At 63.2% G+C, this 459,603-nt stretch carries 420 protein-coding genes, 1 tRNA gene and 6 pseudogenes (1 of these 427 running past the window's edge); 183 read left to right on the top strand and 244 right to left on the bottom strand.

The annotated features are described in order from the left end of the window. Positions 1-405: 405 nt before the first annotated feature. Entirely contained in the window at positions 406-729 is a 324-nt protein-coding gene (locus tag L0U84_RS23055; protein ID WP_233852947.1) for a hypothetical protein, read from the top strand. Positions 730-856: 127 nt separating this feature from the next. Beyond that, on the top strand, positions 857-1,153 hold the full coding sequence (locus L0U84_RS23050) for an antibiotic biosynthesis monooxygenase family protein (protein ID WP_233852946.1): 297 nt from the start codon (positions 857-859) through the stop codon (positions 1,151-1,153). A 136-nt stretch (positions 1,154-1,289) separates the two neighbouring features. Here the strand turns inward: L0U84_RS23050 and L0U84_RS23045 are convergent, their stop codons facing one another. After that, on the bottom strand, positions 1,290-1,529 hold the full coding sequence (locus L0U84_RS23045; RefSeq protein ID WP_233852945.1) for a hypothetical protein: 240 nt from the start codon (positions 1,527-1,529) through the stop codon (positions 1,290-1,292). 1,000 nt (positions 1,530-2,529) lie between these two features. Here L0U84_RS23045 and L0U84_RS23040 point away from each other — a divergent pair. Continuing rightward, positions 2,530-2,733 carry a hypothetical protein gene (locus L0U84_RS23040; RefSeq protein ID WP_233852943.1) on the top strand — a complete coding sequence of 68 codons (204 nt, stop codon included), beginning with the start codon at positions 2,530-2,532 and terminating at the stop codon, positions 2,731-2,733. Positions 2,734-3,356: 623 nt separating this feature from the next. Next, complete coding sequence (locus L0U84_RS23035) at positions 3,357-4,595, top strand: hypothetical protein (RefSeq protein ID WP_233852941.1); 1,239 nt, start codon at positions 3,357-3,359, stop codon at positions 4,593-4,595. 377 nt (positions 4,596-4,972) lie between these two features. Here L0U84_RS23035 and L0U84_RS23030 read toward each other — a convergent pair whose 3' ends face one another. After that, positions 4,973-5,746 (bottom strand): SDR family NAD(P)-dependent oxidoreductase, encoded by a 774-nt coding sequence (locus tag L0U84_RS23030; RefSeq protein ID WP_233852940.1) that lies wholly within the window; start codon positions 5,744-5,746, stop codon positions 4,973-4,975. A gap of 802 nt (positions 5,747-6,548) precedes the next feature. On the opposite strand from L0U84_RS23030, the gene L0U84_RS23025 reads away from it, so the two are divergent. Then, the gene (locus L0U84_RS23025; protein ID WP_233856706.1) at positions 6,549-6,704 is read left to right on the top strand and encodes an IS110 family transposase; all 156 of its coding nucleotides are present in this window, start codon (positions 6,549-6,551) and stop codon (positions 6,702-6,704) included. 91 nt (positions 6,705-6,795) lie between these two features. Here L0U84_RS23025 and L0U84_RS23020 read toward each other — a convergent pair whose 3' ends face one another. The 16 genes from L0U84_RS23020 to L0U84_RS22945 all read right to left on the bottom strand — a co-directional run bounded on the left by L0U84_RS23020 (position 6,796) and on the right by L0U84_RS22945 (position 26,580). After that, positions 6,796-8,238: an NAD(P)(+) transhydrogenase (Re/Si-specific) subunit beta gene (locus L0U84_RS23020; RefSeq protein ID WP_233852939.1), complete on the bottom strand. Its 1,443-nt coding sequence runs from the start codon at positions 8,236-8,238 to the stop codon at positions 6,796-6,798. Continuing rightward, on the bottom strand, positions 8,239-8,559 hold the full coding sequence (locus L0U84_RS23015) for an NAD(P) transhydrogenase subunit alpha (RefSeq protein WP_233852938.1): 321 nt from the start codon (positions 8,557-8,559) through the stop codon (positions 8,239-8,241). Between the two features lie 19 nt (positions 8,560-8,578). Next, a complete protein-coding gene (locus tag L0U84_RS23010; RefSeq protein ID WP_233852937.1) occupies positions 8,579-9,724 on the bottom strand; it encodes a Re/Si-specific NAD(P)(+) transhydrogenase subunit alpha in 1,146 nt (381 codons plus the stop codon). Positions 9,725-10,291: 567 nt separating this feature from the next. Beyond that, positions 10,292-10,495 (bottom strand): porin, encoded by a 204-nt coding sequence (locus tag L0U84_RS23005; RefSeq protein ID WP_233852936.1) that lies wholly within the window; start codon positions 10,493-10,495, stop codon positions 10,292-10,294. A gap of 1,756 nt (positions 10,496-12,251) precedes the next feature. Then, positions 12,252-13,592: an MFS transporter gene (locus L0U84_RS23000; RefSeq protein WP_233852935.1), complete on the bottom strand. Its 1,341-nt coding sequence runs from the start codon at positions 13,590-13,592 to the stop codon at positions 12,252-12,254. A gap of 140 nt (positions 13,593-13,732) precedes the next feature. Next, positions 13,733-14,530: a carboxymuconolactone decarboxylase family protein gene (locus L0U84_RS44025; protein WP_233852934.1), complete on the bottom strand. Its 798-nt coding sequence runs from the start codon at positions 14,528-14,530 to the stop codon at positions 13,733-13,735. 194 nt (positions 14,531-14,724) lie between these two features. Then, positions 14,725-15,147: a cupin domain-containing protein gene (locus L0U84_RS22990; RefSeq protein ID WP_233856704.1), complete on the bottom strand. Its 423-nt coding sequence runs from the start codon at positions 15,145-15,147 to the stop codon at positions 14,725-14,727. Between the two features lie 91 nt (positions 15,148-15,238). Further along, positions 15,239-15,787 (bottom strand): carboxymuconolactone decarboxylase family protein, encoded by a 549-nt coding sequence (locus L0U84_RS22985; RefSeq protein WP_233852932.1) that lies wholly within the window; start codon positions 15,785-15,787, stop codon positions 15,239-15,241. A gap of 11 nt (positions 15,788-15,798) precedes the next feature. After that, positions 15,799-16,692 carry an isocitrate lyase/PEP mutase family protein gene (locus tag L0U84_RS22980; protein WP_233852930.1) on the bottom strand — a complete coding sequence of 298 codons (894 nt, stop codon included), beginning with the start codon at positions 16,690-16,692 and terminating at the stop codon, positions 15,799-15,801. A gap of 16 nt (positions 16,693-16,708) precedes the next feature. Continuing rightward, on the bottom strand, positions 16,709-18,484 hold the full coding sequence (locus L0U84_RS22975; RefSeq protein ID WP_233852928.1) for a flavin-containing monooxygenase: 1,776 nt from the start codon (positions 18,482-18,484) through the stop codon (positions 16,709-16,711). A 643-nt stretch (positions 18,485-19,127) separates the two neighbouring features. After that, positions 19,128-19,883 (bottom strand): GMC family oxidoreductase, encoded by a 756-nt coding sequence (locus L0U84_RS22970; RefSeq protein ID WP_233852926.1) that lies wholly within the window; start codon positions 19,881-19,883, stop codon positions 19,128-19,130. Positions 19,884-20,598: 715 nt separating this feature from the next. After that, entirely contained in the window at positions 20,599-21,060 is a 462-nt protein-coding gene (locus L0U84_RS22965) for a hypothetical protein (protein ID WP_233852924.1), read from the bottom strand. 131 nt (positions 21,061-21,191) lie between these two features. Further along, entirely contained in the window at positions 21,192-23,369 is a 2,178-nt protein-coding gene (locus L0U84_RS22960) for a malate synthase G (protein ID WP_233852922.1), read from the bottom strand. A gap of 889 nt (positions 23,370-24,258) precedes the next feature. Further along, on the bottom strand, positions 24,259-25,455 hold the full coding sequence (locus L0U84_RS22955; protein WP_233852920.1) for a conjugal transfer protein TraB: 1,197 nt from the start codon (positions 25,453-25,455) through the stop codon (positions 24,259-24,261). A gap of 328 nt (positions 25,456-25,783) precedes the next feature. Next, positions 25,784-26,044, bottom strand: a complete 261-nt coding sequence (locus L0U84_RS22950) for a hypothetical protein (RefSeq protein WP_233852918.1) — start codon at positions 26,042-26,044, stop codon at positions 25,784-25,786. Positions 26,045-26,121: 77 nt separating this feature from the next. After that, positions 26,122-26,580, bottom strand: a complete 459-nt coding sequence (locus tag L0U84_RS22945; protein WP_233852916.1) for a single-stranded DNA-binding protein — start codon at positions 26,578-26,580, stop codon at positions 26,122-26,124. A 70-nt stretch (positions 26,581-26,650) separates the two neighbouring features. Between L0U84_RS22945 and L0U84_RS22940 the strand changes: the two genes are divergently transcribed. After that, positions 26,651-27,013, top strand: a complete 363-nt coding sequence (locus L0U84_RS22940; RefSeq protein ID WP_267940018.1) for an IS6 family transposase — start codon at positions 26,651-26,653, stop codon at positions 27,011-27,013. A gap of 5 nt (positions 27,014-27,018) precedes the next feature. On the opposite strand, the pseudogene L0U84_RS22935 reads toward L0U84_RS22940, so the two are convergent. After that, positions 27,019-27,513, bottom strand: a pseudogene (locus L0U84_RS22935) (ATP-binding protein); the annotation flags it as partial. Between the two features lie 294 nt (positions 27,514-27,807). On the opposite strand from L0U84_RS22935, the gene L0U84_RS22930 reads away from it, so the two are divergent. Next, positions 27,808-27,975 carry a hypothetical protein gene (locus L0U84_RS22930; protein WP_011493047.1) on the top strand — a complete coding sequence of 56 codons (168 nt, stop codon included), beginning with the start codon at positions 27,808-27,810 and terminating at the stop codon, positions 27,973-27,975. Next, positions 27,956-30,013, top strand: coding sequence for a recombinase family protein (locus L0U84_RS22925; protein ID WP_233845960.1), 2,058 nt, complete (start codon positions 27,956-27,958; stop codon positions 30,011-30,013). The genes L0U84_RS22930 and L0U84_RS22925 overlap by 20 nt, the downstream gene beginning before the upstream one ends. A 28-nt stretch (positions 30,014-30,041) precedes the next feature. Here the strand turns inward: L0U84_RS22925 and L0U84_RS22920 are convergent. The 5 genes and pseudogenes from L0U84_RS22920 to L0U84_RS22900 all read right to left on the bottom strand — a co-directional run. Next, positions 30,042-30,362: pseudogene (locus L0U84_RS22920) on the bottom strand (ATP-binding protein); the annotation flags it as partial. Then, positions 30,355-31,833, bottom strand: coding sequence for an IS21 family transposase (gene istA / locus L0U84_RS22915; protein WP_267939715.1), 1,479 nt, complete (start codon positions 31,831-31,833; stop codon positions 30,355-30,357). The gene istA and the pseudogene L0U84_RS22920, both read right to left, overlap by 8 nt. 172 nt (positions 31,834-32,005) lie before the next feature. Beyond that, complete coding sequence (locus tag L0U84_RS22910) at positions 32,006-32,809, bottom strand: FRG domain-containing protein (protein WP_233852914.1); 804 nt, start codon at positions 32,807-32,809, stop codon at positions 32,006-32,008. A 93-nt stretch (positions 32,810-32,902) separates the two neighbouring features. Beyond that, on the bottom strand, positions 32,903-33,262 hold the full coding sequence (locus L0U84_RS22905; RefSeq protein ID WP_233852912.1) for a hypothetical protein: 360 nt from the start codon (positions 33,260-33,262) through the stop codon (positions 32,903-32,905). Between the two features lie 355 nt (positions 33,263-33,617). After that, positions 33,618-34,451: an IclR family transcriptional regulator gene (locus tag L0U84_RS22900; protein ID WP_233852907.1), complete on the bottom strand. Its 834-nt coding sequence runs from the start codon at positions 34,449-34,451 to the stop codon at positions 33,618-33,620. Between the two features lie 139 nt (positions 34,452-34,590). On the opposite strand from L0U84_RS22900, the gene L0U84_RS22895 reads away from it, so the two are divergent. The 4 genes from L0U84_RS22895 to L0U84_RS22880 all read left to right on the top strand — a co-directional run bounded on the left by L0U84_RS22895 (position 34,591) and on the right by L0U84_RS22880 (position 39,376). Next, on the top strand, positions 34,591-35,574 hold the full coding sequence (locus tag L0U84_RS22895; RefSeq protein ID WP_233852905.1) for a hydroxymethylglutaryl-CoA lyase: 984 nt from the start codon (positions 34,591-34,593) through the stop codon (positions 35,572-35,574). Beyond that, positions 35,571-36,845 (top strand): CaiB/BaiF CoA transferase family protein, encoded by a 1,275-nt coding sequence (locus tag L0U84_RS22890; RefSeq protein ID WP_233852904.1) that lies wholly within the window; start codon positions 35,571-35,573, stop codon positions 36,843-36,845. The genes L0U84_RS22895 and L0U84_RS22890 overlap by 4 nt, the downstream gene beginning before the upstream one ends. Before the next feature lie 90 nt (positions 36,846-36,935). Further along, on the top strand, positions 36,936-38,249 hold the full coding sequence (locus tag L0U84_RS22885; protein WP_233852903.1) for an MFS transporter: 1,314 nt from the start codon (positions 36,936-36,938) through the stop codon (positions 38,247-38,249). After that, a complete protein-coding gene (locus tag L0U84_RS22880; protein ID WP_233852900.1) occupies positions 38,246-39,376 on the top strand; it encodes an amidohydrolase family protein in 1,131 nt (376 codons plus the stop codon). The genes L0U84_RS22885 and L0U84_RS22880 overlap by 4 nt, the downstream gene beginning before the upstream one ends. A gap of 649 nt (positions 39,377-40,025) precedes the next feature. Here L0U84_RS22880 and L0U84_RS22875 read toward each other — a convergent pair. Continuing rightward, on the bottom strand, positions 40,026-40,433 hold the full coding sequence (locus tag L0U84_RS22875) for a hypothetical protein (RefSeq protein ID WP_233852898.1): 408 nt from the start codon (positions 40,431-40,433) through the stop codon (positions 40,026-40,028). A 139-nt stretch (positions 40,434-40,572) separates the two neighbouring features. Continuing rightward, positions 40,573-40,830 (bottom strand): HU family DNA-binding protein, encoded by a 258-nt coding sequence (locus L0U84_RS22870; protein ID WP_442794083.1) that lies wholly within the window; start codon positions 40,828-40,830, stop codon positions 40,573-40,575. Positions 40,831-41,145: 315 nt separating this feature from the next. Between L0U84_RS22870 and L0U84_RS22865 the strand changes: the two genes are divergently transcribed. From L0U84_RS22865 to flhC, 16 genes are all read left to right on the top strand, one after another. After that, complete coding sequence (locus L0U84_RS22865) at positions 41,146-41,769, top strand: hypothetical protein (protein WP_233852897.1); 624 nt, start codon at positions 41,146-41,148, stop codon at positions 41,767-41,769. Between the two features lie 531 nt (positions 41,770-42,300). Continuing rightward, positions 42,301-42,519, top strand: coding sequence for a hypothetical protein (locus L0U84_RS22860; RefSeq protein WP_233852896.1), 219 nt, complete (start codon positions 42,301-42,303; stop codon positions 42,517-42,519). A 696-nt stretch (positions 42,520-43,215) separates the two neighbouring features. After that, a complete protein-coding gene (locus tag L0U84_RS22855) occupies positions 43,216-43,950 on the top strand; it encodes a DUF3577 domain-containing protein (RefSeq protein ID WP_233852895.1) in 735 nt (244 codons plus the stop codon). An 836-nt stretch (positions 43,951-44,786) separates the two neighbouring features. Then, positions 44,787-45,254 carry a hypothetical protein gene (locus tag L0U84_RS22850; protein ID WP_233849702.1) on the top strand — a complete coding sequence of 156 codons (468 nt, stop codon included), beginning with the start codon at positions 44,787-44,789 and terminating at the stop codon, positions 45,252-45,254. 142 nt (positions 45,255-45,396) lie between these two features. After that, a complete protein-coding gene (locus L0U84_RS22845) occupies positions 45,397-45,837 on the top strand; it encodes a DUF6573 family protein (protein WP_233849703.1) in 441 nt (146 codons plus the stop codon). A gap of 105 nt (positions 45,838-45,942) precedes the next feature. Beyond that, positions 45,943-46,374: an antirestriction protein gene (locus tag L0U84_RS22840; RefSeq protein ID WP_233852894.1), complete on the top strand. Its 432-nt coding sequence runs from the start codon at positions 45,943-45,945 to the stop codon at positions 46,372-46,374. A gap of 220 nt (positions 46,375-46,594) precedes the next feature. After that, positions 46,595-47,116 (top strand): DUF1643 domain-containing protein, encoded by a 522-nt coding sequence (locus L0U84_RS22835; protein WP_233852892.1) that lies wholly within the window; start codon positions 46,595-46,597, stop codon positions 47,114-47,116. Beyond that, complete coding sequence (locus L0U84_RS22830; RefSeq protein WP_233852889.1) at positions 47,101-47,484, top strand: hypothetical protein; 384 nt, start codon at positions 47,101-47,103, stop codon at positions 47,482-47,484. Before L0U84_RS22835 ends, L0U84_RS22830 begins: the two co-directional genes overlap by 16 nt. 52 nt (positions 47,485-47,536) lie before the next feature. Continuing rightward, on the top strand, positions 47,537-47,758 hold the full coding sequence (locus tag L0U84_RS22825) for an excisionase (RefSeq protein WP_233852888.1): 222 nt from the start codon (positions 47,537-47,539) through the stop codon (positions 47,756-47,758). Further along, entirely contained in the window at positions 47,748-48,863 is a 1,116-nt protein-coding gene (locus tag L0U84_RS22820) for a tyrosine-type recombinase/integrase (protein WP_233852887.1), read from the top strand. The genes L0U84_RS22825 and L0U84_RS22820 overlap by 11 nt, the downstream gene beginning before the upstream one ends. Before the next feature lie 250 nt (positions 48,864-49,113). Next, positions 49,114-49,503, top strand: coding sequence for a type II toxin-antitoxin system RelE/ParE family toxin (locus L0U84_RS22815; RefSeq protein ID WP_267939946.1), 390 nt, complete (start codon positions 49,114-49,116; stop codon positions 49,501-49,503). Then, positions 49,500-49,802, top strand: a complete 303-nt coding sequence (locus L0U84_RS22810) for an addiction module antidote protein (protein WP_233852885.1) — start codon at positions 49,500-49,502, stop codon at positions 49,800-49,802. Before L0U84_RS22815 ends, L0U84_RS22810 begins: the two co-directional genes overlap by 4 nt. Before the next feature lie 162 nt (positions 49,803-49,964). Beyond that, on the top strand, positions 49,965-50,813 hold the full coding sequence (locus L0U84_RS22805) for a helix-turn-helix domain-containing protein (protein WP_233852883.1): 849 nt from the start codon (positions 49,965-49,967) through the stop codon (positions 50,811-50,813). 44 nt (positions 50,814-50,857) lie between these two features. Continuing rightward, positions 50,858-51,394: a GNAT family N-acetyltransferase gene (locus tag L0U84_RS22800; protein WP_233852882.1), complete on the top strand. Its 537-nt coding sequence runs from the start codon at positions 50,858-50,860 to the stop codon at positions 51,392-51,394. Positions 51,395-52,139: 745 nt separating this feature from the next. Next, positions 52,140-52,460 carry a flagellar transcriptional regulator FlhD gene (flhD, locus tag L0U84_RS22795; protein WP_233852881.1) on the top strand — a complete coding sequence of 107 codons (321 nt, stop codon included), beginning with the start codon at positions 52,140-52,142 and terminating at the stop codon, positions 52,458-52,460. A 14-nt stretch (positions 52,461-52,474) separates the two neighbouring features. Then, on the top strand, positions 52,475-53,044 hold the full coding sequence (gene flhC, locus L0U84_RS22790; protein WP_129957099.1) for a flagellar transcriptional regulator FlhC: 570 nt from the start codon (positions 52,475-52,477) through the stop codon (positions 53,042-53,044). A 162-nt stretch (positions 53,045-53,206) separates the two neighbouring features. Here flhC and L0U84_RS22785 read toward each other — a convergent pair whose 3' ends face one another. The 4 genes from L0U84_RS22785 to L0U84_RS22770 all read right to left on the bottom strand — a co-directional run bounded on the left by L0U84_RS22785 (position 53,207) and on the right by L0U84_RS22770 (position 58,431). Beyond that, the gene (locus L0U84_RS22785; protein ID WP_233852880.1) at positions 53,207-54,535 is read right to left on the bottom strand and encodes an Nramp family divalent metal transporter; all 1,329 of its coding nucleotides are present in this window, start codon (positions 54,533-54,535) and stop codon (positions 53,207-53,209) included. Between the two features lie 58 nt (positions 54,536-54,593). Further along, entirely contained in the window at positions 54,594-55,784 is a 1,191-nt protein-coding gene (locus L0U84_RS22780) for an acyl-CoA dehydrogenase family protein (RefSeq protein WP_442794082.1), read from the bottom strand. A 148-nt stretch (positions 55,785-55,932) separates the two neighbouring features. Beyond that, the gene (locus L0U84_RS22775; protein ID WP_233852878.1) at positions 55,933-57,378 is read right to left on the bottom strand and encodes a DEAD/DEAH box helicase; all 1,446 of its coding nucleotides are present in this window, start codon (positions 57,376-57,378) and stop codon (positions 55,933-55,935) included. 90 nt (positions 57,379-57,468) lie between these two features. Continuing rightward, positions 57,469-58,431: a 2-hydroxyacid dehydrogenase gene (locus L0U84_RS22770; protein WP_233852875.1), complete on the bottom strand. Its 963-nt coding sequence runs from the start codon at positions 58,429-58,431 to the stop codon at positions 57,469-57,471. Between the two features lie 312 nt (positions 58,432-58,743). Between L0U84_RS22770 and L0U84_RS22765 the strand changes: the two genes are divergently transcribed. From L0U84_RS22765 to L0U84_RS22750, 4 genes are all read left to right on the top strand, one after another. Beyond that, on the top strand, positions 58,744-59,502 hold the full coding sequence (locus L0U84_RS22765; protein WP_233852873.1) for an SDR family oxidoreductase: 759 nt from the start codon (positions 58,744-58,746) through the stop codon (positions 59,500-59,502). Between the two features lie 51 nt (positions 59,503-59,553). Then, the gene (locus tag L0U84_RS22760; protein ID WP_233852872.1) at positions 59,554-60,870 is read left to right on the top strand and encodes an MFS transporter; all 1,317 of its coding nucleotides are present in this window, start codon (positions 59,554-59,556) and stop codon (positions 60,868-60,870) included. Positions 60,871-60,896: 26 nt separating this feature from the next. After that, a complete protein-coding gene (locus L0U84_RS22755) occupies positions 60,897-61,289 on the top strand; it encodes a VOC family protein (protein WP_233852871.1) in 393 nt (130 codons plus the stop codon). A gap of 107 nt (positions 61,290-61,396) precedes the next feature. Further along, positions 61,397-62,641, top strand: a complete 1,245-nt coding sequence (locus tag L0U84_RS22750) for a citrate synthase family protein (protein WP_233856691.1) — start codon at positions 61,397-61,399, stop codon at positions 62,639-62,641. Between the two features lie 162 nt (positions 62,642-62,803). Here L0U84_RS22750 and L0U84_RS22745 read toward each other — a convergent pair whose 3' ends face one another. The 4 genes from L0U84_RS22745 to L0U84_RS22730 all read right to left on the bottom strand — a co-directional run bounded on the left by L0U84_RS22745 (position 62,804) and on the right by L0U84_RS22730 (position 69,853). After that, positions 62,804-64,471, bottom strand: coding sequence for an efflux transporter outer membrane subunit (locus L0U84_RS22745; RefSeq protein WP_233852870.1), 1,668 nt, complete (start codon positions 64,469-64,471; stop codon positions 62,804-62,806). 13 nt (positions 64,472-64,484) lie between these two features. Beyond that, positions 64,485-67,670, bottom strand: coding sequence for an efflux RND transporter permease subunit (locus tag L0U84_RS22740; RefSeq protein ID WP_233852868.1), 3,186 nt, complete (start codon positions 67,668-67,670; stop codon positions 64,485-64,487). Between the two features lie 61 nt (positions 67,671-67,731). Next, on the bottom strand, positions 67,732-68,952 hold the full coding sequence (locus L0U84_RS22735) for an efflux RND transporter periplasmic adaptor subunit (RefSeq protein ID WP_233852867.1): 1,221 nt from the start codon (positions 68,950-68,952) through the stop codon (positions 67,732-67,734). A 34-nt stretch (positions 68,953-68,986) separates the two neighbouring features. Then, the gene (locus tag L0U84_RS22730; RefSeq protein WP_233852865.1) at positions 68,987-69,853 is read right to left on the bottom strand and encodes an alpha/beta hydrolase; all 867 of its coding nucleotides are present in this window, start codon (positions 69,851-69,853) and stop codon (positions 68,987-68,989) included. A gap of 176 nt (positions 69,854-70,029) precedes the next feature. On the opposite strand from L0U84_RS22730, the gene L0U84_RS22725 reads away from it, so the two are divergent. The 3 genes from L0U84_RS22725 to L0U84_RS22715 all read left to right on the top strand — a co-directional run bounded on the left by L0U84_RS22725 (position 70,030) and on the right by L0U84_RS22715 (position 72,857). Beyond that, complete coding sequence (locus L0U84_RS22725) at positions 70,030-71,034, top strand: LysR family transcriptional regulator (protein WP_233852863.1); 1,005 nt, start codon at positions 70,030-70,032, stop codon at positions 71,032-71,034. Positions 71,035-71,245: 211 nt separating this feature from the next. Further along, on the top strand, positions 71,246-71,551 hold the full coding sequence (locus tag L0U84_RS22720) for a DUF4148 domain-containing protein (protein WP_233852860.1): 306 nt from the start codon (positions 71,246-71,248) through the stop codon (positions 71,549-71,551). A 325-nt stretch (positions 71,552-71,876) separates the two neighbouring features. Further along, entirely contained in the window at positions 71,877-72,857 is a 981-nt protein-coding gene (locus L0U84_RS22715; RefSeq protein ID WP_233852855.1) for an aldo/keto reductase, read from the top strand. Positions 72,858-72,978: 121 nt separating this feature from the next. Here L0U84_RS22715 and L0U84_RS22710 read toward each other — a convergent pair whose 3' ends face one another. The 6 genes from L0U84_RS22710 to L0U84_RS22685 form a co-directional block, all read right to left on the bottom strand. Continuing rightward, on the bottom strand, positions 72,979-73,917 hold the full coding sequence (locus tag L0U84_RS22710) for a hypothetical protein (protein WP_233852853.1): 939 nt from the start codon (positions 73,915-73,917) through the stop codon (positions 72,979-72,981). A gap of 91 nt (positions 73,918-74,008) precedes the next feature. Next, on the bottom strand, positions 74,009-75,259 hold the full coding sequence (locus L0U84_RS22705) for a glycosyl hydrolase family 28 protein (RefSeq protein WP_233852851.1): 1,251 nt from the start codon (positions 75,257-75,259) through the stop codon (positions 74,009-74,011). A 291-nt stretch (positions 75,260-75,550) separates the two neighbouring features. Further along, a complete protein-coding gene (locus L0U84_RS22700) occupies positions 75,551-76,456 on the bottom strand; it encodes a cation diffusion facilitator family transporter (RefSeq protein ID WP_233852849.1) in 906 nt (301 codons plus the stop codon). Positions 76,457-76,647: 191 nt separating this feature from the next. After that, a complete protein-coding gene (locus tag L0U84_RS22695) occupies positions 76,648-81,486 on the bottom strand; it encodes an NAD-glutamate dehydrogenase (RefSeq protein WP_233852847.1) in 4,839 nt (1,612 codons plus the stop codon). Between the two features lie 198 nt (positions 81,487-81,684). Further along, entirely contained in the window at positions 81,685-82,557 is an 873-nt protein-coding gene (locus L0U84_RS22690) for an alpha/beta fold hydrolase (RefSeq protein ID WP_233852846.1), read from the bottom strand. After that, a complete protein-coding gene (locus L0U84_RS22685; RefSeq protein ID WP_233852845.1) occupies positions 82,554-83,591 on the bottom strand; it encodes a M14 family zinc carboxypeptidase in 1,038 nt (345 codons plus the stop codon). The genes L0U84_RS22690 and L0U84_RS22685 overlap by 4 nt, the downstream gene beginning before the upstream one ends. 314 nt (positions 83,592-83,905) lie before the next feature. Here L0U84_RS22685 and phnC point away from each other — a divergent pair, with 314 nt between their 5' ends. The 3 genes from phnC to phnE are packed head-to-tail and all read left to right on the top strand — an operon-like array spanning position 83,906 to position 86,690. Beyond that, complete coding sequence (phnC, locus tag L0U84_RS22680) at positions 83,906-84,823, top strand: phosphonate ABC transporter ATP-binding protein (protein ID WP_233852839.1); 918 nt, start codon at positions 83,906-83,908, stop codon at positions 84,821-84,823. Positions 84,824-84,882: 59 nt separating this feature from the next. Beyond that, positions 84,883-85,860 (top strand): phosphonate ABC transporter substrate-binding protein, encoded by a 978-nt coding sequence (phnD, locus tag L0U84_RS22675; RefSeq protein WP_233852835.1) that lies wholly within the window; start codon positions 84,883-84,885, stop codon positions 85,858-85,860. After that, complete coding sequence (gene phnE / locus L0U84_RS22670) at positions 85,857-86,690, top strand: phosphonate ABC transporter, permease protein PhnE (RefSeq protein WP_233852834.1); 834 nt, start codon at positions 85,857-85,859, stop codon at positions 86,688-86,690. Before phnD ends, phnE begins: the two co-directional genes overlap by 4 nt. 126 nt (positions 86,691-86,816) lie before the next feature. On the opposite strand, the gene L0U84_RS22665 is transcribed toward phnE, so the two are convergent. The 15 genes from L0U84_RS22665 to L0U84_RS22595 all read right to left on the bottom strand — a co-directional run bounded on the left by L0U84_RS22665 (position 86,817) and on the right by L0U84_RS22595 (position 102,596). After that, positions 86,817-87,914: a porin gene (locus tag L0U84_RS22665; RefSeq protein WP_233852833.1), complete on the bottom strand. Its 1,098-nt coding sequence runs from the start codon at positions 87,912-87,914 to the stop codon at positions 86,817-86,819. Positions 87,915-88,129: 215 nt separating this feature from the next. Continuing rightward, positions 88,130-89,341, bottom strand: a complete 1,212-nt coding sequence (locus tag L0U84_RS22660) for an MFS transporter (RefSeq protein ID WP_233852830.1) — start codon at positions 89,339-89,341, stop codon at positions 88,130-88,132. 75 nt (positions 89,342-89,416) lie between these two features. Continuing rightward, positions 89,417-90,220 carry an amidohydrolase family protein gene (locus L0U84_RS22655; protein WP_233852829.1) on the bottom strand — a complete coding sequence of 268 codons (804 nt, stop codon included), beginning with the start codon at positions 90,218-90,220 and terminating at the stop codon, positions 89,417-89,419. A gap of 45 nt (positions 90,221-90,265) precedes the next feature. Further along, positions 90,266-90,988 carry a maleate cis-trans isomerase family protein gene (locus L0U84_RS22650; protein ID WP_233852827.1) on the bottom strand — a complete coding sequence of 241 codons (723 nt, stop codon included), beginning with the start codon at positions 90,986-90,988 and terminating at the stop codon, positions 90,266-90,268. A 90-nt stretch (positions 90,989-91,078) separates the two neighbouring features. Then, complete coding sequence (locus tag L0U84_RS22645) at positions 91,079-92,497, bottom strand: MFS transporter (RefSeq protein WP_233852826.1); 1,419 nt, start codon at positions 92,495-92,497, stop codon at positions 91,079-91,081. Between the two features lie 86 nt (positions 92,498-92,583). Next, a complete protein-coding gene (locus tag L0U84_RS22640) occupies positions 92,584-93,930 on the bottom strand; it encodes a LysR family transcriptional regulator (protein ID WP_233852821.1) in 1,347 nt (448 codons plus the stop codon). An 83-nt stretch (positions 93,931-94,013) separates the two neighbouring features. Continuing rightward, positions 94,014-94,874, bottom strand: coding sequence for a fumarylacetoacetate hydrolase family protein (locus L0U84_RS22635; RefSeq protein ID WP_233852820.1), 861 nt, complete (start codon positions 94,872-94,874; stop codon positions 94,014-94,016). A gap of 12 nt (positions 94,875-94,886) precedes the next feature. Continuing rightward, positions 94,887-95,666 (bottom strand): SDR family oxidoreductase, encoded by a 780-nt coding sequence (locus L0U84_RS22630; protein ID WP_233852819.1) that lies wholly within the window; start codon positions 95,664-95,666, stop codon positions 94,887-94,889. A gap of 50 nt (positions 95,667-95,716) precedes the next feature. Next, the gene (locus L0U84_RS22625; protein WP_233852817.1) at positions 95,717-96,745 is read right to left on the bottom strand and encodes an amidohydrolase family protein; all 1,029 of its coding nucleotides are present in this window, start codon (positions 96,743-96,745) and stop codon (positions 95,717-95,719) included. Positions 96,746-96,800: 55 nt separating this feature from the next. Then, positions 96,801-97,739, bottom strand: coding sequence for a VOC family protein (locus L0U84_RS22620; protein WP_233852816.1), 939 nt, complete (start codon positions 97,737-97,739; stop codon positions 96,801-96,803). A gap of 55 nt (positions 97,740-97,794) precedes the next feature. After that, positions 97,795-98,691: a phosphate ABC transporter substrate-binding protein gene (locus L0U84_RS22615; protein ID WP_233852812.1), complete on the bottom strand. Its 897-nt coding sequence runs from the start codon at positions 98,689-98,691 to the stop codon at positions 97,795-97,797. Further along, positions 98,688-99,677: an ABC transporter substrate-binding protein gene (locus tag L0U84_RS22610; RefSeq protein WP_233852809.1), complete on the bottom strand. Its 990-nt coding sequence runs from the start codon at positions 99,675-99,677 to the stop codon at positions 98,688-98,690. Before L0U84_RS22610 ends, L0U84_RS22615 begins: the two co-directional genes overlap by 4 nt. Positions 99,678-99,696: 19 nt before the next feature. Next, positions 99,697-100,563 carry an HpcH/HpaI aldolase family protein gene (locus L0U84_RS22605; RefSeq protein ID WP_233852808.1) on the bottom strand — a complete coding sequence of 289 codons (867 nt, stop codon included), beginning with the start codon at positions 100,561-100,563 and terminating at the stop codon, positions 99,697-99,699. 22 nt (positions 100,564-100,585) lie between these two features. Beyond that, on the bottom strand, positions 100,586-101,626 hold the full coding sequence (locus L0U84_RS22600; RefSeq protein WP_233852807.1) for a WD40/YVTN/BNR-like repeat-containing protein: 1,041 nt from the start codon (positions 101,624-101,626) through the stop codon (positions 100,586-100,588). A 277-nt stretch (positions 101,627-101,903) separates the two neighbouring features. Then, positions 101,904-102,596 carry a GntR family transcriptional regulator gene (locus tag L0U84_RS22595; protein WP_233852805.1) on the bottom strand — a complete coding sequence of 231 codons (693 nt, stop codon included), beginning with the start codon at positions 102,594-102,596 and terminating at the stop codon, positions 101,904-101,906. Positions 102,597-102,827: 231 nt separating this feature from the next. On the opposite strand from L0U84_RS22595, the gene L0U84_RS22590 reads away from it, so the two are divergent. The 4 genes from L0U84_RS22590 (at position 102,828) to L0U84_RS22575 (ending at position 107,881) form a co-directional block, all read left to right on the top strand. After that, positions 102,828-104,240, top strand: coding sequence for an MFS transporter (locus L0U84_RS22590; protein ID WP_233852804.1), 1,413 nt, complete (start codon positions 102,828-102,830; stop codon positions 104,238-104,240). After that, entirely contained in the window at positions 104,237-105,592 is a 1,356-nt protein-coding gene (locus L0U84_RS22585; protein ID WP_233852803.1) for an MmgE/PrpD family protein, read from the top strand. Before L0U84_RS22590 ends, L0U84_RS22585 begins: the two co-directional genes overlap by 4 nt. Further along, entirely contained in the window at positions 105,585-106,316 is a 732-nt protein-coding gene (locus L0U84_RS22580; protein ID WP_233852801.1) for an MmgE/PrpD family protein, read from the top strand. The genes L0U84_RS22585 and L0U84_RS22580 overlap by 8 nt, the downstream gene beginning before the upstream one ends. A 77-nt stretch (positions 106,317-106,393) precedes the next feature. After that, entirely contained in the window at positions 106,394-107,881 is a 1,488-nt protein-coding gene (locus L0U84_RS22575) for an MmgE/PrpD family protein (protein ID WP_233852797.1), read from the top strand. Here the strand turns inward: L0U84_RS22575 and L0U84_RS22570 are convergent, their stop codons facing one another. Beyond that, positions 107,882-108,226, bottom strand: a complete 345-nt coding sequence (locus L0U84_RS22570; protein ID WP_233852793.1) for a DUF4148 domain-containing protein — start codon at positions 108,224-108,226, stop codon at positions 107,882-107,884. Between the two features lie 266 nt (positions 108,227-108,492). On the opposite strand from L0U84_RS22570, the gene L0U84_RS22565 reads away from it, so the two are divergent. Then, positions 108,493-109,029 carry a thioesterase family protein gene (locus L0U84_RS22565; protein WP_233852792.1) on the top strand — a complete coding sequence of 179 codons (537 nt, stop codon included), beginning with the start codon at positions 108,493-108,495 and terminating at the stop codon, positions 109,027-109,029. 65 nt (positions 109,030-109,094) lie between these two features. Here the strand turns inward: L0U84_RS22565 and L0U84_RS22560 are convergent, their stop codons facing one another. Then, positions 109,095-110,057: a response regulator gene (locus L0U84_RS22560; protein WP_233852790.1), complete on the bottom strand. Its 963-nt coding sequence runs from the start codon at positions 110,055-110,057 to the stop codon at positions 109,095-109,097. Between the two features lie 596 nt (positions 110,058-110,653). Between L0U84_RS22560 and L0U84_RS22555 the strand changes: the two genes are divergently transcribed. Further along, positions 110,654-111,496: a hypothetical protein gene (locus tag L0U84_RS22555; RefSeq protein WP_233852787.1), complete on the top strand. Its 843-nt coding sequence runs from the start codon at positions 110,654-110,656 to the stop codon at positions 111,494-111,496. Between the two features lie 21 nt (positions 111,497-111,517). On the opposite strand, the gene L0U84_RS22550 is transcribed toward L0U84_RS22555, so the two are convergent. Continuing rightward, positions 111,518-112,192: an HAD family hydrolase gene (locus tag L0U84_RS22550; RefSeq protein ID WP_129957131.1), complete on the bottom strand. Its 675-nt coding sequence runs from the start codon at positions 112,190-112,192 to the stop codon at positions 111,518-111,520. 506 nt (positions 112,193-112,698) lie between these two features. On the opposite strand from L0U84_RS22550, the gene L0U84_RS22545 reads away from it, so the two are divergent. Continuing rightward, positions 112,699-113,859 carry a porin gene (locus L0U84_RS22545; protein WP_233852786.1) on the top strand — a complete coding sequence of 387 codons (1,161 nt, stop codon included), beginning with the start codon at positions 112,699-112,701 and terminating at the stop codon, positions 113,857-113,859. A gap of 62 nt (positions 113,860-113,921) precedes the next feature. On the opposite strand, the gene L0U84_RS22540 is transcribed toward L0U84_RS22545, so the two are convergent. Then, positions 113,922-114,803: a LysR family transcriptional regulator gene (locus L0U84_RS22540; protein ID WP_233852783.1), complete on the bottom strand. Its 882-nt coding sequence runs from the start codon at positions 114,801-114,803 to the stop codon at positions 113,922-113,924. 117 nt (positions 114,804-114,920) lie between these two features. Here L0U84_RS22540 and L0U84_RS22535 point away from each other — a divergent pair, with 117 nt between their 5' ends. Together L0U84_RS22535 and L0U84_RS22530 are read left to right on the top strand one after the other, a co-directional pair. Next, entirely contained in the window at positions 114,921-115,673 is a 753-nt protein-coding gene (locus tag L0U84_RS22535; RefSeq protein WP_233852779.1) for a TerC family protein, read from the top strand. Positions 115,674-115,680: 7 nt separating this feature from the next. Next, the gene (locus tag L0U84_RS22530) at positions 115,681-115,941 is read left to right on the top strand and encodes a TFIIB-type zinc ribbon-containing protein (protein WP_233852776.1); all 261 of its coding nucleotides are present in this window, start codon (positions 115,681-115,683) and stop codon (positions 115,939-115,941) included. Between the two features lie 47 nt (positions 115,942-115,988). Here L0U84_RS22530 and L0U84_RS22525 read toward each other — a convergent pair whose 3' ends face one another. Genes L0U84_RS22525 through L0U84_RS22510 form a run of 4 tightly spaced genes read right to left on the bottom strand, consistent with a single transcriptional unit; the run spans position 115,989 to position 121,092 of the window. Next, a complete protein-coding gene (locus L0U84_RS22525; protein WP_233852770.1) occupies positions 115,989-116,621 on the bottom strand; it encodes a DUF2894 domain-containing protein in 633 nt (210 codons plus the stop codon). A 22-nt stretch (positions 116,622-116,643) separates the two neighbouring features. Continuing rightward, entirely contained in the window at positions 116,644-117,297 is a 654-nt protein-coding gene (locus tag L0U84_RS22520) for an OmpA family protein (RefSeq protein ID WP_233852767.1), read from the bottom strand. Beyond that, positions 117,294-120,173: a DUF802 domain-containing protein gene (locus L0U84_RS22515; RefSeq protein ID WP_233852765.1), complete on the bottom strand. Its 2,880-nt coding sequence runs from the start codon at positions 120,171-120,173 to the stop codon at positions 117,294-117,296. Before L0U84_RS22515 ends, L0U84_RS22520 begins: the two co-directional genes overlap by 4 nt. 10 nt (positions 120,174-120,183) lie before the next feature. Beyond that, on the bottom strand, positions 120,184-121,092 hold the full coding sequence (locus tag L0U84_RS22510; RefSeq protein WP_233852764.1) for a DUF3348 domain-containing protein: 909 nt from the start codon (positions 121,090-121,092) through the stop codon (positions 120,184-120,186). Positions 121,093-121,345: 253 nt separating this feature from the next. Here L0U84_RS22510 and L0U84_RS22505 point away from each other — a divergent pair, with 253 nt between their 5' ends. The 4 genes from L0U84_RS22505 to L0U84_RS22490 all read left to right on the top strand — a co-directional run bounded on the left by L0U84_RS22505 (position 121,346) and on the right by L0U84_RS22490 (position 126,628). Continuing rightward, a complete protein-coding gene (locus tag L0U84_RS22505) occupies positions 121,346-122,578 on the top strand; it encodes an NAD(P)/FAD-dependent oxidoreductase (RefSeq protein ID WP_233852763.1) in 1,233 nt (410 codons plus the stop codon). A gap of 326 nt (positions 122,579-122,904) precedes the next feature. Further along, positions 122,905-125,154, top strand: coding sequence for a TonB-dependent receptor (locus L0U84_RS22500; protein ID WP_233852761.1), 2,250 nt, complete (start codon positions 122,905-122,907; stop codon positions 125,152-125,154). Further along, positions 125,154-125,948 carry a tetratricopeptide repeat protein gene (locus L0U84_RS22495; protein WP_233852759.1) on the top strand — a complete coding sequence of 265 codons (795 nt, stop codon included), beginning with the start codon at positions 125,154-125,156 and terminating at the stop codon, positions 125,946-125,948. Before L0U84_RS22500 ends, L0U84_RS22495 begins: the two co-directional genes overlap by 1 nt. Then, entirely contained in the window at positions 125,945-126,628 is a 684-nt protein-coding gene (locus L0U84_RS22490; protein ID WP_233852756.1) for a Fe2+-dependent dioxygenase, read from the top strand. The genes L0U84_RS22495 and L0U84_RS22490 overlap by 4 nt, the downstream gene beginning before the upstream one ends. Positions 126,629-126,718: 90 nt before the next feature. On the opposite strand, the gene mctP is transcribed toward L0U84_RS22490, so the two are convergent. Further along, entirely contained in the window at positions 126,719-128,200 is a 1,482-nt protein-coding gene (gene mctP, locus L0U84_RS22485; RefSeq protein ID WP_233852755.1) for a monocarboxylate uptake permease MctP, read from the bottom strand. Next, entirely contained in the window at positions 128,197-128,394 is a 198-nt protein-coding gene (locus L0U84_RS22480) for a DUF3311 domain-containing protein (protein WP_062138256.1), read from the bottom strand. The genes mctP and L0U84_RS22480 overlap by 4 nt, the downstream gene beginning before the upstream one ends. Before the next feature lie 239 nt (positions 128,395-128,633). Here L0U84_RS22480 and L0U84_RS22475 point away from each other — a divergent pair, with 239 nt between their 5' ends. From L0U84_RS22475 to L0U84_RS22445, 7 genes are all read left to right on the top strand, one after another. After that, positions 128,634-130,049 (top strand): cache domain-containing protein, encoded by a 1,416-nt coding sequence (locus L0U84_RS22475; RefSeq protein ID WP_233852753.1) that lies wholly within the window; start codon positions 128,634-128,636, stop codon positions 130,047-130,049. After that, a complete protein-coding gene (locus L0U84_RS22470) occupies positions 130,046-130,699 on the top strand; it encodes a response regulator (protein WP_233852751.1) in 654 nt (217 codons plus the stop codon). Before L0U84_RS22475 ends, L0U84_RS22470 begins: the two co-directional genes overlap by 4 nt. Before the next feature lie 50 nt (positions 130,700-130,749). Next, positions 130,750-131,292 carry a hypothetical protein gene (locus tag L0U84_RS22465; protein WP_233852750.1) on the top strand — a complete coding sequence of 181 codons (543 nt, stop codon included), beginning with the start codon at positions 130,750-130,752 and terminating at the stop codon, positions 131,290-131,292. A gap of 143 nt (positions 131,293-131,435) precedes the next feature. Further along, on the top strand, positions 131,436-133,418 hold the full coding sequence (locus tag L0U84_RS22460; RefSeq protein ID WP_233852748.1) for an arylsulfatase: 1,983 nt from the start codon (positions 131,436-131,438) through the stop codon (positions 133,416-133,418). A 7-nt stretch (positions 133,419-133,425) separates the two neighbouring features. Then, positions 133,426-134,517 carry a formylglycine-generating enzyme family protein gene (locus L0U84_RS22455; protein ID WP_233852747.1) on the top strand — a complete coding sequence of 364 codons (1,092 nt, stop codon included), beginning with the start codon at positions 133,426-133,428 and terminating at the stop codon, positions 134,515-134,517. Then, positions 134,514-135,308 carry a MetQ/NlpA family lipoprotein gene (locus L0U84_RS22450; RefSeq protein ID WP_233852746.1) on the top strand — a complete coding sequence of 265 codons (795 nt, stop codon included), beginning with the start codon at positions 134,514-134,516 and terminating at the stop codon, positions 135,306-135,308. The genes L0U84_RS22455 and L0U84_RS22450 overlap by 4 nt, the downstream gene beginning before the upstream one ends. A gap of 56 nt (positions 135,309-135,364) precedes the next feature. Further along, on the top strand, positions 135,365-136,255 hold the full coding sequence (locus tag L0U84_RS22445) for a hypothetical protein (protein WP_233852745.1): 891 nt from the start codon (positions 135,365-135,367) through the stop codon (positions 136,253-136,255). 33 nt (positions 136,256-136,288) lie between these two features. On the opposite strand, the gene cls is transcribed toward L0U84_RS22445, so the two are convergent. From cls to L0U84_RS22425, 4 genes are all read right to left on the bottom strand, one after another. After that, positions 136,289-137,563 (bottom strand): cardiolipin synthase, encoded by a 1,275-nt coding sequence (gene cls / locus L0U84_RS22440; RefSeq protein ID WP_233852744.1) that lies wholly within the window; start codon positions 137,561-137,563, stop codon positions 136,289-136,291. Between the two features lie 152 nt (positions 137,564-137,715). Further along, the gene (locus L0U84_RS22435) at positions 137,716-138,222 is read right to left on the bottom strand and encodes a hypothetical protein (protein WP_233852743.1); all 507 of its coding nucleotides are present in this window, start codon (positions 138,220-138,222) and stop codon (positions 137,716-137,718) included. Positions 138,223-138,244: 22 nt separating this feature from the next. Beyond that, positions 138,245-139,096 (bottom strand): H-NS family nucleoid-associated regulatory protein, encoded by an 852-nt coding sequence (locus L0U84_RS22430; RefSeq protein ID WP_233852741.1) that lies wholly within the window; start codon positions 139,094-139,096, stop codon positions 138,245-138,247. 209 nt (positions 139,097-139,305) lie between these two features. Next, positions 139,306-139,644, bottom strand: a complete 339-nt coding sequence (locus tag L0U84_RS22425) for a hypothetical protein (protein WP_326491221.1) — start codon at positions 139,642-139,644, stop codon at positions 139,306-139,308. 413 nt (positions 139,645-140,057) lie between these two features. Here L0U84_RS22425 and L0U84_RS22420 point away from each other — a divergent pair, with 413 nt between their 5' ends. Continuing rightward, on the top strand, positions 140,058-140,309 hold the full coding sequence (locus L0U84_RS22420) for a hypothetical protein (protein ID WP_233852736.1): 252 nt from the start codon (positions 140,058-140,060) through the stop codon (positions 140,307-140,309). A 95-nt stretch (positions 140,310-140,404) separates the two neighbouring features. On the opposite strand, the gene L0U84_RS22415 is transcribed toward L0U84_RS22420, so the two are convergent. The 3 genes from L0U84_RS22415 to L0U84_RS22400 all read right to left on the bottom strand — a co-directional run bounded on the left by L0U84_RS22415 (position 140,405) and on the right by L0U84_RS22400 (position 142,668). Next, positions 140,405-141,478: a DUF6765 family protein gene (locus L0U84_RS22415; protein WP_326491194.1), complete on the bottom strand. Its 1,074-nt coding sequence runs from the start codon at positions 141,476-141,478 to the stop codon at positions 140,405-140,407. 273 nt (positions 141,479-141,751) lie between these two features. After that, complete coding sequence (locus tag L0U84_RS22405; RefSeq protein ID WP_233856689.1) at positions 141,752-142,213, bottom strand: DUF488 domain-containing protein; 462 nt, start codon at positions 142,211-142,213, stop codon at positions 141,752-141,754. A 104-nt stretch (positions 142,214-142,317) separates the two neighbouring features. Next, positions 142,318-142,668 carry an FKBP-type peptidyl-prolyl cis-trans isomerase gene (locus tag L0U84_RS22400; protein ID WP_233856687.1) on the bottom strand — a complete coding sequence of 117 codons (351 nt, stop codon included), beginning with the start codon at positions 142,666-142,668 and terminating at the stop codon, positions 142,318-142,320. Between the two features lie 253 nt (positions 142,669-142,921). On the opposite strand from L0U84_RS22400, the gene L0U84_RS22395 reads away from it, so the two are divergent. From L0U84_RS22395 to L0U84_RS22360, 7 genes are all read left to right on the top strand, one after another. After that, on the top strand, positions 142,922-145,564 hold the full coding sequence (locus tag L0U84_RS22395) for a ligase-associated DNA damage response DEXH box helicase (protein ID WP_233852729.1): 2,643 nt from the start codon (positions 142,922-142,924) through the stop codon (positions 145,562-145,564). Beyond that, entirely contained in the window at positions 145,561-146,223 is a 663-nt protein-coding gene (gene pdeM / locus L0U84_RS22390; protein ID WP_233852727.1) for a ligase-associated DNA damage response endonuclease PdeM, read from the top strand. The genes L0U84_RS22395 and pdeM overlap by 4 nt, the downstream gene beginning before the upstream one ends. Before the next feature lie 218 nt (positions 146,224-146,441). After that, positions 146,442-147,095, top strand: a complete 654-nt coding sequence (locus tag L0U84_RS22385) for a hypothetical protein (protein WP_233852724.1) — start codon at positions 146,442-146,444, stop codon at positions 147,093-147,095. Positions 147,096-147,131: 36 nt separating this feature from the next. Next, on the top strand, positions 147,132-149,021 hold the full coding sequence (locus L0U84_RS43825; protein ID WP_267939945.1) for a hypothetical protein: 1,890 nt from the start codon (positions 147,132-147,134) through the stop codon (positions 149,019-149,021). 892 nt (positions 149,022-149,913) lie between these two features. After that, complete coding sequence (locus tag L0U84_RS22370) at positions 149,914-151,302, top strand: FAD-binding oxidoreductase (protein WP_233852722.1); 1,389 nt, start codon at positions 149,914-149,916, stop codon at positions 151,300-151,302. Positions 151,303-151,565: 263 nt separating this feature from the next. Further along, positions 151,566-152,156, top strand: a complete 591-nt coding sequence (locus L0U84_RS22365) for a BPSL1445 family SYLF domain-containing lipoprotein (protein WP_233852720.1) — start codon at positions 151,566-151,568, stop codon at positions 152,154-152,156. Positions 152,157-152,412: 256 nt separating this feature from the next. After that, positions 152,413-153,900 (top strand): SulP family inorganic anion transporter, encoded by a 1,488-nt coding sequence (locus tag L0U84_RS22360; RefSeq protein ID WP_233852718.1) that lies wholly within the window; start codon positions 152,413-152,415, stop codon positions 153,898-153,900. 79 nt (positions 153,901-153,979) lie between these two features. Here L0U84_RS22360 and L0U84_RS22355 read toward each other — a convergent pair whose 3' ends face one another. Further along, positions 153,980-155,539: a methyl-accepting chemotaxis protein gene (locus L0U84_RS22355; RefSeq protein ID WP_233852716.1), complete on the bottom strand. Its 1,560-nt coding sequence runs from the start codon at positions 155,537-155,539 to the stop codon at positions 153,980-153,982. A gap of 125 nt (positions 155,540-155,664) precedes the next feature. Beyond that, complete coding sequence (locus L0U84_RS22350) at positions 155,665-156,204, bottom strand: YbaK/EbsC family protein (protein WP_168991422.1); 540 nt, start codon at positions 156,202-156,204, stop codon at positions 155,665-155,667. 180 nt (positions 156,205-156,384) lie between these two features. Between L0U84_RS22350 and L0U84_RS22345 the strand changes: the two genes are divergently transcribed. Together L0U84_RS22345 and L0U84_RS22340 are read left to right on the top strand one after the other, a co-directional pair. After that, positions 156,385-157,650: a YihY/virulence factor BrkB family protein gene (locus L0U84_RS22345; protein WP_233852714.1), complete on the top strand. Its 1,266-nt coding sequence runs from the start codon at positions 156,385-156,387 to the stop codon at positions 157,648-157,650. 432 nt (positions 157,651-158,082) lie between these two features. Further along, a complete protein-coding gene (locus L0U84_RS22340) occupies positions 158,083-159,270 on the top strand; it encodes a porin (RefSeq protein WP_233852713.1) in 1,188 nt (395 codons plus the stop codon). Between the two features lie 154 nt (positions 159,271-159,424). On the opposite strand, the gene L0U84_RS22335 is transcribed toward L0U84_RS22340, so the two are convergent. The 6 genes from L0U84_RS22335 to pdxR form a co-directional block, all read right to left on the bottom strand. Then, positions 159,425-160,297 (bottom strand): proteasome-type protease, encoded by an 873-nt coding sequence (locus tag L0U84_RS22335; protein WP_233852712.1) that lies wholly within the window; start codon positions 160,295-160,297, stop codon positions 159,425-159,427. Positions 160,298-160,517: 220 nt separating this feature from the next. Further along, a complete protein-coding gene (locus L0U84_RS22330; protein ID WP_233852711.1) occupies positions 160,518-161,318 on the bottom strand; it encodes a transglutaminase family protein in 801 nt (266 codons plus the stop codon). Between the two features lie 12 nt (positions 161,319-161,330). Further along, positions 161,331-162,281: an alpha-E domain-containing protein gene (locus L0U84_RS22325; RefSeq protein ID WP_233852710.1), complete on the bottom strand. Its 951-nt coding sequence runs from the start codon at positions 162,279-162,281 to the stop codon at positions 161,331-161,333. 178 nt (positions 162,282-162,459) lie between these two features. Beyond that, complete coding sequence (locus L0U84_RS22320) at positions 162,460-163,869, bottom strand: circularly permuted type 2 ATP-grasp protein (RefSeq protein WP_233852709.1); 1,410 nt, start codon at positions 163,867-163,869, stop codon at positions 162,460-162,462. A 414-nt stretch (positions 163,870-164,283) separates the two neighbouring features. After that, positions 164,284-164,736, bottom strand: coding sequence for an HU family DNA-binding protein (locus L0U84_RS22315; protein WP_233852708.1), 453 nt, complete (start codon positions 164,734-164,736; stop codon positions 164,284-164,286). A gap of 376 nt (positions 164,737-165,112) precedes the next feature. Next, positions 165,113-166,600 (bottom strand): MocR-like pyridoxine biosynthesis transcription factor PdxR, encoded by a 1,488-nt coding sequence (pdxR, locus tag L0U84_RS22310; RefSeq protein WP_233852706.1) that lies wholly within the window; start codon positions 166,598-166,600, stop codon positions 165,113-165,115. Positions 166,601-166,716: 116 nt separating this feature from the next. On the opposite strand from pdxR, the gene L0U84_RS22305 reads away from it, so the two are divergent. After that, positions 166,717-167,154, top strand: coding sequence for a carboxymuconolactone decarboxylase family protein (locus L0U84_RS22305; protein ID WP_233852704.1), 438 nt, complete (start codon positions 166,717-166,719; stop codon positions 167,152-167,154). Positions 167,155-167,175: 21 nt separating this feature from the next. Here L0U84_RS22305 and L0U84_RS22300 read toward each other — a convergent pair whose 3' ends face one another. The 7 genes from L0U84_RS22300 to L0U84_RS22270 form a co-directional block, all read right to left on the bottom strand. After that, positions 167,176-167,475, bottom strand: coding sequence for a hypothetical protein (locus tag L0U84_RS22300; protein WP_233852702.1), 300 nt, complete (start codon positions 167,473-167,475; stop codon positions 167,176-167,178). Between the two features lie 89 nt (positions 167,476-167,564). Beyond that, entirely contained in the window at positions 167,565-168,500 is a 936-nt protein-coding gene (gene panE / locus L0U84_RS22295) for a 2-dehydropantoate 2-reductase (RefSeq protein ID WP_233852701.1), read from the bottom strand. A gap of 286 nt (positions 168,501-168,786) precedes the next feature. Continuing rightward, the gene (locus tag L0U84_RS22290; protein WP_233852700.1) at positions 168,787-170,211 is read right to left on the bottom strand and encodes an efflux transporter outer membrane subunit; all 1,425 of its coding nucleotides are present in this window, start codon (positions 170,209-170,211) and stop codon (positions 168,787-168,789) included. A 9-nt stretch (positions 170,212-170,220) separates the two neighbouring features. Next, positions 170,221-171,792, bottom strand: coding sequence for a DHA2 family efflux MFS transporter permease subunit (locus tag L0U84_RS22285; RefSeq protein WP_233852699.1), 1,572 nt, complete (start codon positions 171,790-171,792; stop codon positions 170,221-170,223). Positions 171,793-171,799: 7 nt separating this feature from the next. Continuing rightward, positions 171,800-172,900, bottom strand: a complete 1,101-nt coding sequence (locus tag L0U84_RS22280) for an HlyD family secretion protein (protein ID WP_233852698.1) — start codon at positions 172,898-172,900, stop codon at positions 171,800-171,802. 81 nt (positions 172,901-172,981) lie between these two features. Then, the gene (locus tag L0U84_RS22275) at positions 172,982-173,404 is read right to left on the bottom strand and encodes a MarR family winged helix-turn-helix transcriptional regulator (RefSeq protein WP_233852697.1); all 423 of its coding nucleotides are present in this window, start codon (positions 173,402-173,404) and stop codon (positions 172,982-172,984) included. Positions 173,405-173,487: 83 nt separating this feature from the next. Next, positions 173,488-173,910 (bottom strand): MarR family winged helix-turn-helix transcriptional regulator, encoded by a 423-nt coding sequence (locus L0U84_RS22270; protein WP_233852696.1) that lies wholly within the window; start codon positions 173,908-173,910, stop codon positions 173,488-173,490. Positions 173,911-174,032: 122 nt separating this feature from the next. On the opposite strand from L0U84_RS22270, the pseudogene L0U84_RS22265 reads away from it, so the two are divergent. After that, positions 174,033-174,173: pseudogene (locus L0U84_RS22265) on the top strand (AraC family transcriptional regulator); the annotation flags it as partial. A gap of 75 nt (positions 174,174-174,248) precedes the next feature. Here L0U84_RS22265 and L0U84_RS22260 read toward each other — a convergent pair. Beyond that, positions 174,249-175,214, bottom strand: a complete 966-nt coding sequence (locus L0U84_RS22260) for a GlxA family transcriptional regulator (protein WP_233852694.1) — start codon at positions 175,212-175,214, stop codon at positions 174,249-174,251. Between the two features lie 109 nt (positions 175,215-175,323). Between L0U84_RS22260 and L0U84_RS22255 the strand changes: the two genes are divergently transcribed. Then, positions 175,324-175,614, top strand: a complete 291-nt coding sequence (locus tag L0U84_RS22255) for a hypothetical protein (protein WP_129957181.1) — start codon at positions 175,324-175,326, stop codon at positions 175,612-175,614. A 57-nt stretch (positions 175,615-175,671) separates the two neighbouring features. On the opposite strand, the gene L0U84_RS22250 is transcribed toward L0U84_RS22255, so the two are convergent. Next, positions 175,672-176,505, bottom strand: coding sequence for a DUF4377 domain-containing protein (locus L0U84_RS22250; RefSeq protein ID WP_233852693.1), 834 nt, complete (start codon positions 176,503-176,505; stop codon positions 175,672-175,674). Positions 176,506-176,755: 250 nt separating this feature from the next. After that, positions 176,756-177,289, bottom strand: a complete 534-nt coding sequence (locus L0U84_RS22245; RefSeq protein ID WP_233856685.1) for a hypothetical protein — start codon at positions 177,287-177,289, stop codon at positions 176,756-176,758. A 183-nt stretch (positions 177,290-177,472) separates the two neighbouring features. On the opposite strand from L0U84_RS22245, the gene L0U84_RS22240 reads away from it, so the two are divergent. The 5 genes from L0U84_RS22240 to L0U84_RS22220 all read left to right on the top strand — a co-directional run bounded on the left by L0U84_RS22240 (position 177,473) and on the right by L0U84_RS22220 (position 181,695). Further along, on the top strand, positions 177,473-178,405 hold the full coding sequence (locus tag L0U84_RS22240; RefSeq protein WP_233852691.1) for a LysR family transcriptional regulator: 933 nt from the start codon (positions 177,473-177,475) through the stop codon (positions 178,403-178,405). A 187-nt stretch (positions 178,406-178,592) separates the two neighbouring features. Continuing rightward, the gene (locus L0U84_RS22235; protein ID WP_233852689.1) at positions 178,593-179,429 is read left to right on the top strand and encodes a helix-turn-helix domain-containing protein; all 837 of its coding nucleotides are present in this window, start codon (positions 178,593-178,595) and stop codon (positions 179,427-179,429) included. A 110-nt stretch (positions 179,430-179,539) separates the two neighbouring features. Then, on the top strand, positions 179,540-180,088 hold the full coding sequence (locus L0U84_RS22230) for a carboxymuconolactone decarboxylase family protein (protein WP_233852687.1): 549 nt from the start codon (positions 179,540-179,542) through the stop codon (positions 180,086-180,088). A 574-nt stretch (positions 180,089-180,662) separates the two neighbouring features. Beyond that, positions 180,663-181,133: a RidA family protein gene (locus tag L0U84_RS22225; protein ID WP_233852686.1), complete on the top strand. Its 471-nt coding sequence runs from the start codon at positions 180,663-180,665 to the stop codon at positions 181,131-181,133. After that, positions 181,117-181,695 carry a pyridoxamine 5'-phosphate oxidase family protein gene (locus L0U84_RS22220; RefSeq protein WP_233852685.1) on the top strand — a complete coding sequence of 193 codons (579 nt, stop codon included), beginning with the start codon at positions 181,117-181,119 and terminating at the stop codon, positions 181,693-181,695. Before L0U84_RS22225 ends, L0U84_RS22220 begins: the two co-directional genes overlap by 17 nt. Here the strand turns inward: L0U84_RS22220 and gcvA (L0U84_RS22215) are convergent. Further along, positions 181,649-182,599 carry a transcriptional regulator GcvA gene (gene gcvA / locus L0U84_RS22215; RefSeq protein WP_233852684.1) on the bottom strand — a complete coding sequence of 317 codons (951 nt, stop codon included), beginning with the start codon at positions 182,597-182,599 and terminating at the stop codon, positions 181,649-181,651. The genes L0U84_RS22220 and gcvA (L0U84_RS22215) overlap by 47 nt on opposite strands. Positions 182,600-182,726: 127 nt before the next feature. Between gcvA (L0U84_RS22215) and L0U84_RS22210 the strand changes: the two genes are divergently transcribed. The 3 genes from L0U84_RS22210 (at position 182,727) to L0U84_RS22200 (ending at position 185,795) form a co-directional block, all read left to right on the top strand. After that, the gene (locus L0U84_RS22210; RefSeq protein WP_233856683.1) at positions 182,727-183,431 is read left to right on the top strand and encodes an SDR family oxidoreductase; all 705 of its coding nucleotides are present in this window, start codon (positions 182,727-182,729) and stop codon (positions 183,429-183,431) included. A gap of 12 nt (positions 183,432-183,443) precedes the next feature. Further along, on the top strand, positions 183,444-184,673 hold the full coding sequence (locus L0U84_RS22205) for an NAD(P)/FAD-dependent oxidoreductase (RefSeq protein ID WP_233852683.1): 1,230 nt from the start codon (positions 183,444-183,446) through the stop codon (positions 184,671-184,673). Between the two features lie 189 nt (positions 184,674-184,862). Further along, the gene (locus L0U84_RS22200; RefSeq protein WP_233852682.1) at positions 184,863-185,795 is read left to right on the top strand and encodes a DMT family transporter; all 933 of its coding nucleotides are present in this window, start codon (positions 184,863-184,865) and stop codon (positions 185,793-185,795) included. A gap of 307 nt (positions 185,796-186,102) precedes the next feature. Here L0U84_RS22200 and L0U84_RS22195 read toward each other — a convergent pair whose 3' ends face one another. From L0U84_RS22195 to L0U84_RS22180, 4 genes are all read right to left on the bottom strand, one after another. Continuing rightward, positions 186,103-186,429 carry a hypothetical protein gene (locus tag L0U84_RS22195; RefSeq protein WP_326491193.1) on the bottom strand — a complete coding sequence of 109 codons (327 nt, stop codon included), beginning with the start codon at positions 186,427-186,429 and terminating at the stop codon, positions 186,103-186,105. Next, positions 186,429-187,319, bottom strand: coding sequence for a transglutaminase family protein (locus L0U84_RS22190; RefSeq protein ID WP_233852681.1), 891 nt, complete (start codon positions 187,317-187,319; stop codon positions 186,429-186,431). The genes L0U84_RS22195 and L0U84_RS22190 overlap by 1 nt, the downstream gene beginning before the upstream one ends. Further along, positions 187,316-189,907: a circularly permuted type 2 ATP-grasp protein gene (locus L0U84_RS22185; RefSeq protein ID WP_233852679.1), complete on the bottom strand. Its 2,592-nt coding sequence runs from the start codon at positions 189,905-189,907 to the stop codon at positions 187,316-187,318. The genes L0U84_RS22190 and L0U84_RS22185 overlap by 4 nt, the downstream gene beginning before the upstream one ends. Before the next feature lie 68 nt (positions 189,908-189,975). After that, on the bottom strand, positions 189,976-193,461 hold the full coding sequence (locus L0U84_RS22180) for a transglutaminase family protein (RefSeq protein WP_233852677.1): 3,486 nt from the start codon (positions 193,459-193,461) through the stop codon (positions 189,976-189,978). Positions 193,462-193,798: 337 nt separating this feature from the next. On the opposite strand from L0U84_RS22180, the gene L0U84_RS22175 reads away from it, so the two are divergent. Continuing rightward, positions 193,799-194,899: a zinc-binding metallopeptidase family protein gene (locus L0U84_RS22175; RefSeq protein ID WP_233852675.1), complete on the top strand. Its 1,101-nt coding sequence runs from the start codon at positions 193,799-193,801 to the stop codon at positions 194,897-194,899. A gap of 105 nt (positions 194,900-195,004) precedes the next feature. On the opposite strand, the gene L0U84_RS22170 is transcribed toward L0U84_RS22175, so the two are convergent. From L0U84_RS22170 to L0U84_RS22160, 3 genes are all read right to left on the bottom strand, one after another. Then, positions 195,005-196,288 carry a DUF3443 domain-containing protein gene (locus L0U84_RS22170; protein ID WP_442794081.1) on the bottom strand — a complete coding sequence of 428 codons (1,284 nt, stop codon included), beginning with the start codon at positions 196,286-196,288 and terminating at the stop codon, positions 195,005-195,007. A gap of 32 nt (positions 196,289-196,320) precedes the next feature. After that, positions 196,321-196,770, bottom strand: a complete 450-nt coding sequence (locus L0U84_RS22165) for a DUF2844 domain-containing protein (protein WP_233856673.1) — start codon at positions 196,768-196,770, stop codon at positions 196,321-196,323. A 523-nt stretch (positions 196,771-197,293) separates the two neighbouring features. Then, the gene (locus L0U84_RS22160; RefSeq protein WP_233852673.1) at positions 197,294-197,719 is read right to left on the bottom strand and encodes a phasin family protein; all 426 of its coding nucleotides are present in this window, start codon (positions 197,717-197,719) and stop codon (positions 197,294-197,296) included. 382 nt (positions 197,720-198,101) lie between these two features. Here L0U84_RS22160 and L0U84_RS22155 point away from each other — a divergent pair, with 382 nt between their 5' ends. Beyond that, positions 198,102-198,554 (top strand): hypothetical protein, encoded by a 453-nt coding sequence (locus L0U84_RS22155; RefSeq protein ID WP_233852672.1) that lies wholly within the window; start codon positions 198,102-198,104, stop codon positions 198,552-198,554. 556 nt (positions 198,555-199,110) lie between these two features. On the opposite strand, the gene L0U84_RS43820 is transcribed toward L0U84_RS22155, so the two are convergent. Further along, positions 199,111-199,236: a hypothetical protein gene (locus L0U84_RS43820; RefSeq protein WP_267939944.1), complete on the bottom strand. Its 126-nt coding sequence runs from the start codon at positions 199,234-199,236 to the stop codon at positions 199,111-199,113. Here L0U84_RS43820 and L0U84_RS22150 point away from each other — a divergent pair. Further along, positions 199,214-200,005: a DUF4410 domain-containing protein gene (locus L0U84_RS22150; protein WP_233852671.1), complete on the top strand. Its 792-nt coding sequence runs from the start codon at positions 199,214-199,216 to the stop codon at positions 200,003-200,005. The two genes, L0U84_RS43820 and L0U84_RS22150, sit on opposite strands and share 23 nt — an antisense overlap. Before the next feature lie 124 nt (positions 200,006-200,129). Here the strand turns inward: L0U84_RS22150 and L0U84_RS22145 are convergent, their stop codons facing one another. Next, positions 200,130-200,561, bottom strand: a complete 432-nt coding sequence (locus L0U84_RS22145) for a response regulator (RefSeq protein WP_233852670.1) — start codon at positions 200,559-200,561, stop codon at positions 200,130-200,132. 314 nt (positions 200,562-200,875) lie between these two features. Here L0U84_RS22145 and L0U84_RS22140 point away from each other — a divergent pair, with 314 nt between their 5' ends. After that, a complete protein-coding gene (locus L0U84_RS22140) occupies positions 200,876-203,086 on the top strand; it encodes a TonB-dependent receptor (RefSeq protein WP_233852669.1) in 2,211 nt (736 codons plus the stop codon). A 128-nt stretch (positions 203,087-203,214) separates the two neighbouring features. Here L0U84_RS22140 and L0U84_RS22135 read toward each other — a convergent pair whose 3' ends face one another. The 5 genes from L0U84_RS22135 to L0U84_RS22115 form a co-directional block, all read right to left on the bottom strand. Continuing rightward, positions 203,215-203,352, bottom strand: a complete 138-nt coding sequence (locus L0U84_RS22135; protein WP_233852668.1) for a hypothetical protein — start codon at positions 203,350-203,352, stop codon at positions 203,215-203,217. A gap of 50 nt (positions 203,353-203,402) precedes the next feature. Then, positions 203,403-203,900: a universal stress protein gene (locus tag L0U84_RS22130; RefSeq protein WP_233852666.1), complete on the bottom strand. Its 498-nt coding sequence runs from the start codon at positions 203,898-203,900 to the stop codon at positions 203,403-203,405. A gap of 114 nt (positions 203,901-204,014) precedes the next feature. Beyond that, the gene (locus L0U84_RS22125) at positions 204,015-205,820 is read right to left on the bottom strand and encodes a chloride channel protein (RefSeq protein WP_233852664.1); all 1,806 of its coding nucleotides are present in this window, start codon (positions 205,818-205,820) and stop codon (positions 204,015-204,017) included. A gap of 120 nt (positions 205,821-205,940) precedes the next feature. Beyond that, positions 205,941-206,132, bottom strand: coding sequence for a hypothetical protein (locus L0U84_RS22120; RefSeq protein WP_233852662.1), 192 nt, complete (start codon positions 206,130-206,132; stop codon positions 205,941-205,943). Between the two features lie 168 nt (positions 206,133-206,300). After that, positions 206,301-206,618 carry a DUF1840 domain-containing protein gene (locus tag L0U84_RS22115; RefSeq protein WP_129957197.1) on the bottom strand — a complete coding sequence of 106 codons (318 nt, stop codon included), beginning with the start codon at positions 206,616-206,618 and terminating at the stop codon, positions 206,301-206,303. A gap of 299 nt (positions 206,619-206,917) precedes the next feature. Between L0U84_RS22115 and L0U84_RS22110 the strand changes: the two genes are divergently transcribed. The 3 genes from L0U84_RS22110 (at position 206,918) to L0U84_RS22100 (ending at position 210,419) form a co-directional block, all read left to right on the top strand. Then, the gene (locus L0U84_RS22110; protein ID WP_233852660.1) at positions 206,918-208,084 is read left to right on the top strand and encodes an HPP family protein; all 1,167 of its coding nucleotides are present in this window, start codon (positions 206,918-206,920) and stop codon (positions 208,082-208,084) included. 116 nt (positions 208,085-208,200) lie between these two features. Beyond that, positions 208,201-208,617 carry a MarR family winged helix-turn-helix transcriptional regulator gene (locus L0U84_RS22105; RefSeq protein WP_176106657.1) on the top strand — a complete coding sequence of 139 codons (417 nt, stop codon included), beginning with the start codon at positions 208,201-208,203 and terminating at the stop codon, positions 208,615-208,617. Positions 208,618-208,619: 2 nt separating this feature from the next. Next, positions 208,620-210,419: a chloride channel protein gene (locus L0U84_RS22100; protein WP_233852658.1), complete on the top strand. Its 1,800-nt coding sequence runs from the start codon at positions 208,620-208,622 to the stop codon at positions 210,417-210,419. Positions 210,420-210,483: 64 nt separating this feature from the next. On the opposite strand, the gene L0U84_RS22095 is transcribed toward L0U84_RS22100, so the two are convergent. Together L0U84_RS22095 and L0U84_RS22090 are read right to left on the bottom strand one after the other, a co-directional pair. Then, a complete protein-coding gene (locus tag L0U84_RS22095) occupies positions 210,484-210,795 on the bottom strand; it encodes a hypothetical protein (protein ID WP_233852657.1) in 312 nt (103 codons plus the stop codon). A 216-nt stretch (positions 210,796-211,011) separates the two neighbouring features. Further along, positions 211,012-211,914 carry a glutamate/aspartate ABC transporter substrate-binding protein gene (locus tag L0U84_RS22090; RefSeq protein ID WP_233852656.1) on the bottom strand — a complete coding sequence of 301 codons (903 nt, stop codon included), beginning with the start codon at positions 211,912-211,914 and terminating at the stop codon, positions 211,012-211,014. 260 nt (positions 211,915-212,174) lie between these two features. Here L0U84_RS22090 and L0U84_RS22085 point away from each other — a divergent pair, with 260 nt between their 5' ends. Then, positions 212,175-212,798 carry a LysE family translocator gene (locus L0U84_RS22085; RefSeq protein ID WP_233852655.1) on the top strand — a complete coding sequence of 208 codons (624 nt, stop codon included), beginning with the start codon at positions 212,175-212,177 and terminating at the stop codon, positions 212,796-212,798. A gap of 18 nt (positions 212,799-212,816) precedes the next feature. Here the strand turns inward: L0U84_RS22085 and L0U84_RS22080 are convergent, their stop codons facing one another. Next, positions 212,817-214,232: an aminotransferase-like domain-containing protein gene (locus L0U84_RS22080; protein ID WP_233852654.1), complete on the bottom strand. Its 1,416-nt coding sequence runs from the start codon at positions 214,230-214,232 to the stop codon at positions 212,817-212,819. Between the two features lie 187 nt (positions 214,233-214,419). Between L0U84_RS22080 and L0U84_RS22075 the strand changes: the two genes are divergently transcribed. Next, the gene (locus L0U84_RS22075; protein ID WP_233852653.1) at positions 214,420-215,748 is read left to right on the top strand and encodes an aspartate aminotransferase family protein; all 1,329 of its coding nucleotides are present in this window, start codon (positions 214,420-214,422) and stop codon (positions 215,746-215,748) included. Positions 215,749-215,847: 99 nt separating this feature from the next. On the opposite strand, the gene L0U84_RS22070 is transcribed toward L0U84_RS22075, so the two are convergent. Next, on the bottom strand, positions 215,848-216,372 hold the full coding sequence (locus L0U84_RS22070; protein WP_233852652.1) for a DUF6496 domain-containing protein: 525 nt from the start codon (positions 216,370-216,372) through the stop codon (positions 215,848-215,850). Positions 216,373-216,567: 195 nt separating this feature from the next. Between L0U84_RS22070 and L0U84_RS22065 the strand changes: the two genes are divergently transcribed. Next, the gene (locus L0U84_RS22065; RefSeq protein ID WP_129957207.1) at positions 216,568-216,819 is read left to right on the top strand and encodes a hypothetical protein; all 252 of its coding nucleotides are present in this window, start codon (positions 216,568-216,570) and stop codon (positions 216,817-216,819) included. A 109-nt stretch (positions 216,820-216,928) separates the two neighbouring features. Here L0U84_RS22065 and L0U84_RS22060 read toward each other — a convergent pair whose 3' ends face one another. From L0U84_RS22060 to L0U84_RS22010, 11 genes are all read right to left on the bottom strand, one after another. Continuing rightward, positions 216,929-218,137 (bottom strand): ABC transporter substrate-binding protein, encoded by a 1,209-nt coding sequence (locus L0U84_RS22060; RefSeq protein ID WP_233852651.1) that lies wholly within the window; start codon positions 218,135-218,137, stop codon positions 216,929-216,931. A gap of 103 nt (positions 218,138-218,240) precedes the next feature. Then, the gene (locus L0U84_RS22055) at positions 218,241-221,906 is read right to left on the bottom strand and encodes a molybdopterin cofactor-binding domain-containing protein (protein WP_233852650.1); all 3,666 of its coding nucleotides are present in this window, start codon (positions 221,904-221,906) and stop codon (positions 218,241-218,243) included. Continuing rightward, a complete protein-coding gene (locus tag L0U84_RS22050) occupies positions 221,903-222,412 on the bottom strand; it encodes a (2Fe-2S)-binding protein (RefSeq protein ID WP_233852649.1) in 510 nt (169 codons plus the stop codon). Before L0U84_RS22050 ends, L0U84_RS22055 begins: the two co-directional genes overlap by 4 nt. 28 nt (positions 222,413-222,440) lie before the next feature. Continuing rightward, positions 222,441-223,640: an amidohydrolase family protein gene (locus L0U84_RS22045; RefSeq protein ID WP_233852648.1), complete on the bottom strand. Its 1,200-nt coding sequence runs from the start codon at positions 223,638-223,640 to the stop codon at positions 222,441-222,443. Between the two features lie 34 nt (positions 223,641-223,674). Continuing rightward, positions 223,675-224,388: an ABC transporter ATP-binding protein gene (locus L0U84_RS22040; RefSeq protein WP_233852646.1), complete on the bottom strand. Its 714-nt coding sequence runs from the start codon at positions 224,386-224,388 to the stop codon at positions 223,675-223,677. Further along, entirely contained in the window at positions 224,385-225,197 is an 813-nt protein-coding gene (locus L0U84_RS22035; protein ID WP_233852644.1) for an ABC transporter ATP-binding protein, read from the bottom strand. The genes L0U84_RS22040 and L0U84_RS22035 overlap by 4 nt, the downstream gene beginning before the upstream one ends. Continuing rightward, a complete protein-coding gene (locus L0U84_RS22030) occupies positions 225,194-227,146 on the bottom strand; it encodes an ABC transporter permease (protein ID WP_233852642.1) in 1,953 nt (650 codons plus the stop codon). Before L0U84_RS22030 ends, L0U84_RS22035 begins: the two co-directional genes overlap by 4 nt. A 174-nt stretch (positions 227,147-227,320) precedes the next feature. Further along, complete coding sequence (locus tag L0U84_RS22025; RefSeq protein ID WP_233852640.1) at positions 227,321-227,905, bottom strand: amino acid synthesis family protein; 585 nt, start codon at positions 227,903-227,905, stop codon at positions 227,321-227,323. 84 nt (positions 227,906-227,989) lie between these two features. Then, complete coding sequence (locus L0U84_RS22020) at positions 227,990-228,580, bottom strand: amino acid synthesis family protein (RefSeq protein ID WP_233852638.1); 591 nt, start codon at positions 228,578-228,580, stop codon at positions 227,990-227,992. Next, a complete protein-coding gene (locus tag L0U84_RS22015; RefSeq protein WP_233852636.1) occupies positions 228,556-229,494 on the bottom strand; it encodes a UPF0280 family protein in 939 nt (312 codons plus the stop codon). The genes L0U84_RS22020 and L0U84_RS22015 overlap by 25 nt, the downstream gene beginning before the upstream one ends. A gap of 14 nt (positions 229,495-229,508) precedes the next feature. Continuing rightward, the gene (locus tag L0U84_RS22010; protein WP_233852635.1) at positions 229,509-231,107 is read right to left on the bottom strand and encodes a 6-hydroxynicotinate reductase; all 1,599 of its coding nucleotides are present in this window, start codon (positions 231,105-231,107) and stop codon (positions 229,509-229,511) included. A 289-nt stretch (positions 231,108-231,396) separates the two neighbouring features. Here L0U84_RS22010 and L0U84_RS22005 point away from each other — a divergent pair, with 289 nt between their 5' ends. Further along, positions 231,397-232,152 carry a TetR family transcriptional regulator gene (locus L0U84_RS22005; RefSeq protein ID WP_233852634.1) on the top strand — a complete coding sequence of 252 codons (756 nt, stop codon included), beginning with the start codon at positions 231,397-231,399 and terminating at the stop codon, positions 232,150-232,152. A 69-nt stretch (positions 232,153-232,221) separates the two neighbouring features. Here the strand turns inward: L0U84_RS22005 and pcaC are convergent, their stop codons facing one another. From pcaC to L0U84_RS21980, 5 genes are all read right to left on the bottom strand, one after another. Continuing rightward, positions 232,222-232,629, bottom strand: coding sequence for a 4-carboxymuconolactone decarboxylase (gene pcaC, locus L0U84_RS22000; RefSeq protein ID WP_233852633.1), 408 nt, complete (start codon positions 232,627-232,629; stop codon positions 232,222-232,224). Continuing rightward, positions 232,626-233,417: a 3-oxoadipate enol-lactonase gene (gene pcaD, locus L0U84_RS21995; protein ID WP_233852632.1), complete on the bottom strand. Its 792-nt coding sequence runs from the start codon at positions 233,415-233,417 to the stop codon at positions 232,626-232,628. The genes pcaC and pcaD overlap by 4 nt, the downstream gene beginning before the upstream one ends. A 5-nt stretch (positions 233,418-233,422) precedes the next feature. Continuing rightward, positions 233,423-234,802, bottom strand: a complete 1,380-nt coding sequence (locus tag L0U84_RS21990; RefSeq protein ID WP_233852631.1) for a 3-carboxy-cis,cis-muconate cycloisomerase — start codon at positions 234,800-234,802, stop codon at positions 233,423-233,425. Between the two features lie 396 nt (positions 234,803-235,198). Next, entirely contained in the window at positions 235,199-235,858 is a 660-nt protein-coding gene (locus L0U84_RS21985) for a 3-oxoacid CoA-transferase subunit B (RefSeq protein ID WP_233852630.1), read from the bottom strand. Between the two features lie 13 nt (positions 235,859-235,871). Beyond that, positions 235,872-236,579: a 3-oxoacid CoA-transferase subunit A gene (locus L0U84_RS21980; RefSeq protein ID WP_129957223.1), complete on the bottom strand. Its 708-nt coding sequence runs from the start codon at positions 236,577-236,579 to the stop codon at positions 235,872-235,874. Positions 236,580-237,010: 431 nt separating this feature from the next. Between L0U84_RS21980 and L0U84_RS21975 the strand changes: the two genes are divergently transcribed. The 3 genes from L0U84_RS21975 (at position 237,011) to L0U84_RS21965 (ending at position 240,265) form a co-directional block, all read left to right on the top strand. Beyond that, a complete protein-coding gene (locus L0U84_RS21975) occupies positions 237,011-237,940 on the top strand; it encodes a LysR family transcriptional regulator (protein WP_129957224.1) in 930 nt (309 codons plus the stop codon). A gap of 137 nt (positions 237,941-238,077) precedes the next feature. Continuing rightward, a complete protein-coding gene (gene folE, locus L0U84_RS21970; protein WP_326491192.1) occupies positions 238,078-238,716 on the top strand; it encodes a GTP cyclohydrolase I FolE in 639 nt (212 codons plus the stop codon). Positions 238,717-239,140: 424 nt separating this feature from the next. Continuing rightward, entirely contained in the window at positions 239,141-240,265 is a 1,125-nt protein-coding gene (locus L0U84_RS21965) for a VTT domain-containing protein (protein WP_233852626.1), read from the top strand. A 68-nt stretch (positions 240,266-240,333) separates the two neighbouring features. Here L0U84_RS21965 and L0U84_RS21960 read toward each other — a convergent pair whose 3' ends face one another. Continuing rightward, the gene (locus L0U84_RS21960) at positions 240,334-241,929 is read right to left on the bottom strand and encodes a diguanylate cyclase (protein WP_233852624.1); all 1,596 of its coding nucleotides are present in this window, start codon (positions 241,927-241,929) and stop codon (positions 240,334-240,336) included. A 105-nt stretch (positions 241,930-242,034) separates the two neighbouring features. Next, on the bottom strand, positions 242,035-242,880 hold the full coding sequence (locus L0U84_RS21955; RefSeq protein ID WP_233852622.1) for a CHAD domain-containing protein: 846 nt from the start codon (positions 242,878-242,880) through the stop codon (positions 242,035-242,037). 227 nt (positions 242,881-243,107) lie between these two features. On the opposite strand from L0U84_RS21955, the gene L0U84_RS21950 reads away from it, so the two are divergent. Both L0U84_RS21950 and L0U84_RS21945 read left to right on the top strand, forming a co-directional pair. Beyond that, positions 243,108-243,701, top strand: a complete 594-nt coding sequence (locus L0U84_RS21950) for a short chain dehydrogenase (protein ID WP_233852620.1) — start codon at positions 243,108-243,110, stop codon at positions 243,699-243,701. A gap of 237 nt (positions 243,702-243,938) precedes the next feature. Further along, on the top strand, positions 243,939-245,525 hold the full coding sequence (locus tag L0U84_RS21945; protein WP_233852618.1) for an inorganic phosphate transporter: 1,587 nt from the start codon (positions 243,939-243,941) through the stop codon (positions 245,523-245,525). An 86-nt stretch (positions 245,526-245,611) separates the two neighbouring features. Here L0U84_RS21945 and ppk2 read toward each other — a convergent pair whose 3' ends face one another. Then, positions 245,612-246,538: a polyphosphate kinase 2 gene (ppk2, locus tag L0U84_RS21940; RefSeq protein WP_233852617.1), complete on the bottom strand. Its 927-nt coding sequence runs from the start codon at positions 246,536-246,538 to the stop codon at positions 245,612-245,614. 165 nt (positions 246,539-246,703) lie between these two features. Further along, on the bottom strand, positions 246,704-247,102 hold the full coding sequence (locus L0U84_RS21935) for a VOC family protein (RefSeq protein ID WP_233852616.1): 399 nt from the start codon (positions 247,100-247,102) through the stop codon (positions 246,704-246,706). A gap of 215 nt (positions 247,103-247,317) precedes the next feature. Here L0U84_RS21935 and L0U84_RS21930 point away from each other — a divergent pair, with 215 nt between their 5' ends. Further along, the gene (locus tag L0U84_RS21930; RefSeq protein ID WP_233852615.1) at positions 247,318-248,367 is read left to right on the top strand and encodes a S1C family serine protease; all 1,050 of its coding nucleotides are present in this window, start codon (positions 247,318-247,320) and stop codon (positions 248,365-248,367) included. A gap of 68 nt (positions 248,368-248,435) precedes the next feature. Here the strand turns inward: L0U84_RS21930 and L0U84_RS21925 are convergent, their stop codons facing one another. From L0U84_RS21925 to L0U84_RS21915, 3 genes and pseudogenes are all read right to left on the bottom strand, one after another. Beyond that, the gene (locus L0U84_RS21925) at positions 248,436-249,839 is read right to left on the bottom strand and encodes an MFS transporter (RefSeq protein ID WP_233856671.1); all 1,404 of its coding nucleotides are present in this window, start codon (positions 249,837-249,839) and stop codon (positions 248,436-248,438) included. A 156-nt stretch (positions 249,840-249,995) separates the two neighbouring features. Beyond that, positions 249,996-250,217, bottom strand: a pseudogene (locus L0U84_RS21920) (TIGR00374 family protein); the annotation flags it as partial. Between the two features lie 97 nt (positions 250,218-250,314). Then, positions 250,315-250,637 (bottom strand): annotated as a pseudogene (locus tag L0U84_RS21915) (CDP-alcohol phosphatidyltransferase family protein); the annotation flags it as partial. Between the two features lie 240 nt (positions 250,638-250,877). Between L0U84_RS21915 and L0U84_RS21910 the strand changes: the two are divergent. Then, positions 250,878-251,309: a hypothetical protein gene (locus L0U84_RS21910; RefSeq protein ID WP_233852614.1), complete on the top strand. Its 432-nt coding sequence runs from the start codon at positions 250,878-250,880 to the stop codon at positions 251,307-251,309. Between the two features lie 102 nt (positions 251,310-251,411). On the opposite strand, the gene L0U84_RS21905 is transcribed toward L0U84_RS21910, so the two are convergent. Next, entirely contained in the window at positions 251,412-251,948 is a 537-nt protein-coding gene (locus tag L0U84_RS21905) for a hypothetical protein (RefSeq protein ID WP_233852613.1), read from the bottom strand. Between the two features lie 793 nt (positions 251,949-252,741). On the opposite strand from L0U84_RS21905, the gene L0U84_RS21900 reads away from it, so the two are divergent. Both L0U84_RS21900 and L0U84_RS21895 read left to right on the top strand, forming a co-directional pair. Continuing rightward, positions 252,742-253,125 (top strand): hypothetical protein, encoded by a 384-nt coding sequence (locus tag L0U84_RS21900; protein ID WP_233852612.1) that lies wholly within the window; start codon positions 252,742-252,744, stop codon positions 253,123-253,125. Between the two features lie 159 nt (positions 253,126-253,284). Continuing rightward, positions 253,285-253,797 carry a metal-dependent hydrolase gene (locus L0U84_RS21895; RefSeq protein ID WP_233852610.1) on the top strand — a complete coding sequence of 171 codons (513 nt, stop codon included), beginning with the start codon at positions 253,285-253,287 and terminating at the stop codon, positions 253,795-253,797. A 35-nt stretch (positions 253,798-253,832) separates the two neighbouring features. On the opposite strand, the gene epsC is transcribed toward L0U84_RS21895, so the two are convergent. Both epsC and L0U84_RS21885 read right to left on the bottom strand, forming a co-directional pair. Beyond that, entirely contained in the window at positions 253,833-254,759 is a 927-nt protein-coding gene (gene epsC, locus L0U84_RS21890; RefSeq protein WP_233852609.1) for a serine O-acetyltransferase EpsC, read from the bottom strand. A 105-nt stretch (positions 254,760-254,864) separates the two neighbouring features. After that, positions 254,865-255,098, bottom strand: coding sequence for a hypothetical protein (locus L0U84_RS21885; protein ID WP_013092363.1), 234 nt, complete (start codon positions 255,096-255,098; stop codon positions 254,865-254,867). Positions 255,099-255,428: 330 nt separating this feature from the next. On the opposite strand from L0U84_RS21885, the gene L0U84_RS21880 reads away from it, so the two are divergent. Both L0U84_RS21880 and L0U84_RS21875 read left to right on the top strand, forming a co-directional pair. Next, a complete protein-coding gene (locus L0U84_RS21880) occupies positions 255,429-255,881 on the top strand; it encodes a DUF3005 domain-containing protein (protein WP_233852608.1) in 453 nt (150 codons plus the stop codon). Between the two features lie 145 nt (positions 255,882-256,026). Next, positions 256,027-256,632 (top strand): short chain dehydrogenase, encoded by a 606-nt coding sequence (locus L0U84_RS21875; RefSeq protein ID WP_233852607.1) that lies wholly within the window; start codon positions 256,027-256,029, stop codon positions 256,630-256,632. Positions 256,633-256,635: 3 nt separating this feature from the next. On the opposite strand, the gene araD is transcribed toward L0U84_RS21875, so the two are convergent. From araD to L0U84_RS21840, 7 genes are all read right to left on the bottom strand, one after another. After that, a complete protein-coding gene (araD, locus tag L0U84_RS21870) occupies positions 256,636-258,372 on the bottom strand; it encodes an L-arabinonate dehydratase (RefSeq protein WP_233852606.1) in 1,737 nt (578 codons plus the stop codon). Positions 258,373-258,403: 31 nt separating this feature from the next. Then, entirely contained in the window at positions 258,404-259,345 is a 942-nt protein-coding gene (locus L0U84_RS21865; RefSeq protein WP_233852605.1) for an ABC transporter permease, read from the bottom strand. Continuing rightward, positions 259,345-260,232, bottom strand: a complete 888-nt coding sequence (locus L0U84_RS21860; protein ID WP_233852604.1) for an ABC transporter permease — start codon at positions 260,230-260,232, stop codon at positions 259,345-259,347. Before L0U84_RS21860 ends, L0U84_RS21865 begins: the two co-directional genes overlap by 1 nt. Next, on the bottom strand, positions 260,229-261,308 hold the full coding sequence (locus L0U84_RS21855) for an ABC transporter ATP-binding protein (protein WP_233852602.1): 1,080 nt from the start codon (positions 261,306-261,308) through the stop codon (positions 260,229-260,231). Before L0U84_RS21855 ends, L0U84_RS21860 begins: the two co-directional genes overlap by 4 nt. 172 nt (positions 261,309-261,480) lie before the next feature. Then, positions 261,481-262,650, bottom strand: coding sequence for an extracellular solute-binding protein (locus L0U84_RS21850; protein WP_233852601.1), 1,170 nt, complete (start codon positions 262,648-262,650; stop codon positions 261,481-261,483). Between the two features lie 248 nt (positions 262,651-262,898). Beyond that, entirely contained in the window at positions 262,899-263,843 is a 945-nt protein-coding gene (locus L0U84_RS21845; RefSeq protein WP_233852600.1) for an SMP-30/gluconolactonase/LRE family protein, read from the bottom strand. Further along, positions 263,840-264,838 carry a dihydrodipicolinate synthase family protein gene (locus L0U84_RS21840; protein ID WP_233852599.1) on the bottom strand — a complete coding sequence of 333 codons (999 nt, stop codon included), beginning with the start codon at positions 264,836-264,838 and terminating at the stop codon, positions 263,840-263,842. Before L0U84_RS21840 ends, L0U84_RS21845 begins: the two co-directional genes overlap by 4 nt. A 584-nt stretch (positions 264,839-265,422) precedes the next feature. On the opposite strand from L0U84_RS21840, the gene L0U84_RS21835 reads away from it, so the two are divergent. Next, entirely contained in the window at positions 265,423-266,127 is a 705-nt protein-coding gene (locus L0U84_RS21835) for a helix-turn-helix transcriptional regulator (RefSeq protein ID WP_233852598.1), read from the top strand. Here the strand turns inward: L0U84_RS21835 and L0U84_RS21830 are convergent. Next, positions 266,111-266,428, bottom strand: coding sequence for a hypothetical protein (locus tag L0U84_RS21830; protein ID WP_013092374.1), 318 nt, complete (start codon positions 266,426-266,428; stop codon positions 266,111-266,113). The genes L0U84_RS21835 and L0U84_RS21830 overlap by 17 nt on opposite strands. Before the next feature lie 155 nt (positions 266,429-266,583). On the opposite strand from L0U84_RS21830, the gene L0U84_RS21825 reads away from it, so the two are divergent. Next, entirely contained in the window at positions 266,584-267,177 is a 594-nt protein-coding gene (locus tag L0U84_RS21825; protein WP_233852597.1) for an acyl-homoserine-lactone synthase, read from the top strand. 55 nt (positions 267,178-267,232) lie between these two features. Here L0U84_RS21825 and L0U84_RS21820 read toward each other — a convergent pair whose 3' ends face one another. Beyond that, positions 267,233-267,922 carry a FadR/GntR family transcriptional regulator gene (locus L0U84_RS21820; RefSeq protein ID WP_233852595.1) on the bottom strand — a complete coding sequence of 230 codons (690 nt, stop codon included), beginning with the start codon at positions 267,920-267,922 and terminating at the stop codon, positions 267,233-267,235. A 281-nt stretch (positions 267,923-268,203) separates the two neighbouring features. Between L0U84_RS21820 and L0U84_RS21815 the strand changes: the two genes are divergently transcribed. From L0U84_RS21815 to L0U84_RS21795, 5 genes are all read left to right on the top strand, one after another. Further along, positions 268,204-268,671 carry a universal stress protein gene (locus tag L0U84_RS21815; protein ID WP_233852594.1) on the top strand — a complete coding sequence of 156 codons (468 nt, stop codon included), beginning with the start codon at positions 268,204-268,206 and terminating at the stop codon, positions 268,669-268,671. Positions 268,672-269,027: 356 nt separating this feature from the next. Further along, positions 269,028-269,684, top strand: a complete 657-nt coding sequence (locus tag L0U84_RS21810) for a helix-turn-helix domain-containing protein (protein WP_326491220.1) — start codon at positions 269,028-269,030, stop codon at positions 269,682-269,684. A gap of 113 nt (positions 269,685-269,797) precedes the next feature. After that, positions 269,798-271,096 carry an SUMF1/EgtB/PvdO family nonheme iron enzyme gene (locus L0U84_RS21805; RefSeq protein ID WP_233852592.1) on the top strand — a complete coding sequence of 433 codons (1,299 nt, stop codon included), beginning with the start codon at positions 269,798-269,800 and terminating at the stop codon, positions 271,094-271,096. 264 nt (positions 271,097-271,360) lie between these two features. Continuing rightward, the gene (locus L0U84_RS21800; RefSeq protein ID WP_233852591.1) at positions 271,361-272,560 is read left to right on the top strand and encodes a GGDEF domain-containing protein; all 1,200 of its coding nucleotides are present in this window, start codon (positions 271,361-271,363) and stop codon (positions 272,558-272,560) included. 146 nt (positions 272,561-272,706) lie between these two features. After that, the gene (locus tag L0U84_RS21795) at positions 272,707-273,399 is read left to right on the top strand and encodes a cytochrome b/b6 domain-containing protein (protein ID WP_233852590.1); all 693 of its coding nucleotides are present in this window, start codon (positions 272,707-272,709) and stop codon (positions 273,397-273,399) included. A 44-nt stretch (positions 273,400-273,443) separates the two neighbouring features. Here the strand turns inward: L0U84_RS21795 and L0U84_RS21790 are convergent, their stop codons facing one another. Continuing rightward, positions 273,444-273,905 carry a CHRD domain-containing protein gene (locus L0U84_RS21790; protein WP_233852589.1) on the bottom strand — a complete coding sequence of 154 codons (462 nt, stop codon included), beginning with the start codon at positions 273,903-273,905 and terminating at the stop codon, positions 273,444-273,446. Between the two features lie 348 nt (positions 273,906-274,253). Between L0U84_RS21790 and L0U84_RS21785 the strand changes: the two genes are divergently transcribed. After that, complete coding sequence (locus L0U84_RS21785) at positions 274,254-275,462, top strand: GGDEF domain-containing protein (protein WP_233852587.1); 1,209 nt, start codon at positions 274,254-274,256, stop codon at positions 275,460-275,462. A 186-nt stretch (positions 275,463-275,648) separates the two neighbouring features. On the opposite strand, the gene ilvD is transcribed toward L0U84_RS21785, so the two are convergent. Further along, entirely contained in the window at positions 275,649-277,511 is a 1,863-nt protein-coding gene (gene ilvD / locus L0U84_RS21780; RefSeq protein WP_233852585.1) for a dihydroxy-acid dehydratase, read from the bottom strand. Positions 277,512-277,746: 235 nt separating this feature from the next. Then, positions 277,747-278,568 carry an alpha/beta hydrolase gene (locus L0U84_RS21775; RefSeq protein ID WP_233852583.1) on the bottom strand — a complete coding sequence of 274 codons (822 nt, stop codon included), beginning with the start codon at positions 278,566-278,568 and terminating at the stop codon, positions 277,747-277,749. 345 nt (positions 278,569-278,913) lie between these two features. Between L0U84_RS21775 and L0U84_RS21770 the strand changes: the two genes are divergently transcribed. Further along, a complete protein-coding gene (locus tag L0U84_RS21770) occupies positions 278,914-280,305 on the top strand; it encodes a TIGR00366 family protein (protein WP_233852581.1) in 1,392 nt (463 codons plus the stop codon). Positions 280,306-280,384: 79 nt separating this feature from the next. On the opposite strand, the gene L0U84_RS21765 is transcribed toward L0U84_RS21770, so the two are convergent. The 7 genes from L0U84_RS21765 to L0U84_RS21735 all read right to left on the bottom strand — a co-directional run bounded on the left by L0U84_RS21765 (position 280,385) and on the right by L0U84_RS21735 (position 286,583). Continuing rightward, complete coding sequence (locus tag L0U84_RS21765) at positions 280,385-281,530, bottom strand: branched-chain amino acid ABC transporter substrate-binding protein (protein WP_233852579.1); 1,146 nt, start codon at positions 281,528-281,530, stop codon at positions 280,385-280,387. Between the two features lie 361 nt (positions 281,531-281,891). Further along, on the bottom strand, positions 281,892-282,314 hold the full coding sequence (locus L0U84_RS21760) for an NUDIX hydrolase (protein ID WP_233852577.1): 423 nt from the start codon (positions 282,312-282,314) through the stop codon (positions 281,892-281,894). A gap of 32 nt (positions 282,315-282,346) precedes the next feature. After that, positions 282,347-283,003, bottom strand: a complete 657-nt coding sequence (locus L0U84_RS21755; RefSeq protein WP_233852575.1) for a LysE family translocator — start codon at positions 283,001-283,003, stop codon at positions 282,347-282,349. 162 nt (positions 283,004-283,165) lie between these two features. After that, positions 283,166-283,318 (bottom strand): hypothetical protein, encoded by a 153-nt coding sequence (locus tag L0U84_RS21750; RefSeq protein ID WP_233852574.1) that lies wholly within the window; start codon positions 283,316-283,318, stop codon positions 283,166-283,168. Beyond that, complete coding sequence (locus tag L0U84_RS21745) at positions 283,315-284,283, bottom strand: amino acid ABC transporter permease (protein WP_233852573.1); 969 nt, start codon at positions 284,281-284,283, stop codon at positions 283,315-283,317. The genes L0U84_RS21750 and L0U84_RS21745 overlap by 4 nt, the downstream gene beginning before the upstream one ends. 61 nt (positions 284,284-284,344) lie before the next feature. Further along, positions 284,345-285,628, bottom strand: a complete 1,284-nt coding sequence (locus L0U84_RS21740) for an NAD(P)/FAD-dependent oxidoreductase (RefSeq protein WP_233852572.1) — start codon at positions 285,626-285,628, stop codon at positions 284,345-284,347. 112 nt (positions 285,629-285,740) lie between these two features. Further along, positions 285,741-286,583: a transporter substrate-binding domain-containing protein gene (locus L0U84_RS21735; protein ID WP_233852571.1), complete on the bottom strand. Its 843-nt coding sequence runs from the start codon at positions 286,581-286,583 to the stop codon at positions 285,741-285,743. A 287-nt stretch (positions 286,584-286,870) separates the two neighbouring features. On the opposite strand from L0U84_RS21735, the gene L0U84_RS21730 reads away from it, so the two are divergent. Beyond that, positions 286,871-287,314: a PRC-barrel domain-containing protein gene (locus tag L0U84_RS21730; protein WP_233852570.1), complete on the top strand. Its 444-nt coding sequence runs from the start codon at positions 286,871-286,873 to the stop codon at positions 287,312-287,314. 52 nt (positions 287,315-287,366) lie between these two features. Here L0U84_RS21730 and L0U84_RS21725 read toward each other — a convergent pair whose 3' ends face one another. Together L0U84_RS21725 and L0U84_RS21720 are read right to left on the bottom strand one after the other, a co-directional pair. Beyond that, positions 287,367-288,347: a substrate-binding domain-containing protein gene (locus L0U84_RS21725; RefSeq protein WP_233852569.1), complete on the bottom strand. Its 981-nt coding sequence runs from the start codon at positions 288,345-288,347 to the stop codon at positions 287,367-287,369. Further along, a complete protein-coding gene (locus L0U84_RS21720; RefSeq protein WP_233856665.1) occupies positions 288,344-289,741 on the bottom strand; it encodes a leucine-rich repeat-containing protein kinase family protein in 1,398 nt (465 codons plus the stop codon). Before L0U84_RS21720 ends, L0U84_RS21725 begins: the two co-directional genes overlap by 4 nt. Before the next feature lie 300 nt (positions 289,742-290,041). Between L0U84_RS21720 and L0U84_RS21715 the strand changes: the two genes are divergently transcribed. Both L0U84_RS21715 and L0U84_RS21710 read left to right on the top strand, forming a co-directional pair. Next, on the top strand, positions 290,042-290,683 hold the full coding sequence (locus L0U84_RS21715; protein WP_233852568.1) for a methylated-DNA--[protein]-cysteine S-methyltransferase: 642 nt from the start codon (positions 290,042-290,044) through the stop codon (positions 290,681-290,683). Between the two features lie 134 nt (positions 290,684-290,817). Further along, positions 290,818-291,123: a panthothenate synthetase gene (locus L0U84_RS21710; protein ID WP_129957271.1), complete on the top strand. Its 306-nt coding sequence runs from the start codon at positions 290,818-290,820 to the stop codon at positions 291,121-291,123. An 8-nt stretch (positions 291,124-291,131) separates the two neighbouring features. On the opposite strand, the gene L0U84_RS21705 is transcribed toward L0U84_RS21710, so the two are convergent. Together L0U84_RS21705 and L0U84_RS21700 are read right to left on the bottom strand one after the other, a co-directional pair. Continuing rightward, positions 291,132-292,373 carry a Zn-dependent hydrolase gene (locus L0U84_RS21705; RefSeq protein WP_233852567.1) on the bottom strand — a complete coding sequence of 414 codons (1,242 nt, stop codon included), beginning with the start codon at positions 292,371-292,373 and terminating at the stop codon, positions 291,132-291,134. 4 nt (positions 292,374-292,377) lie between these two features. Beyond that, positions 292,378-293,292, bottom strand: coding sequence for a helix-turn-helix domain-containing protein (locus tag L0U84_RS21700; protein WP_233852566.1), 915 nt, complete (start codon positions 293,290-293,292; stop codon positions 292,378-292,380). Between L0U84_RS21700 and L0U84_RS44015 the strand changes: the two genes are divergently transcribed. After that, on the top strand, positions 293,269-293,775 hold the full coding sequence (locus L0U84_RS44015) for an SDR family oxidoreductase (RefSeq protein WP_326491191.1): 507 nt from the start codon (positions 293,269-293,271) through the stop codon (positions 293,773-293,775). The two genes, L0U84_RS21700 and L0U84_RS44015, sit on opposite strands and share 24 nt — an antisense overlap. 159 nt (positions 293,776-293,934) lie before the next feature. On the opposite strand, the gene L0U84_RS21690 is transcribed toward L0U84_RS44015, so the two are convergent. Beyond that, a complete protein-coding gene (locus tag L0U84_RS21690) occupies positions 293,935-294,642 on the bottom strand; it encodes a dienelactone hydrolase family protein (protein WP_233852565.1) in 708 nt (235 codons plus the stop codon). 585 nt (positions 294,643-295,227) lie between these two features. Then, positions 295,228-296,424 (bottom strand): porin, encoded by a 1,197-nt coding sequence (locus L0U84_RS21685; protein WP_233852564.1) that lies wholly within the window; start codon positions 296,422-296,424, stop codon positions 295,228-295,230. Positions 296,425-296,792: 368 nt separating this feature from the next. Here L0U84_RS21685 and L0U84_RS21680 point away from each other — a divergent pair, with 368 nt between their 5' ends. Further along, positions 296,793-298,301: an MFS transporter gene (locus tag L0U84_RS21680; protein WP_233856663.1), complete on the top strand. Its 1,509-nt coding sequence runs from the start codon at positions 296,793-296,795 to the stop codon at positions 298,299-298,301. Between the two features lie 154 nt (positions 298,302-298,455). Here the strand turns inward: L0U84_RS21680 and L0U84_RS21675 are convergent, their stop codons facing one another. Then, entirely contained in the window at positions 298,456-299,274 is an 819-nt protein-coding gene (locus tag L0U84_RS21675; protein WP_233852562.1) for a peptidylprolyl isomerase, read from the bottom strand. 121 nt (positions 299,275-299,395) lie between these two features. Next, the gene (locus tag L0U84_RS21670) at positions 299,396-301,669 is read right to left on the bottom strand and encodes a beta-glucosidase family protein (RefSeq protein ID WP_233852560.1); all 2,274 of its coding nucleotides are present in this window, start codon (positions 301,667-301,669) and stop codon (positions 299,396-299,398) included. Between L0U84_RS21670 and L0U84_RS21665 the strand changes: the two genes are divergently transcribed. Continuing rightward, on the top strand, positions 301,662-301,802 hold the full coding sequence (locus L0U84_RS21665; RefSeq protein ID WP_233852558.1) for a hypothetical protein: 141 nt from the start codon (positions 301,662-301,664) through the stop codon (positions 301,800-301,802). The two genes, L0U84_RS21670 and L0U84_RS21665, sit on opposite strands and share 8 nt — an antisense overlap. A gap of 556 nt (positions 301,803-302,358) precedes the next feature. Here L0U84_RS21665 and gudD read toward each other — a convergent pair. Beyond that, positions 302,359-303,708, bottom strand: a complete 1,350-nt coding sequence (gene gudD / locus L0U84_RS21660) for a glucarate dehydratase (RefSeq protein ID WP_233852556.1) — start codon at positions 303,706-303,708, stop codon at positions 302,359-302,361. A gap of 130 nt (positions 303,709-303,838) precedes the next feature. Continuing rightward, a complete protein-coding gene (locus L0U84_RS21655) occupies positions 303,839-305,170 on the bottom strand; it encodes an MFS transporter (protein ID WP_233852554.1) in 1,332 nt (443 codons plus the stop codon). Positions 305,171-305,587: 417 nt separating this feature from the next. On the opposite strand from L0U84_RS21655, the gene L0U84_RS21650 reads away from it, so the two are divergent. Further along, the gene (locus L0U84_RS21650) at positions 305,588-306,298 is read left to right on the top strand and encodes a FadR/GntR family transcriptional regulator (RefSeq protein WP_233852552.1); all 711 of its coding nucleotides are present in this window, start codon (positions 305,588-305,590) and stop codon (positions 306,296-306,298) included. A gap of 55 nt (positions 306,299-306,353) precedes the next feature. Here the strand turns inward: L0U84_RS21650 and L0U84_RS21645 are convergent, their stop codons facing one another. From L0U84_RS21645 to L0U84_RS21635, 3 genes are read right to left on the bottom strand one after another with little or no spacing between them, the layout of a single operon-like run. Continuing rightward, entirely contained in the window at positions 306,354-306,659 is a 306-nt protein-coding gene (locus L0U84_RS21645) for an AtuA-related protein (protein WP_233852550.1), read from the bottom strand. 1 nt (position 306,660) lies between these two features. After that, on the bottom strand, positions 306,661-308,019 hold the full coding sequence (locus tag L0U84_RS21640) for an acyclic terpene utilization AtuA family protein (protein ID WP_233852548.1): 1,359 nt from the start codon (positions 308,017-308,019) through the stop codon (positions 306,661-306,663). A 25-nt stretch (positions 308,020-308,044) separates the two neighbouring features. Beyond that, on the bottom strand, positions 308,045-309,349 hold the full coding sequence (locus L0U84_RS21635; RefSeq protein WP_233852547.1) for a CitMHS family transporter: 1,305 nt from the start codon (positions 309,347-309,349) through the stop codon (positions 308,045-308,047). 98 nt (positions 309,350-309,447) lie between these two features. Here L0U84_RS21635 and L0U84_RS21630 point away from each other — a divergent pair, with 98 nt between their 5' ends. Then, positions 309,448-310,344 (top strand): LysR family transcriptional regulator, encoded by an 897-nt coding sequence (locus L0U84_RS21630; protein WP_233852546.1) that lies wholly within the window; start codon positions 309,448-309,450, stop codon positions 310,342-310,344. A 362-nt stretch (positions 310,345-310,706) separates the two neighbouring features. Further along, positions 310,707-310,934 (top strand): hypothetical protein, encoded by a 228-nt coding sequence (locus tag L0U84_RS21625; protein ID WP_233852545.1) that lies wholly within the window; start codon positions 310,707-310,709, stop codon positions 310,932-310,934. 188 nt (positions 310,935-311,122) lie between these two features. Here the strand turns inward: L0U84_RS21625 and L0U84_RS21620 are convergent, their stop codons facing one another. From L0U84_RS21620 to L0U84_RS21610, 3 genes are all read right to left on the bottom strand, one after another. Next, complete coding sequence (locus L0U84_RS21620) at positions 311,123-313,351, bottom strand: NADP-dependent isocitrate dehydrogenase (protein WP_233852544.1); 2,229 nt, start codon at positions 313,349-313,351, stop codon at positions 311,123-311,125. A 365-nt stretch (positions 313,352-313,716) separates the two neighbouring features. Further along, a complete protein-coding gene (locus tag L0U84_RS21615; protein WP_233852543.1) occupies positions 313,717-315,012 on the bottom strand; it encodes an MFS transporter in 1,296 nt (431 codons plus the stop codon). A gap of 306 nt (positions 315,013-315,318) precedes the next feature. Next, positions 315,319-316,071 (bottom strand): SDR family NAD(P)-dependent oxidoreductase, encoded by a 753-nt coding sequence (locus L0U84_RS21610; protein WP_233852541.1) that lies wholly within the window; start codon positions 316,069-316,071, stop codon positions 315,319-315,321. A gap of 368 nt (positions 316,072-316,439) precedes the next feature. Here L0U84_RS21610 and L0U84_RS21605 point away from each other — a divergent pair, with 368 nt between their 5' ends. From L0U84_RS21605 to L0U84_RS21595, 3 genes are read left to right on the top strand one after another with little or no spacing between them, the layout of a single operon-like run. Continuing rightward, entirely contained in the window at positions 316,440-317,711 is a 1,272-nt protein-coding gene (locus L0U84_RS21605) for a glucarate dehydratase family protein (RefSeq protein ID WP_233852539.1), read from the top strand. Next, positions 317,684-317,893, top strand: a complete 210-nt coding sequence (locus tag L0U84_RS21600; RefSeq protein WP_233852537.1) for a hypothetical protein — start codon at positions 317,684-317,686, stop codon at positions 317,891-317,893. The genes L0U84_RS21605 and L0U84_RS21600 overlap by 28 nt, the downstream gene beginning before the upstream one ends. Continuing rightward, positions 317,890-318,963, top strand: a complete 1,074-nt coding sequence (locus L0U84_RS21595) for a LacI family DNA-binding transcriptional regulator (RefSeq protein WP_233852535.1) — start codon at positions 317,890-317,892, stop codon at positions 318,961-318,963. Before L0U84_RS21600 ends, L0U84_RS21595 begins: the two co-directional genes overlap by 4 nt. Before the next feature lie 172 nt (positions 318,964-319,135). Here the strand turns inward: L0U84_RS21595 and L0U84_RS21590 are convergent, their stop codons facing one another. The 7 genes from L0U84_RS21590 to L0U84_RS21560 form a co-directional block, all read right to left on the bottom strand. Continuing rightward, positions 319,136-320,020: an alpha/beta fold hydrolase gene (locus tag L0U84_RS21590; RefSeq protein ID WP_233852533.1), complete on the bottom strand. Its 885-nt coding sequence runs from the start codon at positions 320,018-320,020 to the stop codon at positions 319,136-319,138. An 81-nt stretch (positions 320,021-320,101) separates the two neighbouring features. Beyond that, the gene (mhpT, locus tag L0U84_RS21585) at positions 320,102-321,364 is read right to left on the bottom strand and encodes a 3-(3-hydroxy-phenyl)propionate transporter MhpT (RefSeq protein WP_233852531.1); all 1,263 of its coding nucleotides are present in this window, start codon (positions 321,362-321,364) and stop codon (positions 320,102-320,104) included. A 101-nt stretch (positions 321,365-321,465) separates the two neighbouring features. Continuing rightward, complete coding sequence (dmpG, locus tag L0U84_RS21580) at positions 321,466-322,497, bottom strand: 4-hydroxy-2-oxovalerate aldolase (RefSeq protein WP_233852529.1); 1,032 nt, start codon at positions 322,495-322,497, stop codon at positions 321,466-321,468. Between the two features lie 13 nt (positions 322,498-322,510). Further along, the gene (locus L0U84_RS21575; protein ID WP_233852527.1) at positions 322,511-323,461 is read right to left on the bottom strand and encodes an acetaldehyde dehydrogenase (acetylating); all 951 of its coding nucleotides are present in this window, start codon (positions 323,459-323,461) and stop codon (positions 322,511-322,513) included. Between the two features lie 35 nt (positions 323,462-323,496). Then, positions 323,497-324,306, bottom strand: a complete 810-nt coding sequence (locus tag L0U84_RS21570; RefSeq protein WP_233852526.1) for a 2-keto-4-pentenoate hydratase — start codon at positions 324,304-324,306, stop codon at positions 323,497-323,499. Between the two features lie 18 nt (positions 324,307-324,324). Beyond that, positions 324,325-325,275 carry a 3-carboxyethylcatechol 2,3-dioxygenase gene (locus tag L0U84_RS21565; RefSeq protein WP_233852525.1) on the bottom strand — a complete coding sequence of 317 codons (951 nt, stop codon included), beginning with the start codon at positions 325,273-325,275 and terminating at the stop codon, positions 324,325-324,327. 1 nt (position 325,276) lies between these two features. Then, positions 325,277-327,139: a bifunctional 3-(3-hydroxy-phenyl)propionate/3-hydroxycinnamic acid hydroxylase gene (locus tag L0U84_RS21560; protein ID WP_233852524.1), complete on the bottom strand. Its 1,863-nt coding sequence runs from the start codon at positions 327,137-327,139 to the stop codon at positions 325,277-325,279. 221 nt (positions 327,140-327,360) lie between these two features. On the opposite strand from L0U84_RS21560, the gene L0U84_RS21555 reads away from it, so the two are divergent. Further along, a complete protein-coding gene (locus tag L0U84_RS21555) occupies positions 327,361-328,149 on the top strand; it encodes a DNA-binding transcriptional regulator (protein ID WP_233852523.1) in 789 nt (262 codons plus the stop codon). A 205-nt stretch (positions 328,150-328,354) separates the two neighbouring features. Here L0U84_RS21555 and L0U84_RS21550 read toward each other — a convergent pair whose 3' ends face one another. From L0U84_RS21550 to L0U84_RS21525, 6 genes are all read right to left on the bottom strand, one after another. Then, the gene (locus tag L0U84_RS21550) at positions 328,355-328,507 is read right to left on the bottom strand and encodes a hypothetical protein (RefSeq protein ID WP_233852522.1); all 153 of its coding nucleotides are present in this window, start codon (positions 328,505-328,507) and stop codon (positions 328,355-328,357) included. A gap of 268 nt (positions 328,508-328,775) precedes the next feature. Beyond that, entirely contained in the window at positions 328,776-329,471 is a 696-nt protein-coding gene (locus L0U84_RS21545; RefSeq protein ID WP_233852521.1) for a response regulator transcription factor, read from the bottom strand. 31 nt (positions 329,472-329,502) lie between these two features. Continuing rightward, the gene (locus L0U84_RS21540) at positions 329,503-330,885 is read right to left on the bottom strand and encodes a sensor histidine kinase (protein WP_233852520.1); all 1,383 of its coding nucleotides are present in this window, start codon (positions 330,883-330,885) and stop codon (positions 329,503-329,505) included. A gap of 50 nt (positions 330,886-330,935) precedes the next feature. Further along, positions 330,936-331,976 (bottom strand): ABC transporter substrate-binding protein, encoded by a 1,041-nt coding sequence (locus tag L0U84_RS21535; RefSeq protein WP_233852519.1) that lies wholly within the window; start codon positions 331,974-331,976, stop codon positions 330,936-330,938. 126 nt (positions 331,977-332,102) lie between these two features. Continuing rightward, positions 332,103-333,488 carry a sensor histidine kinase gene (locus L0U84_RS21530; protein ID WP_233852518.1) on the bottom strand — a complete coding sequence of 462 codons (1,386 nt, stop codon included), beginning with the start codon at positions 333,486-333,488 and terminating at the stop codon, positions 332,103-332,105. 2 nt (positions 333,489-333,490) lie between these two features. Then, on the bottom strand, positions 333,491-334,168 hold the full coding sequence (locus L0U84_RS21525) for a response regulator (RefSeq protein WP_018423692.1): 678 nt from the start codon (positions 334,166-334,168) through the stop codon (positions 333,491-333,493). A 268-nt stretch (positions 334,169-334,436) separates the two neighbouring features. On the opposite strand from L0U84_RS21525, the gene L0U84_RS21520 reads away from it, so the two are divergent. From L0U84_RS21520 to L0U84_RS21485, 8 genes are all read left to right on the top strand, one after another. Further along, entirely contained in the window at positions 334,437-335,456 is a 1,020-nt protein-coding gene (locus tag L0U84_RS21520; protein WP_233852517.1) for an ABC transporter substrate-binding protein, read from the top strand. 39 nt (positions 335,457-335,495) lie between these two features. After that, positions 335,496-336,290, top strand: a complete 795-nt coding sequence (locus L0U84_RS21515; RefSeq protein WP_233852516.1) for an ABC transporter ATP-binding protein — start codon at positions 335,496-335,498, stop codon at positions 336,288-336,290. Between the two features lie 16 nt (positions 336,291-336,306). Beyond that, positions 336,307-337,170, top strand: a complete 864-nt coding sequence (locus L0U84_RS21510) for an ABC transporter permease (protein WP_233852514.1) — start codon at positions 336,307-336,309, stop codon at positions 337,168-337,170. Between the two features lie 284 nt (positions 337,171-337,454). Then, complete coding sequence (locus L0U84_RS21505) at positions 337,455-338,930, top strand: tetratricopeptide repeat protein (protein WP_233852512.1); 1,476 nt, start codon at positions 337,455-337,457, stop codon at positions 338,928-338,930. A gap of 54 nt (positions 338,931-338,984) precedes the next feature. Continuing rightward, positions 338,985-339,467 carry a glycoside hydrolase family 108 protein gene (locus L0U84_RS21500; RefSeq protein WP_233852511.1) on the top strand — a complete coding sequence of 161 codons (483 nt, stop codon included), beginning with the start codon at positions 338,985-338,987 and terminating at the stop codon, positions 339,465-339,467. Beyond that, a complete protein-coding gene (locus tag L0U84_RS21495) occupies positions 339,467-340,159 on the top strand; it encodes a hypothetical protein (protein WP_233852510.1) in 693 nt (230 codons plus the stop codon). Before L0U84_RS21500 ends, L0U84_RS21495 begins: the two co-directional genes overlap by 1 nt. A 151-nt stretch (positions 340,160-340,310) precedes the next feature. Then, positions 340,311-341,855 carry an alkaline phosphatase family protein gene (locus L0U84_RS21490; RefSeq protein ID WP_233852509.1) on the top strand — a complete coding sequence of 515 codons (1,545 nt, stop codon included), beginning with the start codon at positions 340,311-340,313 and terminating at the stop codon, positions 341,853-341,855. 197 nt (positions 341,856-342,052) lie between these two features. Next, positions 342,053-342,367 (top strand): DUF4148 domain-containing protein, encoded by a 315-nt coding sequence (locus L0U84_RS21485; RefSeq protein WP_129961872.1) that lies wholly within the window; start codon positions 342,053-342,055, stop codon positions 342,365-342,367. Positions 342,368-342,644: 277 nt separating this feature from the next. Here the strand turns inward: L0U84_RS21485 and L0U84_RS21480 are convergent, their stop codons facing one another. Both L0U84_RS21480 and L0U84_RS21475 read right to left on the bottom strand, forming a co-directional pair. Further along, positions 342,645-342,893 carry a hypothetical protein gene (locus tag L0U84_RS21480; protein ID WP_187610593.1) on the bottom strand — a complete coding sequence of 83 codons (249 nt, stop codon included), beginning with the start codon at positions 342,891-342,893 and terminating at the stop codon, positions 342,645-342,647. 184 nt (positions 342,894-343,077) lie between these two features. Further along, the gene (locus L0U84_RS21475) at positions 343,078-344,124 is read right to left on the bottom strand and encodes a squalene/phytoene synthase family protein (RefSeq protein ID WP_233852508.1); all 1,047 of its coding nucleotides are present in this window, start codon (positions 344,122-344,124) and stop codon (positions 343,078-343,080) included. Positions 344,125-344,257: 133 nt separating this feature from the next. On the opposite strand from L0U84_RS21475, the gene L0U84_RS21470 reads away from it, so the two are divergent. The 5 genes from L0U84_RS21470 to tehA all read left to right on the top strand — a co-directional run bounded on the left by L0U84_RS21470 (position 344,258) and on the right by tehA (position 350,327). Further along, positions 344,258-344,758 carry a MarR family transcriptional regulator gene (locus L0U84_RS21470; protein ID WP_233852507.1) on the top strand — a complete coding sequence of 167 codons (501 nt, stop codon included), beginning with the start codon at positions 344,258-344,260 and terminating at the stop codon, positions 344,756-344,758. A 378-nt stretch (positions 344,759-345,136) separates the two neighbouring features. Further along, on the top strand, positions 345,137-346,870 hold the full coding sequence (locus L0U84_RS21465) for a tannase/feruloyl esterase family alpha/beta hydrolase (RefSeq protein WP_233852506.1): 1,734 nt from the start codon (positions 345,137-345,139) through the stop codon (positions 346,868-346,870). A gap of 421 nt (positions 346,871-347,291) precedes the next feature. Continuing rightward, positions 347,292-348,791, top strand: a complete 1,500-nt coding sequence (locus L0U84_RS21460) for an ATPase domain-containing protein (RefSeq protein ID WP_233856662.1) — start codon at positions 347,292-347,294, stop codon at positions 348,789-348,791. Then, a complete protein-coding gene (locus tag L0U84_RS21455; protein ID WP_233852504.1) occupies positions 348,788-349,138 on the top strand; it encodes a response regulator in 351 nt (116 codons plus the stop codon). Before L0U84_RS21460 ends, L0U84_RS21455 begins: the two co-directional genes overlap by 4 nt. Positions 349,139-349,301: 163 nt before the next feature. Further along, positions 349,302-350,327, top strand: coding sequence for a dicarboxylate transporter/tellurite-resistance protein TehA (gene tehA, locus L0U84_RS21450; RefSeq protein WP_233852502.1), 1,026 nt, complete (start codon positions 349,302-349,304; stop codon positions 350,325-350,327). Between the two features lie 141 nt (positions 350,328-350,468). On the opposite strand, the gene L0U84_RS21445 is transcribed toward tehA, so the two are convergent. Continuing rightward, positions 350,469-350,960 carry a DUF4126 family protein gene (locus tag L0U84_RS21445; RefSeq protein WP_233852500.1) on the bottom strand — a complete coding sequence of 164 codons (492 nt, stop codon included), beginning with the start codon at positions 350,958-350,960 and terminating at the stop codon, positions 350,469-350,471. Between the two features lie 339 nt (positions 350,961-351,299). Between L0U84_RS21445 and L0U84_RS21440 the strand changes: the two genes are divergently transcribed. Then, positions 351,300-352,178, top strand: a complete 879-nt coding sequence (locus L0U84_RS21440; protein ID WP_233852498.1) for a LysR family transcriptional regulator — start codon at positions 351,300-351,302, stop codon at positions 352,176-352,178. A 4-nt stretch (positions 352,179-352,182) separates the two neighbouring features. On the opposite strand, the gene L0U84_RS21435 is transcribed toward L0U84_RS21440, so the two are convergent. Both L0U84_RS21435 and L0U84_RS21430 read right to left on the bottom strand, forming a co-directional pair. Then, positions 352,183-352,434 (bottom strand): hypothetical protein, encoded by a 252-nt coding sequence (locus tag L0U84_RS21435; protein WP_129961880.1) that lies wholly within the window; start codon positions 352,432-352,434, stop codon positions 352,183-352,185. Between the two features lie 40 nt (positions 352,435-352,474). After that, a complete protein-coding gene (locus L0U84_RS21430) occupies positions 352,475-353,005 on the bottom strand; it encodes a lecithin retinol acyltransferase family protein (protein WP_233852496.1) in 531 nt (176 codons plus the stop codon). Positions 353,006-353,455: 450 nt separating this feature from the next. On the opposite strand from L0U84_RS21430, the gene L0U84_RS21425 reads away from it, so the two are divergent. Both L0U84_RS21425 and L0U84_RS21420 read left to right on the top strand, forming a co-directional pair. Continuing rightward, positions 353,456-353,743: a hypothetical protein gene (locus L0U84_RS21425; RefSeq protein WP_233852494.1), complete on the top strand. Its 288-nt coding sequence runs from the start codon at positions 353,456-353,458 to the stop codon at positions 353,741-353,743. A 5-nt stretch (positions 353,744-353,748) separates the two neighbouring features. After that, positions 353,749-354,519 carry a PP2C family protein-serine/threonine phosphatase gene (locus L0U84_RS21420; RefSeq protein WP_233852492.1) on the top strand — a complete coding sequence of 257 codons (771 nt, stop codon included), beginning with the start codon at positions 353,749-353,751 and terminating at the stop codon, positions 354,517-354,519. Between the two features lie 67 nt (positions 354,520-354,586). Here the strand turns inward: L0U84_RS21420 and L0U84_RS21415 are convergent, their stop codons facing one another. From L0U84_RS21415 to L0U84_RS21375, 9 genes are all read right to left on the bottom strand, one after another. After that, positions 354,587-355,942 carry a sigma-54 interaction domain-containing protein gene (locus tag L0U84_RS21415; RefSeq protein ID WP_129961884.1) on the bottom strand — a complete coding sequence of 452 codons (1,356 nt, stop codon included), beginning with the start codon at positions 355,940-355,942 and terminating at the stop codon, positions 354,587-354,589. Further along, a complete protein-coding gene (locus L0U84_RS21410; protein ID WP_233852490.1) occupies positions 355,939-359,007 on the bottom strand; it encodes a peptidase domain-containing ABC transporter in 3,069 nt (1,022 codons plus the stop codon). Before L0U84_RS21410 ends, L0U84_RS21415 begins: the two co-directional genes overlap by 4 nt. A gap of 39 nt (positions 359,008-359,046) precedes the next feature. Beyond that, on the bottom strand, positions 359,047-359,799 hold the full coding sequence (locus tag L0U84_RS21405) for a peptidylprolyl isomerase (protein WP_233852488.1): 753 nt from the start codon (positions 359,797-359,799) through the stop codon (positions 359,047-359,049). Between the two features lie 37 nt (positions 359,800-359,836). Further along, positions 359,837-361,210, bottom strand: coding sequence for an HlyD family efflux transporter periplasmic adaptor subunit (locus L0U84_RS21400; protein ID WP_233852486.1), 1,374 nt, complete (start codon positions 361,208-361,210; stop codon positions 359,837-359,839). Continuing rightward, positions 361,188-363,800 (bottom strand): FHA domain-containing protein, encoded by a 2,613-nt coding sequence (locus L0U84_RS21395; protein ID WP_233852484.1) that lies wholly within the window; start codon positions 363,798-363,800, stop codon positions 361,188-361,190. Before L0U84_RS21395 ends, L0U84_RS21400 begins: the two co-directional genes overlap by 23 nt. A gap of 239 nt (positions 363,801-364,039) precedes the next feature. Next, entirely contained in the window at positions 364,040-365,416 is a 1,377-nt protein-coding gene (locus L0U84_RS21390; protein WP_233856661.1) for an efflux transporter outer membrane subunit, read from the bottom strand. Positions 365,417-365,760: 344 nt separating this feature from the next. Next, positions 365,761-366,045, bottom strand: coding sequence for a hypothetical protein (locus L0U84_RS21385; RefSeq protein ID WP_233852482.1), 285 nt, complete (start codon positions 366,043-366,045; stop codon positions 365,761-365,763). Positions 366,046-366,297: 252 nt separating this feature from the next. After that, entirely contained in the window at positions 366,298-366,735 is a 438-nt protein-coding gene (locus L0U84_RS21380; protein WP_233852480.1) for a DUF4399 domain-containing protein, read from the bottom strand. A 46-nt stretch (positions 366,736-366,781) separates the two neighbouring features. Next, entirely contained in the window at positions 366,782-367,285 is a 504-nt protein-coding gene (locus tag L0U84_RS21375; RefSeq protein ID WP_233852478.1) for a DUF4399 domain-containing protein, read from the bottom strand. A gap of 312 nt (positions 367,286-367,597) precedes the next feature. On the opposite strand from L0U84_RS21375, the pseudogene L0U84_RS44235 reads away from it, so the two are divergent. Together L0U84_RS44235 and L0U84_RS44230 are read left to right on the top strand one after the other, a co-directional pair. Then, positions 367,598-368,428 (top strand): annotated as a pseudogene (locus tag L0U84_RS44235) (caspase family protein); the annotation flags it as partial. Then, positions 368,417-369,637, top strand: coding sequence for a formylglycine-generating enzyme family protein (locus L0U84_RS44230; protein WP_442794080.1), 1,221 nt, complete (start codon positions 368,417-368,419; stop codon positions 369,635-369,637). The pseudogene L0U84_RS44235 and the gene L0U84_RS44230, both read left to right, overlap by 12 nt. A 28-nt stretch (positions 369,638-369,665) precedes the next feature. On the opposite strand, the gene L0U84_RS21365 is transcribed toward L0U84_RS44230, so the two are convergent. After that, complete coding sequence (locus L0U84_RS21365; protein ID WP_233852475.1) at positions 369,666-371,858, bottom strand: serine/threonine-protein kinase; 2,193 nt, start codon at positions 371,856-371,858, stop codon at positions 369,666-369,668. A gap of 433 nt (positions 371,859-372,291) precedes the next feature. Here L0U84_RS21365 and L0U84_RS21360 point away from each other — a divergent pair, with 433 nt between their 5' ends. The 6 genes from L0U84_RS21360 to L0U84_RS21335 all read left to right on the top strand — a co-directional run bounded on the left by L0U84_RS21360 (position 372,292) and on the right by L0U84_RS21335 (position 375,205). Continuing rightward, positions 372,292-372,561, top strand: a complete 270-nt coding sequence (locus L0U84_RS21360) for a hypothetical protein (RefSeq protein ID WP_233852474.1) — start codon at positions 372,292-372,294, stop codon at positions 372,559-372,561. Positions 372,562-372,649: 88 nt separating this feature from the next. Then, positions 372,650-372,949: a hypothetical protein gene (locus tag L0U84_RS21355; protein ID WP_233852473.1), complete on the top strand. Its 300-nt coding sequence runs from the start codon at positions 372,650-372,652 to the stop codon at positions 372,947-372,949. A 195-nt stretch (positions 372,950-373,144) separates the two neighbouring features. After that, on the top strand, positions 373,145-373,363 hold the full coding sequence (locus L0U84_RS21350; RefSeq protein ID WP_233852472.1) for a hypothetical protein: 219 nt from the start codon (positions 373,145-373,147) through the stop codon (positions 373,361-373,363). A gap of 346 nt (positions 373,364-373,709) precedes the next feature. Then, positions 373,710-373,916 carry a hypothetical protein gene (locus L0U84_RS21345; RefSeq protein WP_233852471.1) on the top strand — a complete coding sequence of 69 codons (207 nt, stop codon included), beginning with the start codon at positions 373,710-373,712 and terminating at the stop codon, positions 373,914-373,916. A gap of 228 nt (positions 373,917-374,144) precedes the next feature. Beyond that, positions 374,145-374,300: a DUF3309 family protein gene (locus tag L0U84_RS21340; protein ID WP_233852470.1), complete on the top strand. Its 156-nt coding sequence runs from the start codon at positions 374,145-374,147 to the stop codon at positions 374,298-374,300. Positions 374,301-374,404: 104 nt separating this feature from the next. Further along, positions 374,405-375,205 (top strand): SDR family oxidoreductase, encoded by an 801-nt coding sequence (locus tag L0U84_RS21335; protein WP_233852468.1) that lies wholly within the window; start codon positions 374,405-374,407, stop codon positions 375,203-375,205. A 271-nt stretch (positions 375,206-375,476) separates the two neighbouring features. Here L0U84_RS21335 and L0U84_RS21330 read toward each other — a convergent pair whose 3' ends face one another. After that, on the bottom strand, positions 375,477-376,106 hold the full coding sequence (locus L0U84_RS21330; protein WP_233852465.1) for a LysE family translocator: 630 nt from the start codon (positions 376,104-376,106) through the stop codon (positions 375,477-375,479). Positions 376,107-376,441: 335 nt separating this feature from the next. Here L0U84_RS21330 and L0U84_RS21325 point away from each other — a divergent pair, with 335 nt between their 5' ends. Further along, positions 376,442-376,915 (top strand): Lrp/AsnC family transcriptional regulator, encoded by a 474-nt coding sequence (locus L0U84_RS21325; protein WP_233852463.1) that lies wholly within the window; start codon positions 376,442-376,444, stop codon positions 376,913-376,915. 23 nt (positions 376,916-376,938) lie between these two features. Here L0U84_RS21325 and L0U84_RS21320 read toward each other — a convergent pair whose 3' ends face one another. The 4 genes from L0U84_RS21320 to L0U84_RS21305 all read right to left on the bottom strand — a co-directional run bounded on the left by L0U84_RS21320 (position 376,939) and on the right by L0U84_RS21305 (position 379,969). Next, positions 376,939-377,727, bottom strand: coding sequence for an alpha/beta fold hydrolase (locus L0U84_RS21320; RefSeq protein WP_233852462.1), 789 nt, complete (start codon positions 377,725-377,727; stop codon positions 376,939-376,941). 88 nt (positions 377,728-377,815) lie between these two features. Further along, positions 377,816-378,163: a DUF4148 domain-containing protein gene (locus tag L0U84_RS21315; RefSeq protein ID WP_233852461.1), complete on the bottom strand. Its 348-nt coding sequence runs from the start codon at positions 378,161-378,163 to the stop codon at positions 377,816-377,818. Positions 378,164-378,201: 38 nt separating this feature from the next. Continuing rightward, on the bottom strand, positions 378,202-378,549 hold the full coding sequence (locus L0U84_RS21310) for a DUF4148 domain-containing protein (protein ID WP_233852460.1): 348 nt from the start codon (positions 378,547-378,549) through the stop codon (positions 378,202-378,204). Between the two features lie 379 nt (positions 378,550-378,928). Continuing rightward, positions 378,929-379,969 (bottom strand): alpha/beta fold hydrolase, encoded by a 1,041-nt coding sequence (locus tag L0U84_RS21305; protein WP_233852459.1) that lies wholly within the window; start codon positions 379,967-379,969, stop codon positions 378,929-378,931. A gap of 306 nt (positions 379,970-380,275) precedes the next feature. Between L0U84_RS21305 and L0U84_RS21300 the strand changes: the two genes are divergently transcribed. From L0U84_RS21300 to L0U84_RS21285, 4 genes are all read left to right on the top strand, one after another. Then, the gene (locus tag L0U84_RS21300; RefSeq protein ID WP_233852457.1) at positions 380,276-381,247 is read left to right on the top strand and encodes a LysR family transcriptional regulator; all 972 of its coding nucleotides are present in this window, start codon (positions 380,276-380,278) and stop codon (positions 381,245-381,247) included. Between the two features lie 180 nt (positions 381,248-381,427). Next, on the top strand, positions 381,428-382,144 hold the full coding sequence (locus tag L0U84_RS21295; protein WP_233852455.1) for a cytochrome c biogenesis CcdA family protein: 717 nt from the start codon (positions 381,428-381,430) through the stop codon (positions 382,142-382,144). 1 nt (position 382,145) lies between these two features. Further along, entirely contained in the window at positions 382,146-382,685 is a 540-nt protein-coding gene (locus tag L0U84_RS21290; RefSeq protein ID WP_233852453.1) for a thioredoxin family protein, read from the top strand. A 1,244-nt stretch (positions 382,686-383,929) separates the two neighbouring features. Continuing rightward, complete coding sequence (locus tag L0U84_RS21285) at positions 383,930-385,252, top strand: metal-dependent hydrolase family protein (protein ID WP_326491219.1); 1,323 nt, start codon at positions 383,930-383,932, stop codon at positions 385,250-385,252. A gap of 60 nt (positions 385,253-385,312) precedes the next feature. Here L0U84_RS21285 and L0U84_RS21280 read toward each other — a convergent pair whose 3' ends face one another. Then, positions 385,313-387,463 carry a beta-glucosidase gene (locus tag L0U84_RS21280; protein ID WP_442794079.1) on the bottom strand — a complete coding sequence of 717 codons (2,151 nt, stop codon included), beginning with the start codon at positions 387,461-387,463 and terminating at the stop codon, positions 385,313-385,315. A 976-nt stretch (positions 387,464-388,439) separates the two neighbouring features. Next, positions 388,440-391,559, bottom strand: coding sequence for a YadA-like family protein (locus tag L0U84_RS21275; protein WP_233852449.1), 3,120 nt, complete (start codon positions 391,557-391,559; stop codon positions 388,440-388,442). A gap of 711 nt (positions 391,560-392,270) precedes the next feature. Between L0U84_RS21275 and L0U84_RS21270 the strand changes: the two genes are divergently transcribed. From L0U84_RS21270 to L0U84_RS21245, 6 genes are all read left to right on the top strand, one after another. Next, positions 392,271-393,413 (top strand): M23 family metallopeptidase, encoded by a 1,143-nt coding sequence (locus L0U84_RS21270; protein ID WP_233852448.1) that lies wholly within the window; start codon positions 392,271-392,273, stop codon positions 393,411-393,413. A gap of 263 nt (positions 393,414-393,676) precedes the next feature. Beyond that, on the top strand, positions 393,677-394,264 hold the full coding sequence (locus tag L0U84_RS21265) for a helix-turn-helix domain-containing protein (RefSeq protein WP_233852447.1): 588 nt from the start codon (positions 393,677-393,679) through the stop codon (positions 394,262-394,264). Continuing rightward, a complete protein-coding gene (locus L0U84_RS21260) occupies positions 394,261-394,788 on the top strand; it encodes a GNAT family N-acetyltransferase (RefSeq protein WP_233852446.1) in 528 nt (175 codons plus the stop codon). The genes L0U84_RS21265 and L0U84_RS21260 overlap by 4 nt, the downstream gene beginning before the upstream one ends. A gap of 96 nt (positions 394,789-394,884) precedes the next feature. Next, complete coding sequence (locus L0U84_RS21255; RefSeq protein ID WP_233852445.1) at positions 394,885-395,340, top strand: MarR family winged helix-turn-helix transcriptional regulator; 456 nt, start codon at positions 394,885-394,887, stop codon at positions 395,338-395,340. Between the two features lie 58 nt (positions 395,341-395,398). Next, positions 395,399-396,667 (top strand): M20 family metallopeptidase, encoded by a 1,269-nt coding sequence (locus L0U84_RS21250; protein WP_233852443.1) that lies wholly within the window; start codon positions 395,399-395,401, stop codon positions 396,665-396,667. Next, positions 396,664-397,308, top strand: coding sequence for a trimeric intracellular cation channel family protein (locus L0U84_RS21245; RefSeq protein WP_233852441.1), 645 nt, complete (start codon positions 396,664-396,666; stop codon positions 397,306-397,308). Before L0U84_RS21250 ends, L0U84_RS21245 begins: the two co-directional genes overlap by 4 nt. 15 nt (positions 397,309-397,323) lie before the next feature. Here L0U84_RS21245 and L0U84_RS21240 read toward each other — a convergent pair whose 3' ends face one another. The 14 genes from L0U84_RS21240 to L0U84_RS21175 all read right to left on the bottom strand — a co-directional run bounded on the left by L0U84_RS21240 (position 397,324) and on the right by L0U84_RS21175 (position 408,925). Then, a complete protein-coding gene (locus L0U84_RS21240; protein ID WP_233852439.1) occupies positions 397,324-398,643 on the bottom strand; it encodes a pilus assembly protein TadG-related protein in 1,320 nt (439 codons plus the stop codon). Positions 398,644-398,693: 50 nt separating this feature from the next. After that, complete coding sequence (locus L0U84_RS21235) at positions 398,694-399,188, bottom strand: TadE/TadG family type IV pilus assembly protein (protein WP_233852438.1); 495 nt, start codon at positions 399,186-399,188, stop codon at positions 398,694-398,696. Beyond that, positions 399,185-399,637 carry a TadE/TadG family type IV pilus assembly protein gene (locus L0U84_RS21230; RefSeq protein WP_233852437.1) on the bottom strand — a complete coding sequence of 151 codons (453 nt, stop codon included), beginning with the start codon at positions 399,635-399,637 and terminating at the stop codon, positions 399,185-399,187. The genes L0U84_RS21235 and L0U84_RS21230 overlap by 4 nt, the downstream gene beginning before the upstream one ends. Positions 399,638-399,689: 52 nt before the next feature. Continuing rightward, on the bottom strand, positions 399,690-400,658 hold the full coding sequence (locus L0U84_RS21225) for a type II secretion system F family protein (protein ID WP_233852436.1): 969 nt from the start codon (positions 400,656-400,658) through the stop codon (positions 399,690-399,692). A gap of 28 nt (positions 400,659-400,686) precedes the next feature. Continuing rightward, positions 400,687-401,664: a type II secretion system F family protein gene (locus L0U84_RS21220; protein ID WP_233852435.1), complete on the bottom strand. Its 978-nt coding sequence runs from the start codon at positions 401,662-401,664 to the stop codon at positions 400,687-400,689. Between the two features lie 52 nt (positions 401,665-401,716). After that, positions 401,717-403,078, bottom strand: coding sequence for a CpaF family protein (locus L0U84_RS21215; RefSeq protein WP_233852434.1), 1,362 nt, complete (start codon positions 403,076-403,078; stop codon positions 401,717-401,719). Positions 403,079-403,114: 36 nt separating this feature from the next. After that, positions 403,115-404,326 (bottom strand): AAA family ATPase, encoded by a 1,212-nt coding sequence (locus tag L0U84_RS21210; RefSeq protein ID WP_233852433.1) that lies wholly within the window; start codon positions 404,324-404,326, stop codon positions 403,115-403,117. Positions 404,327-404,394: 68 nt separating this feature from the next. Next, positions 404,395-404,709, bottom strand: coding sequence for a hypothetical protein (locus tag L0U84_RS21205; RefSeq protein ID WP_233852431.1), 315 nt, complete (start codon positions 404,707-404,709; stop codon positions 404,395-404,397). A gap of 21 nt (positions 404,710-404,730) precedes the next feature. After that, entirely contained in the window at positions 404,731-406,659 is a 1,929-nt protein-coding gene (locus L0U84_RS21200) for a type II and III secretion system protein family protein (protein WP_233852428.1), read from the bottom strand. Between the two features lie 113 nt (positions 406,660-406,772). Further along, entirely contained in the window at positions 406,773-407,594 is an 822-nt protein-coding gene (gene cpaB, locus L0U84_RS21195) for a Flp pilus assembly protein CpaB (protein WP_233852427.1), read from the bottom strand. A 36-nt stretch (positions 407,595-407,630) separates the two neighbouring features. After that, positions 407,631-408,173 carry an A24 family peptidase gene (locus L0U84_RS21190; RefSeq protein WP_233852426.1) on the bottom strand — a complete coding sequence of 181 codons (543 nt, stop codon included), beginning with the start codon at positions 408,171-408,173 and terminating at the stop codon, positions 407,631-407,633. A gap of 30 nt (positions 408,174-408,203) precedes the next feature. After that, a complete protein-coding gene (locus tag L0U84_RS21185) occupies positions 408,204-408,374 on the bottom strand; it encodes a Flp family type IVb pilin (RefSeq protein WP_233852425.1) in 171 nt (56 codons plus the stop codon). A gap of 67 nt (positions 408,375-408,441) precedes the next feature. After that, complete coding sequence (locus tag L0U84_RS21180) at positions 408,442-408,612, bottom strand: Flp family type IVb pilin (RefSeq protein ID WP_233852424.1); 171 nt, start codon at positions 408,610-408,612, stop codon at positions 408,442-408,444. Between the two features lie 100 nt (positions 408,613-408,712). Then, the gene (locus tag L0U84_RS21175; protein WP_233852423.1) at positions 408,713-408,925 is read right to left on the bottom strand and encodes a hypothetical protein; all 213 of its coding nucleotides are present in this window, start codon (positions 408,923-408,925) and stop codon (positions 408,713-408,715) included. Between the two features lie 672 nt (positions 408,926-409,597). On the opposite strand from L0U84_RS21175, the gene L0U84_RS21170 reads away from it, so the two are divergent. The 3 genes from L0U84_RS21170 (at position 409,598) to L0U84_RS21160 (ending at position 412,425) form a co-directional block, all read left to right on the top strand. Beyond that, the gene (locus L0U84_RS21170) at positions 409,598-410,884 is read left to right on the top strand and encodes a glycosyltransferase family 87 protein (RefSeq protein ID WP_233852422.1); all 1,287 of its coding nucleotides are present in this window, start codon (positions 409,598-409,600) and stop codon (positions 410,882-410,884) included. Positions 410,885-410,897: 13 nt separating this feature from the next. Continuing rightward, positions 410,898-411,959 carry a glycosyltransferase family 2 protein gene (locus L0U84_RS21165; RefSeq protein WP_233852420.1) on the top strand — a complete coding sequence of 354 codons (1,062 nt, stop codon included), beginning with the start codon at positions 410,898-410,900 and terminating at the stop codon, positions 411,957-411,959. 91 nt (positions 411,960-412,050) lie between these two features. Then, the gene (locus L0U84_RS21160; protein ID WP_233852418.1) at positions 412,051-412,425 is read left to right on the top strand and encodes a GtrA family protein; all 375 of its coding nucleotides are present in this window, start codon (positions 412,051-412,053) and stop codon (positions 412,423-412,425) included. A gap of 23 nt (positions 412,426-412,448) precedes the next feature. Here L0U84_RS21160 and L0U84_RS21155 read toward each other — a convergent pair whose 3' ends face one another. Continuing rightward, entirely contained in the window at positions 412,449-413,684 is a 1,236-nt protein-coding gene (locus L0U84_RS21155; RefSeq protein ID WP_233852416.1) for a YbfB/YjiJ family MFS transporter, read from the bottom strand. A gap of 314 nt (positions 413,685-413,998) precedes the next feature. Between L0U84_RS21155 and L0U84_RS21150 the strand changes: the two genes are divergently transcribed. After that, positions 413,999-414,478: a hypothetical protein gene (locus L0U84_RS21150; RefSeq protein ID WP_233852414.1), complete on the top strand. Its 480-nt coding sequence runs from the start codon at positions 413,999-414,001 to the stop codon at positions 414,476-414,478. Positions 414,479-414,634: 156 nt separating this feature from the next. On the opposite strand, the gene L0U84_RS21145 is transcribed toward L0U84_RS21150, so the two are convergent. From L0U84_RS21145 to L0U84_RS21135, 3 genes are all read right to left on the bottom strand, one after another. Further along, positions 414,635-415,498 carry a MurR/RpiR family transcriptional regulator gene (locus L0U84_RS21145; RefSeq protein ID WP_233852412.1) on the bottom strand — a complete coding sequence of 288 codons (864 nt, stop codon included), beginning with the start codon at positions 415,496-415,498 and terminating at the stop codon, positions 414,635-414,637. A 94-nt stretch (positions 415,499-415,592) separates the two neighbouring features. After that, positions 415,593-416,675, bottom strand: coding sequence for an ABC transporter ATP-binding protein (locus L0U84_RS21140; RefSeq protein WP_233852410.1), 1,083 nt, complete (start codon positions 416,673-416,675; stop codon positions 415,593-415,595). Positions 416,676-416,739: 64 nt separating this feature from the next. Further along, complete coding sequence (locus tag L0U84_RS21135; protein WP_233852408.1) at positions 416,740-417,513, bottom strand: SDR family oxidoreductase; 774 nt, start codon at positions 417,511-417,513, stop codon at positions 416,740-416,742. Between the two features lie 319 nt (positions 417,514-417,832). Here L0U84_RS21135 and L0U84_RS21130 point away from each other — a divergent pair, with 319 nt between their 5' ends. From L0U84_RS21130 to L0U84_RS21120, 3 genes are all read left to right on the top strand, one after another. Continuing rightward, on the top strand, positions 417,833-419,065 hold the full coding sequence (locus L0U84_RS21130) for an ABC transporter substrate-binding protein (protein WP_233852406.1): 1,233 nt from the start codon (positions 417,833-417,835) through the stop codon (positions 419,063-419,065). A gap of 174 nt (positions 419,066-419,239) precedes the next feature. Then, positions 419,240-420,130: a carbohydrate ABC transporter permease gene (locus L0U84_RS21125; protein WP_233852405.1), complete on the top strand. Its 891-nt coding sequence runs from the start codon at positions 419,240-419,242 to the stop codon at positions 420,128-420,130. Further along, positions 420,127-420,978 carry a carbohydrate ABC transporter permease gene (locus L0U84_RS21120; protein ID WP_233852404.1) on the top strand — a complete coding sequence of 284 codons (852 nt, stop codon included), beginning with the start codon at positions 420,127-420,129 and terminating at the stop codon, positions 420,976-420,978. Before L0U84_RS21125 ends, L0U84_RS21120 begins: the two co-directional genes overlap by 4 nt. A gap of 52 nt (positions 420,979-421,030) precedes the next feature. On the opposite strand, the gene L0U84_RS21115 is transcribed toward L0U84_RS21120, so the two are convergent. Beyond that, a complete protein-coding gene (locus L0U84_RS21115; RefSeq protein ID WP_233852403.1) occupies positions 421,031-421,324 on the bottom strand; it encodes a DUF1330 domain-containing protein in 294 nt (97 codons plus the stop codon). 172 nt (positions 421,325-421,496) lie between these two features. Here L0U84_RS21115 and L0U84_RS21110 point away from each other — a divergent pair, with 172 nt between their 5' ends. Next, positions 421,497-422,648 (top strand): peptidyl-alpha-hydroxyglycine alpha-amidating lyase family protein, encoded by a 1,152-nt coding sequence (locus tag L0U84_RS21110; protein ID WP_233852402.1) that lies wholly within the window; start codon positions 421,497-421,499, stop codon positions 422,646-422,648. 66 nt (positions 422,649-422,714) lie between these two features. Here L0U84_RS21110 and L0U84_RS21105 read toward each other — a convergent pair whose 3' ends face one another. The 11 genes from L0U84_RS21105 to L0U84_RS21055 form a co-directional block, all read right to left on the bottom strand. Continuing rightward, positions 422,715-423,155 carry a hypothetical protein gene (locus tag L0U84_RS21105; RefSeq protein WP_233852401.1) on the bottom strand — a complete coding sequence of 147 codons (441 nt, stop codon included), beginning with the start codon at positions 423,153-423,155 and terminating at the stop codon, positions 422,715-422,717. A 990-nt stretch (positions 423,156-424,145) separates the two neighbouring features. Further along, positions 424,146-424,646 (bottom strand): DUF2867 domain-containing protein, encoded by a 501-nt coding sequence (locus L0U84_RS21100; RefSeq protein WP_233852400.1) that lies wholly within the window; start codon positions 424,644-424,646, stop codon positions 424,146-424,148. A gap of 71 nt (positions 424,647-424,717) precedes the next feature. Beyond that, positions 424,718-425,026 carry an NAD(P)H-dependent oxidoreductase gene (locus tag L0U84_RS21095; RefSeq protein ID WP_233852398.1) on the bottom strand — a complete coding sequence of 103 codons (309 nt, stop codon included), beginning with the start codon at positions 425,024-425,026 and terminating at the stop codon, positions 424,718-424,720. A gap of 448 nt (positions 425,027-425,474) precedes the next feature. Then, positions 425,475-427,181 carry a purple acid phosphatase family protein gene (locus tag L0U84_RS21090; protein ID WP_233852396.1) on the bottom strand — a complete coding sequence of 569 codons (1,707 nt, stop codon included), beginning with the start codon at positions 427,179-427,181 and terminating at the stop codon, positions 425,475-425,477. Between the two features lie 233 nt (positions 427,182-427,414). Beyond that, a complete protein-coding gene (locus L0U84_RS21085) occupies positions 427,415-427,639 on the bottom strand; it encodes a hypothetical protein (RefSeq protein WP_233856660.1) in 225 nt (74 codons plus the stop codon). Positions 427,640-427,754: 115 nt separating this feature from the next. Continuing rightward, positions 427,755-428,177 (bottom strand): hypothetical protein, encoded by a 423-nt coding sequence (locus L0U84_RS21080; RefSeq protein ID WP_233856659.1) that lies wholly within the window; start codon positions 428,175-428,177, stop codon positions 427,755-427,757. Positions 428,178-428,218: 41 nt separating this feature from the next. After that, positions 428,219-430,168, bottom strand: a complete 1,950-nt coding sequence (locus L0U84_RS21075) for a putative bifunctional diguanylate cyclase/phosphodiesterase (RefSeq protein WP_233852394.1) — start codon at positions 430,166-430,168, stop codon at positions 428,219-428,221. Between the two features lie 327 nt (positions 430,169-430,495). Beyond that, positions 430,496-431,437 (bottom strand): ABC transporter substrate-binding protein, encoded by a 942-nt coding sequence (locus L0U84_RS21070; protein WP_233852393.1) that lies wholly within the window; start codon positions 431,435-431,437, stop codon positions 430,496-430,498. Positions 431,438-431,556: 119 nt separating this feature from the next. Continuing rightward, positions 431,557-432,585 (bottom strand): ABC transporter permease, encoded by a 1,029-nt coding sequence (locus tag L0U84_RS21065; protein ID WP_233852392.1) that lies wholly within the window; start codon positions 432,583-432,585, stop codon positions 431,557-431,559. Between the two features lie 13 nt (positions 432,586-432,598). After that, on the bottom strand, positions 432,599-434,116 hold the full coding sequence (locus L0U84_RS21060) for a sugar ABC transporter ATP-binding protein (RefSeq protein ID WP_233852391.1): 1,518 nt from the start codon (positions 434,114-434,116) through the stop codon (positions 432,599-432,601). A gap of 91 nt (positions 434,117-434,207) precedes the next feature. Beyond that, the gene (locus L0U84_RS21055; RefSeq protein WP_233852390.1) at positions 434,208-434,969 is read right to left on the bottom strand and encodes a GntR family transcriptional regulator; all 762 of its coding nucleotides are present in this window, start codon (positions 434,967-434,969) and stop codon (positions 434,208-434,210) included. A gap of 191 nt (positions 434,970-435,160) precedes the next feature. On the opposite strand from L0U84_RS21055, the gene L0U84_RS21050 reads away from it, so the two are divergent. The 5 genes from L0U84_RS21050 (at position 435,161) to L0U84_RS21030 (ending at position 440,347) form a co-directional block, all read left to right on the top strand. Beyond that, entirely contained in the window at positions 435,161-436,456 is a 1,296-nt protein-coding gene (locus L0U84_RS21050) for an L-fuconate dehydratase (protein WP_233852389.1), read from the top strand. A gap of 80 nt (positions 436,457-436,536) precedes the next feature. After that, positions 436,537-437,448, top strand: coding sequence for a transcriptional regulator GcvA (gene gcvA, locus L0U84_RS21045; protein ID WP_233852388.1), 912 nt, complete (start codon positions 436,537-436,539; stop codon positions 437,446-437,448). Positions 437,449-437,551: 103 nt separating this feature from the next. Then, positions 437,552-438,025, top strand: coding sequence for a RidA family protein (locus tag L0U84_RS21040; RefSeq protein WP_233852386.1), 474 nt, complete (start codon positions 437,552-437,554; stop codon positions 438,023-438,025). A gap of 27 nt (positions 438,026-438,052) precedes the next feature. Then, positions 438,053-439,249 carry an aminotransferase class V-fold PLP-dependent enzyme gene (locus tag L0U84_RS21035; protein ID WP_233852384.1) on the top strand — a complete coding sequence of 399 codons (1,197 nt, stop codon included), beginning with the start codon at positions 438,053-438,055 and terminating at the stop codon, positions 439,247-439,249. A gap of 78 nt (positions 439,250-439,327) precedes the next feature. Beyond that, positions 439,328-440,347, top strand: a complete 1,020-nt coding sequence (locus L0U84_RS21030; protein ID WP_233852382.1) for a D-cysteine desulfhydrase family protein — start codon at positions 439,328-439,330, stop codon at positions 440,345-440,347. A gap of 231 nt (positions 440,348-440,578) precedes the next feature. Here L0U84_RS21030 and L0U84_RS21025 read toward each other — a convergent pair. Next, positions 440,579-440,663, bottom strand: a tRNA-Leu gene (locus tag L0U84_RS21025). A 209-nt stretch (positions 440,664-440,872) separates the two neighbouring features. On the opposite strand from L0U84_RS21025, the gene L0U84_RS21020 reads away from it, so the two are divergent. From L0U84_RS21020 to L0U84_RS21005, 4 genes are all read left to right on the top strand, one after another. Then, on the top strand, positions 440,873-441,070 hold the full coding sequence (locus L0U84_RS21020; RefSeq protein WP_129956311.1) for a hypothetical protein: 198 nt from the start codon (positions 440,873-440,875) through the stop codon (positions 441,068-441,070). Between the two features lie 74 nt (positions 441,071-441,144). Continuing rightward, on the top strand, positions 441,145-441,798 hold the full coding sequence (gene yfcF, locus L0U84_RS21015; protein WP_233852380.1) for a glutathione transferase: 654 nt from the start codon (positions 441,145-441,147) through the stop codon (positions 441,796-441,798). Between the two features lie 519 nt (positions 441,799-442,317). Continuing rightward, the gene (locus L0U84_RS21010) at positions 442,318-443,043 is read left to right on the top strand and encodes a cytochrome c oxidase assembly protein (RefSeq protein ID WP_233852378.1); all 726 of its coding nucleotides are present in this window, start codon (positions 442,318-442,320) and stop codon (positions 443,041-443,043) included. Then, positions 443,040-443,552: a CopD family protein gene (locus tag L0U84_RS21005; protein WP_233852376.1), complete on the top strand. Its 513-nt coding sequence runs from the start codon at positions 443,040-443,042 to the stop codon at positions 443,550-443,552. The genes L0U84_RS21010 and L0U84_RS21005 overlap by 4 nt, the downstream gene beginning before the upstream one ends. On the opposite strand, the gene L0U84_RS21000 is transcribed toward L0U84_RS21005, so the two are convergent. After that, positions 443,516-444,028, bottom strand: coding sequence for a DUF2231 domain-containing protein (locus L0U84_RS21000; RefSeq protein ID WP_233852374.1), 513 nt, complete (start codon positions 444,026-444,028; stop codon positions 443,516-443,518). The genes L0U84_RS21005 and L0U84_RS21000 overlap by 37 nt on opposite strands. A gap of 87 nt (positions 444,029-444,115) precedes the next feature. Here L0U84_RS21000 and coxB point away from each other — a divergent pair, with 87 nt between their 5' ends. From coxB to L0U84_RS20970, 6 genes are all read left to right on the top strand, one after another. Further along, on the top strand, positions 444,116-444,766 hold the full coding sequence (gene coxB, locus L0U84_RS20995) for a cytochrome c oxidase subunit II (protein ID WP_233852372.1): 651 nt from the start codon (positions 444,116-444,118) through the stop codon (positions 444,764-444,766). Further along, on the top strand, positions 444,763-447,300 hold the full coding sequence (gene ctaD / locus L0U84_RS20990) for a cytochrome c oxidase subunit I (RefSeq protein WP_233852370.1): 2,538 nt from the start codon (positions 444,763-444,765) through the stop codon (positions 447,298-447,300). The genes coxB and ctaD overlap by 4 nt, the downstream gene beginning before the upstream one ends. Then, entirely contained in the window at positions 447,297-447,632 is a 336-nt protein-coding gene (locus tag L0U84_RS20985) for a hypothetical protein (protein WP_018423781.1), read from the top strand. The genes ctaD and L0U84_RS20985 overlap by 4 nt, the downstream gene beginning before the upstream one ends. 53 nt (positions 447,633-447,685) lie before the next feature. Further along, positions 447,686-449,011, top strand: a complete 1,326-nt coding sequence (locus L0U84_RS20980; protein ID WP_233852369.1) for a ferredoxin reductase family protein — start codon at positions 447,686-447,688, stop codon at positions 449,009-449,011. A 176-nt stretch (positions 449,012-449,187) separates the two neighbouring features. Next, complete coding sequence (locus L0U84_RS20975; RefSeq protein ID WP_233852368.1) at positions 449,188-449,958, top strand: tetratricopeptide repeat protein; 771 nt, start codon at positions 449,188-449,190, stop codon at positions 449,956-449,958. Positions 449,959-449,978: 20 nt separating this feature from the next. Continuing rightward, positions 449,979-450,680 (top strand): hypothetical protein, encoded by a 702-nt coding sequence (locus L0U84_RS20970; RefSeq protein WP_233852367.1) that lies wholly within the window; start codon positions 449,979-449,981, stop codon positions 450,678-450,680. A gap of 393 nt (positions 450,681-451,073) precedes the next feature. On the opposite strand, the gene L0U84_RS20965 is transcribed toward L0U84_RS20970, so the two are convergent. Next, the gene (locus L0U84_RS20965) at positions 451,074-451,313 is read right to left on the bottom strand and encodes a hypothetical protein (RefSeq protein WP_233852366.1); all 240 of its coding nucleotides are present in this window, start codon (positions 451,311-451,313) and stop codon (positions 451,074-451,076) included. A gap of 25 nt (positions 451,314-451,338) precedes the next feature. Here L0U84_RS20965 and L0U84_RS20960 point away from each other — a divergent pair, with 25 nt between their 5' ends. Next, positions 451,339-453,117 carry an arabinofuranosidase catalytic domain-containing protein gene (locus L0U84_RS20960; RefSeq protein WP_233852365.1) on the top strand — a complete coding sequence of 593 codons (1,779 nt, stop codon included), beginning with the start codon at positions 451,339-451,341 and terminating at the stop codon, positions 453,115-453,117. Between the two features lie 267 nt (positions 453,118-453,384). Further along, entirely contained in the window at positions 453,385-453,774 is a 390-nt protein-coding gene (locus L0U84_RS20955; protein WP_233852364.1) for a YunG family protein, read from the top strand. Between the two features lie 310 nt (positions 453,775-454,084). On the opposite strand, the gene L0U84_RS20950 is transcribed toward L0U84_RS20955, so the two are convergent. From L0U84_RS20950 to L0U84_RS20925, 6 genes are all read right to left on the bottom strand, one after another. Beyond that, a complete protein-coding gene (locus L0U84_RS20950) occupies positions 454,085-455,392 on the bottom strand; it encodes a chloride channel protein (RefSeq protein WP_233852363.1) in 1,308 nt (435 codons plus the stop codon). Positions 455,393-455,487: 95 nt separating this feature from the next. Further along, positions 455,488-455,907 (bottom strand): MarR family winged helix-turn-helix transcriptional regulator, encoded by a 420-nt coding sequence (locus tag L0U84_RS20945; RefSeq protein ID WP_233852361.1) that lies wholly within the window; start codon positions 455,905-455,907, stop codon positions 455,488-455,490. 79 nt (positions 455,908-455,986) lie between these two features. Further along, positions 455,987-456,523: a chromate transporter gene (locus L0U84_RS20940; RefSeq protein ID WP_233852360.1), complete on the bottom strand. Its 537-nt coding sequence runs from the start codon at positions 456,521-456,523 to the stop codon at positions 455,987-455,989. A 44-nt stretch (positions 456,524-456,567) separates the two neighbouring features. Beyond that, on the bottom strand, positions 456,568-457,194 hold the full coding sequence (locus tag L0U84_RS20935; protein ID WP_233852359.1) for a chromate transporter: 627 nt from the start codon (positions 457,192-457,194) through the stop codon (positions 456,568-456,570). 9 nt (positions 457,195-457,203) lie between these two features. Continuing rightward, positions 457,204-458,883, bottom strand: a complete 1,680-nt coding sequence (locus tag L0U84_RS20930) for an efflux transporter outer membrane subunit (protein WP_442794042.1) — start codon at positions 458,881-458,883, stop codon at positions 457,204-457,206. Next, on the bottom strand, positions 458,880-459,603 hold the final stretch of the coding sequence (locus L0U84_RS20925; RefSeq protein ID WP_233852357.1) for an efflux RND transporter permease subunit. It continues 2,591 nt past the right edge of the window; only the last 724 of its 3,315 coding nucleotides appear in the window; its start codon lies beyond the right edge, outside the window — the gene reads right to left on this strand; the stop codon is at positions 458,880-458,882. Before L0U84_RS20925 ends, L0U84_RS20930 begins: the two co-directional genes overlap by 4 nt.

Genomic DNA, 459,603 nt, shown 5'->3' with positions numbered 1-459,603 from the left:
GTCGTCAGTTTGAAGATAACGTTATCTCGAACAGCGACACCGCCTCCGTTCAACTCGTCACAAAGTCCGAGGGAATGAGGTCTGTTCCGACCTCACACGCTTATGTTCAGGAAGTGTGCATTAACGAAGTCAAAGCTTTGCCGCGTAGCAAAGATGCAAAGCACCGATAAGAGTGAGGCGACTCACTGGGCAACTATACAGGCAGCAAAAGAATGAAATTTCCGACGGAATCACAAACGGATTCGTCGGCTATAACGCGGCACCCATGTAGTACGTCAGTATTGGAATTTCTATATCTCATCGAACCCGGCGTCGTGCTTCACGCCATTTCTCTTGACGCAACGCTCGACGCGACACGTGTTTGTACAAGGAAAAACTCTCGCGAATGCGAGCTTGGAGGAGCGTATGAAAACGAAGAAGCTTTGGATCAGTCTTTGCATCCCTTGCCTAGCAGCTGGTATCGCGCTAACGCCTACTGCGAGGGCACAGTCAACAGCCGAACAGGCGGTGCCTGCATCTCACAGCGCAACATCCAAAGAGGAAGCCAAAGCTCAACGAAAAGCTGAGCGAAAGGCCCATCGCGCAAAGAAAAACGCCGAGCTGAAGGATCTGGAAAAGCATGGATATAGTCCCGCTGGCAATCAGACACAGTATCCTCAAAACCTTCAAAACGCTCAGCAGAAGTCAGAAGCTCAGCAAAAAATGAATAAGCCGGCATCGGCGCCCTGATTGGGTCGCGTTGAATTCTCCTGTTTCGCTGTAGGCGGGAGCCGATGTAAGAGCTCCCGCATATCTATCACCCACCGTTCGTCTAAGACTTTGACGCTACGATAGATTCAACGGAAAGGAAAAGACCATGATAGTCGAGCTTGCCGATATCGAGATTCGCGCAGGTGAACAGCAGACCTTTGAGAGAACGATCACCCATGCGGTACAGAATATTCTCTCAAAATCCGCCGGCTTCTTGAGCTACGAGATTAGTCATTCTATTGAGTCTTCGGAGAGATACGTTCTGCGCGTGTGTTGGGAGACGGTCGAACACCATAAGCTCGGATTTCGTCAATCTACGAATTACGAAGAGTGGCAAAAACTAGTTAGTCCGTTCTTTGCGCAACGTCCCCTTGTAGAGCATTTCGAGATAGTTGCGTGTTGAAAGCTATGGTTGGCGCGTGAGTTTCTATCTAACCGTGTTGGCATGGCTCGGTGAGCGGTACCAACACGGCCCCTGACTCGATGCACTCAGCGCGTTGCATTCACCTCTTGCGAATCACGCCCTGGCGTCGCACGAATTAGAACGAGCCTCCACTAGCACTGTCGTCTTTGTCTGCACCCGATGTGGCATCAGCCGTCGCACGTGAACGCTCGCTAACGCGAGCAAGATGGTGCTTTAGAACCCGGCCAACTTCTGCATCCGGACTGTTGAGCACTACGCCGATATCGCACGAGTCTGCGATGACTTGCGCAGCCTCTTCCAGCATACGTGCGAGTTTGCTGTCATGCGAAGATTGATCAATTTCTGCATTCACCATTTGGATCTCCTTAAAAAGACTGCGGCGTCAGTGTTGAGCAGAGTCGCACGCGAAGAGGCAACTGTCAATTGATGTGGACACTATGTGAAACCCCAGCCCGAGTATCGTGCGCGGGAAAGCGAAGTCACTCTGTGTTTTCCGCGAGATCCAAGCCGCTTCCAACTTATGAATTGCAGATATAGGCAGATGCAGAAAATCCGTATGAATCGAGGAACCGTCTTTCAGTAAAATCCTCCAGACTCGTCGCAGCCCTTGTGCTGCGTGTTCAACAACGTAAATCGGTCTCCGCTCGCAATGCGAGTCCTCGATGCGAAGAGTCAGGTGCGCCGGAAAATGAACATTCCCGTGGGCCGTTAAACGGCTCCTTTGCGTTACCAGAAGACGATTCCGACCGGGCCGCTACAAGCAGGTCGTCAGTCGCGCTCAAATCAGCCGTGCAGCGCCCCGTCGCTGCACGGCTGCGATTATCACCATTAGGAAAAAATGATGCACTTCTGGACGACGGCATCCTAGGGACCCTCGTGGACAGACTGGCCAGACTACAAGCCGGACCACGCGACCATTCTGAATCTTACGCTACAGGGCCCTCGCCTAATTGACGGTACTGACTTCGAGCGAAATCACCTTTGTGCGTTTTCGGACTCGCCTGGAGTCTATTGATATTCTTTATATGAGTTGATCGTCGACGCCACCAGCCGCGGGACAGCCTGACCTTTATGCAATGTCGGAGACATGGCGATCCGTAGTCGCAATCTAAACCGCACCTGTGGGACGGCTGGCCGCTCGAAGCGGCGAGTTCGAGGCAAGGTTCCTTCCTGGCGCAAAGGTCCTTGCCTCCGACGGGGGTGTCCGCTTCGCCTCCAGCGCTCTAGAATTTCCTCATTAGTTCAACGCGTGTCGGTCGGACCGCCGCTCGAAGTGAGCGAAAAACCGATGCTTCCGTCCGCACACCGGTGCCATTGCGGTCATTGTGCCACCGTCGCACTCTGGAGAAGAAGTGATGACAATCGAACGTCGTTCTCTGAAAGAAGCGGTAGAGACATGGCTAACTCCGAACGGCGCAGTACCGCTAGGAATTGAATTACTACGTCGCCATGGACACCGTAGATACGTCATTATCAAGGCAAGCAGAGCTACAGAGGCATTGTTTTTCTATTTCTTTCGTCATCCCAATGGTGACTGGTGTGTCTTCCCACCCAACTGAGGAAGCCGCAGCGCGCAACGCGGCATTCTCTCAGACAGCGCACTCCGCTTTCGATTGCAAGCACGCTTTCTCTTCTCCCTTCCCCCAACGTCTGAGCGCGCTGGCGTTTAACAACCCTGCAAAAGGAAATGGAACAACCAGTGCCGTACACCCGGGCGATACCAAGCCACCACAAAGGTCGTAGCAGAATATAAGCCACGTCTCCTGCCAGGCTCTAGACAAAAACTCGAAGCAACGATGAAAAGTGGCGGCGGTGTGCCTACGAATCCTAGCTTGCTGCGCCGTTCCTCCCTCCAATTTCGGGCGAGTGCTAGATATGAGGATCCTTTGCGCTTGACGCAAACCAGCTTCCCGGAAGTTGCTTGCAACGGTAAGCCGCCCACTGACATATACTCGACACATGCTCAGCTTCCAAGTCATCGAGCAGCTTAGCGTTGACTTTCCAAACTACAGAAAGACATAGATCTTATTGGGAAATCGAACCGCTTTCCCGATCGCGCTGCCTCACGTCGTCGACTGCTGCCGAGGGACGTATAACGGTAGTTACTTCTGATGAAGGCGCTGCACGACAATCCGTTCAAACGAAGGTTGACTCGATGAATACTGTACGAAATCGCCCAACCTTGTACGGCATTCTGCTCAGCGCGTGGGTGATTCTTCCAGCATTCTACAGTCCCACTTCTGAGGCACATGCGTTCGCGACTCCATACGCCCTACCAGTGCCTTTTTGGCTGTACGCATACGGCGCAGGCATGGCGCTGTTGATATCTTTTATCTTCTTCGCGGTTTTTTCATCCCCCAGCCTCTCCGGCGAGACCGATCGAAGAAACATACCCATCGCGAAACCCAGTCGAGATTACTCGTTTCGCATGCCGGCACTCTTGATCGTCGCCCTACAAATATTCAGCACATTCGCATTTGCGGCGACTATTGTGTGTGGCCTAATCGGTTCGCCAAACGCCATGTTAAACATCAACATGACTTGGTTCTGGATTGTATTTTTGCTCGCCGCTCTGTATGCCGCAAGTATCGTGGGCGATTTCTATAGGATAGTGTGCCCGTGGCGCAACTGGCCGCAAGATGTCTTGCAGTTGGCTCGCGCGACTTATGAGATGCTGTCGATCTATCCAGCTGTGGACGGTAAGAAAAGGCGTGCGGCTGCGTGGGAATCAATTTCCAGCCAGATTGCAAGCTTCTCGTCCGCCAAAACCAAGGCACAAAAGGCGGCGTGGTTCTCCTCGCATGGAATATCAGATACTACCTTTCTCGACGGTGTCAGCTTGCGAGATGGCCCCGGATGGCTGCCGGTCCGGTGGAACGGTCCTAAGCTGCCCGACCTAACCAGTAAAGGACAAGCACAGCATGGCGCTGACCCTGTCCTCGTCCAGTTCTATCGCACTTTTTTGGATGAATGGCTTACCGGTGCAGCGAAGCCCGGAATGCTTAGAAAGTCGATCGGTGAGGACACAACTCTCAATCGCGACCCATCGGAGATGCCTCTTGAGTTGCGGCTTTGGTTGTGGAGGCTGCGTGACCATGGTGCGGCTATTCCATTCCTCTTCGAAAAGAGCGGTAGCCGAGTGAATCTTGCGGCGGCGTTAGCCCTTACGAAGCACGCCGGCGCTTTCGCAGAATACAGAACGATAAACGAGGCGGTATTGCCCTTAATGGTTGAGGGCGACGCACCGTCACCCGTTCTTCCATTTCTGATATACGAGGTCTCGCAAGCGCAACCCCAGCCCCGTCGCGCAGTAGCCCTACTCCGGCTACGCGACGCTCCATACGAAACGGTGGCAATTGGTGCCTCAAATACGGGCGGTCACTGGACAATCACTTCCGTTTGGTCGACTTTTGACTATTAGGCAATACCCGTCCTCCGGGGAGGACTGCGTGCCAGCGCCATACGCTCCCCATCGTGCTCACTGATGCAACTGTCTCTGCCTCTACGCTTCTAGCTAACAAAGTGTGCGGCGGACGAGCCGGGGGGCTGCGGAATAAGCGTTCCTGGTCTATGTTGTAGCCATGTAGCCAATGTGCGCGTCTTGAGCGCGCGAGGAGGCGGCGCAACACCAAGCGCGCCGCGAAGAACAACCGTTTAGCTCACCAGCGTAATCTCCGGCGGAAGTTATATGCAACGATGGGATGCGCACACATTCAGGCGACGGTGAATGCACAGGAGTTCGGAAATCGTATCTTTGTGTCGCCGCCACCTTCATCCTCGCGCGTGATACCCGGATTTTTAACGTTCTGCTGGTTGCGGAATACCGGTTGTGGAACCGCCATCCACCGGCAGAACCACACCAGTAATGAAACTTGCATCCTCTGATAGAAGGAAAGTGACAGCTGCGGCGACCTCTTCTGGACGTCCCTCGCGTCCAAGAGGATGTGCGGCACGAATACGTTCAGCGTCGGCCGGATCCGCAAACATCGGACCTGTCATCGGAGTACGGATCGTACCGGGCGCTACCACGTTCGCTCGGATACCGAGTGGTGCAAGTTCGAGCGCCATTGCCCTGGTCAAGCCACACACGCCGAACTTGGAGGCAACGTACCCCAGACGACTCTCGATGGCCATTATCCCGGCCGCAGAACTTACATTTACGATCGAACCTGCACTGTTCAACTCTGCTAACGCTCGAGCAAAGTACTGACAGGTGTTGAAGGTGCCTTCAAGATTCACGTCGAGCACGCGGCGCCATACGTCGGGCTCAAAATTCAGAAGCCTACCAACCCCACGTACCCCAGCTGAATTGACCAATCCGAACAGCGTTTTGGATTGCTTCCGAGCAGTCGCTATCATCGACTCGACCTGAGCCCGGTTTGAAACGTCCGCACAGACACCCACAATCCGCCCGCTATGTTCGAATTCGCGCACAACCTTGTCAACTTCTTCGGAATTGACATCAGCGGCCACGATCGCCGCTCCTTCCGTGATGAGGCGACTCACACATGCCTTGCCTATTCCGCTAGCTGCCCCAGTAACGATGACAGTCTTTCCATCAAATCGATTCATTGCACTCTCCAGAATTCTAGTATCCATCGACGTCGTGAGGCCAAACGCCGATTCCTGGCCGTGGTCAAGACCTCTTTCCCTATCGACCAAGACTGATTAACTTCAAAACAAAGCTTTGGACTGGTCTCCTACGCCTGATGAAGCGGCTTGAATAACCGTTCGTGGAATAGTTTATTTGATCGTGTGTTCACGCAGTAGCCGGCAGAAATGGCATGCACTTATGTATCGGGAGCATGAATCGGCGAGTCGGAGAGAATGAACCACTCGCTCAATTGGCTTTCGATCTCGCGCGCTAGTCGCGCGCTGCGCGGCCGAACAACCCATCATCGCGAACGAGCGCCCGCGCCATCTTCGGCCTTTTTTTATAGCCGCGCCGTCAAGAAAACGCCACGACGGAATCAGCATGCGCCCCCTTAGCTCGGGCGTTTGCCCATGAGCCTGGTGCCGTCGCGGGCAGCCTAGCGCCCGGCCGCCGAGGTCTACGTGATGCTGCTCACCGAGCAGTGTAGCTGGGTGAGGCACGAGCGCAACCCATAGGTGGTGCTCGCCGGCCACCGCCGCGGCCGCGCGAAGGCAAGCGCCACCGAAATCGAACCGGTGCTGCCGGGCAATTCGCGCGATGAGCACGTGTTCGTGCTCGGTCTGGCACCGGCGATGTTCGACAGTCTCGCACAGCACATCCTCGAATACGACGCGATCGACACGCTGCTAGCACCGCTCGGACGTCACGGCAGTTGGCCCTCTTGCAAGCTGCGCGGGGGTGGATCTCACGCGCATCAACGACCGGTCGGTCACCACCGTGATGACGATCCTTTCGGAGATCGGGTCAGATCTGAGCCGCTTTGCGAAATTCAAGCACTTCAGCTCGTGGCGCGAGTTGTGTCCAGGTACGAAGACCAGCGGCGGCAATATAGTGAGCGCGCGCACCCGACGCTCCACCAACCGGGCACGGCGCTGAGGCTTACGGCCGTGAGCGTCAGCCAACGACTTTGCGCTCGGCGCGCATTATCGGCGCCTCTGCGACCGAAGGACCGTAGCCCATTTCGTGGCTATTCGACCGCCTTCATCATGTCCTCCACCACCTTCTTCGCATCTCCGAACACCATCATCGTCTTGTCCATATAGAACAGTTCGTTGTCGAGACCAGCGTAGCCCGCCGCCATCGACCTCTTATTAACGATAACCGTCCGTGCCTTGTGCGCTTCCAAGATAGGCATACCCGCGATCGGCGATTTGGGATCGGTTTTCGCCGCCGGATTCACAACGTCATTCGCCCCAAGCACCAGCACCACATCCGTCTGGCCAAACTCACCGTTGATGTCCTCCATCTCCTCCACCATCTCGTAAGGTACCTCGGCCTCGGCCAGTAGTACGTTCATGTGCCCCGGCATTCGCCCCGCGACGGGGTGAATCGCATACCGCACGTCGATGCCCTTCTCCACGAGTTTGTCGGTCAGCTCCTTCAACGCGTGCTGCGCGCGCGCCACGGCAAGACCATACCCCGGCACGATCACGACGCTCTCTGAATTGCCAAGCATGAACGCGGCATCATCGGCCGAACCGGACCTCACCGGCCGTTTCTCCGCAGACACGTTCGCGGTCGCACCACCCGACTCACCACCAAAGCCGCCGAGAATCACGTTGAAAAACGACCGGTTCATCGCCTTGCACATGATGTATGAAAGGATCGCACCCGATGAACCCACGAGCGAACCTGCGATGATTAGCATCGGATTGTTCAGCGAAAAGCCAATGCCGGCTGCTGCCCAGCCAGAGTACGAGTTGAGCATCGAAACGACCACCGGCATGTCCGCGCCGCCGATCGGAATGATGATTAGCACGCCGAGCCCGAACGCGATGACCGTCATGATGATGAACGGCAGCCACGAGTCCGTCAGCATAAAGATCACGCCGAAGCCGACCATCGCGATGGCGAGCAGCAGGTTGATCCAATGTTGTCCCGAATATCTGACGGGCGCGCCCTGAAACAACCGGAACTTGTACTTGCCCGAGAGCTTACCGAATGCGATGACCGAACCCGAGAACGTTATCGCGCCGACAAACGTGCCGATGAACAGCTCAACGCGATTCCCGTACGGAATCGGCACGTCGGGCGCAGCGAGTCCGAACGCGTACGGCTCCGCAACCACCGCGTACGCGATACAGACAGCCGCAAGACCAATCAGCGAGTGCATCGCCGCAACAAGTTCAGGCATTTTGGTCATCTCGACTTTCGCGGCGACGTACGCGCCCGCACCGCCACCGACGATTAATGCCGCGCATAGCAACGAAAGCCCAAGCGTCAGATTCGCTTGCAGATAAGCAGCCTGCTTCACGATCAGCAGGAGCGTCGTAAGAATGGCGATAGCCATGCCAACCATGCCGAAGGTATTGCCAATGCGCGCGGCCTTCGGATTCGACAAGCCCTTCAAAGCTTGGATGAAACACACCGAGGCAACGAGATACAGAAGTGTGACGACATTCATGCTCATTTAGACGCACTCCTTGCTCGTGACCTTCTTCGATGCCTTCTTCTTGAACATTTCAAGCATTCGCCTCGTGACAAGAAAGCCGCCGAACACGTTTACCGCTGCGAGCAGTACGGCGAAGGTGCCGAAGGCCTTGCCCGCGACGCCGACCGTGAGACCCGCCGCGAGCATCGCGCCGACGATGACGATCGCCGAAATCGCGTTGGTCACGGCCATGAGAGGTGTATGCAGCGCGGGGGTGACGTTCCAAACTACGTGATAGCCGACATAAACGGCCAGCACAAAGGTGATTAAGTTGATCACTGTGTGATTGATGACATCCATGTGCGTCTCCGTGTCGGCGTCAGGCCGGCGCTCGGGCGATCTGTCCGTCGCGGCACTGGAGCGTAGCCGTGACGATGTCGTCCGCAAGGTCGATGTTGAGGGTACCTTCCTTCGTCAGGATGAGCTTCAGGAAGTCGAGAAGATTGCGTGCGTAGAGCGCGGAGGCGTCGGCTGCGACCATCGAGGCGAGGTTCGTGTGGCCGACGATATGCACGCCGTACCTCATTACCACCTGGTCGACTTCTGTGAGAGGGCAGTTTCCGCCTTTCCTGCCTTCGAACTCAGGACCGCGTCCAGCGGCGAGATCGACGATCACAGAGCCAGGCTTCATGTGCTTCACCGTTTCCACCGAAATCAACGTCGGCGCGGGACGCCCCGGAATCAATGCTGTCGCGATGACGATGTCCGCCGCCTTCGCCCGCTCATGCACTTCCGCCGCTTGCCGCATGAGCCAGCTTGGCGGCATCGGCCGCGCATAGCCACCAACACCTTCCGCAGCCGCGCGCTCCTCATCCGTTTCGAACGGCACGTCAATGAACTTCGCACCGAGTGACTCGATCTGCTCCTTCACGGCCGGTCGGACGTCTGACACTTCGACCACCGCGCCCAGACGCTTAGCCGTCGCGATCGCCTGCAGGCCCGCGACGCCCGCGCCAAGCACCAACATGCGTGCCGCCTTGACGGTGCCGGCGGCGGTCATCAGCATCGGCATGAAACGCTGGTAATACTGGCAGGCCATCAGCACCGCCTTGTATCCTGCGATGTTTGCCTGCGACGAGAGAACGTCGAGGCTCTGCGCACGGGTTGTGCGCGGCGCTGCTTCGAGTGCGAAAGCGGTGACGTTAGCAGCGGCGAGGCGCGCCGTGTTCTCGGTGTTGAAGGGATCGAGCATGCCAACGAGCACGGCGCCCGGTTTGAGCATCACCAGTTCCCTATCGCTCGGCGATTGCACCTTTAGGACGATCTGAGCGGAAAAAGCCGTAGCAGCGTCAACGACATCAGCACCCGCCTGAACGAACGCGTCGTCGATATAGTTTGCCGCCAAACCCGCACCACTCTGAACATGAACGTGATGTCCTTGCGCGACTAGTTTTTGGACAGTCGCGGGCGTGGCTGCGACGCGTAGCTCATGCTGTTGAGTTTCCTTTGGTATTCCTATCTTCACAGTTTATTACTCATCTCAAGTAAGTTCGTGCGACTAACGCCTCGGAGGTGCCGCACTCGAAGCCATCACTATTGACGAGCCGTGATCGCTAGGAGTCTGTATCGTGCACCCTCTGCGTTTCCAGCGGCGATGGCGTTCCCAGGCCTCTCGCCATACCGCTGAAACGTTGATTGGAGCGGGCCTTGGCAGAAAATTGCTATCCATCGTCGATTGCAACCAATGTGCAGGTAGGTGCCTTTATGTACCTGCTTCGAGCAAGTGCGGTATTTTGAGGGCGATCGACTCAGAGCGAAAGCTTGTGACATCCAACCTTATAGCCTGCAGTTATGTCATAGGAGTTCCGCACTGATGTCGCTGCGATATCCGACTTGCGTTATGGAGGCGACCTGCTTCGACCTCAGGGAGCCGCCGGGCTCAAGAGGATTTCGACGAGAAGCGCGATATTGAATAGCGAAGAGATAAACCGCCTCTGGGACGGCACACCGAGAAGTTATTTCCAAGTCTTGACCGACCCTCGCGAGCACTGGCTGGTGGTTGCCTCTTGGGGATCAAGAACGAGGCAGGCCGTCATCGACTCCGATAGGAGTGGCTCAGCCAGACCTCAACACCCGATTCATTCCCACTTGTCAATTGCCAAGACGAATGGCCGCCGTTGTTGCTGGTGTACACGAGACCGGTATCGACGATACCGAAGAGAGTGACACTACTTTGTGCATGAACAACACCAGAAAATGTGCTCAGCGCTGCGACCAGAAGGACCGTTTTCTTCATCGACGTATCTCCGCTTATTTATAGTACTACTATTGATTTCGACGACATCATGATTCAACAACGACGTATTGAGCGGTGTCTTCCAGTGAAGGAAACCGTGTTGCATCGCATACGTCACGTGGTAAAACATACAACCTCGTTTGCTTCGGCCGCCGATCTCCCGATAGGGCGAAGTTCGCGCAGAAAATCGGTTGCCTAGGTCAGTGCGATCAGGTATCCAGTCGCTTCACAAATGGCATACAATCCACTGACATCCGAGACGTTACTTATAACGATGTGTGGGAGGACCTTCCACTGGTTTGTCTAAATGAACGATTTCGATGCCGAACTCGAGAAGTACTGCGATGATCGCGCCAATTTGCTCGTACAGATCTGGTGGCATTGGAGCCGTGCGAATCCATGGCGCTCCAAACTAGCCCTTCCGATTGGGTCTCCAGTACGCAATATCGAGGTAGTGGTCAATTCGACCGCCCGGGATAGTTCCTTCTTTCGCACACGGACGCGTCTTTCAACGCGAAGCGCTTTTGGGAGACGTTATCGCGGAGTCGGAAGCGCCGACAAACCGCCCGTACCCGCCCAAAAGTCTGCGTGTCGTTGTTGGACACGTCGTCGGCCGGCGGAACAGTCTGCGTCGCGTCACCAATCGCGCATGTCGCCCATCGCTCATGACTGTGCTTTCGTCGCCTCGGTCGCGGTCACCTCCCCCTCCCTTGCTCAACTGCTAGATATTGAGATTAGCTTTGTCCGACATCAGTCTAGGGAACGCTGAGATGGATAACTAGCTTAGGGGCGAATCGGATATGCGCTGTGGTTATAATCTCCTGGCGTGTGTCTTGACGCCCAACTGCGTCCACAACATCACTCGCACGACCCGTCAAGCGCCACAATTTGAGCGATTAATATTTATATTATTTTATATAATATCTAATTAATATTAATATTGCGACGGAAGTAAAAAAAATATTTACTTTAAATGGGCATATAACATTTATCAGTTATTGGCTCACGCTTTCAATGACGGAGCAGGTGCTGCATGGCGCCCGAAGTTACCTCGTCAATCCTTTCGACACGTTGTCTGCTGTTCCAGCGCCCGATTGTGCCCAGCTGCCCTTTTATATGTCAGCGAGAACTGGCGGGGTTTAGAGCGTCTAAACAGGTGTTTTAGACGTTCATGAAATACGTCCAGTTCACATCCCCACGATCTCTCTCAATAATATGATATTGGAGTACTAATTATTTGGCAAAATCTGCGGTCGTAGAGCGACCCTATCGGAGGTCGGCCTCGCCAACTCCTGGCTGTGGTTTAACACCGTCTTCGGTCAATAGTTCCGCCGCGATTGCCCACCCAATCTACCCGAGCCACAGAACAATCTACCTGATGATCCATTCTGAACGCCAACCCCGGCCTCCTTCTGCGCCGCTTCGTTTCTGGCGCGACTATATCGCGATATAGTCGCGGTAGGGCGGATGATATATCTCTTGCGTAGCGGCCGCCGAATTGACGGTGGGTTCCGCCTTCAGGGCCGCGTGGAACGCAGGAAACTTCAAGCAGGAGGGGCGTGGGAGGGGGAAAACTCGAGCATTCAAGCGAGGGCTGCAAGGCGCGCACACGCGAGGCATCCCACGTGAGCCAGGATCTGAGATCCTCAGTGGCGAGCCGATCACGGCGTTAGCGCGAAAACGGAGTCGCAGCGGATTTCGCATGCGAGTCCGGAGTGAAGAAAGTCTTTTTGAACTACGATTCGGGCGAAATTGGTCAGGCCAGATGTGAATCGTGTTCTTTGAGGCTGGACAACGCTAACACGATGGCAACCGCGAGTAAGTCCATTATCCCGAGAAAGTAGAGGCCACCGGAGAAACTACCGGTCGCGTCCTTTACGAGGCCCATGACCCAAGGCCCAGCGAACCCGCCCAAAGCACCAATACAGCTAATAATGGCTATGGCTCCGGCAACGGCAGCGCCACTGAGGAAGGTCGATGGGAGTGTCCAAAACGCCGAGACACAGCCGTACGCGCCGAACGCCGCGAAGCTGAACGCCATCATCTTGACCTCGAGCGTCTGCGTCGACGCAGCGACAATCAGAGCGACTGCCGCAACGAGCAACGGCACCGCTGTATGCAACCGACGTTCTTTCGTCGCGTCGGAGCGGCGGCCAAGCCAAATAATGCCAACGCTTCCGGCGATATACGGGATTGCGGAAACCAGCCCGGTCTGGAAGTTGCTAAGACCGAAGCCCTTCACGATCTGTGGAAGGAAGAAGCCAACGCCGTACACGCTCAAAACGATGTTGAAGTGAACAAGCGCCATGAGAAGAACACGGGGTTCAACCATCGCCTGAAGTACAGAGTACTGGCGAACATCTGTCCGTCGCTTTTCCTCGCTGGCAAGCGTTTTAGTAAGCCAATCACATTCATCTGGCGAGAGCCACTTCGCACTCCTCGGATTGTCTGACAGAAGAAAAAGGACGAGTCCTGAAAGGAGGATCGCCGGCACGGCTTCGAGTATGAACATCCATTGCCAACCGTGCATCCCGAGATATCCATCAAAACCAAGAAGTGCGCTTGAGATTGGGGCGCCTATGAGAAATGACATAGGTCCGGCGACCTGTAGATAGCTAATGGCCCGCGCCCGATAGGCTGCCGGGAACCAAGTCGTCAGGTAGAAGATCATCGCGGGGAAGAAGCCGGCTTCCGCTACCCCTAGAAGGGCCCGCATCGTGTAAAAGCCACTCGCACCTTTCACGAAAGCCATTCCCGCTGCCACAACTCCCCACGTGAACATAATGCGCGCTACCCACCGACGAACGCCGAAGCGCGTCATCAGAATATTGGAGGGGACTTCCATCGAAAAATACATGAGGAAGAAAATCCCTGCACCAAATCCGAATTGCGACGCCGTAATCCCGATGTCCTTGTTCATCTGGAGCGCCGCGATACCTATATTCGTTCGGTCAAGGTACGCAACGAAATAGCACAGCAGAACGAACGGAACGAGCCGTTTTGTCGCTTTACTGATTGTCCGCCGTTCAATGGCGCGTGAGTCGGAGTTTCCAACAGCGCCTTCAACACCCGCGCTGCCTTGTTCGAGCAACTGCATGAATCTGTCTCCTAAACGAAATCAAGACGACTTCGCCGCGGGCTACGGGCATCAAAGACCCTTGTCGGCGAATTCGATCTCACGCCATAGCCACCGACGGGTTCCTAAGCTAGTTGGACATAGCTAACGGCTACAAGAAATCAACTTGCCGGAGACTCAAACAAAGCCTCAGCACTGAGGATGTAACCCTCCAGTCCGATCAGCGAAGCGAGCTTGAATACGTCCAAAATTTCGTTCGCGTTCGCGCCTTCCTTGAGCGCATTTCGGATGTGGATACGGAGACCCGGCTCGAAAGTATGTGTCACGGTACAGTCAATCGCGACGCAGATTAGCTCGCGTTCCTTTCGTGTCAATGAGCCATCTTTCCACGAGACTGTTGAGATTTTCGACAGTTCAGCAAAGTATTCTGGCATCATTCTCGCGAGCAAGTCTCGTTGCTCATTCCAGAAGCCACGTTCCCGAATGAAGGCGTCCTTGATCGACTGGGCCGCCGGGGTCAACGGTGGGACTTCGGCGTCCGGGTGTCCGAATTCTTTCAGCTCACCAATCAAGACCGGCATTGCAAAGTAAAGGGCGTGATTGGCCGCACTGACAATGGTCGTCAAAACGTCCACGACGTCCAATGCGCTTGCTCCCGCCGAAATGGCACGGCGAACATGCCTATGCACGGCCTCCGAGTCCAGCGCTGTCACAGTCCCATGAAGCGCGACAAGGACAAGTTCTTTCATCCGCGGAGAGAGCGCACTCGGCTTGAATGCCATACTCCAGAAATCGGAAGCCGTCGCATGAAGGCTCGGCGCATTGCGTCGAAGCCCATCTGGAATCTCTGCAGACTTGAATACGGCGTCAAGCTCTGCGAGACGGCGGCTTGTTTCTTCGTCCAAAGGTGAGGCACTCTGCACTTTCTGATCGGTCGTCATAACGGGATTGGATTTCACCAAAACTCAGTGGAATGTTGATTGTCGTTTGAGCGGAAACTGCCGCCAATAGGTGTAGGCACCCACTTGAGCGGAGGCCAGAGGCTGTGCGCAATTATCTTTGCGTGGAGTGGGAAAGATCTTTGCGTGAAATAGAAAGTCTCATTCATTCCTCCGTGCAGGTGCTTAATCGGGATGACTCAGCGCCGGGGCCCTTAGGTCTTGCTCCAAGCAGCCGGCTCAGGAGCCTGGCAAGGGCCATCCACTCCGACGCTAGAGAAGTCAGCCGGACCGACGATCTCGAGATATTCCATATCCGGCGAATAGTCGAACAAGAAATGCCGGATTCCAGGTCGCTGGTGAACGCAATCCCCCGCCGACACCAGAGTCTCCTGCCCTTCGTACATGAACTTCGCCCAGCCCTTGAGCATGTAAACGATGTGGAATTGGGCGTCGTGAACATGCCAGCCCGTTCCTGCTTCGGGTTCAGCGTTGGCACGGACGAGGTGTGCTACCACCTTTCCTTCCGTTGCCTTCGCGATCCCAAGGTCGCGATAAACAAAGAAATCGCGCAGGCCGCCACTCTCGAACGCTGTATCGCTCGGTTTGATATGAGAAAAGTGAGTTGTCGAAGTCATTTTCGTACAGATAAAGTAGGGAAAACTTTGTCTGACCGGCGTGAACCTTGGCCGGAACAGTGTGTTCAAGAGGCACGGATTCCCAAATCCGTTACCTGCGCTCATCTTCGGGCGTTACGCCTAGTGCCACAAGGAAGCGGGCAACCATGTTGTACGTCGCGATCGACGCCGTAATTTCCACGAGCTCCTGGGTATCGAAACGCTCCTGAAGAAGACCGAACAGAGCATCATCGACTTGTACGTTACGCGTCATCTGCTCCGCATACCGAACAACCAACGCTTCGTCTTTACCCATCCCTTGGAGCGCGTCGTTGTTGTGCGATTCGAGATACATCTTCAATGCGTCCAGTTCTGCCTGCTCGCCACCGGCCGCCAGAAAATCTGGAGCATGGTGGTGATATTCGTAACGGGCGCCCGTAATTAACGCCACAGTGCAGATGCCCAACTCGCGAAGCTTTCGACTCACTCCTAGCCCAGTGCGCACGCCTTTCAGATAGACGTTCCAAGCGCGCGCAAGCGGTTCGCTCCATAGGAGGGCGCGGTCAAGGTCTATCAGCTTGCCGCCGCGTCGCTCGAGAATCGCCTCGACGAGTTCTGTTGGCTGTGGCTTTTGTTCCGGGGTCCACTTTGAAATACGCATATGATCAATTCTCAGTTTCGAAATGTTGTCGCGGAAGCGGGCACACCGTATCGCTTTTCAACCTCTTGCAACTCCTTGAGGCCACCGAGCGCGGTGAACTCCTTGAAGGTCGCGCAGCGATCCACCACCCCAGCTACTGTCCCAGTCGACTTGATCTCGGCCAGCACTTCTCTCATCGCTTTAATCGCGGCCAGCGTGGTGAAGTTCGGCAGAAGCATCAGCTTGTAGCCCAGTTCACCGACCTCATCCACAGACAGTATCGGCGTCTTTCCACTCGATGACATGTTAAATACGTGCTTTCCCGGCAGACGCCTCGGGATCTCGGCGATCTCATCTATCGAGCGTGGAGATTCGACGAAGAGCATGTCTGCTCCAGCTTCCAAATAGGCCTCGCCGCGACGCACTACTTCATCCATCCCATCGACGGTAAGCGCGTCACACCGTGCAATGATCAGAAAGTCTGGACTGGAGCGCGCGTCCACTGCTGCACGAATCTTCTGAACGGCCTCCTCAATGGGTATGAGACTCTTCCCTTCCATATGGCCGCATCTCTTAGGGAAGACCTGATCTTCGAGGTGGATAGCACTGACGCCAGCGCGCTCGTACTCCCGCACGGTGCGCTGCACGTTCAGCTGATTGCCAAAGCCGGTATCGGCATCGGCAATTACTGGCACCGACACCGATTGCGCGATCGAAGCGGCGTTGTCGGCCATCTCGGTCAAAGTCATCAGGCCGAGATCAGCGTATCCCGCCCGCGCCAGCGCAGTGCCGCCACCTGCCATGTAGACGGATTCGAACCCGGCCTGCTCCGCGATTTTTGCGGGCATTGGGCCGAACACGCCAGCGCTCAAAAGGGCGCCATCACGGTCCAAAAGCTCGCGTAGGGTTTTATTGGGCTGTTTCATGCGTCGGCTCACCGCGTCAGTCCACGAGACCGGCTTCACGGGCCTTGATCTGCAGGGCGACGTAGTGCGACCACACACGACCCTGCGCGAAGCCGCCGCCCGTGATCCACAGGCCCTTCTGCGCGGTCGGCTTGTACATGTTGGCCATCTCGCCGGTGCTGTCGGTCCCCCAGATCGGCCCGATCTTCTGGACAATCTCTTCGCCCAGGAGCTCACGCACCACGTCCGTCGGCGGGTGATAACCCGTCGCCGCCACCACCAGGTCCGCCTTCTCGATGTGTCCGTCCTTCATCAGCGCGCCTTCGGGCACGAAGCGGTCGAGGTCTTCGTAGTGAAGCAGACCCACGTCGCCGCTGACAATCAGGTCCGAACATCCCACGTTCAGGTAATAGCCGCCGTGGTTCCGGCGAATCTTCATCTGGTGACCGCCGTTCTCCGGACCAAAGTCCAGCTTGAACCCCCTCGCCTGCAGACCTTCAATCAGGTCCTTGTCGATTTCAATCATGCGCTGCGTGGCCAGCTTGTAACCGCGCAGCAACACGTCTGCCGTATTGCTGGTCGCGATCAGGTCGCAGTCCTCCAGCGGCAGGTTCTCCTGGTAGTAGATCGCGTGGTTGATACTGGCCGCCTTCACGCTGAACACCGTCAGCGAACCGCGCTGGATCATCTTCACGTTCGCGCCGTGCGCATGCAGATCCTGCGCGATGTCGTGCGCGCTGTTGCCCACACCCAGCACCAGCACGTTCTTGCCCTTCCACGGCGCACCGCTCTCGAACCCCTGCGCGTGGATCAGCTTGCCCGCGAAGTCCTTCAGTCCGGGCACGTCGGGCATCTTCGGCTCGCCGACCACACCGTTGGCGAACACAATGTGACGCGGATGCAGCACGCGCTCCGTGCCGTCTGCACGACGCACCCGTGCCGTCCACTCGCCGCGCGCTTCATCGTAGCGGCCTTGCACAAAATTCGTGTTGGTCCAGACGTTGCATTCCATCGCAACGGCATACGCCTCCAGCCAGTCGCCCAGCATGTCCTTGGGCAGGTACTTCGGCCAGCTCGACGGGAACGGCATGTACGGCATGTGGTTCAGATGGATTTCGTTGTGCAGTGCGAGCGCGCTGTAGCGCTTGCGCCAGACATCGCCGACTTTGGGCAGCCGCTCGACCACCAGCGCGTCCACGCCCAGCAGGCGCAGGCGCGCAGCAATCGCCAGACCATTGTGCCCGCCGCCGACAATCAGCACCGCCGGCTCGCGGTCGGCGTATTCCTGCTCCTGCGCGCGCCGTTCACCCCACGCCTGGCCACCAAACGTGCGCTTGTTCGCACCGTCGGGGCGCTTCTTGTCCACCGGCTCCTCGAAGCCCTTCAGTTCACGCAACGCGGTGCTGATGATCCACGCCTTCTGCGTCTCGACGACTGGCAGCCGGAGAATACCTACGCAACGCCCTACCGCCGTCTCGCATTGAAAAATCGCCTCGATAATCTCCACGCCGGCGCGCTTCACGCGCCGCGGCGGGGTGCGGCCTTCGGCAATCTTGAACCCCTTCGCCTGCACGCGCGGCTGCTCGCGCAAAAATGTCGACACGACAGCCTCCCGGGAATCCGACGGTGTCAGATTCCACGTGAACGCGAACAGATCCCGCCAGTGCGAGTCCTCAATGAACAGCCGCTCCATTCCCGCACGGTCACCCGTGGTCAGCGCCTTTTCAAAAGACCCCAGCCACAGCGTCACGCTCTCCGCAGGCGTCAGCGCACGTGCTTCCTCGAGCTGCGTTTCGGTCGTCGTTTCGTACATTTTCGATTGTCTCCAAGTTTCCTAACAAAGCTTCCGTGGCGAATTGCATGAAGCTTCCTGACAAAATCAATTCTAAAAATAGACCTCCTGTTGTACTAGACACGTTCGTGCCAGGGATCATTGCCCTCTAAGCAAAGATTGCAGCACTGACCTAGGCAGGAGCCAAACAGATGGTCAAGACGCCGTTCGCGCGCTCCATCAGTTGACTGGTGTTTAGAAATCTCGGAGGTACGGATCGCCTGCCAAATCCGTGCGCTCCCCGTGCAGCGACTCCTGGATTAGTGTCTTTAAATCTTTGCGTGAACAATCGGGTTCTCTTACTTCGAAAAAAAACCGCCACACTCTCGCAAAATGTGGCGGTCAAAACATTCGGCGGCCCAGGTGATCCGCCGAACAGACGCAACATGAAATTTGGCCACTGCTGAATCCGTTGTCCAGTGTTGGGTATACGAGCGGAGTCGTTCACAGAACAACGACTCAACTCAGAATGACTGCCAATTGCGAAGCACCCGCTCGATGCCTGAAACTATATCCGCGGAGCTTCTGATGTCCCCGCCGAGTGTCACATTCTTCGAGGGTCTCACATTGCAATGAAAGCATCAGTACTCCCTTAAGGCCCGCGATAATAGTTCCCCCGGCGCGTTCAATCGTGAATGACGCGTCTGGACAGAGTATCCTCTTTGATCATCGCTGCTCCTTTCGCACCAGTCATGATTGACGGCGCGTTGGTATTGCCGGAGGTGATGTGCGGCATAATCGACGCATCCACCACTCTCAAACCGTCGACGCCCCTGACACGTAGTCTTTCGTCAACGACTGACCTTGCATCGCTGCCCATTTTGCATGTGCTCGTTTGGTGCGATGCAGTGCTCCCTGTTTTCGCCATGAAATCAAGCCATTGGGTATCCGTTTGAATCGCCTTCCCGGGCAATTGCTCGTCTATGATCCGCGAGGCAATCGGGTCCATCTCCATAATTGAACGAATCTGTTTAAGGCCACTGATCATCGCGCGCACATTGTCCTCATCCGTTAGGAAATTTGGTGTGAGGACTGGCGCATCAGCAGCATTTCTTGAGCGCAGGCTAACCTTTCCCATCGTTCTCGGCCGCAGGATGAAAACTGATACGCCGCCCCCCGGGTCTTTGTCTACCTTGACGTGGCCATCCTGATGGAAATTGAAAGTCATCGGTCGAAAACAGATCTGCAGATCGGCATAATCAACCTCCGACTGGCTTTTCACGAATGCGGCCACCTGAGACGTGCCCAACGCCAGATATCCCCCTCGCGTCATCAGATAGCGTGTGCCCTCAAGGTATTTGCCAAGCCCATTGATTCTGTCGTTGTAAGAACTGGATCGGCTTGCCAGTACACAGCCAGGAGAACCCGCGCCAACGATCATGTAGTCGAATGTCTCCATAACTCGCGAAGTTGGTTAGATATCCGGGATGGCGTCCGGTCTCGCTTGCGCTCAACGTGTCGGCGGTTGAATTTACCGGACGGGGTAAGTCGGCCTGCTCCCTCTGGAATTACTTCGACGCTTTGATTCCCGCCGGGTAGCTGAGATCTGACGCGCTGGCGAGGCATCCAGCGTGAAATGATGGGAAAGGCGGGCAAAGATGCCCCCGGGATCCAATCATTCCGATGGCCGCAGCTTATTCCTATCCCGTTCTGGAGATTTAGCACGCGTTCTGCCTCCCTCTCTTATGCCCACCACTAACGACGGTGCCACTACATGCCTCTCGGGCTCGTACAGTTCGTTCGGCGCGATCGCTACAACAGTCATTTACCCTGCAAACTGAAAGTGACTGCCTGTTCAGACCGACGCCGAACGCGTCACTGCAAAAATTCAGTCTAATAAGGTCCGAGGCTCGCAGGCAGTTGGTACGACGCAAAGCAACATTGCGCTACACGCAAAGGTCGGGGGCTTCACTTTCCAGAACCGAGCTATTGCATTGGGCCATCGAGCCGACGACACTGGCCTCGGAGCTGCGTTGACTGCGCGGGAATCTGGTCTTCGCCCCGTAGCATGCAGCCGGTTCAACTGCGCCAGTTCCCGACGTTCAGACTCCCGCATACCGCTCAAGGTAGAGAGTTCGACGATACACAGCTGGGGACTAGCCGACCCTTTTTCTTTTCCTATACCGTTGCACTAGTGCCGGAATCGACAGCCGCCACTGTGGTGGAGCCGCGAAGTTTTCAATTGCTCGTTGGTGCCCCTCCATCAGGTCGCGCAGAGGCGTAGTCTGCAATTGTTCATCGTAGAGCGCGAGGAGACGGGCCGTAGGCCCCATCGCGGATGAGCGAAGACTCCATGGAGAGTCAAGCTTTGGCATTTCCCTCTGGCTAAGGCTCTCATCAGCCGCCAGGAAGATCGAAACATCGCCCTTACCGAACCCCGCGTCGAAGATGAAGAACGAAGAGAACATTGTTTTGACAATCATCCCCATATGCACTGCTTTTCCATGCTCCGAGCGCAAGACGGCAAGACATAGGTGGTTTCGTAACGACAGGTCGATGAGTTTCGAGGTGGGAAGCCACGTAACATTCGCCCACGGAGTGTTGCGGTCAAGTGCCATATGAATATATCGAGCTGAAACTTACACAGCGGATCCAAGGCCGCTTCGAGATCGACGTCGAAGCAACTGAAGGTACAGGTCTAGTTGTCGCCTCGCTCCCAAACGGAGCGCTCACACGACGGCGACATTCCTCACAGAGATTGCTTAGCGGCTAAACGGAATTTGTGGAGCAGCGGTTCCGTGTAGCCACTAGGCTGCGTACGCCCCTCGAACACCAACGCACAGGCGGCTTTAAACGCAAGCGATGTTTCAAACGCGGGCGCCATCGGGCGATAGTGTGGATCAGCCTGGTTCTGCTCGTCGACCACCGCTGCCATGCGCTCAAACGTCTCGCGAATCTGCTCTTCAGTGACGATACCGTGGCGCAGCCAGTTCGCAATGTGCTGACTGGAAATGCGCAACGTCGCGCGATCTTCCATCAACCCGACATTGTGAATATCCGGCACCTTCGAGCAACCCACGCCCTGATCGACCCATCGCACAACGTAACCGAGGATGCCTTGTGCATTGTTCTCAAGCTCGTTCTTGATGTCTTCTTTTGACCATGACGGCTTGTCTACGACTGGAATCGTTAGCACGCCATCAAGCAGCTTGTCTTCCTGACCTTCATAGATGGCGTCTTCCATCTCTTCCTGAACCTGCTGCACGTCAACCTGATGATAGTGTAGTGCGTGCAACACTGCGGCGGTTGGCGACGGGACCCATGCTGTACTCGCGCCGGCTTTCGGATGAGAAATCTTCTGCTCGAGCATAGCGCGCATCAAATCGGGCATTGCCCACATACCCTTGCCGATCTGCGCGCGTCCGCGCAACCCCGTGACTAGGCCGACGAGCACATTGTTGCGCTCGTACGCACTGATCCACGCCGACGATTTCATGGTGCCCTTACGCATCATAGGACTCGCTTCCATCGAAGTATGCATCTCGTCGCCGGTGCGATCCAGGAAGCCAGTGTTGATGAACGCCACGCGCGCCGCCGCCGCCGCGATGCATGCCGTCAGGTTCACGCTCGTACGGCGCTCCTCATCCATGATGCCCATCTTGATCGTGTGTCGCGGCAGGCGAAACAGATCCTCGACGCGCGAGAAGAGCTTATCCGTGAATGCAACTTCGGCCGGGCCGTGCATCTTCGGCTTCACGATGTAGATTGATCCGGTGCGCGAATTGTTCCTGTTCTTCAGGTCGTGCAACGCACCGAGGGTGGTGATCACCGCATCAAGTATGCCTTCGGGAATCTCGTTGCCGTCACGGTCGACTACGGCTGCGTTAGTCATCAGATGACCAACGTTTCGGACGAAGAGGAGCGAACGGCCGTGCAGCGTGAGTGTGGAGCCATCCGGCGCAACGTATTCACGGTCCGGCCTCATGGTGCGAGTGAAAGACTTACCGTTCTTCGTCACCTGCTCCGACAAATTGCCCTTCATCAGGCCGAGCCAGTTTCGGTAGAGTTGCGCCTTGTCGGACGCATCGACGGCCGCGACAGAGTCTTCGCAGTCGATAATCGTGCTGACCGCCGCCTCCATCAGCACGTCCTTTACATGTGCCGCATCGGACTTGCCTATAGGGTCATCCCGGTCAATCTGGATCTCAAAGTGCAGATCGTTGTGCTCAAGCAAAACGGCCGAGGGCTCAGCCGCCACGCCTTGGTAGCCAGCGAACTGCCGGGGTACCTTCAGGCTGCTCTTGCCGCCATCTTTTAGGGTGACAACAAGCTTACCGTGTTCGATGTAGTACTTGGTCGCGTCAGCGTGGGAACCGTCCACAAGGGGGGCGCTGTTGTCAAGGAACGTCCGCGCGTAGGCGATCACCTTTGCGCCGCGCTCGGGATTGAAGTCGACTGTGCGCCCTGCGCCGTCACTTTCGTCGATGGCGTCTGTGCCATAGAGCGCATCATAGAGGCTACCCCAGCGCGCGTTCGCCGCGTTCAGCGCATAGCGCAAGTTGGACAGCGGCACGACGAGTTGTGGCCCAGCCTGTTCGGCGACCTCACTGTCAACATTGGCAGTCGTCGCCTGAACGCGCGTCGGCGCGGGCACAATGTAACCGATACCCTTCAGAAACTCGCGATAAGCGCGCAGGTCCTTTACCGAGCCTGGGTTTCTGCGATACCAAGCGTCTAGCTCGGCCTGCAAACGCTCGCGTTCGGCCAACAGAGCTCGGGTCGTCGGAGCAAGGTCGTGGACCAACGAGTCGAACCCACTCCAGAAAGCCGCAGCGTCCACGCCCGTGCCGGGAATGGCCTCCTCCTCAACGAACCTGACAAGATTCGTGTCGACCTTCAGGCCTTGTTTCTGGGTCATTTCGTTCATGGGTGCTCCATCTCAGTGTGCTGCTCGGCACAGGCGATTTAAGGTGGACTCTATGGTACCGGTCTCTTCGATGGGGCGACCAGCACCCGGCTTTGCGCTGCAAGCAATGGTGCTTACCACAGAGCCACCTAGTGGCTGATACGACCAATTCCTAAAATGGGACCGTTGCTTATCGCGTCTTCTGTAACCGTTGAATGCGTGGACAAGCAGACAAGGTGCTTATAGCAGTGCCTCAAGTGACCAGTGCGGCAACGAATAAAGAGCTGGCGCGATAGATTAAAACAGGCGACAGACTGTGAGTTCAACGAGCGCTCGGCGCAAGATTGAACGCCAACTGTTTGGACGACCCTATCGTCACAGACATCAAAACCACGATCCAGTCAGTGACTTTATTTCGCAATCCTCTATTTTTTGACCAAAAAAACGCAAGGCTTGGCATTGATGTCTGCCTTCGAGATCGTCTCGCGATCAAAGGTGTTTGAATCGAGTGGTCGGCCAACCCAATCCAAGGCTGGTACACACCTGCGGCGCCAATTACGCGCTTTCACAGTATCATCACCCGTTTTGTATTTCATGGAATTGGACAGCGTCGATGCTTATAAGGACGCAATGCGCCGGGCCCAACGCCTCTCGAGCCGGGGAGTTTTTTGCAAATGCGCGCGATACCGTCACCGTCCAGATCCGCCTGACGGTATCGCGCAACGCCTGGACCCAAGGCTCAAAAAAATACCGTCAGGTATACCGTCAAAAATTGAAGCTACCTCGGCCTGCCATCCAGAATGCTCAGTACAAGCCACCTCCCGAAGCCCCGCCGCTACGGGATTTTTCAATAGTCCCCGATAGTAGCCAATAGTCTCCAATAGTCCCCGTCACTCCACGCACGTCGAAGTTATCGATTCACTGCTCGTAGCAGCGGCAAGCCGGTGAGCTGTGCGATCGAATACACGCTCTGCTGTTGAATGTGCGCGAGGGATAGATCGGCATTGAACCAGCTATTCGACATGCTGACCAGGAGATCGGGTCGATCGATCAGTAGGCGCCAATGCGGCCACCACAGGAAATCTTCGTAGCAAATGGAGAACGCCGCGCGCCGGCCCGCAATCTTCAGATAGGACTGCATCAAACTTCCACGAGTCGCGCTCACACTGGCCCATGGGCGCCACAATCCCACCGGCACAGGTTGACGGCTGTCGAAGCGTCCATAACCCGCTCCGACGATCACGGCACTGTCGGTGTACCGAAGGAAGGGTTCGCCACTGATCGGCCGGCCGGAAATGGAACCTTCTTCTTCCAGATCGACACCAAGAATCAACGTCCTGTTCGACATTGCCAGTTGCTGCAGATAGTCCCGCCACCAGTACCGCATCGCGGGCCGCCATACGCCGACCAGTTCCTCGGGAAAGACGACAACTCCCGCACCGCTTTCGAATCCCCACTGGGCGGTTTGCATTGTCGCCACGAAGCGAGCGTGGAGCGTTTCATAGTCGCGTTGATCGAGTCTGCCTAAAGACGTGTCGACTGCTATCCAACCGGACGGAAGTTCGGGACGATGCCCGTCGAGATGCGCGACCACCGCCGCGCCGATCAACAGCGCGCCGACCCGCAACGCCGCGCGCGATTGCCGAATGCGTGCCGCCGTCGCCAGCATGCACATTCCCAACAACAGGCCCGCAAGCTGCCAGCCGGGATAGAGCGCACCGGCGACGTATATGGGAGAGAGCCAGCCGATGGTGCCCAGTGGTGGAAGCGACACGAGCATGATTGCGAGCAGGGCGCGCGCGGCGCGCGGTGCTTCAGCGGCCCGCGGTGTCAGGAATGCCCACGGAGCGGCCAACGCGAGCGCCTGTCCCAGCCAGAAAACAACGCCAAGCGCAAACGCTGTGCTTGCTGACAGGTCGCCGTAACCAGCGAAGAAACGCTCACACACGACGGGGATGTCACGCGCTCCCGTCAGATAGTAGCCAGCCCATAGAGATAGTGCTGACCATCGGCGACATGTGGTGGACCAGATCGCGGGCAGAAGGATCAGCACCGCGAGCCAGCGACCGGGATACCACGCGAGTAGCGCGACGGCGACGCCGGCCACACCGTAAAGGCCACACCGTAAAGCATGACACGATGAAAATGAGGCGTTGTGGGAGGGTCGACCCGCAGCGGGCTGGCGGTTGGCCAGAGGGACAGCAGCCGCGCGGCGGGACGGCATATCCATCTCGATGTCGAGGTCACTAAAGTTCCTCAAGTGACCATGCAGCCTTTTCACGGGTACGGGGATAGCACTGGCAACCGGCTCGACTTGGGGCCGATTCGGCGAAACGTGGCCACGGATCCAGTCGCCGGGCCGCAACTTTCCCCAGAGATATCGCCTCACGTGGCCCATGAGAGGTGCCTCCCGAGGGTTGTTCATCCACGCGCCCTCAATGCAAGGTGCTGTCAGGTCTGGGCCAGTCGAGGATCCAGTCCGCCTGCTGCCACAGCGCGCTGCGATAGAGGATGCGCAGGTGAGCACGCCGCAGAAGCCGACTTTCGCTGGTCCAGGCCTGAACTTCCCAGCCATGAAACTGTTCGCTCGATCGCCCGGTAGCGATCGCGGCCGAGACCGTATCAGCCACCAGCGCTTCGAGCATCTTGAGTTCACCGGCGTCCGGGTATCTGAAACATGGGGAAATCTGCTGCATGGAAAGCTCCAGATCGCGGGGGACACAAATAGCCATGCCCGTTTGATATTGAGCGGGAACCGCCACTCTCCGGTAACTCAGCCCGCGGAAGTGGATTGCGGGTCCATCCCGTCTTCGGGCCGATCGAATTCGGTGGGCCCGACCGCGTCGCCCCGTATCGGGTCGAGATCCGCGCTATCACCTACGTCACCGGGGTCACCATTGCGCCGTTGCCGCGCCTGAAAAATCACCTGATCAACGCGCACCAGGGTCAACGCAATCGACTCGGCGTCGATATGCACGCCGGCCATGGCTTCGTTCTCGCGCGTCATCCACGGATTGACGTAGAGGTCTCCCTTGACGACGACGCTGGCGCCGGTCCTGATGTGCTGCATCACGCGCTCGGTGTGGCGCTCGTTCCAGATCGTCACGTCAACCGGAAACGTCCGGTCATCTTTCTGCTCCAATGATCCGTCTTCCAGCCGTCGGTATGAGGCGGACATGATGCGCAGTTCGACGATGCGCTTCGCGCCGTTCGGCGTGGTGACCTGCTTCATCGTCGGGGCTCCGGTGCAAATCGGAGCTGCCGGTAGGTTAAGCTCGGGTTTTGACGAGCGCGAGCAGGCTATGGGTAAGCTGGTAGACATCGACAGGCTGTTCAGCGGCCGTCACTTTGACCGCGAAGTCATCGTCCTGTGTGTGCGTTGGTATCTGCGTTACAAGCTCAGCCTTCGAGACCTCGTTGAAATAATGGCCGAGCGCGGGCTGTCGCTGGCGCACACTACGATCATGCGCTGGGTCAAACGCTTCACGCCGGAGTTCGTCAAGCGCTGGGACCGGTTTGCGAATTCCGCGGGTCGCTCGTGGAGGGTCGACGAGACGTATGTGAAAGTCCGCGGCAAATGGGTCTATCTTTACCGTGCTGTTGATTTTCACGGAGTCTTAACCCACCGTTTTCATCTAAATTTGACCCACCTCGAGACAGCGTAGTACATCTATTCCGGTGTGGATAACTCTTCGTTTCCAGCCGGTTTTGCTGCCCTTTTTCTCGTTGCCTTCGCTTTGGCAGAACTGGTCCTGAAGCGCCACGATTCGTTGCCAGTCTCGACGATGTGGCAATGATGCGTAACCCGGTCCAGCAGCGCTGTCGTCATCTTTGCATCCCCGAACACCGTTGCCCACTCGCCGAAGCTGAGATTGGTGGTGATCGCGACACTCGTATGCTCGTACAGCTTTGACAGCAGGTGGAACAGCAATGCGCCACCGGTCTGGCTGAACGGCAGATAGCCAAGTTCATCGAGAATCACCAGATCGACGTACATCAGCTTGTGTGCGATCTGGCCTTGTTTGCCCGCCGATTTCTCCTGCTCCAGGGCGTTGGTCAGCTCGACAGTTGAGAAGTAACGCACACGCTTGCCGTGGCGCTGTACGGCCTCGATTCCGATTGCCGAGGCAAGGTGCGTCTTGCCAGTGCCCGGCGAACCCACTACACACTGCCCATCATCATTGCGATGATGTGATCATCCGCTATCCGTTTCACCCTCGCTGCGGTGAACGGATAACCGTCATCGGGATGAACAATTACCGGGGCGAGTCGTATCTGACTATCAGGCAGCCCGATGGCACTCTGACGCATCTTCCGCCGTGGATGGCAGGCGAGGATGCTGCCCGCATGTCTGTCGTCGTCCAGCCGGAGTTGCCTCATGCGGTGCTGATCGAACTTCTGCGCCTGGTCGACACGGCGTTATCGTGCTTTGCGGCGGTAACACCTGAGGGAGGCAAAGATGCGCAACCAGATGACGAGGCAGAAGGATCTGTTCGAGGAAACTGTGCCGGAGGCGTTAGTATCAGAGGAGATGCAAGCCGAGCTGGTGACGCAACTGGCGCTGCTGATGTTCGCGTTGATCGACGTCATCGAAGCGGAGGCGCGTGATGAGCAAGATCGGCGCTGAACACCTTTCCCGTCGTGCATACGTGTACGTCCGTCAGTCAACGCTGGATCAGGTCCACCACAATCGCGAGAGCCAGTTGCGCCAATACGGGCTTGCCGATCGCGCACGCGGACTTGGCTGGCCAGATGCGACGGTTATCGATGACGACCTGGGTCGCTCCGGCTCTGGCAATCATCGTCCCGGATTCGAGCGCCTATTGGTGGCACTGTGCAGCGGCGAAGTGGGTGCCGTATTCTGCATCGAAGCCTCGCGTCTTGCGCGCAATGGTCGTGACTGGCACACGCTTCTGGAATTCTGCCGTCTTGTAGGATGCCTGCTGATTGACGAAGATGGAATTTACGATCCGAGACAGCCTAACGATCGCCTCCTGTTAGGCATGAAGGGCACGCTTTCCGAGATGGAGCTTTCGACGTTTCGCCAACGCTCACAGGCGGCTCTTGATCAGAAAGCCAAACGCGGTGAACTGTTCACGTCGGTGCCAATCGGTTATGTGCGTGCACAAGGAAATCGTATCGAGAAGGATCCTGATACCCGCGTCCGGGAAGCGCTCGATCTGGCGTTCCGGAAGTTTCGCGAGTTTGGTAGCGTCAGGCAGGTCCTCCTATGGATTCGACAGGAATGCATTGAGCTACCCGCGGTGAACTACGGCCCGGACGGTCGCCACATTGTATGGAAGCTTCCCGTCTATAACACCCTTCTGCACATCCTGACGAATCCGACTTATGGCGGCGCATACGCGTTTGGCAAGACCCGGACTATTGCTCGCATTGTGAACGGACGCAAGCGAGTGTTTGCGGGCAACCCCCTTCAGCGCGAGGAATGGCAGGCCTTGATCATCGAGCACCACGCGGGCTACATTAGCTGGGACGAGTACGAGGCGAACCGCAAATTGATTACCAATAACGCGAACATGAAGGGCAGCATGGTCCGCGGCGCTGTCAAGCGCGGGAGCTCGCTTCTGGCGGGACTGCTTCGTTGCGGTCACTGCGGGCGCAAGCTGCACGTTGCGTATTCCGGCACCAAAGGCACCGTCGCGCGGTACAACTGTCAGGGCAGCATGATCAATCATGGTGGCCCTCGCTGCATTTCGTTTGGTGCGGTTCGTGTTGATCAACGCGTTACTGAAGAAGTTTTGCGCCAACTTCAACCGTTAGGTATTCGTGCATCACTCGAGGCCATTGAACGTACACGAACAGAGCAGGACGAACGCGTGCGGCACAAGGAGCTGGCACTTGAACAGGCGCGGTATGAAGCTGCGCGAGCACGTCGGCAATACGATGCGATTGATCCTGAGAACCGGCTGGTTGCGGCGGAACTTGAGCGACGGTGGAATGAAACGCTGAAGACGCAGGTGCAAATACAGACCGAACTCGACCTCCTGCGCGAACAGTCATCGAGGGCGCTGAGTGCGGGCGCGCGTGATGAACTTCTGCGACTCGGTGAAGACCTGCCCCGGCTATGGCACCACCCGGCCAGTTCGGTCGAGATCAAGAAACGCATTCTTAGGACGGTCGTCAAGGAGATCGTTGCCACAAAGCAGGACGACACGATTCGTGCACTCGTGCATTGGCAAGGAGGCGATCACACCGAGATCGTGTTCGAGAAGAACCACACAGGTGAGCATCGCTGGGCCACCGATGTCGCAACGATAGACATCGTTCGCGCGTTGGCGAGAACGTTGGCAGATCAAGGCGTAGCGGCGGTCATCAATCGACTAGGCAAACGGACGGCGAAGGGCCACACCTGGACCGCCGCGCGAATCTGCACGCTGCGGAAGGACCATCGAATCCCTGCATATCGCGAAGGCGAACGGCAGGAGCGCCGCGAACTGACGGTTACAGAAGTAGCCACCCTGCTGGGTATCAGTGCGCCAACCGTCATCCGCCTGATTCGAGTCGGGAGGTTGCCGGCGTCACAGGCTTGTCTGGGTGCGCCATGGATCATCCAGCAGGTGGACGTCGACAATTATCTGGAGCGACGAGCTGCGGACCGTCCGCAATCAGATAACTCAAATCAATTATCCATTGATCTTCAATGACATAGGGAGGTGAGCATTATGTCTCGTGCCCGGGGCCGCCGATGAACACGACGTTGTGTGCGCTTGCGAGAAACGACAGTTCGCTGAGTTCACGAATCAGCGCTTCATCAACTTGTGCCTGTGCGAAGTCGAAGCCTTTCAGGTCGCGGTGAGCCGGGAAGCGTGCGGCGGTCATCTGGTAAGCGATCGAGCGGACCTGCCGTTCGGCGGTTTCCGCCATCAACAGCTGCTTCATGAAGCGCTCCGGCTCGAAGTCAGTGTGACGCGCCTGTGCCAGTAGCTCCGGCCAGGTACTCGCCATGCCGTGCAGTTTGAGGCCCTTGAGCTGGGCAATGATGTCGTTAGACATGACGATCCTCCGGTGGGTTGGCGCGTAGCGTCTCGTAGCGATTCACGTCAGCCGCCGGTTCTTCCTTGAGCTGGAGTTTCGTGGTGGCGAGACTGGCACTCGTGACAGGCGCCTTCAGCCGGCTCAGCACGTTCAGGACATGCTCCCCACTGGGGCGCCCTGAATCCAGCGCAGCCTGCACAGCGAGCAGCACAGCATCGAGTCCGTGTTCGCGCACCGCGGCGAGCACCTGCGTCATGATGCGATCGCCGCCCGGGTGTTTGAGCAGGTGCCGCTGCAATAGCTGCAGCGGTTGCGGCATCGTGATGAAGGGCGCACCGTTGCGCAGTGCGCCGGGTTTGCGCTCGACCAGCGTGATGTAGTGTCGCCAGTCGTAAAAGGTCATGTGCCGCTCGAAGCTGCGTTCGTGGCGGGCGATCTCGTGCGCGTCGGCGACGACGCTGAGATACGCCGGATAGCAGCGCACGCTCACCAGCTGGTTCGTGTACTCGGTAGGCACGCTGTAGCGGTTGCGCTGGACGTGGATCAGGCTGGTCGACGAAACCCGCAGGGTCTGCTCGACGTAGCCGTCGAACGGCCGTGGGTTGGGCATCAGCCGGGTGCGCTCGTCCTGCAACACGTCCTCGACTGTCAGCTCGGGCCATTGCGGGTGCCGCATGTGCCAGGCTTCGCGACACTGGCCGGCGACCCATTCGTTCAGAATCTCCAGCGTCTCCCAGCGCCGTAGCGCCGCTTCGTGCCAGATCTGCCGTCGGCGGTCCTGAACATTCTTTTCGACGATGCCTTTCTCCCAGCCTGCCGCCCGGTTGCAGAACTCTGGCTCGAACAGATAGTGGCTGCACATCGCTTCGAAGCGTGCGTTGACCGCGCGCTCCTTGCCGCGGCCAACCTTGTCCACGGCGGTCTTCATGTTGTCGTAGATGCCGCGCCTGGGCACACCGCCGAATGCGGCGAATGCGCGGGCGTGCGCGTCGAACAGCATCTCGTGACTCTGGGTGGGATAGGCGACGAGCCAGAACGCGCGGCTGGCGTTGAGTTTGACGTGGGCAACCTCGAGGCGCCGCCGCAGCCCGCCGATGAAGGCGTATTCGCAGCTCCAGTCGAACTGGAAGGCTTCGCCGGGCTCGAAGGCGAGCGGCACGTAGGCCTTTCTGCGCGGCGCTTCGGCCTGTTCCTCATGCCAGCGCCTCACGAACGCGCTGACGCGGCCGTAGCTGCCCGCGTAACCCTCGCCGCGGATCGCCTCGAACATGAATCGCGCGGTGCGCCGGTCGCGCTTCGGGCGATGACTGTCCGCCCGCAGCCAGCCCGTCAGCTGTGCGGCCCACTCGTCAACAACGCTCGGACTGACGCGCTTTGGATACTTCGGCTCGACAGAATCGGTCTGCCGCAGCCAGCTGCGCACCGTGTTTCGGGACAGGCCCGTACGCCTCGCAATCTCGCGCAGCGGGACCTGCTCGCGGAAATACATCCGCCTGATCTTGGCCAATATGCCCACCGTGATCACCTCTGTATCCCCTGCTCAAAGATTGAGCAGGACATTCAATCACGTGGGTCAAAATTCGATGAAAATTACGCCCCTTAGTGGGTCAATTCTGCGTGAACATCAACATTTAAGGACAGCATGCTTCTTGGGTCTGCTGTTAGCGGGGGAACAATCGCTCGCGCAATTCTTCGCATGCGCCATCTAGACCGGGAAAAAGCGAGCCTGCAGTTACACCCATTAGCGCCAGTTCACTCATTACCTTCTCCCGCTCCTTAATAGAGATATCGATAGCCGTGAGATAGAGTGTGTTTCGATTTGCCTCGACCGCTGCTATATACGACTCCACGTCATCGACATTTGTTAGCGCAGAAAGTGCTTGCTGGGGAATCAACCGCTCATTCTCAATCGCCATGAATTCCATCAGTGACATGTGGGGATGGGCTGGGGCCGTAATGGGGATTTGTATGACATCATCTCGCCACTGGGCCTGATCGAACAGGAAGATGCGGACGTAGCCAGCGTTGCGCTTCTTGGACGACTCGATTGTGATATTCCGAAACGCAAAGAACGCCGCGACGAAAGGTGAATAGGTCCAGTCGATCAGCGGCGTGGGAAATCCGTGATGTTGGGCGAGATGCAAAAAAGCGCCATTTTCATCGCTATCTGCCCTGTTGAAAATATGACGGGTCCTTGCGCTCAAATGTCGATGCAGAGTCGGGAGGTCTTCAAACGTATAGCGGATCAAGTCTGAGCGGCCCGTACGATGAAAGTGCGAACGCAAGCGCCACGGCTTTTGTTGCCCGCGAAAAATGAATTTTCTCGGTTGCAGTCCCGAAACATGCCTTTTGAACCGATCCCAACTCATCCTCTGCGGTGTCAAATCTGATTTCCGCAGCGGGTCCATTCTTACCAGCGTGGCGGTGCCCGACCGATTGATGTTTGAATTCCACTCCACGGTCATGCGCGAATCGGTCCAAGACAATTCGGCCTGAGCCTTCGTGGCTATTTCCACATTAGGGAAAATTTCTTTTAGCTGTTCCCAAGGGACCAACTGTTAGGGCGCTTTCGGATAGGTCGGGTTCAGCGTTACTGACGCGTACACGCGATCGCCCGATCTGTACAGGGTCCAGAATTTGCCAACGATGACCGGCGCTGATACTCCCGGCCGTGGGAAAAGCAGGACGCTGCCCAGCGTGCGGTCGTCGATTTTTTCAAGGTCGATGACAACCGTCCCTTCATACTCGGTCGCGACGAAGCTACCGGTCCACTGTCCTTGCACTGGGGCAGTGTTTGGTTGCGTTTTTGTAGTCACTGTTTTGAAGTCGTTGTCCGAACGCACGATGTAGCGCCAATGCAGAGCGCTCGAGATCAGCGGTGCTATTGTGCCATCGGTTTGTTTCGTCAGCTCAGTCAATGAGCTCCGCGGGCGCCAGCATGCGGCGCGGATCACCCGAGCCTCGCGCCATCAAGGTCTCGGTGCGGCCATGAAGAGACCTTTGTTCTGCCTGCTTGACCGTCAGCTTTGGTAGCGTTCGCGGCCTTTCGACTCGCGGAAGCCAACATTTACTCGGCCGTCTGGCGGTGGGCGAATGCACAGGACGCCACGCATCGGCTTCGATTGGGGGGGGCCCTGCCTGACCAGCCGGACGAGGATCTCCTGGATGAGCACTTATGAGCGCGGGAGATAGTGTCAGGTGCGACCATCCACGTCAGAACTCAGCCAGGCCTGACATGATGGCTCAGCAATCCAATGCGACCGGTCGGCTCGTTCACGAGCGGACGTCGCGGGTGTCCTCGCTTCTGCTTCGGTTAGTGAATTCCGCGATGCTGGCATCGTACCGACCGCCTTTGCCGCCGAGCGCAACGGTTGCGCGCTTCGCACTATCAAGTAAGGACGCAACGGCCGCGTCGATGGTTGAAGAAGAACCAAATCTCTCCTTAGGTCCCGATAGCGTAAGGGCACCGACCAACTCGCCGGTCGAGTCAAACACGGGCACCGAAGCTGAGGCAGTCTCCGGATCACGTTCGCCATAAGACGTTGCCCAGAAAGCTTGCCGCACTTCGCTCCACCGCGGATCATCAGCCTCTGTGAAAGCGAGAAGGACTTTGCCCGATGCGCCTTTGTCGATCGCGAATTCTTCACCGACGCGGATCGACACCCGCACGCTCCTTGTCGGCTCGACACGATAGAGCACCTGTCGTTGATCGCCCTGACGTACGTAGAACGATGCCGTTTCTCCCAGATCGCGGCTCAACTGCTGAAGCAATGGCTCAATAACCGGCCCTACCCGGAAGGATCGCTGGTAGAGCGCGGCAAGACGTAATGGCTGATAGCCAATTCCATACTGTCCGTCGCTCATTTTGCGGATAAAGCCTCCGTGCTCCAACGCGCCCAGCAAGCGCAGGGCTGTGCTTTTATACAAACCCGTGCGACGCGAGAGTTCGGTCAGTGTCAACTGGTCGTCGGTCGGGCCGAACGCGTTGAGGATGGCAAACGCCCGGTCCAGCACGGCCACGCCGCTAGAGTTTTCGCAGGCGTGAGCAGAGGGTCCGGGTGTTGAAAGGGCCTCGTCCGCCGCGGTGTCTTTTGTCTTCGTCATCATGTTCATCATCCTACTGTTCTATCGGACAGAACTCAAGTTCTAAATTTGTGGGTTTACCCCTCTTACCGGAGCCTGTTGAGTGGCCTATAGTTCTCTCTAACAGAACTAGGATCTGTCTGATAGAACTAAGGAGCCGAATGTGAGTACTTCAAGTCCGAAGGTGCTGATCAGCGAGGTCGGGCCTCGCGATGGTCTGCAGAGCATCAAGAGCGTCATGCCCACAGCAGCGAAGTTGCGGTGGATCTCCGCGCTCGCCGCTGCGGGGCTCGAGGAAATCGAAGTGGGTTCGTTCGTGCCGGCGAAACTGCTGCCTCAGATGGCTGACATCCACGAGGTCGTTGGGCACGCGCTCTCGATTCCAGGTCTGCACGTGGCGGTTCTCGTGCCGAATCTGCGTGGCAGCCAGAGCGCGTTCGAAGCGGGCGTACACAAGGTGACGCTGCCCGTTTCGGTGACCAACGAACACTCACTGGCCAATATCCGGAAAACCAATGAGCAGATGATCGAAGAAGTGCGCAATATCGTCGCGCTTCGCAACGAGCGGTATCCGGGCGTGCGGATCGAGGCCGGCGTTTCGGTTGCCTTCGGCTGCACGATCGCGGGTGCCGTGAGCGACGACCAGACGATGCGCATGTGTCTGGCGATGGCCGAGTGCGGAGTCGACGAAATCGGCCTCTCGGATACGAGCGGCTATGCGAATCCAGCACAGGTTCGCCGGCTGTTCCGTCGTCTGCAAGCGGAATTCGGCGCGAAGGCTGGCGGTGCTCACTTCCATAACACGCGCGGTCAGGGACTGGCCAACGTCGTCGCGGCGCTCGACGTCGGTGTGACGACGATTGATTCGAGTCAGGCCGGTCTGGGCGGCTGCCCCTACGCGCCGGGCGCGACCGGCAACATCGTGACCGAAGACCTGGCCTTCCTGCTCGAAGCGATGGGCTATGACACGGGTGTGGACATCGACAGGCTCATTGCCGCGCGTGCCATTCTCGCCGAGGCGCTGCCCGGCGAAGCGTTATACGGACACGTGCAGGACGCGGGGCTCCCAAAGGGATTCGTATATGCGGACGGCCGCGCACCCAGCGCGCCGCAACCGGAAGGCTGCCTGATTGGAGTAGCGCAATGAGCGACGTACAAGCAAACCAGAATCTGCCGTACAGCGGTATTCGCGTCGTCGAGATGACGCACATGGTCATGGGGCCGACATGCGGCATGGTGCTGGCGGACCTGGGCGCGGAGGTCATCAAGGTCGAACCCATTTCCGGCGACAGCACTCGCGCGTTGCGTGGGTCCGGCGCGGGCTTCTTCAGCACGTTCAACCGCAACAAGAAGAGCATCGCTGTTGACGTAAAAGATCCGCGCGGCGTGGAAATCGTTCACAAGCTTCTGGCGGGCGCAGACGTCTTCAGCGAAAACTTCAAGAGCGGCACGATGGACAAGCTCGGCCTCGGTTATGCGGCACTATCCAGGCTCAATCCACGTCTCGTCTACGTGTCGCACAAGGGATTTCTGCCTGGCCCATACGATCATCGCACCGCGCTCGATGAAGTCGTGCAGATGATGGGCGGCCTTGCCTATATGACGGGACCGGATGGCAGACCGTTGCGTGCGGGGACAAGTGTCAACGACATCATGGGCGGCATGTTCGGCGCGATCGGCGCGATGGCGGCGCTGGCTCAACGCGAACGCACAGGCCGTGGTCAGGAAGTGCAGAGTGCGCTTTTCGAAAACAATGTGTTCCTCGTAGCCCAGCACATGATGCAGTTCGCCGTGACCGGTCAGGCCGCGGCGCCGATGCCAAGCCGCATCTCAGCGTGGGCTGTCTACGACGTGTTCTCCGTCAAAAACGGCGAACAGATCTTTCTGGCGGTCGTCTCCGATACGCAATGGGCGCTGTTCTGCGACGCTTTCGGGCTTGCAGAACTGAAGGCGGACGAGCGGATCGCCTCCAACAATGAGCGCGTGCAGGCCCGCGAATGGCTACTGCCGAAACTTAGACAGCACATGCAAGCGTTCACCGCTGCCGAGATCAGCGCAATCTTCGAGCGCTGCGGGCTGCCTTATGCGCCAATCACGAAGCCGCAGGATCTGTTCGACGATCCGCACCTGCTCGCTACCGGCGGGCTCGCCGAGGTGACATTGCCACCTGACGCAAGCGGCGCGGGGCAGGCCATTGCGACGAGGACAGCGCTGCTGCCCTTGACGCTAGGCGGTGAACGTCTGCACCTGCGCGCGGCGCCCCCTTCGCTGGGTCAGGATACGCAAGCGCTTCTGATGGGTCTCGGATACGCGCCAGAGGATCTCAGACAGTTGACCGAGGCCGGGGTTGTCAAGTGTCAGCACACACAGCCTGGCGATGCGTCGAACCCCTCGGCGAACGAACTCGCCAGCGCCTGAAGCAGGCAAGCACACAAAAGACACAAAGAATCACTGAACCGCAGAGGCCGGCAGGGCCTCTGCGCGCGGCGATTCGTCTGGAGACGAGACATGACATCCATTTCATCGAACATCACTGCTGGCAGCGCGGTGGGTTCCACCCTCGAGCAGTCGGCGGTCAGAAAAGCCGCGTGGCGCTTCATTCCACTTCTCGCACTGGCGTATTTCTTCAACTATCTGGATCGCACGAGCGTCGGTTTCGCGGCGTTGACGATGAACCGAGATCTCGGTTTGACCGCCACCCAGTTCGGCTGGGGTGCGGGCATCATGTTCGCCGGGTACTGTCTGTTCGAAGTCCCGAGCAACCTCGCGCTCTACCGCTTCGGCGCACGGCGCTGGCTTGCCCGCATCATGATCACGTGGGGCTTCTTTGCAGCGGCAACGGCGCTGGCCGTGGGCCCAAAAAGCTTCTACGCGATCCGGTTGCTGCTCGGCATTGGCGAGGCAGGCTTCTTTCCCGGCGTGATCTTTTTCCTTGCGATCTGGTTTCCGGCCAGCTACCGCACTCGCGTGCTCGCATGGTTCACCGTCTCCACGCCGCTGTCGTCGCTGGTAGGCGGTCCGCTCTCGGCGGCGCTGCTCCATATGGATGGCGTCCTGGGACTGGCGGGCTGGCGATGGATGTTCATCGTGCAGGGACTGCCCGCGTGCGTAATCGGTTTTCTGGTGCTCAAAATGTTGGCGGACAAGCCCGCCGATGCAAAGTGGTTGTCCCACGAAGAACGGCAAGCTCTGCAAGTTGCGTTCGATCGGGAAGGCACCTCCGGTCAGAAGAAGAAAAACTTCGTCGCGGCGTTGAAGGACGTGCGCACCTACATCCTGGCGATGATCTCCTTCGGCTTCACGATGGGCTCTTACGGCATCGGTATCTGGCTGCCTCAGATGCTGGGGGCTCACGGGATGAGCGTGACGCAGACCGGCTGGATGTCGGCGGTGCCTTACTTCTTCGCCACCATCGCGTTGCTCTGGTGGGCAAAGCGGGTCGATCGTCGCGGCGGGCCGATCGCAAACCTGGCCGCAGGTCTTTTCATTGGTGCGATCGCGCTGGGTGTCTCAACGTATTTCCATCACCTGGTTCCGGCGATGACCGGCATCACGCTGGCGTTGATCGGCACAATCGCGGGCCGGACGATCTTCTATACACTTCCGGCGCGGTTCCTTTCCGGACAGGCGGCTGCCGGCGGCCTGGCTTTCATCAACTCGATCGGTGCGCTTGGCGGCTTTGCGGGACCGTACCTTGTGGGCTATCTGAAGGACAGTTTCGGTACGTTTTCGGCCGGCATGATTGGTCTTGCGATCGTGTTGGGTATCACGACCTTGCTGACCTTGTCCCTCTACGCCTTCGGTCGCGGAGAACAGGAATGACACAAGTCCGCTCTTTCCGACGCCGCCAAATCCTCGGCGCTGTCGCAACATCGATGATGTTCCCCGCTATGACCGTGCGTCAGGCATTTGCAAAAGAGGACACGCATTCCGTGAGTACAACCAGCAATTACCTTCCCGTTCGCGCGGAGTGGCTCGCCTCCGGCACCGAAGCGGCGCTTGAACCCGACATGCCGATCATCGACGCACATTATCACTTTTACGAGCGTGCGGGCTGGACCTACCTTCTCGACGAGTATCTTCAGGACGCGCGATCGGGCCATAACATCACTGCGTCGGTGTTCATGCAGGCGCTGACACGCTATCGCCCGTCGGGTCCTGAGCCGCTGCGTCCTGTCGGAGAAATCGAGTATGTTGCTGGCGTCACTGCCCCTTTGCAAAGAAGCAAGCCACAGGTCGCGAAAGGCATGGTCGGCTACGCGGATCTTCGCCGGGGTGCGGCCGTGCGCGATGTTCTCGAAGCAGAACTGCATGCTGGCGATGGCCGGTTTCGTGGCGTTCGGCATCTCGTTACGTGGGATGCTGACCAGACGCTTGTCAATCCATTGTCGGCGGCGCCTCGAGGGCTTCTGCTCGATGCCAACTACCGGGCGGGCGTCGCGCAACTGGGTTCGCTGGGTCTATCGTACGACGCGTGGTTATTCTTCCCGCAACTGCCGGAACTGTTCGACCTGGCGAAGACCTATCCTGATACACCCTTCATCATCAACCATTGTGGTGGTGTTGTCCGAGTCGCCAGCTATGCAGGTCAGCGCGCGGAGGTGTTTGATGCCTGGTCACGTTCGATGCGTGAGCTCGCCCGGTTGCCGAATGTCTATGTAAAAGTGGGTGGGCTCGGCATGCGTATCAACGGCTTCGAGTTCGAAAAGGGGGAGCGTCCACCGTCATCGGATGAATTGGCGCAAGCGTGGAAACCATGGATGCATACGTGTATCGAAGCGTTCGGTGCAGACCGTTGCATGTTCGAAAGCAATTTCCCGGTAGACAAGGGTTCCTATCCATTCTGCAACGGCTGGAACGCATTCAAGAAATTGACTGCGCAAGCTGGTGCCGATGAGCGGGAAGCATTGTTCCGGGGAACGGTGAGCAAGGTCTACCGCCTCGGGTGAGTCAGTTGGATGGAGCAGCGGGCCAGCGGTAAGCGTGTAATGGCTGCTGTCCATCCCACAGTTGCCTTTGGACCCTCTTGCGCGTAGGACCGGAACGGGTCGGGAGTACGCGTTCGCTGACAACGGCATCTGACGTTCATGGCTACCGAGGTGGGAACGGCAGGACAGTGCCTTGAAGCTGCCCCACGGGCAGCGGCACCTGAACGTCAACTATGGCCGATCAAGAGTCTGTCGTAGATGCGTGACCAGGCCCCACCGAGGAGCTGCAATCCAACGCAACCTGGCCGTCAATCCACGGCCGGATAGCGATACGGAGCGACGGCAATTACCCATTGAAGGCGGACATTGCAGTGGCGAGAGTTCGAACGGCGCTCCTGGTCGATTGTTACCCCCTGTGGCGCGCCCCAACTCTCCCAAGTGAAGGACGAGCCATGCCTGTCGTACAAGCGATCCTCAGATGCATCCGTCAATAGACATGCAGGAAGCGGATACGCTCATGTGCGCCTTACGTCCTCATCCGCGCAAGCGCGACACACCCTGCGATAATTCATGGAGACGGTAAAAGCATCGAGATATAGGTAGCACGCCGTCGCAGCATCAATTCCAGACAGATGCGCAGCGAGTCCAGGGGCGAGAAACAGCGGTGATGTCAATGGTTCCCGGCGAAACCCTGATCCGGCTCCGGTATTGGAGACGGAGCCGTTCCCGCGAGAAAGTGCCAGAGCTGTCGCTCAGCCCGAATCACCTTGTGAAGGGGCGCCATTGCCAGTTGTGCGTCGTGCAGCGCAAGCAGTCTCTCGAAGACCGGAATTGCGTCCTCAGCAAGAATCCATTCGTTTAACCTGTCCGCCAGTTCAAGCGCCGCCTCGACCGAGTATTCCGCCATCTTGTAGCATTCAACCCGTTCGTTCCCGTAGCCTGCCTGCTGAAGAAACCACGCGACGTAGACGACGCGAATGAGCTCATTAAAAAGATGGCCGTTTCCGTGGCCATCCCGGCATACGGCAAGTGCAAGATGGTACGACAAGGACTGCTCCCGCGCGGACGCCTGATCCATTGGCAGGAGCATCGCCTTCGTGAGGGGTTGCCGGGGGCGCGATACGCCCCTGCCGCTACGCTTCGAACTCATGTGCTGACTCGCCGCACTTCCAGAAGTCTCATATCAGCCGCCACCTGGTTTCGTGACTGACCATTCCTCAAGCATTGACGGCGTCGTTGAACACCCTGGCCACCGTGAACTTCACCGCTTTTGCCGCCGGAATCGTGACGGCTTCTCCAGTCGAGGGATCGCGGCCACTTCCCTCGGCGCGTATCCCAGTCGAAAACGAACCGAGGCCAATCGTTACACCGTATCTCCTCGCGTCACCGCCCGTGCAACCACCATCGATGATGGCGTCAACCATCGCACCAGTATCCGCCCTGGTATTCCCGGCGGACGCTGCAACGCCGCCAATCAGTCAGTGATATGCGACCTGACGGCGAATCGACGAGTCAAAATTCAGAGGCACGCAGCAAGAATCCATCAGGTACTCACGAATGTCGACCGATCGCTCCGTCGCCGCTTGATACCGGCAATACTACTGACGAAATCAATCTGTCAAGCGGCGCACCCCCGCGAAAATGCCTATGTGGCGAAAAAGCCATCATTCCGGTTCATTCGTAAACGGGCGCAAACGATTGCTTATACTCTACGCACCTCTCTCTCCGAGGCGCATCATATGTGGCAGAAATAGTTTGAACAGGCCCAGCTTTTCCGCTGGGACTCACCAATGGCTCTGGCACTCGCGTCGGCCGCAGTCGGCTCCATCATAACGCTCGCGTGGATTTCGGCACGGGATGCGAGGGAACGAAGACGTCAGCGGCGCGATACAGCGCTGGAAGCGGCGTTATCTCTGGAAGGCTATGCCCGGACATGCCGGACGATGATGCACAAGGCCGCCTGGGCAGCAGCGCAGCCGCTTCGCTCTATAAGCCGCGAAGCCACCCACACTGTTTCTGTCCCGGTTTTCGTCTATCCGGACAGTGTTCGCTGGAGCGTCTTTAGCCGCAAGGTTATCTCTGAACTGCGTGAATATCCGGCTACGGTGCACGCCGCCCGCGAATATGTGGAGGCGTTCCGGGAGTTTGGTGAGCCGATCGACCTTTGCAGTCAGGTTGAGTACGAATGCGCGAAGACAGCGAAGGCCGCCCTGGCGCTGGCTCGGGCCACGCGTCGCCGGCACGGCGCTGCGACGTGGAAACCGGGCATCAAGGATTCGGCGATGGAACGCGAACTGTCCGACTTCATTGCGAGCGCAGAAGAAAAGCGCAAGGTCTCGCTCGATCGTCGGAAGGAGAGCATGATCGACCGGCGCGCGGACACACGACTATTCGAAAGCCCACTGAGCGCCTAGTACCTGGACAAAAGGAGCGGAGTTCGCTCCAGACGTGCAGTCGGCGTCCACGCGTGGAGCCACTTATCTGCCTGGGACCGTTGAAGCCTCCTGAACGGAAGTTTGCATGCGCCTGTGCACGGACACCACACTCCCGATTCACTTAAAGCTGTGGGCGCGCGAGACATGCATCGAGCCCCGCGGTCCAGGTCCCAGAGCTCCCATTGATGAAATCGCGCATTCAGGAGTTCCTGATCAACTTTTCGACATGGCAGGTCGCGCCCGGCCCATTTATCGCCTGCAAGAGTGATGGAATGGAGTTCTACCTGCAGCGGGCCCTGATCATCGCGACCGACGGTGGACGCCCCCCGGCCGGACGCCGATTACGCGGCGATCATTCTCAGGCGCCTATACTATGATCGACACGGCGTCGACTGCCCCGACGCGCCGGACTTCAGACTTCTCTCCCGGTCGCCGGCCGAGTGAAGCGACGAAACAGGGATGTCGACTACACGTGAACGTCATACATCCCGCTGCAGTTCGGAGGATGACATGCTCAACTCGGACGATTGGCAGAAAGAGGTTGTCAAGGAAGGCGTGGTGATGTGCCGCGCTTGCGGCGCTCCGCATCCGACTATGGGAGCGTGCGCCATCGGAGCGATGACGATCCACCAGGAATATATCTGCGAGCAATGCGGGCACGCATTCACGGCGCTGTATGCGCTCGTCGGGTGCTATGACGGAATTGGCGACACACCAGCGCGGGACTGAACCAAGGGTGCGTGTTCTCGCGTAGCAAGATTGCCCTTGCCTCGTCAGGCCATCGGCGAAAGATACGGTTGACGCAGGCCGCGTCATATACGGCCAGCACCAAAGGGGCCACAGCCTCAAGGCGCGGCTCGTGCCGCGACAACGTGTCAGGAACAACTTCGCGACTCCTCCGCGCGAATTGAATCTTCATTCCTTCATCGAGAACACTCGGGTCGGGACATCGCAGTTTCTCGAATTCGTGGAAATTTTAACCGCGCCGTCGGAGTTGTCGAGCGAGGCGCCTGGGAACGCCCGCTTGATTTCAAGTTATGTCCAAGGTTGCGCAACTGGCCTCGTGCCTCATCCAGAGATACTGGCCCCTTCTACCACACAAGAGCGCCCTTCAAATCCGTTTCGACTTCATGGTAAAAGAGATTCGCGCTGACAGGAGCTTGCCCGCAAAGCAATGAAAGCCGCAGGGCCACGCGCACCGCTTGATTTCCTGCAAAGCCTGACTATCATAAAGAACTGATGTAGCCCGCTGGAGCTTGTCCAGCGCCCTTTGCAGTTCAGCAGCACTCTTGCGGCTTTGCTCCGTCCCATGTCTGGATGGCCGCGGGTCTGATGAAGACCCGGAGTTTCCTGTCTACCCGGTTGGGGAATCAACGATTCCCGGCCGGGGATCCGCGATTCCCCTTTTTCTTTAGGAGAATCGCCATGAACCAGACTGAGCAACCCAGAAAGTACTTTGACCTGCATCTGACCGGCCTCGGTTATCTCTCGCGCGTGCGCGAAGTCACCTCGGCCGGGCAGGGTCGTGCCCGGGCCAGGCCATTTCTGGCCTGTTCGATTGCCGCATTCCACGGAGACCCCGAGGTTCAGAACGGGATCGTCTACCTGAATCTCGATCTGATTGTCTCGGGCGAGAAGGCCAAGGATGCGATCCTGTCGGTGATGAACGACGCCAATGACCGCGACGTCAAGGTGCTGGTTGGCTTTCGGGCCGGTGATCACTACATCAGCACCTACGAGATCCGGCAGGGCGACCGTGCCGGCCAGATGGGCACAGTCCTGAAAGGCCGGCTGCTCAAGGTCTTCTGGATCAAGGTCGATGGGGTGTTCGTGTTTCAGGACGAACGGCAGGACGATCGTCATGAAGACCGGGCCGAAGATCCAGCCGATAACCCTGACGACACTGTCTTACCTGACGGGCATCAGCAACTGGATGCGCCGGTAACGGGTGATGGAGGCTTCGACGACCCAGTCACCGAAGGCGAGACACCCGATGCCTCCGCAAGCCATACCGTCAGTCGCGACGTGGCAAAGGTTCAGCGGTCGGACCGTCGACAGGATAACGTCGACGATCAACGCTCCGCAGGAAACCCTGCCGGGTATCGACGCGGGACCGGCTTCCTTCGACGCGCTGTCCGACGGACAGGCGCTGCAGGTTGAAGTCGGGTTATTGGTCGCTACGTGTGCTAGCCGTTGAGCATTCACGTGAAACAGGAGAATACCTGTTGATTCGGTATCCTATCTATCCAGATTGAAATTTTTCACCAGTTTTCGGGCGTTTGCGTGTTCGCCCTTCTAAAACACGCCTCGATCCCTGGTTCGTCCGCTTTAGAAAGGCCAGGTGCGATACCGGTTTGTCGGCATCAACATGCGGTTTTTTGATCCCTGCCTCAGGCGCCTTTGCGCTTTTCTCTCCTGAGGACCCACAGGACGCCCGTCGCAGCCGCGAAACCGGCTGCGACTTCTCCCTTCCCTACCCCGGCCACCGCGGGGCAATCTGTGCAGAGCTGCGTCGTCAGTCAGCTTGCTGCAGCGCGACCTCCTGTCATGCTGCGGCAAGCTGACTTTCCGTAGCTTCCCTCTTCGCGTTCCGATTTCCCTGATCTCCCGGGCCGACGGCGGCCTCAAAACGCCGTGCCGTTTGCGCTCGCCGCGCTACCCCCCTGGTTGCCTGCCCGCGGCCAGGGGACATTGGCAGCCGCCCTGCTGTCCGGACGCCTGCCAATGGACGTTTTACCGTTGATCTGCCGGCTGCAGATCCGTCAGGTTGCGGCGTCACTGTGACCACTCTCGCTGTAACCGCAGTTCTTTTCCGGCGCGTTGTCTCGGCGCGGCTGCGTGCCAGTTGGATCGGCATTCGGAATGTTCTCTGACCCGGCTGGCTCAGATCGGTTCACCTGCAGACATCAGGTGGCCAGAAATCTGATCATCCAGTTTTTCCACCCTGAGGGGATGTTCCCCTCAGGGGGCGTCCTCTCATTTTCCGGAGTCTCAAAATGGGCATGGACGTCTTTGGAAACATGCCCCGTTCGGACAAGGGCACTTACTTCCGCAACAACGTCTGGTGGTGGCATCCACTCTGGCACTACTGCGAGACGGTCGCGGCCGACATCATTCCAACCGGTAACCTCGGTCATTCAAACAATGGCTGGGGTCTGGACGACGATGGGGCCAGCGCGCTTGCAGAACGACTGGAGCTTGCCCTCCGCTCGGGTCACACACATAAGTACGCCGAACTGTACCACCAGCGGCTGCGCTCCTTACCGTATCAACCGTGTACGGTGTGCGGCGCCGCCGGTCATCGCGCCGAGCCACCTGCAACCGGGCCCGGACCCTTGTTGTGTAACGCCTGCGATGGCAAGGGCGAGGTACCTGATTTTGAGACGCACTATCCATTCGACGAGGACAACGTCCGCGATTTCGCCGGATTCCTTCGACTGTGCGGTGGATTCCGCATCTGTTAGGCCACGTGTGATCAGCAGTTGACCTTCGCGGTTGACGTTATCTACACCGCGGAACAACGGCCGGCCATTCCGATATTTCCCCCTGGGGCATTGCATCCCCCTGGGGAGCACATGCCCCTTTCACCCGTTCAAGGAGCATGTCATGTCTGTCTACTACTACGATGTCCCGGCTTCAGCTACGCCGTCTCCGGCCCTCGGCCTGCCATCACGCGAGCAGCGTCTGCGTGATGGCAGGCTGGTGGACCTGTCGCGCATTGCCTGCGAGACCGGCTTCAGGGCACCGGTTGCGATTTCAAAAGAGGGATTGGGTGCGTGCCTCGCCGGTCTTCCCGACGGGGATCACGATGCCATTCACGGCCCGTATTCGTCATCCGTTGCAGCGCGGCGCATGTGGTCCGTTTTGTGGGCCGCGGCCGCCGAAGTCATGCATCGGCACGAAGACAGGACAGTCTATTTCAGTGCGCGCCTCGAGTCAGACGATGCCAATGCAGCAACGGCCTCCGAGGTTCATCTGAAACTCGTCATCGATGCGGGGACCAATGACCGGCCCGTCGCAACCATCCTGCTGCCCGACCAGGACTAGTCACATCTGCCTCGGCAACGGACCGACCGCTTGCCTTATTCACCCGTCGCGGGGATGCCTCCCCGCCAGGGAGCATGCTCCGCGAATTTCTTGCTGGAGAACATCATGCAACCTGACTCTGAAGTCCTGACCTCGAGCGCCGTCGTCAAAGCCGCGCGTGTCCCTGAATCAAAGCGTATGAACACGCTGCCACGGTATTTCGGGCGGCGGTTGATGACGGGTGAGGCACTGGTCTACCAGTCGCTGCAATCCATTTGCGAGGTCTATTCAGGCGGCTTCTGGGACTTCTTCGAACTGTCGAACGGAGGTTTCTACATGACTCCCCGCCTGGAGGGGCCACTGCGCATCCAGTGTGCAGGCAACGGCTTCGATCGCGAGATGTCATGCGAAGCCGCCGGCATCGTGGCCTGTCTGATGGCATTCAATGCCCTCGCCTGGCAGACCCGCGAGGCGCACTTCGGTGAGCTGTTTTACCAGTTGCGCGACTTCGCTGCACAGCACGCGGAGGCGGCATCGATATTCGCCGCCATCGATTGACGCATTGACCTTTCGTTATTTGCTCGAGTAGCTATTGAATAGGCGCCCCTTTCCGGGGCGCCGAACCAACGAATGCAAAGAAAGGCCCACGAAGCTCGCGGGAGGCAAGACTACGATGAGGGCAATGATCGTCCACAACGTCACACACGCGGCAACGGCGACGGTTGAACCACGCAGCGACGGACTCGGAAGTGAAAAAGGAGGTGGCAGGATGAAATGCATGACCGACACAGACCTGGCAGTCGAACGCGGCGCACATGTGAGCGACTGCGGCACGTATCGGTACCGCCTCTGGCGCGAGTGGGACAAGTCACGTCCGACGTTAGTGTTCCTGATGCTGAACCCGTCGACTGCAGATCATCGCGTCGATGACCCAACGGTAACGCGGTGCTTTGCACGCGCAGTTGCGAACAACTTCGGCCGTCTTGAAGTTGTCAACCTGTTCCCGCTGCGGGCGACCAGCCCCGACGAGCTCCTCATGCATCCGGACCCGCTTGGACCGCGTAGTCGGGCCAACAGCGCAATCCTGGAAGCTGTAGACCTTGCGTCGATGGTTATCTGTGCGTGGGGCTCACATGAAGCGGCGACGACGCGGGCGACCGACGTGCTGCGCCTCGTCGGGATCACCAATATGAGCAGCAAGCTCTTCTACCTTGGCCTGACCCCCGACGGCGACCCGATACACCCGCTTTACGCCCCGGCCAACACGCAGGCCAAGCAATTCATGTGGAGGCCATCATGAAGATTTTCCTCGACGGGTGGCTCAGGTGCGAATTCGTGCAGCCGTCTGGCGGCCGCGTTCGGTCCGGTCTCGACGATTTCCGCCCACAGTGCGCGGTCTGTGAAGCCGTACGCGAGAGCCTGAAGTTCGTCGACACGGAAACCTCCAGGCACGACCACACCGACTGTCTGCACGAACTGCTCGAGCGCCCCGACGCCGTCGAGACAATGCTGCTAAATCTCGGAGGCTCGACATACAACGGCGCGCTCAACGAGGCAAACGAAGCCGGCAGGCCGCTCGCGGTCGCCTTGGGCATCACCGTCGTCATGCAGCGCCACCACTCAACCGGCGTGACTGTCACGACCGAATATCAAACGGTGAAGCTTTGACCACGGCAGCACAACGAATTCTGGAAATCACGCGCAAACAGTGGAGTGTGAAATGAAGGTGCTCGAATTGCCGAAATTGATGACGCTGGAAGCGTGGGCCGAACGCATGTTTGGTGACGCCAAGCCTCACCGCAACACGCTCCTCAACTGGCGGCGCAATGGCCGCATCGTCCCGCAGCCTATCAAGTGCGGTGGCCGCTATTTCGTCGAGCCGAACGCCGTCTACTGCGATGACGCCGGCGAGATGTCGCGGAGGCTCGGCAATGACAGCTAGGCGACGCGAAGCAAAGCGCCGCAACTGGCCGAACCATCTGAACCAGAACGGCGCGGGGTACTTTTTCTGGCGCGACCCCGACACAAAGCAGGACTATGGTCTTGGCCACGACCAGGCGCGCGCGTTTGCCGAGGCGCGCGCCGCAAACCTCGCGGTTGAGAAGCGTCGCGGAAACATATCGCTCGCGCAGAAGATACTGGAGCCGGCAGGCAGAACGCTGGACGCGTGGGCCACTGAATACCAGCAGATCTATATCGACACGCGCAACGGAACGCCGGCGACGATCAAAACAGTGAAATCGGGAATTCGTGCAGTGCGCACAGCGCCGTTCGTCGGCAAGCACCTCAGGGAGATCCAAACAGCAGAGGTGTCCGATTTCATCCGGGCCGCCATTGCAACACGTGGCGCCTCAATGGCCAAGCTGATTCGAAAGACGCTCGCTGACATGATGCGCGAGGCAGAGACGCGCGGACTGATTGAAACCGGGAAGAACCCTGTCACCGTGACTCGCGCTCCAGACTCCGAGGTCGAGCGCTCTCGCCTGACGTTGGATCAGTTCCGGGAAATCTACGCCGTCGCGCTAAAGGATGTCCCGTGGGCGGCCCGCAGCATGGAGCTCGCGCTGTTGACCGCGCAGCGCCGCGAGGATGTCGCCCCAATGCTGTTTTCGGACGTGAAAGACGGGTTCCTGTTTGTGACCCAGAGGAAGACTGGAGTCAAACTCCGCATTCCCGTCGGCGTCCGCCTCGATGCGATCGGACTGTCGCTCGAGGAGGTGATCAAGCGCTGCCGCGACTCCGTCATATCGAAGTCCATGCTCCATCACGTGAGGCGACACGGACACAGGAAGCCCGGCGACGCGCTGGAGGTCAACTCGCTGACTCGGGCATTCGCGCGGGCTCGCGACGCCGCCGGAATTACATGGGAGGAAGGCAAGGATCCGGCGACCTTCCACGAGCTGCGTAGTCTCGCCGCGCGACTCTATTCGGAGCAACACAGTCCCGATTTCGCGCAGGCGATCCTGGGGCACAAGAGCGCCAGCATGACCGCAATGTACCGGGACGTGCGGGGTGCCGAGTGGGTCGAGGTCAAGCTCGCCGGCTAAAAATTCCAGACGAATTCCAGACGAATTCCAGACGCTCTAGCTGGGGCGGGCGTTTCCGGGCCGCTCGATTACGCGAGAGGTAATCAAGCGGATGCAGCATCGCTGTCACGCAGCGTTTTTCACTGTTTCTTTCGCCGGATAGGCCATTTGGCCGAGTCGTCAAAAAACCTTCGCACCGCTAACCTCATGTGACCGCTCGAAGCCTGCCGACGACATCGCAGGCGGGCAATGCAATGAACAGGAGGACGGTTTGGAACGCTTTATCGAGACGCTATTAACGCTTGCAAGGCCGTATCCTACGGGATACACTTGGTCACAGATCGAAACACGGCGCGTAAATACAATCAACTGCACCGAAGAGTTCGATCGTTGGCTTCAAGGTCTTACCGATCTCAAGGCAAAGGCGCAAATTCTCGTGCGGATCCGGCGCGCGGAACGCGGGCTTTTCGGCGATGTGAAATTGCTGGAAAACGGCGTGTTCGAGATGCGCATCGATTGCGGCCCGGGTTACCGGCTCTACTACGCGCGCGAGGGACGCATGATGTATCTGCTGCTGTGCGGGGGCAACAAGTCCAGGCAGCAGGCCGATATCAGGCATGCCGGAACAATGTGGACAACCATCAGGAAGGAACGGTCATGAGCAAGATCAAAACGGCGCGCTTCGATCCATCGAAGTACCTCGATAACGACGAAATGGTCGCGGCCTATCTGAACGCCGCGCTCGACGAAGGCGACTCCGATCTGCTGCTCGCCGCCATCGCCGATATCGCCAAGGCACGCGGCATCACGAAGATCGCCGCGGCAGCGGGCCTGGGCCGCGAAAGCCTCTACAAGACACTCGCGCCCGGCTCCAAACCACGCATGGACACGGTCCTCAAACTGGCAAGCGCGATCGGCGTCAAATTCACCGCCGTGCCGCTGCGCCTCGCCGCCGCCTGAGCCGGGCGCGGCGCTGGCCACGGCGTCGCGCGAGTTCGCGCAGGGCGGTGCGATCGTTGGTGTGATTCGGCGGTATCGGCCGCGCGTCTCGTAGATTGAAATTGGCGGGGCATTACCTCTCAGGTAATCGATTGCTTGCACGCTTTGACTATGATCGGTGGCATGAACACACTCTCCATTGCACAAACGGCTTCCTCATCCGCGCCGACAAGTACCCGGGCGGTCGGCGATCTTCTGCGCGAATGGCGGCAGCGGCGGCGCATGAGCCAGTTGCTGCTCGCCACCGAGGCCGACATTTCGACGCGCCATCTGAGCTTTGTCGAATCGGGACGCGCGCTGCCGAGCCGGGAAATGGTCATGCACCTCGCCGAGCGCCTCGAAGTGCCGTTGCGCGCGCGTAATGCCCTGCTCGTCGCGGCCGGTTACGCGCCGCTGTTTCGCGAACGTCCTCTGTCCGACCCGCAGCTCGCCGCCGCCCGCGAAGCCGTCGAACTGGTGCTCAAGGGGCACGAGCCGTATCCGGCCCTCGCGATCGACCGGCACTGGACCATCGTCGCGACCAACAATGCGATCGAGCCGTTGTTGAGCGGCGCGAGTCCCGAACTGCTGAAGCCGCCGGTCAACGCGCTGCGCCTGAGTCTGCATCCGCAAGGCATCGCGGCGTCGATCGTCAACTGGCATGCGTGGCGCGAGCATGTGCTGGCGCGGCTGCAACGGCAGATCGAGGTCAGCGGCGACGACACGCTGGCCGCCCTGCGCGACGAGCTGGCCGCCTATCCCGCGCCGCCGGGTGCCGACGCCACAGCGCCGGACGACGCGGTCGTCAACCAGATCGCCGTGCCATTGCGGCTGCGCACGCCGCTTGGTGTGCTGTCGTTTTTCAGTACCACCACCGTGTTCGGCACGCCGGTGGACGTTACGCTGTCGGAACTCGCTATCGAGGCGTTCTTTCCGGCGGATCAGCAAACCGCGGCGGCGCTGCGCGAATATGCCGAACACCAGCGCGGCTAGCCGCTCGCGCGCCACGTCCGCCCAACTCACTACGAATAAGTGATATGTCCGTCAACGCCGACACCCCGCTCATCCGCCAACTCGGACCCGCCGACCGGGACGCCTTTTTCCAGTTTCGTCTGCGCGGTCTGAAAGCGCACCCCGCTTCATTCGGACAAAGCTACGACGAAGCGCTGGCCAAAGGCGCCGCGCAGCATGACGCGACGTTGCAAGGCTCTGAGGCGGAAGGCTCGTTCCTGCTTGGCGCGTATGCGTCGGCGGATGCACCGCTGATCGGCGTCGTGGGCCTGCTGCGCAACAAAGCCCACAAGGAGCGGCACAAGGCGAACGTGATCGGCATGTATGTCGCGCAGGAAGCGGCCGGTCGTGGGGTCGGGCGGGCGCTGCTCAGCGAGTTGTTGACGCGCGCGGCGCGCGTCGACGGTTTGCGACAGGTGCAACTGACGGTGGGTAGCCGCAACGACGCGGCGCGCAAGCTGTATGAATCGCTCGGCTTTCGCAAATATGGGTGTGAAGTCGGCGCCTTGAACGTCGACGGCGTATTCCACGACGAGGATCTGATGGCGCGTTTCCTGGCATAGCGCCCCCGATTCGTCGACAACGAAGGCTCCGCGGGCAATCCCCGCGCCTCGCCCAAGGTTGTCATATCGGCGCCAATCGCGGCGACATCGTGTCAGGCAGCCCGCACGGCTGCGGCTCCTCGCACCTGCGTCGGCGGCGAGCTCAGTGCGCGTCTGCGCCCCCCGCTCAGTATCGAAGCCGAACGCATCCACCAGACCGGCTGCCGATCCTTACCACGCTGTTACAAATCCGGCCCCAGTTTGCCTCGTTTGTAACTGGGGGCCGCATCCTGGCGTCACACTCCCCATCCGTCCCCCGCGCGTCGTTCAGGAGGAGAATTTATTACCGGCCATTGCGCCGCTTTCTATTTCCTTTCTAATACAAAGCAAATTTACCGATCGCGGTGCGGCGCGGATGCGGAGCGCGGCCAATCGCGTAGGACGCCCATCCAGCAAGGGTTTTCATGGATTAGAAGTGAGTGTCGAAAGGCTAAAAATTCACTTCGCATCGTTCATTACAACGGCGTGAAAAACTTACCGAAAAATGATGTAGTTTTTTGGGATATTTTTTTGAGAAGGGATTGATTTCTTGTTTTACCCTTCATACAATTCGTCCCAGCTGTTACGAAATGTAACGTCTTGTATCAAATGTTCGCTGTCTGTAGCAAGTAGCAACATGTAGCCGGAAGCCACGTCTCCGGCGAGGCAGAAAAGACATAACGGCGCAAAGCCGACATAGTAATTCGGGGCTTCGGAAACAGAAAAAATGGACCGTAGCAGCGAGACGCTGGATTCAATCCGCGAAATTAATTTGTCTTACATCATGCTTGCGCAACGCATGTTGCGCGAGGACAAACCGGTCGGAATGTTCCGCCTGGGACTGTCGTCGGAACTGGCTGACTTGCTTGCCGGGCTGTCGCTCGCGCAGATCGTCAAGCTGGCCGCTTCCGACCAGCTTTTGTGCTTCTTCCGCTTCAATGACCACGCGATGCTGTCGGCGTTGACGCAAACGACCAAGCACGCCGCAGTTGCACCGACCCATACGGCGATCCTGCTTGCAGGCCAGCCCGCCGAGCAATTTGCCTGATCGAGGTGACTGCAATGCTCAAGCGAAGCCTGACCGAAGACGCACAGGAAGTATTCCGCGCGATCGCACTGATCGAGCTCGGCGCCCGCATGCAGGTGCTCGAGAGCGAACTGACGCTGTCGCGCGACCGAATGATCCGCCTGTATCGCGAGGTCAAGGGCGTATCGCCGCCCAAAGGCATGCTGCCGTTTTCGGCGGACTGGTACATGACGTGGCTCGCGAACATTCACGCGTCGCTGTTCTATAACACGTACCTGTTCCTGAAGAACGAGGCGCGCTGCTCGCATCTGGATGCGCTGACCAAGGGATATCGGTTGTATCTCGAACATTGTCAGCACAGCGAAACCGAACCGGTGCTCGATCTGACGCGTGCATGGACGCTCGTGCGCTTCTTCGACGCGGACATCCTGCAGCTGACCAAATGCTGCCGTTGTACCGGCAAGTTCGTCGCGCACAAGCACGACCTGCAGCACAACGTCGTATGCGGCGCATGCCAGCCGCCGTCGCGCGCCGGCAAGACGAAGAAGGCAGCCGCCGCGCGCCAGGAAGCGCTCGGTGCGGCGCAGGTCGCGCAGGCCGCCTGACCGATCGATTCGGCTGTCGCGAAACGAGGTCGGCCCGATTCAATCCGAAGCTCAAATGATTCCGCGCAGTGTTTAAACTGCGCGGTTTTTTTTCGCCTTCACGCTGGGCAGGCGGACGCGAAAGCCGGCAAACCGACGCTCAAATCTCCGCCGCCGTTCAGTTCAACCGGCCAACCCCACCGTCTGCACGACGAGCCACAGATTCGCCACGCTGATCGCGACGAACAGCGTCCACGCGAGCACGCGCGTCGGCAGCGTGTTGGCGAATTCGCCCATCAGCGAGCGGTCGCCCGTCATGCGGATCAGCGGATAAAGCGCGAACGGCAGCTGCAGGCTCAGCACGACCTGACTCGCAACGAGCAGTTGGCCAACCGCGCCATTGCCGAGCATCCGCACGCCGATCAGCGCCGGAATCAGCGCGAGCGCTCGCGTGATCAAGCGCCGCTGGTAGCACGGAATCTTCATCTTCAGGAAGCCTTCCATGATCACCTGCCCCGCTACCGTGCCGGTGAACGTCGAGCTTTGACCCGACGCGAGCAGCGTGATCGCGAACAGGAACGCGGCGAAGCCGGTGCCGACGATCGGTGCGAGCAGCCGGTAGGCGTCCTCGATCTGCGTGACCTGGTTGTGGCCGGTCGCATGAAACGCGGCGGCCGCGAGAATCAGGATGGCCATGTTGATCAGCGCCGCGATCACGAGCGACGCGATCGTGTCGATCCGCGACAGGCCGATCGCCGAACGGATGCTGGGCGGATCGCGCTTCACCGCGCGAGTCTGCACGATCGACGAGTGCAGATACAGGTTATGCGGCATCACCGTCGCGCCGAGAATGCCGATCGCGAGATACATCGGCTCGCGCGAATTCAACGCCTGCCACGACGGAATCAGCCCCTGCGCGACCGACGGCCAATGCGGCCTCACCAGCGCAAGCTCGATGATGTAGCCGACGCCGATCGTCGCGATCAGCCCCAGCATGATCGCTTCGAGGTCGCGAAAATTCTTGCCCTTGAGGCCGAGCACGATCAGCGTGTCGAACGCGGTGAGCAACACGCCGATGGTCAGCGAGCAGTTGAACAGCAGATGAAACGCGAGCGCGCCGCCGAGTACTTCAGCGAGATCGCAGGCGATGATCGACAGCTCCGCGAGCAGCCATTGCGCACGCGCGACGCGCGGCGAATAGCGCGCGCTCGACAGTTGCGCGAGGTCGCGCCCGGTCGCGATGCCGAGGCGCATGCTCAGGCATTGCAGCGCCATCGCCGCGAGGCTCGACAGCAGCACGACGAACAGCAGACTGTAGCCGAAGCGCGAACCGACTTCGATCGCGGTGGCCCAGTTGCCCGGGTCCATATAGCCGATCGATACGAGCAGGCCGGGCCCCGCGAATTGCAGAATCTTCTTCCAGAACGGTGCGCCTGCGGAGACGGCGACCGAGCCCTGTACCTCGGACGGGCAGAACGGCGCGGTCGCGGTGGTTGGTAGTTTGAACGGCAAGCCGGAGATCTCTCGAGGGGAATCGACGCGACGCCGCGCTGGAGCGCCGCAACCGGCCTCAAGTGTACAGAGAAACTTCCGGCAATGTCCCGCTGAGCGCGTAGCGGCCGACGTCACGCACGCGGTAGTCGAGCGGATCGTGCAGCGTGTGCACGCGCGCATTGCGCCAGAAGCGATCGAGCGCGAGCGGAGCGTGCGTCGCGCGGGCGCCGCACGCGTCGAAGAGCTTTTCGCCGATGTCGAGTGCCGCCCGATGCGCGACGATCTTCGCTTCCGAGGTTGCGAGCGCGACTCGCGCGCGGCCCTCGGCATCGAGCGATGCCCTTCGTTGCCACGCGTCGTCGAGCGCGTTGGCGGCGCGCGCGGCCAGCGCTTCTGCGCTGACCGTTTGTAGATGCATTTCGCCGAAGCGCTGGATCAGATAGGGATCGTCGGTTGCTTTGGCGACGCCGGAGGCGATCCACGGTCGGCCATGTTCGTGCACGTATGCTCGCGCTGCTTCGAGCGCACCCTGCGCAATCCCGACGAACAGATTGGTCAGCACCTGTTGCGAGATCAGTGTGCGCAGGCTCGCGTGCGGCGTGTCGGGTCGTTCGAGCAGTTCATGCGGTTCGACCCTGACGCGCGCGAACGACACGCTGCCGCTGTCGGTCTGCCGCTGGCCGATCGGGTTCCAGTCGTCGTGAACGGTGATGCCTTCGCGCGTGGTCGGCAGCGCCGCGAACACGGGTTTGCCGGTCGACGGATCGTGCGCGGACACGGTCATCATCTGCGAGCCGCGCGTACCGGAACAGAAGCCTTTCTGGCCGTCGAGCAGGTAGCCGCCATCGTTCGTTGAGGTGGCGATGAGACGCGTGTCGAGCGGATTTACCGCATTGCCCCACCACCAGCGATGCTCGACGGTGCCGCGCAGATATTTGTCGCGTTGGCGGGGATTGCCCCATAGGTCGATGCTGACCACCTGCAGGCAGGTGAAGCCGAACAGATGCGCGAGCGCGCTATCGACGCGCGCGATCTCACGCACCACGTCGTAAATCGCGGACCAGCGCGCGCCGGCGCCGCCGAATTCGCGCGGCACGGCGAGCGTCAGCAGACCCGCGTCGGCGATCCATTGCTTCTGCTGCGCGGCGTGGCCGCCTTCGCGATCGCGTTGCGCGGCGCTCGCGCGCAACGCGGCCAACAGTGTGGTGAGATCGCGTGCGCAATCCTGATGCCGCTGCTCGCGAATCTGCTCGATGCCGTCATCCACGAAAGTCACTGGCTTGCCCTGGGGTCGTCGTTGGCTGGATCGGACGATGATAGGAAGCCGCGCGCGCGTGGTCTACGAAGCGATTTGCACAAGCAAAGCGCGAAAAACGATATGCATGATCAGGACTGGCGTGACTCAGTCCCACGGATCAGGGTTGGCGTTTGCCGCGACCACCAGCGGGTTTGCCAGCAGGCTTATGTGAACTCGCAGCTGGCTTGCTGGCGGGTTTGCCGCGTGGCTTTTGCACGCTGAATGGACTACCGCCCGACAAGCTTGTGCCTTTACTCCCGGCCACGGCGCGCTGCGCCGCAGGCTTGCGTTTGGGTTCGCCGCTTTGCGGGCGCGGTTTTCCGCCGAGCACCTGCCTCGCGCCCGGCGAAGCCTGCGGCACTTTGGGCTTCTTGGGCTTTTTGGGTTTCTTGATGAGCTGGCCCGTCGCGCTAGTTTCCGGCACGCGGTGTTCGGCTTCAAAACCCGGCTCTTCTTCACGGGGCAGCGTTTGCCGGATCAGCGCTTCGATCGCGGCCAGTTGCGGCGCTTCATCGGCACACACGAGGGACACCGCCACGCCACTGGCGCCCGCGCGGCCGGTACGGCCAATCCGGTGCACGTAGTCTTGTGCGACGATCGGCAGATCGACGTTGATCACCAGCGGCAGGTCGTCGATATCCAGCCCGCGCGCAGCCACATCGGTGGCTACCAGCATTTGTACTTCGCCCGTCTTGAAACGCTCCAGCGCACGCAGGCGCGCGGGTTGCGGTTTGTCGCCGTGGATGGTGTCGACCGCATAGCCCGCTTCATCCAGCATGGCCGCCAGGTAATCCACGCCATTGCGGGTTTTGACGAACACCAGCGCGTGCTCCCAGTTGTTCTGAGCCACAAGGTGCATGAAGAGGTCGGGCTTGTTCCTTTTATCCACCGGCACCACCCACTGCTTGATCTTGCTGGCCGTGGCATTGGGCGGGCTGACGCTGATATTGACCGGGCCGCGCAGGATGCCCGCCGCCATCGCGCGGATGTCGTCGGTAAACGTGGCGGAGAACAGCAGGGTCTGGCGCTGAGCGGGCAACGCAGCGAAGACGGCGTTGAGTTCGCGCGCAAAGCCGAGATCCAGCATGCGGTCGGCTTCATCCAGCACCAGCGTTTGTACCTGATCGAACTGCACCGCGTTCTGGCGATTGAGATCCAGCAAGCGGCCCGGCGTGGCAACGAGCACATCCACGCCTTTGCGCAACTTCATCATCTGCGGGTTGATACTCACACCGCCGTAGGCGGCCAGAAATCGCAAATCGAGACCTTTGCCGTAAACGATAAAGCTTTGCAGCAGCTGTTCGGCCAGTTCACGCGTGGGCACCAGCACCAGAACACGCGCGCGGTTGCTGGACACCGCCGGGCCGTGTTGCACCAGCCGCTGCAACAGCGGCAGCGCAAAACCCGCCGTTTTGCCAGTGCCGGTTTGTGCCGCAGCCATGACGTCCTTGCCACTGAGCACAGCAGGAATCGCCTTGACCTGCACCGGCGTAGGTGACTGGTAATTGAGGTCCTGCACATTACGCAGCAAGGGATCGATCAGGCCAAGCGAGGCAAAAGACATTGGCATATTCCGGGCTAAAACCGCAATTCTAGCGGTTGCCCCCTGATTGCGCCGCGCGGCCCCGAGAGTTCTGATTCGCGAGGTCGAGCCTCAGACCGGATTCAAGGCGGATCGGCCATCCAGCACGGCGGCGACGTTGTCCAGCGCCGTGAAACCCATCTGATCGCGAGTCTCGATCGTGGCGCTGGCCATGTGGGGTGTCAGAAACACGTTGTCGAGCGCCGCGAAACGCTTGTCGACGTTGGGCTCGTTCCGATACACGTCCAGACCCGCGCTGGACAGATGTCCCGAAGTCAGCGCTTCATATAGCGCATCTTCGTCCACCAGGCCGCCACGCGCTGCGTTGACGAACACCGCACCCCGGGGCATCAGTCCAAACTCATGTCTGGTCATGAGCGGGACGCCGCCACCCGGCACGTGCAGCGTAAGCACCTGGCAGTGCGGCAGCATGTCGGCGAGGCTGGCGTAGTACGTCGCGCCGTTTTCCAACGGCTCAGCCGCACGGTTGATGTCCGTGTAGATCACGCGCATGCCGAATCCCTGCGCACGCTTCGCAACCGCTCGTCCGATACGCCCGAATCCGACGATGCCGAGCGTCTTGCCGTTGACCCTCGTCCCCAGCATTTCGGTCATGCCGAACGATTTGCCCCAACCGTTACGCATGATTCGTTCGTACTCGGATGCGCGCCGGGAAGCCGCCAGCAGGAGCAGCATGGAAAAATCGGCCGTGCATTCGGTCAATGCATCGGGTGCATTCGTGACAACGATTCCCCTTTCCCGGGCCGCGGGTACATCCATGTGATCGAAGCCCGCGCTCGCGTTCGCAATGATCCTGACCGTCGAAGGTAGCGCGGCAATGTGCTCCGCTTGCAACCCGGACTTCTTGCCGATCAGTACGGCGGGCACGTCGTGCTGCTTGCAGAAGTCGACGACCGACCATGAGTCCATATCGGACTCGGTCACGAAGGCATGGAATTCGGTCTCGGCGCGTTTCGCTACGGCCGTGGGGACTTTTCGCGCGATCAACAGCCTGGTACGGTTATCTTTCGACATGGTTTTTCCTTGGTGGACAGACGTCGAGAGACTACGAAACCGCAAGTTGGGCCGTCAATGTTGATTGGATGAATCAACTCCTCGGCAAGGATGGATCCCTGAGTCGTCCCGGTCCACGCCGCACCCGGCGATCCCTTCCCTCCACCCCCCTCGTCAGTCTCGCCGCCGCCAACGCGCGGATCAGGAAAACCCTGGTGCGATCCCCATCCGCAAGGCGCTCAGATGTTGATTCGATGAATCAAGATTGCTCGACGGATGGCAAGAATGCAAACCTGCTTCCCATCTTCAATTGACTCGTCGAGAGGAAGTGAAATGTCTGCACCGAAGAAATTTGCGGCCGTTACCGGCGCCGGCTCCGGCATCGGCCGCGCCGCCGCCATGGCGCTCGCCAACGCCGGATTCGCCGTCGCGCTCATCGGGCGCAGAGCGGAACCGCTGCTGGAGACGAAGGAAGCGATCGGCAGCGCCGGCGGAGAAGCGCATGTGTTTCAGGCCGACGTCGCCGATGCAGCCTCGGTCGAGCACGCGTTTTCACAGATCGCCGAGACATTTGGCCGGCTCGACGTGCTCTTCAACAACGCGGGCCGTAACGCCGGGGCCGTCCCGCTGGAAGACTACGAGGTCGACTTCTGGAACGATGTCGTGGCCACCAATCTGACCGGCGTGTTCCTCTGCGCCCGCGCAGCTTATCGCTTGATGAAAGCGCAGTCCCCGCAAGGCGGACGAATCATCAACAACGGATCGATCTCGGCCCACTCGCCGCGGCCGCATACCATCGCCTATACGGCGACCAAACATGCGGTCACCGGCATCACCAGATCGATTGCGCTGGACGGACGTGCTTTCAACATCGCGTGCGGACAGATCGATATCGGCAACGCGGCAACATCGCTCACGGAACGTATGAACCGGGGCGTATTGCAAGCGGATGGCCGCCTGGCACCCGAAGCAAGAATGGACGTGACGCATGTTGCGAATGCAGTCGTGCACATGGCCAGCCTTCCGCTCGAAGCCAACGTGCTCAACATGACCATCATGGCGAGCGCGATGCCGTTCGTCGGTCGCGGATAAATCGCGCTTTCGCCAAAAGAAAAACAACAGGCCAATGTCAAGGAGACACCGATGAAAGTCGTAGAGGAACAAACCTTGCCGCCGCGGAACCCGGCCTATGCGGATACCGCGAAGCGCTCCAGGGTCCGGTATGTCGTGCTCTCGATGTTGCTCGTGGCCACCATCCTCAACTACGTGGACCGCTCGGCGCTAGGCATCGTTGCACCGGGTCTGTCGAAAGGGCTAGCGCTCGACAGGATGCAGATGGGTGAGCTGTTTGCGGCATTCGGCCTTGCCTATTCCATTGCTCTCTTGCCCGGCGGCGTGCTGACCGACGTTCTCGGCTCGCGCGTCGCGTATGCACTGTCTCTCGTCGGCTGGTCGTTCGCCACGCTGACGCAGGGTCTCGCGACCGGCTATCACATGCTGCTCGGATCGCGGCTCGCCATCGGCGCACTGGAGGCACCCGCCTTCCCTTCGAACGCGCGCGCCGTAACGTTGTGGTTTCCCGCCAGAGAGCGCGGCTTCGCAACCAGTGTCTACGTCATGGGGCAGTACATCGGCACCCCCTTGTTTACCGGCCTGTTGTTGTGGATTTCCGCCGCGTATGGCTGGCGCACGGTGTTCTTCGTGACGGGCGGCTTCGGCATCCTGTTCAGTCTTCTCTGGTACCGGGTGTATCGCGACCCGCATCAGCACGCGGGCGTCAATGCCGCCGAGCTGCAGTACATCAATGACGGCATTGCGACGGCGCGCAAGCCACGCGAGAAATTCGACTGGCGCATGGCGCTCAAGCTGCTCAGCTACCGGCAAATTCTTGCTATCTGTCTTGGCAAGTTCTGCAATAACACCTTGCTGGTCTTCTTCACCACGTGGTTCATGACTTATCTGATCGAAGCGCGTCACATGTCGATCATCAAGGTCGGGATCTTTCAGGCGCTGCCCTTTATCGGCGCGACGCTCGGGATTCTTCTCGCGGGCTCTCTTTCGGATTTTTTCATCCGGCGCGGGGTGTCGATTTCCACTGCGCGCAAGGCACCGCTCATCATCGGCACGCTGCTCGGCGCATCGATCGTGCTCGTCAACTTCGTCGAGTCGAACGAGGCGGTGATCGCGATCCTGACGATCGCGTTCTTCGCACAGGGCGTCGGGTCGATGTCGTGGGCCGCCGTCTCCGAAATAGCGCCTCGCCAGTACGTGGGACTGACGAGCAGCATCACCAGTCTCGCAGCCAATATCGCGGGCGTCACCACGCCGCTGATGATCGGCTACATCACCCACCATACCGGCCATTTCTATTGGGCTCTCAATCTGATGGGCGCGATCTGCCTGCTCGGCGCGCTCTCCTACTCCGTGTTGCTGGGGAAACTGTCCCGCATCGAACTGTGACGCTTTCGCCTATCCAGAGAAAACGAATGATTGAATTCAAGTGGGATCATCTGCAACTTTGCTCGGCGGATGCCGAAGCGACCGCTGCCTGGTTTGCGCGCTGCCTGAACGCCGAAATCGTGCGGCGGCCGGGGCGAGTGGACCTGCGCATCGGCGGCATCAATCTTTTCATCACGCCGCTGGCGAACGCGCAAACTGGCCGGCTACCTCATGGCGATCGAAGGCAAGGCATCGATCATTTTGGCGTGGTCGTGGACGATCTCGACGCTGCGTTCGAGCATCTGTTGCGCTGCGACGCGGAAATCGTGGAGCCGATCAAGCAGGTACGCGCAGGTGTCAGAGCCTGCTTCGTGCGATCGCCGGGCGACATCCTCGTCGAGATTCTGGAGCGGCGGCCCGCAGAGATGACTTTTACGTGAAAAAACGTCACCATTGGCGCTAGCTCGGTCGCGCTTGCATGCCACGCGCGATCCGCATCGTCACTCCTCAGCTGCCGCGTTGCGCAGCATTACCTGCCTGCCATCCCATGCGAAACTGGATCACTCTGACCGAAGCGGCTCGACAACTCGGAGTGCAGGCGCAGACTGTCTATGCGTACGTAAGCCGGGGGACCATCGCGGTCATGACGGATCCGCGCGACCCGCGCAAGAGCCTCTATCGCGCGGAGGACGTCGCCGGTCTGTGTCGAAAAAAACAGGTGGGACGCAAGCGCGAGGCGCTCGCCGCCGGGATGATATTCGGCGCGGAGCCCTGCATTTACAGCGGCATCACCACGTTCTCAAAGGGCCGGCCGTATTACCGGGGACGGGATAGCATCCGGCTTTCGAACACGGCGACGCTTGAGGAGGTGGCTGCCATTCTCTGGAATGCGCGCGGGCCGGTTTCCTTCGAAGCCGGTGATCTGCCGCTGCAGGGCGACGAGCGCGGCAGGCAATGCGCGTTCACCTCGCTGGCGGCGCTCGCGGCCAGCGGGCACTCGATCCTCGGGCGCACGGACAGCGCACTGCATGTCGAAGCTGGCCGGCTCGTAGCGCTGATCGCGCAAGCGTTTGGCGCGCAGTGTGACGCAAATGCACCATGGACACATGAACGACTCGCGCTCGGTTGGGGCCAGGACCGCGATGCCGCCGAACTCATTCGCCGTGCGATGGTCCTCGTGGCCGACCACGAGATAACGAGTTCGGCCTTCGCCGCCAGGATCACTGCCTCCACCGGTGCATCGTTGCCGGGATGCCTGCTCACCGGCCTCGCGACCTTGTCGGGCCCGCTGCATGGCGATGCGTCGGGCCGCGTGCGGGCCGTGTTCGACGATGTCGGAAGACTCGGTGCGGAACACGTGGTCGCCCATCACCTGCAGTCGGCCATGCCTATCCCGGGGTTCGGACATCATCTCTATCCGGACGGCGATCCGCGCGCGGCCGCATTGCTCGAAGTGCTGAATCCACCTCGGGAGCTCGTCTCGTTCATCAACAGGGTGGTGGAGCTGACAGGGCTCCAGCCGAATATCGACGTCGCGCTTGCGGCCCTGTCGGCACAGCTGGCGTTACCACGCGATACGTCGTTCGCATTGTTCGCCACGGCCAGAAGCGTGGGCCTGCTCGCGCATTGCATCGAGCAGCTCCGGGTGGGCAAGGTCATACGGCCACGAAGCCGCTATACCGGGCGCGCGCTGGAGGACGCCACCCCGCCGCTGCTCGCGGAAGGCGCGGAGAAGATGCCCGATCCGGTCACGCTCGACAAGAATCGTCTGTTCAAGGCGGTTGATCCCTGAGAAGGCGTATCGATCGATCTCCGCTGAAAGAAATTACCGATGCGAATCGGCTTTCGGCGAGCGGCAAAAAAATGGCCGCAGCGGTGGCTGCGGCCATTAGTAGACTGACTAAAGACAAAAGCGACGCAAGTCGATGAAGCGCTTGCCAACAGGGTCAAGAATTCAGCGCTTCGCCACCTGCTGTTGCGCTGAAACCGATGCAGCTCCAGCCGTGGTGCCGGAAGCCGCAGCCAGCGAGGCCACCGTGCCTCCGGCGGCACCAGCCGGCGCCGGCGCCGCCCCCACCGCCGTATCCCCCGCCGCCACCTCGCCCCAACCGCCACCGAGCGCGCGAATCAGATTCACGGTCGAGACCGCCTGCGTGCCCGCCAGATGGCTCGCCTGCAATTGCGTCTGCAGCACCTGCCGCTCGCCATCGATCACGTCGAGATAGCTGACCGCGCCCTCCGTGTACTGCGTGCGCGACAGATGCGCGGCGCGCTGCGACGCATCGACCGCGTCGTTCTGCTCGCGCATCTGATCGTCGAGCAGGCGCAGATCGGCGAGATTGTCCTCGACCTCACGGAACGCGACGAGTACCTGCTGGCGATATTGCGCGACGTCCTCGTCGTACTTCGAACGGGCCTGGGCGAGATTGGCCTTGCGACGGCCACCGTCAAAGATCGGCACCGTCAGCGCGGTACCCGCGAGCGGGCCGAGGATGAACGCGCGGCTCGACCACATGAACAGATCGCCGAGCGTCGCCGATTCAAAGCCGAACGCGCCGGTGATGTCGAGCTTGGGGAAGAACGCCGACTTCGCGAGCCCGACGCGCGCATTCGCTGCCTGCATCGCGCGTTCCGCTGCCGCGATGTCAGGCCTGCGTTCGAGCAGCGCCGACGGCAGACCGGGCGGCACGCGCACCGTCACCGGCGCGAGCGGTTCTTCCGCGAACGTGAAATCCGCGGGCGGCTTGCCGAGCAGAATCGCGAGACTATGCTCCGAGGCCGCGCGTTGCCGCGCGACGCCGACCGCATCGGCACGCGCGCTGGCGAGCTCGTTACGCGCGCGCGACAGGTCCAGCTCGCTGATATCGCCTTCCTTGAAGCGCCGCTGGACGAGCTTCAGCGTGTCTTCGCGCAACGCGACGGTGCGGCGATACAGGTCCTGGTCCGTATCGAGCTCGCGCAACTGGAAGTAGTTCTGCGCGACGTCGGCCTGCAACGACAGCTGCACCGAACGGAACAGCGCTTCGCTCTGCTGCTCGTCCGAGCGCGACGCGTTCACGTTCGAGCTGACGCGCCCGAACAGATCCGCTTCATACGACGCGCCAACCTGCGCGCGCCAGATCGTACCCGTCGTTCCCCCCGCGCTTTCCGGCAGGAACTGCGACGCCGCCGACGCACGCTCGCGCGTCGGGCCGAAGCCCGCGTCGAACTTCGGGAACCAGTCGGACTTCGCCGCCTGCGTAACCGCGCGTGCCTGTTGCACGCGCGCGGCCGCGGCCTTCAGGTCCTGGTTCGCCGCGGCGGCCTGCTCTTCGAGCGCGTCGAGTTGCGGGTCGCCGAACACCTTCCACCATTCGCCGCGCAGCGCGTCGTCGGCGGGCTGGGCCGCTTTCCACGTGCCGTTGTTTTGTGCCGACGCGGCCGAACCTGCCGGCGCGCCCGACTCCGCCGCAGCCGACGTCGCCACCGTGGGCGCTTCCTTGAACGCCGCCGGCGTATCGACGTCGGGACGCTTGTACGTCGGCTCGACCGAGCAGGCGGCCAGCAGTGCAATCAGCAAACCGCTTGCGGCCGCACGGCCCCAACCGCGCAAAGATACAAAGCGAGATTCAAAGCGTTTCATTGTTGTTTTCTCCTCAGGCGTCCGTAACGGGCGCGCCATAGCGCGGCGCATCCTTCTGCGCGACGTGAATCGTCCCGCCCGCGAGCGTACGCAGCACCACATAGAACACCGGCGTCAGCATCAGGCCGAACAACGTGACGCCGAGCATGCCGAAGAACACCGCGATGCCCATCGCGTGACGCATCTCCGAGCCCGCTCCGCTCGACAGCACCAGCGGCACCACGCCCATGATGAAAGCGATCGACGTCATCAGAATCGGCCGCAGACGCAAGCGGCTTGCTTCGATTGCCGCCTGCAGCGGACTGCGTCCGTCGTGTTCGAGCTCGCGCGCAAACTCGACGATCAGGATCGCGTTCTTCGCCGACAAGCCCACCAGCACCATCAATCCGATCTGCGTGAAGATGTTGTTGTCGCCACCGGTGAGCCACACGCCGGTCAGCGCGGACAGCACGCTCATCGGCACGATCAGGATCACCGCGAGCGGCAGCGTCAGGCTTTCGTACAACGCCGCGAGCACGAGGAACACGAGCAGCACGCTGATCGGGAACACCCACATGCCCGCGTTGCCGGCGAGGATCTGCTGATACGTGAGGTCGGTCCATTCGAGCTTCACGCCGCGCGGCAGCACTTCGGCAGCGACGCGTTCGGCCGCGGCCTGCGCCTGCCCCGACGAAAAACCAGGCGCCGGGCCGCCGTTGATGTCGGCCGCCGTGTAGCCGTTGTAGCGCACCACCATCTCCGGCCCGTACGTAGGCGTCACCGTGACGAGCGACGACAACGGCACCATCTCGCCCGCCGCATTGCGCGTCTTCAGTTGCAGGATGTCGTCGGCGCGTTGACGGAACGGCGCATCCGCCTGCACGCGCACCTGATACACGCGGCCGAAACGGTTGAAGTCGTTCACGTACAGCGAGCCCAGATAGATCTGCATCGTGTCGAACACGTCGGTGACCGGCACGCCGAGCTGCTTCGCTTTCACGCGATCTAGATCGACGTTCAGTTGCGGCACGTTGATCTGATAGCTGGAGAACGTCGGCCCGAGTTCGGGTGTTTGCGCCGCCCGCTTCACGAATGCTTCGGCAGCCTTGTTGAGTTCCGCGTAACCGAGTGCGCCGTGATCTTCGAGCTGCATCTTGAAGCCGCCGAGCGTGCCGAGCCCGAGCACCGGCGGCGGCGGGAATACCGCGACGAACGAGTCCTTGATCGCGCCGTACTGCTGGTTCAGCGCACCGGCAATCGCGCCGGCCGACAGCGCCTTGCTGCCACGCTCCTTGAACGGCTTCAGCGTCACGAACACGATGCCCGCGCTCGAACTATTCGTGAAGCCATTCACCGACAGACCGGGGAACGCCACCGCGCTTTCGACACCCGGCTGCTTCAGCGCGATCGCGCTCATATCGCGGATCACCTTCTCCGTGCGATCGAGCGACGCACCGTTCGGCAACTGCGCAAACGCGATCAGATACTCCTTGTCCTGCGCGGGCACGAAGCCGCCCGGCACGATCCGCGCCATCAACACGGTGGCACCGACGAGGATCGCGTACACCGCGAGCATCGCGCCCTTGCGGCGCAGCACGCCGGTCACGCCGCGGCCGTAGGCTTCCGAACCGCGATGAAACACCTTGTTGAAGCGCTTGAAGAAGCCGCCGAGCACACGATTCATCACACGTGTGAGCCAGTCTTCCTTCTCGCCGTGGCTGCGCAGCAGCAGCGCGGACAACGCCGGCGACAGCGTCAGCGAATTGAACGCCGAGATCACCGTCGAGATCGCGATCGTCATCGCGAACTGCTTGTAGAACTGGCCCGTCAGACCCGTCATGAACGCGAGCGGCACGAACACGGCGACGAGCGTCAGCGCAATCGCGATGATCGGCCCGCTCACTTCGCGCATCGCCTTGTAGGTCGCATCGCGCGCACTGAGCCCGCTTTCGATGTTGCGCTCGACGTTCTCCACCACGACGATCGCATCGTCGACGACGATACCGATCGCGAGCACCATGCCGAACAGCGACAACGCGTTGATCGAGAAACCAAACGCCAGCAGCAGCGAGAACGTACCGACGATCGACACCGGCACCGCGATCAACGGAATGATCGACGCGCGCCATGTCTGCAGGAACACGATCACGACGATCACGACCAGCGCGATCGCTTCAAGCAGCGTATGGATCACCGCCTCGATACTCGAACGCACGAACTGCGTCGGGTCGTAGACGATCCGGTATTCGACGCCGGCAGGCATGTCTACGGCCAGTTCCTTCATCGCCGCGCGCACCTGTTCGGAAATCGCGAGCGAGTTGGCGCCCGGCGCCTGGTTGATCGCGAGCGCAACCGCGGGCTTGTTGTCGAGCAGCGAACGCAGCCCGTATTCCGACGCCGCGAGTTCGACCCGGGCGATATCGCGCAGATAGGTCACGCCGCCGTCGGGCGCGGTCTTCACGATGATGTCGCCGAATTCGCTCTCGGTCCTCAACCGGCCGCGCGCATTCACCGACAACTGCAATTGCGTGCCCGGCACCGACGGCGACGCACCGATCACACCGGCCGCGACCTGGATGTTCTGCTCGCGAATCGCGTTGACGACTTCAGTTGCGGTGAGGCCGCGTTGCGCGACTTTCTGCGGATCGAGCCAGATACGCATCGCGTAGTCGCCCGAGCCCCACAGCTGCACTTCGCCCACACCTTGAATCCGCGCGAGCCGATCCTTCACGTTCAGCAGCGCGTAATTGCGCAGATACGTCATGTCGTAGCGATCGTTCGGCGAGATCAGGTGCACGACCATCGTCAGCGTCGGCGAACTCTTGATCGTCGTCACGCCGAGCCGCTGCACGTCTTCCGGCAGACGCGGCAGCGCCTGATTGACGCGGTTCTGCACCAACTGCGTCGCGAGGTCGGGATTGGTGCCGAGCTTGAACGTGACCGTCAGCGTCAGATTGCCGTCGCTATTCGCCTGCGACTGCATGTACAGCATGTTCTCGACGCCATTGATCTGCTCTTCGAGCGGAGCTGCGACCGCCTCGGCGATCACCTTCGGATTCGCGCCCGGATACTGCGCGTGCACCACCACCGAAGGCGGCACGACTTCCGGATACTCGGAGATCGGCAGCTTAAACAGCGAGATGATGCCCCCGAGCAGGATCAATACCGATAGCACGCCTGCAAAAATGGGGCGATCGATGAAGAATTTGGATATGTTCATTGGAAGCTCTTAACTTTGGACCATGCGCGTTGAAGCATGCGCGTTGGAACATGCATGCGGTTCACGAATTGCCCTTCGCGCCGGCATCCGCCTTGGCACGCGACTGCGCAACCGCTGCGCTGTTCGGATCGTCGTCGGTCGTCATCGGCACCATGTGCGCGCGCACCGCATCGCCGGGACGCACGCGCTGAACGCCGTTGACGACGATGCGGTCGCCCGCCTTCAAGCCGTCCTTGACGACGCGCAGATTGCCTTGCATCGAACCCGTCGTGATCTCGCGATACACGACGTGATTCCCCTGATCGACGACCAGCACGAACTTCTTGTCCTGATCGGTACCGACCGCGGCATCGTCGATCAACAGCGCGGGATGCGGTGCGCTGCCGCCCACCTTGACGCGCGCGTAGAGGCCCGGAATCAGCGCGCCGTCCGCGTTGTCGAACTTCGCGCGCACGCGGATCGTGCCCGAGGACGTGTCGAGCCGGTTGTCGACCGACTCGATCGTGCCGCTGCGCGAGTAGCCGGACTCGTCGGCGAGACCGAGTTCGACCGGCACCTTGCTGCCGTCCTTCGCGCGGCTCAGGTACTGCAGGTAGGTCTGCTCATCCGCGTCGAACGACGCGTAGATCGGTGACACCGACACGAGCGTCGTCAGCGGCGCCGAGCTGGCGCCGGCCGACACCACGTTGCCGACCGTGATCTCCGCGCGCGATACGCGGCCCGCCACCGGCGCGACGATCTTCGTGTAGCCGAGGTTGATGCGCGCGGTTTCGAGCGCGGCTTGCGCGGCCTTCAGGTTCGCGCTTGCCTCGCGTGCGGCGTTCTGCTTCTCGTCGTAGTCACGCTTGGCGATCGCGTTGTCGACGATCAGCCGCTGCGCGCGTTCCCAGTCGCTTTGCGTGTAGCCGGTGCGCGCCTGCGCGGCCGCGAGCTGCGCTTCCGCGCGATCGACTTCGGCAGCATACGGACGCGGATCGATCACGAACAGCGTATCGCCCTGCTTCACGAGCGCGCCGTCCTTGAAGTTCACCGACACGATCGTGCCTGGCACCTGCGAACGCACGTCCACTTTCTGGACGGCTTCGAGACGGCCCGAATAGGACTGCCAGTCGGTGATCGTCTTCTGCACGACGGTCGCCACATCGACTTCCGGCACGATGGTCGGCGCGGCCGGCGAGCGTGCGTCCACACGGATCGCGCCGAACGTGCCGAGCCCGGCGAGAATGACGACCACTAGCGCGGCAAGCGCCACGCGGCGGCGGGAAAGAGGAAGGATAGTCATGTGAAGCTCCCGGTATCGTTGATTGAATTTCTGTTTATCGATGAGCGCGCGCATCGAAGCGCCACTGGAAAAAGCGCACCGCTTCCTGCAAAGCGGGCGGATGATCGGCGAGCGCCGCGTGCGACACGCTCGGAAAGCGCACCACCTGGGTCTGCACGCCCGCGTCGATCAGATTGCTTGCATACTTTTCGGCCTCGACGTGCAGCACGTCGTTCTGCGCCGTCGCGATCAGCGTGGCCGGCAAGCCGGCGAGCCGCGACGACTCGAGCGGCGCCGCATACGGATGCATGCGCTGCGACGCTTGCGGCAGATACGCCCGATAACACGCGGCGCACTCGCGCGCGGTGATGTCCGAGCCGAGACGCTTCTCGTCGCCCAGCCGCGTCAGGCTCGGATCGAGCATCGGGCCGAACAGCGCCTGCGCGCTGATCTGCACGTCGCCCCGATCGCGCGCGATAAAGGCCAGACAGTTGGCGAGTTGACCGCCCGCGTCATGGCCCGCCACGCCGATCTTTCTGCTATTGCCACCAAACGCACGCGCCCGCGTCTGCACCCACAGTGCCGCGCGATGCGCGTCTTCGGGCGCGGCTGGAAACGGAAACCGCGGCGCGAGCGAATAGCCGACCGACACGACGAGCGCCGGTAAGTGTTCTGCGAAATACCGCGCGGCGAAGTCGGCGCATTCGATCGAGCCTTTCGTAAAACCGCCGCCGTGAAAATAAAGCAGTACCGGCAATGCGGTTTTTTTCGTCAGCCGATACAGGCGCAACGTAATGGGCTGAGCGTGCCCATCGATGCCCACGTCGGTGACTTCGAGTGTCGTGCCATTAGCCTCAGCGCCAGTGTCTTCGGCGAAAACGCCGGTGGAAACAGGCGGGAACGGCGATTTCAATGCATCCATGTCGAGCCGCGCAAATGCGCATAGAACTTCAATGGTGCGAATTGTGGGTTCGGCAGACTCGCAAATAAATGCCTATAATCCGGCAACACAATTCGGTGCCTTTGAACAATCCCGTTGCGATTGTTTTCGCGGACTCCATTCCCGCCCTGCGCACCTGCCCCTTCTGGAGGTTTGCAATGGACCGGCTTCAGGCCATGCAAGTGTTCACGCGCGTCGTCGACACCAACAGCTTTACCCGCGCAGCGGAAACGCTCGATCTGCCGCGCGCGTCGGTTACTACGATTATTCAGAACCTCGAAGCGTTTCTCGGCACGCGGCTGATGCACCGGACCACCCGCCGTCTGTCGCTGACGCCCGATGGCGCCGCGTACTACGAGCGCTGCGTGCGCATCCTCGCGGACGTCGAAGAGACCGAGGCGAGTTTCCAGAGCGGCAACAAGAAGCCGCACGGCAAGCTGCGCATCGACATGCCGGGCTCGATTGGCCGTCTGCTCGTGATTCCCGCGCTGTGCGAATTCCACACGCGCTATCCGGACATCGATCTGCAACTTGGCCTGACCGACCGGCCCGTCGATCTGTTGCAGGAAGGCGTCGATTGCGTGGTGCGCGTCGGCGCGCTGCAGGATTCGTCGCTGGTCGCACGCCGCATCGGTCTGTTCGAGGGCGTGACCTGCGCGGCACCCGATTACATCAAGCGCGCGGGCATGCCCACTTCGCTCGAAGATCTCGACAATCACAAAGCCGTCAATTACTTCTCGAGCCGCACGGGACGCACGCTCGATTGGGCGTTCCTCGTGAACGGCAAAGAAGTGGAAGTGAAGATGAAGAGCATCGTGTCGGTCAACGACGCGGATGCCTACGTGACCTGCGGACTCGAAGGTTTCGGCCTGATTCAGCCGGCGCTCTTCATGGTGCTGCCGCATCTGCGCTCGGGTCAACTCGTCGAAGTACTGCCGGAGTTGAAGCCCTTGCCGATGCCGATTTCGGCAGTCTATCCGCACAGTCGTCATCTGTCGCCGAAAGTCCGCGTTTTCGTAGACTGGATTGCGGAGCTATTCGATCGTTGCCCATTGCTGAGCGGACGCGGCAGTCTCGACGCCACCTGCACGAAGCGCACGTTCGAGGAGCGCGAGTCCGCGCCGGCACTCGACACACCAGTGATGACCGAATGGGTCGCATGAAGTACGGTAAATGAAACAGTGAATTCCAGCCGCGGCGCCAATGCCGCGGCAACGGTGCGATTGCACGGCTTATTGAAGTCCCTTCCCGCGATTGTTCCTGAATCGCGACAATTCATTTCGCAAAACCGCGATTTATCCGGATCGCGCCGACGTCTACATTTCACCCTGTCGCAGCGCGATTGCGCTGCCAAAGAATCGACAGGAGTGAATCATGAAACGCAATCTGTTGGCAGGCCTCGCCCTGTCGCTGCTCGTCAGTGTTCCGGCATTCGCGGAAGGCGGCGGTGGCATTGGCCGCGCGGGAACGTATGACACGCAACCGGCGCCCAGCGCGAGCACGAAGACACGCGCCGAGGTCAAGGCCGAACTGGTCGCCGCGTATCGGGACGGCTCGCTACCTTCGCTGAACCGCACGTCGTATCCGGACAAAGGCCTGATCGGCCAGACGCAAGCCTCGCGCATCGCGTTGCAGGAAGGGACGAATGGCGAAGTGACGCGCGTCGCCAAAGCCCAGTAAAAGGCTGAAACCAGTTGGTTCAGAACCCGGCGCGCTTGCACCGCGCGCCTCTTGATCAAGGAGCACATCATGACACCATCGGAACTCGATAACTGGGACACCGACACGCCCGTGTGGACACCGTATCGTCCGGTACAGCATTGAGCGTTAGCTGTCGTTCACGGCACTCGCCGTCATGCGCCCGCGGAGTGGCTTCGCGGGCGCATTTGCTTTGAAGCGTTCGAAAGCGGGTGCGGCCTGTTACGACGCGCTTGCCGTCGTTTCCCTATAATCGAAGGTCCTTCCCTCGCAGCGGGTTTGTGCGCTTCACCATAGGAGCAACACGATGGATTATGTGAAACTCGGCCGCACCGGCCTCGATGTATCGCGTCTCTGTCTCGGCTGTATGAGTTATGGCGTGCCCTCGCGCGGCACGCATGCCTGGACGCTCGACGACGAAGCCGCGCGCCCTTTCATCAAGCAGGCACTCGATCATGGCATCAACTTCTTCGACACGGCCAACGTCTATTCGGACGGCACCAGCGAGGAAATCGTTGGCCGTGCGCTGAAGGACTTTGCAAAGCGCGATGAAATCGTGCTCGCCACCAAGGTCAATAGCCGCATGCATGCGGGGCCGAACGGCGCGGGGCTGTCGCGCAAGGCGATCATGGCGGAGATCGATCACAGCCTGCGGCGTCTCGGTACCGACTATGTCGACCTGTATCAGATCCATCGCTGGGACTACGGCACGCCGATCGAGGAAACGATGGAAGCGCTGCACGATGTCGTGAAGGCCGGCAAGGCGCGCTATATCGGCGCGTCGTCGATGTACGCATGGCAGTTCGCCAAGGCGCTGCAGGTGGCCGAGCGCAATGGCTGGACGCGCTTCGTGACGATGCAGAACTACGTGAATCTGCTGTACCGCGAGGAAGAGCGCGAAATGCTGCCACTGTGCGAAAGCGAAGGCATCGGCGTGATTCCGTGGAGTCCGCTGGCACGCGGACGGTTGACGCGCGACTGGGACACCGAAAGCGCGCGCTCGGAAACCGATGAATTCGGCCGCACACTGTACGCGCACACGCAGGAAGCGGATCGGCGTATCGTCGAGCGCGTCAGCGAGATTGCGAAAGAGCGCGGCGTGCCGCGCGCGCAGGTCGCGCTAGCGTGGGTGCTGCAGAAGAAGCCGATTACCGCGCCCATTGTCGGCGCGACCAGGCTGCATCATCTCGACGATGCAGTCGCCGCAGTGTCGTTGAATCTCACTGACGAAGAGATTCGCCGGCTCGAAGAACTGTACGTGCCGCATGCGGTGGCGGGGTTCAAATAAGCAACGGCATGCGTACTCGCATCCAGTCAGGGCAGGCGGAACGACCCGCGATTGCAGCGCACGTCGTTTCGCCGCATCTCTCCGCATCTCGCCTTCACTCGTCTTCTCTCGCCCACAGCGTTCAAGGTCCCAGTTCATGCGCACGCTGCCGTTCGGCTTGCGTTGGAAATAACTTCACCCGCAATGCCCGAAGCTGCGCGTTGCGCTGCGAGGCGTCGAGACTGGCATCGCCAATGATCTTTCGAGCGTCGTTCTGATAGCTCGAATAGCGCTCGGCCCAATGCTGTCCTTCCCGGCTACGCTCGCTGAAGCTCGTCACCGTTTTTTGCAGTAGTCCGAGCAGGTATTGGATGTGCTGCTCTTCGTCGTGGCTGTTTTGCCAATGAGGAACCGGATAACGCGATTGCTCCCCTGCGGCGGCTACCCCGTCCTGATCGGCCGCTCGTTGCCGCCATTCGTCGATGGCCTGCGTCAATTGCGAATCGTCGTTCTGATACCACGCCTGCACGACCTGGTCGCCCAGCATCCGTTGCCGCAACTGGTCGCGCTGCTGACGCCACGTCACGATACGGTTGATGTCGACGTTCGATGCACTCAGATTCTGCGCGCTCAGGTTCTGCGCGGCGAGCAGATCGTCGTGCGCTTTCATATAGGCCACGTAATGCTCGGCGATTTGCACCGCTTGCTCCGAAGCAGGAGGACGGAGCCGGGTTCTCAGATACAACTTCAGTTGCTCCGCACGGTCCTCCGCCGTCTGTTCGAGAAGGAAGAAGTCGACCAGGTCACGCAATGCGTCGTTGACGATCAGGTCGTGGCTGTCCGTCATCGCTAGACCGTTGGCGAGGCTCGAATCGCCGGGCCAGATGCGCAACGAAGTATCGGCATCGGCTGCGGGCGCGAGGACTGAAGCCGCCGCAGCCCGGTTGTTCTGACTATCCGCGACGACGTTCGTCGCTGCCGCCGTTGCAGGTGCCGCATGCCGGAAATACAGCATGCCGGTCGACAGACCCAGCGCCGCCGCGCAGATCACGCAAACAGGTCCCAGCCATTTTTCCGGCATGCCGATCCTTGACGACGATCGTTTGAGAGAACGATGCGGATAAGCCGATGACGCGCCCCTCCGCACCGCTAGCCGCTACGCTACTCCACCGTTAGAACGAGCAACTCGGCACGCTGCCGCTCAGCGTGAAGCTCGACGTGCTCACCCCAGTGCCGGACGGTGTGACGTTCGAGTTATACAGACCGACGTTCGCGTACTGGTCGCCGCTTTGCGCGGTCGCATCGAGGCTGACGTTGGCCAGATACGCTGTCACCGGATAGCTCGAACTGCGTCCGTCGATCTTCGTATAGGCACCCGAGAGCGACGCCGTCGAGTAAGCGCCATTGACGATGATGTTGGACAGCGTCGGGGTGCCGCCGGTACTGCAACTGCTGTAGTTGGTATCCATCACGATCAGATGCTTCGCGTTGGTGATGCAGGTATTGACGTAGCTGACCTGCTGCACCGTCAGCGAACACGGATCGGCCTTCACGTTGATCGCGTTCGCGTCGGTCGAGGCCGTGCCGCTCAGATCGTTGCCGTACACGTAGTTGTTCTTGAACAGCACGTTCGACACCGTGTTCTTCGCGATGCTGCCGACCGACAAACCATGCGTGCCATGCAGCTTCGTGTTCGATACGGTGACGTTCGACAGGTTGCCCGAGTTCGTCTTGACCGCGACACCATCGTCGCCGGCTTCGATGTCCGAATTGGTCACCGTCGCATTGGTCAGGCTGTCGATGTCGATGCCGTCGGCATTCGCACGCGTGGCCGGCGTGCGAATCGACACGTTCCATGCGATGAAGCCGCTGCCGCCTTCAACGTAGAGATTCGGATGCGCCGCCTGAGACAGGGTCACGTTATAGACGACGAAGTTCGTGATATTGCTCGCCTGCACAAGCCGCGGCGTTCCGCTGATGATGTCGCCGCGGCCGTCGACGGTGCCCGGCCCCATCAGCGACGCATTCGTGCCCGAGAACGACAGCAGGTTCGCGTTGCCCGAGTAGCTATTGTTGCCATACAACGTGACGCCCGAGTTGACCACGATGCCGGCGCCGCTGATCGTCAGACTGTCGGTATAGAACGCGTTGTTCGAACCCGAAGACGCCAGCACGACGCTGCCGCCCGTACCGGCGCAGCTATTCAAGGCCGCTTGCAGGCGGCTCGTGTCGTCGGTGGTCGGCGGCGATGCGCGTTGGGAACTCGTGAATTGCGCAGTGAGCGTGGTGCAAACGGTGGGATAAGCTGGCTGCGTCACGGTTCGGCTATCGCCGGTCGCCAGTGTTTGCGCATGAGCGGCAATAGCAAACAGACAGGAACCAGTAAGGACAACGGAAGAAAATACACGGCTGATTTTTTTCATCGACATCTCCGATGTGACGCATGTTTTTATGGGAGCCTGAGACGGAAGCTGGGTAGGTGGCCTGACTACTACATACTCGTATGACCAATTCCCGGACGAATACTAGGTTCCGGGTTCAGACCTGTCAAGCAAACGGGATGTCGATAAGAGCGGCGCAATCAGCGTGGTGCGATGCGCCGGTTCAACGAGTCGTTGCGGGCAAAGACAATCTGCATGCAACGAGCATTGAAGCAGTGAGAAGAAAATTGCCGGGTGGCTGAACGCGCTGCCCGTTATGAATGGAAGACGTTTTTAATTACGCGGCACATCCGGTTCGAAGAACACCCAGCGCACCTGAGGGAACGTGGCCTGTAGATCGGCCTCGATGATGTTGATCGCATCGACCATCGCGCGGCCGCTCGCGTAGTCGATCATTTCCGCCTGCACCGCCACCACCACATGACGTCCCCACTGCAGCGTGATCATGTTGATGATGCTGCGAATCTCGGGACGGGCGCGCAGATGCGCGTCGATGGCGCCGCGCACTTCCGGGCTCGCCGATTCGCCGACGATCATCGACTTCACTTCGCGCGCGACGAGCCACGCGATCGTCATCAGCAGCAGACCGACCCCGACCGAGCCGAGCGCGTCATACACGGGGTTGCCGGTCAGCATCGTCGATAGCACCGCGACGAAGGCGATCGCGAGACCGAATAGCGCGGCGATATCTTCGCCGGCCACGACCAGCAGATCCGATTCGCGCGTCTCGCGAAACCAGCGCCACAGATTTTTATCCGGATGCGTCTTGCGAATCTCCTTGACCGCGCCCCACAACGAGAGCGCTTCGAGTACCACCGACACCCCGAGCACCGCCAACGCGACGAACGCATACTGCAACGGCTCCCGCGCAATCAGTCGATGCACGCCCTCATACACCGAAAACGCACCGCCGACGAAAAACAGCAGCAACGCAACCAGCAGCGAATAGAAGTTGATTTCGCGGCCGCTGCCCATTGGATGCAAGGGGCTCACCGGCTTGCGCGCTTCGCGCAGCCCGAATAGCAGCAGCAGTTGATTGCCGCAGTCGGCGGTGGAGTGAATCGCTTCGGCGAACATCGAACCGGAGCCAGTGAACGCCGCCGCGGCGAACTTGCATATGGCGATGCCGAAGTTGGCGGCGAGTGCGTAGAAAATGGCTTTCGGCGATTCTTCTTTCATCTGCGGGCGGGCGTCCGTGAGTGGCCGGGTATTGGCTGGTTATCGTCGGGTATCGCACGATCGAAGCTAGCGGCAAGTACCCGGTATTATGGATGACAACCACACACCAGCTCGCAGGAATCGGACCTGATGTGTCGCCGTGCCGCCAGTTCCCCAAGCGTCCTCTACGCCACTCGCGCCACTCGCGCCGCTCACGCCCTCTCTAGCGCCGCCATCTCCCGCACGACCACCAGCAGCACCGAAAGACTCGCGCCGCCCGTCGCGCGCAGATCGGTCAGCAGACGCGTATAGCGCTCGAGTTGCGCCGCGCGTTTCTCGCGCCACGTTTGCACCAGCGAATCGGGCGTCGACGCATCGGTCGCGCCGGTCAACGCGCTGGTGGTCAGCGCGCGCTTGAGCCGCGCGAGTTCGGCAAGGGCCGAGGCGCGCGCGAGCATGTCCCAATGCGTCGGCGCCGGCAGCGAGGCGGCGCGCTCGCTGATCCAGCTGTAGTTCAGCAGCGTGCCGAGCGCGAAGTAGACGCCCGCGACCTGTTCGAGATTGCGCCCGCAGGTCGACGCGACTTCGGCGATATCGAGCAGCGCGGCCGACACCTCGCCGCTCGCGATACGCACCGCGAGATCGCTATCGACACCCGCATCGACGAACACCCGTTGCCGCTCCGACAACGCTTCGAGATCGGCACCCGGCAACAGCGCCGGCCATTGTGGCGCGAGACGCTGCGCAGCATCGCGACAGCGCGCGAGCAGGCCGGTCACGTCGCCGTTGGCCCCGCCCGTTTGCAGATGCCGCAGGAACCACAGCGCCGAGCGTTCGACGAGCCGCGCGACCTCCGCGAACATGCGCGCCTGCACGTCGTCGGCGACGCGGTTATCGAGCGCGTCGATACTGCGCCAGATCTGATCGAGATCGAACACGTCGCGCGCCATGATGCACGCGCGCACGATGTCGCCGGGCTGAGCATCGGTCTCCTCCATCAGCCGATGCACGAACTCGCAGCCGACGCGATTCACGAGCGCATTGGTCAGATGCGTCGCGAGGATTTCACGGCGCAGCGGATGGCGCTGCATCGGTTCGCGGAAACGCTGCCGCAGAGGCTTCGGAAAGTACTCGATCAACATGTCGCTGACGAGCGGGTCTTCCGGCATCGACGATTCGAGCAGCGCGTCATACAGCCACATCTTGCTGTACGCGAGCAGCACCGCGCGCTCCGGTGTCGTGAGACCCTGCTTCGCGGCCGCGCGCTCGGCGACGTCTTCGTCGGTGGGCAGAAACTCGATCACGCGATTGAGCCGCCCCGCCTTCTCCAGATAGCGCATCAAACGCGTTTCGGCATCGAGCAGCTCGACGCCGAAGCGGCCCGCGATCGACAAAGCCTGCGTCTGATAGTAGTTGTCCGTCAGCACGAGCAGACCGACTTCATCGGTCATTTCGGCAAGCAACGCATTGCGCTGCTTCTCCGTCATTTCACCATCGGCGACGACGAGACCCAGCAGAATCTTGATGTTGACTTCGTGATCCGAGCAATCGACACCGGCCGAGTTATCGATTGCATCGGTATTGATGCGGCCGCCGCGCTGCGCGAACTCGATGCGCCCGAGTTGCGTCAGGCCGAGATTGCCGCCCTCGGCCACGACCTTGCAGCGCAGCTCCGCGCCGCTCACGCGGATCGCGTCGTTCGCGCGATCGCCCGCCTGCTGATTGGTTTCGCGGCTCGCCTTCACGTAGGTGCCGATGCCGCCGTTATAAAGCAGATCGACCGGCGCCTGCAGAATCACGCGCATCAGCTCGGCCGGCGACAGCGCCGCCGCGCTGATGCCGAGCGCTGCCTGCACCGCCGCGGACAGTGGAATCGTCTTCGCGCTGCGCGGGAACACGCCGCCGCCTGCCGAGATCAGTGACGGATCGTAATCGGCCCAGCTCGAACGGTCGAGCATGAAAAGCCGCGCGCGCTCCGCCATGCTCGCGGCGGGATCGGGATTCGGATCGAGAAAGATGTGCCGGTGATCGAATGCGGCGAGCAGTTTGATATGCGGCGACAACAGCATGCCGTTGCCGAACACGTCGCCCGACATGTCGCCGACACCGACCACCGTGAAGTCTTCGCTCTGCGTGTCGACACCCATTTCGCGGAAGTGCCGCTTGACCGACTCCCATGCGCCGCGCGCGGTGATGCCCATCTTCTTGTGGTCGTAGCCGACCGAGCCGCCCGACGCGAATGCGTCGTCGAGCCAGAAACCGTATTCCTGCGAGATCGCGTTCGCGTAGTCGGAGAACGTGGCCGTGCCCTTGTCGGCGGCGACGACCAGATACGGGTCGTCGGGGTCGTGGCGCACCACGTCGGGCGGCGGCACGATGTCGGTGCCCGCGAGGTTGTCGGTTACGTCGAGCAAGCCGCGCAGGAAGGTCTGATAGCACGCGACGCCTTCGCGCATCCACGCATCGCGATCGCTCTGCGGCGGCGGATTCTTGACGACGAAGCCGCCCTTCGAGCCCACCGGCACGATCACGACGTTCTTCACCATCTGCGCCTTCATCAGGCCGAGCACTTCCGTGCGGAAGTCCTCGCGCCGATCCGACCAGCGCAGGCCGCCGCGGGCGACGCGCCCGCCTCGCAGATGCACACCCTCGACGCGCGGCGAATAGACCCAGATCTCGAACATCGGTTTCGGCTCGGGCAAGCCTGGCACCTGCGCGGGATCGAACTTGAACGACAGGTACGGCTTCGGTTGCCCCTGAGCGTCATAGCGGTAGTAGTTGGTGCGTTTGGTCGCCTTGATCACGCCGAGAAACTGCCGCAGGATGCGGTCTTCGTCGAGATTCGGCACCTGGTCGAGCGCGCTGTCGATTGTTTCCAGGCAAGCGTTGACGCGCGCCTCGCGCACAGCGCCGAGCGCCGGATCGAAGCGCGCGACGAACAGCTCGACGAGCATGCGCGCAATCGCCGGATTGCCGGTTACCGCGCGCTCGATATACGCGTCGCTGAAGGTCGAACCGACCTGCCGCAAGTACTTCGCGTACGCGCGCAGAATCGTCACCTCGCGGGCATTGAGCTGCGCGCGCAGCACGAGGCGGTTGAAATCGTCGCTTTCGATCGCTCCGGTCCACACCTGCTCGAACGCCTGTTCGAACAGATCTTTCACCCGCTCGATGTCGAACTCGGCATCGTCGGCGAGTTCGAGGCCGAAGTCGTGGATCCACGCGGGCGTCGCGCCGATTGCTTCGATCAGATAAGGCCGCTCTTCGTCGACGCGCACGCCCAGATGTTCCAGCATCGGCAAGCTGCGCGACAGCGCGATCGGCAAGCCCGCGCGATACACCTTGAAGCGGAACGCGCGCGGTCCCGATTCGATTGGCCGGTACAGGTTCATTGCGAGCCGCTCGCTGCCCTGCACGCGCTCGATCAGTTCGATATCGCGCACCGCCGTGCGCGCCGGGTAGTCGTCGCGATAGCCGGCCGGAAACGACGCGCCGTAATGTTGCAGCAAACGGTTGCCCTGCTCTTCGCCATAGGCGTCGAGCAACGCGTCGGCAAGATCGTCTTGCCAGCGGCGCGTGACCTGCACGAGCCGCGCTTCGAGCTCGCGCGTGTCGACGTCCGGCATGCCACCTGGTTTTGCATGGACAACGAAATGAATTCGCGCGAGCGTCGACTCCGACAGCAGCGGGGTGAATTCGACGTTCTCGCCATTGAATGCGTCAGCGAGCAGGTTTGCGGTACGTTGCCGCATATCGGTGTTGTACTTGTCGCGCGACACGAACACGAGGCACGACACGAAGCGGTCGAAGCGATCGCGCCGCACGAACAGCCGCGTGCGCTGATGCTCCTGCAAGCGCAGCACGCCGAGCGCGGTGTCGTACAGCTGGTCCTCGTCGGCCTGGAACAATTCATCGCGCGGATAGGTCTCGAGCACCGTCACCAGCGATTTCGCCAGATGGCCTTTCGGCAGGAATGCCGCCCGTCTGACGATATTCGCGCATTTGCGCCGCACGATCGGAATCTCCGCGGCCGACACGAAATAAGCGGTCGACGTATACAGGCCGATGAAGCGCCGTTCGCCCGTTACCTTGCCATCCGGGCCGCTCAGCTTGATGCCGACATAATCGAGGTAGCCTGGCCGGTGCACCGTGGCGCGCGAATTGGCCTTGGTCAGAAAGATCGGCAACGACCCGGAGATGATCTCCGTGGCCGCCGGCGGCAACGGCGTGACTTCGGCCGCACTGCCCGGCTGCTGCGCATCGCGCAGAATGCCGAGACCGGAGCCCGCGACCGCCCGCAAACCGTAGCCGCCGTCGTGCTGCACCAGTTCGTAATCACGCTGGCCGAGGAAGGTGAAATGATCGGCGACCATCCATTCGACGAACGCGCGCGCTTCCACGCCCTCGGGACCGGTCTCGCGCACCTTCATATCCTGAATCGTCTGCTTCGCGCGTTCGATGATCTTCGGCCAATCCTCGACCGCCGCGCGCACGTCGCCGAGCACGCGCGCGATGTCATCGCGCAACGCGTCGAGTTTTGCGGCATCGCCGCAACGATCGACTTCGAAATGGATGCACGAGGTCAGATGCGAGCGGGTATCGCCCGCCTCTTCGGCGCCCTGGCTCACGCGCGCGATGCTGCCGTCCGGCGCGCGCCAGATCCGAAACACCGGGTGCACGACCGAATGCAGCGCGAGCCCGTGCCGGTTGACGGTCATCGACACCGAGTCGACGAGGAACGGCATGTCGTCGTTGGCGATCTCGACGACCGTGTGATCGGAATGCCAGCCATGCTGTTCGAGGATCGGGTTATACACGCGCAGTCGCTGCTGGCCCGGCACGAAGCGCTGCACGGTCTGCCAGTGGGCGAGCGCCGCGCCGTACAGATCGGCGATCGAGCGGCTTTGCAGATCGCCCGCGTCGCCGAAATCGTAGTAGTGCCGCAGGAAGGGTTCGACGATATTGAAGGTCGGTTCCGGCAACCGCCCCCGCGCAAATTCGACGACATCGTTCAGCAGGTGCGTGACGGCTTCTTCGTTCTTTGCTTGCATGATCGACTCCCCTGGCTGGCGGCAATGGTGAGTATCGCGTGATTCGCAGGCAACGTCTGAGTTGGAATTATGCGCCTGCCGTGCGCGATGCGGCCGTTTCGCGCAGTCAGGTAATACCCGCTGACGAATCGTCGATGCGTCGGAACAGCTCCGCCGAACGGGGTTGCGTCGCTGCGGCGCGGCAACGCCGTGCGCGGCTCAACCCGCGGGCTTTGCCGGCGCCGGCGCCGGAGCCGGTGCTGCCGCATCCCTGTCTTCGGTGCGCTGCATGAGCCACGCTCGAATCTGCGCGGCGGTCCACGCCGGATCGTCGTGCGGCAGATCGTGACCGGCCCACGGATGCTCGCGATGCGGCACGCCCCACGCCGCCGCCAGCTTCACCGAACAGACCGGGTCGACGAGCCCATCGGCTCGCGAGGACAGAAGCAGCATCGCACAGCCCGGCGCGGCGGCTGCTGCGCGAAAGCGTGCGGCAGCCCACAATTGCCGCAGCGCATTCGCGCGGCTCACCGGCGCACTGCGGCGGATTGCGGTCCACGCGGCGAGATCCGCGCCCAGGCTGTCGACGTTGTTGCATGTCAGACGATGGATGCCGCTTTCGGCATCGGCCGCATCGCCCCAATGCGCGGCGACGCCGAGCAGACCCGGCCATGCCGATGGCCGCAGCCGCTCGTGCGCGCGGCTGAACGGCCGCATGCTGGTATTGATCAGCACGAGCCGTTCGATTTCGCCGGGATGACGCTGGGCCCAGCTGGTCGCGACCATGCCGCCGAGCGACATCGCGATCACGTTGTAGGGACCGGGCACGCCGGTTTCCAGTGCGGCGCGCCGCACGAAAGCGACCATGCCCGCGACGCTTGCGGGTGCGCGCCGCTGCACGAACTCGCCGTTGCCGGGCAGATCGAGCAGCAGCAAACGCACGCCCGTCGCGCTCGTCGCGGTTGCCGTTGTGATTGCTTCGCGCCAGCACTCGGCCGGGATTTGACCCAGGGTTTCGCGCAACGCCGCCGGCAAGCGCCCCCAATGCCGCGTTTCGCGCGTGAGTCCGCGCAGCAGGATCCACGTGCTCATACGCTATCCGGCCTGTACCAGTGGTCGAGTGCGCTTTGCAGCAACTGCTCGCGACGGTTGCCTTGCGGCAGCCAGCGCTGCGACGAAAACGCCGCGCGCGCGAGGAAGTCGAACAGGTTCGCATGGCGCCGCAGCACGCGCGCGGTGCGATGCTCCATCACCGGATTGAACATGCCCTGCCGCGAAAACAACTGGCGCGGGTTCTTCTTGATCCACAGCCACGAGCCGAGTTCGAGCGTCATCGGCAGAAAGATGTTCGGCACCGGTGTGCGGTCGTACGCGTAGTCCCACAGATCGCCGTGCAGCAGATACTGATGGCTTTGCGGCTCGAACGTGTAGCCATGATGCGGATGCGCGTGTTCGAACATGCTTTTCAACACGTACATTTCAGGCAGATGCGGCATCTGGCTGCGGGTTCTCGCGTACGGAAACCAGATGCTGTCGCTCCAGCCGTAACCGGAATGGCAATCGAGCGCGATGCTGAGCGGCCGCGCCGCGAGTTGCGTTTCGACCACTTCCAGCAGTGCGGCCGCCTCGGGCTCCATCGGCTCGCCCTCGCGGCCGCGATACCACGGCAGCCACGCACCGACGCGCTGGCCGCCCGCAAGCACCGGCACACGCGCGTCGGCGTTCTGCGGCGCGTTGCGCATCAGATCGACGCCGCGCGGATTCGCGCGCGTCGATGCCCACATGCCGCCGGGATTTGCGATCGGTAGGAAGATCAGCCGGACGGACTGCAATTGCCGCACCAGCAATTCGTCCCATTCGAGCCGCGCGAGCAGCGCGCGCATATAGTCGAGCACGAGTTGCGAGCCGATTCGCTCGAGCCCGTGAATGCCGCCGAAAAAACCAATGGCCGGCGCGAGCGGATCGGATGAACCGATGCTCGCGGTGTACACCGAAAAGTGCCGGCCGCGTACCTCGGTTTCGCAAACCGCGCGGATTTCGAAGCTCGCCCTGCCTTGGTCGAGTATCGACTTGAGATCTTCATATTCGGCAAAACTGTCCGGAAGAAAGCTCAAAGGAGTCGGCATGACGGCGTGACCGGAGTGTCGGGATTATTAAGGGCGGCCAGAACAGACGCACTATAGCCTGGCTGTGTGTCAACACGCGCGAGCGCGCACGTGTGCATGCGCATCGTGTCATCCGTATGTCACTTTTCGTTCGAATCCCTGACTTCGCGCTGACTTCGTTTTGCCATCCTGACGACACATGACACTGCGGCAAAAGTCGCACACAAAGATGTAGTCGTCTAGACGTTGCGATGCCTTCACTCAACCGTCACAGTCGCTTTCTAGAATGAGCCCCACACATACCGGCAGTGTCCGGATGCAGCGAGGAAATACAGATGGAAGCGATCCGTGAAGCTATTCGAATCGAACGTTTGAGCAAGACGTTCGGCAATGGCCGCAAAGCGCTCGACGAAATCGATCTGCGCGTCGCGCCCGGTGAGATGGTCGCGTTGATCGGCGCATCAGGCTCGGGCAAATCGACTTTGCTACGGCATATCGCGGGCTTTACCGCGTCGGATGCGCAGCCATCGCAGATCGAAATTCTCGGCCGGCCGATCCAGCAGAACGGCCGCATCGTGCGTGAAGTGCGCAGCATTCGCCGCGACATCGGCTTCGTGTTCCAGCAGTTCAACCTGGTGAACCGGCTGTCGGTCGAAACCAACGTGCTGATCGGCGCGCTCGCACGTCTGCCGTGGTGGCGCCGTCTGTCCGGCCGCTTCCCGCGCGCGGAACGCGCACTGTCGCTGGCTGCGCTGCACGAGGTCGGTATCGGCGAACATGCGCGCGAGCGCGCCGCGAACCTGTCGGGCGGCCAACAGCAACGCGCCGCGCTCGCACGGGCGCTCGTGCAGCGTGCGCAGATCGTGCTCGCCGACGAACCGATCGCCTCGCTCGATCCCGAGTCGTCGCGCCGCGTGATGGACATGCTGCAAGCGCTGAACGTCGAGCATCGGATCACGGTGCTGGTGTCGCTGCATCAGGTCGACATCGCAATGAAGTACTGTCCGCGCACGGTCGCGCTGCGTCGCGGCAAGGTGGTCTACGACGGCCCTTCGAGTGCGCTGACACCGGCGCTGCTGAAAAAACTCTACGGCGACGATGCGCGCGAACTGCTCGACGACGCGACGCACGGCGCAAACGACGCTCACGATGCGCCTGACGCGGCCAATCACGCCACCGCGCCTGCACGTCTGGACGCCGGCCCCGCCGCCGCGCGCCACGCGTTCGCGCTGAGCGGCGCGCCGTCGAACTGAACCGCGCGCACTGTCGCGCGCTCCTGACTCTCTCCGTCCACCCAACCGGATCTCAACCGATGAAATTCTTGCGCTCCCTGATCACGCTCGCGGCCGGCGCTGCCGCTTTCGCCTGCGTCGCCGCAGCCCACGCGGAGGACATCAACCTCGGCATCATCTCGACCGATTCGTCGGCGGTGCTCAAGCAACGCTGGGAACCGCTGATCGACGACATGAAGAAACAGACCGGCCTGGACGTGAAGGCATTCTTCGCGACCGACTACGCGGGCATCATCGAAGGTATGCGCTTCAACAAGGTGCAGGTCGGCTATTTCGGCAACGCGTCGGCGATCGAGGCCGTCGATCGTTCGGGTGGCGAAGTATTCGCGAAAGCGCAGCACGCGAACGGCGACAGCGGCTACTACTCGCTGCTGATCACCAACGTGAACAGCCGCTTCAAGACGCTCGACGACGTATTCAAGGACACGAAGAGCGTGACGCTCGGCTTCGGCGATCCGAACTCGACGTCGGGCACGCTGGTGCCGGGCTACTACCTGTTCGCGAAGCACAACACGCCGGTCAATACGTCGTTCAGGAGCGTGCTGCCGTCGAGCCATGAAGCGAATCTGCTGGCCGTCGTCAACAACAAGATCGATATCGCGACCAACAACAGCATGATGATGGAGACGCTCAAGCGCGAGCACCCGGACAAGTTCGCGCAGGTGCGCGTGCTGTGGACCTCGCCGCTGATTCCGTCGGATCCGCTCGTGTGGCGCAAGGATCTGCCGCAAGCGACCAAGGACAAGCTGCGCAAGTTCTTCCTGAACTACGCGAAAACCGATCCGCACGAAAAAGCGGTGATGGCCGGCATCACCGAGTACAGCGGCTTCGAGGCATCGTCGGATCAACAACTGCTGCCGATTCGCGAGATCGTGCTGTTCCAGCAGAAGCAGAAGATCGAGAGCGATACGCATCTGTCCGATAGCGACCGCAAGACGCAATTGGCCGCGCTCGACGCGAAGCTGAGCGCGCTCAGCAACGCACAGTCGAAGCAATGAACACGGCCGATCTGATCACGTCGCCGGCGCACGCGAGCGAAGCGGCGCGGGCCGAGCAAGCGAAACAGCAAGCCGGCAAGCGCAGCTGGCGGTCGCTGCTCGGCTGGATCGCAGTGCTCGCCGTACTCGGCGGCGCGTGGCACGGCGCCGACATGCGTCCGCTCGATCTGCTCAGCGACTCCGCGAACATGGGTCAGTTCGCGAAAGACTTCTTCCCGCCCGACTTCACCGAGTGGCGCAGCTACCTGCACGAGATGTACGTGACGCTGGCGGTCGCGATCTGGGGCACCGCGCTCTCGCTCGTCTGCGCGGTGCCGTTCGGTCTGATGTCCGCGCACAATCTCGCGCCGCAGTGGGTCGTGCAACCGGTGCGCCGCCTGATGGACGCGTGCCGCGCGATCAATGAAATGGTCTTCGCGATGCTGTTCATCGTCGCGGTCGGGCTCGGTCCGTTCGCCGGCGTGCTCGCGCTGTGGGTGCATACGACGGGCGTGCTCGCCAAGCTGTTCGCCGAAGCGGTCGAGGCAATCGATCCCCGCCCGGCCGAAGGCGTGCGCGCGACGGGCGCGACGCGTCTCGACGAAATCGTCTATGCGGTGCTGCCGCAAGTGCTGCCGCTGTGGATCTCGTTCGCGCTGTATCGCTTCGAGTCGAACGTGCGCTCGGCGATGGTGGTCGGCATGGTCGGCGCGGGCGGCATCGGCGTCGTGCTGTACGAAGCGATCCGCTCGTTCAACTATGCTCAGACGGCCGCCGTGATGATCATGGTGATCGTCGTCGTGACGGTGATCGATCTCGGCTCGGCCTGGTTGCGTGAGCGGGTGACCTGAAGACACCCGATCGCGGCACGCTGGAATACTGGAAAGACAAAGGCAAAGCGCGCACCGCCTTGCCTTTGTTCAATGACCTTCCCGCGCGGGCCTGGTCTGCCTTACTCCAAGCCGTCGCGAACGGCATCAGAACCGGTGCCGGATCCCCGCCTGCACCAGCGCTTGCGACTGACCGCTCGAAGCGGTCGTCGTATAGATCTGCGCAAACGCACCCGGCCCGCTTGCGCGCTGATAGATGCCGGTGAGGAACAGATCGGTTCGCTTTGACAGCAGGTAGTCGCTCGCGAGCGTCACCTGGTTGTAGTGAGGCGAGCGGCCACCCGAATAATCACCGGCCGTATACACGTACGACACGCCGATCTGGAGCGCCGGCGTAAAGCGCTTCCACACACCGATTTCGCCGTTCTGCAAGCGCAATCCCGTCGAATCCGAGTAGTTGAACAGCACGTTCGAATAGCTGACCAGCACGTTGACGAAGCCGAAATCGTAGGTCACCCCCGTACCGATGATGCGCTGCTGGTCGGTGCCCGCGCCCGTCGGGCTCACGACGAACGGTGAGCTGAAGCCCCAGCCCGTGCTATCCACTGCGCCGCTCGTCAGGTTCGACGGCGTCGCGTTGCTGCGCCGGTTGAACTGCGTGAACGCCACACCGGCCTTCAACGCGCCCTTCGCATACACGGCGCTGCCGCTGAAACCGTTGTTGTTGGAGAACTGCGTCGAGTTCGAGAACGCGTAGCTGCCTGCGAACGTGAGCCCCGAGAACGTCGGCGACACGTAGCGCACCGAGTTGTTGAAGCGGTTCGTGAAGAACATGTTGTCGTTGTCGCCGATATGCGCGCCGAAACCCGCGAAGATATTGGCGGACTCAGCCCACCACAGGCTGTTGGTCATTTCCTCGTATTGACGGCCCATGGTCACCGTACCGTAGCGCTGATTGCTCAAGCCGACGAACGCCTGGCGCCCGAACATGCCGCCGAGCATCGCGCCATTGGTGATCGAGAAGCCGTTTTCGAGCGTGAAGATCGCATGCGTGCCGCCGCCGAGGTCTTCGTCGCCGCGCAGCCCGAAACGCGGCGGCATCATGCCGCCGTTGGCCAGCGCGAACAGGTGCGATCCCTTCACGTTGCTCACGTATTCGATGCCGGTCGAAATAATGCCGTACAGCGTGACGCTGCTTTGCGCATGCGCGCAGCCGATCCCCACCGCGCTCAACGCAGCGCACATAGCCGATTTTTGTACCAACCGCCAAACCTTCATGATGTCTCCTTCATTAGTCCCGCTAATTGTTATCAACTGCTCTGTGTGTTTAAAAGCTGTGGATCCTTAGTCATGTTTCGTTGCCACGGCCGGTCTGCGCTGACCCCGCCACGCGAAGCGCGCAACGACCCGCGAGCGGCGCCTCGTGACGCCGTTCGTCCATGCACTTGAAGTCAATCGGGTCAGTTCGGTCCGAGCGCTTCCACCGGGCCGTGCCGGCGGTCTTCGAGATTTTCCGGGCGCCCCCAGCCGAGAATCGGCGCGAGTTGCAACACCACCGCGATCACGACGAGCCCGATGCGCACCATCCAGCCGCCTTCGTAGAAGCTCGCGAAGATCGCCGGCGGTCCGAGCAGTACGCCGAGATACGTGGCCTGCGCGACCACCCCGCTGGTCGCGCCGAGCGAGCCGACGCTCGGCGACGACGATGGAACCAGGGTCCAGATATAGCCGTTGACGGTGCCGATACCGAGCGAGAACACGCAGACGGCGACGATCGCCGCGACGAGCCCGACCATCGGCAAGTAAAGGCCGATGCCGCCGCACAGCATCACGATGCCGCCGACGATCGCGAGGCGCCCGCCGTTCACGCCTGCCTTCAACAGATGGCCGACGCTCAAACAACCACACGCGACGAACACTTCGGCAAGCGTGCCGACCCCGGCCGCCGCCGGAATCGCAATGCCGTAGCGCCGCGACAGATACACGGTCAGCGCGGCCATGATGCCGGTCTGGATGAACGCGGAGGCACCCGAAGCAAGCGCCACCCGATACGGCCGCGGGCTTTTCAGCACGAGCCAGATGTCGGACAGGCGACGGCTTTGCAGATTCGCCTGTTTGGCGGGCAGCAGGATCACCGCGCAGGCGAGCGCGCCCATCAGGATCGCGTGTCCGCCGAATGCCCAACGCCACAGCTCGCCGCGCTGCGCGAGCGGCGCGACGATGCTGAGCGTGAGACCGATGCCGACCGCCGTGTGCGAGGTCCACAGGCCGAGCGCGATGCTGCGCCGCGCTCCCGTCGTCGTGCGCATGATCAGCGTCACGGCACCCACCGTCAGCGACAGATAGCCAACGCCTTGCAGCAGGCGGCCGAAAAACATCGTGCCGATGTCATGCGAGCCGAACACGACGAGGTTGCCGACAAGTGCGAACACCGAGCCGCCGAAGATCACGCGCTTGTCGCCGATCCGGTCGACGAGCCAGCCGCCGAACACCGCGGCGATCGCGGTGATCAGCGACGGAATGGAGATGACCCAGCCCGCGCTCGCATGCGACAGGTCGAAGTACTTCGCGATGTCGCCAATCACGGGAACCGACTGCGTGACGAGCGACGTCGCGACGGTGCCGTAGATGTACAGCAGGATGATGCAAGGCCAACTGCCCGGGGAAAGCATGGTTGTCTCCTGAAAGAATCGTCTGATTGTTGTACTTGTTATGCGTTTATTGAACTCGTGCGTGCCCTAAGCTCGTCACCCCCATTCGAGCAATCGGCACAAATTTCCGCCCATGATCAGCTCCCGATCCGCGGCCGACAGCCACGACAACGTCTCGCTGAAGTGCGTGACGCACTGGCGGTACGGATGGTGCAACCTCGACAGCTCGCTTGCCCACACGATCCGCTCGGCGCCGAACGCGTCGAAGACGCGGCGCAACGTGGTTTCGAGCGAACGGAACGGATACGGGTCGAGCGCGTAATCGCCGACGCCCGCCGCTTTCACGTGCACGTTCCGGTGCTCGGCGAGCGCGAGCAGCGCGGGCAGATGATCGAACGCGCTGGGCCCCGATGCGCCGCGCGGCACGCCGAGATGATCGACAATGATTTGCAGCCACGGATGACGCCGCGCGATGTCGTCGACGATGTGCAGCGCGTTCGGCACCAGCAGCGCGACCACGAGGCCGGTTTCCTCGGCGATCGGCCAGAGCCGGTCCAACTCGCCGTCGAGCAGCGGCTGCAAGCGCTCCTTCGTGTTGAACAGGAAGCGGATGCCGCGCATATTGGGCTGCTCGCGCCACCTGCGCAACAGCCGGTCCGGATTGTCGAGCCGGCTGTCGAGCAGGCCCATCACCGCGAAACGTTGCGGCTCGGCCGCGGCGAGCGACAGCGAGTACGCGTTGCCGTCGGGGTCCCACAGCGGCGGCACCAGCAACGCGCGGTCGACACCCGCCTGCGCCATTTCGGCCTTGAGGACGTCGCCGGTGATCGGCGTGCGTCGATGGTGCCCGGTCGAAACACCGTTGGACCAGGCATGGACTTGTGCGTCTGCGATCGGCATGGAAGTTCGTCGTCGGATAGTCTGAATGTCCTGAGTGACTCGTCGTCACGCCTCGATCTGGAACAGCCGGCCCGCGCCGCGAATCTGGCCGCGCCAGCCCGCCGCGTTCAGCACCGACCACAGCATCGCCTGATTGCTGGTGACGACCGGCAGATCGAGGCCGCGTTCGAGCTCGTCGGCGGCTTCGAACGCGCGCACGTTCGCGCACGACAGCAGCACCGCGCGCGTGTCGCCGTCGACCTGCTTGCGCACCACCGCGGCGATTTCCGCGGGCTCCATCTGCGCGGCCACTTTCGCGTCGGTGAAACCGAGCGACACGGTGCGCAATACGTTGAAGCCCGAATCGAGCAGCGATTGCCGTTCGACCCGCGAGAACTCGTCGCTGAACGGACAGACGTGCAAAATCCCGTCGGCCTTCAGCGCGCGCAGTGCTTCCTTGATCGCGACCATCGTGTTGGTCGACGGAATCTCGAGCATGGCCGACATACGCTGCGCGAGCCTCGCGTCGCAGTCCTGACCATTCGCGACGCTCGCGCCCGTGCAGTTGAACGCGATCGCATCGGGTGACAGGTCTTTCAGGTAGCTCGCCTCGTCGATCGCTTCGAGGTGGGCGCGCGTCAGGCTTTCCATCGTCACGCGTCCCGCTTCCTTGCGCAGCCGGATACGATGCACGTGATACGCGACGCCGTCCGGACAATAGGCGCGGAAGTCGTCTTCGGCGATCGTGTTCAGCGACGGCACGATCATCCCCACACGCAATGTCTTCATCGATTCCCTCTTGTGTTGCTCTATGTGTTGCAGGTTGTGGAGCAGTCTATGGGCTTACGCTTTGCAGGCCCAATCGAAAAACTGCCAGGGTCATCCGTTTTTGCTGTACTCGGGCGAGTGGCTCGCCGCGCGCGCCTCGTCCTCGGTCTGGTCCATCGATTCCAGCGCCTTGCCGCGCGCCTCGATGCCGATCGTCAGATACGTGAGGCCGCATACGAGCAGGCACAACGCGAGGAACTGGAACGCCGGCACGATCACGCCGACGGTTGCCGACGGCATCACGACATTGCTCGAGCCGGCGGTCATCGCGAGACCGAGCGGGCCGAGAATCTTGCCGACCGAGCCCGCGAGTCCCGCGTAGCCCGAGCCGGTGCCGCGCAACCGCGACGGCCAGATTTCGGTGGAATACGCGGCGCACACCGAGAAGCTGCCGTCGGCGAAGATGAACGCAAGTAGCAACGGCGCCCAGAACAGCGACGGACTGAGCCAGTCGCCGTGGCCTATGTAGCCTGCGGCGAGCAGCGCAATGGCCGACGCGATCGCGAAGTAGCCGCCCGTTTTACGCCGGCCGATGCGATCCGCCAGTGCCGCCGCCGACAGCCGCGCAACCATGCCCAGCATGGCGAAGCCGATCATCGTTTTGGCGGCGAGCGCCGGCGTGAGTTGCTGGATCTGCGCGAGCAGCGTCGGCGCCCACAGCACGATGCCGTAGTAGCCGGCAATCAGGCCGACGTTGATCAGCGTCGTCGTGATCACGCTGCGCGGGCAGCGCAGCAGTTCGAACCAGCCGCGCGAGGCCGCCGGTTGCGGCGTATCGATCTGGTCTTCGAACGACTGCTTGCCGAGCGCCCACGCGATCGAGCGGCGTGCGTCCGCGTCGCGGCCTTGCAGACTCAGCCAGCGCGGCGACTCGGGAATGTAGGCGGCGCCGATCAGCGCGATCACGGCCGGCGCGGCGCCGAGCGCGAAAGTCCAGCGCCAGCCGAGCGCCGGAATCACGTACGCGCCGCTGAAGGCGCCGAGCAGCAGGCCGCCCGTCGTGATCGCCGACACGATGCCGGTCAGCATGCCGCGTCGCCGCGGCGGCGTGAACTCGTGCACGAGTGCAATCTGGATGAAGTAGCCGGCCGTACAGAAGCCGATCACGACGCGCAGCACCGCCATATAGATCCAGCCGCGCTCCGGCGTGAACGCGAGACCGACGCTGGCGGCCGCGAGAAGCAGCAGCGACAGCACGAACACCGGCTTGCGGCCAAGACGATCGGCCATGCTGCCCCACACGACACCGCCGACGATCGCCCCTGCGCCCGACGACAACAGCACCGCCCCCATGATCCCGTAAGTGAGGCCCCACGGCTTGATCAGATAGGCCATGATGAAGCCGATCAGATAGGCGTCCCAGAACTCGAGCATGCTGCCGACGCCGACCAGTCCGAGCAGCAGCTTCTGGTTGCCGGACAATCTCGTCTGCTCCTGAAACGGGCTGCGCCCGCTGTTTATTTGCAACATTGTCGTCTCCATCGTTCGTTTTTTGATTCGCAGGACTAATCGCTCATTATGGACTCGATTCGTCAGCGTGTGCCGAGTCTTGCCGCTCAGGAACGCGCCGCTTTGCGCCTGGGTGGTTTGGACTTTTGCTGTGCTTTTGCTGGCTTGGCGGCGGCTGCGGGTCGCTCAGGCGCAGCGGGCCCCGCAGCCTCCGGTTGCGCCACCGATTCACCCGCAATCGCCGTTGCATTGCGCTTCAGATGATGCAAAAACGCCGCCTGCACATCGTTGGGCCGCCAATCGCGCTTCGTCGTAATGCCGACAATCGGGCCGTCCCACGGCACATCGACCGGCAGCGGCGCGATGAAGCCGAAGCGCCGCTCGCTCAGCACCTCGGTCCAGCTCAGCACCGTCAGCATTTCGGCGTCGTACAGCGTGATGCGGATCGTCGACAGCGAATAGGTTTCGATGCTCGCCGGCGGCGGCGTGGTTTCGGCGAAGATGTGCTCGTAGGCTTCGCGGCGCGGCGAACCCTTCGGCGGCAGCACCCATTGGTAGCGCGTGAGGTCGTCGACGGTGATCGCGTTTTGCCGCGTCAGCGGATGCTCGCGGCTCGCGACCACGCAATAACGCTCGTGATACAGCGGCTCCTCGACGAAATCGAATGCCTTGCCCGGCTGCTTCAACAGCCCCAGCATGAAGTCGATCTCGCCACGCAGCAGCTTGTTGAGCAAGGTCTCGTACGTGCCGCTCAGCACCACGACGCGCGCATCGGGAAACTGCACGGTCAGCGAGCGGATCGCGTTGACGATCAGGATGGTCGGGTCGAGCAGCAGCACGCCGACCGTCACCGTGCGCTCCTTCGGAAACTCGTAGGTGGTGACGGTTTCCGCGAGCGCCGCGATCTGACTCGACACGAGCTTCAGCCGTCGCGCGAACTCGCTGCCGACTTCGGTTGTATTAATGCCAGCCGAAGTATGCCGGTACAGTTGCCCGCCGAGATTCTGCTCGAGCGTGCGCGCCGCGCGCTGCAGCGACGCCTCGGTGATGCCGAGCATCCGCGCGGCCGCGCGAAACGAGCCGCACTCCTCGATCGCGATCAGGCAACGCATCTGCGTGCGCGTGATGCTGCTCGCGAGCGCCAGCGGCGAGACCTTGCGCGTGCTGCCGACGAGTTGCGCGGCTTCTTCGGCGAACTGCAGGATCTTGCGCGTGCGCACGAGCGCCGCGACCCCGACCGGCGTCAGATACGTGCCGGTCGGCGAGCGCTCGAACAGCGCGACGCCGAGCATCCCTTCGAGCGCCGCGACACACGAGGTCGTGGCCGGCTGCGAGCGCAGCAATTCCTGCGAGGCCTGCGTGACGTTTTCATGGCGCGCGACGGTCTCGAAGACACGCAACTGCCAGATGCTCGGCAGGTCTTTCTCGGACGCGGTGGTCTCGATTCGTCGCATCGTCATTCCTGATTCAACTGGATCTAGTCAATCGATGGAGTGAAAGGGCCGTCACGCTATTCGCGCTACTTGAGCTGCTCGCGCTATTCGCGGCCCACCGTATTACGCAGCGTGCCGATTTTATCGATCGAAATCTCGCACACGTCCCCCGGTTTCATGAACACCGGCGGCGTGCGCGAGAACCCGACACCGCTCGGCGTACCGGTCGCGAGGATGTCGCCCGGATACAGCGGCGCAATCGTCGACACGTATTCGATGAAACGCGGGATCTTGTGGATCATCGCGCTGACGGACTCGTCCTGCATCACCTGGCCGTTCAGCGTTGTACGGATGCGCAACTGATCGACATCCTCGATCTCGCGACGCGGCACGATCCACGGTCCGATCGAACCGCTGCGGTAGAAGTTCTTCCCCGGCGTGATCTGACGCGTGTGAAACTGCCAGTCGCGCACGCTGCCTTCGTTCATGATTGTAAAGCCCGCGATATGCTCGAAGGCTTCCTCGGCGGCGATCCGGTAGCCAGGCTTGCCGATCACGACAACCAGCTCCCCCTCGAAGTCGAACTGCTCGCTGACGCCCGGATGCAGCAGCGGCTCATTGTGCCCAACCAGCGAATCCGCGGCGCGCGCGAACAGTGCCGGCGATTTCGGCAGTTCCTGCACACGCCCCGCGCTCTGCACTTCGTTATGATGCTCAGCGTAATTGAGCGCGAGACACCAGATGTGAACGGGCGCGGCGACGGGCGGCAGAAAACGGATCTGATCGAGCGCATAGTCGGCGGGCTCGGACGCCGCGGCCGCGACGTGCTGCGGAAAACCGGCGGCGATCAACGCCTTCAGGTCCGCATACTCGTGACCGAAGCGCTTGCCGAGATCGATTACGCCATCGCCGGCCACGACGCCGTAGGTGCTGCGTCCGTCGATTTCAAAGCTGGAATATTTCACTTCACTTCTCCGTTAGACGAGGCCGGCATACGAGCCGCCATCCAGTTGCAGGTTCTGTCCCGAGATGTAGCCGGACTGCGCGCTGCACAGGAATGCGCACGCGTCGCCGAACTCCGTCGGATCGCCGAGGCGTTTCGCGGCGATCGTCGCCGCGATCCGCTGCTTCGCTTCGGCCATCGTGATGCCGTCCTTCTTCACCATGCGCTCGGCCATGTAGCGCTGACGGTCGGTGTCGAAGCGCTCCGGCAGCAGGTTGTTGATCGTCACGTTATCGACGACGCTATCGCGCTGCACCGATTTGCTCAGCGCGGTCAGCGCGGCGCGCACGGCGGCCGACAGCCCCATCATCGCGCTCGGCGACTTGACCATCGCCGACGTGATGTTGACGATGCGGCCGAAGCGCCGCTCGCGCATGCCCGGCACGAACGCCTTGATCAGGAAGATCGGCGCGAGCATGTTGCCTTCCACGGCGCCGAGCCAGTCCTCGCGGCTCCAGTCGCCGATCTTGCCGGGCTCGGGACCCGCGTTGTTGTTGACCAGAATGTCCGGTGCGGGGCACGCATCGATCAGCGTCGCACGTCCCTCTTCCGTGTTCAGATCCGCGACGACGATGCGCGGACGCCGGCCCGCCACCCCCTCGATCTGCGCGGCGGCCGTTTCCAGCGCGTCGCGATTGCGGCCGTTGATAAACACCTCGCAGCCCTCGCGCGCCAGCGCGGTTGCGCACGCGAGCCCGAGGCCGCGCGACGATGCGCACACGAGTGCCTTCTTCCCGGCGATTCCCAAATCCATGACTTGTCCTCTGTGACTTCGTTGATTCCAGCGACCTTGCGCGGCCGCCTTCAGTGAGCTTTATCGGCCAGCGCGGCGAGGCGTTCCTTCAGACGCGGATAGAGCGTCAGAGCATTGCCTTCGAGAACCTGCTGGCGGTCGCGATCGCCCAGGTGGGGTGTCGCCACGATATAGCGGCCGGTGTCGTCGTAGTGATGACCGGTCTCGGGGTCGATGCCCTTGACCGCGCCGATCATTTCCGAGCCGAACACGATGTTGCGATGGGGGATCACCTTCGTCAGCAGATCGATGCCGGCCTGGTGATACACGCAGGTGTCGAAGAACACGTTGTTCAGCAGGCCTCTGTCGAGCGCCTCGAAGCCCATGTCCTGCGCGAGACCGCGATAGCGTCCCCAGTGGTACGGCACCGCGCCGCCGCCGTGCGGGATGATGAAGCGCAGCGTCGGAAAGTCCTTGAACAGTTGCGGCGCGAGCAGCAGCTGCATGAACGCGGTGGTGTCGCCGTTCAGGTAGTGCGCGCCGACGTGGTGGAAGCACGGATTGCACGAGCTGCTCACGTGAATCATCGCGGGCACGTCGAGGTCGACCATCTTCTTGTAGAGCGGATAGTAGATGCGGTCGGTCAGCGGCTTGTCGGTCCAGTAGCCGCCTGACGGGTCCGGGTTCAGATTGCAGCCGACGAAGCCAAGCTCCAGCACACAGCGTTCGAGCTCCTCCGCCGATGCTTCGAGCCCCTGTCCCGGCGATTGCGGCAACTGGCAAACGCCCGCGAAGTTCTCCGGATACAACGCGCAGACGCGATGAATCAGGTCGTTGTTCAGGCGCGACCATTCGATGCTGTTCTCGAGCGTGCCGAGGTGATGGCCCATCTGGCCGGCGATCGGCGAGAACAGCGTGAGGTCGAGACCGCGCGCACGCTGCTCCTTCAGCTGACCGTTTTCGAGCGCGGCGCGCAGTTCGTCATCGGAAATATCGAGCGGTGCGCCGTAAAAGCCGCCGCCGTTTTCGAGCTGACGGCGCCGCCATTCGTGCAGGGTTTTCGGCACCGTCGTGAAGTGCCCGTGACAATCAATAATCATCGTGATTTACCGTGTTGTTGGATGCGAAAGACCGCGCGGGCGGCGCCGCGGCGCGTCAAGCGCCCGCCGGCCACTCGACGATCTGCGTGGCCTGCTTGACGAAGCGCTCGGGTGGCTTTTCGCCGGTGTCGTAGCTCATGCCTTCGCCGATCTGGATGCGATTGAAGCGGCTCGCCGCATTGAGCTTTTCGTGCGAGACCCAGTGCTCGTGCATCTGCTCGAACGGGCTCATCCAGTAGTCGAAGATCTGGCTGCCGAGCGCATGACGGCCGATACCGCGCACGTGATCGTGCGAACGGTGCGCCATGTGGTCGTAGCCGAAGAAGATGTCGTCGACGCCCTCGACCTGATACGACACGTGATGCATGCCGGCGCGTTGCCCGCGCAGCAAAAAGATCACGTGATGATCGACGAGCTCGTCGCCGCGATCGACGCGATTGAACTGGCCGATCACGTTGCTCTTGTCGCCGACGAACAGTTCGTCGGTCGGCAGCAGGCCGAACGTGCGCTGATACCAGCCGATCGTGTCGGCGAGGTTCGGCGTCGCATACGCGGTGTGCGCGATGCGCACGACACGCGCCGGACCGAGCGAACGGCTTTCTCCCTCGGGGCCGCGCACCAGCACCCGCGCCGGCAACGGAGTCACGCGCTCGCGACCGGTCACGAGTTCGAGCCAGAAGCCGTTCGGGTCTTGCAGCCGAACGCGCCGGCCGCCGCCGGGCACGTCCGGCGATTCGATGCCTTGCGCACCGGGGAGGCTGGCGAGAGCTGCAATGTCGGCGTTCTCGCCAAGCTCGTACCCGAAGCTGATCGCGCCGGGCGCGCCCAGTTCGGTCACGTGAAGAAACGGCGAATCGCCGACACCGCGCATATAGAGGCGCTTCGCGTCGCGATGCGCGAGAACCATGCCGAAGTCTTCGAGAAACGCCTGCATGCGGCCGAGATCCGGCGCACTGAGCCGGACGTATGACATTCCTGTGATCGGTGAAGCCACCGTTGTCTCCTTTGAGTTCTTTCTGTTGCGCCGATCCGGCGTTGCTAGCGCGCCGTCAACCCAGAATCTTCGCGACGTTGCCGTACAGTTCTTCGACGGTATAGCGTTGCGAGATCAGCTTCTGTTCGAACGCATAGCGGATCACCGTTTCGAGTGCCGGGCGCAAAGCGTCGAAACCGACCGGCTGCAGGTCCGGGCCGTTCGCGGGCGGCAACTCGCCGCTCGCCGCGCGGCTTTTCAGCAGCATATCGAACACTTCGCGCACGAGGTCAGCCCGCGATTCCGCGATTTCCTTGCGGACCGTTACGACATGATTGATCGGCACGACATGGGTGCGGCTGTACCATGCCGCAGCCGCTTCCTTCGGCTCGGGAATCAGCGTGCGAATGCCCGGGTCGCCGGACAACGCGCCGCCCGCGATGATCGCGTCGACTTCGCCCGCACGCAGCATGTCTTCGAGGCTCAACGACGAATCGATACGCGTGACGAAGTCTGGATTGCGAAACTCGGCGACGTGCGCGCCCTCCTGAGTGAGCCAGCGCACCTTGTCGAGTTCAACACCGTATTCGTCCGACAGAATGCCGCGCACCCAGGTCGGCGTGGTTTGCGGATACGAGCGCATCGCGACCGTTTTGCCGGCGAGGTCTTGCGGTTTCAGCGCGTCGTCGGCGCGGCACAGAATGCTCTTGTGGTGGAAGTTGCCATTCATCACGAACGGCAGCATCACGTAAGGCTTGCCGGCTTCGTACGCCTGCAGGAACGTGACGACCGCGAGTTCCGCGACGTCGAACTTGAGGCCACGCACGACGTCCTTGAACGCTTTCTGCGCGGTGTCCACATCGGCGAAATCGAGGCGCAGGTCCGGCGAAGCGACACTGCCGTCCTTCAGCGGCGCGGTCTTTTTGTACGTGCCCATCATCGCGGTGAGCGTGGTCATATCGGTTCCTTTCATGGGCGGCTCGCCGTGGCCAGCGCCTCGTTTTGTACGTTGCCGATCGCGGTGCCGACTCGCGGATCGTGGAACACCGCCTGCAGCGGCGGCTCGTTCGGAATCAGCCGCTGACGGTGCGCGTAGCGCACGAGCGCCGCCAGCGACGGCGCGTTCTCGTTGAAACCGTACGGCAGCGGATCGCCCACCCATTGCGACAGCTTGCGATAGCGCCGGTCTTCGGCGCTGTCCGCGGCGCCGCTGCGAATCCGTTCGAGGTAGTTCTCTTTGGCCTGTTCGAATGCGTCGAACAGCGCGCTCGCGAGCGTCGGATGCCGCTCGAGCACGTCGTTACGCACGACGATCATGCCGTGCAGCGGATAGATGCCGGTGCGCTCGAACCAGCCGCGCTCGCGCGCATCGGCGTCCTCGACTATCTCGACCAGTTCGTCCTCAAGATCGTTGCCCGCGCCCGCGAGACCGCCGAACGCCGCTTCGAGTTCGCCGCGCTTCATCAACTCCGCGATCGACTGACCTTCAGCGAGCCGCTGCACGTTCGGCGGCGTCGCGAAGCTCTGCACGTTCTCTTCCTCCTCGGTGATCCATGTGATCTGGTCGGGATCGACACCGTATTCGTCGGCGAAAATGCCGCGCGTCCAGACCGCCGCCGTGACCGAATAGGCGCGCACGCCGACGCGCCGCCCTTCCAGATCCTTCGGCCCGCGGATCGCCGACGAACGCAGCCGTTGCATGCCGGCGTGGCGAAAACGCCGCGTCATCGGTAGCGCGAGCGCGGTGATCGGTGCGCCGGCCGCGACCGCCATCAGATACGAGGTCGGCGCCATTTCGCAGATGTCGTATGGCTGGCTGCGCGCCATCTCGCGGTAGGCGTCGGGCATGCGTTTCTTGTCGATGAACTCGAGGTCGAAACCCGCAACGCCGACGGTGCCGTCACGCAGATCGCGCACCTGGCCGTGCGGTCCCAGCACGATGGACAGTTTCACTGTCATGATTGCTCCGTGCTTCGCGTTAAGCCGGCGAACGGCCGGCAAGTTGCAGGCCCTTGTCGAGCGCCGAGAAATCGCGCTTCGGATAGGTCATCAGGAAGCGGTAACCCTGCTCGATCACACGGCCCACGTTCTGATTCGTCACATGCGGATGACCGACCGGAATGTCGTACGCTTTGCCGACTTCGAGCACGTGATCCATCATGCGCAGCAGTTCCGGGTTGTCGTACTGGCGCGGACAGCCAAGCTCCTGGGTCAGATCGCCCTCGCCGATCAGCAGCACGCCGATGCCCGGCACCTGCCTGACGATCTCCTCGAGGTTTTCGATTGCCCGCGTGTCCTCGATCATCAGCACGACCAGCACTTCACCTTCGGGCGCGAGCGGCCAGACGTCGGCCTTGCGGTAGTACTCCTGTTGCGACACGCCCCAGTAACGCGCGGCGGGCATCGGCGCATCGCCGCGCAAGCCAGCCGGCTCGTAAAGCGACGCGCTTTTCAGGCGCGGATAACGGCACGCGGCGACCGCGTTGTACGCTTCCTCCGGTGTGCTGATGCGCGGCCACACGATGCCGTAAGCGCCGAGATCGAGCGCCTGCTTCGCGAACCACTGGTTCATCTCGCTGCCGCTTGGCGGAATCCGCACGAGCGGCGTCATCTGGCAGGCAATCGACTGCGCCTTCGCAATGCGCTCGCGCAACAGCAGAAACTGCATCGATTCGCGCAGCGCGCGGATATCCCAGGGCGTGTGCTCGAGTTCGAACACGACGCCATCGTTCGACGACTGCGCGAATGCCACCGCCGATTCCACTTCCGCCTGAATGAACGACGTGAACGCAATCCGGCGTCCGGTCTGCAGCGCACGAATCACGCCGTTGAGTCTTTCTGTCATGGTTGGATCGTCCTTCGTTCGCTTACAGCATCGCCGCGCAGAATGCATCGCCTGCGCCTTGCGGGAGAGGTTTTTCGGTCCAGTTGTCGCCGCCGTCGGTCGTGAAGAACACCTGGCCGCCGCGTGTGACGCTGATCACGCCGTTCGGGTCGCTCGGATGCACACCGAAGCCGAGCATCGTGCTCGCGGGATTGACCTGCGAGTCCGCGCGGTACCAGTTGTTGCCGAGATCGTCGCTCGCGTACAGCGCGCCCGCATTGCTGCGCGACGAAATGCTGAAACACGCGTACATTTTTTTCGGGTCGTCGCAGACGAAGCGGCAGTCGCGTGCATACGAGAACGGCGCGAACTTGCCAACTTCGAGATCGCGGAAGGTCTTGCCTTTGTCGCGGCTTTCGAAAATGCCGAGGCGGCAGATATAGAACAACGCGTCCGGGTCGGCGCTCGTCGTGCAAACGGAGTGCGCGTCGAACACGCCTTCGGCGTCGTCGTCGGTTTCGATCCGGCTCTTCAGATGCGGCAGTTTCGCGAGTTCGAGCAGGCCTTCCGGTTCGCCGCGCCACGTTTCACCGCCGTCCTCGCTGACGAGAAAGCCATTGATCTCCGCGACCGCGTACATCACATCGGGATTGACCGGGTGAAACGCGATGCGCATCACGCGCGAATCGCCGAACGAAATCTTGAAGCGCTCCGGATGATCGGCCTTGCACTTGCGCCAGCTGTCGCCACCGTCGTCGCTGCGATAGATGCTGACCGGGCCGCCCGCCGCGAACAGCGTGTCGGGACGCGTCGGGTGAATCACGACGCTCCAGAACTGGATCGTCTCGTCGGTCACGTTCAGTCGCGACCACGAATCGCCGCCGTCCTTCGAGCGATACACGCCTTTGCGCGTCGCCGCGAACAACAGATCGGGCCGCTCGGGATGCGGCGTGATCGCCTGCACGGAAGCGTCGTCGGGGAAGTCGGTGAGTTTTTCCCACTCGCCGCCCGGCTTCAGACGGTACATCGAGCCAATGGCATTCGGACGATTGGCGGCCGTGCCGACCAGCATCAATTCTTTCATAAGGTCTCCAGATGAATTTGTGGTCGAGCGCCGCCGCGTGATTCCGACTCGCACTCAACAGGAGTTCGGAATGGAGTGTAAGTGCCACCGGCTACGCTTTGTTATTCAAAATCTGCGGTGGCAATAGAAATTTGCTTAGTCGCGGAAAACGCGGCTTTCTGCCGTGAAAAGTGGGCGAATACGCTGGAGAACGGCTAGTGGATTACCCGCAAACGCGGGTATGGGTACAACGGATGCTGCCCGGGTCGAGCATCGCCAGATGGCGAGCGGCGAACCTTCAACGCTCGTCGGCGTCCGTCGCCCAGGCCTGCTCGATAGCATGCAACGCGCTGAGCACGATCGAGCGATTCAGCGCGGCCGCGAGCGTGCCGTCGCGTTCGGCGTAGGCCTCGCACAGCCGTTGATGGTCGGCGCACGAGCGCTGCAAACGGCCGGGCAAAGTGGTGCTCAGATGACGCAAGCGATTGGTGCGCATCCGCATCGAGTCGAGGACTTCCTTGAAGATGCCGTTGCGACTCACGCGCAGTTCCTCGTCGCGAAACGCAACGTTGGCCCAGAAGTAGCCGTCCACGTCGCCGCGCGCGGCGACCTCGGCGAGACGCTGATGGGCGCGCCACAGCGACGCGATGTCTTCATCGGTGGCGTTTTCGACGATCGCCAGCGACACCTGTGCATAGAGGATCGCGCGCAGCTGATAGATCTCGCGCACGTCCTTCAGATTGACCGCGGACACGCGCGGCCGCCGACGCGGCGACCAGTCCACCAGCCCCTCGCGGCTCAGCACGAACAGCGCCTCGCGCGCGGGCGTGCGGCTCACGCCGAAACGTTTGGCGAGATCGACCGAGTTCAGATCGTCGCCGGCCACGAGCCGTCCCTCGATGATTTCGCGCGCGACCCAGTCGACGATTTCCGCCACTGGCGACGCTTCGCCGTCGTCCGTCATCGCGCTTCTGTCGACATTCTGGTCCATCGCGGGTCCTGTACTGGAGGCATGGCTGGGCGCCTGCAGAAGCCGATTCTAGCAAACCGCGGCGCCGCGTCCGCCGTGGATGGCACCCCGACACCAGCACCAAGTGTACACATCCGATCAATCCAGATCTTGAATTTTTCCAAATTCTCGCACTATCATGCGCAAAGTGTCGACACTAAACCAAACAACGCAAAGACCGGCACGCTCGTTCCATACAGACCAGGAGACGTCATGTTCATGGAAAAGGAAATTGCCGGATCGGCGCACGCGCTACCCAGCGTGTCGGCCCGGCTCGACCGACTGCCGCCCACGCGCTACTTTCGCGGCCTCGTCGTGCGCATCGCGATCGGCGGCTGGTTCGAGTTCTACGAGATGTTCATGGCCGCGTATATCTCGCTCGGCCTGATCGGCAGCGGCCTGTATCGGGCGACCACCGCCGGCCTGTTCGACGTGAACGGCTTCGCCAGTTTTCTCGGTTCGTTCTTCGCCGGCATGTTCGTCGGCACCGTCGCGCTCGGCGGCTTCACCGATCGCTTCGGACGACGCGCGGTGTTCACCGCGGCCATGCTGATCTACTCGGCCGCGACTTTCGTCGCCGCGTTTCAGACCTCGCCCGCCGCGATGGACGTATGGCGCTTCTTTGCGGGCATCGGCATCGGCGTGCAGCTGATTACGGTGGACACCTACATCTCCGAGCTGACGCCCTCGCGTACGCGCGGCCGCTACTCGGCGTTCAGCATTCTCGTGATCCTGACCTCGGTGCCGATCGTCGCGGTGCTGTCGTATCTGCTGGTGCCGCACGCGGTGCTCGGACTCGACGGCTGGCGCTGGGTGATGATCATCGGCTCGGCCGGCGCGATCCTGATCTGGTTCATGCGACGCGGCCTACCCGAATCGCCGCGCTGGCTCGAAACCAAGGGACGCGACACGGAGGCGCACGCGATCGTCGATGCAATCGAAGCGCACGTCGCCGCCGAAACCGGCCGCCCGCTGCCGCCGCCCAATCTCGACGCACCCGGCTCAGGTCGCGGCGAGCGCGGCTCGTGGGCGGAGATCTGGCACGGGCGCTACCTGATGCGCACGGTGATGTTGTCGATGTTCAACTTCTTCCAGACCTTCGGCGTCTACGGCTTTGGCGCGTGGGTGCCGGTGCTGCTGTACTCGAAAGGGATCACGATCACGCATTCGCTGCTCTATACGATGGTGATCGCGTTCACGACGCCGCTCGGCGCGCTCGGCGCGATGTATTGCGCGGAGCGGGTGCAACGCAAATGGCAACTGGTCGGCTCCGCGCTCGCGGTTGCGGTGGCCGGCGTGCTGTTCGGCATGGCGCGCGAGCCGGCGCTGATCGTGTTGTTCGGCGGTATCGTGACGATCGCGAACAACTGGATGATCGGCATCTTCCACACCTATCAGGCCGAACTGTATCCAACGCGGATCCGCGCCCGCGCGGTCGGCTTCGTGTTCAGCTGGAGCCGCATCAGTTCGATCTTCGTCGGTTTCTGGGTGGCGGCACTGCTCAAGCATTCGGGGGTGCCCGCCGTGTTCGTGCTGATTTCGTCAGCCATGCTGGTGATCGTCGTGATGGTCGGCATTTTCGGGCCGCGCACCAACGGCGTTCATCTGGAGGAGTTGTCCCAATGAGTTCCATTGCCGCCGCGTTCGCGCAGGGCCTCTATCGACTCGTGCAGCGTCCATTGCCGGAGCCTGTCGCGAAGGAAGCGCAGCGCTCGCTGATCAATGTGATCGGCACGTCGATCGGCGCATGCCGTCACCCAGGTGTCGACGCGATTCTCGCGACCGCGCGCGAACTCGGTGCGCGGGCCATTGCGCCGGTGCCGGGGCGCAGCGAGCGCGTCGATAGCCATTTCTCCGCACTCGCGACAGGCTTCGCCGGTCATCTCGACGATTTCGACGACACGCATCTCGCCACCGTGATCCATCCAGCCGCGTCGGTGTTCGCGGTGCTGAGCGCGCTCGCACCGCAGACGCGACCCGACGGCGCCAAAGCGCTGAGCGCCTTTGCGCTCGGCTGCGAGGCGCAATTGCGCGTCGGCGTGTCGATCTCGCCGGAGCACTACGACCGCGGCTGGCACATCACGGGCACCTGCGGTGTAATCGGCTGCGCGGTGACGGCCGCGCTGCTGCTCGGGCTCGACGAAGCGGGTCTCGCCGAAGCCGTGGCGATCGCCGCGTCGATGTTCGTCGGTCAGCGCGAAGCGTTCGGCACGATGACCAAGCCTTACCATCCAGGCAAGGCCGCCGCGAACGGCGTGGCGGCCGCGCGCCTCGCGCAGCGCGGCCAGCGCGCCGCCGTGGAGATCTTCGAAGCGTCGGGCGGCTATTCGCATTCGCTGTCGACGCGCGTCGACTTCGAGCAGATGAACGGCGAGTTCGGCGAGCGATGGGAGCTACTGTTCAACACCTATAAGCCCTATCCATGCGGGATCGTCGCGCATCCCGCGATCGACGGCGGGCTCGCTCTGTCGACAAGGATCGACGACGTCGCGTCGATCGACGCGATCACGCTGCGCTGTCATCCGCTCGTGCCTGAATTGATGGGCAACCCTCAACCGGGCGATGGTCTGCAGGCGCGCTTCAGCGCGATCCACGGCGTGGCGGCGGCACTGTGCGACCGGCAGGTCGGCCTCGCGCAATACGAGGATCGGCGCGTCACGCGCGACGACGTCCGTGGCTTGCGCGCCAGAACGACGCTGGCGCCCGATGCATCGATCCGGCGCGACGAAGTGTTGATCGAGGCGCGGCTGCGCGACGGTTCGATCTTGCGCCATCACGTCGAACATGCGCGCGGCAGTCTCGCCCGGCCGCTGACCGACGCAGAACTGATGGACAAGGTGCGCCTGCTGATCGATCCACAACTAGGCGTTGGCGTTGCCATGCGACTCGCCGCGAGCGTCGCGAACCTGCAAGCGGCGCCGAACCTCGATGCCCTGTTTTCGCTCTGCGCTCCGAACGAGGAACTGAATCATGCATAACCCAGCCGCTCAATCCGCCGTCTCGGATGCGCTCGCCGACTTCGCCGTCGGCGCGCCGCCGGATCAGCGCGTGCGGACCATCGCGAAGCAGACGCTCGACGACGCGCGCCAACGCATTGCCACCGCGGGCGACACGGGCCATCGACTCGGCGCGTTGTTGCAGATCGAAGACGCCGCGCCGAACGACGCACGCACGCGCGCATGGCTGCTCGGCGCGATCCTCGCGCGGCAAACACCGGGATCGCTCGCGACGCCTACGCTCGCGGCCGTCATCGCGATGGGCGACCAGCCCGCGGCCGCGGAAGACGACCTCGTCGAAGCGACGGCCATCGGCATCGAAGCGGCTACGCGTCTGTTCGCCGCGCTCGACAGCGACGAATATCGCGCGCGCTGGAATTGCGCTGCGTCGATCGGCATTCTCGGCGCGACGCTCGCGATCTCGCGTCTGCAACGGCTCGATATCGCACGCACGCGCCACGCGCTTGGCATCGCCGCGACGCAGGCAGCCGGCCTAGCGCACAACGCCGCACACGCGATGGCTGCGCTCGAAACCGGCAAGGCCGCGGCCGACGCGATCGAAGCGACGCTGCTGGCAAAGCATGGCTTCACGAGCGCCGCCGCGTCGATCGACGGCCGGCGTGGCTTCGCGGCCTTGATGGCGTACCGGTTCGACACAGCGGCGATTGTCGAGGGTCTCGGCACGCACTGGACATGGTCGACGTGAATGGCTGATTCCATGCCGTAGTACCGAGCAACCAGATTGCCAACAAAGAACTCAGCAAAAACCCACAGGAAACGCACATGTCCGCGTGTTTCATACCGACGCGCCGCCGCCTGCTCCAATCCGCGGGCGCGCTGGCCGCAGCGACGTTGTCTTCGCCAAACCTGTTCGCCGCTGGAAATGCGACAGATTCCGCGAACGCCGCGAAACCCGGCAACGCCGACATCACCGGCCGGCTCGCCCGCTATATGGTGTCCACGCGCGACAACACGCTACCCGACGCGGTCGTGCTCGAATGCAAACACCGCATCCTCGACACGTTCGGCGCAATGGTCTCGGGTTCGCGCATGAAGCCTGGTTCGATGGCAGTCGCCTATGTGCGCGAACTCGGCGGCGCGCCGCAGGCATCGGTAATCGGCGCGTCGTTTCGCACGACCGCGATCAACGCGGCGTTCGCCAATGCGATGTGCGCGCACTCCGATGAAACCGACGACTTCGAGCCCGTCACGAAAGCGCATCCGGGCAGCTCGGTCGTGCCGGCCGCGCTCGCGCTGGCCGACCGCGAGGGCTGTAGCGGCGCGCAGTTCATCCGCGCGGTCACGCTCGGCTACGACCTCGGCTGCCGCCTGCTGATGGCGCTCGGCCCCGATCTCGTGCGCGGCTCGCATCGAAGTGCGGAAGGCACCGCATCGACGTTCGGCGCGCTCGGTGCGGCGGCCGGGCTCGCACAGCTGAACGAGTTGCAGGCGCGCTATGCGATCTCCTACTCCGCGCAGCAGGTGTCGGGCTTATGGAGTTGGGTCAAGGACAAGGACCACATCGAAAAGGCCTTCGATTTCGCGGGTATGGGCGCGCGTAACGGCGTAACCGCGGTCGATATGGCGCACGCCGGCTTCACCGGTGTCTACGACGTGCTCGACGGCACGCACAATCTGTTCATCGCGCTGTCGACGAAGCCGAACCCCGAAGCGATGCTTGACGGACTCGGCAGCCGTTTCTACGTGACCGAAACTGCGATCAAAACGTACTCGGTCGGCTATCCGATCCAGTCGCCGCTCGATGCGCTGCTCACGTTGCGCAAGCAGTACAACCTGACGCCGAACAACGTGCACAGCATCGTCGTGAGGATTCCGACCGATGCCGAGGGAATCGTCGGCGACAGTGCGATGCCCGACGTCAATTGCCAGCATCTGGTGGCGCTGGCGCTCGTGAAGGGTGCGGTGTCGTTCACCGACAGTCATGACCTCGCGTTGCTGCACGACCCGCGCATCGTCGCGCAACGCGCGAAGATCACGGTGACGCCCGACGCCGCGCTGATGGACCCGGCCGCGCCGCGCGGCGCGATCGTCGAAGTCACGCTCAACGACGGGCGCAAGCTCGAACATTTCACGAAGTATCCGCCTGGCACCAAAGAAAACCCGCTGAATACCGAGGCCGTCAGCGCCAAGGCGCGCGACCTGATGACGCCGGTCCTCGGTGCGGGCAAAACCGAGCAGTTAATTGCGCGGATCAACGGGCTCGAAGCGGTGGAAGATGTTCGGGAGTTACGTTCGTTGTATACGCTGTAGTCAACGCGTGTAATTCACTACCGGCACGGAATACGAAGTCGGCGCGAAATCGGTGCGGCCACTGCGCTGCGACGAACCATTCGCCGGCGCACCGTAGCCGCTATTCTGCGCAGCCTGGTTTTGCGCCGCGACCTTTGCTTCGGCCGCCTGAATATTGGCCGGATAGTCGAGCGGATTCGCGGTGGACGGATCGTAACCGGCCTGTTCGACCTGAATCAGTTCGGCGCGCACCTGCGCGCGCGAGATCGGCTGACTGGTTTGATTCGACTGGGCAAACGCCGCGAGCGGCGTGGCAATGAGAGCGGCGATAACCCCTGCTTCGATCAGCGACCTGATGGACTTCATGATTTCCAACCTCCAGAGATGGCTTCGTGCGATTGCCGCGTAGACTCGTGCGACCGATAAGCAATCCGCGGCGGTGAAGCCAGTTTAGGAGCCGGTCAGGCCGCGCAGTAAGCCCTGAACCATGAATTCACTGTTGCTGTAACGACCACAATTCGCGGCCACCACGTTCCGGCGCAGCCTCATCGCGATGAACTACACTGATGACGCCAAACGACGCGCGCCTCAGCCATCGCAGTCATCGCATTCGATCGAGGAGATAGACGCTCATGTCGCATCCCGTTGCCCTGCCGTGTTACCGCGACAGCGTGCGCGCCGAATGGGTCGATTACAACGGCCACATGCGCGACGCGTTCTACCTGCTGATCTTCAGTCTCGCGGTCGACGGGCTGATCGATCTGATCGGCCTGACCGATGCGGTGCGCAAACAGCGGCAGCGATCGATCTACACGCTCGAAGCGCATCTCAACTATCTGCATGAAATCAAACTAGGAACGCAGGTTCGCGTCGACATGCGCATGGTCGGCTACGACGCGAAACGCATGCATGTCTACTTCGAAATGTTCGCGGTGGACCCGACGCAAAGCCAACGCGCCGGCCCCGTCGCCGCGGGCGAGCAGATGCTGCTGCACGTCGATACCAGCGGACCGCGCGGCGTCGCTTTCGATCCGGACGTCAAAGCGCGCGTGCACGAACTCGCGCAAGCCCATGCGGCATTGCCGCCGGCGCGTTTCGCGGGACGTGTGATCGCTTTGCCGTGCGCTGTGCAACCGGAAACGCCACCCGAACGGAGTGACCATGCTTGAGCCGGAAATCGCCGCTACTGGGGCACAAGCGGGGGGCGCGGGGTTGGCCGGCGCGTTATCGAGGATCAGCGATTGTGGGCGCTGCGCCATTGCGCAAACGTGGCGAGATCGACGCCGACCTCGGCCGGCTCGATGCGGGTCCAGCCGAAGAATGCGTCGTCCCAGCCGGGGATGCTTTGCGGTGTCAGCGACCGGAACTTCATGCCGGAACGATACGCGAGATCCGGCCAGAACAGCGGCATCACCTCGCGCGTGGCGAGCTGGCGCAGCAGGTCGGACGGACCACCTTCGTCGGCGACGATTTCGCCCTGCGAGATCCAGTCGTTCTCGGCCCACGCGACGAACACGCTCGGGTTGCCCGCGGCGTCGAACATCAGGATCACGTTCTGCTCGGGCCGCCAGTAATACTCGACGATGCCCTGAGCGGCCACCACTTCGTCGATCACCTTGCGCGTGCGCGGATCGCAGTAGGTCATGCCGTTTTCGCCGAGCGCGAGCCAGCCCGACTCCCCGCAATGGCGGCTTTTCGCGTCCTTCAGGAAATGCGTGAGGCGATTGGCCGAATCCGGGTCGGTCTTGCGCAGGTACAGGTCGACGATGCCGGCGTTGAACGCCTTCACCGCGACGGTTTCATCGGCGACACCGGTGAGCAGCACCTTCGCGCAACGCAGATGCGAGATCGACGACAGAAACTCGACGCCGCCGATGCCCGGCATGTCGTAGTCGACGACGACCGCCGCCACTTCCTCGAAGCGCGACGGCCGCGCGACGATGTCGCGCTCCGCCGAGGTCTCGACGAAGCGCTCGACGCCCGGCTCGCTCAGACACGCCGACGCCGCCGCGAATTCGAGCGAATTCTCGCGCGCGTGCTGGCGGATATAGTTGAGCGCCGCTTGCGGACGGGTGAAAAACAGGTTCGTGTACGTGCCCGGGAAAAACCGGCGGAGCGCGTCGAGGTAGCTGTCGTTGTCGTCGACGAAAACCACCGTGGACGGATAAAAAACGGGAGGTCGAATAAAGTTGTTCATTATCTTCACGTGTTTCCCACGCCGCCGCGAACGCCACGGACCGACCGGTCGGTCTGGCGTCTCGCAAAGCGACTGCCCAAGGAATGCCGGGCGATGCCTCGCCCGCGGGTCCGCATGATCAATGGGTTCTTGTCGCTACTTCCGGTCTCCGCCTGCCGTCGCCGCGATCGACGCGACTCACGCGTCCCGGTGGCGCAGTTTGGCGGGCCCGCCGGCGTGTGGATCGTGAGCCAGTCGCTGCAAGTCACTTTTACACGCCGGATAATCGAACCGGGGCTGCCGGTCGTCTGCAACGGTTCGTATAGTACAGGCTCCACGCATCGGCGGCACAACTTAAATCGCTTTCCTGCAAACGCCTGTCGCGCAAATGCGGCGGACATAATTGGTCAAAAAAGAAAATCGCTATAACCGGAAAAAATGTCCGTTTCCGGGGTGCTGACGAATGCCGATAACGGCAGCCGTGCGCCGTTCTGGTGCCAGCTCCGTTCGGACATCAACCATCGTGTTGCGCCGCAATATGTGGGCGAAAAGCGTCGCTGGAGAAATGGTCGTTTATCATCGAACAATCGTAGTTGCTTAGTGGTTGTTGCATAGATATGACGAATACCGGCAAGTTGATGATAGTCGGGCTGCTCGTGGTCGATGCGGGCGTCGCGGGCTACCTGCTTTACCCGAGGGACGATCAGGCGCCGGCCGTGACCGGCGCGGTGACCCGCAGCGTCACCGGCGAGGTGCAATCCGAACCGCAGACCGACACGACGCGCGCCGCCGGCGCCAGCTTGATGCCGGCGCAACCGGTGAGCCCGCCCGCGCCGCGCGCGGACATTGCGAACAACGCCGCGATCGCGCCGCAATCGGCGCTCCCGCAGACGGAGTCGGCTGCTCCGGCCCCCGCACCGGCTCAGGCGATCGCGCCCACCCCCGCCCAGGCGATCACCCCGGCCCCCGCTCCCGCCCCGTCCGTGCCCGCAACAGCGGCCGCGCCCGCGCCGGGCGTCACGCCCGATTCGGGCCAGTCCGCGAGCGGCCGCATCGATAACGCGGCGCAGGCCGCTGCCAATCCGGCCGCAGTCGCGCGCGCACCCTCGAAAACGCAGTCGTACGCACAACAAAAAGCCCAATCGAGGCCGCAATACGGGCCGCGCGTCGACCAGACCCAGGCGCGCCGCCGCGACGACGCGCACCCGAATGGCGCCAATCCCGTCGCCGCGATGCTGACCGACCAACTGGTCAAGGAATCGGCGAAACCCGATCCGTCGCTGCCGATGCCTCCCGGGGTCACCTTGCCGACGCCGTCTGCCAATGCCCCCGCGGCTGGCGCGGGTAGCGGCCGCGGCACGAATCCGGTCGGATCGGCGATGACCGATCAGCTCGTGCGCGAATCGTCGAAAGTCACACCGACGCCGCCAGCGGCACAGCCGCCGATCCTCAAGCCCTGAGCCGCGCCGGCCACCCCGCGACTACGGCCGTGACGCCACCTCGTCGAGGTGCGCGAGCAGATCGGCCGGATCGTCATAGACGCGCAACGCCCCCGCGCGCTCCAGTTCCTCGGTGCCGTAGCCACCCGACAGCAGGCCGACGCCGAGCGAACGGCAGCGGCGCGCGGCAAGCATGTCCCAGATGCTGTCGCCGACCACGACCGTGTGCTCGATCGGCACGCCGAGCCGCTCGGCCGCGGCTAGGAACAGGTCGGGATCGGGCTTCGCGTATTTGACGTCGTCGCGCGTGACGACGACCGCCTTCGCCGGATCGACGCCGAGCGCCGCCAGATTCAGCGCGGCGGTTTCCATCCGCCCGCTCGTCGCGACGGCCCATGGCGTGCCGGCCTGCGTCAGCGCGTCGAGCAGTTGGCGCGCGCCCGGCAGCGGGCAGACCTGGGCGCGCATGCGCTGATAGGCGGCCGCATGCGCGTGCCGCAGCCGTTCGGCGCGTTCGACGCTGATCTCGCCGTGGGTCTCCCGCAGCAACTGGTCCGTGAACAGCCCGCCGCTCATGCCGATCTTGCGATGGATACGCCAGACGGATAGCGGGATACCCTCGCTGTCGAGCGCCTCTTTCCACGCCAGCACGTGCTGATAGACGCTGTCGACGAGCGTGCCGTCGAGGTCGAAAAGAAAGGATGTCTGGATACGCATGCCGGCCTCCGTTGATGATGGGTTCGGTCACTATGCCATGTGTCGATGAAGCGGCCAGGACGGCTGGACGCCTGTCAGGGCGTTCCGGTGTCCGTACGATTTGCGCGAATCACCACAGATTCGCGCGTTTTTGCGGCTATTTCGCGCCGCCCCCTCCCGACGCCCACCGGAACACGGTAAGCTTCGGCCCCTCGTTGTTTGCGTCGTCAACCGTTTTTCGAAAAATCCCCGCCTGATTTCCCCGCTGGACGAACGGAGCGCGATTTCCGCGCCCCATCTGGCCCGAGCACATCGCGTGCTTGCGGCTGATTCGCCAAATCATCCGATAGCCCGCGCCCAATCATCGGCTCGCCGTCATTCGCAATAAAAAGCGGGGAAATAACCGGCATTTTTCTATTTTCGCAATAGCGCGATATCGCAAGCGTAATACGCGCGCCGGCATCGGGCGAATCGCGCAACGAGCGCAATTCAGTCCAAAAACACGTTTGTTAATCAAGGATTTCGCGATGAAAAAGACCCTGTTCGCCGCCGCGCTGTGTGGCGCCTTCACGATCCCGGCGCACGCTCAAAGCAGCGTGACGCTGTATGGCCTGATGGACGCCGGCGTCGTCTACACGAATAACCAGCTTGGCCACAGCAACTGGCAGCTCGCGAGCGGCACCACGCAGAACACGGTGTTCGGCCTGAAGGGTTCGGAAGACCTCGGCGCCGGCCTGCACGCGGTCTTCAAGCTCGAACAGGGCTTCATGATGAACAATGGCGCGCAGGCCTTCGCCGGCAGCGCGTTCGGCTCGCAGGCGTGGGTCGGCCTGCAAAGCGATTCCTACGGCACGCTCACGTTCGGCCGCCAGTTCGACGTGATGAACGATACCGTCGGCCCACTGACGGCGGGCTATAACACGTGGGGCGGCAGCCTCGCTGCGCATCCGTTCGAGAACGACAACCTCGCCGCGAACTCGGTCGTGATCAACAACTCGGTCAAGTACGCGAGCCCGCTGTACCACGGCCTGACGTTCGAGACGATGTACTCGTTCAGCAACAAGGCGGGCGACTTCGCGAACAACCGCTCGTACGGCTTCGGCCTTTCGTACGTGCAGGGTCCGCTGAACCTGGCGGCCGGCTACCTGCAGTTCAACAACGCGGGCAACGGCACCGGCGCCGTGACCGCCGGCGACACCAGCGCGAACTTCATCGCCGAACGCCAGCGCGTGTGGTCGCTCGGCGGCAACTACACGTTCGGACCGGCGAGCGTCGGCCTCGTCTGGAGTCACACGCAGATCGACAACGTCGCGGGCGTGTTCTCGTTCGGCACCGGCAGCTATCTCGGCGCGGCTGGCGACGCAACCGGCACGCTCGGCGGCTCGCTGCGCCTCGACAACTACGAGGTCAACGCGAAGTACGCGCTGAGCCCGGCCTGGAGCGTGTCGGGTGCGTACACCTTCACGCATGGCGCATATAACGGTTCGTCGCCGGCATGGAACAGCGCGATGCTGCAGACCGACTACGCGCTCAGCAAGCGCACCGACTTCTACCTCGAAGGCGTGTACCAGAACGCGCACGGCGCGCCGGCCGATTCGGTGTTGTCGCACGCGATGATCAACACGCTGTCGCCGTCGTCGACGAATACGCAGGTCGCGGTGACGGTGGGCATGCGTCACGCGTTCTGATCTCGCGCGGGAGCGGGAGCGGGAGCGGGACCGATGCGGCGCGCCGCGAGCGTGCGATGCGCTCACGACTGCGCCGCCGCGATCACCTGCGACGCGAGCGCATGGTGCTGGCCGCGTCGCGAGCGGATCGCATAAATCTCCTCGATCACGCCGTCCGCGCGGCCGAGCCAGCGCAAACCCCTCAATAACGCGAGATCTTCCGCGCCGAGCTCCGCGAGCGGAAACACGCCGAGCCCGCGCGCCGCGAACACCGCCATCAACGCGCTGTCCTCGAATTCGCCGACGACGCGGGGCCTGATTCCGTGAGCCTCGAACCATCGGTCGAGCCGCGCGCGAAGTGCGCCGTGGCGGGTCGGCAGCAGCACGGGCAGCTCCGCGAGACCGTGCGGAAAGCCGTCGCGGGCCGCTTTGCGGACGATCTGCGCGGGCCCGTACCAGTCGACCGGCGAGCCAGCCACGCGCTGGCTCAGCACGCGCAGGTCCGCGCCGTGCGGTGCCGGCTGACAGGCGAGCACCAGATCGAGCCGATGCAGCGCGAGCTCCGACAACAGCTGCGCGGGCTCGCCCTCGTGACACAGCAGCCTGAGCGACGGCGTGGCCAGCACCGGCGCGAGCAACGCATGGGCGGCGAGTTTCGAAATCCCATCCGACAGTCCGACCGCGAGCCGCACCGCGTCCGCGCCGCTCCCTTCGCGCATCTCGTCGAGCAACGACTCGCCCAGCTGGAAGATCTGCTCCGCGCGATCGAACGCCTGCTCGCCGGCCTCGGTCATCGTGACGCCGCGCCCGGCCGGCTTCAACAGCTGGCGCCCGAGCGCTTTCTCGAGTTCGCGCACCTGCGCGCTGATGGTCTGCACGGCCATGTCGAGCCGGCCGGCCGCGCGCGCGAAGCCGCCCTCCTTCACGACGATCCAGAAGTAGTACAGGTGACGATAGTTGAGCATACAGGGCCGATACTTCGAAGAAATCGAAACGTCGTTCAGGTTATCACTGGTTTATTCGAACCGCGAACAGGCCCATGATGGCTGTTCCGCCGCTCGCGGCGCACCTGGTTGCCCCCCATGGACTCCCTGTTCGCACTCGCAGCCGATCCCGCCGCCTGGGCCGCGCTCGTCACGCTGATCGTGATGGAGATCGTACTCGGCATCGATAACCTGATCTTCATTTCGATCCTCAGCAACCGCCTGCCGGAAGCGCAACGCGCGCGCACGCAGCGCATCGGGCTGCTGCTCGCGCTGGTGATGCGGCTGCTTCTGCTCAGCACCGTCGCGTGGATCGCGAAGCTGACCGCGGTCGCGTTCACACTGTTCGATCATGGCTTTTCGTGGCGCGATCTGATCCTCGTCGCCGGCGGCCTGTTCCTCGTGTGGAAGGCGACCAGCGAAATCCGTCAGCACCTGATCCCCGATGACGAAAGCGCCGGGAAAACCAGCTCGACCGTGCAGCTGACCGTGGCGGCCGCGATCGGCCAGATCATCGTGCTCGACATCGTGTTTTCGGTCGACAGCATCATCACCGCGGTCGGCATGACCGAGCATCTGCCGATCATGTTCGCCGCGGTGATCGTGTCGATCCTGGTGATGCTGTTCGCGGCGCAGCCGCTCGCGCGCTTCATCGATCGCAATCCGACCATCGTGATGCTGGCGCTGAGCTTCCTGCTCGTGATCGGCATGACACTGATCGCCGATGGTTTCGGCACGCACGTGCCGAAGGCCTATATCTATGCGGCGATGGCGTTCTCCGCGTTCGTCGAGTCGATGAACATGCTCGCGCGGCGCGCGAAAACCAAACGTCTGGCAAGCAACGAGGAGTGATGCCGCTATGAAATGCCCAGTCTGCAAAACGACCGATCTGCTGATGACCGAGCGCCGCTCGATCGAAATCGACTACTGCCCCGACTGCCGGGGCGTATGGCTCGATCGCGGCGAGCTGGACAAGCTGATTGCGCAGGATGACGGCGACGGCTCGCGGCGCGGCGAGCGTGCCGTTGTGAGCGAGCGGCAACGTTACGAGGAAGGTCGCGATGAGCATCGCGGGTACAGAAAGAAGCGTTCGATTTTCGATGTGTTCGATTTCGACTGAACACTTCGGCGCCGGGGTGCAGGCAACTGCCAGCCGCCGCTAGCGCGTTAGCGCGCCTTCTTGCGAGCGCCCTTGCCGGTCGTCGCGGCGCGCGGCGCTTCCTTCTCGAGCGGCGCGCCGCCGTTCATCTGCTCGAGCCACGACAGCGTATCGACATAGGACAGAAACTGCTTCAGATACCCCGGCGACAGCTCGCGCATCAACGACAGCGCACGATGCACGAGGCTGCTCGAATTCAGCGGCCCCGCGTTGCTGCCGGGCACCTGTGCGAGCGACTGGCGGAGCTGCTTTTCGGTGCGGACTTTGGACCAGACTTCGCGGAAGTAGTCGAGCGCAGGCAGTTCGGGATAGGCGGCGTGCGGAGCATCGGCGCGCGCGCGGTGGCGGGCGAGGTGTTCGATCAGCGCCGCGAGCGTGGCGTCGCCGGCTTGGTTGGTTTGGTCGGAGGCAGCTTGCGACGCGCTCCCGGCCGCAGCCGCACGCTCGACCACGTCCGCATATTCGGTCAACAGTCCTGACAATCGTTGCCCGAGCACCCGACGCGTCTCGCCGCTGTGCTGCGCGGCGCGCCGCGCAAGCGCGTCGAGCAGATGAAAGCGCATCGGATCGAACCGATCCGCCCCACTCGCGCGCCATGCATCGAGCGTCGCGCGAGCCGCCTGGATGGCGTCGTCGATCATGGTGTCTGCGTCACGCGCGTTCTCAAGCACCGGACTTCTCCGCTGCCGCCGCACTCGACGGACGCGGCACCGGCGCGATTTCGACGCGGCGGTTTTTCGCGCGGCCGGGTTCGTCGGAATTCGGACTGACCGGCTGCTCGGAGCCGAACGCCGCCGCAAACACCGACGACGCCGGCACGCCCTCGTCGATCAGTGTGCGCGTGACCGTCAACGCGCGCTGCGCCGACAGCTCCCAGTTATCGGCGAAGCGTCGGTTGCCTTCGCGCAGGCGTTGATCGTCGGTGAAGCCGCTGACCATCAGGATCTGGTCGCTCGCGCGCAGATACGCGGACAGCGGCCCGGCGAGACTCTTCAGCAGCGCGCGGCCCTCGGGCTGCAGTTGGGCCGAATTCAGCGCGAACAGCACGTTGCCGCTAATGCCGATGCGGCCATTGACGAGCGTCACGCGCCCCGCCGCGAGCGGTCCCGCGAGCGCCTGCTCGAGCGTCTTGCGGCGCTGCGTTTCGGCCTGGCGCTGCTTGACCTCCTGCTCGAGCTTGCTCGACAGTTCGAGCTGCACGCCGATCACGCTGACCAGAATCAGCACGAACGCGCCGACCAGCACCGACATCAGATCGCCGAACGCGGCCCAGATCGGCGCGGCAGTTTCCACGCCGCCGTCGATGTCCTCGCTCATACCGCGTCGGCTCCGGCGGTCGCGCGCTGCGCGGCCAGCAACTGCAGGTCTTCGACGATCTGCTTCTGCGACATCACGCTGAGGTCGACTACGTCGCGCGCCTGCGCGACGTAGTAGGCGAGCTGTTCGTCGCTGCGTGCAAGCGATTTATCGAGCGCTGTTTCGATGCGTTCGAGATGCGCGACGAGCTTGTCGTTCGCTTCGCCGAACATGCGCACGGCCGCACCGAATGCTTCCCCGAGGCTCGCGACTTCGACCGCGCTGCCGGTGACCTGCGCGGCGACCGTGCCGAGCTTGCCGGTCTCGTGCTCGAGGTGCTCGGTGAAGCGATTACCAACCCGTTCGAGCAGATCCGCCGACGTCGAAACCAAGCCATCGACGGCCGTTCGCTGTTCGGTCGACGCGTGATTGACCGCGTCGAGCAGCGTTTCCAGCGTGGCGAGCAGACGACTGCGCTCGTCCAGCATCGCGGTGTCGCGGACCATGCTGTCGGAGAGCTTCTGGCGCAGTTCCGCGACGACTTCGGCAGCAACCTTCGGCGCTTCCGAGGCCGCCTGCACGAGCCGCTCGATCTCGGCGATCGTCGCGTTGGCATGCGTTTGCGTCTGCGCGGAGATATCGCGTGCGGTTTGCGCGAGCGCGTCGCAGATTTGCTGCTGACGGGTCGCCGTTTGCGAACCCGTTTGCTGCCATTGTTCGTTGAGCTTCGCGGTCATCGAACCGAGCGCTTCGGTCCATGCGACGAAGCGCTGCTCGTCGCGCGCGGCGAGTTCGGCTTGCAGGTTTGCCGCCGCCTTCGGTGCTTCAGCCGCGGCTTGCACCAGTCGATCGATTTCGGTGATCGTCGCGCTGGCATGCGTTTGCGTCTGCGCCGAGATATCGCGTGCGGTTTGCGCGAGTGCGTCGCAGATTTGCTGCTGATGGCTGGCGGCCTGCGAACCCGTTTGCTGCCATTGTTCGTTGAGCTTTGCTGTCATCGAACCAAGCGTTTCGGTCCACGCGGCAAAGCGCTGTTCGTCGCGCGCGGCGAGTTCGGCTTGCAGGTTCGCTGCCGCCTTCGGTGCTTCAGCCGCGGCTTGCACCAGTCGATCGATCTCGGTGATCGTCGCGCTGGCATGCGTTTGCGCCTGCGCCGACATATCGCGTGCGGTTTGCGCGAGTGCGTCGCAGATTTGCTGCTGATGGCTGGCGGCCTGTGAACCCGTTTGCTGCCATTGTTCGTTGAGCTTTGCTGTCATCGAACCGAGCGTTTCGGTCCACGCGGCGAAGCGCTGCTCGTCGCGCGCGGCGAGTTCGGCTTGCAGGTTTGCCGCCGCCTTCGGTGCTTCGGCCGCGGCTTGCACCAGTCGATCGATCTCGGCGATCGTCGCGCTGGCATGCGTTTGCGTCTGCGCGGAGATGTCGCGTGCGGTTTGCGCGAGTGCGTCGCAGATTTGCTGCTGATGGCTGGCGGCCTGCGAACCCGTTTGCTGCCATTGTTCGCTGAGCTTCGCGCCCATCGCGTCGAGCGCCTCGGCCCATGCGCCCAAACGCTGCTCGTCGCGCTCGGTCAGTTCCGTCTGCAAGTTCGTATGCGAGCTACCGACCGCGCTCAGCAACGCCGCGGCATGCTGTTCGAAGGTCGCGGCGGCGCGCGCCAACGCCTGTTCGTTGTTGGCGGCGAGTTTGTCGCCCGCGCTCTGCTGCTGCGCCAACGCGGCGCCCCAGGCCTGCGACATGCCGCTCGCCGTCGCTTCGAGCCGCGCGGACACGCCGTCCAGCAACGCGGCCGAGCGCTGTTCGAACGCTTCGGCGACGCGTTCGACCGAAGCACGCTGCTGCACGGCCAGCTCGTCGCTTGCCTGCCGATGTCCGGCCAGCGCGTCGTTGCAAATCTCGGCGACGTTCGCACTGGTCGCCGCGAAGCCGCTCGACATGCCGTCGAGCTGGCGCTGCACCGCTTGGGTCACCACGTCGTGCAACGCGGCGGTTTCGCGCGAGAGGCCGGCCATCGTCGCTTCGACGACCGGCTGCAGAGCTCTGCCCGCGGCCTGCGCGCTGCCGGCCACGCTGTCCTTCAGCGACTGCTCGATCACATCGGCCAGACGCAGATAAGCGGCTTCGGTGCGGCCGTGAAAAGCGTCGAGGCTCGCGATCTGCCGCTCGTTCGACGCGGCGCTCTGCTGTTCGAGCGCGCTCATCATCGTCTGCAGACGTTCGACCAGCAGCGGCGTCGCTTCGGCCTGGCGCTGCAGCAACCGGAAGCTTTCGTCGCGCTGATGGCTCTGGGAATAGACCCGCAAAGTCGTCGCGATCTTCACGTCGAGCTGTTGCGCCGCTTCGAGCCGCTCGCGGCGGCACAGCGCGGACAGCAGCCCGAGCATCGCCGACGTCGCGACACCCGCGATCGACGTGCCGAACGCGAAGCCCAGCCCCTTGACCGGCGCGGCCAGCGACGCGCGGATCGCCTGCAGGTCGCTCGCGCTCTCCAGCGCGAGGCCGGTGCCGCGCAGCGTCATCACCATGCCGAGCAGCGTGCCGAGCATGCCGAGCAGCACCAGCAAACCAACCAGATACGGCGTCAGCGCGGGTCCCGGCAAGCCGACGCGCTCGCCTTCGACGCGCAGCCGCACGCTATTGCGCAGACTCGGATGGACGGGTTCGAGAAACGCGGCAAGGCTCGCCGGTGGTCCGGACAGCGCGGCGAGCGCGCCGGTCAGCGAGGCGGTCGCCTGGCTGTAGCGGCGAAGTTCGAGCGCGCCCAGCACATAGAAGACGCCGATCAGTAGCGTGACGGCCAGCGCGAGCGGATTGGAGACGGCATAACCGACGGCGATCCAGCACGCCGCGGCGAGCCCCGCGAGAAATACGACGAGATCGATACGATATCTGGACATGGGGTCCCAGTTAGCAGGCGCGAAGAGCTGCGAGCAGCCCTTCGACCGGTTGAAAACGAACATCCAGCTCGGCCAGCAAAACGCTCTGCATGTCCTTGCGGAAGGCGTCGAGCCACGCGTCGGACGCGAGCGGCGCGGCAGCGTTGTTGGCATCCATGGCCTTGGCGAGTCGCGCGGCCGCGGCGCTTGCGTTGACGTGAGCCAGGGCTGACTCCGGCGGCGTGGCTTGAGCGCCGGCCTCGGCTTCGACTTCAACTTCGGCCGACTGCTGCCGCATGGTTTCGGCAGCGGCGGCAGCCTCGGCCTCCGCTTGCGCCGCCCTGCGCTTCTCACCCTCGCGCAAGCGCTCGTAGTGGCCGCCGAGCAGGCCGGGCACCGCGCCGAGCAAAGTCCGCTCGCGCTCGCCAAGTGCACGCTCCATCACCGCATCGACGACCGCGAGCCGCGCGAGCGCCGGTGCCTGCGTCGCCAGCAGCGCGCGCAGCCGGCCGCGCAACGTGCCGATCGCCGTTTCCATCGACTGCTGGAGCGCGAGATAGCGCTGTCGGAACACCGCGTAGTCGGTCTGCGTGTCGACGGCCACGCGCGGCGCCGAGATCCGGACTGACGACGGCGACGGGCCACGCCGCCGTGAGCCGGCGAGCACGCTATCGCTGGCGATTGCGCTCACCAGCGAGCGGCGCACGCGCGTGCACTCTTCCTCTTCCGCACGACCGAACGCGCGCGCGCCACCAGCGACGGCCGGCGGCTTGCCATCCAGCGCCGACGACAACGCGATCGCGTCGGTCCAGCCGAGCCACTGGCTCAGCCGATCCGCAAGCGATTGGCGCGCTTCGGCGACGTCGGCCTCGCCGAGACGGGCCAGTAAGCGAACGAGCGCGGGCCCGCTGAGGGCGCTGCGCTGAGGGGCTTGCAACATACCACCGGACGCAAAAAAGTCAGCAGTTTACACGCTGACGCAGGTGAGTCCGAAGTCGCCCGCTCGATCGTGCGTCGAAAGACAAGGTTTCGCCCGATCGGAGCTGGTCTTCGCGCGTTTTCCCGAGCGCGGTTTTTTGCCGGTAGCGAAGCGGGCCTATCCCTGTATAAGATGAAAGCTGGCGCCTCGCCGCGAGCTTGAACACGGCGCAGCGTCGACAACACACAGAACACACGCAAGGCGGACAGGGAGCATGAAATTCGATACCGTGGTGCTCGGCGCCGGCATCGTCGGGGTGTGCGTCGCCGTGCATCTGCAGAAGCGCGGGCGCGCGGTTGCGCTGATCGACCGTAAGCAGCCGGGCAACGAGACGTCGTTCGGCAACGCCGGGCTGATCCAGCGCGAAGGCGTCTATCCGTACGCGTTTCCGCGCGGGCTCGGCACCCTGCTGCGCTACGCGCGCAACCAGTCGCCCGATGTGCGCTATCACGCCGACGCGATGCTCCAGGTCGCGCCGTTTCTGTGGCGCTACTGGCGCAACTCGCATCCGGCGACGCACGCGGAAATCGCGAAGTCGTACGCGACGCTGATCGAGCATTGCGTCAGCGAACATCGTGCGCTTGCCGCCGACGCCGGTGCGAGCGCGCTGCTGCGGCCGATCGGCTGGATCAAGGTGTTTCGTCACGCCGCCGCGCGCGACGCCGAATCCACGCTCGCCGAACGGTGGCATCGCGAGTACGGCGTCGAGTTCGAAACGCTCGACGCGCCGCGTCTGCAACAGCTCGAACCCGATCTCGACAAGCGCCTGCAAGGCGGGCTGCGCTATCCGCAATCCGATTCGGTCAGCGATCCGAACGCGCTCGTCACTGCGTACGCGCGGTACTTCGAAGCGCTCGGCGGACGGCTCTTCATCGGCGATGCCGATACGCTGCGCGAAGGCTGGCAGGTCGATACGCAGGACGGGGCGATCACCGCCGCGTCGGTGGTGATCGCACTCGGACCGTGGTCGGATCGCGCGAGCGCGCGGCTCGGGTACCGGCTGCCGCTCGCGGTCAAGCGCGGCTATCACATGCACTACGCGCCGCGCCGAAGCGCGCGGCTCAATCATCCGATTCTCGATGTCGAGCACGGCTATGTGCTCGCGCCGATGACGCGCGGCATCCGTTTGACCACGGGCGCCGAAATCGCGCGGCCCGAGGCCGCCAAGACGCCGGTGCAACTCGACGCGGTCGAGCCGATCGCACGCACGCTGTTTCCGCTCGGCGAGCGATTGGACGCCGAACCGTGGATGGGACGCCGCCCATGCACGCCGGACATGATGCCGATCATCGGGCCGGCGACGAAACATCAGGGACTGTGGTTCGCGTTCGGCCATGCGCATCACGGTTTGACGCTCGGACCAGTAACCGGGCGACTGATCGCCGAGATGATGACCGGCGAGCAGACCTTGGTCGATCCGCGGCCGTTTCGGGTCGAGCGGTTTTAGCCGGATTCGGCGCCACAGACACCGGCGCCGGTTGTCGAAATCCGTGCTTGCGATACCCAGTGAGCCTATCTCTCCGCTCACAGGCAAAACGTTGTTTATCCTATAAGTAGCACTCTTCATCGCGCAATTGTCGCGCATCGCACACTCAATCCCTCCTCCTCACACATCACCCAGAGTGACTCGCGCCAAAATTCCTATTGAGAACGCTTCTCAATTACGGAGTGTTTGCATACAATCCGAACCGCAAACACTTTGTAATAAACATGGAATGCTTGGGTAAGGAAACGAACATCCGTCCCGGCTTCCCGAACTCGACGGGGATGAACATGAAGTTGCGGTCCGACGATCCGAAGCTCGGCAAAATCAGCACGACACTATGCGGCGTACTGGCCGCCGGCCCCGCCCTCGCGCAGGGCACCACGGCCGCCGCGCCGCCCGAGCGCGAGGGCCAGCTCGCGCCGATTTCCGTGCAAGGCCAGTCGGACGATGGCTTCAAGACCGATCACTCCGCGTCGGTCAAATTCACCGCGCCGCTCGTCGATACGCCGAAGTCGGTCACCGTGATTCCCGAGGAACTGATTCGCAGCACCGGCGCATCGACGCTGACCGAAGCGCTGCGCACCGTGCCCGGCATCACGTTCGGCGCCGGCGAAGGGGGCAACCCGCTCGGCGACCGGCCGTTCATTCGCGGCTACGACGCGCAGGGCAGCACGTTCGTCGACGGCATGCGCGATGTCGGCGCCACCACGCGCGAAGTGTTCAACATCGACAGCATCGAAGTGACGAAGGGTTCGGACGGCGCGTACGGCGGCCGCGGCGGCGCGGGCGGCAGCATCAACCTGATCACGAAGACGCCGCATCTGGGCACCACCGCCGACGGCAGCGTCGGCCTCGGCACCGACCGCTATCGCCGCTTCACCGCGGACGGCAACTGGCAGATGGCCGACCACGCGGCATTCCGCCTGAACGTGATGAGCCACAACAACGACGTGGCCGGCCGCGACGCGGTCAACAACGAACGCTGGGGCATCGCGCCATCGTTCACGTACGGTCTCGGCACCCCGACCCGCGTGAGCGCAAGCTATTACCATCTCACCACCGACGACCTGCCCGACAGCGGCATTCCGTACTACTACACGACGACCAACAAGCCGGCGAACGTGAGCACGATCTACCCGGCGCCGGTGGATCGCCACAACTTCTACGGTCTGATCGACCGCGACTTCCGCAACACGAGTTCGGATATCGGCACCGTGCGCATCGAGCACGACATCAACAGCGATCTGACGATCCGCAACACGACGCGTTATACGAAGTCGACTCAGGACTACATCTGGACCCAGCCCGATGACAGTCAAGGCAACGTCGTCAACGGCATGGTGTGGCGCCGAGCGAATACGCGCGCGAGCGACGTGTACAGCCTCGCGAACCAGACCGAACTGTTCGGCGAGTTCAAGACTGGCTTCCTGAAGCACAGCTTTACGACCGGCATCGAGTTGTCGCGCGAAACCAGCGTCAACGATTCGTACACGGTGGCGGCCGCGACCGGCGCGATCTGCCGGACCAATGGCATCGGCGCGGCATCGGGCTATAACTGCACGAGTCTGTGGACACCGAATCCGAACGATCCGTGGGCCGGCTCGGTCAGGCAAACCAACGATCCCAGCGAGCAACGCACCACCACCAAATCGATCTACGCGTTCGATACGATCGAATTCACGAAACGCTGGCAGGCCAACGTCGGACTGCGCGTCGACGATTACTCGACCGATCTGCGCAACACCGTCGCCAACGGCGCGACGCGTGTGTCGCGCGACGACACGCTTTTCAACTACCAGTTCGGCCTCGTGTTCAAGCCGGCGTCGAACGGCAGCATCTATGCGTCGATCGCGACGTCGTCGACGCCGGCCGGCGCGCTGCTCGGCCAGGGCAGCGAAACGCAGTCGCTGACGCCGGGCCGTGGCGGCATCGGTCAGAACGCGGCGCAGTTGTCGCCGGAAAAGAACCGTAGCATCGAATTCGGCAGCAAGTGGAACGTACTCGACAACAAGCTGTCGCTGACCGGCGCGCTGTTCCAGATCGACACGACCAATGCGCGCGTGACGCTGCCGGACAACAGCTATGCAATGGTCGGCAACAAGCGCGTGCAGGGCTTCGAGTTCGGCGTGGCCGGTCAGCTGACCAGCAAGTGGCAAGTGTTCGGCGGCTATACGTATCTGAAGAGCGAGTTGCGCGACAACGGCAAAACCACGTCGGACAACGGCCATCAGTTCCCGAACACGCCGAAGAACAGCATCAGCCTGTGGACCAACTACGAAGTGCTGCCGAAGTTCACGATCGGCGGCGGCGCATTCTATATGTCGCAGGTGTATGGCGATACCGCGAATCTGCGGGCGGTGCCGTCGTACTGGCGCTTCGACGGCATGGCGACCTATCGCGTGAACAAGCACGTCGATCTGCAACTGAACGTGCAGAACATGTTCAACCGCACGTACTACGACCAGGCGTACGCGGCGCACTATGCGTCGATCGCCCCGGGCCGCTCCGCGTTCCTGACGCTGAACGCACACTACTGATGTCGCGTGCGATCAACGACGTCACGGTGCGTGCGCTCGCGAGCGTGTCGCGCGATGAACTCGCCGCGATCCTCGCGGGACCACCCGATCGTGCGGCCGCGTGGGTCGCGGCGGCCGCGCGCAACGGCATCGTCGAGGCGCAGGCCGTCTACGGTCAGTACCTGCTCGACGGTCACGGCGTCGAGCGCGACGTCGACGAAGCGTTCGTCTGGTTCCGGCACGCGGCACGCCGCGATCATCCGATGGCGATGAACATGCTCGGCCGCTGCTACGAACATGGCTGGGGTACGGCCGCGTGCGCGCCGGTTGCCGTGTACTGGTATCGGCTCGCCGCGCGGGCCGGCCTCGACTGGGGCATGTACAACTATGCATCGGCGTTGGCGCTCGGTCATGGCATCGAATGCGATCGCGTGCGGGCATTGCGGTGGTTCCGGCGCGCCGCTGAACTCGGGCACGCGAAGTCGCTGAACTTCGTCGGCAGCTTTTACGAGGATGGGTGGACTGTCGATGCCGATGCTGATCTCGCGCTCGACTACTATCGACGCTCCGCGCAAGGCGGCGACTTTCGCGGGCAGTTCAACTATGCGCGGCTGCTAGCGGAACGTGGCGAAATCGCCGAAGCGTTGCAATGGTTGCAGCGTGTGCCGCGCACTGCCACTGCCGCGTTTGTCGTGAAGATGCGGGGCTGGCTGGCCGCTTCCCCGGTCAGCGCTTTCCGCACGCTTGAACGGACCCTCACCGCCAACACGCTGACCAGCGCCACGCCGAATCTGACGCAGGAGCCGCACACATGATGCTGCATCTGCCAGCCATACTCAGCAAACAGCAGGTCGCGCAATGCCGCGAAATGCTCGACACGGCGCAATGGATCGACGGCAACGCGACTTCCGGCCGGCAATCGGCGCAAGCCAAGCGCAACCAGCAGCTGCCCGAAGGCTCGCCTGCCGCGCGCGCGATCGGCGATGCGATTCAGGACGCACTCGGCCGCAATGCGCGCTTCTTTACGGCCGCGTTGCCGCTGAAAGTCTTCCCGCCGCTCTTCAATCGCTATACAGGCGGCGACGGCTTCGGCACGCACGTGGACAATGCGATCCGCCAGCTGCGCGGTACGGACTTCCGCATCCGCAGCGACCTGTCGGCGACGCTGTTCCTGGCCGAGCCCGACACCTACGACGGCGGCGAGCTTTGCATCGAGGACACCTACGGCGTGCATCGCGCGAAACTGCCGGCCGGCGACATGGTGCTCTACCCCGCTTCGAGCCTGCATCACGTGAGCCCGGTCACGCGCGGCGTGCGTGTCGCATCGTTCTTCTGGATCCAGAGCATGGTGCGCGACGACGCTCAGCGCGCGACGCTTTTTCAGCTCGACAACGACGTGCAGACGCTTGCGGCCGAACGAGGGTCGAACGACGCGACCGTCGTGAGCCTCACTGGTATCTATCACAATCTGCTACGTCGCTGGGCCGATGCCTGATCGACGCAAAGCCACAAGCTGTCGATCCAATAAAAAAAAGCCGCGGGCCAAGGGCCCGCGGCGTTCTTCATCGAGCCGGACAAACCTCGATCAGGCCGTCACGGCAGCCCGTCGCGGCGACACTGCCGACACCGCGAAGCTCACGACGATATTCGCGACCAGCGCGATCATGCCGATATACAGCGGATAGTTCTCGTGGCCGAAATGCAGCCCGTACACCGGCTTGAGCCCTTGCGAAATCGCGAGGCCCGTGCCGAGCACGATACCGACGAGCCAGCCGAGGAACAGACCCGTCGTGTTCAGACGGCGCGTGTACAGCGTGAACACGATGGCCGGGAAAATCTGCAGAATCCACACGCCGCCGAGCAGTTGCAGATCGATCGCGTACTGCGTCGGCAGGAACACGATGAACAGCAGCGCGCCGAACTTGACGACCAGCGACACGATCTTCGCGTTGGCCGCCTCGGCTTCGGGCGAGATGTTCGGCGACACCAGCGGACGCCACAGATTACGCGTGAACAGATTCGCCGCGCCGATCGACATGATCGCGGCCGGCACCAGCGCGCTGATCGCAATCGCGGCGGCAGCAAAACCGACGAACCACGACGGGAACAGCGTGCCGAACAGGGTCGGCACCACGTCGCTGGCCGACTTCACGTTCACGCCCGCGGCGATCGCCATATAGCCGAGCAGCGCGATCAGGCCGAGCAGCACCGTGTAGGCGGGCAGGAAGATCGCGTTCTTGCGCACCGTCTTCGCCGACGCCGACGACAGCACCGCCGTCATCGTATGCGGGTACATGAACGCGGCGAGCGCCGAGCCGAGCGCGAGCGATGCAAACGCGGTGTACTGATTCGGCTTCAGCAGGATGCCGGTCGCGCCGCCCTTCGCCTGGAAGTGGGCATCGGCCAGTTCGAACACATGCCCATAGCCGCCCAGCTTCACCGGAATCAGCCATACCGCCGCGATCACGACGATATAGATCATGATGTCCTTGACGAACGCGATCATCGCCGGCGCGCGCAGGCCGCTCGCATACGTATAGAGCGCGAGGATCACGAACGCGACGATCAACGGCAATTCGCCGCTGACGCCGAGCCCCTTGATCACCACCTGCATACCGACCAGCTGCAGCGCGATATACGGCATCGTCGCGACGATGCCGGTCAGCGCGATGGCCGCCGGAAACCACTTGCCGCCGAACTCGCCGTGCACGTAGTCGGCCGCGGTGATGTGGTTCTTCGCATGCGCAACCTTCCACAGCTTCGGCATCACCGCGAACACGAACGGATAAACGATGATCGTGTACGGCAGCGCGAAGAAGCCATACGCACCCACCGAATAGACCAGCGCCGGGACCGCGATCACCGTATAGGCAGTGTAGAAATCGCCGCCTACGAGGAACCACGAAATCACCGTGCCGAACTGCCGGCCGCCGAGACCCCACTCGTGCAACTGGGTCAGATCGCCGCGTTTCCACCGCGCGGCAAAAAAGCCGATCACCGTGACGAGCACGAAGAACGCGATGAAAACCGTCATCGCCACCGGGTTCACAGGATTCATATCGCTCATTTGAGACCTCGATACACGATGTAAATCAGCAGCGAGGTCAACGGCACCCACAGAAACTGATACCAGTAGAAGAACGGAAAGCCCGCGAGCGACGGATGCGTGTCGTTATAGAACGGCAGCCACAGCAGCGCGATATAAGGGATCAGCAAAATGAGCCAGAGCCATGAACGGCCGGCCGAGGGGGAGGTCTCCACGAACGTCTCCTGAGTATTATCGACAGCACGCGCGATGGCTCGTGGCCCGACGCGCGGATGCCCGGTTGCCTGAGGTCAGGCGGGAAATCGGGGAACGTCGCACATTCGCCCGCCAGGCCTCACGCAGCGCGGTATGCGACGGGCATGTAGTATTCGCCTTCACGCGCTTCCTCACAAGCGCGCAACTACGTACGCCGTCTACGTAATATTACGTAGCCCGTTGACTGGCTCTTTCAACGATGAAACTCAAAGCGAAGATTGTGCTGCTCGCGATCGTGCCCTTTCTGGTGGCAATCGCCAGCATCGAGACGGGCGTGCGCCGCGAAGCGACGGCGCTCGCCGAGCGGCAGCACGCGACCACCCAGGCCGCCTACATGGCCAGCAAGGAGGTCGAGCTCAAGCACTACGTCGAACTCGCGACCACCGCGATCGCGCCGCTCTACGAAGCCGGCGGCGACAACGCGCGCGACGACGCGCTGCTGCGCACGCGCGCGCTCGCGGTGTTGGAGAAGATGAATTTCGGCGAGGACGGCTACTTCTTCGTCTACGACATGCACGGCCGCACGCTGATGCATCCGCGTGAGCCGGATCTGGTGGGTCGGGACCTGTGGTCGTTGCGCGATAGCCAGGGCACGCCGACGATCCAGCAACTGCTCGCCGCGGCCGCGCGCGGCGGCGGCTACGTGCGCTATCTGTGGCATCGGCCGTCGACCGGCAAGGAGGAGTCGAAACTCGGCTACGTGGTGCCGCTCGAGCGCTGGGGCTGGATGCTCGGCACCGGCATCTATCTCGACGACGTCGACACGGCGCTCGCGCATATCGACGCCGAGGCCGCGGCCAATATCGATCGCACGATGCAATGGATCGACGCGATCGCGGTGGCCGGCCTCGCGGTCATCGCGCTGTGCGCGCTGGTGCTGAACGTAACCGAATATCGCAGCGCCGACGCGAAGCTGAAGCGGCTCGCGCAGCAGGTCGTCGAGTCGCAGGAAAACGAGCGCGCGCGCCTGTCGCGCGAATTGCACGACGGCATCAGCCAGATGATGGTGTCCGTGAAGCTGCTGCTCGAATCGGCGCTCGCGCGGCTCGAACGCGGCGACGCGCGCGTGCCCGCCGCCGAGGCCGCGTTGTCCACCGGACTCACGCGGCTTGGCGATACGCTGCGCGAAGTCCGGCGCATATCTCATGCGCTGCGACCGTCGATGCTCGACGATCTCGGCGTCGCCGCCGCGCTCGAACAGCTGACGCGCGAACTCGGCGACGAGTCCGGCATCGCGATCGGCTTCACGCAGATCGCGCACACGCATGCGGCCACCTTGCCCGATACCGTCAACACCGTGCTGTTTCGCATCGCCCAGGAAGCGCTGACGAACATCGTGCGGCACGCGCAGGCTTCGAGCGCGGCGCTGGCGCTCGAAGTCTCGCGCGATGCGGTCACGCTGACGATCTCCGACAACGGCCGCGGCTTCGATGTGACCGAAGCATTCGTCGGCGGACGCGAAGGTGTCGGCCTGCGCAACATGCGCGAACGGCTCGAAGCGCTCGGCGGCACGCTATCGTTGAACTCGGAGGCGGGACACACCGTCGTCGCCGCGCGCGTGCCGTTGCCGACGATGCATGTCACGGTCCCGCCCCTGCAGGAACTCTCTTCATGAACGACACGACCTCTCCTTCCGTCGCGCGTCTGCTGCTCGTCGACGATCATCCGCTGGTGCGCGACGGTTTGCGCGCACGCCTCGAAGCCGTGCGTCATTTCGAAGTGGTCGGCGAAGCGGGCGACGCGCAGGAAGCGCTCGCACTGGCCGAACGTCAGTCGCCGCATCTCGCGCTGATGGATGTCGGCATGAAAAGCGGCATGAACGGCATCGCGTTGGCCGGCCTTTTTCACGAGCGTTTTCCGGCGATTCGCGTGCTGATGCTTTCCATGCACGACAACCTCGAATACGTGACGCAAGCGGTGCGCGCGGGCGCGAGCGGCTACGTGCTGAAGGATTCGCCGGCGCTCGAAATCATTCAGGCGATCGGCGCGGTGCTCGACGGCAAGACGTTCTTCAGCGCGGAGTTGAGCGCGCGGCTGATCCAGGCGTCGGCGACGCAATCGCCGGTCGAACGTTTGACGCCGCGCGAACGCGACATTCTCGACGCGCTTGCCGAGGGACTGTCGAGCAAGCAGATCGCGCAGCGCACCGATCTTTCAGTGCGAACCGTGGAGACGCATCGGCTGAATCTGAAGCGCAAGCTCGATATCGAAGGACAAGCCGAGTTGATCAAGTTCGCGGTCGAGAATCGGCGCAGCAAGCGTTGAGCTTCGCGGGCGCGCGATAATGAGCGCTCCACACCTGGAGCGACCACAGCATGAAACGCGTGTTCGAACTGAGTCTCGCCAGCCTGATGCTCTGCGCGGCCACGGCTCAGGTTCATGGCGAACCGGCGCGCGTCAATCGCGGCCACGATCCATTCCTGCAGATCTCCAAAGCGATCGCCGATTGCCCGACACCGCTCGGCCCGTTCGAAACCGAAAAGGAATGGCTCGACGATAGCCATTACCGCATCGAACGCGGCAATAGCTGCTGGATCGAAGGCCGTTGCCGTTTGCCGAACGCGTATTTGTACGACGCTGAAATCGCCGAGAGCGTGCAACGGCGTCTTGCGAATCTGAACGTCGCGACGCACTGGCGCGAGCAATCGACGCTGTGGCTCACGCTGCAACGCCGTTTCATTTACGTCGAAGGCTGCGTCGCGCCGGGCTTCGACAAGAAGGCTTTCCTCGGCGAACTCGCGAAAACGGCGGACGTCGAGCGCGTAATCGACAACACGATCACCGATCCTCATGCCGCGCGGTTGCCGTACCGCACCCAGGCGGACCCGGATAAGCCCGTGCTGGACCCGGGCAATTAATACTCTAAAAGGCGGCGTTTTCCTCGATCCCGCCCACGTCTACCTATATAGACAAACGTCGATAGCAACGCAGAATTCCTTCGTTTGGCCTTTGTAACGTCATTGCTACCATCAGCGGCCCTACCTTACGGTCCGCAATAACAATGACAACACTTCGATTTCGCCGTGCCAACTATTGCCCTTCATTGCGTCTCGGCCTGATCGGCGCCGCCGTCGCGAGCCTCGTCACGCTCGTCTCGTGCGGCGAGGACAACCTGCCGACGGCCTCCGCCGCGTCGAGCGCCGCGCCCGCGTCCACACCGGTCGTCGCGCAGAAGCGGCCGAACATCCTGTACATCATGGCCGACGACCTCGGCTACTCCGACATCCACGCGTTCGGCGGCGAAATCAACACACCCAATCTCGATGCGCTCGTGCAAAGCGGCCGTATCCTGACGAATCACCACACGGGCACCGTCTGCGCGATCACGCGCTCGATGCTGATCTCGGGCACCGATCACCATCTGGTCGGCGAAGGCACGATGGGCGTGCCGACCGACGAACGCAAGGGCCTGCCGGGATACGAAGGCTATCTGAACGACCGCGCGCTATCGGTGGCGCAGTTGCTGAAGGACGGCGGGTATCACACGTACATGGCCGGCAAGTGGCACATCGGCTCGGGCATCGTCGGCAGCGCGACGGGCAGCGGGCAGACGCCGGACCAATGGGGTTTCGAGCACAGCTACGCGCTGCTCGGCGGCGCCGCGACCAATCACTTCGCGCACGAACTGGCCGGCTCGCAGAACTACACCGAAGACGGCAAGTACGTGCAGCCGGGCCAGCCGGGACAACCGGGCGGCGCCGGCGGCAGCCCGGCCGTGTTCTATTCGACCGACTTCTACACGCAGCGCCTGATCTCCTATATCGATTCGAACAAGGGCGACGGCAAGCCGTTCTTCGCATATGCGGCCTATACGTCCCCGCATTGGCCGCTACAGGTGCCCGAACCTTATCTGCACAACTACGTCGGCAAATACGATGCCGGTTATGACGCGATCCGCGATGCGCGTATCGCCCGGCAGAAGGCGCTCGGCATCATTCCCCAGGACTTCGTGCCGTACGGCGGTGCATCGGAGACGCTGGCCGCGAGCCCGGCCACAGCGAACAACGGCACCGCGAACGCCAAATACGTGAGCGCCGTACACAGCGCCGCGCAGGGCTACACCGATTACGGCCCCGGTTACGTGAACAAGAAGTGGGACAGCCTGTCGCCGGCCGAGAAGAAGGCGCAGGCCCGCTACATGGAAATCTACGCGGGCATGGTCGAGAATCTCGACCACAACATTGGCCTGTTGATCCAGCATCTGAAGGACATCGGCGAATACGACAATACGTTCATCATGTTCCAGTCGGATAACGGCGCGGAAGGCTGGCCGATCGATTCCGGCGCGGACCCGACCGCCACCGACACCGCGAACGCGACCGATCCGACCTACTCGCAACTCGGCACCGACAACGGTAAGCAGAACGCCCAACGTCTGCAATACGGTTTGCGTTGGGCTGAGGTCAGCGCGACGCCGTTCCGCCTGACCAAGGGTTATTCGGGCGAAGGCGGCGTGTCGACACCGCTGATCGTGCATTTGCCGGGTCAGACTGCGCAGAAGCCGTCGCTGCGTGAATTCACTCACGTGACGGACAACACCGCGACCTTCCTCGCGGTCGCGCAAATTGCGCCACCGACCACAGCCGCGCCCGCGCTGATCAACACGCTGACCGGCGTCGATCAGAACAAGGGCAAGGTGGTCTACAACAACCGCTACGTGTATCCGATCACCGGCCAATCGCTGCTGCCGCTGCTCGAGGATCAGAGCACGGCGCCCGTGCATAGCGCGTCGTTCGGCGATGAGGCGTACGGCCGCGGTTATCTGCGCAGCGCCGACGGCCGCTGGAAAGCATTGTGGACGGAACCGCCGCTCGGCCCCGTCGACGGTCACTGGCAGCTGTACGACATGAGCGCCGATCGCGGCGAAACGCAGGACGTGTCCACGCAGAATCCTTCGATCATCGATGGTCTCGTGCAGCAGTGGAACAACTATATGACCAGCGTCGGCGGCGTCGAGCCGTTGCGTCCGCGCGGTTACTACTGAGCACACGATGGCGTTTTCATTCAAGCTCAAAGGCGGCGTGGCGCTGTATGGCGCATACGCCGCGATCGCCGCGGTTGCGTTCGCCGCCGCGTTTGCCGCGCCCTCCATTAGTGCGGCGAGCGCGGCGGTATTCGGCGGTGGCCCATCCAGCGCATTCGACAGGCTGAACCGCTCGCGTCCGCTCGCCGCGCTCGGCTCCGAACAGCAATGCGAGCGTTACTCGGGCTTGCCGGCGCGTTGGCGCGACGACTCACGGGCAGGCATGGTGCATCTGCACGGCGGCGACTTCGTGTTCGGCAGCAAGCTGGGTTACGAAGACGAGCGCCCGGCCGGCGACGGCAAGACGCACGTCGCAAGTTTCTGGATCGACCAGACCGACGTTACGAACGCGCAGTTCGCCGCGTTCGTGCGCGCGACCGGCTACGTCAGCGATGCGCAGCGCCAGGGCGGCGCGGTCGTGTTTCACACGCCGACGCGCGAAGAAATGAACGCGCGCGATCTGGCGTGGTGGAGCTGGGTCAAAGGCGCTGCGTGGAACCATCCGAGCGGCCCCGGCAGCACTCTCGACGGCAAGATGAATCAACCGGTGACGATGGTTACGCAGGCCGATGCGCTCGCGTACGCACACTGGCTCGGCCGCGATCTGCCGACCGAAGCCGAATGGGAATACGCGGGCAAAGCCGGCCATGAAGGTGCCGACCTCGACACCGCGCCGCGCGACGCGCACGGCAAGCCGAGCGCGAACTACTGGCAAGGCGTGTTTCCGGTGCTCAACACCGGCGAGGACGGTCACGTCGGCCTCTCACCGGTCGGCTGTTATGCGGCGAACGACTTCAGGCTTTACGACATGATCGGCAATGCGTGGGAATGGACCAAGGACGTGTACACGGGAGCGCACCAGTCGCATACGAACGGCGATACCGCGGCCGTGGCGCCGCTCAGCCGTCGCCACGATACGCCGATGGTCATCAAGGGCGGCTCGTTCCTGTGCTCGCGCGACTATTGCGTCAGGTATCGCGCGGCGTCGCGCGAGCAGCAGGAAGCCGATTTGCCGGCCTCGCATATCGGCTTTCGCACCGTGGCGAGGGATGCGTCATGAAGCGATATACGATTGCCGCGCTTGCGTTCGCGGTGTTGACCGCTTTGCTGCCTGAACCCGCGCCTGCTGCCTCGCAGACGATCAGAGTCGGCGTGAGTTCGGGCGCGCAAGCGGAGATCATGAACGAAGTGCGCCGCGTCGCCGCGACGAGAGGTCTGGCGCTCGACGTCGTGGTGTTCGATCAGCCGTCGCGGATCGACGCAGCGCTCGTCGCAAAACAGATCGACGTCGCCAGCGGCGAAGACGAACCCACCCTCGACGCACAGCGCAAACTGTATGGCTATGCACTGACGAGCGTGGCCACGACCGTCACGTTTCCGCTCGCGCTGTACTCGCGCAAGCTGACGAACCTCGTGCAATTGCAACGCGGTGCTACGATCGCGATCCCCGACGACCCCGCCGGCACCGCACGCGCGCTGATCCTTCTGCAAAATGAAACGCTGCTGACGTTCCGCGACAGCGCGGCCCTGCATGCGACGCTCGCCGACATCACGAGCAACCGGCTGCATCTGAAGATCCGCCGGGTGCCGCGCACGCATCTGTACGACTCGTTGAACAGCGTCGCGTTCGCGGTGATCGACAGCGACACGGCGGCGCGTTCAGGTCTTCGCCCCGCTCGCGATGGTCTCAGTCTCGAAGACGCGCGCTCGCCGTATGCGAACGTGTTGGCCGTGCGCGACAGCGATCGCGATGTCGCATGGGTCGCGCAACTGGTCTCCGCCTATCATTCGAACGACGTCGCACATTTCATTCTCACGCGTTATCAGGACTCGGTGCGTCGGCCGTGGTGAACACGTTTTCGTTTTCCTGCTCCGCGTGCGGTCGATGCTGCAACAGTCCGCCCTCGATGACGCTGGCGGAGCTGTTTCGCCATCCTGACCGGTTCATCGGCTGCATCGCGATCGGACGCGTGGCGCGCAGGCGGGCCGGCGAACGGCTGCGCGTCGGCCGACATGAAGCCGTGCTCGACGAAGCCGACTGCGCGCAGTTCGAGGCGCTCGCGGATACGCTGCTGTATCGCGCGGGCGACACCTTCAGCATCGTCTCACAGGGCTTCGACTATGCGTCGCTCGCGCGCTGCCCTGCTCTGGCCGACGACGGGCGCTGCGCGATTCATCTGCAAGGCAAGCCGCTGACCTGCGAAGTGGTGCCGCTCGACCCGCTCGTACCGGACAGCCTGCAACACCTGGTACTGGCACAACGCGCCGATAGCGCCGTCTATGTCGGCAGCGCATGCATTCAGCAAGGCAAACGCGACGATGCGCCGTTGCTGATCGACGAGGGCCGCATTGCCGATCGGCATGCGCAGGATGCGCTCGCGCGGCGGCGTCGCGCGCTCGAACAGGAGCGCGCAATCTGGACGCAAGCCGTGTTCGACGCATTGCGCGCCGACCTGTTCGATTCGCCCGCCGCACTCGCACGCATTCCCGCGGGCGGCTTTCTGACGATCTCGCTCGTGCCGGCACTGCTGAGCGTCGCGGCGGCATCCGCGCGCTGCCGCGAGTTGTGTATCGACTATATCGACAGCCAGTTGGCGTTGATCGAACGCAGCATCGCGCAAGCGCTCACGCGGCGCCGGCTCGACGATCGTCCGGCCACCCAGCAATTGCGTGGCTTTGCCACTGCGTATCAACAAGCGAAAGCACGCCTCGTCGAGGCGGCTGCCGTCGAACACATCAGCGTCACGGTCGCCGCGCGCCTCGACATCGAAGCGTATCTGTGCGGCGCCGTTCACTGATCCGTCGGCGCTTCGACAGGTTCGCAGCGCTTTTCAAAGCTGCGTGTCCAGCAGCCGCACGAACTTTTCGACGATCTTCTCGGTGAGCGAGCGCCGCGTCCATGCTTCCAGCGTGACGCGCTTCGACTTCGCGATGTCGTCGTCGAATACGGAGGTCTGCTGCCTGGCGAAATCGCGGTCGTAGATGTTCAGGTTCGCTTCGTCGTTCAACTTGAACGAGCGGCTGTCGAAGTTCGTCGAACCGACCGACACCAGGTACTCGTCGACCACCAGCAACTTGCAATGGAACATGGTCGGCTGGTACTCGTAGATTTCGACACCCGCCTTCAATAGATCGCCCCAGCAAGCACGTGACGCTTCGCGCACCGTGTGCGTGTCGATGCGTTTGCCCGGCGTAACGATCTGTACTTTGACGCCGCGTTTCGCCGCTTCGACGATCGCGTTGATGGTGAGCTTGTCGGGCACGAAGTACGCGCTCGCAAGCTGCAAACTGTGCGTGGCGGCGGTGATGGCCATCAGATACATCAACTGCATGTCGTCGCTGCCGCCCGACGGCGAACTGCTGAACATATGCGCGAGACCCTCACCCTCTCCTTTCGGCTCGGCGTCGATGTGCGGGAAATAGTCGGGACCGTGCAATACGCAGCCGGTGGTCTTGATCCAGTTGTCCATGAACACGGCCTGCATATGACCGACCACCGGACCCGTCACGCGGAAATGCGTATCGCGCCAATGCTTTTCGTCCTGCGCATTGCCAGTCCACTCCGGCGCAATGCCGACTCCGCCCGTAAAACCTATCCGGCCGTCGATCACCAATAGTTTGCGGTGCGTGCGATCGTTCATACGACCGAGTCCGGTCCAATGCGGCTTGTGATACTTGACCACTTCGGCGCCGGCCTCACGCAGCAGTTGCAGATAGCGCTGGTCCATTTTCGACGAACCGACCCAGTCGAGCAGTATATGCACGGCGACACCTTCACGTGCCTTATCGGCAAGCGCACGCGCTATCTGCTCGCCGATCTCCCCAGACCAGTAAATGAACGTTTCAAACGTGATGGTTTTGCGCGCCGAGCGAATGCCTTCGAGCATCGACGGAAAGATCTGGTCGCCGTTGAGGAGCATCTCGAAGCGATTACCCGGTCCCACGGGCGGACCGAGCAATAGACCCATCGAGCGGAGGAATTGCGGATCTTCGCTCTTATAGAGCCGCTCGATCCTGTGTTCAATTTTCTTCTCGCCGCTCGACAGATTGGCGATCACGAGAACGATCACGAGCGTGACGAACGCGGTAATAGGAATAGTCAGCATGCGTGGCCTCGATGGCAGGCGGCGGGACACGACATGCGCGTCCCGCGTTCGACGGAAGAGTGCCGGACTCGTACCTGGCTTTCATTATCCTCACGTCGTGCACGGCGCGTGCCCGGGCCGGGACCGCGCCTTGCTTGCCGGCTTCCAACGCTTTATCTGACCAATGCGAATGCCTCGCGACTTGCTATTTCGCCCGCGCCGAATACGCCGATGACCGTATAGTCCGACGCCACGCATTCGAACGTCGAAGCCTGAAACGTAATGACGAAATGCCGCCGCGCGGGTGCCCCGGGATCAATGGCCATGGAACCGGTCGCCACGGCAGCAAGCTCCGCGCATAACGACGAATTGACCACTTCATGCACCGAGCAGCCGGTGAGACCTTGCTCCGCGAGCGGATGAATGACGAGATCGTCATCACCCGGCGGGCCAAGACGATGAAACACGGTGTCGGCAAACAACACCGCGCAAAAAGGATCGTCGTCGGCATCGAATGGCCCGAACCGTTCAAAGTCCGACTCCGCGATCGGATATGTGAGGATCACGCGACGATCGCTGGCGACGATGAATGGTTCGGCGGCGTCGGCCGCCGGACGAGGAGCGGAGTCCAGCAGGAAGATCTGATCTTCCTGCCGGGATGCATCGAACGGGCTAACCATCTACTTCACGACTCCGCGGCTATTACGCGGCCGGTTGCGCCTCGGGCGCTTGCGGAGCTGCCGCGACGGGCGCAGCCGCGCTCTTCGCAGCAGCCTTGCGCGCCGGTGCTTTTCTTGCCGTCTTCACGGCGTTTTTGCGGCCAGCGGTTGTCTTCACCGTGGCTTTCCGGCTTGCCGGGGTCGCTTTTTTGGCTGCGGCCTTTTTCACGGCCGTCTTGCGCGTTGCCTTTTTCGCCACTGCTTTTTTCGCCGTGGTCTTCTTGCCTACCGCACTCGCGGTTGCTTTCGGCTGGCCGCTCTTTGCCGCCGCTTTGGCCGCTTTCGGAGCGGCGGCCCCGGTCGCGCCATCGATCAGGAATTTGCTGCGGTCCTTGACGGCGGCAAGCCATGCCGGCGCCGGACCGCGGCCGCTCCAGGTCGCACCGGTTTTCGGATCCAGGTACTTCGGCGGCTGTGCACCTTTCGGCTGACCTTTGCCGCGCTTCGCGGCGGGAGTCGCCGCGGCTTTGCTTTCGCTCGCAGCGTCGATCAGGAACACCGTGCGGTCCTTCACGCCGGCGATCCAGCCAGGCGCGCGGCCATGACCCGTCCAGGTCGCGCCGGTTTTATGGTCGCGGTACTTCGCCGGCGTTGCCGATTTGGCGGCTTTGCTCGCGCCAGCCGGTCTTCCCCGACCCGTACCCGCATTGCCATTCAGACCTCGCGCGGCACGTCGTGCCTTCGCCTGTGCTTCGATATCGGCAGTCGTGAGACCGTGCTTGAGCATCAATTCGCGAATCTGATCGACCGCGGCTTGTGCTTTTCTGGCAATGAGAACGTCAGCTTGCTCCTGGAGCTTCTTAAGCTTTGCTTGGATTTGCTCTAACGAAGGCATTTGATTGCTCCTTATGTGGTAATCGTCGAACTATGCCATGAATGAAGGAAGAAAGGCAGTCTATTGACCTATCCCTGGCTTCAATACATCGATACGGACGCCGATGCAGCGTTCAAATAACAAAAGCTTTCGGGTTTTCAACCAGGTCTTCGAAGCTTTCTTCCTTTTCCTTCCCTCCTGATTCGTCTTTTTCATTTCGGTTCCACCACTCAGATCGGCGTAAAAACGACGACCTGGCGATCGGCAATGTACCTCACACTCCGTATAAAGCGGTAGTGTTGACCGTCCGCGGTTATCCGGTTCAGGCCCAGGCAGGTCAGTAGTAGCATTTCGTCTGCCTGGAAAGCATCGACGACCCCGGAATCCGTTAAATCCTCCAATGCACCGGATGGATTTCCGACATATACGCTGCGCGCCTGCTTGCCGATCCGCATGACGACCACGCTTTTTCCCTCGTCGAGGGCCAATTCGAGAAAGCTCGCGAGCGTGCGCAACGACTCCGGTGTGCACGTCCTGGTCTGATAGATCGCTGCATTCGATGGCGTCATTTGTGTTTCCCCGTCATCCGCATCAGCTGCCAAAAAGGGCGCCGCCGTGCTTTCCGGCATTAGTCGCTTCTACTATAGCCCGGCATTTGGATATTCAAAGGAGAGTAGTCCACTTTTTATTTGAATTCGGTCTTTTTTCGTGGTCCGCTTTAGCGACCGGATTCAAGCGTGCGCGAAACGCCACGGACGATGCGTGCAAACACGCAGTCGCCGCGTCCGTAACGCGCCGTTACCGATCTTGCAGGACCTGTTGCGCCTGCACCGGCGCCGTCCATTTACACTTCATGTCCGTAGCCGGCGGCGGATCTATCGCCAATAGAGAGTCCAATGTCAGCCGCCATGCTCGCGGCGGCTATTGAAAACGACGCCGGGCCACCCTATTTTCGATCCACACAAACACGACGGTACTTCCAATGAAAGCTGGTTTAATTCGAACCGCCCTCGGGGCAATGGCAGTCTCTTTGGCAATGGCCGGCACCGCGAACGCGGCCGGTTGCCTGAAAGGAGCGGTCGTAGGCGGCGTCGCCGGGCACTATGCGGGACATCATGCGGTGGTCGGCGCGGTCGGCGGCTGTATCGTCGGACGGCATATGGCCAAAAAGCACGCCGAAGAACAGCAGGCGGCGGTTCAGGCCGCGCCGCATCAGCAGGCCAGAATGCAGTAACTGGAGAACTGCGGGCGCTGCCGCAAAGGTTTGCACGAGAGGCAAGCCGATGTTGTTTGAACCTCTATGCGCGGCAACGCGCCTGTTCTGATCACTCAGGCAATGCGTAATCCGCGCGCCGGCAAGATCTCCTGAGTGATCACGAACCGGTGTTGTTTGACCGCGTCGTGAAAGAGGCGGTAGTCGCTTTTCTCGAAGGCAGCCGTCCACTCCGGTCTGTCCCCGGTGTCGTCATCGCACAACAAACCGGTGGCCAGGTACTTCCACGAACCGCGTCCTTTGGCGATATAGCCGGGCACGGGTTCTTTCAAACCCGGAATACGTCCGCCGTTCACCCATTCACAAACGGTTCCCAAACGCAGGTTGTCGTCGGGTTCGCGGTTCGTATCGAGCAGTCGGGTCAGCGCGTCTTTTACGTCGTCCGGCAGGCCGGGCTGGTTTTCGAAATCTTCGCGCCCGGCCAGATAAGCTCGCACGACACGACAACTCATGTCCGCCGCCTCCACGAAATCCGGCAAATTATTTCGCGAGATGAATTGATTGCGGCCGTCGATGTAATGCCAGCGTGCCCACGGCTGGTCGGGATAATGCAACGCGGCGCCGTGGCCGACCGGCAACGCGACCGTCAGAACGTCCTCCTCGACATGCTCGATCAAGTGCGCGACCGCCAGTTCGAGGGTCGCGAGCCAGCCTTTGCGCGTGCAATCCTGCGCTTCGAGAAGATGCACGCGATTCCTCGAGCTTTCGATGCCCGCGAATCCCTGATGCGCCCAGGTATCGACATAAGTATGAAGCGTCACGCCGAGCCGGTGCAATGCGGTCTCCGAATCGCGCTGCCGGATCGCGCGCCGCACGACTTCGCGCGCGACTTCGCTATCGGGCCGGCAAACCGCCTTTTCCTCGAGACTCTCGCCCACGCCGGCCGGCAAAAAATGGAACGGCGCCCACACGAGCCGATTCTGGTCGTTCTCGGTATTGACGTAGTCGAATACCTTGTGCGCGGTCGCGAATCGCTCGAATGTCTCGCCCCCTTTGAAGCGAAGTATTCCGCTCGTGGTTGCGTCGTCGACATATTGGCAGGCATGCGCGACGGTTTGCGCATCGCCGGCCGTCAGGCCGCCGACGCGCGCGGCAATGTAGACCACGCCGTAATGGAAGTCGATATTCATGGCAGGCGCTCCTGGCGCGCGTAATCACTGCCGGTTTGTGGCCGGCGATGGGGCGAGACGAATACGGGGAGCTACGCGTGAGTAGATAGTAGACGAGCGAGCGGCGCGCGCCTTTAAAAAACATGCGTTCCGTACGCGTTTTTCAACGTTTTGCGCCACGCGACTATTCGGGCTACTGAAGGAAACGCGGGCGTGGCCAGCGAGATGCAACCTGCCGGCCCGGAATGCCGCTGGGGGATGAGGCGAAAAAGGGTAACCCGGCCTTGACGCCGGTCAGGTCAAATGTGTAACGGACAGACGACTATTCCAGTGCTGGTTCAGATACTCCAGCGCGAACATCCGGTGACAATGATGTGGTAAATGTTCACTGCAAAGCAGGCAACCCGAGTCGAATAGCGCGATATCCAGATTGCTTTCGACACGACGGCGGGCAATCAGGTCGAAATACTCCTCGCGAAAGTTCTCCCAGCTCAACTGCTTGCCCTGGTAGCGTTTGAGCAGTTCCGGTTCGGGAGCCAGCTCCGGTATTTCCACGTACGCCGCATTGCACAACTGCTCGAGAAAGAAAGGCAAATCCTGCTTTTTCGCAAAGCCCGCCAGCTGCGACGTGTTGTTGAGGCGAATGTCGAGCACCGTGCGCACATGGGCGTCCTTCAACAAACTGAAGAACTTCTGGGCGCTCTTGCCGGTAAAACCAATGCTCGCCACCTGCACGGCGCTTTTGCTACTTTTCATGGTGAATCCCCTGGCGGGCCATTCGGCGCCCATAAAAAAGCCTCGCCGCGATGGGCGCGGCGAGGCTCGGGTCTCAGTGCATTTTTAGCGCCGCTCGCGCGCATTTACTTGACGATGTCGACCAGTTCGACTTCGAAGGTCAAATCGGTATTCGGCGGAATCGGGCCGACGCCGCGATCACCGTAGGCGGTCGCCGCCGGGCACGTGAGTCGCGCCTTGCCGCCGACTTTCATCTTCTGCACGCCTTGCGTCCAGCACGGAATCACGCGATTGAGCGGGAACGTGGCCGGGCCGCCATGCTTGGCCGAGCTGTCGAATTCGGTGCCGTTGGGCAGCGTGCCGCGATAGTTGACCTTTACCACGTCGGTCGCGGACGGTTGCGGGCCCGTGCCTTGCGTCAGATGTTCGACGATGACACCGGACGGCAGTTTCTCCGTGGCCGGCGCGGCAGCCATCGCGGTCGAGGACAGAACGGCTGCGGCCAGCAAAGCAACGAGTGATTTCAAAGCGAATCTCCAGTGGGGTAATCCGGCTGATTGTAACGGATCGGATGTCGGCCGAGGCTTTCAGCTATTGCCCGATGCCTCCGGCCGTTACTCGCCTATCCGGGACGTCGCTGAACCGCCGCGCGACCCCGCGGTCCACATGAACATCCGGCGCAGGAGTCGCCGGCACGCGACTCCGCCATACCCGTTGAGAGCGCTTTCGATGACCGAGCCGGCCCATTCCGACGACCCCGCTTACGACCCCAGCGCCGCGCCTGCGTCCGCCGACGAGCGGCCTCGCGCGCCCAGGCCGCGCCGGATTCCTCGCAGCCGCGCGCAACAGGCTCGGCTCGATGCGCGCGAACCGGCTTTCGAGCCGCTACCGTTCCCCTCGTATTCACCCGACGAAGCGCGCCGCCCGTTCGCGGACAAACGCGCTACATGGTTCGCCGCGCGCCGCTGGCAACCGTTCGAGTTTCAGCGCGAGGTGTGGCGCAATATCGACGGCGGCGCGAGCGGGGTGCTGCACGCGAGCACCGGAGCCGGCAAAACCTGGGCCGTATGGTTCGGCGCGCTCGCCGCGTTCGCAAGCGCAGCTCCGATGCCGCGCAAGCATCCCGACCCGCTGACGGTACTTTGGATCACGCCGATGCGCGCGCTCGCGGCCGACACCGCGCGCGCATTGCAAAGCTCCGCGGCCGAACTCGCCGTACCCTGGAGCATCGGTCTGCGCACCGGCGATACATCGGCCGCCGAACGCGAGCGGCAGAACCGACGCATGCCGTCCGCGCTCGTCACGACGCCCGAGAGTCTGACGCTGATCCTGACACGCGCCGATGCGCGCGAAGTACTGGCTCAGGTACGGCTCGTGATCGTCGACGAATGGCACGAACTGCTCGGCAATAAACGCGGCACGCAGACGCAGCTCGCGCTCGCCCGTCTCAGGCATTGGCGGCCCGGCTTGCAGGTGTGGGGGTTGTCGGCGACGCTCGGCAATCTGTCGTTCGCGACCGAGGTACTGCTCGCGCCGGTCGCGACGCCGCGCGTCACCGTACACGGCGCTCTGCCCAAAGCACTGATCGTCGACACGATCATTCCCGACACGATCGAGCGCTTTCCGTGGGGCGGTCATATGGGCATGCGCCAGGTCGATGCGGTCGCGCGCGCGATCGACGAAGCACGCACGTCGCTCGTCTTCACGAACACGCGCTCGCAATGCGAGGTGTGGTATCAGGCACTACTCGACGCGCGGCCCGAGTGGGCCGGAGCGATCGCCTTGCATCACGGCTCGCTCGATCAGCAGGTGCGCGAGTGGGTCGAGCGTGGGTTGAAGAACGGCTTGCTGAAAGTCGTTGTGTGTACGTCGAGTCTCGATCTAGGCGTCGATTTTCTGCCGGTGGAACGTGTGTTCCAGATCGGCTCGCCGAAAGGTGTCGCGCGTTTAATGCAGCGCGCGGGCCGCTCGGGACATGCGCCCGGTTTGCCGTCGCGGGTGACGATCGTGCCGACGCATGCGCTCGAATTGATCGAAGCGGCGGCCGCGCGTGAAGCCGTCGACAAGCGGCAGATCGAAAGCCGCGATACGCCGCAAAAACCGTTTGACGTGCTGGTGCAGCACCTCGTCACCGTTGCGATCGGCGGTGGTTTCGGCGCGGGCGAATTGTACGATGAACTTCTGCACACCTATGCATATCGCGATCTGACGCAGCAGGAGTTCAACTGGGCGTTGGGTTTCGTCGAAGGCGGCGGCGCGACGCTGCGCGCGTATCCCGACTACCATCGCGTCGCGCGCGATAGCGACGGTCTGTACCGCGTCCCGCGCCACGATCTCGCGCGGCGGCATCGCAACAACATCGGCACGATCGTCGCGAACGGCACGCTGAACGTTGCGTATCTGTCGGGCGGACGCATTGGCGCAATCGAGGAATCGTTCATTTCGCGGCTCAAGCCCGGCGATGTGTTCACGTTCGGTGGCCGCGCACTCGAACTGATCCGCGTGCAGGACATGACGGCGTGGGTGCGGCGCGCGACCTCGTCTCGCGGCGCGATGCCGCAATGGGCCGGCAGTCGTATGCCGCTATCGTCCGAACTCGCCGACGCGACGCTGACGATGCTGGCGCGCGCCGCCGACGGCATTTACGACGAACCGGAGATGCGCGCGGTACGACCGCTGCTCGAGTTGCAGCAGAAGTGGTCGGCATTGCCCGAGCCGGGCGTACTCGTCGTCGAACTGCTGAAATCGCGCGAGGGTCACCACTTCTTCTGCTATCCGTTCGCGGGGCGCACCGCGCATATCGGACTCGGCGCGTTGCTCGCGTGGCGAGTCGCGCGCGAGAAGCCCGGCACGTTTTCGATTTCGATGAACGACTACGGCTTCGAACTGCTGTGCGCGCAGGCATTCGATTGGGACGCGCAATTGCGCAATGGCCTGCTTTCACCTGAAGAACTCGATCACGACATTCTCGCGAGCCTCAATTCGTCCGAGCTCTCCCTGCGACGCTTTCGCGAGATTGCGCGAGTGTCGGGACTGGTATTCCAGGCGCATCCGGGACAGCAGAAAAGCGCGCGGCAATTGCAGGCATCGAGCGGACTTTTCTACGAGATCTTTCGCCAGCACGATCGCGGCAATCTGCTGCTTGGTCAGGCCGATACCGAAGTACTGCTGCAGGAACTCGACGTGCGGCGCATTCGTATTGCGCTCGAACGAATGAACGCGAGCCGCGTCGTGCTCACGCGGCCGAAGAAGCCGACGCCGTTCGCGTTTCCGATGATCGTCGGACGCCTGCGCGAAAGAGTCAGCACCGAGAAGCTCGCCGATCGCGTCGAGCGGATGCTCGCCGAACTCGAAAGGGCGGCGCAACGATGAAGCCGACCTCGCTTGCAATCGACGTCGACGGACGACCTCTCGTGCTGTCGAGCTTGCGCGCCAGTTTCGATCCTGTGTTGCGTGCGCTTTTTATCGCCGATGCGCATTTCGGCAAGGATGCGGTGTTTCGCGCGCGCGGCATTCCGGTGCCGACCGGCTCGACCGCCGACAATCTGCTGCGGATCGATCGTCTGATCGCCGAGTTCGAGCCGGCGACGCTGGTGTTTCTCGGCGATCTGCTGCACGCGCGCGAGTCGCTGTCGACGCTCACGCTCGATGCGTTGCATGCCTGGCGCGCACGGCATGCGTCGATGCGCGTGGTGCTCGTCGAGGGCAATCACGATCGGCAGGCAGGTACGTTGCCGCGTCGGTTGGATGTCGAGTCTGTGCGCGAGCCGTGGCACGTCGGGGCGTGGGCGCTGTGCCATCACCCGCATGCGGTCGATCACGCGTATGTGCTCGCAGGGCATGTGCATCCGGTCTATCGGATCGCGACGCGGACCGATTCGGTGCGCGTGCCGTGCTTTCGCTTTGGGATCGATCGGGGGGTGCTGCCGGCGTTCGGGAGTTTTACTGGAGGCGCTCGTGAGACGGGGCGCGTTTTGGGGGAGAGAGTTTTTCTTGTCGTGCAGGAGAGGGTGATCGAGTTGCGGAGTTGAGTGGACGGTGGGGGCCGTCCACTTTGTTGCTTTGTTGTTTGGTTGGGTTTTTTGTTTGCTGGTTCGCTAAGGGGCTTTTCGCCGGCTTTTTAGCTGCAAGTGCCCTGTGACGCCCGAGCACGGTCGGTGTGGAGGCCGGGCGGCGCCGGCCTCCATTCGTGGAGGGAGCCCCGCAAGGTTCGCGGGACTCCTGCCACGGGTTAGTGGTTGCCGCCGCCGTGGCCGCCGTTGCCGGAGCCACCGCCGCCGTAGCCGCCACCGTGGCCGCCGCTGCCTTGGCCGCCGCCGTTGCCGCCGTTGCCGCCATGGCCACCGTGGCCTCCGTTGCCGGAGCCGCCGTTGCCTTGACCACCGCCGTCACCGCCATGGCCGCCATGTCCAGAACCGCCATTGCCCTGGCCGCCACCGCCGTCACCGCCATGGCCACCGTTTCCGGAGCCGCCGTTACCCTGGCCGCCACCGCCTTCACCACCATGGCCGCCATGCCCGGAACCGCCGTTGCCCTGGCCGCCACCGCCTTCACCACCATGGCCGCCATGCCCGGAACCGCCGTTGCCCTGGCCGCCACCGCCGTCGCCGCCATGGCCGCCATGTCCGGAACCGCCGTTACCCTGGCCGCCACCGCCGTCGCCGCCATGGCCGCCGTTTCCGGAACCGCCGTTGCCCTGGCCGCCACCGCCGTCACCGCCATGGCCGCCATGTCCGGAACCGCCATTGCCCTGGCCGCCACCGCCGCCTTCACCGCCATGGCCACCGTTTCCGGAGCTGCCGTTACCCTGGCCGCCACCGCCTTCACCACCATGGCCGCCATGTCCGGAACCGCCGTTGCCCTGGCCGCCACCGCCTTCACCACCATGGCCGCCATTTCCTGAGCCGCCGTTACCCTGGCCGCCACCGCCTTCACCGCCATGGCCACCATGTCCGGAGCCGCCATTGCCCTGGCCGCCACCGCCTTCACCACCACCATGACCGCCGTGTCCGGAGCCACCGTTGCCCTGGCCGCCACCGCCTTCACCACCATGGCCACCGTTTCCGGAGCCGCCTTTGCCTTCGCCACCACTATTGCCCGCGCTGCCGTTGCCGCCGTGGCCGCCGTCGCCATGACCGCTCTGGCCGTGACCACCATCGCCGTGGCCGCCATCACCTTGGCCACCATCGCCATGACCGCTGGCGCCATGGCCGCCATCCCCATGACCACCGTCACCGTGGCCACCATCGCCATGACCACCGTCGCCATGACCACCGTCACCGTGGCCGCCGTCACCGTGGCCGCCGTCACCGTGGCCACCATCGCCATGGCCACCGTCGCCGTGACCGCCGTCGCCGTGGCCACCGTCACCATGGCCGCCGTCACCGTGGCCGCCATCGCCATGGGCACCGTCACCGTGGCCACCATCGCCATGGCCACCGTCGCCGTGGCCACCGTCGCCGTGGCCACCGTCACCATGGCCGCCGTCACCGTGGCCACCATCGCCATGGCCACTGTCGCCGTGGCCACCGTCACCGTGGCCACCATCGCCATGGCCACCGTCGCCGTGGCCACCGTCACCATGGCCTCCGTCACCGTGGCCACCATCGCCATGGCCACCGTCGCCATGACCGCTGGCGCCGTGACCGCCATTGCCATCGCCGTCACCGCCGTGGCCATGTCCATGACCACCATCGCCATCGCCGTCACCGCCGTGACCATGACTGCCGTCGCCATCGCCGGCGTGACCATGCCCATGACCGCCGTCGCCGTCACCATCCCCACCGTGGCCGTGACCATGACCGCCGTCGCCGTCACCATCGCCACCATGACCGTGACCATGACCGCCGTCGCCGTCACCATCCCCGCCGTGGCCGTGACCATGACCGCCATCGCCGTCACCATCCCCACCATGACCGTGACCATGACCGCCGTCGCCGTCACCATCCCCGCCGTGGCCGTGACCATGACCGCCGTCGCCGTCACCATCGCCACCATGACCGTGACCATGACCGCCATCGCCGTCACCATCGCCACCATGACCGTGACCATGACCGCCGTCGCCGTCACCATCGCCACCATGACCGTGACCATGACCGCCATCGCCGTCACCATCCCCACCATGACCGTGACCATGACCGCCATCGCCGTCACCATCGCCACCGTGGCCATGTCCATGACCGTGCCCATGGCCATGCCCACCATCCCCACCACTGTCCCCACCATCCCCGCCGCCGTTATCCCCGCCGCCAGTGCCGCCGGTGCCGCCATTCCCCGATCCATCCCCGCCACCACCGCTACCAGCGCCGCCGTTACCGTTGTTGCCGCCGGTATTTCCCGAGCCCACTCCGCCCGTGCCGGAATTCGCCGAACTATTTCCGCCGCTGCTGCCCGCGCTCGCGCCCGTCGACGACGTCCCGGTGCCCACCGACGAGCCGGTGGACGACGTCGAGCCGAGCCCCGCCGCCGCGACGCCGAAGCCGCCCGACCCGACTTGCCCGCCTCCCTGCGACGTGCAGCCCGGCCCACCGCCCGACGGACATCCGCCGTGCAAGCTCGCCTCGGCGAGCACCATCATTCCTGGATTCGTTGCCGGCGCGGCGGTGCTCCCCGAATTCGTCTGCGCACCCGCCATCGCCGCATAAAGACTGACCGCGACTGCCAAAGCCGCCCGTCGCGTGCCCAATATCCACGCGTCCCCGTTTTGCTTTTTCATTTCACTCTCCTAATTATTTCCCCAGAACGACCGGCCCAATTAACGAGTGAATCTCCTCTCGCCAATAAAACGCAAATCCAAATCCTCTGCGCAGCTTCGCTTTACGCGAATTAAAATGCGCCCGATCTAAACACTTCTCTCACGGAAAATCCCCGGTCAGATTTGGCGTGTTTCGAGAGAATCGGCTGGCCGTGCGCGCACCTGATCGTGAGAGCCGCACAGCGAGGCTTGATGGACGTTGAAGTTATTCGCAGCGCAATCGCGCGACCGTGCGCTAGACCACGCAATGCGATATTGCCGAAACGGCCCGCCAGGCGGCGTCAAGCGCCGATTTGCCCGACGAATCAGCTAATCCATATTCTTCAGACGGGAAGTTAAAACCATCGCCCCCAGCGAAATCGGATCGGCAAAAAGAAAATCGAACATAGGTTTTATCGGACGAATTAGCCCAATTTACACATCGGCCGTTTTATTCATGTGGCCGCCCACACATAAAAATGAAAAATGGAAAAGGCGAATGAGAGCAATCCAATAGACAACGCAATGAAAATCATCGAAACGCGCGCGCGAAACATTACGTGTCGTTATGCAACGCGCGTGCGACGAGAAAATCGGTGTCGCAATGTGCGCTGCCTCGCACAGTCGTCGAATGTGCGAGGCAGCCGCACGCGCGATCACGACCCACGTCCTATGCAAAGTGTCGTGACGCAACCACCAGCGCGTCAGATAACCAACACATCAGCCCGCACGTTATTTCCGAAGCATTCCCACCATCTTCGGCGCTACGGCGGCGAAGCGTCGTCGTCGTGCCCGCAAAAGCCTGTCCCACGAGCCACCGCGGGGAATTGCGCACCGGCGCGGGTAAACCTTTGTTTGCCTTCGACGCGCCGCCCCGTTTACTGCACGCAGCCAAATCTCTCAATCCGCTTTCATTCACCGCCCGCGTTTAGTTTGGTCTGCTGAGCAGTGTTCTGCGAGCGCCTTTCCCTGTCCGACGAGGTACAACATGGTTACTATCTCCAGCAGCGCGGTCGACGAATTCAAATCCGGACTACGCGGCCAGCTTCTGCTGCCCGACACGCCGGGCTTCGACACGGCGCGCAGCATCTGGAACGCGATGATCGACCGTTCTCCCGCGATGATCCTGCGCTGCGCGGGCGTCGCCGACGTGCGCCGCGGCGTCGCCTTCGCGCGCGACAACGGCCTGCCGCTCGCAATACGCGGCGGCGGTCACAACATCGGCGGCAGCGCTGTGTGCGACGACGGCCTCGTGCTCGATCTGTCCACGATGAAATCGGTGCGAATCGACCCGGACGCGCGGCGCGCGTATGTCGAACCTGGCGCGACGCTGCACGATCTCGACCACGAAGCGCAGGCATTCGGACTCGCGACGCCGCTCGGCATCAATTCGACGACCGGCGTCGCGGGTCTGACGCTCGGCGGCGGCTTCGGCTGGCTGAGCCGCCGCTACGGCATGACGATCGACAACCTCGTCGCGGCCGACATCGTCACCGCGGACGGCGAATTGCGCCACCTGAACGCCACCACGAATGAGGATCTGTTCTGGGCGGTTCGCGGCGGCGGCGGCAATTTCGGGGTGGTGACGCGATTCGAGTTCGCGCTGCATGAGGTCGGCCCGCAGGTCTACGGCGGCCTCGTCGTGTTGCCGTTCGCCGAGGCGAAGGAAGCACTGATCAAATACCGCGATGCCGTGCCCGCGATGCCCGACGAGTTGGCCGTATGGGCCGTCGCGCGGCTCGCGCCACCGCTGCCGTTCCTGTCGCCCGATGTGCACGGCAAGCCCGTGCTGGTGTTCGCGATGTGCTACAACGGGCCGGTCGAAAACGGCCCAGCCGCGGTGGAAGCCGCGCGCGGCTTCGGCAAGCCGCTCGGCGAACATCTTGGTCCGATGCCCTATGAAATGTGGCAACAGGCCTTCGATCCTCTGCTCACGCCGGGCGCGCGCAACTACTGGAAATCGCACAACCTCGCCAGCATCGACGATGGTCTGATCGACGCGCTGATCCGCGCGATCGACACGCTGCCGTCCGCGCAATGCGAAATTTTCTTCGGGCTGATCGGCGCGCAAACGCAGCGCGTGGCGGTCGACGCGACCGCCTACCCGGCCCGCGAAACGCAATACGCGATGAACGTGCACGGCCGCTGGGACGATGCGCGCGACGACGAGCGCTGCGTCGCGTGGGCGCGCGACTTTTTCGACGCGTCGCGCCCCTTTGCGTTAGGCAGCGTGTACGTCAACTTCATGACCGAGGAAGAAGGCGGCCGTATCGCGGATGCTTATGGGCCGAACTATGACCGGCTCGTTGCCGTGAAGAACCGCTACGACCCGCGCAATCTGTTCCGCCATAACCAGAACATTCGCCCGACGGTGTAGCGTCGACGCGCGACGCAGATCGACGAAAGCGCCCAACTCCAATGGCCGCACAGCCCTCGCGCAAGGCGGCGCGGCCATTGGGCACACTACCTGCTACTCCACTGACGGACGCCCGCGATGCGGGCGTCGCGGCATGCCTGCTCAACGACGATGCCCGCGCGCACGGAACCTCTGGTGTGCAAATGAGAACAAAGCAAAGCAGGCGGCTCACCGCTCTCTTCCATAACGTACAAAACGCGTGGGAAACGCAAAGGAAAACAGTCATGCGCAGACGACAATTCATCATGACCGGCAGCGCTGCATTGGCCGTCGCTGGCCTGAGCCTCACCGGTTGCACGACGACTTCGCCGTCCTCGAACGCGTCGCCTTCGGCCAACGCCGGCAAGCGCGACACGATCAACGCGGGTGTCGACGCGACGCTCGCGCGTCTCTACGAAAACGTCGACGGTTCGCGCGAGCTCGTTGGCAAAGCGCGCGGCGTGCTGGTGTTTCCGTCGGTGATCTCGGCCGGCTTCTGGGTCGGTGGACAGTATGGTGAAGGGGCGATGCGCATCGACGGCCACACGGTCGGCTACTACAGCACGCTCGCAGGCTCGTTCGGCTTGCAGATCGGCGCGCAGTCGAAGGCGCTCGTGTTCCTGTTCATGACGCAGGAGTCGCTCGACGAATTCATGCACAGCCAGGGCTGGGCCGTCGGCGCGAATGCGACCGTCGCCGTGCTGAAGGTCGGCGCGAACGGTGCGGTCGATTCGTCGACCGCGACGAGCCCGGTGCAGGCTTTCGTGCTGACCAACGGCGGCTTGATGGCCGGCGTGTCGCTCGAAGGCACCAAGGTGTCGCGGCTGATCATCTAAATATCTGAGCGCGGCTTTCCCTGTTGCGGATTGGCGGTGCGGGCGCGACGCGCGATTGCACCACCAATCCTCGCAGCGCATTCAACCCATCGCGTTCCCGCCCGCGTTGCCAGCGCCATTCGTCGCGCTACGGTAGAATCCACGCCTTTCGCAAACCGTCCGCGCCCGGCGGACGCATCCTTCGCGCAGCCGCGCGCGCTGCCAAGCCAGTTCAGCGCAGGCCTCAGTATTGCGCTCGCGCGCCCCTTCATCAGACATGAACACCGCTAGTCCCGCTTCCGCTCGGCCCGCGTGGCTGTCCGGCATTCGCAGCAACGTGCTCGCCGGCCTGACCTCGTCGTTCGCACTGGTGCCCGAATGCATCGCCTTTGCGCTCGTCGCCCATCTGAATCCGTTGATGGGTCTGTACGGCGCATTCTTTATCTGCACCGTCACCGCGCTTTTCGGCGGACGCCCCGGCATGATTTCCGGCGCGGCCGGCTCGATGGCCGTGGTGATCGTTGCGCTCGTCGTCGAGCACGGCGCGCAGTATCTGCTCGCGACCGTGATCCTCAGCGGCGTCCTGATGACGCTGTTCGGCGTTTTGCGGCTCGGCAAACTGATCCGCATGGTCCCGCATCCGGTGATGCTCGGCTTCGTCAACGGACTCGCGATCGTCATCGCGACCGCGCAGCTCGCGCACTTCAAAACGGACACGCCGCACGGCGAAGCGTGGCTGCACGGCAGCGCGCTCGCGACGATGTGCGGGCTCGTCGCGCTGACCATGGCGATCGTCTATCTGCTGCCGCGTCTTACGCGAGCCGCGCCGCCGGCGCTCGTGGCCATTCTCGGCATCGGTCTTATGACGCAGCTGCTGCATCTGCCGACGCGTACCCTCGGCGACATGGCGCATATCGCCGGCAATCTGCCGACGCTGCATTTGCCCGACGTGCCGCTCGATCTCGAGACGCTGCGCATCATCCTGCCCTACGCGGTGCTGATCGCGATCGTCGGTCTGCTCGAAACGCTGCTGACGTTCAACCTGACCGACGAAATCACCGAAACGCGTGGTCAACCGAATCGCGAATGCGTCGCGCTCGGCGCGGCGAATATTGCGTCGGGACTGTTCGGCGGCATGGGCGGTTGCGCGATGATCGGTCAGACCATGATCAACCTGAACTCGGGGGGACGCTCGCGACTGTCGGGAATCGTCAGCGGCGTGATGATCCTGCTGTACATCCTGTTCCTGTCGCCGCTGATCGAGCGGATTCCGCTCGCGGCGCTGGTCGGCGTGATGTTCGTGGTCGCGCAGCAGACTTTCGCGTGGGGCTCGCTGCGCGTGCTCGGCAAGGTGCCGCGCAACGACGCGCTCGTGATCGTCGCGGTCACGGTCATCACCGTGTTCGCCGATCTCGCGATCGCGGTGATGTGCGGCATCGTGATCGCCGCGCTCAACTTCGCGTGGCAGCACGCGCGCGAAATTCACGCGCACGCCGAGGATCGCGCGGGCCATAAGACCTATGTGCCGCGCGGCACGCTGTTTTTCGCGTCGACGACGCGCTTTCACGAGCTGTTCGATCCGGCGTGCGACCCGGCGAGCGTGACCGTCGATTGCAGTCACCTTCTGCTCGCCGATCATTCGGCGCTCGCCGCGTTGCAGGGGCTCGCGGAGCGCTATCGCAAGGCGGGCAAGCAGTTACGCATGAAGAATCTGTCGGAGCGCAACCGGCGATTATTGAGCCGCGCGGGGATCGGCTTCGCCTGAAACACTCGCGGCACGCACCGCGTTGCGATCGCGCGTGCGGTGAATTCTCGCGCGCGCGTCGACAACGCGGCCAGGCGCTTTAGCGCTGCTCCGGCAACCTGAACACCGCGATCGCCGCCGACAATTGCCCGGTCTGCGTCCTCAGCACATCGGCCGCCGCGCTCGCTTCCTCGACGAGCGCCGCATTCTGCTGGGTCGTCTGATCCATGCTCGCGACCGCGATGTTGACCTGCTCGATGCCCGAAGTCTGTTCGGCCGACGCCGCGCTGATCTCGCCCATGATGTCGTTCACGCGACGCACTGCCTGCACGACTTCCTGCATCGTGTCGCCCGCGCGCCCGACGTGCTCCGAGCCGCCTGCGATCTGCGCGGCCGATTCCTCGATCAGCGCCTTGATCTCCTTCGCGGCCGCCGCGCTGCGCTGCGCGAGCGTGCGCACTTCGCCCGCGACCACCGCGAAACCGCGGCCCTCCTCGCCCGCGCGCGCCGCCTCGACGGCCGCGTTCAGCGCGAGGATATTGGTCTGAAACGCAATCCCTTCGATCACGCCGATGATGTCGCCGATCCGGTGCGACGACTGCGAAATCCCGCGCATCGTGTCGATCACCTGACCGACCACCGCGCCGCCGCGCGCCGCGGTCTCCGACGCGTTGTGCGCAAGCTGGCTCGCCTGCTTCGCGTTGTCGGCGTTCTGACGCACGGTCGCGGTGATCTGCTCCATGCTCGACGCGGTCTCACCGAGCGCGGCCGCCTGCTGCTCGGTGCGGCGCGACAGATCCGAATTGCCCGCGGCGATCTCGTTCGATACCGACGAAATCAGCGTCGCGCCGCCGCGAATCTGCTCGATCGCCTGCGCGAGGCGCTGCTGCATGCGTTTCATCGCGGCGAGCAGGCTCGTACTGTCGCCGCTCTTCGCGTCGACGACCACGTCGAGATCGCCGTCCGCGATACGCGATGCGATCTGCACCGCGTACGCCGGTTCGCCGCCAAGCTGACGCAGAATGCTGCGCAGAATCACGCCGATCACCACCGACACGAGCGCGCAAAGCACCAGCGCCGCGATCACGTACTGCACGAGGGTGCGGTAGAACACGGCGTCGATATCGTCCGTGAAGACACCGGTGACGATGGTCCAGTCCCACGGCTTGTAAAGCCGCATGTAGTTGCTCTTCGGCGCGAGCTTGTCGGTGCCGGGCTTCGGGAACATCAGGTGAACGAAAGCCTCGCCTTCGCGCTGCGTTTGCTCGGAACCTTCCTTGAATACATGGCGGCCGTCCGGATCGGTGACGTTGGTCATGTCCTTGCCGACGAGGTCGGCGCGCGTGGCATGCATCAGCACGCGCGCGTGGCTGTCTTCGAGCACGAGATAGCCGCCGGCACCGTCGTAGCGCATTGCGCGCAGGTCGTCCATCGCGGCGCGCTGCGCGTCGGCGAGCGGCATCGTGCCGGCCGCGACGAGCCCGTTGTAGCGATCGAGCACGCTGTACGCGATGCTGACCACGTTTTTCAGCTCGGCCTCACGATCGGCGATCATCGTGTCGCGCGTCTTGAACGCCCCCCACAGGCCGATCGCCAGAATGCCCATGCACATCACCGCGAGCGCGAGCCACAGCCGCACTTTCAGGCGAAACCGTTCCATCTTCCGTATCCCTTATCGTGGTCGGCGGCTATCCGCGCGAGCGGACACCGCAAACGTTTCATGTCGTTGTCGGGATTAACGGCGCGACGGGGGAAAACTTCAGTGCAGCTTCAAGGTTGCGGGTTTCACTCCGGCGGCAGCGTCAGCGCCGCCACCTCGCAGCGCGGCCATTGCCGCAGCACGTCGGGCGCGAGCAGCAGCTTGGCCGCGCGCATGCCCGCGCCCATCACGACCTGCGCGCGCTCCATCACCGCGGCGTCGACCAGAACGCGCCAGTCGGCCGGCAGACCGAACGCGGTAATGCCGCCGAACTCCATCTGGCTATGCTCGACCGCCGCCTCGCGCTTCGCGAACGACAGCCGCTGTGCGCCGAGCGCGGCCTTCACCGCGCCGTTGATGTCGAGCCGCCGCGAGCCGAGCGACACCAGCGCCGCAAAGTGTTCGCCACCATCTTTCTTGTACCGGACCACGATCGTGTTCGCGCAGTCTTCGAGACCGAAGCCGTAGCGCGCGCTGAATGCGGCGGTGTCGGAGGCGTCGTCGGTGACGGCGAACACCGTGATCCCGTGCGCCGGCAATTGTTCGATGACGTGCGCGGGCAGATGCGCGCTCCACTGGTCGCGCTCGATGACGTCCAGTTGCTGTACGAGTTCGTGCGAATGCATGATGAGCGGAAAGGTGACATTAACCCGCTGCATTCTAGCGGTACGCGCGGACGGCCGCGAAACAGTGCTCGAAAGCAGGCCATGCAGCGCGCCGCCTAACTTGTATAGTGACGGGCACGAGGTTTGCGCAAGGCAACCGAGCAAACACCGTGAAAGCGCCGTCACGATTCAGACACGATCATGGACATCGACACCCTTTCTCGCGAGAACCTCCAGCACGCCGCGCGTCATCAGGCCAACTGGGCGATGGGCGCACTGCGGCAGTTCACGGAGAACCGCTGTCCGGCGATGGCGGCGAGCATCGCGTTCTATGCGGCGTTCTCGCTCGCGCCGACGCTCGTGATGGTGCTCGCGGTGGCCGGCTGGTTCTTCGGCCCGGCGGCCGCGCGCGGCGAGCTGTTCGGGCATATCAACGGCCTGATCGGCGACCAGGCCGCGGCCGGCGTGCAGACGATCGTCGAGAACGCGCATCACGCGGGCGCCAAAGGCGGCATCGCGACGATCATTTCATTCTCGCTGCTGGCGATCGGCGCGTCGGCGACGTTCTCGTCGCTGAACAGCGCGCTCAATTTAGTGTGGCCGTACAGCGGGCCCCGCACGTCCAGCTGGATCGCGCTGGTGCGGGTGCGGCTGATTTCGTTCGGGCTCGTGCTCGGCGTCGCGTTCCTGCTGATCGTGTCGCTGGTGCTAGATACGGTCATCGTCTTCATCGGCAACTGGTTGTGGGGCGACTCGCCGTATGTCGTGATCGGCAATCTGCTGCAGCTCGGCGTCGGGCTGCTCGTGCTGATCTTCGCGTTCGCCGGACTGCTCAAGTTCCTGCCCGACGCACAAGTGCTGTGGCGCGATGCGCTGGTGGGCGGCATCGTCGCGGCCGTCCTGTTTTCCGCCGGCAAGAAGCTGTTCGCGCTCTATCTCGCGCATGCGGGAATGGCCAGCTCGTTCGGCGCGGCCGGCTCGCTCGCGGTGCTGCTGATGTGGCTGTACTTCTCGGCCGCGGTGCTGCTGCTCGGCGCGGAGTTTTCGGCGGCACGCGGCAGGCTGCACGATCCGCGCGGCGGCTGGGGCATGCAGGGCGATGCGCCGCCGGGCAGCCGCGCGAAGCTCGCGTCGGTGCTGGCGGCGTCGACCGTCGCGGGGCATGCCGCGCCGTCTGCTCACGCAACTGTGGCCATGGCCGGCGAAACGGCCGCGCCGCTGCCGGCGGCCAGCGCGGCGGCGCAAAAGCGCTCCGCGCATGAGACCGCGGTGGACGTCACGCGCAAAGTGCTCGACGCCGAAGCGCAAGCCACCCGTTTCGCCGCGTCGGCGCTCGTCGGAGCGCGCCGCCAGGCGAGGGTCGCCGACCGCTACGTGCGACGCAACCCGTGGACCTCGGTGCTGCTCGCGGCCGCCGCGGGGCTCACCGCCGCGGCCGTGGCGCGCCGTGGCGGCGAGCGGCGCTGAAACGGGCGCTTCGCACCGCGCTACCGTCAATGCTGTTATAGATACCCGGGTTGCGCCGTCAAACCAGTCGATTGCCCTTGGGCACAACGTGCCCCTTCTGTCCAGCCTGTCTAGTCATTTCGTCGGCAGTTTCTTTTATGTTTTCGCTACAAAGCCGAACGGACGTGTAGACGACTAGATTACATTCCGCATGCGAATAGGTGCGGATAGTGCTTGCATTCAGCTGGTCATTGTCAACAAATCAACAATAATGCGAATTAGACCAACAAATGTTGCGCAAACAGAAATAATCGTTGATGAGCTTTAAATACAAGGGTTTGCATCGATTGTGTGTTTTTGGCGACACTCCTTTTTTTTCCGTTTCTACCCCGCGGAGCCGGTGAGCTATTCTGCAATCCGCAACAACGAACAATCATCTGCGTGGAGAAATGGATGAAACGAATCGCACTGTCTACCCTCTCGCTGGCGCTTCTGGGCGTCGCTGGTGTCGCTCACGCCCAAAGCAGCGTGACCCTCTATGGCGTGCTGGATGAGTCGATCCAGTACGTGAACAACTCTACGCCGCACGGCGGCGCACTGTTTCAAATGTTTGGCGGCAACCTGCAAGGTAACCGTTTCGGCCTGAAGGGCACGGAAGACCTCGGCGGCGGCCTGAAGGCAATTTTCCAGTTGGAAAACGGCTTTGACATCAACACCGGCAAGCTCGGTCAGGGCGGCCTGATGTTCGGTCGTCAAGCCTACGTCGGTTTGACGGGCGACTCCTGGGGCACGTTCACGGCCGGTCGTCAGTACGACCCGCTGGTCGACATGATCCAGCCGCTGACGGGCGACAACTACTTCGGCAGCACGTTCGCTACGCCGGGTGACGTCGACAACAACGACAACAGCTTCCGCGTGAACAACGCGCTCAAGTACGTGTCGCCGGTGTGGTCGGGCTTCCAGTTCGAAGGCCTGTACGCTCTCGGTGGCGTCGCAGGCGCGACGGGTGCAGGCCAGACGTATTCGGGCGCGGCAACGTATGCAACGGGTCCGTTCAGCGTCGCTGCCGGCTACCTGCGTACGAAGAACTCGCCCGCCACGCCCGCTCTGCGCAGCGCGTGGAACAGCCCCACCACGGGCGAAGCCACGTTCGACACGAACTTCCCGACGTTCGCTGGCATCAACTCCGCATACGCAACCGCGAGCTCGATCGGCATCGCTTCGGTGGCTGTCCAGTACGTTACCGGTCCGTGGACGGGTAACCTGAGCTACAGCAATGCTCAGTACTACCAGGACGGATCGTCGACCTTCAAACAGACCCAGAAGTACGAGGTGGGTCGTGCGTACCTGGGCTACCAGGTCACGCCGGCAGCACTGGTGGGTATTGGCTATGCGTACACGAAGGGTCATGGCGACTCGTCCGCAACGTATAACCAGGTTTCGCTGGGCGGCGACTACAACCTCTCGAAGCGTACTGACACCTACCTGGTCGGCGCATGGCAGCACGCAAGCGGCCAACAGCGTGTTCCGGGCGCCAATGGCGGCCTCGAATCGGCTACGGCTTCGATCGGTTCGTACGGCAACCAGGCGAGCACCAACAACCAGGTCATGGTCAGCCTCGGTATCCGTCACAAGTTCTAATCGAACTTCGAGTCGGACCCGCTACGCAGCTGACGAGCTGCGTAGCCAAAAAAACCAGCCAAAGGCGTTGCCGATGGCTGGTTTTTTTTCGTCCTGAGGTTGCTGGCGGCGGCGAGCCCGGGCGAGCCGGACTCGTGCCCGAAAGCCGGCGCGGCTAGCGCCGCTGCGCCTTGCCCTTGTCGGCCTGCGCGAGTATCTGCGCGGGCGACACATCGTGCTCATGCTCGAGGCCATCGGCGCCGACCGGCGCGCGATACAGCACCAGCGCCCGCTCCGACTGCAGCGACGGCGCATCCAGCGACTGCTGCCAGTCCGGATCGGGAATCTCGGCGAACACCTGGCGCAGACGCTCACCCCACGTGCGATGAATCATGTCGAAGTACGCGTTGTCGCGATCGATCGACACGAACCGCGTGACACGCAGCGAATCCTTCTCGTACACGAGCAGATCGAGCGGCAAGCCCACTGACAGGTTCGAGCGCAGCGTCGAGTCCATCGAGATCAGCGCGGACTTCGCGGCCTCGTCGAGCGGTGTGGCCGGCGTCAGCACCCGGTCGATGATCGGCTTGCCATACTTCGCCTCGCCGATCTGAAAGTACGGATTCACGGCCGACGACTCGATGAAATTGCCCGCCGCGTAGATCATGAAAAGCCGCATCCGGTTGCCGGCGATCTGACCGCCGAGAATGAAGCTGCAATTGAAGTCGACGCCGAACTTGTGCAGCGCCTCGGCCTCGCGCTCATGCACGCGCCGCACCGCGTTGCCGACCACGCGCGCGGCGTCGGCCATCGTCGGCACGCTCCACAGCGTGGGCTCGCCGGCATCGGCGGGCTCGGACAGTTCGTGCAGCACCGCCTGCGTGATCGACAGATTGCCGGCCCCGAGCAGCACCAGCATGCGTTCGCCGGGCTGTTCGAACACCGACATCTTGCGCGCGGTACTGATGTGGTCGACGCCCGCATTGGTACGCGTGTCGGACAGAAATACGAGGCCGTCGTTGACGGCCATCGCTACGCAGTAAGTCATAAGGAATCCGCAGGAGGCAAAGGAACGGAGCTATTGTAATGCGGCGCACAGGCGCCTTTTATCCGTGTTTACGGCCTTCTTGACGGCCTTTTTTGCAGCCTTTTTCCGGCTGATTCTGAACAATTGTCAGGAATGTTAAATGCCGACGCGCGCGGATGGTGCAGACGCGCCGGCTCGTCGGCGCAATCCGTCGCGCGCGTTCGTGTTGCAACGCGGCCAGCTACTGCGACATCTGCGTGCTGACCGCCACCGCCACGTGAAGCTCCTCTTCCAGGCCGCCGATGCGCCGGCCGCGCACCGGTGCCGCCGCTTCATAGTCGCGCGCGACCGCGAGGCGGCAGTAGATCTCGCTGGCGAACGCGGCATGCGTGACGTCGATCGAAATCCAGCCTTTGCCTTCGAGCCACACGTCGACCCACGCATGACTCGCGCCATGCGGCACGTCGCCGGGTTCGATATAGCCGCTGACGTAGCGCGCCGGCACACCGCGCGCGCGGCAGCACGCGAGCATCAGATGCGAATGGTCCTGGCACACGCCGTTGCCGAGCGCGAGCGCCTCGGCGGCCGTGCTCGTGACCTCGGTCACGCCGGGCCGGTATTGCACGCGCTGCACGATCTGCTCGGACAGCGTGAGCAGGCTTGCCGGGCTCGCCAGATTCGCCACCGACGCGGCCAGCTCGCGGATCGCGCCGTCGGCTTCGGTCAGGCGCGTCGCGCAGGTGAAATGCTCGAGCGGAATCGGGCCGGGCGGATCGCGCAGCACGCCGTCGACGAGCGGCAGCGTGTCCACCTCGCCCGACACGCGCAGATGAATCTCGTCGTGGGGCTTGTTGATGACGAGCGTATGCAGCACGTTGCCGTAGGCGTCGAGCGTGGCGTCGAGCTTGCCCGGCGCGTCGATGCTCCAGCGCCGCACGGTCTGCCCGGCACCGCTCGCGGGCGTCAGGCGCAACTGCTGGATCGAATAGTGAACCGTCGATTCGTAGCGGTAAGAGGTGTCGTGGCGGATGGTCAGGTTCATGAGAAAACTCCGTCAGGCCACTGGCAGCATCAGATAAGTACGCGCCACCAGATTGCCCAGCTCGAACACGCGAGCGAGGAACTGCGTCAGATAGGCGTGCAGACCGCTTTCGAAAATCTGCCGGATGTCGGCATACAGCAACTCGGCGCGCAGCTTGCCGGCGAAACGCTCGCACTGGTTCGAGCCCGAGGTGCGCAGCATCTCGAGATTGCTGCAGACACCATCAAGCGAGGCGAGCAGCGAGCGCGGCATCTGCTGGTTGAGGATCATCAGCTCGACGACGCGCGCGGGCGTCACGACGTCGCGATATACCTTGCGATAGATCTCGAGCGCCGACACCGAACTCAGGATCGAGGTCCAGTAATAGAAGTCCTCGAGCTGGCGCGCGGCGTCGCGCGAATTCGGCTCGACGTTCGCGAAACGCACATCGAGAATCCGCGCGGTGTTGTCGGCGCGCTCCAGATAGGTGCCTAGCCGCGTGAAGAAGAACGCGTCATCCTGCAGCGCGGTGCCGATCGACACGCCGCGCGACAGATGCGAGCGGAACTTGACCCACTCGAACAGCGCCCCCGGATTGCTCGCGGCCTGGTCGCTCGAGAGCTGTGCGTTGAATTCGAGCCACGTGTCGTTGATGGTTTCCCACCACTCGGTCGTCAGCGTGCCGCGCACCGCGCGGGCGTTTTCGCGCGCGGCCTGCAGGCACGAATGAATGCTCGACGGATTGCTCGCGTCGGCGATCATGAAGTCGAGCACGTGTTCGCGCGTCGGCTCGTCGTAGCGCTGCGCGAAGGCGCTTTCGAGCTCGGAGATGCGCAGCACCGAGCGCTGCGCGCGGGCCTCCTGCTCGGGCGTCTGCGGCAGCAGTTGCGCCTTCAGGTTGATGTCGAGCATGCGGGCGGTGTTCTCCGCGCGCTCCATATAGCGGGCCATCCAGAAGAGGTGATCGGCGGTTCGGCTAAGCATGACGGCGTTCCATGTCTGTGATCTGAACGCGCGAGGCCTTCGTCGGAAACGAAAGTCCGCGCTGGTTATCCGTTAAGCGCCAGCGGCGCATGACCTGCCGGCTGGGCGCATCAGGTTGCGAGCGTCGCGCCCCGGCTGGCTCATTGCGAGCGAAGCGAGAGACGCGCCAGCAACCGCGTCAGTCGACCATCCAGGTATCCTTGGTCCCGCCTCCCTGCGATGAATTGACGACTAGCGAGCCCTCCTGCAGCGCGACGCGCGTGAGGCCGCCCGCCACCATCGTGGTGGTCTTGCCCGAAAGCACGAACGGCCGCAGGTCGATATGGCGCGGCGCGATGCCCGATTCGACGAAGGTCGGACAGGCGGACAGCGCCAGCGTGGGCTGCGCGATATAACCGGCCGGACGCGCGATCAGCCGTTCGCGGAAGGCTTCGACTTCGGCCTTCGTCGAGGCCGGCCCGACCAGCATCCCGTAGCCGCCCGCGCCGTGCACTTCCTTGACCACCAACTCCGGCAGATGCGCGAGCGTATAGGCGAGATCCTCGGGCTTGCGGCATTGATAGGTCGGCACGTTGTTCAGAATCGGCTTTTCGCCGAGATAGAACTCGATCATGTCCGGCACGTACGGGTAGATCGATTTGTCGTCGGCAATGCCGGTGCCCATCGCGTTCGCGAGCGCGACGCGGCCGGCGCGATACGCGGTGAGCAGACCCGGTACGCCGAGCGCGGAGTCGGGGCGAAACGCGAGTGGATCGAGAAAGTCGTCGTCGACGCGGCGGTAGATCACGTCGACGCGCTTCGGTCCCTGCGTGGTGCGCATGAACACGTAGTTGTCGTCGACGAACAGATCCTTGCCTTCGACGAGTTCGACGCCCATCTGCTGCGCGAGGAACGTATGCTCGAAATACGCGGAGTTGTACATGCCCGGCGTCAGCACGACGACGACCGGATCGTCGACGCCCTCGGGCGCGACCGAGCGCAGCGTATCGAGCAGCAGATCGGGATAATGCGCGACCGGCGCGATACGGTTCTGCACGAACAGTTCGGGGAAAAGCCGCATCATCATCTTGCGGTTTTCGAGCATGTACGACACGCCCGACGGCACACGGAGATTGTCTTCGAGCACGTAGAACTCGCCTTCGTCGCCGGCGCGCACCACGTCGACACCCGCGATATGCGCGTAAACACCGAGCGGCACGTTGACGCCCTGCATCTCCGGACGATACTGCGCGTTGGTATAGACCTGCTCGGCCGGCACGATGCCCGCGCGCACGATGTTGCGCTCGTGATAAACGTCGTGGATAAACAGATTGAGAGCCTGCACGCGCTGTCGCAAACCCGCTTCGAGCGTCTGCCATTCGCCGCGCGGGATGATGCGCGGAATCAGATCGAAGGGAATCAGCCGCTCGGTGCCGGACAGGTCGCCGTTCACCGCGAACGTGATGCCGACGCGGCGGAACAGCAGATCCGCTTCCGCGCGCTTGCGTGCGATCGCTTCATTACCCTGGCTGTCCAGCCATCGCTCAAAGCGCGCGTAATGCGGCCGTACGCCATCGTCGGGATGGCGCATCTCGTCAAAGCATCGCATGTCAGCCCCAGTCTTGTTGTCAAATAGAAGGCGAATGCGCTGCGCATTCGGTACTCGACCTTCGATCAAGCAAGCGTTATGCCATTGAATATGTCGTGATAGGGCGCATTGACGTGCACGCTAACGGCGCATTCGCAGGGCCTCGGAATGCCTCGATCGACCTGTCGTGGATCATGATGCGCCAGTCAGGTGCGCGTGCGCCATCAGGGAGCACACTATGAGAGGCGCGCTTGCCGTTTCGCCTATGGACTCGGCCAGCACTACGAAGCGTGCGCATAAAAAAAAGTCCCCGTGGACTTTCATCCACGGGGACTTCGACCACCTGCATGCAGGTGCTATTTGAAGCACTCAAACGTCAGGCACGGTTAAACGCGACAGCGCCATGCCGACGCCTGAATCGTGCAAGCAACGTGCTTAAGCAGCCGCTGCGTCCTTCAGCTTCTTCAGCGCGCGTGCCTTGACGCGCACGCTAGCCGGCTTGGCCGGGAACCAGCGCTCTTCACCCGTGAACGGGTCTTTGCCGAAGCGCTTCTTCTTCGCCGGAACAGCCTGCACGACGATCTTCAGCAGACCCGACAGCGTGAATTCGCCAGCGCCCTTCTTGTGCACCGTGCCGAGGATCGTGTCTTCGAGCGCGGCCAGCACAGCCTTGGCGGTCTTCGGTTCCACTGCAGCACGCTCAGCGATGTGAGCTGCCAACGAGGCCTTCGTGAAGGTGTCCTTGATCGGCGCCGGTGCGCCAGACGCCTTCACGGCGACCTTCTTGGCTGCGACGGCTTTCTTCGCAGGAACTTTCTTTGCAGCAACCTTCTTGGTCGGTACCGGGGCAGCAGCCTTCTTGGCCACCTTTTTTGCGGAAGTCGGCATGTTTCTCCTACCTGTTGTGGTCAGTGAATTGCTCGAAGCGCACACCGTATGTGCACGCTTCAACGCCGGATTCTACAAGCGCTAAAGCGATTTGCGCGACTCTTTTGTGTATTGCGATGAAGTTTTTTGCGTGGCGCCGACAGTGCAACACGTTTTAGTACCTGTTTTAGCGGCTAAAACGCGCGCGACGAGGTCTTTAACATGCAGGAGTAACGCACGTTACAGTTCGTTTCGACTGCGGTTTCGAGGCGGTTGCGGCGGGGCGACCTGGCGTTTTCGCCCCTTGAATCAGGGCATATTCTTCGTTTGACGCGTCAAGCAACGCATGCCCAAGACGCTTGACGATGCCTACGCATGGCTTGCGGCGAGCTTCGTTTCAGCGTGCGATGCGCGGCAGGATGCCGGCGAGCGTCGTCAGCGCCGCGTCGATATGTTCGGCCGCGATGCTGCCATAGCCGAACATCAGCCCCGGCTGCGGTGTCACACGATAGTGAAATGGCGCGAGTCCATAGAGACCGATCGACGCTTCACGCGCGGCGGCGACGAGCGCCTCTTCGCCGAGCGACGCCAACGAGCCCTTCAGCCGCGCCGCCAGATGGATGCCGGCGGTCGGCACGATCGGCTCGAACCAGCGCGCAAGGCCGCCTTGCAGATGGTCGAGCAGCATCGCGCGGCGCGCCGCGTACGCCTTGTGCATGCGCCGCAGATGGCGCGCGAAGTCGCCATTGAGCATGAACGACGCGAGCGCCATTTGCGTCAGCGTGCAGCCGTGACAATCCGCGATCTGCCGCGCCTTCAGCAACGGGCCGTGCAACGACGCCGGTGGCACCAGATAGCCGATGCGCAGCTCGGGAAAGATCGTCTTCGAAAACGTGCCGACGTAGGCGACGAGACCGGCGCGATCGAGGCTCTTCAGCGGCTCCATCGGCCGGCCTTCGAAACGGTACTCGCAGTCGTAGTCGTCCTCGATGATGACCGCGCCGCGCTTTTGCGCCCATTCGAGCAGTTCGACGCGACGCTCGAGGCTCATCGGCATACCGAGTGGAAACTGATGCGAAGGCGTCACGTAGACGAGCCGTGCCTTGTCCGGCAGCTTGCCGACGATCAGGCCTTCGCGATCGACAGGGACCGGCACCACGCGCGCGCCCGTCACCGTGAAGCATGCTTGCGCGGGTGGATAGCCCGGGTCTTCGATGGCCGCGATTTCGCCGGGCCGCAGCGTGATGCGCGCGATCAGATCGAGCGCATGCTGCGCGCCCTGCGTGACGATCACGTCTTCCCAGTTGCTCGACACCGCGCGGTTGAATGCCAGGTAGCGCGAGATCGCGAGCCGCAGCTGCTGCTCACCGGCGGCGTCGCGATAGGTGCCGGGGCTGCGCGCCTGGTTGCGCAGCGCTTGATTCACGCAGCGGCGCCAGACGTCGAACGGAAATAGCGTCTTGTCGGTTGCGCCGCCGATGAAGTCGAGCGGCGACAGCACCGATGGCCGCGGCAACGGCAGGCTGTCGGGCATCTGCTCCCATAGCGGCTGCGCGCGCGCGGCGGCCTTCGCTTGCGCGGCCGCCCGCTCGCGCGAACGAGCCGCCGCGCGAGCCTGCGCGGAGCGCTCGGCGGGCAGCCGTTCGAGCCCGTCGGCGACGAAGGTGCCCGAACCGGCGCGGGCGCTCAGATAGCCTTCGGACAGCAGCCGCTCGAATACGTCGAGCGTGGTTTTGCGCGACACGCCCAGCTGCGTCGCGAGGTCGCGCGTGGACGGCAGACGCGTGCCACCGGCAAGGCGTCCTTCGAGGATGCCCGCACGCAACTGCCGATAAATCTGTCCGGACAGATCGTGATGGCCTTCAACCGCGATGTGAATGTCCATTCGGGTGGTTACCTCAAATAACGGCTAAATGGTTGTTTCGAACGACCAGTGGCGATCGTAAGCTTACCTCTATGGACGCCCATTTGGGCCTCTCCGACACTCACGAGGACCCTTTGATGCAAGCACGTCTCGACTTTTACGAGGCCTGCCCGAGCGGCACCCGCGCGATGCTCGCGCTGGAGGAAACGATCGCCGGCAGCACGATCGACAAAATGCTCGCGGAGCTCGTGCGGATTCGCGCATCGCAGCTGAACGGCTGCGCGTTCTGCCTCGACATGCACGTGACCGACGCGCGCCAGCACGGCGAAACCGAGCGGCGTCTCGCGACGGTCGCCACGTGGCGCGAAACGCCGCTTTTCACCGCGCGCGAACGCGCTGCGCTCGAATGGACGGAGGCGGTGACACTGGTGGCGCAAACGCGCGTGCCGGATACGGTGTGGGAAGCGGTGAAGCCGCATTTCAGCGAGCAGGAAATCAGCGACCTGACGCTGCTGATCGTTGCGATCAACGGCTGGAACCGGATTGCGGTGTCGTTCAGGAAGACGCCGGAGTAAGCGGCGCGCCTTCGCGGGGCGTCAGAAGATCACGGAAATCGCCACCGCGAGCCAGATCGCGCTCACGCCCGAGAGAAACAGATGCCGCGCGATGCGGATGCGTGAGTCGCTATTCTCCGGCTCGACGGGACTCGTGGCCATCCACGGCACGAGGCCGAGGCACGCAAAACCGGCCAGCGCCAGCACGAAGACCACGACATGCGCCTTGCGCCAGACGGTCGGCTCGAACAACCCCCAGTAGCCGAGAAACAGGATGCCGATCGAGAACACGGTCGCGGAAGCGGCGCTGAGCGCGGGCACCGATCCAGTTGGAGTCGGCATGCTTGACCTCCGATCGTCAAGGTTGCGGCGACGCTCGCCCGCGTCGTGCCATCCGCCCGAGCCGCGTTCGCGCCGGCCGCGGCGAGCCGTCAGGAAGTGCGGGTCTGGCGTGCTTCGTACGTCTTCAGATGACTATAGGCGATGCGCAGCAGCGACAAGCCGTGCTCGCCCTTTTGCGCGTCGCCGCCGCGCACGATCAGGTCGCCGAGAATATGATCCGCCTCGGTGTGCGAGCGGTTTTCGACGTCCCGCAGCATCGACGCGGTCAGCTGCGACGGTGTCAGCAGCACCTGGGTGGCGCGCGCGTCGAAATCCGCGGCCATTGTGAAGCCGTTGTGCTCGGCCACCGCGCGGCATTCGCCAAGCAGATTCTCGATTGCGCGCTTGCCGTCAGGCGCAGCCAGAATATCGCCGACCGAACCACGCATCAAGCACGTACTCCCCGCCAATGTGGCCAGGAACACCCATTTCTCCCACATGCGCAGCAGGATGTTGTCGCTGACCGCGACGTCGAAGCTCGCGCCGGTCATCGCATCGGCGACAGTCTGGGTCCGCTCCGAGGTACCGCCCACCAGTTCGCCGAACGTGATCGCGTGCATATCGTTCAGATGCACGATGTGCTGCTGCGCATTGAGCGTCGCGGCGATCACGCACTGGCCGCCGAGCACGCGCTCCTTGCCGAAACGCGCGGTCAGCACGTCGATATGGCGCATGCCGTTGAGCAACGGCAGGATCAGCGTGTCTTCGCCGACGAATGGCGTGAACGAATCGATCGCGTCGTCGAGACTGTAGGCTTTGCAGCTCAGCAGCACGAGGTCGAACGGCTCGGCGGCGACACCGGCCAGGATCGTCTTCACGTCGCGCAACTGGAGGTTGCCGCGCGGGCTGTCGATGACGAGGCCGTCGCGCCGCAGGTTTTCCGCGCGACCGGCGCGCACGAGGAAGGTCACGTCCTGCCCCGCCGCCGCCAGTCGTCCGCCGAAATATCCGCCTACCGCGCCCGCTCCTACTACCAGAATTCGCATCTTGAGCCTCTTGAAAGATTTCGATTTGCCGATCATGCGCGTCACTGGCCGCGCATCCCGATGGTGCCGCGTGTGGGGTTCTTGTGCAGGAATGTAGCAAAGATTGGGGATCGGTTCCGGGAAGGCGTCACTGCGGCGCGGGCCGCCTATGAAAGCTCCCTCACGAGATGGCACCGGCGATGGCGGCCTGGGGCGCGATGAATAAGCTCGACGGAAAGAACATCAGCCAGGTGCGGGGGTTTTCGAAGTTCCGCGCATCCTGGCTGCAATTGCGGTATGGCGTGCCTTACTGCCGGGAGGCCACGGCTTCCCCCTGCTCCCACCCGCCACCCAGCGACCGATACAGCGCGATCGCCGCAAGCGCATGCTCGCGCCGGGCCTGATTCAGCGACTCCGAGTCGCGCAGATACGCTTGCTGCGCGTCGAGCACATCGAGGAAGCTCGATGCACCGCCCTTGTACAACTCGGTCGACAGACGCAGCGCCTGATTCGACGCATCGAGCGCACCGCCCAGGCGCTGCACCTGCACCGCGCCGCTGACGAGATCGCTGCGGTTGTCCTCGACTTCCTTCAGCGCCTGCAGCATGGTCCGCTGCAAGCCGAGCTGCGATTCGCGCATGCGGCTCTCGCTCGCGTCGATGTTCGCGGTGATGCGCCCAGCGTTGAAGATCGGGCTCGTCGCGTTCAACGCGGCGCTGAACAGGTTGTCGGTCAGCGTCGGCAAGCCAAGGTACGACGATGCGAGCAGCCCATTCGTCAGATTGATCTTGAACTTCGGATAGCGCTCCGCCTTCGATACCCCCACTTCCGCCGCGCGCTGCTCGACGAGCGCATAAGCGGTGCGCACATCCGGCCGATGCAGCAACGCGTCGGACGGCAACACCTCGGGCGCGCTTTGCGCAGGCACCGGAATCTCGCGCGCGTCGGAAAGCAGCAGCGTATCGACGCTTTCCGGCGTGCGCCCCGAATAGACGGCGATCAGACTCAGTTGATGCTGCACCGTCGATTGCATGCGCGGAATCTGCGCCTGCAGATCCTCCAGCTGATTCTGCGCGCGGGCGACGTCGAGCTGCGTCGACAGTCCGTAATGCAGACGCGCCTGCGTGAGCTTCAGCGCACGGCTGCGAATCTGCTCGTTGTCGTCGAGGATCTGCAATTGCGCTTGCGCCCAGCGCAGATCGATATACGCAGCCGCCGTGTTCGCGGCGAGCGCGAGCCGCAACTGGCTCAGCGCCCCAACGCTGCCCGACACTTGCGCCTGCGACGCGAGCACCGCGAGACGTTCGCCGCCGAACACGTCCGGCGTCCAGCTCGCGGCCAGCCCGACGCCGGCCTGTCGCACATAGCCGAGCGGCGGCGGCGTGTTCTGCCGCTCGGTCGACGCGCCAGCGTTCGCATCCAGCTCCGGTAGCAACGCCGCGCGATTCTGCGTCACCAGGTCCTGCGCCTGCTTCACGCGCTCGGCCGCGGCCTGCACGTCGAGATTGCCGGTCAACACCGATTCGATCAGCTGATGCATGACCGGGTCGCCGAATTGCGCCCACCATGCATCGGTGTTCACGCTATCTTGGGGTGCGTCGACGCTCCAGGCGGGCGGCGCCAGCGTCTGCACCGCATGCGGCAAATCCGCGTGCGTGGCCGGTTGCACCGCGCAGGCCGAGAGCGTCAAAAATGCCGCGCTCGCCACTAACTTCATCACCATCCGTTTCATGTTGGACTCCTAGTGGGCATCGGGCGGGGGCGCGGTGTTGCCGAACGGGCGCGAGAACAGCACGCTCAGCAAAGCGACCACGAAGCACAGCGAAACCGCCAGAAAGGCATCGGAGAATGCGAGCACCAGCGCTTCGCGCGTCAATGCCGCATGCAATTCGGCCAGCCCCGCAGTCGCGGCGTTCAACGCGTCGCCGCCGACTGCCGACAGATACTCGGCCTGCTTCTGCAAGATCGATTCGACGACCGGACGGCCCGCGTTCAGATGCTCGTCGAGCCGTTCGTAGTGGAGGTTCAGACGGTCGTTCAACATCGTGCTGCTGACCGCGATGCCGATCGCCCCGCCGAGATTACGCATCAGATTGAACAGCCCGCTCGCGGAGCGCAGCCGCGACGGCGGCAACGCGCCGAGCGCCATCGTCACGATCGGCGGAATACAGAACTGCTGGCCAATCCCGCGCAGCGCTTGCGGAATCAGCAACTGCTGCCAGCCCCATTGGTTCGTCAACGGCACGTACAGATAGCAGCCGAGGCCGAACAGCGCGAGTCCGATCACCATCAGCAGGCGCATATCGACGAAGCGCGCGAGCGTCGAGTACGCGGCGAGCGCGAGCAACTGAAAACAGCCGACGGATAGCAGTGCGAGCCCAATCTGCAACGAATCGAAGCCGCGCACTCGCGCGAGAAACACCGGCGTCAGAAACACGGTGCAGAAGATCCCGATCCCGGTGATGAACGACAGCAGACTGCCGATACCGAAGTTGCGCAGCGCAAGCGCGCGCAGATCGACGATCGGCTCTTTCGCGGTGAACGCATGCACGAGGAACAGAAACCCGCAGATTGCCGCGACCCACGCGCACAGCACGATCACGTCGTCGCCGAACCAGTTCTTGCGCGGCCCTTCTTCGAGCACGTATTCGAGGCAGCCGAGAAAACCCGACATCAGCAAGATGCCGAAGTAGTCGCCTTTTTTCAGCAGCGACAGATCGGCCCTGTCGATATGCACGTACTTCGGCACCAGCAGCGTGACGGCGATACCCGGTACGAGGTTCAGATAGAACAGCCAGTGCCACGACCATTGCGACGTGATCCAGCCGCCGATCACCGGGCCGATCGTCGGTGCAAGCGACGCGAGCGCGCCGATCGTCGTCGATGCGATCAAACGCTGCTTGCCGGGAAACAGCACGAACGCGCTCGTGAACACGGTCGGGATCATCGCGGCGCCGAGCGCGCCTTGCAGACCGCGAAACAGGATCATCGAGTTGATGTCCCATGCGAGCCCGCACAGCATGCTGGTCACCGTGAAACCGAGTGCCGAGAACGTGAAGAGCCACCGTGTGGAGAACACGCGCGTGAGCCACCCCGACATCGGAATCACGATGATCTCCGCAATCAGATACGAGGTCTGCACCCACGACAGTTCATCCTGACTCGCGGACAGCCCGCCACCGATATCGCGCAGCGACGACGCGACGATCTGGATATCGAGCGTCGCCATGAAAAAGCCCACACACATCAGCGTGAATGCGAAGACCTTGGTGCGGGTCGGCTGGTCGGCGGGGTTGTCGAGAACGTCGGTCATGATCGCTTCATCCTTGCGTGGCCGGATGGCCCGCATCGACGTGCACTTTCACCGTCGCGGAGAGGCCGGGACGCAACACGCCTTGCATGTCCTTCGGCACGTCGAGACGCACGCGCACCGGCACGCGCTGCACGATCTTCGTGAAGTTGCCGGTCGCGTTTTCCGCGGGCAATACGCTGAAGGTCGCGCCGGTCGCGGGCGCAAGGCTTTCGACCACGCCGTGCAGCGCCGTGCTCGACGCGTCGAGTTGGACCTCGACGCTGTCGCCCGCCCGCATCTTGCGCAGCTGGTCTTCCTTGAAGTTCGCATCGACCCACAGGCCGCTCGCGGGCACGACGGTCAGCAGCGATACGCCGGTGTTCGCAAGCAGACCGACGCGCGCGGTGCGATTGCCGACGTAGCCGTCGATCGGCGAGCGGATCGTCGTGTACTCCACGTTCAACGCGGCGACGCGCATCGCGGCCTGCGCGGTCGCGATGCGCGCCTTCGCGTCGCCGATCTGCGCATCGAGCACCGCGATCTGGCGTTGCGCCGCGAGCAGCGCGGCGTTGCTGCGGTCGACCGCGGCGCGTGCTTTGGTCAGATCCGCATCCGCTTTCTCGACGACCTGGTTCGATACGGCGTCGTCCTTCACGAGCTCGCGATAGCGCGTCTCGTCGGCCGCGCTGCGCGTCAGCTCGGCACCCGACGCGCGGACCTCGGCAGCCTGCTCATTGATCGCCGCGAGTTGCAGCGACTTCTTCGCTTCGAGCTCGGTGACGGCGGCCTGCGCGCTCTCCACTTCCGCGTTGGCCTGAGCAAGACGCGCGTCGTAGTCGCGGGCATCGAGACGCACGAGAACCTGGTTGGCATGCACGAACTCGTTGTCGTGCACCAGCACATCGGTGACGAAGCCGTTGACCTTCGGCGCCATCACCGTGACGTCGCCGCCGACGTAGGCATCGTCGGTTGTCTCGAGGAGGCGGCCGACGAAGAACCAGTACGACGTGGCCAGCGCCAGCGCGACGACAACGGAGATTATCGCGAGCAGCATCCACGGGATACGCCGGGCCGCTCTGGCGGGTTGCACCGCGCTCGGGGGCGCGACGGTCGAAGGAGTTGTGGACATGATGTCGATATGTGCGTATGCACTCTTCAGATTGAAAAAAACGGCGCAATGCGCCGGCCTCCGCTACCTCTAGCGTTTATGTCAAAGCGGATCTCTGGTGATCGCGAATAGCTCGGTGCGCAGCGCGGCCGCGCGCTCCTCGCCGAAGCGGTGTTCGAACTCGGCCTGCGCGGCATACCAGTGCGCGCGGCCCGCGTCCAGCCGCTCTTCGCCCGCGGCGGTCAGCGAAATCAGCAACGTGCGCGCATCCGCGCCCATCGCCTCGCTCGACACGAGCCCGTCGCGTCGCAGCGGCTGGATCGTGCGGACCAGCGTGGTGCGCTGCATCCGCATGGCTTCGGCGACCTGCTTCATCGTCATCGGACCGGTGCGCTTCAGACGCCCCAGCAGCGAAAACTGCGTGATGGTCAGCCCGACATTCGACAGATGCCGGTCGTAGATCTGCGATATGTGACGCGCAGCCTGGCGAATCGCAAAGCAGTCGTCGTCTAAGAGCGCTTCCATTCGCTGCACTTCCTTTGCACGTTAGTGCATATGCACATTAAGGAACGTTATAAAACCCGCCGAAGCGGGTTCATTACACCGATCTAGCCGGTAATGCTGAACAACTCCGCGCGCAGCGTCTTCGCGCGGGCGCGACCAAACTTCTTTTCGAATTCTTCCTGCGCGGCGCGCCACGCGACCGAGGCTTGATCGAACGTGGTCTCGCCTTTTTCCGTCAGGCTGAACAGCAGGGTGCGGTTGTCGTGGTCCGCCGCGTCGGCCAGCACGAGGCCGTCGCGCTGCAACGGCTTCATCGCGCGGACCAGCGTGGTGCGCTCCATGACCATCGCGTCCGCGAGTTCCGCGATGGGCAGGTTCGGGGTGCGCGCAAGCTTCGCGAGGATCGTGAACTGCGCAGCCGTGAGCCCGACGTTGCCGAGATGGCGCTCGTAGATTTGCGTGACGTGCCGCGCCGCCTGGCGCAGCGCGAAGCAGTTGCATTCGTCGTAGGAGAGAGGACGGTTCATGAAGCGAAGTCTATGTGTGCATATGCACGGTGTCAAGTTTTTCTGCGGGTGGCTGCGCAAGTGCCTCATCGGTTGCGCTACGCGGTGCCTTCCGTTTGCGGCTTGCCAGCCAGGTTTGTTGGCTGTTGACGGTGCCGTCGTGCAGCATCACCGATACCGCGCTCGCTTTCGGCTTCGGGCATCTCGGCCGCTTCTCCGCGTACATCGCGCGCTTTAACGAATTGCCCCGTGATACGCAGAAGCTCCGCCAGGGGTGTCCATAACGGGCAGGTTCGCTACGTTCGGCCTGCTTCCCCCACCCGCGCCCTACAGCTGCGACGTCTAACCGTGCCAGGCGTTCAACGCAGGTCCGCACGCAAATCCCGCACACCCTTGCCGAGCCGTTGACGCAACAGCGTCCGCAGCGTGGCGCCGTCGACATATCCGACCTCGGCCGCGATCGCGTCGATGCCGAGGCCGCTGCCATGCAGCAGAGACTGCGCGTGCTCGACACGCAGGTCCTGAAAGTAAGCCAACGGCGATTTGCCGAGCACGTCCTGGCAACGACGCTGCAGCGTACGCGCGCTCGTTGCCAGCGCGGCCGCCGCGTGCTGCAGCGAGAAGCCCTCCTTCAGATGATCGCGCGCCCATCGCTCGAAACGCTGAATCAGCGGATCGGCCTGAGCGAGGTGGTTGGGGATGATGTACGGCGCCTGCGACGAGCGCAGGTCGGCGAGCAGGTAGCGCGACACGAGCGCGGCCAGTTCGGGGCTCGCGCGGCGGATCAGCCACAGCGCGAGATCGAGATGTCCCATCGCCGCGCCCGCCGTCACCCCGACGTCCGTCGTTACCAGCATGCGCGACTCGTCGAGCAAGACCGCCGGATAGCGCTGCCGGAACAATGGACTCAGCCACCAGGTCGTGGTCGCCTCGCGATGATCGAGGAGCCCGGTTTCCGCGACGAGGAAGGTGCCGATGCACGACGCGGCGAGCAACGTGCCCTGCGCGTGCCACACCAGCATTTGCGCCCGGGCGTCGCGCACGTCCGGCCGTTCGAGCGCCGGCACCAGTTGCTCCGGTGTGCCGGTACCGAGCGCGGGAATGATCACCCAGTCCGGCTTCAGGTCGGCGGTGATGGTTTGCACGGGGATGGCGAACCCCTGCCCTGAGCGGACCTTCTTGCGCACGCCGACGATCGACAGCTCGAAGTGCGGCCGCCCGCCCATTTTCGCGGCGGCAAAGCGGTTGGCGAGCGAGAACGCGTCGAGCATGACGGTGAGGCCGGTGTCGAACAGCCCCTCCAACGCGAGGATGGCGATGCGCATGGCGTAAATGACCCTAAAGTTGTCATTTGCGACGATACAGCTTTATCCGGGGGAGGGCTACAGTGAACCCAGTTGCACATCGCAACGAACGTCGACCAAGGAGCCATTGATGAAAGTTTTCGCTATCGCATCCGCGCAACCGACCCTCACCCCCGACAAGCTCCAGCAGCACATGCCCCACGAGGTGCCGTCCACTCTGCAGCTTTATCTCGACGGCAAGGTCGAGCAGTTCTGGTTCCGCGACAAGGCCGGGCCGATCTTTCTGATGAACGTCGAATCGGTCGACGAGGCCAAGGCGATCCTTAACGCGTTGCCGCTCGTGGCCGACGGCTTGATGAAATACGAGTATCTGCCGGTGGGACCGCTCGCGCCGCTGGGCCGGCTGATCCAGAAGGGATGATGTTGCTGGCGGGATGAACCGTGCCGCCGGCGTGGCCGGCGGCACGGTTGAAAAGCATCACTGCCCGACCTTCTCCGATTCGACGACGAGGTCCAGCACATACGCGACCGACGGCCCATCGGCCGGCGGGTTCTTGATCGTAAAACGCTTCACTCGCACCACGTTACGGATACCCGGCGTGTGCGTATAGCCTTCGATATTCTGAGTCAACGGTTGCCACGGCCCGGGCGTGCCGGCGGCGAGACCCTGCTCGTCGAAGAAGCGTTCTCGCACGAGCAGACATTGCGCATTCGGCATCAACGGATGGTTGCACGGCACCGACTGCGGCGCCACTTCGAAGAACGCAATTTGCCCGGGGCCGCCGTAACGCGTCTCGGCCGTGGGCACGCCTGTGAAGCTCAGCGTATCGCCGTTGTCGGTGACGAGTTGCAGGCTCGGACCGTTGTCGCGCGCGAGCAGGTTCACGTTGACGCTGCCGCGCACACGCTGCGAGATCGCATCGTCGAGTGCGGCAAGCGCCGCGTCGTTGCAGGCCATCATCGTGCTGACCATCGGGCCGATCTGCAGATGGCCCTTCCTCACCGTGTAACCCGCACCCATGTTGTTGCAGCTATTGACGACCGTGATCCGGTACGCACTGAAGTCCAGTTGCACCGGTTTGTCCGGGCGGGCGAACAATGCATCGATGCGGTTGCCATTGCTGTCGATCGCGTTGTTCAGTTGCCAGTGGTAGCGGGTCAGCAGATCGGTCCCGGTCGGCGCTGCCGGGTTCGCGGCGGCCGTGGTCGCCGCGGGAGCCGGAGCCGTCACTTCGGGTGTCTGGGCGCAGGCGGCGAGCACGAGCGGCAGCAAGAGCATGCGGTATTTCACGTCGGCACCTCGGTAGTTCAATGGTTGTTCCGGGCGTTCGCTCGCGTCCCGTGGAAGGGACGCGAGAATCAGGTCGGATGCGCGAAAGCCGGAAGAGCCATTGAAGGGCACCACCCAGCCGCATTGTGCCGGGTTTGCACACCTGCTTCTTTCAGGCCGCGAGCATCGACTCGACGACCGACAGGATAACGCAGGTGGATGGCGGAAATATGCTGTTCGATGTTTGCCGAAATCCTTCGTTAGTTGGCCGAACTGCGGATGGTCAAGCACGCTACACGTTGGAAATGTCACGGCTCAGCGCAGGCATGGCGTGAAGGCGCTTGAACCGGGGGCGCAGCAGCAGATAGAAAGCGGCAAAGTGGGTGATCGCTAGCGTCGGAACATAAATCACCGGGATCGCGTACATGGCCCCCAGTTCTCCCGCGTGCGCAGGCAGATCGATCGCTACGGCGTGGTAGTAATCGAGGATCAGATCGACTGCGCCGACAACATTGAAAGCCACGACGAACGACCAGAACAGCGGACGGATCCGGGCCGTCAGCAACGCCAGTATCGCCAGCACGCCCGTGGCGAAATCCCCATAAGCGGCGAACGCGGCGAAGCTCGCGGACAGTTGCGGACCGACCACGCCAGGCAGCAGGAACGCGAGCCCGAAGAAGCGGAAGCTGTGCAAGGTGGCGATCGCGCGTTGCGCGTCGAATGGGGACATCGACTTGAGCTTCGGCCAGACGTAGGCGCTGAAGCACAACAACCAGGCGACATAGCCCAGAACGAGATGCAACTGGAAAAGAAGCCGCGGCGACATGGTGCCTCCTGACAAATATTGGCGGGTGCGCAGCCGCAAACGACACGGATCGGCGGGCTTGCCGACCATGCGCACGGGCGATCCGGTGGCCCGGTCGCCGCATGGTTTCGCGCTGCTGATGCGCAGGTGTTAGGTGTACCATCGTCTCGCGCGTGCGACTATTCCTCACAATGTTGACAGGCTATGAAGCAGAACTTCACAGTCAGGCAGGGTGCGCTCGACGGCGTCGAGGTCTTCCTCAGCGTGGCCGAGCATCGCAGTTTTCGCGGCGCCGCCGCGCAACTCGGCGTGACGCCGTCGGCCGTCAGTCAGGCGGTGCGGGTGCTCGAAACGCGCATCGGCGCGACGCTCTTCATCCGCACCACGCGCAGCGTCGGCCTGACCGAAGCCGGCGAGCGCTTTCTGGCTCGCGCCAAGCCCGCTTTCGAGGAACTCGTCGCCGCCAGCGAGGTGGCGCGCGGACTCGGCGAGCGGCCGTCCGGCCTGTTGCGCCTTTCGGTGCCGCGCGCGGTCGTGCCGATCCTGCTGGAGCCGCTGATCGCGTCGTTCTGCGAGGCCAATCCCGAGGTCGAGGTGGAGGTCGCGGCCAGCAAGGAGTTGATCGATCTCGCGGCGGAGGGTTTCGATGCCGGCATCCGGCTAGGTCAGTTCGTTGCCGCCGACATGGTCGCGGTGCCGTTGACGGCGCCATTCCGTTTCGTCGTGGTGGGGAGTCCTGGTTATTTCGCGGCGCGCGGCCGCCCCGAGCACATCGATGATCTGCGCACGCATGCCTGCATTCGCTGGCGGCGCTCGAGCGGCGCGCTCGCATTGTGGTCGTTCAACGACAACGGCCAGCCGATCGAGATCGCCGTCTCCGGTCCTTTCATCGCCAGCGATTTTCTGGGCATGCTGGGCGCGGCGAACGCGGGCATCGGCCTTGCCCAGCTACCCGAGCCGATGGCCGCCGAGGGGTTGCGAACCGGCAAGCTCGTGCGCGTTCTGGATGCGTATGCGCCGATGATCCCGGGCGTGTTTCTCTACTATCCGAGCCGCCGGCAGATCATGCCGAAGCTGCGCGCGTTCATCGATCATGTGAAGAGCCGCGCGGCGCGCCCGTTGGCTGGCGATAGTTGATGAAGTTGATGATGTCGTTGAGGGAGGTCAAAGGTCGCCTATAAGCAACGTCGCGGCCTGTTGCGGTGAAGATTACATACGATGTAATTGCTCGGAATGGTCACAGCTCGAAAACTCCAGTATCCGGTCGAGTGCAATTGCACATCGACCGCAACGAACCGTTTGTCCTGATACGTACAGGAAGACTATGAGCGCATTGGACCTCAACCAGCGAGCACCAACGGAACTGGGTGGATTGCTCCGCTACTGGCGCGAAGTGCGAGGGGTCAGCCAGCTCGATCTCTCGCTCGACGCGGACATCTCGCAGCGGCAGATCAGCTTCATCGAGAGTGGACGAAGCGTGCCGGGCCGGCAGACTTTGCTGAATATCGCGCAGTCGCTCGAGGTGCCGCTGCGCGAGCGCAACGTTCTGCTGTTGTCGGCCGGGTACGCGCCAATGTATTCGGAAGCGCCGTGGAATGCTCAGGAAATGTCGCTCGTAACAGGTGCGGCCAGACGTGTGCTGCTGCAGCACGAGCCGTTTCCGGCGATCGTCATGGACCGGTACTGGAACGTGCTGATGACCAACCATGCCGCGCTGGACTTCTTCAACTGCTTCGTCGATCTGGCGGCACGCGCGGGACCGCGCAACGTCCTGCACCTGATGTTCGATCCCCGGGGCATGCGGCCGCATATGGCCAACTGGGAGGCGGTGGCACGCAGTTTGATCCAGCGCGTGCAGCGCGAATCGGTGGGCCATGTCGTCGACCTCCAGACGCAACAGCTTCTCGATGCGCTGCTGTCCTACCCCGGCATGCGTGCCGAATGGCGCGCGCTGGGCATGGCAGGTTCTGCATCCACGCTGCCAATGGTGCCGATGGGCTTCATCAACGAAGGCGCGGTGCTCAACTACTTTTCGATGATCACCTCGGTCGGAACACCGTTGACGGTCGCTGCACAGGAACTGCGGATCGAATGCATGTTTCCCGCCGACGACGAAACCGAAGCGCGGCACATCGCCTTGCTCGCCGCGACACGTGAATAGTTTGGCTCGCTTATTACCTGCCATGTAATTGGCGGGACTCGCGCCTCTGACTAGTCTGTGCATGTCGCCCCAACGTTCTCAGCGATACCCTCGACCCTCAAGGAAATACCATGGCTAACTTTCCCACCTATACGCTCGAATCCGCACCCGAACAATCGAAGCCCGCACTGAACACTCTCGCCGAGATCTTCGGTATGGTGCCCAACATGCCTGCCAAAATGGCGGGCTCACCGAGGCTGCTTACTGCCCTTGTTGGCGTGTTCAATCAGGCGCACGGTGGCAACCTGAACGAACAGCAGATGCAGGTACTGCTGCTCACCAATGCGGTGACCAATGGCTCCGCGTGGCCGGTCGCATTCCACTCATTCCTCGGGATCAAGGAAGGCCTGAGCGAGGCCGACGTGCAGGCGATCCGCGAACGCCGCTTCCCGCAGGACGCCAAGCTTGCGGCGCTGTCGCGCCTCGCACGCACGCTGATCGAAAAGCGCGGCCGCATCGACGACCACGACATCGCTGCATTCACCGAAGCGGGTTTCGATCAGGCGCTGGTGCTTGATGTCGTCCTCGTGGTCGCCGCCTCGACGATGACGAACTACACCGCGAGCGTCACCCAGCCGCCGCTCGAAGAACTCTTCCAGCCCTACGAATGGAAGGCTTGATGCGAGTTTGGGCGGCGTGAATAGAAACAGAACCCGCCGCCTCAGATTGCCTCGTTAAGGCCCTTTCCTCGCCGGGAAAAGGCCTTTTTTTTGATTTTCTGGCGGGCAGATGCTGAGCTGGACCTGTGCGTCGCCTGCAACGCTGCGGCCACCCGAGGACAGTCGACGACCTCGACGGCCATAGCGCCATCCACTAACGGCTCGCCACTATATTGACTTGACGGGCTTGGCTCAGTCTCCAGTTCAGATGAGCGCGCGTTAGTGGGCGGAGCCAGTTGCCAATGTGCTTTGTTCCGCGGATTTGGAAATTGGGTTTGGGACGCCGAAGGGTGAAGACGGGTCAAACCGAGCCGGACAGATCAGACGAGGCTCGGCAAGTTGCCGCCGCTCGCCATCGCCTTCACCTGGTCACTCGAGCGGCTGCTCTGCATCACACTGCGAACCTTCATTCTCGGCGCAGATTCCCAGGCAGTAGAAAATCTGCCCTCAAGCACCAAAAAAGATGATTCGACAGACGATGCGTCGTTGCAATACGTTTACGAGGCATTTGAAGACGCTGAAAGGAGGCAAAATCGTGGATATCGAAAAACGTCTGGCAGAGCTTGGGATTGCACTACCAATCGCACCGCTTCCTGCCGCCAATTATGTGCCGTTCGTGCAAACGGGGAATCTGCTGTTCCTCGCCGGAGCGCTTCCATTCGTGAACAATCGGCTGGAGGTCAACGGCTTGCTGGGTCGTGAGGTCGACGTTGCTCGTGGCAGGGAGCTTGCGAAAACCTGCGCAATCAACATGCTTTCGCAGGTGAAGGCGGCAACGGGCGATCTCAATCGCATTTCGCGGGTTGTCAGGCTATCCGCGTTCGTTGCCTGCGTGCCAGGCTTCTTCGAACAACCCGCGGTGATCAACGGCGCGTCCGACTTCCTGGTCGAAGTGCTGGGCGACGCTGGGCGACATGCGCGAGCAGCAATGGGCGTCTCGGCGCTCCCGCTGAATTCCCCGCTCGAAATCGAGGCGATATTTGAACTGCATGCAGAAAATACTTGATCGAATCTGGGCTCTGTTGACCGCAGGCGCGAATGCCGGGCAGGTGCGCTCGCCGTTCACCATGGTGCAAATTGCGACCTTGGGGCTGGATGGCGCACCGAGGGCCCGCACCGTCGTGCTTCGTCAGATCAATCGCAGTCAAAGCGCGGTGACCTTTCACACAGACATCCGGTCCGAAAAAGTGGCCGAACTGAAGAAAGACCCGCGCATCGCGGTGGTAGCTTGCGACCTCGAAGCGGGTCTGCAGATTCGCCTTGAAGGCATCGCCACAATCGTCGATCGTGGTGAACGGAAGGACACAGTCTGGAACGCGAACAGGCCGCGCACGTTGATACTCTATCGTGCTCCGCTTCGCCCCGGAACGCCTATCGGTTCGCCAGGCGACGCGCACGTCCCGCCCGAATGCGACGATGCCGAGCGAAGCGCCGGCAGCGAGAACTTCTGCCTGGTCGACATCGAAGTGTCGAAGATCGATTACCTTGATCTATCTCCGAGCGGACATGTTCGCGTCAGGTTTATCCGCGATTCGGATTCCTGGCAGGGTATTTGGGTTGCACCGTGAGTTGCCTGTCCTTTTCAGCCTGCGCAAACAGCCAATCCCGCATCGCCCGCTTTGCGTCGGAATCACGTGACTCTTCCGGACACACGACGTAGTAGCCGAGCGAAAGGGAAATCGAAAAATCAAAAATCCGGCGCAGCCGGCCTGCGGCTATGTCTCGTTCAACCAGGGGTTCGTTGGCCAATGCGATTCCCTGACCGGCCGCGGCCGCGTCAAGGGCGAGCGACGACTGATTGAAGCGTGGCCCCTTGGTGGGATCGACTCGACTTCCATTTTTCAGTGCGGCGAGAAATTCCGGCCACAAGTCATGCGCGTCGTGGAGCAGGACATGCTTTGCGAGATCGGACGGCCTGGTCAATGACTTCGGGCCGTCGAGCAGCGACGGGCTGCCGACCGCAAAGATATCAAGTGGAAACAACAGGTCGCCGACGAGACCTTTGCCGAAAGGTGGCTTGCCGAAACGAATGGCGATGTCGACACCATCGCCTTTGAAAGTGCACAGCTTTTCGTCCGCGATGATTCGAACTTCGATCGCCGGGAAGGATTGACTGAACTCGGACAGCCGCGGGATCAGCCATTTCGAGGCGAAAGAAGGCGTCGTGCTGATCGTGAGCACCGACGAGCGGCGATTGAGCGCCTCCGTGGCGTCCAGGATGATGTTCAGCGCGCGCTGGACCTCCGAAAAATACGCCAGTCCCTCCGTTGTCAGCGCAAGCCCCCGCGGCAGCCGCTCGAAGAGCCGAAGCGACAGGACATCCTCGAGGTGGCGAACCTGTTGAGCTACGGCACCCTGTGTGACGCCGATCTCCTCGGCGGCCAGCCGGAAATTGAGGCTGCGTGCCGCAGCCTCGAACGCGCGCAACGCATTGAGCGGAGGCAGGTAGCGGGTTTTTCGCGAGTCAACCATGTAGAAAAACTACTGTATGTTAAGAGAAATCATCGTTCGACGCTGACATTGTATCGCCCTATATTGCAGTCATGCACACCGGCCGGTGGGCGTATCCGGTTTTCGATCCATCTATCAGGAGAGAAGCATGGCTGTAGAAAAAGTGGCGATTGTGACGGCGGCAGGCAAAGGCATGGGTGCAGCGATCGCGAGGGAACTCGCTGCGACCGGCTATCGGGTAGCACTGATGTCGCCGTCCGGTAGTGCTGTCGAGTTAGCCAAGGATCTGGGTGGCTTCGGTATATCGGGATCGGTGACCGAGGTCGCTGATATTGACCGGCTCGTTCGCGAAACGCTCGAAAAGTATGGCCGTATCGATGCGGTCGTCAACAACACCGGCCACCCGACCAAGGGCGATCTGCTGTCAGTTGCAGACGAGCAGTGGCACGCCGGTCTCGACCTGATCGTTCTGAACGTCGCGCGCGTGCTACGACGCGTGACACCGGTCTTTCAGGAGCAAGGCGGCGGGGCCGTCGTCAATATTTCCAGCTTTGCGGCAGATGCACCGGAGCAGGCGATGCCGGTGTCCTCGGCGCTGCGCGCGGCGCTTAGCGCGTTCACGCGTCTGTACGCCGATCGTTATGCAAAGGAGAACATTCGCATCAATTCGGTTCTGCCCGGCTTTATCGACAGCTGGCCGGAGACTCCCGAAATCGTTGCCCGTATCCCGATTGGCCGATTCGGCAAGACCGACGAAATTGCAAAGACGGTCGCGTTCCTGCTGTCGGATGGCGCCGGTTACATCACCGGCCAGAACATCCGGGTGGATGGCGGCATTGTTCGCGCTCTGTAAATTGGAGTTCTAATGGATATGAAAGCTCTACCCAGTATCGAGACGAAGCCGTTGCGCAACCACTACGACGTGGTCATCGTAGGTGGAGCCAGCATGGGATCCGCCGTAGCGTGGTATCTGTCGAACAACAAGGATTTCACCGGAACCATCCTTGTCGTCGAGCGAGACCCGTCATACCAGTGGACGTCGACAGCAGCCAGCAACAACTGCATGCGTCAGCAATTTGCGACCGGGATCAACGTCCATATCGCTCAATACGCAGCCGAGTTCGTCAAGCATTTCCGCGAGAATCTCGGCGGCGATCCCGCTGTACCGGAAATCCCGATTCAAAACTTCGGCTACCTCTATCTGGCCGACAACGAAGAATTTGCGGGTGTTCTCCGGCGTGATCAGCAACTGCAGGCATCGGCCGGTGCAGGCACCCGCATGGTGACACCCGAGGAAATCCGTGCGGAATATCCCTTCTACAAGCTCGACGACATCGTGGCGGGCAGCCTCAATGTTGTCGACGAGGGGTATTTCGATGCCCCGATGATGGTGAACTGGTGGCGCAACAAGGCTCGCGAAAACGGCGTCGAATACATCACCAACGAAGTCACCTCGATGAACCGGTCAGCGAGCCAGGTCGAGACGGTTCGCTTGCGCTCGGGCGAGTTGATCGGGGCAGGCACAGTGGTCAATGCGGCCGGTCCGCGCGCGCGCCAGGTGGCGCAAATGGCGGGTATCGACGTCCCGATCGAACCACGGCGTCGCTACACCTACATCTTCTCGGCTGAGAAACCGTTGCACTGCGACCTGCCGTTGACCATCGATCCGAGCGGTGTCCACTTCCGCACGGAGGGCCGCAATTACCTGATCGGATGCCCCCCGCTCGACGATGCGGATCCAGCCGTCGGCTACGAGGATTTTTCCTACGAGCAAGGTATCTGGGAAAAGAAGCTTTTCCCGATTCTCGTTAACCGCATTCCCCAGTTCGAGCACGTCAAGATTGTCGACTCATGGGTTGGTCACTATGAGTTCAATACGTTCGACCGAAACGCAATTGTCGGGCCGCACTCACAGGCGAAGAACTTTCTGTTCGTCAATGGCTTCTCGGGCCACGGCAGTCAGCAGGCACCTGCAATGGGGCGCGGCGTGTCGGAACTCATCACGTACGGTGGGTATCGCACCCTGGATCTTTCGCCGTTCTCGTATGACCGGCTGGAACGCAACGAGCCATTGATGGAGCGGGCGGTTATCTGACGCGTTTGGCAATGTCACCAGCGCGCTGCTTCGGAGGTTATTTGCCACCTGGAAGTGCGCTTTTCGCGCTCGATTGCACTTCAGTCTTTCGAATTCGAATAGCGGGCCTGCAGAACGGGCTCGCACCTATTTTCAACCGGGTCGAAGGCCCGGCTACCTGAGTGGTACTCGCTTCTTCCGACAGATATCATGTTTCGTGCCTATGTCACGCTTGTCGCACTCGGTCTCATCTGGGGATCGAACTTCATCTACATGAAATGGGCAACCGCCCTGATCTCCCCGATGCAGACAGTGTTCCTGCGTGTTTTTTGCGGCTTTCTGCCGCTCGCCATCATGGCCTGGCGGGCCGGGGTCATCACCCGTGAGCAACTGCGCCACTTGCCGCATTTCGCGGTCATGTCTGTGCTGGCAACAAGCTTCTACTATTATGGCTTCGTCGCTGGGACAGCTTTGCTTCCAACCAGTGTCGCGGGTCTATTAAGCGGTTCGATCCCGATCTTCACCTTCATTTGCGCCTTCCTGCTCCTGCGCGAAGAACGGCCGACTCGCCGCATGGCCGCGGGAGTCGCCCTGGGCTTCCTCGGAATCACCGTAAGCGCGCGCCCGTGGGACGGGGCGCAAGGGGTGCCGCTTTCCGGTGTGCTTTGGATGATGGCCGGGACTTTGAGCCTTGGCAGCTCTTTCGTCTATGCACGGCGCTACATTTCTCCGCTGAAGCTGCCGCCTCTGGCTCTGGCGACTTGGCAGACGGGGCTCGCGGTACTGACCTTGCTCGTCCTGACCGACTTCAGCGGTATCGGCGCTATAAACGCGGATCTTCATGCCATGCTCGGTGCGGTCTTTGGACTTGGCATGCTGGGCACGGGCGGAGCGTTTCTGATCTACTACTTCATCATCGAAAAGCTCGGCCCCGTTCGAGCGTCCGGGGCAACCTATATCGCCCCCGTGGTCGCTGTCATGATCGGTGCAGTGATTGGGGAGAAGATCACCGGCATGGAGTTACTGGCGCTGGCGCTGATCCTCGGAGGGGTGATTCTGATCCAGACCGCGAAGCGAAGAACCCTGGCCGATACAGGCGAGCCCACGCAGCAAAAGAAGGCCGCCCAGTGGACCAGGACTTGAAATTCTCCGAGTGACCGGGCGCGGCGCACCCAATGTCCTGGACAATCCGTCAAGTGCTTTGAGAGGCAAGCGGCGGCTGTACCTTCGGAAACGGTCGTTGCAATGGCTCGGGTCGGAATGGCAGGTCAGGGTCGACTGCTGCCCCCTTGCGTCGAAGCCCCCAAGGCCCCGCTCCGACCATGACTGTTAAATCGCCCCCAACAATTACAGCCATAACGTGCGCATCCTCCCTACCGCGCTTATTCGATAGCCGAAGAACCCCAGAAGGTGATCTCACCACCCGAGGGACTGATTGGCGGTTCCCTGACTAACGATAATTGACGAAGTTAATAACGTCGTTGAGAAACCAAGGAAGGATAAGTTGCGTGTCGGAATAGCTGGTGCCGACGGTAAGTCTCGGCGGTCTTGAAGCGGCGTCGGCGGGTGGCACACCGCCCGGACCGTGCAGCATATAGGCGTTCGCATCGTACGCCGCCTGAGGATTTGCCGGCGCCGAGGTCGACGTGCAGCCGGCAGTGAAAACGACGACAACTGCTGCAAAGCAAAGGGACTTCATGAGCGGGTGAACTCCGGCGACGTTTTTTCCATTATGGCCGAACTCAGTCGAGTGCCGGGAACGAAGCGCGCCCGCCATCACAACTCCAGCACCGTCACCCCCACTTCCATCCGATGCGCGCCGCCGCCGAGAATCGTCCCGCGCAGCAACGATACATCGCTGTAGTCGCGTCCGATCGCGAGCGTCACATGATCGAGATCGGCGAGCACGTCGTTGGTCGGATCGAGATCGATCCAGCCGCTGGCCGGACAATGCACCGACACCCACGCATGCGAAGCATCCGCGCCGATCAGACGCGGGTGTCCCGGCGGCGGATCGTTGCGCAAATAGCCGCTGACGTAACGCGCGGGCAAACCGAGCGAGCGCAAACAGCCGATCATCACCTGCGCGAAATCCTGGCACACGCCGCTCTTCAGCTCGAACGCGCGTTCGGCCGGCGTATCGAACAACGTCGCCGACGGCTTGTATTCAAAGTCCTCGTGAATGCGATGCATCAGATCGATCGCACCCGCGACGAGCGGCCGACCGGGCGTGAAGCTGGGCAGCGCATAGGCGCGCAGCGACGCCCGCATTGCGATATTCGGCGACGCGAAGCAATACTCCGCCTCCGGACGGAACGCGCCGCCCACGCGAAACCGCAGCGCCTCGGCCACCGTTTCCCAGGCCGGTGTGGCCTCGGCGTCGAGGTCGGTCCAGCGCGGCGTGAGCGCGACCGTGGTTTCGCTGACGAGTTGCAAACGCTCGTGCGGTGTATCGAGCGCGAAGTACAGCACGTCGTTGCCGAACGCATCGATGCGGCTATGCCGATACGACGGCTCCGGCTCGATCCGCTCGCTGCGCGAGATCACACGCTGCCACGGACACGCGAGCGGCCGGATGGTCGCCAGATGCTGCGCGGTTTCGACATACGTCGAGTAATGGTAGGTAGTGCGATGCGAAACGGACAGCACCGTCGATGGGTTCTTCATACCCACACCTGCGAGGCGACCGTGGTCGCGTGACTGAAATAACGCGCGCTGATCTCATGCGCGGCCGCATTGGCGAAGCCGCCGATCTGATCGCACAGCGCAATCAGCTTGCCATACGAGCCATGTTCGTCGACCTCGCACAGCGCTTCGAGCGACGGCAGCAACTCGACGCCCGGCAGCAGCTCCGCGAACGGCCGATGCCGCACGCTGCCCGCCGCGATCGCGATCTCGTCGAGCTTGTTGCGCAGCCGCTCGTACACGCCATAGATGCCGCGCGGATTGTGCGGTTCGATCACGAGCAGATCGAGCAGCGCGGGCACTTCGAAACGCCCGGGGTACAGCGAGCGATACGTGAGCGTGCTGTCGAACATCTGCAGCAGCAGATCGAAGCCGGCCGGCGTCGCGAGCTGGCCGGTCGCGGCGACATCGCGCATGAACGCGGCCATCGTCGCGACACGTTCGATATGACGCCCGACGAACAGCAGCCGCCACGCTTCATCGCGCGTCATGCGGTCGCCCTGCGCACCGCTGATCGCCGACAGCTGCACCGACAGATGTTCGAGCGCATTCGCGAGCGTCACGCGATCGTAGCGATCGAACGCACTGCCGCTGCTCGTGACACCCGCGCCGCCGTTGCCCGCGCCCACGGCCGGCAGCAACACCCGTAATGCGTCCTGGAAGTCGTTGCGCGCCGCGAGGATCATGCGCCAATGGTCATTCGACAAACGCCCGCGCACCTCGCCGTTCGCGCGCGCCTGATAGTTAAGATTCTGGCTGATGCTGAGACTGCCCGCGCTCTCGCCGAGGTTCGCGACGAGCGCGCGCTCGAACGTCTGTGGCGACGGCGGCCCGTGCGGCGACGCCAGGTCGCCTGCCTGCACGAGGCCGCACCATGTCGCGAGTTCGACCAGCGTCGCGAACATCGCGTCGGCGTCGTTGCCTTCGAGCGAGCCGAGAATCAGCCGCAGCAGACGCACGTTGTTTTCCGCGCGCTCGCCGTAGCGGCCCGCCCAGAACAGGTTCTCCGCGGCACGGCTCGATACCGTGCGATGCTTGCGGGTGAGGTCGGCGGGCTGCAGCGGCGAAGGCAGCAGCGAGAACGTCGAACTCGGTTGGCTCGACAGCACCCAGGTATCGACGCTGCTGCCGCCGTGCTGCATCGATACCGTGGTCTGACGCTCGGCGGCCATGCGCGTGAAGCCGCCCGGCATCACGTGCCAGCCGCCGTTCACATCCGCGATCGCATAGACGCGCAGCACCGACGGCCGCCCGCCGATCGTGCCCTCCTCGTAGCGCGGCGTGCAGGAAAAGCGCTCCTCCTGCTGGATCGTAAACGCGTCGGGACATGCGTCGATGCGCTCGCGCCATGCCGCGAGCGCCTGTCTGCCTCCCTCGATGCCGGGCGGCGCGTCGCGTCCCGCGAGCGGCCAGGTCGGCACGATGAACGCGTCGTCGAGATGCGTGAACGCATGCTCGCGCGCGGCCCGTTCGCCGCACCACCAGGTCGGCACGCCGGGCAGCAGCAACTCTTCGCCGAGCAACGCTTCGGCGATACCCGGCATGAAACCGTGCAACGCGGGCGACTCGGCGAAGCCCGACCCCGGCACGTTCGACACGATCACATTGCCCGCGCGCATTACCTGCAACAGCCCCGGCACGCCGATCGTCGAATCGGCGCGCAACTCGACCGGGTCGCAGAACGCGTCGTCGAGACGGCGCAGCACGACGTGCACGCGTTCGAGGCCGGCGAGGGTCTTCAGATAGAGCCGGTCGCCGCGCACGGTCAGATCCTTGCCTTCGACCAGCGTGACGCCGAGATAGCGCGCCAGAAACACATGCTCGAAATAGGTTTCGCTGTATGGCCCCGGCGTGAGCAGCGCGATATGCGGTGAAGCGTCGGCGCGTTCGTCGTTGCGCATCGTCGCTTGCGCGGCCTGCACGAGCGTCGCGATCAGTTGCGAATAAAGCGGCGCGAGCCGGCTCACGCGCAGCGAGCGGAACGGCTCGGCGAGCAGCGTCGATACGATCAGGCGGTTTTCGAGCGCGTAGCCGAGACCGGACGGAGCCTCGGTGCGATGCGCGAGCACGCTCCACTCGCCGCCCGGCGTGCGCGCGAGATCGAGCGCGACGACCTGCAGATACTGGCCACCGGCCGGCGTGAAGCCCTTCACCGAGCGCAGATAGCCCGGATGGCCGAACACCAGTGCGGGCGGCAGTTGCCCGTATTCGAGCAGCGTCTGCGCTCCGTAGATGTCGGCAACGATCGCGTTGAGCAGATGCGCGCGCTGCGCGACGCCGCGCTCGAGGTGCGCCCACTCGGCCTCGCTGATCAGGAACGGCAGCAGGTCGAGCGCCCAAGGCCGCGACTTGCCGTTGTCCGCGTAGACGTTGTAGCTGATGTCGTTGTCGCGGATCTGCTGCGCGATCGACGCATGATGGTCCGCGAGACGGGTGACGCCGTCCTCGCCGAGCTGCGCGAAGAACTGCCGCCACGGCTCGCGCAGCGTGCCCGCCGCGTCGCGCAGTTCGTCCCAATGTCCGTCATGACCCGGCAGCAACCGCAACAGGGACGAAGCGTCCGCCGGCATGGCCGACGCTTCGAATGGCAAAGTCGATTGAAAGGCCAAGGTCGTGTGGTGTCAGTGATGCATGTTTTTCAACTGTGGCGCAGATCGAGTGTGAACGGGAACTCGAGGCTACGCTGCGGCGTGCCCACGGCGAGCGGCCCCGGCGTATGACCCGACGCGAAGAAGCGCGCGCGCCGCCGGCTTTCCGCCTCGTAGGCGTTGACCGGGAAGGTCTGATAGTTGCGTCCGCCCGGATGAGCGACATGATACTGGCATCCGCCGAGCGAGCGGCCGCTCCATGTGTCGACGAGGTCGAACGTGAGCGGCGCGTGTACGCCGATCGTCGGATGCAGCGCCGACGACTGCGACCATGCGCGAAAACGCACGCCGGCCACGTACTCGCTGACGCGGCCGGTCGGCTGCAACGGCACCGGCACGCCGTTGACGCTCAGCACGTGACGATTGCCGTTCAAGCCCAGCGCGCGCACCTCGAGCCGCTCGACCGACGAATCGACATAACGCACCGTGCCGCCGGCGCCGCCCTCCTCGCCCATCACGTGCCACGGTTCGAGCGCATTACGGATCGTCAGGTCGATGCCGCTCAGCGTCATCTCGCCGACCAGCGGGAAGCGGAATTCGAAGTGCGGTGCGAACCACGCGCTATCGAAGGCGAAGCCCGCTTCGCCGAGTTCGGCGAGCACGTCTTCGAAATCCATCTTCACGAAGGTGCCGAGCAGGAAGCGGTCGTGCAGCTCGGTGCCCCAGCGGGTGAGCCGCTGTGTGTACGGCACGCGCCAGAATCGCGCGACCAGCGCGCGCAGCAGCAGTTGCTGCACCAGACTCATGCGCGCGTGTGGCGGCATCTCGAAGCCGCGCAGTTCGAGCAGGCCGAGGCGGCCGGTCGGACCATCGGGCGAATACAGCTTGTCGATGCAGAACTCGGCGCGGTGCGTGTTGCCGGTCACGTCGATCAGGATGTTGCGCAGCGCGCGGTCGATCAACCACGGTGGCAGGTGGCCGCTGTCGCGGCCGCCGAGCAGATCGACCTGGCGTTGCAGCTCGGCGAACGCGAGTTCAAGTTCGTAGACCTGATCGTTGCGCGCTTCGTCGATACGCGGCGCCTGGCTCGTCGGTCCGATGAACAGCCCCGAGAACAGATACGACAGCGACGGATGGTTGTGCCAGTACGCGATCAGGCTCGCGAGCAGATCGGGCCGGCGCAGGAACGGACTGTCGGCCGGCGTCGCGCCGCCGAGCACGAAGTGGTTGCCGCCGCCGGTGCCGGTGTGGCGCCCGTCGAGCATGAACTTCTCGCTGCTCAGATAGCTGTGCGCGGCCGACTGATACAGGTACTCGGTGTGATCGACGAGCTCGTCCCAGTTCGCGGCCGGATGAATGTTGACTTCGATCACGCCGGGGTCCGGCGTCACCTGCAGCACTTTCAGACGCGGGTCGCGCGGCGGCGGATAGCCTTCGAGCACGACCTGCATCCGCAGCTCCGAGGCCGTCGCTTCGACCGCGGCGAGCAGGTCGAGATAGTCGTCGAGATCGGGCAGCGGCGGCATGAATACGTGCAGCAGCGTGCGGCCGCTGCCGAACGAATCGGCTTCGGCTTTCGGGCCGGCCGCGCGTTTCGGGTTGCGCACCTCGACGCACACCGCGGTGCGCAGCGTGTCCTTCGACGATTCGCCTCGCGCCGGCGGGGATTCGTCATGGCGCGGCGGCGCATACGCGAGCACGCCGCCGTGCGGCATGCCGCTCAGCAGATCGGCCGCCGACAGCGACAGCGCGGCCGCCTGCCGCGCGCTGCCCTCTTCTTCGGCGATCGACCGGCTCTCGCGCCCGCCTTCGTACTGCACGCGCAATTGCGCGGCCGGGCGCAGCGGCTGCGGCGGGGCGAACGGATCGTGCGCGTGCTGATACGGATAGTCGGTCTTCGACACCCACGGCAGCGCATCGAGCGGCAGCCGGTAGCCCATCGGCGAATCGCCGGGAATCAGGTACATGCGTTCGTCGCGGAAGAACCAGCGGCCCGTGATCCACGTCGGCGCGATGCCGGGCGCGCCGCGCTCGCGGCCGATCGGCAGCACGTAGCCGGCCGGGCTCGCGAGCCCGGCGTCGAACACGCGCCGCAGACGCACGCGTTCGAGTTCGTCGTCGAGGCGCGCGTCGAACGGATCGACGTTGACCGGCAGGCGACGCTCGCGCCACAGGTAGTACCAGGTGTCCTCGTAGCCGGGCTGGATGCAGTCCGCGTCGAGCGACAGCTTCGCCGCCAGATGCGCGATGAAGCGTTGCGCGTCGCCGGCCGTGTAGCGGCCGGGCTCGCGTTCGTCGGCGAACAGAGCCGGGTCGTGCCAGCATGGCTCGCCGTCGGCGCGCCAGTACAGCGACATCGCCCAGCGCGGCAACTGCTCGCCCGGATACCACTTGCCCTGGCCGATATGCAGGAAGCCGTTCGCGCCGTAGCGTTCGCGCAGCCGGTCCATCAGCGCGACCGCGTAGCCGCGCTTGGTGGGGCCGAGCGCGTCGGTGTTCCACTCGGCCGCGTCGCGATCGCGCACCGACACGAAGGTCGGCTCGCCGCCCATCGTCAGTCGCACGTCCATGTCGGCGAGTTCGTAGTCGACCCGCGCGCCCATCTTCAGCACGTCGTGCCACGCGGCTTCACTGTACGGCTTCGTGACGCGCGGCGACTCCAGCACGCGTTTGATCGACATCGCGTGTCCGAACTCGACCTCGCATTCGTCGACCGCGCCCGAGATCGGCGCCGCGCTGCCCGGCTCCGGCGTGCAGGCAACCGGTATGTGCCCTTCCCCCGCGAGCAGCCCCGAGGTCGGGTCGAGCCCAATCCAGCCCGCGCCGGGCAGATAGACCTCGCACCAGGCGTGCAGGTCGGTGAAGTCGACCTCGGTGCCGCTCGGGCCGTCGATCGACCTGACGTCGGGCGCGAGCTGCAGCAGATAGCCCGACACGAAGCGCGCCGCGAAGCCTAGTTGCCGCAGCGTCTCGACGAGCAGCCAGCCCGAATCGCGGCACGAACCCGACGCGTTGGTCAGCGTTTCCTCGGGTGATTGAACGCCCGGCTCCATCCGGATCAGGTAGCGGATCTCGTGCTGCAGCCGCTGGTTCAGCGCCACCAGGAAGTTCGCGGTGCCGGCCGGCGTGCGGTCGATGCTCGCGACGAACTCGGCGAAGCGCGGCGTCATCGGCCGTTTCACGCAGTAGGGCGCGAGTTCGGCCGCGAGCTCCGGCGCGTAGTCGAAGGGAAACTGCTCGGCCGACGGTTCGAGAAAGAAATCGAACGGGTTGTAGACGGCCATCTCGGCGACCAGATCGACGGTCACCTTGAATTCGCGCGTCTGCTCGGGAAACACGAGCCGCGCCTGGTAGTTCGCGAACGCGTCCTGCTGCCAGTTGATGAAGTGCCTCGCGGGCTCGACGCGCATCGAGTACGACAGGATCGGCGTACGACAATGCGGCGCGGGCCGCAGCCGCACGACCTGGGGCGACAGCGTAACCAGCCTGTCGTAGCGGTAGTGAGTAACGTGATGCAACGCGACGCGTATGGACACTCCGGACTCCTCGATGAAAGGGGCAGCCCGCCAAAAAAGCAAGCTCTATGCCGTTGCTGGACTAACTCGCGTGAACCGCCTGGTGTTGCCTGAATTGCGTGTGCGTTTTGCGTATCTGTTGGCTTGCCGCCCGCTTGCCGCCGGGTCTCGTCGGACCGTGCACCAAAGCGGCGCAGCACCGATGCACGATGATGACCGTACTGTGCGTTAAAGCGGTGACGTCTGGCAATCGCGGCATGAAGATTGCGACCGGCTTTCGTCCGCTATCGTGCCGATGATCCCGCTCACAATGGCTGATCACCGCGCACGACATCGCATCGATCAAGAGGCCCGCCCGATGAAAACTTTCCACTGCAATCGCTGCGCGCAACTCGTGTTCTACGAGAACGTCCGCTGCGAGCGCTGCTTGTCGCTGCTCGGCTATCTGCCGCAGCAGCGGGAGATCAGCGGGTTCGAAGACGCCGGCGACGGCCGCTGGCGCAGTCTGCATCCCGACGCGAACGGCGCGCTGTTCCGGCAATGCCACAACTACGCGGTCGAAAACGTCTGCAACTGGATGATCCCGGCCGATTCGCCCGACACGCTGTGCCACGCCTGCCAGTTGACCCGCACGATTCCGAACCTGAGCGAACCGGAAAACCGGCTCTACTGGTACCGGCTCGAAGTCGCGAAGCGGCGTCTGCTGTACACGCTGGGCGAGCTTGGTGTCGATGTGCAATCGCGCGACGCGGACCCTGAGCGCGGCCTCGCTTTCGAATTTCTCGCCGACGGCGGCGACGGCGAGCCCGTGATGACCGGTCACGACAACGGGCTGATCACGCTGAACATCGCCGAGGCCGACGACGCGCATCGCGAGAAAGTGCGCACCTCGATGGGCGAACCGTACCGGACGCTGCTCGGCCACTTCCGCCACGAGACCGGCCACTATTTCTACAGCCAGCTGATCGAAAACGAGCCGCGCTGGCTCGAACCGTTTCGCGAGCTGTTCGGCGACGAGCAGGCCGACTACGGCGAAGCGCTGAACGCCTACTATCGCGACGGCGCGCCGGCCGACTGGCAGGCGTCGTACATCAGCGCGTACGCGACGATGCATCCGTGGGAAGACTGGGCGGAGACGTGGGCGCACTATCTGCTGATCGTCGATGTGCTCGACACGTCGACGTCGTACGGACTCGCGCTGCTGCCCGACGATCCGAGCGAGCCGACGCTGACCGACCGCACGCCGGTCGAGGATGCGAGCTTCGGCAATCTGATGAAGCGCTGGTTTCCGCTCACCTATGCGCTGAACAGTCTGAACCGCAGTCTCGGCATGCCCGACGGCTATCCGTTCACGCTGGCCGCGCCGGTGGTCGACAAGCTGCGCTTCGTGCATCGCGTGATCGCGGCGGCGGCCGGCAAGCGCGACAAGCCTGGCGACCGCGAACCCGTCAGCGCATAAAAAAGCCCGCCGCCGGTCCGACCGGCAGCGGGCGTTGCGGACGCTCGTCATTGCGCCGCGAGCAATGGGCGACGGGCGCTCAGCATGCGACTTCAGCAGTCCACCTCAGTAGGCCACATAAGGCCCCGTCCCACCCGGCGTCGACTGCTGCTCGATCGCCGCATACACGTTGCGGCCATAGAAGAACGGCAGGCCCCAGTCGAACACCGTCGACGTGACGAATGCCGGTCCCGCGAGCAGCGGCAATGCTGAGTCGCCGCTATAGGTCTGCGCAATCGACAGCGCGTTGCCGACGTTGAACGTCACCGCGCTCGTCGTGCCGTTCACGCCTTCGATCATCGCGCTCAATTGCTGCGTCGAGCTCGGGCAATAGTACGCGCTGTTCGGGATCGCGCAGGCCGGCATCGAGCTGGTCTGGAAGAACAGTCCGGTCGAGCCGCTGTCCATGATGCTGCGCGTGTATGTCGTGCCGTTCTGCACCGTCGTGAACGTGCCGTTCGACGGACTCACGCCGATCACCTGCGCCCCGCCGAGCCCATTGTTGCTTTGCGTGCCGATGCCGAACACGAGCTCGCCCGTCACCGATGGCGCACCGCCCGACACGGTCGGCAGACTCAGCATCGAGCCGTTGTTGTCGGTCGCGAAGTAAGGCACCGGATTGGCCACCTGATACGTCTCCGCAAGCGGTATCGACGAGCAACTGGTGCCGCTGCATCCGTAGTAGGTCGCGGGGATCGCCTGCTGCACGCAGTTCGCGCCGCAGTCGTGCTTGAACACGCCGATGCCGAGAATTCCGTTCGCCTGTAACGCGGCCGGCGTGTTGCGCGCCGCGCCGACGGCCGCGCAATCGCCCGGCAGCGACGCGTAGCCCGGATCGATCACCTGGATCGGCAGCGACGCGGCTTTCTCGCCGGCGATCTGCACATCGGCGAGCTTTACGGCGCCCCACGTGTAGCCGTCGAAGAACTGCATGCATTCGGCGACGAGGTTGCCCGAGCCGTCCTTCTGCTGCGGCAGGCTCATCGACGCAGGCAATTGCGACGCGAACACGCGCACGCCCCACGAGCCGGTATCGACGAGCACGTGATCGATCGTCTGGCAGGTGCTGGTGCCGGGCGCGCAGATCGTGATGCTGACGAACGGCATATTCGGCACGTTGCTGATGCCCGAGTCGACCGTCACGCGCACCGCGTTGGCGGCCAGCACCTGCGGCGACGGCGACGTGTTGGTCACGGTCGAACCCGACGAACTGATCGAGCTGCCCGAACCGTTCGAGCTGCTGGAGGTGCTCGAATTGGCCGTGGTGCTCGCGCTGCCACCCCCGCCGCCGCCGCACGCGCTCAACAGCAGCGCCAAAGCGACGACGGGCGCCGCGCCCAGCACGGTCATCCACGAAGACCTGGATCGCATGTTTCGCTCCGTTATTGAACGACGCTGACGTCGACGCCCGCGGGCACTGCCCGCGGCAGATACGCGTAGCCGGTGAACGCGCGCAGATGGCCGCTCGAAAACACCACGAGGTCGCTCGTCGACACCGCCAGCGGCACGCCGCGCCGCGTCGAGCTGGCGGCGACGTAGGCGTCGAAGGACGCGCCGAGCATCGCCTTCAGGTCGGGCAGAGTCGGACCGTCCCACGCGACGCCGAACACGATGCCGTTGGCCGCCACGTACTCGCGCACCTGGGTGCCGGACGGCAGCGTCAGCGCATGCACCGAATACGCGCCTTGTGCGCTGGCAGCGTGCGCGAGCGCGTGCAGGCGCGTCTGATCGCCGTCGACGGTGCTGGCGCCCTGGCCGAGCGTCGCGTGCGCGGCGAACGGCAACGCACAGCATGCCCCGAGCATTGCGCAGGCAATGCGGGTAAGAAGCATCGGTTTCAAGAGATTTCCCTTCGAGGTGAAACGCCGCGACCCGCCTGAAGCCGATCGCAAACGCGAAACTAGGGGCGCACACCTGGCCGGCTGAGCCGGGTTGCCTTCACGCCGGTTGGGCTGCGTGAATGCGTCTACGGAAGGGCGAGGCGAAACTTTAGTCAGGGGAATGGCGCACGGCAATCGTTTGCTACGCGATTTAAACCTTTCGTGGGCCCCGAAGAGTTCGAGTACTTTTGATCAGCGCGGACAAAGCCGTTTAGCGACAATGCTTTGACGCTTATTCCGTTTGCGTCTGACATCTAAAACTCGCAGATCCCGAAAATTGCGGCCGTCACGCGTAAATGCTGCGAATGGTGGCAGCGTTTTTTACCGATGTAAGCGCCTGCCGAATAACGGGCAAATCCTCTGCGCATTCCTCTGACTACATGCGGCTCGCGACACGAATCGCGACGGGCAAAAAAAATCGCGGAGAGCCTGGAGGCCCTCCGCGACGTAGATCGTTCGGAACTCGCGGCGCGTGCTACTTCTTCTGCTGCTGAAGAAGCGACTTCAGTTCCTGCACGTTTTCCTCTACGCGTTTCGCGATCACCGCATACGACTCCGCCTGCGTCTGATACGCGGCTTGCGCGAGCTGTTGCATGTCGGCGAGCGATTTGTGCAGGCTCTGCTGGATCAGCTCCGCGGTTTTACTCGACGGCGTGGCGCCTGCCGCCGTGAGCTGGGTCGTCAACGCCTGTAGCTCGCCCAGCGTGGTGCGCAGCATGTCGGCCTGTTTCTGCGCGAGCGACTGCATGCCCTGGAATGCTGTCTGATTCGCCTGAACCAGCGCTTCCATGTCCTTGCGGCGCGCTTCCATGATGGCGGGCACGTCGAAACCGGGGAGCTTGAATTGCTCGAGCATTTTGGTCAGATCGCCAAACGGATTGGCTGCATCGGGTCGGTCCATGCGAAATCCTCCTTGCGGTTGAAGATTCATCGCCTCTGCGCCGCCCACACCAGGCGCGACGCCGATGCCGGCGGCTGCGTGTGCCGCGCGCGCCGCCACGCGGGCGTGCTTTTGGGGTCGCACGGCACATCGCAGCAATCATGCGCTATCCGGCTGCGTTGCGCCAGCGGACTCACCCTGACGCAAACCGGTCCGCGGCGGCGCGCGTCGCTTCGGGGACTGCGCGGCGCGCCGCTAAGCCGCGCGCCGCTAAGGCGCGCCCCGCGAAAGGCTCGGAAAGTTACTGAATGGCTTTCGTAACCCGACCGATCAAGGTGTCGACTATCGTTGCGAGGAGCCGGTCCATCGTGGCACCGGCCCTGTTTTCGATGGGAGCGACATCATGAGAAAAGCATTCTTCAGCGCGGCCGTGGCCGCGGTTCTTGGCATCATCGCGACGGCCGCGCTCGCCGACGACGCCATGCCGCCGCCCCCGTCCTCTGCTATCCACGACGGCGGCCCGCGCGGCGACGGGCCGCCGCGGCATGGTCCGATGATGGGTCACCCGAGCCCGACCTTCGCGGTGATCAACGATCTCGAACAACTGCGCCGCCTGTATGCGCTGAACGGCCACGAAGGGGAGATCGTCGCGGTCTACCACGACGTGCTCAACAAGACCCAGGATCCGATGCTGCGTCACTACGTGTACGACTCGCTGGCGCGCGAGCAGTTGAAGCCCGCCAATCCCGAGCAGGCGATCGCGACGCTGCGCACGAGTCTCGCCGAAGATCTCGCGGCGGCGAACAAGGCGCCGCATGGCACCCCGCCGGCTCCGCCAACGGCGCAACCGCAATAATTTTTATCGCGAATTGCGAATGGAGCGCCGGGCCACGCGGCGCTCTTTTTATTGCGCCGGCGCACGCGAGCGCGTTCGGATGACCGGGCAATCTCCGCCTCTTGCGGACCGCTGGAAGCGCTCCCGCAACCCCGCCCCGTGCGGCTCCCGGGGACTACGTTGGCTGGCCCACATTGGCGCTTCACTGGCACTTCTCATCTTCCGTCAGGTGATTACGATAGGGGCTTTGCAACGTCAGGACAGGGTGAAGGAATGCGCTATCCGCTGGACATCGCCATTGCCGCCGCCCTGCTCGTGTTCGTGCTGTGCTGCATCGTCAAGCTCGCTTTGAACTGATCGGCGACTCGACGTCCACGCCCTCTTCTTCGTCTCGCTCCCCCGCCGTTTCACGTCGCGCTTCGCGCGGGCAAGATGCCGCGCACGGCCGCGCTTCGCGCCTTCGTTTCGCCGTGACATCGCTCGAAATAATTGTTGAATGGAGTTCGAGGGGCCGCTCACCCATACTTCGTTCGCTGCCGGTGCGTGACGAAACAAAGACGCATGAGATCGATAGGCCTTACGTGCGAATCCCTTCGCCGATGATCGACGATCCCTCGGTTGCCCGATCATCGGCGATGGACTCGAACAGACTGGCACCGCGTGCCGACGACAGGATCATCATGTTGACTTCAGTGAACTTCATCAAAAAGAACGCCGTCCGTTTCACCTGCATGGCACTCGTGTGCAGCGGCGCGCTGCTGAGCGGCTGCGCCGGCGCCAGCGTCACGAATCTGAGCACGACGGGCACGTCCGCGACGGCCGACGCAGGCACGCAGTCGACCATGCATCCGGACACGATCTACGTGTACGCGTTCGATGCCGATCCGCAGCAGGTCAAGCTCGATAACCACGGCATGCTGCAGAAACTGAAGACGCAGTTCTCGGGTTCGTCGGACGCGCAGAAGCAGGTTGCCGATGCCGCGCAGGTGCGCGAGCAGGTCGCCGACGAGATCGTGCACCAGCTGCAGGCGAAGGGTCTGCACGCGGTGCGCGCCGACGCGCCGGTGCCCGCCGGCCAGAACGTGCTGCTGGTGCAAGGCAGCTTCGAGACCATCGACGCCGGCAATCGCCGCCGCCGTACGCTGATCGGCTTGGGCGCGGGCAAGAGCGACGTGAGCAGTGAGGTACGGCTCGTCTACCAACCCGCTGTCGGCGCGCCGCGCGTCGTGCAAAGCTTCACGGCCAACGCGGACAGCGGCAGGATGCCGGGCATGGTCGAAACCGCCGGGGTCGGCGCGGCGGCCGGCACCGTCGCGACGGCGGCAGCGGCCGGCGCGGGCCTGCACGGCGTGACTGAAACGAAGCGCGCGGGTGTGTCGGATGATGCAAAGCGCCTCGGCGATGCGGTCGCGAAACAGATTGCTCAGTACGGCGTCGAAGCCGGCTGGATGCAGGCCGCACAGAAGAGCTGAACGGTTGAGCGCGGCGGGCTGTGCGGCGCACTGCGCACCCGACCAAAGAGCGCGGTTTGAAAGACGCGGCGGTGTGGAGCGATGTCCACGCCGCCGCGTTTTTTTATCTACGCGCACCCCGTCGCTATCCGCGCCACAACCGTCGCAACAGGGCGAGCAGCGTGGCCGGCGCTGTGCCCTTCTGGCAATAGCCGTCGAAGTTGTGACGCTCGCGGCCGGTTTCCCTCACGTGGTCTTCGTCAAGCGACGTGAACGCGACGATGCCGAGGCTGTGCGTCGGCAGATAGCGGCGCAGCGCGCTCGCCGTTTCGTAGCCGTCGCGCTCCGGCATCATGATGTCGAGCACGACGACGTCGGGCACCCAGTTGCGCACGCAGTGCAGCGCCGCCGTGCAGCCTGTCGCGGCGCGCGCCTCGACACCCTCGTAGGAAAGCCAGGTGGCAAGCGCCTCGGCGGCGTTTTCGTTGTCGTCGACGACGAGCACGCGGGGCACGTCATGCAATAGCCGGACCTCTCGGGCGCTCCACCTCTGGCAGGTAGTCGAATTTCGTGACATGTATGGCGGCCTGCGATTAAACCTTTTGATGGGTAGCAAGCGCCGTACCTCGGCTGTGGCGCCGCCAGTTCCGTGCGTCGCGACACCCCGACGCCATCAGAAACACCCACTTTTGCCATCTGTTCTGTAAATCGTTGCGTTTCCACAATAGGAATGATTCCTATTTGCACTATAATTCCGACGAACCTTACGTTCCACGCTCGGATTGCTTACATAAATGGCATCGTCCGCGCGTGCAATCAAGAAAAATGCCGCCCGGATTCCAACAAGCGCCCCGGGACGGAAGATCGACGACCACGCCTACTCACCAATTCATGTCCGTTTCACGCTGGAATCGCCCGCAGGCCACGCCTGCTCAAGCCACTCTGTATCGCGCCACCATCCTCGCCGCCATCGCCGTCGCTTTCAGTGTCCCGGCGAGCGCGTTCGCCCAAGCCACCAACAGCGCCCCCGCCGCCGATAACACGCTCCCAGCCGTCAAGGTCCAGGCGAGCGCCGTCGAAGAGCTGCCCGGCGATCTGTCGCCGACCTACGCGGGCGGCCAGGTCGCGCGCGGCGCCGACTACGGCGTGCTCGGCAAGCAGCGCAACATCGACATGCCGTTCAGCATGACCACCTACACGGCCAAACTGATCAAGGATCAGCAGGCGCGCACGCTCGCGGACGTGGTCGAAAACGATCCGTCGGTGCGGACCGCGTACGGCTACGGCAATTTCTCGGAAGTGTTCGTGATTCGCGGCTTCCAGCTCAACGCCGACGACATCTCGATCAACGGTCTGTACGGCGTGACGCCGCGCCAGTTGGTCTCGACCGCGGCGGTCGAGCGGGTCGACGTGTTCAAGGGCGCAAACGCGTTCCTGAACGGCGCATCGCCGACGGGCTCGGCGATCGGCGGCGGCATCAACGTGCAACTGAAGCGAGCCGAGGACACGCCCACCACCAACGTGACGCTCGAAACCAGCGGCTCCGGCGAGTTCGGCGCGCATGTCGACGTCGGCCGACGCTTCGGCAGCGAAGGCCAGTTCGGGATTCGCGTGAACCAGGCGAATCACGACGGCGAGACGAGCATCGGCGGCGAACACCGCCGCGACAACACCACGGCGGTCGCGCTCGACTGGCGCGGCGACAAGCTGCGTCTGTCGGGCGACTTCCTGTATCAGCGCGAACACGTCAGCGACGGCCGCCCGGTCGTCTACTTCACCGACGCGATTCCCGCCGTGCCGCCGGCGACGTACAACTACGGGCAGAACTGGTCGTACACGAACCTCGAAGACACCGTCGGCATCCTGAAGGCCGAGTACGATTTCCTGCCTGGCTGGACTGCTTATGCGACCGGCGGTGTGCGTCGCACGGTCGAAAATGGCGAATATTACAACCCGACCTATTCGTCCGCCGGCGTCACCGGTGCCCGTCTCGGCGTGCCGTACAACCAGAATTCGACCTCCGCCGAAGTCGGCGTGCGCGGCCGCTTCGACACCGGCCCGGTATCCCACATGGTCGCGGTGGGCGGCGCGATCACGAGCGAGGACACCAGCTCCGCGTGGACCTACGCGTTCATGGGCCCGGTGTCGCTGTACAACACGGTGCAGACGCCCTACCCGCCCACGACGATGTCAGGCGGCAACCTGGCCGATCCGGGCATGACGGCCACCACGGTGATCCGCAGCGTGTCCGCGTCCGACACGCTCGGCTTCCTGCACGACCGCGTGCTGTTCACGATCGGCGCGCGTCGCCAGCAAATCGCGACGGCCAACTACGACAACACGGGCATCGGCAGCGGCAACTACAGCGACGGCATCACCACGCCGCTGTTCGGCCTCGTGCTGCGGCCGACGCAGAACATCTCGATCTTCGCGAACCGCAGCGAAGCGTTGGCCGCAGGCACCATCGCCCCGGCCGGCACGCTCAACTACGGTCAACAACTGGCGCCGGTGCGCACCAAGCAGTGGGAAGTCGGGGTCAAGTACGACACCGAAAAGCTCGGCGCGTCGTTTGCGGCGTTCCAGATCGAACAGCCCTCAGCATTCACCGACCCGACCACGCACATCTATGGCCTGAATGGCAACGAACGCCATCGCGGCCTCGAAGCCGAAGTGCACGGCGAGCCGCTCAAGGGCCTGCGTCTGCTCGCCGGCGCTTCGCTGATGAACGCGACGCTCGAGAATACGCAAGGCGGAATCTACGACGGCAATCGTCCGGTGGGTGTCCCGACCTTCCTGTTCAATCTGGGCGTCGATTACGACATTCCGATGGTGCCGGGGCTTGCCGTCAACGCGCGCTGGATCCATACCGGTGCGCAGGAAGCGAACGCGGCCAACACAGTGTCGATCCCGTCGTGGAATCGCTTCGACCTGGGCGCGCGCTACGAGACGTCCATCTACGGCAAGAGGACGACGTTACGCGCCACCGTGGAAAACGTGACGAACAAGGCTTACTGGTCGGCCGTGTCGGCATATGGTTCGACGACGTACCTGACGCAGGGCGCGCCGCGGACGTTCCTGTTGTCGGTCAGCACCGACTTCTGATTGTCTGACGTGATGTCGGTCGCCTATAGCGGCCGGCTCGCATGCATGACTAAAGCGCTGCCAGGCTCCTGGGCCCGGCAGCGCTTTTGTGTTTACGCGCGATCTGAACGGCTTGGCGCCGCCTTGCGTCACTCGACCGGCGGCTCGCCTTCGGGTTTTTTCTTCGGCCGCTGCGCATCGTCGGCGCGCTGCGGCAGCTTGCTCTTTTCGTTATCGCTGTGCTTGACCGGTTGGGGATGATTGAACTGTTCGTCGACGTCTTTCATGGTGTGCCTCCGTGCCAACGCAACGCAACTCAACACCTACACCACAACGCTCATGAATGCTCGGTGGAGCGCACGGTCTCGCCGGCGCCTGCGACCGCGGCGGGCGCATCGGCTGCCGCGCCCATCGTCACGAGGACGCTGCACGTCACGCGATCGAGCAGCAGCCCGTCGTGGCGGCCGCTCCACCAGCGCGCGAGTCCGTGACTGCGACGATGACCGACGACGACCAGATCGACCTTCAGATCGTTAGCGTAAAACGGAATCTCATCGAGTGGTTCGCCGATCGCGAGATGACCCGTCGCGCGAATTCCGCGTGCGGCGAGTTTCTGCAAGCCCTCGTCGAGCAGCGATTTGGCGGATTCGTTGATGAAATCGACCGGCACCGCGGACGTGATGTCCGCGCCCTGCATCCAGGCCGTATTGTTGAGCACGGAAAGAAGGTGCACTTCCGCGTTCAGGTCTTGCGCGAGAGCGGCACCGTCCTTCAACGCGTGTTGTCCTTCGCGTGTTCCGTCGTAACAGAGAAGAATGCGCTTGAAGCTCGACATGAGAACCTCCTTGCGCCGCGCGGCACATAATCATTCGATTATATGTCAATCCGTGATATATACCGCTCGGCACTGATACATGCAAATACCTACAGAAACGTCGTTAAAAAGGCTCTATTCGCGAGGTTCGGCGGCAACCGAATCCTTGCCATGGAATAGCGAAATGCGACGGAACCGTTCGCGCTCGCGTTCCTCGTTAAAGACCGACAGCGAGGGTTTGACGAGATCGTGGCGCGACACGATGCCGATCAGCCGATAGCTGGATGTATCGGCGACGACCGGCACGCGATCGAGCGAATGCGCGGCCAGACGAGCGGCGACATGCCGGCAGGTCTCTTCCGGCAACGCGATGTCGAGTCGTTCGTTCGCGAAGTTTGCATCGCTCGCGCACAGCTCGCCGACCGTCGCCGTCGCGCGGCCTTCGTCGAGCGCGGCGCTCAGCATCCGCCGATCCGCCATGCCGACTAGCCGCCCCGCTTGCACCACCGGATACGCGCGATGAATCTGCGTCGAGTCGAAGTACTGCGCGAGTGCGTCGGCGACACTGAGGCTCGCATCGATCGTCTTCACCGTGCGCGTCATCACTTCATCCACGTGATGACGCTCGAGCGGATCGATGCCGTACTCGCGATAGATGTGATATCCGCGTCGCGCGATCTTTTCCGTCAGAATCGAGCGGCGCATGAACAGCACCGTGAAGCCGTACGACACCGCGGCGGCGGTCAGCAGCGGCAGCAACGCATTGGCGTCGTGCGTCAGTTCGAACGCGAACACGACCGCCATGATCGGCGCGCGCATCATGCCGCCGAGCGCCGCCGCCATGAACACCAGCGGCCAGACCGCGGGGTCGCCGCCCGGCATCGCCGGACCGAGCACCGCGCCGACGCCCGCGCCCATCATCAACAATGGCGCGAGCACGCCGCCGGAAGTGCCCGAGGCCAGCGCGATCACCCAGATCACCGCCTTGACCAGCACGATCGCCAGCACGACGCGTACGGCGAGGTGATGCATCAGCAGGTCGCCGATCACGTCGTAGCCGACACCCAGCGTGCGCGGCTGGAAATAGCCGCCGATACCGACAGCGAGACCGCCGAGCGCGGGCCACCACATCCAGTGAAACGGCAGCCGTCCGAACGCATCCTCGACCTTGTAGAGCATCGTCGACAATCCCCACGACAGCGCGCCGGTGATCAGCCCCGCGAGCGCGCACGACGCGAGTCCGAGCGCACCGAGCGGCAAAGTCTGCAGGGGAAATAGCGGACCGCTGGCTAGCAACAGCGGCCGCGAAAAGCCCGCCACCGCGCACGACACCGCAACCGGCAACAGACTGCGCGGCCGCAGTTCGAACAGCAGCAGTTCGACCGCGAGCAACACGGCGGCGACGGGCGTGCCGAACACCGCGGTCATGCCAGCAACCGCGCCCGCCACCAGCAGCGTCTTGCGCTCGCTGCTCGACAGATGGAAGAACTGCGCGATTAACGAGCCGAGCGCGCCGCCCGTCATGATGATCGGCCCTTCGGCGCCGAACGGCCCGCCGCTGCCGATCGCGATCGCCGACGCCAACGGCTTCAGCACGGCCACCTTCGGCGACATGTTGCTCTTGCCGAACAGGATCGCCTCGATCGCCTCGGGAATACCGTGCCCGCGAATCTGCTCCGAACCGAAGCGCGCCATCAGACCGACGATCAGACCGCCGACGACCGGCACGACGACCACCCACAGCCCTAGCGTATGGCCGGCGGGCGAGCGGTCCGCGATCGATAGCGTCTGAAAGAAGAACAGGTTGGTGAAAAAGCGGATCAGGTGCAGCAGAAAGTCCGCGGCGAACGTGCTGAGCATGCCGACCACGGCGGCAATCGCCGTGATTCGCAGAAGCCGGGTATCGGTGGCGAAGTCGCCTTTTGACGCGTTGGTCTGCACTGCCGCTCCTCGTGGTCGAATCAAGATGGGGAATTCGTGCGCCGTCGTAACAGCATCGGGCATGCATTAGCCGTACCTGAACGCATGCGGTTACGCGACGCGGCTGTCAGGACCGCCGCGCTAAGACTCCGGCCACAGAAAGAAAACATGAGCAGCGTCTGCCGCGGGATCGACGGGCAAGCGATAGCGATGCGAGCGATCGCTCCATGCTTCGTGCGGCGAACCGTTCGGCCATTTCACGAGCACCACCGCCCCACTGGACAACTGGTCGACGACGGTACCGCCATACACGGCGATCACGCTGCTTCGCACCCCGGTGTCGCACGACGCGGGGCATGAGGCGCGCATAGGCTGCGGGTAAGGACCGGTCTCCTGTTCGGCGCAGAACGCATAGGCAAACGGAACGGCGCAAACCGAAATAAGCAGGATTGCCAAACGTCGCCGCGACCCAGATCGTTTCATCGCGATTCCTTCGACGAACTACAGCCCCCAGATGATGTCCGCATCCGACTTGCGCGCCGCACGCATCATGTCCAGAAAAGGCCATGCGCGCTGCGACAACCGGTTGCGTGACTCGCGTTGATTGCTCGGTGAGCAGTGCAATGCTTCGAGCGTCGTTTCCGCAGCCGCGTCTTCGGTGATGGCGGCTTCGAGCCGATCGATCGCGTGAGGCAGTTCGTCGTGGCTGATGACGCCACGCTCGCCGAGCCGCTTGCCGATCAGGCCTAGCAGATATTGCGCGAGATCCCTGAGCATGACGACATCCGGCGATGCCGTCGATTGAAATGTGATCATCATGATGGCTCCTTTATAGAAGTATCCGGCAACGGGCCAACGAATCTCTCAATCCATCTGCCATCATTTTATATCACAACGTGATAAAAAAGAACGCGCGCAGGGCCAACCGGGTCCATCGTCGACGGCGTCTGCCGCGCTCCCGACTGTTTGCGAAATGCGACGGTTTTTCCGCGCCGTGAAGCGGCGGGAGAACTTTTTATATCATATTGAAATATAATCATGACCAGAGTGTATTCGCGTTGCCAGGGTTTCCCCGGTAATGTCGGGCCCGGCATCATCGACTACTTTCTGCTCCTATCTTGTCCCGCACATCTGTTTCCAGCTGGCTTGCCAGCTTCGTCCCCGCACCGGTTACCGTGAAATGGCACGAGCGTGCGCGTTCGTGCCTCGGCGCGCTGCTCGGCATCGCCTTCACCGGTGGTCTGATGTATCTGCTGCTCGGTTCCGCCGCGAAGATTCCGCTGCTGGTTGCGCCGATGGGCGCTTCCGCCGTGCTGCTGTTCGCGGTGCCCGCTAGCCCGCTCGCGCAGCCGTGGTCGATCATCGGCGGCAACCTCGTGTCCGCGACGATCGGCGTGACCTGCGCGATGCTGATCGGCGATCCGACGCTGGCGGCCGCCCTCGCGGTGTCGCTGTCGATCTGCGGCATGTTCGCGCTGCGCTGCGTGCATCCGCCGTCTGGCGCGGTCGCGTTGACCGCGGTGCTGGGCGGCCCGGTCATTCATGCGCTCGGCTACCGCTTCGTGCTCGAACCTATCGCGATTCAGTCGGCCGCGCTGCTGTTCGGGGCGCTCGTCTACCATGCGGCGACCGGCCACCGCTATCCGCACGCAGGCCGTCAGGATCGCGCGACGCCGAGCCAGGCCGCCGACGAAGCCGCGCGCGTCGGCTTCACGCGCGACGACGTCAAAGCAGTGCTCGGGCGCCGTGACGAACTGCTCGACATCGACACCGACGATCTCTATTCGCTGCTGCGCGAAACGCAGTTGCAGGCTTTCTCGCGCAGCTTCAACGAACTGCGCTGCGAAGACGTGATGTCGCGCCACGTCGTGTCGGTCTCGCCGGGCACGCGCGCCGCCGCCGCGTGGGATCTGTTCAAGCGCCACAACGTGAAGGCGCTGCCGGTCGTCGACGCGGGGCAAAAGCTGCTCGGCATCGTCACGCGCGCCGATTTCGTCGAAAGGAAAAGCTTCGGCGCGCTCGGTCCGATCCTGAACTACGTCGACGGCTGGCTGCGCGGCGATGCGCTTCGCACTTCGACGGTTGGCGGCGTGATGACCAGCGACGTCTGCACCGTCGCCGCCACCGATCCGATCACCGAGCTCGTGCCGATGTTCGCGAACTTCGGCCATCACCACGTGCCGGTGCTCGATCGCGCGGGCCGCGTGGTCGGCATGATCACGCAGGTGGACCTGATCTCCGGCCTGTATCGGCAAACCGCCACCCGGGCCCGCGAGGCAGCCTGATTTTCGACTAAAAGAGCAAGGAGACCTGTCGCGCGATGCCGTCGCCACGGCCGCAATCCACCCAAATACATCATGATGTGATATATTTTCGGTTTCTTCACATCGGCGGATATCCCATGAAAGTACGGACTCGCAAGCTCGTCAAGAGCGATTTCGAGCAGTTGTCGGAGTTTCGCTACCAGATGCGGCGCTTCGAACGCTTTTCCGAGCAGGCCGCACAGAACGAGGGCATCACGCCGCTGCAATACCTGTTGTTGCTGCATATCAAGGGCTACCCGGAGCGCGACTGGGCGACCGTCGGCGAACTCGCGGAGCGTCTGCAGGCGCAACATCACGGCGTCGTCGCACTGGTATCGCGCTGCGAGGCACTGAGTCTCGTGCGCCGCCAGGTCAGCGAGACCGATCGCCGCCAGGTTGAAGTACACATCGAAAAAGCGGGAGAACGGGTACTCGAGCGGCTCGCGGAACTGCACCGCGCCGAATTGAGATCGCTCGAAGGCTCCTTCCAGATTCCACAGATCGACCTCGACTAATCATGAGCATGGATTCCCACAAACGCGACTTCGCGGCAAATGCGCGGTTACCCGGCATTTTCGCGCTCGCCGCGTGCATTGGCGTCGTCAGCACGTTTGCCGCTTTTGTTCTGCTGAACCTGATTCGCCTCTTCACCAACCTGTTTTTCTTTCAGACGCTGTCGTTCGCCGACCGCTCGCCCGCCACCAACACGCTCGGCCTGTGGGTGATCGGCGTGCCGGTGATCGGCGGTTTGATCGTCGGCCTGATGGCGCGCTTCGGCTCCGAAAAGATTCGCGGCCACGGCATTCCCGAAGCGATCGAAGCAATCCTGTTCGGCAAGAGCAAGATGTCGCCGAAAGTGGCGGTGCTCAAGCCGTTGTCGTCGGGCATCGTGATCGGCAGCGGCGGGCCGTTCGGCGCTGAAGGCCCGATCATCATGACCGGCGGCGCGCTCGGCTCGCTGATCGCGCAGTGCGTGAAGGTCACGTCGGCGGAACGCAAGACGCTGCTCGTGGCCGGCGCCGCGGCCGGCATGACCGCGGTGTTCGGCACGCCGGTCGCGGCCGTGCTGCTCGCGGTCGAGCTGTTGCTGTTCGAATGGCGGCCGCGCAGCTTTCTGCCGGTCGCGGTGGCCTGTGCGGTCGCTGGCTTCGCCCGCGCGATCTTCTTCGGTACCGGTCCGTTGTTTCCGCTGCAGACCGCCGCGCCCGATGGCTGGTCGCTGCTGTCATGCGCAATCGCGGGCGTGTTGTCGGGCGCCTTGGCGTCTGGGCTGTCCGCCGCGCTTTACAAGGTGGAAGACCTGTTCGGCAAGCTGCCGATCCACTGGATGTGGTGGCCCGCGCTCGGCGGCATCGTGGTCGGTATCGGCGGCTGGCTCGAACCGCGCGCGCTCGGCGTCGGTTACGACGTGATCGGCGATCTGCTGCATCAGCACATTGCGGTGCAGGTTGCGCTTTTGCTGCTCGCCGTGAAGGCGGTGATGTGGGTCATCGCGCTCGGCTCGGGCACCTCAGGTGGTGTGCTCGCGCCACTCCTGATGCTCGGCGCCGGGCTCGGCACGGTGCTCGCGCACTGGCTGCCGGGCAGCGAGCCGGCGCTGTGGCCGCTCGTCTGCATGGCCGCGACGCTTGGCGCCACGCTCGGCGCGCCGCTGACGGCCATCGTGTTCGCGTTCGGCCTCACGCACGACGCCAATGCGCTGCTGCCGCTGCTGACGGCAACGCTGATCGCGCATGGCTTCTCCACGGTCGTGATGCGTCGCTCGATCATGACCGAGAAAATCGCGCGACGCGGTTATCACATCTATCGCGAGTACGGCGTCGATCCGCTCGAGCGTCACTATGTCGACGAAGTGATGACCGCCTCGGTCGAATCGGTCGATGCCGCCACGACGGTCGGCGCAACGCTGCAGACGCTGTTCGGCGCGAACCAGCTGCGCCGCGCATATCCGGTGGTGCGCGACGGCGCGGTGATCGGCGTGGCCGAGCGCATGTTGCTCGAACGCTTCTGCGCCGAGGACACGGAGCGCAAGCGCGCGATGACGCTCGCCGACGTGTTCGCGCAGCACAATACCGCTTTCGCGTTGCCATCCGAAACCTGCCGGCTCGTGGCGACACGCCTCGCCGTGCTGGGGCTCGAACGCCTGCCGGTAGTCGCCGATAGCGACAGCATGCGTCTGGTCGGTATCGTGTCGCGCAGCGATCTGGTCAAGCCATCGCTTGCTCACTTCGAAGAAGAACACAAGCGCGAGCGTTTCCGTCGTATCGGGCCGTCGCGAAGCAAGCGGCGCTTCGAACCGGTTCGTAAAACCAGCTAAAAAGACCGCGAAAAAACAAAGGCCGAGCCCCGTTAGGGCCTCGGCCTTTTTACTGTGCATGGCGCTACTTGCCCGCGCCGCGCGACTCGACGCAACCCAGCACGAGCGTATCGCGCGATTTCGCGCCGGGGCTCAGAGCCGCAGTGTGAAAGTCCGCGTGATCGCAATGCCATTCGGCATGGAAGTCGCGTGGGCACGCCATCGTCGTGCCGCCTTTGTGCAGGCCTGGCAGCGGGTAATTGCAAGTCTCCCGTCCGTTGCAATGACGAGCGAGCTCGCGAGTCAGATTGCCATTTGGCGCGCCGCAATTCGCGCCATAGGTGCCCGATACGATCGTGATCGCGCGCAATTGCGCGTCGGCGTTTGCAGACATCATGAATACGCCGCCTGCCAACGCCAGCGCAGCACGAAGAATTCCACTGACGATAATGCGTCCGTGCCGCGAAGTTCCCATCGGCCTCATCACTTTGCACCTCCGTTCCCGCTATAGGCGACGCTCAACCGAAACGCGCCGCCTCTACCAGGTATAGAAGAAAGAGCAAAGGAGTGCCACACAAAAGCTCATTCCTGCACGCAATAGCGGCAAAAGCAGTTATTCGAGCGCCTTGTCGTTCGGCGTAGCGTATAGCTGCTTCAGCGAATCGCTCATCGGAAAGTCGAAGCTGATGTTCTTCGGGGGCACCGGCTTCACGAACCAACGGTCGTACATCGCGTGGATTTCCGGTCCTTTCATCGTCCGTTCAAGCGTGTCGTCGACGAGCTTTCTGAATTCGGGGTCGTCGCGGCGCATCATGAAGCCGTACGCTTCCGACGATTGCGGCGTGCCGGTGATGATCCAGTCCGACGGTTTCGCGGTCAACGTGCGTGTGCCGGCAAGCAGCACGTCATCCATCATGTACGCGACGGCACGGCCGCTTTCGAGCGTGAGGCGCCCTTCGCCGTAATCCTTCGCGCTGATGATCTGCATGTTCATCTTCTTGTCTTCGTTCATCTTGCGCAGGATGCGCTCCGACGTCGTGCCCTGATTCGTCACGACCGTCTTGCCCGTGAGATCCGCAAAGTCCTTGATGCCCGAGTCCTTGCGCGTCAGAAGACGCGTCGTCGCGACGAAGAACGTGTCGGCGAACGTCACCTGGCTTTGGCGCGCGGCGAGATTGGTCGTCACGCCGCATTCGAGATCGACCGTGCCGTTCTGGACGAGCGGAATGCGATTCTGCGAGGTGACCGGGATGAAGCGCACCTTGAGGTCTGGGCGCTTCGTTTTCGCCTTGACCGCATCGATGACCTTGTTGCACAGGTCCTGCGAAAAGCCGATCACCTCGTTGTTCGCATCGACGTACGAGAACGGCACCGAGGTCTCGCGATGGCCAATCGCGATCACGCCGCTTTGCTGGATCTTCGCGAGCGTGGACGTCGCGTCCTGCGCGAACGCGCCGGGACTCGCCGAGGTTGCCGCCACGAGCACGGCAACAGCGGACCAATTCATCACTTTCATGGGTATCTCCAATCGTGCGGCAGGTTGCGGATGGATGGCGGGCTGCTGTGCCATCCGTCTACATATGTTGCTATTAAAAAATTAATTGCAACATATGTTAACTACCAAGAATTGAAGCGCCGCGCGGCGAGGTTTTCCGGTCCACAAAAGTCATCGCCGATCCGTACCGGACACCATTTTCAAAACCGTACAGGTACTGTACCGGGACCTGTCGCTAGAATGAGCTTCACCGTTTTCTGTTGGCGACACCGGAGCCCCCCATGTCTTTCGTCACTCTCAGCGCGCTGCCCGCCGGCATTCTGTTCGCGCTCGTCACCTCGATCACGCCCGGTCCGAACAACACGATGCTGCTCGCGTCGGGCGTCAATTTCGGCTTTCGCCGCACGCTGCCGCATCTGTCCGGCATCAGCGCCGGCGTCGTGCTGTTGATGCTGTCGGTCGGGGTCGGCCTCGGCGAGGCGTTCGTGCATTTCCCCGTGCTGTACACGGTGCTCGAAGTCGTCAGCGTTGCTTATCTGCTGTATCTGGCGTGGAAGATCGGCACGTCGGGCGAGCTGAAGCTCAGGAACGGCGAGCGTCGCCCGATGCGCTTTCATGAGGCGATCGCGTTTCAGTGGGTCAATCCGAAGGCGTGGATGATGGTGCTGACCGCCGCGACGACGATCCATCTGAGCAACAGCTTCGGCATGAACGCCGTTGCGATGGCCGCGGTGTTCTATGTGATCGGCTTCCCGTGCATCTGCGTGTGGGCCGGCTTCGGCACCGCGATGCGCGAGGTGCTGTCGAACCCGAAGCGGCTGCGCGTCTTCAACATCGCGATGGCGCTGCTGCTGGTGGCGTCGCTGTATCCGATCGCGCTGAAGCTGTTGGCGCACGGCGGCTGAGCACAGGCGCCGGCGCGTCTACCACGCCCCCTGTCCTACCCGCTCGACGAAGCGCCACAACGCGTCGTCGGTCGAATACGGCGCGTTGAAGCGGAACCACGCGCTCGGCGCGTCGTCGGGACGGAAATAGGAGCCCGGCGCGAGCCAGATGCCGTGCGCGAGCGCGGCGGTCGCGACCTCAGCCGCCCGCGCCGCTTCGATCGGCAGACGCGCCAGCATGAAGAGCCCCGCGCGCGGCCGGTGAAACACCTCGAGCCCGAGCGCGTCGAGCCGCTCTTCGAGCGCCACGTGGGCAAGTTTCAGCCGTTCGTTGACCGTCTCCACGTGGCGTGCGTAACGCCCTTCAACCAGCACCTTGTCGACAATCCGCTCGATCGTTTCCGACGACGTCAGCCCCACCGCCATCTTCGTGCGCGCGAGTTCGCGCAGTACCGCCTGCTCGGCGACCACGTAGCCGCAGCGCAGCGCCGGCGTCACCGTCTTCGAAAAGCCGCCGACGTGCACCACGCGCTGCAGGCCTTCCATCGCAGCCAGCAGCGGCGCGCCGGCCGGCGCCAGTTCGCGGCTCACGTCGTCCTCGATCACCCAGATGCGCTCGCGCTCGGCGATCTGCAGCAAGCGGAACGCGGCCGACATGCCGAAGGTCGCGCCGGTCGGATTCTGCAGCGTGGTGTTGACGAAGATCGCCTTCGGCTTGTGCCGCTCGACCAGCGTCGCTAGCACGTCCGTGTCGACACCGGCCGGCGTGCGCGGCACGCCGTGCACGACCAGCCCGGCGAGCTTCAGGATCTGCAGCAGGTTGCAGTAGCCGGGATCCTCGACGATCACCGCATCGCCCGCGCGCAGCAGCGTGCGCACGATCAGATCGAGCCCCTGCGTCGCGCCCTGCGTAAGCAACACGTTCGAGACCTCGACGGGTAGCCCGAGCCGGTCGAGCTGTTCGGCGATGCGCTCGCGCAGCGGCGCGAAACCGTACGGATGGCCGTAGTCGCCAAGGCGCGCGGCCGGCACCCGGCTCAACGCGCGCAGCGAGTGCTGCAGGCCGCTCTCGTTGATCCATTCGCTCGGCAGCCAGCCGCAGCCGGCCTTGATCGGCACCGAGTGATCGGCGAACACGTCGGACAGCAGCCACGTCGCGGTCAGGCTCGGCGGGGTCCAGTCGGCGACTGCCGCGCGCGTCGCCGGCGAGCGCGCCGCCACCCGATAGCCGGAGCCGCGCCGCGCGACCACGAGCCCCATCGACACGAGCCGGTTGTACGCCTCGGTCACCGTAAAGGTGCTCAGCGCGTGGCTTTGCGCAAGCTGCCGCACCGATGGCAGCAGCGCGCCCGCGCGCAGCGACTGCGCGTCGATCGCGCGCGCGAAGCCTTGCACGACCTGTTCGACGAGCGTCGGCGCCGCGCGCCGGTCGCGTTGAAGGTCCAGTTCGATCATGTTGTCGGGCGAAAAACGACGGGTAAAAAGACGGACCGCGGACCGCCCGCCCACCGGAACAGTTCGCGCGAATCCACCAGCACAGTTAACACCACACTTCGTCAACTGTTTATGCCGCCATTAAACCGCGGACGCTACAGTTTGGCTACGCTCAACGCAGCACCCCACGCCACTTCGAGGAGATGCCATGACTTCGCGCCCCGTCATCGACGATCTGTCGTCCTTCTGGATGCCCTTCACCGCCAATCGCCAGTTCAAGGCCGCGCCGCGCCTGCTGGAATCGGCCAAGGGCATGTACTACCGAAGCACCGATGGGCGCGAGATTCTAGACGGCTGCGCCGGGCTGTGGTGCGTGAACGCCGGCCATGGCCGCGATGAAATCGTCGCCGCGATCACGCAGCAGCTATCGACGCTCGACTTCGCGCCGACCTTCCAGATGGGCCACCCGCTCGCGTTCGAAGCGGCGACGAAAGTTGCCGAACTGATGCCGGAAGGGCTCGACCGCATCTTCTTCACCAACTCGGGCTCCGAATCGGTCGACACCGCGCTGAAAATCGCGCTCGCCTATCATCGCGCACGCGGCGAGGGTCAGCGCACGCGTCTGATCGGCCGCGAGCGCGGCTATCACGGCGTCGGCTTCGGCGGCATTTCGGTCGGCGGCATCGCGCCGAATCGCAAGACGTTTTCGGGCGCGCTATTGCCGGCGGTCGATCATCTGCCGCACACGCACAACCTCGAACACAATGCGTTCTCGAAGGGCCAGCCCGCATGGGGCGCGCATCTGGCCGAGGATCTGGAGCGCATCGTCGCGCTGCATGACGCGTCGACGATCGCCGCGGTGATCGTCGAACCGGTGGCCGGCTCGACCGGCGTGCTGATTCCGCCGCAAGGCTATCTGCAGAAGCTGCGCGAGATCTGCACGAAGCACGGCATCCTGCTGATCTTCGACGAGGTGATCACGGGCTTCGGCCGCGTCGGCAAGGCGACCGCCAGCGAGTACTTCGGCGTCACGCCGGACCTGATCACGATGGCGAAGGCGATCAACAACGCGGCGATTCCGATGGGCGCGGTCGCGGCGAGCCGCACGATCCACGACACGGTCGTCGGCAACGGCGCGCCGGGCGCGATCGAGCTGTTTCACGGCTACACCTATTCGGCGCATCCGGCCGCGGCCGCGGCCGCGATCGCGACGCTCGATCTGTACCGCCGCGAGCAGCTGTTCGAGCGCGCGGCCAGCCTCGCACCGACGTTCGAAGCCGCCGCGCATGGGCTGCGCGGCGCGAAGCACGTGAAGGACGTGCGCAACCTCGGGCTCGTCGCGGGCATCGAGCTCGAATCGCGTGACGGCGCACCGGGCGCGCGCGCTTATGAGGCGTTCGTCAAATGCTTCGAGGCGGGCGTGCTGATCCGCTTCACCGGCGACATCCTCGCGTTCTCGCCGCCGCTGATCATCGACGAAGAGCAGATCGCGCGGCTTTTCCGCACGGTTGGCGAGGTGCTGGCGACGGTGCAGTAAGCAGGCGCGGCGCGCCACCAGGCGACAACGAAAACAGCGGCGGCACGCGCATGCGTGCCGCCGCTCTCTTTTATTGCTGCCGCTTTGCAAGCCCCAAGCTCAGTGATGAGCGCGCGACGCCCGGGTTTGCGCAGCCTTTTTCGCCGCAGCGGAGCGTCCAGCCGCGCCCTTCGTCGCCGCGGCCTTTTTGGCTGCGGCGGAGCGGCTCGCGGCGGGTCGCCTGGCCGCCGCCGACTTCGCCTGCTTCGACATCGCCGCCGACGACGCCCCGGCCTTGCTCTCGCGCTTGAGCACGCTCTCCGACACGCGCGAGCGTTTCGCGCTCGACTCCTTGCTCGCGCTCTTCTTCGCGGCGCCGACTTGTTTGCCCGCCGCACTGTCCTTCTGCGCTTTCTTGCGGGTCGCCTCGCTCGTCGCGCCCTTCTTCGGCGGCTTCAGGTCGACGCCCGCGCGGCGCGCCTCGGACAGCCCGATCGCGATCGCCTGCTTCGCCGAGCGCACGCCGTGCTTGCCGGCGCGGACCTTGTCCACCTGTTCCTTGACGAACTCTCCCGCCTGAGTACTCGCTGATTTGCCGGCACGTTTATCGGCCGCGGCACGCTTCAAGGTTTTCTGCTCTGGCATGACTGTTCTCCGGTTGTGGGTGTGGCTCTATCGTTCAGCAACGAGCGTGCCGGCGTACCCATCGGCAACAAGGTCGGGCGGCGGTTGCGCGGCGGCACTCGCGTGCGTCGGCGGGACGGCGTATGGTTGTGGACATGAGACGGGAATAGGCGCTGAAGCGCTAACTCAAATCGACCGCCTTGCATGGAGACAGCCATGAAGATCGCTACCGTTCGCGCTGGCACACATATCGAGGGCGTGCACTGGATCGCCGAGTACGTCGAAGACGTCCACGAAATTCGCGTGTTTCGCGAGGGGCAGGAAGTGGACGTGCACAATGCGCCGTCCACACTGTTCGGCGACGAAGAAAATGCGGGTTCGAAAAACACCGCCGATCATCGCGCGATGGAAGCGGCCGTGCTCGCCTATCTGAGGCGCTTCGTCACGGAGCACGACGCCGAAGAGTAGTTTTCGCCCGCGGCAACCGTCAGTTTCAAAGGTCGCCGCGAGCGCACATGCATCAGGATTCACCCAGCCATCGCGCGGCAGTCACGACTGAGCACCGCGCGCCACGTCCTCAATCCACCGGCCGCAGCTTCTTCACCTCGGCATCCGATGGCTGCACGCTCGCGCCATCCACGTAGCGGTACGACGTCATCACGCCCTTGCCATCCTTGACCCCGGTCACGCCGACATACGCGCCCATGGTCGACTGATTGTCCTGCGCGCGGTACGTGATCGGGCCGAACGGCGTCTGCACGTTGAGCCCCTTGAACGCGGCGGCGAGTTTGTCCGGATCGGTCGAACCGGCCTTCTTGATCCCGTCCGCGATCGACATCAGCGCCGAATAGCCGACCACCGAACCCAGCCGCGGATAGTCGTGATATTTGGCCTGATACGCGTCGACGAACTGCTTGTTCGCGGCCGTATCGAGCGAATACCACGGATAGCCGGTCACGATCCAGCCGGTCGGCGCTTCGGCGCCGAGCGGATCGAGGTAGTCGGGCTCGCCGGTCAGGAGCGACACCACCGCGCGATCCTTGAAGAGCCCGCGCGTATTGCCCTCGCGCACGAACTTGCCGAGGTCGGCGCCGAACAGCACGTTGAAGATCGCGTCGGGCTTCGCGTCGGCGATCGCCTGGGTCACGGCGCCCGCGTCGACGTTGCCGAGCGGCGTCGCCTGTTCGACCACGAACTGCACGTCCGGCTGCGCGGCCGTCAGCAGCTTCTTGAAGGTCGCCACCGCCGATTGCCCGTACTCGTAGTTCGGGTAGACGATCGCCCAGCGCTTCTTCTTCAGCTTCGCGGCTTCGGGCACCAGCATCGCGACCTGCATGTAGGTCGAAGGACGCAGACGGTACGTGTATTTGTTGCCGTCGGCCCAGACGATCTTGTCGGTCAGCGGTTCGGCGGCGAGGAAGAAGATCTTCTTCTGCTTCGCGAAATCGGCGAGCGCGAGACCGGTGTTCGACAGGAAGCCGCCAAACAGCAGTTGCACCTGCTCGCGCGCGATCAGTTCCTGGGCGACGCGGATCGTGTCGCCAGGGTTGCCGCCGTCGTCGCGAGACACCACTTCGAGCTGCTTGCCGAGCACGCCGCCCGCCGCGTTCACCTGCTCGAGCGCGAGATTCCAGCCTTGCTTGTAAGGCCCGAGAAAGGCGGGCTGTGCCTTGTAGCTATTGATCTCACCGATCTTGATGGTTTGCTGTGCGCTCGCGCTCAGGGCGGCGAACGAGCACACGGTCGACACCATGAGGCGAGAGATCCATCCTGCGCGCGTGGTCATGCGTTTCTCCGTTTTCTGAAGGAATGGTGGTTTTTGTCAGACGTGCGAACGTGCGGACCTGCAAGCGCGCGGCCATGCGCATCTGCGGACGGCAACCGGCGGCTCATGGCTCGCGCGGCTCCGCGCGGATTCTGGCCACGTTCGCGGCGACGTCCTGCCATGCCGGCTTGCCGCCCGCGAACTGCGCGCGCAGGTACGACACGAGTTCGGCAACCTGGGCGTCGTTGAAACTGTCGCGGTAAGCCGGCATCGTACCGAGTTCGGGCCGCGCAGGCGAGCCGATGCCGTCGAGAATCACGCGAATCAGGTTGTCCGGTGTCGCTCCGTGCAGGTTCGTGTTTAGCGCGAGCGACGGATGCGCGCCGAACAGCTGCGGCCCACTGCCGGTGTGATGGCAAGCGGCGCACGCGCCGTCGAAAAGCCGCGCGCCCGCCGTGACCGGCGCGCCCGTGATCGTGCTGGCCTGCTCGTACGCGTGCGCGGTCGCAGCCGGATCCGCGTTCGGTTCCAGCGGATTGAGCGACGCGAGATAGACGGCCATCGCGCGGATGTCGCTGTCGGGCAGCGCCGCGAGATCACCGATCACCGGCGCCATTGGCCCGGCCGCGACGCCATGCAACGGTGCGTGACCGTCGCGTAGATAGCGGAACAGCTCGTCCTCGCTCCACGGCACCGGCGCATTCGACAACGCCGACAGCGCGGGCGCTTCCCAGCCCTCGGCGCTGCCGCCGCTCATGAACGCCGCGCCGGTTTTCTCGGCGCCGAACGCATTGCGCGGCGTGTGGCACGCGCTGCAATGGCCGAGGCCGTTCACCAGATACGCACCGCGATTCCACTGCGCGCTCTGCGCCGGGTTGGCGGCAAACGCAGTGCGGCCGAGAAACAGGCCGTTCCATGCGGCCATCAGCGGTCGCACGCTGAAAGGAAACGCGAGCTTCGTTTCGGGCGGCCGGCTGCGCACCGGGGTTTGCGACATCAGATAGGCGTAGAGCGCGTGCAGATCGTCGTCGGAGATGTTCTGGAAAGACGTGTACGGAAACGCCGGATACAGCCGATGACCGTCGCGGCTGATGCCGTGCCGCATCGCGCGCGCGAACGCTTCGAGCGACCAGTGACCGATCCCGGTCTGGCCGTCGGGCGTGAGGTTGGTGCTGTAGACGGTGCCGAAAGGCGTCGCGAGCGGCTTGCCGCCGGCGTTCGGCACGCCGTTGTGGGCGGTATGGCAAACCGCGCAATTACCGAGCGACGCCAGCAGCTTGCCACGCGCGACCATGTCCGGCGCGAACGCGCTCGCGAGCGGCGGCGTGATCGGCGCGAGCGGCGCGCTGGAGACCGATGCGAACGACAGCGCGCCAAGCCAGCCGACCGCGCCCGCCGCGCCCGCGGCCAGCAAGCCAAAAAAGCCGCGTCGCCAGCGCTTTTTCCGGCGTGCCGCCGCCGCGTCTTGCGCCTGCGCATCGGCGAGCGCGGCGCGAATCTTCTCGGGAGTAAACGGCGGACGACGGAAACGCACCCCCGTCGCGTCATACAGCGCGTTGGCAATCGCGGCCGCGCCGGGCAACGACGCCGATTCGCCCGCACCCATCGGCGGCTCGCCGTGGCGCGGCATCATCACGACGTCGATCACGGGCACTTCGCGGAACGTCAGGATCGGATACGCGCCCCACTCCTGGCTCGTCACCGCGTTGTCTCCGAAACTGACCTGCTCCTTCAGCGCGCGGCTCGTCGTCTGGATCACGTTGCCGTGAATCTGGTGACGCACGCCGTCGGGATTGATCATCGTGCCGGTGTCCTGACCGACGACGACCCGCGTGACCGCGAGTTCGCCGCTCTTGCGATTGACTTCGACGTCGGCGACCCACGCGGACCAGGCAGCGCCGAACCCCGGGAATTTGCTGTGCACGTAGCGCGCGTACGCGATGCCGCGGCCGCGCGCTACGTCGCCGTCTTCGTCGCTTTCGCCGTCTTTGCCGCGGGCTTTGAATGCGGGTTCGCGCGGCTCCCACCCGGCTTTCGCGGCGACCGCCTTGACGAGGTCGATCGCGCGCGGATCGCTCAGATGCCGGAGGCGGAATTCGACCGGATCGACGCCGGCCTGCTCGGCCAGTTCGTCGATGAACGACTCGTGCGCGAACGTGTTCGGCAGCGCGGACACGCCGCGCAGCCACGCGGCGCGCACGATCGGCGGCGTATCGTCGCAGACGACGCGCATGCTGCGATAGTCGTATGGCGGCGCGGCCGTGCGGTCGCCCATCTCGAACACCTGCGGCTGAGCGGGGATCGTGCCGGTCAGCAGCAGCGCGAGCGTGGGAGCGTCGTTCGACGGATAGCGCGTCGCGAAGTCATAGGCGGCCAGTTCGCCTTCGGCGCTCAGCGCGCCGCGTACGTCCATCAGTTGCGCGGCGCCCTTCGGCTCCCACGCATGCTCGTCCTCGCGCGATAGCTGCACGCGCACCGGCGCGCCGACCGCGCGCGACAGCAGCGCGGCGTCGGCGGCGACGTCGTCCGCGCAATTGCGTCCGTAGCAGCCCGCCGCATCCATCCGCACGATGTCGATGCGCGCTTCGTCGAGCGCCAGCAGCAACGCGAGGTCGGCGCGCAACGAATGCGGATTCTGTGTGCCGGACCAGATTTTCAGCTGCGCACCTTCGCCGTCTCTGGTGCGATAGTCCGCGACCGAGCACGATGGGCCGATCGATGCATGCATCTGGAACGGCCACACGTAGGTGCGTTCCAGCGTGCGCGACGGGTCTTGCGCGAGCTCCGCGTCGACGTCGCCTTCGATCACCAGATCGCGCCGCGTCGCCGGATTCGCGCGCAACGCCGCTTCGACCTGCTCGCTCGTGTCGAGCGGCGGCAAGCCATCGACCGCTTTCCAGCGCACGTCGAGCCGCTGCGCCGCCTGCTGCGCGATTTCCTCGCGCTCGGCGACGATGCCGACGAAATCGCGAATCACGACTACCTCGACGATGCCCGGCAAGTCGCGAATCGACGCTTCGTTCACCTCCAGCAGGCTATGCCCGATGAACTCGCCCTGCGCGACGCCGGCATAAGGCGGTCGCACCACGCGTCCATGCAACATGCCGGGCACGCGCACGTCGTGCACGAAGCTCAGCTCACCGGTCGCCTTCGCCGGAATATCGACGCGCGGCGCGCTTTTGCCGACGACGCGGTACGCGTGCGCCGGTTTCAACGGCGCATCGCTCGACAGCAGCAGTTCGACACGCTGGCCTTTGATCAGATCTCCATAGTGAATGCCCTGCGCCGGGTCGCCATCGCGTGGAAACACCCGGCTGTCCTGCACGTCGAGATCGTTCGCGTCCACGGTCAGACGCGCAGCCGCTTGCGCGAGCAGATACTGACGCGCTTGCGCCGCCGCCTGCCGCAGCGGCACCGCCGAAATCTGGATCGTCGCGCTCGCGATCGTGGGTCCCTGGTTCGGCGCTTCGCCGGTATGTCCGAGCACGATCGATACGCGCGTGAGCGGCACATCGAGTTCTTCCGCGACGATCTGCGCGAGCGCCGTGCCGATGCCGGTGCCCAGGTCCACGTGACCGTTGAACGCAACGACGCTGCCATCGTCGCGCACGACCAGAAACAGATCGGCCTCGGTCGGCACGAACGACGAACGCGAACCCGGCTGACCGGGCGCGGCCTTGACCGGTGCATGCGGCGGCCGCGCGACGATCAGCACGCTGTGCGCGTCGTACAACTGCTTGCGCGACGGCGGCGCGCCACGACGGTCGACGCTGAAGTCCGGCCCGGTCATACGCGCGCTCCGTCGTGCACGTCCGTTTGCGCGGCGAGCAATTGCGCCGCGCGCTGCACCGCGCGCACGATCTCGACATGCGTGCCGCAGCGGCACAGGTTGCGCGACAGCTCGCGCCGGATCGTCGCGACGCTCGGATGCGGATCGCGATCGAGCAGCGCCTTCGCGGTCATGATCATGCCGTTCAGGCAGTAGCCGCATTGCGCGGCCTGTTCGTCGATGAACGCCTGCTGCACCGGATGCAACGCGGTGCGCGTGCCGAGCCCTTCGAGCGTCGTGATCTCATGGCCCAGTGCGACTTCGGCGGTCGTCACGCAAGCGCGCGTCGGCATGCCGTCGAGCAGCACGGTGCAGGCGCCGCATTCGCCGAGGCCGCAGCCGAACTTCGGCCCGTTCAGCGCGAGATCGTTGCGCAGCAGATAGAGCAGCGGCGTCTGCGCCACCGCATTGACCACATGCGTCGCGCCGTTCACCTTCAGCACGAGCTGCGCGGCGCGGTTCGTCATGATGCGAGCACCCTGTCGTGCCGCGCGTTCACAGCACCACCGGCACTTCGGTCGCGGGCGGCGTATTGCGGCTGCGCCGGCAACGGATCAAGCCATCGATCATCACCATGCCGACGCCCGGAATATCGCCGAGCTGCACGCTTTCGAGCAGCGTGTCGGCGGCCGTATGCTGCGCGCGGTCCATGAACACGAGATCGGCGGGACGGCCCACTTCGATCAGCCCCTGGCGCAGATTGCGCTGCCGCGCGGTATTGCCGGTCGCGAAGCAGAACGCAATTTCGGCGGGGACGTCGGCGAGACTCGAAATCAGCGCGATCATCCGCAGAATGCCGAGCGGCTGCACGCCGGAGCCCGCCGGGCTATCGGTGCCGAGAATGATCCGGTGCGGGCACTTCAGCTCGATCGCATGGCGCGCGGTCAGCAACGCGATCCGCTCGTTGCCGTTGTGGACGATTTCGAGCGCGCGGCTCGACTGCTCGCACAGATCGCACACATGCCGGTATGACAACGATGTATGGCCGCCGTTGACGTGGCCGATCACATCGGCATCGGCGGCGAGCACGACGTCACGATCGATCAGCCCCGAGCCCGGAATCGACGGACCGCCCGTGTGAATCGTGCTCTGGATGCCGTACTTGCGGGCCCACGCGACCATCTGCTGCGCTTCCTCGCCGCCCTTCACGCTGCCGAGACCCACTTCGCCGAGCAACTTCACCCCGGCTTCGGAGAGCTCCTTGAAGTCCTGCTCGACCATGCCTTTCTCGATCACCGGCGCGCCCGCCAGCACCTTGACGCCGCCACCCACACCAGCCGCGCGCATGCCGTCGAACGAACGCTGCGCGGCGATCGCCAGCGCCTTCACGCCGAGCACATCCTTTGGACGCCCAGGTAAATGCACTTCGCCAGCCGAGATCATCGTGGTCACGCCGCCGTTCAGATTCGACTCGATCCAGCCGAGCTGATTCTGGCGCGGGGTCCAGTCGCCGAACACCGGATGCACGTGCGAATCGATCAAGCCGGGCGCGACCGTCGTGCCTTTGCAGTCGACCGTGGTGCGCGCGCCTTCGAGATCGCAGTCCTTCTCGCGGCCGACCGCGACGATCACGCCGTCGTCGATCACCAGCGTGTCCGCGTCGAGAATCGGCTGATCGATATCGCCCGAGAGCAGCAATCCGATGTTCGTTACCGCGACCTTGCCCGACAAGCCTGTCAACGTCTCTGCCGCCATCTGCCTCTCCTTTCGCCGACACTACCCGATGAATTCACACGCTCAGATAAGCGCGCCTCACTGTTTCGTTCCGTGCCAGTTCGCCGATCGTGCCGCTGAAACGGATCTGCCCTTTTTCGAGCACATACGCGCGGTCGCTGACCAGCTCGGCGAAGTGCAGATTCTGTTCGGATAACAGAATGGATAGCCCTTCGCGCTTCAGTTCGAGAATCATGTTCGCCATCTGCTCGACGATCACCGGCGCGACGCCTTCGGACGGTTCGTCGAGCAGCACCAGATACGGATTGCCCATCAGCGTGCGCGACACGGTCAGCATCTGCTGCTCGCCGCCGCTCATCTGGCCGCCGGGGCGTTTCGGCATTTCGCCGAGATTCGGAAACAGGCGGAACAGTTTCTCGGGGGTCCATTGCGGCGCGCCTTCGCGCGGCGGCTGGCGGCCCGTGTCGAGGTTCTCCATCACCGTCAGGTCCGCGAACACGCGGCGGTCTTCGGGCACGAAACCGACCCCCATGCGGGCGATCTTGTACGGCGCGAGCGTACTGATGTTCTGGCCGCGAAACGTCACTTCGCCGTGGCGGCGCGGCAGCAGTCCCATCACCGCTTTCATCGTCGTCGATTTGCCGGCGCCGTTGCGGCCCATCAGCGCGACCACCTCGCCGCGGCCGACTTCGAGTCCGACGTCGAACAGGATATGCGCGCGGCCGTAGAACGCGTTGAGGCCAGAGACTTTCAGCATCGATTCGCTCATTGCAACGTCCCCTGGCCGTTCTGCGCATCGTCCGCCGCGTCCTGTAGCGGCGCGTGCGGCCGGAATGTCTTGCCGGTGCCGAAATAGACTTCCTGCACGCGTGGGTCGTTGCGGATGGTATCGCCGTCGCCTTCGGCGATCAGCTTGCCGCGAGCGAGCACGATCATGCGGTCGGCGTACGCGAATACGACGTCCATGCTGTGCTCGGTGAATAGCACGCCAATCTTGTGTTCAGTCACGAGGCTTTTGGTCAACGCCATCAATTCGTTGCGCTCCTTCGGCGCCATGCCCGCGGTCGGCTCGTCCATCAATAGCAGCTTCGGCCGGTTCGCGAGCGCAATCGCGAGTTCGACGCGCTTCACGTCGCCATACGCGAGCACGCCGCACGCGCGTTTCGCGTGCGCGCCCATGCCGACCTGTTCGAGCAGCCCGAACGCTTCGTCGGCATGGTGCGAACCTGCCGGCTTCCATAGGCCGAAGGTCTTTTTCTCGCGCGACACCAACGCCATCTGCACGTTTTCGAGCACCGTCATCGAATTGAACGTCGCGGCGATCTGGAACGTGCGGCCGACGCCGCGTCGCCAGATATCGCGCGGCCGCATGCCGACGAGTTCATGACCGTCGAGACGGATCGAGCCGGCCGACGGCTGCAACTGTCCGTTGACCATGTTGAAGCAGGTGGACTTGCCCGCGCCGTTCGGACCCAGCAGCGCCAGCAGTTGGCCGGCTTCGAGATCGAACGAAACGTCATCGACCGCCTTCAGTCCTCCGAACGATCTCGACAGACCGCTTACGCGCAGCAGGCTCATAGGCCCTCCTTGACCGCGGCGGTCCGTTGCGACGGCGACGCCGCGCCGCCGTTGGCGCTGTCGGCCTGATCGCCGCTCGAATCACCGAAATGCTCGCGAATGAAGCCGACGATCCCCTGTGGAAACGCGATCACCAGCAGCAGGATCGCGAGGCCGAGCAGCGCCTGCCAGTAGTCGGTCTGTCGCGCGACCGTATCCTGCAGCCACGTGAACACGGCCGCGCCGACGATCGGCCCGCTCAACGTCTGCAAGCCGCCGAGCAGCACCATCACGAGGCCATCGACCGAACGGCTCACGCTGATCACTTCGGGAGAGATGTTGCCCTTCGAAAACGCGTACAGCGATCCGGCGAGTCCGCAGAACAACGCCGCGATCACGAACGACACCCATTGCACACGCTTCACGTCGATGCCGATCGCCTCTGCGCGCAGCGCGGAATCGCGCGACGCGCGCATCGCGTAGCCGAGTGGCGAGAACAGCATGCGGCGCAACAGCCACACGCCGAGCACCGCGCACGCGAGCGTCAGGTAGTAGAACGCGACCGGCGACGACAGCCAGTTCGACGGCCACAGCCCGAGAATGCCGTTGCTGCCGCCCGTCACGTCGTCCCACTGGAACACGACCGACCACACGATCTGCGCGAACGCGAGCGTCAGCATCGCGAGATAGACACCGGAGAGGCGCACGCAGAACCAGCCGAACACGAGCGCACCGACCACGGCGAGCAGCGGCCCGAGCAGCAACGCGGCCTCCATCGGCAGATTCAGCACTTTCAGGAACAGCGCCGCGCCGTATGCGCCGAGTCCAAAATACGCGGCATGGCCGAACGAATGCAAACCGCCCGGACCCATGATGAAATGCAGGCTCGTTGCGAACAGCACCGCGATCAGGATTTCGACGAGCAGCACCGGCATATACGGAAACGCGTTGGCCGCGAGCGGGGCAAGCACGAGCACCAGCAACACGAAGGCGGCGAGCCACTTCAAACGCTTGCCCGCGGGTCGCAACGGCGTTTCCGGCGCCCCCATCGCGCGCACCGCGGCGCTCGCGCGGCCGAGCAGCCCCCACGGCCGCACCACCAGCACGACCGCCATTACGACGAATTCGGCGACCAGCGTGAAGCGGCTCAGCGACAAACCGACGCCGAAGATCGTCACGTGCCCGATGCCAATGCACAACGCCTTGATCTCGGCGATCAGCAACGCCGCGACGAACGCACCCGGAATCGAACCCATGCCGCCGACCACGACGACCACGAACGCATTGCCGATCGTCTCCAGGTCGAGCGACAGGTTCGCCGACATGCGCGGGCCTTGCAGCGCGCCGCCGAGTCCCGCGAGAAACGCGCCGACGAAGAACACGCCGGTAAACAGCCACGCCTGGTTGATGCCGAGCGCGCCGAGCATCTCGCGATCCTGCGTCGCGGCGCGCACCAGCGTGCCCCAGCGCGTGCGCGTCAACCCGTACCACAGCAGCAGCAAGACGACGGGGCCGATCACGATCAGCGCAATGTCGTAAGTGGGCAGCGGATGGCCGAGAAAATCGACCGCGCCCGCCAGATGCGGCGCGCGCGGGCCGAACAGATCGTCGGGGCCCCAAAGCCATAGCGCGGCGTCGCGAAAGATCAGCACGAGCGCGAAAGTGGCGAGCAGATGAAACAACTCGGGCGCCTGATAGATCCGCCGCAACACGACGATTTCGACGAGCGCGCCCAATACCGCGACCGCGAGCGCCGCAGCCAGTACCGACAGCCAGAAGCCGCCCGCCGTATGCCCAAAGCGGCTCGCGATGCTATACGCGACGTAAATGCCGAACATATAGAACGAGCCATGCGCAAAGTTGACGATGCGCGTCACGCCGAAGATCAACGACAAACCGGCGGCGACCAGAAACAGCGTCGACGCGTCGGCGAGTCCATTGACCAGTTGTACCAGCAGATTCGAAAGCATCGGGACCCTCGGCAGCCCGCCGAACGGCGCGCGCGCAACATGCGCAGCGGCTCGATCGGCGGGGCGTTGCAGCGCGGGCGGCACCATGCGCGCCCGCGTCAACGGCAGGACACTACCAGCGAAACAACCCGCGCAACAAGCGACGGCAAACAGGCGCCTGGAAAAAACGATCGCTCAGCGCAAGCCGTCCTCGCCCTTGATCTCGTTCGCCTGCAGGCCGCCGATGCGCGGCAGCGGCCGGCCCGACGCCGTGACCGCGACCGCCACGACGATTTCGTTCGCGCGCGGCGCGTCGGCCACGCGCGCCTCGATCGCGTCGAAATGGCTGCGCACGTAGGCGGCGTCCTTATGGCCGAGCGGCACGTCGATCGCGGTGCCGAGCGTGCCGATCTTCTTCGCCGACGGCACCAGCGCCGCGCCCTTTTCGACCGCCGCGCGCAGCGGCGCGCCGAGCTTCGGATGCAGGATCGCGGCCGCGTGTTCGAGCTCGCCCGCCTCGCCGACGATCGCCGCCTTGCCGTAGCTTTGCGCTTCGCCGGGCGCGATGCCCAACGCTTCGACGCAGCGCTTGCCGAGCAGCGCGCCGAGTTCCTCGCCCGCGTCGATCAGCGCGTCGAGCTTCGCCTCGTAGCGGCCCGCATACGGATTATCGATCACCGCGATCGCGACCGCGCGGCGCGCGGGCGGCTCGACGGCCTGGCCCATTTCGATGCGTGTTTCGTCGACCTGCACGACCAGCTTGCGAAGCCTGATTGCCATTTCCGCTCTCCGGGTTGCGATGCTTTGCTGTTTTGCTGTGTGGTTGCGCCGCTCGTTTGTGCGCCGTTGCTGCGGCGCGCCGCTTTAGCGCAAGCCGTCCTTGCCGACGATCGCCTCTTTCGCGAGGCCGCCTACCCGCGCATGCACGCGCTGGCCCGTACTCATCACGAGGATGTAGACGATCTCATCGGCGGCGGGCGCACCGGGCACGCGTACTTCGATCGCGTCGAAGTGGCTGCGCACGTAGCTCGCGTTCACATGCGTGAGCGGCACGTCGAGCGCAGTGGACGGCGCGCCGACCTTCTTCGTCGACGGCACGATCGCGTTGGTCGGCACGCCGTGCTTTTCGAGCAGCTCGCGCATCGCGTAGCCGCCGGGCACATGCCATAGCGCGCCGTGCTCCAGCTCGCCGCGCGCGCCGACGATCGCGCCTTTCCCATAGCTTTCGATCGACGCATGCGGCACCGCCATCGCCGCGAGCAGCCGCTGCGCCATATCGAAACCGATCGGCTTCAGCGCCTCCATCGCGGGTTCGATATTGGGCTCGTAGCGGCCCGCGAACGGATTCGTCATCACCGCGGCAATCGCGCCGCGTCTGAGCGGCTGCGCGGGCGCGGGGCCGAACTCGTGAAAGATGTCCTCGACGTGTGTCAGCACGCGGCGTATTTCGAACACGGAGCCTCCGTTGTCAGTGAAGCGCGCGTAGTGGACGACGCGCGTGAATCGTCGATGCCTGCGACGCGCGCCCGTCCTTGCAGGAACAGCGCGGCGCCTTCGATCAAACCCTGCTCGCACAATCGCTGTGCAACGTCGACGCCGCGCGCGAGCGCGAAGTCGATCAGCGGCTGCGGCAGACGCGGCACGTCGACGGTCACCAGCAGATCGCCGAGATCGCTATCGTCCTTCAGCGACGAGGCCGGGCGCCGCACGATCTCCGCATGGTCGAGATCGACGGCGTTCGCGATCATCGTCGCGGCGGCGTCGGCGCTCGCGGCCTCGCGCGCGAGCACGGTCACGCTGTCGGCGATGCCGAGACTAAAGCTGCGGCCGCGCCAGCCGCTCGTCGCGATGCCGCGAATCGGCTGCCGCGCGTCGAGCGTCAGATGCGCGTCGAGCGCAGGGTCGTGCGCGAAACGCGAGCCCGAGAATTGCGCCAGGTCCGCGAACACGCCCACGCGATACTGCTGCCCCGCGGCGAGATGCAGCGCGATGTCGCCACCGTTGTTGATGAACGCGCGCGCGATGCCCTCCCGCGCAAAGGCGGCAATCAGTTCGTCGGCGACGCTGCCCGCCACTGCGGCCATCGGCGTGACAAAGCTTGATCGATGCGGGTGACACGCACGCCACATGCGTGTCGCGACCGGCCCTTGAAGCGGGCAATCCTGCAACGCAGCCGCTGACCGAACCGGTTGCCGAAGCACGTTCAATTCGCCCACCAGTTCCTGCAATACGCCACTGAAGCGCTGCCAGCACGCGTCGTACGCGGCGCGCAACGCGTCGGGCTCGCCGTCGGCGCCGAGGATCAGGTCGATCGGCCCGTGCTGCCAATGCCAGCGGTGTTCGTCGAGCCGGATTCGGGTGGGGGTCATCGTGTGGCTTTTATTCAGGAGGATCGACCGAGCACTGCTGGCGGCCACGGATTATCCGAATCGAGCGCCAGCGTGCGGCGCGCGAGCGGTGCGCCTTCCGTATGCGTCGGTCCACTCGCTAGCACGCTCTGCAGCGAGCGCACCGCATCGACGTGCCCGCCCAGATCGCAATACGTGTCGTACGTCATCGTGAATTCGATCGGCGCGACGATCGCCGGTGTCGGCACCGTGCCGAACGACCGGTCCGGCATGCGCATCACGTCGACCATCACGGTGATGCCGCCGCCTGGCCACACATAAGCGGGCGCGCCGCCACACGTCACGTTGACGAGCTTGCGCTTGATCGCGCGCGTGAGCAGCACCGGATTTTCGGTCGCGCCCGCGCGCAGACTGCCGCCCGCGCCGCCGAGAAACAGCACCGTCGCGAGCGACGGCTCGCAGTTCTCGCCGATCCGCTCGACCGTGCTGCGCACCGCGTCGGGCATCGGCGCGACCCGCGGCACGAGTTGCGCGTCGAGCTCGTACCATTGCGCGTGCTCGCCGGTCGTCGATACCATCAGCACGCGCATGCCCGGCTTCGCGACGGTCGGATCGAATCCTTCGACGATCGCGAGCGGGTCCTGAATGTCGGTGCCGCCCCAACCGGTGCCAGGATTGGCGACCTGAAAATAGCGGCCCGGCGTCGATTTGCGCCCGCGTATCTTGAGTCCTGAACGCGTCATGCCGAGGCAGCGGCCCGCCTGATGCTCGGTCAGCACACCGGTGATGTGATCGTCGACGACCACCACTTCATCGACGTGGCCGAACCACTGCTTCGCGAAGATGCCGATCGTCGCGGAGCCGCAGCCGACACGCATGCGCTGCTCCTCGACACCGTCGACGATGGGCGCGACGCCGGCGCGGATCACGAGACTCGCGCCGCCGTCGATACTGAGTTCGACCGCCTCCTTGTTGCCGAGCGCAAGCATCATGTCGCAGGTCACCCGGCCTTCTTTCTTGCTGCCGCCGGTCAGATGATGGACGCCGCCGAGGCTCAGCATCTGCGAGCCGTATTCGGCCGTCGTCACGTGGCCGACGATCTCGCCGTCGCAGCGCACGTTCGCCTGTTCGGGACCGAGAAAGCGGTCGGTGTCGATCTTCACCTTGAAGCTGCAATAGCTGAAGATCCCTTCGGTGACGACGGTCACCATGTCGACGTCGTCGAGCTTCGACGCGACGATGAATGGCGCGGGCTTGTAGTCGGGATAGGTCGACGAGGCACCGACGCCGGTGACGAAGAGTGCGGGTTCGGCGGTGCTTTGTTCTGCGGCGCTTGCTGGGCCGAATTCGATTGCCGCATCCGCCTTATCTGCGCCGGCATCATTGGCACGCGACAGAAACACCACCGGATCGACACGAATCAACCGCCCATCAGCATTCGCGTAGCGATCGCACGCGCCCGTGCGCCCTTCCGAGATCTGGCACAGCACCGGACACGCATTGCATTCGATCTTGTTCGAGGCCATGCGCTCGCTGCGCGGCGCCGACTTTTCGAGCACGGTCGGGCCCGGCGTCGACGCGGTATCGCGATCGACACTCTCTGCACCGAAATCGACCTTCGTATGTTCTGTCATCGTGGGGTTCCGTACGACATCACAGGTGCGACATGGCTGGCGGTGCTGCGCGGTGCGCGAATCGCCCCGGTTTCAGGGGACTTTCGCGTGGGCCGCCCATTTTCATGTTGCGGCCACTCACCGTTCATGTAGTATCTTCTACACCAAACTCGATTGAAATCTACTCGATCAAAATCGACTGCGCAACGTGTTTTCCGTCGCGCGGAATCGTGGTGCAATGCGGCATCGGCGCGCTTGGCGTGCGCGCCTGCCGTTCAAACCTACGCTGACAAAGAGATCCGAGACCGTCATGAGTCCCACCGCCGTTCGCAAGCCGGGCGCCATCGGTATCCGCGCGAAACAGGCGCAGGACACGCGCGCCAAGATCCTGAAGGCGGCCATCAAGGTGTTTGCGAAGCAGGGGTATGCGAGCGGCCGCATCGAAAGCATTTCGAAGGCCGCGCGCTCGCACGACCGGATGATCTATTACTACTTCGGCAGCAAGGAGCAGTTGTTCATCGAAGTGCTGGAGACCATCTACACGCAGTTCAACGAAGCGGAAAGCAAACTCGATCTCGATCTGCGCGATCCGGTGCATGGGCTCGAACAGATGGTCGAATTCGTCTGGCAGTACTACCTCGATCATCCGGAGTTCGTCACGCTGCTGTCGAGCGAAAACCTGCACCAGGGCAAGCATGCGAAAAAATCGCAGAAGCTCAAGGAGATTTCGGGCTACGCGATTTCGGTCGTGCAGAAGCTATTGGACGCGGGACGCGCGCAGAACGTGTTTCGCGCCGATATCGAGGCGCGCGACGTGTATCTGATGATCGCGTCGCTCGGCTATTTCTATAACGCCAATCAGTACACGCTCGGCGCGTTTCTCGGCGAGCCGCTGATGGACAAAGCGGCGCTCGCGCATTGGCGCGAGGTGATCAAGGAGACGGTACGGCGCGCGGTGTGCGTGCAGGTGCCCGCGAGCGATGCCGTGACGAAGGCGGCAGTGAACCATCGCGAAAGCGAAAGCAAAAGCGAAACCAAAGCCGAACCAGCTCGCGGCGCTGCATAAAAAAACGCGCGACGGATATGTCCGTCGCGCGTTTTCTGATTGGCGCTGAGTACTACGCGTGCGCGGTCTTTACGACTTCGCCGCCGCGGCCGCGGCCGCCGCATCGTCCTCGCGGAACAGCTTGTCGGCGAGGTGGAACGCGGAATTGGCCGCCGGCACGCCACAGTAGATCGCGGTCTGCATCAGCACTTCCTTGATCTGCTCGCGCGTCACGCCGTTGTTCTTCGCGGCGCGCAGGTGCAGCGCGAGTTCTTCGCTGCGATTCAACGCCACCATCATCGCGATCGTCAGCAGGCTGCGCGTATGACGCGGCAGTCCTTCGCGCGTCCAGATCTCGCCCCACGCATAGCGCGAGATGAAGTTCTGGAACTCCTCGGTCAACTCGGTGCGGTTCGCGAGCGAACGGTCGACGTGCGCGTTGCCCAGCACCGCGCGACGCACCCCCATGCCGGCTTCGTAGCGATCTTCGTCGTTCATTTTGCCTCCGTCAGGAAGTCGAGCACGGTCTTCGTGAACTCGTCGACCTTTTCGATGTTGGAAATGTGCGAGGCGTCGAGCTCGACGTAACGCGCGCCCGGAATCGCCTGCGCGAGTTCGCGGCCCTGCGCGGGCGTGGCGGCGAGGTCGTGCGTACCGCTGATCACGAGCGTCGGCAGCTTGATGCCCGGCGTTTCGGGACGCAGGTCGGCCGCATCGATCGCGTCGCAGTTCGATGCGTAGCCTTCCTTGTCGGTGTGCACGAACACGTCACGGATCATCGCCAGCACGACCGGCTCGCGCTCGATGAAGTCGGCCGTGAACCAGCGCGGCAGCACCGCGTCGGCGAGCGCGAGCATGCCTTCGGTGCGCGCCTTCGCGGCACGCGGGACCCACACTTCAGGCGAGCCGATGCGCGCGGCCGTGTTGCACAGCACGACTCGCTCGAAGCGGTCGCCGTGACGCGCGGCGAGCGCGATGCCGGTCAGGCCGCCCATCGAGATGCCGCAGAAGTTCGCGCGTGCGATCTTCAGCGTATCCATCAGGCCGAGCACGTCGCCGCTCAGCTGCTCGATCGTGTACGGACCCTTCGGTGCCTCCGAATGACCGTGGCCGCGCGTGTCGTAGCGCAGCACGCGGAAATGCTTCGACAACGCCGCGACCTGCGGCGTCCACATGGACATATCAGTGCCGAGCGAATTCGACAGCACGAGCCACGGCGCGTGGCCGTGACGATCGCCGTCGATGCGATAGTGAAGCTCGGTGCCGTTGACTGCGGCGTAGGGCATGCCGGTTACTCCTTGGAATGGGCGCGCTGCGCGCGCGAGGTGTGAAGCGCCAGCGCGGCATCGACATATGCGTGCGCCTGGCCGACGTATTGAGCGGGATCGAGCAGCTGCTTCAGGCGCTCGATCGAAAGATGTTCGGTGACGGCCGGGTCGGCGGCGAGCACGTCGTACAGCGTCTTGCCGTCGCGGATCGCCGCCTTCGACGCGCGCTCGACCAGATGATGCGCGTCGAGCCGGCCGATGGAATCGCCGAGCGCGAGCATCACCGCTTCACCGAGGATCAGCCCGTGCGTGACGTCGAGATTCTTTGCGAGGCGCGGCACGTTGACGTTCAAGCCGGACGCGATCTGTTCGATGTTCGCGAGCGCGCCGCCCGCGAGGCGCGCGAGATCCGGCAGCGCGTCCCATTCGGCCTGCCAGCCGCCGAGCGCGCGTTCGTGCTCCTGCACCATGCCGGCGAACACGGTCGCGACCAGTCCCGGCGCGCGCGTCGCGGCGGTCAGCACGGCCGCGCAGCCGACCGGGTTGCGCTTGTGCGGCATCGTCGACGATCCGCCCTTGCCGGCCGCGGCCGGTTCGGCGAGTTCGTCGATTTCGGTTTGCATCTGCAGCGAAACATCGCGCGCGATCTTGCCGAGCGTGCCGATCAGCATGCCGAACAGCGACGCCGTTTCGGCGATGCGATCGCGCTGCGTGTGCCACGGCAAGGTCGGCACCGCGAGGCCCAGTTCCTTCGCGAGCGACTGCGTGACCTGCGGCGCCGCCTCGCGAAGACTCGCGAGCGTGCCGGCCGCGCCGCCGAACTGCAGCACCAGCACGCGCTCGCGCAATGCATCGAGCCGCTCGCGATGACGCAACAGCGCGTCGAGCCATTGCGCGAACTTCAGACCCAGCGTGATCGGCAGCGCCTGTTGCAGCCACGTGCGGCCGATCATCGGCGTCGCGCGATGGGTGGCCGCGAGTTTCGCGATCGCGTCGCAGGTCGCTTGCAGGCCGCTGTCGAGCAGGTCGAACGTGTCGCGCAGTTGCAGCACCGTTGCCGTGTCGATGATGTCCTGGCTCGTCGCGCCCCAATGCACGTATTTGCCGGCTTCGGCATCGGCGGCTTTGACGCGCGCGGTCAGTTGCTTGACGAGCGGAATCGCGAGGTTGCCGCCGAGCGCGGCGTCGCGTGCGAGCGCGTCGGCGTCGAGCTGATCGGCCTCACAGGCGGCTTCGATCGCGGGAACGGCGGCTTCGGGAATCACTTGGTGGGCGGCCGAAGCGCGCGCGAGCGCGGCTTCGACATCGAGCATCCGTTGCAGCGTGGCACGCGGCGCCCAGATGTCGTTCATCGGCTGTGTGCCGCAAAGAAGGCCAGTCAGACGGGCGCTGGAGTCGAGCATGGTGACGACGATGTTTGAGGGAATCGGAGGTGAAGAATCGGCGCGGCGCGCGACGGTTCGAAGCAGGCGCCGTCGCGGCGTCGCGCTGCGGACCAGGTGTCGCGCTTCGCGCAGGCGCCTATTCGTCAGCGTCGCTATGCAGTGCGCCGCCCTTACGCCACTCTACGCCGCGCCATGTGCTGCGTATTGTGCGCCAAACGCGGCCCGCATGTCGCCGAGGTCGCCAGGTCAGCGCGCGGTGAGCCGTGCCCACGTCGGCGCTGGCCTGTTCGTGGAACGCCACGCGCCCCATGAATGCGACATCGTTGCTGCATTCTTGCGGCGTAAGCGGCCTTCAACCGAGACGCCATCGACGCGGCCGCAAAGCGGACCGCCGCCGCGACGCCTCGGCTAGCTTCAGGCCGCGCGCGCGGCCTGCGTGCCGTCGGTCATCGGCACGCCAGTCAGCTTCACCAGTTCGTCGAAGCCGATGTCCGAGAAAATCTCGCGCACGACGAGGCCTTCCTTCGTGACGTCGATCATCGCGAGGTCCGTATAGATACGGGTCACGCAGCCGATACCAGTGACCGGATACGAGCACTCGGCGGTGATCTTGCTTTCGCCTTGCTTGGTCAGGTGCTCCATCATCACGTAGACCTGCTTCGCGCCGATCGCCAGATCCATCGCGCCGCCGACCGCCGGAATCGCGTCGGGTGCGCCGGTGTGCCAGTTCGCGAGGTCGCCCTTCGCCGACACCTGGAACGCGCCGAGCACGCAGAAGTCGAGATGGCCGCCGCGCATCATCGCGAACGAATCCGCGTGATGGAAGTACGCGCCGCCCGTCAGCAGCGTGACGTGCTGCTTGCCGGCGTTGATCAGTTCGTCGTCTTCCTTGCCCTTCTCGGGTGCCGGGCCCATGCCGAGCAGACCGTTTTCGCTGTGCAGGAAGATTTCCTTGTCGGCGGCGAGGTGGTTCGCCACCAGCGTCGGCACGCCGATGCCGAGGTTCACGTAAGCGCCTTCAGGGATGTCCTGGGCAACGCGCTTGGCCATTTCATCGCGGGTCAGTTTTTTCATGTCGGTCTCCGGGTCAGGCAGCAGCGTCGTGAGGATTGGGCGTCGGGGCATGCGCTGCTTGCGGCACCGCGATCACGCGCTGCACGAAAATGCCGGGCGTGACGATTTCTTCCGGATCGAGGCCGCCGAGCGGCACCACTTCCGACACCTGCACGATGGCGGTCTTCGCGGCGCTCGCCATGATCGGCCCGAAGTTACGCGCGGTCTTACGATAGATCAGGTTGCCCCAGCGGTCGCCCTTGTACGCCTTGATCAGCGCGAAGTCCGCATGCAGCGGCGCTTCGAGCACGTAGTGACGGCCGTCGATCAGGCGGGTTTCCTTGCCTTCGGCGAGCTTGGTGCCGTACGCGGTCGGCGTGAAGAAGCCGCCGATGCCCGCGCCCGCCGCGCGGATGCGCTCCGCGAGGTTGCCTTGGGGCACGAGTTCGAGTTCGATTTCGCCGGCGCGATAGAGCGCGTCGAACACATACGAGTCGGTCTGGCGCGGGAACGAGCAGATGATCTTGCGCACGCGCTTGGCTTTCAGCAGTGCCGCGAGGCCGATGTCGCCGTTACCGGCGTTGTTGTTGACGATGGTCAGGTCGCGCGCGCCCTGCTCGATCAGCGCGTCGATCAGCTCGGACGGCATGCCGGCCGTGCCGAAGCCGCCGATCATGACGGTCGCGCCGTCGTGGACATCGGCAACCGCCGATTGAAGTGTCTCGAAAATCTTGTTGATCATGTCGAATTTCCTTTGGGGGCGCTACGTGCCGCTGGGCTGACAGCCCTCACCGACCAGGTTCGCGGCAAGGCTCGCGCGGAAACAGTCTCCGGGCATGCTGGCGACGGCTCGCGAGGGGAGAGCGGGCTGGCGCCTTCGATTGGTTCGCTGTTGAATTTGTTCGTTACATGAACAGTGATTCGTTTAGCGAACGCTTCGGCGATTATGGTTGTCTTGTGGGCGGGTTGTCAAGGCAGGGAAACCCCCTTCATCATAGGTCGCCGCACGCGGCGGCGAAGGTCCGGGTTGACCCCGTCCAGCGCTCGACCTGCGCGCGAAAAAACCGGCTGGGCGAAATCCCACTATGCTTATGGGAGATTTTTCAACTAGGCTCTATAGCGATACGGCATAGGCACCGCGTTGCCCCGCCCGCCCCGCGAGCCACAACAAGCATGTCCGAGACACATCTGGATCTGAATCTGATCCCATATCTGGTTGCGATGGAAGACACGCGCAACGTGAGCCGCGCCGCCGAGCAGCTCGGCGTGAGCCAGCCGCGGGTGAGCACCGCGCTTGGCCGCCTGCGCGAATACTTCGACGATCCGCTGTTCGTGCGCACCTCCAGGGGCATGGAGCCGACACCGCGCGCGCTCGCGATCCTGCCCGCCGCGCGCGACGCGCTGCTGCGCATCGAGAAAGGCATGCTCGACGTGCAGGATTTCGATCCGGCGACGAGCACACATACGTTCTCGATCGCGCTGTCCGACGTCGGCGAGATCGTGTTTCTGCCGCGTCTTTTGCAGCTGTTCGCCGAGCGCGCGCCGTCCGCGAATCTGCGCTCCGTCACGCTGTCGCCGTCGCAGGTGGAACGCGGGCTCGAATCGGGCGACGTCGATCTCGCCGTCGGCTATTTTCCGGACCTGGCGGGCAACAACTTTTTTCAGCAGCGGCTCTTCACGCATCGCTTCATCTGCCTGATGCGCAGCGGACATCCGCTGTCGAAGGGGCCGCTCACGCTCGAGCAATACGTGGCCTCGGGGCATGCGGTCGTGCGCGCCGAGGGACGCAGCCAGGAAGTGCTCGAGCAGTACCTCGAGAAGAAGCGCATCAGGCGACGCGCGGTGCTCGAAACGCCACACTTCATGAGCCTGCCTTTCATCCTCGCGCGCACCGATCTCCTCGCGACCGTGCCGCACGCGATCGGCTTCGCGTACGTGTCGGAGCATGCGTCGATCATGCTCGTCGAGCCGCCGCTGCCGTTACCGCGCTTCGACCTGCGCCAGCACTGGCATCGCAAGTTTCATAACGATCCGCGCCTCAGCTGGCTGCGCGGCGTGGTCGCCGAACTGTTCAACGATGCGATGGACGAATGGCCGAAGTAGTGGTTTGAAGCAGGTTTGCGACCGCCCCGGCCGCGAAAGGGGCATCGGCACCTGTGGGCGTAAAACATGGAACAATGGCCCCAGTTACTGACCCCGCGCGCCGCGCAGCGCCGACGCGCGATCGAGGAGGACGACGCATGACCAGCAGCAAGGCAAAGAAAACCAAACCCGCAGCGGCCGTCGAACGCCCGAGCCGCGAAGAAGCTGAGGCAGCCGTGCGCGTGCTGCTGCGCTGGGCCGGCGACGATCCGCGGCGCGAAGGCCTGATCGACACGCCGGCGCGCGTGACGCGCGCCTACGAGGAGTTCTTCGCCGGCTATCAGGTCGATCCGCGCGAGATCCTCGCGCGTACCTTCTCCGAAGTGGACGGCTACGACGAAATGATCGTGCTGAAGGACATCCGTTTCGAGAGCTACTGCGAGCACCATATGGTGCCGATCATCGGACGCGCGCACGTCGCGTATCTGCCGAACCATCGCGTGGTCGGCATTTCGAAGCTCGCACGCCTCGTCGATGCGTTCGCGAAACGGCTGCAGATCCAGGAAAAGATGACCGTGCAGATCGCCGATACGCTGAACGACGTGCTGCAACCGGCCGGCGTCGGCGTGATTCTCGAAGCCGCGCATCAGTGCATGTCGACGCGCGGCGTGCATAAGGCGGGCGTCACCATGGTCACGTCGCGCATGCTCGGCACCTTCCGCACCGATCCGTCGACACGGCGGGAGTTTCTGTCCATCGTCGGAAATCCCGGTGTGGTGGCGATGCCGAATGCCTGATGCGGCGGACTGAAAGGCTGCTTGCGGTTCGCTGACGATGCAGCCCCCCGCCCCTGCATAGCATGCGTGCGCCCCCGCGCACTCTCTTCGGACCCGCCGGTAATCTTGCGGTGGGTACGCTGGATTGACAGTTAGTTGCGTCTTGATGATCGAGGTCGATGCTCAGCACCGCCCGTCGGGACGCGCTGCTCCCTCACGGATCGTCCCGTCGCCCAATCCACCCGGCCCGCCCCAGGTGCACCGCCCCACGTGCACCGCACCGCGCGCACCACCCATCGCGCACCAGGCACCGTGCAACAAACCATCGGCTATGCTGAATCCACGGTGCCGCGGGAACGCGCTTTGCGATCCACCGCGGGCGCACCATCCACGCGAGACTTTGCGCACGCATGTCGGCCCAACAGCAGCAACAGGAGCGCCTCAATTGGTCGAGTTTCCGTTGTCGGCGGTGTCAACCTGGGGCAGCGCGATCGTGTTCGTCAACGTTCTGCTGACGCGCCTCGGCGTACCGATTCCTGCCGTGCCGATGCTGCTGTTCGCGGGCTCGGCGATCGCCGCGGGCACCCTGTCGTTCTGGCCGACGCTCGGCGCGGCGGCGCTAGGCGCATTGATCGGCGACGGCACCTGGTTCGCGACGGGCCGGCTGTATGGCCGCAACCTGCTCGGGTGGCTCGGCCGCCTGTCGCCCGCCGTCGATACGAGGCTCGAAACGGCGCGCTCCCTATTCGAACACTATGGCGTGCCGCTCGTGTCGATTTCGAAGTTCGTGCCCGGGCTCGGCCTGCTCACGCCACCGCTGATGGGCACGACTGCCGTCGACATCCGCATCTACGCACTCTGGGATCTGGCGAGCGTGATCGTGTGGGCGGCATTCTGGCTACTCGGCGGCGCGGCGGTGGAACGCGAACTGCACATGCTGCGCGCGTTCGTCGAGCAGCGCGGCGGCACACTCGCCGACATTCTTCTTGCGGTGGCGTTCGTCTATCTGCTCTACCGGCTGTATCTGCGATACCTGGAACGGCGTCGGTACGCGCGAGCCGAATCGGCCCCAGCCACGCCAATGCCGGCCGCGCCGACGGTAACCGCGCCGACTCACGCCTCACCGGCGAGCGCCGTGTCGAGAATGCCGTGGCGCTGGCGCCGCCCCGGTCGCCTGAGCCGCATGGCGCCGTCCCGCGTGCTCGATGCGCGGCCCGGCGGCCCGCTGCTCGATCTGCGACGCCGGATTCCCGACGCGCTCGCGCTCGATCCGCATTCGCCCGAGCAGATCGAGGGCGCGCTGCGCACCCACGACATGGTCATCTATTGCATCTGCCCGGACAGCGCGACCGCGCTCGAAGTCTCGCAACATATGCGCAGCAACGGCTACACGCGGATTCGCGCGCTGCGCGGCGGGCTCGATGCCTGGCAGCGGCGCGGCTTCCCGGTGGGCTTACTGGCTTACGCGGACGGTGCTGCTGCCGATCGGCCGCGCTCCGCGTGGCGCGACGAAACTCCCGCGGCGGTGACGTTGCGCGGTTTCGCGCCGCGCAGCGCAGAGCGCGCCTGACTCGCGCTGCGTCGCGCGACGATATGAGCCAGGAAAGGGTTCACGCACGCGAGCACGAACATCTGGCGTCAAAGCGCCGCGCCGGTACTCGACGCCCGCTGCGCCACCGAATACTCGTCCCACTGCGCCGAGCTGGTGCGATTGCGTCCCGCGTTTTTCGCCACGTATAGCTGTGCATCCGCGGCGGCCAGCAGTTCCAGCCTGCTCGCGACATCCGTCGCCGTCGGCAGCGCGGTTGCGCAGCCCACGCTCACCGTCACCGCCTGCGGCGCATCTTGCCCAGGCAGGATGACCCGGTTTTCCACCCGACGGCGAATCTGCTCCGCGACCGCGAACGCGCCCTGCGCAGTGGTATCCGGCAGCACCACCGCGAACTCTTCGCCGCCGTAGCGAGCAACCAGATCGACCGAGCGCCGTGCCACGGATGCGATGCAATCGGCCACTGCGACCAACACCTCGTCGCCGCTCTCATGGCCGTAGGTGTCGTTGAAACGCTTGAAGTGATCGATATCGATGAACAGCACCGACAGCGGCTTGTTCTCGCGTCGGGCGCGCATCCATTCGTCGTCGAGCCGCTTGTCGAGCACGCGGCGATTGCTGAGGCCGGTCAGCGGATCGGTCGCGGCGAGACGCTGCAGCGCGGCCTGCGCGCGCTGCTTGTCGCGCAGAGCGAACGCGAGCAGCCACGACACGAGCACGAACACCGCGCCGAACCCGACGGTCAACACGGCGGCCACGTGGCTGCGGCGCTGCCACGGCGCGAGCACGTCGTCGACGGCAGGCGCGACCACGGCGATCAGCGGCGAGCCCGGTACATGCGCGTACGTGAAGATTCGCCGCACACCATCGACCGGCGAAACCGATACATAGGTGCCGGAATCGTGCATGGTCATCGCCGAGAAGGTCGGCGACTTCGCGATGTTCGCGCCGATCGCGCGCGCCTCGAACGGCTTGCGCGCGAGCACCGTGCCGTCCGTCATCACGATGAAGACCGAGCCCTGCTCGCCGGTGTCGATCCGGTCCAGCAGATGCTGGAAGTACTCGATGCGGATCGCGAGCAGCGCAATGCCGGCAAAGCGGCCTTGCGCATCGTCGATGCGCCGCGTCAGCGCGATCGACTGCTCGCCGCCGCGCAACCGTGACATGAACGGATGCGAGAAATAGAGGCCCGCCGCCGAATTGCGCTGCTGCACCTGAAAGTATTCGCGGTCCTCGAGATGGACAGTGGTATTCGCGCCGTTGTACTGCGCGGCGGCCACTTCGCCGTCGGCACCGACTACATACGCGCCGCCGAGATAGGCCGCGGTGGTCGCGCGATCGAACAGCATCGCCTGGCGTGCTGGGCCCGGCAGCGTCCATGTGACCGGATTGCGCGCGGCATCCACCATCGATTGCAAGGACAGGCTATAAATCTCGACGTTGCGCGCGAGATCCGCGGAAATGATCGACACGAGATTTTGCGAGGTCTGGCGCGCATGATCGAGCATTTCGCGGCGGCCTTCGCCGACCTCCACCGCCGTCAGGATCGACATGGCCAACGCGACTAGCGTGCCGGCGACGCCGGCCACCCACGGGCGGTTGCCCACATAGCGGGTCATCCCGGTTCGCGCGGCATGCAACGTATGGCGCAGCCGACGACGCAGCGAAAGCCCTTGCCGTGCCACGCTCCTCGCCTCCTTTCGCGGACTATCCTTGCGCACCGGCAGTGCGGTGCGCCATGCATTCTGGACTGCGGATCCTCCCCGCCAGCGAGGACCGAACCCGCTCGCTCAGCCCAGTAGCTCCGACGCCGCGCGCAAGCGGCGTTTGCGTTTCCTGTCGAGCCAATCCAACGCGGCTTGCATGTGATCCGCGTCGGCAAGCGACGCGGCATTCTCGCGCAACAGCGCTCCGCTGGCGACGGTATCGTTGAGCAAACCGAAGCGCTTCTGAATTTTTTTCAAGCGCTTGAGCGTGCGCTTATGGCTGATTTTAAGCACCGGCCCGAAAAACTCGAACAGGTAGCGCAGCTTCTTGCCCGCTTTTCTGACATCGTGAAAGGCGGCGTAATTCGAGCGTTTCGCATGGCGCGCGCGTTTGATGCGCTTTTTCAACGCACGCTCCGATGCCCCTATGCGTCGAGCGGCAAATTTGCGCAGAGCAATATCCGAATCGTGCGCGGCGTGCAGTTGCGCGGACGAGGTGGCCAACGCATCGCGCAGCAGATGTTTGACGTCGGCGTTCAATAGCGTCTCGCGGCTGGTTGCGAGCGTGTCGCGGCGCGCCTGCTCGAGTTTCGGCATCAGCGCTTGCATGCCATCGTCTTCCTGCCTGAGCAACTCGATCAGAATGTCCCAATCGCGCGTTTTACCCGCCGCGGTGGCGAGAAACTTGTAGACCGCGCGTTGACGCGAATTTTCGCCCTTGTCGAGCAGCGGGGCGAACGCCCACCACAATGAACGCAAACGCCGCAGTGAAACGCGCAGTTTGTGCAGCGCTTCGGGTGACGCGTCGTCGTGCACGTCTTTGGCGAGTCCGATCGCCTCATCGACCAGCGGCGCGGCATAGGAGGTAAAGGCCCGCTTTGCCGGCTCGTCTGCCATCGGCTCGTTGACTGTCTCGCTGCCTTGCTTCATCGACGCTCCCACGAAACATGACCGTACTTCCAGCGTAGCAAAAATAGTGCGCACGGGGGACTCGTGGCGCATGTCAGCCGGCTTTCCTGTCAAGCGTTGGCGCGTCGCGTCGGCAGCGTCTATTCTCGACCGGTGGGACCCGCGTGTTGCGCTATTCGGCGAATGCGTTTACCTGTCGATGCAATGTGCAGCGCGGCGAATGCCGCAACCAGACCTTAGGAGGATGTATGCGAATACTCGTTGTCGGTGCGACGGGCCTGCTCGGCTCGCACATCGTGAGGCTGCTCGCCACCGAGCATGACGTGGTCGGCGCGAGCCGCAAGGGCTCCGAACTGCACGTCGACCTGTCGGACAAACGCAGCATCGAAGCGATGTATGTACGAGCCGGCAACTTCGACGCGATCATCTGCGCGGCGGGTTCGGCGAAATTCGCGCCGCTCGCGGCGCTTCGCGACGAAGACTTTTCTTTTAGTCTTGCCAACAAACTGATGGGTCAGGTCAATCTGGTGCGCTGCGGCACCAACCATCTGTCGCAAGGTGGCTCGTTCACGCTGACGAGCGGCGTGCTTGCGCAACAGCCGATGGAAGGCAGCGCAGCGGTCAGCATCGTCAATGCGGGTGTCGAAGCGTTCGCGCGCTCGGCCGCGCTCGAGTTGCGCGGCAAGGCCCGCGTCAATGTAGTAAGCCCGGGGTGGATCGCCGAAACGCTCGAATCGATGGGCCGCGATCCATCGCAAGGGATACCGGCGGAAATCGTCGCGCAAGCCTATAAACGCACCCTGAGTGGCAGCGCAAGCGGCGAAGTAGTCAGCGCATCGTAAGCATATTCGCGGCGCATTAGCCGCCTCTTTCTATTCATCACTTGCTTAGTCCGCTTCGGACATCTTACTATTCCAGTCCGCCATCCCGCGTAGTATTTACCGGCGTTAGCGGCGTAGGATAGGTCGCGCCGCGTCTGTTTTTCATGCACCCCATTGCCGTCACGCAGTTGTCATCATTGCGACACGCAGCGAAAGCAGCATCGAGAACTCTGCCACCACTTTTTTGGGGCTCACGTCATGCCGGAACTTTCGTATCCGCAACCAGGCGCCGCCAGCGGCAAAGGCCGTAGCGCAGGCCTGGTTATTTTCGCGGCCCTGCTGATCGCGGGCGTCGTGTACTGCGGCATTCATCTGGTAGATGACCTCCAGTCCGTACGTGAAAGCTCGGTGCTGCCGTATCTGTTGCTCGGCGTCGCGCTGGTGATCGCGCTCGGCTTCGAGTTCGTCAACGGCTTTCACGATACGGCTAACGCGGTCGCCACCGTCATCTATACGCACTCGCTGACGCCGAATATCGCGGTCGTCTGGTCCGGCGTGTGGAATTTTCTCGGGGTGTTGACGTCGACCGGAGCGGTCGCCTTCGGCGTGCTGCAACTGCTGCCGGTCGAACTGATTCTGCAGGTTGGCAGCAGCGCCGGCTTCGCGATGGTATTCGCGCTGCTGATCGCCGCGATCATCTGGAATCTCGGCACATGGTCTTTGGGCCTGCCGTCTTCGAGTTCGCACACGCTGATCGGCTCGATCATCGGCGTCGGTCTGATGAATCAGATGATGCATGGTGCGAACGGCACGAGCGGCGTCGACTGGAATCAGGCGCTCGGCGTCGGCAAGTCGCTGCTGTTTTCGCCGATCGTGGGCTTTCTGCTTGCCGGCTTGCTGCTGCTGATCCTGAAGGCCGTCGTGCGCGTGCCGGCGCTGTACGCCGAGCCGAAGGGCAAGGAGCCGCCGCCGTTCTGGATTCGCTGCCTGCTGATTCTGACCTGCACGGGCGTGTCGTTCGCGCATGGCTCGAATGACGGTCAGAAGGGCATGGGTCTGATCATGCTGATCCTGATCGGTACGGTGCCCACTGCCTACGCGCTGAACAAGGCGGTCACGCCGGCGGAAACACAGAACTTCATCGCGGTCGCGCACCAAACCGCGGCGGCGCTATCGCGTTACACGCAGGGTGCGGCGCCTTCCGCGGATCCGCGCGCCGACGTCGAGGCCTTCGTGCGCACCCGTCAGCTGACGCCCGCCACGCTGCCCGCGCTGCAGCAGCTGACCGAGCAGATCGGCCGCCAGGTCGGCGCATCGGGCTCGATGGCCGCCGTGCCGCAAGGCATCGTCGATAACGTGCGCAACAACATGTATGTCACGTCCGAGGCAATCCGTCTGATGCAGAAGTCCAATCAGCCGCAGTTCGCACCCGAGGACGCGAAGGTCATCGCCAACTTCAGAACGCAGATCGATCACGCGACCAAGTTCATTCCGCCGTGGGTCAAGGTGGCGGTCGCCATTGCGCTGGGTCTCGGCACGATGGTCGGCTGGAAGCGCATCGTCGTGACGGTGGGCGAGAAGATCGGCAAGCAGCATCTGACCTACGGCCAGGGCGCGGCGGCTGAGGTCGTCGCGATGGTCACGATCGGTGCCGCCGACGTCTACGGTCTGCCTGTGTCGACGACCCACGTGCTCTCTTCCGGCGTGGCCGGCACGATGGCGGCCAACGGCTCGGGTCTCCAATGGTCCACGGTGCGCAGCCTGATCCTCGCATGGGTGCTGACGCTGCCCGCGTCGATCGCGCTCGCGGGCGGGTTGTACTGGGTATTCCGTTCGGTGTTCTGAGTTCGCCGATCCGGCCGAGCGAAGCACGACAAAAGGCGCGGTACGTTGATAGACGTACCGCGCTTTTTCATCGGCCGCCTGGACGTTCAATACACGTCGGGCACGATCATCGCCTGAGGCACCGGCTGGCGGCTATAGTCCTCGTGATAGACCCGCGACGGCAAGTCGATCTGCGGATGCTCGATCTCGTGATACGGCACCTGGCTCAGCAGATGGTGAATGCAGTTCAGGCGTGCGCGTTTCTTGTCGACGGCCTGCACGACCCACCACGGCGCCTCGGGGATATGCGAGCGCTGCAGCATCACTTCTTTCGCCTGCGTATACGCTTCCCAGCGGCGCCGGCTTTCCAGATCCATCGGACTCAGCTTCCACTGCTTGAGCGGATCGTGAATGCGGTTCTGGAAGCGGATTTCCTGCTCTTCGTCGGTGATAGAAAACCAGTACTTGAGAATCTGCACGCCGCTGCGCGCCAGCATTTTTTCGAACTCCGGCACCGAGCGGAAAAACTCTTCGTACTCCTCGTCGGTGCAAAAGTTCATCACGCGCTCGACGCCCGCGCGGTTGTACCAGCTGCGGTCGAACAGCACCATCTCGCCGCCCGCCGGCAGATGCGATACATAGCGCTGGAAATACCATTGCGTGCGCTCGCGATTGTTCGGCGCCGGCAACGCGGCCACGCGGCACACGCGCGGATTGAGGCGCTGCGTGATGCGTTTGATCGCGCCGCCCTTGCCGGCCGCGTCGCGTCCCTCGAAGATCACGACGAGCCGGTGTCCCGTCGAGACGATCCAGTCCTGCAGCTTGACCAGTTCTCCCTGCAGCCGGAACAGTTCGCGGAAGTACTGCTTGCGCGCCTCGCGATGCTCGGGTGTGAATCCGGCCGGGCCGTCGATGATGCGGTCATCGACCTCCATTTCGAGTTCTTCGTCGTAGGCATCGATGAGGTCTTCCTCGAAACGGCGTTGCCGCTCCGCCATCAGTTCGGTATGAGTTCTCGGGTCCGGCTCTTTCATTGCGGCTCTCCTCGCAACAGGAATGGGATGGCGCGCGGCGGCTATTGCGCGACGCGGTCGCGTTCGATTATCGAAGCGCGAGGTGTCAGCCGTGTTACCGCGTGGGCGGGCGCTGCAGATGCGTGGAACACCCATGATAGCGAGTTTTGCCTCGACTACCGCCCGCTAGCGCAGCGGCCGCGCGAAGCTCAGTTCGTGGCCGTCCGGATCGGTGATATGGAAATAGCGCTCGCCCCACGGCGCATCCGACGGCGCGAGCGACGGCTGCAAGCCCGCCGCCAGCGCCTTGGCGTGGATCGCGTCGACGTCCGATACATAGATGATCACGCGCCCCCACCAGTTGACCGGCGCGCGCGCATCGGCGATCAGGTTCAGATACGAGTTGCCGAACGCGAACGACGTGAAGGCCTCGTGCGGACCGCCGAACTTGAGCGGGAACCCGAGTGCTTCGTAGAACGCGACGGCGCGCTGCATGTCGCCGGTGGCGAGCGTGATCGCGCTGAGGGACTCGATGCGTGGATCTGGCTGCGGGGGTTGCGGCGCTGAAGCGGTGGATGCGGACATGAGAGGGTCTCCGTGGCGCGTGGGTAGCGGCGCAAGGCGGGCGGCGGCGCGGCCATGCCCGGCCGCATTCGACGGCTCGCTCGGAAAAGTGTCTCACACGCGGCGGCCGTTGGTCCGGCGCCGCGCCCGGTACACTCGGAACACCTCCGGATGGATGGCCTTGAAAACCCGCGCGGCGCCCCGCATCTCGCAGCCCGTCTATCCGGAGCATCGTTATGGGAAGCCGCCCACGCTTCATCGATGACCTGTCGAGCGCCGCATCCGACGCCCCCGGGCCCCAATCCACCGGCCTTTTGACTCACGACGACGACGCGCTGCTCGACGCCTACTCCCGCACCGTGATCGGCGCACTCGAGCGCGTGCAGCAGGCGGTCGCGTTTATCGCCGTCGAACACCGGCTGCCCGGCGACGCCTCCGCGCACGGCCGCGGCGCGCGCGGCGGCACCGGCTCGGGCTTTCTGTTCACGCCCGACGGCTATCTGCTGACCAATAGCCACGTCGTGCACGGCGCGACCCACATCCAGGTGACGCTCGCCGACGGAGCGAAGTTCGACGCCGATCTGGTCGGCGACGATCCCGGCAGCGATCTCGCGGTGCTGCGTATCGGTTCGCCGGAGCCGTTGCCGCATGTCGAACTCGGCGAATCGTCGAAGCTGCGCGTCGGGCAGATCGCCATTGCGGTCGGCAACCCGCTCGGCTTGCAGCAGACCGTGACGACCGGCGTCGTTTCGGCGCTCGGCCGGTCGCTGCGCTCGAACTCTGGCCGCATGATCTACGACGTGATCCAGACCGACGCGGCATTGAATCCGGGCAACTCGGGCGGACCGCTGATCAATTCGGCGGGCCAGGTGATCGGCGTGAATACCGCGATCATTCCAGGCGCACAGGCGATCTGCTTTGCGACCGCGATCGATACCGCGAAGTGGGTCATCATGCAGATCTTCGCGCACGGACGGGTGCGGCGTGCGTATATCGGTGTGGCCGGCACGACGACGCCGCTGTCGCGGCGCGTGCAGCGCTACTTTGGACTCAGCACGCAAAGCGGCGTGCACGTGATGGAGATCGTCAAAGGCAGCCCGGCCGCGCTCGGCGGCTTGCGCACCGACGACACGATCGTCGCGATCGACACGCAGCCGGTGCAGGATGTGGATGGCCTGCAACGCACGCTCGATGCTTCGCGTATCGACAAGCCGGTCAGCGTGACGGTGTTGCGAGGCGCGCAGCGGGTGGAGTTGACAGTGACGCCGGTGGAACAGGCGGGGTGAGGATGGGCTGCGGGGTGGGCATCCATGCATGAATGCCCAACATGGCTCGTAGCCCTTCGTATCACGGCTTACGCCCGCCCGCGACTACCCCGCGCGATCTCATCACCCGCGTCTCGCGGCAGGCGCCGCGTAATCGGAATCGACAGGCACGAGAACAGACCGACGACGAGAAACGCCGGCCAGAAATCGGAGAATACGATGTTCGGATGCCCTTGCACACGATGCGAAATCTGCAGCACGATGCCCGAGATCGTCACGCCGAGACCGAGCGACATCTGCTGGATGACGCTCGCGACACTCGTCGCCCGGCCGACGTCGCTGCCCGGAATATCCGCGTACGCGAGCGTATTGAGCGACGTGAATTGCAGAGAGGGAAAGAAGCCGCCCACCAGCACGATGCACCAGATCACCCAATGCGGTGTGCCGGGAAAGAACAACCCGTACACGGCGATCGCGAGACCCGCGCAGGCGGCGTTGACCATCAGCACGGTACGAAAACCGAAGCGTTCGAGAATCCGCGACGCCACCGTCTTCATGAAGATCGAGCCGAACGCGGACGCGCACGTGATAGCGCCGGCCCTGAACGCGGTCATGCCGAGCCCTTCCTGCAACGCGAGCGGCAACAGGAACGGCACGGCACCAAGACCGATACGAAACAGCGAACCGCCGATCACGCTCGCGTGAAAACTCGGGATTCTCAGCAGACGCAGATCGAGCACCGGCAGCGCGACACGACTTGCGTACAGCACATAGAGCAGCAGCAGCACGATGCCGGTCACGCACATGCCGACCGATGCTCCCGTCGACACCAGTTCGCCGCCGACCAGCGAGAGCCCGAGCATGAACAGCGAAGCCCCGCTCGCCGACAACACGAAGCCTAGCCAGTCGAGCCGGCCCGGATGGGGCTCGCGCGTATTGGCGATGTACTTGTTGGTCAGCCAGATGCCGAGCAGGCCGATCGGCACGTTGATCACGAAGATCAAACGCCAGTGCAGATAGGTCGTGATGAAGCCGCCGAGCGGCGGCCCGACCACCGGCCCGAGCAGCGCCGGCACCGACAGATAGTTCATCGCGCGAATGAACTCCGACTTCGGCAGCGAACGGAAGATGATGATGCGGCCCACCGGCACCATCAGCGCGCCGCCGATGCCCTGCACGAAGCGCGCGAGCACGAAGGTATCTAGCGAAGTGGAGGCCGCGCACAGCAGCGAGCCCGCCATGAAGATGCCGATAGCCGTGCGGAACACGGTGCGCGAACCGAAGCGGTCGGCGACCCAGCCGCAGATCGGGATGAAGACGCCAAGGCCGATCACATACGCGGTGACCGCAAGCTTCAGCGTGATCGGATCGTGACCGAGGTCGCGCGCCAGAACCGGCAGCGACGTCACGATGACCGTGCCGTCCACGTTTTCCATGAACATCGCGCACGCGACGATCAGCGGAACGATGAAAGCGCCTAAAGCGAGCAGCATAGTCATGACGACGGGCGGCCAGCCATCAATGGAAAGCGTCGATTATGGCATCGCGGCGGCAACAAATGTTGTTGCGCGAGGGGATTTTGCCGCGCGCGGTCCCGGGTTTTCGCGCGCGGCACGTACGCCTTTAGCGCTGCGCTGACGAGCGGCTGCAACTGCGGCAGGATCTCGTTGGCCGCGCGCGCGATGTCGTTCGGGAAGTCGATCTCGAAACACTTTCGACACCACGCCGAGCAGCCGGCCAAACAGGCCGCGCCGCTGCGCGAAGTAAAACGCGGCGATCAACGCGCCGAGCACGCAGGTCGCGATCAGCGTTGCGGTTCGCAGGTCGTGCAGCGTGCCGTGCGCGGCGTACACGCCGAACATCGCGAGGCCATCTGACGGAACACCTGGCGGAAACCGAAGTACGCGATCGCGTCCGTCACGCTAACGAATGTCGTCGCGCCGTTCGTAGTGGTCGCGTGACGATGGGCAGCATCAAGTTAACGAGCGCATCGCAGGCAAGATCGTAAAAATGACCGATACGGCTCGACTTGCCGCCGGCCCGCGCGAGTTCGCCGTCCGTATGATCGACGAAATTCGACAGGACGATCAGCAGTGCGTCCGCGTTGGCCCACGCGAATCCCCCGTGTGCAAGGCACAGCGCGCCTGCGATACCGATCAGCAGGCGCAGCGTGGTCAAATGGTTCGGGGTGACCCAGGTATCACTAGCGGTGTCACTAGGCGGCGGGCGAGCCGGGCATCCCACGTGCGTGGCGGCGGGACGTTTATTGGAGGCCGGGGTTGCGAAGTCATAGGCCGGAAATATCTACGGGATTCTGAAAGCTTGCTGTCATGCCGTACGTCTCTCTGCAATTTGCAAATGCCGTTCGTGTGTCCGTCACGAAGCGGAACTCGCCGAATCGCTGTAAAGTGCGAATCCAGTTGTGCCAGTCACGTGGAATCTGTGCGACGTACCGCACCGCTCGCGCCTTCCGGCAGTTGGCGCGACGGTTGCTAGCCCACGACATCGACTGTCGACGCCCGTCTACGCTCATGAACCGTCTTTTTGCCGCCCTGCTGTTTGCCGCAGCCGCCGCGCTGCCGCTTTCTTCGTTAGCCGTGGAGCTCGACGCGCCACTGGTATGCAATGAGAGCGGCCATCAGTTCATTGCCGATCTGATGCAGCAGCAGCTGATCAACCCGAAGCCGACGCACGTCGAAAGCAATTCGATCAACGCGTTCTCGCCGATGCCTGATGCGCATCTGACCGCGTTCGGTTTCCGCGTGTTCGCGGTGGTCGGCTTTGAAAAGGACGACCCGATGTTCCGGGTCGGCGACGGCGAACCGGTCGCGCAGTCCGCTTATGGCGTCGTCGTGTTCGGCAGCGACGACAAGGTAAAAAGCGCGCTCGAGAACGCCGGCAGCACGGCGATCATGCATCACGTCGCGCCGCTCATCACCGCGATTTTTTGCAAGCGCAGCTAGAGTTCAGCGACACGTCCAACGCACCGATTCGGTTTATCCAGGTTGGGGCTCGCCAGCCTGGCCAGGCTGGCGCCTCGCGATCAGCGAAGCCCCGGCGACGACTTATCCCGGCCGACGAAATTCGTTTGCCACCCACGCCGCGGCGCTCGCCTTGCTGAGCTTGAAGCTCGGCGCAACCTGCACTTGCGCGATCTGTTCGCCGAAAGTATCGAGCGCGCTCAACAGGGCATACGGCTCGTCTTCGTCGGGAACGATGTCGAGCGTGATGTCGATTTCGTCGTTGCCGTCCGCGCTCGGCACGCGCACCGCCTTGTGCAGTTGCGCGCGCAGCTGCTGCTCGTGACGACGCAGCACTTCCGCCGCCGTTTTGACGAGGGTGTTGAACGCCGATACGTCGAGCGGCTTCGGATCCTTCTTGTTGCGCCCCATCGTCCACGGTCCGACGAGCGCGGGCTCCGCCTCGCCGTCCTTGATCATTTCGACGGCCCAGCCTTCGTCGTCTTCGTTCTTGATGATGCGCGCGGTCCAGCCGTTGTCGCGCCACAAACGCTCTTCATGCACGCTGTCGTCCGGTGCGGACGAGTCGTCGGCCAGGTACCCGGCATTCGTGTCGGTCGAGGGAAAGGGCGTGTCGTTCATCACAGGTTCACTCACTTCGCGGGGCGCGAAAACAGATTTCGAACCCGCAATTCTACCCGCCCTGCCCGCTCCACCCGGCTCACTCTGACGAACGGACAAGGCGCGTTCGGAACCGTGAATCCGCCGCGCCGGGCGAAAAGTTCTATTTGCCCTGACGTGCCCCTTTATAAATCCGCTTTAAATGTCACAAAAAAAACGCGGCCAGAAAGCCGCGTGTAAAAATGAAAAAGACACCCTTTGGTCGAAGGGGTCGATTGAAATTATAAGTGGCATCCCGCCACGATTTAAGGCTATCTTCGGAAGACTGCGTTGCGCAAAACAGAGGGAATGAGCGCACACGGCGTCAGCAACCTTCTGTTGCGCTCGCTGCGAAGCCCCGTGCCACAACCGTCCGACAACAGCGCCGCGCTCGACAGCGGTTCCGTCCGATCATCGTTAAAAATAATTCATTTTGCGGGCCTGCACCTACGCGATTAATTCAGATAATCACGGATTCGAAAATAAACCATATTAAAACGCGTAATTAAATAATTGCATGGCGACAACTAAACTTCGCTGCGAATCGACAGTCGACGACACGATCACGTCGCCGGCTTATTCATGGGCCTGACGGGTTGCCGTCAGGCCCATGAACGCACGGCCGCACTAGTTACGACGTCGACGCAGGCTCGGTATACTGCTCCGGCCGCTGTGCGACGCCGCGAACCCGCGCCGTCCGCACAGTAGCTTCGTCGCGAAGCATCGCGCTGTCTTTCAGCGCATCGCGCTTCGCCCGTGCCTCACCTTCCCATGCATGACCGGGAACGCCGACGATCGGATCATGAAAAGACTCTTCCTGCTTGTCCCAGCTGTCGCTCTCACTGCCACCCTCGCCGCTTGCGGTTCGTCCAGCGGCCCCGCCGCGCGCGATGCGTCCGCGCCGCTCGTGTATGTGTCGTCGACACGCACGCCTGCGTCCATCGCCGCCTGCCTCGAAGAACGTCTGCCGCGCGTGCGCACCTCGCACGCCGGTGCCGCGACCGAACTCGCGGTTGGCGCCGATTCGCACAACTCGTACTTCGTCACGCTCACGCCGCTCAACGGCAACACGGTCATCAAGGTCGTGCATCCGGACAATGCGCCCGACGATCCGCCCGAAGAGGAAATGCGTTTCGATATCGCGCGCTGCGCGACCTGAGCGGCGCTTCGCACGGGAACGCCGTGCAGGTCATGCACGTGATGCACGGAAGGCCGATGCGCGATTTTTTTATCTCGCGCATCGGCTATTTTTTTATGCGCTCATCTGCGAACATAGCCGCCCTTTGTTTTTCGCGCGGCACGCGTGCCGCGAGTATCGATGGCATCCAGCAAAGCGCATCATGCGACCGGTTTCGCGGCCGGCATCATCGCGGCGGCGATCGTCGCGCGCAGCGGCGGCGGTCCGTTTCATCCGGGTGTGCTGCTCAGCTTCATCGCCGGCGTGGCCGGCAGCACCGCGCCGGACTGGCTCGAAGTCGCATGGTGGTCGCGCGCACGGCGACTGTGGATCACGCATCGCACGTTGACGCATTGGGGCATCGGCTGGCTCGCGCTGCTCGCGGTGTCGTATCACACGCTCGGACATTCGATCTACGCGGCGCCCGCGTTCGGCTTCGCATGCGGCGGACTGATGCATCTGCTCGCCGACTGGCCGAATCCGCTCGGCGTGCCGTGGATCGCCGGGCGACATTCGTTGAATCTATGGAATAGCGGGCACTGCGATCTGATCGTCGTCGCCGCGTCGTGGGCGGCCGCGTGGTTCATCGGCGAGCATGTGTGGCTGCATGGCGTGCATCCGTTGCCGTGGTTACGCCATTGGCCGATCAGCTAGGCGCAGCGACGCATCGCGCCGCTGCTAGTCGTGCATCACTGCCCCCCGTTGTCGGTGCGCTCTCCTTCGCGGACCTTGCCTTGCGATACGCTGCTGCCCGGCGGCACGCTATGCGTGAGCCACACGTTGCCGCCGATCACCGACCCGCGCCCGATCGTCACGCGCCCGAGGATCGTCGCGCCCGCGTAGATCACCACGTCGTCCTCGACGATCGGATGCCGGGCGTTGCCCTTGATCAGCGTGCCGTCCTCGTCGGCCGCGAAGCTCTTCGCGCCGAGCGTGACCGCCTGGTACACGCGCACGCGCTCGCCGATGATCGCGGTCTCGCCGATCACCACGCCGGTGCCGTGATCGATGAAGAAGCTCGGCCCGATCGTCGCACCCGGGTGAATGTCGATGCCGGTCGCCGAGTGCGCGATCTCGTTGATGAAGCGCGCAAGCAGTGGCACGCCGAGCCGATGCAGCGCATGCGCGAGCCGATGATGCGTCATCGCCCACACGCCCGGATAGCACAGCAGGATTTCGGTGATGTGCTGCGCGGCTGGATCGCCGGTGTACGCGGCCTGGATGTCGCTGACGAGCAGCGCGCGGATGCCCGCCAGCTGCGTCGCGAACTCGCGCGCCACCGCGAAGGCGCGCTCCCGCAACTCGGCGTCGGGTGTCGCGCCGAACTCGGGCAGAAAGCGCAGCGCACGGCGAATCTGTTCGGCGAGCAGCCGCAGCGTGCTTTCGAGCGTATGGCCGACGTAGTAGTCGACCGTCTCGTCGGTTAGATCGGGCGCGCCGTAATGCGTCGGAAACATCGCGGCGCGCAAACCAGCCACGATATTCACCACCGCTTCGCGCGATGGCAACTCGCGAATGCCGAGCGGATGCCGCGTGCGATGCAATTGCTCGCGCGAGGCGCGCAGGTCGGCGACGATCTGTTCAAGGCCCCAGTTCTGGGAAGGCGCATTGGGCATAAGGACGGCGCCGTGCGGCCCGCACGGTTCGAAGTGGTTATCGAACAAAGATTACCGCGTTTTAACGCCGCTCGCGTGGCGCTACGCACACACCGTTCCCAAACCTCAGATTGTCAGACTGCTCGCATCGATCCATCGGACTGCCCAATCGCGCGCGTGCGCGATCGCGGCGGCTTCGTCGGAGAAGCGCAGTTCCGTCGGGAAGAAACGGTTGGCGACCAGTTCGCCATCGCTCGAGCGCGAGATCACCACATACGGTTGCCAGGACCCGTCGCCAGAGCGCGCTGGTTCGCAATTCAACAGATAGCCGCGATGTGTAAATGCAGCATCGAAGTGCATGAGTCACCCGCCCCTCAAGCCCCGTAACATGTTCTCAGTCGCGCGGCCATTTGTTTGTTCGTTTTTACCGACCATGATGGAACAGCCGAAGCATGTCGCCAATTTAACCGCGCATCGATCGCAGGAGTAAGATCATACTCTGTAGAAAATACGCGTCCATTAAAAAAAACGAAATGAATCGCGTACGTCATCGCCATTCAATCGCGAGGGCAACGCCACTCGCATCGGAACCTGGCGAAGCGCGCATCGCGAGTCCCGCGCACAACGGCGCCGTGTCAGTCGGAACGGCTTTTGCTCCCTTCTTCGATTGTCCTCTTCAGGAGATGCACGATGAACAGCGCGATCAGCAAGCCCGAAAACGCCGGCACGAAACCGGACCCGAAGGACCCACGAAGCACCGACCTGCACAACGAACGCACGCACGACAGCACGGTCGACACCGACGGCAAGAACCGCGAAGCGGCCCGTCTGGCCGGCCACGGCGCGATCTCGCCCGACGAGATCACGACCAGCAATGCGACGCTCGAGAACAGCGTGCCCGAGGCGCTCGATGGCATGGCCGGCTTCGACAGCCGGGTCGGCGGCAGTCATCTGCTGCTCGCGCTCGAACCGGGCTACGCAGTGATCGACAAGGGTATGGCCGAGCCGCTCGGCGCCTACTCGGCCGACCATCAGTACAACGACCCGCGTCCGGTCGGACAGCGCCAGGAGCGCGGCCGCATTCATTACGCGCTCAATCATTTGCGGCCCGCGCGCGTGATCGAATTACATCGGGTGAAATAAGCGCGCGCGCGTATCAACCCTTTATACGCGCGCGTTTGAATTAACGCGTTTATTCCTATTTATCAGGCAGTAACGTGGCACGCACCGTTTAATTCTGGTGCGTGCTTTGCTTTGTTTAACGTTGGTTCGTTTAACGGAGTTGCGGATGAAAAGAATCGTCGTCATCGGTGCCACGGGCACGCTGGGCCAGGCCGTCAGCGCGGAGTTGAAGGCGCGTCACGAAGTGATCGAAGTCGGCGCGACGCGCGGGCAATATCACGTCGACGGCACGGACCCGGCGAGCGTCGAGCGGCTGTTTCGCGACATCGGCAAGGTGGACGGCGTGGTCACCGCAACCGGCAAGGTGCATTTCGGTCCGCTTGCGCAGATGAGCATCGAGCAGTTCTGGGTGGGACTGCGCGACAAGCTGATGGGCCAGATCAACGTGGTGTTCGCAGCGCTGCCATATGTGAACGACGGCGGATCGTTCACGCTGACGAGCGGCATTCTCGGCGACGAGCCAATCTCGCAGGGCACGAGCGCGACGACCGTCAATCTCGCGCTCGAAGGTTTCGTGCGCGGCGCGGCGATCGAACTGCCGCGCGGGCTGCGCATCAACGTCGTGAGTCCGACCGTGTTGAACGAGTCAATGGAGGCTTACGCGCCGTTCTTTCGCGGCTTCGAGCCCGTCAGCGCGCAACGCGCTGCGCTTGCCTATCTGCGCAGCGTGGAAGGTGCGCAGACCGGGCGCGTGTATCGCGTGGGGTATTGAGCCTCAGTGAATCTCGGGCTCGCCCGAGCTCTCGGGACTCACGCCACCGCGCTGCAGGAAGTCGAAATCGCAGCCCTGATCAGCCTGCAGCACGTGCGCCTGATGCATGGCGCCATAGCCGCGCTCGAAGCGTGCCGCCGGCTTGATCCACGCGGCCTTGCGGCGCGCGAGTTCTTCGTCCGATATCAGCAGATTCAGCCTGCGGCGCGGCACATCGAGTTCGATCAGATCGCCGCTTCGCACCAAGGCCAGCGGACCGCCGACGAACGCCTCGGGCGCCACGTGCAGCACGCACGCGCCATAGCTCGTGCCGCTCATCCGCGCATCGGAGATACGCACCATGTCACGCACGCCTTTTTGCAGCAGCTTGCGCGGAATCGGCAACTGGCCCCACTCGGGCATGCCCGCGCCGACCGGCCCCGCATGCTGCAGCACCAGCACGCAGCTTTCGTCGATGTCGAGCGAGTCGTCGTCGATGCGCGCGGCCATGTCGTTGTAGTCGCTGAACACGACCGCGCGTCCCGTATGCACGAGCAGATGCGGCTCGGCCGCGCCGGGTTTGATAACGGCGCCATTGGGCGCGAGATTGCCGCGCAGCACTGCGAGGCTGCTGTCACGCAGTAGCGGATTCGTGCGGCGGCGGATCACGTCGTCGTTGAAAATGCGCGCGCCAGCAAGGTTCTCGCCGAGCGTTCGGCCGTTGACGGTTTTCTGCGAGCCGTCGATCAGCTCGCCCAGTTCCGCGAGCAGCCCGCGCAAACCGCCCGCGTAGAAAAAGTCTTCCATCAGGTAGGCGCCCGTGGGCCGAACGTTCGCGAGCACGGGCGTGCGACGCGCGATCTCGTCGAAGCGCTCGAGCGTCAACTCGATGCCCGCGCGCCGTGCAAGCGCAATCATATGCACGACCGAATTGGTCGACCCCGACAGCGCGACGCAGGTCGTCACCGCGTTATCGACCGATGCCGCCGTAATCAGGTCCGACGGCTTCAGATCCTCCCACACCATCTCGACGATACGCATGCCGGTTTTCGCGGCCATCTGCGCATGACGCGAATCGGGCGCGGGAATCGACGCGAAGCCGGGCAGCGTGAAGCCCAGCGCTTCGGCCGCGCTCGTCATCGTCGACGCGGTGCCCATCGTCATGCAGTGACCCGGCGAGCGCGCGATGCCACCCTCGACGCCCTGCCAGTCGTCCGGCGTCAGCGTGCCCGCGCGCAGTTCGGCCCAGTAGCGCCATGAGTCGGAACCCGAGCCGAGCGTCACGCCGTTCCAGTTGCCGCGCAGCATCGGGCCGGCGGGCAAAAAGATCGCTGGCAGATCCATCGAGATCGCGCCCATCAGCAACGCGGGCGTGGTCTTGTCGCAGCCGCCCATCAGCACGACGCCGTCGGCGGGATACGAGCGCAGCATCTCCTCGGCTTCCATCGCGAGGAAATTGCGGTACAGCATCGTGGTGGGCTTCTGGAACGGCTCGGACAGCGTCTGCACCGGCAACTCAATCGGAAAGCCGCCGGCCTGCCAGATGCCGCGTTTCACTTCCTCGACGCGCTGCTTGAAATGCGTGTGGCACGGATTGATCTCGCTCCACGTGTTGAGGATCGCGATGACCGGCTTGCCCGCGTATTCGTCGCGGTTGTAGCCCATCTGCGCGGTGCGCGAGCGGTGGCCGAACGAACGCAGATCGTTCGCGCCGTACCAGCGGTGACTGCGTAATTCCTCGGGGGTCTTTCTCTTCGTCAACGTCTACTCCACGATTGTCGCCGACCATGCGTCAGCGCCTCTGTTCTTTCACGCGAGACACGATCTGCGTCGGGCTTACGAATTGTAGTGCGATCAGCACCCAGATCAACGTGATCGCCATATAGATCATCGCCATTGCATCGATCGATTGCGGCGCGCGCACGCCGGTCGAAAACACAGCGTAATACAACGCGACCACCAGCGTTTGCGTCGCCGGACCGGCCGTAAAAAAAGTCAGCTCGAACATGCCGATCGTGCGCACCAGCACGAGCAGCCCTGCCGCCAGCATACCCGGCACGAGCAGCGGCAGCAGCACGTAACGGAAATAGCGGAACGTGTTCGCGCCGAAAATGCGCGCGGCCGCTTCCAGATTCGGATCGATCTGCTCGATGAACGGCGTCATCACTAGAATCACGAACGGCAGCGCGGGTACGAGATTCGCAAGTATCACGCCCCATAGCGTGCCGGCAAGGTCGACCTTGTACATCACGGTCGCCATCGGAATGCCGTAGGTGACGGGCGGCACCATCAGCGGCAGCAGGAAGATCAGCATTGCAAGGCGCTTGCCCCGGAATTGCACGCGCGCAAGCGCATACGCGGCTGGCACGCCGAGCAGCACCGACAGCAGCACGACCGCGCCGACCACCTGTACGGTCACCCACAGCACGCTCGCGAGCTGGAAGTCGCTCCATGCCTGCGCATACCAATGCAGCGTGAAGCCTTGCGGCAGTGCGGTGCCGAACCAGCGCGTCGCGATCGAATTCACCGCGACGGTCGCGATCAGCAGCACGACGTTGATCAGGAAGAACGCCATCACGGCCCACACCAGCACCTGCCAGATGCGGCCCGGCAGATTCGCGCGCTGACGCGCGTGTTGCGCGGGCTCGCGGGCGCCGTCGCCAGGCTGCGGCGCCGCGGAAGCCGAGGTGGACGCGGACCAGTCGGGCTGCGTCGCGCGACGATCGGTTGTCATCAGCCTTTGCCTCCGGTTGTGGGGCCACGATAGAACCAGCGGCGCGCGCCGAGCAGCGCGGCGACCACCAGCAGCTGCACGAAGCCCATCACCATCGCGATTGCCGACGCGAGCGAATAGTCGTAGCTCTCGAACGCGGCTTCGGCCGCGGCAATCGACATCACGCGCGTCGGACCCGCGGGTGCGCCGAGCAGCACCGCCGACGGAAACACCGAGAACGCCTGCACGAACGACAGACACGCGGCCATCGTGAGCCCCGGCACGAGCAGCGGGAAATAGATGCGGCGAAACTGCTGCCACGGACTCGCGCCGAGTGTCGCGGCCGCGCTGGCGAGCGTCGGGTCGATGCCGGTCACGTACGACAGCGTCAGCAGAAACGCGAACGGAAAGCCCGACACGATCAGCGACAACAGCACGCCCGTGAAGTTGTGCGTGAGCCGCATCTCTTGCGTGTACAGATGCAGCGCCTGCAACGCTTGGGGCAGCCAGCCGTGCGGACCGAAGTACGTGAGCATGCCGTCGGCGATCAGCACGGTGCCGAGCGTGACCGGAATCACCAGCAGCGTCGTGACGATCTTCTGATAACGCGAGTAGCGCCGCAGCGCGAATGCGACCGGCACCGACACGCCGACGTTGATCAGCGTGGCCGGCACCGACAGCTTCAGCGTGACGAGGATCGTCGGCCACATCGACGTGTCGGTGAAGAACGTCAGATAGTTGGCCCACACGCCGCCGCCGTTCATCGGCCGGAACGACAGCGCGAGACCATACGCGAACGGATAGATGAACAGCGCGACGATGAAGAGCAGCGCGGGCGCGACGAGCCAGGCCTTGGCATCGCGCGGCGCGCGGGGCGTAAGCGGGGGGACCAGCGTCGGCGTGTTCATGCGGCCTCGGCGTCGTAGACGAGCACGCACGCCGGCCGCACCCGCAGCGTGATGCGCTCGCCCTCCGCGCATTCTCCGGTCACGCGCGCCCACACGTCGCCGAACGCGGTCTTCGCGCGCAGCAGCGAATCGTGGCCGCCATATTCGACCGCGTCGATCAGCGCATCGAACGCGTTGTCGGCGCCGGGCTCGGCACGCTCCATGTCTTCGGGACGCAGCGCGACGCTCACGCGCTTGCTGTCGAAGCCCGCCATCGGCGTGCCGATCAGCCGCACGCCGTTCGCACTGACCGCGACGCCATCGCCTTGCGTGCCCTCCAGCGTGAACTCGGCGACATTGCGATAGCCCATGAAGCGCGCGACATGCAGATTGCGCGGCCGCGTATAGACCTCCTTCGGCGTCGCGACCTGCTGCACGACGCCCTCCCTCATCACGACGATGCGATCGGCCATCGACAATGCTTCGTCCTGATCGTGCGTCACGTACAGCGTCGCGCGTTCGAGCTGCGTATGGATGCGGCGAATCTCCGCGCGCATTTCGATGCGCAGCTTCGTATCGAGATTCGACAGCGGCTCGTCCATCAGAATCAGCGGCGGCTCGATCACGATCGCACGCGCAATCGCAACACGCTGCTGCTGGCCACCGGACAACTGGCCGGGCAGCTTCTGCTCATGACCGGTCAGTTGCACCAGTTGCAAGGCCTCGCGCGCACGCCGCGCGATCTCGCTTCTGCCGACGCCGCGCATCTTGAGCCCGAAGCCGACGTTGTCGAGCACGCTCATATGCGGGAACAGCGCGTAGTTCTGGAACACCATGCCGAAGCCGCGCTTTTCCGGCGGCAGCACGTCGATGCGCCGCTCGTCGAGCCAGATGCCGCCGCCGGTGAGCGGCTGCAATCCGGCGATGCAGTTCAGCGCCGTCGATTTGCCGCAACCCGACGGCCCTAGCAGCGCGATGAATTCTCCGCGCCGGATGGTCAGATCGAGACCCTGCAGCGCGGCGACCGCGTGGCCTTGCGCGTTGGTGAAACTGCGGCTCACCGAATCGAGCCGCAACTGCTCAAACTGATGCTTCATGGCGGTTTCCTGATCCGCGTGAGACGACGGGTGTCGCAAGTGCCGCGCATGCGGTGGGCGCGGCGCATCGGGTAGTTGAGGCGAAGCGCGGATGATCGCCGAAAACACGCAGCGCGGCGATACCTCACGCCGCGCTGCTTATCGCCTCGTTTTCCGTCGCAATGGTGAAGGCCTAACGGGTCTTCTGCGCGCCGATGTCGCTATCCCACTTCTTGAAAGCCGCGACCATCGCCGCTGCATTCAGCGGCAACGCATGCGGACGATCGCTCAACATCTTCGCGTATTCGGGGCGGCCATACTTTTGCAGCACCTCCTGGCTATGCGCGGGCGCCTGCTCGACGGTGACGCCCTTGATCGCCGGGCCCGGATAGAAGTACCCGTCGTCGTAGGTCAGCGCCTGCTGCGCGGGCTCCAGCATGAAGTTCATCATCTTGTACAGCACGTCGAGCTTTTCCTTCGGCACGCCCTTCGGAATCACCATGTAATGCGCGTCGTTGACCCATGTCATGTTGTCGAACGGCTGTACGCGGAATTCGGCCGGCACGATGCCGAGCGCGCGAGGATTGATGTCCCAGCCGGTCACGGTCACGGTCATGTCGCGCGTGCCTTCGCCCAGTTCCTTCATCACCGCCGAAGTGCCGCCCGGATAGTACGGGATGCAGTCGTTCAACTGCTTGAGGAACGCCCACGTCTTGTCCCAGCCATGCACCGGGTCCTGCGGGTCCTTGTCGCCGAGCACGTAGGGCAAGCCCATCAGGAACGTGCGGCCAGGACCGGAATTGGCCGGCCGCGCGTAGATCAGTTTGTCGGGGTGGGCCTTGCACCATTGCAGCAGTTGCTCGGGTGTTTTCGGCGGATCGCTGACCTTGGCCGGGTTGTATTCGAGCAGCGGACCGGCCGGCATATACGCGACCTCGAGCCCGTAGCCTTGCGCGAGATCCTGCATCTTGCGCGGGCCCGGCGCGTACTTGTCGAGCACACCGGGGAACTGCGCCGCGTTGTCGGGCAGCAGCTTGATCCAGAGGTTCTGTTCGATGCCGGCCGCAAGCGCGTCGGTGCCGGTCAAAACGAGGTCGATGTCGGAGCGGCCCGCGGCCTGCATCGCCTTGATCTTGCCGGGCAATTGCGGCGCGGGAGCGTTGGTGAACGTGATGTTGCCGACGAGATTCGGATACTTCGCCTTGAACGCCTCGAAGCCCTTCTGCGTGAGTTGAAGATCGCCGGCCACGTCGACGATATTGACGGTGACCGGATCGGCAGCGCGCGCGGCAACGGTGAAGGCCGCGCTCGCGGCGATACAGACGGATACCAGCTTGAACGACAACCTGTGCGAAACAGTCATTGCGTCTCCTCGCTTCTTGGTATGGAAGCCCGCCGGTCGATGCATTGCGGGCGGTGTCTTTCTACCAATGGAACATAGCGAAGCGCAACAGCCGATGTCAAGCAAATAGTCGAGAGCGCGGGACCTATACGAAAACGGCCTGTTTTACCTGAAATCCTTGTCGTTCAATGGCTGGCAACGCGGCTTAAGGGCAAACCCGAGCCCCCGCTGCACCAGCCACACGGGTTGTCTGGTAAGCGGACAACTGCTCAACCGCCGCGCACACCTTGGGTATTGACGTACAGCGAATACAAGCCGTGGCTGGCCGCCATGAACAGACGGTTGCGATGCCGTCCGCCGAAGCACACGTTCGCGCAACGCTCCGGCAACGCGATATGGCCGAGCGGCTCGCCTTGCGCGGTGAACACGCGCACGCCGTCGAGCTCGTCGGTGCCCATACCCCAGCCGCACCACAAGTTGCCGTGCGCATCGACCCGAAAACCGTCGGGGGTGCCCGGACCCGCGTCGATCAGCTCGCGGTTGTTCGACAGCGTCGTGCCTTTGCCATTGGCCTCGACATCGAATACGCGGATCTTGCGCGGCTCGCCGCGCGATTGCACGACGTACAGCAGCGATTCGTCCGGTGAGAACGCGAGACCGTTCGGAGCGAGCACGTCGTCGATGACCATCGACACCTCGCCCGACTGGCCGTCGATCCGATACACGCTGGGCTTAAGCTCGGACTGCTGTTGCTCGCCCTCGTAAAAGCCGTCGATGCCGAAGGTCGGGTCGGTGAACCAGATCGAGCCGTCCGATTTGACGACCACGTCGTTCGGCGAATTGAAGCGCTTGCCCTGATAGCGATCGGCGAGCACGGTGATCGAGCCGTCGTACTCGGTGCGTGTCACGCGCCGGGTCAGGTGCTCGCAGCTGACGAGACGCCCTTCGCGATCGCGCGTATGGCCGTTCGAGTTGTTCGACGATTGACGGAACGTGCTGACCACGCCGGTGGTTTCGTCCCAGCGCAGGATGCGGTCGTTCGGAATGTCGCTCCACAGCAGATAGCGGCCATCGCCGAACCACACCGGCCCCTCCGACCAGCGCGTGCCCTGATACAAACATTCGACCGACGCCGACGCCAGGATCAGCGACTTGAAACGCGGGTCGAACACGCGGATGGACGGATCGGGATAGCGTCGGCTGTGCTCGCTCATGCGGTTGCCTGCGTGTCGGAGGGGTTCGATTGGGTGGACGCGAACTCGCGCTCGAGAGCGAGCAGCGTGCGCGCGGCCTGCGCGATCTTCGCATGATGCTCGCGCGGTGTCGAACTGAGCAGCGGCAGTAGCGGCCCCATGTCGGCGAGGCCCGTGAACGTCATCGCATCGTGCAACACGCGGATCAGCGAGATCTCGTTGCGCAGTGTTTCGAGCGGCATGAACGCATCGTACAGACGTTCGGCGGTGTCGTTGTCAGAGCTAGCGGCGTGATCAGCGTTACCCGCGCTCCGGCCGCTCTGCACCGCGCGCAGCAGCGCCATGACCATGCTCGGCGCGATGCAGCCGCAACCGGTGGTCCATGCGGCGAGTCCGAACTCGCGCAGATGCACGAGCGCCGGCCGCTCGCCCATGCCCGATACGATCTTCGCGGCCGGCACGCGTTGCAGCAGCCGGTGCAGATACGGATCGTCGGCCGGATTGTCGCGCGGAATCGCATATTTGACCGCGCTCAACGTGCCACGCTCGACGAGCCGCGCGAGCGTATCGACAGCGACGTAGTTTTCGCTCTTGATATACAGCGTGAGCGGCATGCCGGCCGTGTCGGCGATCCGTGTGAGGCCCGTCTCGACGCCTTCGGAAGTCGTAAAGCCGCCGAGCGGCAGCACCATCGCGGTGCGGTAACGCGTCTGCGCGAGGATGCGCGCCTGATCGAGCATCTTGCCGTAGTCGGGACCGAGCGCGGGGATCACGCGCGTTTCGGGACTTGCGGCGTCGGCGAGCAGGTCCAGCAGCTCGCGATATTCGCTGACGGCGACGTGATAGAGGTTCGCGTTGCCGCCATACAGTAGTGTGCGCACGCCGCCCGCTTCGATATGGCGGATCAACGCGAGATTCTGAGCAGGGTCGAGCGTGTAGTCGGCGCGGCGCGCGAGCGGCGGCACGGCCATAACCGACGCGGCGAACTCGCCGTCGCGAAGCGGAGATTCGTTCATGATGGTCGACGCGCAAACGTGCTGGACGGAGGTTTCACGGTAGCATCGGCGTCGCAATGTTGTCAAACAACCTGCGCGTGACGATCGTTCCCGCGTGCCGTTAGCGCCGGATTGCCCGGGTACCGATCACGAAATTTCCTTTTGTATAACAATGGAGCCGGCCCGCAGCCCATGTGGCATTGGCGCAGGCTCTTTTTGGGGCAACATGGACGCGGCGAGCAATAACCCACTTTTCCAGATAATCGAATAAATGCTATTAATTCTAAATCGCGGCGGAAATAATACTGTCGATCAGGCAACACATTAAAATGCGGTCTCCAGACGCCGATTGGCCGATTTGCTCACCTACAATCCCGGGCAACGTAAAGATCCATTTCAATCAGCATAATAATGGGCAACGCCAGCCTTGCTATTACGCGGCTGCTATCGTTTACCCCGCAGAGCACCGGCGCATTGCGTTCGAGTTTTTAGTGATAGATTATGCGGACCAAAAGAGCAGACCGAAGTTTGTCTGCCAATAACCGCGAATGGGATGTTTGCGAGCCTGAGAGAGCCAAAAATTGTCGCTACACTTTATCGAGCAGATGGCACCGCTACTGGACGCCGCCGACGAGGCGGAATGGTTCGGCGCAATTACGGGCCTCGCCGAGACGTGGGGCTTCGACAGGATTCTGGTCGCGATGCTGCCGCGGCCAACCATGCGTCTCGAGGACGCTTACCTGCGCAGCACTTACGCGCCGGCATGGCGCCAAACGTACGACGAGCAAGGCATGGTGCATATCGACCCGACGGTCGCGCACTGCCTGTCACGCTCCGCGCCGCTGATCTGGACGCCGGAGATCTTCGCCAGCCCGGCGCAGCAATCCCTGTACGAGGAAGCTCGCTCGTACGGCCTGGGCGCAGGCGTGACGCTGCCGATTCATGGGCCGAATCAGGAAGCCGGCATGATGTGCTTCGTCAATGACGACAAGCCGTCAGACGGGTTCAGGCGCCATGTGAACGCCGCGTTGCCGAACCTCGTGCTGTTGCGCGACCTGGTGATCGACACCAGCAAACAGCATCTGAATTCGCACGCGCAGACCTTGCTGCCGAAGCTCACGCCGCGCGAGCGCGAATGTCTGAAATGGACCGCACGCGGCAAATCCACCTGGGAGATATCCCACATCCTGAGTTGTTCGGAAGCCGTGGTGAACTTCCACATGAAAAACATCAGGGCGAAATTCGGCGTGAATTCGCGGCGTGCGGCGGCCGTGATCGCGGCGCAGCTTGGGCTTATTGACCCGGGTTGAGCAGCGCGGCCGCGTCGCGGCTGTACATCACGCGTTCGGCGCGACCCAGGTCGGCGTCCGACACGGTTTTCATGAAATACAGGCCCAGCAGGATCGACACCGGTGCCGGGATCTCCGCGCCCGACTCGAAGCGGCTGCCGCGCGACTGCGTGACACCGAAGCGAGCCCAGAAACGGCGCTGGCTCTCTTTTTTCTTCTTCCGGTAGGCAATGATCAGAACGCGATCCACTGCCGAAGAGACCTCCGAAGGACGCGCCTGGAGGTGGGTTTGCGGTTGCCAGTGATTGTCGAGGAGTTCCATTTTGGACCCTTGTAGGTTGGGGGCGGATACGTGTCTGAATTCTGCGATACCCGATAAGCATGCACACCTATCCAGGTAGGTAGGTGGCGCAAAGATTCAGAATGCATAAGTTTTCCTGCGTAACTGGCAACCCCCAACGTGCACAGGAGAACGTCATGCAAACCACGATCCGAATTGGACTCAGGCAGGAATTCGACAACGAACTGATCAACGAGATGTACCGTCTGCGAGCCCGTGTCTTTCACGGCCGGCTCGGCTGGGAAATTCCGACCATCGCGGGGATGGAAATCGACGGCTACGACGCGCTCGGACCGCATTACATGCTGATTCAGGGCGAAGACGAGCGGTTGCGCGGCTGTTGGCGACTGATGCCGACCGAAGGTCCCAACATGCTGAAAGACACTTTCCCGCAACTGCTGCATGGCGCGGCCGCACCGGTCGGTCGGCATATCTGGGAGCTGAGCCGCTGGGCGATCGAAACCGGCGGAGAAGAACAGACGTTTGGTTTCACGGATATGACAATCCGCGCAATTCAGGAAGTGATGCGCTTCGCCCAGCGCATGGGCATCACGCATTATGTGACTGTGACCACCACGCCGATCGAGCGCATGCTGCGGCGTGCCGGCCTCGACATCAGCCGGATCGGGCCGCCGCTGCAAATCGGCGTCGAGCGAGCCGTCGCGCTCGACGTCGCGGTGAGCGAGAAAACGCTGACCTCACTGTTCGGGCCGGTCGCCGCAGCGGCTTGAGCCGCGCCGGATCTCAGCCTCACGAAAGTCTCGCGCCCTCACCGCGCGCGCGGGCTCAGGAACCGAACATCCGTTCCAGCGCGTTCTCGAGATGCGCGCGCATCGCGGCGCCCGCGCCCGCCGCGTCTTTGCGGCGGATCGCGTCGAGCACCGCCATGTGCTCGGCCTGCACCAGCCGCTGCCGCTCCACCGTTTTGACGAGCGATAGATTGCGCGACAGGTTCATGCTGAACAGGATCTGTTCCTCGATGAACGACATCACCGTGATGAAGAACGGATTCTTTGACGCACGCGCGACCGCCTGGTGGAACAGGAAGTCATCCTTTGCGCCGATCCCCTGCGCCTCGATGATGCGCTCGAGTTCGTCCCATGCATGCTGGATCGCGGCGATGTCTTCGGCATCGGCCTTCAGCGCCGCCTGCGCGGCCGCGCCCGCCTCGGTCACGATGCGGAATTCATAGCAGCGGCGGATGTCGGACAGCGTCTCGAGCGGTGCGAAGCGGCGCACGTCCGGATCGGGCCGCCGCGCGACGGTCGTGCCGGAGCCGTGCCGCGTCGAGATGATGCCGTCGGCCCGCAATCGCGCGAGCGCTTCGCGCACGGTTGGCCGAGACGTGGCGAAACGCTCCGCCAGCGCGTGCTCGGTCGGCAATCGCTCGCCTTCCTTGTACTCGCCTTCGAGGATGCGGTTGAGAATGTCGCCGTAGATCTGGTCGGGTAAGCCCTTAGTTTTTCGATCGTTCATCAGCGGACTGGCCAGCTTGTCTGAATATGGCCTGATTGTAAGGCCAACCTTGTTGCGGCTTCAGCAATCTTATATGGGTTGTAAGCATGCGAGGCCGCTCTTGCGCGCCGCCGCGCCCTCGAGTTGGTCCGCAACGGGCCTGAATATTTGGCAAATGTTTGATTTACATCCTGGTCCGGTGCATCTTTTCCGGCCATCATCTAAGCTTCGTTGGTATAAAAGATCAATAAACCCTGCCGCGGCTAGCAATGTGGCAGACGCATTTTTGACGCGGAGCCGAAATGTACACACGCATCCTTGTAGCGGTCGACGGCAGCAATACCTCGCGCCGTGCGTTTGAAGCGGCGCTCGATCTCGCCAAATCGAATGGCGCGGTGTTGCGGCCATTTTATGTCGTCGAAAACACGCCGATGTATTTCGAGGCGCCCGGCTATGACCCGTCGATCCTGCGCAACCGCCTGATCGAGGAAGGTCAGGAACTGCGTGCCGAGTTTTCGAAAGCAATGGCCGAGCAAGGTGTGAAGGGCGACCCGGCGGTCTCCGAGGCTTCGTCGCTGGGCGATGTCGCCGAGATCGTGCTGCAGGCCGCGGCCGAATTCAACGCCGACCTGCTCGTGATGGGCACGCACGGCCGTCGTGGCTTCCAGCGGCTGATTCTTGGCAGCGTCGCCGAACGCTGCGTGCGCCAGGCGAAGCTACCGGTTCTGCTGGTACCGTCCGCCGCGGGCACCGACAAGGATCCCGCCTGACGTTTTGAACGCGCGCAAGGCGGCGCGCCACGCGCTGCCCTGCCGGAACCGAGCCACGCTACCCGTCGACGCGCGACGTCGACACGACTCGCGGCGGCCCACCTTCCCACCGCCGTCGGAGCATGCGCCGTCGCTCGGCACAGCTGAGCAGCGAACGCGTCATTTTGCCGCCAGTTGCGGGTCATAGCGGGTGGGACAATTTCACTACTACCAATAATCGCGCGCAGAACATGCTGAATCCTACTGCTGTGACCCGTTCCTCGATCCGCTCCGCCGACAAAGCCGGGCGCGGCAGCCGCGAGGCCGTGGCGGCACGCGCATCCGCACGTACCGCCGCGCGCTGCTCCAGCTGTTCGATGCGTCAGATCTGCATGCCGCAGGGCCTGTCGGCGGAGGAGCTGCCGAAGCTCGAAACGCTGATCTGCTCGGCGCGCTCGGTGTCGCGCGGCGAAGCGCTGTATCGCAGCGGCGACCGCTTCGACAGTATCTACGCGGTGCGTTCGGGCTCGATGAAGACCGTGATGATCCACCGCGACGGCCGCGAGCAGGTCACCGGATTGCGGCTCGCCGGCGAGCCGCTCGGGCTCGACGGCATCAGCGCGGACGTCCATGCGTGCAGCGCCGTCGCGCTGGAAGACAGCACGGTGTGCATCGTCCCATACAGTGCGCTGAAGCTGCTGTGCCGCGAAATCAGTTCGATCCAGGAGCGCATGCACAAGCTGCTCGGCGCGCAGATCGTCAGCGAGGCTGCGCAGATGATGGTGCTCGGCTCGCTGTCCGCCGACGAACGCGTCGCCGCCTTCCTGCTCGACGTGTCACAACGCAATGCGCAGCGCGGCTACTCATGGTCGGAATTCAATCTGCGCATGACGCGCGAGGACATGGGCAGCTACCTCGGCATGACGCTCGAAACGGTCAGCCGCACCCTGTCAAGATTTCAAAAGCGCGGCCTGATCGACACGCGGGGCAAGCATATTCACATCGTCGATCTCGAAGGCTTGCGGCAGGTCTGAGCGGCTGGGCGGGGCTGAGCGGTCGACCTGTTCGTCTTGGCACGCCGCCTGCAATCGGGGTACAGTTTTCAGACCGCCCCTCACGGCAACCGTGTTGCATGGAGCCCCGGCCAATGAATCGCGACCCTGCCCCGCATCATCCGCTCGTGCAGCGCCTGCTCGACGCGCGTCAAGTCACCGACGACCTGTTTGCGATCGTCAAACCCGACTACCTGTATGAACGGCCGATCCGCGAGCGCCACCGCGTCGTGTTCTATATCGGCCATCTCGAAGCGTTCGATCGCAATCTGCTCGACCAGCGTCTGTTCGATCTACCGGCTTTCGCGCCGCCCCTCGACCAGCTGTTCGCCTTCGGCATCGATCCGGTAGGCGGCGGCTTTCCCACCGATCAACCCGCCGACTGGCCGTCGCTCGACGCCGTGCGCGCGTATGCGACGTGCGCGCGTCGCCAGATCGACGCCGCGCTCGACGAACTCGGCAACCCGACGCACGACGAGGCGGCCGTGCAATTGCTGAACGTCGCGATCGAGCATCGGTTGATGCATGCGGAAACGCTCGCGTACATGCTCCATCAGTTACCGCTCGAGCAGAAGAACACCGCGTTGCGCGAGCCGGTGGTGACGCGCGCAGAGCAGCGCGACGGGTTGTCGTCGATGGTCAGCGTGCCGGCCGGCACGACCGTGCTCGGCATGCCGCGCGAGGCCGGCCGCTTCGGCTGGGACAATGAGTTCGGCGCATTGGGCGTGGAGCTGCCCGCGTTCGAGATCGACCGCTACATGGTCACGAACGGTGCGTTCCTCGAGTTCCTCGAAGACGGCGGTTATCGCGATCCGAAATGGTGGTCGCCGAAGGACCTGGCGTGGAAGGAGGCGGGGCGCATCGAGCATCCGGCCGGCTGGTCGCAACGCGTGTCGCAAGACGGTCGCGCCGGCTGGACGCTGCGCACCATGTTCGATGACGTGCCCTTGCCGCTCGACTGGCCGGTCTACGCGAGCCACGCCGAAGCGAGCGCCTACGCGCGCTGGGCCGGCAAGGCCCTGCCGACGGAGGCGCAATGGCAACGCGCGGCGCACGGTGCGCCGCACGCGGCGTCGGGCAACTTCGATTTCCGTAGCTGGGATCCACGGCCCGTCGACGCGCATCCGGACAACGTCAGCACTTGCGGCGCGGAAGGTCAGTTCGGCAACGGCTGGGAATGGACCTCGACGCTATTCGAAGCGCTGCCGGGCTTCGAAGCGTTTCCGTTCTATCCCGGCTATTCGGCCAACTTCTTCGATGGGCAGCATTACGTACTGAAGGGCGGCTCGGCGCGTACCGCGCTGTGCATGCTGCGGCCGGAATTTCGCAACTGGTTTCAGCCGCATTATCAGTATGTGTACGCGGGGTTTCGGTGCGTGCGGGCTGTCGAATAAAGCGGCCGAGATCTCTTCAACTCGCGCTTTAAGCTGTCGGCACATGCTTTGACCAAGGCTTCTGCAGACGGCAGCGTCTACCTGGAATTGCAAACGATCGCGCACGAACCGCAACCGGCCAACCGTGTGCCCACCTCCCGGCTTCAAGTCCCCGTGCCACCCATTCCGTTATCATTTCGCAAGAATGCGCGGCCTTTGCCGTTATCACGTGTGTAGTCTCCACCCTCGTCCCCGTTGCTGCGGGGACGCGCTCTGAAGTCAGCGATGAAAGTCGATCTAGCCACCCTTTACCTCCTCGTGATCGGAACCTTATTAGCCAGTTCCGCCATGATGTATTGGGAACACCTGTCTCATCCCAAGCGCAGCAAGGAATTGCGAAGGCTGGCGGCCGGCTATGCCACCCTCGGAATCGGCTGCGCATTGGCTTCATTTCGGGTGCAACTGCTCGGGGCCGCCGGCCCCGCAGTGAGCAATCTCGTGATTCTCGCGGGCTACCTGCTCGTCCTGGACGGCGTAGCCATGTTCAACGGCCGGCGCTATCTCGCAAGCTCGATCGGTTTGCTTGTCCTGATGGGGCTCACGTGGGCAATAGCTGGGGTGCGTTGGCAGGCTGCCGTCTGGATGTATGTCAGTGCCATCCCGATCGCGCTGGTTTCAGCCATGACCTCGCTCGAATTGATGCGAGGCGATGGCATGCCGGCGGTTCAAGCCAGGCGCGTCGCCGTCGCGGTGACGGGCATTCACGCGCTTTTTTACGTCGCCCGGGCGTTCGTGCTGCCATGGCTGGTTCCGATCTTCGGGCCGCGCGTGCTGGCTGTCTCCAGCGAAATCACGATGTACGAAGGGGTTCTCTACTCGGTCATTTTGCCGATGACCTTGCTCCGGCTAACCCGGGAAGAAATTCATGGTGAGCTTCTGCAGGAATCCCGCACGGATTACCTGACTCGCCTCGGCAATCGAAAGTTGTTTTTCGAAGATGGGGAGCGCGTTATCCGCGACCACCACGCGCATCGACGACCAGTCACGCTCCTCGCGTTCGACCTCGATCACTTCAAGAGAATCAACGATCGCTACGGACACAAGACCGGCGACGAGGTTTTGCGGTCATTCGCGGAAACCGTTCGAGCCGTCGCGGGTGCGGACGCGATTCTTGCACGCATCGGTGGTGAAGAATTCGCCGCGCTGCTGCCGGACCACGACAGCGAACGCGCAAAAAAGGTAGGCGAGACCGTTGCCAACCGGTTTGCCGCGCTTTCCCATGGCGCCGACGGCGACCGGATTCGGGCCACCGTCAGCGTTGGACTCGCCGAGTCGAGTCGCCAAACGGCCTCCCTCACCGACCTGCTCTCAGCCGCCGACCAGGCGTTGTATCGAGCCAAATCGCTGGGCGGTAATCGGCTCGAACAGACGCCGACGGCCGCGCTCCCCGCCGCAACCTGCTCGTCGAGCGGAAATCGGCTTTAAGCTTCCGGCAGATAGAGCGCGGGGCAATCCGTGCTCCCCGCTCGAAACACTGAATTTCTTTGCCCGCACGGCTGCGTCGATTTTCCGTGTAGCCCGGGAAACACGCGAATTTCATCCCAGCGCGCTTGCGCACGTACTCACGACACATGAACCCTGACGAACCTGCCACACGGCCGCCCCAGCCCGTCACCCGGCCGGTGCTGGTGTGGGACGCGCCGGTGCGGCTGTTTCACTGGCTGGTGGTCGTGTTGGTCACGGCCGCTTACGTCACCTTGAAGCTGGACTGGATCGACTGGCACGTGCGGGTCGGCGAGACGCTGCTTGCGTTGGTTATTTTCCGGCTGCTGTGGGGCTGCTTTGGCAGTGAGACCGCGCGCTTTCGCAGTTTCGTCGCATCGCCCGCGGCTGCGCTGCGTCATTTGCGCCGCCTGTTTCGTCGCGAGCCGGACGTCCAGGTAGGCCACAATGCGGCCGGCGGCTGGATGGTGCTGTTGCTGCTCGCTTTGCTGCTGGCCGAGACGCTGAGCGGCCTCTATGTCAACAACGACATCGCCGACGAAGGGCCGTTGAGCGAGCTGGTGCCCGCGTGGCTCGCCAACGCAATCTCGACGCTGCATGGGCTCGTCTGGTACGTGCTGCTCGCCGCGGTGGCGCTGCACGTGCTCGTGATCGCCCTCTACGCGGTAGCGAAGGGACACAACCTGCTGCGTCCGATGCTGACCGGCTACAAACAGCTTCCTTCGTCGGTGGACGCGCCGCGGCAGACGCCAGCGCTGCTGGCGCTGCTTCCGCTCGGCGTCGGCGCTGCCGCGGTGATGCTGCTCGCGGCTTATCTCTGAGCTTGCCGCAAACCTGACCTCGGGGCGCCGCCGCCGTGCCTGGCTCAGTTGCCCTTCGGCGGCATCACCTGGCCGCGAATCTCGCCATCGGGATTGTTTTTCGTGTGAACGTTGATGTACATGTCACCGGCTTCGAACATCTTGGCGTCGTCCGGAGATAGCGTGGCCTGACCGCTGAACGGGCTTGTCACCTCCATGCTGCCCTTCTTCGAGAGCCAGATCTTGACGTTGGCGTTTTTACCGGCAGGGGCGGGTCCGTGAAAATGCGACATCGTGGTGGGACTCGTCAATCCGCTGAAGCTGATGTTCCAGGTGACGACCCGCGTGCTGGAGTCGTACGTGAGCTTGGCGGTGCCGCTGCCCGGAGTCTGCACCGGCGGAACCTGTTGAGCGCCCGTCAACGGTACGTCGAATGAGACGGGTGCCGCTTGCGCCAAAGTCAGCGTCCCCGCTAAGGCCAAACCACCAAACACCATGAAAGCGCGCTGCGAGATGGATCGTGACATCTGGTTTTCTCCTGTTGGGTTTGCCCTTGGTGGGCGGGCGATTATTGAACACTGCAGAAGACCTCGTCGGCGCCGCTGGCAGCCCAACAAGTGAGACAAGGATAGACGCAAGCCGGCCGTAACGCGAAGTTTGCATTCGGCCGAACTTCGGCCCTTGCATGGCGACCCTCCCGGCACGTCGACGCCAGATCAGTCCGGCCAGCGATTCGAAAGGAAGCCGTCGGACGACGATCGTTGTAACTTGACCTTCGGATTGCAGTGGCGCCGAAAATTCTTCCGGTACGATATGCGCTTTGCGCGAAGGCAGCGGACGTAGCTGCGCGACCTCGGGTCGCGCCAGGTGCCTTCATGGATCACACCCATTGTTACGCTGCCATGTCCATCCCGACCGCTCTTATCGGCATTGCGATTCTGTCCTGCCTGATGAGTGTCGCCGTTCTCGGCTCGCTGTTTCACACTCAGGTCCCGGGGATACGCCATTGGTGTGTGGCAAGCGGTCTGCTGGCTGTCACGGCCACGCTCCTCATTTTCCGTAGGTCGGATGCTGTTGTAGTAGGCGCGAGCGTCTTGCTGGTGGTGGCCTCCCTGCTCGCGGTGCAGGGCTTCCGGCGATTCTTTCATCGGCGGCCAGCGGTGATCTGGGAATACGGCGCGCTCGGCGCGATCCTCGTCGGACTCGTCTATTGGACCTACGTGTCGCCGGACGTCAGTGCCCGGGGTGCGATGATCTCGGGCTTTCTCGCCTATATCCGCTTTGCCATCGCCTGGCTCGTGCAGCGGTACCGGCCGGCGGGCAGACCAAAATACGGCTACCACTTCGTGTCCATCGCCGCGGTGCTGGGGGCGGTGATTCACGCAGTCCGTTGCGTCGTATACGGATTCGGCATCGCGCATGAAACGACTTTTCTGGAGGAGACGCCTCTGAACGTTGCGTTTCTCGGCATGGCCATCCTGACTCTGCCATGCCTGTCGGTAGGCATGGTCATGCTGGCGCACGACCGGCTGGCGGAGCGGATGGAACGCCTCGCCACCATCGACGATCTGACTGGCGTGCTCGGGCGGCGAGCGTTCATTGCCCGGACCGAGGCGCTGTTCGAGCTGGCAAAGGCGGCGAAGTCGAAGCTGTCTATCGCAATTCTGGACATTGATAACTTCAAGGGTATCAACGACCGGTACGGGCACGCAGCCGGCGACCAGGCTCTCGCGCACGTTGCTTTGACCATCTCGAGCGAAATACGGCAAACCGACGTGCTGGGGCGCATCGGCGGTGAAGAGTTCGCGCTGCTGCTTCCGCTGACTGGGAAAGAAGAGGCTGCCCGTCTCACGAACCGCTTGCGTGCAATCGTCGCGGCGTCCGTTTCGCGCGCTCCGGCCGGTGACGTCGCATGCACGCTCAGCGCTGGCGTCGACGAATTCGGTGATGACGATACCGTTGCCTCGGTAATGGCCAGAGCCGACACGGCGCTCTATGTCGCGAAAGACAAGGGCAGAAACTGCGTGGTGCTGGCAGGGTCGTCGCAGCCTTCCGACGACATCGTTTCCGGATTGCCGGCTTAAAGGCTCCGCACGGGGCTGCACACGAGACGCCTGATCGATCGTCCGTTCGCACTGCCACCGCAAAAAAAAGAACCGGCATGCGGTCGCCCGCATACCGGTCTCTATTGGCCCCACTCGCGTCACCGCGAACAGGGGCCGCCGCGCTAATCCGCGCTAATCCGCGCGAGTCCGCGCTTTACTTGCGCTTTACTTGCGCTTCAATTGCGAAATATCGCGTACCGCGCCGCGGTCGGCCGAGGTCGCGAGCGCCGCATACGCCTGCAATGCCTGCGACACGACACGCTCGCGATTGGTCGGCTGCCACGCGTCGTCGCCGCGCGCTTCCATCGCAGCGCGACGGCGCGCGAGCTCTTCATTCGACACCACGAGGTGCATCTTGCGTTGCGGGATGTCGATCTCGATCACGTCGCCGTCTTCGACGAGGCCGATCGTGCCGCCTTCCGCCGCTTCCGGCGACGCATGGCCGATCACGAGGCCCGAAGAGCCGCCCGAGAAACGACCATCGGTAAACAGCGCGCAGCTCTTGCCGAGGCCCTTCGACTTCAGATACGAAGTCGGATACAGCATTTCCTGCATGCCCGGACCGCCCTTCGGACCTTCGTAGCGGATCACCACGACGTCGCCCGCCACGACCTTGTCACCGAGAATCGCGTCGACCGCGTCGTCCTGGCTTTCGAACACGCGCGCGCGGCCCGAGAACAGCCACTGCGATTCATCGACACCCGCGGTCTTCACGATACAGCCCTTCTCCGCGAGGTTGCCGTACAGCACCGCGAGGCCGCCGTCCTTCGAATACGCGTTCTCCTTGCTGCGGATACAGCCGCTCTTGCGGTCCGTGTCGAGCGTCGCGTAGGTCGCTTCCTGGCTGAACGCGACCGTGGTCGGAATGCCGCCCGGCGCCGCGCGGAAGAACTTCTGCGCTTCCTCGCCTGCGTTGCCGGCGACGTCCCACTTCGCGATCGCGTCGCCGAGCGTGCCGCTGTGCACGTTTCCGCACGACAGATCGAGCAGGTCCGCACGCGCGAGTTCGCCGAGAATGCCGATGATGCCGCCCGCGCGATGCACGTCCTCGATGTGGTACTTGTCGGTCATGGGCGCCGCCTTGCACAGGCACGGCACCTTGCGCGAGATGCGGTCGATGTCCGACATCGTGAAATCGACGCCCGCTTCCTGGGCGGCGGCCAGCAGGTGCAGCACGGTGTTGGTCGAGCCGCCCATCGCGACGTCGAGCGTCATCGCGTTTTCGAATGCCTGCTTGGTGGCGATGCTGCGCGGCAGGACCGAGGCGTCCTCTTCCTGATAGTAGCGACGGCACAGATCGACGACGAGGCGGCCCGCCTGCTCGAACAGGCCCTTGCGCCATGCGTGCGTCGCGACGATCGTGCCGTTGCCCGGCAGCGCGAGGCCGATCGCCTCGGTCAGGCAGTTCATCGAGTTCGCGGTGAACATGCCCGAGCACGAACCGCAGGTCGGGCACGCGTTGCGCTCGACTTCGGCAACTTCGGCGTCGCTGATCTTCGGATCGGCGGCCTTGATCATCGCGTCGATCAGGTCGATCTTCGCGATCACCTGGCCGTCGGTCGGCGACTTGACCTTGCCCGCTTCCATCGGACCGCCCGACACGAACACGACCGGAATGTTCAGGCGCATCGCGGCCATCAGCATGCCCGGGGTGATCTTGTCGCAGTTCGAGACGCAGACCATCGCGTCCGCGCAGTGCGCGTTGACCATGTACTCGACCGAGTCCGCGATCAGTTCGCGCGACGGCAGCGAATACAGCATGCCGCCGTGGCCCATCGCGATGCCGTCGTCGACGGCGATCGTGTTGAATTCCTTCGCCACGCCGCCGGCCGCTTCGATCTGCTTCGCGACCAGCGCGCCGAGGTCGCGCAGATGCACGTGGCCCGGCACGAACTGCGTGAACGAGTTCACGACCGCGATGATCGGCTTGCCGAAATCGTCGTCCTTCATGCCGGTCGCGCGCCACAGCGCGCGGGCGCCGGCCATGTTGCGGCCATGGGTCGAAGTGCGTGAGCGATAGTGGGGCATCTGTATCCTCAGGTATTGCTGTTATCGGTTTTGATGAGCGCCCGCTCGGGCCGGCCGATGCGCCGCGGCGCCTTGCATCGGCGGCGGCATAGCGATTGGCTCGCGGGCGGTGGGGATCGCAATAGGGCGCGGACTTTGCGCTGGGAACGAATAGTGCAAGAACGCCAGTAAGACGTCCAATATATTTTTTCGCCGTAATTAGGTCGAGAAAGATATTAATCGATACCGCGACCGTTCAGCCGATTTGCGCCAGCGCCGTCATCAGCACGCCGTCCGCGCGGGCGAGATCGTCGAGCACGGAGAAGTGCGTACAGCCCGGCACATGCACGAGCCCGATCTGCTGCCCCGCCGCTTCGCACGCCGCCGCATACTCGTCCGACTGACGGACCAGCTCCGGCAACTCCGCGCCGCCGACCGCGACCACCGTCGGCACGCCGGCGCCGACGTGATGGATCGGACTGTACGCGGCGATTTCCTGCTCGCTCAGTTTCAGCTTGTCGTTGAGCCACGACAGGCTGATCGGTTCGAGATCGACCAGCGCGCTGATCGGCAGCGCGTTCGTGACGAGCGGATGCGCGCGATGCAACGCCGTCAGATGACCGCCCGCCGAGTGCCCGCTCAGACACAGCGGATGCCCCGCGATGCCGAGCCCGTCCGGGTCCGTTTGCAGATGATCGAGCAAGCCCGTGATTTCGCCGACGATCTGCGTCATCGACGCGTCCGGCGCGAGCGTGTATTCGGCCAGCACGACGTTGTAGCCGTTGGCGAGCGGCCCATCGGCGATGAATGCGAAGTCTTCCTTCACGCAGTTCTGCCAGTACCCACCGTGAATGAAGATGAACGTCGGCGCGCCGGCCTTGCCGCAGGGCAGCCAGTCGAAACGCTCGCGCGGACGCTCGCCGTAGCGCAGATCGCGTCGGCCCGGCACGCGTTCATACAGTTTCGCGCTGCGCTGCTGGAAGTCCCGCAGGACTTCCGGGAAGTTCGGGATGGCCTGGGTGTTGTTATAGGCCTTATCGAGCGTGGGTCGATCCATGCCGCGATAGATGGTCGTCATAGTCTTGTGTCTCCCTGATCGTTCGATGATCGTCCGCCGGATTGTCGGCGATTCGCGTCACGGCCGGCAATGGCGTGTTTCCTTGACATCGCCCGCGCCGAAGACGAATAATGCCACGTTCGTTTACCGAAACAGTGTTCACCGTAAGAACATTGAAAAGGAAACCGAGGCCTTTTTCCAGCGCAACACCGGGTTCCACGCTCCTGGATTCGCGCTAATCTGTCTCCTGTCATCGAGCTCAGGTAAGGCAAGCTTGCCGCCGACACGCGCCGGCACCCCACGCCGGCGCGCCGCACCCGCCCGCTCCGCCCTGCGCTTGGCCGGGCACTACACAGAGTCACACACATGAAGCGAGACACTTCCCCTCACGCCGCCGGCCGGCCTGCCGCTTCGCGCGGCATCGTCGAAGGTCTGGTGTATGTTTTCGAGCAGGTCATGCCCGACCCGTTCGTGCTGTCCATCTGCCTGACGTTCTTCGTCGCCGTGCTGGCGATGCTGATCGCGCCGACCGGCAACCTGCCGACGCTGCTCGATTCCTGGTACACCGGCACGTTCGGCATTCTCGGCTTCGCGCTGCAGATGATCCTGATCCTCGCGACCGGCTACGCAATCGCGGAAGCGCCGATCGTGCAGCGCGGCCTGCGCGCGCTCGCCTCGCACGCGAACTCGCCGACGCGCGCCGCGCTGCTCGTGTTTCCAGTTGTCGCGGTGGCAGCGTGGCTCAACTGGGGGCTCGGGCTGATCGTCGGCGCGTTGCTGTCGCGGGAAATCGCGCGGCGCGTCGACGTCGATTTCGCGTGGCTCGTCGCGGGCAGCTATTCGGCCTGGTCGATCTGCAACAGCGGGCTGTCGAGTTCGATCGCGCTGTCGCAGGCGTCGCACGGCAATGCGCTGAATCTCGTCGAGAAAGCGACCGGCCACGTGGTGCCGCTCAGCGAAACCATCTTCGCGCCGTTCGTGTTCGTGCCGACCGTGCTGGTCGTCGTCGTGATGACGGCGATCTTCATCAAGATGCATCCGAAGGCGGAGAACGTCATCGCGTTTCGTCACAGCGGAGAAGAAGCCGCCGACGCACCGAGCGACGACCCGCACGCGCGCGCAAGCAGCGCGACATCGCTCGCCGCGCGCCTCGAACAGTCGATGCTCGGCACGCTGCTGCTGCTCGCGCTCGGCATCGGCTATCTGGCGATCACGTGGCACAAGGAAGGCTTCGATCTCGACATCAACAACACGATCCTGATCTTCCTGATGATCGGTCTCGCGCTGCAACGCACGCCGATCGCGTACGCGAATTCGATTCGCCGCGCCGCGCGTCAGACCGGCTCGATGCTGCTGCAATATCCGATGTACGGCGGGATCATGGGCATCATGAAGGGCACGGGACTCGCGTCGATGATCGCGAAGGCGTTCGTGACGATCGCGTCGCCGGTCACGCTGCCGCTGTGGAGCTTTCTGAGCTCGCTGATCATCACGCTGCTGGTGCCGAGCGCTGGTGGTCACTGGGCGGTGCAGGGTCCGTTCGTGCTGCCCGCGGCGCTGAGCCTGCATGCGTCGGTGCCGCGCACGGCGATGGGCGTCGCGATGGCCGAGAACGTGTCGAACATGCTGCAGCCGTTCTGGGCTGTGCCGATCGTTGCAATCGCGGGGATCCGGATTCAGCGCGTGATGGGCTATACGGCGGTGACGTTCGCGGTGTCGCTGGTGATTTACGCGGTGGCGTTGTGGCTCGTGCCGTAAGAGGCCACCAGCGCTAAAACGAAGGGCCGATGAAGCAATGCTTCATCGGCCCTTCGTGCTTTTACCCCTTCTACCGCTCTTACATCTTCACGACGTCGAGCAGCGTCTTCTTGCCGTCCTTGTAGTCGTACAGCGAGATCACGCCGTGCTGAAGGTCACCCTTCGCGTCGAACGTCGTTTCACCGGTGACGCCCTTGTAGTCGGTGCCCGACACCTTGGCCAGAACCTTCGCCGGATCGGTCGAGTTCGCGCGCTTCATCGCGTCGACGACGATATACACCGCGTCGTACGTGAACGGCGCGTCGAATTCGATCGGATGGCCGAAGCGCTTTGCGTACTTCGCCGCGAATTGCGCGCCGCCGTTCATGCGCTCGACCGCCATGCCGGCCTGCGAGCACACCACGTTGCCCGCTGCCGGACCCGCGAGGTCGGCGAGGCTTTCGGTGCAAACGCCGTCGCCCGACAGCATCTTCGCGCGCAGGCCCAGTTGACGCGCCTGCTTCGCAAACGGACCGCCGGTCGCATCCATGCCGCCGTACATGATCGCGTCGGGATTCTCGCCCTTGATCTTCGTCAGGATCGCGCGGAAGTCGACGGCCTTGTCGTTGGTTGCGTCGTGCGACACGACCTTCAGGCCGAGCGACTTCGCGGTCTTTTCGAATTCGTTCGCGAGGCCCTGGCCATAGGCGGTCGAATCGTCGACCACGGCGACCGTCTTCACGTTCAGGTTCTTCGCGGCAAACGTGGCAAGCGCCGGGCCTTGCTGCGCATCGGTCGCGACGACGCGGTACGTCGTCTTGAAGCCCTGCTGCGTGTACGCCGGGTTCGTCGACGACGGCGAAATCTGCACGATGCCCGCGTCGCTATAGATCTTCGACGCCGGAATCGACGCGCCCGAGTTCAGGTGGCCAACGACCGCGACGACCTTGTCGTCGACCAGCTTCTGCGCGACCTGGGTCGCCTGGCGCGGGTCGCCCGCGTCGTCCTGCGCGTCGAGCACGAGCGTGACCTTCTGAGCCCCGATCGTCAGGCCCTTCGCGTTGATTTCCTCGATCGCGAGGCGCGCACCGTTTTCATTGTCCTTGCCGAGGTGGGCGGAGCCGCCCGTCAACGGCCCAACGTGACCGATCCTGACGACCTGATCGGCGTTCGCCGTGCCGGCGACGCTTGCGAATGCGACGACTGCCGCGCTAACCGGCAGCAGTTTGTGAAACTTGAACGACATACAACACATCTCCTCTTTACTTACCTTGCCAACCGGATGGTTGGGGATTACTGATACCGCCAGGACATGACCATTCATCCATTCAGAATGAATTGAAATACGGCTCGACCGGCAATTCGCGTGGTCCGCCATTTTGGGTGCAGCACGATAACGCAAAACCGCCGCAAGCGTCGGAATTCCGCGCAATAAGGGATTGGAGCGGCGTCAACTAGCGGTCGTTTCGTCGCTCTATTCAGCGGGATATTGCGCGTTTGATTCGCTCGGAAAATCATCAACAACGGTGACGAAACGAGCAGCAACTCCGCCAATCAGGATGAATATCGCGCTTCCGGAAAGTCGATTCCGAACCGCCGATCGGCAATCAGCACTTGAAGTCGGCCAGCATCACGCCCTCGCGGATATGCGCGAGGGCGGCCGCCACATAGTCGACGATCGGCGCCGGAGGGTAATCTGGCTTCGCGCACACGAATCCCGAGCACTTGTGCGGCTCCATGTTGGAAGGCTCGCCTTGCCATGAACGGCACGCGAGAAAGAAGCTGATGCGGTTCGTATCCGAGTCGCGCCGCATCACGAGCTTGAATTCGAGTGCGCCACGCGCAACCGTCACACCCGCTTCTTCTTTCGATTCTCGAATCGCGCATTCTTCGATCGATTCGCCCGGTTCGAGATGGCCGGCAATCAAAGCGTATTGACCGTCTCTGAAACCGGTATTCGCTCGCTGGATGAAAAGGCACTCTCCCTGCCCATTCAGAAACAGCACGTTCACGTCGACGACGCTTTGCATTCGGCTCATTTTCGTGCAGGCATCGCGACGGGCTAGGCGCGCTGAGCGGTCAGCAGCTTGATGCCGAGCGCGACGAACACGAGCCCGCTGCCGCGCTTGATCGCCGCTATCCAACGGTTGGCTCCGACGCGCTTATGGATACCGCGCACGCCGAGCGAATAGATGGTATGAACGAGCGCGACGGTGACCGCGATCGTCAGATACATCACGATGAACTGCTCAGGCAGGCCGCGCTCGTGGTCGATGAATTGCGGCATGAACGCCGACAGAAAGATCATCGTCTTCGGATTGCTGCCCGACACCAGCAAGGCCTCGCGAAATACCTTGTTGCGCTCGAACGTATGGGCGGGCGATGCGACGGCCGCGGGCTGTGCGGGCTCGCTTGCCCGGGTTGCACTGGTCTTGCCGCCGCCGCGCAATTGCCTGATGCCGAGATACATCAAATAACCCGCGCCAAGCACTTTCATCGCGACGAACAGCGGCGGCAGCGCCGTCAATACCGCGCCGACGCCGAGCGCCACGAGCGCGACGACGACTCCTTGCGCGAGCAGATTACCGGCAACGCTCGCCGCCGCGCCGCGGTTTCCATAGCGGACCGAATTGCGGATCACGAGCAGAACGTTCGGACCCGGAGAAATGGTGGTGAGCAGATAGGCAGCGGCGAAAAGCAACCAGGTATGGAAAGACATGGCAGGCCCAGCGGTTCGTTGTGATTGAGTTCCGACAGACCGACCATCATGCCACGGAAAAAAACGCCGCGACCGTCGCGGGGCGCTAATCGGTACGCACCACCTGACACAAGAACTGCTTCAAACGCGCGCTTTGCGGCTGATCGAACACCGGTGCGACCTTCATGCTGACCTCGCGCAGTACCTGGTCGACCCGTACCATTTGTTCACGCGTTCCAGCGTGACGGCCGGCAACGCCGCCGTGCGCACCGGCGGTTCGATGCTCGACGTCGCTTCCATCGCGCGATTCCCTCGGGTGTCGGCGAGTGATGTCATCGAGCGGACCTCCTGAAGCGGCGTTCGATGCGCGACTGGATCACTTCGAGCACCATCGACAGCAGCCAGTAGATCACCGACGCGCTGATCAGCATCTCCATGTGACGGAATTCGCGCTGCCCCTCGGTGGTCGCGACGTAGGTCAGTTCCCACACGCCGACGACGGACACCAGCGAGCTATCCTTGAGCATCGCGATGAACTGGTTGCCGGTCGGCGGAATGATCACGCGCAGCGCCTGCGGCAAAATCACCAGCCGCATCATCATGCTGTGGCTGAGACCGAGCGCGCGTGCGGCATCCCACTGACCTTTGGGAATGCTTTGAATGCCGGCGCGAAAGATCTCGGTCATATATGCCCCATAGCACAACGACAAAGCAGCCACGCCAGCGGGAATCGGATCGACGATATAGCCGAGCTGCGGCAGGCCGAGATACAGAATGAAGATCTGCATCAGCAACGGCAGGCCACGAAACAGCGAGGTGTAGAACGTCGCGATACCGATCGCGATACCGTTCGACGAAAGCTTCGCCAGTGCGCCGATCAGCGCGAGCACGAACGCGAGCGCGATCGAGATCGCCGAGATATAGAGCGTGGTGGTCGCGCCTTGCAGCACCAGATAGCCGATCTTGCGCTCGATGAATTCGAAGCTCAGATTGAACGTCGAGAAGAACAGCACGACCAGCAACGCGAGCTCGCACCACACGACGGCAACCTGCCAGCGCAGCGATAGCCTCAGCAACAGATAGCAATTGGCGACCAGCGCGGCAATCGCGACCGCGCCGCCCAGCAGCTTCTGCAATAAAGTCGCGTCGATGCCGAGCGCGGGCACACCGTGGTTGATGCCGGCGATCCAGTCCGGCGCATGCTGCACCGCGAAGTATCCGCCGATCAGCAACACGCCGAGCAAAACGAGAATCGGGCCCGGACTGCGTTTCTCGACGCCGTCAGCATCTTCTGCAAACATGTGTTCCTCCGTAGATCCGCCGCACGCGCGACGAACGGCGGGCCATCGTATTCAAGCCCGTTCACGCCGCGCGTTCGCGCATGAAATCCATTAGCTGGTAGTACCAATAGGTCAGTTGAACGGCCGCCGTGCCCGCTGGCCCGCCGTTCCATTCGAGGCCGAACGGCGCGAACAGACGATAGCGGTCGGTTTCGTTCGTGATGCCCTGCGCGATCAGCCTGCCGCCGACCGCCGTCGTATTCATGCCGTGGCCGCCGAAGCCCATGCAGTACCAGACGCCCGAATGGAGACGGCCGATCAGCGGCATCAGATGCCTTGCATACGACATGCGTCCGGACCACGCGAGCGCGACCTTCAGCCCGGATAGCTGCGGATAGGTATCGACCATGCGTCGGCGCAGCAACTCGGCCAGCCGGTCCGGCTCGGACTTGCGCGTCGTGATCATGCCGCCCCACAGAATGCGTTCGCCGCCGTCGACGAGACGGTAATAGTCGCTCGCGCGGCGGCTGTCGCCGACCGACGCGCGCGTGCGGATCGCGGTTGCGATCAGATCCGGGGCCGGCTCGGTGACGAGCATATAGGTCGAAATCGGCAGATAGGCGCGCGCGAGTTGCGGCACCACGTTGCCCGTATAGCCGCCGCAGGTAAACACCACGTCGCGCGCCGTGACCGTACCGCGCGCGGTCTTCAGCCGCTTGATCGCCGACGAGCAATCGAGCGACAACACTTCGGAGTCTTCGAATACCTGGCCGCCCAGCCGCTCGACTTCCGCGACGAGAGCACGTGCGTAATTCAACGGATGAAAATGGAAGCCGCGTTCGTTATAGAGCGCGTGGCGATACTTGTCCGACACGAGCCACTCGCGAATCTCCTCGTGCGTCTTGAACCTGACGTCGTACTGAAACTCGTTGGCGAGCCACGCCTGCTGCGCCTGCATGTCGGCGGTGTTCTCGTGACGCGACACGCGCAGCACGCCATGCACGGGCTGCGCTTCGTCGATGTCGAGTTGGCGGATATTGTCCGCGACGATATCGACGCCCTCGATCGACATCCGGTAAATCGACTTCGCGTCTTCGACGCCGACGCGTTGCGCGATCCGCTCGAAGCTCGTCGAATAGCCGGGGCTCACCACGCCGCCATTGCGGCCCGACGCGCCCCACGACACCCGCTGCGCCTCGAGAAGAATCACCGAGCGGCCACGGCGCAGCAATTCGAGCGCCGTCGTAATACCGGCCATGCCGGCGCCGACCACGCACACATCGGCTTGCAGCGAACCGCTCAGCGCCGCGCGCGGCTCGACGGTGCGCAGCGTGCGGGTGTAGTAGGTATCGAGGTAAGAAGCCATCTCGTGATGGAGTGCCGTTTTGTTGTTGGTGGCTGCTGGTGGCTGCTGGTGGCTGCGCAGCGGGCGCAGCAGCGGCGGCGGCGGTATGAACCGCCGCGTCCCGGGTTCGCGCTTATTGCTTCGTATAGTCGTTGCCGAACCACTTCATGCTGAGCTTCGTCAGCGTGCCGTCCTGCTTCATCTGCGCGACGATGTCGCCGACTTTCTTGTCCCACTCGGCGTCGCCCTTGTCGGCGACGATCGCAAGCGGCTCGCGGAACGCAAAGTCGCCCGGAATGATCTTCACCGGATAGCCGTTCTTGATCGCGTTGAGCGCGGTCTGCACCGGCGTCACGATGCCGTCGACGCGCTTGCCGTCGCCGAGGCGCAGATCGTCATAAGGCAGCATCGAGTCCGCATAGGTCTTGATCTCCTTCGGCGGCTGCATCATGTACTGGAACGGCGGCACGTCCGGGCCCGCGATATTGAGGCGGTTGCGCACGTAGTCTTCCGACGTGGTGCCCGCCTCGACACCGATCACCTTGCCGTTCAGATCGGCACGCGTCTTCGCCTTCGAATCCTTGTTCACGACGAACACATACGGGCTGTAGTAATAGACCGCGGGGAAATCGAGCAATTCGGCGCGCGGCTTGGTCGGCGTGACGGAAAGCACGGACAGATCCCAGCGGCCGTGCCAGTGACCGCCGGTCATCAGACTGAATTGCGGCGTATCGAACGTGACTTTTACGCCGAGTCGACGCGCGATTTCTTTCGCGACGTCGATATCGAAGCCGTCGAATTCGTGCTTGTCGTTCAGGAACGCTTGCGGCGGCCACTTGCCGCTCGTTGCGACCATCATCGTGCCGTTCTTCATCACGCGATCGAGCGTGGCGCCCGCGTGAGCGCTGAAGGCGGTCAAGGCAATGCCCGCGCCGAGGGTGAAGCCGAGCAGGCGGGTCAGGATGGACTTAGCCATGGTGCGTGTCTCCGTGGTTTGTTTTACGTCGCACTTGCGTTCTTGTTCGCGGGCCAGGCGCTTCCGGACTTCATCGCGACTGGTCCACGTTGGCGCGATCGATCTTAAGTCGCCACAGAATCCCCTGCTATTGACAATTCGGCACCACCTGATTCCGAAAGCGCATCAAGTCGGGGCTCGAGCAAAGCCTGTGCGCAACGTCGCACGGTGCGGGCCGGGCACGTCGCCTGCTACCCATCTTCGACGCACGTAAGTGTGTTACCGACAGGCAACCAGGGAGATCGATAATGAAAGCGAAGAAGATCACATGCGCAATCATGTGTGCGGCCACGCTCGCCGCGATGTGCGCGGCGCCGGGCGCCTGGGCGCAGGTCGCGGGACTGCAGCCGCTCGGCGGGACCACCGAGCAGACCAATGCGCTGCTCAAGGGCTGGAGCGTGCGGCGCGCGCTCGTCGACGAGCCGGTCTACAACGATCTGAACGACAAGATCGGCAGCATCTATGACGTGATCATCGCGCCGGATCGCAAGGCGAGCTACGCGGTCATACAGGTGGGCGGCTTCCTCGGCATGGGCAAGCACTACGTCGCGATTCCAATCGATCACTTCCAGATTCGCGACGGCAATCTGTTCCTCGCGGGTGCCACCAAGGAGGCGCTGAAGTCCGTGCCGGAGTTCGAGTACAACAAGCTCGAGAAGGCGACCAAGCCGCGCAAGGTGTCGGCGGAATAATCCGGTAACTCGCCGAGGCGGCGGCAGACAGCGCGATCGTACGCGCGCCGCCTCAACGCTTCGTGGCCGTCACCAGTTGCAGCGGCGTCTCGATCACCTTCGACAACTCGCGCTGCTTGCGCTGCTCGGTCACCGCCTTCAGTGCGAAGTCGATGCCGAACACGGCCTGGCGATCGGCGAACTGGTTCATCGTCGCGACCACGCGGCCGTCGGCGAGCAGCGGCTTGATCGCATCGATCGCGTTGTAGCCGGTGACGTAGACGCCACCACCACGGCCCGCGTCGCGAATCGCGTCGACCGCGCCCATTGCCATGTTGTCGTTGCCGCACAGCAGCGCGCGAAGCTGCGAATGCTCGGCGAGCATCTTCGTGGCCACGTCGCGGCCCTTGCCGTACTCCCAGTTGCCCGACTCGACCGCGACGACCTGCACGCTCGCGGCATCCATCGCGTCGCGGCTGCCAGCCGTGCGCTGCTGCGCATTGCTGCTGGCCGAGACGCCTTCGATGATACCGACCTGATCGCCGGGCTTCAGCCACTTCGCCAGATAATCGCCGACCTGCTTCGCGCCGTTGCGATTGTTCGGCCCGACGAACGGCACCGAGATGCCGGCGGCCTCTTGCGCGGCGTCGTCGAGCGGGTTGTCGATCGTGATCGTGATGATGCCGGCCTTGATCGCGCGCGCGACCGCCGGGATCAGCGCCTTCGAGTCGGTCGGCGCGATCACGATCGCGTTCATCTTCGCCCTGACCATCTCGTCGACCATACGGATCTGCGCGGCGGTGTCGGTCTGTTTGGCCGTGCCGCGAATCGTCAGGCTGAATTGCGACGAGAAGTGATCCTGGTAATTGCGCGCGGCGTTGACCATCGAGACCGTGAACGGGTCCGACATCGATTTGACCACGAGCGCGATCTTCGGCTTCGTGCCGGGCAGCACTTCGGCGCGGGCGTGGTCCGCGAACAAAGCGATGCGGGTAAGGCCAGTTGCGGCCAGCGCGCCCGCGAGCAGCACGCGGCGGCGCATGTTCTGCGTCATGGCGAGACTCCTTCGCGGAGGTGCCGGTCGCGGACGTGCCGGTCGCGGAGGTGCCGGTCGAACGACGCGACGCTGACGGCGATTTCGTCGAACAGCGGACGGCTGTCGATGTCCTCGCTCAGACAACGCGTCTTCAACGCGGCGAGCTGCGCGGCGATGTCAGGTTGCGAGTCAAGTCCAGCGGGCGCAGCGCAACGCTCGAGCAACTCTTCGAGCAAACAGCCAAAGGCCCTCACTTCGAGCCGCTGCAACGCCACGCCGAGTTCGCGATCGCCGGCATCATAAAACGACGCCGCGCCGAAATCGCCGAGCAGCGCGCCCCCCGCGCCGCCGTGCAGGATATTGTGCGCGTATAGATCGCCATGCATCACGCCACGCCGATGCAGATGACTCGCGACGTTCGCGATGCCGCTCGCGATGCCGAGCACCGTCGCAAGGTCGAAGCGCACGTCGTCGCGATAAATGTCGCGCGTGCACGATGCGAGGCTCGGCGGACCGGCGAGATTGGCGAAGCATGGATCGATCAATCCCATCACCAGGCCATGCGTGTCCGACGGATGCCCGGTCACCTTGCCGAGCACGGGGATCAGGTTCGCATGCTCGCCGCCGCGAATGCAAGCGGCCATTTCGCAGTCGGGCAACCCGTCGCTCGTCACCGCGCCCTTGAACAGCTTGACGGCGACCTCGCGCGGCGCGGGCTCGTTGTCCGCGTGCAGCATCGCGCGATGGATGACACCCGATGCGCCCTCGCCCAACCGCTCGTCGAGCCGCAATGCATCCCAGCGAATCCCGCTGATCGGTGTATCGACGAGCGCCGCCTGTTCGAGCGCCGCGTTGAACGGATTACCCGCATACGCGAGCCACGCAAGCCGCGGCAGACGCAGCAACCAACCCGGCAACGCGTCGAAACGATTGGCCGCGAGGCGCAGCAGTTCGAGCCGCGTGCATGCGGCCATTTCCTCGGGCAGCGCACGCAGACGGTTGCCGGCGAGCATCAGCTTCTGCAGTTGCGTGCAGCGGCCGAGTTCCGCGGGCAAGCGCTCGATGTCGTTGTCGGTCAGTATCAGCCAACGCAGCAGCGGCGGCAGCGCGCTCGCCGGCACCTCGCGGATGCGATTCGCCTTGAAGCCGACCATGCTCAGCTGCGGGCATTCGCCCAGCACACCGGGCAGTTCGGTGAACGGGTTGTTGGACGCGAACAGAATGCGCAGTTTGCTCAGACGAGGCAGATCGTCGGGCAGCGTCGTCAGCGCGTTGTTCGACAGGTCCAGCACTTCGAGCGTATCGGCGAGATCGAAAATCTCGCGCGGAAATTCGCTCAGGCCGCACCCGAGTTTGAGTTCGCGCGCACCCGCCAGTTGCCCGGCCCGCAGTTGTTCAAGCGTCGTGGTCATAGTCATGGGAAAGAAGATCGGGTAGCGCCCGCAGCGCGCCGTACCGCAGCTACCGATTTTACTGAGTCGAAGGTCATCGTGGGTTTCTCTGCGGTACAGTGACGTGATCGCCGCGAGGGTCACGAACGTCGCGGCCATGTCGAATGCGAATGAGACAGCAACATCTGGAGAGCGTTCAGGCGACGCCCGCGACACACTATTGGACAACGGCGCAGCCTTCATGCAGCTTTCCGCGTCCGGTCGTTCAAGCGCCTCCGCCTCGCGAACCCTGCGCCTCCACCCTGTCAGGAGCCTGAGAAAGTGACGTACGCATACAAGTTGATCGATTCACCGGTCGGCCAGTTGAAGCTCGTGGCGAGAGGCGAGCGCCTTGCCGCGATTCTGTGGGAGCACGACAGGCCGAACCGGGTGCGGCTCGGCGAGATGAGCGAAGCGAACGAGCTGCCTGTGCTCGTCGAAACCGCGCGGCAATTGCGCGAGTACTTCGCGGGTACGCGGCAGGCCTTCGATCTGCCGCTCGACTTTCAGGGCACCGAGTTCCAGAAGCAGGTCTGGCGCGCTCTGCTGACCATCCCGTTCGGCCAGACGCGCAGCTACTCGGAGATCGCGCAGCAGATCGGCAACCTCAACGCGGTGCGCGCGGTGGGCGCGGCAAATGGCCGGAATCCGATTTCGATCGTCGCGCCGTGTCATCGGGTGATTGGCGCGTCGGGCGAGCTGACGGGATTCGCCGGCGGCCTCGCGAACAAGATGCTGCTGCTCTCGCTGGAGGCCGGACAGACATCGCTCGAAGCAGGCGCGGCTGACGCGCAACGGCTCGCGCCGGAGCCAGAAGCGACGCCAGCGACGCAAGCGACGCAAGCGGTCAAGGACAACGTGCCTGCGAAACCAGCGCATCACCCGCCAAGTCGGGGCACGCAGGGCTCGCTCTTCGGCGGTTGAAGCAACGCACACCCAGCACAACGCGCCATTCATCGGCCGTAATCGCCGATGCTTCGTCCGCGATCAACGCCATCGGCCGCGCATGCAACACCTATCCTTAAGATGCCCTTTGGGGTATCGAACAGGAGGATCACATGCGCATGCTTCTCAACATACAAATACCGAACGAACCGTTCAACACGCTGGTGCGCGAAGGCCGAATCGGCGAGCTGATGCAAAAGATCCTCGAGGACATGAAGCCGGAAGCCATCTACTTCACCGAGCAGCAGGGCAAACGCGGCGCGGTGGCGGTCGTCGACATCGCGGATCCGTCGGCGATTCCGGCCCTTGCCGAACCGTGGTTCCTGAAGCTCGACGCCGACTGCGAACTGCGCATCGCGATGCTGCCCGAGGATCTGATGAAAGCCGGGCTCGACGCGCTCGGCGACAAGTGGAAGTAGCGCGCCGCTCAGGAATGTCCGGCCGATAGCTGAAGCAGCATCGAAGCCGCGGCCGTCGCCGCGACCTGGCAGCCGAGCACGATATGCTCCTCGGCCGTGTCTTCGATGAAGTCGTGACTCACGCCGCCGATGCTCGGCACGAACATCATGCAGGCCGGCATGCAACGCGCGATCACCTGCGCGTCGTGCGCGGCGCCGCTCGGCATGCGCAGCCACTGGCCCGGCGCGATCGCTTCGGCGGCTCGCGCGATGTGTTCCGCCAGCGCCGCATCCATGCTGACGGGTTCGATCGGCTCGTCGATCGCCTGCAATTCGACGCTCACCGCGTGGTGCGCGTTGAAGTCGCACACCAGTTCCGCGAGCGCATGTTCCATTGCCTGAAGCCGTGCCGGGTTCGCGTCGCGGTATTGCAGGTACATGTCGGCCGCGCCGGGCACGACGCTCATCGAGCCCGGATCGAGATCGATGCGGCCCACGGTCCAGACGGTATCCGCGTCGGCCAGCTGCGAGAACGCGTCGTTGATCCGCGCGATGAACGCGACCAGCGCCGCGCCCGCGTCGCGGCGGATCGCCATTGGCGTCGTGCCCGCGTGGTTGCGCTGCCCCGTGAAGTGCAGCCGCGCTTCGCGCAGCCCGACGATCGTCGTGACGACGCCGATCGCTTTGCCGATCGCTTCGAGCCGTCCGCCCTGCTCGATGTGCGGCTCCAGATACGCGACCTGGCGCCCTGCCTCGAAACGCGCACGCGGCCGGCCCGCGAGTCCGGCGGCCTCGAGTACGTCCACGAGGCGCTCGCCCTGGCGGTTCGTCGCGCCGCGAATCGATTCGTCGACCGCCTCGCCGACGAAGCTGCGGCTACCGAGCAGGCCCGAGAACGTGCCCTCTTCGTCGATCCACGACGCGACGTCGACGGCGAGGTGCCGCGTCGCGTCGTTCTCCGCTAGCGCGCGGGCGATTTCGAGCCCGTACATCACGCCCATCGCGCCATCGAGCCAACCGCCGGTCGGCTGCGTGTCCGTGTGCGAACCGATCACGAGCGCGGGACCACGATTGCGCGAGCGCCCGAACACGGTGCCCACGCCGTCGATGCGCGCATCGAGCCCCGCCTCCGTCATCCTGCCGACCAGCCATTCGCGCGCCGCCAGATCGACCGGCGACAGCGCGAGCCGGACCACGCCGGGACCGGTTGCCCCAAAACCGCGCAGCTGTTTGAGGTCGGCCATCAGCCGGTCCGGATCGATCTTCACCACGTTGTCATCTCCATGAATTGATTGCGGATGCCGCCGCGCGAAAATCGCCCGGCGACATATCGTAGGCGCGCCTGAACGCCCGATTGAAATCCGACGAGCTATTGAAGCCCCAGCCGTACGCGACCTCGATCACCGGCCTGCGCGGGTGGCGATGCAATTCGTCGGCCGCTTCGCGCAAGCGCCGGTTGCGGATATATGCGAGCAGTCCGCCCTCCGGCTCGAACAATCGATACAGCGTCGGCCGCGACAGCTGCGACACGGCCAGCACGCTGTCGACCGTCAGCTCGGGTTGGCCGAGATTCGCGTCGATATAGCGGCGCGCCGCCGCGAACATCGCGGTGCGTGCCACCGCGCGCGCACTGCCGGTCAGGCCCGTCTCCTTGCCGAATGCCGCCGCCATCAACAGCGCGCAGGTGTGGAGCGCTTCCTGAGCGGCGGGCGCGTCCATCGTGGGCAGTGTGCGGCATAGCTCGGCCAGATGCGCGGGAATCAGCCGCGCAAGCGGCGTTTGATATTCGATCACGCGGCCATGAATCGACTCCGCTTCCGGCAGCACCGGATCGATCAGATGGCGCGGCAGGAACAGCGCGAGCAGGCGGCACGGACCGCGCGTCATCTGCATCGGTTGATTCATGTCCAGTGCGAGGATGCTCGGCCGCGTTTGCAGCGCAACGCGCTTCGGATGGAGGCCCGTGATCGTTTCGAAGCTCCCTTCGAGCGCCACATGAAACACGATCTGGCGCACGTTGTCGGTCGAAATGCGCGCGACCGAGCGCGATTGCGAGACCGGATCGGTGCGGCAATCCGTGAAGGCCATGCCGCCGGCGCGATAGGTGTCGATGCTGCCGCGAAAACCGTCGGCGAGTTGCCGGCGAGAGATCGGCACGTCGAGAAAATGGCCGACGCGCTCGCGCCACACAGGCAACTGCGCGCGCGGCACAGTGCGGAAGGTGTCGAAGTGGCTGCAGTCGAAAGCCGCTGGCATGGCTGCGGCCGCGGTTGCGGTGCGGTTGGCTGCCTGATCGGTCGTCAAGGTCTCCCCGCCGGTTTTGTCGTGTGCGCCTGCATGATAGCCGTGGCTGGAGAAAACGTCATGAGCCCGTGCTGGCGCGTCAATGCCGCGGTCGTGAAATCTCGCGGATGTCGAAGTTCCAGACGCTTCTTCACGAGCCATGCCTCGCAGGCATGCACCCTCAATGCGGTGGCACCCGACGTCGTCCAGGCCGACATGTCGAACTTCACGAAGACCGCCGCGGGAAGCGAACTGACGTTGAGCATGCAGGCGTTGCAGCGCGTCGCGCAACCGGACGATATCGCCGGGGCGGCGGCCTTCCTGGCTTCGGACGCCGCGCGCTGGATCACCGGCGAGACGCTGCACGTCGATGGCGGTTCGAAGCTGTGAGCGGCCGTTCGCGCGCAACGCTGCGCGCCGCATAAGGCCAGAACACGCTGCATAGGAAAACGGCCGCGCTGCAAGACAGCGCGGCCGTATCAAGAGAGCGCCACGAGCGCGGGCACGCTGACGAAGCGGACGAGCCGTCCGCTTGCGCCACTCACCAGCTCATTTCCACAGCGTGCGGCCAAAGAACGTCAGCGTGCGATCCCACGCCTGTTGCGCCCAGACCGGATCGTATTGCGTCTTCGCGATGCGACCCGGCCCGACCGCCGTTTCATTCGCGAACGCATGATGCGCCAGATAGCGATGAAACTCGACATCGACCTTTGCTTCGGTCAGTTTCTGTTCGAGCGCGTCGACGGTGTCGGCGGCGAAGAACTCGTCTTGCAGACCCCAGTGGCCCAACACCGGCACCTTGATCTTCGACGCGTCGATATAGTCGAGCGGCGGGAAACCGTACCAGACGACGCCGGCCGCCGCTTCGGGCACGTTGCACAGCGCGAGGAACGTCAGCGCGCCGCCCATGCAATAACCGGTCACGCCGACCTTCGCCGCGTGCTGCTGCAGATACTGAACCGCGCCGCGCACGTCCTGCGTCGCGGCGTCGCCAAAATCGAGGTCGCTCATCAAGTGGTGCGCCTCATCCTCTTCGACCGTCGACTTGCCGCGATACAGATCGGGCACGAGCGCGAAGTAGCCGGCTTTCGCGAGGCGATCGGCGACGCCGCGAATCTGGTCGTTCAAGCCCCACCATTCCTGGATCACGACGACCGCCGGCGCGCCCGCGGTTTTTTCAGGCTTCGCGAGATAGCCCTGTAGCTGCTTGCCGTCGGGACGGTTGAACGTGATCATCGAACCTGCGTGTTGGGTCATCGGTCGCTCCTCGAGTAGACGAAACCGCTAGCATAGCGCCACTACCCCTCTTCCGTTCTATTGCAATCGCGTCAGCGCGCGAGCGTGCTCCCGCTGAATCTGCGCGTTATGTGAATCCAACGATATGAAGAAATAGTAAGCATAAATTCATTAATTAATTCGCCGTCGCGTGGTTCCACAAAGTCGATTGTCGACGCTATACTCCACGCCATGCTTTTTGCATCAACGTCGCTTCCTGCTGAAAGCTACCGGTAAAGTGCGACGCACGTCGAAGCGCGCGTCGCGGCGGCCCGAAATCCCGCACCGGCACTGCTTTGCGGGCGCATGTCTCTCAGGTTCTGGCAATTCATCCTCGGACGCCAGAATCTTTAGGCCGACACATCGTGTCGGCCTTTTTTTATTCGTTATGCTTTTGCAATTCCGACTGGCGTGACCTTTTCGTTAATTCGCATCCGCATTGAAAGCGCATTCATCGTCTATCAATTAATTATGTCCACGGAACACATGATTTCATGCATGCAGCCAAGTGCTTTTATCCAATTGATGGGTTAGCTCGGCTGAAAGCTTGACGTATTGCGATGCGTGCTAGAACCGCTCTATCACACCGAATTGCACACCCGCCACCGGCGCGCCCGGATAGGCGACCGGCAACCCGGTCACGTTGACGCCGCGCAGCGTGAAGCTCGAGTCGTCGTGATTCGCGAGATACGCGGCACTGAAGTACAGCAGCAGCGTGGGCGACATGCTGTATTCGAATGCCGCGCTGAACTGGTCCGCGCTGCCGTTCGGCGTCGTGTAGTCGCGCACGTGCGCATAGCCGAGCGAGGCGCGCGCGTTGGTCGAAAAACTGTACTGCGCCGACAGCGAGCCGCCCGCACCGTGATACACCGGCGCGCCGCCATCGCCGTTGAAAAAAGACAGCCACACGCGCAGCTTGCCAAAGGCGTAGTTCGCGCCGCCGAGATTCGCGCGCAGTGCGCCGGAGCCGTGCGTCTGCTGGCGCCCGTATAGCAGATGCAACTGGTCGAACCCATACGACGCGGTCACGAAGTAACCGTCGATGCCGTTGCCGTCGGCCTCGGACGGATCGCGCATCGCCATCATCACGGTGGCGCTGAAGCCGGCGATGCGCGGCGACAGATACGCGACCGCGTTGTTCGCATACGGCGTGATCTTCGACAGGTTGTTGAGTCCCGAGGCGATCGTGCCGGCGCCGAACGCGTCGAGATCGCCCTTGAACGGGATATAGATCGGTGAATACTGGCGGCCGAAGCGCAGTTCGCCCCAGCCGCCGCTCGCGCCGATCCATGCCTGGCGATTGAAGATCGAGCCGGGCACCTGCAGGCTGCCGTCGGTCGAACTGAAGCCGTTTTCGAGCGTGAACACGATTGCGTTGCCGCCCCCGAGCGGCTCCGCGCCGTGCAGCCCGACGCGCGAGCCGCGATACGCGCCGGAGTCCATGCGCGCAACCCAGCCCGAACCGGGGTCGGTGATTTCGACGCTCGTATCGATCACGCCGTACAGCGAGACGAAACCGGTGGTGACTGGCGTGGCGGCGGCGCTGCCGGTATCGATGTCGATGGCGGCGGCCGCGCCGTGCGCGTAGAGCAGCAGCGCGCCGCCCACCCACGCGGCTCTGACGCCGACGCTGATCGCCGCGCGCCTGCATCTGCTGGCCATCAAAGCTTCGCGGACCGTGTTCAGCAAGCAAGCCGGGGCGGGGCGCAGGATCTGGTCCTCCTCGAACACATCGATCGGATATTCCGCGAGCGAACTTACCACGTTCGGACGAGCCCGTGCGGGCCGTCCAGTACGCTGGCGCACATCGAAACGAGTCAGGCGCGCGCTAGCGTTCGCGACTGGACAACGGGCGACGCACGACTCACCGCAACCCGTGCGCAACACCGTTCCCCGTAGCACGGCATTGATTTACCCGCGCCCTGTGGTTTTTCGCGCGACGAATAGTTTTGCCTAGGGAAAACCCGTATAATCGTCAAGACGTCAGACAACTTGCGTAAAATCGCTGGGGTCCTGACCGCGATCCGCCGTGCAGCGTCCACCCTGAACCGCCTTCTGCCCGATCCGTGAATTCCACCGCCCCCGCCAGTTCCGCCGCTCCCGCCCTGCCATTTCGCCACGCGCTCTACGCGATGCTCGGCATCGGGCTCGTCAATATGCTGGTCGCGCTCGACCAGACCGTCGTCAGCACCGCGCTGCCGTCGATCGTCGCCGAACTGCACGGCTTCGAATATTTCGCGTGGATCGCGAGCGCCTACCTGCTCGCGTCGGTCGTCACGGTGCCGGTGTTCGGGCGGCTCGGCGACTACTTCGGCCGCAAGCGCTTCGTGATCGCCGCGGTGATCACGTTCACGGTCGCATCGGTGTTGTGCGGCCTCGCCAACAGCATGCTGTTTCTCGCGATCGCGCGCGGACTGCAGGGCGTCGGTGGCGGCATGATGGTCGGTACCGCGTTCGCGTCGATCCCCGATCTGTTCCCCGACCCGCGCACCCGCGTGCGCTGGCAGGTCGTGCTGGCCGCGACCTACGGCATCGGCACGGCAACGGGCCCGTCGCTCGGCGGCTGGATGAGCGAGCACCTCGGCTGGCGCTCGACGTTTCTCATCAATCTGCCGGTCGGCGCGGCGGCGCTCTATTTCGTCTGGATGCATCTGCCCAACTTCCGGCGGCCGCACGAAGGCGAGGTCAAGATCGACTGGCTCGGCGCGGGGCTCGTCGCGGCCGTGCTCGGCGGCTTGCAGGCGTTCATTGAAGCAGTGCCGAAGAACGGCCTCACGGTGGGCAACGTCGTGCTCGGCGCGTGCGTGGTCGTCGGCGCGGTCGCGCTCTACATGTGCGAAAAGCGCGCCACGCATCCGATCATTCCGCTCGATCTGTTCAAGGACGCGCAGCTCGTCACGTTATTCACGCTTGGCATGCTGTCCGGCTTCGTGATGTTCTCGCTGATCTTCTTCGCGCCGTTGCTGCTGCAAGGCGGCTTCGGTCTGTCGCCGCAGCAGGCCGGCCTGCTCGCAACCCCGATCGCCGCGTGCATTGCGCTCGGCAGTGTGCTGAACACGCGCATCGTGATTCACATGAAGAAGCCGACGCGCATTCTGACGATCGGTTTCGCGCTGCTGATGTTCGCGTCGATCGCGCTCGCGTTCGCGAATCCCGACACGCCGCGGCTGCGCATCGTGCTGCCGATGGGCGCGGTCGGCATCGGCCTCGGTTTCATCCTGAACAACCTGAACGTGTTCGGCCAGGAGATCGCCGGACGCGAGCGCTTCGGCATCACGACCGCGCTACTGCAGTCGACGCGCATGGTCGGCGGCATGCTCGGCACCAGCATCGTCGCGACCGTCGTGCAGCATCACTATCGCAACGTGGTCACGCGCACGATGAGCGTGCTCGGCGAGCCGGCCGCATCGCAATGGCGGCCGCGGTTCGTCGATCTGCGCATCCTGATCGACGATGCTTCGCGCACGCAGCTGATCGCGGATATGAAGACCTCGGGGCTCGATACGCTCGCGCTGATCGATAGCGCACGCGACGCGCTCGTGCAGTCGATTCATATCGGGGTGTGGTTGACGGCGGTGGCATCGCTCGCGGCCGCACTTCTCGTGCAGCGGATTTCGCACGTGGTGTTTCGCAAGAGCTGAGTGCTCAAATAACAGCGCGAATAACAGCGCGAATAAAAAAAGCTCCCCGATCCGGATGGAAGAACGGGGAGCAAATGGGTTGGACGAAGAGACCCGACGCCGTCACATCAGGCTCTCAATCGCATCCCAAGGATGACGGACGTGATTTGGCCGCTTACTGAATGGTGGCTTTCGCTTTGAGATTCTTCACCATTCGGTCGACGAGTTCCGCTTGTGCCTGCTGGTACAGCATCGGCTTCATGTCTTCGAACGAGGGGACCTGCAATGGGCGCGTGTCATCGACCTCGATGACATGAAAACCGTATCCGGTCTTGACCGGGGTCCGCGTGTATTCGCCCTTGTGCAGATGCGAAACAGCGTCAGCGAACGGTTTGACAACCTTGCTGGAAGTGATCCAGCCCAGATCTCCGCCGTTGTATCGAGTGTCGGCATCGATCGATTCCTTTGCGAGGTCGCCGAACGACGCGCCCTTGTTGAGCTTCGCAATGATGTCTTTTGCCTGGCCCTCGTCCTTGACGAGAATATGGCGGACTTTGTATTCCGTGCTTCCGCCTTTCGCTTTCATGTCGTTGTACATCGCCTTCAATTGATCGTCGCTGACAGGGTTCTTTTTCAGAAAGTCCTGCATGTACGCCCTGACGATCTCGATCTCCCACGTCGCCTGCGCCTGCACGAGAATCTTTTGCCGCGCGGCCTCGGCACGTGCCGCGACTTCCGGGTTCCGGTCGAAGCCGGTTTTCTCCGCCTGCTGGAACAGAACTTCGCGTCGAATCAGTTCGTCGCGCACATGGTCCGACAATTGAGGTGAATCGGGAAAACCTTGCGCATGCGCCTGTCCGATATACAAATCGGCGTCTGCCTGAGAAACCGCTTTGCCGTTGACCGTGACGAAGGGCTTCTCGGTCGCGCTCGTCGCCAGGGAGAGCGTTGCACCAAGCACCAGTGCCAACATCCGTCGTGATAGTACTTTCATTGAGCGGACCACTTTCGTTGGTTCGAGAACTTTGGCGAGCGATCGCCAAAGATCCAGGTATGTGTAACGCCGGGTCTGATCAGGAATTGGAACTGATCAGACTCCGGCGCTTCATGCGACTTTATTTGGTAATGGTGCCCGCAAGAGTCAGGCTGCGCGACGAGTTCCCGACGTACACCGAGTAGGAACCGGTCGGTGTCGTCCACTGCTGCGAGTCCTTATTCCAGGTGCTGAGCGGATGATTCGGCGCGGCGGGATCGATCGTGATCGACACCGTCTGCGTTCCGCCTGCATTCAGACTCACCTTCTGGAATCCCACCAGACGCTTGGGCGGTTCTGCCGCCGAGGTCGGCAGCGCGATGTACACCTGCGGAACTTCGGCGCCCGCCACGGAACCCGTGTTTTTCACGACCGCGCTAACCGTGTAAGTGCCGTTCGCTCCGGTACTGACGGTCGGGTTGGTAATCGTGAAGGTCGTGTACGAAAGACCATAACCGAACGGGAATGCCGGCGTTTTACCCATCGCGTCATACCAGCGGTAGCCGACGTTCAGCGCTTCGGAGTAGGTCACCGTCGCGCTTCCGTTGATCGACACGCCCGGGTACTGGTAAGGCGTAATCGAGTCCATGAAGCCCTGGCCGACCTGCGGGAACGTCACAGGCAGCTTGCCCGACGGGTTCGCCACGCCCCACAGCAGATCCGCCACGATGTGCCCGTCTTCCTCGCCGGGGAACCAGGTCTCGAGAATCGCGCTCGCGGCGGATGTCCCGCCAGTGAGGATCGAAGGATCGAGTGCTTCGGCGGCACTGTCCTTCAGAACGAGCACGGTGTTGCTGTTTGCCGCGACGATGGTTTGCAGCAACGCCGACGTGTTGCTGTTCTTGGCGGTACTCGAGGTCGTAAGCGAACTCGACTTCGGCGAATACCAGTCGAGCGTATTGAGGTATTTGCCGGTGTCGAGCGTCAGGCCCGTCGAGTCCGTGAAGGTCGCCTGGTCGGCACCTTCTTCCGACATGGAGCCCGCCATGAAGATCACGGCGTCGGCGCCGGTCGCCGCTGTCTGGACGTCGGAGATCGTTGCGGACGCGCCGTCGATCGTGCCGGTCGAATTGTTGTCGTCGACGAGCGCCAGATGAACCTGAACGCCGGTATTGCCGAGGTTGGCAAGCGTATCCTTGATGCCCTGCACCGGCGTCACGGTGTACAACGCGACGACGTCGGAGCTGCCGCCTCCGGAACCCATTGGGTGGCCGACGGAGCTGCCGCCAGCAACAGCTTGCTGCGCATAGACCTGTGTCGTCTTGCCGACCACGAGAACGTTTCGAACCGTCTTCTTCAGCGGCAAGGTGCCGTTGTTCTGCAGCAGCACGGCCGACTGCTCGCCAATCTGCTTCGCAACCGTACCGCCGGCCGTTGCGTTGATGGCGGTCTGAGCGATGGGCCGATCGAAGATGCCCGCACGGAACATCTGCGTATATCGGCGCAGCAGCGCATTGTCGATATCCGAGGTCTGGATCTGCCCAGCGGCCAAAGCCGCATTCAGGTTTGCCGGCGACCAGTTCTGCGGCAGCGGCATCTCGTTGTCCATGCCTGCCAGCATCGTCGGCGCGGTGCTATGCGCCGCAAAGAAGTCCGACTGCACGTAGCCCTTGAAGCCCCATTGTCCGCGCAGCACATCGGACAGGATGTGCTTTTGCTCGCACATCGAAAAGCCGTTCACCGAGTTGTACGAACACATGACGGCGCCGACGTTGCCTGCCTTCACCGCCATCTCGAACGGCAGCATATAGAGTTCGTGCAACGTTTGATCGTCCACGCTCTCCTGAATCGTCATCCGATTCGTTTCCTGTTCATTCGCCACCAGGTGCTTGGCCATCGCGATCATGCCGTGGGCTTGCACGGCCTGGATTTCGGCGACACCCATCGTGCCGGTGAGATAGGGGTCCTCGCCCATGTACTCGAAGTTGCGTCCGCCCACCGGCAATCTTGCCAGGTTCATGCCCGGCGCTTCGAACACGTGCAGAGCGAGATTGTTTCCTTCGACACCGACCACGTTGCCGAACTGGGTTGCCACGGAAGGATCGAACGAGGCCGCCATCGCGATGGCCGAAGGCAGCGCAGTCGCCTTGGCGGAACTGGCATCCGTATAGGCGGCAAAGCCCGATACGGAGGGAGAAACGCAGTCGTTCTGGCCGATACCCACCGGCCCATTGGTGATCCGCAGCGTCGGAATAGCGTACTTCGCCAGTCCGAGAATGTGTCGCGCACCGTAGCACTGCGGCAACTCAGGCAGGATGCCGGGATTTGAACCGGCCAATTGCTCTTCCTTATCGGCAAGCGCCATCGCAGGGACAAGCAGTGCCGCGCGTGCTTCGGGAGACAGTGACGTGTTCATCCATGGCATCGTGGATGCCGATGAGGTTGGAGTTGAAGCCGGCGTCGAAGCCGCCGTTGTGCTCGGACTATCACTGCCACCGCACGCCGCCAGAATGAAGACGAAACTTGCGGCAGCGGCGGTTCTCCTCTGAGTGAATTTCACAGACATGTCTTTCCTCGATTGTTATATGCGCAAACGTGAGACGCGGATCGGTCGTTTTAATGTGCAGGACTGCGATTCAACCTGATGCCAATGTTCCGGCTGCTGCGTGAAGCCCTAGTCCAAAGAGACATGCAGGCCTGACTGGAAACGTCCCGTTCCCGACGGTCACCCCAAGACCAGAACGGCGTTGAGCCATCGACATGGACACGGTCTGCTTTCCAGTGAAGCCATCGTAATGTTTAAATCGTCATCAGACGACTAGGGTTTACGTCATGCCAATAAAACCAATGAGTTATATGTCATTACGGACGTCTGATGAGTGTTTATCAAATTGACGAAACAAGTCGTGAGGCAAGTCGTGGCGGGCGTTCCAGAGGGGTCGGACAGGCGCAAGCGGCGAGTGTGAGCATTGAGTGGCGGCAAGAAGGCCGTCGACGTCCGCGGTGTCGATATCTCGCAGGCGCAATGTGAAGGAAAACAAAAAAAGCCCGGCGGGCCGCACCGTTCGTGCAGCCCGCCAGGCTCTTGATTGAGTTAAGTCGTCTTTACCGCACGAGACACGGACGCTTGTTATCGAACTTCCAGTTCGGAATCAGATATTGCATGGCAACGCCGTCGTCGCGCGCACCGAGGCCGTGCTGCTGATACAGCGCATGCGCCTTCTCTAGCGCGTCCATATCGAGCTCGATACCGAGGCCCGGCTTCTGCGGCACCTTGACCTTGCCGCCGACGATCTGCAGCGGATCTTGCGTCAGGAACTGACCGTCCTGCCAGATCCAGTGCGTATCGATCGCGGTGATCTTGCCCGGCGCCGCGGCCGCGACGTGCGTGAACATCGCGAGCGAAACGTCGAAGTGGTTGTTGGAATGCGAACCCCACGTGAGGCCCCAGTCGTTGCACATCTGCGCGACGCGCACCGAGCCCTGCATGGTCCAGAAATGCGGATCGGCGAGCGGAATGTCGACCGATTGCAACTGAATGGCGTGGCCCATCTGACGCCAGTCGGTCGCGATCATGTTGGTCGCCGTCGGCAGGCCGGTCGCGCGGCGGAACTCCGCCATTACTTCGCGGCCCGAATAGCCGTTCTCCGCGCCGCACGGATCTTCCGCGTAGGCGAGCACGTCATGCTTGTCACGGCACAGGCGCACCGCTTCCGCGAGCGACCACGCGCCGTTCGGGTCGAGTGTCACGCGCGCTTCGGGGAAGCGCTCGGCCAGTGCCGTGACCGCTTCGATCTCGGCGTCGCCCGGCAGCACGCCGCCCTTCAGCTTGAAGTCGTTGAAGCCGTAGCGCGCCTTCGCGGCCTCGGCAAGACGGACCACCGTTTCCGGTGTCAACGCAACTTCGGTGCGCACGCGCTCCCAGTCGTCACGCGCGCCGGCGTTGTTCGCGTACGGCAGGTCGGTCTTGTTGCGATCGCCGATATAGAACAGGTAGCCGAGCATTTCCACTTCGTCGCGCTGCTGCCCTTCGCCGAGCAGTGCGGCGACCGGCACGCCGAGATGCTGGCCGAGCAGGTCGAGCAGCGCGGCTTCGAGCGCGGTGACCGCGTGAATCGTCGTGCGCAGGTCGAAGGTCTGCAAGCCGCGGCCGCCCGCGTCGCGATCGGCGAACTGCGTGCGCACCTTGTTCAGGATCGCCTGCAGATTGCCGATCGACTGACCGACCACGAACGGCCGCGCGTCGTCGATCGTCTTGCGGATGTTCTCGCCACCCGGCACTTCGCCGACACCGGTATGGCCCGCGCTGTCGCGCAGGATCACGATGTTGCGGGTGAAGAACGGACCATGCGCGCCGCTCAGATTCATCAGCATGCTGTCGCGGCCGGCGACGGGCACGACGCGCAGTTCGGTGACGATCGGCGTGGCGTTCGATTCGGTAGGTTTCGTGGACATGGGAAAAGCACCTGTGTGATGAAGTAAGCCGGCCGGCGGAAGCCGCCGCGCGCTGCGTGCGCGTTCGACCGGACCAGATGAAGACTCGAATACAGAAACGATGACGGCCGCATGCGTGCCGTCAGTGTAGTCAATGCGCGTTGCCGCGCAACGACTCGGGCAACGGCTCGCGATTGCCGGGTTTGTTACGCGTCAGGAAGCCGGCCGCCGCCGCGAGCAGCGACGCGACGCCGAGACCGTACAGGCCGCCCGTGATCGAGCCCGTGTGCTGCTGCAGATAGCCGAAAGTGGCCGGCGCGAAGAAGCCGCCGAGGTTGCCGAGCGAATTGATCAGCGCGAGCACGCCGGCGGCGACGCGCGCATCGAGGTAGCCCTGCGGGATCGGCCAGAACAGCGACGAGGCCGCCTTGAAGCCGATCGCCGAGAAGCAGATCGCGACGAACGAGAACACCGGGTTGCCCGACGTCGACGCGAACAGGCCGATCGCCGCGATGACGAGCGCGACCGCGAGCCACCCTTGTTGATGACGCCATTTCGCCGACACGACCGCGAAGCCGTACATCGCGACCATCGCGATCAGCCACGGAATCGCGTTGAACATGCCGACCTCGAAGTCGGACAGGCCGCCCATCTTGCGGATGATCGTGGGCAGCCAGAAAGTGGCCGCATAGATCGTCAGCTGGATCGCGAAGTACAGGAAGCAGAACAGTGCGATCTGCGGGTCCTTCAGCAGCTTCATCGTCGGCAGATGCGCGCCGCCCTGCGCTTCGCGCGCGGCCTGTTCGGCCGCGATCGATTGTTCGAGCACGCGCTGTTCTTCGGTGGTGAGCCAGTGCGCGTCGCGGATGTGCGACTTCAACATGAGCCAACTGACCACGCACAGCACGATCGAAAACGCGCCTTCGATCAGGAACATCCACTGCCAGCCTTGCAGGCCCAGGCCGCGAATCGACAGCAGCGAACCGGTGATTGGACCGGACAGCACCGACGCGAGCGCCGAGCCGGACAGAAAGATCGCCATCGCCTTGCCGCGTTCTTTTTGCGGCAGCCACTGCGTGAAGTAAAAGACGACGCCGGGAAAGAAGCCCGCCTCGGCGACACCGAGCAGGAAGCGCAGCACATAAAACGACGTGTCGTTCCACACGAACGCCATCGCGCCCGCCACCAGCCCCCAGGTGCCCATGATGCGCGTGAGCCACGCGCGTGCGCCGAACTTCTGCATCAGCACGTTCGACGGCACTTCGAACAGCGCGTAGCCGATGAAGAACAGCCCGCTGCCGAGTCCGTACGCGGCCGCGCCGATGCCTAGATCGGCCTTCATGTGCGCATTGACGAAGCCGATGTTCACGCGGTCGATATAGTTCGCGATGAACATGATCAGGAACAGCGGCAAAACGTTGCGCTTCACCTTCGCGACCGCCGATTCCAGCGGGTCGAGTGCGCTAGTCAGAACTGATGTCAAGATTTGTCTCCCCTGTCGGCCATGCGGCCTGGTGGAACGCAGCGCGGCGCATCCGGTGAGTGCCGGACCCTGAGGTACGCCTGATACGTTGTCTGACGACAGTCTACCGCGTTATTTTGGTCAAATCCAGTTGGGTGTTTACCCTGTTATTCCCAACAGACTCCCTTGAAATAAAGGAATATTCACGATTTACAAGCCTTGTTGACCAAATTGGGGCACCACTCAAACTAAGACGTCTGATGTCTTTAATTGGCATGCGGCCGGCAGCAGCCCATGCGTTTGCGCCAATGTCCGCCTCGACCCCGGTCCGCGGCGCGTCCGCACGCATAAAATAGCCCGCGCCGATGCCGCCGAACGCGGCAGAATCGAGTACAGTCCTGTGCGATACTTTGCGGGACCAGTCAACCAGCCACAAAAATGAGCAGCCTAACTGAAAAGGTGGTGGCCACCCTTTCCGATGAAATTCGCCGCGGCGCGCTGAGGCCAGGCGACCGCATCCCCACCGAAGTCGCGATGATGAAGCAGTTGTCCGTGAGCCGCTCCGTGGTTCGCGAGGCCATTTCGCGTCTGCAGGCCGCGAGGATCGTCGAGACCCGCCACGGCATCGGCACCTTCGTGCTCGCGCCCGCCGCGGAAAAGCCCATGCAGCTTCCCACCGCCGATCTCACCAGCATGCTCGACGTGATGGCGATCATCGAGTTTCGGATCGACGTCGAAGCGGCCGCGGCCGCGCTCGCGGCATCGCGGCGCACCGAGCAGAACCTGAAGCAGATTCGCATCGCGCTCGATCGCTTCGAGTCGGAACTGGAGCGCGGCAGCACCGACACGCTCGCACACGACATCGAGTTCCATCTGCAGATCGCGCGCGCGAGCGGCAACCGCTATTTCTTCGACGTGCTGAGCCAGCTCGGCCGCTCGGTCAGCCCGCGCACGCGGCTCGGTTCGGCCGAGATCGCGGAGCTCGACCATATCGAGGTGTTGCGTAGCGTGCTCGGCGAGCACCTGATGATCTATCGCGCCATCGAGCGTCAGGACGCCGACGACGCGCGCGCCGCAATGCGCATGCATCTGAGCAACAGCCGCGAGCGACTACGCCGCGCGCATGAATTGACGAAGGCTGGCGTGTAACGGCACGCGGGGCTGAGCGGCCGCCCCGCAACCCGACACGTCGCCGGCAATGCCCTCACTGCCCCACGTCGAGATCCATCAACGCCGAGCTCAGCGATTTGCCATGCGCATCGAGCGCAAGCGAACGCGTAACACCTCCGCCGAGCGCATCGCCGAGCACGAAGTTGAATGCGGCGATGCCCGGCAACTCATGACGCACCACGTCGCCGCGCACCACGTCGCACAGATGCGCCTTGACGCGCTCGGGCGTCAGCACATCGCGCAGTCGCTCGTAGTGCCGCGGGTCGTAGCAGATCACCGAGATATTGAGCGTATTGCCCTTGTCGCCGGTGCGCGAATGGGCCAGTTCACGTAGTTTCATCTCAAGCCTCCACCAGCGAGAAAGCCGGCGTCGCATGCTCGCGCGGCAGCAGCACCGATTGCACCGCGACCACCTCGCGTGCCGCCTTCGTCACGCCGCCTCCGCCCGCCGGTCCGTTCGTGTACAGCGTCTCGACCTCGTTGCCGATGCGCACCGCCTCCGCGAGCGACGCCGTGCGCCCCGCCACGCGCGCGCGCACTTCGTACGGCTCGCCATGACCGGCCGCCACCGTATCGCCGTGCAGCGCGTTCACGCCGATCAGATCGAAGCGCAGCTCGCGCGTCTGTACGCCGGTCAGCGCGAGGCGTTCGCGCACGATCTCGAGCGCGAGCCGTGCCCGCGCGAGCGCGCCGGGTCCGCCGTAAGAAATCTGCCCTTCGCCTATATAGCCATCGAAATACGCTACCGACACCTTCAGCGTCGCGGTGCGCTGCGTGCCGCCGCCGCCGCTGACGCGCACACGGTCCGGGGCTTCCTGCTCGACGCGCACCTGCGAGAAATCAGCGACCACGTCGGGCTGCAGATAACGAAGTGGATCGTGGATCTCGTACAGCAACTGCTCCTTGCAGGTCGCCTCGGTCACGAGCCCGCCACTTTGCGCGAGCTTCGTGATCACCACCGAACCGTCCCGTGCGACTTCGGCGATCGGAAAGCCGAGCCGCGCGAGATTCGGCACGTCCTTGAAACCGGGGTCCGCGAAATAGCCGCCGGTGATCTGCCCCGCGCATTCGAGCAGATGGCCGATCACCGTTGCCTGGCCGAGCATCGGCCAGTCGTCCATGCGCCAGCCGAACTCGTGGATCAACGGCGCGACGAATAGCGACGGATCGGCGACGCGCCCGGTCAGTACGATCTGCGCGCCGGCCGCGAGCGCCTCGACGATGCCGCTCGCGCCGAGATACGCATTGGCCGAGATCAGCCGGTCCTCGTACGCGGCTACCGCCTCGCCCGATTCGACGAAATGGAAGTCGCCCGCTCGCACGACGTCGAGCACGTCGTCGCCGGTGACCGCGGCAATCTTCAGACCGCCGAGGCCGAGCTCGCGCGCGATCTGCGCAGTCCGGCGCGCCGCCGCAAGCGGATTGGCCGCGCCCATGTTCGACACGATACGCACGCCGTTACGGGCCGCGGCGGGCAGCACCGCGCGCATGCGCGCTTCGAGCAGCGGGTCGTAGCCAAGCTCCGGGTCTTTGCTGCGCGCCTGCTGTGCGATCGCGATCGTGCGTTCGGCGAGGCATTCGAACACGAGGTAGTCGAGCTGGCCGTGCTCGGCGAGTTCGAGCGCTGGTTCGATGCGGTCGCCCGAGTAGCCCGCGCCCGCGCCGATGCGCACGACGCGTTCAGATTCAGTGGCTGTCATGGTGCTTGCGTCCGTTCAATGAATCTCACAATGGAAAGATCCCGAGCACGACACACGCGATCGTCATCACGACCGACGCGCCGAACAGCAGGGGAAACGTGAATCTTTGGTGATCGGCCAGATCGATACCGCACAGGCCGACCACGAGGAACGTCGCGGGCGTGAGGGGGCTGACCGGAAAACCCGTGGTCATCTGGCCGAGCAACGCGGCCTGGCCGACGTGCACCGCGGGCACGCCAAGCTGGCCTGCTACTTCCGCGATCACCGGTAGTACGCCGAAATAAAACGAATCGGGATCGAACAGCATGCTGAGCGGCATCGACAGAAGGCCGAGCACGATCGGAATATGGCTCGCCATCGCCGGCGGCACGAAACCGACCGCCGCCTGCGCCATCGCCTTCAGCATGCCGCTGCCCTGCATCACGCCGGTGAATACGCCGGCCGCGAGCAGGATGCCGGCCATCATCAGCGCGGCGCGCGCGTGCGCGTCGATCCGTTTGCGCTGCATGTCGACGTTCGGATAGTTGACCATCAACGCGATGCATAGGCCCACCATGAACATGATCGCCGGTGGGATCTTCTCGCCCATCACGACCATCGTGCCCAGCACGACGAGCGTCAACACGATGTTGAACCAGAAGTTTTGCGGACGGCGCAGCGCCTGCTCTTCCGGCGTCAGCTCGCGTTGCGGCATCGGCACGGAACCGTTCGCGGCGGTAAGGCCGAGGCGCTTTTCTTCGCGCCGCCCGAGCCAGTACGCCATCGAGAACACGAACACGAGGCCGATCGCCTGCACCGGTATCAGCGGGTTGAACAACGCGGAGATCGGCAGATGCAGCGACGCCGACGCGCGAATCATCGGCCCGGTCCACGGCAGGAAATTGATGCCGGCCGCCATCGATACCGCCGCGGCGAGCACGCGCCGGTCCATCTTCAGGCGGTCGTAGAGCGGCAGCATCGCGGGAATCGTGACGAGGAAGCAGACCGCGCCGGAGCCGTCGAGGTGGATCAGCAGCGCGAGCAGCGTGGTGCCCATCACGATGCGCGTGGGCCGCGTGCCGACCGCGCGCAGGATGCGCTCGATGATCGGGTCGAGCGTGCCGGCGTCGGTGATCGTGCCGAAGTACAGGATCGCGAATACGAACATGCAGACAACGGGCGCGAGGCTTTTCAGACCATCGACGACGAACTTGCTCGTCTGCAAGCCGAAGCCGCCGAGCAGCGACGCCGCGAGCGGCACGATGATCAGCGCGACGAGCGGCGACATGCGTTTCGATAGGATCGCGCCGAGCAGCACGACGATGGTGGCCAGCCCCAGCAATGGCAGCATGAGCTTGTCTCCAGGTTGTTTTTTAGTGTGATCGAGCGTAAGTTCTGCGCAGCAATAAAACAATTGAAATGAATTGATTGCAGTAATCACAAATCATCATGGATCTGAATCTGCGGGACATCCGCGCGTTCATCGCGGTCGCGCAAACGGGCAGCTTCACGCGCGCGGCCGCGCGGCTGCATCTGTCGCAGCCGGCGTTGACGGTGCAGATTCGCCGGCTCGAGGAAACGGTCGGCCTGCGCCTGTTCGATCGCAACAGCCGCAACGTCGCACTGACGCCGACCGGCCGCGAGTTGCTCCCGGTGCTGCAGAAATCGCTGCACGACATGGAGCACGTGCTGCTCGATGCGCGCGCGCTCGGCGAAGGCGCGAGCGGCACGGTGCGCATCGCGTGTTTGCCGACCTTCGCGGCGAGCGTGCTGCCCGAGCTCGTGCAGGCGCTCAGAAAAGCCGTGCCGCGCGTCGGCTTCGAGGTGCGCGATGTCGTCGCGAGCATGGTCAACACGTTGGTGCGAAACGAGGAAGTCGATATCGGGCTGACCGGTGGCGAGCTGAACGACAGCGCGCTTGAAGTGCTGCATGAGGGCATCGACCGGCTCGTCGCGGTGTTGCCGAAGCAGCACGCGCTCGCACGGCGACGCCGCCCCGTCACGCTCGCCGATCTCGCCGACGAGCCGCTCGTGCTGACCGCGGAGGGCACGAGCGTGCGCGCGGTCGTCGACAGCGCGTTCGCCGACGCGCAATGCGTGCCGCGCATCGCCTGCGAGCCGACGTACATGATGAGCGCCGTCGCGATGGCGCGCGCCGGGCTCGGCATCACGATCCTGCCGGCGTCGGCGCGCGAGGTCCGCGCCGAGCCCGAACTGGTCGCGCGACCGATCGACGAAGCCGCTTTCACGCGGCGCATCGCGCTGATCAGAAAGCGCGGCAGGACCTTGCCGCCCGTCACCGAGAGCTTCGTCGCGATGCTGATCGAACGACTCGGCGCGTCATAGGGCCGCACAGCGTGGTTTCGCGCGTCGTGCGCAGCCCCTAATTTTCACGATACGAAACGATCCCGCGCGTCGTAAAAAATCATGGTGCGTGGCACAAACCGGCCATTTCACGATGTCCGGCGGCGTTGCACATCGTAAAATGAAACGCGCAACTCATTGTTTTTGCGTGAATATTTTTGGCGCAAAGAACGGTTTGACGCCCACTTGCACGCCGACTCGCTGACGTAGACTCTTTCACAAGAGCACGCGCTTCACGCAGTCGGATTCGAGGGGCCTCACGACACGGGCCACCCAAATCCCACAGATTGCGAAGAAGCCGTCGCGAATCGCGGCTTTTTTGATTGGCAACTGGGAGACTAAAAATGAAAGGCTTTCGCTTTGGTTCGACGCAGGGAGCGTTCTACATTCTGCCGGGTCAGGACGGCTGGGAAGCCACCTACGGCAACGAAACACTCGGGGAATTCTCGAGCCCGCAACAGGCCGCCGACGACCTCGCGCGCGGCCTGAGCTGCGAGCATCTGTCCGAGTTCGACACGTCGACGCTCGAAATTCCGGAGAAGCTCGCCGATTGGGAAATCGTTCACGTGTAAGGACGGGTATGACCGACGGCGACGTAGCAGTGAAAGCAGAAACGACAATGGCGCCCGAAGGCGCCATTGTCGTATTTGCGGTCCTGCTTGCGGCTTGGTCCGCGGTTGCGCTGCGTGCTTACCGCGTGGCTTTCGGGGCCATCGCAGTCGCGGCCGCGACGCTTACCGCATCAGTTGCCCGCGCGGCCTCACGCTACCGAATCGACGATCGCGTTCAGCGTCGCGCTCGGGCGCATCGCCTTGCTGGTCAGCTCGACGTTCGGACGGTAGTAGCCGCCGATCTCCACCGGCTTGCCCTGCGCCGCGCCAAGTTCCGCGACGATCTTCGCCTCGTTGTCGGCCATTGCCTTCGCGACGCCCGTGAACTGTGCCTGCAGCGCGGCGTCTTCCGTTTGCGCGGCCAGCGCTTCGGCCCAGTACATCGCGAGGTAGAAGTGGCTGCCGCGGTTGTCGATGCCGCCGACCTTGCGCGCCGGCGACTTGTCGTTGTCGAGGAACTTGCCGGTCGCCTGATCGAGCGTCTTCGCGAGAATCTGCGCCTTCGGGTTGTGATACGCGGTGCTCAGATGTTCGAGCGACGCCGCCAGCGCGAGGAATTCACCGAGCGAATCCCAGCGCAGGAAGCCTTCCTCGACCAGCTGCTGCACGTGCTTCGGCGCCGAACCGCCCGCGCCGGTTTCGAACATGCCGCCACCAGCCATCAGCGGAACGATCGACAGCATCTTCGCGCTGGTGCCAAGTTCCATGATCGGGAACAGGTCGGTCAGGTAGTCGCGCAGCACGTTGCCGGTGACCGAGATCGTGTCCTTGCCCGCGCGGATACGCTCGACCGAGAACTTCGTCGCTTCGACCGGCGTCATCACGCGGATGTCGAGGCCGTTGGTGTCGTGATCCTTCAGGTACTGCTCGACCTTCTTGATGATCTGCGCATCGTGCGCGCGCACCGGGTCGAGCCAGAACACGGCCGGCGTGTTGGTCGCGCGGGCGCGGTTCACCGCGAGCTTGACCCAGTCGCGGATCGGCGCGTCCTTGGTCTGGCACATACGGAAGATGTCGCCCTCTTCGACCGATTGCTCCAGCAGCACCGCACCGGCTTCGTCGGTCACGCGGACCACGCCGTTCGCCGGAATCTGGAACGTCTTGTCGTGTGAACCGTATTCTTCTGCGGCTTGCGCCATCAGGCCGACGTTCGGCACCGTGCCCATCGTGACCGGATCGAACGCGCCGTGCTTCTTGCAGTCCTCGATCACCGCCTGGTACACACCGGCGTAGCAACGGTCCGGAATCACCGCCTTGGCGTCGTGCAGCGCGCCGTCGGCGCCCCACATCTTGCCCGACTCGCGGATCATTGCCGGCATCGATGCGTCGACGATCACGTCGCTCGGCACGTGCAGGCTCGTGATGCCCTTGTCCGAGTTGACCATCGCGAGCGGCGGACGCTGTTCGTACTGAGCCTTGATGTCGGCTTCGATCGCCGTGGCCGTTTCGGCCGGCAGATCCTTCAGACGCGCGTACAGATCGCCGATACCGTTGTTCGGATTGAAGCCGACCTGGGCCAGCGCTTCCGCATGCTTCGCCAGCACGTCCTTGTAGAACACCGACACCACTTGACCGAAGATGATCGGGTCCGAGACCTTCATCATGGTGGCCTTCAGGTGCACCGAGAACAGCACGCCGTTCGCCTTCGCGTCGGCGATCTGCGCTTCGATGAAGCTGCGCAGCGCGTTCTTGCTCAGCACCGACGCGTCGATGATTTCGCCCGCCTGCACCGCCGTCTTCGCCTTCAGGACCGTGGTGGTGCCGTCTGCCGCGGCCAGTTCGATCTTCACGCTACCGGCTTGCGCGACCAGCGCCGACTTCTCGCTGCCATAGAAATCGCCACCGCTCATGTGCGAGACGTGCGACTTCGAGTCCGCGCTCCATGCGCCCATCTTGTGCGGATGCTTGCGCGCGTAGTTCTTCACCGACAGCGGCGCGCGGCGGTCCGAGTTGCCTTCGCGCAGCACCGGGTTCACCGCGCTGCCCTTGATCTTGTCGTAGCGGGCCTTGACGTCCTTCTCGGCGTCGGTCGTCGCGACGTCCGGATAAGACGGGAGCTTGTAGCCCTGGTCGCGCAGCTCGGTGATCGCGGCCTTCAGCTGCGGCACCGACGCGCTGATGTTCGGCAGCTTGATGATGTTCGCTTCCGGGCGCGTGGTGAGTCCACCGAGCTCCGCCAGATCGTCGGAACCCTTCTGTTCCGCGCTCAGGTAGTCGGGAAATGCGGCAATGATCCGGCCGGCGAGCGAGATGTCACGCGTTTCGACGAGCACGTCGGACGAGCGCGTGAACGCCTTGACGATCGGCAGCAGCGAGTACGTCGCCAGTGCGGGCGCTTCGTCGGTCAGGGTGTAGATGATCTTCGGCGGTGTGGACATGATTGATGCTTTGCTAGGAAGTGATAGACAGAGCGTTGGCGGTCGTTGCCAGCGCAAATCGTGGCGCGACGGCGACGGCGTCAGTCCGGCACGACGCAACCCCGCGACCTTCGTTTTGCGATACGACCGAGAGTATATGCGCGTTTTCCACTAAATGTGACGAAACAAACAGGTCCCGAGACCTTGCTCAAAGGTATCGAGTCCCGTGCGACAAGGCTTTGCGGCCGATTACCGAGGTCTTAAGACAGATATCTTATAGATGACTTGCGGCATATTATTTTTGGATAAATGCGAATTGATCGCATTGATGAGCCGCCAATCGCCGTGCCGGCGCCGTGCCGGATGCCTCACTTCACCCCAGCTCCTCACGCTCGCGCTTCGCGCGCCACGCCGTCCTGCGCCGGGGCCGCCGAAGGACGGCGCACGAGCGTCCACAGCAGCGTCGCGCCGATCAGATCGCCAAAACCGAGCGCGACGAAAAACGGCGTATAGCCGACGCGGCTGACGAACCAGCCCATCGTCATCGTGAACGCGAAGTTGCCGAGGCCCGCAACCAGCGCGGCAAGTCCGGTCACCGTGCCGACTTCGCGGCGCGGAAACAGATCGGCCGACATCGAGATCACGGTGATCGACAGCGTCTGATGGGCGAAGCCGCCGAGGCACAGCAGGAACACCGCCATCGCCGGATTCTGGACGAAGCCGACGCCGGCCATGCCGATCATCAGGAACGCGGCCATCGTAAACGCGATGCGCTTGCCGTTGACGATCGGCACGTCGAAGCGGCGCTTCAACCATGCCGACAGCGGACCGCCGACCATGCAGCCGAGGTCGGCCGCGACGAATGGCAGCCATGCGGTCAGCGCGATCGCCTTCAGATCGAAACCGCGCGCCTGGTACAGGTAGAGCGGCATCCAGTAGACCAGCGTGCCCCACACCGGATCGGCGCAGAAACGCGGCAGCGCGATGCCCCAGAAATTGCGCTGCTTCAGGATCTCGAACAGCTTCGGGCCTGAGCCCTGCGCCGCGCGCAAACTGGCCTCCTGGGTCGCGCCGATATAGTCCGCCTCCTCGTGCGACAACGCCGGATGGCGGTCCGGATGCCGGTAAAGCAGCAGCCACAGCACGGCCCACGCGAGCCCCAGCGCGCCGACGATCGTGAACGCGACGTTCCAGCTGTAGTGCAGGATCGACCATGCGATCAGCGGCGGCGCCAGAATCGCGCCGGTCGACGTGCCGAGATTGAACACGCCGGCTGCCGTACCGCGCTCGTGGGACGGAAACCAGTACGCGGCCGCGCGCATGCCGCCCGGAATGAACGAGGCTTCCACCAGCCCGAGCATGCCGCGCAGCACGAATAGCCCGACCCAGCCCGACGCGAAACCATGCGCCATGCAGATCAGCGACCACGCGACGCCGCACAGCAGAAAGCCCATGCGCAAGCCGACGCGATCCATGAGATAGCCGGTCAGCGGCGCGCCGATCGGATACATGACGAGAAACGCGCCGGTAATCCAGCCGTATTCGTGCGTGGAAATGTGCAGATGCTGCAGCACCGTCGGCGCCGCGACGCTCAGCGAACTGCGCGCGAGATAGTTGGTGATCGTGCCGAGCGTGAGCAGTCCGATCATCCACCAGCGCAGGCCTTTTACCTTGATTGTCATGTGTTACCTCGTGTCTCCGTTCGCTTCGTGCGGCAGTTTGCCAGCCGCGTGCGGTTCCCTCCAGTGCAACACTGGCGCGCCGTGCTCGCGGTTGCGGCGCGCCGCGCCGGTCTTCACCGTGCGCGGCCCCGATCGACGCCGCCATATGAGCTCACCGAGCTTTGCGCATGGGCAAACGCGCACGCAGTCAAAGCAAGAGGGGCGCTCTCGGCCCGCGACATCCTCTTCATTTAGATCTCCGGAATATACGAAAGTCTTTTGACCTTGCGGCCGGGCTTGATACCGGAAAACGGGGTTCACAGGAGCTCAGGCTACCGTGCGCAGTTGCGCGAGCAGGCCACCGTCGACGGGCAGCACGTGGCCCGTGATGAACGACGCCGCATCCGATGCGAGGAACAGCACCGGACCCGCCGCTTCATCGGGGTCCGCGTGGCGCGGCAGCGGCAAGCCGCGCGCAGCCGCGGGATCGACTTCGCGCACGTGCGAATGCGGAATCTGCGCGGGCGCGATCGCGTTCACGCGAATGCCGTGGCGGCCGAAATCGGTTGCGAGGCAGCGGGTGAGCGCGTCGATGCCGCCCTTCGTCATGTCGTAGATCGCGTTGTTACGGTGCGCGCGCTGCGCCCCCGGCGACGACACGTTGACGATCACGCCTCGATGCTCGCGCGCAATCCAGTCGCGAATCGCGTCGAGACTCAGCGCCCAGGTCGCGCGCAGGTTGACGTTGAAGATGCGGTCGAAGTCGTCGAGGTTAGTATCGAGCGACGGCACTTTGGTCTGCGTCATGCCCGCGTTGTTGATCAGGATGTCGATTCCGCCGTGCCGCCGCGCGCGCTCGGCGATGTCCTGCCGATGCTCCGCGAGCGCGAGGTCGCCGATCACGACCTCGCAGCGCTCGCCGAGCCGCGTCGCGAGCGAATCGAGCGCGTCGGCGCGCCGGCCGGCCGCGAGCACATGTGCGCCGGCGCGGTGAAAGCGCTTCGTGATCGCCATCCCGATGGCCCCGCTGGCACCCGTCACCACCACGACCTTGCCGCTGAAATCGAATTGAACCTGCATCGTTGCTGTCCGTTGAGTCGCCGCGTAGCGAACAGCGGCATAAGGAAATCGTTTTCTTCAACTTTAAGGACAACAGCACCACAAGTCAAACGGCCTCCCGCGATCAAGCGGCCAGGATAAACGCGGAGCCGTTAGCCAAATAGGTGCGAAGTGGTACTGCCCCGCTTGGTTCCCCGCTTGGTTCCCCGCTTGGTTCCCCGCTTGGTTCCCCGCTTGGTTCCCCCTTGGTAGCACACCCGCGCCACGCTCCATCCGATGTGTGCCGATCCGCATTTACCGGCCGCGAGCCGTTCGCTAGAATAGGAAATCGTTATCCTCCCACTAGCTGACTGCGCCCGCACCGTTCATCGATGAAGGAGCCCGCACCCATGAAGATCGTCTCCATCCGCGTCACGCCCATCGCCATCAGCGACCCGCCGCTTCTGAACGCGAGCGGAGTACACGAACCGTTCGCGCTGCGCTCGATCATCGAAATCGAAGCCGACAATGGCCTGATCGGTCTCGGCGAAACCTATGGCGACAAGCCGGTGCTAGGCGCCCTGCTGCGGGTGAAAGACCGCCTCGTCGGACTCAGCCCGTTCGATCTGAACGGCGCGGCGCGCGCGGTACGCGCGGCGCAGTCGTCGGGCATCGCGCACGCCAACGCGGTGGAAATCGATCTCGCGCCGGGCTCGCAACTCGACAAGGCCGAGCAGAAGGTGTTCGGCGCGTTCGAAGTCGCGCTGCTCGATCTGCAGGCGCGCTCGCTCGGCATACCGCTGCATGAACTGCTCGGCGGCGCGGTGCGTCGCCGGGTGCCGTTTTCGGCGTACCTGTTCTTCAAGTTCGCGAGCGACGTCGATCCTTCGTATCGTCCCGACAACTGGGGCGAGGCGCTGACCCCCGAGCAGATCGTCGGGCAGGCCCGCACGATGATCGATCGTTACGGCTTCGGCAGCATCAAGCTGAAGGCGGGAGCGCTCGAACCGGATGTCGAGGTTTCGAGCCTGAAGGCGCTCAAGCGCGCCTTTCCGAATCACCCTTTGCGAATCGATCCGAACGCAAACTGGTCGCTCGAAACCTCCATCAGGGTGGCCAGCGAGCTCGAAGGCGATCTCGAGTACTACGAGGACCCGACGCCGGGCCTCGAAGGCATGGCGCAGTTGCATCGCGCAACGGGCCTGCCGCTCGCGACCAACATGGTCGTCACCAGCATGGACGAATTCCGTCGTAACGTCGCGCTGAATGGCGTGCAGATCGTGCTGTCGGACCACCACTACTGGGGCGGTTTGCGCGCAACGCAAACGCTCGCAACGATGTGCGATACGTTCGGTCTCGGTCTGTCGATGCATTCGAATTCGCACCTCGGTATCAGTCTGATGGCGATGTCGCATCTGGCGGCGGCGGTGCCGAACCTCACGTATGCGTGTGACACGCACTACCCGTGGCAGGACGACGAGGTGCTCGAAGGCGGCAAGATCAACATCGAAGGCGGCTGCGTGACGCTCACCGATGCTCCGGGGCTCGGCGTCGAACTCGACCACGACGCGCTGCGCGCGCTGCACGAGCGCTATCTGGAATGCGGCATTACGCAGCGCAACGACGCGGCGCAAATGCGCAAGCTGCGTCCGGAGTGGACGGCAAAGAAGCCGCGCTATTGATGCTGCGCCACAGCGCCAACGCCGCCGTCGCGATCCGTCCATCGATCGTGCGGGCGTGTTGCGGCTCGAACGCATGCATGAATGAAGGCGAGCACGCTCACGGGGTGGCGCTCGCCTTTACGCTCGATGGGATACCCGATATTATTAAAAGATCACTGGAAAACGTTATCCTCTACCGATGAAGAAGGGTGCCACCATTCGCGACGTCGCGGCCGCCGCAGGCGTGTCGGTCGCGACCGTATCGAAGTACATGAATGGGACCCAGCGCTTCACCCCCGCCGTCGAGGCGCGCCTGAAGGAGACGATCGCGCAGCTCGGCTACCGTTCGAATCCGCTCGCGCGTTCGATGATCACCGGGCGCACGCGCACGATCGGTCTCGCGATTCTCGACATCCGCAATCCGCATTTCACCAACATCGTGAAAGGCGCCAATCGCGTCGCGCTTCAGCACGACTACACGCTGCTGCTCGTCGATACCGAAGAGAGCCAGGAACGCGAAAAGACGCTGATCGAATCGCTCGCGCAACGCGTCGACGGTATGATCGTGAGTTCGCGCATGCCCGACGAGTCGGTGCAATGGCTGCTCGATCTCGGCAAGCCGGTCGTGCTGTTTGGCCGCAGTTCGCGCTTTCAGATTTCGAGCGTCGGCACCGACAGCAATCTCGCCGGCTATATGCTCGCGAACCATCTGATCAAGCTCGGTCACAAGCGCATCGCGTATCTCGGCTTTGGCCGCTCACGCTGGAACGACGAGCGGATTCGCGGCATTCGCAATTGCCTCGACGAATACGGGCTAACGCTCGACATTCACGACGCACAAAGCCCGTCGGCGGCGGCTGGCGAGCGCGCCTGCTCGGGCCTGATGCTCGGCCCGAAACGACCGGACGCCGTGATCTGCTACAACGATCTGATTGCGCTCGGCTTCATCAAGGAAGCGCGCGCGCTCGGCTTCTCGTTGCCGCGCGATGTGTCGATCGCTGGATTCGATAACGTCCCGTATGGCGAGTACGTGTCGCCGGCGCTGACGTCGGTGGACTTTCAGAGCGAGAAGATGGGCGAGCTCGCGATGACGAAGCTGATCGACGAACTCCACGGCAAGGGCGAAGAAAGCGCGAGTTATTCGATGCTTGATCCGCATCTGGTGGTGCGGGAGTCGACGGTTAGGCGGGAGGCCGGGGAGGCGGCGGACGATGCCGCGGGTGGTGACGGGCGGGTGCGAAAGAGTGTGACCCGGATCCCCGCGGCGGAGTGATCGGGTCACTGCTCGCGCGCGGGTTGGGTTCGCATCGTCGGCAAAACCCGCAAGTCACCCGTATCTACATTGGCTCTACATTTGGACCGTGAAAACCACTCCAAGCCAAGCGAGACAACCAGCCCCCCGCCGCAGCGGCGCGCCAGTCGCCCGCAACAACAGTGACCCCCCCTTACCCCTCGCGTCCCAGAAACTCGACCACCATCCGGTTGAACTTGTCCGCGTGCTCCCACTGCGCCCAATGCCCGCAACGGCCGAACACGTGCAGATCCGCATTCGGCATCCCGGCAACGAGCCGTAAGCCGATGTCCATCGGCACGAAGCGATCATCGCGGCCCCAGATCACGAGCGTCGGCGCGGTGACTTCGCCAAGGCGCGGGCCGTAGTCGTTGAACTGCTTCGGATTCGCGGCGAGGCTCGCGACGAAGTTCTCGAGGTGATCGCGGCGCGCCAGCATGTTCGCAAGACGCGCCTGCATCAGGTCTTCGGTCAACGCCTTCGTGTCGAACACGAAGACGCTCATCATGCGCTGCAGGTTCTCGATGGTCGGGTTGCGGTACAGCCCCTGCAGCAACTTGATGCCTTCGGTCGGCATCGGCACGAACTGGCTCGGGCCGCCGGTGCCGCCGCCCATCAGCACCAGCTTGCCGACGCGCTGCGGCTCGGCGAGCGCGAATGCGACCGCGCTATGCCCGCCCATCGAGTTGCCGATGATATGCACACGTTCGATATCGAGCGCGTCGAGCAGCGCCTTCAGGCTGCGTCCGTTGAGTTCCGAGCGCGAGCCCTTGCAGACGATCGGGTCGCTCTTGCCCCACCCGAGGCAGTCCATCAGGATCACGCGATAGCCAGCCGCGACGAGCGGCTCGACGTTGCGATTGAAGTTGGCCCAGCCGGTCGCACCCGGTCCCGAGCCGTGCAGCATCACGACCGTTTCCGCGCCCTGCCCCACATCGTTGTAGTGAAGCTGCATCTCGCGGCCATCTTCGGTGATGCGCACGAACCGGCTGGTCGCTTCTTCGGTGATCGCCGCTGCCTGCATGTTGGTGTTGCTCATGTCGAATTCCTTTGTTTCACGGGTTAAGTGACCGCGGGTCGTCGTCGACGACGGACCCGCCCAATTTTTCGGGCTGCGAGACTATTGCGTAGCCGCCGCGGTGTAACGAAGCGTCGAGCGGTTCACGACGAGCCATGCGCCAACCGCGGCAACCGCGATCAGCGGAATGCTCGCGCCGAGCAGCACGCTTGCGCCCTGACCGATCGCGAGCAGTTGCCCCGCGATCAACGGTCCGAGGATCGAGCCGAGACGGCCCACCGCCACGGCCGCGCCGACGCCGGTGCCACGCACCTCGGTCGGGTACAGGCTGCTTGCCAGCGCGTACAGCACCGACTGGCCGCCCACCAGGAACAGTCCGGCGAGCAGACCGCCCCACGCCATCGAGGTGCCGCCGTTCGCGCTCAGCAACGCGCCCAGCGCAACGACGACGCCGACATACATGCCCGCGACCGTGCGGCGCCGGCCCATCCGGTCCATCATGCCGGCGATCACGATCGCGCCGATGCCGCCGCCGATGTTGAACATCATCTGCACGACACCCGACTGCACGCGCGTCAGACCGCGCGTCAACACGAGCGACGGCAGCCAGTTGATCAGGAAATACAGCACGATCAGCGTGCCCAGATAGCTGATCCACAACGCGATCGTCGTGCCCGCGCGTCCTTCCTGCCAAAGCGCGCGCGTCACGCTCGCCGACGCATCGCGCCGCGCGCCTCTGGTTGCACGCGCCGCGACGAACTGCGCCGACTCGCGCAGGAACAGCGCAAGCAGCGGCAGCACCAGCAACGGCCCGAACCCGCCGACATAGAAGATATGCCGCCAGCCCGCATCCCCCGGGCTAATGATGCCGACCACCGCCGCGAGCGCCGCGCCGAACGGCATGCCGCAATACATCGCGCCGACCGCGGTGTTGCGCTGATGGGGCGGCGCCGCTTCCGAGCACAGCGCGATCAGATTCGGCATCGCCGCGCCCAGACCGAGGCCGGTCAGAAAGCGCGCGGCGAGCAGGCTGTTCAGATCCCACACCTGCGCGGTCGCGAGCGAGAAGATCCCGAACAGCGCAACCGACCACATCAGCACGCGCTTGCGCCCGAGCCGGTCGGCCAGACGTCCTCCGATCGCGGCGCCTGGCAGGAGCCCGAATGCGCCGACGCTGAACGCCCAGCCCATCTGCGCGACCGCGAGATGAAATTCGCGCGCCATGCGCGGTGCCGCGAGGCCGGTCGATTGCAGGTCCACGCCTTCGAGCAGCGCAACGATCAGGCAGAGCCCGATCGTCAGCGCGCCGCTGGCGAGAGGTTTGGTCGACTGCGTTGTTTGCGTTGCTTGCGTTGACTGCCGCATAAATGTCTCCAAGATTGAATCAGCGTCGCTCTTGCGGCGACCTTGCTGGATGAAATGAACGCTGCGCGCGCGGCATGCGGTGCCTTCGCGCAGCGTCCTGGTCATGAAACCGCTGCGTCGGTTGCACGCGCGCGCTTGAGATCGAGCGCCACGTCGACGATCATGTCTTCCTGGCCGCCGACCATGCGGCGCTTGCCCAGCTCGACGAGAATGTCGACGGTCTTCAGGCCGTATTTCTTCGCGGCCACTTCGGAATGACGCAGGAAGCTCGAATACACACCCGCATAGCCGAGCGCGAGCGTTTCGCGGTCCACACGAACCGGCCGGTCCTGCAGCGGACGCACGATGTCGTCGGCGGCGTCCATCAGCGTGTAGAGATCAGTGCCGTGATTCCAGCCCATGCGCTCGGCCGCCGCGATGAACACCTCGAGCGGTGCATTGCCGGCACCCGCACCCATGCCCGCGAGCGATGCATCGATGCGGTCGCAGCCCTCTTCCACCGCGACCATCGAATTCGCCACGCCGAGCGACAGGTTGTGATGCGCGTGCATGCCCGTCTGCGTTTCGGGTTTCAGCACGGCCTTCACCGCGCGGAATCGGTCGCGCACGTCGTTCATCGTCAGCGCGCCGCCCGAGTCGACCACGTAGATGCAGGTCGCGCCGTAGCTCTCCATCTTCTTCGCTTCGACGGCGAGATTCTCCGGCGTGGTCATGTGGCTCATCATCAGGAAGCCGACGGTGTCCATGCCGAGTTCGCGCGCGTATTCGATATGCTGCTTCGAGATATCCGCCTCGGTGCAATGCGTGGCGACACGCACGATGCGCGCGCCCGCCTGGTACGCGGCCTTCAGGTCGTGGATCGTGCCGATACCGGGCAACAGCAGCGTCGCGATCTGCGCGTGCTCGACGACGTCGGCCACCGCTTCGATCCATTCGAGGTCGCTATGCGCGCCGAAGCCGTAGTTGAAGCTCGACCCTTGCAGGCCATCGCCGTGCGCGACCTCGATGCTGTCCACCTTCGCGCGGTCCAATGCGCGCGCGATGTCCTGCACGTTCTGAATCGAATACTGATGACGAATGGCGTGGCTGCCGTCGCGCAGCGTCACATCGGAGATATACAGTTTCTTGTCCATGCGAAAAGTCTCCTTAAGCCTCTGATGCCTGCACGAGCGCCTGCGCCATGCGCTCGGCGGTCGCAAGCGCGGCCGAAGTCATGATGTCGAGATTGCCCGCGTAGGCGGGCAGATAGTGCGCAGCGCCTTCGACCTCGATGAAGATCGACGTCTTCAGACCACTGAACTTGCCGAGACCCGGAATGTTCAGCGGCGCGCTCGCGGGGATTTCATCGAACTGCACCTTCTGCTTCAGGCGATAGCCGGGTACGTACGACTGCACCGCGGCGGCCATCTGCTCGATCGACGCTTCGACCTTCGCGCGATCGGCGAGATCGGACAGCGTATACACGGTGTCGCGCATCATCACCGGCGGCTCGGCCGGGTTGAGCACGATGATCGCCTTGCCTTTCGCAGCGCCGCCCACCACTTCGATCGCTTTCGAAGTCGTCTCGGTGAATTCGTCGATGTTCGCGCGCGTGCCCGGGCCCGCCGACTTGCTGCTGATCGACGCGACGATCTCCGCGTAATGCACCTTCGCCACACGCGACACGGCGGCGACCATCGGGATCGTCGCCTGACCGCCGCACGTGACCATGTTCACGTTGAGCGCATCGAGATGCGTGTCGAGATTGACGACCGGCACGCAGTACGGGCCGATCGCGGCCGGCGTCAGATCGATCACGCGAATCGAAGGCTTCAACTTGCGCAACAGCGCTTCGTTCTTCACGTGTGCGCCGGCCGAGGTCGCGTCGAATACGAAGTCGATGTCGCCGAACCCGGGCAGACGCGTAAGACCTTCCACGCCTTCATGCGTCGTCGCGACGCCAAGCCGAGCGGCGCGCGCGAGGCCGTCGGAGTTCGGATCGATGCCGACCATCGCGGCGACTTCCAGATGCTTGCCGTGACGCAGGATCTTGATCATCAGATCGGTGCCGATATTGCCCGAGCCGATGATCGCGGCCTTGAGTTTTTCGCTTGCCATATGTGTCTCCAATCGAGTGCTTGCGAGTGCTTGCTTTATGCGGAGAATGTCGCGCGGACGCTGCCGAGACCGTCGATCTGCGCGCTGAAGGTGCCCGGCTGCGTGACCGCGACCATCGGGCCCAACGCGCCCGTCATCAGCACGTCGCCGGCACGCAGCGGCGTACCGAGCCGGACCATGCGATCCGCGAGCCACGCGGCGGCATTCAGCGGATTGCCGAGACACGCGGCGCCACTGCCGCGCGACAAGACTTCGTTGTCCTTCGATAGCGTCATCACGCTCTCCGCGAGGTCGATATCGCGCAGCAGGACCGGGCGGCTGCCGAGCACGAAGCGCGCGCTCGACGCGTTATCCGCGACGGTATCGACGAAGCGGATGTTCCAGCCTTCGATGCGGCTGTCCACCACCTCGATCGCTGCGACCGCATAGGCGGTTGCACGGATCAGATCGGCGTACGTGTGGCGCTCGTGCAGCAGATCGTGTTCGAGCACGAGCGCGATCTCCGCTTCGACCTTCGGCTGGATCAGTTCGCCAAGCGGAATCGGCTGACTGTCGCCATACGCCATCGAGGCGAACAGCGCGCCGAAGTCGGGTTGGTCGACACCGAGTTGACGCTGCACCGCCGGCGACGTGAGTCCGATCTTGCGGCCGACGATGCGCTCGCCCGCCGCGACGCGCGCGGCCACGTTGGCCTGTTGCACCGCGTACGCAAGTTGCTCGGCGTCGGCCGGGTTCGTTAGTTCGACGAAGCGCGCGTCGTCGCGCAACGGCGCGATGGTTACGCGCGTACGTTCCGATTCGCGCAGCCGCAGGGCCAGCGCGTCGACATTGCTTTGAGTGTTCATAGCGGGTTCCTGATTCGGTTAAACGGGGGCCGTCACGGCTCGCGCATGCATCGCGCCGAAGCCCGCGATCCATTCGGGGATCGGACGGTAGTAATCGAGCGACGCGCGATACGGGCCGCTCGCGTTCAGTGCGCCGAACGCGGCGATCCACGTGCGGATTTCGTGCGCGGACTTGCCGGCCTCGCGCGTGATCGCGTTGTTGGTCAAACCGTCGAGCGCGGTGAGCTCGCCGTCTTCGAGCAGCTTCAGGAACGCGCGATCCCATGCGGGATTGAGCGGATGCAGACGGCTGTCGCCCGTGGTGAACGCGCGCGCCGCCGCAATCGTGCGTGCTTCGCGCGCCGCGCGTGATTCGGCCGACGGATTGCGGCCCGCGATCAGACGCTCGGCGACTTCCTTGCTCGCGCCCGCGAGTTCCGGCACCGGCGGCTCGTGCGAGATGCCGCCGGAGCCGATCACGAGCACGCGTCGATTCGAGCGTGCCAGCGCTCGGCCCAGCGCATCACCGAGCAAACGCGCGCGGCGGCATGAAGCCATCGGCGCGGCCACCGAATTGATGAACACCGGCACGACCGGATATCGATCGAGTCCGCCGGTCAGAATCTCCAGTGCTTGCGCGCAGCCGTGATCGACCTGCATGCGGTACGAGACCGCGACGTCGACGTCGCTCGCGAGCACCGCTTCGGCAAGTTCGAGCGCCGTGTCGGCCGGTACGTCCAGCGGGCCGGCGAGGCTCTTGAAGTCGCCGATCGCGCTCGCCGATGCACCGATGCAAAACGGCGGCATCACGTCATAGAAGAAACCGTTGTAATGATCGGGCGCGAACACGACGACCAGTTCGGGATCGAACTCGACGACGCGCGCACGCGCGGCCGCATGCACGCGCTCCACTTCCGCGACGACTTCGGGCGCGGGGTCGTAATAGCCGTGCAACGGCGTGTGCGATAGGCATTCGAGCAGCATCGGCATATCAGGCTCCGGCAGTTGCAGCGGTTGCGAACGTGGCGACGGCATCGCGCGCGATCGCTGCTTCGTTGCTGGAACCCGCCACCTCAGCAAGCGCCGCCGCATCGAGATCCAGCTTCCGCGCGAGTTCGAAGACGAGTTGCGACACCTGCTGCGGCGAGCCCATGCCCGCGACGAAACGATCGGGACGCAACAGCACCACCGATTCCGGCACTCGCGCAAACCAGTCCTTCAGTCGCGTGTTCACATCGCCGATCGCGATGACGTCTTCTGGCACGTCGTCATGGAAAGACAATTGCGTGTCCGGTTTCGCGACCACGAAACAGCCGCCGAGCCGCTGCCAGATCGCGCGCGCCTGCTCCGACAAACCGAAGGTCGGTTCGGCGCCCCAGCCGATGATCGCGAAGCGGTTGCCGAGCACATCGTCGAGTCGCACGACCTCGCGGCTCACCGTGCGCACGCGCGGCTGAATGAACATGCGGCCCACCGGCGAATGACAATGCGGGTCGCGTCCGTACACGAGACGGCCGAGCCGCGACTCGCGCTTCTCGCTCATCAGACCGAGCAGTCGCCCCGGCGCCGAATGGCCCGAGCGGTCGAGCACGCGAGCGAGCCAGCCGTGCTTGCGCGGCGTGCGCGCAAGCAATACGACGCCGCTTTCGTAGCGCGGCATCGGCTTGAAGCGCATTTCGACGAAGTAGCGCTTGACCGCCGGAAACCAGTTGAACGTCCGCACGAACGCGTCGCGAAACTTGATGCCCAGGCGGCTCGTCGGCGCGAAGATGTCGCCCGCCACTTCGGACAGGTGAATCATCGAGCGTGCATGCGAACGGCGCTCGGCGGTGTAGGTATCGAGCAGCGCATCGCCGGCGACGCCTTTGACCACCATCGCGAGTTTCCAGCCGAGGTTGCTCGCGTCGCGAATACCGCTGTTGTAGCCCTGGCCCTGCCACACCGGCATGATGTGCGCGGCGTCGCCGGCGAGCAGCACGCGGTTCACGCGGAAGCTGCTCGCGAGCCGCGCGTTGTGCGTATAGACGCGCTTGCGGATGTAGTCGACCTTCTCCGGCTCGGCGACGACCTTGCGGATCAGCGCGGCCATGTTCTCCGGTTTCGACAGTTCTTCCTCGGTCTCGCCGGGCATCACCATGAATTCGAAGCGTCGAATCCCGTGCGGCAACGCGGCCGACACATACGGGCGCCGCGGATCGCAATGCATGTACACGTGCGGCGAGCCGATCGGGTCATTGCGCACGTCGACGACGATCCACTGATTCGGCTTCGTGCGCCCCTCGAACGGCACGTCGAGCGCACGGCGCACGAAGCTGTTGCCGCCGTCCGCGCCGACCATGTACGACGCGCGGATCGTGCGGCGGCCGCTCTGCGCGTGTTCCGCTTCGATCGTGACGCCGCTCCCGTCCTGCGCGAACGAGTTGACCGTGTGACCGAACAGCACCTCGACGTGCGGGAAGCGTTGCAGGCCGTCGAACAGCACGCGGTCGGCCAGCGGCTGGATGAATGCGTTGCGGCGCGACCAGCCGAATTCGTCGGTGCGCGGCTCGATCGATGCGAAGCAGTGGCCGTTACCTGTGACGAAGCGCATCCAGTGATCGGGGGTCGTGTGCGGCAGCAATGCATCGGCGAGACCGACGGACTGGAACACGCGCAGTGCTTCGTCATCCAGACCAATTGCGCGCGGATAGTCGATGATCTTGTCGAGCTTTTCGATCAGCACGACGCGCACGCCCTGCAGGCCGAGATAGTTGGCGATCATCAATCCCACCGGGCCGGCGCCGATGATGGCGACGTCGGTGGTGACGGTTCCGTTGTGGCCTGGCGCGGCCACGGTATCGAGCGAGGGGGGCATGTCGTCTCCGTATGTCGACCCGCTTGACTGGGTCGAGATCTTCAAGGAGCGCGGCGGCGGGAACCGGCTGTCGCGAGAGCGAAACAATCGCCTGCGGACAACAGCTTGCGTCTCCAGGAATTCGTTGATTTGTTGGCAGTCTAGGACCGGCCACCTGCCCGCTCAACAAAATCTGGAAATTGTGCATAGAATGCACATGGTTGATTTGATTGGGGTTTTAAGTGACCAAATACACGAATGTGCGAGGTCTGTCGCGCGGCTTGCAGGTACTGCAAGCCCTCAACTCGATGGACAGCGGGCGCGCGACGAGCCAGCAGATCAGCGATCTGACCGGCCTGCATCGCACCACCGCGCGGCGGCTGCTCGAGACGTTGATGGAGGAAGGCTTCGTACGGCGCAGCGAATCGGACGACAGCTTCCGGCTCACGCTGAAGGTGCGCGCGCTGAGCGAAGGCTTTACCGACGACGAACGTATCGCGACCATCGCGCCGCCGGTCATGGGGCGTCTGCTGCAACGCGTCGCGTGGCCGTCGGACCTGACCACGCCCGACGGCGACGCGATGATCATCCGCGAGACCACGCACCGCTTCAGTCCGCTGTCGTTTCATCGCGCGATGGTCGGTCGCCGTCTGCCGATCCTGCTGACCGCGGCGGGCCGCGCGTACTTCGCGATGTGCCCCGACGAGGAGCGCGAGGACATTCTCGATCTGCTGCGCGCGGGCGGGGGCGGCGAGGAGCAGAAGGCGCTCGCCTCGAACGACGCGTTGATCCGCAGCCTCGTGCGACGCGTGCGCGCGGATGGGTTCGGCTCGAATCACGGCGACTGGGTGGACCAGGGGAAGATCGGCGCGGTCGCCGTCGCGATCGTGTTCGAGGAACGGGTGCTCGCGAGCTTGAACGTGGTGTTTCTGTCGCGCGCGGTATCGCTCGCGGAAGCGAAGCGGCGCTATGTGCCAGAGCTGCAGACGGCCGCGCGCGAGATGGTCGACGAACTCGCAGCGCAGACTTGACGCCCAGAACCACCGCCTGCGCAACCTTATCAAAATCTTAAGAGATTCATCGCTAAAGCAGCGTACGAGTCACAACCTTAACAACCACTTAAGGCCCGCGAAAAATAGGAAAAATATAGTTCTCAAGCACTCTTGAACGACGCCGATAGACAGAACGCAGTACTCGTCTTTTACCAGGAGAAATAATGTCTATTCAGGCGGTTGGTCAAACCACGGCAGGGGCCGTGGGCTCGGCTGTCACGTCGAGTTCCGGCTCGACGGCGGCATCGACATCGACGGTGCCTACATCCAGCACGAGCAGTTCATCATCAACAGGATCGACGAGCGGCACCACGTCGTCGTCATACACCGTCAGCATCAGCAGCGCGGCGCGCGCCCTGCTCGCGGAAGCCAGCGAAACCTCGGTTCAAACCGCACAGGAAGCGGCAAACGGCGATCATCAGGCTCAACGCCTGCTCGCCAAGGAGACTGCGGCCAAGGCCGGCTAACCACGCCAGCCATCAGGCCGCATAAAAAAAGACCGCCGCGCTAAACCGGCGGCGGTCTTTTCAGCATTGAAATACTCGCAAGCCGCCCCGCAACTCAGAACCGCGTGCGAATACCCGTCGTCAATTCCAGCTGGTTCTTTAGGGCGACGCAAATGCTTCGTGCGATTCTTCTTCGCGCAAGATATAGCCGAGTCCACGCAGCGTCATGATTTTCGCGGTCGATGCCGCGAGATGCTTGCGCAGCCGGTGAATATAGATATCGATCGCGTCCGCGCTCGGCTCTTCGTCGAGCGCGAAGATTTTGTCTATCAGCGTGGCTTTGGAAACGGTCTTGCCCTGCTTCAATATCAGCGCTTCGAGAATCGCGTGTTCGCGGCGGCGCAACGGCATGCGTTCGTCGCGCAGCACGAATTCGCGGGAATCGAACAGATAGCGCAGATCGCCGCATTCGGTCGACTGTCCTCTGTCTCCCGCGGCCTGACGGCGAATCAGTGCCTTGATACGCGCCACCAGTTCGCGCGCATCGAAGGGCTTGACGACATAATCGTCGGCACCGGCCGAAAAACAGGCCACCTTGTCGTCTGTCGAGCCATTCGCGGTCAGCATCAGTACCGGCACGTTGTCGCGCTTGCGGCGCAACTTCGCGAGCACCTCCTTGCCGCTTATGCCGGGCAGACGCAGATCGAGCAACACCGCGTCATAGCATTGCAGACCGAGCAGCGTCTCCGCGCATTCCCCGTTCTGCGCCCAGTCGATCGCGAATTGCTCGACCTGCATCAGGTTCATCACCCAGCGCGCGAGGTCGGCGTCGTCTTCCACGAGCAGCAGTTTCATCGTCATCCTCTCTTTTGCGGGTCGCGCGGCGTCAGGTCGCGCCGGTCCATAAGCGCATCTCGACGGTCGCGACGAGGCCCGCGCCACCTTGATTCGATTCGAGCGTCACGCTGCCGCCCTGGCGATGCGCAATCTCGCGCACGATCGGCAAGCCGAGCCCCGTCCCTTCCGCATGACTCGACGCGCGATAGAAGCGCTCGAACACGCGTTCGCGTGCATCGGCCTTGATGCCGGGTCCGTTGTCGATCACACGCACGATCGCCATCGCGTCGCGCCGCTGCGTTTCTACCGTGACGCGACCGCCCGCCTGCGTATAGCGCAGCGCGTTGTCCACCAGATTCGTCACCAGCGCCGCGGTCAACGCTTCGTCGCCGGTCACGCACAGGCCGTCTTCCAGCTCCGCGCCCAGATCGATTTCCCGCGACTGGGCAAACGCGATCAACTCCTCCAGCACGCCCGCAATCAGCGCGCTCAGATCGATCCGCTCGCGTGCGTTCAGCGGCGCCGCCGACTCGGCCTGCGCGAGCAACAACAGTTTGTTGGTCAGCGTGGTCAGCTTGCGGCTGCTCTTGTGCATGCCCGCTAGCGCTTCGGCAAGCGGGGCGTCGCGGTTATCGCGCTGCCTCGCGAACTGGATCTGCGCGAGCAGCAGCGCGAGCGGCGTGCGCAACTGATGCGCGGCATCGGAGATGAATTGGCGCTGCGTCGCCGCCTGCTGGCCCATTCGCGCGATGCACTGGTTGATCGCCTCGACGATCGGCCTCAGCTCGACATGCAGACGCGCGACGCGAATCGGTTCGAGTTGCGACGCATTGCGATCGGCGACGTCGTCCTTCACCTTCATCAGCGGCAGCAGTTCGAAGGTCAGGCCGAGGTAGACGAACACCATCGCCAGTACCAGCGTCAGGACTTCGCCGGACAATTGCGGCCGCAGCAGACGCCACACCATCGCATCGCGCGAGCCCTCCGTCTTCGCCACCGTGACGATCACTTCCTCGGTATGTCCCGAATCGTAGAGCTGCCGCACGTACGCGACCGCGCGCGCCGCCTGGCCATCGGCGAAATGGGTGGAATAGAGCGTGGGTCTGTCGCTCACATGCGGCGGCAGCGGCAAGTCGGGGGTGCCTGCGAGCAAACGATGGCCGCTTGCCTCGACGCGATAGAAAACCGAGTCCTGCTCCGGCGATTCGAACAGTTCGAGCGCGGCCGGCGGAATCTGGACCGACACCGAACCGTTGTCCCAGTCGATATCCTCGCCGATGATCCGCATCGACGAAAGCAGCGCATTGTCCTGAACCAGGTCCGCGGTGTTCTGCGCGAAACGGTATGAAATGACGACGGAAATGGATACGAATGCCGCCAGCGGCAACAGCAGCCACAACAGCAAGCGTCCGCGCAAACTGCCCGAAAACACGATGTGCCGATCCTCTTGTGCGCGAAGCAAGCTCAGCGGTAAGCCCGCTTTCAAGGCTTCACGTCATTGACGAACTGATTGGTAAACGTGCGCGACAGATCGATATGCCGCCCCTTCACCGCCGGATTGAAACTCGACAGTACCTTCAGCACCGTCTGCGGACCGTCGGCGGGCATCTTGCCGTCGACGGTGTACATCGGCAGCGAGGCCTGCAACGCGCTGATATACAGCGCCCTGTCATTGCCGATGTCTTCTGGTGGCATCTGCGCGGCGATCTGTTGCGCGCTGTGGGTTTGCATATAGCGCAGCGTTTTCACGAATGCGCGCGCGAGTCTCGCGGCCTCGTCGGTATGCGCGTCTAGCCACGTGGTTTGCACATAGAGACTCGACGCCGGGTACGTGCCCCCGAGCGCGGCGCGCGTGCCGTCGACATTGCGCATGTCGACGAGCACTTTGGCATCGCCCGCTTTCAATAGCTGAGTGACGGTCGGCTCGGTCGTCATACCCGCGTGAATGCGTCCTTGCCGCATCGCCGCGATGAAACTGCTATCCGCGCCGACCGGCAGCAGCGTGTATTGCGTGGCCGGCACGCCCGCGCGCTGCGCGAGGTATTGCGTGAGAAAACTCGTCGAGGAGCCGAGCCCGGTCACGCCGAGCGTTTTACCGCGCACGTCGGCCATGCTCCGGATCGAATCGGCCGATTTCGCCCCGACCAGTTGCACTTCACCGGGCACCTGGCTGAACACGACGATCGTCTTCACTTCCTTGCCGCGGGTCTGCAGATCGATGGTGTGATCGTAGAAACCGACCACGCCCTGGACCGCGCCGGCGAGCATTTCGTTTTCGCCATCGATTCCAGTCGGCTGCGACAGCAGTTCAACGTCGAGCCCTTCCGCCTTGAAATAGCCGAGCTGTTCGGCAAGACGCGCCGGCAGATAAATGAGCTTGTTGGTGCCGCCCACCATGATCGCGAGTTTCTCCGGCTCGGCGGCTTGCGCCGGCGTCGCGACTCTCGCGAGCGCGCACAGCGCGAGCGACGCCGCGACGGCGGCATAGGCCGCGCGCGAGAAACGCGTCGGGGAAAGCTTCATTGCGGGTGTCTCCGTTATCCTGCTTCTGGGCGCCGCGCGGGTCGCCTGCCCGTGATTCTGAAGGGGCAAACCCTTCCCGATGCTTTCAGTGCTGCGCATCTGGCGCAAACCTCGGGTTTGTCCCGATCACTTTGGCGTCGCACGCGGAAACGTCACGGCGATATCCACGCCCTTGCCGCCCTCGCCCGCCTTCAGCGCGATCTCGCCGTGATGCGCGTCCGCGATTTCGCGCACGATCGCAAGACCCAGGCCCGTGCCCTCGGTATCCGTCGACGCACGAAAGAACGGCTCGAACACGCGGCTGCGCGATTCGGCCGGGATGCCGGGGCCGTTGTCGGTCACGCGGACCGTAACCGTCCTGGCCTCGGCATCCGCACGCACGGCAACGGTCACGTGACCGCCGCTGCCCGTATAGCGAATCGCGTTCTCGGCGAGATTCGCGATCAGTGCCTGCAACAGGCCGCGATGTCCTAGCACCGGCGCCGCGCCGTCCAATTCCGCGCCCAGATCGATTTCACGCGCTTGCGCGAGCAGCCCGAGATCCTCGACGACCTCCATCGCGAGCGGCACCAGATCGACGCGTTCCATGGCGAGTTGCGAGTTGTCGGCGGCCTCGGCCTGGGCGAGCAACAGCAGCTTGTTGGTGAGACCGACCATCGAGCGATTGCTTCGATGCATCGCGGCGAGCGCTTCGTCGAGTGCGGGATTGAGGCCTTCCTGCTGCCGCGCGAACTGCAGTTGCGTGCCGAGCAGCGTGAGCGGCGTGCGCAACTGATGCGCGGCGTCGGCGATAAAGCGCCGCTGCGCGGCCACCTGCACGCCGAGCCGCGCGATGCACTGATTGATCGCATCGACGATGGGCCGCAATTCCGTGTGCAGACGCTCGACGCGAATCGGTTCGAGCTGCATCGGATCGCGGTCGGCCACCTCGTCTTTCACCTTCATCAGGGGCCGCAACTCGAAGGTGAGCCCGATGCAAACCAGTGCGACCGCCAGCGCGATCATTTCGAGCTGGCGCACGAGTTGCGGACGCCACAGCTGTTGCGTCATCGCATCGCGCGAGCGCACGGTCTTGCCGACCGTCACGCGCACGGGACGCGTCGCGCCGTTGTCGTACATGAGGCGCACGACGTCGACCGCGCGCACCTGCTGACCGTGCAACTTGGTGTAGTACGAGTCCGGCACGTCGGGCGCCAGCGCCGGACGCGGCGGAAAATCCGGCGTACCCGCGAGCAGTCGTCCATCGTCGACCCGCACGCTATAGAACACCTGGTCGCGATAGGGCGACGCGAAAATTTCCAGCGCGGCGGGCGGCACGTCGACGCGTAGAAAGCCGTCGCTCCATTCGATCTCGCCCGCGATCATCCGCGCCGACGCGACCAGCTGATTGTCCTGCACGAGATTCGCGGTACGCCGCGCGTTGTCGTACTCGGTCTTGCCGGTGACGAACACATAGAGCGCAAGCGGCACGAGCAGCCACCACAGCAGACGGATGCGCAGGCTATTGGCCATCGTTACTGGTCGTCTTCCCGCTTGCGCAGCAGATAGCCAAGCCCGCGCAACGTGACGATCGCGGCCGAGCTGCCGTCGAGCTTCTTGCGCAGACGTGAAATGTAGATCTCGACGGCGTCCTCGCTCGGCTCGTCGGCGAGCGTGAAGATCGCGTCGACGAGCGCCGGCTTCGTCACCGTCTTGCCGAGGCGCAGGATCAGCGCTTCGAGCACCGAACGCTCGCGCGGCGTCACGTTCAGCGGCGCGCCCTTCAGCGTGAACTGGCGCGTGTCGATGTCGAACGACAGGTCGCCGCACACCACCTCGCCCGCTTTCGACGGCGACTGCCGGCGAATCGCCACCTTGATGCGCGCGATCAGCTCGCGCACTTCGAACGGCTTCACCAGGTAGTCGTCAGCGCCGGCGCCGAGCAGTTCCACCTTCTCGTCGATGGAGCCGCTCGCCGTGAGGATCAGCACGGGCGTCGCGTCGCCGCGCTGACGCAGCCGGCGCAGCACATTCTTGCCCGACAGCTTCGGCAGGTTCAGGTCGAGCAGGATCACGTCGTAGTGATTGGTGCGCAGCAGGCGGTCGGCTTCGTCGCCGTCCTGCACGGCGTCGAGCGCGAAGGCTTCCTGCTCCAGCATCTTCGCGAGCCAGTGCGCAAGCGTGGGGTTGTCTTCGATCAGCAGCAGCTTCATGGCGGCAACGGCAAAAGTCAGGCCGTCGATTGTGCCTTAAAACAAGGGGTCTGCGCGCGTGCCGTGTGGTTTGCCGCATACGTCCCGTGGCCGCGGCGAGCGCAGCAGGGATTCCCGCACAGTTTGGGCGAACTTTCGGGTTAACACCCATGATTTGCGCCAAACCCCGAAAGCTCGCAGAAGGTTTCGCATTTCTATAATCGCCGCCATTGACCCAGAAAAGCGCCGCGCACCACGGTCGCGGCGACCAACCTAAGGAGACTGCCTCATGCGTACCTTGCGCCAGATTGCCGCCGTTTCAGGTGTTGCGTTCGCCCTTGCCGCCGCTTCGGCCGCCGCTCACGCCGAGAAGATCACGATCATGGTCGGCGGCGCCACCAAGATCATCTATCTGCCGGCCAAGCTTACCGAGCAGCTCGGCTATTTCAAGGACGAAGGCCTCGACGTCGAGATCCTGTCGCAGCCGGCCGGTGTCGATGCGGAGAACGAACTGCTCGCGGGCGCGGTGCAAGGCGTGGTCGGCTTCTACGATCACACGATCGATCTGCAGAGCAAGGGCAAGGAAGTGCAGGCGCTGGTCGTGTTCGGCCAGGTGCCGGGCGAAGTCGAGATGGTCTCGACCAAGGCGGCCGATTCGCTCAAGAGCATGGCCGACGTCAAGGGCAAGACGCTCGGCGTGACCGGCCTCGGTTCGTCGACCAGCTTCCTCACGCAGTATCTCGCGCAGCGCGCGGGTGTGCCGTCGACGCAATACACGATGTTGCCGGTGGGCGCGGACAACAGCTTCATCGCCGCCGTCAAGCAAGGCCGCATCGACGCCGGCATGACCACGGAGCCGACCGTCTCGCAACTACTGAAGACCGGCGATGCGAAGGTGCTGGTCGACATGCGCAACGTCGAAGGCACGCGCGCCGCGCTCGGCGGCACCTACCCCGCTTCGAGCTTCTACGTGCAGCGCGCGTGGGCCGAGGCGCACAAGGACGAGGCCGCGAAGCTCTCGCATGCGTTCGCGAAGACGCTGAACTTCATCGCGACGCATAGCGCCGAGGACATCGCCGCGCAGATGCCGAAGGACTACTACGGCAACAACAAGGACCTGTACGTAGGCGCGCTGAAGGCGTCGCTGCCGATGTTCACCAAGGACGGCAAGATGCCCGCGGACGGTCCGGATACGGTGCTGAAGGTGCTGTCCGCGTTCAATCCGTCGGTGAAGGGCAAGCATATCGATCTCGCCAAGACCTACACCAACGACTACGTGTCGGCGCCGGTCAAGACCGCGTCGAAATAACGCTTCTTTCATATTCACAGAACTACGAGGCACCCGCCGATGAATCAACCTATGTCACGCGAGACGCCAGCGATCGAACTGCGCAACGTGTCGTGCCGTTTCATTTCCCCGGACGGCAAGGCCACGATCGCGCTGCGCGACTTCAGCATGTCGGTGGCACGCGGCGAATTCGTCGCGGTGGTCGGCCCGACCGGCTGCGGCAAGTCCACTACGCTCAGCATGATCACCGGCTTGCTGAAGCCGACCACCGGCGAAGTGCGCGTGATGGGCGCGCCGGTGGACGGCATCGATCCGCGCATCGGCTTCGTGTTCCAGGCCGATGCGGTGTTTCCGTGGCGCTCGGTGCTCGACAACGTCGCGGCCGGTCCGCTCTATCGGGGCCGGTCGAAATCGGCCGCTTACGATGAAGCGAACGAATGGCTGCGCCGCGTGGGTCTCGACAAGTTCGGCAAGCACTATCCGCATCAACTGTCCGGCGGCATGCGCAAGCGCGTCGCGCTTGCGCAGACGTTCATCAACAAGCCGGAAATCCTGCTGATGGACGAGCCGTTCTCGGCGCTCGACATGCAGACGCGCACGTTGATGCAGGACGAACTGCTGCAATTGTGGGGCGGCGCCGGCTCGGTCGTGTTCGTCACGCACGACCTCGAAGAAGCGATTGCGCTCGCCGACCGCGTGTTCGTGCTGACCGCGCGCCCCGCCACGCTGAAGAAAGTCTACGAAATCGATCTGCCGCGACCGCGTGTCACGTCGGAGATCCGCTACGACTCCCGTTTCATCGAAATTTCGCGCGATATCTGGCATGACCTGCGCGAAGAAGTGCAGATCGGTTAATCAAGGAACGGCAAACATGTCTACACCCTCGCAACAGATGATGCCCTCGGGCATCGACCCCGCGTCGCTCGCTCAGGTCGAGCGCATCGCGCAAAAGAAGATTCGCCAGCGCCAGGTTCTGGTGGTTTCGCTGCGCATTCTCGTGCTCGTGGCCGTGCTCGGCGGCTGGGAATTGTCCGCGCGGCTGAAGTGGATCGACCCGTTCTTCTTCTCGATGCCGAGCGCGATCTTCGAACAGATCGTCGACTGGTTCGTGAACGGCACGTCGCAAGGGCCGTTGCTCACGCAGGTGTGGGTCACGCTCGAAGAGACGGGCCTCGGCTTCATCATCGGGTCGGTCGCGGGCATCTTCTGCGGCATCGTGCTCGGCCGCAACAAGCTGCTCTCCGACGTGTTCAGCCTCTACATCAAGATCGCCAACTCGATTCCGCGCGTCGTGCTGGGCTCGGTGTTCGTGATCGCGCTCGGGCTCGGCATGGCGTCGAAAGTCGCGCTCGCGGTCGTGATGGTGTTCTTCGTCGTGTTCGCCAACGCGTTCCAGGGCGTGCGCGAAGCGGATCGCTACATGATCGCGAATGCGCAGATCCTCGGCGCGTCGCGCCGCCAGGTGACGACCTCGGTCGTGATTCCGTCGGCGCTGAGCTGGATTCTCGCGAGCCTGCACGTGAGCTTCGGCTTCGCGCTGGTCGGCGCGGTGGTCGGCGAGTTTCTCGGCTCGAAGCAGGGCATCGGCTTGCTGATCTCCACCGCGCAGGGCGCGTTCAATGCGGCCGGCGTGTTCGCGGCGATGATCGTGCTGGCGGTGGTGGCGCTCGCCGCCGACTATCTGTTGACCGCGGTGGAGAATCGATTGTTGAAGTGGCGGCCGAGCTCGGTCTGAGCCGCGGCGACGCAAGTCGCCACAAAGAAGCGCTCTTCACGAATGCCGCTCAGTCTTCCGGACTGAGCGGCATTTTTATTTGCTGACGCACGTCCTGTTTCCCGCCAACGAACTGTTTTTCACGATTCGTTGGCTTCCTCGCAACACTTCTTTCTTTCAATCCCCCCACCAGCAGCCAACAGCCGGCTACCAGCCCGTTCAGTGCGCTATGGCACATTCGATGCTTACCACCGCGCAAGTCAGGCGATCGCCAACATCGATCGCGGATCGAAACGAGGTGAGCCATGTCGATTGCACAGAGTCAACGTCGGTCAACCAACGGGTACAGCGGCCCTTTCATGCGCGCCAGCGGTGCGAATCGCCGCCATCGTCGTGATTCGAGCGGATTCGTGCTGTTCGGCTTGCACACCGCCGGAGTGATCGGCCGCGGACCGAAGCGGCTCTGGCCGTACGTGTTGCCCTGGTTGTTGGTGATACTGACGATCGGTTTCGTCTGCCTCGTCGTGCGCGGCGTGCTCACGCGTCAATTGCTGGTGCCGCAGGTCGAGACGCCGCAAACGTTGACCGAGCGTGGCTATACGTCGAGCTTTCTTGCGGAGCGGATCATGTCGGCGATGAAGGAAATCGGCCAGGACGCCGATTCGATTCCGCACGACACGATGACCGGCAACGACGCGCAGCAGGACATTCAGATTCCGGGGCAGGAGATGTCGTACGCGACGACGGTGCGCTTCATCAAAGGCGTGCTGCAGCTCGACGATGTCGCCGTGCACGTCGGCATCACGAAGACGAATAGCAGCGCGGATTCTTATATCGCGCACGTGCAGATAGAACACGGCCCGTTCAACGGCCGCGAAAGCACGGTGCCGTTCGAAGGGCGCGACCTCGACAAGTTCGTGCACGACATCGCGGTCATGGCGATGCGCCTCGCCGAACCCAACATCCTCGCCAGCCATCTGTTCACGCAGGTGCAAAAGACCAAATGTTCGCTCGCGCAATGCGACTATCGCGAGATCGTCGGGATCTATGACGAAGTCCTCGCGCTGCCCTCATCCGAGCAAGCCCAATGGGCAGTCGCGGGCAAGGCGTGGTTGCTCGACAGTCAGCAGCGCTCGAAAGAAGCCGAACAGCAGATCCGCGAAGCGCTGACCCGGTACAAGCATTCTGCTGTGCTGCGCGCGGGTCTCGGCATCGCGCTCGAACAGCAGAACCGCATCGACGATGCGCTGAAGGAACTGCGGGCCGGCGCGAACGAAAAGTCGCGCACCGCTGAAAACCTGCGGCTGCTCGGCGATGTGCTGTTGCATTCCAGGACGCACGATCGCGAAGCACTCGATGCGTTCAGGCGGGCCGCCGAGATGAATCCCGATTCCGTCGACACGCTGCACGACTGGGCCGAGGCGCTCGTCAAGACCGGCAACTACGACGAGGCGATCGACAAACTGTCGCATGCCGTCGCGTTGCGTCCCGATCTCGCGCCGTCCTACGTGGAATGGGGCCGCGCGCTTGAACACAAAGGCGATCTGCGCGAAGCCGCACGCAAATACGCGCAGGCACTGCAGCTCGACGCCGGCACGCTGTCCGCGCGCGAACGCGATCTTGCGCGCTCGGTGGACGCGTCGCCGGACGAAGACGACACCCAGACATCGAGGCCCGAGCTGCACGTCAAACCCGTTTCGCATCCAATCACGTCGTATCCGCTTCGGGCATCGCTCGATACGCTACGCGATGCTGCAGGACATCCGATGCAAGCGGCCTGAGCCGGGGGCACGCGTCATTTCAGTTGTCAACACAGCCGAAGAGGGGGCAGTTCGATGGACAGCTTCGAAGAAGCATTCAAAGCCTTGATCGGGAACGAAGGCGGTTACAGCTTCAATCCGGCCGATCCTGGCGGCGAAACGATGTGGGGCGTAACCGCGCGGGTCGCGCGCAGCGAGGGCTATACCGGCGCGATGAAGGACCTGCCGCTCGATACCGCCCAACAGATCGCCAAACGCAGGTACTGGGATCCGCTGCATCTCGACGAACTCGATCCGCGTGTGGCCTTCCAGATTTTCGACGCGAACTACAACGGCGGCCTCGTCGTGCTGTGGATGCAGAAAGCGTCCGGCGCGAAGGAAGACGGCAAGTTCGGCCGCGACACGCTCGATGCGGTCAAGAGCGTCGACCCGATGAAGTTCGTGATGCGCTTCGCCGCGTATCGACTGCGGTATCTGAGGAACCTGCATTCGTGGCCGAATTTTAGTCGCGGCTGGATCGAACGTATGGCAGCCAACCTTCTCCTGGGAGCAGCATGATGGACTGGACAAAAGTAGCGACGAACATCGGCAGCACCGCCCCGCTTCTCGCCGGGCTCGTCGGTGGTCGGGTCGACGTCGGCGTGACCGCCGCCGCCGCGATCATCTCCCACGCGCTCGGCACGCCGAGCGATCCAGCCTATGTGGAGCCCGCGTTGAACGATCCCGGCGCGCTCGAAAAGATCCGTCAGGCCGAAAGCGCGAATTCGCTGCAATTGCAGCAGTTGATGGTGACGGCCGCGCAGTCGAGCCTCGCGCGCGATAGCGACATGACCCGCATCATCGCGAGCGACATCGCGAACGCACGCGCGATGGGCGTCGCCAATCGCGACTGGGTCCCGAAGGTGCTCGCGATGGCGGTCACCACCGGCTTCTTCGGCATTCTGCTGCTGATGGCGTTCCAGCCTCTGCCGGGCACCAACAAGGATCTCGTCAACGTGATCGTCGGCGCGTTGGGGACCGCGTGGATCAGCATCATCGGCTATTACTTCGGCACGTCGGTCGGCTCGATGCGCAAGACCGAGCTGCTCGCGAAGCCGAGCGTGCCGATCACGCCGGACAGCGCGTTGACGTTGCGCGAACCGGCGCTGCAATCCGGCTCGCCGGCACAGGCGGCGGCCGCGCCTTCCGGCGACCACTTCCCGTCGTTCGCGCCGGGCGGGCAAGGTCCGATCTTCTCGGGCGGCAGCTGAGTCGATGCTACGTTGAGCGAATCATGCACGCGACGTAATGCGCTGGGCGTCGCGTGCAGGTCCGTTTGAAAGCGAAGCTCTTTCGCCAGCACGCGTTTTGCGCTAAGTTGGCATCGCGAAGTCCATCCCGTGCCGAGTGGAGCGATACAAGATGAGTGACGTCGAGCAGAACGCGCAGAACGATCCGATCGAACACGTCGTGCTGCTCCTGATGGAGAATCACTCATTCGACCAGATGCTCGGTTGCCTCGACGCCGTGCACGACAAACTGGACGGTGTACGCAACGCGGCCGGCAAATCGAACGCGGACGGTCAAGGCCACACCTTCTTTCCGCTTGAGACGCGCGAGCGGCAGATGAAGCACGATCCGAATCACGAGCACAAGGCCGTGATGGAACAGATCGCCGCCGACAACAGCGGTTTCGTGCGTTCGTTCGTGAACGACTACCCGAAGAGCAGCCTCGCCGCGCGGCAAGACGTGATGGGCTACTACCCGCTTGGCTTTCTGCCTGCGCTGCACACGCTCGGTTCGCAATTCACCGTGTGCGACCAGTGGTTCTCGTCATTGCCTGGGCCGACGTGGCCCAACCGTTTTTTCGCGCTGACAGGTACCTCGAAAGGCGAGATCGGAATGCCTTCGGGACTCGACGGGCTCGAGCCGCACTGGTACACCGAGCAGGACCAGGACACGATCTTCGATCGGCTGAACGCCGCGCGCAAAACCTGGAGCGTCTATTTCTACGACTTTCCCGCTTCGCTGCTGCTGAAGAACCAGCGACGCGCGGAAAACCTCGCGAATTACCGCTCTTTCGATAAGTTCTTCGAGGACGCGGCGGGACCTGCCAGTCAATTTCCGCAATTCGTGCTGATCGAGCCGAAGTACTTCGGCGAAGCGCAAAACGACGATCATCCGCCGCACAACATCATGAAGGCGGAGAAGCTGATAGCGGATACCTACAATGCGCTGCGCTCGAATCAGGCGCTGTGGGAGCGCACCTTGCTGGTGATCCTCTACGATGAGCACGGCGGTTTCTACGACCACGTATCGCCGCCGGCCGATGCGGTCGCACCCGACGACCACACCACGAGCTTCGATTTCAAACGACTGGGCGTACGCGTTCCCGCGATCCTCGTGTCACCGTGGTGCAAAGCCGACGTGTGCAAAGAACGATTCGATCATTGCAGCCTGCTGAAGTACCTGTGCGACAAGTGGCAAATGCCACCGCTCGGCAAGCGCACCGCGGCATCCGCCAATCTCGGCGTGGCGATTCGCCGAGGCGACGGCGTGAGAACCGATACGCCGCCGTTTATTCGCGTGCCCAATCAATCGTTGATTGCGGAGCACGTCGAGCTGGAGCGCAAATCGTCGAATGGCAACCAGCATGGCCTGCATCATTTCGCCGACTTTCTGCACGCGGAACTGGATCGGCTCGCCGCCGAGGCGGTCGAGGCGGCCGCGCAACTGGCGCGCACCGGCAACGCATGGGTGCGTTTCAAGAGCGCGTTGGGCTCGCTGATGATGAGTCTCGGCCAATGGCTCAGCAAGGACTTCTACGACGCACGCGACCAGCGCGATGCGCGCACGAGCCAGGCGTTCACGCGCTTGCGGCAATCGGTCGGAGGCACGACGTCGGCCATCACGCGAAACGATGCGAAGGCTACGGCCTCTGACGTCAGTCCGGTCGCGCAGAAATAGCACGCCGCATAGCGGCGGCAGCGCACAAAACGCTTACGCGTTAACCCTAAAAGTTCCGTCGTTTTATATCATTTTTCGCAACAAACATTACCTGTATCACGACTTACTCCGTCCAGTTCGCCTATTTACAATGCAATCACTGACTACGAACAAGCAAGTTCGCAGCAAGATAAAACCCTGAACTGGAGGTAAATATCATGAAATCGCTGATTCAAGCCGTTGTCATCGCCGTCGCTGTCGCCGCCCCGGTCGCTGCTTTCGCACAAGCCAACCAGCCCGTGACCCGCGCCCAGGTGCGCGCCGAACTGGTCCAACTGGAAAAGGCCGGCTATCAACCTGGTCACGCCGACCCGCACTACCCGGCTGACATCCAGGCAGCGCAAGCCCGCGTCGACGCGCAAAACGGCGTCGGCCAGGCCGCTACTGGCTTCGGTGGTGTGGTGAGCGGTACGTCGCAAACGAGCCATCCGGCTCCGACGACTGGCCCGAAGTCGGTCTACTTCGGTCAGTAAGCGGTTGGCAGCAGGCGGTTCGTCAAGCTCGATAGCTGTGTCGCCACGAAGCCTTACGGCGACACGAACCGCTAGCCCTTCCGAGTAGCGCGTCCTTGCGACGCGCACCCCGATTCAAATGAACTGGCCCGCAGCTCGGGTATTTCCGAGCGCGGGCCAGTTCATATGTGGTTACCTCCGTCATCGGACTCCCGATGACTTCGCCCAGGCCTTCACGGTCTGGGCGCTTTTTCGCGGCGCTCTGCGTGCGCCGCGACGAATCCTCAGCTGCCGGCGCTCAGTCGCGCGCGATCAGATCGCCGACCTGGCCGCGCCCGGTCACGAGGCAACTCGACAGGAAGCTCTCGCTCTGCGCGCTCGCGCCAGCGTCACCAAAGCCCTTTTTCAACGCGTCCGATTTGACGAGCGCCGCGCCCTGGTGACACGTAATCGTGCCGACCTCGCCCGCCTGCGCACGCATCAACGCACGATCCGCCATCAAATAGCCAAGCAAAAGCACCAACGCAATATTGAACGCTTGTCGCATAGGTCGCCTCCTTTTCGAAAAGACTAACGCGAAGCGCGAACGCAGTGGCCTAGGGCTTTCCCGATTGTTGACGATTCAATCATCCAGAATAAATAGCTGGTACTTCGGGTGTTTCGTAGTGCCTTGAAGCGATTCAGTTTTATTCGATGCGCACAGACGTGCGTGCAAGCGTAGGCGTTTACGCCTACAGTCGCGTTTCGATCCGCGCGATGCGGCTATTGATCGCATTGCGCACCAGCGCATTCGACGGCACCAGCAGCAGCGACGACGCAATGATCCGATACACGTCACGGCGCGTCACCTTCGATACTTTCGCCGGATCGAGCCACGCGTCGTTATCCGCGAGCAGCAGCAGGGTGTCGAGGCCGATCAGGATCGGCCACAGGCAGGCGAGCCGCAGGCGCACGGCGCTCGCCGGAATCGCAAGCGTATAGTCGAGCGCCGCGCGGAAATGATCGAGCGTCTTGCGCAGAAGTTCGACGAGCAGCGGCCGCGCGCGCATCGAATTGGCCGGTTGCAGCAGATCGCGCGCGCTCAGACCGTGGCCTTCGAGCATGCTCTGCGGCAGATAGCAGCGGCCGATGCGCAAGTCCTTTCCGCAATCGCGCAGCACGTTGGTCATCTGCAACGCCTTGCCGAAACGCACGCCACGCTGCTTCATCGTGTCGGGTCGTTCTTTCAGCGTGCCCGGCATGTGCGCGTAAGTCATCGTGGTCCAGAACTCGCCCACGCAGCCCGCGACCAGATAGGTATAGCGATCGAGTTCGTCGTATTCGCGCAGCGCCGCGAGCTGGCCGGAGCGCTCGTCCGGGAACGTGCGCAGATCGAATTCCATGCCCTCGGTCAGCGTCGTGACGATCGCGCGCACCGCGTGGCGGTCTGACTCGCTCAGTTGCGCGAGCACGTCGAGCGCGGGGCTCAACGATTCGAGCAGCAGCTTTTCATCCGACTGCGACTGCTGACCCGCGACCTCCGCGGCGATACGGTGGAACGGCGCGCTGTCGACGGCCACGCCATTGACCTGATCGCGCAGTGCGAGCAGCAATTCGAGGCGTCGACCCGGAGCAATCAGCGAGGTGTCCGCAATCGTATCGGCCGCGCGCGCGAGCAGATACGCAAGGCCGATCGGATCGCGCATGCCGATGGGCAGCACACGCAGCGTCAGATAGAAGGAGCGTGAAACGCCCTTCAGGAGCGGGCCGAGAAGAAAGGCCCGGGTCGGATTCGGCATGGGTTGGACTGGTTGGCAAATAGGCGGGTGAAAGCCCGCGGGGATCGGGCGCTGCCGAATTGTATACGGCCACGCGCGGCCGATGGCAGGGCACCGCCGGACCCTTACGGCACCCGGCGCGCGGCGCGCTAAGATGCGGACTAGACCCGTCACCCGGTACACCATGAACAAGAATCAGAAGCCGTCCGCCGAAGCCGGCGCCACTCGCAGCCGTCGTTCGAACCTGCGCCTGACCTATGTGATCGGCAGCCTCGATCGCATCCTGCGGCGCCGCATGAGCGAAGCGCTCGCGCCGCTCGGCCTTACGCTGGCGCAGTTCACCGCGCTGTCGGTGCTTGAAGCGAACGGCCAGGCGTCCAATGCACAGCTCGCCGAACGCTCTTTCATCACGCCGCAATCGGCCAATGAGGTGATGAACGCAATGGCGAACCGCAACTGGATAAGTCGCGAGCCGGACCCGACGCACGGGCGCATCGTGCTGCTGAAACTGACCGACGAGGGACGCGCGGTGCTGCGCGAATGCGAGCAGGCGGTCAAGACGATCGAAAAGCAGATGCTCGACGACATCGGCATCGACACCGCGACCAGCGTGCAAACCCACCTCGAAACGTTCGTGCGCAATTTGCGCGGCTAACTTTCACGCGCCGCCCTATAGGTGTTTTCACCGAACGGTTAACGCTTGTATTCTCAGCCTACCTGATATTAAATTCTTCCCACGGTGCGCTGGGCGATTTCGCTGCGACTTCGATGCCTGTCTGAACTCGGCGTCGTGATCGCCTTGCGTTCGAGCGAATTGCGGCGCGCAGGTCCGCTCGCCTCCGCGTTCTGCCGTCATCCGTAGCATTGTGTCGTAGCACCGAAAGCTCACAGCAATTAATAAGTACAACTGATGCGAAAGATACGGAATATTGTCGCGCGCTCGCGACCTCATCGAAAAGTTTAGTTTCGCACTACTGCAGATATACAAACTTCACAGCAGGCATTCGTCATTCTTTCCAACAGGAGACATCGCATGAAGTGCACCTCTATCGCACTTGCGGCCGCCGCGGCGCTCGCGCTCGCCGCATGCGGCGGCACGACCAGCGCAATCAGCAGCACGAGCAGCACCGACGCGAACGCACTGCCGCAACTAGCCGCGGCGACGCCCGGCACGCTCGCGGGCAACTGTGCGGCGCTCGCCACCAAGCTGTCGTTTGCGAACACGGTGTTCACCACGATCACCGACGTGCCCGCCGGCACGCTGAAGGTGGCCGGCAAGTCGATCGCCGAGCACTGTCTGATTCAGGGCAACATGAACCAACGCGTGAGCAGCGTCGACGGCAAGACCTACGCGATCGGCTTCGAAATGCGCCTGCCGCTCGCATGGAACGGTCGCTTCTTCTATCAGGCCAACGGCGGCCTCGACGGCAACATCGTCACCGCGACCGGCGAAATCGGCGGCGGCGGCCCGACCAACGACGCGCTGAACATGGGCTTCGCCGTGATCAGCTCCGATGCGGGGCATAGCTCCACGCAGAATCCGCTGTTCGGTCTCGATCCACAGGCGCGCGTCGACTACGGCTACAACGCGGTCGCGACACTGACGCCGATGGCCAAGCAGGTGATCAAGCTCGCTTACGGCAAGGGCCCCGATCGCAGCTACTTCGACGGCTGCTCGAATGGCGGCCGGCATGCGATGGTCGCGGCCGCGCGCTCGTCGGCGGAATACGACGGCATCATCGCCGGCGATCCCGGCTTCCATCTGCCGAAGGCGGCGATCGGCGAAATGTGGAGCGCGCAGCAGCTCGCGACGGTGGCGAGCGCCAACACGTCGAGCGGCCTGCCCGACATCACGACCGGCTTCACCGCGGCGGAACGCCAGATGGTCGCCTCGAAGATCCTGTCCAAATGCGATGCGCTCGACGGCGTGAGCGACGGCATGATCGAGGACATCAAGGCCTGCCAGGCGAATTTCAGCCTCGCGAACGACGTGCCGACCTGCACGAACGACGTGCGCGACGGCACGTGTCTGACGAGCGCGCAGAAAGTCGCGATCGGTAACGTGTTCTCGGGCGCACGCAATAGCACGGGCAGCGCGCTCTACGCGAGCTTCCCGTACGACGCGGGCCTCGGAGCGGGATGGTCCGCGTGGAAGCAGGCGAACTCGATCACGCTCGACCCGGCCGCCGCTGCGTTCACGTTTACGACGCTGCCGCAGAGCGCGTCGGTATTGAGCCAGTTGTCGGCGTATGCGCTGAACTTCAGCATGGACAACGACGCGCCGAAGATCTTCGCGACCGGCGGCGTCTACACCGAGTCGTCCTGGTCGTTCATGACTCCGCCCGACGAAACCAACCTGAGCGCATTGAAACAGCGCGGCGCGAAGCTGATGGTCTATCACGGCACCAGCGATCCGGTGTTCTCATCGAACGATACGACCGCCTGGTATCAGCAACTGATGGCCGCCAACGGCGGCGACGCATCGAACTTCGCGCGGCTCTACACGATCGCCGGCATGAACCACTGCAGCGGTGGCCCGAGTGCCGACCAGTTCGACATGCTGACGCCGATGATCGCGTGGGTCGAACAGGGCAAGGCGCCCGACAGCGTGATCGCGACCGCACGCGACGCGAGCAGCGCCACGCCGAACAGCGACGTGCCGTCGAACTGGGGTACGGGACGCACGCGGCCGCTGTGTCCGTATCCGAAGGTCGCGCGCTACACGGGTGGCAGCGTCGATTCGGCAAGCAGCTTCACGTGCAGTTAGGTTGACGCGGGGCGGCGAGGCCACGGCGAGCCGCCCGCTGTCCTGCGCGACGCAGGACAGCAGGCGGCTCCCGGGCATGCGCGGCTTGCCTTGCCAACTCGTTGCACCGGTTTGCAAGTTCGACCGGTCTGCGCACTTCACTCCTCCCGATGCTGCATGCACAGGGCTCCTCGCCGGTGGCCCTTTTCGCCCTCGCATACCGCCCTGCCGAACACAGGCCGTTCGCCAGGCGCCGGGTTGCCGGATAGAATCCCCGCATTCCGCGCCGCGGGGCACCATCGCTCGCGATCGGGAACGGGGATTGCTGACATAACGGGGTTGAGCATAGGACGGTCACGACCAGACCGTCGCTTGCACTTTGAACGACACATCGACAATGACTACCGACGCATCCAACACGCCTCGCCCGTCTAACGCGGCGATGCCTGACGCGGCTCGACCTGAAACGGCCCGGCCTAACGCGGCGCGACGCAATGTCGAAACCGGCGTGCCCGGTTTCGACGAGATCCTCGGCGGCGGTCTGGTGAGCGGTGGCGTCTATCTGCTAGAAGGCATGGCCGGCGCCGGCAAGACGATCCTTTCGAGCCAGATCGGTTTTCATCGTGTGCGCCAAGGCGAGAAAGTGCTGTACATGACGTTGATCGCCGAATCGCACGACAAGCTGCTGGGTCACCTGAAAGGCCTGAGCTTCTTCGACGAAACCGCGGTCGCGCAGCAGATGCTGTTCGTGTCCGGCTATCACGAGCTGATGCAGGACGGGCTCGATGGTTTCCTGAAGCTGATTGCGTCGAGCATCTACGACTACCGGCCGAGCCTGATGATCATCGACGGCTTTCGCAGCGCGCGCGAATTCAGCGAAACGGAGCTATCGCTGTCGAAGTTCATCCACGAGCTGAACGCGCTGGTCGCCGCGTTGGACTGCACGACGCTGCTGCTCGCGCCGCTGTCGGGCAACGAGCCGCATCCCGAGCACACGCTGGTGGATGGTCTGATCGAGCTGAACCGCTATCACGACGGCATGCGTCGCGCGCGCGAGATCGAGGTGCACAAGATGCGGGCGCGCGATCATCTGATGGGCAAGCACTTCTTCCGCATCACCGGAAGCGGGCTGCTGATGTTCCCGCGCCTCGAAGCGCAGTGCGCGGCGCAGCCCGGCCCCGTCGATCTGAAAGCACGGCTCGGCTTTGGCTTGCCGCATCTGGACAACCTGCTCGGCGGCGGCTTCGCGCAAGGCTCGACGACCACGCTGATCGGCCCTTCGGGCGTCGGCAAGACGCTGCTGTGCCTGCAGTTCATTGCGGCCGGCCTCGCACGCGGCGAACGCTGCGTATATGTCGGCTTCTACGAAGGTCCGCTGCGGCTCGTCGGCAAAGCCGAAGCGGTGTCGATCCCGCTTGCCGAGGCGTGGCAGGACGGCCGTCTGACCGTGCTTTGGCAGCCGGCGATCGAACTCGCCGTCGACGAAATCGCCGCGAATGCGCTCGCCACCGTCAAGCAGACCGGCGCGACGCGCATCGTGATCGACGGCGTCGAGGGCTTTCGCGATTCGGCGTTGCGCACCGAGCGCTTCGGCCTGTTCCTGAATGCGCTGCTGCATCAGCTGCGCGAAGCGGCCATCACGACGCTCGTCACCGAGGAGCTGCCGCTGTACAGCGATTCGGGCCACGCGAGGGCCGTGCGCGTGTCGGCGCTGACCGAAAACCTCGTGCTGCTGCGCTACGCCGAAACCGAAGGCGGACTGCGGCGCATGATTTCCGTGGTCAAGCAACGCGAAAGCGCGCACGACACGTCACTGCGCGAACTGTCGATTTCGTCGCAGGGACTCGACGTGATCGAAGGCTCGCCGCGCGCCGCGGGCACCCAATCGATGCCGGGCCTGTCGGCCACGCTGCAATCGCCGCGAAAACCTAGCCCCCCATGAAAACCATTCTGGTGGTGGACGACGAGTTCGACATCCTGACGGTGTGGCGGCTGCTGCTGGAACGACACGGCTATGCGGTGCAAACTGCGTCGAACGGCGCCGTCGCGCTCGAACTGATCCACTCGAGCCGGCCCGGCATCGTGGTGTCCGATTGCATGATGCCGGTCATGTCGGGCCTTCAGCTGTGCGCGGCGCTGTACGCGGACCCGCAGCTGCGCGATATTCCGATCATCCTGTGCAGTGCAGCATCGGACATTCCGGCGCAGCCGAATCCGTATATTGCGTACGCGCGCAAACCGCTTTCGTTCGACCAACTGCTGGCGCTGCTGGTGCGCATGGGCGGTTGAGCGCCGCCTTCCCCCCTTTGCCCCGCTCAAAACACGGCTTGAGACGTTCACGCCATTTGTCGAGCGCTTCCAGCGTTCTGTGATTCTCCGTGGCCTTTTACAGTAGGCCATCGATCGCGCCAATCAACACACCCGTAGCGCGTCGCAACTTTCGGAGGTCGTCATGAACAGCAATCGTGGTGCGGTTCCCGCTGGCTTCTTAGGTATCGCGGTGGGCTCGTTGGCGCTTGCCAACCTGTGGCGCGTGGCAATCCGCCTGTGGCATCTGCCGGCCCTCGCGGGCAGCGTGGTGACGGTTGCGGCGCTTGCCGTCTGGGTCATCCTTCTGTTCGCCTATGCGCACAAGTGGTTCGCGCAGACCGCCGACGCGCGCGCCGAACTGGACCATCCGGTGCAGTCTTCGTTCGTCGCGCTCGCACCGATCTCGACACTGCTTGCCGCGCAACTGCTGCAGCCGTACGCGCATACCCTCGCACTGACGCTGTACGGCATCGCGGCGATCGCGCAGCTTGGGCTTGGCGTCTATCTGCAGGGCAAGCTGTGGCAAGGCGGCCGCAAGCCTGAGCTCACCACGCCGGCGCTCTATCTGCCGACGGTCGGATCGGGTTTCGTCGCGGCGGCGAGCTCGGCCGCATTCGGTTTCCATCAGCTGGGCGCGCTGTTTTTCGGCGGCGGCATGCTGGCGTGGCTCGCGCTCGAATCGATGATCCTGCATCGCGCCGCAGTCCATGAACCGCTGCCCGAAGCGCTGCGCCCGACCCTCGGCGTGCAACTCGCGCCGCCGGTCGTCGGTGGCGTCGCGTACCTGAGCCTCACCACCGGCACGCCCGATCTGTTCGCCTACGCGCTGCTCGGCTACGGTCTCTATCAGGCTCTGATGCTGCTGCGTTTGCTGCCGTGGATCCGCCAACAGGCGTTCGTGCCCGGCTACTGGGCGTTCAGCTTCGGCGTGGCGGCGCTGCCGACGATGGCGCTGCGTCTCGTCGAACGTGGCGCGACGGGTCCGATCGAATTCGCTGCACCGGTTCTGTTCGTGGTGTCGAACGCGATCATCGCGATCCTGGCGGTGAAGACGCTTCAACTGCTCGTGCAAGACAAGCTGCTCCCGCCCGTGGCGGCAAGCTCGAGCGCGGCTGCGGCGCCGGTCAGGCAAGTCGCGACGGCCGCTCGAATCGCCCGGGCTCAATGAGCGGCGGGTAACGACGCCAGCCGCTCAGGCGAACTCGGCGACCGAACCCGGCGACAGAACTCAGCAACAGAACTCAGCAACAGAACGCGGCGGCGACTTGCAAAACGTCCCGCCGCGTTTGCATTTGGGTTGACGTACGTGTCAGAACCCGTGCAACGACACGACGATCAACGCAGCCGCGACGATCGCGACCACGTCCTCGATCAACGCCGCGGGCGCATCTCGTCCGAACATGCTCGCGAGCGAACTGCGCACCTTCGCGCCGCCCAGCGTGCCGATCACCGCGCCTACCGCGCCGACCACCGCGCCAAGCACCCCGACGATCATGCCGCCCGCGAGGCCGCCATGCGCGCCGCTGATCGCCGCGCCGCTCAGCGCGCCGAGCACGATGCGCGCGCCGAACTGCAGCGGCACCTTGCGGCTCGGCGTTTCGGGCAATTGATCGGTGACCAGTTCGATGAGCGCCAGCACGCTGAAGATATACGGCGTGGCCGCGAAGCCGAGGAACGCGAGCGGCGTGCCTTGCAGCGGCAGCCATCCCAGACGCGCGGCCCAACTGACGGCGGTGGGGGCGATCATCGCGCGAAGGCCGGCGACGACGCCAATGAGCAAGGCGAGAACATACACGGACATAGCGGACTCCCGATCGAGGGCAAGGATGCAAGGTTGCACGAGCCGACGGCTTACCTGGACGAACGTCGGCAGAACATGTCGAGCATTCCATCTGGACAGTCAACTTCTCACCACCTACATCGAGGCAATCCGCAGTGCGCGTTCACCGTTGCTCACCATGCCGACGCCTCACTGCCTACTCGCCACCGTGCGTGTGGCGCCGCGCCGGGCGGGCGATTGCCCCCATCGATGTGGCCCTAGTGTCGCACAATTCGACTGGCGAATAACCGACAGGAAGTCGGCGAAGCGGGCCGATGATGATAAGTTAGCCCACTCACAAGAAAATCTTGCATCTGCACCATGAGACCGTATCTCCCGCTGAACGCGCTGCGCGCGTTCGAATCGTCGGCGCGGCATCTGAGCTTCACGCGCGCCGCGCAAGAGCTGAACGTGACGCAGGCCGCGGTCAGCCAGCAGGTCCGCTCGCTGGAGGAGCGGCTCGGCACCGCGCTATTCAAGCGTTTGCCGCGCGGCCTCGCGATGACCGACGAAGGGCTCGCGCTGCGGCCCGTGCTGTCCGACGCGTTCGATCGGATCGAGGCTGTGCTCAAGCAATTCGACGGCGGTCATTTTCACGAGGTGCTGACAGTCGGCGTAGTCGGCACGTTCGCGGTCGGCTGGCTGATGCCACGCCTGAAGTCGTTTCGCGACGCCCATCCGTTCGTCGAGCTGCGGCTCCTGACCAACAACAACCTCGTCGACCTCGCGACCGAAGGTCTCGATTTCGCGATCCGTTTCGGCGACGGCACGTGGCCCGGCTCGCTAGCCACCAAACTGCTCGACGCGCCGCTCGCGCTGCTCTGCACGCCCGAAATCGCCGCGCGCCTCACGCGGCCCGACGATCTCGCCAACGAAACGCTGCTGCGCTCGTACCGCATGGACGACTGGATGAACTGGTTCGCGGCTGCGGGCATCGCGCCGCGGCCGGTGCGCGGGCCGGTGTTCGATTCGTCGCGGCTGATGGTGGAGGCGGCGATCCTGGGCGCGGGCATCGCGCTCGCGCCTGCGTTGATGTTCGAACGGGAGATCAATACCGGGCGTCTGGTGCGCCCTTTCGACGTCGAGGTCAAGGCGGGCAGTTACTGGCTGACCTGCCTGAAGGGCAAGCCGATGACGCCGGCGATGCTGCTGTTCAGTCAGTGGCTCGCGAAGGAAGCGGCCACGGCGGGCAGCGAATGACTTGCTACGCGGCCGTGCGGCAGCATCCGTTCATCGCGGGCCGCTCGGCCTGGGGCGGAAACACGTTCCACGAACCGTCGCCGTGACGGAAGAAGAATATCGACAGCAAGCCTTCCGGCTTCAACGCCTGCACACATACATAGCGCTGCTGTTGCGACGCGCGATGGCAGAACCGCACTACGCGCGCGGGCATCGACGGCGTGGGCGCAAGCCATTTGTCGACGACCCAATGCAAGCTCTTTTCCGCGGCAACCATGATGCCCTCCTCGAATCGTCCCGTACCCGGCGCGCTGCGTTCACGCGACGAGCGCGAGTTGCGCGAGCTGCGCGACGTGGTGATCGTTCCTCGTGCCGCTCTCGACAAACGCCTTCACGAGGCACATCAGCGCGCGCACGCCCGTGCCCGGATGGCGCAGGCAGCAATGCACCTGTTCGCTGCGGCTTTCACCGAGCAGGCACCATGCGCAGAAGTGTTCGCAGTTGTTGGTCAGCAGGCGATAGCGGTTTTCGCCGAGGCGGGAGCGCGCGCGGCTCACCGCTTCGGCGCCGACGTAGATCGCGCTCGGCGTCGCCCGGACCGACAGCGAATGACCGGCGGCGAAGCGCGCCAGTTCGACTTCCTCCACCGGCCCGCGATGCGCGGAGCTCGCAAAGCCCGAGTAGTGCACGACGCGGCCATTGCCGACATAGATGCCGTGATGCTCGTAGCCGTTGCGTTGCGTAACCAGATGGGCGCCGATCGGCAGATCGATCGTCGATGATGCGGTGTCGCAAACGGCTGCGGATTGCGGGTCGTCGTCGCGTGTATCGAGCATTTGGGTGTTCATGGCTGGCCTCGTTCGCATTTCCAACACTGTTGCGACAGCTTTTGCATCATCCGGGCCATGTGCCGAAAGGCCCCTGTTTACGGGGTTGCCGGCCGATCGAGCGGGTTTCTGAAGAGGTAGATGTCAGTACGGGACCAACAGAAATCGCGCTGATCTGTTGGCGCACAACGCTCATTTGAGCTTCGTGTCGCGCGTCGATTTCACGTCAGTGGAGAATGCGTGGGACGCCGATGAATGTGTTGGGTCCCACACCTGTTCGAATCCGGGCTTGTTGGTCGCGAGCCGACCGATTGCATCGGGCGCGCTCCGGATGAAACCGCGAAACGCGCGCCAGTCAACGCGCCGCGGGCTTCGCGTCGAATCCGCCCCCCATTGGCATGGGCTTTGCACCATCTGGCACAGAGTCCATTCAGCCGCGCGCATTGCGCACGCGGCCAACCGGAGAACGACATGTCCTGCATCAAATTGAATGACCTCTCGTTGAACCTCGCGCTCGATCGCAAAGCGATGGCTGCGATTCGCGGCGGCGGCGGCGCCCCGTGGATCTATGGCTGGATTCAGCCTTACGTGCCGCAAACGCCGAGCATTGGTCCGGTGGTCAATCTGTACGAGGTCTCCAACAACTTCTATGCTAACCAGATGATCAACCAGTTCCAGTCGGTCGACGTGCGCAACACCGGCGCGAACGCGACCCTCACCGTGTCTCCGGACGCCCGCAACCGAAACGATATGGTGTAGCCGTTGTGACCTGCGAGAGCCAATTTCGCTGGACCTCGTCCGCGCGTTCCGACGCGGGACGGGTACGCGAAATCAACGAAGACGCCTGCCTCGACGAGCCCGAAGCCGGACGCTGGGCCGTCGCCGATGGAATGGGCGGGCACGCGGTCGGCGATGTCGCGAGCCGCACCGTGATCGACGCGTTGACTCAACTGGCGGCCCCTCGCGGCCTCAGAATGCTGATCGCCGATGTACGCGCGCGTCTGCAAACCGCGAACCGTCAATTGCGCGACGAAGCCGCGCGTCGCCAGGTGCAGCGCATCGGCAGCACCGTGGTCGTGCTGCTCGCCTGCGATCGCTTCTGCGGCTACGTGTGGGCCGGCGACAGCCGCATCTACCTCTACCGCGATGGACACTTGCGGCAACTGACGCGCGATCACAGCCAGGTCGAAGAACTACGCTCGCTCGGCGTCCTCACCGAGGAAGAGGCGCGCCATCATCCGGCGCATCACATGATCACGCGCGCGGTCGGTGCAACGGATCAGCTCGAACTCGACGACGACGCGATCGAGGTCGCCGACGGCGACGTGTTCCTGTTGTGCAGCGATGGTCTCAGCAACGAACTGAGCGACGCCGAGATCGCCGACGTGCTGACCTCGGCGGAACGCGAAAACGCATGTTGCGAACTCGTCGACCTCGCGCTCGCGCGTGGCGGGCGCGACAACATCACCGCGGTGGTCGTCGAAGCGCAGGACCCGAATGCGGCGGACAAGACCTTGCTGAATCCGGCGCCTTGAAGGTCTTCAGGCGCGCGCTTCACTGAGTCTTCCCTGTACCTTCCGTGAGCCCTCAGTGAACTTTCACTCAGCCCTCGTCGTCTTCGTCGTCGCGTTCGTTCGCGCCGTTTTTCGTGGGCGGGGCATTGCGATTACGGAAATCCTTCGAGTGCAGCCCGTGCTTTTTCAGCAGCATCTGCAAGTGCGAGCGATTCATATCGATGCGCCGCGCCAGTTCGGCGACGGTCCCGCTGACTTCACGCAGTCCGCGTTCGAGGAACGCTTTTTCGGCGTCGTCGCTGGCCGCTCGCTTTGCGTCGCTCAACGACATCAGATTCGCGACGCTGATCGGCTGCTCGCCGCTCGCCTGCCCGCCATCGGCCTGCGCCGCCGCGGAACCGGGTGCGGCGGGTCGCATATCGAGCGGCAAATGCTCGACGTCGGCCATATCCGCAGCCAGACATGAAATGCGGTACATCACGTTGCGCAATTCACGAATGTTGCCCGGATACGCGTAGCTCAACAGAAAGTCCCGCAAACGCGGCGTCAATCTGACCGGCCGGCGTTTCAGCGTGCCCGCCGCCTCGTCGCCGAACCACGCTATCAGCAGCGGAATTTCGTCGCGCCGTTCGCGCAGCGGCGGAAGGGTCACGTGAATCACGCTGAGCCGGTAGAACAGATCCTCGCGAAACCGGCCTTCCTCGCTGAGCTTGCGCAGATTGCGATTGGTCGCCGCGACGATGCGCGTATCGACCGCGATCGTTTCGTCGGAGCCGACCCGTTGAATCTCGTGCGCTTCGAGCACACGCAGCAGCTTGACCTGGCCAGCCAGCGGCAACTCGCCGATTTCGTCGAGAAAGATCGTGCCCGTATGCGCGCTTTCGAATTTGCCCTTGCGGTCGTTCGACGCGCCGGTGAATGCGCCTTTGCGATGCCCGAACAGTTCCGATTCGAGCAGATTGTCCGGAATCGCGCCGCAGTTCACCGAAATGAACGGCTTGTCCGCACGCGCGCCGTTCGCGTGAATCACTTTCGCCATCAGTTCCTTGCCGGTGCCGCTTTCTCCGTCGATCAGTACCGGCAAATCGGTTGGCGCCGCCTTTTCCGCGATTTCGAGCGATTCGAGCAAGCGCGGATTGTCGCCGAACGTGCCCTCGAAAATGAAACTGCGTTCGAGCAGCGCCTTGCGGCGCGCACCGCGCGATTGCTCTACGCTCGTTTGCGGCTCGCCCGCGGTGGCCGCCTGCACGAAGCGCTCTTTGTGCGAAAGCTGCATCACTTCGTCGCGCAGCGACGTGGCCTGCCTCAGCAGCTTGTCGATATCGGCGCGTTCGAGCCGCGACGACCAGCGCAGCGTGGAGCGCAGGATCTCGATCCGCTCGATCAGTCCCGCGTACGATATCGCGGGACTCGCCTCTTCAACCTGGTCGAGTATCTTCATCATGATGCACTCAACTGTTTCTGCACGAGCTGATAGTACATGCCGCCGCGCTGGATCAGTTCCTCGTGACGGCCCTGTTCGACGATCGCGCCTTCATAAAGCACGAGAATCTTGTCCGCGCGCATGATCGTGCTGAGCCGATGCGCGATGATCACCGCCGTGCGGCCCTTCAGGATGTCGTGCATATTGCCGAGAATATTGCTTTCCGATTGCGAGTCGAGCGCCGAAGTCGCCTCGTCGAACACGAGCAGACGCGGATCGTGATACAACGCGCGCGCAATGCACAAACGCTGGATCTGACCACCCGACAAGCCGATGCCGCGCTCGCCGACGATCTGTTCATAGCCGAGCGGCATCTTGCTGATGAAACCGTGCGCGTCGGCCATTTTCGCGACTTCCTCGATACGGCGGCGCTCCGGCGCGTCGTCGCCGCTCGCGATGTTCTCGGCGATCGTGCCCGAGAACAGCAGATTGCTTTGCATCACGTAGCCGATCTGCGCACGGAAATAAGCCTTGTCGATCACGCCGGAGTCATAGCCGTCGATCGTCATTTTCCCTTCGCTCGGCTGGTAGAAGCCGACCAGCAGCTTCGCGAGCGTGGTCTTGCCCGACCCGCTGCGCCCGACGATCGCGACCAGTTCGCCGGGCTTGATATCGAAGCTGATGTTCTCCAGCACATAAGCGGAATCGTCTTCGCCATAGCGGAAATACACGCCCTGCAGGCTGATTTCGCCTTGCAGTTCCGGCAGCATCACGCGCGAAGGCAAATCCTGCGGCTTCTGCTCGGGCTCGATATCGAGCACGTCGCCGAGCCGTTCCATCGCGACACCCGCATCGTTGAGCATGCTCCACAAGCCGACGAGACCCATCAGCGGACTCAGTACGCTGCCCATGAACGCATTGAATGCGATCAGCTGACCGATCGTCAATTCCCGCGCGAGGACCAGATTCGCGCCGACCCAAAGAATCGCAATCGTCGTGGCCGCATTCAGCAATTGACTGCCAAAGCTGACCAGAATATTGAATGCGTGCGCGCGATACTGCAATTCGAGCGCCTTCGCGTATTTCTTCTCCCAGCGCAGCCGCACCGGCCGTTCGATGCCCATGCCCTTGACGGTCTCGACGCCGGAGAGCGCCTCCATCAGGAACGACTTCGCCTCGGTCGACGCCGTGAACACCTCGCGGGCGTAGCCCTTGATCTTCGGCGTCGCGATCACCGTGAGTCCCATGATCGGAATCACGAACGCGATCAACACCAGCGTCATCTTCACGTTGTACACGAACATGATCGTGAAGTAGATGAAGATCATCAGCAGATTCAGCGCGGTCGTGACGGTGGATTCGGTCAGGAACGCGCGGATCGTCTGATTCTCCTGAAAGCGCGCAAAGATATCGCCGGTCTTGCGCTTCGCGAAAAACGAAAACGGCAGCGACAACGTATGCTTGAAAAACTGCGACATCATCGCGAAGTCCATGTTGCGGACCATGAAGTTCGCCAGATACGCGCGAATCGTCGACATCAATTGCGTGAAGATGTTGGAGATGATGAGCCCGCCGATCAGCATATGCAGCAGACTGACGTTCTGATGCACGATCACGCCGTCGAGAATGTTCTGAATGATCAGCGGTGGAATCACGCCGAGCACCTGGATCACGAAGGTCGCCAGAAACAGATAGCCGAGTATCTTGCGGTATGGCTTCAGATAGCCGACAAAGCGAATCCACGGCGAGCGCGCAGCCGACATCTGCAGCAACTGCGATCCGCCGGTAAACAATAAACAGGTGCCGCTCCAGCCCCGTTCGAAGTCTTCGACGCTCAGCTTTCTGAACCCGAGTGCCGGGTCCGCCACCCACACATACTCTTTCGACAGCCCGTACACGATCACATAGTGATAGCCTTCCCAATGCACGATGAACGGCAGATCGAAGCCGCGCAGCGAATCGAACGTGCATTGCACGCCGCGTGTCGTGAAGCCGAGCGACTCGCCCGCGCGCGCCAGGCTGTCGAGCGTCGCGCCCTGCGTCGTCACGTTCGCGAGTTCGCGCAACTTGCCGAGCGTCATCGGAATGCCGTAATGGCGGCAGATCATCGCGAGACACGCGGCGCCGCAATCCATCTCCTCGGCCTGCTCGACGAGCGCGAAACGCCGGATGATCTTCTCGCCGAGTTCCGGCTTGCTCTGCAGATCGAGCATCAACGGCAGCTTGCGCCGCTGTTCGAGCCGCTTTTGCCGCTGCAGTTCGCGGTCGCCGTAGCGAATGCGCTCGTCGAGTACTTCTCGCAGTTTCGGATTGCGTTCGAGAATGAAGTGAACGGTGCGCTCGGGGATGACCAGCAGCCGCGTGTCGGTGGTCGCGACGACCGACGCCATCTGCTCCTGACGCATCAGGCACGCCTTCTCGCCGAAGATCTCGCCTTCGCCGAGCGTCGCGAGGGTGTAGTCGTGGCCCTCCTCCTGCCGCACGATGCGGACCTGGCCTTGCCGCACCACATAAAGCCGCCTGTCGTCGCGCCCGTCCTGTTTCAGAATCTCCTTGCCGGCAGCGACCCGCTTCGCGCCGACGCTGCGCACGTACTCTTCGAGTTCCGCCTTGTTCAGCTTGCCGCGCAGATCGAACAGTTGCGCGACGAAGCCTCCGGCCGAATTGATCGCGACATAGCTGGCGACGAACGCCAACGCGGCGGCGTTGCCCGCCATCACAGGTTCGATCGCGCTGCGCGGAATGAACAGCAATTCGGTCTTGCCCGACGACCTGACCGACGCTTCGTGGACATACGAGCGCAACATCGCAATGTCGGCAAATATCTCCCCCGACTTGCGCACGCCCATGCTGGTTTCCTTGCCGTGCTCCTCGGTAAAGATACGCACCGTGCCTGAGCGGATCACATAGAGACCCTCGGCCACTTCTCCAGCCGAGCACACCGTTTCGCCGAACGAATAGAACTTTGCCTGCGCATATTCGGCAAGCCGCTCGATTTCGTCGCGCGAGAACGGCGACAGGATCTCCACCGACGCGAGAAACTCGGCGGTGGAAGGCGCGGATGGCGCGGTCTGGGGAGCGTCCATGTATCGGTGAGCCTCGCTTTATCGGGCGCTGGTCGGGCACTAGCGTGCTTCGATCACGTGTTCCTGGGCGCGGGCGATCAACCAGCTCTCGCGCAGCAAACGGCGGATTTCGGTGGCCACGTCGGCATCGAGCGTGGCCGGGTATTTGGCCGTCACCGCGAAGATCTCGAAACACGTACGGTCGGCCGAAGGAAACGGCCCAAGCAGATCGCCGACCGCCGCGTTGAAGATCTTCGCCTCGATATCGGGCTTCAGCGAACCGCGCAGCACTTTGCCGATCACGCCGCCCGACTCGCGCGTATCCGCAATCGAATGCTCGCGCGCCATCTCGGCGAAGGCGTCGGGGTCGTCGTGCAGGTACGAGATCATTTCCTTCGCCTTGCCTTCGCTGTCGAGCACGATATGGCTGACCTCGATCGCGTCGAACTTCGGTGAATTCAACGCAAAGTAGTCATCGATCGCCGCCTCGTTGCCAATCTCGTCGAGCATCTTCTCCTGATAGAGCCCGTCGGTAATGAACACCTCGAATTCGTCGAGGCTCACGTGCAGCGCGTCGAGATAATGATTCATGTCCGCCGCGCGATGCAGACCGCGCACGCGGCGAAACTGGTCGGCGCGTTGCTGGATTTCGTCGGCGCTGACGGTGATGCCCTGCTTCTTCGCCGCATGGACGGTAAGCTTGTCGCGCACGATCTGCTCGATCAGGCTCTCGAACTGGCCGGTCAGTTTCAGAAGACGAATGAACTCGTCCACGTCCACGACTTCTTCATCGATACGCACTATCGCGGTCATTTTCCCGGCTCCTTTCGTGGATGTTTGATTCGCGAGCTCAACCCGCCACCTCTCTGAACGGATCGAGACCGAGATCGATCAGACGCCGCTCACGCACGACGATTTCCGCATTGGCGGTCATGCCGTAACGCAGTGGATAACGCGTGCCGGCCACCTGGTAGTAGTCCTTGTCGAGCGTGACGCGGCCCTCGTAGACCGGTTGCTTGTCCTGCGCGGACGGCTTCGTGGCCGGTGAGATATACGCTAGCGTGCCGCTGATCAAGCCATAGCGCTGATAAGGAAACGCGTTGAACTTCAATTTGACGGGCAGGCCCACGTGCAGAAAGGCGCGGTCGCGTTCGGAGATTTCGATCTTCAGCACGGGCCGCGCGTCTTTTGGCGCAATGCCGCCGAGGGGCGCATTCGCCTGGATCTTGTCGCCGCGCTGCGTGGACGTGACGTCCGTAATCACGCCCGAAACCGGCGCGAGAATCAGCAGAAAATTGTCTTTATCGATGTTCTCGAAACGCACCCGCGCGGCGGCATCGGCTTCGAGGCGCGCGCTCTGCAGTTGCACGCGCAGCTTGTCTTCCGCATCGGTGACATCGCGCACCGCCTGATCATATTGCAGCTGCAGATCGGTGCTTTGCTGGCCGCTCGTCGCGAGTTGCGCATTCGCCTGCGCGTATTCATGGCTCAGACGAAAGTCAAGCTCGGCCAGCTTCGACTGTGCGACACGGTAAGCGTTATCGGCCTCGAGCGCGGCCGTGCGTTTCTGCTCGACCTGCAATTCGGCAATACCACCGCCGCCCGGCTGCGCGAACAGCCGCGAATAGCGATCGAGTTCCTGATTCGCCGCTTCGCGCGCTCGCCGCGCGTTGTCGAGCGAGCTGCGCGCTTCGTCGAGTTCGGCCTTCTGCCCCTCGGCGAGCTTCGTCGTGCCTTCTGAAACGCGGTTCTCGTGCAAGCGCTCCTCGACTTCGAGTTGCGCCTTCAACGACGCGGCCTTGCGTTCCATCAACGCCTTCTTCTCCGGAAACTGCTTCCATTCGCGTTCGGCGTCTTCGAGTTTCACCTGTGCTTGCAATGCATTGCTCGCCGCCTCGATCGCGCCGCGCGCATTGAGCCGCGCGAGCACGTCGCCTTTCGACACCGGCTGTCCCTCGGCGATATACAGATCCGCGAGCTCGCCGTCGATCGGCGTATAGATGCGCCGCACTTCCGATTCCGGCGACAACGTGCCGGGCGCGCTGACGATCACATCCGCACGGCCGACGAACGACCACAGCAAACCCGACACGACGAGCGCGACCATCGCCCAGATCAGCGCGCGCGCAATCCGCACCGGCTCGGACGTCAGAATCGCGATGCCTTCGACGCTATGATCTTCGAGCGCCTGCGACAACGGTTTAGGGTGAGGGTCGCGTTTCACTCTGATCGCCTCCAATCAACGCGAGCTTCGCTTTCAGGAGCCCCGGGTCCAGCACCATGCGCAACTCGGTCAACGAGCGCCGCTGCAAACTCGCTTCGGCTTCGATATCCGCAAGCAGGCGATCGAAGTCGGCGGGATGATCGGCCTTTAGCTGCGTATAGATACGCATGCCCTGCCGTGCCGCCGTTTGCGCGTCGCTGAGCAAACGCGCCTCGCTCCGGAAGCCCGGCGAGATGCCGGCTTCGAGCCGCTGCGTGCCACCGATCGGGCCATTCGCGCGGTACTCTTTCCACAGGCTTTGCGCGCGCAGCAACAGATCTTGCGCGTGCGCGAGTGCCTGATCATGCAATGCGGCGACGTCTTTCTGGATCGCCTGCACGAACCACACGTCGGTTTGCGGATCGAGGCTCGCGTAAAACGCCAGCAGACGCTGGTCGTAATCTTTCGTGCCCCGGGTTTTCTGCAGATCGTTGTATTGATCGGACAACGCCTTCTTGTGCGTCGCTTCTGCCGCGAGCACGTCGGACCACGGGCTCGCCGGCATCGACTGCAAATCGTTCAGCGCCTGCTGCGCGTCGCCGCGCCGCCATGCGGCATCGACCTCGTCCTGACGTCGCACGATGTCTGCCGACGGCAAACGCGTAGCAGCAAACTGCTGGAATTGCGCCTGAAAAGGCGGTGTGCTGAAGCGCACCGTTTTCATCATCGCGAGCAATGACGTCAATTGACGGCTCAACGCGGTATTCAACAACGCGGTGTATTGGCGCAAATCGTCGCGCACTCTATCGAGACCCGCGAGCCGTGGATAACGCTGCGCGTAATCGTCGAGTACCGGCGGCAGCGCGTCGGGTTTGTCGCGCGAGAGTTCGGTTTGAATTACGCCATTGAGGCGGTCGATCGCGGCGACGTACACCGAATCGTCGCTTTCGAGCTTGCGCAGATGGCTAAGCGCGTGTGCATAGGGCTCCGCGAAGACAGGGACGTAGCTCGCAATCCGGTCGAGCGCGCGCTGATGGCTCGCCGCGTCGTCGTCCCAGCGGTGCAGCAGATCGTTGATCGTCGCTTCGTCCGTATACATGCGGATCGGGGCGTCGACGCCGCCGCGCGCCGCGACGAAGCGCTCGAGATCGCCGAGCCATTGCAACTCGCCGACGAGCGATGCGGCATCGGCGTTATTCCCGCTCATTGCCTTGATGTTCTTCAGCAGCGCGTCGGCCTGGTCGAACTGCGCTTTTTGCACGGCTTCGATCCAGCCCGGCAAGTTCGCTTTCAACAACGCCTCGCTCGCGAGCGCGCTGATTTTCGTGTCCGCCGGATGGGTGGCCAGATAGCCGCGCGCCACCGTGAAGGCGTTCGAGTAATCACCGCTCGCGAGCAGGCTCCTCAACTCGCGTTCCGATGAACCGTGCAGATAGAGGCCCACGCCAAGCGCGACCACGATGGCGACACCCGCGCCGCCCCATGCCGCCGCGCGCCGCACATTGGTGCGCTCGCCGTCCGCGAACGCCTTGTGCAGTTCGCCGGCGACCATCTTCCAGCGCCGCGGCTTGCTTCTTGCCGCGCCTTTGCCTTTGCCGCTTCTGTCACTCGCGCCGTCTTTCGCGTCCGCGGAATGCACCGCCTGCGCGCCCTTTGCGCCCTGCGCGCCACCCGCCGTCCCTGCTCCATCGCGCTTCGCGCGCGCGGAGCCCGGCTGCGCCGCCTCATTCACTTCGTCTTCCCGTTGCAGCGCCGGATCGACGCAGAAGATGTCGAGAAACGAGTGCGCCGCGCCGACGAAGGTCGTCTTGTCGGCATCGGCGGCACTGTCGGCCGCGGGATGAAGAGAAAGCTGGGTCACGGTGGGTTCGACATCGGCGCAATTCTGTAGCGACACCCTGTAGACGAAGTGGTCGCCGCCAAATGCAACGACGTCGCCCTCCACCAGCGCGAGCGCCGACTCGCCGAGCCGCTGTCCATTCACGAACGTTCCGTTGGTGCTGCCGAGATCCTCGACATAGAGCTCGCCGCCCTTCAGAAACAGGTGCGCATGGCGCCGCGAAATGTAATTGACCTGGTGCGGATACCGGTCTTTATAGCGCGAGAAAATCTCGTCCGTTTTGCTGACCAGAAACGGAAAAGCCAGCACGTCGACCGGTTGCAGACCCAGGTCATCGCGCTGCGGCACCAGCAATAGATGAGTGAGGGCAGAAGCGCTTCCACCCGCGACGATGCGCGCGCGCGGTTCGATGCCGACGCGATAGCGCAACTCGCCGCCAAAGCAGAGTTCATCGCCGGAGCGCACACGTGCGGGCGTTTGCCGCACCGCGATGCCGTTGACCGCCGTGCCGTTCTTGCTGCCGAGGTCGGCGACATAAATCGCGCCATGCTCGATGAAAACACGCGCATGCCGGCGCGAGAGACCGGCGGTCCATTGAGCGGGATAGTCGTTGAACGGCGCTTCGCTGCGGCCGATGGCGAACAGGTTGTCGACGATGCGAATGGAGTCGAGCGCGGGGCGCTGCGCGCACGCAACGGGTGACAACACCACGTCGAAGGCAGCGTCCACGCTCGCGCGCATTTCAGCAATCGGAGCTTCGCCGGTGGCCATTTTATCCGGATCACTAAGCGTTTACCCGCCGCGGCAAAGACGCGGGGCGAACGGGACGAAGAACAACGGCGCAACGATGTTGTCGTGAAGAGCCACGCAAACGCTGACCCCTAAAGGATTGTAAGCCACGCATCGAGAGTGTCAATTTGGATATCGCCGGATGAGAAGACAGCGGATAAGTCGTCAGCCGACGAAATATCCTCGTGGTACGCCAACTCGTGGATTAGCTCAACGCTTCGTTACTTCTCTTTGACCTGCGCCTGCACGTCGATGCTTGGCCAACCGCCGCCGAGCGCCTTGTAAAGCGTTACCGTGTCCGACAGAATCAGTTGATGGTTTTGCAGCAACGCCTGCTGCGCCTCCAGCAAGGTCCGCTCGTCTTCGAACACCTCGAGCTGCGACACCACGCCAAGATGCAGTTGCGACTGGAGCTGATCCGCGACGATCTGCAGGCGCGACACCTGCTGCTGCAATTCCTCGTGCTCCGCCTTGTGTGCACTCAGATTGACGAGCGCGTTCTCCACTTCCTCGAATGCCCCCATCACCGCCACGCGATATTGCTGCTCGGCGACTTTCGATTGCGCCTCGGTCACCTTCACATGCGCGCGCACGCCAGGATCGAACAGCGGAAAGTTGATGCTCGGCATCAGGCCGAACGTGAACGACTTCAGCAACTGGTTGAGCGCGTAACTTGCCGTGCCGCCCTGGGCTGTCAGGCCGATGCTCGGCAATTGCGCGAGCTTCGACTGACCGACGAGATCATAGGCCTCGAGCACCCTGAACTCGGCCGCCACCACGTCGGGGCGGCGCGACAGCAATTGCGCGGGCAAACCATCGGGCACGCTCGGCAATTTCACGCGCTCCTGCAAATGGCCCTGCGGCACATGGAAATCGCCGGCCGGCACGCCGAGCAACGTGCATAGCGCGTTGTCGGAGACCGCCCGCGAGCGGCGCAGATCATACAGATCGTTGGTGAGCCGGTTGATCTCCGCCTGCTGGCGCAGCACCTGCGTTTGCGGCACGAGTCCGTTGCGCGCCTGGCCTTCGTAGATCGTCAGGATTTGCCGGTTCGTCGCGATGGTCTTTTGCTGCTGTGCAATCTGGTCGTCGAATTGCAGGATCTGGAAATAGGTACTGGCCACGTTCGCGACGAGTTCGAGATACCCTGCGCGCCAATCCGCCTCGGTTGCGTGGAATTCGGCCTTTTGCGCCTGCACGCCTTTTTCGACCTTGCCCCAGATGTCGATGTCCCAGTTCACCTGCACCGCGAGGTTGTACGTCTTCGAGAAAGGCTGGCCAGTCGTCTTCGTGTAGTCGACGCCGGCACCGAGGTCCGCCGTCGGCAATGCCGCCGCGCCTGTCTCGCTGATCTGCGTGTGCGCAACTTCGATGCGCGCGGCTAGCACCCGGATATCGAAGTTGCCGTCGATCGCCTTGTCGATCAGCGTATCCAGATACGGGTCCTGAAAGCCCTTCCACCAGTCGCGCTCGATCGTCTGCGCAGCCGATACCGGTGCGCCCTGGCGATCCGACCATGATGTCTTGGCCGGCGTGTCCGGGCGTTGATATGCCGGCATCCTGACGTCGACGCACGCACTCAACACCAATGCGCACATCGCGGCCGCGCCGATGCCGCGCAGTACACGGCCGATGCGGCGTGGCGCGGTGGGTGCGGCGCAAACCCGCTGAAGGTCCGGCGAATCACACGACAGATCGAGCGACGATTCCGGCAATGCTGACACGATGATCTCCAGTTGCACCCGCCTGTTTCGCGCGAAATGCCCGGTTTCAGGCCGAGCCGCTTCCGCGCGGCTTCAGCAGTGAAGCGGCGGAAAAGTCGATGCGGGGAGCGGCGGACACGCGAAGGATGCGTGGAAAGGACGATTGAATGGGCGGTCTTTTTGAGCGACTCGCCGGTTGGGGCACGCACACGCGGCCACGCGGGCCGCGTGTGCGGCGCTCACTTCACGTTGTTGACGTTGCTCGAGTACACGGTCGGTTCGATGTAGGTCGTCGTGCCGTAGACCAGCGCCGAGTTGTTGCCGTTCGCGCTCTGGATGTCCATCTGTGTGTTGATCATCTGCGTCGTGGTGACGTTCTTGATGCTGGTCGGCGCATAGACTGGCGCATAGCTGACGTACGAGGGGAACGGGCTGTAGTAGCTGTTGCCGCCGCGCACGGCGCTCATCGCCTTGCTATCGAGTTGTTCGGTGTTGGACAGGTCCTTGATCATCAGCGTGTTCATGGCAAATCTCCTGGGAATGGGTAAGCGCATCGTCGTGCGTCGGGATTCGAGCAACTTGTCTGCTCGGGCGCTACTGACGCATAGGCTATGCCAGGAGTGCTGCGCTTTCGTCTTTCGCGTGCTGGAGGCCTGATAGCAAAGGACTGGAAGACCGCACCCGCCCTTCGGTCGCAAAGAACCACCAGAGCGAGACTCGTAAATGGTGGATGGCAGCCAACAGCGTGCGCGACGTTGTTGGCTGCGCGATGACAGTCAGCGCGCGATCACCGTGATCTTCTTCGAATAGACCGGCGGGTTGTGCGGCATATGCATGTCGTCGCCCATCAACAGCTGCAACGTATGCTTGCCGGGCGGCAATTGGATCATCGTTTCCGTCTCGCCCGCGCCGAAATGCAAATGATGGCGATCCGAGGGTATCTCCTGATCCATCGGCGGCAGCTCGGTATCGATCAGAAGATGGTGGTGGCCGGTGTTCGGATACTTCACGCCTTTCGGCGCGACACCCATGAAACGCAGGCCGAACCACACGCGAAAGGGCTTGTTGGCGGGCACCACCTGGCCATCGTTCGGATAGCCGATGTACGCGTATGCGTTGGGCGGCGACGGCGTCGCTGCCCACGCGCTTTGCGGCGCGCTCGATGCCACCAGCGCCGCTGCGACGAATGCCGCGGCCGCAATGATCTTGTTCATCAGGACACTCCGTTCCGGCTTGACCAGTTCAAACGAACGGATCGCGTTAGTCTTTTAGCACGGTGATCGTGATCTTCTTCGAATACACGGGCGGGTTGTGCGGCACGTGATTATGGTCGCCGAGAATCAGCTGCAGCGTGTGCTTGCCGGGCGGCAACTCGATGCGCGCGTCGGTTTCGCCGGCGCCGAAATGCAGGTGCTGGCGATCCGATGGGATCTCCTGATCGAGCGCGGGCAGATCCGTGTCGATCAGCAGGTGATGGTGGCCGGTATTCGGAAACGCGATGCCCTTCGGACACACGCCCATATTGCGCAGCCCCATGCGCACCCACAGCTTGCCACCGTGAATCACCGCGCCATCCGGCGGCCAGATGATGTACTCCTCGGCCCCCGGTGGAGACGGCGTCTGCTCGGCGCGCGCGACGCCGCCAGTGCCGATACCGAGGCAGAGCGCGACGAGCGTCGCGCACACCGCCGCGCGCAATCCGCCGCGATGCGCCAGCGCCGGATGACGACTGCCGAAAAGAAAGGGAACACGGGTTCTTCGCATAGCGCACTCTCCCTAACAGGAGTCATGGCTGGGCCCGGCTATCGATGGCCTTCCGGGTGTTCGAGCGGCATGTCGCGGGTTGAAACCGGCAGACATCCACCTAGTTAAAACGACCGTGTGACGTGACTTTGTGAATCAGCTTAGGACGTAACTTGCCAAAAAGATACGCAATGCTCGTTAACCGTATGACGCGTTAAGGACTCCCGGACAGTTGTGACGCAAAGCGCGTGCTATCGTTAATGAAGAGCGCAGGCAGCGCGAGTGTGGTGCACGACCGCCTGAACTCTGTCCGGTACAAACAGGATATAAAAGATGTGGCGACGATTCCTGCTGGTGTGCATGGTTGGGGCAATCCAGGCGCAGTGGGACAGTGCCGGTGCCGCGACGCAACGTCAGAGCATCGAGCCGAGCGCGGCTTGGGTGACGAGTAATCAGGGGCAGCCGGCGGACCCCGCTTGGCTCCTGTCACCGTTTGCTTCGTCACGCGCCGACACCCATTCGCGGCGTGTCGCGCTCGTGATCGGAAATGGCGAATACGGCGACGCCGCGAACCCGATCCGCGCTAACGCGCCGCGCGACGCCGAATCGATCGGCGCGGCCCTGGGTGCGCGCGGTTTCGAAGTCGTCCTGCGCACGAATGCTACGCCGCCGCAAATGCGCGCGGCGATCGACGAATTTCAACGACGTTTGCAAACAGGCGATGTCGGACTGTTCTACTTCGCCGGGCACGGCATGCAGATCGGCGCACAAACGCTGCTTCTGCCGGCGGGACTGAATGCGCGAGCCGACGCGAGGGCGCCGGTGTCGCTACTGAATGACGGCATCGATCTGAATACCGTTTTGCAGGCGATGCAATCGGCTCGCGCGGGCCGGCTCAATCTCGTGATTCTCGATACGTGCCTCGATAATCCGTTTACACCCGCCGCGATTGCGATCGATCAACCGAATACCGCTGCCAACACCGTGATCGCCTATGCAACCGCACCGGGCGGTTTCGCGGCGGACGGTCCGCGGCATGGCGTCTATACCGGTGCCTTGCTGCAAGCGCTCGATGATGCCGACGCATCGTCCCGATCGCTCGCCGCGCTGTTCCAACATGTCGCCGGCGAGGTGCTCACCGCCACACGCGGAATGCAGCAACCGTGGCTCTCTGTCGCGCGCTCTTCTATTTCCACGAGTGGCGAAACCGCCATCGAGTCGTCGAATACGTCAGACGATCGCGCCATCACGCCGCGCAGTCGCGGCATCATGCCCAAGGAAAGCGGCGAACAATACGAAATCACGTTCTGGGACTCGATCAAGGACAGCAACTACCCGGCCGATTACGAGGCTTATCTGAAGGCCTATCCGAATGGCCGCTTCGCCACACTCGCGCATGCGCGTATCGATCGATTGCGCGCGGCGGCATCGGCTCCCGCGGTGAGTGCCGCGCCGGCTGCGCCGCCAGCCGCGCCCGCGGCGCAGAGCAGTCACGCCGCGCCACCCGCGCCGCCTGCCCAGGTCGCGCATCCCGCGGCGCAAGCCAGCGCGGCCGCCCCGCCACCGCCGCGCCCCGCAGCCGCGCCATCGCCAACGCCGCCCACCGTCGCCGCTGTAGCGCCACTCGCGCAAAAGACCGTCGCCCATCCGCCGACGGCCGGTGAAATCCGTGACTGCCCGACCTGTCCGATCATGGTCGCGGTACCCGCCGGCATGTTCGCAATGGGCAGCAATACCGACGACCCGTCGGAACGGCCCGTGCATCACGTGAGCATTGGCGCGCCTTTCGCGATCGGTAAGTTCCCGGTGACGGTCGAGCAATGGAACGCGTGCGTCGCCGCCAACGCCTGCCAGAAGCTGACGCCGGAGAGCAATAGCAACAAGAGCGCACCCGCGCGCGATCTCAGCTGGGACGATGCGCAGCAGTACGTCAAATGGCTCGCCAAAACGACCGGCAAATCGTACCGTCTGCCGACCGAAGCCGAATGGGAATACGCGGACCGCGCCGGCACCACGACCGCGTACTGGTGGGGCGAGCAGATGCGCAAGGGCAACGCCAATTGCAAGGACTGCGGCGATCCGTGGCACAAGGAAGGACCGGAAAACGTCGGCACGTTCGCCGCGAATCCGCTCGGCTTGTACGACATGAACGGCGGCGTCTGGGAATGGACCGCGGACTGCTGGCACAACACCTATCAGGGCGCGCCCGTCGACGGCCACGCGTGGGACTCGCCGGGCTGCGAGATGCGCGCGATTCGCGGCGGCTCATGGCGCGAAGGCGGCGACTACATGCTCAGCGCGACGCGCTTCAAATACAGCGCGGGCGTGCGTCAATCGCAGAACGGTTTTCGCGTGGTCAAAGATCTGCACTGAGGGCCGCTTCGATCGGCTCTGCGACTGATCACGGCTTGGCGGGTCTGGTCGTAATCGGCGCGAAGTCCGCCAACAGGCGATCCTGCCCGTATTGACCGCCGATCTGCTTCAGCCGCGTTTCGAGCGCGCGCAGATAATCGGCGCGCGCTTCGCTTACCGGGCGCAGCTTGTCGAACAGCGGCACCGGCGTAACCACCAGCACCACCATCTCAGAGCCGAACGGCTTCGACACGATCCAATCGCCCGCATTGCTGCCGATCGTGTACGGACCGCCGTTCGACTGCATCTGGTTGTCCGGCCACAGATGACTGGGCACCATGTGCACGACGTGGCCGTCTAGCTGGTAGTAGTCGACGGTCGCAAAGGAATCGAACGGGGGCGCTTTCAGGTCGACCACTAGCGAGTCGTTCTCGGTCAGCAAACCGCTCGGCGGACGCATCTGCAGCGACGTCACGCGCCCCGCCTGCCAGTTGCGCACCATATACGGCGAGAGCGTTTTGACGACGTCGCATTTATCGTCGGCGAGCGGCCGCACGTCGAGCGAAACCGTGTCGACGCCCGGCAGCGCCGCCAACGTCTCCTTCAGACGCGCGGCACCGTATCGCTGCGACACGAAACCGCGTACCGTCAATGCGTGGTCCTGCACCGCGCCCGACAAAGCCGAACACGGCACCTGGGCAAGCGCGGGCGTGATCGCGGCGAGTGTCAACGCGGGCTTCGGCGCGGGCGCAGGCGCAGGCGGCGACGAAACCTGCGGTGCCGGGGTTGCGGTGACTGCCGCACCACCGGGCGCAGCGCTTCCTATATTCGCGCCGGCCGAAGCCGGCGCCGTCTGCGCGATGCTCGTCGAAGGCGCGACAGCGGACGCCCCGCCCGCCCGATCGACCTGATCGCCCTGCGATCCCGACGCCTCGGATTGCTCGGCTTGCTGCCGGCCGGGCCCCGAACGAAAAGCGAACACGCCCACCGTGACCGCGCACACGACAGCGAGACCTGCGAGCCCGACCCACGCGAGCGTTCCGGACTTCTCCGCGCGCGCTTCATTGTCGAACTCGGCGATAAAGCGCACCACGCTCGGCATCCGCGTATTGCGATCGAACGACAACGCGGCGCGCAATGCGCGCCATTGCCGCGTATCGAGATTCGGCGGCCGCTGCGGCTTGAAATCGGCATTGCGGGCCTGGGTGGCCGACAGGCGATCGAACGGATGATGTCCGGTCAGCAACTCGTACGTGATGCAGCCAAGCGCGTAGATATCGTCGCGCGGATCCGGCTCGCGATGCTCGATCATCTCCGGGCTCGCATAGGCCGGCGTCAACGCGCCGAGACTGCCGGGATCGAACACCGTCGCGTCGCTCTCCTCTTCCGGCCGCTGGAAGACGCGCGCGATGCCGAAGTCGATCACTTTCACTTCGGCGTTCGTGGTCAGAAATACGTTCGCGGGTTTGAAGTCGCAATGGACGAAGCCGCGCTCGTGCGCATACGCGAGCGCCGCGCACATGCCCCGCACGATTGGCAGCGCGGCCCGGACCGGCATGCCCTGATAGCCAGGGGTGCGCAGCAGCTGGCTCAAGGGTTTGCCGCTCAGGTACTCCATCGTCAGATAGACGATTGGTCCGTCGCGGTCGAAATCGTAGACGGTGATGATGTTGCGATGCGCGAGTACCTGCGCCTTGCGTGCCTCGCGCTGCAACGCGACCAGCGAATTCGGATTGCCGCGGAACTGGACGTTCAGCACCTTGATCGCGAGATACGGCTTGCGATCTGACGCTTCGAGCTTGCGCAGATCGAGCGCCTTGTACACGGTGCCCATGCCGCCCACGCCGAGGCACTCTTCGAGCACGAAGCGGTTATTCAGCGTATCGCCGATGCCTTTGATGGTCTCGGGCGCGGCGCTTCCGGCAGCGCTCGCGGTGCCCGCACTCCCGAGGCTTCCCGCGCTCGACGAACGCAGCGACGGTAGATCGACCGTGGTCTGGATGCCGGTTTCCTCGCCGCCCGCCGCGACGTTCGACACGCGCAACAACTCGATGCGCCTGCGCACTTCCAGATAGAGATCGTCGGGCAACGGCGACTGATTATGCGTGGCGTACAGCATCTCCAGCAGCCGCGTCGGACCGAGTTGCTCGGTCGCCAACGCGCTGTCGAGCTTAGCGACGAACTCGTCACGCGACAGCTCGCCGCTCTGGAAGTCGAGAATCACACGCGCAAGGCTAGCCATTTGTGCGAAGCACCGCCGTTGCCGCTGGACCGTGTCGCATGCGACCGACGCCACGCGGGTCGATAGAAAACCTTTCGTATCCAGTTACATGTGCCGTTTCGATACTAGCTCCCGGTCCGCGCTTACGCAAACCCGACAAACCACGCATGAGCCCCGCGCCACGCCGCATCCTCGGCCGCGCGATGTCGTGCGAGATCCAACAGCGCATGCCGCAATGTCGGTCTGCCGCCACCGCTCGGCGCGCCGCAACCCGCGTGAAGCTACCGGGCGCGGTGACCGACCCGCGCGCAAACGCCTTATGCGACAAGGGTTCGCCGATATCTTCAGGATCCTTGACTAAAGCTGGCACAGCCTGTGCGTTAGTGATGTCCGAGCAGACGAATTGCTCGAAACCACTCGCAACACTGCGAACACTTCTTTCAGGAGACTCACCATGAAAACGCTGATGATCAAAGACCTGTCCGTCACCGAACAACTCGACAGCAAAGCCATGCAAGCCGTACGCGGCGGATATGGCCCGAGCCAGTACTACAGCTTCGCTCCGGTCTATGCGCCGACGAGCGTCAAGAACAGCACCACCACGCAACTGATCAGCAACGAACTGAACTTCCAGAACGCCAACGGCAACAACGTTGCGTTCTCCGAAGGCATCGACTCGAACCTCAGCCCGTATATCGTGTCGAGCAACAGCAACGGCCACTAATGCGTGGCGCGGCGAGGCGCCCGCTAGCGCGGGCCGCTTCGCCGCATGCCATTCACGTCCGCTTTCCGTATGTTTAAGGAGAAACGCCATGTCATCCCTCATGATTCGCGATCTGTCCGGCACGCGCGAACTCGACCGCCGGGCGATGTCCGGGATCGCCGGCGGCACCGGTAGCAACGTGCCCATGCCTTCCGGACCTGGTGGTCTCGGCAGCCTTGCCGGCATCGCCAACGTCAACGTCAACGTCAATGTCGAACAGAATCTGGCTCAGCAGCAGATCGTCAACGTCGCAGCGTTCAATAACATCGGTTCGATCGGCCCCGGCGTCGTGTTGCCGAAGCTGGACGTCGCCCCCATTCTGGCGGGCGCTAACTACTCCGCCGTGTAAGCCGGGGCAGCAGCGAGGGACCGGGGGTTCCGTCACTGCCGCGGCAACATCACGGCCATGCGCGCCGCGAACGGATTTCCTATACTTATAGTGCGTTGATACCTCAGTACAACGAACGACGCAACGAACACATTCCAAGCACGGCGGCCGGAACCCGATCGGGTCTGGCCGCCTGAGCGTTTTTCTGGAGCCGTCATGGCCAAGCTGAGCATCAAGGATCTGACCGAAAGCGTCGAACTGGACCGCGAGGCGATGGCCGCGATCATCGGCGGCGCCCGTGTGGGCGCGCGCTCGAGTCTCGCCGCGCCGCTGGTGCCGGCCGCGACGCGCGTCGTCGAGTACCCGCCGGGCTTTCCAGCCGCGCATCTGCGTATCGCGGAAGCTGCCACGCCGCGCAAACGGCAACGCCGCTAGCACCGCCTCGCGGAGCGTTGCGCCACCACGGCACGCGCAAGTAGAGCGTGCCGTTTCTGTTTGCGCTTCCGATCGGGTGTTGCTCGCCTGAGTCCGCCGCGCGCGACGCTGCGCCGCGCCCCAACCATTCGCGTACGATTCGTGGGACGCGCGCGGACACTTCGACTCGCGATCGCGATCGTGTTCACTGCGATTCAACGCGGCAATTGCACGGATCCTTGCCAGGCTTCGCATCGCGGCCCCCGCTCCATTTTTCGGCTCACGTTCCATCACATTGGCATAAGCCTTGCAGAAATCGAGGCGGGCGGCGCACTGTGCTCGCCTTTCCACGTCAAGGAGAAATGCCATGAAAGCCACTGTGATCATCAAGGACCTGGCGCCCGGCGCGGGCGACCCATCCGACGAGAAAACGCTGAGCGCCGAACAGATGAAGACGCTGCGTGGCGGCCGCTCGGTAGTCGTCACGGTGGACGGTGGCGGCACGGGTACGGTCGACGATTGGGACATCAACACCGCGATCTTCGAAGGCCGCATCAGCGGAACTTATCTATAGGACGCGCGACCGTGTCCGCAATTGGAAAAACGGCACCCCTGCTCGAGTTTTGAGCGCGACAGGTGCCGTTTTAATTGCCTCGCGAATCTCCGCATGCCGTGCGCGCCGCCCTTGTGATCCGATTAAAGGATCGGCCTTGGGCACATGGTTTGCTCCCTAGGGATTACCCTGCGGCCTTGTGGCCAACATCGATAAAGCAGGCTTCTCTCAACAGGCGGAGGTCATACCATGCTAGGAACCATTCTTCTAATCGTGCTGATTCTGCTGCTGATCGGCGCTTTTCCGGCGTGGCCACACAGCCGATCATGGGGCTATGGTCCGACCGGTGGACTCGGCGTCGTACTGATCGTGATTATCGTTCTGCTGGTTACCGGCGTGATATAGACCCGCATAGTGGACTGGAACACCAGGCGGGCCGCCGTCTATCCGCGCGATGTCGCGCGTCGGTAGGCGGCGGCATCGCTTTTTCGACGTTGCCGGAGCACGCAATGGAAAAGTTACTGGCCAATCAGGTCGCGCTGATCACCGGTGCGAGTTCGGGAATCGGCTATGGCGTCGCCAAAGCGCTCGCGGATGCTGGCGCGGCGGTCGTGCTCAATTATCATTCGCACGCGGGACCCGATGACAAGCTGGCCGACGAAATCGAACAGGCCGGTGGATCGGCAATCGCGATCCAGGCGGACGTGTCGGATCCCGCTCAGGTCGCGAACCTCTTCGATGCGAGTCGCGCGCGCTTTGGCGGCGTCGATATCGTGGTCGCGAATGCCGGACTGCAGAAGGACAGCCCATTCGCCGACATGACGCTCCATGATTGGCAACTCGTGATGTCGACGAATCTGACCGGCCAGTTTCTGACGTGCCAGGCCGCGGTAAAAGAATTCCGCCGACGCGGCCCGTCGACCGTATCGAAAGCGCTCGGCAAGATCATTTGCATGAGTTCCGTTCACGAAGTCATTCCGTGGCCGGGGCACGTCAATTATGCCGCGTCGAAAGGCGGCCTTCAGATGTTCATGAAATCGCTGGCGCAGGAAGTCGCGCCCGAGCGCATTCGCGTCAATTCGATTGCACCGGGCGCGATCCGCACGCCGATCAATCGAGACGCGTGGGATTCGCAAGCCGCACTCGACCAGCTCCTGAGGTTGATTCCCTACGGACGTATCGGCGCCGTCGAAGATATCGGCAAGGCGGCGCTCTGGCTTGCTTCCGATGAAAGTGATTATGTGGTGGGCACGACGCTGTTCGTCGATGGCGGAATGACCTTGTATCCGGGCTTTTCGGATAACGGCTAAAGCCCGCTACGTGGGGCGTCCTCGTTGCCGTCGAAGTACCGCGTCGCAGCGTAGCGCCTTTCCGACCCGGGCACGCTGCCTGCTGAAACTCCTGCGTATTCCAACTTCAATACGAAAGGAGATGACATCATGCCTTACCTACTTGGCTGGCTGCTTGGCGTTCCGTTGATCGTACTGGTCATCCTGTACCTCATTTTCCATTGATATCCCGCGGTACAGACGATAAGGGTGACGTTGTTCCCGTGGCGGCGGTATGCGGCAAGTTTCATTGTCAGCGTACCGCCGCCATCAGTGCGCCCATTCCCACCAGCAGGCTCCCCATCAGACGATTCACGATGCGCAGTCGCGTCGGCCGCTGCAGAACCTTGCGCAGACGGTGCGAGAAGATTGCCGTCGATGCGACGCCCAACGCGAAGATCAGCGCAAAAGTACCGGCCAGCAAAAGGTACTGATGATTGGCCGACCAATGCGCTTCGTTCGACGAAGTACTAATGAACTGTGGAAAGAAGGACGGAAAGAACAATAGCGTTTTCGGATTCAGGCCCGACGTCGCGAAGCCGCGCCAGAACAACCCGCGTTGTCCGGTGCTATCGGGGAGAACCGGCGAAGTCGCGAACGTGCCGCTCCTCCATTGCTTGAAGCCCAGATAAACCAGATAAATCGCGCCGGCCCAGCGCAACACGATGAGCGCGCGCTCATCGATCAGCAACAACGAATTCAGACACAGTGCGGTAAAGGCAAGCTGCAGCAATACCGCGCAGGTGCCGCCCCACACACAGGGCAATGCCGCGCGCCATCCGGCGCTGAGCGCCTGGCTCATCGTTAGAACATTGACTGGACCGGGCGAATAAACGAGCACGGCGGCGGCGAAAAGAAACGAAACGTACAACTGGATCGGCATTGGCAAATCAGCGGGCAAAAGAGGGTTGCGATGGACACATGCGGCGACATGCGTCCATGCCCGGCGAGCGCGCCTTCCGACGCGGGTAACGCCGGAATTCGCCCGCGTGCCGCCTTCCCGTGAAGGCGGCGAGACACCGAAAAGCGGCTTGTGGCCACGGAGGATCGCCGGCGCGAGGCCTGCGGTCCGGGCGGTTGTCCCGGGCATGAATGCACGCTGAAATCATACCGTCAGGCCCACTGGATAGGCTTCTTAAACGCATCTGCTTATGCCGTCGCATCAGGACGATATTCACCTATAATCCGTTCAGACAGAATATTCTTCCGATTCTTTCGATGAACACCCGAAACCGCCCGCTGGACGCCCTCGATCGCAAGATCATGCGCGAGCTTCAGAAGAACGCCCGGCTCAGTAACGCCGAGCTTGCCGAACTGGTCGGCATGTCGACAACCGCGTGCTGGAATCGCACGCGGCAGCTCGAAAACGAAGGGTATATCCGCGGCTATGTCGCATTGCTCGATCAGCAAAAGCTCGGCTTCGCCGACGTCGTGCTGCTCGAAGTCACGCTGGACCGCCACGAAGAAGACGCGCTCGCGCGCTTCGGCGCCGAGCTCGCCGCGCTCAGCGAAGTGCTCGAAGCGTATCTGGTGTCCGGCGATTACGACTATCTGGTCAAGGTCGCGGTCGACGGCACCGCGGGCTACGAGCGCTTCCTGCGCGAAAAGCTCTACAAGATCGCAGGCATTCGCCATAGCCGCTCGATGTTCGCGCTACGCTGCATGAAGAGCATTCCGTCGATCGCAATCTGATTTCCAGGCTGACGGCCCGCGCGTCAATGCGCGGCCTGCGAGGCGGCAATGATCGCCTCGGCCACGGCCTGCGGCTGGCTCAGCATCGCGACATGGCTCGTGTCGACGCGCGTGATCTTCGCGTCGATGTGCTTCGCCATCTCCAGTTGCAAAGCCGGATCGATCATCCGGTCGCGGCCCGACACCACGAAGTACGACGGCTTGTCATGCCAGGCGGCGCTCGTCACCTTGTCGTCGATACAGCCTGCGGCCCATGGCTGCTGGGTCGCCGCGATCAGGCGTTTTTGCGGCAGCGGCAGATCCTGCGCGAAGTCGTCGAGCACCGCCTGGGTCGACAGCGTCAGATAACCGGCCGAGTCCTTGCGCAACTCGCTTGCCCATACCGGCGCGGGCTTGTCCTTCGTGATGTCGGCGATGGACTGGCCGTTGTCCGGCGCAAATGCCGCGACGTACACGAGGCTCCTCACCTTGTCATCGTTGCCGGCCTCGCTGACCACCACGCCGCCCCATGAATGCCCGACCAGAATCACCGGACCGTTCTGCTGCGCGATCACGCGCCGGGTAGCTGCCACGTCGTCGGCGAGCGAACTCAGCGGATTCTGCACGGCCACCACGTGCAGGCCGCGCGCTTCGAGCAGAGGAATCACTTTGTCCCAGCTGGACCCGTCGGCGAAAGCGCCGTGTACGAGCACGACGTTCTTGCCCTTCAGGTCATCGGACGGCGCAGCCTGCGCGAACTGCGTGGCCTGCAACGCGAACAGTCCGCCCAGCAACAGAACGGAACCGAGAATTTTTTTCAGCAGCGTGGTCATCGTTTTTGTCTCGACAGGTTGAGTTGAAGAGGGAGTCCGCGCGTCGACGTGAGACGCTGCGCGCGGACGGCCTGCACACTTGCATCGATCACGAACCCGCGTAGATCGAGCCGAGCCCGACGACGTTGGAGCCGTCATACGCGCGATCCGCCGCCGCATGTTTCATCGGCATGTGCGAGCCCGAAGCCGAACTGCCGTTCGCGACGCCACCGTAGCCGGCCGCGTCATGGCCCGCGCTGATACGCGCTTCTGCCGCTTCGATGTTCTGCGGGTATTGCGTGTTGTCGCTGGCCGGGTTGTAGCCGGCCTTTTCCAGCTGGACCAGTTCCGCGCGAACTTCGGCGCGCGTGAGTGCCTGTTGCGGTTGCGATTGCGCGAACGAAACGACGGGAACGGCAACGAGTGCGGCGACGATCAGCGATTGAACGAGTTTCATGAGTCTTCTCCGGGTATCAGAATTCAGGGATCGACGAATCAGGAGTGCGCGTAGATCGCGCCGAGGCCGACGACGTTCGAGCCGTCGTTGGCGGCATTCGCGGCCGCATGCTTCATCGGCACATGCGAGCCCGAAGCCGAGCCGCCATTCGCGACACCGCCGTATCCGGTAACGTCGTTGCCTCCGCTGACACGCGCTTCTGCCGCCTCGATGTTCTGCGGGTATTGCGCGTTGTCGCTAGCCGGGCTATAGCCGGCCTTCTGCAACTGGACCACTTCCGCGCGAACTTCGGCGCGCGTGAGCGCCTGTTGCGGTTGCGATTGCGCGAACGAAACGACGGGAACGGCAACGAGTGCGGCGACGATCAGCGATTGAACGAGTTTCATGAGTCTTCTCCGGGTATCAAAGCATCAGGATCAAAGGCTTGAGCGGGACACGAAGTCATCAACGCAGATACACTGTCACGTCCCGCCTGATTCACACGCAACGTTGTGAATCAACCTTGCGTGAAGACATTAGAACGCCCCAACGTATCTGCAATGTTTTCATCACCCCCCATTTCTGCAAGCGTGTTTGTCTGCGTACGGTGTTGATACAGTGCGATACAAAACCCACTCCCAGGCACGCCATGCAGGGCCGAGGGCGCATGCGTCGTGAGGATTGCAGGTGCGCTGCAAATGGGCCGGCCATGAAAAAACCCCAGCAGCCGAAGGTTCGACTGCTGGGGTTCCGTTCAGAAGACGATGCCGGCGCGCGCCGGCTCGATCAAAGGCGCGTGACGTCGAGAATCGCATCCGCAAAGGCTTTCGGCGCTTCCTGCGGCAGGTTGTGGCCGATGCCGCCGCTGATGTTGCGGTGCTGATACTTGCCGGTGAACTTCTTCGCGTATGCTGCGGGCTCGGGATGCGCGGCGCCGTTCGCATCGCCTTCGAGCGTGATGGTGGGCACCCCGATCGTCGGTCCGGTGGCGAGGCGCTTTTCGAGTTCGTCGTATTGCGGCTCGCCCTGCGCGAGCCCCAGACGCCAGCGGTAGTTGTGAATCACCACGGCAACATGGTCCGGGTTATTGAACGATTCGGCGGAGCGCTCGAACGTGGCGTCGTCGAAATTCCATTTCGGCGAGGCGGTATGCCAGATCAGTTTATTGAAGTCATGACGGTTCGCTTCATAACCCGCGCGGCCACGCTCGGTGGCGAAATAGAATTGATACCACCACGTGAGTTCGGCCTTCGGCGGCAACGGCGCACGGTTCGCTTCCTGGCTGCCGATCAGATAGCCGCTCACCGACACCATCGCCTTCACGCGTTGCGGCCACAGCGCGGCGATGATGTTCACCGTGCGCGCGCCCCAGTCGAAGCCGCCGAGCACGGCCTTGTCGATTTTCAGTGCGTCCATCAGGTTGATGATGTCGACCGCGACCACCGCCTGTTGACCATTGCGCGGCGTATCCGCCGACAGAAAACGCGTGCCGCCGTAGCCGCGCAGGAACGGCACGATCACGCGGTAGCCGGCCGCCGTCAGCAACGGCGTCACCTCGGCGAAGCTGTAGATGTCGTAAGGCCAGCCATGCAGCAGAATGACCACCGGTCCGTTCTGCGGGCCCGCTTCCGCGTAGCTGACGTTCAGGGTGCCGGCATTGATCGAGCGAATGTTCTCGAACGACGCCACGCGCCCGCCTGCTTTCGCGTTGCCCGCCGTGTCCGCCGATTGCGCATGTGCGAGCCCGCTCAGTCCCAATTCGAGCAGGCTGATACCCGCAAGCGCCGTTCCGAGAAAGCGGCGACGGCCATTGATCTGATCCGACATGGATATTCTCCTTTTAGCAGGGCTTTGATACGGAATTGATCGGGTCCGCTCGCGCGCGATATCGCGCAGCCGCATGCGTGCACCGTGCAGGCACAGCCGACTTCATGAACAACCGGATGAAACGAATCGAACGAGACGGGTAGAGCGAGTCTGAAAACGGGGATGCCTTGACGACTGGACCACCGGTTTAGCGCTGTCGTACCGCTTGAGATGAATAGTGACAGCGCAAGCCGTCAGCAGCAAGAGCAACTAAGTTCACACATCGTTGCCTTACGGGCAACACATTAACCGCGGTCGACTAATAACATGCGCGAGATCAATCAGCAACGCCTTCGCTATTTCAACGAGGTGCTTACGCACGGCACCATACGCGGCGCGGCGGAAAGCATCAATACGTCGCCCTCTGTGATCACGCGGCAGATCAAGCTGCTCGAGGACGAACTCGGCGCCGTGCTGTTCGAGCGGCAGGCGCGTGGAGTCAAGCCGACCGAAGCGGCCACGCATCTGCTCGAATTCTGGCGCGGCTACCGTTCGCAGCAGGAGAAGCTCGAAGATCAGTTGCATGCGTTGAAAGGCCTGCAGCGAGGGCAGATTCGGCTCGCGGTCAGCGAAGGCTTCGTCGACATGCTGGTCGACGACGTGCTAGCGCCATTCTGCGCCCAATATCCGGAGCTCGAAATCGGCCTGGATATGCTCGCGGTCGACGCGATCCAGGAAGAAGTCGCCGAAAGTCGCGCGCATATCGGGCTTGCGTACAATCCACCGCCTCATGCGCGTATCGAGCATCGCGCGAGTTCGCCACAGCCGGTCGTGTTGTTGCTGAGAAGCGACCATCCACTCGCGAAGCGCAAACGACCCGCGACGCTCGACGACCTGCGCGCGTGGCCGCTCGCACTGATGCCGCCAACCTTTGGAATCGGTCACGTCGTCAAGATGACGGAGCTCGCGGAAAACCTGTCGATCCCCGCGACGCTGACGAGCAACTCGCTGAGCGCCTTGAAGCGCTTCGTCACGGTCCACAACTTCATGACGCTGATCGGCGAATTCGCCGCCTACCGCGAAATCGCGAGCGGCGAACTGACGACGGTACCGATCGCGCATCCGCTGTTTTCCGCCGCGCAGGCGCGTGTGCTCGTCAAGACCGGCCGTCCGCTCGCACCGGGACCGCTCGAACTGCTGCGCTGGATCGAGGAGCGCATGCCGATGTTCTCCACGTCCGGCGCAAATAGAGTCGCAGGCGCAACGGGAACCACGGCACGCAAGCGCAAGACGCGCTGATCACGCGTTCCACGGCCGCTACCTCGAGCGCAGCGCGCATCGGCTTGCCGGCCGATTTGTGTCGCAATGTATCTGCGCCGGACGCAGACACACAACATTGCAAGCAAGCCTCAACGCCGACATAAACCAGATACGTGCGGGCGTTCCAATACGGTCATCCAAGCCAACGGAACGCTCATCATGCACAGCACGCTCGAAACTCCGCTCGCCCTGCTCGCCGGGCTGCTGACGATTGCCTCTCCCTGCGTGCTGCCGGTGATGCCGATCCTGCTCGGCACTTCCGTCGAGCAACCGAGCCGCACGCGGCCACTCTTCATCATTGCCGGCTTCATTCTGACTTTCGCCTCGTTTGCGCTGCTGTTGGGCGCGGTGTCGAGCACCGTGCATGTCGCGCAACAGGTCCTGCGCAATACCGGTATCGCGTTGCTCGCACTGTCCGGATTTCTGCGTATCTGGCCGCGCCCTTACGACTGGCTCGTCGCGCAACTGCAAGGGCCGCTCGATCGCATCGGCGCGGCCATGTCTCCAGGCACGCAACCGGGCAGCGGCAACGCAGGCGGCTTCGTGCTCGGCATGTCGCTCGGCGCGGTATGGACGCCCTGCGCCGGGCCGGTGCTCGCGTCGATCCTCGTGCTCGTCGTGAAGGCTCAGGACCTCGGTTGGTCGGCGTTGCTGCTCACGCTGTATGCGATCGGCGCGGCGATTCCGATGCTCGCGATCATCTACGGCGGGCATTATGTGACCCGCCATGTACGTGTCGTCTCACGTCACGCCGAGCGACTGCAACAGGTATTCGGCGTACTGGTGATGCTGACCGCACTCGCCATCTATCTGCAATACGACGTGCTGCTGTACGCGCGGCTCGCCGGTCTTTTTCCCTCACTCAAAGGACTTTGACATGACTACCCGATTGAAAACCTTCGCACTGTCCAGCGCGTTTGCCGCCTGCGCGATGATCGCGGCGAGTACGGCCGCCATCGCCGCGCCGCAGGAAAGTGGCCCGAGCGCGCCTGAACTCACGGGCATTTCACAATGGCTCAATAGCGAGCCGCTCAAGCTGCAGCAATTGCGCGGCAAAGTGGTACTCGTCGACTTCTGGACCTATACCTGCATCAATTGCGTCAACACGCTGCCTTACGTGAAAAGCTGGAATCAGAAGTACAAGGATCAGGGGCTCACGGTGATCGGCGTGCACACGCCTGAATATCCGTTCGAACGCGACACCGGCAACGTGAAGACCGCGATCAAACGGCTCGGCATTACCTATCCGGTTGCGCAGGACAACCAGTACGCGACCTGGAATGCGTACAACAACCAGTACTGGCCCGCGTTCTATCTGATCGACAAGCAAGGTCATATCGTCTACACGCACTTCGGAGAAGGCGACTATGCGCAGACCGAGGCGAAGATTCAGGCGCTGCTCGCGCAGAAGAGTTGACGTTGGTCCATCGCGGTGACACTGTTACCCGACAAACCGGCTGTTTCGATCTGTGATCGCACAAGCCCGCCTGCCCCCGACCGACGGGGCCACGCGGGCTTCTCTTCAACCACGAACACCTGCTTCACATTCGCTGCCGGCGCTGCCTTCAAGGTGTAAACCGGCCTGCACGAGCATATCCGTCGGGACTTTGCCAATGGTACTATCGGCTATCATTGCCGTGACCAACAAAGGCATGTTCCCGTGTCGGGCGAATGCGAAGTGCTTTTGCGTTCTTCGCGCCGTTAAAGTTTTATGTTCGATGGCGTTGTCCGGAACGACGGAACTCCCTTCATCAATCCGGCGCGATCGCAGGCCGCGATGACACCTGACCCGCTCACGGATGAACTTCGATCGTCCTGCCGGTCGTGAATCTCCGCATGACCTTTTCCAAGGAACGCCAACTCATGTCAATACCATCGCGGCTGTGCAAAGTGCTCATCGGAAGCTTGCTCGTGTTGGGAACAGCGGGCGCGCACGCGTCCAACCTCGGATTCCTGAGTGACACACCGCTCAGTCAGATGCGGCAAGCGGACATTGCGTCGATCCAGTCTGCGGTGAATCAGGCACTCGATACGAAGCAGGACGGCGAAACACTCAAGTGGGAGAACAATGCTACGCGCAACAGGCCTCGGGTAGACGCGACGATCACACCGTCACACACGGTCAAGGAAGAAGCGCGAACATGCCGGGTCGTGGCAATCAACCTCAGTGCACGAGGTCAGACGATGCATCTCACTCCGCGGTTCTGTCGGTCCGGTTCCGACAATTGGGAATTTCAGGCCCGTCACTGAACGCTCGAAGATCGGGCACCCACTCGTCCGACGGGCTGGCATGACCATGCTCGCTCGTCGCGCAACGGCCTTACGCATCCGGATCCGACACGCTGGTCCTCGTGGCGAATTCGCCTGACTAACCGGTCCTTCCCGCACACAGCCCCCGCATTTGCCATCCTCGTTCGCAGCAGATACCCTGTGCTGGCTTGTCTTTCGCGTCGCCAATTGTGAAATGTAGTCAGACGGCGGCTTTCGATGCACGGTGATCTACGTTACGGGTGAGCTATGCCTTCAGGAAAGTACATCGGCAATAAAACAGTCAGTCCGTCGTTTTCATGTCTTTGTGACAAGTCTCAAGCGCAGTATGCCAACCGCCGTATCAGTGCCGACCTGTCGCGCCGCGGCTTCGTCACCGGTCTCGCCGCCTCGATGCTGAGTCTGGTTCTGCCCGGACTCAGCAATGCTCAAACCACCCAACCGCCGGCCCCGCCGCCGAAGCCGGTGCTGTTCACGAACTTTCGTCTGTTCGATGGCAAATCGTCGACCTTGCGCGACGGCTTCTATATGGTTGTCGAGGGCAACAGCATCAGCCAGTTGGGTCAGGGGCAACCCGCATCGATCGAGGGCAAGACGCTCGTCGATTGCGGCGGCAAGGTGATGATGCCCGGCATGATCGACATGCACTGGCATGCGCTGCTCGCCGCGGTGCCGATTCAGGTCATCCTTCAGTCCGACATTGCATTCGTGCATCTTGCGGCGAGCGCTGAAGCCGAACGCACGCTGATGCGCGGCTTCACGACGATACGCGACGCAGGCGGCCCATCGTTCGCGCTGAAGCAGGCAATCGATAGCGGCATGATTTCCGGGCCGCGCATCTATCCGTCCGGCGCGATGATTACGACCACCGGCGGTCACGGCGATTTTCGCGCGCTGAGCGAGTTGCCGCGCACCAGCAGCCAGGTCACTCAAGCGGAACGGGACGGCGGCTTCGCGATCGCCGACACAGAAGACGAAATGCGCGTGCGCGTGCGCGAGCAGTTCATCCAGGGCGCGACGCAGATCAAGCTGGTCGGATCCGGTGGCGTATCGACACCGCGCAGTCCGCTCGACATGCTTACGTTTACCGAAAGGCAGTTGCGCGCGGCCGTCGAAACAGCGGCCGACTGGGGCACCTATATCCTGTCGCATGCGTACACGCCCGAAGCGGTTCAGCGCTCAGTTACGGCGGGCGTGCAGTGCATCGAGCACGGTCACCTGATGGACGACAGGACCGCGGCGTTAATGGCGAAGAACGGCACGTGGTTGAGCACGCAGCCGTTCGTCAGCGAAAACGACGTGGGCCCGCTCGCCCCACAGAGCCGCGAAAAATTTCTCGAAGTGATCGCAGGCACCAACAACGCTTACAATCTCGCGCGCAAGCATGGCATCAAGGTTGCGTTCGGTACGGACCTGATCTTTTCGCAGGCCGTGGCTGCGCGGCAAGGCACGATGCTCACGAATATGAAGCGTTGGTACAGCGGAGCCGAAGCATTGAACATGGCAACGGGCACCAACGGCCAACTACTCGCGATGTCCGGCCACCGCAATCCGTACCCTCGCAAGCTCGGCGTACTCGAAGAAGGTGCGTACGCCGATCTGCTGCTCGTCGATGGCAATCCGCTCGAGAATCTCGACCTGATCGCGAACCCGGAGCAGAACCTGCGGATCGTGATGAAGGATGGGAAGTTCTACAAGAACACGCTGAAAGCGTAGTCGCCAATAGATGCGGGCGCGCAACTTCGCGCGCCCGCATTCGTCACACCCTCACACTATTTAGCTGTGCCCCTGCAGGCGGATGTCGCGCGACGATGCGCCGACGTACACCGAGCTGCCCGGCACATAGAGCCAACGGTTGTTCGTCGTATCCCACACGCTCTGCATGCGCTGCGTCACGACCAGGTGCACACGGCGCGACTCGCCGGGGTTCAGACCAACCTTGTCCCAGCCGACCAGACGCCGCGGCGGTTCACCCTGATACGGAACGCCGAGGTACACCTGCGGCACTTCCGCACCGGCGACGCGACCATCGTTGCGCACGTTGAACGACACGTCGATCAGGCCACCCGGCAGATGCTGCACCGACAGACCCGAGTACGCGAAGTGCGTGTACGACAACCCGTAGCCGAACTCGAACATCGGCGTGATGTTCTGCGAGTCGTACCAGCGATAGCCCATATCGAGCTTCTCGGAGTAGACCGGGTTCGCCGCGAAAGCGCCATTCGTGCCCCACGTCGGCGTATCCTGGTCGCGCGCCGGGAACGTGACGGGCAGCTTGCCGGAAGGATTGACCTTGCCGAACAGCACGTTCGCGATTGCGTTACCGCCGCCTTCGCCCGGATACCATGCTTCGACGATCGCCGACACGCTATCCTTCCACGGCATCAGCACCGGGTTGCCGCTTTCGACGACGACGATCGTGTGCGGATTGGCCGCCGCAACCGCTTCGACGAGTGCATCCTGGTTGGTCGGATTCGCGAGGCCGAGGCTCGGCAGATCGCCGATGTCCTCACCCGCCGGCTGCGCGACCACGACGATCGCGACGTCGGAGTTGGCCGCCAGCGTCGCCGCCTGGGTGATCTGCTGTTGCGTGTAGGCGGCAAACGGCGACTGCTGATCGCTGTTGCCGGCGAAGGTCACCTTGGCCTGCGGCGCGAGTGCCTGAATCGCCGACACGATCGGCGTGGGCAGCTTCAGCCACGGGTTGGTCCACCAACTGCAGCCCGTCTCCGTGCCGAACGTCAAGCCGCCGCAACCGGCGAACGCGCCGGTCACCGGATCGCGCGTGTTGCCGGAGCCGCCACCCGTCAGCACCGCCGCGTCAGCGTGGCCGCCGATCACCGCGATGCGCGACAGCGAACCGGCCGCGAGCGGCAGCTGATTGCTGGCGTTCTTCAGCAGTACCATCGATTGCTCTTCGACCGACTGCGTGAAGGCTCGCGCGCCGGAGAAGTCGATGGTCCCGCCGCCCTTCGCCGGATCGTCCATCACGCCCGTGCGAATCATCACGTACAGCTTGCGCTCGACCATGTCGTCGAGGCGCGCGGTCGACACCGAGCCGTTCGCGATCGCCTGCTTGACCAGGGTGGGCGTCAGATAGACGGTCGAACCGACGTCTTCTTCCTCGTCGAGACCGGCATTGATCGCGGGTGCCGTGCTATGCGTCGCGCCCCAGTCCGACTGCACCTGACCTTCGAAATGCCAGTCGTTCTTCAGCACGTCGTTGAGGATGTGCGGGTTCTCACAGGCCTGGATGCCGTTGACCTCGTTGTAGCTGCACATCACGCTGCCTGGCTGCGCGCGGCGCGCGGCGATTTCGAACGGCAGTAGATAGAGTTCGCGCATCGTGCGCTCGTCGATCTGGCTGTTGCCGCCGCCGCGGTTATGTTCCTGCTCGTTGCCCATGTAGTGCTTGATCGTCGCGATGACCTTCTGACTTTGCGTGCCGTCGGTGCGCTCCGCGAGCATTTCGCCGGCGAGCACCGGATCTTCACCGAGATATTCGAAGAGCCGGCCACCGCGCGGCTCACGCGCGAGGTTGGTGCCGCCGCCGAGCCCCATGCCGAAGCCCTGCTGACGCAACTGGATCGCGATCTGCTTGCCGAAGTTCCACGACAGTGCCCGGTCCCAGCTTGCCGCCACCGCGAGCGTGGCAGGGAAGGTCGTCGATGCCTGGTTGGTGCTGCCCGAACCCGTGGCGGAGTCGACCATGTTCAGGTCGGGAATGCCGAGACGCGGCACGCCCTGAATGTAGCCAGCGCCACCGCCCGGCACCGACGACATCGCATACTCCGAATGAATGAACTGCAACTTTTCGTCGACCGTCATCTTGCCGACGAGCGTTTCCGCGCGCCGATGCGCCGCGGCCGACGCAAACGCGTTCAGCACCGTCGACATGGGCGCGAAGTCGAGCCCGGGAGTTGGCATATCCGCGTGCGCAGCGGCGCTCACGGCCGCCGCTATCGCGACGGCCGGCCATAGTTTCTTCTGCATAGATGTTTCTCCGAAATTGTGCTTTTCTTGGGGCGGCGGAGCGCGTCGGGTGGGTGGAAAGCGGACGCGAAAACAGGCATGCAGCGATGACTGCAAACGTTTGCCTGTCCGAAGAAGAGTCGGCGCAACTGGATGGGCTGTAGCGACTCTCCGTGGTGAGTAATGTAAGAATGTAGTCTGACTACAGCATCAGTATTTCTACTAATTCGTGTAACTTTATGCGCAATGGGACGTAAGGCTTTTCTTACACAGGCCAATTGAAAGCTAATGAATCAGATTGAATAAAAGACCGGGAATTTTCATTTGTATTTCTTAAATTATGGAAAATTTGCGGATACAGCGAGACCTTCCGTTGCTACCCAGGCGCGGGCCTGAAAAAGGCAGCGCTCATCGCTCAGCACACAACGCGTCTACGCTGCATCAGCAAGGGCTTTCTGGCATTCGGCATGGTTTTGCGATTCGTGCAGGTAGCTCGTACGCGGCTAAACTCGCAAAGGAAGACAACGCAAGTGCGACGTTATTTACGCCTTCTGCCATCAGGAAATGTTCGTGATTCAGGTCGCCGAATTTCCCGACGCGTGCAGTTCCACATCTTTGTATAAGCCTCGAATTGAATTGTTCAATCAGGCCCGGATCGATTGGATATCGAGCGTGGCAGGTCATGTTCGAAACCTTGCATGGAAGTGGAGGAAAAACTGAATGTGCGCGGTCAGCTCACTGCAGCGAATCATCAGCTGGTAACTGACAGCAAAGCCAGGTGGACGTGAGCATGTTGCGGATGGCAGATATTCAAGTGTCCGAAGGAACGCAAGTGTCGGTAACGAACGCGCAAAAAAAAGCGGGCAGGATGTCTTCACATCCTGCCCGGTTCAGGTACTCCCGTTAGTCAATCCGTCTCCAGTGGTTCAGATTAGAAGACGTAACCGGCGCCGGCGCCAACTGCGAAGGTCCCCCCAGTGGTAGTCGAAGCCGAAGCCTTGATGATCCATTTGCCATTGCGCGAGAAAGTCGACACACCGAGAGCAGCTGCGGACTGGCCAGCATACGTGCCGCCTGCCACCGATACGATGCTCTTACCTGCGGCCGGAGCCTGGGGCAGGTTGGCCATGGCGATCGCCGCAGCCGAGCCGGAGTACGACTTCTTCGCGATACTGTCGATCGTGCTGTTCATGTCGTTGAAGCGCTGGTCGGTGTAGTTGTTGGCCTGCTGCACGCCCTGTGCAACCGAGCTGTTCAACTGACCGACATTGACCGCATCCGTGTCCGCCGTACCCGCTGCAACGTTGGTGATCTGACGCTGCTGCGTCGCCGAACCCACCGACACCGAGTTGTCGCGGTCCGTCACCGAACCCTGACCCAACGCCACCGAGTTCGCATTGGCCGCCTGCGAGCCCGAGCCTATCGCGGTCGAGTTGGCGCCGGTTGCCGCGGCGTTGGCACCGACTGCCATCGCGTTGTCGCCCGAGGCTGCCGCGCCTGCTCCAACTACCGTGCTACCCACACCGGTACCCGGCGTCACCGCATTGGCCACAGGAGCACTGTTGCTGTCCGACGACGAAGCATCCGCAGCGATCGATTGGATGTTCGACACCTGGGAGCCGAGATCCTTCACCTGTCCGTTGAGATCCGTTACCTGGTCCTGCAAGGCCGACAACTGGCCGTAGTTCACCGCGTCGTACTGGCTCGTACCGTTCGCCACGTTGGTCAGAATCACCGGACCCGCGTTCTGGCCTCCTCCCAGCGTCAAGGAACCGAAGTTCACCGAGCCGTCGACGTGACGGTCATACTGCACCGCGCCCGACAGTTGCGTTCCGACATCGCCCACCTGAGTCTGCAGCTTCGTGATGTCCGTCGTGTTCTGCGTGACCCGGTCATCCAGGTTGGTGACGGCATCGCCTACGCTATGTACCGTCGTGCCACCCACTTTGTAGCTCGGTGCGCTGATCGTGCCGTCCGTGTTCACGCTCGCGCCGCCGCCCAGTGCTTGTGCCGTGCTCGACGCCGTACCGTACAGCTGGCCGCCGTTCACCGCGTCCACGCTCGATGCGCTCACGACACCTGCGGCCACACCCGTCACCGTGCGGTTGCCCGCCGTGCCCGCCAGGTTCACCACCGTGCCGTCCATGTCCTTCGCCACCGTGATGTCGCGGGTGTTCGCGTCCTGCTGCACCAGACCCACCGTGCCATCGGCCAGCTGGTTCTGCACGTTCGTGATGTTGCTCGCGTTTTGCGCGATGTCCTTCGTGTTCTGCGTGATGATCGACGTGTTCTGCGCAATGTCCTTCGTGTTCTGCATGATGCCCGCCGTGTTCTGCGTGGTGCGGCCGTCGATGTTCGTGACGGCATCGCCTACGCTGTGCACCGTCGTACCATCGACGCTGTAGTTCGGTGCGCTGAGCGTGCCGTCCGCGTTCACGGTCGCGCCGCCGCCCAGTGCTTGTGCCGTGCTCGACGCCGTGCCGTACAGCTGGCCGCCGTTCACCGCGTCCACGCTCGACGCGTTCACCGCGCCTGCGGCCACACCCGTCACCGTGCGGTTGCCCGCCGTCCCTGCCACGTTCACCACCGTGCCATCCATGTCCTTCGCCACCGTGATCGCACGGGTGCCTGCGTCCTGCTGCACCAGACCCACCGTGCCATCGGCCAGCTGGTTCTGCACGTTCGTGATGCTGGTCGCCTGTTGCGCGATGTCCTTCGTGTTCTGCGTGATGATCGACGCGTTCTGCGCGATGTCCTTCGTGTTCTGCGTGATGACCGACGTGTTCTGCGCAATGTCCGCCACGTTCTGATTGATGCCCGCCGCGTTCTGCGTCGTGCGGCCGTCGAGGTTGGTGACGGCATCGCCCACGCTACGCACCATCGTGCCACCGACGCTGTAGTACGGCGCGCTGAACGAGCCATCCGCATTGAGAATCGAACCACCGCCCAGCGCCTGAGCCGTGCTCGATGCCGTGCGGTACAGCTGGCCGCCGTTCACCGCGTCCACGCTCGATGCGTTCACCGCACCTGCGGCCACGCCCGTCACCGTGCGGTTGCCCGCCGTGCCTGCCACGTTCACCACTGTGCCATCCATGTCCTTCGCCACCGTGATCGCACGGGTGCCTGCGTCCTGCTGCACCAGACCCACCGTGCCATCGGCCAGCTGGTTCTGCACGTTCGTGATGCTGGTCGCCTGTTGCGCGATGTCGTTCGTGTTCTGCGTGATGACCGACGTGTTCTGCGCAATGTCCGCCACGTTCTGAGTGATGCCCGCCGTGTTTTGCGTCGTGCGGCCGTCGAGGTTGGTGACGGCATCGCCCACGCTACGCACCATCGTGCCACCGACGCTGTAGTACGGCGCGCTGAACGAGCCGTCCGCATTGAGAATCGAACCACCGCCCAGCGCCTGAGCCGTGCTCGATGCCGTGTTGTACAGCTGGCCGCCGTTAATGGCGTCTGTGCTGGTCGCGTTGATCTGTCCCGCCGCCATGTTCACGATTCGGCGCTGGCTCGTGGCGGAACCTACGGATACCGTGTTTGCCTGGTCGGCGACACTGCCCACGCCCAAGGCAACGCTACCGGTGGCGGTGACCTTGCTGTCTGCACCCAGTGCCACACTATTGTCACCGGTCACCTCGGAAGAATTGCCAAGCGCCATGGACCGATTGCCCTTCGCCGAGGATGCCTCACCGATCGCCATCGCCGCCTGGCCGTTAGCTAATGCGTCAACACCGATAGCAATGGCGGAATAATCACCGCCTGTCTGCCCGACAGCCTTGGCGGATGAGCCTATCGCAATCGAACCGGCGCCGCTGGAAGAAGCGGCTGCACCGTTGCCGCCGGAAATAATGTTCAGGTTGTCATAGACAGGGGCATTGGCAGCCAACACTTCGTGAGCCTGCAGGAGCGCGGCACTACCGACCACAACCGCAACTGCTGCCACCACTACGCGACGTGACGCACTACGCTTTCCGCGCGCCGCCGTGTTCTCGGAGGCCGCTACCCACGAACCAAGTGCTTCATTCCAGACGCTGATATACGACTTGTTCATGATTCCACCTTTTAACGATAATGAAATTGGGTTTCTGGCAAGCGCCTTCTAGAAAATCACAGAATTAATCGCCATAAAATAATTGGACACCTTCTTAAATCCGCAATCTCTCGTAGAGTTCTGGCCACTCAGCCTATCTCTCAAACTGATTTCAGTTTATATTTTTGAGACAGAACAGAAATAGGTCGAGTCCGAATCGGCATGAACCTAAACTATCGACTCGATTTGAAAAACCAATTGAAATCGAAACTCATCTATATTCTTTTGCCCTCACGGCTCGCAGAAATATTTCCGTAAACACTTATAAAGCGTGGCGTAGCGAAATCAGGCGAGGAATATGAAACATCAAGTCCACCAGTTGGGCCTATCGGATGATGCGAGGCAGACACGCGCGCCCAGAGCGACCCGCGCGACCGGTGGGGGGACGAAATCGACTGAAGGTTCGGCATTTCCGGCGCAGCAGCCATCTTCGAACTCGATCGAGTCTCGTTGCGTGCTCGCCGATTCAATTGCCCGCGTTGAAGCAGACTTGATCTCAAAAATCGGATTGCCCCGATATTAGCGGGCTAGCCCTGGTGAATAAAATGAAGCCTTCCTTATAGGGCCATGTAGCGCGAAAGATAACCAACCTTAAATTTATTGGGTTTCCGCTGAGTTTCAAGCGATGTCATTCGCCTCTGCAGTCCAATTACTCCGATCATGAGGCTTAAAATGATTCGCTTGCGCTATCTACGTTGTGTTTCCTCGTGCGCCACGTCCATTTTCATCAAGTTCGGTCATTCGGCTCATTGGCGATTCATGTCGCCAATATGTGTCGCGCTGCTATTCGGCATGGTGACGATGCCAGTCACGCCCAATTGGATTGCGGAATCTGAGCTCGTCAGGCGCATCAACGAGCCTGGCGCAGCCCAACCGTACCTGGCGCTGGCCGCTGCTAACGGGACTAGCAAAACCAGTGATGGTCAGCTATCCAACGCTGCACCGCTTGTCATGTCGGAACCCAGCAGCGATTCCTACGCCGGGCGGATCGAAGGAACGTTGCGCGACACCATGGCGCGAGCCAGCGTGCCGGTTGAAATACAGGAGCAGATCGCGCATATTTTTGCTCCTCGACTCGATCTCGCCGCGCCTGCGCACAACGGCGACACTGTTCATGTTCTCTACGGACGCGACGATACAAACGCGCAGCGCAAGCGTCTAACGGCCGTCGAGCTCCGCTCGGGCGGCGAGGTCTACCAGGCGGTTTGGTTTGTCGCGCCGGGGCACACCGGTGGGGACTACTATTCATTCGACGGGCGTGAACTTGCCGCCAAGCCATTTTCCATGCCTCTCAATTACGTACGGCTCAGTTCGCCATTCGGTTACCGGACCCATCCGGTCAAGGGCAAACACCAGATGCACACAGGTGTGGACTTTGCCGCACCGAAGGGGACACCTGTCGTCGCGGCCGCCTCGGGAACCGTACGGTTCGTGGGCTTCAAACCCGGATACGGCAACATCGTCGTACTCAGTCATCCGCGAGGTTTCACCACGCACTACGCACACCTGTCCGCCTTTTCCCGTGAATTGCGCGTCGGTAAGCCGGTGACCGAAGGACAAGCGCTCGGCGCGGTAGGCAGTACCGGCACGGCTACGGGCGCCCATCTGCATTTTGAGGTGCGTGAGTACGATCAACCGATCGATCCGCTCACGTTGACAGGCCGAACTGGCGCTTCGCCGCTCACGACCACTGAGCGGCTCGCGTTCGACAGCATGACGGGCGCCCTGCGTGAACAACTCGTTGCATTGCCCGTCGATGCTCCGGCGAACAGGATGGCTTCGAATGTCGCAGGCAAGTCGAACTCGCCTGCATAGCGGAACACCTCGTAGACGTGAAGCGCGAGGTCATCGGCACGTTGATATAGACCGTGAGCGAAGACACAGCCGCGAGCGTGTCGAGAGCGCCGCTCACGTCGCAAAGGTTTGCAGCTCCCCCAAACCCACCTCCGCAACGAGTTCAGAAGAATCGGTAAGCGCTGCACCGCGTGCAATTGCGAGCGCACACGAGCCGTCCACTATTGACAACAAAAAAGCCAGCCTCTAGTTTGCTAGATACATGATCTCTTAAACTGGATGACATGGACATCAACGCCCTGATCGCACGTCGAGTCAAAGCGCTGCGCGACGCTCAGAACTGGTCGCTGGACGCCCTTGCCGAGCGCAGCAAGGTCAGCCGCTCCAATATCTCGCTCATCGAGCGCGGGCAAAGCAGCCCCACCGCAACCGTGCTCGACAAACTTGCCACCGCGTTGAACGTGCCGCTTGCATCGCTGTTCGAGCATGATGGCGCACCGCTAGCCGAGCCGTCGCCGGTCAGTCGGGCGGCCGAGCAGGCTGTATGGACCGATCCGAGTTCCGGTTATGTGCGCCGTCATCTTTCGCCGACCGCACGCTCGGCGATCCAGTTGGTCGAGGTCAACTTTCCCGCGGGGCAGCGCGTCAGTTATGAAACTGGCGCGCGCGATGCAGACATTCATCAACAGGTGTGGATGCTCGACGGGTCGATGGAAATTACGGTCGGCGACACCAGTTGGCGGCTCAAGACAGGCGACTGTCTCGCGATGCGGCTCGATAGCCCGACCGTGTTCCGCAACCCCACTCGCAAACCCGCACGCTATCTCGTCGCGCTGAGCACGTCGCCATTCAACGAACGGAGAAGCGCATGAACGATCACGTCACCATACGGCGCGTCGGCGCGAACGAAGCGGCGGCCTGCGTCGAAGCGCTCGCCGACGTGCTGATCGACTGCGTGGAAGGTGGAGCATCGGTCAGCTTCATGCTGCCGATCTCGCGCAACACGGCGCTCGCGTTCTGGCGCAACGTCGCTGAGGGCATCGCGCGCGACGAGCGTGTATTGCTAATCGCAGAAGATCGCGACGGCAGCATCATCGGCACCGTGCAGTTGATTACCGCGCAGCCCGAAAATCAGCCGCATCGCGCCGACGTCGCGAAGATGCTCGTGCACAGAAAAGCGCGCCGGCGCGGCGTCGCGCACGCTCTGATGAGCGAACTCGATCGCATCGCGCGGGAAGAGAAAAAATCAGTTCTCGTGCTCGACACCGTAACCGGTGGCGATGCCGAGCGACTCTATCAGCGCGCCGGCTGGCAACGCGTCGGCAGCGTGCCGAATTACGCGCTGATGCCCGACGGGGCGCTCTGTGGCACGACGTTCTATTGCAAAGAGCTTTGACCGCGCAGGCAGTCCGCCCACCGCAAGTATTTGAAAATTTCAACTACTTGCCTATAATGCCTTCACTGCAATTGACGCTCGACGGCGGAGCAATCCTTGTACTCGGACTTCCTGACCTTCAGGCTCGATCTGACCAGCGCGTTGCTGACCAACCGCGCGAACCTGGTCTACCGCGAGCGCTGGGATCTCGACGTGCGTGCGCTGCGCGTGCTGCGCCTCGTCTGCGCGGAGCCCGACATCACGCCCAAGGCCGTTTCACAGCGCGCGCTGATCGAAAAGACGCTGCTTTCCAAAGTCCTCGCTGAACTTGAAACACGCGGCCTGATCACGCGCAACATGCATGAGTCGGACCGCCGTAGCATCGCGTTGCGCGCCACTGCGCACGGCCTCGAAGTAGCGCAGGCTTCCGAAGCGGTAGGCACCGAACTCGAAGTACAGCTCGCGAAGGCGCTGAGCGCGAACGAACGCAAAACCCTCGAACGTCTGCTCGGCAAGCTTTCGCACAGCCTGCTCGAAAGCGAATCCGCCAACGCGTCACCTGCGCGATCCTGACACCCGGTCCGCATTGCGCCGCGTTCTTCCGGGCGTTCATGCCAACAAGGAGCCCTCCATGTCGAAGCTGATCCAAACGATGTCGAGCGCGATCGACGCGCTGCTGCCCGAACTCGAAGCGATCTACAAAGACCTGCACGCGCACCCCGAACTGTCGATGCAGGAAGTGCGCACCGCGGGCATCGTCGCGGACTACGTGGAAAAGCTCGGTTACGAGGTGACGCGCAACGTCGGCGTGACGGGCGTGGTCGCGCTGCTGCGCAATGGCGACGGCCCCACCGTGATGCTGCGCGCCGACATGGACGCGCTGCCGATGGCCGAAGCGACCGGCCTGCCCTACGCGAGCACCGTCAGAGCGAAAGACGAAGACGGCCTCGATGTCGGCGTCGCGCACTCATGCGGGCACGACATGCACGTCACCTGGCTGCTCGGCGTCGCGCGTCTGATGGCTGTGCATCGCGACGCATGGCGCGGCACGCTGATGGCCGTGTTCCAGCCCGGCGAGGAAGTCGGCCGCGGCGCGCGCAGCATGCTCGACGACGGCATGACCACGCGCTTTCCAAAGCCCGACGTGATTCTCGGCCAGCACGTGATGGTCGGCGCGGCGGGCACGGTCGGCTATCGCAGCGGAACGATCCTGTCGGCCGGCGACAGCATCAAGGTCAAGCTGTTCGGACGCGGCGCGCACGGCTCGCAACCGCAAACGTCGATCGATCCCGTGATCATGGCGGCCTCGACGACCTTGCGTCTGCAAACCATCGTATCGCGCGAAATCGCGCCGAGCGACAGTGCCGTGCTGACCATCGGCTCGCTGCAGGCCGGCACGAAAGAGAACATCATCCCCGACGACGCGACGCTGAAGCTCAACATGCGCACCTACGACGAAGACGTGCGCGAGTACATGCTAGGCGCGATCCGTCGCATCTGCTGCGCCGAATGCGTGGCGTCGAATGCGCCGCGCGAGCCTGAATTCACCACGCTATCGAGCTATCCGCTGACGATCAACGACGCCGCCACGACCGAGCGTGTGCGCAACGCGTTCGCGGCGCAGTTCGGCGAGCGCGCGTACGAATCGCCGCCGGCCGCGGCAAGCGAAGACTTCAGCGTGTTCGGCCGCGAATGGAACGTGCCGTACTCGTTCTGGTTCGTCGGCGGCACCGACCCCGAAGTGTTCCGCCAGGCGCTCGCCGCGAAAAAGCTCAACGAAATCCCGAGCAATCACTCGCCGAAGTTCGCACCGGTGCTCGACCCGACGCTGCGCACGGGTCTCGAAGCGATGCTGTGCGCGGCCGGCGTGTGGCTCGATCAAGGCGAAACCACTCAGTGAATTCACACGCCGTCTATACCATTCTCGATCTGATCGGCACCTTCGTGTTCGCGATCAGCGGCGCGGTGGCCGCGCGTCAACGACGGCTCGACCTGTTCGGCATCGTCGTGATCTCCTTCATGGTCGCGTGCGGCGGCGGCATCGTGCGCGACGTGTGCATCGGTGCGATTCCACCCGCGGGGCTGTCGAACTGGCGCTATCTGGCGACCGCGCTCGGCGCGTCGGTGGTGACGATTCTCGCGTATCCGCAAGTGCGCCGGCTGCGTCAGCCAGTGCTGTTCTTCGATGCGATCGGGCTCGGTCTGTTCGCGGTATCGGGCGCGCAGAAGGCACTCTCATATGGCCACAATGCCGAACTCGCGATTCTGCTCGGCGTCGTCAGCGCGGTGGGCGGCGGCGTGATGCGCGATGTCGTGCTATCGCGCGTCCCGGCAATTCTCGAGCGCGAGATCTATGCGTCGGCCGCGCTGTTCGGCGCGGCGGTGCAGGTCGGCTTTTCGTATGCGGGCTGGACCGACTGGTGGACACCGTGGTTCGCGACGTTGGCTTGCGTGTTGGTGCGGCTCGCGTCGCTGCGCTTCGGCTGGCGGCTGCCGGTCTTCCAGGGCAGACGCACGGCCGAAACGCGCGACAATCCATAACGAGCCCTTCGCGCTTCAGCTCGCGGTTTGCGGAATCAGGCGCGGCTTGGTCAGGCTGTACGCGATCTGGCTGAACAGCGAATTGAGGCTGTTCGTGCCGCCCGCCGCATTCGCGCAGGTGTCCGAATAGAAATACGACGAACCGGAAGCGATCGACTGCATCGTATTGCACGCGGTGAGCTTGTCGTTACCGTCTCCGCAACTTGGTGCCGACGCGGCCTCACCGCCCAGATACGCGACGGTATAGATCAAAGTGCCAGTGCTGGTCTTGATGTTCGACGCCGCAGTGATCGCGGCCTGGCACTCGCTGCCGTAAGTACTGCTGTACGTGCTGCCGAGTTGGGTCGTCGACGACGTCGCGATGCCGTCGCTCAACAGGATGATCACGTTCTGGCCCGGCGGGTGCTGTGTCGACGACAACGCGGTGAGCGACGATTGCGCGGCGGTAAGCGCCTGCGCGTAGAACGTGCCGAGACCGCCGGGCGCCGACATGCCGCCGCAACTGCCGCCACCCAGCGCCTGCACGATGCCCGAGCTCGTGCTGACCGCACCGTTGCTGCCGAGATAGCCGGTGTTCAGCGACGAGACCTGGTAACTCGCGCCCGACGCCGAATAGCTGCCTGCGATGGTCGGCGACTTACCCGAGCAAGAAAAGTTATACGTGGACGAGGTTTGCGGCGGAAAGGCCATCAGGCCGACGTTGTCTCCCGCATTGGTCAAGCCGGTCAGCAGTTTCAACGCGCCCGCCTGAGCGCACGCCAGCCGCGTTAGCGCGGCACCCTTCGAGTTCGTGCAGTTGCTGTCCGTCGTCGTGGCCATCGAGCGCGTGGTGTCGAGAACGATCATCACGTTGTACAGCGCGGGCTCCGCGCCGCCGCCCGCCCCGGCTTGCGAGGTCGCGGAAATGGTCTGCGAACTCTTGCCGAACACGCGCGCGAAATAGAGCGGCACGGTCGCCGTCTGCGTGACCTGGATGCCGTTGTAGCCGGACGCCGCCTGCTTGTACGGCAACGTGACGCTCGACAACTTCAGGCCGGTGATCGTCGCGCTGGCCGGCACGACCGCGGCAGGCAGCCTGTTGTTGTACCCCGCCGTGAACGCCTGCGCGTCGCTTGCCGCAGTGGTCCACGATTGCGTCCAGAGATCGACTGCCCCCGACAGCGCCGCGGCATCGGTTGCGCTTTGCAGACGCCGCTGGCTATAAGCCAGATAACCGAAGTCGACGCCGAGTGCGACGAAGCCCAACAGCGCGACCATCGATAACGCCACCAGAACGGAAACGGCGCCGCGCTGGCGCCGACGCGTGCCATGCGGGTTACGGTAGGTTGTTTTCATGATTTCACGCCCTCTCAAACGGTTGCACCGCTTCTGTTCTTCATGCGTCGTCATTGCACCCGCTCCACCGCGCTCGCATTGAGCGCGGTCGGCATCATCGCGTACAGACCCGACAGGCTGCCCTTGAACAGCGGCGAAAACGTGTAGGTGACGGTCACGGTGGCCGTGCCGACCGCGCTCGTGCCGCCTGCGCTGGTCAGATCGGCGGCGCAGCTCGAATCGCTGCTGCACGCGACGCCGTTTACCGACGTCGCGACTGACAGGTTCGAGGTCTTCAACAGCGCGGCCGACGTGCTCACCTGACCTTGCGTGGCCGAGTACGGCGTGCTGGTGCCGCGTTGCGATGCGAAATAGCGCGCGCCCGCCGAGGCCGCATTGGCGACCATCACGTAGTTGCCGAGCAGCCAGCCGAACTGCGCGAGGCCGAGCATGACCAGCAGCAGAAGCGGCGCGACCAGCGCAAACTCGACCGCGGCGACGCCCTTCTGTTGCTTCCGTCTCGCTGGCGGCGCCGCTCTGCGCTTCGGACCAATGGAATCACTCATTGCACGACCTCCGACATGGTGGCGCTCAAGCTGACGGGCATGATGCTTTTGAGGTTATCGAGCTTGCCACCGAACAGCGGCGCGAACGTATAGCCGATTTGCACCGTGGCCTGCGTGCCGGCGGCCGGCGCCTGCGTGTTCGAACCCAAAGCGCTGGCACACGCGCTATTGCTCGTGCAGGGCGTACCGCCCACACTCATCGAGATCGTCACCGTGCCGTTCAGCGCACCCGTTTGCGATTGAACCGCGGCAATCGCGTCGGAGGCCGGCGACGCGTAACCGCGCTCCGCCGCCAGTTGATGCGCGCCGAGCGAGGCCGCATTGGTCAGCACCAGGTAGTTGTTCATCAACCAGCCAAACTGCACGATGCCGAAGATCAGCGCTAGCAGCAGCGGCAGCACCAGCGCGAGTTCGACGGTTGCCGCGCCGCGTTGTTTTGTGCGTTTCACCGGCTCTCTCCGCTCTGTCCACATGTCGATTCGCTCGCAACGAAGTGCGTGGTCATGCGCCACCCGCCATGCTCGGCAGCAGATCGCGATAGATATGAATCATCGCGGGCCCCATCAGCACGACGAGCAGCGCCGGAAAAATGCAGAACATCAACGGAAACAGCAGCTTCAGCGCGATCTTCGCGGCGCGCTCCTCGGCACGCATCCGACGGCGCGTGCGCAGCGTATCGGACAGCACGCGCAGCGATGCGCCGATGCTGGTGCCGAAGCGCTCGGCCTGGATCAGCATCGCGCTGAACGAGTCGATGTCTTCCACACCGGTGCGCAGCGAAAAATTGCGCAGCGCCTTTTCCTTCGAGAAGCCCGAGCGCATTTCGAGCAGCATCAGCTCGAGCTCGCTCGCGACCACCGCGCTGCGCAGGCGGATTTCCTCGCCGACTTTCATCAGCGACGAATCGAGACTCAGACCCGCTTCGACGCACACGGTCAGCAGATCGAGCGCATCCGGAAAGTCCTCGACGATGCTGCGCTTGCGCGCTGCGGTGCGGCGCGACAGCACGACGTTCGGCAGGTAGTAGCCGAGCGCGGCCAGCACGACCAGCACGATCGTCCGTTCGAGCAGCGAGTTCGCGAACGACGAGCCATAGAGCACGAGCATCGCGATGAGTGGCAACGACAGCGCGAGCGCGGTCTTCGCGGCCAGATAGATCGGTGCGGCGTTGGCCGAGCGCCAGCCGGCGTTCATCAATTGCACGCGCAGCGCGGATTGCTCCCAGCCGTCCTTCGGCACCGACAGCTTCGAGATCGGCTGCGAAATCTCGACGAGCTTTTCGTACCACGGCGTCTGCGCGGCGGCGTCGAGTTGCTCCGCCGTCGGCACCGCATTCGCACCGCCCGCCTGCTCGATGCGGCGGCTCATGTCGCGCGGCGTGCTCAGATACATCGCGCCGAACACGGCCGCGAAAACGATCGCGAATACGCCGGCAAGCAACAGAATCTGCGTGATGTTCAGTGATTGCATGGTCGTTCTCCGATGACCTGTCGCCCGCTCAGACGCGAATCTTCACGATGTGCCGCATCCACAGAATGCCGAACAGCATCCCGGCGCACGCCACCCCGATCATCTTGACGCCCGCCGGGTCTTGCCACAGCACGTTCAGGAAGCCGGGGTTGATCAACAACATCGCGGCGCCGACGCCGAACGGCAGAAGACCGAGCACCCACGCGGACATCTTGCCTTCGGCGGCCAGCACCCGAACCTTGTCGAACAGCTTGAAGCGGTCGCGAATCAGCGCGGTGATGCCGTCGAGCACTTCGGCGAGATTGCCGCCCGTCTCGCGCTGGATCACGACGGCGATCACGAAGTAGCGCAAATCGCGAATCGGCACCCGCGTCGCGAGATTGGTCAGCGCCTCGCTGATCGACACGCCGTAGTTGATCTCGTCGAACACGATACGGAACTCGCCGCTCATCGGTTCGGAGAACTCAGTGGCGACCATATCGATCGCGCCGGTGAACGCATGACCCGAGCGCAACGCGCGCGCGAGCATGTCGCAAACGTCCGGCAGCTGCCGTTCGAGTTGACGGATACGCCGGTTGCGCCGCCGCTGCACATAGATGAGGGGCAACAGCGCGGACACCGCGGCGATGCCCACTGTGAACGGCCACGGCATCGCAAGGGTCGCGCCCGCGATCAGCACGAACGGCGGCAACACCGCGCAGGTGCCGACGAGCCGCCCGACCGACCACGACAGCCCCGACTGCTGCAGAAACAGATCGAGCGCATGGACGCGCGGAATGTGCAGCAGCAGTCGCGTGAGCGTCGCCGAGTCCGCCATCGTGCGCGACTTCAGAATCGACAGACGCTCTTTGCTCATCGGACCGCCGGCCGATACCGCGCGAATCCGCGAATCGACGCGGCGCGCGACCGGGCCGTGCCGGCTGTTCCAATACTCATAGACGCCGCCCGTTGCGAGCACCACGGCCGCGAACAGCAGAATGATCGACGCATAGAAAATCGGGTTCATGCAAGTCTCCTGAAGCACCGGGCGAGCGGTCCGCTCGCGTTGCCCTTACACGTCATGTCGTTTCGAAGCGCCGCGCCGGATCGTAGACCTGATCCGACGGCGCCACGCCGAATGCCTGCAAGCGCTCGGCGAATTTGGGCCGCACGCCGGTCGCGCAGAAATGGCCGCGCACGTTGCCCTTCGCATCGACGCCGGAGCGGCGGAACACGAAGATCTCCTGCATGTTGATCATGTCGCCTTCCATGCCGGTCAGCTCCGAGATGCTGATGATCTTGCGGCGGCCGTCGGTCAGGCGCGCAGCCTGCACGATCACCGTAATCGCCGATGAAATCTGCTGGCGCATCGTGCGCGTCGGCAGCGACAGGCCGCCGAGCGTCATCATGTTTTCGAGGCGCGTGAGCGCGTCGCGCGGCGTGTTCGCGTGGATCGTCGACAGCGAGCCTTCGTGGCCGGTGTTCATCGCGTTCAGCATGTCGAGCGCTTCGGCGCCGCGCACCTCGCCAAGGATGATGCGGTCGGGGCGCATCCGCAGCGCGTTGCGCACCAGTGTGCGCTGCGTGATCTCGCCGCGGCCCTCGATGTTCGGCGAGCGTGTTTCGAGGCGCAGCACGTGCTCCTGACGCAGTTGCAACTCGGCCGCGTCCTCGATCGTGACGATGCGCTCGTCGCCTGGAATGAAACCCGACAGCAGGTTGAGCAAGGTGGTCTTGCCGCTGCCCGTGCCGCCCGACACGAGCATGTTCACCTTCGCGCGCGCGAGCGCGTCGAGCACTTCGGCCATCGGCGGCGTCAGGCTCTGCAACTCGATCATGTCGGCGACCTGCAGCGGATTCGCGGCGAAACGGCGGATCGACAGCAACGGGCCGTCGATCGCGCAGGGCCGGATGATCGCGTTCACGCGCGAGCCGTCCGGCAGCCGTGCGTCGACCATCGGGCTCGATTCGTCGATATGGCGGCCGACGCCCGAAACGATCTTCTCGATGACCTTCATCAGATGCGCGTCGTCGTAGAAGGTCACGTCGGTCGGCTCCAGCCGGCCACGGCGCTCGACGTACGTATGACGATGCGTATTCACCAGAATGTCGGACACGCTCGGGTCGCGAAGCAGCACTTCGAGCGGACCGAAGCCGAACATTTCGTCGTGCACGTCGCCGACCAGCTGCCGCCGTTCGAGATCGTTGGCGGGCGCCTTCTGATCTTCGAGAATGCGGCCGATCAGCGTCGCGATCTCCTGGCGAACCTGCTCGGGCGGCATGCGCGACAGCCGTTCCAGCTCGACGCGTTCGAGCACCGCCTGATGAATTTCCCGTTTCAGTTTCTGGTAGGCACCGCGCAACATGCCGGCGCTCGCCGGGTCCTGGCGTTCGCCCAGCGGCTGCACGCGTTGCGCGGAAATCTGCTCACGAAGCGACATGACGTTCCCCTGTTCTGATCGTGTGACGTTGGAGCGTTAAAGCGTTTCGAGTTTCGGCGACGGCTGGCGGCCGAGCAGCCGCCCGAACAGCGACTCGCCCTTGGCGCGCGAACGCCCCGGTTTGGTCGCGCGTGCCGCGATGTTTTCGGCGAGCGCCTGCAGGCTGCGCGCAACGCCGCTGCCGCGCGCGGTCTTCGACACCGGCAGCCCCTGGTTCATCGCATCGGCCACCGTTTCGGCATCTTCCGGGATCACCTGATACGCGCTCATGCCGAGCACGGATTCGAGCGCCGCGCGCGGCCGCTCGCCGTGCCGCGTATGGCGGTTCAGGATCAGCCGCATCTGCTCCTGCGCGTAGCCGAGCGAGCAGAGAATCTCCTGCAGCCGTCGGCCGGCGCGCACGTGCGGCATGCTCGGCTGCAGCACCAGATGAATCTGGTCGCTGCGATCCAACGCGAGCATCGACAGCCGGTTCAGCGTCTGGCCGAGATCGAACAGCACGAAGTCGTAGTGCGGCGCGGCGACGCCAAGCAGCCACTCGAGGCGGTCTTCCTTGATGTCGGCCGCCTTTACCGGGTCGCCCGCGCCGGCGAGGATATGGAAGCTGTCGCTCACGTGCACGAGGCTCGTGTCGAAGAACGCCGCGTCCATACGTTCGATCTGCGCGCAGATTTGCGGCAACGTCGACGGCGGCGTCTGGTCTGAGACCAGAAACGCGGCATCGGCGAATTGCTGGTTCAGATCGATCAGCAATACGCGCTTTTTCTGCGGCAGAGTCGCGATCGCATGCGCGACGTTCGCGGCGATGAAGCTGGTGCCCGCGCCGCCCTTGCACGACACGAACGACAGAATCCGCGTGTCGCGCGTGCCGCCTTGCAGGCTCTGCGTCTGCGCGCGCTGCAACGCGTCGCCGAACTGGCGCGAATCGAGCGGCCAGTTCAGCACGTCGCGAAAGCCCGCGCGCATCGCCGCGATCAGCGTTTGCGGCGACGCGTCGGGAATCAGCAGGATGCAGGTGAGCCGCCCATGCTCGCGATGCAAACGCTCCACCACCGCGAGCTCCGCGTCCTTCAGCGACGCGGCGTCGACGATCAGCACGTCGAACGCATCGAGCGTGTCGCCGCGTTCGCCGAGCAGCAACGGCGTGCCCATCGCGCGCGTGATCCGGTAGTCGCCGGCTTCGCCGCTCAGATGCGCGATCTGTGCGAGCCGTGCGGCGTCTTCAGAGAGAGCCAGGATGTTGATCATGATGTTCTCTACCGAGCTGTCGAATTAACGGTCGGGCGGCGCTTGCACCAGGTGCGACGCGTCCGCCATCACTGAGTGCCGCCGCTGCTGCCGATGCCGATCACGAACGGATTGAACGTCGTGACCGGAGTCTGGAACGACTTGTCGTACTGCTGCTGCGCGGCGACCGCGGCGTTGCCGTCGACGCCCGGCGTCGAGGGCGTGTGCTCGCCCGCATGCGGATCGATGATCTGCATCTGCGTCACCGTGCGCACCGCGTCGCCGACGTGCGCGTCCCAGATCGGCGAGCTCGACATGCAGCCGCTCAACGAGCCGCCCAGCGTGGCGCACAGCGTCAGCAGCAACGCCGCGCGGCGCGTGATCAGAAGATGTTCGAGTTTCATGAGAGTCTCCTTCGCGGCGCGTTACTGGTTGGGCTGAGTGGCCTTGAGCGCCGGGTTGCCCGGGCTCGCGGCGTCGGCTTTGGCGAGCGCGGGTTCGGCGTTCGTTTGCGCTTGAACTTGCACTGTCGGTTCCACCGACGCTGCCGTTGCCGTCGTCTTGTCGGGTGGCGGCACCGAAGCCGACGGCGCGGGCCGGTCCGCCTGGGTGTCACGCGGCAGCAACGCGGCAGGTGCGGCCGAGCCTTCGGTCGGCGCCGGCGTCGGAACCGGTGCGGGCACGGCGGGTTGCGTTTGCGGCTGCGCGGGCATCTGCGGTGCGTTCGGGTTCGCGGCGCCCGCTGCCTGCGCCGCGGGCCGGCGGCCTTCCATGTTGCCGGTCGCGTAGACGGTGCCTTCGGACACGCCCGTGAAGCTATCGGTCGGCAGCGGATAGTCGCCCGCCGGCAGCGGCTTCACCAGATGCACGGTGACGATGAAGATCAGCTCCGTGCGATCCTGCTGGAACGATGTGCTGCGAAACAGCGCACCGAGCACCGGCACTTCGCCGATGCCGGGCAGCGCCTTCAACGCGCCGGTGATGTTGTTCTGGATCAGCCCGCCGATCGCGAAGCTCTCGCCGTCGTTCATCTGCACCGTCGTCGACGCGCGCCGCGTCGTGATCAGCGGCAGGATCGCGGTGTTGCTCGTTCCGCTCGCCGTCACGGTGACGCCGGTCGGCGACAGTTCCGACACCTCCGGCGCGACCTTCAGATTCACGCGGCTGCCCGCGAGCACGGTCGGCGTGAATTTGAGGCCGACGCCGAACTCTTCTTCCTGCAGCGTGATCGTCGAGCCGCCCGTGCCGTTGCTTTGCGGCACCGGAATGAAGACCCGGCCGCCCGCGAGGAACGACGCTTCCTGGCCGCTCAGCGTGACGAGGTTCGGCTCCGCGAGAATCTTGCCGAGGCTGTCGCTCTTCTGCGCGTCGACGGCGATATTGAACGGCCTGTTGTTCGCCTTGCTCACCGCGATACCGCTGCTGACTCCGGCGAGCAGGCTGCTCACCAGCGCGCCGGTCCACGAACCGAAGCCGCCCTGGATGTTCACCGCCGCGCCCAGCTGATTGAGCAGCGTCTTCGACACCTCGGCGACCTTCACTTCGAGCATCACCTGTTGCGGCGAATCGACCGTCAGCATGTTGATGACTTCGGAACCCTTACTAACACTCGAGCTCTGCTGCGAGATCGAGCCGCCGTTACCAAAGCTCGCGGTGCTCGACTGGTCTTGCTGCGTGGGCTGCGCACCCGCGTAAGCGCCGGCGATGGTCATCGCCTGCTGGGCGGCCTGCCCGCTCGACACGCGACCCGCGAGCACGAGGTTGCCGGCCGCGCTCGACACGCGAATGCCGCGCTCGTTCGGCAGCAGTTGCGCGAGTGTGCGTTGCAGCCCGTCGGCATCGACGCCGACGCTCACGTCGATGATCTGGCATGCGCCGCTGCGGCCTTGCACGATCATGTTCGTGGTGCCGACGCTCATGCCGACCACGTACAGCGTGCGCTGCGATACGAGCGTCGCCTGGGCGACCACCGGATTGCCGAGCGTGCGGTTGCGTGCGGGCTCGATGAGCGGAACCAGAGTCGACTTGCCGACGGCAACCGACACGTTCGACTCGTCGCGAATGTCACCGGTGCAGTTCGGTCCCGTCAACTGCCCGGGGGCGACCATCCGGCCGCTCGTCGCGCCGGTCGGAATGGGCGTATTGCTGACCAGCATCGGCACCGCGCCCCGGCCGACCGGCAACGGCGCGGCTTGCGCGCCCCAGCCCGGCGGCATCTGCGCGGCGGCCATCATCTGCGCCGCGCTGTCGTGCGCGGCCGTCAATCCGGCGCAGAGCGCGGTGGCGAGCACCGTGTTGCCGAGCACGCGGCACCGCTTGCCGCCACCGGATGAGAACCGTTGTTGTGTTTTCATGTTGCTGCCCCCGTCGCTCGATAGGTGTGAACCGAGACGTCTTTTTGATTGCCTTCTGATTCAGATCGCGGCGCCTGAGCTGAACTTGCGCAAACCCGCGCGCCGCGACCGCGCTAGAAACATTCGACGCTGCCGGTCACGCCCGACAGCACGCCGACGCAATCGCGCTTGGGCGCCGGACGCGCCGCATAGTGCGTGCGAACCGGATGCACTTCGGGCGCCGGCGCCGACGCCGGGACGTCGAGCAAGGTCAGCTTGGTCGCGCCGCCGGTGCTCGGGGTCTGCTTGTCGACCTGGTTGCGCAGCACCAGCGACAGCGTGCCGACGCTGCGCGCGAGGTCGAGCTTCTCGGCCTGCTCTGGCGTCACCTCGAGCGTGACCGCGTTGACCACTTTCGGCGCGGTGTCATCGCGGCTCACCTGCTGCGCAACCGCGAGCACCAGGATCTTTTCGAGCACGATCTTCGAGATGCTTTGCGGCGTGTCGGTCTTGTTCGCCTGCTGCGTGTTGACGATCACGTCGACGTAGTTGCCCGGCAGCGCGAAGCCCGCGACGCCGACCACATCATTCACGCGCACCGTGATTGCGCGATTGCCTTCGCCGATCACCGCTGACAAGCCACCTTTGGTGCCTTGCGGCGCGAGCTTCGATTCGAGCACCGGCTCGCCGGGCGCGAGACTCGTCAGCACCACACGCCCTTCGAGCGCTTTGCCGTCGGCGAACGCACCGGGCGGCACGCTCGAAGTCGGCCAGCTGACCATGTGAATCAGGTTCTGGTTCAGCGGCTGGCCGAGACCGATGTCCGACGACGCCACCGCAACCGACGTCACCGCGCTCGACGACGTCTGCAGCAGCCAGCGCGACGCGAAACTCACGGCCGCGAGACCCGCCAGCACGGCGATCGTCAGCATCACTAAAGCCCGACTGTTTTTCATGGCAACACTCCCGCATCGATCAGTGGAAACGTCCGGCTAAAGCGCGGCCGCGAACAGCATTCCGAGGGTTCCGGCCGCGATTGCGACGCCGTAGGGAATCGACCCAACCGATTCGGACTGAGCATCGATCAGGTTCGGCCGTCTGAGCGGGGCGATCACGAGGCCGCCGATCAGTTGCCGCAGATTCAAGAGCAAACTCGCGAATCTGCCGCGGAACAGCACGATCAGCAAAGACCAGAGCCCGCCGATCAGAAAAGTGGCGAGCGCGATCCGCCAGGTCAGCGCGGGTCCGACCCACGCGCCGATCATCATCAGCAGCTTCACGTCGCCGGCGGCCATGCCGCCCATTAGATAGAACGGCACCAGCACCGCGAAGCCGCAAGCGGCGCCGATCAGCCAGTCGAGCGCGCCCGCAAGCGGGCCGTGTATCGACATCTGCACGGCGAGCGCGGCGGCGAGTCCGAGTGCAATCATGCGATTCGGAATCCGCCGCGCTGTGATGTCCGTGCTCGCTGCCACGATCACCAGCACGATCACACACAGCGGTACAGGATGTGGCGGCAGGGTTGGCAGCGTCATGATGATCTCGTAGTGGATGATGGAGCAGCGTCAAACCGACGATGCGAGGTTGTTGAATATCGACTGCAGATTGGTGCCGAGCGCGGTCACGCCACCGATAATCAGCAGCGCGATCAAGCCGGCGAGCAGGCCGTATTCGATGGCCGTCACGCCGTCTTCGTCGTGAACGAAACGTGCCGCTCGGGCAATCAGATTCTTCATGACAGACTCCTTTCTCGGGTAGGGAAGGCGACGGACGAATCGCGAGGTTCGTCCGTCGGCACTGGACTCAGACCGACGACGCGAGGTTGTTGAAGATCGTTTGCAGATTCTTGCCGAGAGCGGTGGCGCCGCTGATGATCAACAATGCGATCAGACCGGCGAGCAGACCATATTCAATGGCGGTCACGCCGTCTTCGTCACGAACGAAACGGGCTGCGGTAGCGATGATGTTCTTCATGATGAGACTCCTCTGGATGACTAACTAATAGAACCCTTTACCAGGATTGGCGCGGGCGTTGGCACTGCGGGCACTGCTGGGAACTGCGGAAGACTGCTGGCTAGTTTCGCCGGCCGGTCGGCGCCGCGCGGTGTTTGATCCGCACGGTCGCAACGCTGGGCGAGACGATCTGGAGGAAACGGGGGAAGTGAAGCGGCAGCTGCCGGGCGAGCCGCAGCATTGCGGCCGGGTGCCGCTGGCGCAGCATGGCCGCACGATGTGCGCCGCACATGGGCTTGTTATCGCCGCGCAGTCGCGTGATCTTGTTGTGCATACATCCCCCGCATTTCGTGATTTTTTTCTTGGCGCCGGCTCGAGGCCTGCGCCCGTTAGTTTGTCGACGATGGCTTTCTCTCTCGCCATGGTGTGCTGCCTGTTCTGGTCCGCAGCATCGTGTCGTCGACTTCGTGCACTCCCTATCGCAAGGACGGGGCCAGCTTTGCGAAAACAACGCTACGACGCGGGTTCGAGCCGGCTGCCCCCCGGCGTTGCGCCGAATTCGCGTCCGAAATGTCCGAATGCGCAACGTTTTGCGAGGCCGGCCGAACACTTCGCGGATCGCGGAGAGGCCCGCCGTGCAAGGCTCGGCATTTTTTGCCCAGGACTTTCCCTGGTTCGGTAAGAATGAAATTCCGCTGAGAAATCGCCTTTCCCGGAGGGCGCGGCGGTCCAAAGCGTCTCATCGGCGAGACCGCTTGGTGCGCTGGCGCACATAGAGCTGGCCGTTTGGCCCGTTATTTGGCGGAATCGGGAGTGTGCGGCGCGCGACCAGGAAAACGCGCCCTTGAAAGTCGAGTAATTTTCCGCCAACAATGAGCTGACCGGTTCCGCGCAACGACACAGCTTTTGATTCGATGTCGCGCGCGAACACTCAGAAGACCGAATCAATAAACAGATCGAACGGAGGGTCGTCAGACCTGATCCGGATCACACGGGGGCGGGGATCATGTACGTACCACAACTACGCATGCGCAGCGGCGACAGCGAGGTCCACGGCTGGCTCACGCCCGAGCGCATGGTGTTCTATTGCTGCGGAATATGCGTCCTGTACGTGCTGCTCTTGACGTTGTGGTTCTTTGCGAGCCACGGTTTCACCGAACAGCACTTCAACCGACCAGGTGCGGATTTTACGGTTTTCTGGTCGGCATCGTATGGGCTGCTACACGGTTCGGCCATGCAGGTCTACGACCATGCCTCGTTCGACAGAATCCAGCGGGCGCTATTCTCGAGTGTCAGTATCGACAGCGTGATGCCGTGGCTTTATCCGCCGACGTTCCTCGTGCTGATCTCGCCGCTCGCGCTGCTGCCGCCGCTCATCATGTACTTCGTGTTCGTCTGCGCCGGCGTCACACTGTTCAGCGCGGGCACGCTGCGCGTTTCGGGCCTCGCCGACAGTTTCAGGGGATCGCGCTTCGCATGGTTCGTCGTCGCGGTATCCCCGTGCGTGTTCGTGCCGGCCATCTTCGGCCAGAACTCGCTGCTGACGGCCGGCATCGCCGCGCTTACGCTGCATTGGCTGCGTCGTCATCCCGTACGCGCAGGGCTGTGCCTCGGCCTGCTCGCAATCAAGCCGCAAATGGCCGTGCTGTTTCCGCTCGTGCTGATCGCAGCGCGCGCGTGGCGCACGCTCGCCGCCGCCGCGTTCAGCGCGGCGCTGTTCGGCGCGTTCAGCGTGTTCGTTTGCGGCGTGCAATCGGTGCGGCTCTTCTTCGTCAACACCGGCGTCGCGCGCGAGACGCTGCTCGAACATTGCCGCGGCTACTGGCTCGCGTCCCCAACCACGTTTGCGGTGCTGCGCGAGGGCGGCACGCCGATCGCCCTTGCCTTCACGGCACAAGCCTGCATGGGGCTAGTCGCAGCGGCAGCCGCATGGCACGTGTGGCGAAACACCCGCGATGCGCGCTTGCGCGCGGCGAGTCTCGTGGTTGCCACGCTGCTCACGAACCCGTATGTGTGGCACTACGAACTGGCGTGGCTCGGCATCGCGATTGCCTGCCTGACCGCGTTCGGCATCGATAAGGGCTGGCTGCGCGGCGAGCAGAGCGTGATCGCCCTCGCGTGGCTGCTGCCGGCCTACGAACTCTTCAACCGCAACACCGAATTGCCGCAGATCGGCCCGATCGTTCTGCTGCTGATGTTGCTGATCATCTTGCGCCGTGTGCGCGTGGGCAGCGAGGGGCGCGACGAGCGTGCCGCCCTCGCCTATTCGTATGCCACTCAAATAATCCGATAAACGGGGAAGCGTCATGTCAACCCATACCAACACGCCATTGATCTCGCTCGTCGTGCCGTTCTACAACGAGCAGGACGCGGTTGAACGCTTCTTCGCGGCGGTCGTGCCGGTGCTCGAATCGATCGAGGGCACGCGCTTCGAGATCGTCTGCATCAACGACGGCAGCAGCGACGCCACGCTCGATCGACTGATCGCGCAGAGCGGTCGCGACCGGCGCATTCGCGTGATCGATCTGACGCGCAACTTCGGCAAGGAAGCGGCGCTCACCGCCGGCATCGACGAAGCCTTCGGCGACGCGGTGATTCCGATCGACGCGGACCTGCAGGACCCGCCGAGCCTGATCCCTGTGATGGTCGAGCATTGGCACGCGGGCGCGGAAGTGGTGGCTGCCAAACGCACGAACCGCTTGTGCGATACGTTCGCCAAACGCACCGCGGCCTCGCTCTACTATCGCGTGCACAACGCGCTGTCCGAAGTGAAGCTGCCGGAGAATGTCGGCGACTTCCGGCTGATCGATCGTCAGGTGGTCAACGCGCTGCGCAGCCTGCCGGAGCGTCGCCGCTTCATGAAAGGCCTGTTCGCCTGGGTCGGCTACCGCACCGTGATCGTCGAATACGAACGCGAGCCGCGCAGCGCGGGCCACTCGAAGTTCTCAGGCTGGCGGCTGTGGAATTTCGCGCTCGAAGGCATTACGAGCTTCAGCACGGTGCCCCTGCGCAGCTGGACCTATATCGGGCTGTCCATCGCGACGCTGTCGTTCCTGTATGGCGGGTTCATCATCTGCCGCACGCTGTGGTCGGGCAATCCGGTTCCCGGTTACGCGTCGACGATCTCGGTGATGCTGTTCATGGGCGGCATCGAGCTGATCGGCATCGGTGTGATCGGCGAATACGTCGGCCGCATTTACTACGAGTCGAAGGAGCGGCCCGTTTATCTGGTGCGGCGTCGCTATCAGGCGAAGAGCAAGGTCAGCATGCTGCCGGGCGTGCGTCAGGATGCGCGCGCGCCGCATGTGGCGCGCGTCGAGTTGACACGCAGGCGTGCCGCGCCGCGGGTTCGCGTCGTGGGTCAATGAGCGTTGAGGAATTGGCTATGTCTGCCTACGCATGCCTCGATTACGGCGTGTCGCTGTTCGCGATCCTGCGCAGGCGCGACGGAGCGTGGAGATGATTCTGGTCGAACGGGTCAAGCTCGCGTGCTTTGGCGCGGGCGGCGTCATCGCAACCGGCCTGCATGTATGCATCGCGCTGACGCTGATTGCCGACGCCGGCATGTCGCCGGCGTGGGCCAACGCAATCGCGTTCACCTGGGCGACGGCGGCCTCATATCTGTTGAACACGTTCTGGCGTCTTTCGGCGCTGCCCGAGGTGATGAATGCTGGTCGCTTCACGCTCGTATCGCTGGGTGGCCTGACGTTGACCGCGCTCGTATCGCGGCTGACGCAGCTTGCGGGCGGCTCGCCCGCGCTTGGTATCGCGCTCGTCGTGTGCGTGGTGCCGCCGCTCACGTCCGTCGCGCATCGGTGCTGGACGTATCGGTAAATACAAAGCACGCGTAGCGCGACTTACGCCGCGCGCAACGCCTTCTGACACGCCGCGAGTACCGCACCGGCCGCAAGCAGCAGTGCCGAATACACGAGCCCGCGCGCGAGCCCGGCGCCATCTGAGACCCAGCCGATCACGACAGGTCCGACTATCTGCCCGAACGCGAACACGATCGTGAAGGCGCTGATGCCCTTCGCCCAGTGGCTTGCGGGCAGATTGTGGCGCACGAAGGCGGTCGTCGACGCAACCGCCGATAAGAACGTCGCGCCGAACAGCGTGCCCGAAACGAACGCGACCCACGGCTGCGTGAACAGCGCAGGCAGCAGCGTCGCGATCGCCAGCAGCGCGTTGAGCACGGCGAGCGCCTGGCCGCCGCGCATGCGATCGAGCAGCGTCGACCAGATCCTCGCCGACACCACGGTCGCCGCACCCAGCAGCAGATAAAAACCGGTGACGACCGCCGCGCTCATGCCGGCGTTGCGCAGCAGCGCCACGATGAACGTCATGTAGCCGATATAGCCGACGCCGAACAGTCCGTATCCCGCAAGCGCGGCCGCGAAGTGCGGCCAGCGCGGCGCAGCGGTGGCGCCGGTTGTGTGCGTCGCGGCAGCCGCGCCCATGTGCGCACGCTCGATCCTGCGCGACGCGCCGATCGCGACCGCGGCGAACAGCGCGCAAGCCGCTGCTAGCGCGAACCACGCGAACTGCCAGCCGTGGGCGGCGTCGAGGATCGTCACCGGCACCAGCACCGACGACGCCACGATCCCCCAGCCGGTACCGCCGTAATACAGACCGAGCACGAGCCCCGCGTCGCGCGGCCGCGCCGACGCGAGCCGCGCCGCGAGCACGCCGCCGCCGATGAAGGTCGCCGCGCTACTCGCGCCGGTGATCACGCGCAGTGTCAGTAGCGCATGCGTGTCGGCGGTGAGGCCGCCGCCTGCCATCAGCAGCGCGGTCAGCACACAGCCGCCCGCGAACAGCGCGCTCGCCGACCAGCGGCGCGCGAGACGCGGAAACACCAGCGCGCCGAGCAGATAGCCGAGCGCGTTGGCGGTGTTCATCGCACCGGCCTGCGCGAAGCTCCAGCCGAGGTCAAGTTTCATCGACGGCAACAACAGCGCGTACGCGAAGCGCGCGAAGCCGAGCGCGATCGCGCTGCCGAGCGATAGCGCGGCGGCGAGCCGCAGTGTCGGCAGGCGTTGTGCGCTGGTCGTGGTTGGAGCGTTCGATGAGGTGTCGGCGGAACGGGAGGACATGGGCGGGACGGACGTGGACGGGAAACGCTGCGGGCCGGTTCTGGTTGGATGGTGAGTTGGGCGCATGCGGCAGATTGCCATGATAGCCGGGAGCGACGTTCCGGTTTGACGGTTAGTTGCATTAGGTCGGATGCGAAGAGCAAGACCCGAGCGCTTTCCGAGGACTTCTCAAATGAGAATGATTTGCATTAACGACAGTTTTGTTCCATGATTCACCGCATGGCAGATCACCCGACTTTCAATCCGACCCGCGACGCGGCCGCGCCCCAAGTGACCAGCGCGACTTTCCGGACTGTGTCCAACGAGGAGCCTCGATGAACTTCCGCTCTCAACACGACAGCCGCCCCGAACTGATCGACGACCTTCCGCTCGACGCCGCCGGCGCGCCCGATCACACGGTGCTCAGCGCCGTGCGCACGTGGCTGCGGCCGGCCTGCGAAAGCGCGCGCGGCAGTCTGCATTGGCGCGACATCCTGAGCGACGCCGGCTTGCGTCAGGACGGCATCGAGCACTTCGATCTGCTGATGCGCTCGTTGATGCGTGTGTCGTATCGGCCGCTCGACATGCGCTGCCGCTGCGCGACCGAGCTCGGCAAGGATGAGGCCGTGATGCTGCAATCGATCGCGCTGCTGCAGAAAACCCATAGCGGCGCCGCGTTGCGCATGCTCGGCGAATGGCTGCCCGCGCCGGCGGTCAGCGGCGTGCTGAAGCTGCTGCGCTGGTTCGCGATCGATCTGCTCGACGCCGGCGTCGAACTCGACGTGCAGGCGCGCCGCGTCACCTACATGCACTGAGGACGTTTGCAGATGGTCCCGTGAGCCGGACGACCTTGACGGAAGCCTGGTTGAGACTGAGTGGCAGATGACCAATCCGCCGATGGGCGGCAAGGCTCCGCGCATCGTCGAAACCGCGACCCATGTCGATCACCGCTTCATACAGAGATACGCGCCCTACCCGCCCGCCCCTTCCGGCTCATGCGGCACGAGCCGCGCCTTCGCATGCCGCATCTTCTCCAGCGTCTGCGGCCCGGCCTTCAGCGCGACGCCGATCGCGAGCGCGTCGATGATGCACAGATGCACGAGCCGCGACACGCCCGGTGTGTTCGGATCGATCGGGCTCGCCACGCGCAGCAGCAGCGGAATGTCGACGAGCCATGCGAGCCGCGAGCCGACGTTGGTCAGCGCGATCGTCGTCGCGCCGCGCTCCTTCGCGATCTGGATGCTTTCATTCACTTCGACGCTGCGCCCCGAGTGCGAGATCGCAAACGCGACGTCGCCGGGCTCCATCAGGCCCGCGTAGAGACGCTGCAAATGACCATCGGTGAACGCGGCCGCCGCGATGTCGATGCGCAAAAACCGCAGTGCCGCATCCTGCGCGACGAGCCCCGAGCCCGAACCCACGCCGAAGAAAAACACCCGCCTCGCGCTCGAAAGCGCAGCGATCGCGCTTTCGACCACGGCAGGATCGAGCGCGCCGCGCGCATGCGTGATGCCGTCGATCGCCGCTTCGCCGACCTTGTCCATCAAGGTTTGCACGTCGTCGTCGCGGGCGACCGCGGTCGACGCATACGGCATTGCGCCCGCCACGCTCTGCGCGAGCTGCATCTTGAAGTCGCGCAGACCGTGCGCACCGATCGCGCGGCAAAAACGCGTGACGGAAGGCTCGGACACGTCGGCGCGCTGCGCGAGTTCGGTGATGCTCGCGCGCATCGCGAAGTCGACGTCGGCGAGCACCATCTCGGCGACCTTGCGCTCGGCGGGCCGCAGACTCGCGAGTGCGCTGCGGATATGGGGAATCAAGTTCGGTGCGGACACCCGGTGTTCCTTAGGGGCTGTTACATGTGGATCCGCGTCGCTCGCAGCTTCCTCGGCTTCAAGCGGCCCGCTCAAAGTTCGAGCCGCGCGCGGTTCAGACCAGCCTGCGTCCACTCTCCGTATCGAACAGATGAATGTGTTCGGCCGGCAGACGCAGCGCGACACGCTGACCGGGCTCGATCTTCGAGCGCTCGCGCGTGGTCACGCACCACGTGGTGCCGCCGATTTTCCCGTACAAGTGCGTCTCGGCGCCAGTCGGCTCGATCACTTCGACGTCGAGCGCGGCATCCGGTATTTGCGTCGTGATCTCGATGTGCTCTGGCCGCACGCCGAGCGTGACCTTCGCGCCGACCACGGCTGATGCGGGCGGGCGTTCGAGCGCGACCTCGCTGCCGTCCGCGAGCCTCAATGCGAGGCCCGCGCCCTGCGTGCGATTGACGATCACGCCCGCGGCGAAATTCATCGACGGCGAGCCGAGGAAGCTCGCGACGAACAGATTCGCCGGCCGGTCGTAGAGTTCGAGCGGCCGGCCGATCTGCTCGATACGTCCCGCGTTCATCACGACGATGCGATCGGCCATCGTCATCGCTTCGATCTGATCGTGCGTGACGTAGATCACCGTGTTCTTCAAGCGCTGATGCAGCGCCTTTATTTCGGTGCGCATCTGCACGCGCAGCTTCGCGTCGAGATTCGACAGCGGCTCGTCGAACAGGAACAGCGACGGCTCGCGCACCACCGCGCGGCCCATCGCGACGCGTTGCCGCTGACCGCCCGACAGTGCGCGCGGCAAGCGGTCCAGATAGCCACTGAGGTTCAGCATCTTCGCGGCCGCATCGATGCGCGGCTTGAATTTCTCCGCGGATTCCTTACGAATCCTCGGGCCGAACGCGATGTTTTCATAAACCGACAGATGCGGATACAGCGCGTAGCTCTGGAACACCATCGAGATGTTGCGCTGCTGCGGCGCGAGCGCATTCGCGCGCGTGCCGCCGATCATCAGATCGCCGCCGCTGATTTCCTCGAGCCCGGCCACCATCCGCATCAGCGTGCTCTTGCCGCAGCCCGACGGACCGACCAGCACGACGAACTCGCCGTCGTCGATGTGGAGATCGATGCCGTGCACGACCTGGGTGTCGCCATAGCGTTTGAAGATGCCGCTCAGTTGCACTGCTGCCATGCTGTCCTCATTGTCTTGCTGCGTGTTGGATTGCGGGTGTCCTATGGCGCGCGCCGCGCTCGGTTCAGAACGACTCGAGCGTCAGCTCCTGCGCCATCAACCGGTTGCCCGCCATCAAGCCGCCGTCGACCGGCAACGCGACGCCGGTGATCACGCGCGCTTGCGGCGACGCGAGAAACAGCACCGCGTCGGCGATGTCGTCGGGCGTCGCGAAGTCGCGCAACGGGTACCACTTCTTCAGCTCCTCGAACACCTGCGGATTCTTGTCGACGCGCGCCTGCCACGCCTGCGTCTTCACGGTGCCCGGACACACGATGTTCGCGCGAATGCCGTAGCGGCCCAGCTCGATCGCGAGCGCCTTCGTATAGCTGATCAGGCCGGCCTTCGCGGCGCTATACGCGGGATGACCGAGTGCGGCGAGACCGTTCACCGAGCCGATCAGCACGAGCGCGCCGCGCTGCCGTTCGATCATCGACGCGCGCACCGCCTCGACCGTGTGATACGTACCGTTCAGATTCAAATGGATGTCGCGCTGCCAGCTCGCGGCGTCGGTGCTCGCGAGCGACGCGCCGAGCGCCGCGCCCGCGTTCGCGACCAGCACGTCGACCGGTCCGTGCTGCGCAACCGCCGCGGCCACCGCTTGCTGCACCGCGGCGGCGTCGCCGAGATCGACCGCGACCGGCACGACCTTGTCTGCGCCGAGCCCCGCGCTCAACGATTGCAGCGCGGCCGCGTCGATGTCGAGCGCGAGCACGGTGTCGCCCGCCTCGACGAAGCGCTCGCATAACACGCTGCCGATACCGCCGCACGCGCCCGTTACCAATACGACACGATCCATGTGTTCCTCGCTCGATCGCCCGGCCGTTTCGGCCGACTTGCCGACGCCTTCCGCCACCCGCTTCGCGCGGCGCGCCGTGCTGTAAATTTCCTACATGGACAACTTGCAACGACTGCCGGAATATCCCGAAGAGTGGGTTTTCAGATCATCGCGCAGTGCAGAATACTCCATGCTTTACAACATCTTATGCACAAAACAACCCGGGAAGAAATATCGCAGACCCTACGTGACAAGCTATTTTGCGTCATGTAGGATTTTTTCAAACAATTTACCCAAGGCGGCCGGCGACGGCAGCAAACCACCCCCAGGAGAGAGAAAAATGTCATTGCATGCCCGTGCTTCCCTCGCGCTAGGCAAAGTCGCCATGGCGCTCGCGTTTGCAGGTATCGCCGTCTCGGCCCACGCCGACACGGTCCGCGTGACGGTCGCTCACTACAGCGACGCGACCGCGCCGTACTTCGAGAAAATGGCCCGCAACTTCGAGAAGGCCAACCCCGGCACGACCATCAAGATCGAAGACGTGAACTGGGACACGCTGCAACAGAAGCTGCAAACGGACATCTCCGGCGGCGCCAACGCGGACCTCGCGATCGTCGGCACGCGCTGGCTGCTCGACTTCGTGAAGGACGACGTCGCCGAGCCGCTCGACGGCTATATGGACGCGAACTTCAAGGCCCGCTTCATCGGACCGTTCCTCGCTCCTGGCCAGATCAACGGCAAGACCTACGGCCTGCCGATCGCCGCTTCCGCCCGCGCGCTGTACTACAACAAGGACCTGCTCGCGAAGGTCGGCTACCCCGACGGCCCCAAGACCTGGAACGAGGTGATCGATGCATCGAAGAAGCTGAAAGCGCAAGGCATCGCTGGCTTCGGCCTGCAAGGCAAGGAAATCGAAACCGACGTCTACTATTACTACGCGCTGTGGACGATGGGCGGCGACGTGGTCGGCAAGGACGGCAAGGCCGCGTTCAATTCGCCGGCGGGCGTGAAGGCCGCGACGATGTACAAGCAGATGATCGACCAGGGTCTCACGCAACCGGGCGTCACCGGTTATAGCCGCGAAGACGTGCAGAACCTGTTCAAGCAGGGCCGCGTCGCGATGGTGATCTCCGCGCCGTTCCTCGCGAAGCAGATCAAGAAGGAAGCGCCGAACCTCAAGTACGGCATTGATCCGGTGCCGATGGGCACGACGCACGCCACTTATGCGGTCACCGACTCGATCGTGATGTTCAAGAACTCGAAGGTGAAGAAGTCCGCATGGAAGTTCCTCGACTATCTGTTTACGAAGGAACCGCGCGTCGAGTTCACGACGACCGAAGGCTTCCTGCCGACCACCAAGGCAGAAGCGGCGGACCCGGCGTTCAACGATCCGGACGTCAAGGCCTTCATCGCGTTGCTGCCCACGGCTCACTTCGCGCCGACCGTGACCGGCTGGGAAGACACCGCGAAGGCCGTGACCGACGGGATGCAAGCGATCTACCTGAACAAGGCGCAACCGGCTGACGCGTTGAATGCGGCGGCGACGCAGGCGAACAAGTCGCTCGGGCATTGATACGCGGCTTTTGGCAGTAGCGAGGCGAACCGGAAACGCGCGGCGCCGTTACGACGGCGTCGCGCTCTGCGCCGCGCCATCTGCGCAATCGAGCCGGCGCAGCACGATGCACTCTCCGGCCCATTCCGTCGCGCCCACCGTTTGAAGGTGGGCGCGTCTTACGATCGAGCACGCATGAGCCGTTCCGTTTCTCCGCGCGCGCAAGCGCCCTGGTTGCTGATTGCGCCGAGCCTCGTGCTCGCGCTGTTCATCATCAGCTATCCGATTTTCAACATCGTGTGGCAATCGCTGCATGAGGTATCGCGCTTCGGCGCGATTCGCGACTTCACCGGCGCGCAGAATTTCATCAACGTGTTTCAGGACCCAGTGTTCGTCGCTTCGGTACGCCGCACGATCATCTGGACCGTGTGCGTGGTGGGCGGCACGGTGCTGATCTCGGTACCTGTCGCACTGATTCTGAATCAGGACTTTCACGGCCGCGGTGTGGCGCGCACGATCGTCATGCTGCCGTGGTCCGTCTCGCTGACGATGACCGCCGTCGTCTGGCGCTGGGCCTTCAACGACGATTACGGCATGGTCAACGTGACGCTGCAGCGGCTCGGTCTGATCGGCGGCCCGATTCACTGGCTCGCGACACCCGAGTTCGCGTTTCCCGTCGAAATCGCGGTCGGCATTCTGGTGTCCGTTCCGTTCACGGTGACGATTTTTCTCGGCGGCCTGTCTTCGGTGCCGGGCGATATCTACGAAGCCGCGCGTATCGATGGCGCGAGCGCCTGGCAGCAGTTCCGTCAATTGACGATGCCGCTGCTGCGCCCGTTCATCAACATGGCGATCCTGCTGAACGTGATCTACGTGTTCAACTCGTTTCCGATCATCTGGGTGATGACGCAAGGCGGCCCCGACAACAGCACGCACATCCTCGTCACGTATCTGTACGAACTCGGCTTCCGGCTTGGACGCCCCGGCGAAGCGGCCGCGGTTTCGCTGATCATGCTCGTGATGCTGTTCGCGTTCTCGATCGCTTATCTGCGTCTGCAACGCGCGAAAGAAGGAGTGCCGTCATGAGTCTGAGCGCGAAAACGAAACGCTCGCTGTGGTGCTGGATCGCGCTGACGCCGCTGGTGATCGTCATCCTGTTTCCGTTCGCGGTGATGTTCTTCACCGCGGTCAAGCCCGCGTCGGAGATCTTCGTCTATCCGGCGCGCTGGCTGCCGGTGCAGTGGCAGTGGCGCAATTTCATCGACATGTGGGAGGCCGCCAACTTCGGCGTCGCGCTGCGCAACAGCGCGATCATCAGCTTTCTGTCCACGGCGCTCGCACTCGCGGTGAGCCTGCCCGCCGCTTATGCGCTCGCGCGCTTTCCGTTTCGCGGACGCGGCCTGTACCGGCAGTTCCTGCTGGTCACGCAGATGCTCTCGCCGATCTTGCTGGTGGTCGGCCTGTTCCGGCTCGCCGCGATGATTCCGTGGGGTGACGGCAATCTGGTGGATTCGCGGATCGGCGTGATCGTGTCGTACGCGGCGTTCAATATCGCGTTCGCGGTGTGGATGCTGTCGTCGTACTTTCAGACCGTGCCGCAGGATCTCGAGGAGTCCGCGTGGCTCGAAGGTTGCAGCCGCACGCGCGCGGTGTTCAAGGTGTTTTTGCCGCTTGCTGTGCCGGCCATCGTCGTGACGGCGATCTTCACGTTCATCAACGCGTGGAACGAATTCGCGGTCGTCTATACGTTGATCCGCTCGCCGGAGAACAAGACGCTGACCGTGCAGGTGACCGATATGGTGGCGGGCAAGTACGTGGTCGAATGGCATCTGGTGATGGCCGCGACGTTGTGCGCGACGTTGCCGGTTTCGATCGTGTTTGCGTGGTTGCAGCGCTATATGGTGAAGGGACTCGCGCTGGGCGCGGTGAAGTAGCTGGCTGGGCTGCGCGGCATGTGCCGCGCAGCGTTCACATGCGGGCTGCGCGTTAGTCGGTACCGCGCACGATGCGCAGATCACGCTCGACGCCGTCGCCCAAAGCGGCCAGCGCCTTCTTGTACTCCTCGCTTTCGTAAGCGGCCACGGCCTGCTCGTAGCTCGGAAACTCGATCACGACCGTGCGCTCCTTGAGGCCCTGCTCGCGCGCCTCGTCCGCCACACCTCGCACGAGAAACTTGCCGCCCGCCGCCGCCACCGCAGCCGGGGCCAGTTGCGCGTATGCGGCCAGTTTCTGCGGATCGTTCGTCTTGCGGTACGACGACACCCAATAACCTTTGCTCATTCGAATCTCCTTGTGTGATGGACCCATGCGGGACTAATGCGGACCAAAGCAGTCGCGGTTTTACATAGTAGCAAAGCGGCGTGGGTTGTTCGTGTAGTTCGCTATTGAACGTTTTGTGCACTAGGATTGCCTTTGCACATTTCGAGTGACGGACTATTCCAGGAGACAGTGAATGAGCGAACGATACGCGTCGTTGTGTGCATGCTGCGGCAGTCCGGAGCATCGGGCGATGAGCCGCCGGACTTTCATGAACCTGTTGGCCGGGAGCGCCGCCGGACTTGCGATGCCGTCCACGTTCGCGGCGGATACACCCGCCATACCCACGCTTGCTTACGACTCGATTCCTAATCCCGTACGTTTGCCGAATGACATGTACTTCGGCGAATGCACGGGCGTGGCGGTCAATTCGCGTGGCCACATCTTCGTGCTGTCGCGCGGCAACACCAGCGGTCCCGCCTATGGCGCGGCCGCCGCGCAACTGCTCGAGTTCGCGCCCGACGGACGCTTCGTGCGCGAAATCGGCCGCAACCTCTATGCGTGGTCGTTTGCGCACTCGGTGAAGGCGGACCGGCACGACAACATCTGGGTCACCGACAAAGGCTCCGACATGGTGATCAAGTTCACGCCCGACGGACGCGTCGCGATGGTTTTCGGCCGCAAGCAGGATGCGTCGGACGAAACGACCGGGCCGCTCAAGCATCCGAATCCGCCGCTGCCATCCGAGCCCGGACGCTTTCGTCAGGTGACCGACGTGGCATGGGACAAAGCGGGCAACACCTACATCAGCGACGGGTACATCAATTCGCGCGTCGCGAAAGTCGATCGCGACGGCAACTGGCTGAAGTCATGGGGAGATCGCGGCACGGGTCCGGGGCAATTTCATACGCCGCATAGCATCGCGGTCGATGCGCATGACCATGTGTATGTCGCGGATCGCAGCAACCGGCGCATCCAGGTGTTCGATACCGAGGGCACATTCCTGCGTCAGTTCACGATCGATGTGCCGGTGCCCCCGGACGCGCGTCCCGCGATCGGCAACATGCCGAACGAAGCGGACCTCGCGGCGGGCACGCTTGCGCCGGGATCACCATGGGCGATCTGCATTTCGCCGGGGCCGAACCCGGTGCTCTATAGCGCAGATGCATTTCCGGGCCGCATCTACAAGATGACACTCGACGGCAAGGTACTTGGCGTGCTCGGCAAATCGGGGAAACAGCCGAAGCAGTTCGGCTGGATTCACCAGATGGCCTGTCCTTCGGAGAACGTATTATTCGTTGCCGAATTGCTGAACTGGCGTATTCAGAAACTGGTTCTGCATGCGTGATGGGAAAGGGCCGCCGCATTCGTGCGGGATGAGAATGCGGATCGGCCCCGCGGATGCCAGGCCGTATCAGTCGTAACGGCGATGGTTGTGATGATGCCTGGACGAATGGTAGCCGCGCGAATAGTCGTTGGCGTACGAGTTCGAGCGCGAGATGTTGCCGCCGAGCGCCGAACCTGCGCCGCCGCCTAGCGCCGCGCCGACGAGACCGCCGGTGCGGCCGCCCATTGCATTGCCGGCCGCGGTGCCCGCGCCGCCACCGAGCGCGCCGCCGATGATCGCGCCAGTCCGTTCGCGGCGATTCGACGTGACCGCACCGCCCGCACCGCCGCCCACCGCGCCGCCGATCACTGCGCCGGTGCTACCGCCCACCGCGCCGCCGACTGCCGCGCCAGCCACGCCACCGAGCGCGCCGCCGAGCATGTTGTTCATATCACCGGCGAATGCCGGCAACGATGCCGAGATGCTCAGTGCTACCACGGCCACCATCTGGATGATTTTCTTCGACATAACGGGTCTTTGTTTTAGTGAGACGGCGCCGAGTATAGCGGGGCTTCAGAAAGGGCTTTGTAACCACGACGGTCTGTGGGGGTAAGACGTGTAACAAAGTGAATGCAGGGTTGCACTTGGGGCGAGCGTGAAGGGCAACCGTCATTGTGAAGCCAATGCCCAAGAGTTGTGCACCACGTGGGGTGTATCAGGGGCAGCGATTTGGCGCAAACTGAGAGCACGTCGAGGCCGTGTAGCACCGGCTTGACTGGTCAGCGTTCGCCATGCCCATCATTTCCCTTGTGGGGCAACGACAGGACGGTCGGGGGAGTGAACGCGGGTTCCGCATTTTGAACGGGACGACGCGAGCCACTCCAGGACGCCTATGACTAGGAGCACCGCCGAAATAACCAGGAGCAGCGGTGTGCCACCCGCAAATACGGCCCAAATCTGACACAACACAAGCGCAAATCGCAGTCCTGCGTCGAACTTGGCGATTTCAGGCGTCGGAGTCTTCAGCTTAGCCATGCTCCAAACCACAACAAAACAGCCCGCCAAGTTGAAGAAAAAGACGGACGTGGGATCAAGTGGTGCAAATTGCGTATGAAAGCCAAGAGCGGCGTCAACGGCGTGCAACTTGTCTAACAGAATGGGAACAAGTGGTGGGAAAACCAGCGGGCAAAACGGTAGCAGTCAAACGCCATTGTTCGCCACACCACGAATATAACGAACCCAGATCGATCTCAAAGTTGTCCAGGCGTGCAGCGTCTTCTGCTGATATTCGCGCCGGTACCCCTTTGAGAATTCGACCTGTGCGGTCTGGCAGGTAGAACTCGTTCAGTAGCTCCTGCTCTTCTGTCGAAGACTTTGTGACTAGCTCGTCCCACTGTCTATTTGTAAGTCGTACGGACGGTAAGTCTTGGACACAGTGAACGAGCACATCATCTTGGCTGTCCTTGTGCAACAAATTGGGAGTAATGGCAAGAATTTCATTCTACTTATCTTGACAGTTCAATAACGGCTTGTCAGTTGGCGCAGCATGCACCGGACGATAAGGCCATGAGCACATGCGACCGGCACCATGTAGACCTTACCGAACATATTGTGGGTTTTGACGCTCGTGGTTATTGTTAACTCTCGTTTCGAACCCAATACCGGTGAAAGCATGAGCGCGACCAGAACGCGCAGATGGCGGTCGCTCGCAACCAAAAATAGCTCCTCATTCGTAATGTGGTGAACTTCAAAGAAGTCGATCACATCACCAGTTACTGGTGTTGTCGTCGGTCGCTCTCTCGCAAATCCATGAATTGGGCGAACTCCTGCTAGTCCGCTGAGGCGATCGCGCAACCATAATGAAATCCGAAGCAACTTGGAACTGCTGTTCGTCATGCCGCAGTAAGTTTGGAATGCGGTGACACACGCAGAAACCAAGCATCGATCCTGGTGGAAGAAGTCCAACTCGTTACGGTCAGCCAGCAAGGGTGCCTTCGAGAAAATATCACGGATGTACAAGCGAAACCGCCTAGATCGAAGATTGGTCTTGTAGTTGCGGTCCAGTATTCAGTAATGCAATTTGCTGCACCTCAGCTTTTTGTAGCAGTTGCTCGTAGAGCTGAGAAGGACCGTGCTGGAGGCTTTAATCGCTTTATCCTCGATGCGTCGTCCAGAATGCTGGCACTGAGTACCGGTAAAGGGGGAAATAGAAAGACGATACGCTGATGGCTGGTTAGTAACGCCTGTTCACGCTCGACGTTAAACTGAAAGTGTTCATGAGACTTGCAAAGCTCATGCAGTGTGACGGGATAATCTGCCAGTTGCCGCGCAAATTCTGCACTGATGCGAGAGACCGTCAGGTTCGGATGGCCCAGAATGACAAGTGTTTTTTTATTCATTTTTATGAAGAATGAAATAGGCTCTTTTTCATTTTCTTAAGCGTTCTCATATCCCACCTTTTTCCTGCGTAGGACAGAATGATTCGAGCGCTGAGGAGCATTCCCCGGTGTTAGAGCGATAGAGAGCTAATTTGATCATCGATTTGTGTCTCAAAAACCTATCATAATTGATAGGTAAAAGCCCTCCGGCCAGCGCTTCTTCCATAGCATCAGTTTCTTGACCGCGATTCACTCAACACCAATCATTTCCATGTGATATTAGTTTTCCTGATGGTACTTCTTCACGTCACCTGTTTTGCCTTGCACACAGATTAATCGTCAAACGGGACTCCAAGATGCCCAAAATGCGAGTAGACCCCTGCGCTTGCCGTGAGCGTGAATACAGAAGGGCCGCTCGTGATGAGCGGCCCTCCGTGGCATACAATCGTTTGGAAAAATATTTGTTCCTCTACCCGCGCCGCTTCTTCTTCAACTCGATCGTCTCGAACAGTTCATAGTCCGGTGTCGGCGTCTGATCCGCGCCCGGCGCATGGTAGTACTTCATCGTGATCGTCGTGTCGCCGCCAAGCTTCCCTGGATCGTAGTCGAACACCGCGATGCCATAACCGGTGCCGGTGTCGCGTTGCGCTGACCAGATCGCGTCTTCGACCGCATCGGCGCTCGCGCGCACGAACGCGCCCGCGGTCGTCGACGGCACAGGGCGATTCGGCTTCGTGAAGATGCGCGCTTGCGGCAGGCCCGTGCCGGTATCGACGCCATACACGTCGAGCGGCGCGCTCGTGCCGCCGCCGCCGAGAATCAGGTGAATCGTGCCGTGGCTCGTATCGAACGTCGACGCGCCCGTCGATACCGCCGTCATGATCGGCTTGGGCTGCAACGTATCGACCGGGCGCCCCGTCGCGATGTCGGTGCCCTTGTTGTGATTGCAACCGCGCACCGGATAGCTGCGCTCGTAATCGTGATCGTGACCGCACAGCACGAGGTCAACGCCATAGCGATCGAACAGCGGCAGCCACGCTTCGCGAATGCCCTTGTCGGAACCGTTGCCGGTCTTCGACGAACTGAGCGCGTCCTGATGCATCTGCACGATGATCCAGTCCACGTCATTATCGTGCGACGCATGCTGCAGCACTTTTTCGAGCCAGCGCGTCTGCTCGCCATTGCTATAGCCGCGCACGTACAGCGACGTGCCCGCCGGAATCGGCGGATTGCCGGTACTCGCGACCGGCGTCAGCGCCGCGGGCCCGGCGACGAAAGCGGCGGCATCCTGATACACGACGTCGTCCGCATCTAGCGAAACGAACAGCACCGAGCCGACGCGAAAGCTGTACCAGCGGCCCGGAAAACGCGTGTGATTATCCGGCAGCACATAGCGCGACAGGTACGACGCAAGGCCCTGCTCGCCATTGTTGAATTCGAGTTCGTGATTGCCGGGACACGGCATCCACGGCCGGTTCGATGCCGAGGTCTGCGCGTTGTTGCCGAAGTCGCGCCACACCTCGGGCTGCTGCGTCGGATTCAGATTCGCATAGCAGAGGTCGCCGTTCAGCAGATGGAAGAGCGGCTCAAAGCGCTCTACGGCCGCCACCGCGAAGCGGCTTTGCGGCGACGACAATACCCAGTTGGTATTCGGCGTCGCGAGATCGCCGTAGCTCGTCCAGCGAAACGGCGCGCGGCCGCGCGGCGCGGTACGAAAACTCGCGGTGAAGGGTTGCGATGCGTTGCTGTCGTTGTCGGCCGTCACTTCGTACTGGTAGCTCGTGTCGGCCTTCAGGTTGCGCATGCGCGCGTGATAGTTGAATACGACCTCGCCGTTGATGCCGTCGGTGTACGTGCTTTGCACCGCATGCACCGTATGTTTCGCGTGGTCGCCGCTATTTGCGCCGCTCACGCGCACCTGCGGATTGACCGCGGGCGCGAGCGACGACCACGACACGGTCACTTCGCTCGTCGGATCGCTGCCCCAGGTCAGGTGAATCTGTTCGGGCGTGCCATCGGGGGTGCCGCTATTCGCGGCGCGAGCGGTCGATGCGAGCGCGCCCGCCGCCGTCGCGAGACCCGAAACGCCCGCGAACTTCAGAAAGCCGCGACGTGAGACGATCGATGCGCCGTGCTCATCGGCAGGCGTTGTCTTGACGATTTTTCTGTTCGACATGTCCGGTATGGTTGTTCAGGTGGAAGAACGCCAGCGCAAAACAACGCCCCGCGGGGCGAGCGCGGACGGAAAGTGACGGACGATCGTAGCCGGACGGCGATGACAGCCCGATGAAAACATCGGGCGAATAGCGGGAGGTGAGGGTTGTAATCGAAACGTCTAGAAAAACAAATTGCCGGTGCAGCGCATGATTCGATCACGCGCATACAACCGGCAATTCGCCCGGGCTGCGCTCAGGTCTGCGAACTCGTATCGTCCGCGGCTTGAGCGTTGTCGGCGTCGTCCTGCTTCTCTTCTTCTTTCTTTTCCACCAGCGATTCCAGCTTGCCGGCGCCTTCGAATCCAGCGACAGCGGCCACGCCTTTAGTCAGCAGACCCGCCTCCGGATCGACTTTCTCGGCGGCTTCAACGGCGGCAACCGCACCGGCAATCTTGCCCACTTCGTCCAGAAGTCCCATGTCGCACTCCCACAAAAATAAGTGAAATTGCATCGTCTCACGAACTTCGTGGCGTGTCGTCAAATGTTAAACCGCTTGACCGTGAAGCTTTCGAAGTGAAATTTAAGCGGCTGCCTCACGCGCGCGCGGGCGGCTGCGGATTGTTGTCGGGATTCGTGTCGTATCTCGACACGCGAACGATGCCGTTCGGGTCGACCAGCTTCGACAAGCCGGTCTCGAGCGCATCGGCGATCGCCTTGTCGTACACCTCGTCGCCATTCGCATAGAGCGTGAACGAGCACAGGTATTTCGCTTTCTTCTCCGGATTCTCGATGGTCTGCCGCGTCCATTGATAGAGTGGGTAGTTCTCGATGCCCATTCTTTCCGCTTCGCTGACGTAGTCGGCGAATGCATCGAACTGGCATTTGAGCGTTGCGCGATGCGCCTGCAATATGGCATGAAGCGCGGGATGCGCGGCGCACGAAGGGTCCGCGCGCAGCGAGTCGGCGAGTTGCGCCGATGCGGTGATTCGGAGCTGATATTGCAGGGGAGACGACATCACGACCTCGATCGCGTCGGTAGCGGATTTCAAAGCGGAGTTCAAAAGTCCGCGGGCGCGGCTTTGTCGGTGACCCGCGCTTCAAGCACCGAGTCGCACTGGTCGATTTCGTCGCTGCACATCGGCTTGCCGAGCAGATAACCCTGCGCATGCGTGCAACCGCATACGCGCACGAAATTGAGCTGCTCCTGGGTCTCGATGCCCTCGGCCGTGGTCGGCATGCCGATCTCGCGCGCAAGCGCGACGATGCCGCGCACCACGGCCGCCGATTCGCGGCCGTGCACGGACTCGCGGACGAACGAGCTATCGATCTTCAGTTTGTCGAACGAGAAGCGCACGAGCGTCGACATCGTCGAAAAGCCAGTGCCGAAGTCGTCGAGCGCCAGCCCGATGCCCAAGGCGCGCAACCTGGTGATATTGCGGCGAGTCACTTCGTCGTCGTTGAGCAGTGCCGTTTCGGTGACCTCGAGATTGAGCCGCGTCGGCGGAAGCCTCGTTTTCCGCAGGATTGCCGTCACCGTCGAGGCGAACGTTTCCTCGCGCAGCTGCACCGGCGACACATTGACCGCGACGACCACCTTGTCGCGCCACGTCGACGCCGCCATGCACGATTGCAGCAGCACCCATTCGCCCAACGCGAGGATCAGGCCGGTACGTTCGGCAGTCGGAATGAACGCGGACGGCGACAACTCGCCGCGTGTCGGATGGGCCCAGCGAATCAGCGCCTCGCGGCCCGCTACCGCGCCGGTAGTCAGATCGACGATCGGTTGATACTCCATGCGCAAACCATTGAACGACTTCAGCGCGCCTTCCAGGTCGCTGCGCAGCAGGCTCAGGCTTTCGTCGGATACGTGCTTCTCGGCGTCGAAAATCGCAAACGCGCTTTTACCGCTGCGCTTTACGCCATACAACGCGCGATCGGCGCAGATCAGCAATTGCGGACCCGTTTTCGCATGCTCGGGGTAAAGCGCGATGCCGACGCTCGCGCCGATATGCACGAGCGCTTCGCTCAGCACGAACGGCCGCGCCAGCGTTCGGACGATGCGATCGGCCAGCACGCGCACGTCGCGCAGTTGCCCGGCGTCGTCCGAGATCGCAACGAACTCGTCGCCGGCCAGGCGGCCAACCTGGTCGCCGCTCGGCAGCAGATCGCGCAAACGCGTCGCCGCTTCCTGCAGAATCTGGTCGCCCGCGGCATGGCCGAGACTGTCGTTGATCGCCTTGAAGCCATCGAGGTCGATCAGCAGCACCGCGAACGCGTCGCCCTGCCGCTTCGAACTCTCGCCGGTGCGTTCGAGCAGCAGTTCGCTGATACGCGCGCGATTCGGCAAACCGGTCAGGCTGTCCTGGCGCGCGAGGCGATGGCTGTTTTCGCGTGCGAGCAGCAACGCGACGGTGTCGCGATTGCTACGCAGCGCAACCGTGAAAAAGCCGGCCGCGCAAAACGGCGCCTGAAATAGCAGCACGAGCTTGCCGTTGCCCGGCGACATCGCCGCGCCGATACTCAGAAAGCTGAGAATAAAAACGATCTGCAATAACGCAAGCCTCGGCGTGCTCGCATTGCGTCCGGCCAATCCGCCGATCACACCGACCGCGCAAACGTTTCCAAGCAGAAAAAGTGTGGAACTTCCGCTGATATTGCACAGAAATGTGCCGAAGCCGAATAGCGCGCTCCACAACAGACTCGCGAAAAGAAACGCGGAAGTCGGCGTGGGCAGCCCTTGCGCGGCGCGCGTGCGGCATAGCCAGATCAGCACGAGCCGCGCGATCAGCAGCGCGACGACCGCCATACCCCACGCGGCATACAGCGGAATCGGATAGAGATAATACGCAGTTGCGCAAACGCTGATTTCGCAAATCGACGCGAATATGATCGAAGCGGTTCGCGTAAACAGGTTGGCAAGCAGAATCTGCCGGTTGTCCGGACTCAGGTTCTGGGCCGACGATACGACCCACTTGAAAAATGGAGACCTTGGTTCGGTAAAAGCCATGACCTGCGCATTCGACGGTTAGTGGGTCCGAATCGGCATGCGAATGGACGGCTCGTGCAACGATTACATAAACATAAAATATCAGATTAATGCGCGCAATGGCGTGAAATGACTATGAGCCGCGGGTTTAAGCTGCTGCACCGAGGCTAATCCGCAGTCACTCGGCAGGGCACGAGCGTTCGGATTGCACGTTGTTGCGACGCAACGGAGCGCTCGGTGTGCGATTCCGAAGTTGCGCAAGGACAATGAAAAAGAGGAAGAGCGCGGCTCTTCCTCTTCGATGATTCGCGCGGTCCCGGCTACCCGAGTCGCGATCGCCAGGCTGGCTTAGTCGTACAGCACCGCCGCGATCTTCGGATCGTTCATGTTGGTCTTGTCGTACCAGTAGAACCCGGTGTCGACCTTCTTCGGCAGCTTCTCGCCATGCAGCGCCTTGACCGCCGAGTCGACCACGCATTTGCCGATACCGACCGGGTTCTGCGTAATCGCGCCGGCCATCAGGCCCGACATGATGTTCTCCTTCTGCTCCTTGCCGGAGTCGAAGCCGATCAGCACGAGTTTCTTGCCCGATTCCTTGACGCCGATCGCCGCGCCTTCCGCGGAACCTTCGTTCGCGCCGAAGATGCCCTTCAGGTTCGGATTCGCCTGGATCATGGCCTTGGCGATTTCCGCGGACTTCAGGTGATCGCCGGCGCCGTATTGCACGGACACGATCTTGATGTTCGGATGCTTCGACTTCATTTGATTGACGAAACCATCGCGGCGATCGACACCGGTGCGGCTGGTCTGGTCGTGCACGATCACGGCGACTTCGCCGGAATTGCCGATCAGCTCGGCCATCTTGTCGGCGGCGAGCGCGGCCGCGGCGAGGTTGTCCGTCGCGCAGGTGGTCAACGGAATATCGCTATCGACGCCCGAGTCGAATGCGATCACCGGAATCTTGTCGTTCTGCGCGCGCTTGAGCAACGGAATGGCCGCCTTGCTGTCGAGCGCCGCAATGCCGAGCGCCTGCGGTTTCTTCGCGAGCGCGGCCGACAGCATGTCGATCTGCTTGTCGACCATCGCTTCCGTTTCCGGTCCCTCGAACGTGATCCTAACGTTGTTCGCTTTCGCGGACTGCTCGGCGCCCGATTTGACGGCCTGCCAGAACTGGTGCTGGAATCCCTTCGAGATCAGCGGAATATACGGCTCGTCCGCATACGCGAGACTGCTTCCGCCGACGAGCGCACCGACACCGACCACGATACCGATTAGTCTTCTCTTGAACATGGGGCCTCCTCCAATGGTTGGGCTATCAAGCCGCTATCGAGCTTTCGAGCGAGCCTTCACGTGCCCTCTCTCTCCTGCTCCTGCGTTCCCTGCTTATTTGCTGCTTCCTTGCTCCTTCGTCAACTGCTCCGGCTGCGCCGCAGGATGTCCGCATACACCGCCAGAATGATGATCAAACCCGTCACGACGATCTGCCACTCCTGCGCGACCGACATGATGCGCAATCCGTTGGTCAGCACGCTCATGATGAAAGCGCCGATGATGGTGCCGAGAATCGTGCCCGCGCCGCCGCTCAACGACGTGCCGCCGATCACGACCGCCGCGATCGCATCGAGCTCGTAGCCCTGACCGAGCGCCGGCTGCGCCGAATTGAGCCGCGACGCGATCAGCAGACCCGCGATGCCGCAGATCGCGCCGCCCACGCCGTAAATCGCGATCTTCCAGCGATCCACATTGACGCCCGAGAGCCGCACCGCTTCTTCATTGCTGCCGAGCGCGAACGTGTAGCGGCCGAGCGCGGTGCGATTGAGCGTAATCGAGCTGACGATCGCGAGAAAGAACAGGATCAGTACCGCGTTCGGAATTGGCACACTCGGCAGGAAATAGCCGATCAGCGAGTCCTGAGAAATACGGTAGAAGTTCTCGGTATCGGTGAAATAGATCGGCTTGTCCGCCGACACGACGAGCGAAAGCCCTTTGAGCAGCATCATCATGCCGAGCGTCGCGATGAATGGCGGGATCTTCATTTTCGCGGTCAGCGTGCCCGATACCGTGCCGCATACCGCACCCGTCGCGATTGCCGCGAGCACGCCCGTCCACATCGGCAGATGCCAGTAGGTCAGAAACACCCCGCAAATGACGGCGGTGAACGTCATCAACGTGCCGACCGACAGATCGATGCCGCCCGTAATGATCACGAACGTGGCGGCGATCGCCAGCACGCCGTTCACCGCGGTCGCCTGCAGAATGCCGAGGATGTTGTCCATCTGCATGAAGGCCGGCGAAGCGAAACTGAAGAACACCAGCAGCAGGATCAGGCTCGCGAAGGCGAGCATCTTTTGCACCGCGGTCGGCGCAAAAATGCGCGCTTTCAGGCCTGAAATGCGCCTTTCGCTATCGAGCGCCGCCGTATCCGTTTGCAATGTCATGTCGTATACCTCTTCAGGCTTGTGCCGTTTTCAGGGTTTCGCGCTGGGTCGCGAGATGCATGATGCGTTCCTGCGTCGCTTCGCTGGCAGACAGCTCGCCGGTAATGCGGCCTTCGCACATCACGACGATGCGGTCGCTCATGCGCAGAACTTCGGGCAGCTCGGAGGAGATCATCACGATCGCCTTGCCTTGCGCCGCCAGCGAGCGCAGCAGCTTGTAGATTTCGCTCTTCGCGCCGACGTCGATGCCGCGCGTCGGTTCGTCGAAGAACAGTACGTCGCAATCGCGCTCGAGCCATTTCGCAATCACGATCTTCTGCTGGTTGCCGCCCGACAGGAGCCGCACCTGCTGCGTCGCCGAAGGCGTGCGGATCGCAAGCAGCTTGATGAAGTGCTGCGCTCTTTTGCGAATCTGCCCGCGGCGCAGGAACATATTGAACGACAGGAACTTGCCGAGATCGGACATCACGATGTTCGATTCGACATCCATTCCCGTGGCCAGACCGAAGCGCTTGCGATCCTCCGACAGGTAGCCGATACCGCGCTTGACCGCGTCACTGGGCCTTTTGATAGACGCCTTCATGCCTTTCACGAGAATCTCGCCCGATTCGACCGGATCGGCGCCGAACACCGCGCGCGCGACCTCGGTGCGGCCCGCGCCCATCAAGCCGGCGAAGCCGAGTATCTCGCCCTTGCGCAATTCGAAACTGACGTCGCGCACGAGCGGACCCGCAACCAGATTTCTCACTTCGAGCGCGAGCTCTCCTTTCACCGGCGCGCTCTCGACCGGCGTCACGTCGCCCAGCGTGCGTCCGACCATCATGCCGATGATCGTCTCGACGCTGGTGCCCTCGGTCGGCACGGTGGCCACGTACTCGCCGTCGCGCATCACGGTGACGCGATCGGTGATCTGCTTCAACTCGTCCATCTTGTGCGAGATGTAGACGACGCCGACACCGCGCTCTCTCAATTGGCGGATGATCCGGAACAGCTCGGCGATCTCGGCATCGTTGAGTGCCGACGTGGGTTCGTCCATGATCAGCACGCGCGAATCGAAAGACAGTGCTTTCGCGATCTCGACCATCTGCTGACTCGCGACGGTCAACGTGCCGACCATCTTGCGCGGATCGAGTTTCACGTGCATGCGCGCGAGGATCTCGCTCGCCTGCGCATTCAGTTTGTCTTCGTCGAGGAACAGACCGAGACCCTTGCGCGGCTCGCGGCCGATGAAGATGTTCTGCGCGATGCTCAGGTGATTCATCAGTTGCAGTTCCTGATGAATGATGCCGATGCCGACCGCTTGCGCGTCGCGCGGACCTTGAAAATCGACGGGCTTGCCGTCGAACAGGATTTCGCCGGAATCGCGCGTATAGACGCCGGCGAGAATCTTCATCAGCGTCGACTTGCCCGCGCCGTTCTCGCCCATCAGCGCATGGACCTCGCCGGCCATGAGTTCGAAGCGGACGTCATGAAGCGCTCGTACGCCCGGAAAGCTCTTGCAAAGCTTGTTGACGGAAATGAGTGGGTTCATATGCTGATCTGCCGACGGCTGCCTATATCACCAACGCTTTTACGGTGGAGCTTTTTACGGCTTGAACAACGGCTTTCATTACAGCTTTCATTCACGGCGCGAACAGGTCGGGCCGTTCTTTCGCGGACCGGTGCAATTCGGCGACGACCTGGTCGAGGTGATCGTGCATCGCTTTCGCGGCCGCATCGCCGTCGGCGGCGCACAGGGCCTTGAAGATGCTCTCGTGCTCTTCCAGCGTATGCACCAGCCGCTCCGGACTCGCGAGCAATTGCCTCGCGCGGTCCAGCGCATTGCGCGACACCGCGACGATTTCCTTCACGCGCGGCAGCTTCACCGCGTCGAGCAGGATTTCATGGAAAGCCAGATCGAGCGCATGAAACGCCAGACGTTCGCCACTTCCAGCCAGACTGCGCTGCTGGTCGAGATTGCTTGCCAAGGCGTCGAGCGTGGCCCGGTCGTGCATCAGCGCCACGCCACGCACCGTCTCGACTTCCAGCGCGCTGCGGATGAACAGATGCTGGCGGATGTCGTCGAGCGCGATCGGTTTGACGCGCGTGCCGCGCTGCGGCAATACCTCGACGAGACCCGCATGCGCAAGCCTTGCCAACGCGGACGACACCGGAAAACGCGACACGCCCATCCGTTCGCACACGGCCATCTTGTCGATCATCATGCCGGGTTCCAACGCCAACGTAACAATCGCTTCCCGCAATGCCGCCTCAACCGCGTCGGTCAAACTGCCCCGCTCCCCACCGCGAATTTTTTGCAGTGCGACATAAGGATTGCCGGCGGCATTCTCCAGTTCGGCTGAGGAATTCACGGAGGCCTTGATTTCGAGAAGACATGCTAGCATGCTAGAAAGTGAATGCCGTGTTGTCAACGCGTACAAATGCCTGGGAATACCTAGGGATGCCTGGTATCTGGGAACCGAGGGCTTACCCGTACACGCGGCAGGAACGCGCACACAGAGAACGTGCGCACGTAGCCGATCCGTCTGCGTCCGCAGACGACAAGCCGATAGCCATAGCCCCGGAGGGTGCGCAGATGACTACGATCACAAGGCTGTCCGTTCGGGACATCCGGTTTCCCACTTCACGTTCGCTGGACGGCTCCGACGCGATGAATGCCGCGCCGGACTACTCCGCCACCTATGTCACGCTCGAAACCGACACGCCGAATCTAACCGGCCACGGCCTCACGTTTACGATTGGCCGCGGCAATGAAATCTGCGTGACTGCCGTGAATGCACTCACGCCGTTGATCGTCGGCAAGAAGCTCGAAGATATCGCCGCGAATATGGGCGCTTTCTGGCGCGCATTTACTTCGGATAGCCAACTACGCTGGATCGGCCCGGACAAAGGCGCGATTCATCTTGCCACCGCGGCAGTCGTCAACGCGGTGTGGGACCTGTGGGCGAAATCCGTCGGCAAGCCGGTCTGGAAGCTGCTGGTCGACATGAGTCCCGAAGAACTCGTGCGGTGCCTCGACTTTCGCTACGTGACCGATGCGATCACGCCGCACGAAGCACTCGCGATGCTGCACCGGCACGCAAAGACCAAAGGCGAGCGTGAAAAGGAAATGCTCGCGCACGGCTATCCGGCCTATACGACATCCGCGGGCTGGCTCGGTTACGACGACGACAAGATTCGCCGTCTCGCGCGCGAAGGCGTCGCCCAAGGATGGACGCATTTCAAGCAGAAGGTCGGCGGCGATCTGGAAGAAGACGTGCGGCGCGCGCGCATTCTGCGCGAAGAGATCGGCGAGAACCTGAAGCTGATGATGGACGCGAACCAGGTATGGGACGTCGATGAGGCGATCGCGAACATGCGTCGCCTCGCCGAGTTCGATCCGTGGTGGATCGAGGAGCCGACGAGTCCCGACGACATCCTCGGTCATGCGGCGATTCGCCGGCGGCTCGGCTCGATCGGCGTCGCAACCGGCGAGCATTGCCACAATCGCGTGATGTTCAAGCAACTGCTGCAGGCGCAAGCCATCGACTTCTGCCAGATCGACAGTTGCCGGCTCGGCGGGCTCAACGAAGTGATCATCGTATTGCTGATGGCCGCGAAGTTCGGTGTGCCGGTGTGCCCGCATGCGGGCGGTGTCGGCTTGTGCGAGTACGTGCAGCATATTTCGCTGTTCGACTATATCTGCGTGTCGGCGTCGCTCGAGAATCGCGTGCTCGAATATGTCGATCATCTGCACGAGCATTTCGTGGATCCCGTGGTGATTCGCAACGGGCACTACATGCCGCCGCAACGGGCCGGGTATAGCATCGAAATGCTGGAAGGGACGCTGGACAGGTACTGGTATCCGGAAGGAGAAGCGTGGCAGGAATGAGGCCGGACGGTCAGGGTTCTATTTGCGGCGCTTCAGGCGTATAACGGCAGACTTCGCTCACGCCGTTATCGCCCGATTCGATGCGCACCGCCCGCCCCTTACCCCCTCTCCTTGCGCTGCGCGCCTTCGAAGCTGCCGCGCGGCACCTCAGTTTCAGCCGCGCGGCGCAAGAACTGTTCGTGACGCAAAGCGCGGTCAGCCACCAGATCCAGAAGCTCGAAGCCGATCTGGGCATCGCGCTATTCGAACGCCAAACGCGCGCCATTGAACTCACCGAGAAGGGCCGTGCGTACTACGCGAAAGTCCACGCGGCCTTTGAACTGCTGCGGCTTGGCACCAGCGAAGTCCGCGCATTCTCCCCTGAACGCAAGACGTTGAACGTCGGCCTGCTGTCCTCATTCGCGAGTCGCTGGCTCGCGTCGCGCCTGCATGCTTTCCCGCTCGCGCATCCCGAAGTCGACCTGCGATTGCGGCCGGACATCGCACTCGCCGATGTGTCGGGCGGCGAAGTCGAGGTGGCGATCCGCTATGGGCGTGGCGGCTGGCCCGGCGTCAGTTCGCAAAAGCTGATGTCCGAGCGTCTTTCGCCGGTATGCAGTCCGTCGCTGATCGCAAGCAGAAAGCGTCCACGCAAACCATTGGACCTGCTGCGCTTTCCGTTGCTGACTTCGTATTCGACGCATTCGTTCGAGTGGGAAGCGTGGTCGCGCCATGCCGGTCTCGATCTCGGCGACGCGCAACACGTGCAATTGCACGACTACAACATCGTCGTCGAAGCGGCGCTCGCCGGACAAGGCGTCGCAATGGGCCGTCATCGACTGATCGCGCAGCAGCTCGCGCAAGGCTCGCTGGTGCCGGCGCTGCCTGACGCGGTGCTCGACGATCCGCGCATCGGCTGGTGGCTCGTCACGCGCAAAGGCAAGCTCGACGCCGCCGCAAGCGCATTCCGCTCGTGGATCATGCAAACGGCGCAGCAGGACCGGCTTGCGTGAACGCATTAGTTTGGCTCATGCGTCGAGCAAGAATATTCGTTGGTCACACCCGGCGCGAATCAATAGCATCGAAGCCTTCTCGTCACCAAACGGTACGCCTCTGATGACCTCTTCGATTACCGCCCGCGCCGCCAGCCTCGGTCTGACGCTCGAATCCGCGTCGGCACCCGCCGCCGATTACGTGCCCTTCGTGCAGGAAGGCAATCTGCTCTACATATCTGGTCAGATTTCGCGCAATGACGGACAGCCTGCGTATCTCGGGCGTCTCGGCGACAATATCAGCGACGACGAAGGCGCTCGGGCCGCGCGGCTGTCGGCGCTCGGTGTCGTCGCACAGATCGTCGCGGCGACGGACGACCGGCTCGAGCGCGTGGCACGCGTCGTGCGCCTGAACGTATTCATCGCCAGCACGCCGGCGTTCAGTGCTCAAAGCACGATTGCCAATGGCGCGTCGGATGTAATGGTGCGGATCTTCGGCGACGCGGGCCGTCACGCACGCAGCGCGGTGGGTGTTGCGTCGCTGCCGGCGGGGGTCGCCGTCGAAGTCGAAGCGGTTGTCGCGCTGAAGAACGCCTGAATTCAACTCATATACTCGGAGCCGCCAATGTCTTCTCCGCTGTCGCCTGCCGTCATCGACGCAATGCGCGCGCGCACACCCGGTGTTCGCAGCACCACGCATTTCAATCATGCGGGCGCGTCGCTGCCGTCGGCTGCGACACTCGAAGCGATTCACGCGCATCTGTTGCGCGAAGCGTCGATGGGACCGATGGAAGCGGGCGCGGCTGCCAGCCAACAGACCGAGCGGGCGCGTACGCTCGCCGCCCGCCTGCTGAATGCTCAGCCCGCCGAGATCGCGTTGACGACGGGCAACTCGCCGGGTTGGGGCGCGGCTTTCGCGGCCTTGGGTCCGTGGCGCGCAGGGCAACGCATCCTCGTTGCGCGGCACGAATGGGGCGGCAATCTCGCGACGATGCGTCTCGTGGCGCAGCGCGCGGGCGCGTCGATCGAGACGATTCCTTCCGATGCCAGCGGCAGGGTCGATCCTCGCGCGCTCGAAGCGATGCTCGACGATCGGGTCCGACTGATTGCGCTCACGTGGCTGCCGGCCAATGGCGGATTGATCAATCCGGCCGCCGCGATTGGGCAGATAGCACGCCGTCACGGCATTGCGTATTTCGTCGATGCGGCGCAGGCCGTCGGGCAACTGCCGATCGACGTCCTCGAAGTCGGCTGCGATGTGCTGGCGGGCGCCGGCCGCAAGGCGCTGCGTGGGCCGCGTGGCACCGGCCTGCTATACGTCCGGAAAGATTTTCTGCCCCGCTTGACGCCGGCCTTCGTCGACACGTATTCAGCACCGCTCGACGCCAATGGCGAACCGGCACTGCGCGACGATGCCGTGCGTTTCGAATCATCTGAAGCATCGATTGCGCTGCATTGCGGATTGGCGAATGCATTGGACGAAGCGCTGGAAATCGGCATCGACAACATCCGCGCGCAGATCGATCGGACCGCGCAAACATTGCGCGAGCGGTTGGCCACGATGCCGGGCGTGGCCGTGCTCGACCAGGGTGTCGAGCGATCCGGTCTGGTGTCGTTCAACCTCGCCGGACTCGATGCCATGTCGGTGCGACGCGCGTTGGCGGCACAGGGCATCACGATCGGCTCGAATGGCGTTGCGTACACGCCATTCGATATGACCAGCCGGGGGCTGACACAGATCGCGCGTGCATCGGTCAGCTATCTGACCACCGACGCCGAAGTTGATAAATTACTGGCAGGAATACGAACGTTGACGCATTGAGCACTCAAGTCGAAGAGAACTTTGCGTCTGTCAAGTGAATGGAAACGTCTCGTTCAACTCAAACGCCCGCACACGAACATGAACTCCGCCTCATCGCACCGCCTCGATTTATCGAAGTTTCCGCGCCATGCGCTTCTCGAAGGCCCGACGCCAATTCAGCACCTTGCTCGTCTGAGCGCTCGACTCGGCGGCGCGGACATCTACGTCAAACGAGAAGATCTGACGGGCCTGGGTGGCGGCGGCAACAAGTTGCGCAAGCTCGAATTCCTGATCGGCGAAGCGCTCGCGCGTGGCGCGGACACCATCATTACCGTCGGCGCGCGTCAATCGAACCATGCGCGCCTGACGGCGGCCGCGGCGGCTCGCGTCGGACTCCAATGCGAACTGGTACTGACGAGAGCCGTGCCACGTTCCGACCACGACTATGTGGAGAACGGCAACGTGCTACTCGATGCGCTATTCGGCGCGCGCATACATGATCTTCCCGGCACGGCCAACGCACTGCAATTCGCCGAGGAACGCGCGAACGAGTTGCGAGCGCAGGGCCGTAACGTGTATGTGTGTCCGTTGGGCGGTTCGAGCCCGGCCGGCTGCCTCGGCTACGCGGACTGTGCCGCTGAAATCGTCGCGCAAGCTCACGCGCAAAACGTGACTTTCGATCGTATCGTGGTGCCAAACGGCAGCGGCGGTATGCACGCGGGACTGGTCGCGGGGTTTGTCGCGCTGGGTCTGGACCCGTCGCGCATTGCCGCATTCACGGTATTGGCGAACGCGGGCCACGCGCACTCGGTTACCTTGGACAAAGCGAACCAGACGCTGCAACTGATCGACCCAAGCCTGCGCGTGGGTGCCGACGCCATCTCGATCGATGAAGCGCAGCTTGGACCCGGCTATGGCATTCCGACCGATAACATGCGTGCCGCCGTTCGGCTGATGGCCTCTACGGAAGGTCTGTTGCTCGATCCTGTGTATAGCGGCAAGGCATTCGCGGGTCTTGTCGAAAACGTGAGTACCGGGAAGTATCCCGCCGGACAGAAGGTTCTATTCGTCATGAGCGGCGGACTTCCCGGCCTATTTGCCTACCGGAACGAGTTCTGATCGAATCTGCAGGTATTGCAGGAGACCGATTGCCTCGCGTTCCTGCCGCGCGTAATCGTGAGGCAAGCGGGAAAGGAGATCGCAGAAGCGCGACGAAAGTGAATAGCGGAAGAAGCGAAGACGATGCGATGGCCTGATACAGCCGCCGTTGTCTGAAGAAAGCGCCTGAGACTGAAGAAAGCGCTCGAAGATTCGAATCGACCATTCGCAACGATTCGCGATGATTCGAAATGGTGCCCAGGGCGGGATTTGAACCCACACGCCTTTCGGCGCTACCCCCTCAAGATAGTGCGTCTACCAATTTCGCCACCTGGGCAGAGGGGCGCCATTGTATCAGCTAGATTATTTTTTTGAAGCCCCTCCCGTGATTTTGTTCGGCGGCCGATTAAAGCGCTGCCCGACGCCTGGCAATAGCTCGTAAGGCCTGACGCTTGTGGACCGCTAATCCGAGAAATGCGGCAAATGGCGGGCCGCTATGCTCGCACGCTGATGCGCTGAAAGAGCGCCCTCCACGGCGAACACACCATGTCACCACGACGCACGTCTTCTTCCCGACTTCGGCATCGTCTTCTTCTCGCCTCGCTGCTAACGTCGATATCCCTGCTGCAGGGCTGCGCAACGACGACGGAGAACCTTGCCGTAGGCTTTGGTCTGGGCGCGGTCGGCACCGTGTCGGCGTTGGGCTGCCTGCTCGCCTGCGAGATGGCCAATCCGCATTGGTGAAAAGGCCGCGCGGCGACGGACGAGCAGTTAGTATTCGAAGCCCGACATCGTTGACCAAGGAAAACGGAGACCCTGTGCGACATCACTCCCTCCACCTCTACACCGACGCCCAATTCGCGAGCCCCTACGCGATGTCCGTCTTCGTGACCCTGCGCGAGAAGTGCTTGCCGTTCGACCTGTCGAGCGTCGATCTCGCGAGCAAAGCGAATCAGGCAACGGAGTATGCGGCCCGTTCATTGACGCGGCGGGTGCCGACACTGATACACGAAGACTTTGCGTTATCCGAGTCGTCGGCGATCGCCGAATACCTCGACGAGACTTTCCCGGATACGCCGGTCTATCCGCAAGATCGGCGTCTGCGCGCGCGAGCGCGCCAGGTGCAGGCCTGGTTGCGCAGCGATCTGCTGCCGATTCGCGAGGAGCGTTCCACCGAAGTCGTGTTCTGCGGATCGCGCGGCGGCCCGCTTTCCGCGAGCGCACAGGAAGCGGCACACAAACTCTTCGCCGCCACCGATGCATTGCTCGCAACTCACTCGGCAAATCTGTTCGGTGACTGGTGTATCGCGGATACGGACCTCGCATTGATGCTCAATCGCCTGGTTCTGAATGGCGATCCGGTTCCGCACAGGCTCAAGGAATACGCCAACCGACAATGGCAGCGTGCCAGCGTTCAGCAGTGGCTCCAACTGGAGCGACCACCGCTTGGCAAAGACCAGCAAAATATCTGAATACGAAAACATTAAAAGATGCAGAAAACGCGAATATTACATTCGCGTTTTCTCCGATCTTCGCTGCTCCGTCATTGCGCGATTGCGCGCCCGCTCCCTTTGCTGCCTCGCGCGAACGATACTGACGACGATCAGCACGATTGCAAGCAATGTCAATTCGATCATTGCCGGAATCCGAATGGGATCATGAAACATGGCGGGCCTCCGTCACATGCTTTCATCATAGTACGCCGGGCGGGATAGCCCTCAAGTATTGCGCCGCACCATAGCAATCTTATCGTCGCCATTACAGCAGCGTTAATGCGGTCCGCAAAAATCCGCGAGTGACAAATTGCAAACATTCTGTCACGCAAGGACTTACAAATTTCAAATAGCCGTCCCTAAACAGTTTATTTGCGCTAGAGTACGTGAGCGATCAGTTGGATCGTGAGCCGTCCCGACAATTCAAAGGTGTTTTGTGCCACGCGTTTTGCTTGCGTGTACTAATGAAGCACCTGGACTCGTTGAAGACATCGCGCCATGCCATATTTTCCTGTCGCATACTGTGGTCCCGCGGCTGTCCCCGAAAGCTTGTGGCTGCGCTGGAATACAGACCCGCCATTGCTCGTCGCGCTCGCGGCGCTCGTATGGATCGTGGCTAGCGGCCGCTCGGCGAATGCACGGGCGGGATGGGTCGCCATCGCACTGATGGTCGTCGTGTTCGTATCGCCCCTCTGCGCGTTGTCTTCGGCATTGTTCTCCGCGCGCGTCACTCATCACATCATTCTGATCGCTGCCGTCGCTCCGCTGCTCGCCTTTGCGTTTCCGCTACCGCGCCTCGCGCATCCGCCGCTCGTGCCGGTGGTCGCCGCGCATGCGGTGATCATCTGGCTGTGGCATGCGCCGGGACCCTATGCGTGGGGACTGTCGACCGTACCCGGATACTGGCTGATGCAGCTCACCTTGCTCGGCAGTGCATGGCTGATGTGGCGCAGCATCTTCTCGCCGACGCTGCCCACCGGCCCCGCGCTAATGGCACTCGTCGCGACGATCGGCCATATGGGTCTACTCGGCGCGTTGATCGTGTTCGCGCCGGTGCCGCTCTACGTCGTGCACTTCGCGACCACCGCCGCGTGGGGGCTCACCCCGCTCGCCGACCAGCAACTCGCCGGACTGTTGATGTGGGTACTGGCGATGATCCCTTATCTCGCGGCAGGACTTTCGCTCGTCTGGTCAAGCCTGCGCGTCAGAGAGCCCGCACTGTGACGACCCTTCTGAAGTTCATTCATCTGGCCGCGATCGCGATCTGGTCGGGCGGCTTGATCGTGCTGCCGTATCTGTTCTTGCAACGCCGCGGGCTTGCGGCCGGTAGCGAGCTCGACCGGCTGCATCGCATCACGCGTCTCGTGTTCGTGGAGTTGACCTCGCCCGCCGCTTTCGTTGCGATCGCGAGCGGCACCGTGTTGATTTTTCTGCAGGCGACGTTCGTGGAGTGGTTCACCGCGAAGATGGTGTTCGTCGGCATCATGGCGATGCTGCACGTACTCGCCGGCCTCGTACTGCACGATCTGTATCTGCCCGACGGCCGCTTCAGCCGCGCCTCGGCGATCGCGCTGACCATCGCCTATCTGTTCGTGATCGTCGCGATCATCTGGATCGTGCTGGCCAAGCCCCACATCGACTCGAACCTGCTTGCCCCGCATCTGTTCGAGCCAGGCGGACTTGGCCGCTGGCTGCATCACTCCTTCGGCGAAACGAGAATCCCCACGCCATGATCGAACACGAGCTTGCCCCCATGCCAGCCGGCGAAGCCCGTCATCACCGAGCTGAGCACCGACAGCACGAGCCCATGCGGCAGGATCTCGTCGGGGTAAAAAAGGCGCACACCCCAGTTCGCTCCGGCGAGCGCGACGAGCGTCATCGCGGCGACCGCATGCGACCAACTCGCCTCCTTCAGGCGGATACCGCGCACCAGCAACAGCTCGGCCGTGCCGACCACGCTCGCGGCCACGCCGCTCCAGAACGCGAAACCGGCAGCCCACAGGCCGGCGCGAATCCAGAACGGGTCGCCCGTCCACCAGTAGATCACGTCGACGCCCAAGGTCGCGACGACGAATGCGATCGGGAAGTGCACCATCATCACGTGAATCGGATGGCCGACGAGCGCCACCACCGATCCCTTGTCGAGCCGCAGCAGCTCGAGCGTCACTTCGCTGCGCGTCTCGCTTCCAGCATTGCCTTTGTTTGCCATGGCGGTGTGCCCTCGCGTCGAATGCCTGGTGGTGCAAACCATCATAGCTGCTTGCGCCTGGCGGTCCAAGCAGGATCGCTCGCCGCGTTGTCCGGCTGCACCGGGCCGCTGTCGACGCTCGAGCCGTCGGGCCCGGCCGCCGCATCGATCGCCGGATTGTGGTGGGTGATGCTGGCGGGCGCGGCGATCCTGTTCGCGATGGTGCTCGCGCTGTTTCTGATGACGGTCTTCCGGCCCGGCTGGGGCTCGCACGTGTCGCCCGCGCGCTGGATCGTGCTCGGCGGTCTGGTCCTGCCGGCAGTGATCCTGATCCCGCTAGTCTGCTACGCGCTCTACGCGGGCGAATTGCTGTTGCCGCTGCGCGCGCATGCGCCCGCGCGCATCGAGGCGATCGCCCAGCAATGGCGCTGGACCTTCCGCTATCCGGAACTCGGCAACGTCGAAACCGAGAACGTGCTGCATCTACCCGCGGGCACGCCGGTCGACATCGCCGTGACCAGCATGGACGTGGTGCACGCATTCTGGATCCCCCGCTTCGCGGGCAAGATCGACGCGGTTCCGGGTCACCACAACCTGCTGCGCATCGAGGCCGATCAGCCCGGCCAGTACGCCGGACAATGCAACGAGTTTTGCGGCATCGGTCACGCGGGGATGCACTTCACCGTGATCGTCGATCGCCCGGAAGATTTTCCGGCTGCTGTCAAAAGCGCCGCCGCCAACGGGGAGGTGAAGAAATGAGTGTGCCCGTCGAGCCGCCGTCACAGGGCATCACCGCGCTGCGGCTGCATCGCCAGCTTGCCGCGATCTGGGCCACCGGGCCGGGCGTGCAGAAGCTGGCCGCGGTCAACCATACGGTCCTCGGCATGCGCATGATGATCACGTCGTTCGTGTTCTTCGCGATCGCCGGGATTCTCGGCATGCTCACGCGCGTGCAACTCGCCACACCGCATGCGGCCTTCATGGACGTGGAGACCTATAACCAGGTCTTCACGATGCATGGATCCATGATGCTGTTCCTGTTTGCGATCCCGATGGTCGAAAGCTTCGCGGTCTATCTGACGCCGAAGATTCTCGGCACGCGCGACTTCGCGTTTCCGCGCCTGACCGCTTACGGCTACTGGTGCTATCTGTTCGGCGGCACGATCCTGACCGTGTCGCTGATTCTGCGCAGTGCACCCGACGGCGGCTGGTTCATGTACACGCCGCTCAGCTCCAACGTATACACGCCGGGGCTGAACGCCGACGTCTGGCTGCTCGGCATCACGTTCGTCGAGATTTCGGCGCTGTCGCTCGCGATGGAAATCGTCGTGTCGATCCTGAAGATGCGCGCGCCCGGCATGTCGCTCGATCGCATGCCGATCTTCGCGTGGTACATCCTCGTCACCGCGATGATGATGATCGTCGCGTTTCCGCCGCTTATTCTCGGCTCGATCCTGCTGGAAGTGGAGCGCGCGTTCAACCTGCCGTTCTTCGATCCGACCCGCGGCGGCGATCCGTTGCTTTGGCAGCATCTGTTCTGGCTGTTCGGCCACCCGGACGTGTACATCATCTTCCTGCCGATGGCCGGCGTCCTGTCGACGATGATTCCGGTGTTCGCGCGCCGCAAGCTGGTCGGCTATCGCACGATCGTCGTCGCGATCATCGCGCTCGCGTTCCTGAGCTTCGGCATCTGGGTTCACCACATGTTCACGGTGGGCATTCCGCATCTCGCGCTCGCGTTCTTCTCGGCGGGCTCGGCGATCGTCGCGGTGCCCACCGCGATCCAGTTCTTCGCGTGGCTCGCCACGCTGTCACACGGCCGCCCCCGCTGGGACGTGCCGATGCTGTACATCTTCGGCTTCTTCTTCGTGTTCACGTGCGGCGGCCTCACAGGCGTGATGCTCGCGATCGTGCCGTTCGACTGGCAGGCGCACGACACCTACTTCGTGGTCGCGCATATGCACTACGTGGTGGCGGGCGCGCTCGCGTTTCCGATGCTCGCCGCGTTCTATTACTGGCTACCGCTGCTGACCGGGCGCACCGCCGTGCATAAACTTTCCGTGCCGGCGTTCTGGCTCGTGTTCATCGGCTTCAACATGACGTTCTTCATGATGCACCTGACCGGCCTGCTCGGCATGCCGCGGCGCGTCTTCACCTATAGCGGCGATGAAGGCTGGAACTGGCTCAATCTGCTGTCGTCGGTGGGCAGCTTCGTGATGACGATCGGTTTCGCGCTCGTCGTGATCGACATCATCGTGCAACTGCGTTTCGGCCAGCGTGTGCGGCGCAATCCGTGGGACTCGACCACGCTCGAATGGGCGATGCCGATTCCGCCCGCACCGTACGCGTTCGCGTCGATCCCGCACATCGACGCCGAAACCGAAAAGGTACCCCCGGGCCAGCTAGCGACCTCGCTCGCGCGCGGCGAAGGCTATCTTGGCTTCACACGCAATGGCTGGCAGGAGACGCTAGGCGTGCATATGACCTCGGGCGAGCCCGAGCAATTGATCGTGCTGCCGAACTCGACCTATCTGCCGCTCGTCACCGCGCTCGTGACGGCCGCGGCGGTGCTCGCGATGCTGTTCAAGTTCTATCTGCTGTCGGTCGCATTCGCGATCGTGACGTTCGGCCTCTTCATCTACGCGGGCCAGAGCGCGGGCCACGCGCGCGATTATGGCGCGCTGCCGGTCGGCCGCGGCGTCAGCGTGCCGCCGCATACCGAGGTGGCCGGCGCGCCGTCATGGCTTTCGCTGATCTGCGCGCTGGTCGCGAACGGCACGCTGTTCACCTCGCTGATCTTCGGCACGTTCTATCTCTGGATCGCCGCGCCGAACTGGCCGGCCGCGGTCGCGCCGCATCCGAACCGTCTGCTTGCACTCGTCGCGGTCGTCGCGCTCGCGGTGGCCGCGGCCGCCACGCGTGGCTCGTTGCGGGCGGCTGCCGCCGAGCGCAAACCGCACGGCACGATCGGGCTCACCGCGATCGCGCTGATCGTTGCGCTCGCCGCCTGCGTGATGCTGATCAGCGGCGTGACGCCGAATCCGCGCGAGCATGCGCTCGGCGCGACGGCCGCGGCGCTGCTCACGTATATCGCGGTTCACGCGGGCGTCGGCCTGCTGTTCCTGATCAGCAACGTGCTGCGGGTCGGCGCAGGCTTCGTGTCCGCGCGCCGCCTGACCGATTTGCGCCTCACGCGCCTGTGGGTCGATTACACGCTGGCGACGGGCATCATCGCGCTCGGACTCGTGCTCGCGCTGCCGAGCCTCGTCGCCATGCTGGGAGCCAGACCATGAATGCGCGCCCGCTTTCGCCACGGCGCCTGTGGTGGCTCGCCGTCGGCTTCACGATCTGGTGTCTCGCATTCGTGATCCTGTATGCGCTGCACGCGATCGGCTGCGCGTTCGCGTGGCCGACCGGGCCGCTGCGCGCGAGTCTCGCGATCATTCTGCTGCTGCATCTGATCGCGATCGGCTGGCTATGGCGCTATCGCGCCGCGACCCGCGACCCTGGACCCGAACGCATCAGCTCGTTCATGCATACCGTCGTCGTCTGGACCCTGATCGCGGCGCTGGTCGCGACCGTGATCACGTTCGGGCCCGCACTTCTGCTCACTACCTGCGTCTGAGCGCGGACCGAGCGCGAGCGGGGCCGCCGCACCCCGGCATGGAGAAGCATCCGATGCAATCTCGAGATCTCGCGCGCAAAGCCATCTGGTCGATCATCTATCTACTGTTCATTCTCGCGCCGCTGTTTGCGCTGCTGACCGGCACGCTGCCGCCCGCGCGCAACTTCGGCACCGAATTCTCGGTAGCGCTCGGCTACTCCGGCCTCGCGATGATGGGCCTGCAATTCGGTCTCACGGCGCGGTTTCGTCACGTGACCGAGCCGTGGGGCGAAGACGTCATCTACCATTTCCATCGACGCGTATCGCTGCTCGCGGTCGGCCTCGTCGTCGTGCATCCGCTGATTCTGTTCGCGATCCGCTCGGACAAGGTCGCGATGCCCGACTCGCTGCTCGAGGTGCCGTGGGGCGCGTGGTTCGCGTTCCTGTCGATCGGCTCGGTGATCGTGCTGGTGATCACCGCGCTGTGGCGCAGGCAGCTGAAGATCCCTTATGAACTTTGGCATCTGTCGCATATCGGGCTCGCGCTCGTCGCGATCTTTGGCGGCGTGTTGCATATGATCGGCTGGGGCTTTTATCTGACCGATCCGTTCAAGCGCACGCTGTGGATCTGCATGACGTTATTCTGGATCGCGCTGCTGCTGTACGTGCGTCTGTTCAAGCCGCTCTTCATGCTCAGGCGTCCGTACCGGATCGCGCAAGTGCGCGCCGAACGCGGCGACACCACGACGCTCGTGATGCAACCCGACGGCCACGCAGGCTTTCGCTTCAAGCCCGGCCAGTTCGGCTGGCTCAACGTGTGGGGCAGCCCGTTCAGGATCACCGGACATCCTTTTTCGTTCTCGTCGAGCGCCGAGGCCGCGAATGGCCGCGTCGAAATGACGATCCGCAATCTCGGCGATTTCACGAGCCAGGTGAAGACGATCGAGGCGGGTCAGCGCGTGTATCTGGACGGACCGTATGGCGCATTCACGATCGGCCATCCGACCGACATGCACGTGCTGATCGCCGGCGGCATCGGCATCACGCCGATGATGAGCATGATCCGCACGCTCGCCGATCGCGGCGACCGACGTCCGCTCGTGCTACTGTACGGCGGCAAGAGCTGGGATTCGCTGACTTTCCGCGAGGAACTCGATGCGCTCAAGACGCGGCTAGATTTGCGCATCGTCTATGTGCTGTCGGACCCGCCCAAAGGCTGGAGCGGCGAAACCGGGCGCATCGACGCCGCGATGTTCCAGCGACATCTGCCGCCCAGGTTCGCCGATCACGAGTACTTCATCTGCGGCCCGGACCCGATGATGGATGCGATCGAAACGGCGCTCGGCGAAATGAAGGTGCCGCGCATCCGCTACCATTCCGAACGCTACAGTTTCGTCTAGGAGACTTGCGATGCGTCGACTGCTAGCCAATCGTCTCGTCGTTGCCACCGGTGTGATCGTCGTGGCGTTATCGCTTCTTTTCGCGTATCTGCGGGTCGGTTCGCCGCATTAACGCCCGGTTACGCTCATGACGGGCTCGCGGCGCGCTTTTCCTCATGCTCGAAGGTTGAATCGATATGCCCTACTTCTTTGGAATTGGTCTTCACGTATTTATCGCGATCTTTTTCGCCGTCCACGCGATGCGCAATAACCAGGGCATCTACTGGCTATTCATTCTGTTTGCCTTTCCGCTGCTCGGCAGCATCGTGTATTTCTTCGCGATCTATCTGCCGGGTCTGCGCCATTCGCGCGGCGCGCGCGTGGCCACCCAGGCGATCACGCAATTCGTCGATCCGAATCGTGCGCTGCGTGAAGCGCGCGCCGCTTTCGAACGCGCGCCGACCGTGCAGCATCGGATGCGGCTCGGCGAGGCGTTGCTCGCGGCCGGCAATCCGCGCGAAGCGCTCGAACATTTCCAGGCCGCCGCGAACGGCCCATTTGCGAACGATCCCGCGCTACTGCTCGGCCTCGCGCGCTCGCAGTTCGCGCTCGGCAACTCCCCGGCCGCCGATGCGACCTTGGCGACTCTGTTCTCGGTGAATCCGCACGCGCGCAATCAGGGCGAGCCGGCGCTGCTGTATGCGCGCACGCTGGCCGCGCTGAACGCGCCGGGCGCACGCGCGGCATTCGAACACGCGCTGACCTGCGCAACCGACGTCGCGCCGCGCTGCCTGTTCGCCGACTGGCTCGCCGCGCAGCCGGAAGACGCGGACCGCCGCCGCGCCGGCGCGCTCTATGCGGAAATCGTGCAGGACGCCAAACATTGGCCGCGTCACGCGCGCGAACATAATCGCGAGTGGCTGCAGCGGGCGCAGGCCGCGTTGGCGGCGGGTGCGGCCAGAACGTAAGTGAGCGGAGGAGAACTTCGATGCAACGGCCGACCCGATCTTTTGCTTCGGCGCTGTACGCCGCGATTGCGGCGGTTTCTTTCGGTGCCAGCGGCGGCGCGTCGACTTCCGCGCACGCCGCTGGCACGGAGAACCCGTTCGAATGGCCCGAGTCGTTCGTCGTACTCGGCGATGGCTATCCGCACTCGGGCGATGCCTGCCGGCGGCTCGGCGAGTCGGCCGCGACCGCGAACTATCTCGACCATCTGGCGATGCTGGTCGGCTGTCCCGGCTCGCGCGACAGCGCCGCCGTGCACGCGATCCTCGGGCATCAGCGGCACGCGCGCGTGGTCGGCGAAGCGGATGGCGTGACGCTGATTTCGATTTCGACTGAAAGCGCTCAGGCCGGCTCGCAGAACGGCCCCGCGCCCGTGAAGGAATCGCCGCTCAGCGCGAGCGGCACACTCCCGTGCGAGCGCGGCAACGGACAGATCAAAACGATGTGCAAGTTCGGCGTCGTGCATCACAGCGATCGATCGACCACGGTCGTGGTCTACTGGCCCGACGGCACGACGCGGGCGATTTTCTTCGGCGTCAACGGGCGGGTGATGGGCACAGCCGCGTCCGCGAGCGATCGGCCGATGCCCGGCGACACGCTGACGCGCAAGCATGCCGGCATCAATCTGATTTCAGTCGGTAACGAACGCTATGAAATCGAGGACACGGTGCTGTCCGGCGGTTGAGTTGCGTTGAATCACATCGACGCAAGCCTGGCGCGGTTTAATTCCTGATTCGCCGCGCATCACTTTCATTTCCCATCCCCTCTCTTCACGCCGTCGCGCCGATTCCACGCGGCGTGCACAGCGACATCATCGCTCCAGCATTCGGCGTGCCGTGTCCGTCAAAATATTAGTAATAATTCTGTCAAGCCTCCGGCGTATGCGGATCGCGTAAGCCGCACAACGCTTGATTCTTTCAATTCCGTAAAACGCGCATGCGGGATTACCCCAAGCCGTCAAATCGATATTATTGACTAATATTATTACCTACCGGGCGCTCGGCACCGACCCCGCCGGCTTTCGTGCGAAGCAACCATCTAGATCCGTACAACTAAGTATCTTCAACCGATCAGCGGTTCAACAGGAGGAGGTCATGATGTCGAGAAGAATGGGATTAGTGGCGGTCTGGCTGGCGATGGCCGTCGGACTCGCCGCGTGTAACGGCGACAATAGCGGCGTATCGGCATCGCCGGTGGCGAACGCGGCCGCTTCGAACGCGGCGGCGTCCAGCAACGCAGCGCAATCGAATTCGAATGCATCGGCGAACAACAATTCGACGTCTACCCCGCTGCCCTGCGACGCCGCCGCCACGGCCAACACACCCTGCTCCGCGGCGCACAGCGTGACCCGGCTGCTAACGAAGAACTACACGGGCCCACTGTTCCAGATTCAACGCGCGTCCGACAACACGACGCTCGACGTTTATCCGTACACCAACGCCACGCTGAAAGGCGGCGACCGCTCGCTGGTCGGCTCGGCGAATGTGCAGAGCACGCAATCGTTCTGTAACAACACGACCTGCTCGGTCACCTACATCTACGATCAGATCGATCTGGTCGCGCCGCTGAAAAACGGCGCGTTCGGCAATGTCCCCGCGACGCTGACGCTGAACCAGGACGGCACGGAATCGCTAACCGTACAGAACGGCAGCAAAACGACCACCGTGCCGGTCCTCAACGGCTTCGCGACGATCACGCTGCCGGGCACCTCGGGCACCCTGACCGTGCAACTGCTGCAACCGCCGACCGCCTTGACCGCACAAGCGCCGACGCAGCAACTGACGATCGGCAACGACTTGCCGGCGCTTGCCGGCACTCCGACGAAGCTCGCGTTCGTCACGACGAACGGCGTGCAGATTCCGGCGCTCGGCACACTGGCCGGCCAGGCCTATCGCAAACGCTTCGGCACGGTGAACCAGTCGATCGGCGATAGCGAAATCGCCGAGTACATGGTGGCCGGCGCGCACTACAGCCAGTCGTCGACCTGCTGCGGCACCTACGGCAACATGGAAAGCAGCGCGAATCCGAGCACCTATGCGCACGGCGAAGTGGAAGGCGAGATGTTCGCGCTCGCGTTCTCGAACGGCAACGCGGCGGTGTTCGGCTATTGCGACGGCGACTCGATCCAGCCGTCGAACGTGAAAGACCCGGTGTGCAACGCGCTCGATACCAACTGGCCGGGCGTCGATGCCGAAGCCGGCGTCTATCTGTACGGTCCGCAGCAGCCGGCGAAAGAGAAGTTCGTCACGGTGCTGTCGAAGTACTCGCCGCTCACCGCGTCGAATCTGTTCGCGGTCAAAGGCGGTTCCGCTTCGCAAAGCGTGTTGACGTCGCTGTTCGATCAGGCGCCGCCTGAAGCGCTGATTTTCGGCAACGATGCCGGCCATGCATTCAACGGTCAATGGCAAGGCGGGCTGTCGCTCGGCGAAGGCGGAGACGGTAGTGCCGCGCCGATCCAGTTCTTCGAAGGCGCGATCATCACGAAGGCAACCTCGGATACGACCGACAACGCAATCCAGTCGAGCATCGCTAGCTTCTACGGGCCGCCGACCAACGCGGCCGCGTCGGCCTGCTATGCAAACAACCTGATCAACTCGCCGCTCAGTCTCGCGACGCCGGATGCGTGGTTCCAGTCGAACGGCGGCACCGCCGTGCCCGCCACCGACATCTCCGGCGTCGATCGCGGCGCCGCGACGGTCACGAGCACGAACGGTTCGGCCGTGTCGAACATCCACGAAGTGATCCGAGTGCAGGGTGGCCAGTCGTACACGTTCACCGACTACGTGCTCGCCACCACCAACGCAACGGTGTTCCCGGGCGGCTCGATCCAGACCGACGACCCTAGCGGCACCGAGTTCGGCTGGGTGCTGAACACGAACACCGGCGCGATCGTGCGCGGCACATGGGGCGGCGGGCAAGCGACGGCGCTCACCGCGGTGAAATCGGGCAACTGGTGGAAAGTGACAATGACGCTGACCGCACCGGCTGGATCGAACAATGCGCAAGTGTTCATCGACCCGCCCACGTCAAGCAGCGCGGGCGTGCGTTCGCAGCAGGCCGCGTATCTGAGCGCGACGCACTACTGCCCGAGCCTCGCGATCCTGAGCGGCGCGAAGTCGTAAGCACCATCAGCGCGACGCGGCCATCGATGATTCGTTGACGCGTCGCGCAATTGAAGGCACACTCGCTCGCTATGCAAGCCCTCACGACCCACACCGTCGCCACGCATCATCATGCGCATGCCCGCGTGGGACTGCCTGTGGGGACTCGCATACGCATACGCCGCTAGACATCATTCGCAGCGACATGCGCCAGAAAGCCCCGCCGGCAACGACGGGGCTTTTTGTTTTCCTCGACCTGATCCGCTCATCGAACGAAGGATTGCCGCCATGACACAGGAAGCACAGACGCCCGCCATATCGAAGACCTTTGCGACGCCCATCGATCTTTACCGCGCCCTTGCTCACGTATGGTCGGGCGATACGTCGAGCCCGAGCCACGCATGGTCGGCGACGAATCCCGCGCAGAATCATTGCAGCGTTACGTCTCTGATCGTGCAAGACTGCTTCGGCGGCGAGATCCTGACGACGCGTACGGCAGGCGGCACGCACTTCTACAACCTGATCGACGGCAAGAGATGGGATCTGACCGTCAGCCAGTTTGCCGAGCCGATTCCATTCGACGATACGCGTTCGAGCCGTGAGGCGGCGTTGGCGGATACGTCGCGGGAGAAATACGAATTGCTGAAGTCGAGGCTCGTCCAAAGCCAGCCGAAATAAACGCTCGATCAACCGCGCGTGGCCGAACCGCATCGATACGCGGTTGGCCACGCGATGCCACTTCAACCCACCACTTCCTGCTTTCCCGGAATGCCCTGCCCGCGCAGCGAACACCCACGCGTTTCAGGCACGAATGGTGGACGCCGGCTCCGTGTGGAGTCGCGTCGTAACGCCTGATCTCCATAGTGAAGCCAAAACAGGGCGGAAAGATATTGTCCTAGAGCATTCGAAGCGAAATAAATGTGGGGCAGGATGCAGGAGCTTGCTGCGGTGAAATCGGTAATGGAGCGCCGATCGGACGCCTGAACCCTCAGCGATGCAGATACCGACGAGCCAACGCCTCATACAGCGGCGGTGCGAACAGCTTCGACACCTGGCTCGAAATCAGCGCGGTGGCCATCAAGGAAATCACCAGCGCGTGCCCGTTGATCATTTCGATCACGATGACGAACGCCGTGATCGGGCTCTGCGTGACGGCGGCCAGATAGCCGACCATGCCGAGCGCAATCAGCATTGGCAACTGCATCTGTCCGGAGATCATGTGCAGCGCGTTGCCGATGCCCGCGCCGATCGCCAGTGACGGCGCAAACAGGCCGCCAGGAGTGCCGGGCAGGTACGAGCCCACCATCGACGCCATCTTCAGCACCGGATACGCGGCACCGAGCTGCGAATGGCCTTCGAGCATACCGCGCGCTTCCGCATAGCCGCTGCCGAACAGATTACCGCCGCTCGCCACGCCGATCGCGGCGATGAACAGGCCGCACAGCGCGCCGAACGCCACCGGATTTTCGCTTCGGAGCGCAAATAGCCGGGCGGGCATCCATCGGCCGGTGTTGAGCAGCAGCCAGCAGAACACGCCGCCCGCGACCCCGGTGATCACGCCCACCAGAACGACGGCGACGACCAGCAGATCGGGCAGATTGCCGCCGATCGCGATGGTGCCGAAATAGACATAGTTGCCCTGCAGCGCCAGCGAAACGACGCCGGCAAAAATGATTGCCGTGATGATGATGCCGCTGGTTCGCGCCTCGAAGCTGCGCGTGAGTTCCTCGATCGCGAAGACGACGCCCGCGAGCGGCGCGTTGAATGCGGCGGACAGACCGGCGGCCGCACCCGCGAGCGCGAGCCGGTGTTCGAGACCAACGCCATGGATGCTGCGCAGCCGTACCGGGTAGAAGCGCCGGAGGCTGAACATCAGTGCCGCGCCCACATGAATCGTCGGACCTTCACGGCCGATCGTGAATCCGCCGAGGATCGCAAGGAACGACAGCGCGATCTTGCCGACCAGAATGCGCAGCGTGAGCAGACGCGGGCCGAGTTTGCGCACATCGTGCAGCGTTGCAATGACCTGTGGGATGCCGCTGCCTTCCGAGCCGGGAAACCAGCGGCGCGTAGCCCAGACGCTGAACGCGGCGATGGCCGGGGTGATGAGAAGCGGCAGCCACCAGCTGTGGGCGGTCATTCGCAGAAAGACCTCGTAGCCGAAATCGATGAGCCGCGCGTACATGACCGCGACGAGCCCCGTCACGACAGCACCGAGCCAGAAAACACCAAAATACAGCCAGCGTCGCCGTCCGCGCAGAATCGCTCGACGGTCGATAAGAGTTGAAAATCGCATGGGAGTGCCGGGAAAATGCCGTTTAAGGCACATTGTGACATAAATTATCCATGCGCCTGGCACGATCCGTCGGTCCATGAGCGGGAAGTCTAGTGCTAGCTTTCCGCTCCGTGGAACACCCAGCCGAACGCACCGTAGATCGCCTTGTGTTGCGCCGCGAGTTCGAGCAGGAACCTCTCGCCCGTGGACGTGAGATGGACCTGGACCTGGCGACGATCGGCGGGATCGGGTTTGCGCATCACGAGTCCCGCCGCTTCGCAGCGCGACACGAGCGCCGCGGTGCCGTTGGGTGCCGCCTGCAACCGCTCGGCGAGTTCGCCGACGGTCGCCCATCGCCGATCAGGAAAGCCACACACGTGCAGCAGCAGCTGATATTGGAGCGTGGTGATGCCCGCGGCGTTGGCGATCTCTTCGGAAGCGCGCAGAAATTTGCGCAGGTCGTAGCGGAATGCCGACATTGCTTCGAGGTCGCGCTTGCCCGGAAGTTTACGTCTGGAGGTTTTGACTGGATTCATGTCGGTTGTTACTCGCTCACGGCAAAAATTAAAAGCACGCACGGAGCGCCGGCTTCGAGCGTGAGCATCCCGAGCCGCGCTAGAGCAATCCCGCAAAATGCGCCAGCAAGAACACGACCGCGCCACCCGCGATCAGCACCAGCGCATTGATACGCGTCCACATCACGAGCACGGTCGCAAAGACCGCGGTAAGCCACGCGATCCAGCCGCCCTCGAGTTGCTTGATCAGCACGTACACGGCCGCGAGAATCAGCCCGGCAGCGACCGGGCGCAAGCCGGCCTGCAACGCGTTCAGCCAGCGCGCGCCTTCGTGCCTGTTCCACACGTGCACGACGCCGTACATCAGGAACGCCGTCGGCCCGAACAGCGCAAGAGTCGCGACGAGCGCGCCGCCGAGGCCGCCGACCTGGTAGCCGATCAGCGTCGCGAGCAGCGAGCCGGGACCGGGCGCAAGCCGCGCAATCGCGAAGTCGCTGAGGAATTGCGCATGGGTCATCCAGTGGTGCACGTCGACGACCTGGCGCTGCACTTCGGGGATGATCCCCTGACCGCCGCCGACGGTGACGATCGACAGCGGCGCAAAAACCGAAAACAGGGCGATGAGGGTTCGGTACACGGCGGAAGCTTTTCTGGAGTTTGACTAACGGCGATCCAAGGCGATCAGGGCTGACGCGCATCGCGCACGTATTCATAGCCGACGCTCAACGCGCCCGCGATCAGCACGGTCCACACCAGCGACACGCGAAACACCGCGGCCGCCGCGAACGTCGCGAGCAGCACCAGATACGGAAACACGCGACGCGGCAGCCGGCGCGCCGCGGTGATCGCCATCGACAGCGACAGCCCGATTGCGCCGGCCGCGGCGCCGGCGAGCGCAATATGCGTCAGCGGAAACGATGCGATCGCCGAGAAGAACACGCCGAGCAGAATGATCACGACGGCCGGCGGAAAAATGATGCCGCAGAATCCCGCAACGGCGCCGCGCCAGCCGAGCAGCCGGAAGCCGATCCAGATCGCCAGATTCTTGATGTTGACGCCGGGCAGCGCCTGCGACAACGCGAGGCCGTTGAGAAATTCGTCTTCGCTCATCCAGTGCCGGACGTACACGAACTCGCGCATGAACCAGCCGCTCAGCCCGCCGCCGAAACTCGTCAGGCCGATGCGCGCGAAAATCAGAAAGAGACCGAGCGAGGTCACTTCGCGCGGCGGCGGTGCGTGGTGCACCGTGGCGTCTTCGGGTGCCGATACCGGGTCGCTGACGTCTTGCCCGTGGGTGGCTTTGGCCAATGCTCGTCCTTAGTCGTTTTGATCGTGCCGCGCTTGCCGCGCGCCCGGCATGATAGCCGCAGACGCCGCCGATGACGTCGCCGATGATGCAGACGCAGCCGAAGGCGAGGAAGCCGAAGCAGCCGAAGCGGCAGCCGGGGACGCCGCCGCCGGATGCCGAGGATCATGCAGCTCATCGGTCGACCACCCGCCTCCCAGGTCGCCGAACAGCGACGCCGCGTGCAGCAAGCGCGACTCCTGCACGTTCAGCGCGGTCTGCCGCGTGGTCAGTTGCGTCGCTTGCGCGGTCGCGACCGTCGTGTAATCGACGGTGCCCGCCTGGTATTCGTTGAATGCGATCTCCGCGCCACGGTTCGCGTCGACCACCGCCGCTTCGAGCACGACCGCCTGGTCGGCGAGAATGCGCAAGCCGGACAGATCGTCCTCGACGTTCTGGAACGCGCCCAGCACCGTGCCGCGATAGTTGGCGACGGCCGAGTCGTAGGCCGCTTTCGCCGCGTCGACGTCGGCGCTGCGCAGACCGCCGTCGAACAGCGTCTCGGTCGCGCTGCCGCCGAGCGACCACACGTAGTTCGCGGCCTTTAGCAGTCCGTTCAGCGGCGACTGCGTGAATCCGGCCGCCGCCGACAGCGAGATGTCCGGGTAATAGGCGGCCACCTGGACACCGATCGCCGCATTCTGCGCGGCCATCTTGCGCTCGGCGGCGGCAATGTCGGGGCGCCGTTCGAGCAGCGTCGACGGCACGCCGACCGGTACCGAGGGCAGCGCCGGCATCGCGGTGCTATGCGTGATCGACAGCTCTTCCGGGTTCTTGCCGACCAGCACCGCGATCGCATGCGCGTTCTGCGCGCGCGCGACGCCGAGCGCGATCAGATCGGACTTCGCGGTATTCAACTGGCTGCGCGCGGTGATCACGTCGCTCGGCGGAATCGTGCCCGCGCGATCCTGCTCGCTGACGACGTCGAGATAGTGCTGATACGCGACGACCGTTTGCTGCAGCAGGTCGATGTTCGCGTCGCTGGTGCGCAGCTCGATGATCGCGGTCGCGAGCGCGACCTGCTCGGAGAGCGTCGCATTCGCGAGCGTCGCTTCGCTCGACTGCGCGCTCGCCGCGTTTTCCTCGACGGTGCGGCGCACCTGGCCCCACAGGTCCGGCGCCCAGCTCACGTTGCCTTCCAGCGAGCCCGCATTGACGATGCGCGCCGTCGTGCCATTGATGAAGCTTCCCGATGAACTGACCGTACCGCTGCTCGCGCGCTCGCGCGTCGCCGAGCCGGTCGCGCCGATCGTCGGGAACAGCGCCGCGTGCGCGGCGCGCACTTCGGCCAGCGCTTGCTGGTAGTTCGCGTAGTCCGCGCGCACGGTCTGGTTCGACACCGCCACGAGCGGTTCGAGTTCGTCGATCAGCGGATCGTTGAACCCGGTCCACCACGTGCCCTTCGGGCCCGTCGCATTCGGCTCGGCCTGGGTCCAGCCCGGCAGTTCAGAGTAAGTGGCGGGCACGCTGACCTGCGGCCGGTGATAATCCGGGCCGACCATGCAGCCGGCGTTGAACAGCGCCAGCAGCGCGACGCCGAGCGTCGCGACACTCGGCAACCCGGCGCGCGGCCTGCCCAAGCGGGTCGCCCCAATGCGGGTCGCCCCAAAGCGCGCCGCTCTCATTCGTTCAGAAGAAATCTTCATCGTCATGCCTTCGTATCCGGTTGTCCCGGCGTCGCGTCGCGGTTCCAGCGCAGCCCCGCGGACCATCTGACCAGTCGTGCACGCAGACGGTCGAGATACAGATAAATCACCGGCGTCGTATAGAGCGTAAACATCTGACTCAGGATCAGCCCGCCCATCACCGTGATACCGAGCGGCTGACGCAGCGAGCCGCCCTGGCCGATGCCGATCGCGAGCGGCACCGCGCCGAGCACGGCCGCGAACGTCGTCATCATGATCGGCCGCAGACGGATCAGCGCGGCCGCGTGGATCGCGTCGCGCGCCGGCATCTGTTCCTGGCGCTGCAACTGGATCGCGACGTCGACCATCATGATGCCGTTCTTCTTGACGATACCGATCAGCAGGATGATGCCGATCATCGCGATCACCGAGAACGGCGTGCCGAAAATCAGCAGCGCGAGTGTCGCGCCGATGCCAGCGGACGGCAGCGTCGACAGGATCGTCAGCGGATGGATCGAGCTTTCGTACAGCACGCCGAGCACGATGTAGACGACGCCGAGCGCGGCGAGGATCAGCAGCGGTACCACGCCCATCGACTGTGAATAGGCCGCCGCCGCGCCCGCGAACGAACCGTGGATGCTCGCGGGCATGCCGATCTCGCGGATCGTCTCATTGATCGCCGCGCCGGCCTGGCTCAGCGACCCGCCGGCCGGCAGGTTGAACGAGATCGTCGCGGCGACGAGCCCG

This window comes from Paraburkholderia sp. HD33-4 (assembly GCF_021390635.1).
GTDB lineage: Bacteria > Pseudomonadota > Gammaproteobacteria > Burkholderiales > Burkholderiaceae > Paraburkholderia.
The sequence above is the reverse complement of the archived record's forward strand: the minus strand, read 5'-3'. Positions and strand labels throughout refer to the sequence as shown.

Excerpts from the sequence above, each read along its gene's own strand:
- L0U84_RS23055 (WP_233852947.1), top strand. The coding sequence starts at position 406 with ATGAAAACGAAGAAGCTTTGGATCAGTCTTTGCATCCCTTGCCTAGCA.
- L0U84_RS23050 (WP_233852946.1), top strand. The coding sequence starts at position 857 with ATGATAGTCGAGCTTGCCGATATCGAGATTCGCGCAGGTGAACAGCAG.
- L0U84_RS23045 (WP_233852945.1), bottom strand. The coding sequence starts at position 1,529 with ATGGTGAATGCAGAAATTGATCAATCTTCGCATGACAGCAAACTCGCA.
- L0U84_RS23040 (WP_233852943.1), top strand. The coding sequence starts at position 2,530 with ATGACAATCGAACGTCGTTCTCTGAAAGAAGCGGTAGAGACATGGCTA.
- L0U84_RS23030 (WP_233852940.1), bottom strand. The coding sequence starts at position 5,746 with ATGAATCGATTTGATGGAAAGACTGTCATCGTTACTGGGGCAGCTAGC.
- L0U84_RS23025 (WP_233856706.1), top strand. The coding sequence starts at position 6,549 with ATGACGATCCTTTCGGAGATCGGGTCAGATCTGAGCCGCTTTGCGAAA.
- L0U84_RS23020 (WP_233852939.1), bottom strand. The coding sequence starts at position 8,238 with ATGAGCATGAATGTCGTCACACTTCTGTATCTCGTTGCCTCGGTGTGT.
- L0U84_RS23015 (WP_233852938.1), bottom strand. The coding sequence starts at position 8,559 with ATGGATGTCATCAATCACACAGTGATCAACTTAATCACCTTTGTGCTG.
- L0U84_RS23005 (WP_233852936.1), bottom strand. The coding sequence starts at position 10,495 with ATGAAGAAAACGGTCCTTCTGGTCGCAGCGCTGAGCACATTTTCTGGT.
- L0U84_RS23000 (WP_233852935.1), bottom strand. The coding sequence starts at position 13,592 with ATGCAGTTGCTCGAACAAGGCAGCGCGGGTGTTGAAGGCGCTGTTGGA.
- L0U84_RS22990 (WP_233856704.1), bottom strand. The coding sequence starts at position 15,147 with ATGACTTCGACAACTCACTTTTCTCATATCAAACCGAGCGATACAGCG.
- L0U84_RS22985 (WP_233852932.1), bottom strand. The coding sequence starts at position 15,787 with ATGCGTATTTCAAAGTGGACCCCGGAACAAAAGCCACAGCCAACAGAA.
- L0U84_RS22980 (WP_233852930.1), bottom strand. The coding sequence starts at position 16,692 with ATGAAACAGCCCAATAAAACCCTACGCGAGCTTTTGGACCGTGATGGC.
- L0U84_RS22975 (WP_233852928.1), bottom strand. The coding sequence starts at position 18,484 with ATGTACGAAACGACGACCGAAACGCAGCTCGAGGAAGCACGTGCGCTG.
- L0U84_RS22970 (WP_233852926.1), bottom strand. The coding sequence starts at position 19,883 with ATGATCGTTGGCGCGGGTTCTCCTGGCTGTGTACTGGCAAGCCGATCC.
- L0U84_RS22965 (WP_233852924.1), bottom strand. The coding sequence starts at position 21,060 with ATGGCACTTGACCGCAACACTCCGTGGGCGAATGTTACGTGGCTTCCC.
- L0U84_RS22960 (WP_233852922.1), bottom strand. The coding sequence starts at position 23,369 with ATGAACGAAATGACCCAGAAACAAGGCCTGAAGGTCGACACGAATCTT.
- L0U84_RS22950 (WP_233852918.1), bottom strand. The coding sequence starts at position 26,044 with ATGCAGCAGATTTCCCCATGTTTCAGATACCCGGACGCCGGTGAACTC.
- L0U84_RS22945 (WP_233852916.1), bottom strand. The coding sequence starts at position 26,580 with ATGAAGCAGGTCACCACGCCGAACGGCGCGAAGCGCATCGTCGAACTG.
- L0U84_RS22940 (WP_267940018.1), top strand. The coding sequence starts at position 26,651 with ATGGGTAAGCTGGTAGACATCGACAGGCTGTTCAGCGGCCGTCACTTT.
- L0U84_RS22930 (WP_011493047.1), top strand. The coding sequence starts at position 27,808 with ATGCGCAACCAGATGACGAGGCAGAAGGATCTGTTCGAGGAAACTGTG.
- L0U84_RS22925 (WP_233845960.1), top strand. The coding sequence starts at position 27,956 with ATGAGCAAGATCGGCGCTGAACACCTTTCCCGTCGTGCATACGTGTAC.
- istA (WP_267939715.1), bottom strand. The coding sequence starts at position 31,833 with ATGTATTTCCGCGAGCAGGTCCCGCTGCGCGAGATTGCGAGGCGTACG.
- L0U84_RS22910 (WP_233852914.1), bottom strand. The coding sequence starts at position 32,809 with ATGACCGTGGAGTGGAATTCAAACATCAATCGGTCGGGCACCGCCACG.
- L0U84_RS22900 (WP_233852907.1), bottom strand. The coding sequence starts at position 34,451 with ATGATGACGAAGACAAAAGACACCGCGGCGGACGAGGCCCTTTCAACA.
- L0U84_RS22890 (WP_233852904.1), top strand. The coding sequence starts at position 35,571 with ATGAGCGACGTACAAGCAAACCAGAATCTGCCGTACAGCGGTATTCGC.
- L0U84_RS22885 (WP_233852903.1), top strand. The coding sequence starts at position 36,936 with ATGACATCCATTTCATCGAACATCACTGCTGGCAGCGCGGTGGGTTCC.
- L0U84_RS22880 (WP_233852900.1), top strand. The coding sequence starts at position 38,246 with ATGACACAAGTCCGCTCTTTCCGACGCCGCCAAATCCTCGGCGCTGTC.
- L0U84_RS22875 (WP_233852898.1), bottom strand. The coding sequence starts at position 40,433 with ATGGATCAGGCGTCCGCGCGGGAGCAGTCCTTGTCGTACCATCTTGCA.
- L0U84_RS22865 (WP_233852897.1), top strand. The coding sequence starts at position 41,146 with ATGGCTCTGGCACTCGCGTCGGCCGCAGTCGGCTCCATCATAACGCTC.
- L0U84_RS22860 (WP_233852896.1), top strand. The coding sequence starts at position 42,301 with ATGCTCAACTCGGACGATTGGCAGAAAGAGGTTGTCAAGGAAGGCGTG.
- L0U84_RS22855 (WP_233852895.1), top strand. The coding sequence starts at position 43,216 with ATGAACCAGACTGAGCAACCCAGAAAGTACTTTGACCTGCATCTGACC.
- L0U84_RS22850 (WP_233849702.1), top strand. The coding sequence starts at position 44,787 with ATGGGCATGGACGTCTTTGGAAACATGCCCCGTTCGGACAAGGGCACT.
- L0U84_RS22845 (WP_233849703.1), top strand. The coding sequence starts at position 45,397 with ATGTCTGTCTACTACTACGATGTCCCGGCTTCAGCTACGCCGTCTCCG.
- L0U84_RS22840 (WP_233852894.1), top strand. The coding sequence starts at position 45,943 with ATGCAACCTGACTCTGAAGTCCTGACCTCGAGCGCCGTCGTCAAAGCC.
- L0U84_RS22835 (WP_233852892.1), top strand. The coding sequence starts at position 46,595 with ATGACCGACACAGACCTGGCAGTCGAACGCGGCGCACATGTGAGCGAC.
- L0U84_RS22825 (WP_233852888.1), top strand. The coding sequence starts at position 47,537 with ATGAAGGTGCTCGAATTGCCGAAATTGATGACGCTGGAAGCGTGGGCC.
- L0U84_RS22820 (WP_233852887.1), top strand. The coding sequence starts at position 47,748 with ATGACAGCTAGGCGACGCGAAGCAAAGCGCCGCAACTGGCCGAACCAT.
- L0U84_RS22810 (WP_233852885.1), top strand. The coding sequence starts at position 49,500 with ATGAGCAAGATCAAAACGGCGCGCTTCGATCCATCGAAGTACCTCGAT.
- L0U84_RS22805 (WP_233852883.1), top strand. The coding sequence starts at position 49,965 with ATGAACACACTCTCCATTGCACAAACGGCTTCCTCATCCGCGCCGACA.
- L0U84_RS22800 (WP_233852882.1), top strand. The coding sequence starts at position 50,858 with ATGTCCGTCAACGCCGACACCCCGCTCATCCGCCAACTCGGACCCGCC.
- flhD (WP_233852881.1), top strand. The coding sequence starts at position 52,140 with ATGGACCGTAGCAGCGAGACGCTGGATTCAATCCGCGAAATTAATTTG.
- flhC (WP_129957099.1), top strand. The coding sequence starts at position 52,475 with ATGCTCAAGCGAAGCCTGACCGAAGACGCACAGGAAGTATTCCGCGCG.
- L0U84_RS22775 (WP_233852878.1), bottom strand. The coding sequence starts at position 57,378 with ATGTCTTTTGCCTCGCTTGGCCTGATCGATCCCTTGCTGCGTAATGTG.
- L0U84_RS22770 (WP_233852875.1), bottom strand. The coding sequence starts at position 58,431 with ATGTCGAAAGATAACCGTACCAGGCTGTTGATCGCGCGAAAAGTCCCC.
- L0U84_RS22765 (WP_233852873.1), top strand. The coding sequence starts at position 58,744 with ATGTCTGCACCGAAGAAATTTGCGGCCGTTACCGGCGCCGGCTCCGGC.
- L0U84_RS22760 (WP_233852872.1), top strand. The coding sequence starts at position 59,554 with ATGAAAGTCGTAGAGGAACAAACCTTGCCGCCGCGGAACCCGGCCTAT.
- L0U84_RS22755 (WP_233852871.1), top strand. The coding sequence starts at position 60,897 with ATGATTGAATTCAAGTGGGATCATCTGCAACTTTGCTCGGCGGATGCC.
- L0U84_RS22750 (WP_233856691.1), top strand. The coding sequence starts at position 61,397 with ATGCGAAACTGGATCACTCTGACCGAAGCGGCTCGACAACTCGGAGTG.
- L0U84_RS22745 (WP_233852870.1), bottom strand. The coding sequence starts at position 64,471 with ATGAAACGCTTTGAATCTCGCTTTGTATCTTTGCGCGGTTGGGGCCGT.
- L0U84_RS22740 (WP_233852868.1), bottom strand. The coding sequence starts at position 67,670 with ATGAACATATCCAAATTCTTCATCGATCGCCCCATTTTTGCAGGCGTG.
- L0U84_RS22735 (WP_233852867.1), bottom strand. The coding sequence starts at position 68,952 with ATGACTATCCTTCCTCTTTCCCGCCGCCGCGTGGCGCTTGCCGCGCTA.
- L0U84_RS22730 (WP_233852865.1), bottom strand. The coding sequence starts at position 69,853 with ATGGATGCATTGAAATCGCCGTTCCCGCCTGTTTCCACCGGCGTTTTC.
- L0U84_RS22725 (WP_233852863.1), top strand. The coding sequence starts at position 70,030 with ATGGACCGGCTTCAGGCCATGCAAGTGTTCACGCGCGTCGTCGACACC.
- L0U84_RS22720 (WP_233852860.1), top strand. The coding sequence starts at position 71,246 with ATGAAACGCAATCTGTTGGCAGGCCTCGCCCTGTCGCTGCTCGTCAGT.
- L0U84_RS22715 (WP_233852855.1), top strand. The coding sequence starts at position 71,877 with ATGGATTATGTGAAACTCGGCCGCACCGGCCTCGATGTATCGCGTCTC.
- L0U84_RS22710 (WP_233852853.1), bottom strand. The coding sequence starts at position 73,917 with ATGCCGGAAAAATGGCTGGGACCTGTTTGCGTGATCTGCGCGGCGGCG.
- L0U84_RS22705 (WP_233852851.1), bottom strand. The coding sequence starts at position 75,259 with ATGAAAAAAATCAGCCGTGTATTTTCTTCCGTTGTCCTTACTGGTTCC.
- L0U84_RS22700 (WP_233852849.1), bottom strand. The coding sequence starts at position 76,456 with ATGAAAGAAGAATCGCCGAAAGCCATTTTCTACGCACTCGCCGCCAAC.
- L0U84_RS22695 (WP_233852847.1), bottom strand. The coding sequence starts at position 81,486 with ATGCAAGCAAAGAACGAAGAAGCCGTCACGCACCTGCTGAACGATGTC.
- L0U84_RS22690 (WP_233852846.1), bottom strand. The coding sequence starts at position 82,557 with ATGAGCACGTGGATCCTGCTGCGCGGACTCACGCGCGAAACGCGGCAT.
- L0U84_RS22685 (WP_233852845.1), bottom strand. The coding sequence starts at position 83,591 with ATGCCGACTCCTTTGAGCTTTCTTCCGGACAGTTTTGCCGAATATGAA.
- phnC (WP_233852839.1), top strand. The coding sequence starts at position 83,906 with ATGGAAGCGATCCGTGAAGCTATTCGAATCGAACGTTTGAGCAAGACG.
- phnD (WP_233852835.1), top strand. The coding sequence starts at position 84,883 with ATGAAATTCTTGCGCTCCCTGATCACGCTCGCGGCCGGCGCTGCCGCT.
- phnE (WP_233852834.1), top strand. The coding sequence starts at position 85,857 with ATGAACACGGCCGATCTGATCACGTCGCCGGCGCACGCGAGCGAAGCG.
- L0U84_RS22665 (WP_233852833.1), bottom strand. The coding sequence starts at position 87,914 with ATGTGCGCTGCGTTGAGCGCGGTGGGGATCGGCTGCGCGCATGCGCAA.
- L0U84_RS22660 (WP_233852830.1), bottom strand. The coding sequence starts at position 89,341 with ATGCTTTCCCCGGGCAGTTGGCCTTGCATCATCCTGCTGTACATCTAC.
- L0U84_RS22655 (WP_233852829.1), bottom strand. The coding sequence starts at position 90,220 with ATGCCGATCGCAGACGCACAAGTCCATGCCTGGTCCAACGGTGTTTCG.
- L0U84_RS22650 (WP_233852827.1), bottom strand. The coding sequence starts at position 90,988 with ATGAAGACATTGCGTGTGGGGATGATCGTGCCGTCGCTGAACACGATC.
- L0U84_RS22645 (WP_233852826.1), bottom strand. The coding sequence starts at position 92,497 with ATGTTGCAAATAAACAGCGGGCGCAGCCCGTTTCAGGAGCAGACGAGA.
- L0U84_RS22640 (WP_233852821.1), bottom strand. The coding sequence starts at position 93,930 with ATGCGACGAATCGAGACCACCGCGTCCGAGAAAGACCTGCCGAGCATC.
- L0U84_RS22630 (WP_233852819.1), bottom strand. The coding sequence starts at position 95,666 with ATGGATTTGGGAATCGCCGGGAAGAAGGCACTCGTGTGCGCATCGTCG.
- L0U84_RS22625 (WP_233852817.1), bottom strand. The coding sequence starts at position 96,745 with ATGATTATTGATTGTCACGGGCACTTCACGACGGTGCCGAAAACCCTG.
- L0U84_RS22615 (WP_233852812.1), bottom strand. The coding sequence starts at position 98,691 with ATGAAAGGAACCGATATGACCACGCTCACCGCGATGATGGGCACGTAC.
- L0U84_RS22610 (WP_233852809.1), bottom strand. The coding sequence starts at position 99,677 with ATGACAGTGAAACTGTCCATCGTGCTGGGACCGCACGGCCAGGTGCGC.
- L0U84_RS22605 (WP_233852808.1), bottom strand. The coding sequence starts at position 100,563 with ATGACAGAAAGACTCAACGGCGTGATTCGTGCGCTGCAGACCGGACGC.
- L0U84_RS22600 (WP_233852807.1), bottom strand. The coding sequence starts at position 101,626 with ATGAAAGAATTGATGCTGGTCGGCACGGCCGCCAATCGTCCGAATGCC.
- L0U84_RS22595 (WP_233852805.1), bottom strand. The coding sequence starts at position 102,596 with ATGGACCAGAATGTCGACAGAAGCGCGATGACGGACGACGGCGAAGCG.
- L0U84_RS22590 (WP_233852804.1), top strand. The coding sequence starts at position 102,828 with ATGTTCATGGAAAAGGAAATTGCCGGATCGGCGCACGCGCTACCCAGC.
- L0U84_RS22585 (WP_233852803.1), top strand. The coding sequence starts at position 104,237 with ATGAGTTCCATTGCCGCCGCGTTCGCGCAGGGCCTCTATCGACTCGTG.
- L0U84_RS22580 (WP_233852801.1), top strand. The coding sequence starts at position 105,585 with ATGCATAACCCAGCCGCTCAATCCGCCGTCTCGGATGCGCTCGCCGAC.
- L0U84_RS22575 (WP_233852797.1), top strand. The coding sequence starts at position 106,394 with ATGTCCGCGTGTTTCATACCGACGCGCCGCCGCCTGCTCCAATCCGCG.
- L0U84_RS22570 (WP_233852793.1), bottom strand. The coding sequence starts at position 108,226 with ATGAAGTCCATCAGGTCGCTGATCGAAGCAGGGGTTATCGCCGCTCTC.
- L0U84_RS22565 (WP_233852792.1), top strand. The coding sequence starts at position 108,493 with ATGTCGCATCCCGTTGCCCTGCCGTGTTACCGCGACAGCGTGCGCGCC.
- L0U84_RS22560 (WP_233852790.1), bottom strand. The coding sequence starts at position 110,057 with ATGAACAACTTTATTCGACCTCCCGTTTTTTATCCGTCCACGGTGGTT.
- L0U84_RS22555 (WP_233852787.1), top strand. The coding sequence starts at position 110,654 with ATGACGAATACCGGCAAGTTGATGATAGTCGGGCTGCTCGTGGTCGAT.
- L0U84_RS22550 (WP_129957131.1), bottom strand. The coding sequence starts at position 112,192 with ATGCGTATCCAGACATCCTTTCTTTTCGACCTCGACGGCACGCTCGTC.
- L0U84_RS22545 (WP_233852786.1), top strand. The coding sequence starts at position 112,699 with ATGAAAAAGACCCTGTTCGCCGCCGCGCTGTGTGGCGCCTTCACGATC.
- L0U84_RS22540 (WP_233852783.1), bottom strand. The coding sequence starts at position 114,803 with ATGCTCAACTATCGTCACCTGTACTACTTCTGGATCGTCGTGAAGGAG.
- L0U84_RS22535 (WP_233852779.1), top strand. The coding sequence starts at position 114,921 with ATGGACTCCCTGTTCGCACTCGCAGCCGATCCCGCCGCCTGGGCCGCG.
- L0U84_RS22530 (WP_233852776.1), top strand. The coding sequence starts at position 115,681 with ATGAAATGCCCAGTCTGCAAAACGACCGATCTGCTGATGACCGAGCGC.
- L0U84_RS22525 (WP_233852770.1), bottom strand. The coding sequence starts at position 116,621 with ATGATCGACGACGCCATCCAGGCGGCTCGCGCGACGCTCGATGCATGG.
- L0U84_RS22520 (WP_233852767.1), bottom strand. The coding sequence starts at position 117,297 with ATGAGCGAGGACATCGACGGCGGCGTGGAAACTGCCGCGCCGATCTGG.
- L0U84_RS22515 (WP_233852765.1), bottom strand. The coding sequence starts at position 120,173 with ATGTCCAGATATCGTATCGATCTCGTCGTATTTCTCGCGGGGCTCGCC.
- L0U84_RS22510 (WP_233852764.1), bottom strand. The coding sequence starts at position 121,092 with ATGTTGCAAGCCCCTCAGCGCAGCGCCCTCAGCGGGCCCGCGCTCGTT.
- L0U84_RS22505 (WP_233852763.1), top strand. The coding sequence starts at position 121,346 with ATGAAATTCGATACCGTGGTGCTCGGCGCCGGCATCGTCGGGGTGTGC.
- L0U84_RS22500 (WP_233852761.1), top strand. The coding sequence starts at position 122,905 with ATGAAGTTGCGGTCCGACGATCCGAAGCTCGGCAAAATCAGCACGACA.
- L0U84_RS22495 (WP_233852759.1), top strand. The coding sequence starts at position 125,154 with ATGTCGCGTGCGATCAACGACGTCACGGTGCGTGCGCTCGCGAGCGTG.
- L0U84_RS22490 (WP_233852756.1), top strand. The coding sequence starts at position 125,945 with ATGATGCTGCATCTGCCAGCCATACTCAGCAAACAGCAGGTCGCGCAA.
- mctP (WP_233852755.1), bottom strand. The coding sequence starts at position 128,200 with ATGAGCGATATGAATCCTGTGAACCCGGTGGCGATGACGGTTTTCATC.
- L0U84_RS22475 (WP_233852753.1), top strand. The coding sequence starts at position 128,634 with ATGAAACTCAAAGCGAAGATTGTGCTGCTCGCGATCGTGCCCTTTCTG.
- L0U84_RS22470 (WP_233852751.1), top strand. The coding sequence starts at position 130,046 with ATGAACGACACGACCTCTCCTTCCGTCGCGCGTCTGCTGCTCGTCGAC.
- L0U84_RS22465 (WP_233852750.1), top strand. The coding sequence starts at position 130,750 with ATGAAACGCGTGTTCGAACTGAGTCTCGCCAGCCTGATGCTCTGCGCG.
- L0U84_RS22460 (WP_233852748.1), top strand. The coding sequence starts at position 131,436 with ATGACAACACTTCGATTTCGCCGTGCCAACTATTGCCCTTCATTGCGT.
- L0U84_RS22455 (WP_233852747.1), top strand. The coding sequence starts at position 133,426 with ATGGCGTTTTCATTCAAGCTCAAAGGCGGCGTGGCGCTGTATGGCGCA.
- L0U84_RS22450 (WP_233852746.1), top strand. The coding sequence starts at position 134,514 with ATGAAGCGATATACGATTGCCGCGCTTGCGTTCGCGGTGTTGACCGCT.
- L0U84_RS22445 (WP_233852745.1), top strand. The coding sequence starts at position 135,365 with ATGACGCTGGCGGAGCTGTTTCGCCATCCTGACCGGTTCATCGGCTGC.
- cls (WP_233852744.1), bottom strand. The coding sequence starts at position 137,563 with ATGCTGACTATTCCTATTACCGCGTTCGTCACGCTCGTGATCGTTCTC.
- L0U84_RS22435 (WP_233852743.1), bottom strand. The coding sequence starts at position 138,222 with ATGGTTAGCCCGTTCGATGCATCCCGGCAGGAAGATCAGATCTTCCTG.
- L0U84_RS22430 (WP_233852741.1), bottom strand. The coding sequence starts at position 139,096 with ATGCCTTCGTTAGAGCAAATCCAAGCAAAGCTTAAGAAGCTCCAGGAG.
- L0U84_RS22425 (WP_326491221.1), bottom strand. The coding sequence starts at position 139,644 with ATGACGCCATCGAATGCAGCGATCTATCAGACCAGGACGTGCACACCG.
- L0U84_RS22420 (WP_233852736.1), top strand. The coding sequence starts at position 140,058 with ATGAAAGCTGGTTTAATTCGAACCGCCCTCGGGGCAATGGCAGTCTCT.
- L0U84_RS22415 (WP_326491194.1), bottom strand. The coding sequence starts at position 141,478 with ATGAATATCGACTTCCATTACGGCGTGGTCTACATTGCCGCGCGCGTC.
- L0U84_RS22405 (WP_233856689.1), bottom strand. The coding sequence starts at position 142,213 with ATGAAAAGTAGCAAAAGCGCCGTGCAGGTGGCGAGCATTGGTTTTACC.
- L0U84_RS22400 (WP_233856687.1), bottom strand. The coding sequence starts at position 142,668 with ATGGCTGCCGCGCCGGCCACGGAGAAACTGCCGTCCGGTGTCATCGTC.
- L0U84_RS22395 (WP_233852729.1), top strand. The coding sequence starts at position 142,922 with ATGACCGAGCCGGCCCATTCCGACGACCCCGCTTACGACCCCAGCGCC.
- pdeM (WP_233852727.1), top strand. The coding sequence starts at position 145,561 with ATGAAGCCGACCTCGCTTGCAATCGACGTCGACGGACGACCTCTCGTG.
- L0U84_RS43825 (WP_267939945.1), top strand. The coding sequence starts at position 147,132 with ATGGCCACCATGTCCGGAGCCGCCATTGCCCTGGCCGCCACCGCCTTC.
- L0U84_RS22370 (WP_233852722.1), top strand. The coding sequence starts at position 149,914 with ATGGTTACTATCTCCAGCAGCGCGGTCGACGAATTCAAATCCGGACTA.
- L0U84_RS22365 (WP_233852720.1), top strand. The coding sequence starts at position 151,566 with ATGCGCAGACGACAATTCATCATGACCGGCAGCGCTGCATTGGCCGTC.
- L0U84_RS22360 (WP_233852718.1), top strand. The coding sequence starts at position 152,413 with ATGAACACCGCTAGTCCCGCTTCCGCTCGGCCCGCGTGGCTGTCCGGC.
- L0U84_RS22355 (WP_233852716.1), bottom strand. The coding sequence starts at position 155,539 with ATGGAACGGTTTCGCCTGAAAGTGCGGCTGTGGCTCGCGCTCGCGGTG.
- L0U84_RS22350 (WP_168991422.1), bottom strand. The coding sequence starts at position 156,204 with ATGCATTCGCACGAACTCGTACAGCAACTGGACGTCATCGAGCGCGAC.
- L0U84_RS22345 (WP_233852714.1), top strand. The coding sequence starts at position 156,385 with ATGGACATCGACACCCTTTCTCGCGAGAACCTCCAGCACGCCGCGCGT.
- L0U84_RS22340 (WP_233852713.1), top strand. The coding sequence starts at position 158,083 with ATGAAACGAATCGCACTGTCTACCCTCTCGCTGGCGCTTCTGGGCGTC.
- L0U84_RS22335 (WP_233852712.1), bottom strand. The coding sequence starts at position 160,297 with ATGACTTACTGCGTAGCGATGGCCGTCAACGACGGCCTCGTATTTCTG.
- L0U84_RS22330 (WP_233852711.1), bottom strand. The coding sequence starts at position 161,318 with ATGAACCTGACCATCCGCCACGACACCTCTTACCGCTACGAATCGACG.
- L0U84_RS22325 (WP_233852710.1), bottom strand. The coding sequence starts at position 162,281 with ATGCTTAGCCGAACCGCCGATCACCTCTTCTGGATGGCCCGCTATATG.
- L0U84_RS22320 (WP_233852709.1), bottom strand. The coding sequence starts at position 163,869 with ATGCGATGCTTTGACGAGATGCGCCATCCCGACGATGGCGTACGGCCG.
- L0U84_RS22315 (WP_233852708.1), bottom strand. The coding sequence starts at position 164,736 with ATGCCGACTTCCGCAAAAAAGGTGGCCAAGAAGGCTGCTGCCCCGGTA.
- pdxR (WP_233852706.1), bottom strand. The coding sequence starts at position 166,600 with ATGGACATTCACATCGCGGTTGAAGGCCATCACGATCTGTCCGGACAG.
- L0U84_RS22305 (WP_233852704.1), top strand. The coding sequence starts at position 166,717 with ATGCAAGCACGTCTCGACTTTTACGAGGCCTGCCCGAGCGGCACCCGC.
- L0U84_RS22300 (WP_233852702.1), bottom strand. The coding sequence starts at position 167,475 with ATGCCGACTCCAACTGGATCGGTGCCCGCGCTCAGCGCCGCTTCCGCG.
- panE (WP_233852701.1), bottom strand. The coding sequence starts at position 168,500 with ATGCGAATTCTGGTAGTAGGAGCGGGCGCGGTAGGCGGATATTTCGGC.
- L0U84_RS22290 (WP_233852700.1), bottom strand. The coding sequence starts at position 170,211 with ATGAAACGGATGGTGATGAAGTTAGTGGCGAGCGCGGCATTTTTGACG.
- L0U84_RS22285 (WP_233852699.1), bottom strand. The coding sequence starts at position 171,792 with ATGACCGACGTTCTCGACAACCCCGCCGACCAGCCGACCCGCACCAAG.
- L0U84_RS22280 (WP_233852698.1), bottom strand. The coding sequence starts at position 172,900 with ATGTCCACAACTCCTTCGACCGTCGCGCCCCCGAGCGCGGTGCAACCC.
- L0U84_RS22275 (WP_233852697.1), bottom strand. The coding sequence starts at position 173,404 with ATGGAAGCGCTCTTAGACGACGACTGCTTTGCGATTCGCCAGGCTGCG.
- L0U84_RS22270 (WP_233852696.1), bottom strand. The coding sequence starts at position 173,910 with ATGAACCGTCCTCTCTCCTACGACGAATGCAACTGCTTCGCGCTGCGC.
- L0U84_RS22260 (WP_233852694.1), bottom strand. The coding sequence starts at position 175,214 with ATGCGCATCGCCATCCTCGCGTTGGAGGGGCTGTTCGACACCGGCCTC.
- L0U84_RS22255 (WP_129957181.1), top strand. The coding sequence starts at position 175,324 with ATGAAAGTTTTCGCTATCGCATCCGCGCAACCGACCCTCACCCCCGAC.
- L0U84_RS22245 (WP_233856685.1), bottom strand. The coding sequence starts at position 177,289 with ATGTCGCCGCGGCTTCTTTTCCAGTTGCATCTCGTTCTGGGCTATGTC.
- L0U84_RS22240 (WP_233852691.1), top strand. The coding sequence starts at position 177,473 with ATGAAGCAGAACTTCACAGTCAGGCAGGGTGCGCTCGACGGCGTCGAG.
- L0U84_RS22235 (WP_233852689.1), top strand. The coding sequence starts at position 178,593 with ATGAGCGCATTGGACCTCAACCAGCGAGCACCAACGGAACTGGGTGGA.
- L0U84_RS22230 (WP_233852687.1), top strand. The coding sequence starts at position 179,540 with ATGGCTAACTTTCCCACCTATACGCTCGAATCCGCACCCGAACAATCG.
- L0U84_RS22220 (WP_233852685.1), top strand. The coding sequence starts at position 181,117 with ATGCAGAAAATACTTGATCGAATCTGGGCTCTGTTGACCGCAGGCGCG.
- gcvA (WP_233852684.1), bottom strand. The coding sequence starts at position 182,599 with ATGGTTGACTCGCGAAAAACCCGCTACCTGCCTCCGCTCAATGCGTTG.
- L0U84_RS22210 (WP_233856683.1), top strand. The coding sequence starts at position 182,727 with ATGGCTGTAGAAAAAGTGGCGATTGTGACGGCGGCAGGCAAAGGCATG.
- L0U84_RS22205 (WP_233852683.1), top strand. The coding sequence starts at position 183,444 with ATGGATATGAAAGCTCTACCCAGTATCGAGACGAAGCCGTTGCGCAAC.
- L0U84_RS22200 (WP_233852682.1), top strand. The coding sequence starts at position 184,863 with ATGTTTCGTGCCTATGTCACGCTTGTCGCACTCGGTCTCATCTGGGGA.
- L0U84_RS22195 (WP_326491193.1), bottom strand. The coding sequence starts at position 186,429 with ATGGCGGGCGCGCTTCGTTCCCGGCACTCGACTGAGTTCGGCCATAAT.
- L0U84_RS22190 (WP_233852681.1), bottom strand. The coding sequence starts at position 187,319 with ATGAAGAACCCATCGACGGTGCTGTCCGTTTCGCATCGCACTACCTAC.
- L0U84_RS22185 (WP_233852679.1), bottom strand. The coding sequence starts at position 189,907 with ATGCCGGCGGACGCTTCGTCCCTGTTGCGGTTGCTGCCGGGTCATGAC.
- L0U84_RS22175 (WP_233852675.1), top strand. The coding sequence starts at position 193,799 with ATGAAAACTTTCCACTGCAATCGCTGCGCGCAACTCGTGTTCTACGAG.
- L0U84_RS22170 (WP_442794081.1), bottom strand. The coding sequence starts at position 196,288 with ATGACCGTGCTGGGCGCGGCGCCCGTCGTCGCTTTGGCGCTGCTGTTG.
- L0U84_RS22165 (WP_233856673.1), bottom strand. The coding sequence starts at position 196,770 with ATGCTTCTTACCCGCATTGCCTGCGCAATGCTCGGGGCATGCTGTGCG.
- L0U84_RS22160 (WP_233852673.1), bottom strand. The coding sequence starts at position 197,719 with ATGGACCGACCCGATGCAGCCAATCCGTTTGGCGATCTGACCAAAATG.
- L0U84_RS22155 (WP_233852672.1), top strand. The coding sequence starts at position 198,102 with ATGAGAAAAGCATTCTTCAGCGCGGCCGTGGCCGCGGTTCTTGGCATC.
- L0U84_RS22150 (WP_233852671.1), top strand. The coding sequence starts at position 199,214 with ATGTTGACTTCAGTGAACTTCATCAAAAAGAACGCCGTCCGTTTCACC.
- L0U84_RS43820 (WP_267939944.1), bottom strand. The coding sequence starts at position 199,236 with ATGAAGTTCACTGAAGTCAACATGATGATCCTGTCGTCGGCACGCGGT.
- L0U84_RS22145 (WP_233852670.1), bottom strand. The coding sequence starts at position 200,561 with ATGTCACGAAATTCGACTACCTGCCAGAGGTGGAGCGCCCGAGAGGTC.
- L0U84_RS22140 (WP_233852669.1), top strand. The coding sequence starts at position 200,876 with ATGTCCGTTTCACGCTGGAATCGCCCGCAGGCCACGCCTGCTCAAGCC.
- L0U84_RS22135 (WP_233852668.1), bottom strand. The coding sequence starts at position 203,352 with ATGAAAGACGTCGACGAACAGTTCAATCATCCCCAACCGGTCAAGCAC.
- L0U84_RS22130 (WP_233852666.1), bottom strand. The coding sequence starts at position 203,900 with ATGTCGAGCTTCAAGCGCATTCTTCTCTGTTACGACGGAACACGCGAA.
- L0U84_RS22115 (WP_129957197.1), bottom strand. The coding sequence starts at position 206,618 with ATGATGATCACATTTCAATCGACGGCATCGCCGGATGTCGTCATGCTC.
- L0U84_RS22105 (WP_176106657.1), top strand. The coding sequence starts at position 208,201 with ATGAAAGTACGGACTCGCAAGCTCGTCAAGAGCGATTTCGAGCAGTTG.
- L0U84_RS22100 (WP_233852658.1), top strand. The coding sequence starts at position 208,620 with ATGAGCATGGATTCCCACAAACGCGACTTCGCGGCAAATGCGCGGTTA.
- L0U84_RS22095 (WP_233852657.1), bottom strand. The coding sequence starts at position 210,795 with ATGATGTCTGCAAACGCCGACGCGCAATTGCGCGCGATCACGATCGTA.
- L0U84_RS22090 (WP_233852656.1), bottom strand. The coding sequence starts at position 211,914 with ATGAAAGTGATGAATTGGTCCGCTGTTGCCGTGCTCGTGGCGGCAACC.
- L0U84_RS22085 (WP_233852655.1), top strand. The coding sequence starts at position 212,175 with ATGTCTTTCGTCACTCTCAGCGCGCTGCCCGCCGGCATTCTGTTCGCG.
- L0U84_RS22080 (WP_233852654.1), bottom strand. The coding sequence starts at position 214,232 with ATGATCGAACTGGACCTTCAACGCGACCGGCGCGCGGCGCCGACGCTC.
- L0U84_RS22075 (WP_233852653.1), top strand. The coding sequence starts at position 214,420 with ATGACTTCGCGCCCCGTCATCGACGATCTGTCGTCCTTCTGGATGCCC.
- L0U84_RS22070 (WP_233852652.1), bottom strand. The coding sequence starts at position 216,372 with ATGCCAGAGCAGAAAACCTTGAAGCGTGCCGCGGCCGATAAACGTGCC.
- L0U84_RS22065 (WP_129957207.1), top strand. The coding sequence starts at position 216,568 with ATGAAGATCGCTACCGTTCGCGCTGGCACACATATCGAGGGCGTGCAC.
- L0U84_RS22060 (WP_233852651.1), bottom strand. The coding sequence starts at position 218,137 with ATGACCACGCGCGCAGGATGGATCTCTCGCCTCATGGTGTCGACCGTG.
- L0U84_RS22055 (WP_233852650.1), bottom strand. The coding sequence starts at position 221,906 with ATGACCGGGCCGGACTTCAGCGTCGACCGTCGTGGCGCGCCGCCGTCG.
- L0U84_RS22050 (WP_233852649.1), bottom strand. The coding sequence starts at position 222,412 with ATGACGAACCGCGCCGCGCAGCTCGTGCTGAAGGTGAACGGCGCGACG.
- L0U84_RS22045 (WP_233852648.1), bottom strand. The coding sequence starts at position 223,640 with ATGGCGGCAGAGACGTTGACAGGCTTGTCGGGCAAGGTCGCGGTAACG.
- L0U84_RS22040 (WP_233852646.1), bottom strand. The coding sequence starts at position 224,388 with ATGAGCGAATCGATGCTGAAAGTCTCTGGCCTCAACGCGTTCTACGGC.
- L0U84_RS22035 (WP_233852644.1), bottom strand. The coding sequence starts at position 225,197 with ATGAGCCTGCTGCGCGTAAGCGGTCTGTCGAGATCGTTCGGAGGACTG.
- L0U84_RS22030 (WP_233852642.1), bottom strand. The coding sequence starts at position 227,146 with ATGCTTTCGAATCTGCTGGTACAACTGGTCAATGGACTCGCCGACGCG.
- L0U84_RS22025 (WP_233852640.1), bottom strand. The coding sequence starts at position 227,905 with ATGGCAATCAGGCTTCGCAAGCTGGTCGTGCAGGTCGACGAAACACGC.
- L0U84_RS22015 (WP_233852636.1), bottom strand. The coding sequence starts at position 229,494 with ATGACCCCCACCCGAATCCGGCTCGACGAACACCGCTGGCATTGGCAG.
- L0U84_RS22010 (WP_233852635.1), bottom strand. The coding sequence starts at position 231,107 with ATGACAGAACATACGAAGGTCGATTTCGGTGCAGAGAGTGTCGATCGC.
- L0U84_RS22005 (WP_233852634.1), top strand. The coding sequence starts at position 231,397 with ATGAGTCCCACCGCCGTTCGCAAGCCGGGCGCCATCGGTATCCGCGCG.
- pcaC (WP_233852633.1), bottom strand. The coding sequence starts at position 232,629 with ATGAACGACGAAGATCGCTACGAAGCCGGCATGGGGGTGCGTCGCGCG.
- pcaD (WP_233852632.1), bottom strand. The coding sequence starts at position 233,417 with ATGCCCTACGCCGCAGTCAACGGCACCGAGCTTCACTATCGCATCGAC.
- L0U84_RS21990 (WP_233852631.1), bottom strand. The coding sequence starts at position 234,802 with ATGCTCGACTCCAGCGCCCGTCTGACTGGCCTTCTTTGCGGCACACAG.
- L0U84_RS21985 (WP_233852630.1), bottom strand. The coding sequence starts at position 235,858 with ATGAAAAAACTGACCCGCGATGAAATGGCCAAGCGCGTTGCCCAGGAC.
- L0U84_RS21980 (WP_129957223.1), bottom strand. The coding sequence starts at position 236,579 with ATGATCAACAAGATTTTCGAGACACTTCAATCGGCGGTTGCCGATGTC.
- L0U84_RS21975 (WP_129957224.1), top strand. The coding sequence starts at position 237,011 with ATGTCCGAGACACATCTGGATCTGAATCTGATCCCATATCTGGTTGCG.
- folE (WP_326491192.1), top strand. The coding sequence starts at position 238,078 with ATGACCAGCAGCAAGGCAAAGAAAACCAAACCCGCAGCGGCCGTCGAA.
- L0U84_RS21955 (WP_233852622.1), bottom strand. The coding sequence starts at position 242,880 with ATGAAGCAAGGCAGCGAGACAGTCAACGAGCCGATGGCAGACGAGCCG.
- L0U84_RS21950 (WP_233852620.1), top strand. The coding sequence starts at position 243,108 with ATGCGAATACTCGTTGTCGGTGCGACGGGCCTGCTCGGCTCGCACATC.
- L0U84_RS21945 (WP_233852618.1), top strand. The coding sequence starts at position 243,939 with ATGCCGGAACTTTCGTATCCGCAACCAGGCGCCGCCAGCGGCAAAGGC.
- ppk2 (WP_233852617.1), bottom strand. The coding sequence starts at position 246,538 with ATGAAAGAGCCGGACCCGAGAACTCATACCGAACTGATGGCGGAGCGG.
- L0U84_RS21935 (WP_233852616.1), bottom strand. The coding sequence starts at position 247,102 with ATGTCCGCATCCACCGCTTCAGCGCCGCAACCCCCGCAGCCAGATCCA.
- L0U84_RS21930 (WP_233852615.1), top strand. The coding sequence starts at position 247,318 with ATGGGAAGCCGCCCACGCTTCATCGATGACCTGTCGAGCGCCGCATCC.
- L0U84_RS21925 (WP_233856671.1), bottom strand. The coding sequence starts at position 249,839 with ATGCTGCTCGCTTTAGGCGCTTTCATCGTTCCGCTGATCGTCGCGTGC.
- L0U84_RS21910 (WP_233852614.1), top strand. The coding sequence starts at position 250,878 with ATGAACCGTCTTTTTGCCGCCCTGCTGTTTGCCGCAGCCGCCGCGCTG.
- L0U84_RS21905 (WP_233852613.1), bottom strand. The coding sequence starts at position 251,948 with ATGAACGACACGCCCTTTCCCTCGACCGACACGAATGCCGGGTACCTG.
- L0U84_RS21900 (WP_233852612.1), top strand. The coding sequence starts at position 252,742 with ATGACCGGGAACGCCGACGATCGGATCATGAAAAGACTCTTCCTGCTT.
- L0U84_RS21895 (WP_233852610.1), top strand. The coding sequence starts at position 253,285 with ATGGCATCCAGCAAAGCGCATCATGCGACCGGTTTCGCGGCCGGCATC.
- epsC (WP_233852609.1), bottom strand. The coding sequence starts at position 254,759 with ATGCCCAATGCGCCTTCCCAGAACTGGGGCCTTGAACAGATCGTCGCC.
- L0U84_RS21885 (WP_013092363.1), bottom strand. The coding sequence starts at position 255,098 with ATGCACTTCGATGCTGCATTTACACATCGCGGCTATCTGTTGAATTGC.
- L0U84_RS21880 (WP_233852608.1), top strand. The coding sequence starts at position 255,429 with ATGAACAGCGCGATCAGCAAGCCCGAAAACGCCGGCACGAAACCGGAC.
- L0U84_RS21875 (WP_233852607.1), top strand. The coding sequence starts at position 256,027 with ATGAAAAGAATCGTCGTCATCGGTGCCACGGGCACGCTGGGCCAGGCC.
- L0U84_RS21865 (WP_233852605.1), bottom strand. The coding sequence starts at position 259,345 with ATGACAACCGATCGTCGCGCGACGCAGCCCGACTGGTCCGCGTCCACC.
- L0U84_RS21860 (WP_233852604.1), bottom strand. The coding sequence starts at position 260,232 with ATGAACACGCCGACGCTGGTCCCCCCGCTTACGCCCCGCGCGCCGCGC.
- L0U84_RS21855 (WP_233852602.1), bottom strand. The coding sequence starts at position 261,308 with ATGAAGCATCAGTTTGAGCAGTTGCGGCTCGATTCGGTGAGCCGCAGT.
- L0U84_RS21850 (WP_233852601.1), bottom strand. The coding sequence starts at position 262,650 with ATGACTGTTTCGCACAGGTTGTCGTTCAAGCTGGTATCCGTCTGTATC.
- L0U84_RS21845 (WP_233852600.1), bottom strand. The coding sequence starts at position 263,843 with ATGAGCGAGCACAGCCGACGCTATCCCGATCCGTCCATCCGCGTGTTC.
- L0U84_RS21840 (WP_233852599.1), bottom strand. The coding sequence starts at position 264,838 with ATGAACGAATCTCCGCTTCGCGACGGCGAGTTCGCCGCGTCGGTTATG.
- L0U84_RS21835 (WP_233852598.1), top strand. The coding sequence starts at position 265,423 with ATGGCACCGCTACTGGACGCCGCCGACGAGGCGGAATGGTTCGGCGCA.
- L0U84_RS21830 (WP_013092374.1), bottom strand. The coding sequence starts at position 266,428 with ATGGAACTCCTCGACAATCACTGGCAACCGCAAACCCACCTCCAGGCG.
- L0U84_RS21825 (WP_233852597.1), top strand. The coding sequence starts at position 266,584 with ATGCAAACCACGATCCGAATTGGACTCAGGCAGGAATTCGACAACGAA.
- L0U84_RS21820 (WP_233852595.1), bottom strand. The coding sequence starts at position 267,922 with ATGAACGATCGAAAAACTAAGGGCTTACCCGACCAGATCTACGGCGAC.
- L0U84_RS21815 (WP_233852594.1), top strand. The coding sequence starts at position 268,204 with ATGTACACACGCATCCTTGTAGCGGTCGACGGCAGCAATACCTCGCGC.
- L0U84_RS21810 (WP_326491220.1), top strand. The coding sequence starts at position 269,028 with ATGCGTCAGATCTGCATGCCGCAGGGCCTGTCGGCGGAGGAGCTGCCG.
- L0U84_RS21805 (WP_233852592.1), top strand. The coding sequence starts at position 269,798 with ATGAATCGCGACCCTGCCCCGCATCATCCGCTCGTGCAGCGCCTGCTC.
- L0U84_RS21800 (WP_233852591.1), top strand. The coding sequence starts at position 271,361 with ATGAAAGTCGATCTAGCCACCCTTTACCTCCTCGTGATCGGAACCTTA.
- L0U84_RS21795 (WP_233852590.1), top strand. The coding sequence starts at position 272,707 with ATGAACCCTGACGAACCTGCCACACGGCCGCCCCAGCCCGTCACCCGG.
- L0U84_RS21790 (WP_233852589.1), bottom strand. The coding sequence starts at position 273,905 with ATGTCACGATCCATCTCGCAGCGCGCTTTCATGGTGTTTGGTGGTTTG.
- L0U84_RS21785 (WP_233852587.1), top strand. The coding sequence starts at position 274,254 with ATGGATCACACCCATTGTTACGCTGCCATGTCCATCCCGACCGCTCTT.
- ilvD (WP_233852585.1), bottom strand. The coding sequence starts at position 277,511 with ATGCCCCACTATCGCTCACGCACTTCGACCCATGGCCGCAACATGGCC.
- L0U84_RS21775 (WP_233852583.1), bottom strand. The coding sequence starts at position 278,568 with ATGACGACCATCTATCGCGGCATGGATCGACCCACGCTCGATAAGGCC.
- L0U84_RS21770 (WP_233852581.1), top strand. The coding sequence starts at position 278,914 with ATGAAGCGAGACACTTCCCCTCACGCCGCCGGCCGGCCTGCCGCTTCG.
- L0U84_RS21765 (WP_233852579.1), bottom strand. The coding sequence starts at position 281,530 with ATGTCGTTCAAGTTTCACAAACTGCTGCCGGTTAGCGCGGCAGTCGTC.
- L0U84_RS21760 (WP_233852577.1), bottom strand. The coding sequence starts at position 282,314 with ATGCAAAGCGTCGTCGACGTGAACGTGCTGTTTCTGAATGGGCAGGGA.
- L0U84_RS21755 (WP_233852575.1), bottom strand. The coding sequence starts at position 283,003 with ATGTCTTTCCATACCTGGTTGCTTTTCGCCGCTGCCTATCTGCTCACC.
- L0U84_RS21750 (WP_233852574.1), bottom strand. The coding sequence starts at position 283,318 with ATGACATCACTCGCCGACACCCGAGGGAATCGCGCGATGGAAGCGACG.
- L0U84_RS21745 (WP_233852573.1), bottom strand. The coding sequence starts at position 284,283 with ATGTTTGCAGAAGATGCTGACGGCGTCGAGAAACGCAGTCCGGGCCCG.
- L0U84_RS21740 (WP_233852572.1), bottom strand. The coding sequence starts at position 285,628 with ATGGCTTCTTACCTCGATACCTACTACACCCGCACGCTGCGCACCGTC.
- L0U84_RS21735 (WP_233852571.1), bottom strand. The coding sequence starts at position 286,583 with ATGGCTAAGTCCATCCTGACCCGCCTGCTCGGCTTCACCCTCGGCGCG.
- L0U84_RS21730 (WP_233852570.1), top strand. The coding sequence starts at position 286,871 with ATGAAAGCGAAGAAGATCACATGCGCAATCATGTGTGCGGCCACGCTC.
- L0U84_RS21725 (WP_233852569.1), bottom strand. The coding sequence starts at position 288,347 with ATGACGCAGAACATGCGCCGCCGCGTGCTGCTCGCGGGCGCGCTGGCC.
- L0U84_RS21720 (WP_233856665.1), bottom strand. The coding sequence starts at position 289,741 with ATGACCACGACGCTTGAACAACTGCGGGCCGGGCAACTGGCGGGTGCG.
- L0U84_RS21710 (WP_129957271.1), top strand. The coding sequence starts at position 290,818 with ATGCGCATGCTTCTCAACATACAAATACCGAACGAACCGTTCAACACG.
- L0U84_RS44015 (WP_326491191.1), top strand. The coding sequence starts at position 293,269 with ATGGCCGACGCGCTCGCGCCACACAGGCAACTGCGCGCGCGGCACAGT.
- L0U84_RS21690 (WP_233852565.1), bottom strand. The coding sequence starts at position 294,642 with ATGACCCAACACGCAGGTTCGATGATCACGTTCAACCGTCCCGACGGC.
- L0U84_RS21680 (WP_233856663.1), top strand. The coding sequence starts at position 296,793 with ATGCTCGGCATCGGGCTCGTCAATATGCTGGTCGCGCTCGACCAGACC.
- L0U84_RS21675 (WP_233852562.1), bottom strand. The coding sequence starts at position 299,274 with ATGAAAGTACTATCACGACGGATGTTGGCACTGGTGCTTGGTGCAACG.
- L0U84_RS21670 (WP_233852560.1), bottom strand. The coding sequence starts at position 301,669 with ATGAACACGTCACTGTCTCCCGAAGCACGCGCGGCACTGCTTGTCCCT.
- gudD (WP_233852556.1), bottom strand. The coding sequence starts at position 303,708 with ATGTCCACGAAACCTACCGAATCGAACGCCACGCCGATCGTCACCGAA.
- L0U84_RS21650 (WP_233852552.1), top strand. The coding sequence starts at position 305,588 with ATGAGCAGCCTAACTGAAAAGGTGGTGGCCACCCTTTCCGATGAAATT.
- L0U84_RS21645 (WP_233852550.1), bottom strand. The coding sequence starts at position 306,659 with ATGAAACTACGTGAACTGGCCCATTCGCGCACCGGCGACAAGGGCAAT.
- L0U84_RS21640 (WP_233852548.1), bottom strand. The coding sequence starts at position 308,019 with ATGACAGCCACTGAATCTGAACGCGTCGTGCGCATCGGCGCGGGCGCG.
- L0U84_RS21635 (WP_233852547.1), bottom strand. The coding sequence starts at position 309,349 with ATGCTGCCATTGCTGGGGCTGGCCACCATCGTCGTGCTGCTCGGCGCG.
- L0U84_RS21630 (WP_233852546.1), top strand. The coding sequence starts at position 309,448 with ATGGATCTGAATCTGCGGGACATCCGCGCGTTCATCGCGGTCGCGCAA.
- L0U84_RS21625 (WP_233852545.1), top strand. The coding sequence starts at position 310,707 with ATGAAAGGCTTTCGCTTTGGTTCGACGCAGGGAGCGTTCTACATTCTG.
- L0U84_RS21620 (WP_233852544.1), bottom strand. The coding sequence starts at position 313,351 with ATGTCCACACCGCCGAAGATCATCTACACCCTGACCGACGAAGCGCCC.
- L0U84_RS21615 (WP_233852543.1), bottom strand. The coding sequence starts at position 315,012 with ATGACAATCAAGGTAAAAGGCCTGCGCTGGTGGATGATCGGACTGCTC.
- L0U84_RS21610 (WP_233852541.1), bottom strand. The coding sequence starts at position 316,071 with ATGCAGGTTCAATTCGATTTCAGCGGCAAGGTCGTGGTGGTGACGGGT.
- L0U84_RS21605 (WP_233852539.1), top strand. The coding sequence starts at position 316,440 with ATGAAGATCGTCTCCATCCGCGTCACGCCCATCGCCATCAGCGACCCG.
- L0U84_RS21595 (WP_233852535.1), top strand. The coding sequence starts at position 317,890 with ATGAAGAAGGGTGCCACCATTCGCGACGTCGCGGCCGCCGCAGGCGTG.
- L0U84_RS21590 (WP_233852533.1), bottom strand. The coding sequence starts at position 320,020 with ATGAGCAACACCAACATGCAGGCAGCGGCGATCACCGAAGAAGCGACC.
- mhpT (WP_233852531.1), bottom strand. The coding sequence starts at position 321,364 with ATGCGGCAGTCAACGCAAGCAACGCAAACAACGCAGTCGACCAAACCT.
- dmpG (WP_233852529.1), bottom strand. The coding sequence starts at position 322,497 with ATGGACAAGAAACTGTATATCTCCGATGTGACGCTGCGCGACGGCAGC.
- L0U84_RS21575 (WP_233852527.1), bottom strand. The coding sequence starts at position 323,461 with ATGGCAAGCGAAAAACTCAAGGCCGCGATCATCGGCTCGGGCAATATC.
- L0U84_RS21570 (WP_233852526.1), bottom strand. The coding sequence starts at position 324,306 with ATGAACACTCAAAGCAATGTCGACGCGCTGGCCCTGCGGCTGCGCGAA.
- L0U84_RS21565 (WP_233852525.1), bottom strand. The coding sequence starts at position 325,275 with ATGCCGATGCTGCTCGAATGCCTATCGCACACGCCGTTGCACGGCTAT.
- L0U84_RS21560 (WP_233852524.1), bottom strand. The coding sequence starts at position 327,139 with ATGCCCCCCTCGCTCGATACCGTGGCCGCGCCAGGCCACAACGGAACC.
- L0U84_RS21550 (WP_233852522.1), bottom strand. The coding sequence starts at position 328,507 with ATGCTGACGGTGTATGACGACGACGTGGTGCCGCTCGTCGATCCTGTT.
- L0U84_RS21545 (WP_233852521.1), bottom strand. The coding sequence starts at position 329,471 with ATGAAACTGCTGCTCGTGGAAGACGACGCCGACCTCGCGCGCTGGGTG.
- L0U84_RS21535 (WP_233852519.1), bottom strand. The coding sequence starts at position 331,976 with ATGAAGCTTTCCCCGACGCGTTTCTCGCGCGCGGCCTATGCCGCCGTC.
- L0U84_RS21530 (WP_233852518.1), bottom strand. The coding sequence starts at position 333,488 with ATGGCCAATAGCCTGCGCATCCGTCTGCTGTGGTGGCTGCTCGTGCCG.
- L0U84_RS21525 (WP_018423692.1), bottom strand. The coding sequence starts at position 334,168 with ATGAAGCTGCTGCTGATCGAAGACAACCCCACGCTTGCGCACTGGCTC.
- L0U84_RS21520 (WP_233852517.1), top strand. The coding sequence starts at position 334,437 with ATGCGTACCTTGCGCCAGATTGCCGCCGTTTCAGGTGTTGCGTTCGCC.
- L0U84_RS21515 (WP_233852516.1), top strand. The coding sequence starts at position 335,496 with ATGAATCAACCTATGTCACGCGAGACGCCAGCGATCGAACTGCGCAAC.
- L0U84_RS21510 (WP_233852514.1), top strand. The coding sequence starts at position 336,307 with ATGTCTACACCCTCGCAACAGATGATGCCCTCGGGCATCGACCCCGCG.
- L0U84_RS21505 (WP_233852512.1), top strand. The coding sequence starts at position 337,455 with ATGTCGATTGCACAGAGTCAACGTCGGTCAACCAACGGGTACAGCGGC.
- L0U84_RS21500 (WP_233852511.1), top strand. The coding sequence starts at position 338,985 with ATGGACAGCTTCGAAGAAGCATTCAAAGCCTTGATCGGGAACGAAGGC.
- L0U84_RS21495 (WP_233852510.1), top strand. The coding sequence starts at position 339,467 with ATGGACTGGACAAAAGTAGCGACGAACATCGGCAGCACCGCCCCGCTT.
- L0U84_RS21490 (WP_233852509.1), top strand. The coding sequence starts at position 340,311 with ATGAGTGACGTCGAGCAGAACGCGCAGAACGATCCGATCGAACACGTC.
- L0U84_RS21485 (WP_129961872.1), top strand. The coding sequence starts at position 342,053 with ATGAAATCGCTGATTCAAGCCGTTGTCATCGCCGTCGCTGTCGCCGCC.
- L0U84_RS21480 (WP_187610593.1), bottom strand. The coding sequence starts at position 342,893 with ATGCGACAAGCGTTCAATATTGCGTTGGTGCTTTTGCTTGGCTATTTG.
- L0U84_RS21475 (WP_233852508.1), bottom strand. The coding sequence starts at position 344,124 with ATGCCGAATCCGACCCGGGCCTTTCTTCTCGGCCCGCTCCTGAAGGGC.
- L0U84_RS21470 (WP_233852507.1), top strand. The coding sequence starts at position 344,258 with ATGCGGACTAGACCCGTCACCCGGTACACCATGAACAAGAATCAGAAG.
- L0U84_RS21465 (WP_233852506.1), top strand. The coding sequence starts at position 345,137 with ATGAAGTGCACCTCTATCGCACTTGCGGCCGCCGCGGCGCTCGCGCTC.
- L0U84_RS21460 (WP_233856662.1), top strand. The coding sequence starts at position 347,292 with ATGCCTGACGCGGCTCGACCTGAAACGGCCCGGCCTAACGCGGCGCGA.
- L0U84_RS21455 (WP_233852504.1), top strand. The coding sequence starts at position 348,788 with ATGAAAACCATTCTGGTGGTGGACGACGAGTTCGACATCCTGACGGTG.
- tehA (WP_233852502.1), top strand. The coding sequence starts at position 349,302 with ATGAACAGCAATCGTGGTGCGGTTCCCGCTGGCTTCTTAGGTATCGCG.
- L0U84_RS21445 (WP_233852500.1), bottom strand. The coding sequence starts at position 350,960 with ATGTCCGTGTATGTTCTCGCCTTGCTCATTGGCGTCGTCGCCGGCCTT.
- L0U84_RS21440 (WP_233852498.1), top strand. The coding sequence starts at position 351,300 with ATGAGACCGTATCTCCCGCTGAACGCGCTGCGCGCGTTCGAATCGTCG.
- L0U84_RS21435 (WP_129961880.1), bottom strand. The coding sequence starts at position 352,434 with ATGGTTGCCGCGGAAAAGAGCTTGCATTGGGTCGTCGACAAATGGCTT.
- L0U84_RS21430 (WP_233852496.1), bottom strand. The coding sequence starts at position 353,005 with ATGAACACCCAAATGCTCGATACACGCGACGACGACCCGCAATCCGCA.
- L0U84_RS21425 (WP_233852494.1), top strand. The coding sequence starts at position 353,456 with ATGTCCTGCATCAAATTGAATGACCTCTCGTTGAACCTCGCGCTCGAT.
- L0U84_RS21415 (WP_129961884.1), bottom strand. The coding sequence starts at position 355,942 with ATGATGAAGATACTCGACCAGGTTGAAGAGGCGAGTCCCGCGATATCG.
- L0U84_RS21410 (WP_233852490.1), bottom strand. The coding sequence starts at position 359,007 with ATGGACGCTCCCCAGACCGCGCCATCCGCGCCTTCCACCGCCGAGTTT.
- L0U84_RS21405 (WP_233852488.1), bottom strand. The coding sequence starts at position 359,799 with ATGACCGCGATAGTGCGTATCGATGAAGAAGTCGTGGACGTGGACGAG.
- L0U84_RS21395 (WP_233852484.1), bottom strand. The coding sequence starts at position 363,800 with ATGGCCACCGGCGAAGCTCCGATTGCTGAAATGCGCGCGAGCGTGGAC.
- L0U84_RS21390 (WP_233856661.1), bottom strand. The coding sequence starts at position 365,416 with ATGTGCGCATTGGTGTTGAGTGCGTGCGTCGACGTCAGGATGCCGGCA.
- L0U84_RS21385 (WP_233852482.1), bottom strand. The coding sequence starts at position 366,045 with ATGAACACGCTGATGATCAAGGACCTGTCCAACACCGAACAACTCGAT.
- L0U84_RS21380 (WP_233852480.1), bottom strand. The coding sequence starts at position 366,735 with ATGAACAAGATCATTGCGGCCGCGGCATTCGTCGCAGCGGCGCTGGTG.
- L0U84_RS21375 (WP_233852478.1), bottom strand. The coding sequence starts at position 367,285 with ATGCGAAGAACCCGTGTTCCCTTTCTTTTCGGCAGTCGTCATCCGGCG.
- L0U84_RS44230 (WP_442794080.1), top strand. The coding sequence starts at position 368,417 with ATGCAGCAACCGTGGCTCTCTGTCGCGCGCTCTTCTATTTCCACGAGT.
- L0U84_RS21365 (WP_233852475.1), bottom strand. The coding sequence starts at position 371,858 with ATGGCTAGCCTTGCGCGTGTGATTCTCGACTTCCAGAGCGGCGAGCTG.
- L0U84_RS21360 (WP_233852474.1), top strand. The coding sequence starts at position 372,292 with ATGAAAACGCTGATGATCAAAGACCTGTCCGTCACCGAACAACTCGAC.
- L0U84_RS21355 (WP_233852473.1), top strand. The coding sequence starts at position 372,650 with ATGTCATCCCTCATGATTCGCGATCTGTCCGGCACGCGCGAACTCGAC.
- L0U84_RS21350 (WP_233852472.1), top strand. The coding sequence starts at position 373,145 with ATGGCCAAGCTGAGCATCAAGGATCTGACCGAAAGCGTCGAACTGGAC.
- L0U84_RS21345 (WP_233852471.1), top strand. The coding sequence starts at position 373,710 with ATGAAAGCCACTGTGATCATCAAGGACCTGGCGCCCGGCGCGGGCGAC.
- L0U84_RS21340 (WP_233852470.1), top strand. The coding sequence starts at position 374,145 with ATGCTAGGAACCATTCTTCTAATCGTGCTGATTCTGCTGCTGATCGGC.
- L0U84_RS21335 (WP_233852468.1), top strand. The coding sequence starts at position 374,405 with ATGGAAAAGTTACTGGCCAATCAGGTCGCGCTGATCACCGGTGCGAGT.
- L0U84_RS21330 (WP_233852465.1), bottom strand. The coding sequence starts at position 376,106 with ATGCCGATCCAGTTGTACGTTTCGTTTCTTTTCGCCGCCGCCGTGCTC.
- L0U84_RS21325 (WP_233852463.1), top strand. The coding sequence starts at position 376,442 with ATGAACACCCGAAACCGCCCGCTGGACGCCCTCGATCGCAAGATCATG.
- L0U84_RS21320 (WP_233852462.1), bottom strand. The coding sequence starts at position 377,727 with ATGACCACGCTGCTGAAAAAAATTCTCGGTTCCGTTCTGTTGCTGGGC.
- L0U84_RS21315 (WP_233852461.1), bottom strand. The coding sequence starts at position 378,163 with ATGAAACTCGTTCAATCGCTGATCGTCGCCGCACTCGTTGCCGTTCCC.
- L0U84_RS21310 (WP_233852460.1), bottom strand. The coding sequence starts at position 378,549 with ATGAAACTCGTTCAATCGCTGATCGTCGCCGCACTCGTTGCCGTTCCC.
- L0U84_RS21305 (WP_233852459.1), bottom strand. The coding sequence starts at position 379,969 with ATGTCGGATCAGATCAATGGCCGTCGCCGCTTTCTCGGAACGGCGCTT.
- L0U84_RS21300 (WP_233852457.1), top strand. The coding sequence starts at position 380,276 with ATGCGCGAGATCAATCAGCAACGCCTTCGCTATTTCAACGAGGTGCTT.
- L0U84_RS21295 (WP_233852455.1), top strand. The coding sequence starts at position 381,428 with ATGCACAGCACGCTCGAAACTCCGCTCGCCCTGCTCGCCGGGCTGCTG.
- L0U84_RS21290 (WP_233852453.1), top strand. The coding sequence starts at position 382,146 with ATGACTACCCGATTGAAAACCTTCGCACTGTCCAGCGCGTTTGCCGCC.
- L0U84_RS21285 (WP_326491219.1), top strand. The coding sequence starts at position 383,930 with ATGCTGAGTCTGGTTCTGCCCGGACTCAGCAATGCTCAAACCACCCAA.
- L0U84_RS21280 (WP_442794079.1), bottom strand. The coding sequence starts at position 387,463 with ATGCCAACTCCCGGGCTCGACTTCGCGCCCATGTCGACGGTGCTGAAC.
- L0U84_RS21275 (WP_233852449.1), bottom strand. The coding sequence starts at position 391,559 with ATGAACAAGTCGTATATCAGCGTCTGGAATGAAGCACTTGGTTCGTGG.
- L0U84_RS21270 (WP_233852448.1), top strand. The coding sequence starts at position 392,271 with ATGATTCGCTTGCGCTATCTACGTTGTGTTTCCTCGTGCGCCACGTCC.
- L0U84_RS21265 (WP_233852447.1), top strand. The coding sequence starts at position 393,677 with ATGGACATCAACGCCCTGATCGCACGTCGAGTCAAAGCGCTGCGCGAC.
- L0U84_RS21260 (WP_233852446.1), top strand. The coding sequence starts at position 394,261 with ATGAACGATCACGTCACCATACGGCGCGTCGGCGCGAACGAAGCGGCG.
- L0U84_RS21250 (WP_233852443.1), top strand. The coding sequence starts at position 395,399 with ATGTCGAAGCTGATCCAAACGATGTCGAGCGCGATCGACGCGCTGCTG.
- L0U84_RS21240 (WP_233852439.1), bottom strand. The coding sequence starts at position 398,643 with ATGAAAACAACCTACCGTAACCCGCATGGCACGCGTCGGCGCCAGCGC.
- L0U84_RS21235 (WP_233852438.1), bottom strand. The coding sequence starts at position 399,188 with ATGAGTGATTCCATTGGTCCGAAGCGCAGAGCGGCGCCGCCAGCGAGA.
- L0U84_RS21225 (WP_233852436.1), bottom strand. The coding sequence starts at position 400,658 with ATGCAATCACTGAACATCACGCAGATTCTGTTGCTTGCCGGCGTATTC.
- L0U84_RS21220 (WP_233852435.1), bottom strand. The coding sequence starts at position 401,664 with ATGAACCCGATTTTCTATGCGTCGATCATTCTGCTGTTCGCGGCCGTG.
- L0U84_RS21215 (WP_233852434.1), bottom strand. The coding sequence starts at position 403,078 with ATGTCGCTTCGTGAGCAGATTTCCGCGCAACGCGTGCAGCCGCTGGGC.
- L0U84_RS21210 (WP_233852433.1), bottom strand. The coding sequence starts at position 404,326 with ATGATCAACATCCTGGCTCTCTCTGAAGACGCCGCACGGCTCGCACAG.
- L0U84_RS21205 (WP_233852431.1), bottom strand. The coding sequence starts at position 404,709 with ATGAAACTCGAACATCTTCTGATCACGCGCCGCGCGGCGTTGCTGCTG.
- L0U84_RS21200 (WP_233852428.1), bottom strand. The coding sequence starts at position 406,659 with ATGAAAACACAACAACGGTTCTCATCCGGTGGCGGCAAGCGGTGCCGC.
- cpaB (WP_233852427.1), bottom strand. The coding sequence starts at position 407,594 with ATGAAAAACAGTCGGGCTTTAGTGATGCTGACGATCGCCGTGCTGGCG.
- L0U84_RS21190 (WP_233852426.1), bottom strand. The coding sequence starts at position 408,173 with ATGACGCTGCCAACCCTGCCGCCACATCCTGTACCGCTGTGTGTGATC.
- L0U84_RS21185 (WP_233852425.1), bottom strand. The coding sequence starts at position 408,374 with ATGAAGAATCTGATTGCCCGAGCGGCACGTTTCGTTCACGACGAAGAC.
- L0U84_RS21180 (WP_233852424.1), bottom strand. The coding sequence starts at position 408,612 with ATGAAGAACATCATCGCTACCGCAGCCCGTTTCGTTCGTGACGAAGAC.
- L0U84_RS21175 (WP_233852423.1), bottom strand. The coding sequence starts at position 408,925 with ATGCACAACAAGATCACGCGACTGCGCGGCGATAACAAGCCCATGTGC.
- L0U84_RS21170 (WP_233852422.1), top strand. The coding sequence starts at position 409,598 with ATGTACGTACCACAACTACGCATGCGCAGCGGCGACAGCGAGGTCCAC.
- L0U84_RS21165 (WP_233852420.1), top strand. The coding sequence starts at position 410,898 with ATGTCAACCCATACCAACACGCCATTGATCTCGCTCGTCGTGCCGTTC.
- L0U84_RS21160 (WP_233852418.1), top strand. The coding sequence starts at position 412,051 with ATGATTCTGGTCGAACGGGTCAAGCTCGCGTGCTTTGGCGCGGGCGGC.
- L0U84_RS21155 (WP_233852416.1), bottom strand. The coding sequence starts at position 413,684 with ATGTCCTCCCGTTCCGCCGACACCTCATCGAACGCTCCAACCACGACC.
- L0U84_RS21150 (WP_233852414.1), top strand. The coding sequence starts at position 413,999 with ATGAACTTCCGCTCTCAACACGACAGCCGCCCCGAACTGATCGACGAC.
- L0U84_RS21140 (WP_233852410.1), bottom strand. The coding sequence starts at position 416,675 with ATGGCAGCAGTGCAACTGAGCGGCATCTTCAAACGCTATGGCGACACC.
- L0U84_RS21135 (WP_233852408.1), bottom strand. The coding sequence starts at position 417,513 with ATGGATCGTGTCGTATTGGTAACGGGCGCGTGCGGCGGTATCGGCAGC.
- L0U84_RS21130 (WP_233852406.1), top strand. The coding sequence starts at position 417,833 with ATGTCATTGCATGCCCGTGCTTCCCTCGCGCTAGGCAAAGTCGCCATG.
- L0U84_RS21125 (WP_233852405.1), top strand. The coding sequence starts at position 419,240 with ATGAGCCGTTCCGTTTCTCCGCGCGCGCAAGCGCCCTGGTTGCTGATT.
- L0U84_RS21120 (WP_233852404.1), top strand. The coding sequence starts at position 420,127 with ATGAGTCTGAGCGCGAAAACGAAACGCTCGCTGTGGTGCTGGATCGCG.
- L0U84_RS21115 (WP_233852403.1), bottom strand. The coding sequence starts at position 421,324 with ATGAGCAAAGGTTATTGGGTGTCGTCGTACCGCAAGACGAACGATCCG.
- L0U84_RS21110 (WP_233852402.1), top strand. The coding sequence starts at position 421,497 with ATGAGCGAACGATACGCGTCGTTGTGTGCATGCTGCGGCAGTCCGGAG.
- L0U84_RS21105 (WP_233852401.1), bottom strand. The coding sequence starts at position 423,155 with ATGTCGAAGAAAATCATCCAGATGGTGGCCGTGGTAGCACTGAGCATC.
- L0U84_RS21095 (WP_233852398.1), bottom strand. The coding sequence starts at position 425,026 with ATGAATAAAAAAACACTTGTCATTCTGGGCCATCCGAACCTGACGGTC.
- L0U84_RS21090 (WP_233852396.1), bottom strand. The coding sequence starts at position 427,181 with ATGTCGAACAGAAAAATCGTCAAGACAACGCCTGCCGATGAGCACGGC.
- L0U84_RS21085 (WP_233856660.1), bottom strand. The coding sequence starts at position 427,639 with ATGGGACTTCTGGACGAAGTGGGCAAGATTGCCGGTGCGGTTGCCGCC.
- L0U84_RS21080 (WP_233856659.1), bottom strand. The coding sequence starts at position 428,177 with ATGTCGTCTCCCCTGCAATATCAGCTCCGAATCACCGCATCGGCGCAA.
- L0U84_RS21075 (WP_233852394.1), bottom strand. The coding sequence starts at position 430,168 with ATGGCTTTTACCGAACCAAGGTCTCCATTTTTCAAGTGGGTCGTATCG.
- L0U84_RS21070 (WP_233852393.1), bottom strand. The coding sequence starts at position 431,437 with ATGTTCAAGAGAAGACTAATCGGTATCGTGGTCGGTGTCGGTGCGCTC.
- L0U84_RS21065 (WP_233852392.1), bottom strand. The coding sequence starts at position 432,585 with ATGACATTGCAAACGGATACGGCGGCGCTCGATAGCGAAAGGCGCATT.
- L0U84_RS21060 (WP_233852391.1), bottom strand. The coding sequence starts at position 434,116 with ATGAACCCACTCATTTCCGTCAACAAGCTTTGCAAGAGCTTTCCGGGC.
- L0U84_RS21055 (WP_233852390.1), bottom strand. The coding sequence starts at position 434,969 with ATGCTAGCATGTCTTCTCGAAATCAAGGCCTCCGTGAATTCCTCAGCC.
- L0U84_RS21050 (WP_233852389.1), top strand. The coding sequence starts at position 435,161 with ATGACTACGATCACAAGGCTGTCCGTTCGGGACATCCGGTTTCCCACT.
- gcvA (WP_233852388.1), top strand. The coding sequence starts at position 436,537 with ATGCGCACCGCCCGCCCCTTACCCCCTCTCCTTGCGCTGCGCGCCTTC.
- L0U84_RS21040 (WP_233852386.1), top strand. The coding sequence starts at position 437,552 with ATGACCTCTTCGATTACCGCCCGCGCCGCCAGCCTCGGTCTGACGCTC.
- L0U84_RS21035 (WP_233852384.1), top strand. The coding sequence starts at position 438,053 with ATGTCTTCTCCGCTGTCGCCTGCCGTCATCGACGCAATGCGCGCGCGC.
- L0U84_RS21030 (WP_233852382.1), top strand. The coding sequence starts at position 439,328 with ATGAACTCCGCCTCATCGCACCGCCTCGATTTATCGAAGTTTCCGCGC.
- L0U84_RS21020 (WP_129956311.1), top strand. The coding sequence starts at position 440,873 with ATGTCACCACGACGCACGTCTTCTTCCCGACTTCGGCATCGTCTTCTT.
- L0U84_RS21010 (WP_233852378.1), top strand. The coding sequence starts at position 442,318 with ATGCCATATTTTCCTGTCGCATACTGTGGTCCCGCGGCTGTCCCCGAA.
- L0U84_RS21000 (WP_233852374.1), bottom strand. The coding sequence starts at position 444,028 with ATGGCAAACAAAGGCAATGCTGGAAGCGAGACGCGCAGCGAAGTGACG.
- ctaD (WP_233852370.1), top strand. The coding sequence starts at position 444,763 with ATGAGTGTGCCCGTCGAGCCGCCGTCACAGGGCATCACCGCGCTGCGG.
- L0U84_RS20985 (WP_018423781.1), top strand. The coding sequence starts at position 447,297 with ATGAATGCGCGCCCGCTTTCGCCACGGCGCCTGTGGTGGCTCGCCGTC.
- L0U84_RS20980 (WP_233852369.1), top strand. The coding sequence starts at position 447,686 with ATGCAATCTCGAGATCTCGCGCGCAAAGCCATCTGGTCGATCATCTAT.
- L0U84_RS20975 (WP_233852368.1), top strand. The coding sequence starts at position 449,188 with ATGCCCTACTTCTTTGGAATTGGTCTTCACGTATTTATCGCGATCTTT.
- L0U84_RS20970 (WP_233852367.1), top strand. The coding sequence starts at position 449,979 with ATGCAACGGCCGACCCGATCTTTTGCTTCGGCGCTGTACGCCGCGATT.
- L0U84_RS20955 (WP_233852364.1), top strand. The coding sequence starts at position 453,385 with ATGACACAGGAAGCACAGACGCCCGCCATATCGAAGACCTTTGCGACG.
- L0U84_RS20950 (WP_233852363.1), bottom strand. The coding sequence starts at position 455,392 with ATGCGATTTTCAACTCTTATCGACCGTCGAGCGATTCTGCGCGGACGG.
- L0U84_RS20945 (WP_233852361.1), bottom strand. The coding sequence starts at position 455,907 with ATGAATCCAGTCAAAACCTCCAGACGTAAACTTCCGGGCAAGCGCGAC.
- L0U84_RS20930 (WP_442794042.1), bottom strand. The coding sequence starts at position 458,883 with ATGACGATGAAGATTTCTTCTGAACGAATGAGAGCGGCGCGCTTTGGG.